Below are 458024 nucleotides of genomic sequence, written 5' to 3'. Positions count from 1 at the left end.
GTGGAAGTGCGCCACCACGAAGTACGAGTCGTGGACCTGGAAATCCAGCGGCGGGCTGGCCAGCAGCACCCCCGACAGACCACCGAGCAGGAAGGTCGCGATGAATCCCACCGAGAACAACATCGGTGTCTCGAAGGTCAACTGGCCCTTCCACATGGTGCCCAGCCAATTGAAGAACTTGATCCCGGTGGGTACCGCGATCAGGAAGGTGGTGAAGGAGAAGAAGGGCAGCAGCACGGCACCGGTGGCGTACATGTGGTGCGCCCACACCACCATCGACAGCGCGGCGATCGCCAGGGTGGCGTAGATCAGCGTGGTGTAGCCGAAGATCGGCTTGCGGCTGAACACCGGGAAGATCTCGCTGACGATGCCGAAGAACGGCAGCGCGATGATGTACACCTCGGGGTGGCCGAAGAACCAGAACAGGTGCTGCCACAGCAACACCCCGCCGTTGGCCGGGTCGTACACGTGCGCGCCGAGGTGACGGTCGGCGGCCAGCCCGAACAGTGCCGCGGTCAGGATCGGGAACACCAGCAGCACCAGGATCGACGTCACCAGGATGTTCCAGGTGAAGATCGGCATCCGGAACATCGTCATGCCGGGCGCGCGCATGCACACCACGGTGGTGATCATGTTGACCCCGCCCAGGATGGTGCCCAGACCGCCGACGGCCAGGCCCATGATCCACAGGTCACCGCCCACGCCCGGGGAATGCACCGCATCGGTCAGCGGCGAGTAGGCCGTCCAGCCGAAGTCCGCCGCCCCGCCAGGGGTGATGAACCCGGCCAGCGCGATCAGCGCGCCGAACAGGAACAGCCAGAACGACAGCGCGTTCAGCCGCGGGAACGCCACGTCGGGGGCGCCGATCTGCAGCGGCAGCACCAGGTTGGCGAACCCGAACACGATCGGGGTCGCGTAGAACAGCAGCATCACCGTGCCGTGCATGGTGAACAGCTGGTTGTACTGCTCGTTGGACAGGAACTGCAGACCCGGCACCCCGAGTTCGGCGCGGATGAACAGCGCCATCAGCCCGCCGATGAAGAAGAAGGTGAAGCAGGCAACGACGTACATGATGCCGATCAGCTTGTGATCGGTCGTCGTGATGAGCTTGTAGACCAGGTTGCCCTTGGGGCCCAGCCGCGCCGGGAACGGCCGGCGCGGCTGCAGGGTCTGCGGCGTCGGTGCTTCTATGGCCATACGTGAGCTCCTCGGGCCTCCGGCGGCGTGTCAACCAGCGTCGAGATACCCAGCAACCTACGCCTTACACGGGGCTCCGCAAGGGTCTTTTGGCCGTAGCGTCCGCCCGGCGGCCCGCGTCAGACCACGACGTTGACCAGTCGGCCCGGCACGACGATGACCTTCTTGGGGGTCCGCCCGTCGAGGAACGCGACCACCTTGTCATCGGCCAGTGCCGCGGTTTCGACGGCGTCGGCGACGGCGTCGGCGGCCACCGTGACCCGGCTGCGCACCTTGCCGTTGACCTGCACCGGGTATTCGACCGTGTCGTCGACGAGGTACCGCTCGTCGGCCACCGGGAACGGGCCGTGCGCCAGCGACGTGTCGTGGCCCAGCCGCGACCACAGTTCCTCGGCCAGGTGCGGGGCCAACGGCGCGACCATCAGCACCAGCGGCTCCAGCGCGGCTCGCGCCGTGACCGACTGTTTGGTCAGATGGTTGGTGTACTCGATCAGCTTGGCCGCGGCGGTGTTGTTGCGCAGCGCGGCATAGTCCTCGGTGGCGCCCGCGATGGTGCGGTGCATCAGACGCAGCGTCTCTTCGTCGAGCGGCTCGTCGGACACGACGGTCGCTCCGGTGTCTTCGTCGACCACCAGCCGCCACACCCGCTGCAGGAAGCGGTGGGCCCCGACGACGTCCTTGGTCGCCCATGGCCGCGACGCCTCCAGCGGGCCCATCGACATTTCGTAGACGCGCAGGGTGTCGGCGCCGTAGTTGTCGCAGATCTCGTCGGGCGACACCGAGTTCTTCAGGCTCTTACCGATCTTGCCGAACTCCTGGTTGACCTCGATCTCGCCCTCCGGCCCGGACCAGAAGAACGTCCCGTCACGTTCGACGACCTCGGCTGCGGGTACGTATGCGCCGCGGTCGTCGGTGTAGGCGAACGCCTGGATGTAGCCCTGGTTGACCAGCCGGCGGTACGGCTCCCGGGAACTGACATGTCCGAGGTCGTAGAGCACCTTGTGCCAGAACCGCGAGTACAGCAGGTGCAGCACCGCGTGTTCCACGCCCCCGACGTAGAGGTCCACCCCGCCCGGGTCGTCGGCGCCGTGCTGCGCCGGCCGCGGCCCCATCCAGTACGCCTCGTTCTCCTTGGCGCACAGGGCCTCGCTGTTGAGCGGATCGGTGTAGCGCAGTTCGTACCAGGAGCTGCCGGCCCACTGGGGCATCACGTTGGTGTCGCGGGTGTAGGGCCGCACACCGTCGCCCAGGTCGAGCTCGACGTTGACCCAGTCGGTGGCCTTGGCCAGCGGCGGCGACGGCTCGCTGGCGGCATCGTCGGGCTCGAACAGCACCGGTGAGTAATCCGGCACGTCGGGAAGTTCGACGGGCAGCATGTCCTCCGGCAGCGCATGGGCGCGGCCGTCGGCGTCATAGACGATCGGGAACGGCTCACCCCAGTAGCGCTGCCGGGCGAACAGCCAGTCGCGCAGCTTGTACTCCACGCGCCCGCGGCCGCGGCCGTCGGCCACCAGCCGCTCGATCATCGCGGCTTTCGCGTCGTCCACAGACATCCCGTTTAGGAAACCGGAATTCACCATGACCCCGTCGCCGGTGTACGCGGCCTGCGACACGTCGCCGCCGGAGACGACCTCGACGATCGGCAAGCCGAACTCGGTGGCGAAGTCCCAGTCCCGCTGGTCACCGCCGGGCACGGCCATGATCGCCCCGGTGCCGTAACCGGCCAGTACATAGTCGGCGATGAACACCGGAATCTGTTGCCCGTCAGCCGGGTTCGTCGCATAGGCACCAAGGAAGACCCCGGTCTTCTGCTTGTTCTCCTGACGCTCCAGATCGGACTTCGCGGCGATCGAGGCCCGGTAGGCCGCGACCGCGTCGCGCGGGCTCGGCGCGTCGAACGTCCACCGCGGATCCACTTCGGCGGGCCAGGTGCCGGCGGCCAACCGGTCGACCAGCGGGTGCTCGGGCGCGAGCACCATGTAGGTCGCGCCGAACAACGTGTCGGGGCGGGTGGTGAACACCTCGATGTCACCGGCGTCCGTGGCGAACCGCACCTGGGCACCCGTCGAGCGGCCGATCCAGTTGCGCTGCATCGTCTTGACCTTCTCCGGCCAGTCCAGCACGTCGAGGTCCTCGAGCAGCCGGTCGGAGTAGGCGGTGATGCGCATCATCCACTGCCGCAGGCGTTTCCGGAACACCGGGAAGTTGCCCCGCTCGCTGCGGCCGTCGGCGGTGACCTCCTCGTTGGCCAGCACCGTGCCCAGGCCCGGGCACCAGTTCACCATCGAGTCGGCCAGGTACACCAGCCGGTGCGAGTCGACCACGTCGGCGCGCTCCCCCGCCGACAGTTCGGCCCAGCGGCGACCATCGTCCACGGTGCGGGTGCCGGTGTCGAACTCGGCGATCAGCTCGGCGATCGGGCGGGCCCGGTTGGTCTGCGGATCGAACCACGCGTTGTAGATCTGCAGGAAGATCCACTGCGTCCACTTGTAGTAGTCCACGTCGGTGGTGGAGAAGCTGCGCCGCGCGTCATGGCCGAGACCGAGCCGGCCCAGCTGGCGGCGGAAGTTGACGATGTTGGCCTCGGTCCGGGTGCGCGGATGGGTGCCGGTCTGGATCGCGTACTGCTCGGCAGGCAGACCGAACGCATCGAAACCCAACGCGTGCAACACATTACGTCCGGTCATCCGGTGGTAGCGGGCATAGACGTCGGTGGCGATGTAGCCCAGCGGATGGCCGACGTGCAGACCCTCGCCGGACGGGTACGGGAACATGTCCTGAACGAACATCTTGTCCGCGGGCACCGGCCGGCCGTCGGCGGAAGCCAGCGCGCCGACCGGGTTGGCGACGTCGAACGTCCCGCGCTCGGCCCACCGGCGCTGCCACGCACGTTCGAGGTCGCCGGCCAGCTCCGCGGTGTAGCGGTGCCGGGGCGTGTCCCCGACGGCGGGGTCGGCGGCAGACTGCGTGGTGGGCGATTCGGTCACGCCAACAGGGTATAAGCCCCCCGATCGCCGATTTCCCGGCCACGTCTTGATCTCGGTTCCGTTGCGGATGCGTCAGGGGTTGATTCCAGCTCGATCCCAGCCCTGGTGGGGGCGTGACAGCCGTGGATACATTCGTCGCCTGGCCCGGGCACCGACGTCCGAGCCGGATGGTCACACCGGGTCGGCAAGGATGGGGAGGAGTTCACTTCATGAGCGAAAACGCCCGCCGCTGGCGGGTTCTGGCAGGAGGAGTCGGGGCGTGCGCCGCCGGAGTCGCCGGCGTGCTCGGCATCTCGGGCACCATCGCCTCGGCGCAACCGGTGCCCGCCGTACCGGCGCTGCCTGCCCCCGCTCCGGGCCCCGCTCAAGCCCCCGCCCAGGCCCCCGCGACGGTGACCCAGACCGTGACCGTCATGCCCAACGCCGCACCCGCCTCCGCGCCGGGTGCCGGCCAGGCGCTCGCGCCGGGCGCCGGCCAGGCGCCGGTCACCGGCGGCGCCGCGGCGGTTCCGGCCGGCGTCAGCGCCCCGGCCGTGCCGGCGGCGCCGGCGCGCCCACCCAGCACGATCGCCCCGGCCAGGTCCGGCACGCTCACCGAGTTCTTCGCCGCCAAGGGCGTGGCCATGGAGCCGCAGTCCAGCCGCGACTTCCGCGCCCTGAACATCGTGCTGCCGATGCCCCGGGGCTGGCAGCACATTCCGGACCCGAACGTCCCCGACGCCTTCGCGGTGATCGCCGACCGGGTCGGAGGCAACGGCCTGTACACGTCGAACGCCCAGGTCGTGGTCTACAAGCTGGTCGGAGAGTTCGACCCGAAGGAGGCCATCAGCCACGGCTTCGTCGACAGCCAGCAGCGCCCGGCCTGGCGGACCACCGACGCGTCGCTGGCCGACTTCGGCGGGATGCCCTCGGCGCTGATCGAGGGCACCTACCGCGAGAACAACATGACGTTGAACACCTCACGCCGCCACGTCCTCGCGACCGCCGGCCCCGACCGTTACCTGGTGTCGCTGGCGGTCACCACCAGCATCGATCAGGTGGTCGCCGCCGCCGAGGCCACCGACGCGATCGTCAACGGCTTCAAGGTCGGGCTCCCCGCCGCGCCGCCGCCGCCGGCGGCCGCACCACCCGGCGCTCCCCCAGCACCCGCAGCTCCCGCAGTCCCCGCGCCCGCCGCGCCCGCGGTGCCGGCGGTGGCGTCTCCGCCACAGATGCTGGGACTGCCGGGATAGACGGCGTCGTCCCCCGGGCGAAGCCTGGCGCCCGGGGGACGGCGGCCCAATCCGACGCCGTATCCTGAGATCCATGCTGGTCGCCGCCGTGCTGTGTCTGTCAGCGGCCGTCGTCGCCGCCGCGTCCGGGGTCTGGTCGCTGACCCGGCGCCCCACCGACGACTACGTCCACCAGGTGCTGCGCGCGGTCGCGCCCACCCAACTCGCCGCCGCGGTCATGCTCGGCGCGGGCGCGGTGGTGGCGTTGACGGCCACCCCGCCGATGTCGGTGGTGATCCTCGTCGTCTGCACCGTCGGCGCGGTCGGCACCGTCGGCGCGGGATGCTGGCAGGCCGCCGCGGCCGTGGCGCGGCGCAACGCCGCGCACGCGGGTACCGCCGGCGGATGCGGCAGCAGCGACGGCACGGGGTGCGCGACCTGCACGCTGTCCTGCGGTCCTAGTTCCGGCTGAGGTCGATCGGGTGGGTCGCCAGCAGGCTCAGCGGCATCGGCTGCCGACGCAGCACCCGCGCCCACAGGTCCACCTTGGGCTCCACCAGCACATCAGACGGTAACGCCGACAACACGATCCAGTCGTCGCGCTCGATCTCGCCTTCGAGCTGCCCGATGGTCCAGCCGGAATACCCGGCGAAGATCCGCACCCCCTCGACGGCCGGCGCGATCGAATCCGGGTCGGCGTCGAGGTCCACCATCGCGATGCGGCCCTGGATGTGCCGCAACCCGGGCACGTTGTCGGCGTCCAGGCCGACCCGCACCGTCGCCAGGCACAGCGCCGCGTCGCGCTTGACCGGGCCGCCGATGAACATCGTCTTCGGTTTCGTGGTCAGCTTCGCCCACTGCGGCAGCACGTTGTACACCGCGGTCTCGCTGGGCCGGTTGAGCACCACGCCCAGCGTGCCGCCGTCGTTGTGCTCGACGACGTAGATGACGCTGCGGCGAAACGTCGGCTCCAACAGATCGGTGTTGGCCAGCAGCAGTGTGCCCGCACGTACCCGGTGTGCCGCAGGAGCGACGTAGTCCTCCGGATCCTCTGGCTGCCCCACGTTTCCCATCATGTCACCACCGCCGCGGTGCGGTGGCGATCCGAGCGGTCGGGGTGCCGACATTTGTACTGTGGGTCGCGTCGCGGCCGGGCTCACCCGTGCCCGCAGTCGACGGTCGACCACCACCGCAGCGAGGACGTGCACCGTGCCCGGAAAGCAGACGCCGCGCGCCGTGTGGCGTTCGGTGCGGGAGCTGCCCGAGTTCGGTCGGCTGCTCGAACTGCGCGCCGTCAGCCAGTTCGGGGACGGGCTCTTCCAGGGCGGTCTGGCCGGGGCCATCCTGTTCAACCCGGAGCGCGCCGCCGAACCATGGGCCATCGCAGCGGCGTTCGCAGTGCTGTTCCTGCCGTACTCGGTGCTGGGCCCGTTCGCCGGGGCGCTACTGGACCGGTGGGACCGCCGGCTGGTGCTCATCGGTGCCAACAGTGTGCGGCTGGTACTGGTGGCGACAGTCGGCGTGCTGCTGGCGTCCGGGGTGGCCGACCTCCCGATTCTGGTCGGCGCGCTGGTGGTCAACGGGTTCACCCGGTTCGTCTCGTCGGGGGTGTCGGCGGCGCTGCCGCACGTGGTCCCGCGCGACCGGGTGATCTCGATGAACTCCCTGTCGGTGGCCACCGGGGCGGTAGCGGCGTTCCTGGGTGCCAACTTCATGCTGGTACCCCGCTGGCTGTTCGGCGCCGGCGACGCCGGCGCGTCGGTCGTCATCTTCCTGGTGACCGTCCCGGTCGGGCTGGCGCTGTGGCTGTCGATGCGGTTTCCGCCGCATCTGCTGGGCCCCGACGCCAGCACCCGTGCGGTGCGGGGCAGCGTGCTCTACGCGGTGGCCACCGGGTGGACCCACGGTGCACGCACCGTGCTCGGCGTGCCCACCGTCGCCGCCACACTGAGCGGGCTGGCCGCCCACCGGGTGGTGTTCGGGATCAACACGATGCTGGTGCTGGTGATGGTGCGCCACACCGAACAGGCCTCGGTCGTCGGTCTGGGCACCGCGGTGCTGTTCGTCGCCGCCACCGGCGCCGGGTCGTTCCTGGCGACGGTGGTCACGCCGAAACTCGTGCGCCGCTGGGGCCGCTACACCGTGCCCAACGCGGCGCTGACGTTCGCAGCGGTGGTGCAGCTGGCCGGCACCGGGCTATATCTGCCGGTGATGGTGCTGTGCGGCTTCCTGCTCGGCGGCGCCGGGCAGATGGTCAAGCTGTGCGCGGACTCGGCGATGCAGATCGACGTCGACGACGCGCTGCGCGGTCACGTGTTCACGGTGCAGGATTCGTTGTTCTGGATGGCGTTCATCGGCGCGATCGGTGCGGCCGCGGCGGTCATCCCGCCCGACGGCCGGGCACCGGGGCTGGCAGCGGTCGGCAGCGCGGTCTACCTGGCCGGGCTGGCCGCGCACGCGACCGTGGCCCGCGGCGCCCGACTGGCGGACTAGGGTTGCGCCATGGCTGAGCTCGACTCGTTGATCACCGATCTGCGGGACGAGAGCGCCGAGCTGGACGCGCTGGTGGCCGCACTGGCGCCACCGGCATGGGCGACCCCGACACCGGCGCCGGGCTGGACGATCGCCCACCAGATCGCGCATCTGCTGTGGACAGACCGGGTGGCCCACACCGCGGTCACCGACGAGGCCGCTTTCGGTGACGTGCTGGCCGCGGCGGGCCGCAATCCCTCCGGCTTCGTCGACGCCGCCGCCGAGGAGCTGGCCACCACCGCCCCGCCCGAGCTGCTGGCCGAGTGGCGCACCGCCCGGGCCGCGCTGCACGACGCGCTGGCCGGCGTCGCGCCCGGACGCAAGCTGCCCTGGTTCGGCCCCCCGATGAGTGCGGCGTCGATGGCGACCGCGCGGTTGATGGAGACGTGGGCGCACGGTCTGGACGTCGCCGATGCGTTGGGCGTGGCCCGGGTGCCCACCGCGCGCCTGCGCTCGATCGCCCACATCGGCGTACGGACCCGGGACTTCGCGTTCACGCTGCACGGCCTCACCCCGCCGGCCGCCCCGTTTCACGTGAAACTGGCCGCGCCGCAGGGAAGTTCGGAAGCACAGTGGACGTGGGGTCCCGCCGACGCGGAGCAGCGGGTCATCGGCTCGGCTGAACACTTCTGCATGCTGGTAACCCAGCGTCGTCCCCGCGCCGATCTCGACCTCGAGGCCGTCGGCGCCGACGCGGACCGCTGGCTGGACATCGCGCAGGCCTTCGCCGGCCCGCCCGGGGCCGGCCGGTCCTGACCGTCACAGGTAGTCGGCGCGGTCGGCCCTGGTGTCGCTGTCGGAGTCGGTGAGCCGGACGTCCCAGCGTCCGTCAGCGTCGGTGTCCACCCACGCCCGCCCCGTGCCGAACGCCCGGTCGGCCAGCCCGTCCCCGTCGAGATCGGCCAGTCGTTCGGCAGCCGCGCCGTCGCCGTCGAGGTCGACCGCCGCCCCGGTGGCGGGCTGCTCGGCCCCGTCCAACCCGAACCACCGCAGCGGTGCGCCTCGGTCGGCGGCCACCGTCCAGGTGCCGGTGCCGTCGTCGGTGACGTAAGCCTCGGCGACACCGTCGTCGTCGCGGTCGAGCACCGCGTGCTCGGCTGTGCCGTCGCCGTCGAGATCGGCCAGCACGTCGTCGAGCAGCCCGTCACCGTCGACGTCCAGCCCGACCCCGTCGAGGCGCCCGTCCCCGTCGAGGTCGGTGTCCGCATCGACCGACCAGATCCGCGCCGAGCCGTCGGGCTCGCCCAGGCAGTAGTCCATACCGTTCGGACGCGCTAGGACCGCTCCCGGTTCCACCACGCGAGCAGTTCGTCGACGGCTTCCTCGCGGCTCAGCGGTCCGCGGTCCAGCCGCAGCTCCTTGAGATGGTTCCACGCCCGGCCGACCTGCGGGCCCGCCGGGATGCCGAGGATCTCCATGATCTCGTTGCCGTCGAGGTCGGGCCGCACCCGCGCCAGATCCTCCCTGGCCGCCAGCTCCTCGATCCGGCGCTCCAAGTCGTCGTAGTTGGCCTGCAGTCGCGCCGCGCGCCTCTTGTTGCGGGTCGTGCAGTCGGCGCGGACCAGCTTGTGCAGCCGACCCAACAGCGGTCCGGCGTCGGTGACGTACCGGCGCACCGCGGAGTCGGTCCACCGGCCGTCCCCGTAGCCGTGGAAGCGCAGGTGCAGGTACACCAGCTGCGAGACGTCGTCGACCATCTGCTTGGAGTACTTCAGCGCCCGCATCCGCTTGCGCGCCATCTTCGCGCCGACCACTTCGTGGTGATGGAAGCTCACACCGCCGTCGGGCTCGTGCCGGCGGGTGGCCGGTTTGCCGATGTCGTGCAGCAGCGCCGCCCAGCGCAGCACCAGATCGGGCGGACTTCCGGGCTCCTCCAATTCCATGGCCTGCCGCAGCACCGTCAGCGAGTGCTGGTAGACGTCCTTGTGCTGATGGTGTTCGTCGATGGCCATCCGCATGCCGCCGACCTCGGGCAGCACCACCTCCCCCAGCCCCGTCTCCACCATCAGGTCGATACCGGCCACCGGGTCCCGGCCGAGCAGCAGCTTGTCCAGCTCGGCAGCCACCCGCTCGGCCGAGATCCGGCCCAGTTGCGGCGCCATGTCCCCCAGCGCGCGCCGCACGCGCGGCGCAACCGCGAAACCCAGCTGGGACACGAACCGTGCCGCGCGCAGCATCCGCAGCGGATCGTCGCCGAACGAGACCTCCGGTTCTGCCGGGGTGTCGAGCACCCCGGCACGCAGCGCGGACAGCCCGTTGAGTGGATCGAAGAACTCGCCGGGCCCCTGCGCGGTGATCTGGACCGCCATCGCGTTGACGGTGAAGTCGCGGCGCACCAGATCGTCGGCGAGATTGTCGCCGAAGCGCACCTCCGGATGACGTGACTGCTGGTCGTAGCTGTCGGCCCGGAACGTGGTCAACTCGAGGCGGTCGCCATCCTTGCCCACGCCCAGCGTGCCGAATTCGATGCCGGTGTCCCAGAGCGCGTCGGCCCAGTCGCGCAGAAACGCCTGCATCTGCTCGGGGCGGGCGTCGGTGGTGAAGTCGAGATCGGTGCCCAACCGGCCCAGCAGCGCGTCGCGGACGCTGCCGCCCACCAGGTAGAGCTGGTGGCCGTGGTCGGCGAACAGCCGGCCGAGCCCGGCGAGCACGCGGGCATGCCGGTTCAGGGAAACCTGAGCGGCGGCCAGCAGTTCGACGTCGGACGGGCTGGGTTGCCTAGGGTCGGGCACGTCCGGTGAGCCTACTGGTCACAGCCGTGTCACCGACCGGCGAGTGTGGCGTGGGGTGCTGTTCATGCCAGCTAATATCGCTGAGGTGTCGGAAGGCGAGCAGCCCAGATCACGCCGGCGCCGAGGGCGTCGGCGCGGTCGGCGGGCGGCAGGGCCCCCTCCGGCGGGCACCGACCAGCCCCGAACGCAGAGCCAGGCGACCGCCCCGAACGCCACGCAGGAACAGAATTCCCGCTCCCCCAAACCCCAGAAGGCCCGTCCCCGGCGGACGCCGGACCGGCTGCGAACCGTGCACGAGACGTCGGCCGGCGGTCTGGTCATCGACGGGATCGACGGCCCGAAAGACCGTCAGGTGGCGGCTCTGATCGGCCGCATCGACCGGCGTGGACGCATGCTGTGGTCGCTGCCCAAGGGGCACATCGAGCTGGGCGAGACCGCCGAGCAGACCGCCATCCGTGAGGTGGCCGAGGAGACCGGGATCCAGGGCGACGTCCTGGCCGCACTCGGCAGCATCGACTACTGGTTCGTCACCGAGGGGCGCCGCGTCCACAAGACCGTGCACCATTACCTGATGCGGTTCTCCGGTGGCGAGCTCTCCGACGAGGACGTCGAGGTCACCGAGGTGGCCTGGGTGCCGGTCAGAGAGCTGCCGTCGCGCCTGGCCTACGCCGACGAACGCCGCCTGGCAGCGGTGGCCGACGAACTGATCGACAAACTGCACGCCGACGGGCCCGGTGCGCTGCCGCCGCTGCCGCGCAGCACGCCCCGCCGACGGCCGCAGACGCACTCGCACGTGCGCAACGGCAAGCCCGACCGCTCCGCTCAATCCCAGCCCGGCCGGCGGACGAACGGCTGCGGTCAGGGACCGTGAGCGTGCCGCTCGCACGACTGCTCGCCGCGGTCGTCGCGCTGCTGCTGGCGATCGCGCCGACAGTCGGCGCCCCGCAGGCCGACGCGCAACCCGTGCCGAAGCAGTTCCTGCAGATCCAGATCGACACCGTCTCTCCCGACCTGGTCACCACCACCAGCGACCCGCTCGTCACCGTCACCGGCAGGATCCGCAACATCGGCGACCGCCCGGTGCGCGACGTCGTGGTCCGCCTCGAGCGCGCCGACGCGGTGAGCTCGTCGACCGCGCTGCGCACCAACCTGACCGGCAACGTCGACCAGTACCAGCCGGTGGCCGACTTCATCACCGTCGCACCGGAACTCGCGCGCGGGCAGGACGTGCCGTTCCGGCTGGCCTACCCGCTGCGCGCGGCCGCGCAGTCGTTGAGCATCGACCAGCCCGGCGTGTACCCGGTGATGGTCAACGTCAACGGCACGCCCGACTACGGGGCGCCCGCGCGGCTCGACGATTCCCGCTTCCTGCTGCCTGTGCTGGGCGTCCCGCCCGCCGACGCCGACGGCTCGCCCGCCGACACCGGCTCCGTCGACTCCGCGGTGCCCCCCGACACCACCCGACCGGTGGCGATGACCCTGCTGTGGCCGCTGGCCGACCGGCCCCGGCTGGCGGCGGGCGCGCCGGGCGAAACCACGCCCGTCCGCCTGATCGACGACGAACTGGCGACCTCCCTGGCGCCCGGCGGCCGACTCGACACCATGCTCTCGGCGGTCGACTTCGCGACCGGCCCGGCGGTCGACCCGCGTGGTGAGCTCGCCCGGGCCGTCTGCCTGGCCGTCGACCCCGACCTGCTGATCACTGTCAACGCGATGACCAATGGCTATGTGGTCAACGCGGGACCGGAGGCCGGTCGCGGTACCGCCACCTATCCCGGCGCCGGGCGGCAGGCCGCGATCGACTGGCTGGCCCGGCTCCGCGCGGTGGCCGCGCGGTTGTGCGTCACCGCGACCACCTACGCCCAGGCCGACCTCGACGCGCTGCATCGGGTGGGGGACTTCGGCCTGTCGGCGATCGCCACTCGCGGTGCGGCCGACATCGTCGCCCAGATCCTCGGCGTGCCTGTCACCCGGGGCGCCACCCTGGTCGGCGACGGCCCGATGACCGCGGGGACGGTGCAGCTGCTCTCGGCGCAGGGTCCCACCGTCGCGATCGGCGCCGCCGACCTGTCGGGGCCGCAGGACGGTGACGGCAGCCGACCGCAGACCGCCGAGGTGTCGCCGGTGCGCTACACCCCCAATGTGGTGGCCGCGCCGTTCGACCCGGCGGTCGGCGCGGCGCTGGCCAGCGTGGGCGCCCAGCCGGAGTCGCCGTCCTACCTGAGCGCTTCGCTGGACACCCCGCTCAAACAGGATTCCGCGGTCGCCCGGCGCCAGGATGCGCTCGGGGCGATGCTGTGGCAGAGCCTCGACCCCGATGTCACGCCACGCACGCAGCTGTTGGTGCCGCCGCTCATGTGGGGCCTGTCCGGTGACGACGCGGCCGCGGTGCTCAGTGCGGTCGGCACCGCGATCCGCTCCGGGCTGGCCGTGCCGCGGCCGCTGCGCGCCGTGATCGACGAGGCCGCCGCGGTGCACGGCAGCGCTGAGCTGCCGTCCGGGACGACCGGCAATCCGCGGGGCCGCTTCGACGACGGGGTGGTGTCGGGCATCGCCGCGACCACGGGGCGGTTGTGGGGCCTGACGGCAGCGCTGGGCACCGATGAGCGCACCGGGTTGACCGGGGCCCAGTACACCGCTCCGCTGCGCGAGGACATGCTGCGGGCGCTGAGCCTGTCCGTGCCGCCCGACGCGCGCGCCGGGCTGGCGCAGCAGCGCCTGACCACCGTCAGCGCCACGGTGACCGACCTGTTCAACGCGGTGACCATCGTCAACCCCGGCGGCTCCTACACGCTGGCCACCGAACGCAGCCCCCTGCCGCTGGCGTTGCGCAACGATCTGCCGGTGCCGATCCGCGTCCGCCTCGACATCGACGCCCCGCCCGGCATGACGGTGACCGACATGGGCGAGATCGTGCTGCCGCCGGGGTTCCTCCCGCTGAAGGTGCCCATCGAGGTGCACTTCACCCAGCGGGTGGCCGTCGACGTCGCGCTGCGCACCGCCAACGGGTTGCCGCTCGGGGAACCCGCCCGGTTGTCCGTGCACTCCAACGCCTACGGCAAGGTGCTGTTCATCATCACCCTGACGGGCGGCGCGGTCCTGGTACTGCTCGTCGGCCGGCGCCTGTGGCACCGCTTCCGCGGCCAGCCCGATCCCGCCGACCTGGACCGTCCGGATCCGATCGAGGTCGCGCTGGCCTTCCCCGACGACCCCGCAGCCGACACCGCGCAGCCTGCCCGGACCACGGCCGGGCCGCGGCGTGCCCCGACCTCGCGCGGCGGCCCAGGTGACTGAACCGGCGTCCGCCGCGGGACGGGCCGCCCCGCGGGAGGAGCTCTCCGACTCCGCTGTCGTCTCCCGCTCGTGGGGCATGGCGGTGGCCACCCTGGTCAGCCGGCTGACCGGGTTCGCCCGCATCGTGCTGCTGGCCGCGATCCTGGGCGCCGCGCTGACGAGCGCCTTCACCGTGGCCAATCAGCTGCCGAACCTGATCGCGGCGTTGGTGCTCGAGGCCACGTTCACCGCGATCTTCGTGCCCGTGCTGGCCCGGGCCGAACGCGACGACCCCGACGGCGGCGCGGCGTTCATCCGGCGGCTGCTGACGCTGGCCACCACGCTGCTGCTGGTCGTCACCGTCGTCTCCACGGTGGCCGCACCGCTGCTCGCGGATCTCATGCTCGGGTCCGACCCGCAGGTCAACCGGCCCCTGACCACCGCGTTCGCGTATCTGCTGCTGCCGCAGATCATCTTCTACGGCCTGTCGTCGGTGTTCATGGCGATCCTGAACACCCGCAACATCTTCGGGCCACCGGCCTGGGCGCCGGTGGTCAACAACGTCGTCGCCATCCTCACGCTGGCGCTGTATGTGCTGGTGCCGGGCGAACTCTCGGTCGACCCGGTCGAGATGGGCAACGCCAAACTGCTGGTGCTCGGGATCGGGACCACGCTCGGCGTCGTCGCCCAGGCCGCGGTGTTGTTCGTCGCGATCCGGCGTGAACAGATCAGCGTGCGGCCGCTGTGGGGGATCGACGCGCGGCTGAAGAAGTTCGCGATGATGGCGCTGGCGATGGTGCTCTACGTGCTGATCAGCCAGGTCGGCCTGGTCGTCGGCAATCGGATCGCCGCCGGTGCGGCCGCCTCGGGCCCGGCCATCTACAACTACACGTGGCTGGTGCTCTACCTGCCGTTCGGCATCATCGGCGTCACGGTGCTGACCGTGGTGATGCCGCGGCTGTCGCGCAACGCCGCCAACGATGACGGGCCCGCGGTGCTGGCCGATCTGTCCCTCGCGACCCGGCTGATCATGGTGACATTGATTCCGATCGTCGCGCTGATGACCGTCGGCGGCCCGGCGATCGGCACCGCGCTGTTCGCCTACGGCAACTTCGGCACGGTCGACGCCGGCTACCTCGGCATGGCCATCACGCTGTCGGCGTTCACGCTGATTCCGTACGCGCTGGTGCTGCTGCAGCTGCGGGTGTTCTACGCACGCGAGGAACCGTGGACGCCGATCGCGCTGATCGTGGTGATCACCGTGGTCAAGATCGCGGCATCGCTGGCCGCGCCGCACCTGACCGACGACCCCGAGCTGGTCGCCGGGTACCTCGGCCTGGCCAACGGTCTGGGCTTCCTGGCCGGCGCGACCGTCGGCTACGTGCTGCTCCGCAGCCGGCTCGATCCGCCCGGCGGACACCTGATCGGCCTCGACGTGGTGCGCACCGTGCTGGTCACCATCGCCGCTTCGCTGGGCTCCGGTCTGGTGGCCCATCTGCTGGACCGTCTCCTCGGCCTGGACGCGCTGACCGCGGCCTGGGGCGGCCTGGGCTCGCTGCTGCGGCTGCTGGTGCTCGGGCTGGTGATGGCGCCGCTGCTGGCCGCGGTCATGCTGGCGGCAAAGGTCCCCGAGGCGATGGCCGCGGCGGATGTGGTGGGCCGCTACGTACGCCGCCTCAGCGGGCGCCGCCGGGCCCTCACGTACCCTGAGCTACACCCCGATACGAATTCGTCCCCGCGGAAAGGATCAGCCGTGAGCGACGAACACGCCAGCGGCGCCGAGACCGAGCGCTCTCAGCCCCCGGGCCCGGCGACGGAGTCGACCACCCGCCACGAGCGGCCGCCGGCCGACGACTTCCAGCCCGACGTCTCGCCGACCGAAGTGCTGCCGACGCCGCCCGCCACCGGGCTGGACACGCCCCCGGGCGGCGAGGAACCGCACCTGATCCCGGGAGCGACGCTGGCCAACGGCCGCTACCGGCTCCTGGTTTCCCACGGCGGCCCCGCACACCTGCAGTTTTGGCAGGCCCTCGACACCGCACTGGACCGCCAGGTCGCTCTGACCTTCGTCGATCCGGACGGGGCCCTGCCCGCCCACAAGGTGCAGGCCATCCTCGATCGCACCCAGCGGCTGGGCCGCATCGACATGCCCGGGGTGGCGCGGGTGCTCGACGTGTTACCGATCCGCACCGGTGGGCTGGTGGTCTCGGAGTGGATCCGCGGCGGCTCGCTGGCCGAGGTCGCCGAGACCGCGCCGTCGCCGATCGGCGGGGCGCGGGCAATCCAGTCGCTGGCCGCGGTCGCCGAGGCCGCCCACCGCAACGGGGTGGCGCTGTCGGTGGACCACCCCAGCCGCATCCGGGTCAGCATCGACGGCGATGTCGCGCTCGCGTTCCCTGCCACGCTGCCCGACGCCAATCCCGAAGACGACATCCGCGGTATCGGCGCGACGCTGTATGCGCTGCTGGTCAACCGCTGGCCGCTGCCGGAGTCCGGTACCCCCAGCGGGCTGGCACCGGCCGACCTCGACGCCGCCGGCCAGGCCGTCGAACCGCGCACCGTCGACCGCGACATCCCGTTCCAGATCTCGGCGGCCGCCGCCCGCGCGGTGCAGGAGAACGGTGGCATCCGCAGCGCCCCGACGCTGCTCAACCTGCTGCAGCAGGCCACCGCGATCGCCGACCGGACCGATCACATCGCCCCGGTCGACGACCGCCCGGCCGGCCCGGTGGAAGCGCCCTGGGAGGACGAACCCGACCCCGAGGCCGAGGCACGCCGCCGGAAGGGCCTGATCATCGGACTGACAGCCGGTGCGGTCGTGGTGATCGTCGCGGTGGTGCTGCTGGCCACGGTGCTCAGCCGGATCTTCGGTGATGTGGGTGACGGCCTGGGCGGCGACGCGCTCGGACTCAACGACCCGACCACGTCGCAGGAGGAAACCGCGGGTCCCACCGCCACCGGGTCGGCGCTGGACCCGGTGAGCGCCACCGTCTTCTCCCCCGGCGGCGGCGCCGACGCGCCCGAGCTGGCCGACCTGGCCATCGATGGCGACACCTCGACGGTGTGGCCGACCGACACCTACAGCGATGCCGTGCCATTCCCGAACTTCAAGAGCGGGGTGGGGCTGCTGCTGGAGCTGCCCGAACCGGCCACCATCGGCTCGGTCACCATCAACCTGAACAGCACCGGCACCGCGGTGCAGGTCCGGTCGGCATCGAGCCCGTCCCCGTCGTCGCTGGAGTCCACCACCGCGCTGACCGAGCCGACCACCTTGCGGCCCGGCTCCAACACCATCCGCGTCGAGGACGCCGAACCCACCTCCAACGTGCTGGTGTGGATCACCACGCTCGGGCAAGTCGACGGGGAGAGCCGCACCGACATCTCCGAGATAACGCTCAACGCCGCGTCCTGACCGGCCGGTGCCGCCCGAAACTGGTGTCGGGCGGTCCCCGGCGGCGCGGTTAGTGTTCGGCTGTGGGGATTTCCGGGGGGCGGTCGCGCAGCGACAAAGAGCTGCTCGCCGCGCATGTCGCCGGTGACCCGTACGCCTTCGAGGAGCTGTTCCACCGCCACCACCGTCAGCTCTACCGGCTGGCCGTGGTGACCAGCCGCAGCCCGCACGACGCGGCCGATGCGCTGCAGGACGCGCTGCTGGCCGCGCACCGGGCGGCCGGCGGTTTCCGGCACGACTCGGCCGTGAGCAGCTGGCTCTACCGCATCGTGGTCAACGCCTGCCTGGACCGGCTCCGGCGCAACAAGTTCTATGTGTACGAAGAGATCGACGACAGCCACTTCGACGCCGTGGACCCGACCTCGAAGGTGGATACCGCCGTGGCGGTGCAGCGCGCGCTGATGCGGCTGCCCGTCGAGCAGCGGGCCGCGGTGGTGGCCGTCGACATGCAGGGATACTCGGTCGCCGACACGGCCCGGATGCTCGGCGTCGCCGAGGGCACGGTGAAGAGCCGGTGCGCCCGGGCCCGAACCAAGCTGGCCGCCGCGCTGCACTACTTCGCCGCCGACGCCGCCGTGGAGTGAACGCCGGCGGATATCCTCTCAGCCATGGACGGCGGCGGGGGTTGCGAATCCCCAGACCCTGGCACCGGGGATGTGACCACGGACGTGCTGGCCGACCTGCAGGCCGGTCTGCTCGACGACGCGACCGCGGCCCGGGTGCGCCGCATCGTGCGCACCGACCCACACGCTGCGCAGACGCTGGCTGGTCTGGACGCCGTCCGCCGCCACCTCGCCGAGCTGGGCGCCGACCCCGACAGCGCGCCCGCGGTGCCCCCAGCTGTGCTCGCCCGGATCCGCGCCGCGCTGCGTGACGTGCCGCGGCGGTAGCCGCGCCGGGTAGCTGGGCAGGAACACACCCGCCTACCCTGGTGTTCAACCAAGCGGACGGCTTCGCACTCGTCGCCGGCAGAAAGGTGCTCATGACCTCCCCCACTCCAGTCCACGACCTGATCGTCATCGGTTCGGGCCCGGCCGGCTACACGGCCGCGATCTACGCCGCCCGCGCCCAGCTCAACCCGCTGGTCTTCGAGGGCAGTCAGTTCGGGGGCGCGCTGATGACGACCACCGAGGTGGAGAACTACCCCGGCTTCCGCGACGGCATCACCGGACCGGAGCTGATGGATCAGATGCGCGAGCAGGCGCTGCGCTTCGGCGCCGACCTGCGGATGGAGGACGTCGACGCCGTCGACCTGGCCGGCCCGGTCAAAACGGTCACCGTCGGCGACGAGACCCACCGGGCCCGCGCGGTGATCCTGGCCATGGGCGCCGCCGCCCGCCAGCTCGGCGTGCCGGGAGAGCAGGAGATGATCGGGATGGGCGTGAGCACGTGCGCCACCTGCGACGGCTTCTTCTTCCGCGACCAGGACATCGCCGTGGTCGGCGGTGGCGACTCCGCGATGGAGGAAGCCACGTTCCTGACCCGCTTCGCGCGCAGCGTCACCCTGATCCATCGCCGCGACGAGTTCCGCGCCTCCAAGATCATGCTGGAGCGGGCCCAGGCCAACGAGAAGATCACCATCCTGACCAACACCGCGGTAACCGCGATCGAGGGCGATCCGAAGGTGACCGGCATCCGGCTGCGCAACACGGTCACCGGCGAGGAGTCCGCGCTGGCGGTGACGGGCGTCTTCGTCGCCGTGGGCCACGATCCGCGCTCCGAGCTGGTCCGCGATCAGGTGGAGGTGGACGAGTCGGGATACGTGCAGGTGCAGGGCCGGACCACCTACACCTCGGTCGAAGGTGTCTTCGCCGCAGGCGATCTCGTCGACCACACCTACCGGCAGGCCATCACCGCGGCCGGAAGTGGTTGCGCCGCATCGATCGACGCTGAACGGTGGCTGGCCGAGCAGGCCGACCCCGGCGAAAGAACCTCCACCACAACCGATGACAGCGACTTGATCGGAGCCAACCAGTGAGCGACTCCAAAACGGTCACCGTGACCGACGATTCGTTCGCCGACGACGTACTGGCCAGCGGCAACCCGGTCCTGGTCGACTTCTGGGCGACCTGGTGCGGCCCCTGCAAGATGGTCGCACCGGTGCTCGAGGAGATCGCCGCCGAAAAGGCCGACGTGCTTAGGGTCGCCAAACTCGACGTCGACGAGAACCCCGCCACCGCGCGCGACTTCCAGGTGGTGTCGATCCCGACGATGATCCTGTTCAAGGACGGTCAACCCGTCAAACGCATCGTCGGAGCGAAAGGTAAAGCCGCCCTGCTCCGCGAGATCGGCGACGTGCTGTAGCACCCGATATCGGTCGGACACCTGTCCGATACGGCACTGTGGCCATAATTCACAACGCCGTTGGGCCTGGGGTTTTCCCGATTCCGTTGGCTGTCTGCGACAATCTGGCTATGTCGAGTCTGCGTCGCGGTGACCGCGGGGGTGCGGTCACCGAGATCCGGTCCGCACTGGCCGCGCTCGGCATGATCGAGGACGCAGACGCCGATCTGACCACCGGCAAGCACGTTGCCGTCGACGTCTTCGACGAAGAGCTCGACCATGCGGTGCGGGCGTTTCAGCAGCACCGGGGACTTCTGGTCGACGGGATCGTCGGCGAGGCGACGTTCCGGGCGCTCAAGGAAGCCTCCTACCGCCTCGGCGCGCGAATCCTGAACCACCAGTTCGGCGCACCGATGTACGGCGACGACGTCGCGACGCTGCAGGCGCGCCTGCAGGATCTCGGGTTCTACACCGGTTTGGTCGACGGGCATTTCGGCCTGCAGACCCACAACGCACTCACGTCCTACCAGCGCGAGTACGGCCTGTACCCCGACGGCATCTGCGGTCCGGAGACGTTGCGCTCCTTGTACTTTCTCGGTTCGCGAGTCACCGGCGGGTCACCCCATGCCATACGTGAAGAAGAACTGGTCCGCAGCTCCGGGCCGCGGCTGTCGGGCAAACGCATCATCATCGACCCGGGCCGCGGCGGCAGCGACCACGGCCTCATCATGACCGGACCCGCGGGGCCGGTCAGCGAAGCAGACATCCTGTGGGACTTGGCCAGTCGGCTGGAAGGCCGAATGACCGCGATCGGCATGGACACCTTCCTGTCGCGTTCGGTGCACAACGCGCCCACCGACGCCGAGCGAGCCGCCACCGCGAACACCGTCGGTGCCGACTTGATGATCAGCCTGCGGTGCGACACCCAGGACAGCCCGGCCGCCAACGGCGTCGCGTCCTTCCACTTCGGCAACTCCCACGGTTCGGCGTCGACCATCGGCCGCAACCTGGCTGATTTCATCCAGCGAGAAGTCGTGGCCCGCACCGGATTACGTGACTGCCGGGTACACGGTCGGACCTGGGATCTGCTCCGGTTGACCCGGATGCCGACGGTGCAGGTCGACCTCGGCTATCTCAGCAATACCGGTGACCGGGAGACCTTGGTGTCGCCGTCGGCCCGCGACTCGATCGCCGAGGGCATTCTCGCCGCGGTCAAGCGGCTCTACCTGCTCGGCAAAAACGACCGTCCCACCGGCACATTCACGTTCGCCGAATTGCTGGCCCACGAGTTGGCGGTCGATCAAGCCCGCCGCAGCTGACCCCGCACGCCGGCACCGGCACCCACCGGTTGCTCGAGTTGCGCGCTGAGCAGCAGCCGCTCCAACGCTTCCTCCACACCGGCTTTCCAACCCAGTCCCTGTTCGAGTTCCAGCCGCAGCCGCGGGAAGTACCGGTGGTGGGTCACCACTTCGAAGCCGGCATCGAGCAACAGATCGGTGGCCAGCACGCAGTTGCCCACCGCGCAGTCCCCCAGCACCTCGAGCACCGGCCGCACGTCGGGCGGAACCTCGGCCTCTTCGCTCAGTGCATCGACCTCTGCGGACCGGCCGAACGCCTCCAGGGCGCGCACGCCGCGGCTGACCAGGTCCCCGACGACGGCGGTGATCAGAGCTCGCGACAGCCCCTCGAGTTCCTGCTGGCCTTCCACGCCCAGCGTGGTCAACAACACCGCATCGGCGCTGACCGGTCCGGTCGGGAACCGGCGGGCCCGCGGCACGGTGCGCGGCGGTGCATAGAACACGTATCCCAGGCACGGCTCGTCCTCGACGTCGCAGTCCGCTCCACTACCGTGGGCGGCGCCGCGGTCGCGCACGGCCAGCTGACCGCACGACCCCCACTCCAGCATGACCATCGACAGCCAGGCTTCCTTCTCGAACTCCGGATCTGCCAGGTGATCGTCGCCGCCGACGGTCGTCGGGTCCACCTCCCAGTAGGTACAGCGCCGCGCATGCTTGGGTAGCTGCTCGAATGCTTCGAGCCGAAGAGGCGTGATGCGTGTGGTCACTACGCTCCCGGGGGTCTCCGCCGCGCCGAGTGACGAGGCTGCCCTACCAGGATAGAAGCCCGGCGCAAGTACGGCCCCGGCTGCGGCGCACCACCGCCGCGATTGCAGCCGAGCGATGAAATCGGTTGCGTCTCAGTTGGTTTGCCACGCGGTTGATCGTCGCCGGGACCGCGGGCACCGAGCGTGTCACAGTGACGTAATTCGCCGGTGTGGTCGGTCACTGCTTGGACGTGTTCATGAGCTCAACGATGCGCTGCAGATCGTCCACCGAGCCGAACTCCACGACAATCTTGCCTTTGCGCTTGCCGAGACTCACGGTCACCCGGGTGTCGAAGGCCGTCGACAGCTGCTCGGCGACATCCTGCAGGCCCGGCATCTGGATCGGCTTGCGCCGCGGTGCGGCCGGCGGGGTGTTGCCCTCCCGATTGGCCAGCGTGACCGCTTCCTCAGTCGCCCGCACCGACAGACCCTCGGCGACGATGCGGGCCGCGAGCTCCTCCTGGGCTTCCGGCCCACCTTCAAGCGAGAGCAGCGCGCGGGCATGCCCGGCGGACAGCACCCCGGCGGCGACCCGCCGCTGGACGGCAATCGGCAGCCGCAGCAGCCGGATCATGTTGGTGATCACCGGTCGCGACCGCCCGATGCGGGAAGCCAGTTCATCGTGGGTGACGCCGAACTCGTCGAGCAGCTGTTGGTAAGCCGCCGCTTCTTCGAGCGGGTTGAGCTGCACTCGATGGATGTTCTCCAGCAGCGCGTCACGCAGCATGCTGTCGTCGGCGGTCTCGCGGACGATCGCGGGGATCGTCGCGACCCCGGCCTCCTGGGACGCACGCCAGCGTCGCTCCCCCATCACCAACTGGTAGCGCTGAGCGCCCGCGTCCTGACCGTCCTCGACGGGCAGGGCCCGCACGACGATCGGCTGCATCAGGCCGAACTCCTTGATGGAGTGCACGAGTTCGGCAAGCGCCTCTTCGTCGAACACCTGGCGGGGCTGCCGCGGGTTCGGTTCGATCGCCGACAGCGCGATCTCGCGGTACACGGCCCCTGCGGGGTTCTCGGCCGGCGGCGGCGGTGCGCCGCCACCGAGCACGACGTCCGCGGCGGCGTCCCCCATGCGCGGCCCGGTGGTGGCGCGTTCGCCGCCCTCCGCGGGACCGGTGGGAATCAGCGATGCCAATCCCCGGCCGAGGCCGCTCCGCTTACGCGCCGCGTTGTTCATCGCTCCCCTTTTCTCTTGTCACCGTGACTGCTCCCGGCGACGCTCACCCTTCGAGCTCTCCACGCGAAGCCAGCTCGCGGCTGGCGTCGAGGTAGCTCATCGCCCCGCGCGAGCCCGGGTCGTAATCCATGATCGTCATGCCGTAACCGGGTGCCTCGGAGACCTTCACGCTGCGTGGGATCACGGTGCGCAACACCTTGTCGCCGAAGTGAGCGCGCACGTCCATCGCAACCTGGTCGGCCAGCTTGGTCCGCCCGTCGTACATCGTCAGCACGACCGTGGTCACGTCCAGCTCGGGATTGAGGTGCGCCTTGACCATCTCGATGTTGCGCAACAGCTGGCCGACCCCTTCGAGCGCGTAGTACTCGCACTGGATCGGGATCAACACCTCGGGTGCCGCGACGAGAGCGTTGATGGTGAGCAGACCCAGTGAGGGCGGGCAGTCGATGAAGACGTAGTCGAAGTCGTGGTGCTTGAGTTCCGCGAGCGCGGTCCGCAGGCGCCCTTCTCGGGCCACCATGCTGACCAACTCGATCTCGGCACCCGCCAGGTCGATGGTCGCGGGCACGCAGAAGAGCCGTTCACTGTGCGGGCTGCGCTGCAGCGCCTCCTCCACCGGGATGTCACCGATCAGCACCTCGTACGACGATGGCGTACCCGGCCGGTGCTCGATCCCGAGCGCGGTACTCGCGTTGCCCTGCGGGTCGAGATCGATGACGAGCGTGCGAGCGCCTTGCAGTGCCAGCGCCGCGGCGATGTTCACAGCCGTGGTCGTCTTTCCGACGCCGCCCTTCTGGTTGGCGACGGTGAACACCCGTTGCCGTTTCGGCTTCGGCAACTCACCGCGGGTCGCCGCGTGCAGGAGGCGCACCGCCCGCTCAGCCTCCGCACCGATCGGCGTGTCCACGTCGTGCGCGCTCCACGTTTCACGTGAAACATCGGTGGCGCCCGGCTTACCGGGGTTTGACATCACCCGCGTCTCCTTCCCGGCTGCCGTGGCGCCGACTTCTTCTCCAATGAGCCTATGACGACTGTCGCCGGTGGATCGACATATTGCGAACCACACACCGCAACCCGTATGTCGGCGAACCCGGCGGCAGCCAGTGCGCGGGAGTGCTCGGCGACCTCAACGGCCGCCCGCTCCCCCTTGATCGCGATCATCCTGCCGCCCTGCCGCAGCAATGGCGCACTCCACTGCGCGATCCGGTCCAGGGCGGCAACCGCCCGCGAGACCACTACGTCCATCTCCCCGACCTCGTCGCGCACCGCGCGGTCTTCGGCCCGGCCGCGTACGACAGCACAATCCACACCGAGCATCCCGGTCACTTCGCGCAAGAAATCGCTGCGCCGCAACAGCGGCTCTATCAGCGTCACCCGCACATCCAGTCGAGCCAGCGCCAGGGGTATCCCCGGCAACCCCGCTCCGCTCCCGATGTCGGCGATCCGCTCACCCGGCTGCAGAAGCTCACCGACCACTGCGCTGTTGAGAATGTGACGCTCCCACAACCGGTCCACCTCGCGGGGACCCAACAGTCCCCGCTCTACACCGGCGCCGGCCAGGACCTCCGCATAGCGCTGAGCGATCTCGGCGCGGTCGCCGAACAGCTCGCGCACGGCCGCGGGGGGCGGCGGCACGTCCGCACGTTTCACGTGAAACATCCTCCATCGAACGCGCCGGTACGAACTACATCGATGTAACTCTCAGTCGATCAGCACGACGACGCGGCGCGACGGCTCCACGCCTTCGCTCTCGCTGTGCACCCCCTGCACGGCCGCCACGGCGTCGTGCACGATCTTGCGTTCGAACGGCGTCATCGGCGCCAGCTCTTCGCGTTCCCCGGTCTCGAGCACCCGGTGCGCGACCTTGCTTCCCAGCGCGGCCAGTTCGTCACGCCGGCGCTTCCGCCACTGCGCGATGTCGAGCATCAGTCGGCTGCGCTCCCCCGTCTTCTGGTGCACGGCCAGCCGGGTCAGCTCCTGCAGCGCATCGAGAACCTCGCCCTTGCGGCCGACGAGCTTGTTCAGATCGGTGCCCCCGTCGATGCTGACGACCGCGCGGTCGCCCTCGACGTCGAGGTCGATGTCCCCGTCGAAGTCCAGCAGATCCAACAACTCCTCGAGGTAGTCGCCGGCGATCTCGCCCTCGGCGACCAACTTCTCCTCGAGGTCCTCTCCGGTGCCGCTGTCGGCGTCGACCCGCACGTCGGCGTCAGGTTCGGTGGTCTCGGTCTCGGTCTCGGTCATGTCTACCTCTTTCTCGTCCGCGGTCGACCCGCGTCTCAACGCTTCTTCTTCTTCGGCCGGGCACCGGGTCTGGGGCTGCGATTGGTCGCCCCTTTCGGACCGCCGGAACCGTTCGGCTTCTGCGCACCGCTCTGTGCCTTGGTCGCCGACTGGCCGCCGCGGCCCTCGCCGGGTTCTGCCTTGGCCGCCGCCTGCGGCGAATTTCCGTTTTCCGCCGACGTCACCTCGGGGGCCGAGACGCCGTCACCGTCGGCCTTCTTCTTCCGGCTGGGCTTCGCGCCGGGCGCGGGCGCATTGGCGGCGCGGCGCTCGATCGCCTCCTGCTTCTTGAGCTCTTCTTCCTTCTCGATCTTGCCGAAGACGTAGTGCTGCTGGCCGAAGGTCCAGATGTTGTTGGCGAGCCAGTACATGATCACCGCCAGCGGCAGGAACGGTCCGCCGACGACGACGCCGAGCGGGAACACGTACAGGGCGAGCTTGTTCATGATCGCGGTCTGCGGGTTGGCCGCAGCCTCGGGGCTCTGCCGCGCCACCGAAGCACGGCTGTTGAAGTAGGTCGCGATGCCGGCCAGGATCATGATCGGGACGCCGACCCCGATGACAGCGGCGCGGTTGAATTCGGTGAACGCGTCCAGGCCGCTGGTCTGGATCATCGTGGCGCTCAGCGGAGCACCGAACAGGTTCGCGTCGAGGAAGTTCGCCACGTCGGTCGGGCTGAAGAAGTAGTTGCCGGTCGCGCGGTTCTGCTCCACGGTCAGTTGCACCTGCCCGAAACCGCCCTGGGTCCGGTTGAACGACCGCAGCACGTGGAACAGGCCGAGGAACACCGGGATCTGGGCCAGCATCGGCAGGCATCCCAGCACCGGGTTGAACCCGTGCTCGCGCTGGAGTTTCTGCATCTCCAACGCCATCCGTTGGCGGTCCTTGCCGTACTTCTTCTGCAGCGCCTTGATCTGGGGTTGCAGCTCCTGCATCTGGCGGGTGGTGCGGATCTGGCGGACGAACGGCTTGTAGAGGATCGCGCGCAGCGTGAACACCAGGAACATCACCGACAGCGCCCAGGCGAAGAAGTTCGACGGACCCAGCAGGAAGGCGAAGACCTTGTACCAGACCCACATGATCGCCGACACCGGGTAGTAGATGATGTCGAGGCTGAAGAAGTTGAACACTCAGTTGACTCTTCTCTTGAGATACCGGTCGGTCCCGGTTTTCGCTATGCCACAGCCACATTCGGCCATTGCGTCACTGTGACTCTGGCAGTCCGGGTGCCGATCCGGGATCGGATCCCACCCTCCGTTATGCCACGGCCCGCATTTGAGCAACCGCACCGTCGCCAGCCATCCGCCCCGCAGCAACCCGAACTCGGTCAGCGCCTCGACAGCGTATTGGCTGCACGTCGGGGTGAACCGGCAGGTGGGTAACCGCAGCGGGGAAATCGTGTGGCGGTACAGCTGGATCAGATAGATGACCGCGCGTGCGGGCCGAGCGGTCATGACGCTTCTCCCCGACGCTGGCGGATGCGTTGGAGTGCGGTGCGCAATTCCTGCTCCAGGCGCGCGGACACCGCGGCGCGACTGCCCGGCAGCGCTCGGATGACGACCCGATCATCCGGGTCCAGTTCGGTGAGCACATTGCGCGCGACATGCCGCAGACGACGGGACACGCGATGCCGTTGCACCGCATTGCCCACTGCTTTGGAGACGACCAGGCCGATCCTCGGTCCGGGTTCACCGGTTGCGTCAGAGCGCAAGGTGTAGACCACGAGGTCCGGCTGTGCCGCCCGCACCCCGCGACTGACTGTGGCGCCGAACTCGGTCGACCGGGTCATCCGGTGTTGCGCCGGAAGCACCGTGTCAGACCTTGGACCGGATCACGCAGTCAGTGAACGACGGCCCTTGCGGCGACGATCCGACACGATCGCGCGGCCGGCCCGAGTGCGCATCCGCAGCCGGAACCCGTGCACCCGCGCCCGGCGACGGTTGTTGGGCTGGAAGGTCCGCTTGCCCTTGGCCACGGCAGTCACTCCTTGTTGAGTCTGGCCCCCGCGCAACCGCCCGCCACGTCACGTGGCACGCGTCGCGCGATCGGCCGTTGGTAAGCTCGTCCGTCTCGCATTGTTAGCCGGCGCGGTGCCCCGAGACCGGGTCGCAGCCGTATCGCCACGTACGGGCGACTGTTCGAGGGTACTGACGAGTTTTGGCTGGGTCAAACCTGCGTCGGCGGAGCCTGACCTGCTGCCCACACGGCTCCGGCCGCGCGTCGGCGGCCGCGTCTGCCCACCTCAGCGGCATCACAGATGTCACTGCCGTCACGCTTGCCTGGACCTATTGAGCCAGACCACATTCCGGTCCCACGCAATGTTGCCGAACTGTTGGCACCCGGAGAGAAAACTGTTAGCTTCTGGCAGAGCCGATTCCATACCCGGAACGGCGGACGACAACGAAGCGAGGACAACCGCCCCCGCCGCGAGCCCACTGAGCCCCATGTGCGACTGCTCCGACACGCGGTTTCCCCGCCGGTAGACAACCGAACGACGGCGACGTCCCTTCTCCACAGGTTGTGGATAACTTTGTGGACAGTTCGTCATCGTTCATTTGGCCGTTCTACGATGGCCGGCGAGGGGGTGCTTGTCATTGACGGCTGACCCCGACCCACCGTTCGTGTCCATCTGGAACAACGTCGTGGCCGAGCTGAACGGCAACGGCAACCCGTCCAACGGCTCACTGACCCCCCAGCAACGGGCCTGGCTCAAACTCGTGCAGCCGTTGGTGATCACCGAAGGGTTCGCGCTGCTCTCGGTGCCCACCCCGTTCGTGCAGAACGAGATCGAGCGGCATCTGCGTGAGCCGATCGTCGCCGCGTTGAGTCGCCAGCTGGGCCAGCGCGTCGAGCTCGGGGTGCGCATCGCCGATCCCCCACCGCCGTCGGACGACGGGCACAACGGATATTCGGAGGGTTATTCGGACGGCCATCCCGCCTCCGCCGACACCGGGGACGCGGCCGACGACCTGGTCGACGACGACCTCGCCGCACAGGCCAGCGCCGAGGCCAACTGGCCGAGCTATCTGTCCCAGCGTGCCAAGAGCGACGACAGCGACGACCCGACCGCGATCAATCTGAATCGCCGGTACACCTTCGACACGTTCGTCATCGGCGCGTCGAACCGGTTCGCCCACGCCGCATCCCTGGCCATCGCCGAGGCCCCCGCCCGCGCCTACAACCCGCTGTTCATCTGGGGTGAATCGGGTCTGGGCAAGACTCACCTGCTGCATGCCGCCGGCAATTACGCGCAGCGACTGTTTCCCGGGATGCGCGTCAAGTACGTCAGCACCGAGGAATTCACCAACGACTTCATCAACTCGCTGCGTGACGACCGTCGCGCGTCGTTCAAGCGCACCTACCGCGACATCGACGTGCTCCTGGTCGACGACATCCAGTTCATCGAAGGTAAGGACGGCATCCAGGAGGAGTTCTTCCACACCTTCAACACGCTGCACAACGCCAACAAGCAGATCGTCATCTCCTCCGACCGGCCGCCCAAACAGCTCGCGACTCTGGAAGACCGGTTGCGCACCCGCTTCGAGTGGGGGCTGATCACCGACGTTCAGCCGCCCGAGCTGGAAACCCGCATCGCGATCCTGCGCAAGAAGGCGCAGATGGACAACCTCGACGTGCCCGGCGATGTACTCGAGCTGATCGCCAGCCGCATCGAGCGCAACATCCGCGAACTCGAGGGTGCGCTGATCCGGGTGACCGCATTCGCGTCGCTGAACAAGACCACCATCGACAAGTCACTGGCCGAGATCGTGCTACGCGACCTGATCTCGGATCCGTCGACGATGCAGATCAGCACCGCGGCGATCATGGCGGCCACCGCCGAGTACTTCGAGACCAGCGTCGATGAGCTGCGCGGCCCGGGCAAGACCCGCGCGCTGGCGCAATCCCGCCAGATCGCGATGTATCTGTGCCGCGAGCTCACCGACCTGTCCCTGCCCAAGATCGGGCAGGCGTTCGGCCGCGACCACACCACAGTCATGTACGCGGAGAAGAAGATTCGCGCTGAGATGGCTGAGCGCCGTGAGGTTTTCGACCACGTCAAGGAACTCACCACCCGCATTCGTCAACGCGCCAAGCGCTGACTCGCCCTCCCCCCGTTTTCCCGCCGGCCGCGCTGGCCGGCATCTCCTTTCTGCGGCGTGTCGCGCTGTCGTGTCCCGGCGAGTCCGCGATCGGGACCAAAAAACTTGCGTCTCCCCCGTCACAACGGTCACATCTGGTCCTGTGCACGGCGTGTGGACAACCTGCTGATGAACGCCCGGAAAATGTCAGCACTCATGCACAGCCGCGTCGTCATCCCCACCATCGGCGCGGCCGTTCCGGGCCTGTCCCCAATCCACTCACACCCGTCGACCGGCGCTGGCCTGCGTGAAACGCCTGTTATCCCCAGAGTGCACAGGACCTATCACTATTACTCAGATATCTCTTTCACTTTCTTCTAGAAGAAGGCGGTTGGGGAAGGACCGGTCACACCCCTGTCCCGGCCCTCTTCGGCGCGGGAATGTCACCCCGATCGTTTAGCTTTCAGATTGACGCTGAAAGCTCTACGGTGGTTCATCGACAGCCGTTCCGGTCGTCGCGCTGCGCCTGGCCGGCGCGGCCTGCGCCGCCGTGAACTCGCTGCAAGAGGCTTATCGGGGTGTGCATCGAAGGGACGCTATGGACGTGGCGACGACAACGGCAGGGCTGACCGACCTGAAATTTCGGCTGACCCGCGAGGAGTTCGCCGATGCAGTCGCCTGGGTGGCACGCAACCTGCCGTCCCGTCCGACGGTCCCGGTGCTGGCCGGGGTGCTGCTGACCGGCTCCGATGACGGTCTGACCATCTCCGGATTCGACTACGAGGTGTCCGCAGAGGTCCAGATCCCCGCTGAGATCGCCTCTCCGGGAAGCGTTTTGGTCTCCGGGCGGCTGCTCTCCGACATCGTCAGGTCGCTGCCGGCCAAGCCGGTCGACGTCAGCGTCGAGGGCACCCGGGTGGCGCTGACCTGCGGAAGTGCCCGATTTTCGCTTCCCACCATGGCCGTTGAGGACTATCCGACGCTGCCCACATTGCCCGATGAGACCGGCGTGGTGTCGGCCGACCTGTTCGCCGAAGCGATCGGCCAGGTGGCTGTCGCGGCCGGACGGGACGACACGCTGCCGATGCTGACCGGTATCCGGGTCGAGATCGCCGGGGAGAAAGTGGTTCTCGCCGCCACCGACCGATTCCGGCTGGCCGTACGCGAGCTGACCTGGTCGACGGCCACGCCCGGCGTCGAAGCGGCGGTTCTGGTACCCGCCAAAACGCTGGCGGAAGCCGCCCGCGCCGGCACCGACGGCACCGAGGTGCACTTGTCGCTGGGCTCGGGTCCGACCGTCGGCAAGGAAGGGCTGCTGGGTATCCGCAGCAAGGGCAAGCGCAGCACCACCCGCCTGCTCGACGCGGAATTCCCGAAATTCCGGCAGCTGTTGCCCACCGAACACACCGCCGTGGCAACCCTGGGCGTCGCCGAGTTGACCGAGGCAATCAAGCGCGTTGCGCTGGTCGCCGATCGCGGCGCGCAGGTGCGCATGGAATTCGCCGACGATGTGCTCCGGCTCTCGGCCGGTGCCGACGACGTCGGCAAGGCCGAGGAGGACCTGCCGGTGCAGTTCTCCGGAGACCCGCTGACCATTGCGTTCAACCCGAGTTACCTGACCGACGGTCTCGGATCGTTGCATTCCGACCGGGTCACCTTCGGGTTCACCACCCCCAGCAGGCCCGCGGTGCTGCGGCCGGCCGGCGAGGACGACACCATCGCCACCGGCGCCGGCCCGTTCCCGGCCGCGCAGACCGACTATGTCTACTTGTTGATGCCCGTCCGACTTCCGGGCTGACCGATCACGACGACGAACGGGAGCGCAGGCATGCAGGTGGGTCTGGTCGGCCTGGGCAAGATGGGGTTCAACATGCGCGCGCGGCTGCGCGACGCCGGCCATGAGGTCATCGGCTTCGACCCGCGCCCGGAGGTCTCCGACGTCGCGTCGCTCGAAGACCTGGCCAAGGCGCTGTCATCCCCGCGGGTGGTGTGGGTGATGGTGCCCTCGGGCACGGTCACCGATCAGACCATCGTCAGCCTGGCCGGGATCCTGGGTCCTGGAGACCTGGTGATCGACGGCGGCAACTCCCGCTACACCGAAGACCAGCCTCACGCGAAGTTGCTGGGAGACAACGGAATTGCGTTCGTCGACGCCGGTGTGTCCGGCGGCGTGTGGGGGTTGACCGAGGGATACGGCCTGATGGTCGGCGGCGCAGACGAGGACGTGGCCCGCGCGATGCCGATCTTCGACGCGTTGCGTCCCCCGGGTCCGGTCGAGGACGGGTTCGTCCACGTCGGCCCGGTGGGGGCGGGCCATTTCGCGAAGATGGTGCACAACGGTGTGGAGTACGCGCTGATGACCGCGTACGCGGAGGGCTACGAGATGCTCGCCGCCGAGGACCTGGTGCGCGACCCGCAGGCGGTTTATCAGGCGTGGTCCAACGGCACGGTGGTGCGGTCGTGGCTGCAGCAGTTGCTGGCCAAGGCGCTGCGCGAGGATCCCGACCTGGCGCAGATCAGCGGATACACCGAGGACTCCGGGGAAGGCCGCTGGACCGTCGAGGAAGCGATCCGGCTGCGGGTGCCGGTCCCCAGCATCGCTGCCGCCCTGTTCGCCAGATTCCTTTCCCGTCAGGAAGATTCACCGACCATGAAGGCGGTGGCAGCGCTGCGCAACCAGTTCGGCGGGCATGCGGTCAAGCGCGTCAGCGAGTCGGGATGACGGAGTGAGTCGGTGTACGTCCGCCACCTCACCCTGACCGATTTCCGGTCCTGGCCCCGCGCGGAGCTGGAACTGCAGCCCGGTCGCACCGTCTTCGTCGGCCCCAACGGGTTCGGCAAGACGAATCTGATTGAGGCCCTGTGGTATTCGGCGACACTGTCGTCACACCGGGTCGCCTCGGACGCGCCGCTGATCAGGGCCGGTACCGAACGCGCCGTGGTGTCGACGATCGTGGTCAACGAGGGCCGGGAACTCGCCGTGGACCTGGACATCACCGCCGGTCGGGCGAACAAGGCCCGCCTGAACCGCTCCCCCGTACGGTCCGCCCGCGAGATCCTCGGGGTGCTGCGCGCGGTGCTGTTCGCCCCCGAGGATCTGGCGCTGGTGCGCGGTGACCCGGGGGAACGGCGGAAGTTCCTCGACGAGCTCGCCACCACCCGCAGACCCCGGATCGCCGGGGTACGAGCCGATTACGACAAAGTGGTGCGTCAGCGCACCGCGTTGCTCAAGACCGCGACGGCGGCGCGTTTCCGCGGGGACCGCTCCGCGCTGGACACCCTCGACGTGTGGGACGGTCATCTGGCCACCCACGGGGCCCAGTTGATCGCCGCCCGCGTGCAACTGGTCAACGCGTTGGCCCCCGAGGTGGAGAAGGCCTACCAGCTGCTGGCTCCGGCGTCGCGGCCTGCGGGGATTCGCTACCGCAGCGGAGTGGACATCATCGAAGCCGAGGCGTCCGCCGGCACCGTCGACCCGGAGGTGTTCGAAGCCGCGCTGCTCGACGCGTTGAGCCGCCGCCGCGAGGCCGAACTGGAGCGCGGGGTGTGTCTAGTCGGACCGCACCGCGACGACCTGGAATTGCGACTCGGCGACCAGGTGGCGAAAGGATTCGCCAGTCATGGGGAATCATGGTCGATGGCGCTGGCCCTGCGCCTGGCGTCCTACGAACTGCTGCGCGCGGAGGGAGGAGACCCGGTGCTACTCCTCGACGACGTGTTCGCCGAACTCGACAGCGCGCGGCGGCAGGCGCTGGCCCAGGTCGCCGGCACGGCTGAACAGGTGCTGGTGACCGCCGCGGTCGGCGAGGACATTCCGGCCGACTGGGATGCCCGGCGCATCGACATCGGTATGACCGACAGCGATTCCGGTCGGGTCTCGCAGGTGTCGGAATGACCGGCCCCGACGAGAACACCGCGGGTCCACCGGCTCATCTGGCCGGGTTGAAAGGCATGGACCTGGTGCGCCGGACCCTGGAAGAGGCCCGCGGCGCTGCGCGCGTACAGGGAAAGGATGTCGGTCGCGGCCGCACCTCCCCGGCGCCGCGCCGGACGCCGGCGGCGGGTCGACGACGCTGGTCCGGCCCCGGCCCCGACCACCGGGACCCGCAACCGCTGGGTGCGGTGACCAGCGACCTGGCCCGCACCCGCGGCTGGGCCGGGAAGGTGGCCGAGGGCTCGGTTTTCGGGCGCTGGCGCGCCGTGGTCGGCGACCAGATCGCCGACCACGCCGAGCCGAAGTCGCTGCACGAGGGTGTGCTGACCGTGACCGCGGAATCGACGGCATGGGCCACCCAATTGCGGATGGTGCAGGCTCAACTCCTCGCCAAGATCGCCGCCGCGGTCGGCGACGGGGTGGTGACCGCGGTCAAGATCGTCGGGCCGGTGGGGCCGTCGTGGCGCAAAGGGCCCTACAGCGTGCCCGGGCGTGGACCGCGCGACACCTACGGGTGAGATCGCTCGGTTGCCTGAGAGTCACCAGAACGAATCCGAATACCATCCACGCCGTCAAGACCTATCTCGATCCGAGAAAATCCGCGCACGGCGCGATCAGGTATGTGGAAACGCCGCCGCAGCGTCGGTCCTGACGGTCTTTACCGGTAGAGTGGTCTCCAGATCTGCGGGTGGTATGTGACCGCTCGCTTGCGAACCCCAAGGAGACGCGTCCAACGTGGCTGCCCAGAAGAAGAATGCTCCCAGTGAGTACGGCGCCGATGCCATCAAAGTGCTCGAAGGTCTGGAAGCGGTCCGTAAGCGCCCGGGCATGTACATCGGGTCCACCGGAGAGCGCGGCCTGCACCATCTGATCTGGGAGGTCGTCGACAACGCCGTCGACGAGGCGATGGCGGGGTACGCCACCAAGGTCGACGTCCGTCTGCTGGAGAACGGCGGGGTCCAGGTCACCGACGACGGCCGCGGCATCCCGGTGGCCATGCACTCCACCGGTGTCCCGACCGTCGACGTCGTGATGACGGTGCTGCACGCCGGCGGCAAGTTCGAAGAGGGTGCCTACCAGGTGTCGGGCGGTCTGCACGGCGTCGGCGTCTCGGTGGTCAACGCGTTGTCCACCCGGTTGGAAGCCGACATCCGCCGCGACGGCTTCGAGTGGTTCCAGACCTACGACCGCTCCGTGCCCGGCACCCTGCAGAAGGGCGAGAAGACCACCAAGACCGGGACCACGATCCGGTTCTGGGCCGATTCGGGCATCTTCGAGACCACCAACTACGACTTCGAGACGATCGCACGCCGGTTGCAGGAGATGGCCTTCCTCAACAAGGGTCTGACCATCGAGCTGACCGATGAACGCGTGACCGCCGAGGAAGTCGTCGACGACGTGGTCAGCGACCACGCCGAAGCGCCCAAGACGGCCGAGGAGAAAGCCGCCGAGGCCAGCGCTCCGGTGAAGGTGAAGCACCGGGTGTTCCACTATCCCGGCGGACTGGTCGACTTCGTCAAGCACATCAACCGCACCAAGAACCCGATCCAGCCCAGCGTGATCGACTTCGAAGGCAAGGGCGACGGCCACGAGGTCGAGATCGCGATGCAGTGGAACGCCGGCTACTCCGAATCCGTGCACACCTTCGCCAACACCATCAACACCCACGAGGGCGGCACGCACGAGGAAGGTTTCCGCGCGGCGCTGACGTCGGTGGTCAACAAGTACGCCAAAGACAAGAAGCTGCTCAAGGACAAGGACCCCAACCTGACCGGCGACGACATCCGCGAGGGCCTGGCCGCGGTCATCTCGGTCAAGGTCTCGCAGCCGCAGTTCGAGGGACAGACCAAGACCAAGCTGGGTAACACCGAGGTCAAGTCCTTCGTGCAGCGGATCTGCAACGAGCAGCTCAGCCACTGGTTCGAGTCGAACCCCGCCGAGGCCAAAACGGTGATCAACAAGGCGGTTTCGTCGGCCCAGGCGCGGATCGCGGCGCGCAAGGCCCGGGAGCTGGTGCGCCGCAAGAGCGCCACCGACATCGGCGGGCTGCCGGGCAAGCTGGCCGACTGCCGGTCCACCGACCCGAGCAAGTCCGAACTCTATGTGGTGGAGGGTGATTCGGCCGGCGGCTCGGCCAAGAGCGGCCGCGACTCGATGTTCCAGGCGATCCTGCCGCTGCGCGGCAAGATCATCAACGTCGAGAAAGCCCGTATCGACCGCGTGCTGAAGAACACCGAAGTCCAAGCGATCATCACCGCGCTGGGCACCGGTATCCACGACGAGTTCGACATCTCCAAGCTGCGCTATCACAAGATCGTGTTGATGGCCGACGCCGACGTCGACGGCCAGCACATCTCCACGCTGTTGCTGACGTTGCTGTTCCGGTTCATGAAACCGTTGGTGGAGAACGGGCACATCTTCCTGGCCCAGCCGCCGCTGTACAAGCTGAAGTGGCAGCGCAGCGACCCTGAGTTCGCCTACTCCGACCGCGAGCGTGACGGGTTGCTCGAGGCGGGCCGCGCCGCGGGCAAGAAGATCAACGTCGACGACGGCATCCAGCGCTACAAGGGCCTCGGTGAGATGGACGCCAAGGAACTGTGGGAGACCACGATGGATCCGTCGGTGCGGGTGCTGCGCCAGGTCACCCTCGATGATGCCGCCGCGGCCGACGAACTCTTCTCCATCCTGATGGGCGAGGACGTCGAGGCGCGCCGCAGCTTCATCACGCGAAACGCCAAAGACGTCCGCTTCCTTGATGTTTAACGACACCCCGCCAGTCACGAGGACAACTACATGACCGACACCACGTTGCCCCCGGGCGACGACGCCAGCGACCGCATCGAGCCGGTTGACATCCAGCAGGAGATGCAGCGCAGCTACATCGACTACGCGATGAGCGTGATCGTCGGGCGCGCGTTGCCCGAGGTGCGCGACGGCCTCAAGCCGGTGCACCGCCGCGTGCTTTACGCGATGTTCGACTCCGGCTTCCGACCGGACCGCGGCCACGCGAAATCCGCGCGCTCCGTTGCCGAGACGATGGGCAACTACCACCCCCACGGCGACGCGTCGATCTACGACACCCTGGTCCGGATGGCCCAGCCCTGGTCGCTGCGCTACCCGTTGGTCGACGGCCAGGGCAACTTCGGTTCCCCGGGTAACGATCCGCCGGCCGCCATGAGGTACTGCGTCACCGGCGACGCGTTGGTGCGGTTACCACTGGGGCGGTCGGTGCGCATCGATGAGGTCGTACCCGGAGCGAAACCCAACTCCGACAACGCCATCGATCTCAAGGTCGTCGATCGCCATGGCGATCCCGTGGCAGCTGACAGGCTGTTCCACTCCGGCGATCATCAGACATACACGGTGACCACCGCGGAGGGATATACGGTCACCGGTACCAGCAACCACCCTCTCTTGTGTCTGGTGGATGTCGGTGGTGTTCCGACGCTGTTGTGGAAACTGGTCGGTGAGATCACGCCCGGCGATACCGTGGTTCTCCAGCGCACTCCGCCAATGGAGTTCGGTCCGGCTGGATGGCAGGACACGCTGGAGGGCCTGCTTGCAGGCGCATTCATGAGCGAGGGCTTCGTCTCGGAGGAGCGAGCAGGGTTCAACAACCTCGACCGTGACTTCTTCAATAACGTCGTCGCTGCGTATGACGCTGTCATCGGTGGACGTCGATACGTCTCGAGTCGCCGGATCGCGTCGGGTTCGTTGTTGCACGAGTTGGATATCCAGAATCTCGAGTCGTTGCGCGGCTCGAAATTGGGCCTTGCTGTCGGGCAGCGGTCCGCGGACAAGTTCGTACCGAACTGGGTCTGGCAATCCCCGGCCGCAGTCAAGCGGGCGTTCCTCCAAGCACTGTTCGAAGGAGACGGTTCCTGCTCGAGCCTTCCTCGCAACACGGTGCAGGTCTCGTATTCGACTCGAAGCCGGCGATTGGCCGTAGACGTGCAGCAGATGCTGCTCGAGTTCGGTGTCGTTTCCCGCCGCTATCGGCATGCTGTCGGCGAATACAAGGTGGTCCTCACCAACAGAACCCAGGCGGAGCTGTTCGCCAGTCAAATCGGGTTCGGGGGGGCAAAACAGGAGAAGTTGCTGCGAATTCTGGCGGCACTGCCGAGCGACGCCGCCGGTCTTGATCGCGACTTCGTGCCCGGCCTGGCGCGATTCATCCGTGACCACGGGGGCGGCCGTTGGACCGACAAGGAGTGGCTGCGCAAGCACAACATCGACCGCATCTCGAGGTGGAAGCGTGGCGGCGCCGAGATACTGGGACGCATCGCCGACCCAGAGGTGCGCGCGATTGCTACGGAACTGACCGACGGCCGCTTCTACTACGCAACGGTGGCCGCGGTGGTCGACGCCGGCGTGCAACCCGTGTACAGCCTTCGGGTCGACACCGCTGATCATGCGTTCCTCACCAACGGATTCGTCAGCCACAACACCGAGGCGCGGCTCACGCCGCTGGCGATGGAGATGCTGCGCGAAATCGACGAGGAGACAGTCGATTTCGTCCCGAACTACGACGGCCGGGTGCAGGAGCCGACGGTCTTGCCGAGCCGGTTCCCGAACCTGCTGGCCAATGGCTCGGGCGGCATCGCAGTCGGGATGGCGACCAACATCCCCCCGCACAATCTGCGCGAACTGGCCGAGGCGGTCTACTGGTGCCTCGACAATCACGAGGCTGACGAGGAAGCCACACTGACGGCGGTGTGTGAGCGGGTCAAGGGCCCTGACTTCCCCACCTACGGTCTGATCGTCGGCTCCCAGGGCATCTCCGACGCATACAACACCGGTCGCGGGTCGATCCGGATGCGCGGCGTCGTGGAGATCGAAGAGGACAGCCGCGGTCGCACCTCGCTGGTGATCACCGAGCTGCCCTATCAGGTCAACCACGACAACTTCATCACCTCGATCGCCGAGCAGGTGCGCGACGGCAAGCTCACCGGCATCTCGAACATCGAGGACCAGTCCAGCGACCGCGTGGGTCTGCGCATCGTGATCGAGGTCAAGCGCGACGCGGTGGCCAAGGTGGTGCTCAACAACCTTTACAAGCACACCCAGCTGCAGACCAGCTTCGGCGCCAACATGCTCTCGATCGTCGACGGCGTCCCGCGGACGCTGCGCCTGGACCAGATGATCCGCCACTACGTCGATCACCAACTCGACGTCATCGTCCGGCGGACCACCTACCGGCTGCGCAAGGCCAACGAGCGGGCCCACATACTGCGCGGCCTGGTCAAGGCGCTCGACGCGCTCGACGAGGTGATCGCGTTGATCCGCGCCTCGGAAAGCGCCGATGTCGCGCGCACCGGCCTGATGGAGCTCCTCGACGTCGACGAGATCCAGGCCCAGGCGATCCTGGACATGCAGCTGCGCCGGCTGGCCGCGTTGGAGCGGCAGCGCATCGTCGACGATCTGGCCAAGATCGAGGCCGAGATCGCCGACCTCGAGGACATCCTGGCCAAGCCGGAACGGCAGCGCGCCATCGTGCGCGACGAGCTCAAGGAGATCGCCGACAAGTACGGCGACGACCGCCGCACCCGGATCATCCCGGCCGACGGCGACGTCGCCGACGAGGATCTCATCGCCCGCGAAGAGGTGGTCGTCACGATCACCGAGACCGGCTATGCCAAGCGCACGAAATCCGACCTGTACCGGAGCCAGAAGCGCGGCGGCAAAGGCGTCCAGGGTGCGGGTCTCAAGCAGGATGACATCGTCAACCACTTCTTCGTGTGCTCCACCCACGACTGGATCCTGTTCTTCACCACCCAGGGTCGCGTCTACCGGGCCAAGGCCTACGACCTGCCCGAGGCGTCGCGCACCGCGCGCGGTCAACACGTTGCGAACCTGCTGGCGTTCCAGCCCGAGGAGCGGATCGCGCAGGTCATCCAGCTCAAGACCTACGAGGATGCGCCCTATCTGGTGCTCGCGACCCGCAACGGGCTGGTCAAGAAATCGCGCCTGGTGGACTTCGACTCCAACCGGTCCGGCGGCATCGTCGCGGTGAACCTGCGTGACGGCGACGAACTCGTCGGCGCGGTGCTGTGTTCGGCCGACGACGACCTGCTGCTGGTGTCGGCCAAGGGCCAGTCGATCCGGTTCTCGGCGACCGACGAAGCGCTGCGCCCGATGGGCCGGGCGACGTCGGGTGTGCAGGGCATGCGCTTCAACGAAGAGGACCAACTGCTGTCGCTCAACGTGGTGCGGCCCGACACCTATCTGCTGGTCGCGACCTCGGGCGGCTACGCCAAGCGGACCGCCATCGAGGAGTACAGCGCCCAGGGCCGCGGCGGTAAGGGAATCCTGACGATTCAGTACGACCGCAGGCGTGGCACGCTGGTCGGCGCGTTGATCGTCGACGACGACACTGAGCTGTACGCCATCACCTCCGGAGGCGGCGTCATCCGGACCGCCGCCCGTCAGGTTCGCAAGGCCGGACGGCAAACCAAGGGCGTTCGCTTGATGAACCTCGGCGAGGGCGACACACTGATCGCGATCGCGCGCAACGCCGAAGCCGGCGACAGCACCGACGAGGTCAACACCGATGTCGACGCGACGGATGAGTGAGGAGTCGTAGGTGAGCTCACCCAACGAGCCGGGCCATTCCCGCGCCGGTGATGGTTCCGGCGGGGGTAACGGCTCGCCGACCCCCGCGAAGCCCGCGCCCGAGTCCGGCTCGTCCGGCGGCGACGTGCCCCCGTGGCAGCGGGGACCTGCGACCCGGGCCCGCCAGCATCAGGCGCCCGAGCCGACGGGCGAGGGCCGCCCGGGGACCAATCCCGGCGGTCTGGACGCGCGGTTGAACCGGTTCATGGCCGGCGGAGCGCCGCCGGAGACCGAGCAGGCCGGCCGCACCGCCGACCGGGCTCCGACCCCCGCGGAAAGGGCTCCCGACCGTCCGGCGGACCGGGCGCCGGAGCGCGCACCGGACCGTCCGGCCGACCGGACACCGGATCGTCCCGCCGACCGGGCCCCCGACCGCAACAAGGACACCCGCACCGAGACGATCCGTCCCGAGCAGGGCAAGCGGCCGGAGCCCGGGCCGGTGGCCTACGCCAGCGAGATCCCGGACCTGTCGGGTGCGGCTCCGCGCTCGGCACCGGCTGCGCAGCGCAAGCCGGCGGATCGGCCCGGCGCCGACCAACCTCCGCGGTCTCCCCGCCCGGCGCCGCCGTCGCGGGCGATCGAGGTGGCGTCGCGCCAGCAGCACCGGGGTCCGGTGCGGGCCAGCATGCAGATCCGGCGGGTCGATCCGTGGAGCACGCTGAAGGTGTCGCTGCTGCTGTCGGTGGCGCTGTTCTTCGTGTGGATGATCGCCGTCGCGTTCCTGTACCTGGTGCTGGGTGGCATGGGCGTCTGGTCGAAGCTCAACAGCAACGTCGGTGACCTGCTGACCAGCGCCAGCGGAAGCTCCGGTGGTGAGTTGGTCTCCAGCGGCACGATCTTCGGGGGCGCCGCGCTGATCGGTCTGGTCAACATCGTGCTGCTGACCGCGGCGGCGACCATCGGTGCGTTCATCTACAACCTGACCACCGACCTCGTCGGCGGTGTGGAGGTCACCCTCGCCGACCGGGACTGAACGCGGTTTGGGAGACAGGTTGCCGGTGAGGTAATCTCGTCGCTCGGCCGTGCGGTTTGACGGGGCTATAGCTCAGGCGGTTAGAGCGCTTCGCTGATAACGAAGAGGTCGGAGGTTCGAGTCCTCCTAGCCCCACGGAAAGGTGCCCATCGATGAAGCTGGTGCTTGCACTCGCCGCCGTGGCTGCGGCCGCCGCCCTGCTGATGCGGCGGAGTCAGCGCGGCGCCGAGGTCTGGCACACAGCGGACGCGCCTTCCTGATCCCCCCGGGGGCCTTAGCTCAGTTGGTAGAGCGCTGCCTTTGCAAGGCAGATGTCAGGAGTTCGAATCTCCTAGGCTCCACAACGTTCTCACTCCATCACCGCGTCGATGAATGAGTGAATCCGCTCGATATCGGGCCGCGTCCCGTCCGTCCAGGACTGCAGCGTCGTCGTCACCGCGCCCTGAAGGATCCGCAGGTACTCGGTCACCTCGGTCGCCGACAGCGTGTCCAGCCGTTCGGCCGCCTGCGGCAGCACCGGCTTGAGCGCGGTCGCGACGCTGGTGCCGCTGTCGGTGGCCGGTGCCTGAGCCAGCAGCGTGACGACGCGTTCGAGATCGGACCGGCTCAGTTCCGGGTACGCCGCGGCCAGATCCTGCTTGACGTCGTCTGTGGTGCTCATCGTCTGCCTTCCGATAGGGTCAGTCTCGCGGGTCAGCCATACCCCGCCGGGGCCGACCCTTACACCTGGGTCGGTCACCGGCCGCAACAGGTGACCTTCGACCCCTCCGGCACGCGCGTTTGCTGCGTAGCGTCAACGCCTGAACAGCAGCAAAGCTCCGAAGCGCCAGGAGTCGAACAGTGGTGTCAGCCGACGATGTCCTGCGACCCATTCGGTCTGTCGGGGGGTTCTACGCCATGGCGCTGGACACCCTCGTCGCGATGGTCAAGCCGCCGTTCGCCTGGCGCGAATTCTTCCTCCAGACGTGGTTCGTGGCGCGCGTGGCGGTCGTGCCGACGCTGTTCATGGCGATCCCGTTCACCGTGCTGGTGGTCTTCACCCTCAATGTGCTGCTGACCGAGTTCGGCGCCACCGACTTCTCCGGCACCGGTGCCGCGGGCGCCGCGGTCACCGAGATCGGGCCGATCGTCACGGTCCTGGTCGTTGCCGGCACCGGCGCCACCGCCATGTGCGCCGACCTGGGGGCGCGCACCATCCGCGAGGAACTCGATGCGCTCCGCGTCATGGGGGTCGACCCCGTGCACCGGCTGGTGGTGCCCCGCGTCCTGGCCGCCACCCTGGTGGCGGTGTCGCTGGTGTCGCTGGTCACCTTCGTCGGACTGGTCGGCTCGTTCGCGTTCGCGGTGTTCGTCCAGCACGTCACCCCGGGTGCGTTCGTCGCCGGCCTCACCTTGTTCACCGGGCTGCCCGAGATCCTGCTCGGGCTGGTCAAGGGCGCCCTGTTCGGCACGGCCGCAGCCCTCATCGCCTGCTACAAGGGCATGTCGGTGCGGCGCGGTCCGCAGGGTGTCGGCAACGCCGTCAACGAGACCGTCGTCTATGCGTTCATCGCGTTGTTCGTGATCAACATCGTGGCCACCGCGGTCTACTACGCGAGCGTGAAATGACGGCGGCACGGCGGTCGCCGGTAGCCCCCGGTGCGGTGCAGGCGCTGGTGCACGGCTGGAACCGGGTGGGAGAGCAGATCGCGTTCAACGCCGCGTCGGTGCGCGAGATCGGCACCGCGCTGGTGCGCTACCGCACCGAGATCCTCCGGCTGATCGCGCAGATGAGCTTGGGCACAGGCGCATTGGCGCTCATCGGCGGCACCGTGGTGGTCGTCGGCTTCCTCACCTTGGCGACCGGTGCGGTCATCGCCGTGCAGGGGTACAACGAACTGGCCGGTATCGGGGTCGAGGCGATGACGGGATTCATCTCCGCCTACGTCAACGTCCGCATCATCTCCCCGGCGGTGGCCGGGATCGGTCTGGCCGCCACCATCGGTGCCGGGGCGACCGCGCAACTGGGCGCGATGCGCATCGCCGACGAGATCGACGCCCTCGAGGTGATGGCGGTGCGCTCGGTCGCCTACCTGGTGTCCACCCGCGTGGTCGCCGGGGTGGTCGTGGTGATCCCGCTCTACTGCGTCGCGATGGTGTGCGCCTTCCTGGCCGCCCGGGTCGGCACCACCGGGTTCTACGGACAATCCACGGGCATCTACGACCACTACTTCAACACGTTCCTCAACTCCACCGACCTCATCTGGTCGTTCTTCACCGTGGTCCTGATGGGCATCGCGGTCATGCTGGTGCACACCTATTACGGCTACACCGCCTCGGGTGGGCCCGCCGGCGTCGGCGAGGCGGTGGGCCGATCGGTGCGCACCTCCCTGATCGTGTTGACCCTGCTGCTGCTGGCGGTCGCGATGTCGATCTACGGGCAGTCCGGCAACTTCCACCTGTCCGGGTAGCGCGCGATGGCCGAACGACGCAGGGAGGGAATGCATCCCGGATGGTGGACGCTGATGTTCGCCGTCGCCGTCGTCGCGACCATCGTGACCACCGCGATCCTGTTCTCCGGTGCTCTGCGCGCCTCCGTACCGGTGACACTGACCGCCGATCGCGCCGGCCTGGTGATGGGCCGCGGCGCGAAGGTGACCTTCCGCGGCGTCCAGATCGGCCGGGTGGGGCACATCACCGGTGACCGCGACCAGGTGCTCCTGACGCTCGAGATCGAACCGGATCAGCTGAGGTACATCCCGGCCAACGTTGGTGCGCGGATCCGGTCCGGCACGCTGTTCAGCGCGAAGTTCGTCGAACTGGTCTACCCGAGTGATCCCAGCGCCCAACGGCTCACCGAGAACGCGGTCATCTCCTCCAGTAACGTCAGCACGGAGATCAACACGCTCTTCCGCGACATCTCCGCCATCCTCGACCGCGTCGACCCGGTGAAGCTGCAGGCTGTGCTGGCCGCCTTGGCCGAGGGGCTGGGCGGCCACGGCGCGATGATCGGGCAGACCATCTCCGATACCGACGAAGTGCTCACTGCCCTCAACGCCCGCACGGACACCCTCGCCGCCGACCGTCGAGCGCTACGTACGATCAGCGACACCTACAGCGTTGCCGCACAGGACATCCTGACCGCACTCGACGCCGCCGCGACCACCGGCGCCACCGTCACCGACCACGCCCGGGAACTGGACGCCCTGCTCACCGGTGTGGTCGGGTTGACCAGCGGCGGCATCGAGCTGTTGGATGTCAGCCAGCCCGACATCACCACAGCGGTCAACGTCTTCGCCTCCACCGCCCGACTGCTGCTGAAGTATCAGCCGACGTTCACCTGCACCCTGGTCGGCGCCAAAACCGCCTTGGACACCGGCTATCTGGACGCCACCGGTGCGGCGAACGGCACCTCACTGATCCTCGACAGCGCGCTGCTGTTCGGTCCGGACGCCTACCGCTACCCACAGAACCTGCCCGTGATCGGGGCCCGCGGCGGACCGGGTGGACGGCCGGGTTGCGGCTCGTTGCCAGACGTCGCGGCCGATTGGCCGGTGCGCCAACTCATCACGAACACCGGATGGGGCACGGGCCTGGACATCCGGCCCAACCCGGGCATCGGATTCCCCGGATATGCCAACTACTTCCCGGTCACCAGGGCGGTCCCCGAACCGCCCAGCATCCGCTATCCGGGCGGCCCCGCCCCGGGACCCATCCCCTATCCGGGCGCTCCGCCCTACGGGGCGACGCTGTACGCCCCCGACGGAACACCGTTGTGGCCCGGCCTCCCTCCGGCGCCACCGCCGGGCGCGCCGCGCGAACCCGGCCCACCCCCGCCCGGCTCGGAACCGTTCGCGGTGCCCGCACCGGCGCACCTGCAACCCACGCCCATCCCGTCGCCCCCGACCCGCTGAGGAGATCCGCATGAGGGAGAACCTGACAGGCGCGATCTGGCGCGTCGGCGTCTTCCTCACGGTGTGCGCACTGGGCTTGGCGCTGATGCTGGCGGTTTTCGCCCAGTTGCGGTTCGAGGCCGAACAGACCTATACCGCCGAGTTCCGCACGGTCTCGGGCCTGGAGGACGGCAACTTCGTCCGCATCGCCGGTGTCGAGGTCGGCAAGGTCAAGAACATCAGGATCCGCGACGACGGGGTCGCGCTCGTCGAGTTCGGGGCCGACTCGACGGTGGTGCTGACCGAGGGCAGCCGGGCGGTGATCCGGTACCGGAACCTCATCGGGGAGCGCTACCTCGCGCTGGAGGAGGGCGCCGGCGGCACCCGGGTCCTGCCACCCGATGCGACGATCCCGCTGTCGCGCACGGCCCCCGCGCTAGACCTCGACGCCCTCCTCGGCGGTTTTCGCCCGCTGTTCCGCGCCCTGGACCCCGAGCAGGTCAACGCGTTGTCCGGTCAACTGATCGAAGCGTTGCAGGGCGAGGGAACGACGATCACGACGTTTCTGGCGCAGACCGCGCAACTGACCGGCAAACTCGCCGAGCGTGATCAGCTGATCGGGCAGGTGATCACCAACCTCGCGACGGTAGTGGGCACGCTGGGCGACAACAGCGCACAGCTGGCCGCGACCGTCGACGCCCTGTCGGCGTCCCTGAGGACGATGGCCGACCGGCGGCAGGACCTCCGCAACGGGCTCGTCCATGCGCGCGACGCGGCAGCGTCGGTTACTGACCTGCTGGCGCAGGCCCGGGCACCGTTCAGAACCGTTGTCGGCGAGGCGGATCGGACGGCGACCGCGATTCTCTCCGACCGCGAGTACTTCGAACGTTTCCTCGCGACGCTGCCCGAGGCCTACCGGATGCTCAACCGGCAGGGGCTCTACGGCGACTTCTTCAGCTTCTACCTCTGCGACCTGATCCTGAAGCTCAACGGTAAAGGCGGACAGCCCGTTTACGTCAAGGTCGCGGGGCAGAGCAGCGGAAGGTGCACCCCGAGATGAAGACGTTCGCAGAACGCGACCCCATCATGGTGGGCGTGGCCGGCGTCGCCCTGACCGTCGGCCTCGTCGCCGGCGCCCTGAACTTCGAGAAACTCCCCTTCGTCAACTCGAGCCGGGAGTACTCCGCCTACTTCGCCGAAGCCGGCGGGTTGCTGACCGGAGCCGCGGTGCAGGTGTCCGGCCTCGAATCGGGCGAAGTCACCGCCATCGACCTCGACGGCGCTCGTGTGCTCGTCACGTTCGAGGTCGACAAGGCCATCCGCCTCGGTGACCGCACAGCGGCGGCGATCAAGACCAGGAGCATCCTCGGGGCCAAGGTCCTCGAGCTCACGCCGAAGGGCAGCGGAACCGTCTCGAGCCCGATCCCCATGGACCGGACAACCTCGCCCTACCAACTCCCGGACGCCCTCGGTGACCTGACCACCACCATCAGCCGACTGGACACCGAGCAGCTGTCGGAATCGTGGCAGGTGATGGCCGACGAGTTCTCCGGCACCGCGCCGGCGCTCAAGGACGCGTTGCAGGGGGTGTCGCGTTTCTCCCAAATACTCAATGACCGCGACACCGAGTTGCGCAACCTGCTCTCCGCCTCGGACAGGGTCACCACGGTGCTGGCGGAGCGCAGCGGCGCCTTGGTGCAGTTGCTCGCCGACAGCGACGCCCTGTTGAGCGACCTGATGAGCCAACGCCGAGCGCTCGACGACATCTCCGCAACCCTCACGGCCATGAGCCTCCAGGTCAAGGACGCCATCGCCGAGAACCGGCAGACCCTGGCGCCCGCGCTGGACAAGCTGAATCAGCTGCTGACCATCCTCGACGACCGCAAGCAAGCGATCGCGTCGGCCATCAAGGGCCTCAACCAGTACGCGATGTCTCTGGGCGAATCGATGTCGTCGGGACCGTTCTTCAAGTTCTACATCGCCAACCTGCTGCCCGGACAGTTCGTCCAGCCGTTCGTCGACGCAGCCTTCTCCGATCTGGGTCTGGACCCCAGCGTCCTGACGCCCGCGCAGCGCACCGACCCGCAGACCGGTCAACCGGCCACCCCGGCGCTGCCGATGCCGTTCCCCCGGACCGGGCAGGGGGGCGCCCCCCGGCTGACCGTTCCCGACGCGATCACCGGCACTCCCGGCGACCCCCGCTACCCCTACCGGGAACCGCTGCCGGCGCCGCCGCCCGGAGGTCCCCCACCCGGCCCGCCGGCCGAGGAGCCGAGCCGATGACCACGCGCGGCACCCTCCGCACAGGTCTGGTCATGGTGCTGATCCTCACGTGCGCTGTGGCCGTCGCGCTGCTGGCGCGCACCGCCGGCGAGGCACCGCGTCGCACCGTCGTCGGATATTTCGCCAACAGCAACGGCATCTTCGTCGGCGACGAGGTGCGCATCCTCGGCGTCCCGGTGGGCAGGATCGACAAGATCGAGCCGGAGCCCACCCGCGTCAAGATCACCTTCTCCTACGACGGGCGCTACCGCGTGCCCGCCGACGTCAACGCGGCGATCCTCTCCCCCGCCATCGTGACCGCACGCGTCATCCAACTCACGCCCGCCTACACCGGTGGGCCCGAGCTGGCCGACAACGCGGTGATCGGCGAAGACCGCACCGCCGTCCCGGTCGAATGGGACGATCTGCGCGTCCAGCTGGAACGGCTCAGCGAGCTGGTCGCGCCCGCCGAACCGGGCGCCACGAGCACGCTCGGATCGGTGGTGCACACCACCGCGGAAAGCCTGCGCGGCCAGGGCGCGAATCTGCGGTCAACGATCCTCGAACTCTCCCAGGCGATTTCGCTGCTCGACCAGCACCGAGACGACATGTTCGGCAGCGTGCGCAACCTCTCGACCCTGGTGTCGGCGCTGCAACACAGCGGCGAGGTGATGCGGCGCCTCAACGACAACCTGGCATCAGCGACCGGACTACTGACCGACGACGGAAACGAAGTCGGCGAGGCGGTCGCCGCACTCGACGCGGTGGTGGGCGATCTGCGCACTTTCGTCGCCGACCACCGCGAGCCGCTCGGCGCGGCGACCGACAAGCTGGCCTCCGTGTCGACGACGCTGACCGCCAACCTCGCCGACATCAAGCAGGCGCTGCACGTCGCCCCGAACGCACTGCAGAACCTGATGAACACCTACCAGCCCGCGCAGGCCACGATGGGCGGGGCTTACGCCTTCAACAACTTCGCCGACCCGATCACGTTCCTGTGCGGGGCGATTCAGGCAGCGTCGCGGCTGGGCGCCGAGCAGTCAGCCAAACTGTGCGTCCAGTACCTGGCACCGATCGTCAAGAACCGCCAGTACAACTTCCCGCCGCTGGGCGAGAACCTCATCGTCGGTGCCGCCGCCCGGCCCAACGAGGTGACCTACAGCGAAGACTGGATGAGACCCGATTACCTGCCCCCGCCGCCGGCTGATACGCCTGCCGCAGAACAGGTTCCGTTGCTGCCCGCAGAGGCGCAACCGACCGACCCGGCACACGGGCTGGCCGGCCTGATGCTGCCCGCGGAGGGCGGATGACACACACCCCGCTGAGACGGGCGACGCTGGCCGTCCTCGCCGCGCTCCTCCTCGCCGCACCGGCGGGCTGCGGATGGCGCGGGCTGAACTCGTTGCCGCTGCCGGGAACCGCCGGTCGGGGCCCGGACGCCTACACGGTGCAGGCGCAGCTGCCCGACGTGCGCACCCTCGAGCCGAATTCCCGCGTCCAGGTCGACGATGTCACGGTCGGCACGGTCACCAGGATCGAGCGCGAGGGCTGGCACGCGCTGCTGACGATGAGCATCGACGGTGACATCGAGCTCCCGGCCAACACCACGGCCACCGTCGGCCAGAGCGGCCTGCTCGGCTCGCTGCATGTCGAGCTGGCGCCACCCACCGATGCCCCGCCCCGCGGCCGGCTGCAGGACGGCGCGGTGCTGCCGCTGTCGTCGGCCGGCAGGTACCCCTCGAGCGAACAGGTGCTCTCGGGAATCGCGTTGGTGCTCAACGGCGGTGGGATCGGCCAGGTCGGGGACATCACCGAGTCGCTGAGCACCGCGCTGGCCGGCCGCGAGCAGCAGCTGCGCAGCCTGATCGAGCAACTGGACACGTTCACCCGCTATGCAGCCGAGCAGGCCGACGACATCATCGCCACCACCGAGAGCCTCAACACGGTGGCCGCGCAGTTCGCCGCCGAGCAGCCGGTGGTGGACCGCGCCCTCCAAAGCATCCCCGCCGCCCTCCAGGTGATCAGCGACGAGCGGCAGACCCTGGTGGACGCACTCGACCAGCTCGGCGAATTCAGTTCCCGCGCCGCCGATGCGACCGATCAGACCAAGGACAGCCTGCTCGAGGAACTGCGCAGCCTCGGACCGGTGCTGCAGTCACTGGCCGATGCCGGGCCGGCGCTGACCCGGGCGCTGGGCCTGTTCGCCACCTACCCGTTTCCCACCGACAACATCGGCATCTGGCAGCGCGGGGACTACGCCAACCTGACCGCCGTGATCGACCTGACACTGAGCCGCCTGGACGCGTCCTTCCTCACCGGGACGCGGTGGGAAGGCGACCTGACCGAGTTGGAGCTGCAGTGGGGACGCACGATCGGTCAGCTGCCGAGTCCCTACACCGCGGGCAATCCGCTTCTCGCGCCGTACCGTTGGGACCAGGGACGCTGACATGCCCCCGCTGACGCTGCGCATCCGAATCCAGCTGGTGATCTTCGCCGTGGTCACCCTGATCTTCGCGGCGGCCATGGTCTTCGGATACATCAGGCTGCCGGCGATGTTCGGGATCGGCCGATACCAGGTCACCGTCGAACTCCCGCGGACCGCGGGCGTCTACCCCGGCGGCAACGTCAACTACCGGGGCGCCGAGGTCGGCCGCATCAAGGACGTGCGGCTGACCGAAACCGGTGTGGCGGCGGTGCTGTCCCTGACGTCGGGCACCCCGATCCCCGCCGACCTCGACGCCGAGGTGCACAGCCAGTCGGCGGTCGGTGAGCAGTACATCGCGCTGCTGCCGCGCCGGGACTCGCCGCCGCTGAAGAACGGCGACGTCATCCCCGCGGACCGCACCTCGGTGCCTCCCGATTTCGACTCGGTGCTCGACGCGCTCAACACCGGTCTCAACGCGGTCCCCCACGATGATCTTCAGACCGTCGTCGACGAGTCCTACATCGCGTTCGGCGGTCTCGGTCCCGACCTGTCCCGGCTCGTCACCGGAGGAGGCCGGCTCGCGGCCGGAGCGCGGGAGAACCTCGATTCGGTGCTGACGCTGATCGACCGCTCACCACCGATCCTGAACGCGCAGAACGACTCCGGGGCCGCGGTGCAAAGCTGGGCGGAACACCTGGCCACCCTCGGCCGGCAGGTGCAGGACCAGGATGCCGCCGTCGCAGACCTGCTGCGGCAGGGCCCGCCGGCGGTCGAGGAAGCGCGCCTGTTGATCGAACGCGTCCGGCCGACCGTGCCGATCCTGGCCGCCGACATGGTCAGCATCACGCAGGTGCTGCTGACCTATCAGCCGGGACTGGAGCAGTTGCTGGTGCTGCTACCCCAGGGGGCCGCCGTCGCGCAGGCGATCGTGCTGGCCAACCGGGACACCCGGCAGCCGTACCGCGGCGCATACCTGAGTCTGAACCTCAGCCTCAACCAGCCCCCACCGTGCACGACCGGCTTCCTGCCGGCGCAGCAGCAGCGCGCGGCGGTGCTGGAGGATCATCCGGAGCGGCCCCCGGGGTATCTGTACTGCCGGGTGCCGCAGGACTCGCCGCTGAACGTGCGCGGTCTGCGCAACCTGCCCTGCGTCACCCGGCCCGGAAAGCGCGCCCCCACCGTGGCGATGTGCGAAAGCGACGACACCTACGTGCCGCTCAACAACGGCTACAACTGGAAGGGCGATCCCAACGCCACGCTCTCCGGCCAGGGCGTGCCGCAGCTTCCGGTCGCCGGCGTCGAATACGATCCCGCCACGGGCGCCTACACCGGGCCCGACGGGCGCCGATACACCCGCGACGATCTGGCGGAAGGTGCTGGCCCGCCGGAGAACTGGCAGTCGATGCTGCTGCCCGGGGGCTGACGCGGCGCCGCAGCCCCGCCGGTCACGGTTTCGGCGTGACCTCCACGCTGGGCGGCCGCGGCGACGGCTCCGGCTGCGCGGACTGGCGCGCGACGGTGAAGACCGCCGCCGCACCGGCCACCACCGTGACCCCGACCCCGACCCACAGCAGCCGCTTGCGCCGCCGCTGCTTGGCGCGCGCCTTGGCCAGCGCCTCCGGAAGGCCCGCGACGACCTCCTGCGCGGCGCTGAACTCCGCGGTGAGGGCCTGCTGTGCCGAGGAGAGGTCGTCTTTGAGCTGGCGCGCGAGCTTGCCGTTGCGGTATCGGTCACCGGCCCACGCCGCCGACGAGCGCACCGAGTCGACGCCCAGTCCCACCGCTCCCCTGGTCACGTCGACCGGCCCGATCGCGGTGTACTTCAGGCCGCGGCTCAGCCGCTGCGTCGGGGTCATGCGCACACGGGTGCTGGAGCCCATCTTCGAACCTCTTTTCCGCCGGACGACATCGACGTCTCAGCCTGCCATCTCCGCGTGCGCGACGGTGCCGGGTTGGCCGTCGGGGACGCGTGGCAGACTGCTCAGCGTGACCAGTCCTATTCAGACCGCGACCGCGACCCTGCACACCAACCGCGGTGACATCAAGATCGCTTTGTTCGGGAACCACGCTCCCAAGACCGTGGCCAACTTCGTCGGACTGGCCCAGGGAACCAAGGATTACAGCACCGAGAACGCCTCCGGTGGTTCCTCGGGGCCGTTCTACGACGGGGTGATCTTCCACCGCGTGATCGAAGGGTTCATGATCCAGGGCGGTGACCCCACCGGCACCGGCCGCGGCGACGCAGGCTACAAGTTCGCCGACGAGTTCCACCCCGAGCTGCAGTTCGACAAGCCCTACCTGCTGGCGATGGCCAACGCGGGCCCCGGCACCAACGGATCGCAGTTCTTCATCACCGTCACCGAGACACCGCACCTGAATCGCCGGCACACCATCTTCGGCGAGGTCGTCGACCCCGAGTCGAAGAAGGTCGTCAACGCGATCGCGACCACGGCCACCGACCGCAGCGATCGTCCGGTCGATCCGGTCGTGATCGAGTCGGTCACCATCTCTTAGCGCAGCGGCGCGCGACCGGGCCCGGGTGCGAACCCGGTCTCGGTCAGTGCGTCGAGCACCTGCACCGGGTCCGTCCCGAGATCCCAGCGGCTGAGCACCAGCAGCCGGTCATCGGTGGTGTCGATCTCCAGGAGCCGGACCCGCCGCCCGATGCGGCGGAATTCCGTGATGCGGATCAGTGCGATATCGGAGCGGCCGATCGTGCGCTCGCGCCACCACCCGCGGTAGACGAGCGCATCCCCGGAGATTGCCAGTTTCGGTCGTGCCCACCACGACATCTGTGCGAACACAAGCAAACCCACCGCGGCAAGCCCGATGAGGATGCGGCCCGGCAGGTCTGTGACCAGCGTCACAGCACCGACCGCCAGCAGGACACCGGCCGCGGCGGTGCCGATGACGCCCGCCGTCGGGGGTGCCCACATTGTTTGCTGTGTGGACAATTCACAGCCTCCTAGCGCGACATTCGCAGTTATCCACAAGTGCTATCCCCAATGGGGATGAATCACACGCGTGTGATCCGGTAACGCGCAGGTTGCGGCAGGTTCACGGGAGCGGAAACGGTTGGGAACGGATTCCGGCGGACGTTTCGCCCCCGTCGGTCAGCGCCAGCGCATGGTCAGGAGCAAACCGGTGATCATGAAGGCGAACGCGATCGCGTAGTTCCAGACGTTCAGGTCGGCCATCCACTGCAGCACGCTGGGAACGTCCGGGCCACTGCCGGCGAGCTGGAAGACGATCAGCCAGATCAGCCCGATCAGCATCAGGCCGATGAACAGCACGACGAACCACATGCTCGACGGGCCGGCCTTGACCTTCACCGGAGTCCGGCTCACCGGGTTGATGGTGAAATCGTTCTTCTTGCGGACCTTGGACTTGGGCATGGGAACCTTCAGACGGTGCGACGATGGATAGTGAGAGCCTAACGCAGCCCGTGCTGCAGTTTTCCTAGGAGACGGCCCGTGCAGGACCCCGACGCGTCCGGATCGAAGCGCTCACCGTGGCGGTGGGGCGTCCCGGTGGTGTGCGCGGCGGCCGGACTGCTCCTGGGCGTGACCCACGGCGTCTCCGGCGGCGACGAGATCCGGCGCAGCGACGCGCCGCGGCTGGTCGACCTGGTCCGGGAGGCCCAGCAGTCCGTCGACCGGCTGGCCACGCAGCGCGACATCCTGGCCGGCGAGGCGCAGAACCACCACGGCGGGTCACCGGCGGCGGCCGACGCGCTCACAGCGATCACCCGGCGCGCGGATGCGCTTGCCGGCCCGGCGGGCCTGGTCCCGCTGCGCGGGCCGGGTCTGGTGGTGACCCTCAACGACGCGCAGCGCGACGCGCAGGGACGCTTCCCGCGCGACGCGTCGCCGGATGACCTGGTGGTGCACCAGCAGGACATCACCGCCGTGATCAACGCGCTGTGGAGCGCCGGGGCCGAGGGCATCCAGGTGCAGGATCAGCGCATCATCGCGACGTCGGCACCCCGCTGTGTGGGCAACACCCTCCTGCTCAACGGCCGCACCTACAGCCCGCCGTACGTGATCTCGGCGATCGGGGACGCGACCGCGATGCAGGATGCGCTGGCGGCGTCGAAGTTGGTGTCGCTCTACAAGCAGTACGCGGCGCGGTTCGGGCTCGGCTACCTGGAAGAGGCCCGCGACGTGGAGCTGGTCGGATACACCGAACCGGTGCGGATGCAGTACGCCCAGCCGCTCGGCCCGATGGGCTACTGACACACCAGCCCGATGGGCTACTGACATGACAGCTAAGTAAAAATTGCTGAACTGCCCCCGCGGCTAGCTCTCATTTGGTAATCGTTTACGTCGTGGTCACCACACGGTCAGGCGCTCAGCCTGCCGTGTCAATGATCTCGGGCACGGCTGGGGGAATGAGAAAGTCCTCGCTTCCGCTAGCGGAGCGGTTAGCTACCCCCTAACATGAGCAAAGTTCGGACGGGGGGGTGTCCCGACGGTCCGGCTCTAAGGAAACTCGGAGGGAATCCATGAACCGTCGACCCCGTCACCGTCGAGCCCGCCGGCCGCGTCGCGCCGCAGCAGCTCTGGCGTCCGCACTGTGTGTGCCGGCCGCCCTGGGCCTGACGCAGCAACCGGCCGCGGAGGCAGCGACCGTGCTGGGCGTCGAGGGCACCCTTCAGCCGCCGCGGACCACCGTGAAGAGTTTTCAGAACGCGTTCTGCGAGGAGAACACCTGCCGGACCGTCAACTTCTCCCCGGGGTTGGGCGACTCCTGGAGCGGCGCGTGGTCGCTGCAGGCGGCGGTGACGATGACCCCGGGAGACCTGATTCTGATGGGCTACTCGTCGGGCGCCGGGTCGATACACGACCGGCTGCGGGTGTGGCACCAGATGCCGTCGCTGGGCCCAGACCCCGACCGGGTGGTGCTCATCGTCACGATGGGTAACCCGGAGAACAAGTACGGCGGACAGGCCAGGCACTACTGGGGCACGGGCTTTCCCGACGACAACCCGTACAAGACCCTGAACGTGACCATGCAGTACGACGCCGTGGCCGACCGGCCCGACCGCTTCGGCTTCTGGTCGCAGATCAATCTGTCGTTCATCAACCACTTCGCCTACCGGAACATCGACATCAACGATCCCAACAATCTCGTGTACTACGACGAGGAGGACGGCGTCACCTACATGCTGGTGAAGGCCGAAGTGCTGCCGATGCTGCAGTGGGTGGACCCGTTCGCCAGCGACGAGCAGATGGCTACGCTCGACGCCATCTTCCGGCCGTTGGTCGAGCAGGACTACGACCGTCCTGCCTACGTCGAGCAGGGTGAAGGCGCGGACTGGGGCAATGGACTGCCGCCGGCGTCGCTGCAGGGCAGCGACCGGCAGGAGGAACGGCGGGCCGCCGGCGAGGACGACAGCGACGCAACGCCCACCGCCGAGGACGCCGTCACCGACGACGGGGAGCCGACCGCGTCGCCCGACGAGGTGGGGGAGCGTGTCATCGAAACCGTCTCCACGGACCAGCTCGACGACGCGCCGGTCGACGAGGAGCCGGTAGACGAGGAGCCGGTCGAGCCGGAGGAGGTCGACCTCGACGCGCTGACCGAGGATGCGCTGGCCGAGGAGCAGGCGGCGGAGGAGGCGGCCGAGGAGACCGACTCGAGCACGGTCACCGAGGCCGCCGAGGTCACCGAAGCCACCACCGAGGCCGGCGGGGGATCCGACGACGGCGCGGACTCCGGCAGTGAGAACCGTCGCAGCGAGCGGGCGTCCACTGCGGCCTGAGGTGCCCGCACGCTAGCCTGACCTGATGCGGGTCTTGGTCGTCGACAACTACGACAGCTTCGTGTTCAACCTGGTCCAGTACCTGGGCCAGCTCGGCGTGGACGCGACGGTGTGGCGTAACGACGACGCGCACCTGCTGACCGACGCGGACATCGCCGCGGCGGCCCGCGGTTTCGACGGCGTGCTGCTCAGCCCCGGTCCCGGGACACCCGAGCGGGCCGGGGCGACCATCCCGCTGGTCAAGGCGTGCGCCGCCGCGCGGACTCCGCTGCTCGGCGTCTGCCTGGGCCACCAGGCCATCGGGGTGGCGTTCGGCGGCACCGTCGACCGGGCGCCTGAGCTGCTGCACGGCAAGACCAGCACCGTGCACCACGCCGATCAGGGTGTGCTGCACGGCTTGCCGGACCCGTTCATCGCCACCCGCTACCACTCGCTGACGATCCTGCCGGAGACACTGCCGGCCGAGCTCACCGTCACCGCGCGCACCGAGGGCGGCGTCATCATGGGAGTGCAGCACGTCGAGCTGCCGATCCACGGCGTGCAGTTCCACCCCGAGTCGATCCTGACCCAGGGTGGCCACCGCATGCTGGCCAACTGGCTCGGCTACTGCGGCCGGCCGCCGTCGGAGGCGCTGGTGCGCCGACTCGAGGACGAGGTCGCCGACGCCGTCGAGGCGGCTACGACGCGAAGTTCAGCGTGATGCGGCTGCCGAAGGTCAGTGGACTGCCGGCCGAGGGTGACTGACGGACCACGGCGTTGGTGCGCTGACCGCTGTTCTGCACGTCGGGACCCTTGTCCAGCACCCCGGTCCAGCCCAGCGCCCGCAGCCGCGGTTCGGCATCGGTCCAGAACATGCCGGTCAGGTCCGGCATCACGAACTGATTGCCGCGCGAGACCTGCATCTGGATCACGGTGTCCTGCGGCACGGTCTCACCGGCGGCGGGTTCGCTGCCGACCACCTGGCCGGCCGTGACGGTGCTGTCCACCTCGACCGGAACCGCCTTGGTGAAGCCCGACGCCGCCATCACCTGCTGGCACACCTCGGTGGTCTGGCCCGTGCAGTCCGGCACCGTCGCGGTCGCCGGCCCGCGCCCGACCACCACCGTGATCTCGTTGGTGATCGCCGAGGTCTGGTTGGCCGGCGGGACGGTCGAGATCACCTTGTCGCGTTGTTCGGGCAGCGACGTCGACGTCGTCTGGCGGAAACGCTCGAAGCCGGCGTCGGTGAGTTCGCGGACCGCGTCGGCGTAGCTCAGGCCCGAGACGTCGGGAATCTCCCGCTGCTCGGGACCGGTCGACACGTTCAGCGTCACCTCGTCGCCCGCGGCGACGGCCGTGTTCGCGCCGGGTTCGGTGCTGATGACGTGGTCGGGCGGCACCGACGAGTCCGGGCGCTGCTGGGTGCGGGTGGAGAAGCCGCGGTTCTGCAGGGCCGCGATGGCATCGGCGGACGGCTGCCCGCTCACATCGGGCACCTGGACCTGGCGGGTCTCGCCGCCGAGCATGCTGATCGCGACGGTGACGACGATGGTCAGGACCGCCAGCACCGCCACGGCGGCCAGCCAACGGCTGACCGATCCCCGGCGCGGCGAATCGTCGTAGGCCGCGCGACGGCGCCGGCCCGCAGCGATCGGCTCGGTGTGCTGATGGCCCGGCGAAGCGGCCAGCAGGGAAGTCCGCTCGGCGTCGGTGAGCACCTTCGGCGCATCCGGCGCCTGACCGCCGTGCACCTTGACCAGGTCGGCGCGCATCTCGGCGGCGGTCTGGTAGCGGTTGTCCGGATTCTTGGCCAGCGCCTTGAGCACCACCGCGTCCAGGTCGGGGGAGATGCCGCCGTGCCGTTCCGACGGCGCCACCGGGTCCTCGCGGACGTGCTGGTAGGCGACCGCGACCGGGGAGTCGCCGACGAACGGAGGCTGGCCGGTCAGGATCTCGTAGAGCACGCAGCCCAGCGAGTACACGTCGGAGCGGGCGTCGACCTTCACCCCGCGGGCCTGCTCGGGCGAGAGGTACTGCGCCGTGCCGATCACCGCGGCGGTCTGGGTGACGGGGTTGCCGGCGTCGGCGATCGCGCGGGCGATGCCGAAGTCCATCACCTTCACCGCGCCGGTCTTGCTGATCATGATGTTTGCCGGCTTGACGTCGCGGTGGATGATCCCGTGCTGGTGGCTGAAGTTCAGCGCCTGGCACGCGTCGGCGATGACCTCGATCGCCCGCTGCGGGTCCATCGGACCGTCGGTGTGCACGATGTCGCGCAGCGTTACCCCGTCGACGTACTCCATCACGATGTAGGGCAGCGGTCCGGTCGGTGTCTCGGCTTCACCGGTGTCGTAGACCGCGACGATCGCCGGGTGGTTCAGCGCGGCCGCGTTCTGCGCCTCGCGGCGGAAGCGCAGGTAGAAGCTCGGGTCGCGGGCCAGGTCGGCGCGGAGCACCTTGATCGCGACGTCGCGGTGCAGCCGCAGGTCACGGGCCAGATGCACTTCGGACATGCCGCCGAAGCCCAGGATCTCGCCGACTTCGTAGCGGTCGGACAGGTGTTGTGGGGTCGTCATCGCAAGGTCTGTTCTGGTGCGGGCGGCGTCACCGCTGCCGGCGGTGAGCGGTCAAGGACTGTTGGTACCCAGTATCGGACAGTTTCACGGCCCGGCGCCGCCGCGGGCGTCTCGGCGGGCGGCGCCACCTCCGAGGTCGGGGTCTCGGTGACGGTCGGCGGCGGCGTGCGGTCGCGGCGGTCCTGCGCGTTGAGCACGATCAGGATCGCGATGACGATCGCCAGCGCGCCGAGCACCCCGGCCGCCCACAACAGCGCGCGCTGACCCGAGGAGAAGCTGCGTCGTGCCGGCGGAGCCGAGCGGTGGCTTCCGGTGGGGCGGGCGCGGGCCGCGGTCGCCGGAGCGCGCCCGGTCATGTCCGCGGCCGGGCGGGCCGCGATGGCCGGCGGCACCGCGGTGGGCGCGGCCCGCCCGATCGCCGGAGCGGCGTTGGGCCGCGGCGGGCGGCGCCCGGCCCGGACCGCGGCGACGGCGTCGGCGAACGCACCGCCCGACTTGTACCGCGCGCCCGGGTTCTTCACCAGGGTGATCTCGATCAGCTCGCGCACGTTGGGCGGCAGATCACCCGGCAGCGGGGGAGGAGTCTCTTTGATGTGTTTCATCGCCACCGTCAGCGCGCCGTCGCCGGTGAACGGGCGCTTACCCGAAACCGATTCGTAGCCAACGACTCCCAGGGAGTACACGTCGCTGGCGGCGGTGGCGTCGTGGCCCAGGGCCTGCTCCGGCGCGATGTACTGCGCGGTGCCCATCACCATCCCGGTCTGGGTGACCGGAGCGGCGTCGACGGCCTTGGCGATGCCGAAGTCGGTGAGCTTGACCTGCCCGGTGGGGGTGATCAGGATGTTGCCCGGCTTGACGTCACGGTGTACCAGTCCGGCGGTGTGGGCCACCTGCAGGGCCCGCCCGGTCTGCTCGAGCATGTCCAGCGCGTGCCGCAGCGACAGCCGTCCGGTGCGTTTCAGCACGGAGTTCAACGGCTCGCCGTTGACCAGTTCCATCACCAGATAGGCGGTGCGGCCCTCGCCGTCGATGTCGGTCTCGCCGTAGTCGTACACCCCGGCGATGCCCGGATGATTGAGCATCGCGACGGTGCGGGCCTCGGCGCGGAACCGCTCCACGAACTCGGCGTCGGTGGAGTACTCGGCCTTGAGGACCTTGATCGCGACGCGCCGGCCCAGCCGGGAGTCGACGCCCTCCCACACCTGGCCCATGCCGCCGGTGGCGATGAGGCGCTGCAGGCGGTAGCGCCCGGACAGCGTGACTCCGACGCGGGGGCTCATCGTTTGTCTCCGACCAAGGAGCTCATGAGCCCTCCCGCAACGCCGCGGCGATGGTGGCGCGGCCGATGGGGGCCGCCAGGGCACCGCCGGTGGCCGAGAGCCGGTCTCCGCCGTTCTCCACCAGCACAGCGACCGCGACCTTGGGTGCCTGGGCGGGCGCAAAAGCGATGTACCAGGCATGCGGAGGCGTGTTACGCGGATCCGTGCCATGCTCCGCAGTGCCGGTCTTGGATGCGATCTGCACGCCGGCGATGGCTCCCTTCTGCTGAGTCACCTGCTCGGCGGCGACCATCAAGTCGGTAAGTGTATCTGCGACGTCCTCGCTGACCGCCCGCTGCTCTTCGTTGGGCACCGTCGTGGCGATGTTGGACAGGTCGGGACCGCGCAGGTTGTCGACCAGATAGGGCTGCATCGTGACCCCTCCGTTGGCGACCGTCGCGGCGACGACGGCGTTCTGCAGCGGGGTCAGCGCCACGTCACGCTGCCCGATGCTGGACATGCCCAGCGCGGCGGCGTCGGCGATCGGTCCCACCGTCGACTCGGCGACCTGCAACGGGATCTCGGCGGGCGCCTCGTCGATGCCGAATCCGCGGGCCGCGGTGCGCAGCGCCTCGGACCCGGTGTCCAGACCCAGTTCGACGAACGCGGTGTTGCACGAGTGCGCGAACGCGTACTCCAGCGTCGCGGTCGGGCCGCTGCCGCACGCTGAACCACCGAAGTTCTGCAGCGTCGCGGTGCTGTCGGGCAACGGGATGCGCGGCACGGCGGTAAGCCGGGTGTCGGGGGTGGCGCCGCCCTGCAGCGCGGCCGCGGTGGTGACGACCTTGAACGTCGACCCGGGCGGGTAGGTCTCGGAGATCGCGCGGTTGAGCAGCGGTGAGCCCGGATCGTCCCGCAGCCGCTCCCAGGCTGCGGTCTGCGCGTCGAGGTCGTGGCTGGCCAACAGGTTCGGGTCGTAGGACGGCGCCGACACCATCGCCAGGATCTTGCCCGTCGCGGGCTCCAGCGCCACCACCGCGCCGCGGCACGGACCGTTGCAGCCGTTCTCCATCGCGTCCCAAGCCGCTTGCTGCACTTGCGGTTTGATGGTGGTGTTGACGTTGCCGCCGCGCGGGTCGCGCCCGGTGAAGAAGTCCGCGAGCCGGCGGCCGAACAGCCGCTGGTCGGACCCGTTGAGGATCAGGTCCTCGGCGCGCTCGAGGCCGGCGCTGGAATAGCTCAGCGAGTAGAAGCCGGTGACCGGCGCGTAGGTGAACGGGTTGGGGTACACGCGCAGGTACCGGAACCGGCCCGCGGTGGACACCGAGTAGGCCAGCAGCTGTCCGCCGGCCGAGATCTGGCCGCGCTGCCGGGAGTACTCGTCGAGCAGCACACGCTGGTTGCGCGGATCCGAGCGCAACCCGTCGGCGGTGAACACCTGGGTCAGTGTGGCGTTGGCCAGCAGCACCACGACCAGGGCCATGATCACCACCGAGATGCGACGCAGTGAGGTGTTCATACTTTCTCGATCACCTCGGTGTTGGTCGCGGCGATGTTGCCGGCCGGGAGCGCCTTGCTCTCGAGGGGTCGCCGGGCGTTGTGCGAGATGCGCACCAGGATGGCCAGCAGCAGGTAGTTGGCCACCAGCGACGAGCCGCCGTAGGACATCCACGGCGTGGTCAGGCCGGTCAGCGGGATCAGCTTGGTCACGCCGCCGACCACGATGAACAGCTGGATTCCCAGCGTGGCGGCCAGCCCGGCGGCCAGCAGCTTGCCGAAGCTGTCCCGCACGGCCAGCGCGGTGCGCAGCCCGCGGATGATCACGATGGTGTAGAGCATCAGCACCGCGGCCAGGCCGACCAGACCGAGCTCCTCGCCGACGGCGGCGATGATGAAGTCGGTCGACGCGGCGGGCACGGTGCCGGGCTGGCCGTTGCCCAGCCCGGTGCCGAAGATGCCGCCGGTGGCGAAGCTGAACAGCGACTGCACCATCTGGTAGCCGGCCCCGTCCGGGTCGGCGAACGGGTCACGCCAGGTCTGGACGCGGACCCGGACGTGGTCGAAGACGTAGTAGGCGACGACGCTGGCGGCCGCGAACAGCGCCAGCCCCAACACCACCCAGCTGAACCGCTCGGTCGCGATGTAGACCAGCACCAGAAACGACGCGTACAGCAGCAACGACGTCCCGAGGTCTTTCTCGAAGATCATCACGCCGATGGACGCGATCCAGGCGGCCAGCAGCGGCGCCAGGTCGCGCGGACGGGGCAGGTCCATGCCGAGCACGTGCTTGCCCGCGCTGGTGAACAGATCGCGCTTGGACACCAGCACCGCGGCGAAGAAGATCAACAACAGGATCTTGGAGAACTCGGCGGGCTGGATGGAGAAGCCCGGCAGTTTGATCCAGATCTTGGCGCCGTTCTGCTCCGACATCGACCGGGGCAGCAGGGCGGGGATCACCAGCAGGACCAGGCCCGTCAGACCGCAGACGTAGCCGTACCGCGACAGCGTCCGATGATCATCGAGCAGCATCACCACCGCCGAGAACCCGAGCACCCCGACCAGGGTCCACAACATCTGCTGATCGGCCGAGCCGCCCAGACCCTGCGCGGTGGTCGTGCCTTCGGCCAGGTCGAGGCGGTGGATCAGGACCAGTCCCAGCCCGTTCAACAACGCCACGACGGGCAGCAGCAGGGGATCGGCGTACGGGGCGAAGCGCCGGACCGCCAGGTGCGCGCCGCCGAACAGCGCCAGGTAGGCGACCGTGTACTGCGCCAGGTCCCAGTCCAGCCCCTGGTCCTGGTTCGCCTCGACGAGCAGCAGGGCCACCGTGGTGATCACCGCCGCGAAGCCGAGCAGCATCAGTTCGGCGTTGCGGCGGTTGGGCAGCGGCGGGGTCACCGCGACCGGGGACTGCGGGGTCGTCATGCCACTTCCCGGCAGTTCGTTCCCGGTTGCGGTGGTGGCGGCGGAAGCGCCGTGACCGTCGGCGACGGGGACGGCGGCGCGGGCGGCGGTGCCGGCGAGGTGACGGTGCGCGGTGTCTCGGGCGCCGGTCCCGATGCGCCGGGCCCGGGAGCCGGTGCGGCCGGCGTCGCCCGGGTCGTCGAGGTCGGCGTGGGTCCCGGCGCCGTGGGCGCGGTCGGGCTCGGTGCCGGAGGCCGGGAGGTGGTGGTGCGGGGCGTGCACACCGGGAGAACGGAGCTGCGGGCGAGTTCCTCGATCTGGCGGATGGCGTCGTCGAGCGACCCCGACGGCAGGCCGGCGATGACCTGGGCGCGTTCGGACGGCCGCATGTCGGCCACGGCCAGCAGCCGGCAATCCAGGTTGTCGCGGGACTGGCCGGCACTGATCAGGGAGAGTTCGTTGCGGGAGTTCAGACAGCCCAGCAGGTAGGGCTCTTGCAGCGGGAAACCGAGGAACGATCCCTGCACGCCGCGCATGATCGAGACGGTGCCGTCGTGCTCGGTGACGTAGTAGTTGTTACGGAGGATCTCCCGGCCGACGGCCAGGCCGGCCAGCACCAGCAGGACGACGACGGCGCCCGCGATGAACATCCGCCGCCGGGACCGGGGTCGCGGCGGCGGTTCTTCGGGTTGGGGCTCAACGCGTTTCGCGGCTGCCCGTTTGGGGTTGAAGGCCGAGGCGCGGCCGGCCGCGGTGTTCGGCGGTGCGCTCTGATCGTCGGCGCCGGACACGGCGCCTGCCAGGATCGGCTGGGTCTGGCCGTAGTCGTAGGACGTGACGTCGACGACGTCGGCGACCACCACGGTCACGTTGTCCGGCCCGCCGCCGCGCAGCGCCAGTTCGATGAGGCGGTCCGCACTTTCGGCGACGTCGGGCAGGCGCAGCGCTTCGGCGATCGTCTCCTGGCTGACCGGGTCGGACAAGCCGTCGGAGCACAGCAGGTACCGGTCACCGGCGCGGGCCTCCCGCATGCTCAGCGTCGGCTCCACTTCGTGGCCGGTGAGCGCGCGCATGATCAGCGACCGCTGCGGGTGGCTGTGCGCCTCCTCGGCGGTGATGCGGCCCTCGTCGACGAGCGTCTGGACGAAGGTGTCGTCCTTGGTGATCTGGGTGAGCTCGCCGTCGCGCAGCAGATAGCCGCGGGAGTCGCCGATGTGGACCAGTCCGAGCCGGTTGCCGGCGAACAGGATCGCCGTCAGCGTCGTGCCCATGCCCTCGAGCTCGGGATCGGCTTCCACGTGCTCGGCGATCGCCGAATTGCCTTCGCGCACCGCGGCGTCGAGCTTGCTGAGGATGTCGCCGCCGGGTTCGTCGTCGTCGAGGTGGGCCAGCGCGGCGATCACCAGCTGGGAGGCCACCTCGCCGGCGGCGTGGCCGCCCATGCCGTCGGCGAGCGCCAGCAGCCGAGCCCCGGCGTACACCGAGTCTTCGTTGTTGGCGCGGACCAGGCCCCGGTCGCTGCGGGCGGCATAGCGGAGGACGAGGGTCACGGGCGCAGCTCGATCACCGTTTTGCCGATGCGCACCGGTGTGCCCATCGGAACCCGCACCGCAGTCGTCACCTTCGCCCTGTCGAGGTATGTGCCGTTCGTGGATCCTAGGTCCTCTACGTACCATTCCGGACCTCGTGGTGAGAGCCGAGCATGGCGCGTCGAGGCGTAGTCGTCAGTCAACACCAGTGTGGAGTCGTCCGCCCGTCCGATCAGTACCGGTTGGGTGCCCAGCGGAATGCGGGTGCCGGCCAGCGCGCCCTCGGTGACCACCAACTGGCGGGGGACGTGGCGACGGGTCCGACTGGGCAGCAGCGAGCTGCGCAGCGCCAGCCCGCGGCGCACCATCACCGCGCCGGTGGGCGCGTAGATGTCGGTACGCAGGATGCGCAGCACCGACCAGATGAACAACCACAGCAGCAACAGGAAGCCGACGCGGGTCAGCTGCAGTACCAGGCCCTGCATCTGACGTCCTCTCCGTCTCCTGTCCCTACGGCACCGCCACCATACTGGGGGAGTCGACCGATACGACCGCTTCCGTGCGGCCTCAGTGAACGCGGACGATGATCTCGGAGTGGCCCAGCCGGATGACGTCGCCGTCTGCCAGCTGCCACTCCTGGACCGGCGCGTTGTTCACCGTGGTGCCGTTGGTGGAGTTGAGGTCTGACAATAGCGCGACCTGCCCGTCCCAGCGGATTTCGAGATGCCGACGTGACACACCCGTGTCGGGCAGCCGGAACTGCGCGTCCTGGCCGCGGCCGATCACATTGGTGCCTTCGCGCAGCTGGTAGGTGCGTCCGCTGCCGTCGTCGAGCTGCAACGTCACCGTCGCGCCGGCGCTCGGGTACTCGCCCTGCGGCGCGCCGTAGCCGCCGCCGTACCCGCCGGCGCCGTAGCCCTGGTCGTGGTAACCCTGGTCGCCGTACCCGCCCGCCGGCTCGCCGTAGCGGCCGTAGTCGGGCTGGCCGTAGTCCTGGCGGCCGTAACCACCCTGACCGCCGCCGTAGCCACCCTGATCGGGGTAGCCGCCCTGATCGGGGTAGCCGCCCTGGTCGGGGTAGGCCGGCCGCGGCGGCTGACCGTACCCGCCGTCGTCGGGGCGCCCCGGCGGGCGACCGTAGTCGTAGTCACCGGTCGGGCCGCCGTAACCGTGCTGGCCGCCGCCGTGCTGGCCACCACCGGGCGGGGGACCGTAGCCGCCCGGGCCGGGCCGGTAGCCCGGATCCGGGTAGCCGCCCTGCGGGGGGCCGTAGCCCGCCGGCGGGCGCGGGTCGTAGGACGGCGGCGGGTAGCCACCCTGATCCTGGTAGCCGCCGTGCTCGGGGTGGCCGCCCTGATCCTGGTAATTGCCCTGGTCGGGGTATCCGCCGCGCGGGGGGTAGCCGTGCTCGCCCTGCTGCGGGTAGCCGCCCTGCTCGGCCGGAGGCGGCGGCGGGTAGCCGCGGTCGTCGGGCCGGTTGTAGCGGTCGTCGTAATAGTCGTCCGCGGGCCGCCCCTGTCCGGGGCCGCCGCGGTAGCTCGGGTTGTCGGTCATCGGTGGTACTCCTGGTTCTGCGGGGGACGAGCCTGGTCGAGGCGGTGGGTCCGGTTGATCCGTGGTGGAGTCAGGATTGACCGCGCCACGCGCGCGAAACTGTCCGGTGTGCAGGTTGGGTGACTGCTCGAATCTGACGACCACATCACCATACGTTTGCCACCCCTGCTCATGGATGTATCCCTCCAGGTGCTTGGCGAACGTGGTCGAGGTGATGTCCGGATCGGCACTCACCTTGTGATAGTCAGGCACACTGAGGGTAATGACGTAGTCGTTCGGCGCCAAAATGTGGCCGCCGGGGATCTCCCGGGCACCGGTGTCGGCCTCCCGCCGCAGCAGCGCCTCCACCTCCCGCGGAACGATCGCGCCACCGAAGACGCGGGCGAAGGCATTGCCGACCGAATCCTCGAGCCTGCGCTCGAAACGGCCGACGAGTCCCATCGTTCCGATCTCCCTCCGTCGGCGAGCAGCTGGTTTGTGGATTCACCAGCGTGTCGGCTGGTGGCTGTGCTGCCTGCATGGTAGTGGCCCGGTGCGCCGCTACTACACCAACGGAATTCTGAGAATCGGATCCGGCCAGGTCAGAGCGTTGTGGGTGGCCGTTTTGGCGAAGTCGGGGGTGCGCCGATACGGTTGGGGAGTCGAGCGGAGTGCGTGATAGGCTCCCTCGGTCGTCCGGGCGAGTGGCGGAATGGCAGACGCGCTGGCTTCAGGTGCCAGTGTCCTTCGGGACGTGGGGGTTCAAGTCCCCCTTCGCCCACAGCGAGCGGTTCTTCTGGATCGCAGGCAGCAAGGCCGCGAACCTTCGGGTTCGCGGCCTTTGTGTTTGGCTGAGATCACACGCCGCGCTTGCCGGCCCGGCCCGTCACATCGCGTAGCGGCTCACCTTCTCCGGGTGGATGAGGATGCGCACCCACTCTTGGTCCAGCATCGCGGCGAGTTCTGCGGCTCGCTCGGGTTCGTCGGCGGCCCAGTAGCGAGCGGCCAGCCGCTTCAGCAGTTCGCGCGCCCCTTCTCGTTGGATGGTGACGGGTCCCGCGATCGAGACCCAACGCTCGCGCTCGCCCACCGGGGCGGCGACTATCAGAGATGCGCGACTGTCGCGTGTCAGCTGTCGCACTTTGGGACTGTTCGGGGCAGTGAACAGTTGGATTGCGCCGCTGCTGCTGACCTCGAACCAGACCGGTCGCGGCTGAGGTGGCGCCTCTCCGCCGGCCGCGGTGAAGAACCCGTGTAGCGGCCGTTGGAGCAACTCGCGATCTTCGGCGGTCAGGACAGCGTTCACCGCGACCACACTCCGCTCGCCGCAACCCGCAGGACATAGTCCTCGAACGCGCGAGCCTGGCGTCCGAGCACTGTGGCGACGTCATTCGTCGTTCCGGCCAACTGGGCACGCTCCATGAGCACGAACATCTCGGTGACGTGGTGTGCGTCGTCTGCGGTCAGTCCGTGCTCTTGCAGCAGCACGGCGTACTCGGCGGGGGAGATCCGCTCGTAGGCGACGGGGCGGCCCGCTGCGCGGGCGATCAGTTCGGCCGCCTCGGCAAAGGTGATCGCGCGCGGGCCACTCAACTCGTAGGTCTTTCCGCTGTGCCGGCCGGGCTCGGTGAGGACGGTGGCGGCGACGTCGGCGACGTCTTCGAGATCGACGAAGGGCTCCGGAATGTCGCCGGCCGGTAGGGCCAGTTTCCCGGCTTTGACCGGGGCGTGCCAGAGCTCCTCGTCGAAGTTCTGCGCAAAGTTGTTGGGACGCAACACTGTCCACTCCAACCCGGAACCCCTGACGGCATCCTCGGCATCGCGCATGTCGCGCCCGAAATCGGAGTCACCCCACGTGTCCGCGCCGCGTCCGGACAGCAGCACCAGGCGCCGGACGCCGACGTCGCGGGCATGAGCGACGAACTTGTGGACGGGCCCTACTGCGGCGGGGGCCACCACATACACGGCGTCGACACCGGTGAGGGCCGCGTCCCAACCGGCCGGATCCGACCAGTCGAACCGGGTCTCACTGGATCGGGACGCCGAGCGCACCGCGAGGCCGCGAAGCCGCAGGCGCGCGGCGACGCGACGGCCGGTCTTTCCGCTTGCACCCAGAACGAGGAAAGTTTCAGTGGTCATACCCCGATACAACCCGCACGGTGTGGACGATCCCATGGGCGAGAGGCCGGTATGCCTGTGAATTCGTCTAGTCTTGGTGAGATGGACGCGTTCGGGGACCTCTTTCGTGGTGTCCGCGCACACGGCTCGCTGTTCGGCAGCTCATCGCTGACTCCGCCGTGGGCATTGCACTTCGTCGACGGCGCGCCGTTGACCCTGTGCACGGTGATCAACGGATCCGGCTGGATCGTGCCGGAACATGGTCCCCCAGTGGAGGTGCGCCACGGTGACTCGGTTGTGGTGCGGGGCCCGGACACCTTCACTTTCGTCGATGCCGTGGACACGCCCGCGGATCCGGTGGCGTGCGGAGAGTTCTGCGCGACGCCCGATCAGGGTGGCACCAGGCATCGTCTCGGCTGGACTGACGCTGTCGCTGAGGGCACCGCAGCGGCGACGTTGATCGTCGGCGCCTACCTGGCGCGCGGAGAGATCTGCCGGCGCCTGCTCGACGCGCTACCGCCGGTGTTGCGCGTCGAGGGAGGAGGCGCCGGCGATTCCGTACTCGAACTCGTCGCCGCCGAGGTGGCTCTCGACGTCCCGGGGCAGCAGGTGGTGCTGGACCGCCTGCTGGACTGGCTGCTGGTGTGCACGTTGCGCGAATGGTTCGACAGTCCTGACGGCGAGCCGCCCGCCTGGTGGACGGCTCAGCGTGATCCGGTGATCGGGGAGGCGTTGCGGTTACTGCATGCCGATCCTGCGGCACCCTGGACGGTGTCCGCGTTGGCCGATCGGGTGGGAGTTTCGCGGTCGACGTTGGCCAAGCGATTCACCGACCTGGTGGGTGAGCCGCCGCTCACCTATCTCACCGGTTGGCGGATGACCCTGGCCGTGGATCTCCTGGTCGAGAAGGAGACGGCGACTGTGGCTGAGGTCGCCCGGACCGTGGGCTATCACGATCCGTTCACGTTCAGTGCGGCGTTCAAACGGGTCCGCGGCATCAACCCGAGTCAGTTCCGCCGCAATGCGTTGCGGCGTCTCGACACCGTGGCCGTCGCGGAGTAGACCGGCGGCCCGTGACGGCAGGGTGTCGCTCGATGAACCCACTGCCGGGATGGAGCCGCGGTTTCGAGTCCAAGGCGGCGCAGCTGCAGAAGCTGCTCACGACCGAGAGCGCCGAATTCCGGGCCGTGTGGGACAAACACGAAATCGGCATCAAGCCTCGAGAAGTCAAGCGCTACAACCACCCCGAAGTAGGAAGACTGGAGCTCAGCTGCCAGTTGCCGGCAGTGGTCGCGAATCAGTTGTCGCCCGGCGTCGGTGGCTCGTAGGGGTGGTACCACTTCCATTGGGCGCGTTCGCCGGTGGGGCCGCGGTAGGGCGGGACGTCGGGGGGTGGCTGGGTGGGTGGGCGGGCCAGGGAGCCGGGGCGTAGCGGTCGGCCTTGGCGGTCGGTGACGGTGATGGTCGGGGCGGGTCCGGTGATGGTGATGACCCCGCGGTGGTGTTGGCGGTGATGCCACGGGCACAGCAGCACCAGGTTGTCCAGCTCGGTGGCTCCGCCGTCCTCCCAGTGCTGCAGGTGATGGGCGTGCAGGCCGCGGGTGGCCCCGCACCCGGGCACCGCGCAGGTGCGATGGCGGTGCTCCAGGGCGCGGCGCAACCGTCGGCTGATGGTGCGGGTGCTGCGCCCGGACCCGATCGGTTCGCCGTGGCGTTGGAACCACACCTCGCAGGTGGCATCACAGCTCAGATAGCGGCGCTCGGCATCGGTGAGCAGCGGGCCCAGATGCAGCGAGGCGACCTTGTCCTTGACGTCGACGTGCACCACCACGGTGGTGCGCTGCCCGTGCGGGCGGGCCGTCACATCGGCGTCCCACCCCGCCTCGACCAACGCCGTGAACGCATCCACCCGCGTCGGCATCGGCGGCCGCACACCGACCGCATCCTCGTCATCGTCCTCAGTGTCGTCGGCGGAGTCCTCACCGGCGTGGTCGCGTTTCCACTCCGCGATCAGCCCGTCGTGCTGGGAGGCCAGCCCGGCCTCGAACGTCGCCGACTCAAGGGTCGACAGCGTGATCGTCCAGCAGACCAACTCTCCCTTAGACCTCTTGCTGACCTGCGGCTGCAATTGCGGGCGCGGCGCCGGCGCCGGTTGCGGCTCGACCTTGACCGCCGTGCGCAACTGCGCCACCGTCATGTTCTCGGCCAACCCGGCATAGTGGGCATCGGAGCCCTGCCCGCTGCGCTGGGCGATCACCCCGACCTGATCCAACGACAACCGGCCCTCCCGCAACAGGGCCGCACAGCGCGGGAACTCGGCCAGCCGGTCGGCGATCGCGGTCACGGTCTCGGCGTTGTTCGGCGAACACCCGATCTTCCACGCCACCAACGCTTCGATCGACCGGCACCCGGTGTTGCCCCACAACCGGTCCCCGTCGATCTGGGCCACGATCTCCACAATCCGGCCATCGATGGCATTGCGCTGCCCCGCCAACTCCGACAACTCGTCGAACAACGCATCCAACCGAGCCGCCCGACTCGACGCAGGCTCGACCTCGTCATCGGCCAACAGCGCGGTGGAAGACATGACCCCATACAAGCAGCAGGGTCTGACAATTCCGGACCTGTTGGCGGCTCACGGATTACGTCGCGGGACGCAGGCTGCGCAGGGTGCTCGTCAAGAATTTCTGCAGCGCGACGTCGCGTTCCGCCCGGGATTCTCCGGTGGTGGTGAGCAGCGCGTACACGCCGAGCAGGAAGAACGCCGCGCTGTGGTAGGCATCGACGTCGTCGTACAGCTCGCCGCGAATCCGCGAGCGTTCGATCTCGGCGGCCAGCAGCACGAACAGGGGATGGTTGACCCACTGTTCGGGTTCGGGTCGGGTGGGGGAGAAGTACAGGCTGATCACATCGTGGAACAGTGCTGAGCCCCAGCGACTTTCCAGGTCGAGCACCAACTCGATGATCGTTCGCAGCACGGCGGGCAGGTCGTGGCGCGTGTCCAGGAAGTGGCCGAGCTCGTTGGCGAGTTGCACCTCGTCGCGGCGGATCAGCTCCAGCAGCACATGTTCTTTGGTCGGGAAGTGGAAATAGAAGGTACTGCGCGCGACGCCTGCGGACTTCACGATGGCGTTGATGTCAGCCGATTGGGTGCCGGCGCGCTGGAACTCCACGATCGCGGCGTCGAGCAGTTTGGAGCGCGTGTGTCGACGCTGCTCATCCCGCCGGGTCGCGCTTTCTGGCACGCGCCCATTGTGCCCGATCACGGTGGCTGGCTGACCGTTGTCGGCCAAATTGCCGCGTCGAGACGGCCTAAAGCAGCTCTTTGCATAGACAACCGAGCCAATTCGTTGTCATCTGTCAGTGAACGTGCTAGACCTGTCGGGACACGGCCGAGACATCAGACAGGCGATATCGACGATGACGACGACGGCGATGAACATCCGGGGCCAGCGCATCATGTTGTGGATGGTGCCGCCGGCGGCGGGGCTGTTCGTGCTGGCCTACTTCTTGTTCCCGGTGTTCTGGCCGCCGCTGTCACCGACGATGACGCCCGAGCAGGTCGCGGCATTCTTCGGGGCCAACGTCACCGGCATCCTCGGGGTGGCGATCCTGTGCAACCTGATCGCGTGCTCGCTGGTGCCGTTGTTCGCGGTCACGGCCGTGCAGATGTCGCGGATCGGGACATCGAGCAACGTCTTCACCTACGCCTACATGCTGTGCGTCGGCGTCGGGCTGACCGCGTTCATTCTCGCCGATTACTGCTGGGGCATGGCCGCTTTCCGGCCTGACCGGGATCCGCAGCTGATCAGCCTGCTCAACGACATGGCGTGGTTCTTCTTCATCGCACCGGTGGGCACCATCGTGGTGCAGAACCTCTGCCTGGCGGTCAGCATCTATCTCGACTCCCGCCCCGATCCGATCTTCCCCCGCTGGGTGGCGCACTTCAACGTGGTGACCGCAATCCTGTTGATCCCGAGCGCGTTCTCGCTGCTCTACAAGACCGGGCCACTGGCCTGGGACGGGGCGCTGTCATTCACCCTGCGCCTGGCCGTATTTGCCTGCTACATCGCGGTGATGTTCGTCGTTCTGGTGCGCGTGGTCAACCGGCAGGGCACAACGCAGGAAGCCCAAGAGGCCCTGGTATGACCAAGAGCCTCGCGCCCGCCCCCGAGCCGGCCGCGCCGCGGCCGCGGAGGTGGCGCGATTCCAAGAAGCTGGATCAATGGATCGCCTTCTGGACGGTGCCGGTCTTCTTCAGCCTCTTCGGGCTGGTGTTCGTCCCGCTGAGCTGGATGATGCCGCCCCGTTCCCCGAGCGCTCCGCAGTCGGAGATCGTCGAGTTCATGCAGTCGCCCAACCTGCTGATCGCCTGCGTCATCTTGACGTTGGCGTTCGGGATGGCGCCGATTTCGAATGCGTGCTACCTCAACCAGATTCGCCGGATGTCGGTCAGCCCGGTGCTGCGCTACAGCCTGATGGCCGGCGCCATGACCGGCACCATCGTCGGAATGCTGTTTCCGATGTTCTGCTTCGGCCTCGGCGCGTTCCGTCCGGGCTACGACCCGGCGATCCTGGCCATGCTGTACGACTTCGGGTATCTGGCGTTCATCGGATCACTGGGCTGCTTCTGCATCATGTGGATGGCCTTCGGTCTGGCCATCATCCTCGACCAGAACAACGTCCTGCCCAAATGGCTTGGCTATTACACGGTTTGGCAGTACGTGACGGAGCTGATGGCAGCGCCGGTCTGGATCGCCAAGTCCGGACCCTTCGCCTGGGACGGCCTGATGACGTTCTGGTTCGCGATGGCGCTGTATGTGCCCTGGCAGATCATCGTCTACCTCTGCATCTACCGCGCCATCAAGAATCAGCCCGAGGACGAACTCGACAACGTCGACCTCGGTCCGCGAGTGGCCGCATGACCGAGGCGACGGCGCAGATCACCACCGCGCCCGCACCACGAGACGCCGGGCAGCGCAACCACCTGCCCGGCGCATCGAGTATGTGGTTCTTCGTGATCGGCGATCTGATCATCTTCGCCGTCTACTTCGTGGTCTACATGTACTACCGCGGTCAGAACCACGACCTGTTCCTGGACAGCCAAGCCAAACTGAACACCGACATCGGTGCGGTCAACACCGTTGTGCTGCTGACCAGTTCGCTGCTGGTCGCGCTGGGCACCTCGGCGGCGCGCGCGGGAAAGACCGCGGAAGGCCACCGGCTGTTCTGGCTCGCGCTGGGGTGCGGCGCGGTGTTCCCGGTGCTCAAGGCATTCGAATACATTCCCGAGGTCATCGCCGGCATCACCCCGGGCACCAACCTCTTCTTCATGTTCTATTTCGTGATGACCGGGATGCACCTGTGCCATGTGCTGCTCGGCCTGGCGATCCTCTACTTCGTCGTGCGCGATCTCCGCGGCCCCGCGCCGCGCATGTCCTTCGTCGAAACGGGTGCCACGTACTGGCACATGGTCGACCTGTTGTGGATCGTCCTGTTCGCGCTGCTGTATCTGATGAGGTGACCCTGTGACCGCCTACCTGCGCCACCCGCTGACCATCGTGTGGGCCGTGCTCACCGCGGTGACCGTAGCGTCGTGGCTGACCGCCCGCGACACCGCAGCGGTCCACCACATCGACACCACGGTGACCGTCATCGTGCTGCTGATCGCAGCGGTCAAGACGCAGTTGGTGATCTGGCACTTCATGGAGGTCCGGCACGCACCCGCGTGGTTGAAGGTGACGACGACCGGGTGGCTGGTCGTGCTCTTCGGCCTGCTGCTGGGCCTGTACTTCGCCGCGCTGTAGGACGCGGCCTTCACACCGAGGGGCGACGCGGATCGGGGACGGCTCTGATGGCGAGGAAACCGGTGGGCTCGCGGTTGAGCCGCTCGTAGCGTTCGAGGTCGATCGCTGCGGCCTGCGGCGTGGGGCGCGGTTCGAGCAGCCGCTCGATCAGGAAACCGGCGTGGTGCAGTTCCTCACAGGTCTGTTCGAGCGGAGACAGCCAGGACCGCAGCCGCCACCCTCGGCTCCAGGTCTCGTCGACGATCCGGGTCTGAAAGTAGTTGCCGCCGTGTCGTAACCAGTCGCCGGTCGGATGCGGACGTGAGACGACGAGGGCTCCGCCCGGACGAAGGACGCGGCGCAGCTCGGCCAGCGCGGCCACCCTGTCGTCGACGTACTCCAGGGCCAGCGCGAGCAGCACGGCGTCGACCGTGTGATCGCCGAGCCAGTCGAGCGGATCGGCCAGATCGTGGACGCGGAACTCACCGGAGGGGACGCGCTGTCGGGCCAGTTCGACCATGCGGGGACTCTGGTCGAAACCGATGACTCGCGCGTGCCGGCGGGCCAGTTCCTCGGCATACAGTCCAGGCCCGCACGCCGCGTCGAGAATCGTTGCTCCGGCGACGTCGCCCAACAGGGCCAGGCAGGCGGGGCGGTCGACGTGGGCGTTGAACAGACCGTCGCGGGCGTGATCGAGGAAGCCGTCGGCGAACACCTCGTATTGGGGTTCGGATCCGACCGCATCAGGCACCCGACCATTGTCGCGGCCCCTGCCGAGCCAGGCCCGCTCGGGGCTGTGAACCGTCCGAACGGTGCGCGGTTCCGAATAGGTGGTGACCGCCCGTCGGTGGGGCGGTCGCCAACGCATGGGCCGTGCGTGTCGAGAGGATGCCGTCCTGTTGGAGCGAGCAACCGCGTGGGCCACAGCCGCGCCGCGCCGCGTGGTCGCGATCGCCGTGCTGGTGATGATCGCCGCCGCGATCTTCGGCGTGCCTGCCGCCGGCAGCCTGTCGGCCGCCGGCTTCCAGGACCCGAACGCCGAATCGACGCTGGCCAGCCGCACCCTCGCCGAGGCGCTCGGCCGTAGCGATGCCCCACTGATCGTGACCGTCACCCACGCCGACAGCACCGACGCGGCCCGGGAGGCCGGCCTCGACGTCGTCACCCGCGCCCGTCAGGACCCGAACGTCGCCGACGTCCAATCCGCCTGGACCTCTCCGACACCGGCGCTGACCGCCGAAGACGGCCGGACCGGGCTGGTGATCGTGGCCTTCCGCGGCAGCGAGGACGACGCCCCCGGATACGCCAGCGCCCTCGCCGACGACATCGAGGCCACCGTCGTCCCGCGCCACGAGGACGTGCAGATCCTGGCCGGCGGTCCGGCGATGGTGCTGTCCCAGATCACCTCGCAGACGCTGCGCGACGTGCTGATCATGGAAGCCATCGCCGTGCCGCTGAGCTTCCTGGTGCTGGTCTGGGTCTTCAAGGGCCTGTTGGTGGCGGCCATCCCGATCGCCGTGGCGGGCTTGACGATCGCCGCGTCGATGGCCGTGCTGCGCCTGATCTCGATGGTGACCGACGTGTCCATCTTCGCGCTGAACCTGACCACGGCGCTCGGGCTCGCGCTGGCGATCGACTACACGCTGCTGATCATCAGCCGGTTCCGCGACGAGGTGGCCGCCGGTGCCCCCCGCGACGCGGCGCTGCACACCACGATGCGCACCGCGGGCCGCACGGTGGTCTTCTCCGCGCTGACGGTCGCGCTGTCGATGGTGACGATGGTGCTGTTCCCGATGCACTTCCTGAAGTCGTTCGCCTACGCCGGGGTGGCCACCGTCGCGTTGTGCGCGCTCGCCGCGCTGGTGGTCACCCCGGCGGCGATCGTGCTGCTCGGACCCCGGCTGCTCAGCCGGTCACGGCACGCCGCGACAACACCGACCGAGCAGAGGTTCTGGTACCGCTGGACCAAACTCGTCACGCGGCGGGCGCTGCCCGTGGGCGTGGCCGCGGCCGCGCTGCTGGTCGCCGCGGGACTGCCCTTCGCAGGCGTGAAGTGGGGGTTGCCCGATGACCGCGTGCTGCCCACGACCACGTCCGCGCATCGCGTCGGCGACATCCTGCGCGACCAGTTCCCCGCCATGGAGTCCACGGTGACGGTCGTCGTGCCCGACGCGGCCGGGCTGCCGGCCGCAGAACTCGACCGCTACGCAACGCAGGCCTCGCAGATCGCCGACGTCTCGCTGGTCACCGGGCCGACGGGGGTCTTCGCGTCGGGCCGCAAAGTCAGCGACAACCCCGACCCCGCCGCACGGGACCCCGACATCGCGGTGATCAGCGTCGGCAGCACCGCGCCGGTGTCCTCGCCGGCCTCGGAGCGTCAACTCGACGATCTCCGCGCTGTCCCCACGCCGGCCGACCGGCCGGTGCAGGTGACCGGAAGCGCGCAGATCAACCGCGACACCGTCGATTCCATCACCGAACGACTGCCGGCCGTGCTGATCGCGATCGCGGTGATCACGTTCCTGCTGTTGTTCCTGCTCACCGGCAGCGTGGTGCTGCCGCTCAAAGCCGTGCTGCTCAACGTGCTGTCTTTGACCGCGGCATTCGGGGCCCTGGTGTGGATCTTCCAGGACGGCCACCTCGGCGCCTTCGGCACGACCCCCACCGGGACGCTCGTGATCAACATGCCGGTGCTGCTGTTCTGCATCGCGTTCGGCCTCTCGATGGACTACGAGGTCTTCCTGATCGCCCGGATCCGCGAGTACTGGCTGCGCAGCGGGCGCACCCGCGCCGACAACGACGAGAGCGTCGCACTGGGTCTGGCGCACACCGGCCGGGTGGTCACCGCGGCGGCGTTGATCATGTCGATCTCCTTCAGCGCGTTGATCGCTGCCCAGGTGTCGTTCATGCGCATGTTCGGCCTCGGGTTGACGCTGGCCGTCCTGGTCGACGCGACCCTGGTGCGAATGGTGCTGCTGCCGGTGCTCATGCAGATGATGGGCCGGTGGAACTGGTGGGCGCCCGCCCCGCTGGCCCGGCTACACCAGCGCATCGAAGCGCGGGTGACCCATTCCTGAGCCGGGACCGCGCCCATCCGAGGCCACGGCTGCTCCGAATGCTGAGTGACGTATCGGTTCGACGAGGGGGCCCAGCATGCACGACCACCACCGCGAACACCTGTCTCGCGGCCAGGCAGGGCAGTGACGATGGCCGTCGTCCTCGCCTACATGTCCCCGGCGCTGGGTCACCTGTTCCCCTTCTGCGCGCTGCTCGGCGAACTCGCCCGAAGGGGCCATGAGATCCACGTCCGCACGCTGGCCTCCGGCGTGGCGCTGTGCCGGGAGCAGGGCTTCGACGCCCGCCCGGTGGACAGTCTCATCGAGGGTCTGCAGACCCTGCACACCACCACCAACGTGCTGCAGTCCGCGCGCGAGACCGTCGATGTGCTGACTCGCCGCGCCGAACTCGAGATCGACGACTTCTGTTGCGCGCTCGCCGATGTGGACCCCGACGTGGTGATCGTCGACGCGAACTGCTGGGGCGCGATGTCGGTCGCCGAGACGCAGAACCGCCCCTGGGTGGCGCTCTCGCCGTTCATCCCGTACCTGCGCTCGCCGGGTTCGCCGCCGTTCGGCGCGGGCGCGCGGCCGTGGCCCGGTCCGTTCGGCAGGATCCGCGACCTCGGGGTCGGCGCCGTGACCAGCCTGGTGTTCGACGTCCCGCTGCGGCGCGGCATCGGGCCGGTACGCGCGGCGCTGGGACTGCCGCCCGTGCACTCCGCCGACGAGCTGCTGCGCCGCGCGCCGAAGCTGTTGGTCGCCACCGCCAAACCGTTCGAATACCCGCACACCGACTGGGGCGACACGGTCGAGATGATCGGCCCGGCCGAATTCGACCTGCAACGCCCGGCGCCGGCGTGGCTGACCGAGATCGACCAGCCCGTCGTCCTGGTCACCACGTCGTCAGTGCCGCAGGCCGACGACGCGCTGATCCACACCGCGATCGAGGCTTTCCACGACGAGCCCGTGCATGTGGTGATCACCGCCCCGACCGCGGGCGGTGCCGCGACGAAGGTCGCCGACAACGTGACGCTGTCGGGGTTCGTCCCGCACTCGGTCCTGCTCGAGCGGGCCGTCTGCGTGATCACCCACGGCGGGCTGGGCATCACCCAGAAGGCGCTGGCGCGCGGAATCCCGGTGTGCGCTGTTCCCTACGGGCGGGACCAGTTCGAAGTCGCCCGACGCGTGGAGGTGGCCGCCGCGGGCGTCCGATTGCCCGCCGGCCGGCTGAGCCCGGGCCGGCTGCGCGACGCCGTGCAGACCGCGCGGACGATGGGCGCCGGCGCCGCGGCGGTGGCCGCTGGATTCGCTGCCTGCGGCGGCGTCGCGCGCGGGGCCGATCTGGTGGAGCAGCAGGTGCGCGAGGCGGCCCGGACATGGGAGCCGGCCGGCGCGTAGCGTTACGCGGCCGCGGTCAGGATCGCTGCCGCCCCGTCGGTGACCGCGATCGTGTGTTCACTGTGCGCGGTGCGCGAACCGTCCGCCGACCGGAGGGTCCAGCCGTCCGGGTCGTGGACGATCTTGTCGGTCCCGCGCGCGAACCACGGTTCCAGCGCCAGGGTCAGACCGGGCCGCAACCGCAGTCCGCGGCCGCGCCGGCCGACGTTGGGAACAGGTGGGTCCTCGTGCATGGTGCGGCCGAGCCCGTGCCCGCCGAACTCGGTGTTGACCGGGTAGCCGTAGGCGGCGGCCACGTCACCGATGGCCGCGGAGACATCGCCGAGCCGGTCGCCCGGGCGGGCCGCGTCGATGGCGGCGGCCAAGGCGCGTTCGGTGGCCTCGATCAGCCGCTGATCCTCGGCGCGGGGTGTGCCGACGATCAGACTGCGTGCCGAGTCGGCCACCCACCCGTCGATCGACACGGCCATGTCCATGCTCAGCAGATCACCGTCGCGCAGCGCATAGTCGTGCGGCAAGCCGTGCAGCACAGCGTCATTGACCGACAGGCAGATGACGTTGCGGAACGGCCCGCGACCGAATGAGGGGGCGTAGTCCCAGTAGCAGGACTCGGCGCCGCGCTCGGCGATCATCTCCCGGGCGCGGCGTTCGAGGTCGAGGAGGTTAACACCGACCCGCGCGCGAGCCTGCAGGTCGTCGAGCACCTGCGCGACGAAGGCGCCCGTCGTGCGCATCGCCGCGATCTCCGACGCGGTCTTCAACTCCACCATGCGTGCCTCCAGAATGCTGGTATAGAAATACCAGGCTAGCGGACCGCTCGGTATTTTCATACCGACTGACGTAGGGTGGTGCCCATGGTGCGATCTCCGTTGACACCGCAGCAGCTCGCCGCTGGGAAACGGCTGGGCGCCTACCTGCGCGCGGCCCGCGGCGAGCGCACCTTGGCCGATGTCGCACAGGCCGCGGGCATCTCGCCGGAGACGCTGCGCAAGATCGAGACCGGACGGTTGGCGACGCCGGCCTTCACCACGGTCGCCGCGCTGGCGACGGTGTTGGACATCGCCCTCGACGATCTCGGCCGCATCTGCCTGGCCGACCCGAGTCTGCAGGCTACGGCTCAGGGGCTCGCGTTATCCTCGGCCCGTGAGTAGCCGGCAGGTTCTTGGTGGGGTGGTGCACGAACTGCCGGCCGACCTGGCGAGCGCGCTCACCGGCAACGCGCCGGCGCTGGCCGCCTGGAACGACATCACGCCGCTGGCGCGCAACGAGTTCATCTGCTGGGTCGAGGATGCCAAGCAGGCCGCCACGCGGGAACGCCGGATCCGGCGCACCCAGGAGGAGCTCGAGGAGGGCAAGCGCCGGCCGTGCTGCTGGCCCGGATGCAAGCACCGGGAACGGACCGGCAAGCCCTAACGGTTGCGGCGCGACTCCCGGCGATTCTCCTTCTTGATCGCCGAGACCAGCTCGTCCTTGGTCATCTTCGACCGGCCCGAAATGTCCAGCCGTCGGGCGACCTCGACGAGGTGCTTCTTGCTGGCGTTGGCGTCGACGCCCTCCTGGCTCTCGCCGCTGGGCCGGGGACCGCCGCTTTCGGCGCGGTCATCGGACGGGCCACGCTGCTCCTTCTGCTCCCAGTGGTCGCCGACCTTCTCGTAGCTGTGTTTGAGCGCGTCGTAGGCGACGCGATGGGCCCGCTCTCCCTCGCCGTACTGTTCGGCGGCGGCGTCGTGGGCCTTGGCGAACGTGCGCTGCGCCTTGGCGTCGGATTTCTGCAGGGTGCTGGGCAGCTCGTCCTTCTTGGGCTTGCCGGACTTCGTCGTCTTGGGCACGGGATCACACCTCCGAGATGTCGGACTCTGTGGTGAGTTATCCGTCGCCGTCGCGTTGACACCCCGGCCCGGAGAGTCGAAATCGCGGGAACGGGTACTGGCTGGGAATGAAGATTCCTGATGCGGTCGCGCTGACCACCGGCGTCCAGTCGCTGCGGGCCACCGCCGGGGCCGTGTTGGGCGCGCCGGGCGGCCTGTTCGCCGGGCCGGCAGAGACGTTCGACGCGGTGCTCACGATCGATGACGACGCATCGGTGTCCGGCGAGCTGTTGACGCCGGGGGCCTCCCACCGGGCCGTGGTCACCGCCGGTCCGGACCGGCCCGGGTCGCAACCGCGCATGCTGTGCCTCAAAGTCCCCGACGCCTACGGCGCCGGTCGGGATCAAGACTTCCTGCTGGCCTCCTCGGGGGACGGCGCACCCCTGCACCACGCGGTGCTGCCGGCCGCGCCGGTCGCACCGCTGTATTCGTCGCTGTGGCTCTACCTCGCCGGGTGGGAACCGGTGCTGTTCGGGGTGTGCCCTCCGGTCACCGGTCACGATGTCCGCTTCGGTGTCGGTGACGAATTGGGGTTCATGGTCAGCCCGCCCGTGGGCCGGTTCCGCCGGGTCGGAGCGGTGAAGCTGACCGGTGTGGCGGAGGGCCGGCCTCCGTTCTCGGGGGCCAACAGCGGCGGCGGCATCCGCGCGCTGCCTCCGGTCCTGTTCTACTGACGCCTTGTGGGACCGGCCCGGCGCGCTACGCGCCCCGCCCGGTCTGCTGCTGCAGCGAGTCGATGAGCTCCGAGGCCTGCGCCTTGGTCAGGTCGTCGTCCACCTCGGTACCGGCCTCCTGGGCCAGCGTCTGCAGGTAGCTGCGCTGCGGGCCGGTCATCGGTTCCTCCCCGGTCACCCACTGCGACGTGTCTTTCTCGGCGTTCTCGCTCGGTGCCTGTCCGATGTTGTCTGTCATGTCGTGATCACCTCCGCCCGGGGGATGCCCATCGCAAGTATGTTCGAAACACGGTGGCGGTCTGTCGCTTCCCCGGGGCACCTGAAAACATGCATGCCGTGGGCAGAAACGAACGCGCGAAGATCGTCATGACCGACGGCGAGATCGCCGACTTCATCGAGCAGAGCCGGACCGCCACCATGGCCACGGTGCTGCCGAACGGCCGGCCGCACCTGGTGGCCATGTGGTACGCGGTGCTCGACGGCGAGATCTGGTTCGAGACCAAGGCCAAATCGCAGAAGGCGGTCAACGTGCGCCGCGACCCGACCGTGACGGTGATGGTCGAGGACGGCCTCACGTACGACACGCTGCGTGGGGTGTCGATCGACGGGACCGCGGAAATCTACGACGACCCGGAGACCAACCTGCGCGTGGGCATCAGCGTCTGGGAGCGCTACACCGGTCCCTACACCGACGAGATGAAGCCGTTCGTCGACCAGATGATGAACAACCGCATCTGCGTGCGGGTGGTGCCGTCGCGGACGCGCAGCTGGGACCACCGCAAGCTGGGCATGGCCGCCATGCCGCTGTCGGGCAGCACGGCCCAGTACCTCTAACCGATACTGCGCGACGGCGCGAAGCCGGGGTTGGCCAGTGCCGTCGCGGTGGCGGTGCCGATCGGTCCATCAGTGTCGACGAGCACCGCGGTGCCGGTGGCCACGCCGTCGTCGCTGTGGTGGGTCAGCGCGGCCAGCCCGAGGTACTCGCTGCGCCGCAGCCGGCTCAGCGCCAGCGTGTAGTCGGCGTTGATGAACGGCAATCCGTCGGCGCCGAAATGCGTCAGCGAGCTGGCCATGTCCCCGGCCATCGCCGCGCGGGTGAACGGTGTCAGCGTGACGCCGTCGACCAGCGGGATCAGGTCGCGCACCCACATGTGCTTGGGTCCGTCGTAGGCCCAGGCGCCCAGCCCGCGGCTCGGTGTCTTGCCGTCCTTGCCGTAGGTCCAGACCAGTGTCTTGACCTCGTCGTCGAGGTCCGGCGGGTCGGGCGGCAGCGGCGGCATGGTGACCGGGGTGGTCCAGCGGTCGCCGGGCGGCTGGTCGCCGCGGCGCAGATACAGCGCGCTGGCCCGGCCGACTTCGACGCCGTGCTGAACCATCGTTGCGTCGAGCAGGTGCAGGCGGCGCCCGGACCGGCGCACCGACGTCTGCACCTGTACCGGCTCCAGCGCCACCGGGCGCAGCAGATCGACGGTCAGCCGCGCCGGCTGCAACCCGTCGTCGGTGACCGCGTTGTCGACCGCGAAACCGAGCACCCGCCCACGTAGTTGCCGCTGACGGTCTGCCCCCACGGGCCCCGCGCCCACGGCGTGGGAACGAAGTGGTCACCGTCGACGACGAAGAAGGCCCGGCTGCTCATCGCCGATGACGATAGCGGGCGCGCCGATCAGCGTTGCGCGAGCAGCCGTTTGACGTCGTCGGTCACCGGGTCGGTGATGTCCTTGAACTCGGGGTGCTTGTCGATGTAGCCGGCCACCATCGAACACACCGCCACCACCCGCAGCCCGGCGTCGCGGGTCTGCTCGAGCGCGCCCGCCACCAGCAGGCTGCCCAGCCCGCGGCCGCTGAACTGGTCGTCGATCTCGGTGTGCGGGAAGATGCGCTGGCCGTCGCGGTCGACGTACTCGGTGAACCCGGCGCGCTGCCCGTCGACGGAGATGGTGAAGCGGTCTGCTTCGGCGGTCACCTCGGTGGGTGCGCCGGTCTTGTCGGTGCTCATTACGCCTTTCTCTGCAGCAGCCCCGCGAATTCGGGGTTCTTGTCGATGAATTCGGCGACCATCCAGCATTGCGGCACCACCTGCAGGCCCGCCTCGCGGGTCGCCTCGAGCGCCTCGCGGACCAGGATCGTCGCCAGACCGCGCCCCTGATAGGCCTGGTCCACTTCGGTGTGGGGGAAGACCCGGGCACCGTCGCGGTCGAAGAAGTCGGCGAACCCGACCGTCTTGCCGTTGACCGCGATGCTGAACCGGTCGGAGCCCGCGGTCACCAGCGTCGGAGCGCCCGTTCTGTCGGTGGTCATGAGTCCTCTATACCCGTGTTGCGCGCGCGGACACCGATGGGCCGGGCCCGTTATGCGGACATGCCGAGCGGGATCATCGCCGACCGGAGGATCTCGACGTCGTGATCGCCGATGCGGAAGCCCCCGAAGCGGAATTGATAGCCCCAGCGCGTCTTGTCCTCTATGAACTCCAGCCGGTCGATCAGCGGCCGGATCGGCGTCTCCACACAGCGCAGGAAGTCCACGCGCCGCCGCCACGGCCGGAACTCCGGCGCGACCTCGGCCTGATACGGGTCGCCGTCGGCGACCCGACCGATGGCGGTGAAGGCCTGCACCGGTGCGCCGCGGGGGTGTTCGGCCCGCGGCGAATAGCAGATGACCCAGTCTCCGGGCGCCATCGCCCGCACCGGAAACGCTCGGCCGTGGCCGGCCTGGATGAAGCGTCCCTCCACGGCGCGCAGCACATGGTCGCGGCTGGCGGTGATGATCCAATTCGTCATGTCCGCACGCTATGCCCGGCCTCCGACCGAAACCCCCGGTTATCCACAGCCCTGGGGATAACGGTCCCCGGCGGGTCACGGATACAGTCGCGCTCATGGGCGACAGTGACGTGACGGCCGAGGATCTGCGCAACGCGACGTTCGACAAGCCGCCCTGGAACAAGAGGGGCTACGAAGAGAAGCCGGTCCACGACTTCCTTGCGCTGGCCGCCCGCCGCCTCGACGGCCGCGGTCATCTGTCGGCCGACGACGTTCGGCACGTTCGCTTCAACAAGCCGCGGATCGGAAAGCGCGGCTATGACACCGCCCAGGTGGACGCGCTGCTGGAGAAGATCGCCGCGGCGATCGACCGCCTCGATGCCTGAGCCCGAGCACCCGATCCGCGACGACCTTGCGGAGCTGCGGCGCCGCCGCGCCCGGACCGAGGACGCCGCCCGGCCCGACGCCGTAGAGCGCCGCCACGCCGCGGGCGGACGCACCGCCCGCGAGAACGTCGACGACCTCGTCGACCCCGGCTCGTTCGTCGAGTACGGCCGGTTCGCGATCGCGCCGCAACGGATGCGCCGCGACGTCGAGGACCTGATCGCCCGCACCCCGGCCGACGGCCTGGTGGCCGGCACTGCCCGGGTCGACGGGCAGCCCTGCGCGGTGCTGTCCTACGACTACACCGTGCTCGCCGGCACCCAGGGCGCGATCGGGCACCGCAAGAAGGACCGCCTCTTCGAGCTGATCGAGCGGATGAAGCTGCCCACGGTGTTCTTCGCCGAGGGCGGCGGCGGCCGGCCCGGCGACACCGACTACCCGGTGGTGTCGGCACTGGACACCCGCGCATTTGCGTTGTGGGCCAAGCTTTCCGGTGTGGTGCCGCGCATCGCGGTGGTGCACGGACGCTGCTTCGCCGGCAACGCGGTGATCGCCGGCGCCGCTGATCTGATCGTCGCCACCCGTAGCGCGTCGCTGGGCATGGGCGGGCCGGCGATGATCGCCGGCGGGGGACTGGGGGAGGTGCACCCCGACGCGGTCGGCCCGATGGAGGTGCAGGAACCCAACGGCAACGTCGACGTCGTCGTCGCCGACGAGACCGAAGCGGTCACGGTAACGAAGAAACTCCTCGGCTACTTCCAGGGCCCCACCGCGGACTGGACCGCCGCCGACCAGACCGCACTGCGCGACGCGGTGCCCGAACGCGCGCGCCGGGCCTACGACGTCGCGCCGGTCATCGAGACCCTCGCCGACGAAGATTCGGTGACGTTCCTGCGGCCGCGCTTCGCCCGGGAGATGGTGACCGCGCTGGCCCGCATCGAGGGCCGGCCGGTCGGCATCATCGCCAACGACACCCGGTTCACCGCCGGGGCGATCACCGCGGCGGCCTCGGACAAGGCGGCGCGTTTCCTGCAGCTCTGCGACGCGTTCGGTGTGCCGGTGGTTTCGCTGATCGACTGCCCGGGCTACATGGTCGGGCCCGCCGCCGAAGCCGAGTCACTGGTCCGGCGTGCCTCCCGAATGCTGGTGGCCGGGGCGGCATTACGGGTGCCGCTGATCGCCGTCGTGCTGCGGCGGGGCTACGGGCTGGGCGCGCAGGCGATGGCCGGGGGCAGCCTGCACGAGCCGGTGCTAACCGTCGCGTGGCCCGGGGCGCACCTCGGGCCGATGGGCCTGGAGGGTGCGGTGCGGCTGGGCCTGCGCAAGGAACTCGACGCCATCGCCGACGACGCCGAACGCGAGCAGCGGGTGCGTGAGGCCACCGCGGCGGCGCAGGAGCACGCCAAGGCGCTCAACGCGGCGATGCTCTTCGAGATCGACGACGTCATCGACCCCGCCGACACCCGCGCGGCGATCGCGTCGACGCTGACCGCCGCCGCGACCGCCCCGCCTGCGGCACGGCGGCCCTTCGTCGACACCTGGTGACAAGCTTCGGTGTTGCCCCGCAGAACAAGATCAGCGTACGTACCATGGGGCAACCCGTTTCGGTGCTCTGAGGTGGCCGCGGTCGAATCTCACGGAGGTGTGGATGAGCGTCACGCATCAGGGGCGGGGCGCGGGTCTGGGCCTGCTGTTACAGGCTGTGCAGGAACTGTCGCTGGCGCGCAGCCTCCCCGAGATCCAGCGCATCGTCCGGAGCGCGGCGCGACATATGACCGGCGCCGACGGCGCGACCTTCGTCCTGCGCGATGACGGTCAGTGCTATTACGCCGACGAGGATGCCATCGCGCCGCTGTGGGCGGGCAAGCGTTTCCCGATGGAGGCCTGCGTCAGCGGCTGGGTGATGCTGCACCGGCAGTCCGCCGTGATCCCCGACATCTACGCCGATGACCGTATCCCGCAGGCCGCCTACCGGCCGACCTTCGTCAAGAGTCTGGTGATGGTGCCGATCCGCACGCTGGATCCGGTCGGCGCGATTGGCGCGTACTGGGCCGAACGACGCCATCCCACCGACGACGAGGTGTCGATGCTGGCGGCGCTGGCGGATTCGACGTCGGTGGCCATGGAGAACGTCACGCTCTACGCCGAGCTCGACCAGCGGGTGGCCGACCGGACCGCGGCGCTCGAGCAGGCCACCGAGGAGATCCGGCGGCTGTCGCTGACCGACGATCTGACGGGCCTGAACAACCGTCGCGGCTTCTTCGACCACGCCGAGCGGGCGTTGCGCCGCTGCCGCGGCAACGGGGGCCGGTGCCTGCTGGCGTTCCTCGACATCGACGACCTCAAGTCGGTCAACGACACCGACGGCCACGACGCCGGCGATTCGCTGCTGGTCGCCGCGGCCCGGGTGTTGCGCTCGCTGCTCGGACCCACCGACATCGCCGCGCGGCTCGGCGGGGACGAGTTCTGCGTGCTGGTGCTCGATGCCGTGCAGGAACCCGAGGATCTGAAAGAGCAGATCCTGACGGCGTTCCGCAACGACGTGGACGCCTGCCGGCAGCCCCTGGCCGTCAGCGTCGGGGTGATCGAAACCGACGCCGCCGACGGCGCCTCCATCGACGAATTGCTCACCCGCGCCGACGAACTGATGTATGTCGACAAGAAGGGCAAGTCCGGCCCGGTGGTCGACGCGCTCAACGTGTAGGGACGGTGTTCCCGCCGAGCCGTCCGCCGCCGACCCCCCGGGCTCGGCGGCGGACGGACCAGGTCAGGCGGTCTCGGCGTAGTAGACGCGGCGCTGCCGCACGGGATAGCCGTGCTGTTCTGCCAGCGACTTGAGCTGGCGCAGTGCGAAGGTGCGGCCGCGCCCAGCCTCCGGAACGTAGATCCCCGCCCAAAGCCCCTCGGCCCGGGGCGACTCGTAGGCCTCGCGCGCGCACGGCCAACGACGAGGACACGACCGACAAATGGCCTTCGCTTCGTCGTCAGCGGTGGTGGTCCACCGCTCGGGGTCCGCGGTGCACGCGCCGACCGGTGTCTCGTCAAACGGCGTTGCGTTCATCGTGTCGCTCCTCTGTGCCTGGCGGCGGGGTGCCGCGATATTTCGAAAGCTAGCGGACAAACCGTAGCGATGCAACAGTTACTGCAACGGATCGCCGGTGTGCTCCGCCGGGCGGCCGGGCCGCCTCCCGCCGTGCACCAGGCGTTAAATGTCAAACGACGTGCAGTTATGTTGCTCCGGCGATGCGATCGACACCGGACCTACCGGTGACGAAACACCGCAGCATTAATGCGGATTGTGTCTGCTCGAAGGTGTAGCTTTGACACAGAAACCACGCGGATTCGGTCACCCAAGTCGTAGCGGCCAGGGCCTGGCTCGTTACGATGACGACGCCGATCGGCTGAGCACATTGATCCGAGCAAGCACGAGGTATCCGGGCCAGATGACGAACGCGGAGTCGATCGACGGGTCGACCAGCGCACCGGATCCCGGAATGCTGCGTGCCGGCGCTGCCGCCGCCGCACGGCGCCGCGAACTCGACATCAGCCAGCGGCGCCTGGCCGCCGAGGGCATCATCAACGCCGGTGCGCTCATCGCGTTCGAGAAGGGGCGCAGCTGGCCTCGCCAGCGTACGAGGGCCAAACTCGAGGAGATCCTGCGCTGGCCGCCGGGCGCCATCGAGCGGCTGCGGCGCGGTGAAGCGGTGCATCCGTCGCCACGCCCCGAGATGTCCACCGCGCCTGCGGACGGGGACGAGATCTCGTTGATCGCGCAGGCCGTGCTCACCGCGGCCGGCACCCTGCGGACCACCATCGCGACGCTGCCCGCGACCGACGACCAAACTTTCACTCCTCGTGCGACATCGCTGCTGTCGGATCTGCGCCAACTCGAAGCCGTCGCCTCGCGCGCAGCACGCATCGGCCGGATCACCCCGTCGTTGATCAAAGCCCTCAGTGCGGTACGCAGCCTTTACGACGAGCTGATGCTGCGCGCGGCCGCCGCACCGTATGCGACATTGGGGCAGCGGCTGTACGCCGTGCGCCGCGCCGCAAACCTGACGATCGCGGAAGCTGCCCAGGCCGCGGGGGTGGCCGAAGACGCGGTCCGGCAGGTCGAGACCGAAGAGCCGGCGGCACCGGCCGATGTCGAGGCGCTCGCGGCGCTGGTGGCCCAGATCGGGTAGTGAGGCAGCAAACCCCGCCGCGGCACCCGGTGTCCGGTCCTCGCGGTACCGATGCGATGGGGACGCAGGCGCGGGCGGACTCCAGCGGTGGGACGCGAAGACTCCGGGCGTGATCACCACAAGATATTTGCCGGGAAACCTATTGGTAGGCATAAACAGCAGCTGAGGAATTGCTGAGATCTGCATTTCGAGGCGAATGGTAGCGCTTTCGCGCGCCGAATTACTGATCTGAAGGGGTCCTGGTCGCTGGTACTGTGCTCCTGGGAAGGGGTGGACCATATGGATCCGATCGACCATCTCGGAGGGTTGGGCAAATCCGGGTCGGGAGTTGGCGGGGACAGCGGCTCGGCAGCTGCGCCGAGTGCAGTGCGGTCTTCGACCGACGACACGTCGCTCAGGAAGGGCACCGCATCACCCATCCTGGATGCCGGTCAGATGGTGATCGCGGGGATGCGCTTGACCGCGGGATGGGGTCGACCGGAACAGGGTGAGCTGTTCGAACGCGCCGCCTACGACTTCGATTCCGCCGCAGGCACACTGGCCACGGCCCGTCCCAACGAAGACTGGGAGGGGGCGGCCGCGCAGAGCTATGCCTACGCGCACCACCGGCAAGCGGCCCGGGTCGACGCCATCGCGCTGCTCGATCGCCACGCGAGCCGGGTGCTCTCGCGCCAGGCGCAGCAAGTCGAGGTCCGTCGGGACAACCTCGACGAGCAGTCGGACTTCCTCGCTGACGTGAGCCGGACGACATGGGCGCTGGCGTCTGTGCCGGGATTCGGCCCCGCCGCGAAGACCACCGTCGAATTGGCGGCGGTAGCCACGGCAGTCCATCACAGTGGTCAGGAACTGGCGCTGCTGTCGCGGGAGTCTTCCCACAACGCGGGCGAGTTGATCCGGCTGGCGTCGCACTACACCGCGTTGGCTGTGCCGGAGGGCCCGCCGGCTCTAGACGGAGACCCTCTCCCCGACGAAGAACCCGCGGACGAGGTGCCGAAGGAATCCGAGGACTCCCGCTCCGACAGCGCATCCGACGACGTGGTTGGTCCCGGCGTCGTTGCCCCGGTCCCGGCCGCCGGCCGCAGTACCCGGGCCGACACCGACAACAGTCTAATGAGTGCACCGGTACTCTCGCCGCCCCCTGTGCCGGCTGCTGTGCCGGTCGGCTCGACCGCTTCGGGCGGACCACCAGCGGCCCCGGCGACGGATCCGATGTCGGGAATGGCGTCGGCGTTCGGCGCGCTCGGCGGGCTGATCGGCGCGATGGTGGCACCGCTGACCGCCACCGTGGCCGGCGCTGCCGGCGCCGTGGGGCAGTCCTTGTCGACGTTGACGGCGGGCGGGACCGAAATCCCAGATGCGGACGAGGGAATCCGCGACCACGACGCGGTCGGCGATGCGGACAGGCACCCGAATGGCGAGTCCGGCTCCGGTGAAGATGCCGACACCCGGGCGCCCCGAGCATCAGATGCGTTCGGCGGTGCTTCCCCGGCTCCAGAGGAGACGGAAGCAGAGGTAGCGATCCCACCGGCCCGGCCGGCCGATACCGTGCCAAGCGTTCCCGCACCGCCCGCCGCCACCAGGCCGCCGCAGTAACGAGCCGAAGGAACCACACGTGTCTCACGAAGCGCTCCGCGTCGCCACGTCCCATGTGCGCGCACTGGCCGCCAAGCACAGCCAGGCAGCCGAGGAACTCGGTGCGGCCACCCAACGAGTGAACGGTGTGCACACTCGGGTCCGCACCACGCACGGCGCCGTCGCATGGGCGTTCGCGGACGCCGTCGAGGCCCTCGAGCAGGCGAGGTCCACCGCGGCGCGCGCAATCGCCGAACGGTCCTGCACGTTGTCCGATGCTCTGGGATCGGCCGCCGTCCGCTACCGAACGACCGATGAATCCTCGGCGAGCAACCTGAACAAGCCGGTGAACCCCGACCGGATTCCATTTGCCCGGAGGCCGCGTTGACGGCGGCGCCTTTCCTCGGCGACGGCGAGCCCACGCACTACGACGACGTTGTGGGTGTCGAGCTCACCATCGACGGAATGCTTGTGGTCGCTGACCTGCTGCACCTGGTCGAGTTTCCACTCTCGCTGGGGATTCGGCCGAACATCCCGTACGAGGATCAACGCAAGATCGTCGCCGAACAGGTGGCACGCGATCTCACTGCGCAGGGCGTCTTGACGGCGTTCGGAGATCCTCATCCGGAAGTCGCGGCGATGGTCGACGCGCTGTCCCGTCCCGACCGGACGCTCGACTGCCGGTGGTGGCGGCGTGATCTCGGTGGCAAAATGGTGCGCTTCGTGGTCTGCCGCAAGGGGGAGCGTCATGTCGTGGCCGCGCGCGACGAGGAGATGTTGGTGCTGCAGCGTGTGGCGCCGCAGATCGGGCTCGCCGCGATGGTGAACGTGGTCATCGGAGACGAACGGGCGGCCGACGTCGAGCCGCTGACCGGGTTGGCCGACGAACTGTCCGGCGTGCGCACGGCAGACCAGCTCACCGGCTACGGACAGCCGCTCGCGTCGGCGAAGATCTATGCCGAAGCCACCGGCAAGCCGACCAGTTGGGTGGAGATCACCGCAAACGAGCGGCATCCGGGCGGTACATACTCCCGGGCAGGAGTGGGCGCAGGTGTGCTGGACTCCGCGCACGGGCGGATCGTGTCGATTCCTCGGCGGGTCAACGGAGAGCTCTACGGAAGCTTCCTGCCCGGCACCCCCGAAAACTTGCAGCGCGCGCTCGACGGATTGGTGGAGTTCCTGCCGTCCGCGACATGGTTCGACAACACGCCCGCGCGGGACAGCCCCGACGCGGCCCATCCCGACTGAACAGAAAGGCGACACAACGGTGGCCCACCCTCCGGCAGGCACCCCTGACGGCGCCGACGACGGCGCCGTCGACGACGGCGAACGTGATGACCTGGCGGCGCTGGATTTCAGCACCGGCGCCGATGCCGTGGGCGAGACCGACCTCGCGGTCATCTTGGGTGACTACTCGCCCGCTGCCGACCAGGACGACGCGGGTGTGGATTTCGCGATCGGCGATGTCCGAGGGAGGGGGGAAGACCCCATGCCCACCTTCACCGTCACCAATCCACCGGGAACGGTGACGGTGACCACCTTCATGGACGGTCGCGTGCACCAGATCGACCTGTCACCGCGGGTGACGTCGATGACCGAGCACCGGCTGGCCGACGAGATCGTCGTCATCGCGGGGCTGGCCACTCAGGACGCGCGCTCCGCGCAGTACACGTTCATGTTGGAAGGCATGAGCGAACACGGTCACGACGATGCCGCGACCCGCGACTTCCTCAGTCGCGAACTGGATCTGCCCACCCCCGAACAGGCGCAGGCCGCGCGCGCCGAACTGTTCACCACCCGTTACGCAGGTGAAGAATGAGCGAGCATCTGGCCAGCTTGTTCGGTACCGCCGTGGGCATGTTGCCGACCGCGCCCGCACGATCGCTCGAATTGTTCACCGAGATCACCGATCTGGACGAAGCCGCCTGTGACGCATGGGTCGGCCGTATCCGCTGTGGGGACACCGACCGCGTCACGCTGTTCCGTGCCTGGTACTCGCGCAACAACTTCGGCCAGCTCGCAGGCGCCGCCGAGGTCCCGATGATCAGCCTCGGTGCGCGGGTGCCGATCGGCGGGTTGTACGGCGACATCACCTATCCGGTGAACTCGCCGCTGGCGATCACGATGGGTTTCGCCGTCAAGGAAGCCGCGCTGGGCAACTACACGGACGCGCTGGAAGCGCTGGAGTCGATCCCGTCGACCGGTGCAGAGCACTTGGTCTCCTGGGGCAAGGCCGTGGTCTATGGGGCCGGACAGCGGTGGACCGATGTGATCGACGAGGTCCGTGCCGCCGCCTCGTGGCCGGACAGGTTTCTGGCAGCTGCCGCGGGGGTGGCCCACGGCGTCGCGGCAGCGAATCTGGGACTGTTCACCGAAGCCGAACGTCGACTGGTGGAGTCGAATTCGTCGCCGGCGGGCGAGGCGTGTGCCCAGGCGATCGCGTGGTACCTGGCGATGACGCGCCGCGGTCAGGGCAACGAGGAGGCTGCGCGGGCGCTGCTCGAATGGCTGCAAGCCACTCACCCCACCCCACAGGTCACGGCGGCTCTGAACGACCCGAACCATCGCCTACAGACCACGACGGCCGAGCAGATCTCCGCGCGTCGGGACATCTGGGATCCCGACAGCGTGGAGGCCGACACCACCGGACGGGACAAGCTGCTCGCCGACGCCCAGTCCGAACTCGAGCGGCAGATCGGGCTGGCGCGTGTCAAGGAGCAGATCGAGCGCTACCGGGCCGCCACCCAGATGGCGAAAGTGCGTGCGGCGCGGGGCATGAAAGTCGCCCAGGCATCCAAGCACATGATCTTCACCGGCCCTCCGGGTACGGGCAAGACGACGATCGCCCGGGTGGTGGCCAACATCCTGGCCGGGTTGGGCGTGATCGCGGAGCCCAAGCTCATCGAGACGTCGCGCAAGGATTTCGTGGCCGAATACGAGGGTCAGTCGGCGGTGAAGACCGCACGCACCATCGACCGCGCGCTGGGCGGGGTGCTGTTCATCGACGAGGCCTACACCCTGGTGCAGGAACGCGACGGGCGAGCCGACCCGTTCGGCACCGAGGCGCTCGACACACTGCTGGCCCGGATGGAGAACGACCGGGATCGCCTGGTCGTGATCATCGCCGGCTACAGCAGCGACATCGACCGACTGCTGGAGAGCAACGACGGATTGCGCTCGCGGTTCGCCACCCGCATCGAGTTCGATTCGTACGCGCCGGAGGAGATCGTCGACATCGCCAAAGTCATTGCCGCGGGTAATGACTCGGCCCTCAGTGACGACGCGGCCAAACACGTGCTGGAGGCGGCGACGCTATTGACTACGAGCACGGTCAATGGCAAGCCGGCGCTGGACGTGGCCGGCAACGGCCGCTATGCGCGGCAACTGGTGGAGGCCGGTGAACAGACTCGCGACATGAGGTTGGCCCGCTCGCTCGACATCGACGCGCTGGCCGACGACCAGCTCAGCGAGATCAGCGCCGATGACATGGCCGCGGCCATCGTGTCGGTCCACGCTCGACTGAACATCGGCACGTAACCATGGCGGGATTTCGGCTCACCACCAAGGTGCAGGTCAGCGGCTGGCGCTTCCTGCTGCGCCGAGTCGAGCATGCGATCGTGCGCCGAGACACCCGGATGTTCGACGACCCGCTGCAGTTCTACAGCCGTGCCGTGAGTGCCGGCATCGTGATCGCGGTGCTGATCTGCCTGGGGGCCGCCCTGCTGGCCTACTTCAAACCGTTGGGCAAGCGCGGCGGCGACAACCTGCTGGTGGACCGGGCCACCAATCAGCTCTACGTGGTGCTGCCGGACAGCGGTCAGCTGCGGCCCGTGTACAACCTGACATCGGCCAGGCTGATCCTGGGCAGCAACGGCACCCCCGCAGCGGTGAAGTCCGAAGAACTGGACAGGATGCCCAAAGGACAGCCATTGGGGATTCCCGGCGCTCCTTATGCCACCCCGGTGTCGTCACGCCCGGAGTCGCAGTGGGGACTCTGTGACACGGTCATCAAGCCGCAAAGCGTTGCGCCCGAGGTGCAGACGTCGGTTCTGATCACACCGCTGGCACTGGATGCCTCGGTCGGACCGATGCGCCCGGACCAGGGCATGCTGGTGTCCTTCGACGGACAGGACTGGCTCGTCACGGCAGCGGGCCGCCACGCCATCGACCTGTCCGACCGTGCTGTCACCTCTGCGGTGGGCATCCCCGTGACCGCCCGATCGGCTCCGATCTCACAGGGACTGTTCAACGCGCTACCCAACGCCGGGCCGTGGCGACTGCCCGAGATCCCCGCCGCGGGGACACCGAACACGGTCGGCCTGCCGCCCGAACTGGTGGTCGGTTCGGTGTTCAAGACCATGACCGAATCCGACCAGCAGCACTTCGCGGTCCTGCCCAACGGAGTGGCGAAAGTCAACGACACCACGGCGGCTGCGCTGCGCGCCACCAACTCCCACGGGCTGATCGCGCCGCCGTCCATGGAGCCCAGTGCCGTGGCGCGGATCCCTGAGCAGGTGTACGCCTCTCCGCTTCCCGACACCGCGATCACCATGATGCTGCGCCACGACACCCCGACACTGTGCTGGTCCTGGGTGCGCGAGCCCGGCGACCAGGCACCAAAGACCACGGTCATCGCCGGCCGCCGGCTGCCGCTGCCGGCTGCGGCGCTCAACACCGGCATCGACCAGATCAGCGGCGACAACACGGTCTACGTCACCGGCGGCCAGTACGTGCGGCTCCAGGCGCCCGACCCCGCTGTGGGGGAGAGCCTGTACTACATCGATCCGCAGGGCGTGCGCTACGGACTGTTCGACGAAGACACCGCCGCTGACCTGGGACTGACCGCACCGCGCACCGCACCGTGGCAGGTGGTGAGCCTGCTGGTTGACGGACCGGTGCTGTCCAAGGAGGCGGCGCTGATCGAACACGACACTCTCCCGCCGAATCCCAACCCGCGCAAAGTCGACGCAGGCAATGCGATGCCCGCCGGGCCCCCGACCGGAGGTGGCCGATGACGACGAGGAAGTTCACCCCGATCATGAAGCGGGGTCCGCGCCTGACACCCGGCGAGATCAACGTGACACCCCCTGACGATCTCGGCATCGACATCCCACCGTCGGGCATGCAGAAGGCACTGCCCTGGGTCCTCGGCGGCTGCATGCTCGGCATGATCGCGATCATGATCTTCAGTGGGATCCGCCAACTCTCGCCGTACATGCTGATGATGCCGCTGATGATGGTGATGGCCGCGGTCGGCCTGGTGGCCAGCGGCGGCAGCGGGGGCAAGAAGGTCCCCGAAATCAACGCCGACCGTAAGGAATACCTGCGGTACCTGGCGAACCTGCGCACCCGGGTGACGTCGTCGGCGGCGGCGCAGGTGACCTTCTTCAACTACCACGCGCCGCATCCCGAGGATCTGCTCTCGATCATCGGCACCCACCGACAGTGGTCGCGCGCGGCCAACGCGGACTTCTACGCCGCCACCCGCATCGGTCTGGGCTCTGAACCGGCGGTCGACCGACTTCTCAAGCCGGCAGTCGGTGGCGAACTGGCCGGACCGACCGGTGCTCCCCAACCGCACCTCGAACCTGTCAGCCACATGTGGGTGACCAAGTTCCTGCGCACCCACGGTCTGATCCACGACTGCCCGAAACTGGTTCAGCTGCGCACCTTCCCGACCATTGCCGTGGGCGGCGACGCCGACGCCGCCGCGGCGCTGCTCCGGGCGATGGTCTGTCACCTGGCGGTGTTCCATCCGCCGGATCTCTTACAGATCCGGGTGCTCACCGACAATCCGGACGACCCGGCCTGGGCATGGCTGAAGTGGCTGCCGCACACCCAGCACCAGTCCGACACCGACGCCGCGGGTCCCACGCGGCTGGTGTTCACCCGCCCCGACGGTCTCAGCGACTTGGCCGCGCGCGGTCCGCACACCGCTGACGCCGTTCCGAGCGGACCCTACGTCGTGGTGGTGGACCTCACCGGTGGGCGAGCCGGCTTCCCGGTAGACGGACGTGCCGGCGTCACCGTCGTCACACTCGGTAATCACCGGTCCGCGTACCGAATTCGCGTCGATGGAAATGGCACGGCCGACGACAAGCTGCCCAACCAGTCCTTCCGGCTGGTCACCGACCGGGTGGACGCTTTGACACCGGGTCAGGCGGAGCGGATTGCGCGGAAACTGGCAGGGTGGTCGATCACGGGAACGATCATCGACAAGAGCACCCGGGTACAGAAGAAGGTCGCCACCGAATGGCATGAGATCGTCGGTGCCCAGTCGGTCGAAGAGGTGACGCCCGCACGCTGGCGGATGTTCGCCGACACCGACCGGGACCGGCTGCGGATTCCGTTCGGACACGAGCTCAAAACCGGCGATGTGATGCACCTGGACATCAAAGAGGGCGCCGAGTTCGGCGCCGGTCCGCATGGCATGCTCATCGGCACCACCGGCTCCGGCAAGTCGGAGTTCCTCCGAACGCTGATCCTCTCGCTCGCGGCGACGCACCATCCGGAACAGGTCAACCTGCTGCTGACCGACTTCAAGGGGGGCTCGACCTTCCTGGGAATGGAGAAGCTTCCGCACACCGCGGCGGTCGTCACCAACATGGAGGAAGAGGCCGAGCTGGTCAGCCGCATGGGAGAGGTGCTCACCGGGGAGCTCGACCGGCGCCAGTCGATCCTGCGGCAAGCCGGCATGCAGGTCGGCGCCGCCGGTGCACTGTCCGGCGTCGCGGAATACGAGAAGTACCGGGAGCGCGGAGCCGAACTCGCTCCGCTGCCCACGCTGTTCGTCGTCGTGGACGAGTTCGCCGAACTGCTGCAGAACCACCCCGACTTCATCGGCCTGTTCGACCGGATCTGCCGGGTCGGCCGGTCCCTGCGCGTACACCTGCTGCTGGCCACCCAGTCGCTGAACACCGGCGGCACCCGTATCGACAAACTCGAACCCAACCTCACCTACCGCATCGCACTGCGCACCACCAGTTCGGCTGAGTCCAAGGCGGTCATCGGCACGCCGGAAGCCCAGTACATCTCTAATAAGGAAAGCGGGGTCGGCTTTCTGCGCGTCGGGATGGAGGATCCGGTGAAGTTCCAGACCGTCTACACCGGGAATCCGTACGTGCCGACCGTCCACGACCTCGGCGGCGACGACGCCCCCGGCGCGCACGCGGACAGAAGCATCCGGATCCATCGCTTCACCGCCGCGCCGATTCCGGATGCGACGGTGGCGTCGTGACCCTCGATCCGGGCCAGCAGGTGCTGCGGGAGGTGGTACTCGAACAGTTGTCCACCGCAGACAACCACGCGTACCGAATGTGGTTGCCGCCGTTGGCCGATCCGACACCGGTCGACGAACTCGTCGCGCGGGACTATCAACGTCGGCCGTTGCGCGTCGGGCTGGGCGTGATGGACGAGCCGCGGCGCCACCGGCAGGAGGTCTGGGGGATCGACGTGTCCACCGCCGCCGGGAACATCGCCGTCGGCGGAGCGCCGCAGACCGGCAAGTCGACTTTCCTGCAGACATTCATCCTGTCGGCTGCCGCGTCACACACCCCACGGCAGATTCAGTTCTACTGCGTGGACCTGGGTGGCGGGGGACTGATGTACGTCGAGGACCTCCCGCATGTCGGCGGTGTCGCAACCCGCGCCGAACCCGATCGGGTGAATCGGGTGGTCGCCGAGGTGAAAGCCGTGCTGCGGCAGCGGGAACAAATTTTCAAGGAACTTCGGGTCGGCTCGATGGCCGACTATCGGCAACTGCGCGACGACGCCGACCATCCCGCCGCCGCGGATCCGTTCGGCGACGTCTTCCTCGTCATCGACGGCTGGCCGGCGTTCGCGGCGGAGTTCCCCGACCTGGAAGCGACGGTTCAGGACATCGCGGGACAGGGCTTGTCCTACGGCGTGCACACCATGATCTCCACGCCCCGCTGGACCGAACTCAAAGCCCGGATCCGCGACTACCTCGGTACCAAGGTGGAGTTCCGGCTCGGCGACGTCAACGAAACCCAGATCGACCGCATCACGCGCGAGATACCGCCGAACCGGCCCGGCCGGGCAGTCTCCACGGAGAAGCACCATCTGATGATCGGGGTGCCACGGATGGACGGGGTGCACAGCGCAGAGGGCCTCGTCGGAGCGCTGTCCGGCGCCGTGCAAGCGATCGCTGCGCGGCACACCGACGAGGCGCCGCGGGTCCGGGTCCTGCCCAGCCGCATACATCTCCATCAGCTCGACCCCGCGCCGCCCGGACCGGATGCGGACTACCGGACGCGGTGGACCGTCCCGGTCGGCGTGCGGGAGTCCGACCTGACCGTGGCCTACAACGCCATGCACACCAGCCCGCACCAGCTGATCTTCGGCGCTCCCCGGTCGGGCAAGACCACCATCGCCGCGGCCGTTGCGCAGGCGATCTGTGCCCGCAACAGCCCCGAGCAGGTGCGGTTCATGATCGCCGACTACCGGTCGGGCCTGTTGGAGGCCGTGCCCGACACCCACCTCCTGCGGGCGGGCGCGATCAACCGCAACCACGCCACGCTGGAGGCGTCGGTCAAGGCGTTGGCGATCAACTTGACCAAGCGGTTACCCCCGGCAGACCTGACCCCCGCGCAGTTGCGCGCGCGGTCCTGGTGGACGGGACCCGACATCGTCCTGCTCGTCGATGACTGGCACATGATCGTGGCCGCGGGCGGAATGATGTCGCCGATGGCGCCGTTGTCGCCGCTGCTGCCCGCCGCCGCAGACATCGGGCTGCACCTGATCGTCACCTGTCAGATGAGCCAAGCCCACCGCGCGACGATGGACAAATTCGTCGGCTCCGCCTACGGCGCCGGGACCCCGACGATGTTCCTGTCCGGGGAGAAGCAGGATTTCCCGTCCCGGGAGATCGTGGTCAAGAAGAGACCGCCTGGCCAGGCATTTTACGTGTCACCCGAGGGGAAGGAGGTCATTCAGGCCGCCTATGTCGATCCCCCCGCAGAAGAAGTGTTCGTAGCACCCCCGCAGGGCGGTTAGTATGGTTTCCGGGCAGTCCTAGCAAAGTGGCAGGACCCGCCTGATGTCATTGAGTCGGGGGATTCAAAAAGCAGTCACCGGCCATTGCACCCGTCGATCTCCGGATCGACACCGTTGATCCGTTCCCGGATGGCAGGAGTCAGCAAATGCAACCGTTGAGTCACAACGCCGGCGCGGCCGGCGTGGGAGGTCAGGTCGTCGCCAACGGCGCACGCGGCCTGGCGGCCGGCACCACCGCCACCGCGGCGGTCAGCGCGCTGGCGCCGGCCGGCGCCGACGAGGTGTCGGTGATGGCGTCGGCGGCGTTCATGGCCGAGGGGGTCCAGACCCTGGGCATCAACGCGATGGCCCAGGAAGAGCTCACCCGCGCGGGTGCCACCGTCATCGAGATCGCAGGCATCTACCAGGCCGTCGACGGAGAGAACGGCGCCACCCTGGCGTGAGCCAGCGGACCGTCTGAACCGAGTACGCCATGGCTGTGCCGACGCTTCCGATCCCACCCATCTGGGGAGCCTTCCCTCCCGAGGTGAACACCGCGCGCCTGATGGCCGGCGCGGGGCCCGCGCCGATGCTGCAGGCCGCCGCGGGATGGGAAGCGTTCGCGATCTCGCTGGAGACACAAGCCGACGAGTTGGCCGCGAGCCTGGCGTCGCTGGCCCAGATGTGGCAGGGCATGGGCAGTGAACGGGCGATCGCCGCGTCGATGCCGATGGTCGTGTGGTTGCGCATGCTGTCGATGCAGGCGCAGAAGCGAGCGGTGCAGGCCACGGCGCAGGCGAGCGCCTACTCGACAGCGCTGGCCACCACGCCGCCATTGCCCGAGATCGAACTCAACCACGTCACCCACGCCGTGCTGGAGGCCACCAACTTCCTCGGCGTCAACACCGTTCCGATCGCCGTCAACGAAGCCGACTATGTCCGAATGTGGGACCAGGCCGCGGCGGTGATGGGTCTCTACGAGTCCGAGACGATGGTCAACGCCACGTTCGAACCCGTGGCGATGCCCAAACCGATCGTGTTGCCCGGGGCCGCGGAAGCGACACTGGCCAGCGGTATGGCCGGAGCGGCCCCGCTGATGGGCGGCGCTGCGGTGCGCAACGCAGTATTCGCCCACGTCAGCGGGCAGGGCAAAGCCGATGAGGCCAACCTGAAAGCCGGCCGGGCCGAGCAGGCCGTTGCGCAGGCGGTGAATCAGGGCCGCTCGCAGGCGAATCCGCCGAACGGTCTGCAGCAGGATCCGTCGCAGGGCATGCAGATGGGCATGCAGATGGCTTCACAACTCGGCTCCACACTGGGTCAGGTCCCCCAGCAGATGATGCAAGGGGTGACGCAACCGTTCCAGCAGCTGACCCAACCGCTGCAGCAGGTCTCGTCGATGTTCGGCCAGATGGGCGGAATGATGGGCGGCGACCGAGGTGCCCAGGTCGGGATGCTCGGTGCGACCCCGTTCTCCAACCACCCCGCGATCGGTGGCAACGGGGCCGCCGCGGGTGCCGGACTGGTCCGGGCGGCGTCGCTCCCCGGAGCGGGCGGCACCTCGGCCCGCACGCCGCTGATGTCCAACCTGATCGGCAGGGAGCTGGGCCCGAGCATGAACCCGGTATCGGTCGGCGTAGGTGCGGCCGCCGGCGCCGCGGCGGTCGGCGCGGCTCCGGTCGGGGCCGGCGGCGGAATGGGCGGTCCGATGGGGATGCTCGGCCAACGGGGCAAAGGTGGCGGTCACCGCTCCGGGTTGACCGCGCCCGCACCGCTCGAACACGACCTCAGCGAGGACGAAGAAGACGACTGGTAGGTCGTCACCCACACACTTGCCGGCCGCCTGGGTCGGGGAGCTCGTCGAGCCGACGAGAACACAGGTAACCAAAGAGAGGGTCAGCAATGGGATTGGTGAATGCGGATACCCCGCAATTGATGGCGGAGGCGGCGAATTTCGACCGCATCTGTGGCGAGCTGGCGACCGTTCTCGCGCAGGTCGAGTCGACCGCCGCAGGCTTGCAGGCCAGCATGAACAGTGAAGGCGCCGGCGCGGCCGCGCAGGCTGCGCTGCTGCGCTTCAATGAGGCCGCCGGTCAGCAGATCCGGCTGCTCGAGGACATCTCGCAGAACATCAACATCAGCGGTGCGTCGTATCAGAACACCGACGCGCAGAACGCTGACGAACTCGCCAACCAGATGCTCTGACGGACCACCCCGAGAAACTAGGAGAACAGATATGGGACTCATCGAATACAACTTCGCCGGAATCGAAAGCGGCGCAGGCGAACTGCAGGCTGCCGTGCAGCGGACACTGGGTTTGCTCGAGGAGGGCCAGGGCTCTCTGGCCAGGCTGCAGGCCGCCTGGATGGGCGAGGGCTCGATGTCGTACCAGGCCGTGCAACAGCGCTGGGACAACAACTCGATGGAGATCAACCAGGCTCTGCAGAGCCTCGGTCACGCGGTGAGCAATTCGGGCCAGAACATGGGCACCACCGAGAACGGTGTGATCGGAACTTTTACCTAAGCGCGACCCCGCACAGCCGGTGGGCGATCCGCCGGACAATCGACGATCGCCCACCGCGCATGTGCCCGACCCTACGACCACAACCTTGAGAGGTGCATATGTCGGCCGACTATGACCGGCTTTTCCACTCCCCGGATGCGCTGCGAACGGTCGACGAGGACCAGGATCGGGAGACGCCACCCGCCGGGCGCGATTCCGTGGCACCGCCCGGTGCCATGGTGCGCCCTGACGCTGCGCCCGGCATGCCCGTCCACCCACCGGGCACACAGGGTGCGACCGCGCCCCCGCCCCGGCAGACAGAGGTGACGACGCAGATCCCGACCACGCCGGGCACCATGTCGCCGCCGCTGCCCGACAACGGTTTGATGCGGATGCCCCAGACACACAGCCCCTCCGGGGCGCGGCACGAGGCGTCCCGCTCCGCCCCGGCGCCGACACCGCGTCCGGCATCGCCACCGCTGCCGAGCCAGCACTTCGCCGACGCCGGTGTCGACCGACGGCCCGCGCCGCAACAGGCGCCGACGTCCGCGGCAGCGATGGGCAACCACCGCGCCATCGACGCGCTGTCGCACGTCGGCGTGCGTTCGGCGGTCAAACTGCCGCCGCAACGGGGTTGGCGCCATTGGCTTTACCTGTTGACCCGGATCAACCTCGGGTTGTCGCCCGATGAGATGTACGAGATGGATCTGCACGCGCGGATCCGTCGCAACGCCCGCGACTCGTACCAGATCGGGGTTTTCGGACTCAAGGGCGGCGTCGGTAAGACCGCCGTGACGGTCGCCCTGGGCTCCGCGCTGAGCAGCATCCGCGGGGACCGGATCCTGGCCATCGACGCCGACCCCGACGGTGGCAACCTTGCCGACAGGGCCGGCCGGCAGTCCGCGGCGACCATCGCGGATCTCCTGTCGGACAAAGAACTTCACCGCTACAACGACATCCGCGCCTACACCAGCATGAACAGCGCGAACCTCGAGGTGCTCTCGTCTGAGGAGTACAGCGCGGCCCGCCGCGAATTCAACGACGAGGACTGGCGGGCCGCGACAGAGATCGTGTCGCGCTACTACAACCTGGTGCTGGCCGACTGTGGGGCGGGGCTGTTTCAGCCGGGCGCGCGCGGTGTGCTCTCCACGGTGTCGGGTCTGGTCATCGTCGCCAGCGCCTCGATCGACGGCGCCCGGCAGGCCGCCATCACGATGGATTGGCTGCGACAGAACGGGTATCAGGACCTGTTGGGCCGCTCCTGTGTGGTGGTCAATCATGTCGTCCCCGGCAAGCCGAACATCGACGTCGATGATCTGGTGCAGCAGTTCGAGCGGCACGTCGCACCGGGACGTGTGATCGTGTTGCCGTACGACAAACACATCGCGGCCGGCACCGAGATTCAGCTCGACCTCCTGGGGAAGACGTTCGAACGCAGAATCGTCGAGTTGGCCGCCGCGCTGTCCGACGATTTCGACAGGCTCGAACGGCGTTGACCGCGACAGCCGCGTCACCCTCGTCGACCGCCGCCACCCCGGGCCGGCCGTCGACCACCCGGGTGACGGTCCTGACCGGCCGGCGAATGACCGATCTGGTGCTACCGTCGGCGACGCCGATCGAGTCGTACGTCGACGAAACGGTGTCGGTGTTGGCCGACATCCTTGCCGACACTCCGGCAGATGCGTTGGCGGGTTTCGACTTCAAGGCGCAGGGGGTCTGGTCGTTCGCCCGGCCCGGGGCGCCGCCGATCAAGCACTCCGCGTCGCTCGACGATGCCGGGGTGGTGGACGGCTCGCTGTTGACCTTGGTGCCGGTCAGCCGCACCGAACGGTATCGGCCGTTGGTCGAGGATGTCATCGACGCGATCGCCGTGCTCGACGAAACACCGGAGTTCGACCGTCGCGCGCTGTACCGTTTCGTCGGACTGATGCTGCCGCTCGCCGCGCTGACGGTCACGGCGGTAGCGGTGTTGTCGTGGGCCTCGACGGGGCGGCACTGGTGGTGGGCGGTGGCGCTGGCGGTGCTCGGTGCAGCTCTGATGGGTGCAAGCGTGCTGGCGCAGAAGCGGTTCCAGCATGCGGACATGGCCGAAAGCCTCCTGGTCGCCGCGCTGATCGGGTTGACCGGTGCCGCGACGCTCGGAGTTCCGCTGCCGCGCGGGGTGGACAGCCTGGGGGCTCCTCAGGTCGCAGGAGCCGGCGCCGTCGTCCTGTTGATCGTGCTGGCGACGCGCGGCGGGCCGCGTCGACGAGCCGAGATCGCGGCATTTCTGGCGGTCGTCGCGCTGGCGGTCACCCTCGCCGCCGTGGCCTTCGGATACGGTTGGGACAGCTGGGTTCCCGCGGGCGCCATTGCGTTCGGCCTGGTTGTTGTGACCAATGCGGCGAAGCTGACCGTGGCCGTCGCACGGATCGCCCTCCCGCCGATTCCGGCGCCCGGCGAGACGGTGTCCAACGACGAGTTGCTCGATCCCGTGGCCACGACGGACACCTCTGAAGAGTCCGAGACGTGGCAGGCGATCATCGCGTCGGTGCCGGATTCGGCGGCGCGGTTGACCGAACGCACTCACCTGGCAAAGAGGTTGCTGATCGGTTTCCTCACCGCCGGTGCGGCGATCCTGACCGCCGGCGCGGTCTCCGTGGTGGTGCAGGGGCACTTCTTCGTGCACAGCGTGATAGTGGCCGGCCTGGTCGCGGTCGTCTGCGGTTTCCGGTCCCGGTTGTACGCCGAGCGGTGGTGCGCCTGGGCGTTGATGGCCGCCGCGGTGGCGATCCCGACGGGCGTGGCGGTGCGACTGTGCCTCTGGTACCCGGAGCGCGCCTGGCTGGTCCTGACGCTCTACATCGCGGTGGCGTTGAGCGCGGTGGTGATCATCGGCGCCACCGACGGGGTGCGGCGGATGTCGCCGGTGACCAAGCGCCTCCTCGAGTTGTTCGACGGCGCGGCGATCGCGGCGGTGATCCCGCTGTTGCTGTGGATCGCCGGCGTGTACGACGTGCTCCGGAATCTGCGGTTCTAAGGCGGTCTGATGGGCGGCAGGCTCAGGGTCAATACCGACGAATTACGCACGGTCGGCGGCGCGTTCGCCGCCGCCGCGGATCGACTGGCAGCGAGCCAGCCTGATGCGCCATTGGGTGATGCGGCCGCGGCGGTACCGGCGTTGCAGACGGCGTCGGCCTGTCAGAACGCCCGGGACACCGTCGCGACGCAGGTGTCGGCGCTCGTCAGCGGCGCCCGCGGCTACGGGGCAAAACTCCATGACGCGGCGGCGCAGTACGAGCAGACCGACACCCGCTCCGGCGAGCAGATCCGCGGTGTCGACATTCCGCCGCCCGCCTCCCGCTGACGACCAGGATCTTCAGCGTTGATCGTCGGAGAGTTCGGCGGTGATTTCGGCGACCACCGTGTCGATTCGCTCCCGGTCGGCGTCGATGGCAGCAGACGCCTCCGCGTTGGCTCGGTGTAGCGCCTCGTTGACGCGGTACTCGACGGTCTCGGAGCCGAGTCGCAGCAACCCGTCTTGGATATGGACATCCTTGATCCACTGGTGTCCGTTGAGGGTCACCTCCACCGTTTCGTCCTCGTCGGATGCGGTGAACGAACCGGAGGCCATTTTCTCGAGCTGCTCATCCATCAGTGACTGCAGCCGACGTGCCTGCCGCAGCACCGCGGCCACCTCGGGGTGCATGTCATCGGTCACTGCGATTCCTTCCCCTTGTCGTCCGGACCACCACGGCGGCGCGGCCGGTTGCCGATGACCGGCTCGGTCCAGGGCCGCTCCTCGGTGTAGAGCTCCTCGTCCTCGGAGAGCTGAGGGTTTCGTTTCTTGTCCCCGGAATTCCCCTGGCCGCCGTGCATCATCGGTGCCATGCCGCCCATTCCGCCACCCACCGCGGCGCCTCCGGTGGCTCCGCCCGCCGCCGCTGGTGCGACCGGGGCGACCACGGGGGTCGGTGCTACGGTCTCGGCCCCGACCGCGGGCTGCAACGGCCCGGCGGGCACACCGCCACCGGCACCACCGCCGGCACCCGCACCGGCGCCGCCACCACCGGCGGCCGCCGGGCGCAGCGACGGGTCGTAGGGCAGCCTCGGCTCGGACTTGCCGCCACCGGGAAGTGCGCCGCCGCTGGGGGCGCCGCCGCCGGGAGGTCCGCCCGCAGATCCTCCGCCGGGCGATCCGCCACCCTGCGGGCTGCCGCCGGGCGAACCTTCACCTGCAGCGGGTGGCGCGGCCGAGGGTTGCGGGGAATCCGGCGACGCTGCGGCGTCCCGCGGGGCCCGCGGCGCCCCGCCACCTTCCCGGGATCCGCCGCCTGCACCCTGAGATGCGCTGTCGCGCAGAGAGGTCCGAGACGACCGGTGTTCGGCGGCACGCCGGTGGTCCTCTGCGGTCACCGGCACGCCTGACACGACCGGGTTGGGCGGATCATCGGGCGTGATCTGGTGGGGCTGGCCGTCGCGAGCGTAGTTGTTGCGCAGTCCTTCCGATTGGCGCTGCAGCTCCGCCATCCGTTCCATGGTCGTAAAAGTGTTGGGGCCTAAAGGTTTCCCCATCACGGAATCGTTGAGTCGCTGATACTCGTCGGCGATCGGGCGGTGATCCTCCTGCGCCTGTTCGTGCGCGCTGGCGATCCGGTCGGCTTCGCGGGCGAGCCGTTTCCAACTGCCGGCCAGGCCGATCAGCCAGTCCCGGTAGCTGGTGAACCTGGCATACGCCGCGTCGGCGGCCTCGCCCTCCCACAGCACGCTGCTGACCTCGAACTGCTGGGCCGACCCCTCCAGCGTCTGGGCATTGGTCCGCCACAGCTGCGCCGCCGCACGCAACGATGCCCCGTCATCGCCGGAGTCGAGCGCACGCTGAACGTCTGGCGGGAACAGCATCTCGTCGGGCGGCGGCTGCCCCCGCGGGATCGGCATCGCCGGGGGGCGCGGGGGCGCAGGAATGGTGACCGAGTCCGGGTACACCGTGGTGTCGGGGGGTGGGCCCGTCGGCCCGTCCATCGTGGTGCTGATGTCCTGCGCCGACGCCTGGTCCACCTGGGCATAGGCGTTGGCGACGTTGCGCAGCGTCTGAGCCAGGCGGTGCCCTTCGACTTTGCCGAACTCCTGGTGGGCCCACAACGCCTTCGCGTTGACCACCAGGTTCTGCACTGCCACGCCGCTGCCCGGCAGCGCATCCGGCGGCACCACCTCCGGCTGCGCCGAAGCGGTGCCCCAGCTCAGACTCTCGATCTGGGTGGCCTTGCGACGCAGGTCTTCGGGCTCGACCTGAACCTCGTTGCCGCTCACGACTCCAGCACCATCTGGTAGCGGCTTTCCTCCCGGGGATTGATCAGCCGGATCGGCAGCTGTTTGTGCCGGGGGGTGGCGATGAAGTTGTCCCGCAGCACGACTCGGCCCAAACCCGGATGGGAGCCGAGGTAGGTGGTCGCATTGGGCCACGACACTTTGGCGACCGGGCCGACACGGGCGTTGACGTATCCGGCGAACTCCCGGAACTGCGGCGCCAGTGTCACCTCGGCGCCCGCGGCGGTCGAGCGCACCACGAACTGCGTGAACAGGCGTGCGTCACCGAGGTTGATGCAACTGTCGACATTGTCGAACGGCATGTACACCGGATAGCGGTCCGCCGTCTCGCCGACCAGCACGCCGGCTGAGCCGATCGGCAGCTCGTGATGACGGTCGGTGACGGGGCTGTGGCCCAGCAGGGCGGCCCGCTGCCCGCCGTACAGACACGAGAACCCGCGCGGAGTCGACGGATTGGCCAGCGTGGTCAGCAGGACGGTGGCCGTCGGCGCCGCGCCCGGGACGATGCGTACCCGGGTGACCGTGTGGTCGGCGCGCGCTGACCACCACACGTCGGGTCCCCCGGGAGCGGTGTAGGCCGCGGTGAACGTGCTGCGGCCCTTCACCATCGACCACGTCTCCCGTTCGAAGCTGATCTCGGTGGCGCCGTCGAAGTCGTCGAAACTGCGGGCGGGCCGTGCGTCGATCCCGCGGCCGGCCAGGTGGTCGGCGATGCGTGTGGTCGACGACACCAGGTACTGGGCCAGCCCGGCGACACCGACACCGCGGCGCACCGCAGACTTCCGGGTGTGCTCCGGATCGGCGCTCAACACGATCCACGTCCGCCTGCTGGCCGGGGCGGGATACGGCCCGACGACTTGTTCGTAGAGAGCCACCAACGCCGACGGCGCGGTCTTGCCGACGCGATACCCGGCCGAGACCACGTCGGCGCGCAGGTCCGGGCAGTACGCGTGCAGAAGCTCCTCGACCAACCCGGTGTAAATCACGTCGTCGGTGAAGGCTGCGCCGTTGACGATCACCGTCGGAGTGAACGGACGGGGAACCAATTCGATGACCGACACCAGGTGGTCGCCGTGCCACCGCACGGCGACGTGATCGGCCGGGACGACGGTCGCGCCGACCGCAGCTTCCGACGGCGCCGGCGGGGGCTGGCGGTGCCGACGACGCCAGGCGAACAGGGCGGCCAGCCATCCGGTGACCCGGCGGCCACGGACGGTCACCAGCGCGGCAAGCCCGATCAGCACTGCCAGGGTGACCCCGAGCCACAGCAGGTCCACCGCGGCGAACACCAGGATGCACGCGGGAATCAGCACCGCCGCACCGACGGCATGCCCGGTGGAGAAGCGCACACCGAAGAACGACAGCAGACTTCTCATCGGCGCCTCAGCGCCCTTCGTGCCAACGCACCCAGGCCGAGAACGAGCGCGACCGCCACACTGACGACGACCACCATGGTGATCGGGGTGCGGTCGGGCGCCGGGACCTGCACCGGTGGAGGGATCGCCTTGACCTGGTAGGGCACCTGGGCGGGACCGGCGGGGACCTCCCACGTCAGCGCGGCAACCGGGTCGATCACTCCGGCGCCCACGCTGTTGTCGACACCACCGCCGGGATGGCGTGCGGTCGCGGTGATCCGGTTGATCACCTGAGCGGCAGTGAGCTCCGGAAAGCGTTGGCGCACCAGGGCAGCCAAGCCGGAGACGTAGGCCGCGGAGAACGAGGTACCGGCGATCGGGATCGGCCCATCCTCACCCTGCAGAGCGTTGACCGGGTTGCCGTCGTAACCCAGAGCCACCAGGTTCTCGCCCGGCGCCGCCGCGCCCACCCACGGTCCGTGCATCGAGAATCCACTCGGCGCTCCATTGGGAGCGATGCTGCCGACGGTCAACACCAACGGCGAGTACCACGCCGGCGACACGATCGACGAAACTTCCTGCCAACCCCGCGGATCCGCCGGGACGGCCGGGTCGGGCGGCGGGTTCTGCGTGCAGTCGCCGCCGGTGTTGCCGGCGGCCACGACGATCACCGCGCCCTTGACGTTGACGGCATGGTTGATCGCCGCCCCGACCGCGTGCTCGTCGATCGGCCGAGTGGTCTTGTAGCACGCCGCCTCGCTGATGTTGATGACCTGGGCGCCCAGATTGGCGGCATGCACGATCGCGCGCGCCAGGCTGCGCAGCGAACCCGCGGTGCGGGTGCTGTTGGGGTCGTTGGGATCGGTACGGGTGCCGACCGGCTGGAAGCTGTCGGAGGTCTGGCGCAAGGACAGGATGCGTGCGTCGGGCGCCACGCCGACGAACGCGTCGGTCGGGGCGGGCCGGCCTGCGATGACCGCAGCGGTCAGGGTGCCGTGCGCGTCGCAGTCGGACATGCCGTTGCCGCCCTGGTCGACGAAATCCCCGCCCGGCTCGGCGGGCACCCGCGCGGACCCGTTGACACCGGTGTCGATGACCGCGACGGTGATCCCGGCGCCGGTGGCGAACCGGTGGGCGTCCGGAATGCGCAGGTAGTCATTGGCCCAGGGCCGGTCTGCGAAGTTGGAGTCCGGAAAGACCGTCGGGGCCGCACAGACGCGTCGTTGCTCCATCGGCTGGTCGGGTCCGGTCTCGTCCGGTGGAATCGCCGCCGGATCGATGACGGGCGGCTCGATCGCTGCTGCCGGCGTCGCGTAGAGCACCATCAGGAGCAACGCGGCGAGCACGCCCCCTATACGCCGCATCCGATGTCACCCCCTGCCAAAATCCCACTGCGGACAGTGTGCCGAGCCGTGATCAGCAAACTCCAGGCACCCCCACGAGCAGCGCAAACAGCTACGTCAAGGGTCTGCGTCGGCAGCACATCGGCAAGCTTAAGGGTGCTGGGCGGGGGGTCTCACCGCTTTCTTTCTGAGCCGACACCAGCGCGTGATCCCGCGCTCAGGCGTCGAGGTCCTGCTGCACCAGCTCGGCGACCTTGTTCAGCGCGGCTTCGTCGTCGGAGGCGACGGTGACCTCGGCGCCGTTGCCGGCACCCAGCGTCATGATCATCAGGGCCGAGCCGGCGTCGACGGGCTCACCGCCGTCCATCGACAGCGTGACGGGCACTCCGGCCTCAACGACGGCTTCGGCGATGATCGCCGCGGGCCGGGCGTGCAGTCCGATGGCCGAGCCGACGATGACGGTCTTGGTGGGCATGGGTTCTCCTCTGTTTCTTCGGTGGGTGATTCGGACGGGACGGTCAGGCGGCGCCGGGTTCGGGTTCGGACTTGGCGCCGGGTTTGATGAACTGCTTGGCGGCCACCACGGCCAGCGCGGCGGCGATGGTGCCGGCCACCAGCGCGATGACGAAGCCGAGCTTGTTGTCGATGGCGAACAGCACGAAGATGCCGCCGTGCGGGGCCCGCGAGGTGGCGCCGAACGCCATGCACAGCGCGCCGGTGACCGCGCCGCCGAACATCATCGACGGGATGACGCGCAGCGGGTCGGCCGCGGCGAACGGGATGGCGCCCTCGGAGATGAACGATGCGCCCAGAAGCCAGGCGGCGCGGCCGTTCTCGCGTTCGGGCTCGCTGAACAGGCCGGGCCGGACGGTGGTGGCCAGCGCCATCGCCAGCGGCGGCACCATGCCCGCGGCCATCACGGTGGCCATGATCTCGAACGACGCGGTGGTGGCCGCGGCCAGCCCGGCGGTGGCGAACGCGTAGGCCGCCTTGTTGACCGGGCCGCCCAGGTCGAAGCACATCATCAGCCCGAGGATGACCCCGAGCAGCACCGCCGACGCACCGGACATGCCGTTGAGCCAGTCGGTGAGGCTGGTGTTGACCCAGGCCAGCGGGCGGCCCACCAGGAAGAACATGATCAGGCCGACGGCCAGCGACGCGAACAGCGGGGTGATCACCACCGGCATCAGGCCGCGGAACCATTGCGGCACTTTGATGTTGGAGATCCACAGCGCGGCGAAGCCGGCGATCACGCCGCCGACGATGCCGCCGATGAAGCCGCCGCCGACGAACACCGCCAGTGCGCCGGCGGTGAAGCCGGGCGCGATGCCGGGCCGGTCGGCGATCGCGAACGAGATGTAGCCGGCCAGCGCGGGCACCAGGAAGCTGAACGCCAAACTGCCCAGCGTGAACAGGATCGCCCCCAGGTACTCGAGGAAGCCGCCCGGCGGCAGGTTGGTCAGCGAGTTGTTCAGCGCGATGTCGTTGCCGGTGTCGGCGATCTCGTAGCCGGCGAACAGGAAGCCCAGCGCGATCAGCAGACCGCCCGCGGCGACGAACGGGATCATGTAGCTGACGCCGGTGAGCAGGATCTGGCGGGTGCGGGTACCCCAGCCGACGTTGCCCGACGGTGCCTCGGCCGCGTCGGCGCCGGACCCCTCGACCCGCGCCGCGTTCGGATTGTCGGCTGCGGCAACGGCTTCGGCGATCATCTTGGCCGGCTCGTTGATGGCGCGCTTGACCCCGGACGCCACCACCGGCTTCCCGGCGAAGCGGCCCCGGTCCTTGACGCCGACGTCGGTGGCGAAGATGACGGCGTCGGCCCCGGCGATGGTGTCGGCCGGCAGCGGGGTGCTGCCCGAGGAGCCCTGGGTCTCCACGGCCAGCGTCACGTCGGCGTCCTTGGCCGCGGCGGTCAGCGCATCGGCGGCCATGTAGGTGTGCGCGATGCCGGTCGGGCAGGCGGTGATCGCGACGATGGTCTTCTTCGCCTTCGGGGCGGGCTTCGGTTGCTCGGCCGCTGCGGCCGCCGGGGCGGTGGCGGGGGCCGGGTTGACCACGCCGTCGACCAGCTCGACGACCTCACCCGTGGTGGCGGCCTCGCGCAGGGATGCGACGAAGTCCTTGCGCACCAACGCCCGCGCCAGGCTGGAGAGCAGCTTCATGTGGTCCTGGCCGCCGGATTCGGGCGCGGCGATCAGGAACACCAGATCGGCCGGTCCGTCCGGGGCGCCGAAGTCGACGCCGGGCTGCAGGCGGGCGAACCCGATGGTCGGGGTGTCGACGAAGGGGGAGCGGCAGTGCGGGATCGCGATGCCGCCGGGCAGCCCGGTGGCCGACTGGCCCTCGCGGGTCATCGCCGCGCCGAGCAGGCCGTCGGCGTCGCTGGTGCGGCCGGCGCCGGCCAGGCTCTCGGTGAGCCGGGCGATGACGGCTTCCTTGTCGCCGTCGACGCCGACGTCGAGCAGCACCAGGTCCTCGGTGATGATCGGCGTGGTGGGGGTGGAGCTTGTCATCGCATTACCTTCGTTGTTCGGTGCTAGCGGGAAGCACGGATCGGGGAAATCGGCGATACCGCAACGGCATCGAGGTCGAGTTCAGCGGGGCCGGGCAGCGCGGTGCCCGGCAGCGCGGCCGCGGCGCTGCCGTAGGCCACCGCCATCCGCAGCCGTTCGGGCGGGGCCGCGCCGCCGACCTCGGCGCGCACGTACCCGGCCAGCGACGAGTCACCCGCGCCGACCGTGCTGCGCGGCACGATGGGCGGCGGCGTGGCCAGCCACGCCCCGTCCGGGTCGACCAGCACCGCACCGGCCGCGCCGAGGGTGGCCAGCACCGCGCCGATGCCGCGGTCGGTCAGGCGCCGTGCTGCGTGCACGACGGGCTCCGGATCACCTTGCGCCACGGCGTCTTCCAGTTCCTGAGCGGACTGGCCGAGCACGCCGGCGAGCTCTTCGGCGTTGGGCTTGATCAGGTCGGGCGCGCCGCGGTCGAGGCCGGCGACCAGCGCGGCCAGCGGTGCGTCGGAGGTGTCCACCGCCACGCGGCAGCGGGCGCCGGCCAGCTGCGCGACCACCTCGGCGTACCAGGAGTCCGGCATCCCCGGCGGCAGCGACCCCGACATCACCAGCCAGTCGGCGTCGCGCGCGGCCTCGAGCACGGCGTCGGTCAGCGCGGCCAGCGTCGCTGGGGTCAACTCCGCGCCCGGCTCGTTGATCTTGGTGGTGGTGCCGTCGGGTTCGGTCACGGTCAGGTTGGTGCGGGCGGGCTCGGCGGTCGGCACCGCGCGGTAGGTGACCGCGGCGGCCTGCAGCGCCGGCAGCAGCGGATCGTTGGCGCCCGCCGGCAGCACCGCCACGGCGTCGAGACCGGCCAGCGTCAGCGCGCGGGCGACGTTGACACCCTTGCCGCCGGCCTGGCTGGTTACCGACGTGACGCGATGCACCGCCCCGCGGGTGAGCGCCGAGGGCAGCGTGACCGTGCGGTCGATGCTCGGGTTCGGCGTGACGGTGACGATCACTGCTGGCCTCCTGCGCAGATGACCTCGACGCCGTGCTCGGTGAGCTCGGCGCGGTCGGCGGTACTGATCTCGGGGTCGGTGATGAGGGTGTCGACGCTGCTGATCGGGGCGAAGCTGACGAAGTCCTCGCGGCCCACCTTGGAGGAGTCCGCGGCCACCACGACGTAGTTGGCCGCAGCCACCATGGCCCGCTTGACGGCGGCCTCCTCGCTGTCGGGGGTGGACAGCCCGTGGCGCACGCTCAGCGCGTTGGTGCCGATGAACGCGATGTCCACGCGCAGGGTGTCGAGCACCCGCAGCGCCTGTTCGCCGACCGCGGCCTGGGTCACGCCGCGCACCCGGCCGCCCAGCAGCTGCAGCGACACCGTCGGCACGGTGGCCAGCCGGGCGGCGATCGGCACCGAGTTGGTGACGACCAGCAGTTCGCGGTCGGTCGGCAGGTGGGCGGCGATGCGCATGGTGGTGGTGCCGGCGTCGAGCAGCACGGTGGTCCCGGCGAGCGGGAAGAAGTCGGTGGCCGCGGCGGCGATGGCGTCCTTGTGCTCGGCGCGCGTGGTGTCGCGTTCGCCGACCCCGGGCTCGACGAGATGCAGCGCGCGCACCGGGACGGCGCCGCCGTGCACCCGGCGCACGATGCCGGCCTTATCCAGGACGGCCAGGTCGCGGCGCACCGTCTCGGTGGTGACGTCGTAGGCCTCGGCCAGTTCGGTCACCGAGGCGCGCCCCTTGGCCAGCACCAGCGAGGCGATCGCCTGCTGACGTTCCTCGGGGTACATGGCTCTCCGTGCGGTTTTGTGTGGGGTCGGTCGCAATTCAATGTTGATGTGTTTGGTTTTACTCCTGAACGTGTTGACTTGTCAACGGTTTCTTGTAACCTGGGTCACATGACCACCTCGTCTCCGCTTACCTCACCCGTGTTGCACGGTGTTCCCGTCGTGGCGGGTGTGCAATACGGGCCGGTGATCCGGCCCGGCACGCTGCCCGACGTCGACGTCCAGGCCGGCGCCGACTTGGCCGAGGCCGACCGGCCCGCCGAAGTCGAGCGCTTCACCGCGGCCGCGACGACGGTCGCCACCCGCCTGCGGGAGCGGGCGACGCACGCGTCGGGCGCCGCGGCCGAAGTGCTGACCGCGACCGCGACGCTGGCCCAGGACCGCGCGTGGCTCGGCGCGGCGGAGAAACGCATCAAGGACGGGGCGCCGGCCGTGCGCGCGGTCGCCGGCGCGGTCGACCAGTTCGTCGACATGTTCACCAAGATGGGCGGCCTGATGGCCGAACGGGTCACCGACCTGCGCGACATCCGCGACCGCGTCACCGCCGAACTGGCCGGCCTGCCCGAGCCCGGGGTGCCGATGCCCGACGTGCCGTCCATTCTCTGCGCCGAGGACCTCGCCCCGGCCGACACCGCCGGACTGGACCCGAACCTGGTCGTCGCGCTGGCCACCACCCTCGGCGGGCCGACCAGCCACACCGCGATCATCGCGCGCCAGCTGGGCATCCCGTGCGTCGTCGCCGTCACCGGTCTCGACGACGTCGAGGCCGGGGCGATGGTGCTGGTCGACGGGACGCTGGGCACGGTCACCGTGAACCCGGATCCGGCCACCGCCCAACAGGCCGTCGACGAGGCCCGCCGGGCGGCCGCCGCCGCGGCGAACTGGGCGGGACCGGGGGCCACCGCCGACGGTCATCAGGTCGCGGTGCTGGCCAACGTGCAGGACGGTGCGGCCGCGCGTGCGGCCCGCGAGACCCCGGCCGAAGGGGTCGGGCTGTTCCGGACCGAGCTGTGCTTCCTCAACCGCGACACCGAACCCACCGTCGACGAGCAGGCCGAGATCTACGGCGAGGTCCTCGCCGCGTTCGAGGGCCGCAAGGTCGTGGTCCGCACCCTCGACGCCGGGTCGGACAAGCCGCTGAAGTTCGCCGGGCATCCCGACGAGGCCAACCCCGCGCTCGGCGTGCGCGGCATCCGGATCGCGGAGGCCAACCCGGGGCTGCTGGACCGCCAACTCGACGCGATCGGGGCCGCCGCCGAGCGCACGGGCGCCGCCCCGTGGGTGATGGCGCCGATGATCGCCACCGCGCAGGAGGCCGAAGACTTCGCCGCCCGGGCCCGCTCCCGGGGCTTGACCCCGGGCGTGATGATCGAGGTTCCGGCCGCGGCGCTGCTGGCCGAGAAGATCCTCGACCACGTCGACTTTTTATCGATCGGGACCAATGACCTGGCGCAGTACACGATGGCCGCCGACCGGATGTCCGCGCAGCTGGCCACGCTCACCGATCCGTGGCAGCCGGCGGTGCTGGCGCTGGTCGCGATGACCGTGCGGGCCGGGGCGGCTGTCGACAAGCCGGTCGGGGTGTGCGGGGAGGCCGCCGCCGACCCGCTGCTGGCCTGCGTGCTGGCCGGTCTGGGCGTGACGTCGCTGTCGGCGGCCGCGGCGGCGGTGCAGTCGGTCGGCGCGAAGCTGGCCCAGGTGTCGCTACAGCAGTGCCGCGACGCGGCCGAGGCGGTGCTGGCCACCGCCAGCACCGCCGAAGCCCGCGCCGCTGCGCTGGAGATTCTGGGCTAGAACCAGACTTTTCGTCCGCCGACGGGCTTGCCGACGGCGCCGAGAATCCAGAGCACGATGCCGATCACCACGAGGATGCCGCCGATCGTGTACAGGATCGACAGGCTGGTGAAGTAGCCGATCAGCAGGAGGATGACGCCGAGCACGATCATTGAGTGATCCGATCTGTGGGTTCGAGGGAACTGCGGTCGGCGTATGCATTGCCGCCGGCGTTAGTTACCAAACGCTGACGGAATTAATCGGACCACGGTCCGGTTGTTCGGGGCATGCCTGCTGTCACTGCCGATACCCTCACCCTGCCCCGTCTGAGCGGTCCGTCCCCGTCGGACACCGAACGTCCGGTGCGCTCGATCACCACCGGTCCGTCCGGTTTCGAAGGCGAAGGCTTTCCGGTGGTGCGCGCGTTCGCCGGCGTCAGCGCCCGCGACCTCGACCCGTTCGTGCACATGGACCAGATGGGGGAGGTCGACTACCAGCCGGGCGAGCCGCGCGGCACCGACTGGCACCCGCACCGCGGTTTCGAAACCGTCACCTACATGATCGACGGGCGCTTCGCCCACCAGGACTCCCACGGGGGCGGCGGGATGATCACCGACGGCGCCACGCAGTGGATGACCGCCGGCGCCGGGATCCTGCACATCGAGACCCCGCCGGCCGAACTCGTCGAGAGCGGCGGGTTGTTCCACGGCATCCAGCTGTGGGTGAACCTGCCCAAGAAGCACAAGTTCGCCGCGCCCAGGTATCAGGCCATCGAGGGCGGTCAGGTGCGGCTGCTGGCCTCGGCCGACGTCGGCGCGCTGGTGCGTGTGATCGCCGGGGACATCGAGACCGCAGCCGCCCGGTACAGCGGCCCCGGGGCCACCTACACCCCGATCACGCTGGCGCACGCCACGATTGCGCCCGGCGCTGCGCTGAACCTGCCCTGGAACCGGGATTTCAACGCGCTGGTCTATGTGCTGTCCGGGCGCGGTGCGGTGGGGCCGGTCGGACACCCGATCCACCAGGGCCAGCTCGCGGTGCTCGGACCCGGCGACCGCGTCAGCGTGACCGCCGAGCCGACGCAGGACTCGCACCGTCCCGCGCTCGAGGTGCTGCTGCTGGGCGGCCGGCCGATCCGCGAGCCGGTGTTCCAGTACGGTCCGTTCGTGATGAACTCCAAGTCCGAGCTGATCGAGGCGGTCGAGGACTTCCAGGCCGGCCGGTTCGGCACCGTCCCACCCGGCGCGCTGATGCCGCACCGCCCCCGCTGAGCGCCGAGATGGCCGCGAAAGTGCCGCTGCGGTAGTGGTTTCGGTGGCGGTTTCAAGGGATCGATGCAACACCCGTCTTTGATTGAGGAGTGTTGTCATGGGTCGAGCTTTGTTGCAGTCACGGAAGCCGTTGTTTTGGGAGCAGATCCGTAATGGGTTGTTGCCCGAACATGCTGGTAGGGCCGTAGGAGTGTCGGCGACCTGCGCTCACCGATGGTTTCGGCAAGCTGGCGGTGTGAAACCGCGTGCGAGCAAACCCAACATCACCGGACCGCGTCCGCGGTTGACCTTGCAGGACCGCATCGAGATACAGGTCGGCGTCCACGCCGGCGAGTCGTTGCGGTCCATGGGTCGTCGACTGGGCCGCCCAGCCTCGACGATCAAACGCGAAATCGACGCCAACAACGAGCTGCGGGCGCGTAAGAGCAACGCCCGTACATCGGGGTATCGCCGCAAACACGCCTTCGGAGCCCGCCAAAGCGGCAGAGCCGCCGTGGTGCAGTACCGCGCGCTGGCCGCCCACGACCGATCCGCCGACCGCGCGTTGCGGCCCAAGCCCGGCAAGCTGTCCCACAGTGACACCCTGCGTGATGAGGTGCAGAGTCGATTGGAGTCGCGGCACAGCCCCGAGCAGATCGCCCTACGGCTGCGCATCGACTTCCCCGACGATCCGGAGATGTGGGTGTCACACGAAGCCATCTATCGAGCCCTCTACGTGCAAGGACGCGGCTCCCTGCGCCGCGAACTGCACCAGTGCCTCCGGAGCAAGCGTGCGGTGCGTCGACCCCAGCACCAGGCCGCGACCCGCCGCGGACGCATCCCCGGCATGATCAACATCAGTCAACGCCCGGCCGAAGTGGCCGACCGGGCAGTGCCCGGACACTGGGAAGGCGACCTCATCCTCGGCTCCACCGCCTCGGCATCAGCGATCGGCACGCTGGTCGAACGCACGACCCGGTTCGTCATGCTGTTGCACCTGCCCGATGACCACACTGCTGAAAGCGTGCAGAACGCGATCGTCGCCAAAATCACCGAACTGCCCGAGCATCTGCGGCGGTCGCTGACATGGGATCAAGGCAGTGAGATGGCCAATCACCTCGCGATCGCCGCGGCCACCGACCTCGACATCTACTTCTGCGACCCGCACTCCCCATGGCAACGCGGCAGCAACGAGAACACCAACGGGCTCCTGCGCCAATACTTCCCTAAAGGCACCGACCTATCGATCTATCCGGCCCACTACCTCGACTACGTCGCCGCCGAACTCAACGGCCGACCTCGCAAGACACTGAACTGGAAGACCCCAGCCGAAGCCCTCAACGAACTACTCTCAAACTCACCACCTGTTGCATCGACTCCTTGAACCCAAGGGTGCCAGAGCTACCGTGGTTGCACTCTCGGCGCGGGCTGGCTCGACGGCTCGGGTCTCGGATAGATCAGCTCCAGCTCGCCCAGCAGCGCCGCGACGGTCAGCAACGGCAGCGCCGCGGCCACCCCGAGGTCGTCGTCGCGAACCTCCGACCGCAGTGCGCGCACGAACTCGTCGCTGATCGGCGCGGCCGGCCAGTCCGGGTCCGGGGTGCCGCAGACCCGTTCGTAGAGCGCGTCGGTGTGGGACTCCAGCACCTGACGCACCGCCGGGTAGGCTCCCAGCGGCGGCGGTGTCGGAATGTCGGCGATCAAATCGGCCACCCCCCGCAGGCGCAGCGCCCGGTTGAACGAGCGCACCACCGGCGCCCGGAAGTCCGTCTCGCCGCTGCTCTCCGAAAGATACTGGCGCACAGCGTCGTCGATGACCCGCGATGCCGTCATCGCCTGGTGGCTGGCGGCCGCGACCTCGTCGGCGCGCTCCTCGAACGCCCCCCGGGTGATGCGCAGCACCGCGACCCGCAGGTAGCGCACGAAGATGCCGCGGGCCGAGTCGATCGCCCGCGTCACCGCCGCGGCCGCGCCGCGCGGCCACAGCAGCAGCGACACCGTCACCCCGACCAGCGCGCCGACGATCACGTCCTCGACCCGGATCAGCCCGACCTGCCAGCCGGTGGGCGCGATGAGGTTGAAAAAGATCAGCACCATCATCGTGAACGCGGCCTGCGCGGCGGTGAACGACGCGATCTCGGGCACGTAGGACGAACCGAACACCGCCAGCGGCATCAGCACCCACAGCACGGCCGGGTCGACGCCGACGAGCCCGATCAGCACGGCGCCCAGCAGGAAACCGATCCCGGTGCCGAACATCGCACGCCACACCCGGGTGCCGGTGGTCAGCGCGCTGCTGCGTAGCACCGACAGCGCGCCGAGCACCACCCAGAAGCCGTGTTCGAGGGGGAACACGTGGGTCACCGCGACCGCCGCCGCCAGCCCCAGACCGGTGCGCAGCGCATTGCGCAGCGCCACCGCGCGGTTGGCGACGAAACCGGTGGTGATCTGCGCGACGGCCACGGGGGCCGGCAGCAGCCGGTCGGAGGCGCCGGTGGGCGGCAAGCGCAACCCGAAGGCGCGCGCCCACACCGGCCGGGCGTCGGCCGCGGCCGCGGCGGCGATGATGCGCCCGGTGGCGCCGACCGTGGCCGCCACCGTGCGCCGCTGCAGCAGCGCCCGACCCAACTGGACGGCCTGCTCGTCGTCGTCGGCGCCGAGGATGGTCTCCAGATCCTCCCGCCACCGGCCCTGCGCCACAGTGCGCAGCGTGGTCAGCGCGTCGTCGAGGTCGGCGCGGGCAGCGTCGCGGCGGGCGCGCCGCGAGATCCGCAGCACCGCCGCACAGGACCGCAGCACCGCCACCACCGCGGCCTTGTCGCGCAGCGGGACCCCGGTGTCCCGGCCGGCCCGCTCGGCGACCCACTCCAGATCGTCGACGACGCGGACCAGCGCCCGGCTGCCCGCCGACAGCCCGACCGGTCGGAAGTCGGCACCCAGGAAGTTCCGGCGCAGCGCGTCCATCGCCGCGGTGACGTCCGCACTCGAGGCGCGGCCGTCGAGCCGGTCGGCGAGGGCCTGGCACGCCCGAGCGGCACGTCGGCGCAGCTGCCCGTGGTGCCGGGGTGCGAGCACGAACAGCGCGGCCGGCACGCAGATCGCCAGCGCGATGGCCCAGCCGAGCAGGCGCTCGTCGATCGGACCGACCGGGGTACAGGCCGGCAGCACGAACGTCAGCAGCGTGGCGCGTTGCCCGGCGGCGACGGTTTCGCTCAGCACACCGGAGAAGGTGACCACCACTCCCAGCACGAACATCACCAGCACCGCGGGCCAGGCATAGGGCGCCACCAGCGTGCCGACGGTGATCAGCACGAAGCCGTTGAGACCCAGCCCCGCATAGGCCAGCGCGCGATTCTGCCGGTTGCCCGGGAAGTCGGAGAACACCAGCAGCGCCACCGAACCGAACAGCGTGAACAGCGGGGTCTGGGCCGAGTCGCCGGCGACGGCGAAGCTCACCGCCGCGGCCAGCGGCACCACCACCGCGGCGCGGATGGCGCGCCGCAGGGCGTCACGGTCGGGATCGCGCTGCTGCAACCGGCCCGACACCCGCGTCCGCCAGCCGACCGCGCGGCCGGGCATCAGTGGGCAAGCACTTTGATCGCGATGACGAGCAGACCCAGCCCGGCCAGCGACACCACGGTCACGATTTGCTGCCAGACCGGCAGCCGGGTCCGCCGCACGGCGGCCAGCGCGATCAGCCCGAGTTCGACCACCAGGATCCACTTCGCGACCCACATCGCGTCGTCGGTGTCGAGCAGCCCGATGCCGGCGGCGCCCAGCACCAGCAGCGGGAACACACTGGCCTGCAGGATCTGACCGGAGGCCTGCAGGATGCGCAGACGCTCGATGCCATGCGGGGAGTGTCCGTGCACGCTCAGGTGGGCGACCCAGTCGGCCAGCAGGCTGGCCGCCCACAATCCGCCCATCGTCACCGCGACGTCGAGCACCCGAGCCCACGCGTCGGTGTCGTCGCCGGTGTAGCGGGTCAGCACCGCCAGCGTCGCCAGACACGAGATCGCGCCGTAGAGCCGTTCCCGCAGCATCGCGACGACGTGCTGGACCGGAACCTCCTCGGCGTCGGAGACCGCGCCGCCGGTGTCAGCCATCGTCGGGTACCGAGCTGAACCGTCCGGAGTCCAACGCGTCGAGCATCTGGTCGACCATCCAGCCGAGGCCGGGCAGGTCGGCCGGCAACAGCACCTGCTCGTACCCGACCAGCAGGTACATGCCCCACGCGGCGAACACCTGGGCCTGGCGCGGGTGCGACAGGATCTGCAGCGCGCAGGCGTACAGCGCGTCGAAGCGGTGCCGGTCGACCGCGGCCTGCACGGCGCGGACGTCCGGGTCGACCGCGCTCCACGCCCGGATCGCGCCCTCGGCGCCATGCGGCAGGGTCAGCCCGCTCTGGATCAACCGGTCGATGCGCGCACGGGGGTCGGTCTCGGAGCCCGCCGCCTCGACCACGGTGACGGTCATGCCGTTCTGCCAGTGCTCGACCAGTTCCCGCGTGTAGGCCGACCAGCTGGAGAAATAGTGGTAGAAGGAGCCGGTGGTGACCCCCAACCGCTGGCAGACCACGGCCAGCTTCAACCGGCCGTAACCGAGATCGGCGAGCACCTCCAGTCCGATCTCGAAGAACGCCTCCCGCGACTTCACCGCCCCCATGGGCGCAACCCTAATTCCACCCCCGAGGCGCTGTCGGGGCGTCCGTCGTTTTGGGGTGTCGGCACCGCGCCGGATACCGCGCGAGGCTTTGCTGAAATCGCGCGGCGCGGTGTGCCGACGCGGCGCGCGAACTCGTCGGCAGTGGCGTGTGGCACAATTTGACCGTGCCGTACACGGCGAGTCGAGGGCCAGGGCGTCCTCCCGCAGCGAAGGCCGCGGAGACGCGGGAGCGCATCGTGCGCGCTGCTCGTGAAGTTTTCAGCGAACTCGGTTATGACGCAGCCACTTTCCAGGCCATCGCGGTGCGCGCCGATCTCACGCGGCCGGCGATCAACCACTACTTCTCCAGCAAACGCATCCTGTGGGCCGAGGTGGTGCAGCAGACGAACGCCTCGGTGGTCAGCGCCGGAATTGCCCGCGCCCACGACCACACGCGTCTGGTGGACCGGTTGGCGGCGTTCCTGGTCACCGCGACGCAGGCCGACACCGACAACCGCGGCGCGGCGGCCTTCCTGGTGACCTCGGTGCTGGAGACCCGGCGCCACCCCGAGCTGGTCGACGACGAGCACGATCCGCTGAAGAACTCGCGGTCGTTCGTCAGCTGGGCGGTGCACGACGCGATCGCCCAGGGTGAGCTCAGCACCGACACCGACACCGAGCAGCTCGTCGAGATGCTGGTCGCGGTGTTGTGGGGGATGGGCTTCTACGCCGGGTTCATCGGCGACCGGGCCGAGCTCGGAGCCGTGATCCACAAGCTGGAACTGCTTCTCGCGCACAAGCTCTGGAACATCAGCGAGTAGAGGCCCCGGTGCGGGCCCACCTGCGCCGCTGCACGCCCGGAAACTATTAGATAGACTTCCGAAGTAAATTCGACTTCCCTGACCGAGGAGCTCGCTCGCATGAGTTCATTGCGCACCGACGACGACACCTGGGACATCGCCTCCAGTGTCGGGGCGACCGCGGTGATGGTGGCCGCGGCCCGGGCCGCCGAGACCGAACGCCCCGATCCGCTGATCCGTGATCCCTACGCCAAGCTGCTGGTCGCCGACGCCGGCACCGGCGCCTGGGAGCACATGCTCGACAACGAGCTGATGGAGCGCATCACCGGAGCCGACGCCGAGATCGGCGCGATGTTCGAGCACATGGGCAGCTACCAGGCCGTGCGCACCCACTTCTTCGACAGGTTCTTCACCGATGCCGCGGCCGCGGGCATCCGCCAGGTCGTCATCCTCGCCTCGGGTCTGGATTCGCGGGCGTACCGCTTGACCTGGCCCGCCGGCACCACAGTGTTCGAGATCGACCAGCCGAAGGTGCTCGAGCACAAATCCGCGACCCTGGCCGCCCACGGGGTGACGCCCACCGCCGACTGCCGCACCGTGGCCATCGACCTGCGCCAGGACTGGCCGGCCGCGCTGCGGGCCGCCGGGTTCGAACCCGCCCAGCCGACGGCGTGGCTGGCCGAGGGGCTGTTGATGTATCTGCCCGCCGATGCGCAGGACCGGCTGTTCGGGCAGATCACCGAGCTCAGCGCACCGGGCAGCCGCGTCGCGGCCGAGTCGATGGGCATTCATGCCCCGGACCGTCGCGAGCGCATGCGCACCCGCTTCGCGGCGATCAGCGCCCAGCTCGGGATCGCCGAGCCGACCGACATCGCCGAGCTGACCTACGACGACCCCGACCGCGCCGACGTCGCCGACTGGCTCGATCACCACGGCTGGCGCGCCCAGGCCACCGCCTCGCAGGACGAGATGCGTCGGCTCGGCCGGTTCGTCCCGATCGCCGACAGCGACGACCAGTCGTTCTCGACGTTCACCACCGCGGTGCGGGACTGAAGGTCCCACCAGGGCACCTGTTCGCCAACCGGTCGGTTGGTTACCATGCGGGTACTCCAAGGTCAGGAAGGAGACCCCGCCATGACCACTGAATCTGCCGCACCCGTCGATACCTCTGCTGCCACCAGCACCGACATCCCCGCCGTCGTCAATCGCCTGCGTCAGACGTTCGCCACCGGACGTACCCGCAGCGTCGAATGGCGCAAGAACCAGCTGCGCGCGCTCGAGAAGCTGATGACCGACAACGAAGCCGCGATCGCCGACGCGCTGGAGAAGGACCTGGGCCGCGCCCCGTTCGAAGCCTGGCTGGCCGACATCGCCAGCACCGCCGGCGAGGCCGCCTACGCGGCCAAGAACGTCCGCAAGTGGATGAAGCGCCGCTACCGCATGCTGGAGATGTCGCAGCTGCCCGGCCTGGGCTGGATCGAGTACGAGCCCTACGGCACCGTGCTGATCATCGGCGCGTGGAACTTCCCGTTCGCGCTGACCCTGGGGCCCGCCGTCGGCGCCATCGCGGCCGGAAACACCGTGGTGCTCAAGCCTTCCGAAGTTTCCCCGGCATCGTCGGCGCTGATGGCCGAGCTAGTGCCCCGGTACCTGGACAACGACGCGATCGCCGTGATCGAGGGCGACGGTTCGGTCAGCCAGGAGCTCATCGGGCAGGGCTTCGACCACCTGATCTTCACCGGCGGCACCGAGATCGGCCGCAAGGTCTACGAGAGCGCCGCGTCGCACCTGACGCCGGTGACCCTCGAACTCGGCGGCAAGAGCCCGGTGATCGTGGCCGCCGACGCCGACATCGAGGTGGCGGCCCAGCGCATCGCCTGGACCAAGCTGATCAACTCCGGCCAGATCTGCATCGCGCCCGACTACGTGCTGGTCGAGGCCCCGGTGAAGGACAAGCTGGTCGCCGAGATCCGCAAGGCCGTCGACAAGTTCGAGGCCGGCAACCCCGGCGGCAAGAAGATCGTCAACGAACGGCACTTCAACCGCCTGGCCGGCGCGCTGGCCGCCACCAAGGGCCAGGTGGCGATCGGTGGCGAGACCGACGCGGTCAATGTGAAGATCGCGCCGACCGTCGTGGTCGATCCCGACCCGTCCGAGCCGCTGATGACCGACGAGATCTTCGGGCCCATCCTGCCGGTCGTCACCGTGCAGAACCTCGACGAGGCGGTCGCGTTCGTCAACGCCCGGCCCAAGCCGCTGGCGGCCTACCTGTTCACCAAGTCCAAGGCGGTGCGCGAGCGCGTCATCAAGGACGTCCCGGCCGGCGGCATGGTGGTCAACCACCTGATCTTCCACTTCGCCACCCACAAGCTGCCGTTCGGCGGCGTCGGGCCGTCGGGGCTGGGCGCCTATCACGGCAAGTTCGGTTTCGAGACGTTCAGCCACAGCAAGTCGGTGCTGAGCAAGCCGACCCGACCCGACATCGGCGCCTTCATCTACCCGCCGTACACCGAGAAGGCGTGGAAGCTGGCGCGCAAGCTGTTCTGACCGGCGCGCGGGAGCGCAGCGCCTCGGGAGGATAGTTTGAGCGGGTCGAAACCCTTCAGAGAGGAAGATCAGTGCCAGGAGTGCAGGATCGTGTCATCGTCGTCACGGGTGCCGGAGGCGGTCTCGGCCGCGAGTACGCACTGACGCTCGCCCGCGAGGGCGCCAGCGTCGTCGTCAACGATCTCGGCGGCGCGCGCGACGGTACCGGCGCCGGGTCGGCGATGGCCGACGAGGTGGTCAAGGAGATCCGCGACGCCGGCGGGCGGGCCGTGGCCAACTACGACTCCGTCGCCGAGCCCGAGGCTGCGGCCAACATCATCAAGACCGCGGTCGACGAGTTCGGCAAGGTCGACGGCGTCGTGTCCAACGCGGGCATCCTGCGCGACGGCACCTTCCACAAGATGACGTTCGAGAACTGGGACGCGGTGCTCAAGGTGCACCTCTACGGCGGCTACAACGTGATCCGTGCCGCGTGGCCGCACTTCCGGGAGAACGGCTTCGGCCGCGTCGTCGTCGCGACCTCGACCAGTGGCCTGTTCGGCAACTTCGGCCAGGCCAACTACGGCGCCGCCAAGCTCGGCCTGGTCGGCCTGATCAACACGCTGTCCCAGGAGGGCGCGAAGTACAACATCAAGGCCAACGCGGTGGCGCCGATCGCCGCGACGCGCATGACGCAGGACATCCTGCCGCCCGAGGTGTTCGAGAAGCTCACCCCGGAGTACGTGGCCCCGATCGTGTCCTACCTGTGCACCGAAGAACTGCCCGATACCCAGTCGGTGTTCATCGTCGGCGGCGGCAAGGTGCAGCGAGTCGCGCTGTTCCAGAACAGCGGCGTGACGTTCACCGAGGTGCCGTCGGTCGACGACGTCGCCGCCAAGTGGGGCGAGATCACCGACCTGTCGGCGGCCGAGCGGGCCACCTTCAGCCTAGGATAGTGAAAGCGCTTGTCGCACAGGAGCTGACAGGTCCGGCCGGGCTGATCTACACGGATGTGGACAGCCCGGCGGGCGGCGACAACGTCGTCATCGACGTCGGTGCCGCCGGGGTCTGCTTCCCCGACCTGTTGATGCTGCGGGGCGAGTACCAGATGAAGGTGCCCGCGCCGTTCGTCCCCGGCCTGGAGGCGGCGGGCAAGGTGGTCTCGGCCCCGGATGGCTCGGGATTGGCTGTCGGGCAACGGGTCTCGGCGTTCACCCTGCTGGGTGCGTGGGCCGAGCAGGTCGCGGTTCCGGTGGGCAGTGTGGTGCCGACCAGCGACGCGCTCGACGACGGGTCGGCGGTGTGCCTGCTGGGCAACTACTACACGATGCACTTCGCGCTGCACCGCCGCGGCGGGCTGCGGCCCGGGGAGACGGTGCTGGTGCTCGGCTCCGGCGGCGGGGTCGGCACCGCGGCGGTGCAGATCGCCAAGGCACTGGGCGCCAAGGTGATCGCGATGGTGCACCGCCCGTCGGCGACGGAGTTCGTCGAATCGCTGGGCGCCGACGTGGTGCTGCCGCTGACCGACGGCTGGCTCGACGCCGTCAAGAACGAGACCGGTGGGCGCGGGGTGGATCTCGTGGTCGACCCGATCGGCGGCTCGGCGTTCGACGACGCGGTCCGTGCCCTGGCCACGGAGGGCCGGCTGCTGGTGATCGGGTTCGCTGCCGGCGGTATCCCGACGGTCAAGGTCAACCGGTTGCTGCTGCGCAACGTCAGCGTCGTCGGCGTCGGCTGGGGCGAGTTCGTCAACCGCACCCCCGGCGCGCAGGCCGAGGTGGGCGCGGCGCTGGCCGGCCTGGTCGACGCGGGCCTCCGACCGCCCGCGCCGGTGCGGTTCCCGTTGTCCGACGGGGTCGCCGCGCTGCAGGCGTTCGCCGACGGGGCGGTACACGGAAAACTCGTCCTGCAGCCGTGACCCTCCGCGCGCTGGCCTTCGACGTGTTCGGCACCGTGGTGGACTGGGGCTCGAGCGTCATCGCCGAACTCACCGCTTTCGGCCGACGCCACGGCATCTCGGCCGACTGGGCGCGTTTCGCCGACGACTGGCGGGCAGGCTACGTGCCGGCGATGAACCGGGTCCGCGCCGGGGAGCTGCCGTGGACCCGGCTCGACGATCTGCACCGCGGCCGACTCGTCGAGCTGCTCGACGGCGCCGCAATCACAGTGAGCGACAACGAGATCGACGAGCTCAATCATGCCTGGCACCGGCTGGACCCGTGGCCGGACTCCGTGGCGGGCCTGCAGCGGCTCAAACAGCGGTTCCTGATCACCACCTTGTCCAACGGCAACGTGTCGCTGCTGACCAACATGGCCAAACGCGCCGGGCTGCCGTGGGACTGCGTGCTGTCGGCGGAGATCTTCCGGCACTACAAGCCCGATCCGCAGGCCTACCTCGGCTGCGCGGACATCCTGGACGTGGCACCCGCCGAGCTGATGCTGGTCGCCGCCCATCCCGCCGACCTGCGGGCGGCGCGCGACGCCGGGCTGGGTACGGCGTTCGTCGCCCGCCCGCTCGAGTGGGGTCCCGGCCGGACCCCGCCGCAACCGGCGCCCGGTGAATTCGACCTGTTCGCAGACGATTTCCACCACCTCGCGGACCAACTCGGCGCCTGATGCCGCGCGCGTACGGTGGTGGGCATGAGTGACACCACCACGACGCTGCCGCCCGCGTTGCAGCGGGCCGTTCGCCTGCTGACCGACGCGCCGGAGCACCCCGATGTCAGCCGGGGCTACCTGGACCTGTTCGGCGAGCAGCCCGCGGCCGAGAAGAACACCGGCCCGGTCCAGGCGCTGTGGGCCTCCCGGCTGGGATCGCTGTTCTACGACAACGCGCAGACGCTCATGCGCAGGGTATTGACCGCCTGGCAGGAGCCGACCGAGTGGCTGAGCATCCCCGTCGGCGGCGTCGCACTCGACGTCGGCAGCGGGCCGGGAAACGTCACCGCCGCGTTGGGTCGCGCCGTCGGCCCCGGTGGGCTGGCGCTCGGTGTCGACATCTCCGAGCCGATGCTGGCCCGCGCGGTGGCTGCCGAAGCCGGGCCCAACGTCGGCTTCCTCCGCGCCGACGCGCAACGCCTGCCGCTGCGTGACGAGTCGGTCGACGCCGTGGTCTCGATCGCGATGCTGCAGCTGATCCCCGACCCGGCCACCGCGATCGCCGAGATGGTGCGGGTGCTGCGGTCCGGCCGGCGGACGGCGGTCATGGTGCCGACCGCGGGACCGGCGGCGGGGCTGTCCCGGTTCCTGCCCGACGTCGGCGCGCACCTGTTCGACGACGACCAGCTGGCCGACACCTTCGAAGACCTCGGTCTGGTCAGCGTGCGCACCAAGGGGATGGGCACGGTGCAGTGGGTGCGCGGCCGCAAGCCCTGACGGCATAGGCTCGCGGACGTGAGCGTCGCCGGCATCCTTCTGGTCGGGCTGGCGATCGCCGTCGGCTTGGCCGGCATCATCCTGCCGATCCTGCCGGGCGCGGCACTGGTGATCGGCGCGATCGCGGTGTGGGCGTTCGTCGTGGGCACCGCCACGTCCTGGGTGGTGTTCGGCGTCGCCGCGGTGCTGATCGGTGCCGCGACCGTGATCAAGTACACCTGGCCGGTCAAACGGATGCGAGCCGCCGACGTGCGTACCTCGGTGCTCGTCGCGGGCGGGGTCGCCGGGATCGTCGGGTTCTTCGTCATCCCGGTCATCGGCCTGCTGATCGGCTTCGTGCTCGGCGTGTTCGCCGCCGAGATGGGAATCCGCCGCGACGTGAGGCGGGCCTGGGCGTCGACCGTGCACGCGCTCAAAGGCGTGGCGCTGTCGGTCGGGGTGGAGCTGACCGGGGCGCTGCTGGCGACCATGGTGTGGGTCGTCGGCGTGTTCCTGACGGTTTAGCCGGCGCGTCGTGCCCGGCGGTTCCACGCCTCGGCGACCCGGGTACGCACCGTGGCTTCGCTGTCGAGCGAGGTCACGCGGATGACGATCCAGCCGAGGTCGATCATCTCGTCGTAACGGCGGATGTCCCTCTCGAACTGCTCAGCGCTGAGCCGATGCTGCTTACCCTCGTACTCCAGCGCGATCTTGGGCTGGATCCACCCGAGGTCGACTGTGCCGATCACTACGCCGTATTCGTTGCGCACGGGCAACTGGGTACTGGGCTTGGGGTATCCGGCTCGCACGACGACGAGTCGTAGCCAGGTTTCGCGCGGAGATTCGGCACCGGGGTCGACGAGCCCGAGGACCTCGCGCACCCGGGAAAGACCGTGCCGTCCCGGATGGCCAGCCGCGGCGTCTTCGATGGCGTCCACCGTCAGCCGGGTGGCTCGCGCGAGCGCGTCGACGGCGGTGATCGCGGCGTCGAGCGGATACCGACGGGCGAGGTCGACCGCGGTGCGGGCAGGTGTCGTCACGCGCATTCCGTCAACGGTGCAGATCTCGTCGTCGGCGAGGACGGCGGCCCACGTGAGAACGCCGGGCGTCCGCCGACGGTTGGTGTCGATGATCGTGGCCGGCAACGTCGGGTCGATCCACCGGGAACCGTGCACGGCGGCCGCCGAGAAGCCGGCCAGCACACCGTGGCCGCGGGAACGGAGCCAACATGCCTGCGCACGAACCAGACCCGTGGGTCGAGTGCCCTTGAGCACGTACACGTCTTTGTGGATCGCGACGTACCGGGTGCGCAACTCATGACGGGTCACCGCGCCTGCAGCGAGCGCTGCACTGCCGAGGAAGGGGCCGTCCATGCCCGCAGTGTGGCCGAGGGCCCCGACATCCGATCCGCCAAGGCCTCGGCGGACGATTTGCGTAACCGGGTGGCGATTTTCGGGCGCGAGAACGCCGTGTGGTTACGCAAGTCGGCAACGCCGCCGACAGAACCGCGCTCAGCCGTGCAGGGCCTTGCGCAACCGGCGCAGATCCTCGTCGGTCACGCCGGCGGCCTCCAGATAGCCCTGCAGCGAACCGAACTGCTCGTCGATGGTGCGCCGGGCCGCGTCGAGATACGCCTCGCGCACGCCGAGCACCGACTCCGTCAGCCGAGCTTCGGCGACCTCGACGATCTCCGGGGCTTCGGCGGCGCGCGCCCGGATGGTGGCCAGGATGCTCTCCCGTAGCTGCGGCACCGCGGCGTTGCTGCGCAGATAGTCGGCCATCACCGCATCGCGGTCCACGCCCGCGGCCTCCAGTACGACCGCGATGGTGAAGCCCGTGCGGTCCTTGCCTGCGAAGCAGTGCGCCAGCACCCGCCGCTGCGAACCCAGCAGCGTCGTCACCCGGTACACCGCGCGCTGGGCCAGCGGGGCGGCCGCGATCCGCCCGTACTCCTCGGTCATGTAGCGCGCCGCGGCGTCGGCGACCGATTCGTCGCTGGGCTTCTCGGTCATCATCCGCTGGAATGCGTGCTCGTGCGGTGCCTCGTCGTCGGCCGCGGTGGTCTCGACGAACGGCAGATGATGGATGTCCACGTGCGGCGGGACCAGCCCGGGCCCGTGGCGTTCGAGTTCACGCAGCGTGCGCAGGTCGGCGACGTCGGTGACGCCGTAATCGGTCAGCGCGGCGCGGCCGGCGTGGTCGAGCTTGGACAGCTCACTGGCCCGGTAGAAGCGTCCGGGCGCGATGCCGGTCTGCTCGGCGACGTCGCGGAAGTTCCACGCCCCCGAGAGCTCACCGCCGCCGGCCACTAGCCGGTCACCGTCCGGCACGCCGCGGCTGCCAGCGCCGACTTCTCCCGGCCCAGTTCGGCGCGGGCGATGGTGCGCATGTGCACCTCGTCGGGCCCGTCGAACAGGCGCATCGCACGGTGCCAGCTGTACAGCCGGGCCAGCGGGAAGTCGTCGGAGACGCCGGCGCCGCCGTGCACCTGGATCGCGCGGTCGATCACGTCGCACGCCATCTGCGGGGCGACCGCCTTGATCTGGGCCACCAGCAGCTGCGCGTCCTTGCTCTTGTTGCCATGCTGGTCGATGGTCCACGCGGCCTTGTGGCACAGCATCCGGGTCTGCTCGATCTCATTGCGGGACTTGGCGATCGCCTCGCGGACCACACCCTGTTCGGCCAGCGGCTTGCCGAACGCGACGCGCTTCTGCACGCGGTCGACCATCAGCGCCAGGGCGCGTTCGGCCGCACCGATCGCGCGCATGCAGTGGTGGATGCGGCCCGGGCCCAGCCGGGCCTGCGCGATCGCGAAACCCGAGCCCTCCTCGTCGAGCAGGTTGGTCGCGGGCACCCGCACGTTGTCGAACACGATCTCGCAGTGCCCGTGCTGGTCCTGCCACCCGAACACCGGCAGCGACCGCTGGATGTCCACCCCCGGGGTGTCGGCGGGTACCAGGATCATCGACTGCTGACGGTGGCTGGGGCCGTCAGGATTGGTGCGCCCCATCACGATCAGGATCTTGCAGCGCGGGTCCGCGGCGCCGGTGATCCACCACTTGCGGCCGTTGATGACGTAGTCGTCCCCGTCGCGCAGCATCGTGGTCTCGATGTTGCGGGCGTCGCTGGACGCCACGGCCGGCTCGGTCATCGCGAACGCGCTGCGGATCTCCCCGGCCAGCAGCGGCTCCAGCCACTGCTTGCGTTGTTCCTCGGTGGCGAACAGGTGCAGCGTCTCCATGTTGCCGGTGTCCGGTGCGGCGCAGTTGGTCGCCTCGGGGGCGATCTCCATGCTCCACCCGGTCAGCTCGGCCAGCGGGGCGTACTCGAGGTTGGACAGCCCGGATTCCGACGGCAGGAACAGGTTCCACAGCCCGCGCTCCTTGGCCAGCTTCTTGAGCTCCTCGACCACCGGTGGCACCGTGTGGTCCTTCGGCCCCTTCTCCTCGCGGTAGGAGTGGTACGACTCCTCGGCGGGGAACACGAACTCGGTCATGAAGTCGGTCAACCGGTCGTGGTAGTCCTGCGCCTTGGCTGACATCGAGAAGTCCATGCCGCCACGATATGACACCTGTAAAAGGCGACTGCCTGCGGTCGGTCAGGCCGGCGGCGCGCTGAGCGGCGCGACCGGCACACCCTGGTCTTGGCGCGGGCGCGCGCTGAACGCCAGGCCGAGGTCGCGCGAGGCCGGGGTCACGGGATCACAGCTTCGCGCCTTCGGCGCTGCCCGGACCGGCGTCGCGGCCTTCACGGCTGTTGCGGTACGCGGCCTTTCGCAGCGTGGTCAACCACTGCGGCAGCAGTTCGACGTCGGTGCCGCTGCGCACGGTGGGGTCGAACGGCTGGTCGCAGCCGGGTTCGTCGTCGCAGATCTCGCGGTCCAGCGTCAGCGTGGCCAGGTTGGTGAAACCTCCGTTGCCGCGGGCCTGCTCGATGGTGAATTCCAACGGCGCACTGGCCAGGTGGTCGCGTACGGCGTCGAGGGACAGGCCGCCGGCGAGCGGCGTCCGCAGCTGGGCCCGCAGCCAGTACACCCCGCCGCGGTACCCGAGCGGCATCAGCGTCGAATACTGCGCCGCCGGCCAGGACGCCACCGGGTGCAGCACGACACGCGCCGAGGATGACACCGTCAACACGTCCCACGGGTGCGCTCCGTCGGCGTCACAGGTCATCCGCCAGGCCAGGCCTGCGAAGTCGGGCAGGCCGCCCGGCGTCCCGGCGCCTTTCGACAGCCGTCCGGTGACGTCGCCGGACACCAGGGGCAGGCCGTCGCCCTCCGGCGCGAGGCGGGTGACGCTGCCGGCGCAGAGCACCCCGGTCGGATGGAAGAACCGCCGATTCCGCAGGGCCGCGCCGGCGCGCAAGGGCAACGTGGTCAGCTCTGAGAGGGTCATCCTTCTGGTCTGCCCGCTTCCGCGGCGGTCAAACGCCGCTCATGGGCCCGGTTTGATCCCCCGACCACCGGGTATTCGCCGCGCCATGCCGTCTTTGTGGACTGAGGGACGCGGCCGGGCCGCCACGTCCGCGGCCGGCGCCGGCGACGTGCGCACGGCCGACGTGGTCGTCGTGGGTGCCGGACTGACCGGATTGACCACCGCGTTGCTGCTGGCCCGGGCCGGTAAGAAGGTCGTCGTCCTGGAGGCGCGTCACGTCGGCGCCTGCGCGACCGGCAACACCACCGGCAAGGTCAGTGTGCTGCAGGGCAGCAAGCTCGCCCGCGTCGCCGGCAAGCACGGCACCGACGTGCTGCGCGCCTACGTCACCGGCAACGCCGAAGGCCGCGACTGGCTGTTGCGCTACTGCGACGAGCACGGCGTGAGCTTCCAGCGCGAAGACGACCACGCCTACGCGCAGAGCAGCAAGGGCGTGGGCACCGCGCGCGACATCTTCGACGCGTGCAGGCAGGCCGGCCTGGCCGATGCGATGTGGGTTGACGACGCCGACGTCCCGTTCCCGTTCCGAGGCGGCGTGCGGCTGCCCGACCAGGCGCAGCTCGACCCGATGGCGGTGCTGACCAGCCTGACCGCCGATCTCGACCGCCACGGCGGCACCCTGCTGCAGGGCATGCGGGTGACGTCGGTCTCGGGTACCGGCCCCGTCGACGTGCACGTGCGGATGGCGGCGGCCCCCGACGACGACCGCGAGGCCCAGCTGGTGATCAGCGCGCAGCAGTGCGTGTTGGCCACTGGCACACCGATTCTCGACCGCGGCATGTTCTTCGCCCGACTGGAGGCCCAGCGGTCCTACTGCCTGGCTTTCGACGTGCCCGGGCAGATCACCCGCTCGATGTACATCGCGGTGGATTCGCCCACCCGCTCGCTGCGCTACGCCCCGAGCGACTCGGGTGACAAACTCATCGTCGGCGGTGCGGGTCACTCGGTGGGCCGATCCAGCCGCCCCAGCAAGGACATCGGCGAACTGGCAGACTGGGCCCGGGCGCACTTCCCGGGCGCGGTGCAGACCCACTTCTGGTCGGCCCAGGACTACCACCCCGCCGCGGAACTGCCGTTCGTCGGCCCGATCCTGCCGAAGATGGAGAACATCCTCGTGGCAACGGGATTCGACAAATGGGGGATGACCAACGGGGTGGCGGCCGCGCTCGCGCTGTCCGCCCGGATCCTCGGCGGACGGATGGACTGGGCGCAGGCCTTCGCCAGCTGGAGTACCCACGAGCTGACGGGTGTGCCGACCGCGGTGGAGGCCAACGCCAAGGTGGGTTTTCACATGGCGCGCGGTTGGGCCAAACCGCTGGTGCCCAGCGGGGCCCCCGACGACGGGGACGGTGCGGTGCGCGCAGTGCCGTGGCACCTGCGCGCCGAAAGCGTGGTCGACGGAGCCCGCCGCGAGGTGTCACCGATCTGCCCCCACCTGGGCGGCATCGTCGAATGGAACGAGGCCGACCAGGCCTGGGAGTGCCCGCTGCACGGGTCGCGGTTCGCGCCCGACGGCGACCTGCTGGAGGGGCCGGCCACCCGGGGGCTCAGCGCCTGAGCGTTTCGGAGGGCTTGCAGCCGTAGGTCTTCTGGTACATCGCCGCGAACCGTCCCGGGTGGGCGAATCCCCAGCGCGCGGCGACCGTCTGCACGCTGGTGTCGGTGGTGTCGGCGCGCTGCAGGTCCCGGTGGGCGTGGTCGAGTCGGACCCCGCGCAGGTATTCCATCGGGGTGATGTCGAGGTGCCGGCGGAACATGTACTGCAGCGCACGCGGAGTCACGTGGATGGCCTCGGCGATGTCGGCCAACGCGACATCGCGGTCGGCGTTGTCGTCCAGGTACGCCATCGCGCGCCGCAGCAACGCGGGTTTGGCGTCGTTGCGGTCGACGGCGGTGGGTTCGGTGACCGCCGTGTTGGGCAGACTCGCCAGGACCACGGCGGCCAGCAGGGACGCCGTCGTCGACGCCACCAGTGGGGTCGGCGGCTGGTCGGCGTGGACGAGGGTGCGCACGTACTCGATCGTCCCGTCGAGTTGGTGCCCGGCCTCGGCCGACACCGGGCGGTGCCCGAGCAACCGAACCTCGCCGGTCGGGTGACCGGGGACGGTGGCGGCCACCCGGGACAGCAGCGCCTCGTCGAACATCGTCAGGTCGTAGTCGGCCGCGCACGCACGACCGGAATACGGCAGCTCGGGCGGCGCGAGCAGGGTGACGTCACCCGGCGCGAAGACGTCGGTCGGCTCGTCGAGAAAGTCCTCCTCGATGTGCCCGTCGTGGACCCGGCACAGGCACACGCGCCCGAGCGGATCCGCGTCGTAGGACATGTGGAACCCGACGTGCACCTCGTCGAAGCTGACCGGGCCCAGCCAGCGCCGCTCGATGCGGGCATCGGCCCGCTCGCCGGCGTCGGCGGAGATCGACATCTTGGTGTAGGCCTGCGACAGGAAGTCCTCGGTGGCCGACAGGTCGGTACTGACGAACCGGAGTTCGTCGGCCGGATTTGCGGGCGCTGGCGACTGTGACGTGTGTGTTCGCATACGAGCCATCCGCGGGGCGGTGGTTGGCGGGCGTCTTGCTACACCTCGATTGGGTTCACCATACCGTTTGCTGTGCGATGCTGACGCGATGGTGGGCCGGTGACGACGAAAGTGCGGGTGGTGGTCGGCGACGACCACCCGATGTTCCGGGACGGCGTGGTGCGGGCACTGCAGTCCAGCGGCACGATCGAGGTGGTGGCCGAGGCCGACGACGGTCCCGCGGCGCTGGCGGCCATCCGCGAACACGCCCCGCAGGTGGCGCTGCTGGACTACCGGATGCCCGGGATGGACGGCGCCGAGGTCGCCGCCGCCGTCCGCCGCGACGACCTGGCCACCCGGGTGCTGTTGATCTCCGCGCACGACGAGTCGGCGATCGTCTACCGGGCGCTGCAGGACGGCGCGGCGGGCTTCCTGCCCAAGGAGTCGACGCGCGGCGAACTGGTCAGCGCGGTCCTCGACTGTGCGAAGGGCCGCGACGTCATCGCGCCGAGCCTGGCGGCCGGGCTGGCCGGGGAGATCCGCCGCCGCGCCGAGCCCGAGGCCCCGGTGCTCAGCCCGCGCGAGCGGGAAGTGCTGGCGCTGATCGCCGCGGGCGCCAGCATCCCGGCGATGGCGCGGGAACTGTTCCTGGCGCCGTCGACGGTCAAGACCCATGTGGCGCGCCTGTACGACAAGCTCGGGGTCAGTGACCGGGCCGCCGCGGTCGCCGAGGCGATGCGCCGCAAGCTGCTGGACTGACCGTGACCGGTCTGCTGCGGTCCTGGCGGGACCATCTGACCAGCGAACCCGTCCGCGTCGCCGCGGCCCTGCGCCTGCCGCTGATCGCGCTGATCGGCGTGCTGGTGTGGATCTGGGACGTCGACCACTGGCTGCCGGGGCTGTACGCCGCCGTCCTCGGCGGCTACGCGGTGGCCGCCGTCGGGTGGCTGGTCGCGGTGCTGCGCGGGCCGGTGCCGCGGTGGGCCGCCGGGGCGTCGACCGGGGTGGACCTGCTGGTCATCGTCGCGCTGTGCCTGGTGTCCGGCGGGGCCACCGCCGCGCTGCTGCCGGTGTTCTTCCTGCTGCCGATCTCGGTGGCGTTCGCCGACCGTCCCGCGCTGACCGCGGTGATCGGCACCATCACCGCGCTCGGCTATCTGGCGGTGTGGATCTTCTACTCCAAGCGCGACGACACCGTCGGCCTGCCCGACATGGTGTACACCAACTTCGGGTTCCTGGTGTGGCTGGCCGTGGCCACCACCGCCCTGAGCTTCGTGCTGGCGTGGCGCGCCGCGCGCGTGCAGGCGCTGCAGGAGATGCGTCGAGCGCTGGTGTCGGAGGCCCTGCACGCCGACGAACGGCACAGCCGCGACGTCGCCGAACATCTGCACGACGGACCTCTGCAGACCCTGCTGGCCGCCCGGATGCAGATCGACGAAGCCCGGGAACGCCATCCCGATCCGGCGCTGGACGCGGTCTACGCAGCGCTGCAGGACACCGCGACCGGGCTGCGCTCCACGGTCACCGCGCTGCACCCGCAGGTGCTGGCCCAGCTCGGGCTGACCGCGGGCGTGCGGGAGTTGTTGCGTCAGTTCCAGTCTCGCAGCCAGGCCGACATCATAGCCGATCTCGACGAGGTCGGCAAGCCGCAGTCCCAAGCACTGCTCTACCGGGCCGCACGCGAACTGCTGACCAACGTGGCCAAGCACGCCGCCGCGTCCACGGTGTGGGTCGCGCTGGCCCGTCGCGGTGACCGGGTGGTCCTGACCGTCCGCGACGACGGACGCGGATTCGACCCCGACACCGTCGGGGACTCGCTGGCCGCCGGCCACATCGGGCTGGGCTCGCTGCTGGCGCGGTTCGACGCGATGGGCGGGTCGATGCGCGTGCGCTCCGACCCGGTCACCGGGACCGAGGTGACGGTGACCTCGCCGCCGGAACCGCGTGAGTCCGACTAGGCGTGCTCGTGGACGGTCAGCGCGGCGTTGATCGCGTCGACCCGGTCCTTGGCGTCGCCGAACAGCATCTGGGTGTTCTCGCGGAAGAACAGCGGGTTCTGCACACCGGCGTAGCCCGACGCCATGGACCGCTTGAACACGATGACGTTGTCGGCGTTCCACACCGTCAGCACCGGCATGCCGGCGATCGGGCTGCCCGGATCCTCCGATGCGGCCGGGTTGACGGTGTCGTTGGCGCCGATGACCAGCACCACCGAGGTGCCGTCGAAGTCGTCGTTGATCTCGTCCATCTCGAGCACGATGTCGTAGGGCACCTTGGCCTCGGCCAGCAGCACGTTCATGTGGCCGGGCAGCCGGCCCGCGACCGGGTGGATCCCGAAGCGCACCTCGACACCGCGCTCGCGCAGCTTGCGGGTCAGCTCGGCGACGCCGTACTGGGCCTGCGCGACCGCCATGCCGTAGCCGGGGGTGATGATCACCGAGCTGGCAGTGGCCAACAGCTCGGCCGCACCCTCGGCGGTGATCTCGCGGTGCTCGCCGTAGTCCTTGTCTTCGGCCGGGCCGGCCTCGATCCCGAAGCCGCCGGCGATCACCGAGATGAACGAGCGGTTCATCGCCTTGCACATGATGTAGGACAGGTATGCACCCGACGAGCCGACCAGCGCACCGGTGACGATCAGCAGGTCGTTGCCGAGGAGGAAGCCCGCCGCCGCCGCGGCCCACCCCGAATAGCTGTTGAGCATCGACACCACCACCGGCATGTCGCCGCCACCGATCGAGGCCACCAGATGCCAACCGAGCAGCAGGGCCAGCACGGTCACCGCGACCAGCACCCACAGTTGCGGGTCGATCACGAACCAGACGGTGAGCGCGAAGAACACCACCAGCGCGCCGACGTTGAGGAAGTTCTTGCCGGGCAGCATCATCGGCGCCGACTTCATCCGGGCCGAGAGCTTCAGGTTGGCCACGATCGACCCGGTGAACGTCACCGCGCCGATGAACACACCGATGACGACCTCACCGGAATGGATGCCCAGCATCCCCTCGCCGGCCAGTTGGGCGGCCTCGGCGCCGCCCGGGTCGGCCTCGACGTGCAGGTAGCCGTTCCAGCCGACCACCACCGCGGCCAGGCCGACGAAGCTGTGCAGCAGTGCGATCAGCTCGGGCATGCCGGTCATCTCGACGAGCTTGGCGCGCCACAGGCCGATCGCCGCACCGATGGCCATCGCGACGACCAGCAAGGCCAGACCGAGTGGTTCGATGTCGCGGGCGATCGCCAGCGCGATGGTCGCGATCAGCGCGACGGTCATCCCGACGATGCCGAAGGTGATTCCCGAGCGGGCGGTCTCGTGCTTGGACAGCCCGGCCAGCGCCAGGATGAACAGCAGTGCGGCGACGACGTAGGCCGCGGTCGCGGCGGTTTCCAGACTGAACATTGTCCCTAGCTCCTCGAGAACATCGCGAGCATGCGGCGCGTGACCGCGAAACCGCCGAAGATGTTGATGCTGGCCACCAGGATCGCGCCGAAGGCCAGCGCGGTGATCACCGTGTCGTGGTGACCGATCTGGAGCAGCGCGCCGACCACGATGATCCCGGAGATCGCGTTGGTCACCGACATCAGTGGCGTGTGCAGCGCGTGGTGCACGTTGCCGATGACGTAGTAGCCGATCACGATCGCCAGCGCGAACACCGTCAGGTGCACCTGCAGCGCCGCCGGCGACGCCGCGATCAACGCGAACACCGCCGCGGCCGCGGCGAACGTCAGCCCGAGCTTGCGGGCCCGCGTCATCGGTTCCTTGGCCGGCTTGTGCTCCACCGGGGCGGCAGCAGCGGCGGCCGCCGGGGCTGCCGACACCTGCACCGGAGGCGGCGGCCACGTGACGGTGCCGTCACGCACCACGGTGACCGAGCGCTGCACCACGTCCTCGAAATCAAGGGTGAGCAGTCCATCTTTTTCCGGGGTGAGCAGCTTGAGCAGGTTGACCAGGTTGGTGGCGTAGAGCTGCGACGCCGTGGCGGGCAGGCGGCCGGCCAGATCGGTGTAGCCGAGGATGGTGACGCCGTTGTCGGTGACGACCGCCTCGTCTTTGACGGTGCCCTCGACGTTGCCGCCGTTGGCGGCGGCCATGTCGACGATCACGCTGCCCGGCGTCATCGACGCGACCATCTCGGCGGTGATGATGCGCGGCGCCGGCTTCCCCGGGATCAGCGCCGTGGTGATGATGATGTCGACGTCCTTGCACTGCTCGGCGTACAGCGCGGCCTCGCGGGCCTTGTAGTCCTCGCCCATCTCCTTGGCGTAGCCGGTGGCCGACACCTCGGCCTGGGCCGGATCGACGGCGAGGTACTCGCCGCCCAGAGACTTGACCTGATCGGCGACCTCGGGCCGGGGATCGGTGGCGCGCACGATGGCGCCGAGGCTGCCCGCGGCGCCGATGGCCGCCAGACCGGCCACCCCGGCACCGACCACCAGCACCTTGGCCGGCGGTACCTTCCCGGCCGCGGTCACCTGGCCGGTGAAGAACCGGCCGAAGGTGTGGGCCGCTTCGACGACGGCGCGGTACCCGGCGATGTTGGCCATCGACGACAGCACGTCCAGCGACTGCGCCCGCGAGATCCGCGGCACCGCATCCATCGCCAGCACCGTGATCGGACGGGTCGCCAGCTGCTCGACCAGCTCGGGCCGCAGCGCCGGGGAGATCAGGCTGATCAGCGTCGCCCCGTCGCGCAGGCCGGCGATCTCGCCCGGGCTCGGCGCATTGACCTTCAGCACGACGTCGGCGCCGAGTACCTGATAGGTGGAGCCGATGTCGGCACCGGCTTCGGCGTAGGCGGCGTCGGAGAAGCTCGCCGCGGCGCCCGCCCCGGATTCCACCAGTACGTGATAGCCCAGCTTGACGAGCTGGCCCACCGTCTGCGGGGTCGCGGCGACGCGCGTCTCCCCGAGCTCGGACTCTCGCGGTATCCCGATGATCATTGCTGTCGATCCGATCTAGGCTGCGCTGGGACGAATAAAGCTGACAGTGTAGGAGGGGCGGCCGCACTAGACGTAATCCGTCATTGTGTGCACTGGCGTGGGCACTCCTGCACCCAGGTCTCGAAACGGCACCGATCAGGCATCTGTATCTGTTCGCCGGTGCGTGTGACGGCGGGTGCGCCGCACGATGTGGATGTGAGCATGGTCGTCGAACGCGGGCTGGCCCGCTGTCCGCGCTGCGTGTCGGTAGCGGACTACGCCTTCATCGAATACGCCCGCGGCATGCGGTACGAAGTTCGCTGCCGCAAGTGTGGCGAATGCTACGAGGAGGAGAGCCGGCCCTCGGCGGCGCTGGCTCCGGTGCCCGCCCCCGAACCGCCGATCGAGTGGCCGCCGGACCACGATCCCGTCCCGCCGCGGGACTGGCGCGCCGAACTGCGCGACCGCGTGTCAGAGGTCGCCCGGCACGGACGCACGGGCATCGACCTGCTGGGCCGAAGCGCCACCGCGTTCGGTACGCAGGCGCTCACCTGGGTCCGGGATCACCAGCGGCGCGGCAGCACCGAATCCGGGAGCACCGAAAGCGAGGCCGGGCCGACCACCGACGCGAAGGTCAGCGTCGATCAGACCGGCGGGTAGGCCGGTGGCGGGTAGACCCCGCGCAGAATCCAGGCAAACCAGTTGATGCCGTATTCCAGCTCGTCGCTGGCGTCATAGTCCGGGTTGGGATCCACGTCATCACCTCTCGCCTGGTGCGGGCTATGCCAGGAGTGTAGACCGGCCCGGCCCCAGCCGACACCGCATCCACTTAGACTGGCCAACCAGTTAGTAGATCGCCGAGAGTCAGGCCTGCTTATAGTGAATCGCCATGTCTGAGACCGCCACACCGAACGGGATGTCGCGCCGGGAGGAACTGCTGGCCGTGGCCACCAAGCTGTTCGCCGCGCGCGGCTACCACGGCACCCGGATGGACGACGTCGCCGACGCGGTGGGCCTGAACAAGGCGACGGTCTACCACTATTACGCGAGCAAGTCCCTGATCCTCTACGACATCTACAAGGGCGCCGCCGACTTCACCGTCGACGCGCTGCACGACGATCCGACGGCGTCGGCGCGCGAGACCATCTACCACTTCACCCGCCGGTTGCTGGTCGGCATCGCCAGCGACATCGAACGGGCCGCGGTCTACTTCCAGGAGGGGCCCTACATCACCGAGTGGTTCACCGAGGAGCAGGTGGAGTACATCCGGGAGAAGGAGGCCCAGGTCTACGAGCACGTCCGCGACGTCATCGACCGCGGCATCGCCAGCGGTGAGTTCTACGACTGCGACTCCCACGTCCTGGCGCTGGGCTATATCGGGATGACGCTGGGCTCCTACCGGTGGCTGCGGCCGCACGGCCGACGCAGCGCCCAGGAGATCGCCGTGGAGTTCAGCACGGCGCTGCTGCGCGGCCTGATCCGCGAGGAGGCAGTCCGGACGGGTTCGCCGCTGGGTGTCGCAGCGGAACCCGAGACCGCGCGCTGACTGCCCACCGACCCGGGTATCCCGTCGGGTGATGATCCACGTCGGCTGCTCGGGTTGGGCGTACAACCACTGGAACGGCGTGCTCTACGAGCGCGGCGTGCCCACGGCGCGTCGACTCGAGCGCTACGCCGCGGAGTTCGACACCGTCGAGCTCAACGGCAGCTTCTACCGGTGGCCCGCGGACGCGTGGTTCGCCCGGTGGCGCGAGCAGCTGCCGGCCGGTTTCGTCATGGCGGTCAAGGCCGCGCGCGGGCTGACGCATGCGCGACGGCTGCGCTCACCGGAGGTGTGGATCGAACGATTCGAGCGCGGCTTCAAGGAGCTCGGTGACCGCGCCGGACCGCTGCTGGTCCAGCTGCCTCCGGCGTTCGAGCGGGACGACGCACGTCTGGACTACTTCCTCGGCGCCATGCCGGCGGCCATCCCGGTGGCGGTGGAGTTCCGGCACCCGTCGTGGGAGGACCCGGGCGTCTACGAGCTCCTCGAGCGACACGGCGCCGCCTATGTGGTGATGAGCGGGGCCGGACTGCCGTGCAACCTGCGCGCCACCGCGAAGTTCGTCTATGTCCGCCTGCACGGTCCCGACCCGGGATCCCTGTACGGCGGCTCCTACAGTGCGCAGGACCTGCGGTGGTGGGCCGACCGCATCGAGGAGTGGCGGGCGCAGGGACGCGACGTGCTGGTCTACTTCAACAACGATCTGGAGGGCAACGCGGTGCGCAATGCGCGCGACCTGCGCGCGCTACTGGGGTGCTGACGGTCGATATGCTCAGCCAATGCCGTTGGTGAGTAAGACAGTCGAGGTCGAGGCGTCCGCCGAGACGGTGATGCGGATCGTGCAGGACTTCGAGAACTACCCGCAGTGGAACGAGGAGATCAAGGGCTGCTGGGTGCTGGCCCGCTACGGCGACAGCCGGCCCAGCCAGCTGCGTCTCGACGTGGTGGTGCAGGGACAGTCCGGCACCTTCATCACCGCGGTCTACTACCCGGCCGAGAATCAGATCTACACGGTGCTGCAGCAGGGCGACCACTTCGACAAGCAGGAGCAGCGGTTCTCCGTGGTCCCGATCGGGCCGACCACGCTGCTGACCGTCGACCTCGACGTCGAGACCAAGCTGGCGCTGCCCAAGCCGATGGTCAAGAAGGCGATCGGCGACACCCTCGACTACCTTGCCGACAACCTCAAGAAACGCGCCGAGGACCTGGCGGCCTCCTAGCTTCTCAGCAGCCGCCGCGGGTCCACAGGCCCACCTGATCCAGCCACGCCAGCAGGCGGGCCAGGCCGTCGGTGAACTGCTGATCGGTCAGATCCACCACGGTGTGCACGTCCCGTCGGCGCAGCGCCGCGATCAGGCGATCGTGGCTGGCCACCGCCGCGGCGCCCCAGGCAGGATCGGTGGCGAACAGCTGCGGCGGCAGATACCGGGCGGCGTGCAGCAGGAACCAGGCCAGCTTGATGCGCCCGCTGGCCCGGTTGAATGCGCGGTGAAAGGTGAACTCCGCCAACGTGATCGCCTGCGGGTCGTCATCCCGGACGGCCGCGGCCAGCGCGTGGTTGAGGCGGTCGAGCTCGTCGATCTGCGCGTCGGTGATCCGCCGGGTGGTGGTGGCCGCCAGTTCCTGCGCGATGGTGGACTGCAGCCAGAAGATGTCCTCGATGTCCTTACGCGTCAACGGCACCACGCGGTGACCGCGGTGCGGCTGCAGCTCGACCATGCCCTCGCCGCGGAGCGTGCGCAGCGCCTCGCGCACCGGGGTGATGCTCACCCCCAGGCGCGCGGCGGTCTCGTCGAGTCGGATGTAGGAGTCCGGCCGCAGCACGCCGGTCATGATCTCCGACCGCAGCCGAGCAGCCACCTCATCGGAGAGCTGTTCGCGCCGTACCGATCCCGAGCTGCGGGCGCTTGCGGGAGCGTTCATCGATCACGGGCCTTTCGGACGCCGGCCTTGTCCTCCGGGCCGGAGGGGCCATAGTGTGACCGGGGCAACAACATGTTTGATCAAATATCATGCCGGCGCAACCCACCCATTGGAGCGAACGACGTTGACTGATCCCGCCGGTGCCTCGGGCACGCCGACCGATCAGCCCTACCTGGCGCGCCGCCAGAACTGGACCAACCAGCTGGCCCGCCACGTGCTCATGCAACCCGGCGCGACCGCGCTGCGCTTCCTCGGCCGCACGATCACCTGGGCCGACCTGGACCGGCGGGTCAACGCGCTGGCCGCCGACCTGCACCGCCGCGGCGTCGGCTTCGGCGACCGCGTGCTGATCCTGATGCTCAACCGTCCGGAATTCATCGAGTCGTTCCTGGCGGTCAACAAACTGGGTGCGATCGCGGTGCCGGTGAACTTCCGGATGACGCCGCCGGAGATCGCGTTCCTGGTCTCGGACTGCCAGGCCCGGGTGGTGATCACCGAATCGGTGCTGACCAAGGTCGCGACCGGGGTCCGCGAGCTCGAGCCCACCCTGGCCACGGTGATCGTCGCCGGCGGCGGAACCGAGGAGGATGTGCTCGATTACGAGCAGGTGGTCGCCGACAGCGACGGCGACTGCCCGGCGGTCGACATCCCCAACGAGTCGCCGGCGCTGATCATGTACACCTCCGGCACCACCGGCCGGCCCAAGGGGGCGGTGCTCACCCACGCCAACCTCGCCGGTCAGGCGCTGACCTTCCTGTTCACCAGCGGCGCCGACCTCAACCACGACGTCGGGTTCGTCGGGGTGCCGCTGTTCCACATCGCCGGCATCGGCAACATGATTCCCGGCCTGCTGCTGGGCCGGCCCACCGTGCTCTACCCGTTGGGTGCGTTCGAACCCGGTGAACTGCTCGACGTGCTCGAAGCCGAGCAGGTCACCGGCATCTTCCTGGTTCCGGCGCAGTGGCAGGCGGTCTGCGCGGCGCAACGCGCCAAGCCCCGCGCGCTGCGGCTGCGCACCCTGTCCTGGGGCGCGGCACCGGCGTCGGACACCCTGCTGCGCGAGATGGCCGAGACCTTCCCGGGTGCGCAGATCCTCGCCGCGTTCGGGCAGACCGAGATGTCCCCGGTGACGTGCATGTTGTTGGGCGAGGACGCCATCCGCAAGCTCGGCTCGGTCGGGAAGGTGATCCCGACCGTGTCGGCCCGCATCGTCGACGACGAGATGAACGACGTCCCGATCGGCCAGGTCGGCGAAATCGTCTACCGCGCACCTACCTTGATGGCCGGCTACTGGAACAACCCGGAGGCCACCGCCGAGGCGTTCGCGGGCGGCTGGTTCCACTCGGGCGACCTGGTGCGCCAGGACGACGAGGGCTACATCTGGGTGGTCGACCGTAAGAAGGACATGATCATCTCCGGCGGGGAGAACATCTACTGCGCCGAGGTGGAGAACGTGCTGGCGGCCCATCCGGACATCGTCGAGGTCGCGGTGATCGGCCGCGCCGACCCCAAATGGGGCGAGGTTCCGCTTGCTGTGGTGGTGGTGCGGAGTTCGCTGGGAGTGGGCTCCGGTGCGCCTCTGGGACTGGCCGATCTCGACGAATTTCTTACGTCTCGGCTGGCGCGGTACAAGCATCCGAAGGCCCTCGAAGTCGTCGATGCGTTACCGCGAAACCCCGCGGGCAAGGTGCTCAAGACCGAGCTGCGAGCCCGCTTCAGCTCGGCGGAATTCGTTGACGCCGACGAAAGCAACGCTGCGCCAACAGCTTCCGCCGCGAACCGGACCGGGTAGCCGGGTGGGCCGGGGTTTGCTAACAGTTCGGAGTTCAATACCGCCGATGCGGTACGCGGGGCGGAATCCATCGGGTACAGTCCTGTGGTCTGTCTTACTACCAACCGGTAGGGAGACGGTGGTCACTGCAACTGGGTCCGGGCGGGAAGGGGGCGTGCGACAGGTGCTGTCGGTGCGCTACGCCGGTGACGGATATGTCGCGGAGGCCTCCCGGTGACGATCTCGTCGAAGTCCAGCAACATGACCGGCTACGTCCGTGACCAGGTTCGCCCCGGGCTCGAGGCTGTCGGCGGCTTCGTGCGGATGTGTGTGCTCACCGGTAAGGCGCTGCTGCGGCCGCCGTTCCAGTGGCGCGAGTTCATCCTGCAGAGCTGGTTTTTGATGCGGGTGGCGTTCCTGCCCACGCTGGCGGTGTCGATCCCGCTGACCGTGCTGCTGATCTTCACCCTGAACATCCTGCTGGCCGAGTTCGGCGCCGCCGACGTGTCCGGCGCCGGCGCGGCGATCGGCGCCGTCACCCAGCTGGGTCCGCTGGTGACCGTGCTGGTGGTCGCCGGCGCGGGGTCCACCGCGATCTGCGCCGACCTCGGTGCGCGCACCATCCGCGAGGAGATCGACGCGCTCGAGGTGCTGGGTATCGACCCGATCCACCGGCTGGTGGTGCCGCGCGTGGTCGCGTCGACGTTCGTGGCGATCCTGCTCAACGGCGCGGTCATCACCGTCGGTCTGGTCGGCGGGTTCATCTTCGGCGTGTATCTGCAGAACGTTTCGGCCGGCGCCTACGTGTCGACGCTGACGCTGATCACCGGCCTGCCCGAGGTGTTGATCTCGATCATCAAGGCCGCGACCTTCGGCCTGATCGCGGGCTTGGTGGGGTGCTATCGGGGCCTGACCGTGGGTGGCGGCGCGAAGGGCGTGGGCACCGCGGTCAACGAGACGCTGGTGCTGTGCGTCATCGCGCTGTTCGCCGTCAACGTGGTGCTGACGACCATCGGTGTCCGATTCGGAACGGGGAGCTGACGTGTCGACGACTGCCGTTCTGAAAGCCCGCTTCCCCCGGGGCGCCGCCACCGCACAACGGGTGGCCGGCGCGCCGGCCCGCGGGCTGGAGTCGTTGGGCCACCTCGCCTGGTTCGTCGTGACCGCCGTCGGCTCGATCGGCCACGCGCTGCGGTTCTACCGCCGGGAGATGCTGCGACTGATCGCCGAGATCGGCATGGGCACCGGCGCAATGGCCGTCATCGGCGGCACCGTCGCGATCGTCGGCTTCGTGACCCTGTCGGGGTCGTCCCTGGTGGCCATCCAGGGCTTCGCCTCGCTGGGCAACATCGGCGTGGAGGCGTTCACCGGCTTCTTCGCCGCACTGATCAACGTGCGCATCGCCGCCCCGGTGGTCGCCGGTCAGGCGCTGGCCGCCACCGTCGGTGCCGGCGCCACCGCCGAACTGGGCGCCATGCGCATCAGCGAGGAGATCGACGCGCTCGAGGTGATGGGCATCAAGTCGATCTCCTACCTGGTCTCGACGCGCATCATGGCCGGCTTCGTGGTCATCATCCCGCTCTACGCGATGGCGATCATCATGAGCTTCCTGTCGGCGCAGGTGACCACGACCGTCTTCTACGGTCAGTCGATCGGCACCTACGAGCACTACTTCCGCACGTTCCTGCGGCCCGACGACGTGATGTGGTCCTTCATCCAGGCCGTCATCATCTCGGTCATCGTGATGCTCAACCACTGCTACTACGGCTTCTACGCCAGCGGCGGGCCGGTCGGCGTCGGCGAGGCCGTCGGCCGGTCGATGCGCGCCTCACTGGTCGCGATCGTCTGCGTGGTCCTGTTCGCTTCGTTGGCGCTCTACGGCGTCGACCCGAACTTCAACCTGACGGTGTAGCGCGATGACAGCTCCTGCCGCGTCGCGCCGCCAGCCCCCCTACAAGATCGCCGGGCTGGTCCTGGCCATCCTCACGATCGTCATGTTGGTGTTGGTCTACCTGCAGTTCCGCGGCGAGTTCCTGCCGCGCAAAACCCTGACGCTGATGTCGCCGCGTTCGGGCCTGTCGATGGACCCCGGCGCCAAGGTCACTCTCAACGGGGTGCAGATCGGCCAGGTCGGCCAGGTCGAGCAGGTCACCGTCGGCGACGAACCGCGCGCCAAGCTCGTCGTCGAAGTCAACCCCGAGTACTTCGACCTGATCCCGCGCAACGTGCAGACCGAGATCAGCGCGACGACCGTCTTCGGCAACAAGTACGTGTCGTTCTCGAGTCCGGAGAACCCGTCGAAGGAGCGCATTGAATCCGGTGACGTGATCGACGTGACGTCGGTGACCACCGAGTTCAACACGCTGTTCGAGACCGTGGTGTCGCTGGCCGAACAGGTCGACCCGATCAAGCTCAACCAGACCCTGACCGCCACCGCGCAGGCCCTCGACGGGCTCGGCGACCGGTTCGGTGAGGCGATCGTCGACGGCAACGAGATCCTGGCCGAGATCAACCCGCAGATGCCCCAGATCCGCCGGGACAACCGGCTGCTGGCCGACCTCACGAGCATCTACGCCGACGCGGCGCCGGACCTGTTCGACGGTCTGCAGAACGCCGTCACCACCGCTCGCACCCTCAACGCGCAACGGGGCGACCTCGACCAGGCGCTCATCGCGTCGGTCGGGTTCGGCAACACCGGCGGCGACGTGCTGGAGCGGGGCGCCCCGTACTTCGTCCGCACGGCCGAGGACCTCATTCCCACCACGGCGCTGCTCGACAAGTACAGCCCCTCGTTCTTCTGCATGTTCCGCAACTACCACGACGTGGCACCGAAGATCAGCGACGCGCTCGGCGGTAACGGCTACTCGCTGAAGACCCACTCGCAGGTCCTCGGCCTCGGTGCGGGCAACGCGTACGTGTATCCGGACAACCTGCCCCGGGTCAACGCCAAGGGCGGACCGGGTGGACGGCCGGGCTGCTGGCAGCCGATCACCCGGGATCTGTGGCCGGCGCCGTTCCTGGTGCTCGACACCGGCGCGTCGATCGCCCCCTACAACCACCTGGAGCTGGGCCAGCCGCTTCTCACCGAGTACGTCTGGGGACGCCAAGTCGGGGAGCACACGATCAACCCATGAAAATCACCGGAACCGCGATCAAGCTCGGCGCCTTCTCATTGGTGCTGCTCATGTTCACCGCGCTCATCATCATCGTCTTCGGGCAGGTGCGCTTCGACCGCACCACCGGCTACTCGGCGATCTTCTCCAGCGCCAGTGGCCTGCGTCCGGGCCAGTTCGTCCGGGCCTCCGGCGTGGAGGTCGGCAAGGTCAAGGGAGTCGAGCTGATCGACGGCGGCTCCAAGGTCAGGGTCGATTTCAACGTCGATCGGTCGCTGCCGCTGTTCGACGAGACCCGCGCCTCGATCCGCTACCTCAACCTGATCGGCGACCGCTACCTGGATCTGTCGCGCGGCGACAGCAACACCAAACTCGATGCAGGGGCGACCATCCCGATCGAACTCACCGAGCCGGCGTTGGACCTCGACGCGTTGATCGGCGGCTTCCGCCCGGTGTTCCAGTCGCTGGAACCCGAGAAGGTCAACACCATCGCGCAGTCGCTGGTCACCGTCTTCCAGGGCCAGGGCGGCACCATCAACGACATCCTCGACCAGACCGCGTCGCTGACCTCGGCCCTGGCCGACCGGGACCAGGCGATCGGCGAGGTCATCACCAACCTCAACACCGTGCTGGAGACCACCGTCCGCCACCAACAGCAGTTCGACGAGACCATCCAGAACTTCGAGGTCCTGATCACCGGGTTGCGCAACCGCGCCGACCCGCTCGCCGAATCGGTCGCCGACATCAGCGACGCGGCCGGCACGGTGGCGGACCTGCTGGCCGACAACCGGCCGCTGTTGCAGGACACCGTCAGCAAGCTCGAGGTCCTGCAGGAGCCGCTCGTGGAACAGAGCCCCGAGCTCAACACGTTCCTCTCCGACCTGCCCGACGCGCTGGCGATCATCGGCCGCTCGGGCGGTATCTACGGTGACTTCTTCAACTTCTACGCCTGCGACGTCAGTTTGAAGCTCAACGGTCTGCAGCCGGGTGGGCCGGTCCGCACGGTCAAGATCTGGAGCCAGCCGTCGGGTAGGTGCACGCCGAAATGAGAGTCCTCGAAGGGTCCAACCGCGTCCGCAGCGGGCTGATGGGCGTGATCATCCTGGTCATCGTGATCGGGGTGGGGCAGAGCTTCGCCAGCGTGCCGATGTTGTTCGCCAAGCCCTCCTACTACGCGGAGTTCGCCGACACCGGCGGGCTTAACAACGGTGACAAGGTGCGTATCGCCGGCGTCGACGTCGGCACCGTGCAGTCCATGGAGATCGACGGGGACCGCGTGGTGATCGGCTATTCGCTCGGCGGCACCCAGATCGGCACGCAGAGCCGGGCGGCCATCCGCACCGACACCATCCTGGGTCGGCGCAACATCGAGATCGAACCGCGCGGCGAGGATCCGTTGCCGCCCAGCGGAACTCTCCCGCTGTCCCAGACCACGACGCCGTACCAGATCTACGACGCGTTCGACGACCTGAGCACCTCGGTGGCCGGCTGGGACACCCAGACGGTCAAGGAATCGCTCAACGTGCTCTCCGAGACCATCGACCAGACCTATCCGCATCTGAGCGCGGCGCTCGACGGGGTGGCGCGGTTCTCCGACACCATCGGCAAGCGCGACGAGCAGATCAAGCAGTTGCTGGCCAATGCCAACAAGGTCGCCGGCGTGCTCGGCAACCGCAGCGGGCAGATCAACCAGCTGCTGGTCAATGCGCAGACCCTGCTCGCGGCGGTCAACGAGCGCAACTACGAGGTCGGGCGATTGCTCGAACGGGTGGGCGCATTCTCCGCGCAGGTGCGGGGATTCATCGACGACAACCCGAACCTCAACCGGGTGCTCGAGCAGCTGCGGGTGCTCTCCGACATCCTCGCCGAACGCAAGCTGGACCTCGCCGACACGCTGTCGTCGCTGTCGAAGTTCATGGTGTCCCTCGGTGAGGCGCTGGCCTCGGGCCCGTACTTCAAGGTGATGCTGGCCAACCTGGCGCCGTACTGGCTGCTGCAGCCGTTCGTCGACGCCGCGTTCAAGGAGCGGGGCATCAACCCGGAGGAGTTCTGGCGCAACGCCGGGCTGCCCGCCTTCCGCTTCCCCGATCCGAACGGCACCGGCTTCCCGAATGGGGCGCCGCCGCCGGCACCGACGCCGCTCGAGGGCACGCCGGAAAACCCCGGCCCTGCAGTGCCTCCGGGCTCGCCGTGCTCGTACACACCCCCGGCCGACGGTCTGCCGCGCCCGGGTGACCCGCTGCCGTGCGCGGATCTGACGGTCGGGCCGTTCGGCGACAACCCCTACGGGCCCAACTATCCGGGGGGACCGAACGTCGCGACCTCGGCGCCCAACGCGCACGGCCCGCATCCGTCACCGGGCGTACCGGCCGCGGCCATCCCCGGTCAGTTGTCGCCAGAGGTGCCCGGCGCCCGGGTGCCGCTGCCCGAGGCTCCGCCCGGGGCGCGCACCGTCCCGTTGGCCCCGCAGCCGTCGGCGCCGGACTTCACGCCGGGAATCGCGCCGCTGCCGCCGGCCCTGACCGGTCCGCCGCCGCCGCCCGGGCCCGGGCCGGCGCTCCCGCCCGCCGGTGAGCCGCCGCTGCCGGGCAATCCGCCTTACCTCCCACCGGGATCGCAAGGGTAGGGGGCCGAAACATGTCGACTGTCTTCAACATTCGCAACTTCAAGGTGCCAGGGGTGTCCCGCGGCGCGGTGATCGTCGGGACTATCATCGTGGTGCTGGCGCTGATCGCCTTGCTCGTCGGCTGGAACCTCTACAAGAACATCACCCAGAAGAACCTGACCGCCTACTTCACCCAGACCCTCGCGCTCTACCCCGGTGACAAGGTTCAGATCATGGGTGTGCAGGTCGGCACGATCGACAAGATCGAACCCGACGGCGACAAGATGAAAGTCACGATGAACTACTCGAGCAATTACAAGTTGCCCGAGGACGTGACCGCATCGATCATGAACCCGAGCCTGGTGGCGTCCCGGTCCATCCAGCTGTCCCCGCCCTACACCGGCGGAGACGTGTTGCCCGACAACGCCGTTCTCGGTCTGGACCGCACTCAGGTGCCCGTCGAGTACGACGATCTGCGCGACTCCATCAATAAGCTGCTCACCGATCTCGGTCCCACACCCGAGCAGCCCAAGGGGCCCTTCGGCGACATCATCGAGTCGGCGGCCGACGGCTTCGCCGGCAAGGGCCGTCAGCTCAACCAGACGTTGACCAACCTGTCGGAGGCGCTGTTCGCCCTCAACGAGGGCCGCGGCGACTTCTTCAGCGTCATCAAGAGCCTGGCGCTGTTCGTCAACGCGCTCGACCAGAGCGACCAGCAGTTCGTGGCCTTGAACAACGATCTGGCCCAGGTCACCAACGCGTTCACCAACACCGACGACGAGGTCGCCACCGCGCTGCGCGACCTTGAGCAGTTGCTCTCCACCACAAGGGAATTCATCAACACCAACGGTGAGGTGCTGGCCACCGACGTCAACAACCTCGCCGACGTGACCAACGCGATCCTGCAGCCCGAGCCGCGCGACGGCCTCGAGACCGCGCTGCACGCGTACCCCAACGTCGCGGCCAACCTGATGAACATCTCGTCGCCGAACGCCGGCGGCATCGTGACGGTGCCGGTGATCAACAACTTCGCCAACCCGATGCAGTTCCTGTGCAGCGCGATTCAGGCGGGCAGCCGGATGGGCTACCAGGAATCCGCGGAACTGTGCGCGCAGTACCTGGGGCCGATCCTCGACGCGATCAAGTTCAACTACCTGCCATTCGGCGCCAACCAGCTGCAGCCGGCCTACACGCTGCCCAAGCAGATCGCCTACTCCGAGGAGCGGCTGCGTCCGCCTCCGGGATACAAGGACACGACGGTGCCCGGCATCTTCTCCCGCGACACGCTGTTCTCGCACGGCAACCACGAGCCGGGCTGGATCGTGGCCCCGGGTATGCAGGGCGTCGAGGTGCAGCCGTTCACCGCGAACATGCTGACCCCCGAGTCGCTGGCCGAGTTGATGGGTGGCCCGGACATCACGCCGCCACCGGCACCGCCGGCATTCGGGACCACCCGCAACGGCAACCTGCCCGGCCCGCCGAACGCGTTCGACCAGAACAACCCGCTGCCGCCGCCGTGGTACCCGCAGCCGGGAGGGCCGCCGGCCCCCGCGCCGGGCGTGATCCCGGGCGACCCGCTCGGGGCGATCACTCCGGCCGCACCGGCACCCGCCGCGCCCGCGGCGCCGTCGGGACCGCTGCTGCCGGCCGAGGCAGGAGGCTGAGCCATGGGTAGATGGAGCACATTGGCTCAGCGGGCCGTCGCCTTGGGGGCGGCGGCGCTGGTCCTGACGTCGTGCGGGTCCTGGAAGGGCATTTCGAACGTGCCGCTGCCCGGCGGGCCGGGCACCGGAGGCGACGCCACCACGATCTACGTGCAGATGCCCGACACGCTGGCGCTGAACGTCAACAGCCGCGTGCGCGTCGCCGACGTCTACGTCGGCCGGGTGCGGGCCATCGAGCTGAAGAACTGGGTGGCCACCCTGACGCTGGACCTCGATCCCAGCGTGAAGCTGCCGGTCAACGCGCTGGCCAGGATCGGCCAGACCAGCCTGTTGGGGTCCCAGCACGTCCAGTTGGACATACCGCCCGACCCCGCGCCGGAGCTGCTCGAAACCGGTGACACGATCCCGCTGAAGAATGCGTCGGCGTTCCCCACCACCGAGCGGGTGCTGGCCAGCATCGCCACCATCCTCAACGGCGGCGGGGTGTCGAACCTGGAGACCATCCAGACCGAGATCTACAACGTCCTCAACGGGCGCGCCGACCAGATCCGCGCGTTCCTCAACCGGCTCGACACCTTCACCGCCGAGCTCAACGCGCAGCGCGACGACATCACCCGCGCCATCGACAACACCGACCGGTTGCTCGCGGTGGTGGCGCAGCGCAACAACACCCTCGACGCGGTGCTCACCGAGTTCCCGCCGCTGATCCAGCATTTCGCGGAGACCCGGGACCTGTTCGCCGATGCGGTGGAATCGCTGGGGCGGATCAGCAACGCGTCCGTGGAGATGCTCGCCCCGGCCAGCGACAATCTCAATACCAACCTGGCAAACCTGCAGCGGCCGCTGCGCGAGCTCGGCAAGGCTGGTCCCTATCTGATCGGGGCGCTGAAGGTCTTCCTCACCGCGCCGTACAGCATCGAGAACGTGCCCAAGGCGATCCGGGGCGACTACATCAACGTGTCGATCCTGGTGGACCTGACGCTCTCAGCGATCGACAACGGGTTCTTCTCCGGCACCGGTATCTCGGGCATGCTGCGCGCGCTCGAGCAGTCGTGGGGCCGCGACCCGGCCACGATGATCCCGGACGTCCGGTTCACCCCGAACCCGAACTCGGCACCCAACGGGCCACTGATCGAAAGGGGGGAGTGAGCGATGCTGACGCGCTTCGTCAAGATTCAGCTGATTATCTTCACGATCCTGACGGTCCTCGCGCTCGGGGTGCTCGGGTTGTACTACCTGCGGCTGCCGAGCCTGGCCGGTGTCGGCCAGTACACGCTGCACGCGGATCTGCCCCGGTCGGGCGGTTTGTACGAAACCGCCAACGTGACCTACCGGGGCACCCAGATCGGGAAGGTGACCTCGGTCGAACCGACCGAGACCGGCGCCCGGGCGACGATGAGCATCGACATGGAGTACAAGATCCCGGTCGACGTAACCGCCAACGTGCACTCGGTGTCGGCCATCGGTGAGCAGTACCTCGACCTGGTTCCGCACAGCGACGGGGCGCCGTTCCTGGACCCCGGTCAGACGATCACCGACAGCACCGTGCCGGCCCCGGTCGGACCCGCGCTCGACGCCGCCAACAGAGGCCTGGAGGTGCTGCCGGCGGAGAAGATCGACGTGTTGCTGACTGAGACGTCCGAAGCGGTCGGCGGGCTGGGCCCGGCACTGCAACGACTGGTGGACTCGACGAGCAACATCGCCGAGGGCTTCCGCGACAACCTGCCGCAGGTCACCGACATCATCAACAATTCGGCGCCGATCCTGCAGAGTCAGGTCGACTCCGGCGATGCCATCGGGCAGTGGTCGCGCAACCTGAACACCATCGCCGCGCAGGCCGCCGCGCAGGACGCTGCACTGCGCAGCGGGCTGTCGCAGGCTGCGCCGACGCTCGACCAGGTCACCACGGTGTTCAGCGACGTGCGAGAAGCGCTGCCGCAGACCCTGGCCAACCTGGCCGTGGTGACCGACATGCTCAAGCGCTACAACAAGGGCGTCGAACAGACCCTGGTGATCTACCCGCAGGGCGCGTCGCTGCTGCAGATGGGCTCCATCTTCGAAGACGGCGGCCTGCTGCACTTCGGTCTGTCGATCAACCAGCCGCCGCCGTGCATGACGGGCTTCCTGCCGGCCTCGGAGTGGCGCTCGCCCGCCGACACCAGCACCGCGCCGATCCCGTCGGGCACCTACTGCAAGATCCCGAAGGACTTCCAGGGCAACGTCGTTCGCGGCGCGCGCAACTACCCGTGCGCCGACGTGCCCGGCAAGCGGGCCGCCACTCCGGCGGAGTGCCGCAGCGACGAGCCCTATGTTCCGCTGGGCACCAACCCGTGGTACGGCAACCCCAACCAGATCCTGTCCTGCCCCGCGCCCGGCGCGCGCTGCGACCAGGGGGTCGACCCGGGCCGGGTGGTGCCCGCGCCGTCGATCAACAACGGGATGAACCCGCTGCCCGCCGACCAGCTGCCCCCGCCGGAACGGCTGGCACCCACCAGCGATCCGGTCAGCGCTCCCGGCTCGGGTACGGTCAGCTGCAGCGGGCAACAGCCCAACCCGTGCACCTACACGCCAGCCCAGGGTCCGCCCGGCTCCACCGCCGCGTACAGCCCGAGCTCCGGTGAGGTGGTCGGACCGGACGGCGTCCGGTACAACGTGAACAGCTCGAGCAACCCAGGAGACGACGGATGGAAGGAGATGCTGGCACCAGCCAGCTGAACCGCACCATCGACGCCGACGCTGACAGCGCGCCGGAGGAGACTCCCGCCCCGACGGCCGATGACGCGTCATCGAACCCACCACCCGTTACCCGCCGCCCGGCGCGGCTGGGCAGGGGGTGGGTGACCACCGTGTGTGTGCTCTTGGTGCTTCTCACCGCCGGTGCCGGCGTCGGTGGTTTCTTGGCGCTGCGGGCCAACGACCGCGCCGAGGAGATCGCCCGCGCCGACGAGGCAGCGCTGTCCGCAGCCAAGGAGTGCATCGCGGCCACCCAGGCCCCGGACACCGCGGCGATGGCCGCCGCCCAGACCAAGATCCTCGAGTGTTCGACGGGCGAGTTCGGCGTGCAGGCCGGCCTGTACAGCAGCGTGCTCGCCGAGGCCTACGAGGCCGCGAACGCGACGGTGCAGGTCGATGACCTGCGGGCCGCGGTCGAGCGGCACAACGAGGACGGCACGGTCAACGTGCTGGTCGCGGTGCGCGTGCGGATCACCAACGCCGAGGCCGCCGACCAGCAGGTCGGGTATCGGCTGCGCGCGACGATGGCGTTCGACGAGGGCAGGTACCGGATCGCTGAGATGGAGCAGGTCACCTCGTGACGACCGTCTTGGACCGCACCGCAGCGCCCGAACACGAACCGGCCGAGTCCGCACCATTGGCCTCGTGGCCGGCGCGCGCCGGTGCCTGGGCCGTCGATGTGCTCACCCCGCTGGGCGTGGCCGCCACGATGGCGCTGCTGGCGCTCAGCGCCCCGGCCGACGGCTGGGCGCGCTGGGTGTTCACCGTCGGCTTCGCGCTGGCTGTGCTCGCGCTGCCGGCCAACCGGCTGGTGCTGCCGGTGGCCACGGGCTGGACGCTGGGCCGGGCGCTGGTCGGCATCGCGGTGCGCCGCCCTGCCGGGTCGGCGGGTCGCGAGGTCGGGCTGGCGCGCCTGACCGCGCGCGAACTCGCCCATGTACTCGACACGGTCGCGCTGTTCGTCGGCTGGCTCTGGCCGCTGTGGGACCGCCGCAAGCGCACTTTCGCCGACCTGCTGGCCCGCACCGAGGTTCACCGCGTCACCCCGCCGCGGCGGGACATGCGGCGGCTGGTCGCCGGTGTGCTGATCGGTGCGGCGGTGCTGTGTGTGGCGGCGGTCGGCCTCGGGTACGGCGCGGTGTACCGGCAGGAGCAGGCGGTCGACGCTGCGCGTGCGCAGATCGCCGAGCAGGGCCCGCGCATCGTCGAACAGATGCTCAGCTACGGCGCCGAGTCGATCGACGACGATTTCGCCCGGGCGCAGTCGCTGACCACCGACGGGTACCGCGAGCGGCTGATCGCCCAGCAAGACGCCGTTCGGCAAGCCGGTGCCACGACCAACGAGTACTGGGCGGTCAGCAGCGCTGTGCTGACCGACCCGCCGCTGACCCCGGACCGCGCGGCGATGCTGCTGGCCATGCAGGGGCAGCGCGGCGCCACGGCCGAGGACCTGAAGTTCATCACCGCGACGGTGCGCGTCGAGTTCGAGAAGTCCGGCGACGGGCAGTGGCGGGTGGCCAACCTGACGGTGCTCAAGGCACCGCAGATGGGTCAGGCGGCCCAGTGAGCCCGCGGCGCAGATTCGACGACCAGAACGGTGTCGGCGAGGCGGTCGACCCCGACTACTTCGTGGTCGCGCCCCGCCCGCCGCGACGCTGGGGGCTGGCGCTCGTCAGCGCCGTGACCGCGATTGTGGTCGCGGCCGCCATCGGGGCCAGCACGTTCATGCTGGTGCGTCAGGAAGCCGATCGCCGTGCCGAGGTCAAGGAGGCGGCGGCGCTGGGTTATGCGCGGGAGTTCATGACGATGTACACCAGCCTCGACCCGTTCAACGCCAACGCCTACGCCGACCGGGTCGCCGCGGAGGCCACCGGGGAGTTCGCGAAGAACTTCAACGACAAGCTCAACGAGATTCTGGTGCAGGTGGCCCGCTCGGAGCCGTCCACCGGTGAAGTGCTCGAGGCCGGTCTGCAGCGCTGGAACGACGACGGCAGTGCCGACGTCCTGATCGCCACCAAGGTCTCCTCGACCATGCCGGACGGCCAGACCACCATCGAGAGCGGCAGCCGCTGGATCGCCACCACGATCAGGGAAGGACAGCAGTGGAAGATCAGCAACCTGGTCCAGGTGATCTGACCACCGGCGAGCCGTCACCCGCTCCGGACCGGCCGCGCCGCGGGCTGTTCCGCCGCAGGCGGCGCAGCGAACCGCCGACCGCCGGCGACGCTGCCGCCGAGGTGCAGGAGGCTCCGCCGGCCGCCGAACAGACCAAGACACCGGTCGGGAAGGCCCGGCGCCAGCCCAAGGCCGAGCAGGCCGCCGACGACGCCGCCGAGGAAACCGCGGAAGCGCAGGACGCCGGCGAGGACGCCGCAGCCGAGACCGTGCTCGTCGAGCACCGGCCCGCCGGTCGGCGCCTGCTCGCCGCGGCCGCGATCGCCGCGGTGTTGTTCGTCGCGGCCGCGGCCTTCGCCGGCGCCGCCGTGCAGCCCTACCTGGTGCAGCGGGCGCTCGTGGCGACCAAGCTCGAGATCGCCCGCACCGCGACCGAGGCGATCACCGCGTTGTGGACCTACACCCCCGAGGACATGAACACCCTGGCCGACCGCGCGACGGTGTTCCTGGGCGGAGATTTCGCCGACGAATACCGCAGGTACATCGACGCCATCGTCGAACCGAACAAGCAGGCGCAGGTCACCAACTCCACCCAGGTGATGGGCGCGGCCGTGGAATCGGTTTCACCCGCGGGCATTCCGACCGAGGCCACCGCCATCGTGTACACCAACTCGGTCGCGACCAGCCCGGTGACCAAGAACATCCCGTCGCTGCGCTACCTCTCCTACCGCTTGACGATGCAGCGGGACGGTGGCGACTGGCTGATCACCCGGATGTCGACCATCACCACGTTCGACCTGACGCCGCAGCTGTAGCTCGGCGCCCGCACCCAGCCGTGCACTTCGTCAAGGCCCATTCGGATGCGCCCGCGGGTTTCTTCGCGTGCGAAGCCGCAGGGCTGCACTGGCTCTCCCGGGCCGAGGGTGGTGTGCCGTGCGCGCGGGTGCTGGCCGTCGACGAACGGTCCCTGACGCTGGAGCGCCTGATCAGCGCCGGCCCCGATGCGTCGGCCGCCCACGCGTTCGGTGCGCGGCTGGCGCACACCCATGCCGCGGGTGCCGACGGGTTCGGCGCCGCGCCGCCCGACTGGACGGGGACGACCGGTTTCTTCGGCCCGCTGCAACACCCGTTGCCGATGAGCTACTGCCGCGAAACGTCGTGGGGCCGGTTCTACGCCGAGCACCGGCTGTCGCCGATGGCCGAAGTTGCCGGGCCGCGGCTCGACACCGAGACCGCGCGCACCGTGGCGCAGGTCGTCGCCCGTTGTCGAGCAGGCGATTTCGACGACGACGACGTCGCGTGCCGGCTGCACGGCGACCTGTGGGCCGGCAATGTCATGTGGACTCCGGACGGGGTCGTGCTGATCGACCCCGCCGCCCACGGCGGTCACCGGGAGACCGACCTGGCGATGCTGGCCCTGTTCGGGTGTCCGCACCTCGAGGCCGTCCTGACCGGGTACCAGAGCGTGTTCCGGCTGCGCGCCGGGTGGCGCGACCGGACCGGACTGCACCAGTTGTATCCACTGCTGGCCCACGTCGCGCTGTTCGGTGCGAGCTACGTCGGGGCGACGCGGTCGGCCGCACGCAGTGCGCTGGCGACCCTGTCTAGTTGAACGCCAGCCAGGCCGGTTGCGCGCGTTCGCGCGAGTCGCACAGCACGGCCATCGTGTCGCAGGATCCGCGCGGCGAACCGGCGCCGGCCCACATGCCGCCGGTGTCGCGGCGGAGCACGATCGCCGACGAGCCCCCGCCGTCGAGCAGTACCGCGGTGTCACTGCCCAGTCCCCGGTACAGATCCTGGATCTGGTCCGGGGTGTAGTTGCCGCCCTGGAACACGTACATCTCGTCGCGATCGCGGACATAGCCCAGCGCCGTGCGGGCGGCGCTGGGGCCGGGGTCGTTGAGTTGGCCGGTGTCGCCGGGGGCCAGCAGTCCGATGCCGGCCACCGCGACGAAGCGGGTGCCCTTGTCGATCAGGCCGGTGATCACCGGCGTCGCGGCGTCGTAATCCTCAGGCGTTTTCGGGGCCACCACGAACGGCGCGCCCCTGACCGGCAGGATCATCGTCGACAGCGCCATCCAGTTCTCGTTGCCGCCCGAGAGCCCCTGCTTGCCTGCGTAGGCCAATGTGCCGGTGACCTTGGTGTTGGTACGGCCCAGGGCTCCGGTGTTGTCGACGTAGGCGCCGAGTGGGGAACTGCACCCGGTGGTCTTCCAGGAGCCGCCCTGCTGGCCCCGGACGTCGAAGAAGTTCGCGTTGATCGCGATGGTCGGCTGCCCGAGGGCCTGCCAGGCCTGGTGCGGCGAGTAGATCTCGGAGGCCTGCCAGAGACCTTCCGATGTGCGTGCCCGCGGATCCCGCTCGCAGCGCGCCTGATAACCGGTGTGGGAATCGGCCAGCAACCGCGGGGCCAACCGCTGGGAGGCGGCCTTGATGATCATCAGCCGCCCGCCGTTGTTCAGCTCATACCAGTTGCCCCCCGCGTTGCGCATCGGCGCAGGGAACCCCGAGCCGAAGTTGTACACCAGGTAGGAGCCACGGGTGTTGGCGATCGCCGCGGCCAGCAACTCCCGCGCGTCGGCCGCGGCGGCGACCGGCGCGGTCCCCAGCTGCGCGACGGTGAGGGCGATGACGGCGCCGAGTACCCGGACGACGGCGGCGACGCGTCGCGAGGTGACGGCGATTCCACCCACCGGGACTCCTCAAGTGATGGCAACAGCAAAGTCTGTCGGCACATCAACCGTAATCCCAATAATCACTCTGTCAACTTTGATCACTCCCCGGTGTCGAAATTGTTTCACGTGAATCACTGCACGTCAGCGGAAAAGCCAGGAGCGTGAGGCGTACGAGACCAAAGTGACAGCTGGGATTCTCGCGGAGCCTGATGTCAGAACGGTCCGCCGAAGCCGGGGAGGCCTTTCAGCAAACGGCCTGCGGGGTCACGCCGGAGGCGTCAACCGGTAGATCGCGTCGGCGCTGTCGTCGGTGATGTAGACGGCGCCATCCGGACCGGCGACAGCGGCCACCGGCCGGCCCCATCGCGAACCGTCATCGGCCTGGAAACCCCCGACCAGGGTCTGCTGGCCGCCGAGCGTGCCGTCGCGCCACGGGTAGAAGGACACCTCGGGCGGTCGCGGCGGTTGCCGGTTCCACGAGCCGTGCACGCCGATCAGCGCGCCGCGGGCGAAGGGTTCGGGAAGCGCGCCGTCGACGAAGGCCATGCCCAGCGGTGCCGAGTGCGCGCCCATCGACTGCTCCACCGGTGGCAGCGCGGCGCAGTCCATCGCCTCGCCGTCGGGGTTGGTCTGCACGTCCCGGATGAACGGCAGATCGGCCGGGCCGCCGTCGGAGTTGCAGTAGGGCCAGCCCAGTTCGCGTCCGGGGGTCAGGCGCGCGATCTGTTCGGGTGGGTGATCATCGACGTAGTCCTCGAGCACCTCGCCGTAGGACGGGCCGGGCTCGGGGAACGCGACGTTGTCGCGGCCGTTGACCGCCGTCCAGATCGAACCATCCGGTGCGGCCGCCAGTCCGGTGCCGTTGCGCACCCCGGTCGCGAACGGCTCTGCGGGGCCGCCGCCCGGCGGGATCCGCATGATCGTCGCGCGGGGCGGATCGGCGCTGCGGTCCGCTGCGGAGATGTTGCCGGTAGAACCGATCGAGAAGTACACCGCACCATCGGGGCCGACGGTGACGCTCTTCAGCGCGTGGGCATACGCGCCGCGCAGCTCGGGACTCTCGGCGTCGGGGAGGCCGCCGGCGATGATCCGGCGCCCGGTCGCGGCCCGTCGGCGTAGTCGTAGGCGACGATCTCGTCGCTCTCCGCGACGTAGAGCGTCGGTCCGTCGAACGCCAGCCCGTGCGGCTGGTCCAGGTCCTCGAGCAACACACCGTCGCCGGCGGCCGCGCCGTCGGCGGTGAACCGCGCAACGGTGCCGGCGCTGGGCGCCGAGACCAGCAGGGTGCCGTCGGGCGCCCACGCCGCCAGCCTTGGCCGGGGAGTGCGGGCCCACACCGACATCGACCAGCCGCGCGGGACCACCGCCTGGCGCGGCTCGTCGAACGGCGCCGCGGCCAGGTCGGCGGGAACGTCGACGGTGACCGCCTCGGTGTCGACGGTGTTCTGCACGGGCGGGCCCGCGGGGCTGCTGGGGCTGCCGGCGCGCGTCGATTCCGGTTCGGGCGCCGGGGACTGCGCGCACCCCGCGAGCACCGACGCGCTGAGCGCCAGCGCCGCAAAACCGTTACGCCGCACCGATACCGGCATGCATCTCCCAAATCAGGATCTCGGCCGGCTCGGAGGCGGTGACCCGCTGACCGCCCGAACCGGTGAACCGCACCGCGTCCCCTTCGTCGAGTGCGCCGGCGCCCTCCAAGTCGACTCGGCCGCGCGCGATGAACAGGTGCAGGTAGCGCGCCTCGGGAAGCTCGACGCTCTGGCCCGGGTGCAGCCGCGCGCCGTGCAGCGCCGCATGCCGGTTGCCGATGGTGATGGCGGCGGCGTCGCGGTGGGCCGGCATGCCCGAGGCGATCGTCACCAGCCGCCCGGCCAGCAGGTCGTCGTCGATCTCGAGCTGCTGGTAGCCCGGCGTCGAACCGGACTCGTCGGGCACCACCCACATCTGCACGAAATGCACGGGCTCACTGTGGGATTGCTCGCCGGTCAGCGTCCAGGAGTCGTTCTTCTCCGAGTGCAGGATCCCGCGCCCGGCCGACATCCGCTGGGCCAGCCCGGGGTAGATCACCCCCGAGTTGCCGGTGGAGTCCTGGTGCACGAGCGACCCGCGCAGCACCCAGGTGACGATCTCCATGTCGCGGTGCGGGTGGGTGTCGAAACCCGTGCCCGGCGCCACCATGTCGTCGTTGTTGACCAGCAACAGTCCGTGATGGGTGTTGTCGGGTTCGTAGTGGTGGCCGAACGAGAACGAGTGCTTGGAGTCGAGCCAGTCGATCCCGGTGGTGGCGCGGTCCCCGGCGCGCCGGACGTCGACGTAGCTGCGGGTGGCGGTCATGCGATCACTCCTCGGGAGTCGTTGTCAGCCTAGGTGGCGGGACTACCGCCGACAACATGCATGACGCATCATGTATTCCGGTAGGGTGGGGCCGTGCGATGGCTCAGCGACGAGCAGCAGCAGGTCTGGCGCGACTACCTGCTGGTGACCGACCGGTTGCGGGCCGCAATGGCCCGGCAGCTGCAATCCGACTGCGGGCTGTCGCTGTCCGACTACGACGTGCTGGTCGTGCTGTCGGAGCGGGGGCCGATGCGCATCACCGACCTGGCGCGGCTGATCGGCTGGGAGCAGAGCCGGCTGTCCCACCAGCTGCGCCGGATGCGGGAGCGCGGGCTGACCGAGCGGCACGGCGACGCCGACGACCGGCGGGGCGCCACGGTGACGATCACGACCGCGGGCGCGGCGGCACTGTCGGCGGCCGCGCCGGGACACGCCGAACTGGTGCGCTCGGTGATGTTCGACGGGCTGTCCGCGCGGCAACAGCGCGTCTTCGGGGCGGTGCTCGAGACGATCCTGCACCGGTTGGCCGCTACGGAGCGTTGAGTACCTCGGGCAGTCCGAACTTGGCGAAGAAGCGGTCCTCTTTGAACGCCACCACGTGGGCGATGCCGTTCGGGCGGACGTCGAGCACGTGCAGCTGGAACGCCTCGTGGCGACCGGTCTGCGGATTGCGCATGTACATCGCCGCTGCGGGCTGACCGTTGGCGGTGGTCAGCAGGAAGCGCATGTCGCCGGGGTTCTCGGCCGGGCAGTGCGTCTTCGACAGCGTGACGATGTCGGCGGGGCTCCGGTACCAGGTGTCGAACGGGGGCATCTCCCACACGGCGTCGGCGGTGAACAACTCGACCAGCCGGTCGATGTCGTAGTCCGCGAACGCCGAGGTGTAGCGCGCCAGCAGGTCGGCGACCTCGGGGCTCTCGGGCTCCAGGCGCGGGCTGTCCAGTTCGGGCCGGACCTCGTCGAGCTGGGCGCGAGCCCGTTGCAGCAGGCTGTTGACCGCCGCCGTGGACGCGCCGATCGCCTCGCCGACCTCGGCGGCCTTCCACTGCAGCACCTCCCGCAACACCAGCACGGCCCGTTGCCGCGGTGAAAGATGTTGCAGCGCAGCGATGAAGGCCAGCCGCACGGACTCGCGGGACTCGGCGATCACCGACGGGTCCGACGGGTCCTCGCGGGGCGCGTCGGGCAGCGGTTCCAGCCAGGTGATCTCGTGCCGATCGAAGATCTCTCCGGTCGGGTCGGCCGCCGGCTGACCGAGGCCGCTGGGCAGCGGCCGGCGCTGGCGCCCGTCGAGCGCGGTCAGGCAGGTGTTGGTGGCGATGCGGTACAGCCAGGTCCGCACCGAGGACCTGCCCTGGAAGTTCGCGAACGATTTCCACGCGCGCAGGTAGGTCTCCTGCACCAGGTCCTCGGCGTCGTGCAGCGAGCCGGTCATCCGGTAACAGTGCGCGAGCAACTCGCGCCGGTACTGCTGGGCCTCGGCGAGGAAGGCGTCTTCGGTACTGGTGTCGTGAACTGCCGAAACGGTCACGTTGTGCAGCTTACGCAAGCCGACCGACAAACGAGAGTGCCCGAGAACGGCCCGGGCGGCGGCGGCCCGATAGGCTTCCCGGAATGGCCGTCAACCACAGCGAACACAGATTCGACGGCGTCGGTGCAGTACCGATCGTCTACGACGTGTGGACCCCGGATCCCGAGTCCGGGAGCACACCCCGCGGGGTGGCCATCCTCGCCCACGGGTACGCCGAACACGCCCGCCGCTACGACCACGTCGCCGCACGGTTCGCAGCCGCCGGCCTGATCACCTACGCGCTCGATCACCGCGGGCACGGGCGCTCCGGCGGCAAGCGGGTCTATCTGCGCGACATCTCCGAGTACACCGCGGACTTCCACACCCTCGTCGGAATCGCGGCCCGCGCGCACCCGAACCTGCCGCGCGTGGTGGTCGGCCACAGCATGGGCGGGGCGATCGTGTTCGCCTACGGCACCGACCGGCCCGACGACTACCACGCGATGGTGCTGTCGGGCCCGGCCGTCGACGCCGCCGCGTCGGAGCCCGCGGTGAAGGTGGCGCTGGCCAAGCTCGTCGGGCGGTTGGCGCCGAGTCTGCCGGTGCAGGATCTGCCCGCCGACGCCGTGTCGCGTGATCCGCAGGTGGTCGCCGCCTACGAAGCCGATCCGCTGGTGCACCACGGCAGGCTGCCCGCCGGCGTCGCGCGCGCGTTGATCGGAGTCGGCGAGACGATGCCGCACCGCGCCGCCGCGCTCACCGCGCCGCTGCTGGTGGTGCACGGCGAGCAGGACCGTCTGATCCCGGTGCAGGGCAGCAGGCGCCTGGTCGAGTGTGTCGGCTCGACCGATGTCGCCCTGAAGGTCTACCCGGGGCTGTACCACGAGGTGTTCAACGAGCCCGAACAGGTCGTGGTGCTCGACGACGTGACCGCCTGGATCGAGTCGCAGTTGTGAAAGCGCTTGCCGCGCTGATGGTCTCGGCTGTCGTCTGGACAGCCGTGACGGGGTGTTCGTCGGACGGACCGGCCGGGGCCGGCTGGACCGACGAGGAGGTGACGTTCGACGCCGACGGGCTGACCGTGCACGGCACCTACCGGCACCGCGGCGACGATCCGGGACCGGCCGTGCTGCTGATCTCCGAGAGCGGCAACACCGACCGCAACGGCGACAACCAGGTCGCCGGCCCGATCGGCAACATGCGCCAGCTCGCCGAGCTGCTCTCCGAGCGCGAGGTGGCGAGCCTGCGCTACGACAAGGTCGGGACCGGCCGCACCGGGCTGGGCCGCTATGCGGCGGATCCGGCCGCGGTGGTCAGTGCCGTCTACACCACCGGCGCCCGCGCGGCGGCGACGTTCCTGGCTGCACAGCCTGGCACCGAACGGCTGTCGGTCTACGGGCTGGGCGAGGGTGCCATCCACGCGATGACGCTGGCCGGCGACGACGGGGCACAGGCTCCGAAGGTCCACTCCCTGGGGCTCTTCCAGCCGCTGCCGGGCCGCTACCTCGACATCATCACCGCACGCGTCGAGGCCGACGGGGCGCCGGAGACGATGGCCACCTGGCGGTCGGCCGTCGAGCAGATCCGCGCCACCGGCACGGTGCCCGAGGACCTGCCCGACGGGCTGACCGCGATCGTCAACGCCGGCAATGTCGCCGCGGTGGCCGAAGCCGACAAGATCGACCCGCTGGCCCTGGCGGCCGAGGTACCGCCGGGCACACCGGTGCTGCTGACGTGTTCGGACGCCGACAGCCAGGCCCGCTGCGACGCGATCCGCCCGCTGGCCGACGCGCTGAGCCACACCGACCTCACACTCGTCGAACTGACCGGCGTGAATCACGTGCTGCGCGACGACCCGAGCGACAGCATCGCCAACTACGCCAGCAAGGAGCCGCTCTCGCCGCAGGTCGTCGCGACACTCGACGAGTTCGTCGGCAAGTGACCTGTGGATGAATTCGGTTGTGGGGATAGGAGAGTCGGCCCGACGATGAGATGTCTCAGCCGAGCCCTACGGTCGTCGTCATGAGTACCGACGAGAAGATGCTGGCCCGGATCGCCGCGCTGTTGCGCCAGGCCGAGGGCACCGACAACCCGCACGAGGCCGAGGCGTTCATGGCGGCCGCGCAACGGCTGGCCACCGCGACGTCGATCGACCTCGCCGTGGCGCGCAGCCACGGCGCGCAACGCACCGCGGCGCAGACCCCCGTGCAGCGCACGGTCACCATCGGGGAGGCGGGTGCGCGGGGCCTGCGTACCTATGTGCAGCTGTTCGTGCTGATCGCCGCGGCCAACGACGTCAAGTGTGACATCGCGTCGAATTCGACGTTCGTGTACGCCTACGGCTTCGCCGAGGACATCGACGCGACGCAGGCGTTGTACAGCAGCCTGGTGCTGCAGATGGTGCGGGCGTCCAACGAGTACATCGCCTCCGGCGCGCACCGGCCGACACCCACGATCACCGCGCGCATCAACTTCCAGCTCGCGTTCGGGGCGCGGGTCGGCCAACGGCTCGCCGAGGCGCGCGAACAGGCCCGCCAGGAAGCCACCGCAAGCCCTGCCCGCCACCCCGGTACGGCGATCGCGTTGCGCAACAAGGACCTCGAGCTCAAGGACTACTACCGGCAGACGTCGAAGGCGCGCGGGACGTGGCGCGCGACCAGCGCGACGGCGGGTTACTCGTCGGCGGCCCGGCGGGCGGGGGACCGGGCCGGACGCCGCGCCAAGCTGGGCGGGGACGGCGAGCTGGCGGGAGCGCGCTCGGCGCTGGAACGGTGAGCCGCGACAGCCAGCGCGCAAAGGTCTATGCCGCAGAACAATTCGTGCGGACCATGTTCGACCGCGCTGCCGAACGCAACAACCCCGTCGTGGAATTCTTCGGTACGGCGCTGACGCTGCCGCCCGAGGCGAGGTTCGCGTCCGCGGCCGCCGTGCAGACCTACGTCGACGACGTGCTGGCCCACCCCGCGGTACGACGACGATGGCCGGATGCCGCCCCGCTGCGGGTGCGGCCGCGGCGAGGCGTGGGCGCAGCGCACTACGAGCGCGCCGAAGACGGCGCGGTGGTCGCCGTGCCCGACCAGCGCAGCGGCTGGGCCTTGCGAGAACTGGTGGTGCTACACGAGATTGCCCACCACCTCTGCGACGCTGACCCGCCGCACGGTCCGGCGTTCGTTGCGACGTTCAGCGAGCTGGCCGGTGCGGTCATGGGCGCCGAGGTGGCCCATGTCCTGCGCGTGGTCTACGCCCAGGAGCGGGTCACGTAGCGTCGGGAGTGTGACCACCCCTGACCGGATGCCTGACTGGGCCGCGTTCGACGATCTGCTCACCCGGCTGCTGTACACCGAGGACGACGCGTTGCGCGGGGCGCGCGAGGCGGCCGACGCCGCGGGCATGCCGCCGATCGAGGTGTCCGCTCAGCACGCCAAACTGCTGTCGCTGCTGGTGCGCATGGCCGGCGCCCGGCGGGTGCTGGAGATCGGCACGCTGGCCGGGTACAGCACCATCGCGCTGGCGCGAGCCGTCGGCCCCGACGGCGCGGTGGTCACACTGGAATTCGAGCCGGCCCACGCCGAAGTGGCCCGCGCCAACCTCGAGCGCGCCGGCGTCTCCGACCGCGTCGAGATCGCCGTCGGTGCGGCGCTGGACACCCTGCCCACCCTGCAGGGCGGCGAACCCTTCGGGTTGGTCTTCATCGACGCCGACAAGGAGAACAACGTCGCCTATGTGGAATGGGCGATCCAGCTGGGCGCACCGGGCACGGTCATCGTCGTCGACAACATCGCCCGCAACGGCCGGGTGCTCGAGCCCCGACCGGACGACCAGCAGGCCCGCGCCGTGCGCGACATGCTCGAGATGATGGGTGCGCACCCTCGGCTCGACACCGCCGCCATCCAGACCGTCGGCACCAAGGGCTGGGACGGTTTCGCGATCGCGCTCGTCTCGCAGCCGAGCTAGCAGGTTTCCGGCAGCGGCGCGTTCGGGTATGCCCCCGCGCATGTGGACGGTCAGCAGGGACATCGAGGCGCCCGCGGACACGGTGTGGCAGATCCTCGTCGACCTCGAGGCCTGGCCGCAGTGGGGTCCGACGGTCACCGGAGCCACGCTCGACGGCGCCGGTTTCGAACTGGGCGCGACCGGGCGGGTGTGGACGCCCGTCGGGGTCCCGTTGCCCTTCACCATCAGTGAACTCGATCCCGGCCGGATGTGGGGCTGGCGGGTCGCGGGCGTGCCGGCCACCCGCCACGGCGTCGAACCGGGCGGGCAGCGGTGCCGGGCCTGGATGAGCGCCCCGGTGTGGGGGCCGGCGTATCTGCCGGTGCTGGCGACGGCGTTGCGGCGCATCGAGAAGATGGCCGTGGACGCCGCGGGTGGGAGACCGCAGCCTCCGCAGGTCACCGGTCGGCCCTGACCGCTGTTTCAACCAGCGGCAATCGGGCTAATCTGCCCGCCATGGCCATCACCGAGTCCCGCGAGATCGTCATCGAGGCCACCTCGGACGAAATTCTCGCGGTGCTGTTCGACATCGAGACCCTGCCGGACTGGTCGTCGGCCCACGAGCGGGTCGAGGTCCTCGAGCGCGACGAGCAGGGCAGGCCGAAGCGGTCCCGCCAGGTCGTCAAGATCGTCGGCGTCAGCGACGAGCAGATCCTCGACTACGAGGTGCACGACGACGGGGTCAGCTGGACCCTGGTCAGTTCCAAACAGCAGCGGGCGCAGGACGGCCGCTACACCTTGGTGCCCGACCGCGACGGAACGCGGGTGCGCCTGGAACTGACGGTCGACACCACCGTGCCACTGCCCGGTTTCCTGATCCGCAAGGGTGCGCAGGGCCTGATGGACACCGCCACCAAGGGGCTGCGCAAGAGAGTGCTCCAGGTCAAGCGTTCGTGATGCCTCAGTTCAGGTGAAACGTCGTCGTCTCCGCGACGGATCGTCGCTTCATCGGTGGCAGGGGGTCCCCGGACGCCCGCCCGAGCCGCAACAGCGCCTGCGGATAGGCCTCGCCGTCGAACACCTCACAGGCCAGGGCGAGCCGGTTACGGGCATCGCGGAGCGGCTCGGTCAGCGGACACGAGGCCAGCCCGAGGGCGGAGGCCGACAGCGTCAGGTCACTGAGCGCCTCCCCGGCGCGTAACCGGTCCGCGTCAGTGTCGGTGGCGGTCGCCAGCACCAGCATGGTGGCGTCGTCGCCCGGGTGCCCCGGCCTGTCGTCGCCGTAGCGCAGCGCGAACTCGGTGTCACCGAGGCGGGCCCACCGCACCGTCGGCACCACCGCCAGGTGGACGCCGAAACGTTCCGCGCGGAGCACGAGCAGCTCGATCGTGCCCGGGGGCAGCGCACCGGCGTAGGGCCGGCGGTCGGCGCGCCGCCGGACGATGGCCTCCGCCAGCTCCAAGCTGCCCGGCGCGCGTCGCTCCAGCTCGATGGTCGCCAGCAGGCCGTCATCGCCGGGGGACGGACGTGCGTCGGGGAACCGATGGATCCGACTCGACCAGCCCGCGGCCGCCAGCGCGACTGCGCAGTGGTGCAGGACGGCGCCGCAGCTGAGCACCACATCGCGGCGGTCGGAGTCGCTGTCACCGAGGCGGCGCTCCCAGTCGGCGAACAGCTGCACGCCCCGCCGGTCGACGTGCCACCGCCACGGCTGCGCGTTGCGCGCCGACGGGGCATGGGCCGCCAGGTCCAGCGCGCGTTCCAGCACCGCGGCATCGGGGAACGCCGTGGCCAAACCCCTCACCTCCTGACGCCGAAACCATGGGGTACGGCGCCATTCTAAGAGCTGTCAGCAGGGGGATTCAGAGAGGAAATTGTGACGTCACAGGCGCAGCCGTCACCGGACGCTCGGCGAGCCGGCGCTTCCCTACGTCTAGGTGCAGACCGCGCCGACCGCCGCCGAACCCACCAGCTTGGTGTACTTGGCCAGCACGCCGGTGGTGTAGCGCGGTGGCAGCGGCTCGAAACCGGCTTTGCGCGCGTCGAACTCGTCGGCGTCGACCAGGATGTCGAGCGTGCCGTTGGCGACGTCGAGGCGAATCCGGTCACCGTCACGGACGAACGCGATCGGCCCGCCGTCGACGGCCTCCGGGGCGATGTGGCCGACGCACAGACCGGTGGTGCCGCCGGAGAACCGGCCGTCGGTCATCAACAGCACGTCCTTGCCGAGGCCGGCGCCCTTGATCGCGCCGGTGATGGCGAGCATCTCGCGCATGCCGGGACCGCCCTTGGGGCCCTCATAGCGGATGACGACCACGTCGCCGTGGGTGATGGTGCCGTCTTCGAGCGCGTCCAGCGCGGCCCGCTCCCGCTCGAAAACCCGTGCGGTGCCTTCGAACACATCGGAGTCGAATCCGGCGGACTTGACCACCGCGCCCTCGGGCGCCAGCGAGCCGTGCAGGATGGTGATGCCGCCGGTGGGGTGGATCGGGTTGGTCATCGCCCGCAGCACCTTGCCGTCGGGATCCGGCGGCTCGATGTGGGCCAGGTTCTCGGCCATCGTCTGACCGGTGACGGTCAGGCAATCCCCGTGCAGCAGACCGGCGTCCAGCAGGGCTTTCATCACCACGGGCACCCCGCCGATCTCGTCGACGTGCTTCATCACGTGCCGGCCGAACGGTTTGACGTCGGCCAGGTGCGGCACCTTCTGCCCGATGCGGGTGAAGTCCTCCAGCGCCAGTTTGACATTGGCCTCGTAGGCGATGGCCAGCAGGTGCAGCACGGCGTTGGTGGATCCGCCGAAGGCCATCACCACCGCGATCGCGTTCTCGAAGGCCTCCTTGGTCAGGATGTCGCGGGCGGTGATGCCGCGGCGCAGCATCTCGACCACGGCCGCACCGGACCGGCGTGCGTACTCGTCCCGACGTCTGTCGACCGCGACCGGAGATGCGCTGCCCGGCAGCGACATTCCGAGCGCTTCGGCCGCGGAGGCCATGGTGTTGGCGGTGTACATGCCACCGCACGCGCCCTCGCCGGGACAGATCGCGCGCTCGATGATGCCGACGTCCTCCCGGGACATCAGGCCGCGTGCGCAGGCGCCGACGGCTTCGAAGGCGTCGATGATGGTGACTTCCTTCTCACTGCCGTCGGTGAGCTTGGCGACGCCGGGCATGATCGAGCCGTTGTAGAAGAACACCGAGGCCAGGTCCAGGCGCGCCGCGGCCATCAGCATGCCGGGGATGGACTTGTCGCAGCCGGCCAGCAGCACCGTGCCGTCGAGGCGTTCGGCCTGCACCACGGTCTCGACGCTGTCGGCGATCACCTCGCGGGACACCAGTGAGAAGTGCATGCCCTCGTGGCCCATCGAGATGCCGTCGGAGACCGAGATGGTGCCGAACTCGAGCGGGAAGCCGTCGGCTTCGCGCACACCGGCCTTGACGGACTGGGCCAGCCGCTGCAGTGACATGTTGCACGGGGTGATCTCGTTCCACGACGAGCCGACACCGATCTGCGGTTTGGCCCAGTCGTCGTCGCCCATCCCCACCGCGCGCAGCATGCCGCGGGCCGCGGCCTTCTCGAGACCGTCGGTGACGTCGCGGCTGCGCGGCTTGATGTCGGGGCTGGCCTGGGTGGGGTCTGCGGGCATGGCCTCGATTATGCGCCTGGCATTTGCCGCGACAAAACCGATGACGATACCCCCGCGGGGTACTTGTACGCTGTCTGCATGAGACGGATGATCGCGCGGGTCTGCGTCGCGCTGGTGCTGTTGACGCCCGTCGGGTGCGGCGGTTCGGCGCCGGAGGGGGACAGCGCCGGCCAGAGCACCCTGGAGTCGCCGGTGATCTCCGGCGAGCCGGCCGGGTTCGACGCCGACGACGTGGCGTTCGCCACCAACATGGTGACCCACCACAAGCAGGCCATCGAGCTGTCGGAGCTGGTGTCCGAACGTTCCACCAATCCGCAGGTGCAGGCGCTGGCCGAGCAGATCGCCACAGTCCAGCAACCGGAGATCAACGTGCTCAACGTGTTGCTGGTGCAGTGGAACGAGAACCCGGAGGCCGGCGAGGCGGATGGCCACGCCGCGCACACGTCGATGCCGGGGATGGTCGACGCCGCGACGATGGAGCGGTTGCGGTCGCTGAGCGGCCCCGAGTTCGACACACTGTGGTTGGCGTCGATGATCGACCACCACCGGGGAGCCGTCGAGATGGCCAAGGCCCAGATCGCCAACGGCGCCAACGTGGACGCCATCGCGATGGCCCGCCAGATGGTGGCGACGCAGGAGGCCGAGATCGAACAGATGAGACAACTGCAGAAGGAGCTCGGGTGACTGATCCGGTAGACGCCGGGGCGTCCGAAGCCGAAGCCCCGCATGGCTATTCGGCGCAGAAGGAGAACTACGCCCGACGCCTGCGGCGCATCGAGGGGCAGGTGCGGGGCATCGCGAAGATGATCGACGAGGACAAGTACTGCATCGACGTGCTGACCCAGATCAGCGCGGTCAACAGCGCGCTGCAGTCGGTGGCGCTGGGGCTGCTCGACGAGCACCTGGGCCACTGCGTGAGCCACGCGGTCGCCGCGGGCGGCGCCGAGGCCGACGCCAAGCTCGCCGAGGCGTCGGCGGCCATCGCCCGGTTGGTCCGCTCCTAACCGAGCGCGTCTTCGATCCGCGCGACCTTGGCCTCGAGTTGGCCGGTGTAGCCCGGGCGGATGTCGGCTTTGAGTACCAGGCTGACCCGCGGAGACCGGGCCGCCACGACATCGACAGCCCGCTTGACGACGGCCATCACCTCGTCCCACTCACCCTCGATGTTGGTGAACATCGCGTTCGTCTCGTTGGGCAGGCCCGAGGCGCGCACCACGCGGACCGCCTCGGCGACGGCCTCACCGACCCCTCCGGTGTCGTCGCCTCCGGAGGGACTGATGCTGAACGCCACGATCATGGCGCCGAGCCTACGTCGCGCTCGGCGTAACGTCTGGCGGCCCGCGCGCGATGATCACTGCAGGTCACGGCTGCGGCCTGGCCCTCGCATGCCCGCGGCACGGAGTTTCGAAGCCTGATGCTGTGCCACACTGGGGGAAGTCGCTGAACTGGAGGTATTTATGCGGCAGCGCAACAAAGTCCGGACGATGGCCCTGGTGATGGCATCCGCCGTCGTGGCAGTGCTGACCCTGGGCGCGCCGTCGGCGCTGGCCCAGCCCGGCATCGCACCGGTTCCGCCGCCTGCGGACCCCGGAGTGCCGCCGCCGCCGAACCCGGTCGGCCTGCCCGCCCCGGGCGGCCCGACCGCCGCAGACCCGCTGGCGGTGGTCCCCGGCCAGCCGATGGCGATCCCGGAGGGCACCCCCGCCGGGCAGAACCCCACCCCGTTCGTCGGTCAACCGCCGTTCGTGCCGCCGTCCTTCAACCCGGTCGACGGTGCGCTGGTCGGCGTGGCCAAGCCGATCATCATCAACTTCCAGCGGCCCATCGCCAACCGTCCGATGGCCGAGGGAGCGATTCACATCTCGTCGAACCCGCCGGTGCCGGGACGCTTTTACTGGATCAACGACACGCAGGTGCGGTGGCGTCCGCAGGACTTCTGGCCGGCCCACACCACGGTCAACATCGACGCCGCCGGCACCAAGTCCAGCTTCCGCGTCGGCGAGTCGCAGGTCGCGACCATCGACAACAACACCAAAGAGATGGAAGTCATGATCAACGGTGAGCTGGTCAAGACCTTCCCGGTCTCGATGGGCAAGCCCGGCTATGACACCAAGAACGGCACCTACTACGTGCTGGAGAAGTTCGCCGACATGGTGATGGACTCCTCGACCTACGGGGTGCCCGTCGACGACCCGTCCGGCGAGGGCTACAAGATCAAGGTGCAGGACGCGGTCCGCATCGACAACAGCGGGATCTTCGTGCACAGTGCCCCCTGGTCGGTGGGTTCGCAGGGCAGCTCCAACGTCAGCCACGGCTGCGTCAACCTCAGTCCGGCCAACGCCCAGTGGTTCTTCGACACCTTCGGCAGCGGTGACCCGGTGGTCATCAAGAACACCGACGGCGGGTGGTACACCCAGCAGGACGGCGCCCACGATTGGCAGCTGTTCTGACCTGCCAGCTGTTCTGACCCGGTAGTTCCGCCCCGCGCGGTGTGACCGTGCCACCATGGGGTCAGGCCGATGGCCGCCTGTGACTGTCGGCACTGAGTTCAGGGTGGGCCGATGCCCGGTGACGGCAAGGCGGTGGCGCGCAAGGTCGCGGTGCTGGTTGCGGTGCTGCTGAGCGCGCTCGCGCTGCGCGGCTACCTGCCGGGCGACCAGCCGGACCCGCCCCCGCGCCAACCCGACGAGGGCCGCGGTGGCGGCTCGGCGGTCGCGGTCGTCGCGATGTTCGCGGTGGCGCTGGCGATCATGACCCTGGCGGTGTTCGCCCAACCGCGTCGCCGGCGCGCCGGGCACACCGAGGAACCGCCGCGCCGCAGAGGTGGTGCCGGCGGGCCGCTGCGCTGGCGCCTGTTGGCCTTCGCCGCCGTGGTGATGCTGGTGTGGCTGGCTGTGCTGCTGTTGCTCCAGCGCTGGGAGGTCGACGTCCCAGACGCCGACGGGGCCGCCGCGGGCGGGTCGCCGCCCGACGATGCCGGCGGCGCCGACCCCGGAACCACCCCGCCCGCAGAGGGCTCCGACACCCTTTTCGGGTACTTCCTCGCCGGGACCATCGCGATGTTGCTGTTGTCGATCGTGGCGGGCATCCGCGGCCGCCGCGGCCGGCCCGCGCCGGCACCGCCGGTCGACGACGACGGACACCTCGTCGCAGAGCCTCCGAGCGCCGGGGCGCCCGACCTGGCGCGGGCGGCCGAACTCGGCCTGGCCGAGATCGGTGACCGCAGCCGCGATCCGCGCGACGCCATCATCGCCTGTTATGCCGCGATGGAAAGAGAACTGGAGAAATCGCCGGACGCCAGCCCCCGTGCCTCCGACACCCCGTCGGAGGTGCTGGCGCGCGCCGTGGAACGCCGAGTGCTGCGCGCCGGCAGCGCCGCCGAGCTCGTCGAGTTGTTCGAAGAGGCCAGGTTCAGCCGCCACGTCATGACCGAGCAGCACCGCGACGACGCGCTCGTGGCGCTGCGGTCGGTACAGCGCGAACTCCAGGAGGCGCAGTGACCAAACTCGTCATCGGCGGGACCGTGCTGGTGGTCGCCGCGCAACTGGTGGCCCTGATGCTGGCGGACCGGCAGCTCGCGGTGCCGGCGGCCGGGGTGGCCGTGGCGGCCGGCGTGCTCACCGCCGGGTGGCGGCTGTCGCATCCCCCGCAGGAGGCCGAGGACGCCGCCGCCGACGGAGCCGATGCGGCGCTGCAACGGTGGTTGTCGCGCACCGAGACACTGATCTCGTGGTCGGAGTCCACCCGCGCCGACTGGGACCGCCGACTGCGACCGCTGTTGGCGCGGCAGTTCGAGCTTGCGGCGGGAACGCGGAAAGCAAAGGACGCACGAGCTTTTCAGGCCAGCGGCCGGATGCTGTTCGGCCCCGAGCTGTGGGCGTGGGTCGACCCCGAGAACATCTCCCGGACCGGGAGCCGGGAGCCCGGCCCCGGGCGGGACACCCTCGACGAGATACTCCGACGTCTGGAGCAACTGTGAACACACTGGCAACCACCACGGCGCGATGCGAAGCCGTGCTCGACGAGATCTCCGAGGTGGTCGTCGGTAAACGGGCTGCGCTCAACCTGATCCTGACCACCGTGCTCGCGCGCGGCCACATCCTGGTGGAGGACCTACCGGGGCTGGGCAAGACCCTGATCGCGAAGTCCTTCGCCGCGGCGCTCGGGCTGGACTTCACGCGCGTGCAGTTCACCCCCGACCTGCTGCCCGCCGACCTGCTCGGCGCGACCATCTACGACATGACCTCGGGCCGTTTCGAATTCCGCCGGGGTCCGGTCTTCACCAACCTGCTGCTCGGCGACGAGATCAACCGCACCCCGCCCAAGACCCAGGCGGCGCTGCTGGAAGCGATGGCCGAGCGGCAGGTCAGCATCGACGGCGTGACCCACCGGCTGCCGGCGCCGTTCCTGGTGCTGGCCACCGACAACCCCATCGAGTACGAAGGCACCTATCCGCTGCCCGAGGCACAGCTCGACCGTTTCGCGATCCGCCTGGAGTTGAAATACCTGACGGCGCAGGAGGAAACGACGATGCTGCGGCGCCGCCTGGAGCGCGGCTCGGCGGACCCCACCGTCCGGCAGGTCGTCGACGCACAGGATGTGCTGGCCATGCAGGAGGCGGTGGAACAGGTCAGCGTGCACGACGACGTGCTGCAGTACATCGTCGCGTTGGCCGCCGCGAGCCGTAACCACCCGCAGGTGTCGGTCGGGGTGAGTCCGCGCGCCGAGCTCGACCTGGTCCAGCTGGCCCGCGCACGGGCGCTGCTGCTGGGGCGGGACTACGTGGTGCCCGAGGATGTCAAAGCGCTGGCGGTGTCCACGATGGCGCACCGGATCAGCTTGCGGCCGGAGATGTGGGTGCGGCGGGTCCAGGGCGCCGACATCATCGAGGATCTGCTGCGGCGCACCCCGGTTCCCCGCACGCACGAGTCCCGATGAACCCGGACCACGCCGTCATCGCCGACCTGCAGTGGCGTGCCTCGGCGTTGACCCGCACACTCGCGGCGTGCGCCGGCGTGGCGCTGGTCGGTGCACTGGTGGCCGGGCGCTGGGATCTGGTGGTGTTCGCCGCGCCGTTGCTGGGCGTGCTGTGCTCGTTGTCGTGGCAGCGCCACCTGCCCACCGTCCGGGTGCACGCGGACCCGTCGCTGCAGCGGTGCTTCGAGGGCGATGCGGTGCGGGTGGCCCTGACGGCCGACGCCGACGACGGCAGCGCCGTGCAGGTCCGGTTCTCGACGCTGCCGGACGCCGACCTCGAGGTGTGCGACGACGGGACGCCGGCCACGGTGTCGGTCAGCGCCGCGCGGTGGGGCCGCTACCCGGTCCGGGTGGAGGTGGGCGTGTCGGCGCGCGGCGGACTGCTGCGCGGCACCGGGGTGGTCGACGCCGCACAGGTGTTCGTGTTCCCGGTGGCGTTCGCGCAGTCGACCCCGATTCCGCGCAGCGAGCTGCTCGATCGGCTAGGCACGCACCTGACCCGCCACATCGGGCCCGGCGTCGAGTACGCCGACATCCGTCCCTACGTGCCCGGAGACCAACTCAGAACAGTGAACTGGCCGGTCAGTGCGCGGCGGGGCGCGCTGCACGTCACCGAGCGGCTGACCGACCGCGCCGCCGACGTGGTCGTGCTGTTCGACGTGTATCGGCAGCCACCAGGTCCGGCGACGCTGGCGACCGAGCGCGCGGCCCGGGGCGCCGCGCAGGTGGTGCAGAGCGCACTGCGCTACGGCGACCGCGCCGGTCTGGTCGCGCTGGGTGGACGCCAGACCCGTTGGCTGGGCGCCGATATCGGGCAGCGGCAGTTCTACCGCATCCTCGACACCATGCTGGGTGCGGCCGACACCTTCGAGACGGCGTCCGGCACTCTGGCTCCGCGCCCGGCCGTCCCGGCCGGGGCGATCGTGGTGGCCTTCTCGACCATGCTGGACACCGAGTTCGCGCTGGCGTTGATCGACCTGCGCAAACGCGGGCACGCGGTCATCGCGGTCGACATCATGCAGGGATGCCCGATTCCCGACGTCGATGATCCGCTGGTGGAACGCATGTGGGGATTGCAGCGCTCCTTCATGTACCGGGACATGGCCACCGTCGGGGTCGACATCGTGGCGTGGCCGGAGTCGGCGACCCTGGATCAGGCGATGACGCTGATGCCCAACCAGCGAGGCGCCCGGTCATGACGGCGTGGTGGGCCCTGTGGTTCGGGATCGTGATGGTCGCCGCCGCGACGCCGGGTGCCGACACGGCGGCGCTGGCGGTGGCTGCTGCGGCGCTGATCGCGGTGCTGGCGTCGGTGTGGTGGCGGGCGGCTGCGACGATCGCGGTGCTGCTGGCCACGGCCACGGTGCTGCTCGGGGAGCCGGCGCCGATGTACACCGCACTGGCCGGGCTGTCCGCGGCCGGCTATTTGGTGTTGCGGCACAACGACGGTCGGGCGCCGGCGCCGGCACTGCTGGCCGCCGTGGGGTTCGCCGCGGCCGCCGCCCTGGTGGTGGTGATACCGCTGCACGTGCCGTGGCTGCCGCTGGCCGCCCCGCTGGCGGCGTTCGGGGCCGTGGTGCTGGCGCTGAGTCCCTTGCTGCGGGACGGGTCACCGCCCGGTTAGGAGAACGAGCCTGCCGTGACGGGCTTGCAGGCGGGGCCGGTGTGGGTATTGGTCGGGTCGAAATTGCCGCCCCACGGGTTCGAGCGGCTGAGTCCTTGGGCCTGCCAACCGTCGGACCCCACCCACTCGGGTCCCGCCTCCTCGGCCAGCTGATGGGGCACACCCATGTCGGAACTGCGGACATCGGAGGTGCCCATCGTGCCGACGCTGGTCATGCACGGCTTGCTGCCCGCCACGCTGGCCGACTGCTCCGAGCGCACCTGCCCGTCCCCCGAGATCTGCGCGGGCGCAGGATCATTCGGGTCGGCGTGGGCCACGGCCAGGCCGGGGGCCAGGACGGTCGCGACGAGGACGACGGTGATCGACAGAGCGGGGCGGATCGACATGCGCGGATCGCTTTCTGCAGCGCCGAACCAGCGCACAGCAAACCAGCCGTCGGCGGTGACGGTGGGTCGCCGGCGCCGCTCGACGAATTGCGGCCGGTGAATGTGGCTACCAGGAACTGCTACCCATCGAGGCTATGAGCGCCCCGGTGGCCCGTCCACGTGAGCCAGCGGTTCGGCAGCGAACTTTCAGCAGCCGGACAGGTTCACGTCCGACACGGGTCGCTCAGTTCCAGATGCGCACCCGGCGTTGCGGTTCGAGATACAGCGCGTCGTCGCTGTCGACGTCGAAGGCCTCGTAGAACGCGTCCATGTTGCGGATCACACCGTTGCAGCGGAACTCGGGCGGCGAATGCGGATCCACGGCCAGGCGGCGAAGCGCCTCGGCCTCCCGGGACTTCGTGCGCCACACCTGGGCCCAGCCGTAGAAAACTCTCTGCACACCCGTCAGGCCGTCGATCACCGGGGCCGGCTCACCCTGCAGCGAGAGCCGGTAGGCCAGCAGCGCGATGGACAGCCCGCCGAGGTCGCCGATGTTCTCGCCGACGGTGAAGGCGCCGTTGACGTGAGCGTCGTGCTGCCCCGCCAGTGCACGCGGGACGAAGTGCTCGTACTGCTCGATCAACGCCTTTGTGCGGGCGCCGAATTCGTCACGGTCGGCGTCGGTCCACCAGTCCACCAGGTTGCCGTCGCCGTCGTACTTGGCGCCCTGGTCGTCGAATCCGTGGCCGATCTCGTGGCCGATCACCGCGCCGATACCCCCGTAGTTGGCGGCGTCGTCGGCCTCGGCGTCGAAGAACGGCGGCTGCAGGATCGCGGCCGGGAAGACGATCTCGTTCATCCCGGGGTTGTAGTAGGCGTTGACGGTCTGCGGCGTCATGAACCACTCGTCGCGGTCCACCGGGCCGCCCAGCTTGGCCAGGTCGCGGTCGTATTCGAGGGCGTAGCCGCGCAGGTAGTTCCCGTACAGGTCGGCGCGGTCGATCACCAGCGTCGAGTAGTCGCGCCACTTCGGCGGATAGCCGATCTTGGGGGTGAACTTGTCGAGCTTGGCCAGTGCCTTCTGCCGGGTCTGCGGCGTCATCCAGTCGAGCTCGGTGATGCTGACCCGGTAGGCCTCGCGCAGATTGGCCACCAGCTCGTCCATCCGCGCCTTGGCGTGCGGCGGGAAGTGCCGCTCGACGTAGAGGCGACCCACTGCGTCGCCCATCAGGCTCTCGACCACCGACACGCCGCGCTTCCACCGGGCCCGGATCTCCTCGGTGCCCGACAGCCGGCGCCCGTAGAACTCGAAATCGGCGGCGACCAGCTCGTCGGTGAGCAGTGACGCGCGGGCCCGGATGACGCGCCAGCGCAGCCAGTTCTTCCAGTCCTCGAGCGGCTCGGAGGTCCACAACGCGGCGAACGCGGTCAGGAAGTCGGGCTGGCGGACCACCACCTCGGCGGCCCGCTCCGGGTGCGCGCCCAGCGCGGTGAGCCACCCGGTCCAGTCGAAGCCCGGCGCCTCACCGGTCAGGTCCGACAGGCGGCGCAGGTTGTAGGTCAGGTCGGCGTCGCGGCGTTTGACGACGTCCCAGTGCGCCGCGGCGATCTTGGTCTCCAGCGCGACGATCGCCGCCGCGGTGGCGGCATGGTCACCGGCCGGGCCGCCGAAGACCAGGGCCAGCATCGAGGCGATGTGGTCCGGGTAGGCCGCCAGGATGCCGGCGTGCTGCGGCTCGCGGTAGTAGGACTCGTCGGGCAGCCCGATGCCCGACTGCGTCAGGTGCAGCAGGTAGCGGCTGGAGTCCTTGGAGTCGGTGTCGACGTACAGACCGGTGCCGCCGCCGGCCCCGGTGCGCTGCAGGGTTCCCATCACCGCGGCCAGCGCCTCGACTGAGTCGGCGGCATCGATGCCCGCCAGTTCGTCGAGCAGTGGCGCCAGGCCGCGTTCGCGGATGGTCTGCTCGTCCATGAAGCTGGCGTACAGGTCGCCGATGCGCTGCGCGTCGGGGTCGGCCGTGGTCGATCCCGCGGCTGCCGACTCCGCGGCGCTGGTGATGATCTCGCGGATCTGTTCCTCGGCGCGGTCGTAGAGGGTGCGAAACGCCCCGTCGGTCGCCCGGTCGGCGGGGATCTCGTACTCGGCCAGCCAACGGCCGTTGACGTGACCGAACAGGTCGTCCTGCGGGCGGGCCGAGGTGTCGACGTAGCTCAGGTCGAGTCCGGATCGAAGCGTCGTCGGGTTCGTCGCGGGGGTCGCTGCTGTTTCTACCGTCACCCCACCAGCCTGCCAGAAGTCCGGCGGGGCTCCCGGTGCTGCCGCACAGGTACTCTCACGCGCATGCCCGACGACGAGCAGGAGCCCCAGCCGGAAACCGGGGTGTTCTCCGGTTTCGGTGTCGCGTCGGCGGTGCTCGGGGTGGTGGCCGTCGTCGCCGTGGCGGTGGGCGTGTGGATCTGGAGCGGCCACCGCGCCGAGACCGCCGAGATCGATCACCGCACCGCGGTGTTGCAGACCGCCGCCGAATGGACCGGGGTGCTGGTCAACATGAACAAGGACACCGTCGATGCCGACCTGGCCGCGCTGCACGAAGGCACGGTCGGACAGCTCAACGTCGACTTCGAGGCCTCGGTGGAGCCGTTCCGGCGCCTGGTGCAGACCTTGCAGTCGCGCACCTCCGGCCAGGTGAACTCGGTGTCGCTGGAGGAGATCCACCACGAGCAGCCCGACGACCGCAGCCCCGACGGCGGCCCCGACGCGGGCGACGAGCTGACCGGGTTCGCGACGCGCACCGACACCGTGCTGGTCATCGCGACCTCGGTCAGCGAGAACGCCGGCACCGAGACGCCCCAGACGGTGCGGTGGTCGCTGCGGCTGGACGTGGCCGAGGTCGACGGCGAGCTGGCGATCTCCGGGCTGGAGCGGATCCGATGAGGAACCGGCTACGCGTCCTGGCGTTCGACGTGCTGGCCCCGCTGGCCGCCGTCGTCGCGCTGACCTACATCGGTGTGGCGCTGGCGTGGCCGCGCTGGTGGGTCGCGGTCTTCTCGGTGCTGTGCCTGCTGATCGTCGAGGGCGTGGTCCTCAACTTCGTGCTGGCCCGGCGGGACGCGGTGACCATGGGCACCGACGACGACGGGCCCGGCCTGCGGTTGGCGGTGGTCGGCACCGCCACCGCGGTACTGGTGGCGGCCGCGGTGGTCGGCTACACCCAGTGGACGATCCCGGCCCGCACGCTGCAGGCGGACACGACGGAGGTCGCCGGGATCGCGAGCAGCGTCGCCGAGGCCTCGGCGACCTTCACCCCGCAGAACCCGACCGCGTCGATCGACCGGGCCGCCGGCCTGATGTCCCCCGAGAGCGCCGAGCGCTTCCGCGCCGATTTCGCCGGCGTCGCGCAGGACCTGGCCGGACGCAACGTGTCGGCGCAGGCGCGCACGGTGTCGGCGGGTGTCGAGGCGATCGGCCCGGCGGCGGCGAGCGTGGCGGTGGTGCTGCGCAGCACGCAGAACTCGCCGGGCAATCCGCCCGACAGCGCGGTGCTGGCCCTGCGGGTGACGCTGACCAAGACCGACGGCCGCTGGCTGGTGGTCGACGTCAGCCCGCTGCACACCCGGTAGGCCGGCGTCGCGTCACTGACGCTGCTGGCGCATCTTGGCGAAACGCTCCGAGAGCCGGCCCATCCGGATCATCAACGACGCCGACGGGCTGACCGTGCCCTGCAGATAGGCGGTGAACTGGTCGACGGGCACGCCGATGCGGGACGCGAACTCCTGTTCGCCGAGCCCGGACCGCTCGAGCAGCAGGTGCACGTGGCGCGCCACCTCGCCGCGCTCGTTGGCCTCGAGATGTTCGCGGGTGCGCACCAGCACCTCGGCCATGGCCCGCGAGACCCCGTAGGGCGCAGAGGTCTCCAGCACCTCTTCGACCTGGCGGGCGGTGCGGCCGAACGGGTCCCGTTTGATCGCGACGACGATGCGCTGCCACACCGCCATGTCGTCGTTCTCCAGCGCGGAGCGGATCGCCGCGGTCGGCCAGAACTCGACCGGCCGGTCGCTGGGTATCGAGGAATTGTGGGGCTCCGCGCCGCGAATGTCCCCCGTCACCTCAGGGGCCACCGTCACCTCGCTTCCTCCAGCATCGCCACCGCCACCGACAAGCAGCGCTGCCTGACCTTCGCCCACCGTGCCTCCGCGTCGGCTCCCGACGTCGCGATGTCGGGGCCGTCGGTCGGGGCCGGGTCGGCCAGGCGGCGCACCAGCTGGGTTGCCACCCAGTGGTCACGTGCCGGTTGACCACAGTAGTACCGGTCCATGCCGGCGAGCACTTCCGCCGCGGTGTGGACGTCCATCGAATCGACCAACTCGGAGAATTCCTCGAAGTCACGGCTGCGGTTGCGCTGCAGGATCAGGTAGCCCTTCAGCCGGAGCGTCTCCGCGCCGGTGGGGATCTGCAGCCGGTCCCCGGTGGGCAGCAGCACGTTGGTGGTCTCCAGCGGGGAACGGCGGGTCAGCAGCCGGTCCGCGTCGGTGGCGGCGTCGGCCACCCGCAGCGCGTCGAGCGCGACGTCGAGCCGGCCGCGCCACATCGTCACCGGGTGCTTGGGCAGTTTCACCGCGACGGTCTTGCCGTGGGCCCGGTTGCCGACGGTGCCGGTGACGCGGGCCTCCCGGCGTCTGATCTGGGCCGGGGTCAGCTTCCCGGCGGGGTGACAGCCACTGAATGCCAGCGGGTCGGCCACCGTGATCGCTTGCGGCACCAGGGTTTTCAACTTGGCCGCGGACTTGACCACGGTGCGCAGGTCGTTGCCGGACGGAGCCAGCGCGGAGATGTCGTCGGGGATGATGATCAGGTCCCCGATGTCGGCCTTGGGCAGCGGCTTCTCGAAGTCGACCGACGGCAGGATCCGGTCCAGCCACCGCGGCAGCCACCAGTTCCACTCGTCGAACATCGCCATCAGCGCGGGCACCAGCACCAGGCGCACCACCGTGGCGTCGACCGCGATCGCGACCGCCGACGCCACGCCCAGCTGCGCGACCAGCGGCATCCCGGCGAACGCGAACCCGATGAACACCGCGATCATGATCAGTGCGGCGCTGGTGATGGTCCGGGCGCTGGTGGACACGCCGTAGGCCACCGCATCGCGGGTGTTGCCGGTCTGCAGGAACCGCTCCCGGATCCGGGTGAGCAGGAAGATCTCGTAGTCCATCGACAGGCCGAAGGTCAGCGCCAGCACCAGCGGCGGAATCGTGCTGTCCAGCGACGAGATCGGTTCGAATCCGAGACTCGACAGCCAGCCCCACTGGAAGACCACGACGAGGCTGCCGTAGGCGGCGGCCACCGACAGCACCGTCATCAGCACGCCTTTGAGCGCCAGGAAGACCGAACGGATCGCGACCAGCAGCATCACGAACGCGATCAGCGCCACGAAGCCGAACACCAGCGGCTGGGTGGTGGCGACCCGATCGTCGAAGTCCTTGATCAGCGCGGTGGGTCCGCCCACGTCGATCTTGGCGCGGTCGCCGGCCACCGGCGGCAACTGTTCGCGCAACCACTCGACGGTCTCGCGGGCCCCCATGTCCTCCGGGTCGACCGACAGCACCGCCGACAGCAGCGCGATGCGGTAGTCGGTGCCGAACACCGGCGGTGACACCGAGACCGTGTTGGGCGCCTGCGACATCCGCTGCCGGATCTCGTCGAGCAGCGGCTCCTTGGCCGGCGCGGAGGCGGCGTTGCCGTCGGGGAACGTGACAAGCACGCGCACCGGCCCGAGCGCCCCAGGCCCGAGCGCGACGGCCGCGGCGTTCACCCCGCCCCGGATCTCGTGGGTGGGCTCGAACTGGCGCTGCATGCTGTTGCCCAGCGTCATCGAGAACGCCGGAGCGGCCAGGACCAGCAGCAGCGTCGCCGCGGCCAGCGCCGACGCCCACGGCCGGCGCATCACCCAGCCGGTCCACCGGGTCCAGAACCGCGACTGCGTCGCCTCCCCGCGGCGCCCCCACTGCAGATACGACGAGCGGCGCGCGGCCCGGCGGCCGAACGTGGCCAGCACCGCCGGCGTCAGCGTCGTCGACGTCAGCACCGCGACCGCCACCGCGAGGATCGCGCCGGTGGCCATCGACTGCAGCACCGGGGTGTTGATCAGGTACAGCCCGGTGACCGACGCGATCACGGTCAGACCCGACAGCACCACGGCGAGCCCGGAGGTCGCCATCGCCGCGTCGGCGGCGTCCTCGGGTTCTCGCCCGGCGCGCAGCTCCTCGCGGTAACGCATCAGGATGAACAACGAGTAGTCGATGGCCACGGCGATGCCGAACATCGACACCGTCGAGGTCACGAACACCGACATCGTGGTGTACATCGACAGGATGAAGACCATGCCCATCGTGACCGCGACGGTGCAGATTCCGAGCAGCAGCGGCATCGCGGCGGCGGCCAGCGAACCGAACACGGCCAGCAGGATGAGCAGGACGATCGGAAAGTTCCACTTCTCGGCCTGCGCGATGTCGTGCTTGGTGGCCAGCGATGCCGCGGCGCCGAGTGCGCCCTGCCCGATGACGTAGAGCCGGACCTTGCCGTTCTCCATCTCGCCGGGCTCGTCGCCGGAGATGCCGACTTTCTCGCGCAGCTGGTTGGCGACGTCGACCGCGCCGGTGTTCTCGAAGTCGAGCTGCAGCGTGACGACGTAGGGCCGGTCGGGGCGGGGCGGAGGTTGTTGCGGGTTGGGCGCCACGGTGACGCTGGGCACCTCGGCGGCCAGGCGCTCCAGGTACGCGACGGCGGAGTTCATGTCGTCGAAGGACGCGTCCGGTCGCGGCGCCGCCACCAGCGCCAGCGGGGATGCGCCCTGATCGGGGAACTGCGCTTCGAGCTGGTGCTGGACATACAGCGACTGCGAACCCGCGACTTCGAACCCGCCACCGGTGAGATGGCCGGACTGATTCATCGCGAGATAGACCGACGGCACCAGCAGCAACACCCAGACCGCGAACACCGCCCAGCGGAATCTGCGCAGTGTGCTGCTCACGCGCATCATGAACTGCTGGATGGACGTCCCCGCTTTCTGCCTGGCGTTTTCGTAGCGAGAGCGTACAGCAGCTTGCTGTAAGGTGTCGGCCCGCTCGAGAGCTGCCAGAGATGCCTCATCGAGCCCTCATCAACGCGGCCGCCACCGGCTCCGTTGGTGCGCTGTGCTGGTTCGATGGCAGGATGGCCGGCGACGGTCGGGGAGGCTTTGCTACTGATCCCAACGGGTTCGCCGCCGCGTGGTGTTGGCGAACTGTGAGGAGTTCGTCATGAAATCGGTTCCGAACACGGTCGGTCGGCTGCCCCGCGCGGCGCTGGCGGCGGCCGCGTGCGGCGCTGCGCTGGCCGGCCCGGCGGTGCCCACCGCCACGGCCGCGCCGGACCCGTGCGCCGCGAGTGCGATCGCCAAGACCGTCGGCATGGTGGCCGTCCACACCGGCAACTACCTCGACGCCAATCCCGACACCGACGAGGCGCTGACCGCGATCTCGCAGCAGCCGAGCGGGCCGCAGTCCGTCGCGGCGGCCAAGGCGTATTTCGACGCGAACCCGACCGTCGCATCCGACCTGCAGAAGTTGCAGCAACCGCTGACCTCGCTGGCGGGGCGCTGCCGGCTGCCGATCGACATGCCGCAGATCCTCGGCCTGCTGCAGGCCACGCAGCAGAACGTCACGGTGCCCGTCGGGACGACCTCGCAGCGCTGACCGGCACCGGGATTGCACGCATGCCGGGAAAGTAGGCTGCCGTTCTGCTTAGCTTCCCTAGGATGGGTTCGACCGGTGACCGTTTCAGGTGCCCGGCTGCCATTCCGTCGATAAAGGAGCGTGAATGTTGTTTCCGGCCTCTACCGCACGTCGGCTCGCCGTAGGCGCGTTGAGCGCAGGCGCGTGCGCCGGCGCCATGTTGTTCGGAGCCCTGCCCACGGCGTTCGCTCAGCCCGACCCGCCGAACTGCACGGCGGCCGACTTCTCGGGCGTCGCCGCCGGGGTGTCCGCGTCGTCGTCGGCCTACCTGTTCACCCACCCCGAGGTCAACGCGTTCTTCACCGACCTGCACGGTCTGCCCCGCAACGAGATCCACGACAAGGTGGTCGAGTACATGAACGCCAACCCGCAGGTTCGCGATGAGCTCACGGCGATCCGCAAGCCGCTGCACGACCTGAAGCTGCGCTGCGGCTTCACCCCGGAGACCCTCGACACGCCGTCGGATTACACCTCGTAGGACCGGTGCGCGACAGGGTGGACACTCCGCCCGCTCGCGGGGGCGAGCCGTCTGCCGCTGACGGCGCGAGCCCGACGGTGTTGATGGTCGACGACGACCCCGACGTCCGGAACTCGGTGGCGCGCGGTCTGCGCCACTCCGGTTTCGACGTCCGGGTCGCCGCGTCGGGCAAGGAGGCCCTGCGGCTGCTGGCGGGCGAGTCGCACGACGCCCTGGTGCTCGACGTGCAGATGCCCGAGCTCGACGGGGTGGCTGTGGTGACGGCGCTGCGCGCGCTGGGCAACGACATCCCGATCTGTGTGTTGTCGGCGCGCGACACCGTCAACGACCGGATCGCCGGCCTGGAGGCCGGGGCCGACGACTACCTGACCAAGCCGTTCGACCTCGGCGAGTTGGTGGCCCGGCTGCACGCACTGTTGCGCCGGGCCCACCATTCCGATCCCGCCTCGGACACCATCACGGTGGGGTCGCTGACCATCGACACCGCCCGGCGCCTGGTCTTCGTCGCCGGTGAACGGGTGGAGCTGACCAAACGCGAATTCGACCTGCTCGCGGTGCTGGCGGACAACGCCGGCGTCGTGCTGTCCCGGCAGCGCCTGCTGGAACTGGTGTGGGGCTACGACTTCGACGTCGACACCAACGTCGCCGACGTGTTCGTCTCCTACCTGCGGCGCAAACTCGAACGCGGCGGCCAGCCGCGGGTCATCCACACCGTGCGAGGGATCGGCTACGTGCTGCGCGAAGAGCCGTGAGGCTGCCCCGGTTCCTGCGGGCGGCGTCGCTGCGGACCCGTGTCGCGGTCGCGTCGGCCGCCGCGGCCGCCGCCGTGGTCGCCGCCTTCACCGTCCTGACGTCGGTGGTGTTGGCCAACAACGATGCGGCCCAAATCGATCGGCGGCTCGATGCGATCGTCGACGCCAGCATGTTTCCCGATCAGCTGGCCGATCCGCGCCGCGGCGTGCTGCAGACCGGCCGCTCTGAATCATCGGGTCAGGTGGTGTTCCAGCGCGGATTCCAGCTGCCGCCGCTGCCGCCCGGCACCGAGACCGTGATGGTCAACGACGTCGAGTACCGGGTGCGCACCATCGAGGTCGACCGCAACGAGAAGGTGCTCGTGTCGATCGGCATCCGCGCCGACAGCATCCTGCTCAACCCGGCGCGGGTGCCGCTCTATGTCGGTGTCGGCGTGGCGACGGTGCTGTTCGCCGCATTGCTGGGCTGGCTGCTCGCCGGGCCGGCGATCCGGCCGCTGCGCCGGCTGACCGCGCATACCTGGCGGCTGGGCCAGGGGGTCGAGCAGATTCCACCCGTGCACGGGGTACGCGAAGCCGAGGAGTTGTCCGAAGCGATGATCGCGATGCTGGAACGGCTGGCCGCCGCCCAGCGTGCGACGACGAACTCGCTGCAGGCCGCGCAGGATTTCGCCGCCAACGCCGCCCACGAGCTGCGCACCCCGCTGACCGCGATGCGCGCCGACCTGGACACCCTGCGCATCCACGATCTGCCCGAGGACGAGCGCGACGAGGTGGTGGCCGACCTGTCCCGGGCCCAGCGCCGGGTGGAGGGCATCATCACCGCGCTGGGCCAGCTCGCGTCGGGACAGCTCGCGCAGCTCGAGGACCGTGAGGTCATCGACGTGACCGACCTGCTCGACCGGGTGGCGCGGGAGAACAGGCGGGTCAACCGCGACCTGACGATCGAGGTGAACGCGGCCGAGGACCTCGGTACCGTCCTCGGCTGGCCCGACGGGCTGCGGCTGGCGGTGGACAACCTGGTCCGCAACGCGATCACCCACGGGCAGGCGACCCGCGTCGTGCTGGCGGCACGCCGCCACGACGCGACGATCACGATCGACGTCGACGACAACGGCCGGGGCCTGCCCGCCGACGAGCACCGGACCGTGCTGGGCCGGTTCGCTCGGGGCAGCAACGCCCTTGCGGGTGGATCGGGCCTGGGGCTGGCGTTGGTGGCGCAGCAGGCCGCGCTGCACGGCGGAGACGTCGAGCTCTCCGACGGTCCGCTGGGCGGTCTCAGAGCCACCCTGACCGTCGCGACAATGCCTGAGTCGCAGACAGATTCAGGACCGGAGCGGCCGGCCTGACCGGCGCGCCACCGTCTGCGCCACGGCCCGCCAGCCCAGCAGCAGCACCGCGGTGGTCACCGACGCGACCACGATGAAACTCGCCGCGGTGCCCGCGGCGGTGACCTTGCGCAACACCATGCCGACCGCGACCGTGCAGACCCAGACCACGATCCCGGTGGGGGTCAACGCCGTCGGCCGGCGCCACCCGCGGGCCGCCAGCCAGCCCACCGCGGTTCCGCACAGGAACGGCCACGCCGTCTCGGCGATACCGCTGACGCTGAGCCCCTCGGCGTGACTGCGACGGCCGATCGTGCAGAACGCCACGACGCAGACCACGTCGGCGGCGACGGCGGCAAGCGCGGTGCGGCGGACAGACGGCATGCGGCTGAGGTTATCGCCCGGCCGGGTCGTCCGGCGGGTGCGGTGCCTCCGGGTCGGGACTGAACAGCACCGAGATCGTCACCGGTGGGCCCGCGGAGGTGCCGTTGGTACCCGTCGAGTCCGGGTCGATCGTGCTCTCGGTGCGGAACATGAAGAAGAACACCACCCAGCCGATCGCGGAGATGAAGATCCAGCTGATCAGCCGGTACACCAGCATCGCCGAGATCGCCGCGGCCAAGGACATCCCGCTCGACACCAGCCCGGGCACCAACACGGCTTCGACCACCAGCAGTCCGCCGGGCATCAGCGGGATCGAGCCGACCGCGCGGGCCGCCGCGTACGCCACCGTCACACCGGCCAGCGACGGATGACCGCCGACGGCGTAGCAGGCGAACAGCAGGCACGCGACGTCGGCGACCCAGTTGAACAACGACCAGCTGAACGCCTCACTGAGGTCGCGGCGGCCCAACTGCACCGACTTGAGCTGAATCAGGATCTCGCGCCACTTCGCCAACCCGGCGTCCGCGGCCTTGCCGCGCACCGAGTTCACCCACGACAGCACCCGAACCCCGATGCCGTCGATCAGCTCCGGTCTGCTGGCCACGGCCTGCGCGAGCAGGACCAGCGCGAGGAAACCGCCGAGCGAGAAGATCAGTGACAGCGGATTCTCGCCCGCGCCGAGCAGGAACGCCCCGCCGAGGCCCAACAAGGCCAGGCCGATGACCTGCAGCACGCCGGACATCACCAGCTGCCAGGACGCGATCAGTCCGGAGGCGCCCCAGAGCCGCTGCTGGCGGTAGATGAACGTGGCCGACAGCACCGGCCCGCCGGGCAACGTCGTCGACAGGGCGTTGCCGGCGTAAAACGCTGCCTCCGAACGCCATTGGCGCACCGGCACCCCGGCTGACCGCAACAGGGTGCGCTGAATCTGGGCGAAACTGTGCATCGAGGCCATCGCAGCGGCCACGGCCGCCAGCACCCACAGCGGGTCGGCGGTGTAGAGGCTGCGCCACGCCTTGGCGAGTTGGTCGCGCACCAGGGTGATCTCCACCGCCAGCACGATCACCGCGACGGCGATCAGCGCCCAGCGCACCCACCAGTACTTGCCCCGGGCGGGGCGTCCGGCAGCCGGCGCCGCGGCGGTGTGATCCGACACGCCCTACAGCGTAAGACGCCGGTGGGCCGATTCCGCAGATCCGAATCAGGATCCGGCCAGGCCGTTACGCTACCGGAATGTCTGCAGGCGCCTCCTCCGAAGCACTCCGCCCGGAGGAATCGGTCAGCCCGCTGGTCCGGAAAGCCGCCGCCTGGTCGTGGCGCCTGCTGGTGATCTTCGGCGCCGTCGTCGCGTTGCTCTGGCTCATCTTGCGCCTGGAGGTGTTGACGGTCCCGGTGGCGCTGGCGACCATCCTGGCGGCGTTGCTGATGCCGGTGGTGGATTTCCTCGACCGGCGGGGCGCGCCGCGCGGAGGCGCGGTGGCCCTGGTGCTGCTCACCGGGTTCGCGTTGTTCGGCGGGCTGCTCACGTTCGTGGTCAACCAGTTCATCGAGGGCGTCCCCGAGCTGGTCGGGCAGGTCACCACGAGCATCGACGGCCTGGGCCGGTGGCTGACCGACGGACCGCTCGACGTCAGCCAGCAGCAGATCAACCAGGCCCGCAACGCCGCGATCGAAGCGTTGAGCAGCAACCAGGAGAGGCTGACCACCGGCGCGCTGTCGACCGCGGGAACCGTGACCGAGATCGTCACCGGCGCGCTGTTGATGCTGTTCACGCTGATCTTCCTGCTGCACGGCGGGCGCAACATCTTCTCGTTCGTCACCCGGATCTTTCCGGGGCACGTGCGCACCCGCGTCCGCGACGCCGGCCGCGCCGGGTTCCACTCGCTGATCGGCTACGTGCGGGCCACGTTCCTGGTCGCCCTCGTCGACGCGGTCGGTATCGGCGTCGGGCTGGCCATCATGCAGATACCGCTGGCCCTGCCGCTGGCGTCGCTGGTGTTCCTCGGCGCCTTCGTTCCGCTGGTCGGCGCGGTCGTCACCGGATTCCTCGCAGTCATCGTCGCACTGATCGCCAAGGGCTGGATCTATGCGCTGATCACGCTGGGACTGATCATCGCGGTGCAGCAGCTCGAGGGCCACGTCCTGCAACCGCTGGTGATGGGCCGGGCCACCTCGATCCACCCACTGGCGATCGTGTTGGTGATCGCCGGCGGCGCCGTGCTCGCCGGAATCGTCGGGGCGCTACTGGCGGTGCCCGCGCTCGCATTCATCAACAGCGTGACCCGGGTGCTGATCGCCCGAGACCCCGAGGCAGAGATGGCCGAGCAGGAGGCCGACGAGGGCCCGATCGTCGATGCCGAGCCTGACGTCATCGACGAACCCGTCGAATAATGCTGACCGGTTAAAAGGGTGGGGGTCCGTTGGGTTTGGTGAGGCCTTCGCCGTTGAGTCTGCGTAGGACGGTTAGGTAGCGGGTGTGGGCTTGGGCGCGGGTGAGTCGGCGCCGGGGCATCATCGTGCCGCGTCGCTGGTCGGGGGTGGGGGTCGGTGGTGGGCCGTTGCTCCAGAGGGTGCCGGTGGGTGTGCACAGGGTGGGGAAGAGCAGGGCGCTGCCGGGTTTGGTGAGGTAGGTGTGTCCGGTGGGGCTGGTCCATTCGACGGTGCCGTCGGGGTGTTGGCGGTCGTACCAGCCGTCGGGGCCGGTCCAGAAGGTTTTCAGAAGATGGTGAAAGCGGCACAGGCATTTGAGGTTTGAGGCGTGGGTGGGTCCGCAGGGGTAGGGCACGGTGTGGTCGATGTCGGCGCGGGTGGCGGCGATGTCGCAGTGTGGGAAGCGACAGGTCAGGTCGCGGCAGCGGATGAATTCGGCCAGCGCGCGGGAGGGCAGGTAGCGGGGTTCGGCGGGGCTGTCGCCGGGGTGGACGATCTCGCGGATGCGGGCGTTGTCGAGCAGCGGCTGCAGCGCTGCGGGCGCGAGCACGCCCTTGCCGAACAGGAACGCCGGCTTGGCCGCGGGCGCGGCGACGGCGGCAGGCACGGGTGCGGGTTGAGTCTGTTCCCCGTCGGCCTCGGCCTCAGGCGCGGGTTCAGCCTGTCCAGCCTCATCCTCCTCGGCCTCGGTTGCGGGCTCGGCCTCGGCGGCGGGCTCAGCGGTGGTGGTGTCGGTGAGGACGTAGATGGTGGTGTTGGGTGCCGGGCGGGGGTGGGTGGCGGCGGCGCAGTCGGGTAGGCCGCAGCTGCAGGTTAGGGCGTCGAGGCCGTAGCCGATCGCGGCCAGGGCGTCGTTGCGGCGCTGCTCGAGTGTGCGCGGATCGGCCTCGCAGACGGTGTGGGCGATGGTGTTGATGCGTTCGTGTAGCGCTGCGGCGTCCCCGGGGTGCATGCGCGCCCACATGCTGACCAATCCCACCGGATCAGACGGGCTGCCGAACTGCACAGCGCGGTCGGGGGTGTGGTCCTTGGCCGCGCGCAGCGCGCCCGGATCATGGGTGATGACCGTGGCGTCGATGGCCTGCTCGGTTTTGGTGCGCGACAACGCCCCCCAGAACCCGACCTGACGGGCCACCGCGTCGTCGACCGCGGCCATCGCGCCCGGGTCGGTGATCAATTCGGTGCGGTAGACGATGGTGCGCACCAGCAGGTCACTGATCAGACCTTGGGCGAACAGGGCGGCCACCTTGGGTAGCCGATCGCGCAGCGCCACCGCGCGGTGGGTCTGCACCAGCGCCAGCGACTGGCTGACCCCCATCGCGGCGGCCAGCTCGGCGGCCACCGCGGCGTCGGGATCCAGCCACCAGCTGCTGCGCTCGGCCGCGCTGGCCAGCCCGGTGCGCCGGTCGAACAACTCGGCCAGCACCGCCAGCTTGCGGGCCGCGGCCATGTTCTCCGCCCGCGCGAAGTCACCGGCGGCGTCGATCAGCCCGGCCGCATCCAGCGACCCGACCACATCCACCCCCGGCATATCGAACATGCGTTCGATTATGCCACCGCCCACCGACAAGAACGGGCGCTCAGGTACAGCTAGAGGCGGCCTTCCCGGCGCAGCAGTTCCTGCGCGGTCAGCCCATTTCCGCGGTCCTCGGCCCGTGTCTCGGCGCGCGTGTTGAGCTTCTCGGTCGCGGCGTCGGCATCGGTCTTACGCGGGGTCGGGATGGCCCGTGTCTCCTCGGAATCGTCGGACTCGGCCGGACGCGCCACCGGCATCGCCGTCGTCGGCTCGTTGGCACCCGGCTCCGGCATGGACCGGGTGGGCTCGGCCGACGGCCGCGGCGGCTGGTTCTGCGAGCCGGTGCCGCGCAGATCGCCCAGCCACGACTCGATCTCCCGCTGCTCCCGCGCGGGGGCCGGCGCCGCCGATTCCTCCGGAGGCGTCGACTTCTGCGCCCGCTGGGTCACGCTGCTCACAGCGTTGCGCACGGTGTTCAGCGCGGCGGTCGTCGCGGCGGACAGCCGGGTGGTCTGCGGCTCCTCCTCGGCGGGCCCCCGGGCGGGCTCACGCGCAATCCGGGTGGTGCCGGCCGACGACGGTTCACCGGTGCGGGGGATCCGGGTGGTCACGCCGCCCGGCGGCACCCGCTCGGGCATCGGACGACCGGGGTCGTGCGGATGCCGCGGCGGACGCATGACGGGCGGTCCGCCGGCGCCGACCAGGGCGTCCGCCGGCGCGGTCTCCCGCACCAGCGGGCGCTTGCGCTCGTCGGGAAGCTCGGTTTCACCGAGACCGAGCTTCTCCTGTATCCGCTTCATCCAGCGCGGCGCCCACCAGCAGTCGTCACCGAGCAGCTTCATGATGGCCGGCACCAGGAACATCCGGATGATCGTCGCGTCCAACAGCAACGCGATCAGCAGACCGAACGCCAGGTACTTCATCATCACCAGGTCGGAGAACACGAACGCACCCGCGACCACGGCCAGCACCAGCGCGGCGCCGGTGATCAACCGGCCCGTGGTGGCGGTGCCGATGCGGATGGCCTCGGCGGTCGACATACCGCGTTCCCGCGCCTCGACCATGCGGGAGACCAGGAACACCTCGTAGTCGGTCGACAGACCCCAGATCACCGCGATGATCAGACCGATCATCGGTGCCATCAGTGGCTGCGGGGTGTAGTTCATGATCCCGGACCCATGGCCCTCGACGAACATCCAGGTCAGAATGCCCATCGTCGAGCCCAAGGTCAGGGCGCTCATCAGCGCGGCCTTGATCGGCAGCACGATCGATCCGAACGCCAGGAACATCAGGATCGTCGTGGTGATGATCAGCACCACGACCATCAGCGGCAGCTTGTCGAACAGGCTGTGGATACTGTCCTGCTCGAGCGCAGGCGTGCCGCCGACGGAGATGTCGATCCCGCGCGGCGGCTGGATCGATCGAAGCTCGTCGATCTTCTGCGCCGCATCGTTGCGGTTCTCCAGACCGTTCTGGATCACCCGGATCGACGGGTCCTCCGACCCGCCCTCCTGGACGGACCGCTCCTGCCACATCTTGGTCGGGTCGTTGTCGGGATCGGTGAACCCATTGATCGTCATCGCCTTGGCGCGGATCTCGGCGAGCTGCTGATCGGTTACCGGCTCCCCGTCCTGGCGCTCGACCACCAGCGTCAGCGGCTCGGTGCGGAACCCGGGGAAGCTCCTGTCGAAGTCCTCCTGCGCGAGCCGGACGCTGTTGTCGGGGGGCAGGTATTTCTCGCTGATCCCGCCCAGCGACAGCGACCCCAGCGGAATGACCAGCAGGATCATCAGGACCAGGATCGGTGTCGCGAACGCTATCGGTCGCTTCATCACGACGTTGACGAGCTTGCCCCAGAAGCCCTTCTCGACCTCGGCGCGGGTCTTGGTCTTCTGGGTCTTCTCGGCCAGCCATTCCAGGTAGACCCGCATCGGCTTCCAGTTGCGGAAGAACGGCACCCGCAGCAGCGTGCGCACCCCGAGTGCGTCGACGTTGCGGCCGAGGATGCCCAGAGCTGCGGGCAGCACGGTGACCGACAGGATCGCCGCGAGCATGACCGACGCGATGATCGCGTAGGTGATCGACTTCAGGAAGCCCTGCGGGAACAGCAGCAGCGGCACCGAGGACGCGACCAGGATGACGGCCGAGAACATGATCGTCCGGCCCGATGTCATCACGGCCCGTCTGACCGCGGTTTCGGTGTCGTAGCCCTCGGCGATCTCCTCCCGGAAGCGGCTCACCATGAACAAGCCGTAGTCGACCGCGATGCCCAGGCCCATCAGCGTCACCACCGGCTGGGCGAAGAAGTGCACCGGCATGAACTCTGCGGTCAAGCGCATGATGCCCAGCGCGCCGGCGATCGTCAGGCCGCCGATGAGGCCCGGCAACGCGGCCGCGACCACACCGCCGAACACGAAGAACAGCACGACGCACACCAGCGGGATTGCCGCGACCTCCGCACGCCGCTGGTCCTCGCCGATGGTCCCGGTCAGCTCGCTGGCCAGTGGGTTGAGGCCGGCCAGGGCGATGTTGCCGTCGTTGACCCGCTCCAGTTCGGGTTCGATGGCCTGATAGTTCTTCAGGATCTCGTCGTCGCTGTCGCCTTTGAGCGGGATGCTGATGAAGGTCTTCGAGCCGTCCTCGGTCTTCATCTCCTGCACGGTCTCGGCCGTACTGTCGGGCGCGCGTAGCCAGCCCACCCAGCTGACGATCTGATCCTCGTGATCGGAGACCAGGGTGTTCAGTTCGTCGGTGACGTTCCGAATCCACTCCGGGTCTTCGACCGTCTTGCCCTCGGGCGGCGTCAGGATCGCCACGATGTGGCTGGTCCGATCGCGGCCGTAGGCCTCGTCGGAGACCAGCGAGGCGTGCACCGACTCGCTGCCCTCGTCGTAAAAACCGCTCTGCGTGACGTGCTGTCCCAGACTGATGCCGTAGACGCCGCCGCCCAGGCACAGTGCGACCATGACACCGATGACTATGTATCGGTACTGGTACACCGTTCGACCCCACCAGGCGAACACGTATTAGCTCCTAACCATCTTCGACACTTCGTGCCATCGGCCCGCGCATGTCGGGAAACCAGGCTTCACTTTTCTAGACGCGCGAGGCCAGTAGCGAGGACAGCGGCCGGAATGGCTGCAGCCAGGCGCCCTGCTCGGGTAGTGAGTCAAGGCCGATCCGCGGTAGCGGTTCCCGGAAGACACCGTCGATGTCTTCCAGGTCGACGAACTCCAAGGTATCCGACGCTAGCGCCCAACTGGCATGTTCGCGAAATCCGAGAACCTGAACCTGCACGTCGTCGCGTGCGATCTCCTCCAGAGGTGTCTTGAAGGCCTGACCGTCGGCCGACGCCACCAGCAGTCCGGCCAGACCCTCGCTGTATCTCAGCGCGATGTGCTCCAGCATGTCGGAGTCGACGTCGCTGTCCTCGTCGATCTTCGGTTTCGCGAAGACCGCGAAGCCGACGTTGCGCAGCGCCTCGACCCACGGCCGGACCACTTCGGCGCTACCCGGTGCGATGTTGGTGAAGACACACGCCTCGGGCTCCAGTGACACGTCCTGTCCGGTGCCGGCGCGCTGCGCCGACAGCTCGGCGGTGCGCGCGAGCAGCCAACGGCCCAGCGCGTCGAACCGCGGGCGGTGCGCCGCGGTGGGCCGCCCGCCCAGGATCGAGCCGAGACCCATGTCGAGGTTCGGGGCGTCCCAGACCAGCAGCACGCGCTGCGCGGACGGGGTGGGCTCGGGCGGCAGGTCGACGTCGGACACCGACTCCAGGTTCTCGGTGATGCTCATGTTCGCTCCCAGAGCAGTTCGGCCACGGTGGTGCCGGCGAGGGCTTTGCGCTCGTATTTGGTCACCGGGCGGGCCACGGAGATGGGGAGGTCGGCTCTGGCGGGATCGACCCGCCGCAACCGCGGCTCGTTGTCGCCGACCTCGGCGACGTGCTCGGCGTAGCCGAGATGGTCGGTGGCGGCGTGCAGGATCCCGCCGGGCGCGAGCCGATCGGCGATCAGCGCCACGGTGTCCGGCTGAAGCAGCCGGCGCTTGTGGTGCCGGGCCTTGGGCCACGGGTCCGGGAAGAAGACGCGCACCCCGGTCAGCGACGCCGTCGGGAACATGTGGGTCAGGACGTCGACGCCGTCGCCGCGGATCAACCGGATGTTCGGGACGGGGTCGGTCGCCGACGCACGGTCGATCGCGGCCAGCAGTTGCGCCAGGCCGCGCCGGTAGACCTCGACGGCGACCACATCGATGTCCGGTTCGGCGTGCGCCATCGCCAGCGTCGAGGTCCCCGTCCCGCAGCCGATCTCGAGTACCACGGGGGCGTGGCGGCCGAACCAGGCGTCGGTGTCGAGCAGGCCCGCGGGATGCTCGCCGTCGCGGGCCTGGGTGCCGAGACTGGGCCACAGGCGATCCCAGACCGCCTGCTGATTGTCCGAAATCGTGGAACGCCGGGCCCGGAAGCTGGTGACCCGGCGGTGGAAGTGCGGGGTGGATTCCGACGACGCCGGTGCGCCGGCGACCTCAGACCCCGTCCCATGCATCCGCTCATCGTCGCTCATCAACGCGTCGCTCCCTGCATCGTGTTACAGATTGATACCCAACAGTTGCCTGGCGGGCCCTGACCGCCGGATACCCGCACTCGAAGAAGTGTCGGTAGCTGCCCCGAGCCGGTGCCAGGATGTGTGTCAGGGACGGCGTCGGCCGGCCCCGCCGGTCGGGTCGAGGGGGCGCGCCATCTTCTTCGAGGTGTTGGCGGAGTTCGCCGCGACGACGCAGAACCCGCGCGTCGCGGCCGTCCACCGGCGCCACGCAACGCCCGCCAGCGTAGCCGTGCGCGGCCGGGCGGGGGTGGGCCGCAAGACCGTCGCCGCGGCTCTGGCGTCGGCCGGGGTGCGGGTGGTCGCAGACGGACCTGCCGACGTGACCGCCGTGGTGGTGGCCGAGACCGTCAAACCCGAGGACGCCGCGCTGCTGCGGGACGCCGCCGCGGCGCTGCTCGTGCTCAACAAGGCCGACCTGACCGGGGCCGGGCCGGGTGGCCCGCTGGCCGCAGCCGACCGGCGTGCCGCCGAACTGGCCGCCGCGTTCGGTTGCCCCGCGGTCCCGACCGCGGCCCACCTGGCGGTGGCCGAGCTCGACGAGACACTGGCCGCGGCCCTGCGTCGGCTGATCGACCATCCGGCGGACATGACGTCGGTGGACGCCTTCGTCACGTCGGACCACCCGCTGCCGGGGGAGGTGCGCGGCCGTCTGCTGGCCACCCTCGACCGATTCGGCATCGCGCATGCCGTGCTCGCGGCCGCCGACGGCGCCAGCACGGACTCGATCGTCGCCGGGCTGCGCAGGCTCAGCGGCGTCGAGCGGGTCGTCGCGGCGCTGCGGCCGGTCGCCGCGCCGGCCCGGTACCGGGCGGTGTGCGCCGCGCTGCGTGAGCTGCGGATACTCGCGGTACGAAGCCACGATGAGCAGCTAGAGCGGTTTCTGGCCGGCGACGACGCCGTCGTCGCGGTGATGGCCGCAGCAGTCGAGGTGGTGGAGGCGACCGGCGCGACGGTCGACCGCGGTGACGATCCCGGCGCGCATCTGCGCCGCGCGGTGCACTGGCGCCGCTGCGCGCGCGGACCTTTCGACCGGCTGCATGCCGCCTGTGCGGCGGACATCAGCCGCGGCTCCCTGCGGCTGCTCGCGCGGACGTCATGACCGGTTTCGACGACGAGCCACCTGGTGTACGCCGTCGCGACGTGGTGCTGGTCGCCGGCCCGCCGGGGGCCGGATGTTCCGCCGTGCTGGTCCGGCTCCGCGAGCGGCTCCCGGCGGCGGAGGTCGTCGAAGCGACCGACCTGGTCGCCGGCGAGGCGCCCTGTGCCGTGGTGTTCGTCGTCTCGGCGGTCGCGCCGGTCACCGCGTCGGACGCTGCGCTGGCGCACCGCCTGACCCGGCACACGGCCGCCGTCGTCGCCGTCGTCGCCAAGGTCGACGACCACCGGCGCTGGGCGGCGGTGCTGGAGACCGACCGCGCCGCGCTGCCCGGCCGTTTCGCGTGGGTCGCCGCGGCCGCCGCGCCCCGCCTCGGCGCGCCCCGGGTCGACGAGCTGGTCGACAGGGTGGCCGAGACGCTCGCCGATCCGGCGCTGCCCGCCCGCAACCGGCTGCAGGCATGGCGCTGCCACCTGGCCGACGAGCTGGCGCGAGAAGAGGCCCGGAACGCACACGTCGACGCGCTGCACCAGCGGCGTCGGGAACTGCTGCGCGACCAACGCGACGGGCGGGCCGGACGGGTCATCGCCCGCCGGGAAGCGGTGTCCCGGACCCGCCTGCAGCTGGCCGGCGCGGCGCGAGCCCGCTGCTCGACGCTGCGCACCGAACTGTCGGCCCGCGCGGCGGAGGTCGGCCGGGCCGGTGTCGACGACCTGGTGCGCCGCGTCCCCGACGAGTGCGCTGCCGCCCTGGCCGAGATCGACGACCTGATCACCGCCGGGGTCGCGGCGCTGCCCGGCCCGGCTCCCGCACCGGCGCCGGTGCACCCGCCCGAGCTGCCCGCGCCGCTGCTGCGGTCACGGCGCCTGGAGACCCAGCTGATGACGGTGCTGGGGGCCGGGTTCGGCCTCGGGGTGACGTTGGCGCTGGCCCGGTTGCTGTCCGGCCTCGCACCGGGGCAGACCGCCGCGGCGCTGCTGGCCGGGCTGCTCGCCGGCGCGGCCGTCACCGTATGGGTGGTACGCGCGCGGGGACTGCTGCACGACCGGATGGTGCTGCTCCGGTGGGCCGAACAGGCCGGCCACGCGCTGCGCAGCGCGGCCGACGAACGGGTGGCCGCCCGGATGCTGGCCGCCGAGGTCGCGGTGGCTTCGGCCACCGCCGCCGAGGATGCCGCGACGGCTGCCCGGCTGGCCGACGTCGACGCGGAACTGCACGCTCACCGGCGCCGCGCCGAAGCCGCCGACAGCACCCGCGAGGGTCTGCGGCGCCGGCTGTCGGAGGCGTCCCGCGAGTTATCTGAATCGTTCCTGTGAGTGATTGGACACAGTCCTGGTTTACCGCCGCTGTGTGACCCGCGTTAACCTCGTAGTCAGGGGACAGTCGCGGCTGCCGTCGATGTCGGTGTTTCGCCGAGAATCCATCCCGGTACCTGCGAACTGTCAGACGCTTCGCAGGCAAAGTGCAGGGAGACGAGACAGCATGACCGCAGCGACCATTCCAGGGTTGGAATCCGCACCGACGAAGCACAAGGGCCTGCTGGCCTGGGTTCGCGAGGTGGCCGAGCTGACGCAGCCCGAGCGTGTGGTGTTCACCGATGGTTCCGAGGAGGAGTGCGCACGGCTGACCCAGCAGCTGGTCGACGCCGGGACCTTCACCAAGCTCAACGAGGAGAAGAAGCCGAACTCGTATCTGGCGCTCTCCGATCCGTCTGACGTCGCGCGCGTGGAATCCCGCACGTTCATCTGCACCGAGCGGGAGATCGACGCCGGGCCGACCAACAACTGGATGGACCCGGCCGAGATGCGCGGGATCATGACCGACCTGTACCGCGGCTGTATGCGCGGGCGCACGATGTACGTGGTGCCGTTCTGTATGGGCCCGCTCGATGCCGAGGATCCCAAGCTGGGCGTCGAGGTCACCGACTCGGAGTATGTGGTCGTCTCGATGCGCACCATGACCAGGATGGGTCAGGCCGCGCTGGACAAGCTCGGTGACGACGGCTTCTTCGTCAAGGCCCTGCACTCGGTGGGCGCACCGCTGGAGCCCGGACAACAGGACGTGCCGTGGCCGTGCAACGACACCAAGTACATCACCCACTTCCCCGAGACCCGCGAGATCTGGAGCTTCGGTTCCGGCTACGGCGGCAACGCGTTGCTGGGCAAGAAGTGCTACTCGCTGCGCATCGCGTCGGCGATGGCCCACGACGAGGGCTGGCTGGCCGAGCACATGCTGATCCTCAAGCTCATCTCGCCGGAGAACAAGGCGTACTACATCGCCGCGGCGTTCCCGTCGGCGTGCGGCAAGACCAACCTCGCGATGCTGCAGCCGACCATCCCGGGCTGGCGCGCCGAGACCGTCGGTGACGACATCGCCTGGATGCGGTTCGGCAAGGACGGCCGGCTCTACGCCACCAACCCCGAATTCGGCTTCTTCGGTGTTGCTCCCGGCACCAACTGGGACTCCAACCCGAACGCGATGAAGACGATCGCCGCGGGCAACACCGTCTTCACCAACGTCGCGCTGACCGACGACAAGGACGTGTGGTGGGAGGGCCTCGAGGGCGAGCCCGACCACCTGATCGACTGGAAGGGCAACGACTGGATCCTGCGGGAGACCGAAACCAAGGCCGCGCACCCGAACTCGCGGTACTGCACCCCGATCTCGCAGTGCCCGACGCTGGCGCCCGAGTGGGACGACCCGCAGGGCGTGCCGATCTCGGCGATCCTGTTCGGCGGGCGCCGCAAGACCACGGTCCCGCTGATCACCGAGGCCCGCGACTGGCAGCACGGCGTCTTCATCGGCGCCACCCTCGGGTCGGAGCAGACCGCCGCCGCCGAGGGCAAAGTCGGCACCGTGCGTCGCGACCCGATGGCGATGCTGCCGTTCCTGGGCTACAACGTGGGCGACTACTTCCAGCACTGGATCGACATCGGCAAGAACGCCGACGAGTCGAAGATGCCCAAGATCTTCTTCGTCAACTGGTTCCGCCGTGGGGACGACGGGCGCTTCCTGTGGCCGGGCTTCGGCGAGAACAGCCGGGTGCTCAAGTGGGCCGTCGAGCGCATCGAGCACAAGGCCGACGGTCAGAGCACGCCGATCGGCATCGTGCCGACGGCCCAGGACCTCGACCTGTCCAATCTCGAGGTCGATCCCGCCGATGTCGACGAAGCGCTGGCCGTCAATCCCGACGAGTGGCGTGCCGAACTCCCGCTCATCGAGGAGTGGTTCGAGTTCGTCGGGGAGAAGCTGCCGACCGGAATCAAGGACGAGTTCGACGCCCTCAAGGAGCGCCTGGCCTGACGTCAGGTCGCCGATTCACGCGATGATCGCGCGCGCCACCGTGGCGCCGACCTCCGCGTCGCTGAGGGTGCTGACTTCGATCAGGCTGTGGGACAACACTGTCCGCACCATGACCTCGGCGGCCTGAGCCGCGGAGAGGCGGAGCCGGCGTTCGTCGACGGCGATGGCCGGCGCGACGAGCGTCGCCACCGTCTGGACGAGGTCCATCCGGGACTCGCCGACCGCGAGCACGGCCTGCAGCAGCCAGTGCGGCTCGTGGTCGCGCACGTAGGTGAACGCGGCGTGGCCGCGCAGGTACCGCAGCGCCGAGCCGACGATCGCCTCGACCACCACCGCCGGGTCGGCCGACACGTCGATGTCAACCTGCACCGCGGCGAGCATCAGCCCGATCTCGTGCTGGGCGACCGCGCCGATCACGCCGTCCTTGTCGCCGAACTCGCGATAGGCGGTGGCCCGCGAGACCCGCGCATGCGCGGCCACCTGGCTCAGCGTCAGGGTGTCGACGCCGCGCTCGGCGATGAGTTCGACCGCGGAGCGCAGCAGCGCGTCGAACGACCGGGTGGTGGGCATCACCGGCATTCTCACCCATGCGCGGCGAGTGAGGCGGGTATTGACCGGCCGCCCAACTGAGACTAATTTCGCCAATAGTCTCAGAGGAGGATCGTGACTGCATCACTCGATCTGACGGCGCTGCCGGCGCTGCGCCGCTATCTGGAATCCCTGCCGACCGCCGAACGGGACGCGGCCCATGCCCAGTTGTCCGCGCTGGGGCCCGCGGATCTGAGCAGCCTCGGCGTCAGCGAACCCCAACCCGTCGAATACGACTACCGCGTCGACCGGATCGACGGGACGATTCCGGCCGAGTTGCGCGGCACGCTGTACCGCAACGGCCCGGGCCGTTGGGAGGACCACACCGGGCGCCCGCTGCGGCACCTCTTCGACGGCGACGGCATGGTCTCGGCGTTCACCGTCGACTCCGGAGGTGTGCACTACCGGAACCGGTACGTGCGTACCAGGCATTTCCGCGGCAAGGGCGCGGTCAGCCACATGGGCACCGCAGCGCCGGGCGGTTGGCGGTCCAACATCGGTCGGCTGCCGCCGAACCTGGCCAACACCAACGTCGTCGAACACGCCGGTCACCTCTACGCGCTGTGGGAGGGCGGGCCGCCCTACGAGATCGACCCGGCCACCCTCGAAACCGTGGCGCTCCGCCGCTTCGGCGGTGAACTGCGTTGGCTGGGAACATATTCCGCGCATCCGAGCTTCTGCCCGGTCAGTGGGGCGATGTTCAACTTCGGCGTCGAGCTGGCGCCCCGGCCGCACCTGCGGATGTACCGCACCGACCGGAACGGCCGGCTGGGGCACTTCCGCTCAGCACGGCTGCCCTATCCCGCCATGGTCCACGACTTCGCGCTGACCGAGCGGTATCTGGTCTTCCTGGTCTCCCCGCTCATCCCGGACCCGATGTCGGTGGCGCTGGGGCTGGCTCCGATCGGCGACACGTTGCGGTATCGCCCCGACCGCGGCAGCGTCGTGCTGCTGGTGCCGCGCGACGGCGGGAAGATCCGCCGGATCGAGTGCGACGCTGTTCTGCAATTCCACCTGAGCAACGCCTTCGACGACGGCGGCGATGTGGTCGTGGACGCCATCACCTACGCCGACGGGCGGTTGCTCGAACGCATCGCGCGGTTCCACACGAGCTCGCTGGCCGACGCCCCCGGCCGGTTCACCCGGTTCCGGGTCACGGCCTCGGGCCGGGTGTCCGCCGAAGCGCTCAGCGACAGCCCCTGTGAGTTCCCGCGCCACCACCCCGGCCGGGAGGGCCGCCCGCACCGGTATGCGTTCGTCAACACGCGACGCACACTCGGCGCGTTCTACGACACGGTGACCAAGCTCGACCTGGCCGAGCGCACCGAGGTCAGCTACCCGGCCCCCGAGGCAGGCAACAGCTTCTGCGAACCCGTGTTCACCCCGCGACCCGGTGGTACCGCCGAGGACGACGGCTGGCTGCTCACCGTGGAATATCAGGCCGCGCAACATGTTTCACGGCTGGTCATCCTCGATGCCAGGGACCCGTCGGCGGGTCCGGTCGCGACCGCGCAACTGACCCACCACATCCCCCAGGGCTTCCACGGGAACTTCGCGCCCTCTTCTTGACACCTGTCAACTATGGGCAAGTAAAGTCGGGCCATGCAGATCCGCGACACCGCCGTTGCCACGCCCGACAAGCCCGCCATCATCATGTATCCGTCCGGGACGGTCGTGACCTTCGGCGAACTCGAGGCCCGGGCGAACCGGCTGGCGCATCTGTTCCGCGACGCCGGACTGGTCGAGGGCGACGCCGTCGCGATCCTGATGGAGAACAACGAGCACATCCACGCCGTGATGTGGGCCGCGCGCCGCGCCGGCCTCTACTACGTCCCGATCAACACCCACCTGACCGCCGCCGAAGCGGCGTACATCATCGACAACAGCAGCGCCAAGGCGATCGTCGGATCGGCCAAGCTCAGCGACACGCTGGCCGGCCTGGCCGACGAGCTGCCCAACGGCCTGCCGGGACTTCTGGTGATCGCCGGCGGCACTCTGGAGGGCTGGCTGAGCTATCCGCAGTGCGTCGCCGATAAGCCCGACACCCCGATCGCCGACGAGATCGAGGGCGACCTGCTGCAGTACTCGTCGGGTACCACCGGCCGTCCCAAGGGCATCAAGCGCGAGCTCCCGCACGTACCGCCGTCGGAGTCACCCGGCATGATGGCCGCGCTGGTGTCGTTCTGGATGCATCCCGATGCCGTGTACCTCAGCCCCGCACCGCTGTACCACACGGCGCCGTCGGTGTGGTCGATGCAGACCCAGGCCGGCGGCATCACCACGGTGGTCATGGAGAAGTTCGACGCCGAGGGCACGCTGGACGCCATCGCCAAACACAAGGTGACGCACGGGCAGTTCGTTCCGGTCATGTTCACCCGCATGCTCAAGCTGCCCGAGGGTGTCCGCACCTCCTACGACGTGTCCAGCCTCGAGCGGGTGATGCATGCCGCCGCCCCGTGTCCGGTCGAGATCAAGAAGCAGATGATCGACTGGTGGGGCCCGATCGTCGACGAGTACTACGCGTCCTCGGAGGCGCACGGGTCGACGTTGATCACCGCCGAGGAGTGGCTCACCCACCCGGGTTCGGTCGGCCGCCCGCTGACCGGCACGCTGCACATCTGCGACGAGGACGGCAACGAGGTGCCGCCCGGCCAGGCCGGCGAGATCTACTTCGAGGGCGGCTATGACTTCGAGTACCTCAACGACCCGGCCAAGACCGAGTCGTCGCGGCACCACCACGGCTGGAAGACCGTCGGCGACATCGGCTACGTCGACGAGGAGGGCTACCTCTACCTGACCGACCGCCGGCACCACATGATCATCTCCGGCGGAGTGAACATCTACCCGCAGGAAGCCGAGAACCTACTGGTCACCCACCCGAAGGTGATGGACGCCGCGGTGTTCGGGGTACCCGACGACGAGATGGGGCAGCGGGTCACGGCGGTCGTGCAGACCGTCGATCCGGCCGACGCCACCGCGGATTTCGCCGACGAACTCCTCGGCTGGGTGCGGGATCGGCTGGCGCACTACAAGTGCCCGCGGTCGATCTCGTTCGAGGCGCAGCTGCCGCGCACCGACACCGGCAAGCTCTACAAGCAGGAGCTGATAAAGAAGTACTCGTGAAACACCTGCGCGTCGACGACGGTGCCCTCGTGGTGGCCGAGAGCGCCGAGGATGCGACGTTCTCGCTGACCGAGGAGCCGTCCGACGACCGGCGCGTCGTCACCGTGGGTTCGGTCGATGCGGCGGTCACCGACATCGCGGCGCGGGTGGCGCACTGGCCGCAGTCCGCCGCGGTCTGCGACGACGTGCTGCGCGCCCTCGCCCCGTCGGCGCCGGCGTTCGCCGGCATCATCACCGAATCGCTGGCCTACTCGACGCTGCAGTCCGGCGCCGAGTTCGCGCGGTGGCTGGCCGACCGCGGGCCGGCCCAGGTGCCCGCCGCGGTGGAACCTGTGCTGGCCCAGCGCACCGACGACCGCCTGCGGATCACATTCAACCGTCCGCAGCGCCACAACGCGTTCTCCACCGACGCCCGGGCCGCACTGCTCGATGCCCTCGAGGTCGCCCGGGTCGATCCGTCGGTGCGTGAGGTGGTGCTCGACGGGAACGGCCCGTCGTTCTGCAGCGGCGGGGACCTCGCCGAGTTCGGTAGCTTCGCCGACCCGGCGAGCGCGCACCTGGCCCGCACCCGCCACAGCCCCGCGCTCGTGCTCGCCGAGATCACCGCACGGCTGGGCCGGGCCTGCCGCGCCGAGATCCATGGTCAGGTGCAGGGCAGCGGGCTGGAGATGGCGGCGTTCTGCGGCTGGGTGACCTGCCATCCCGACGCGGTACTGGGGCTGCCGGAGCTCGCGCTGGGACTGATCCCCGGCGCGGGCGGCACCGTCAGCATCACCCGCCGGATCGGCCGTTGGCGCACGGCGTATCTCGTGCTCTCCGGACAGTCGATCGATGCCGGCACCGCGCTGCGCTGGGGCCTCGTCGACGCGATTTCGGCGTGCTAATCGTCGCTCAGCGTCGACAATCACGCCGAAATCGCTCAGCTAGAACGGCGCAACGTGACGCGGTAGGTGTACTGCTCGGGCAGGAAATGGCTGACCGCCAGCTCGACCGCACGCCCTCGTTCGTCGGCGTAGAGCCGGTCCACCCGCAGCATCGGGTGCCCCGGCGTGGTGTCGACCGCGTCGGCGGTGGCCGGATCGGCGCGGGCCACCGTGATCGACTGCGCGGCTTCGGCGATCGGGGTGTCGAGATGTGGTTCGACCAGCGAGATCACGGTGTGCGTACTGGTGGCGCCGGTGCGTAGCCCAGCGCAGCCCAGCAGCGAGACGCCGACCGCGGGTGGAAGATGGATCACCGTGTAGCCGAACGGGATTCCGTCATGCAGCCGGCGCAGGACGACCGTGTAGACCACGTCGTCGTCGAGTCGCAGCCGACTGGCGGCGTCGACGTCCACCCGGCGGCGCAGGCCGTCGAGCACGTCCATCGTGGTGTCGTCGGACAGGCTCATCAGGTCCTCGACCGACCCGAGCTGGCGGAGGTAGCGCCGACCCCTCTCGCTGGCGTAACTGCCCCGGCCGGGGATCCGGTAGACGAAACCCTCGGCGACCAGGTCCTGGAACGCGCGCCGTACGGTCTGACGCGAAATCCCGTGGCGCGCCACGAGTTCGGACTCGGTGGGCAGCCGCGCGCCGTCGGCGTAGCGGCCGCGGGTGATCTGGTCGCGAAGCCGGTCCCGCAGCACCTGGTATGCGGGCTCGGGCTTCATCAGATGCCGCCCCTGGCGACGAGTTGGGCGGCGATGACGTTGCGCTGGATCTCGTTGGTGCCCTCGCCGACGATCATCAGCGGCGCGTCGCGGAAATAGCGCTCGACGTCGTACTCGGTGGAGTAGCCGTAGCCGCCGTGGATGCGCACGGCGTTCAGCGCGATCTCCATCGCGACCTCGGAGGCGAACAGCTTGGCCATGCCGGCCTCCATGTCGGCCCGCTGTCCGCTGTCGTAGCGATCCGCCGCGTAGAGCGTGAGCTGGCGCGCTGCGGTCAGTTTGGTGGCCATGTCGGCCAGGTAGTGCCCGACCGCCTGATGCTTCCAGATCGGTTGGCCGAAGCTTTCCCGCTCCTGCGCGTAGCGCAGCGCATCGTCGAGGGCGGCGGTGGCCACCCCGAGTGCGCGCGACGCGACCTGGATGCGGCCGGTCTCGAGGCCCTTCATCATCTGGGCGAAGCCCCGACCCGGTTCGCCGCCCAGGATCGCCGACTCGGGCACCCGGCAGTCCTCGAAGATCAGCTCGCAGCTCTCGACGCCCTTGTACCCGAGCTTGGGCAGATCCCGCGACACCGACATCCCGGTCATGCCCTGCTCTACCAGGACCACCGAGATGCCGCGGTGGCGCGGCGTGGCGGAGGGATCGGTCTTGCACAGCAGCGCGATCAGACCGGAGCGGCGGGCGTTGCTGATCCATGTCTTCGCGCCGTTGATGGCCAGCCCGCCGCCGCCGGACGGCAGCGCGGTCGTCGTCATGTTCTGCAGGTCCGACCCGCCGCCCGGCTCGGTCAGCGCCATGGTCGCGCGGATCTCACCGGTCGCGAGCCGGGGCAGGTAGTGCCGCTTCTGCTCGTCGGTGCCGAACAGATCGAGCAGTTTGGCCACCACGGTGTGCCCGCCCATCGCGCCGGCCAGGCTCATCCAGCCCCGGGCCAGCTCCTGGGTGACCAGCACATAGCAGCGTGTCGACACCGGCGTGCCGCCGAACTCCTCCGGGACCGCAAGTCCGTAGATGCCGATGCGCTTCATCTGGTCGATCCACGCCTCTGGGTAGGTGTTGGCGTGTTCGACCTCGCGGACCGTCGGCCGGACGTCGCGGTCGACGAACGTCCGCACGGTCTGGATCAGCATCGTCTCTTCGTCGGTGCACCCGTCGGTCACGGCGCCTCCTCACTGCCTCGGTGGTCTCGGTAAAGGTACGGCCATTTGGCCCGCGCCGTTGACACTCTGCAGAACGCGATGCCAGCATGGCCAGCTGTGACTTTGTACGGCCAATTCGCCGACGGACCGTTCTTCGAGGACCTGCACGTCGGGCAGGTGTTCGACTCGGCCCCCTCGATGACGCTGACGCCGGGCGTCGCGGCAGCCCACCAGGCCATCCTCGGGGATCGGCTGCGTCTCCCGCTCGACGCCGAGCTGTCGGCCGGCGTCACCGGCGCCACCGCCGCGCTGGCCCACCCCGGATTGGTCTGCGACGTCGCGATCGGGCAGTCCACGCTGGTCACCCAGCGGGTCAAGGCCAACCTGTTCTACCGCGGGCTGCGCTTCTACCGCTTCCCGATCCTCGGGGACACGCTGTTCACCCGTACCGAGGTGGTCGGACTCAAGCAGAACTCCGCGAAGCCCGGCCGGGCGCCGACCGGGCTGGCCGCGTTGCGGATGACGACCATCGACGGTGTCGGGCGGTTGGTGCTCGACTTCTACCGGTGCGCGATGCTGCCGCTGCGCTCCGACGGCGTCGACACCGGCCACGACGACGACCTCGCGGCGGTCGGTGCCGACCTCGGGCCCGCTCCCGACCCGACCGCCGACTGGGATGCCGAGGCCTACCGCGCGCGGGTGGCCGGCCCGCATTTCGATCCGGCGTTGGCCGGCGCGGTGGGGCACAGCACCGCCGACGTGGTGAGCAGTGCGCCCGAGTTGGCCCGGTTGTCGATGAACATCGCTGCCACCCACCATGATTCGCGGGTCGCCGGGCAGCGCCTGGTCTACGGCGGGCACACCATCGGTCTGGCGTTGGCGCAGGCCTGCCGGCTGCTGCCCAATCTGGTGACGGTGCTGGGTTGGCAGTCATGTGATCACACCGGCCCGGTCCACGAGCAGGACACGCTCTACAGCGAGCTGACCGTCGAACGCGCCGAGCCGTCGGCCCCGGGTCGCGGCGGGGTGTTGCACCTGCGTTCGGTCGTGTTCGCAGTGGCCGAGGGTGGCGCCGGTGACGGGGCCGCCGACCGGCAGGTGCTGGACTGGCGGTTCACCGCGCTGATGTTCTGAACACCGCGTTCGGACACAATGGACACAATGGATCCGTGACCGCACTGACCGTCCCCGGCGCCGTGGTGGAACGCGCGCGCGCCACCGCGCGGGAAGTCGCCGCGATGGGCGGATCCGACGTCGACGCCCGTGTCCTGCTGACCGGGCGGGCGGCGCTGCTGGACTTGCCGGGCCCGGGTCGCATCTCGGCCGGCGGTGCGACGCGGATGCTGCGCGGGCCCGACGGGTGGTGCGCGCTGACGCTGTCGCGTCCCGACGACGTCGACACAGTGCCGGCGCTCGTCGACGCCGACTCCGTCGAGGACCCGTGGGGCGCGGTGGCGCGGCGGGTCCGCGAGACCGGCGTGGTGGCGTTCGCGCAGCGCGCCCGGTTGCTCGGGCTGCCGGTCGGGGTGCACGGGGAAGCCGAGCCGGGCCCGCCGGTGGTGACACGGCTGGGGGAGCCCGGGGCCGGGCCGCCGGCCGACACGTTGATCGTCGATCTGTCGTCGATGTGGGCGGGCCCGCTGTGCGCGTCGCTGCTGGCCGGCGCCGGAGCCACGGTGGTCAAGGTGGAGAGCGTGTCCCGGCCCGACGGCACCCGCGCCGGCCCGCGGTCCTTCTTCGACTGGGTCAACGGCGGAAAGCTGTCCTATTGCGCAGATTTCGCGCATCCCGCCGGTCTGCGCGCACTGTTGGCCGCCGCCGACATCGTCATCGAGTCCTCCCGGCCGCAGGCGCTGGTGCGTCGCGGGTTGGGACCGCACCAGGTGCCGGCGCGCCCCGGCCGGGTGTGGCTGCGCATCACCGGGCACGGCGTCGACGGACCCCGCGCGGACTGGGTGGCCTTCGGTGACGACGCCGCCGTGGCCGGCGGATTGACCTGCGGTGCCGCCGATGCGCCACAGTTCTGCGGCGACGCGATCGCCGACCCGCTGACCGGGTTGCACGCCGCGCACGCGGTGCTGACGTCCCGCCGGCGCGGGGGTGGGGAGTTGGTCGACATCGCGATGGCGGCGGTGGCCGCCGGGTACGCGCCACTGGCCCGGGCCGGCGGCGTCGAACCCGCTGTGGCTCCCAGCGTTTCGCGAACCGCTGCGGAACTCGGAGCCGACAACGACGCCGTGGATCGGATCGTCGCGCGGCGGTTGGCCGGGGCGTGCTGATCACCCGCGCCACCCTGCTCGACGGCACGCGCACCGACATCCGCGCGGACCGGCGGATCGTGGCGATGGCCGCCGAGATACCGCCGTTGCCTGGCGAACTCGTCCACGACGCCGCGGGCGGCACGGTGATCCCGGGACTGCATGATCACCACCTGCATGTGCGGGCGGCGGCCGCGGCGGCGGCGTCGGTGCGGGTCGGTCCCGAGGATGTCGCCGACGCCGGCCACCTGGGGCGGGTGCTGGTCACCCGTGCGCCCGACCGCGACGGCTGGGTGCGTGCCGTCGGCTACCACGAGGCCGCCGCGGGACCGTTGGATCGGTCCGTCCTCGACGCCCTGTGTCCGACTGTCCCGGTGCGAATCCAGCACCGCAGCGGCGTGCAGTGGTTCGTGAACTCGGCGGGCCTGGCCCGGTTGGGCCTGGCCGGTCACCCCGACGGGGTGCTGTCCAGCGCCGACCCGCGCTGGTCGGCTGCGCTGCAGCGCGCGCAGCTGGATGTGACGGCGTTCGGGGAGTTGCTCAGCTCGTTCGGTGTCACCGGAATCACCGATGCCACACCGGATCTCGACGACGCCGGGCTGGTCGGCGAGCTGCGTCAGAGCCTGTGGGTGCTGGCGCCGGGGAAACGCATCCTGCACGACGACGCCCTCGACCTCGACGAGCTCACCGGCTGGATCGCCGAACGCCACGCCGGGGACATACCGGTGGCGCTGCACTGCGTGACGGCAGCGCAGCTGGTCGTGGCGTTGGAGGCGCTGCGCTGCGCGGGTCGCCACCGGTTCGACCGGATCGAGCATGCCGCCGTCGTCCCCGATGGCAGCATGGCTCTGCTGGCGGCCGGCGGCGCGACCGTCGTCACCCAGCCCAACTTCGTGGCCGAGCGCGGCGACGAGTACCTGACCGATGTGCCCGAAGCCGAGCACCATGAGCTGTGGCGGGTGGCGTCACTGCGGCGCGCCGGTGTCGCGGTGGCCCTGTCCACCGATGCGCCGTTCGGCCGGCCGGACCCGTGGGCGGCGATGCGGGCGGCGGTCTATCGGCGTACTCCGTCGGGCGCCGTTCTCGGTGCGGCCGAACGAATCTCGCCGGCCGACGCGCTGACCCTGTTCACCGGGGAGCCGCAGCGCCCCGCCGTCCCGCGCACCGTGACCGTCGGCGCGGCCGCGGACCTGTGCCTGCTGTCCACGCCGCCGGACGAAACGCTGGCCGAACTCGACGCCGGGATGGTCGCGGCGACGGTCATCGCCGGTGAGGTGGTCTACCGGCGGGACTGACCGCGCGAGACCGACCGGATCACGCCGCCGCGGGAGCGGCGAACACGTCGCGCAGCAGCGCGCACTGGCTGGCGAAGAACTTCCGCGACACCGACGCCTTCGGGGCGATGCCGTCGAAGCCGTGGAACGCGCCGTCGACGATCATCACCTCGCAGCGCACGCTCGCGTCGCGCAGCCGCTGCGCGTAGGCCACGTCCTCGTCGTGAAAGAGGTCCAGCGTTCCGACGCCGATCCATGCCGGCGGCAGCCCGGCCAGGTCGGTGCGGCGGGCCGGGACCGCTACATCGCGGTCGGCGTCCTTGAGGTAGGCCGACCAGCCGAATTTGTTGCTGGACTGGTTCCACAGCCGATGGCCCGGATGGTCGAGATCCGTGCGCTCCACCGTGCGGTCGTCGAGCATCGGGTAGACGAGAAGCTGTGCGGCGACGTCGATCTCGCCGCGATCTCGGGCCAGCAGCGCCAGCGCGGCCGCGAGCCCGCCGCCGGCGCTCGCGCCCCCGATCGCCACCCGCGCGGGGTCGACGGCGGGCAGCGCCCGCATCCAGCGCAGCGCGGTGTAGCAGTCCTCCAGCGGAGTCGGATACGGGTGTTCGGGTGCCAACCGGTAGTTGACTGCGACCACGGTCGCGCCGAGTTCGTCGGCGAACCGCCGGCACAGCACGTCATCCTGGGCGGCATCGCCGATGACGTAGCCACCGCCGTGGATCCACAGCAGCGCGGGACCGGTTCCGGTCGCGCGCGCCGGCCGGTGCAGGCGCACCTCGACCCCGGAGGACAGGGTCAGGGCCTCGGCGGCGTCGCGGGCGTTACGCCACATCAACCGGCTCGCCGCCCGCACGAACGGCAGCGTCGTCGGGTTGATCATCTGTTTGGGCAGCAGGCGCGCACTGCGGCGCAGCTCGGGGTGAAACTCCACTTTCGGCACCCGCCCAGTATGCGGACGGCGTCGTGGCGCCGGGGACATGTCGGTCACTTCAGCAGCGGGTCGCGCGGCAGGCCGAGGATGCGCTCGGCGATGGTGTTGCGGGTGATCTCGGAGGTGCCGCCGGCGATCGTCATCGCCCGGTTGCCCAGGTAGGCCAGCGTCAGGTGCTCGTTCGCTCCGGTGACCGCGGCAACGCCGGTCAGGTCGAGCGCCAGCTCGGTCAGCCGCTGACCCGACTCGGCGACCAGCAGCTTGGTGACGTTGCCCTCCGGCCCGGGTTCGGCCCCCGAGATGGCCCGGGTGGCGCGACGCAGGTTCAACAGCTTCAGCGTGTGCAGCTCGGCGAGCACCTCGGCGGCGCGCCGCACCTGCGTGTCGCCATCGGGCGCGCGATCGAGCAACCCCACCAGGTCGGCCGGGGCGACGGCGGTCGGTGCGCCGGACCCGCCGCCGATCGACACGCGCTCGTTGCCCAGCGTCGCGCGCGCGACCAGCCAGCCCTTGTTCACGTCGCCGACGACGTCGGAGTCCGGCACGAACACGTCGTCGAAGAACACCTCGTTGAAGTGGGAGTCACCGGTGATGCCGCGCAGCGGGTTGACGGTGACGCCGTCGGCGGACATGTCGATCGCCATCATCGTCACGCCGGCGTGCTTGGGCGCGTCGAAGTCGGTGCGCACCGTCGCCAGCCCCCACTGGCACATGTGCGCCAGGCTGGTCCACACCTTCTGCCCGGTGACTCGCCAGCCCCCGTCGACCTTCTTGGCCGCCGTGCGCACCGCAGCCGCGTCCGAACCCGCGCCGGGTTCAGAGAACAACTGGCACCACATCACCTCGCCGCGCAGCACCGGCTCCACCCACCGCTCGCGCTGCTCGTCGGTACCGGCCTGGGCGATGGTCAGGGCGACCCAGCCGGTGATGCCCATGTCGGCGCGGGGGATGTCGGAGAACTCTTCTTCGATCACCAACTGCTCGAGGACGTCGGCGCCACGGCCCCAGGGTCGCGGCCAGTGCGGGACGAAGTACCCCGACTCGACCAGCGCGTCGCGTTGCCGCTCGGCCGGCAGCCCGGCAATCCGCTGTGCCGCCTCGCGCGCCTGGCTGCGGTACTCGTCGGCCTCCGGGGGCAGCGAGAACGACGCCCCGTGTGCCTGTCCGGCGCGCTGCAGGTCGACGATGTCGAAGGCCGGGTCGGCGCCGGCGGCCAGCAGCGCCGCCAGCGTCCGACCGCGCCGCAAGTACAGGTGCGCGTCATGCTCCCAGGTGAAGCCGATACCACCGTGCAGCTGGATGTTGTTCTGCACGTTGAAGATTGCGGCGCGCGAGGCCAGCAGCGCGGCGACCGCGGCGGCGAACTCGGCCTCGTCCAGGTCGTCGGAGCGCGCCGCGTCCCAGATCGCGGCGGTGGCGGTCTCGGCAGCGACCAGCATGTTGGCAGCGTGGTGTTTGACCGCCTGGAAAGTGCCGATGGTGCGGCCGAACTGCTCGCGGACCTTGGCGTAGCCGACCGCCATGTCCAGCGTGGCCCATGCGACGCCGACGGCCTCGGCGGCGGCCAGGATCCGGAACACCACCCGGGCGCGCCGGGCCGCCCCGCGCAACACGCGGTCGGCGGGCAGCGCGACGCCGGAGAGTTCGACCCGGCCCAGCGTGCGGGTGGTGTCCAGGGAATTCAGCGGGGTCACCGACACCCCGTCGGCGTGGCGGTCCACGACCGCCACGTCGTCGCCGGCGAGCAGGACCAGGATGTCGGCGTCCGGCGCGCCCAGAACCGCCTCGTCGACGCCGGTGACCTGCAGGTCGTCGCCGGCGGTCACCGTGCCGGCCGGGCCGACGCCGGCGATGGTTTCCCCGCTGGTCAGCCCCGGAAGCAGGGCGCCGCGGAGGTCGCCGTCCGCGCATCGGTCGAGGACCACGGCGGCGACCGCGGTGGGCAGGAACGGACCGGGACACAACCGGCGGGCCTGGCATTCGGCCACCACCGCCAACTCGGACAGGCCGAAGCCGGAACCGCCGTGCTCCTCGCCGACCGCCAGCCCGAGCCAGCCCAGTTCCGTTGCTGCCGACCAGATTTCGGGTGGATGAGCTTCCCTGTCCGCGAGGGTCGCACGGGCCTTGCCCAGGGCGTCGAGGCGGTCGAGCTGGCCGGCCGCGGCGTCGGCGAGGGCCAGATGGTCGTCGGTGATCGCAAGCGCAGACTTGTTCACGCCGCTGAACCTACCGACGCCGCGCACCGCAAGACCGGAGAGCGTCAGATGTGACTGGCATCACAAATTGACTACAGCCGAAAAATGAGTAGACAACTTCGTCCAGATTGTCCGTTTGGGATCTGATTCCGGGGGTACGGTAAGCGCCATGACGGAACGACCGGATGTCCGGTACCCCGGCCCTACTTTGACAACCCGCCTGCAATGGCTGCGGAAGGCCGGCCCGTCGGACTTCATGCTGGCTGCCAGCGTCGCATCCGCCTCGTTGCCCGTGATTGGCAAACATCTCGAGCCGCTCGGCGCGCTCGCTGCGGCGGCGATCTGGGGGGCGCGGCACGCTCCCGACTTCGTCAACGCGACGACGAAGTCGCTGCTGACCCCCGGCGATCCGAAACTCAAGCAGTCCCAGCGTGACTGCACCAACTCCGTCACCCAGGCGGCTCTGCGCAGCATCGTCAACCCGAAGGATCTGGAGATCGAGTGGCCGGCTGCCGAGCGCACCCCGCCGCTGTGGCGGATGCGTGACCACCGCCGCCACGTGCACAAGACCTCGGTGCGGTACGGCCCGCGGCCCTCCCAGCTGCTCGATGTGTGGCGGCGCGACGACCTGCCCGCCCATCCCGCGCCGGTGATGATCTTCGTTCCCGGTGGGGCATGGGTGCACGGCAGCCGGATGCTGCAGGGCTACGCGTTGATGTCGCATCTGGCGCAGCAGGGCTGGGTGTGCCTGTCCATCGACTACCGCGTCTCGCCGCACCACCGCTGGCCTGCCCACATCGCCGACGTCAAGACGGCGATCGCCTGGGCGCGGGCCAATGTGGACCGCTTCGGTGGCGACCGTAACTTCGTTGCGGTGGCCGGAACCTCGGCCGGCGGGCATCTGGCCGCGCTGGCCGGGTTGACCGCCAACGATCCCGAATTCCAGGACGAGCTGCCCGAGGGTTCCGACACGTCGGTCGACGCCGTCGTCGGGATCTACGGCCGGTACGACTGGGAGGACAAGTCCACCGTCGAGCGGGTGCGCTTCGTCGATTTCCTCGAGCGCGTCGTGGTCAAGCGGTCCATCGACAAGCATCCCGACGTGTTCCGCAAGGCCTCGCCGATCGCCCAGGTGCATCCGGACGCCCCGCCGTTCCTGGTGGTGCACGGCACCGGAGACAGCGTGATCCCCGTCGCGCAGGCACGCAGCTTCGTCGAACGAATGCGCGACGTGTCCCGCTCGGTGGTCGGTTACGTCGAGCTACCCGGCGCCGGGCACGGCTTCGACATGACCGACGGTGCCCGCACCGGCGCCATGTCGACCGCAATCGGCTTGTTCCTCAACCACATTCACCGAAACTACAGCCTCGTCGGTAACAAAGAGGTTATATAGACGCCTCCCCGAGCAGGAGGTGTTGGCGTGAAGAGGCTCCGCGGCTGGGACGCTGTGCTGCTGTACAGCGAAACGCCGAACGTGCACATGCACACGTTGAAACTGGCGGTCGTCGAACTCGACGACCTCGGTGGGGCCACCTTCGGTGTCGAGGAGCTGCGCAAGGTCATCCACAGCCGGCTCTACAAGCTCGATCCGTTCCGCTGGGAACTGGTCGACATTCCGTTCAAGTTCCACCATCCGATGTGGCGGGAGAACGCCGAAGTCGACTTGGAGTACCACGTCCGCCCCTATCGCGTCGAGGCTCCGGGCGGTCGACGCCAACTCGACGAGGCGGTCGGCCGGATCGCCAGCACGCCGCTGGACCGCAGCCGGCCGCTGTGGGAGATGTACCTGATCGAGGGTCTGGCCAACGGGCGCATCGCCGTGCTCGGCAAGATCCACCACGCCCTGGCCGACGGTGTCGCCTCGGCGAACCTGCTGGCCCGCGGGATGGACCTGCAGGCCGGACCCGATGGTGACCGCGACTCCTACGTCACCGAGCCGCCGCCGTCCAAAGGCGAGCTGGTCCGGACCGCATTCGTCGACCACCTGCGCCAGATCGGCAAGATCCCGTCCACCATGGCCTACACCGCCCAGGGGGTGCGCCGGGTGCGGCAGAGCCCGCACAAGCTGTCGCCGGAGCTGACCCGACCGTTCACCCCGCCGCCGTCGTTCATGAACCACATGCTCGACTCGACGCGCAAATTCGCCACGGCCACTTTGGCTTTGGCCGATGTGAAGCAGACCGGCAAGAAGCTCGGCGTGACGATCAACGACATGGTGCTGTCGATGTCGGCCGGCGCGTTGCGCACCCTGCTGCTGCGCCACGACGGTCACGCCGACCATCCGCTGCTGGCCTCGGTTCCGGTCAGCTTCGATTTCTCACCCGACCGCATCTCCGGCAACTACTTCACCGGCGTGCTGGTCAGCCTGCCCGTCGACGTCGAGGACCCGCTCGAGCGGGTGCGCGCCGCCCACGACGCCGCCGCGGCGGGCAAGGAGAGCAACAACCTGATCGGCCCGGAACTGGTCAGCCGCTGGTCGGCGTACCTGCCGCAGGCGCCCGCCGAAGCGCTGTTCCGGTGGTTGTCCAGCCGCGACGGCCAGAACAAGGTGATGAACCTGCCGATCTCCAACGTGCCCGGACCCCGGGAACGGGCCCGCGTCGGTGGTGCGCTGGTCACCGAGATCTACTCGGTCGGCCCGCTCACCGCGGGCAGCGGACTCAACATCACGGTGTGGAGTTATGTCGACCAGCTCAACATCTCGGTGCTCTCGGACGGCAAGACCCTCGAGGACCCGCACGAGCTGACCGACGCGATGGTCGATGCCTTCCGCGAAATCCGCGCCGCCGCAGGACTTTCCACGGAGCTGACGGTCGTGGAAACCGCTATGGCCCCATAGTCGGCTGGCTCGTCCGTGCGCACCCGCCGGGCCGCCGCGGCCGTACCCTCGGTGTCACCCTGGTGGCGGTACCGCTGCAGATAGCGCGCGAAGGCGCGCCGGTCCTGGTCGCCGCGGATCGGGTCCAGGCCCAACACGATGTCGCTCTGCGGGTCGGCCACCGCGATCTGACGCCGGCGCAACCACACACAACCGACGGCCGACGCCCACGCGGCGGCCATCGCCGATCCCAGGGCCGGGGCGAACGCGGCGCCGTAGGCCAGCGACGCGACGAACAAACCGAGGAAGACGAATCCGACCAACGTCAACACATACGCGAGCACCGGCCACGGGGTGCTCTTCAGCAATCTCTGCACGACAACCTCCTGACAAAACGCTACACGTAGCGTAGCGCTACGCCTAGTGTAGCGTCAGCGGTGCCGGGGTTGTTCCCGTGGCCGTGAGGAGGGCTTCGATGGCCGCAGCACGCGACGCGATCGACGAGCGGATCCACGCCGCAGCGCTGGAACTGCTGCGCGCCCGCGGACCCCGCGCGGTGACCATGCAGGCCGTCACCGAGGCGACCGGCATCGCGAAGACCACGCTGTACCGGCGCCACCCCAACCGGCGCGCGCTGCTGACCGCGGCGCTGGCGGGGCTGGTCGTGCGCCCGTCCGTCCCGGCGGGCGCCGATGCCGAAGAACGCATGCGCTGGGCGATCGCGCAGTCGGTCGACGTGATCACCCACGGTATCGGCGCCGGCGGATTCGCGGCGCTGCTGACCGACGAGGATCCGGACTTCAGCGACGCGTTCCGGGCCATCCTCGGGGCCCACCGCGCCCAGGCCGTCGAGGCGCTGGGCTGCGATGACGCCGACGGCGACACGATGATCGACATGATCGTCGGCAGCTACATCGCCGAGCTTGCGCGCACCGGGTCCGTCGACGACAGCTGGGTCGCCCGTGTCGCCGCGATCCTCGGGCGGTCAGCGAGCCGCTGAGTTCCGCTGTGCGCTCTCGTGCCGAGCCGCCTGGCGCAACCCCTGCACCCAGGACAGGAACTCCTCGATCGCCTGCGCGGTGTAGTGCGCACGCGGGGAGCCGTAATAGAAGTCGAACGCGTGCTGCGCGTGCGGGATCTCGGCGTACACCACCGGTCCGGTCGAGACCTCCTGCAGGGCCTCGGCGAACTCGCGGCCCTCGGGCACCGGGATGATCGAGTCGTCCTGACCGTGCAGGATGAAGAACGGCGGAGCGTCGGGGCGCACCCGGTACAGCGGCGACGCGTCGGCGTAGATCTGCCGGTTGCTGGTGATCGGCTTCTTGACCACCAAGCGCTGCAGGAACGCGATGAACTCGCGGCGTCCGCTGCCGCGGGCCGATACCCAGTCGTAGCGACCGTAGACCGGCACCGCCGCCACAACCGAGGTGTCGGCGTCCTCGAACCCGGGCTGATACTGCGGATCGTCGGCGGTCAGCGCGACCAGCGAGGTCAGATGCCCGCCGGCGGATCCGCCGGAGACCGCGACGAAGTCGGGATCGCCGCCGTAGTCGGCGATGTTCTCCTTGATCCAGGCCAGCGCCCGCTTGACGTCGACGATGTGGTCGGGCCACGAATGCCGGGGGCTGACCCGGTAGTCGATCGACACGCACACCCAGCCGTGCTCGGCCAGGTGGCTCAGCAACGGGTAGGCCTGTGGCCGACGCATACCGATCGCCCATGCGCCGCCCGGAATCTGCAGCAGCACCGGTGCTTTCCCGTCCCGGGGCAGGTCGGCCCGGCGCCAGATGTCGGCGTGGTTGACCGACGGGTGCGGCCCGTAGCGCACGGTGCCGGCCTTCTCGACGTAGCGCCGGCGGATCAAGTCGTGAGGCCACACGCCGACGAGGCGTCTGCGGTCTGCCCGGGCCGCCTCGGAGATCGCCGGGTACTCGGGGCCGAGCGCCTCGCGGAGCGGATCCTCGAAATGCGGCTGCGACGACACGTTGCGGTGGTGGATCAGGTACAGCAGCGCCCAGGTGACGGCGTTGAGCAGCAACGCCAATCGTCCTCGGCCGCCGCGGAAGTCGCCGCGCAGGCCGCGACGGGCCGCGTCGAGCATCGACCCGGCCAGGTACAGCGGCGACATCTCCGACGTCGGCCACCCGAACGCGAACACCGGGATCGTCAGGTAGCCCTCGCGGGCCAACGGGCGCACGCCGTTGGCGGCATTGAGCAGTTCGACACCGGCGCGCAGCAATGGCCGGGGTTTACGCAGTCTGAACGCGATCGTGCAGATCCTTCCGTGCGATCTTTGCCGTGCCTAGCCCAGCACCGGCAGCCGACGCTCGCGCGCCAGGTCGTCGAGGGCGCGCTGCATCACCCGCCGGACGTGCGCGTCGACCTCGTCGACGTCGGGATCCTCACCGAACTCGGCGACGATGTCGATCGGCGGCAGCGCCTGCATGGTGATCTTGGTCGGCAGCGGCAGGTTGACCGGCACCACCGCCGACAGGCCGAACGGGAAGCCGAACGACACCGGCAGGATCTTGGTGCGGAAAGCCCGCGCCACCGGTCCGAGCGCCTTGGCGATCTCGGTGCCGCGGGTCAGGAACAGTTGGCTTTCCTGTCCGCCGATGCCGACCGTCGGCACGATCGGAACACCGTTGTTCAGCGCTGCACGCACGTATCCGGTGCGGCCGCCGAAGTCGATCTTGTTCGCGCTCAGCGTGGGCCGGTAGACGTCGTAGTCGCCGCCGGGGAAGACCACCACCACACCGCCGGAGCGCAACGCCTCGTCGGCGTTCTCGTGGCTGGCCGGGATGAACCCCGCCTTCTTGAAGAACTTTCCGGTCGGGCCCACCATCAGCATGTCGTGGCTGAGCGTGTAGACGGGCCGGTCGTAGCCGAACTTCTCGTAGAAGCCGCTGGCGAACACCGGCACATCCATCGCGAACAGGCCGCCGGAGTGATTGGCCACCACCAGCGCGCCACCGGCCGGGAAGTCCTCGAGACCACGCACCTCCGCGCGGTGGTACCCCTTGAGGAAGGGCCGCAGCACTCCCATCACCCGCTCGGTGAGCTCGGGGTCCCACTTGGTGATCTCGGACGGCTTGACGTCGTCGCTCACGGCGACCCCCTCGCAGGATTGGAACGTGTTCTAGTTTTCCCAGGTTACCCGCTGCTCACGGTCAGCAAAAACTGCTATGAGCAGCATCACGTGACCTTCCACGACCGGCGGGCCCGCCGTCAAGCCGGGCGTCGGGTGGAATCCTTGCCGAAACGCCCCCGCGCCCGCGGTCCGTCACCTAGGTTTTCGTATGGCTATGGCGGGACCTGGTCGGGGGATTCCGCCATAGCTGTAGGGACGCCGGGACAACAGCAGGAAATGTCATGTGCTGCGCGGCCGCGGCCGACGATACTCACCTTCCGTGAGTGACCCGTCCCGCCGTGATCGGCTCCGCGAACTCCTCGACGCGGTCACCGATGCCACCAACCACGACGTCGGCGACATGGCGCGCAGCAGCTACGCCTCGGAGTTCCACTTCTCTCGCGAGGTCCGCCGGCTGACCGGAGAGCCCCCGGCCGCACTGCGGCGGCGCATCATGCTCGAACGCGCCGCGTGGCGGCTGCAGCGCGGGGAGGCGGTCGCGGCGGTCGCCGCCGCCGAAGGCTGGTCCTCGGCCGAGGTGTTCTCTCGCGCGTTCCGCCGCATGTACGGACGGCCACCGTCGCGGGCCGGGGAGGTGCCGTTCCGCCTGCCCGCGCCCAACGGATTGCACTTCCACCCGCCGCAGTCGCTGTGGCTGGACGACGAACGCGGCATCGCGGTACCCGATGTCGCCGACCTGATGGTCACCCACGACGTCGACGACACCGCCCATCTGCTCGAGCGCGCCGCCGAACTGAGCGCGCAGCAGTGGGTGGCCGAGGTGCGGCCCGGTCAGACGGTGCTCGACTGGGACGGTGCCGAACCGAGCGTCGGCGCGGTGCTCGGTGCGATCGTGTGGACCAAACAGGTCTGGCTGGCGACGATCGCCGGGGAGGACTTCCCGGCACGAGCCGCGACGCAACCCGAACTGGTCAGCGCCGCCGAGCTGGCAGCCCACCACGACGATATCGGAAAGCGTTGGCGGGCAATGATTTCAGACCACGCGGCAGCGGGCCGGCTCGGTGACACCGTGATCGACGCGCTGTGTGACCCGCCGGAGTCGTTCCAGCTGTACGGCATCGTCGCCCACGTGTTGACCTACTCCGCGCACCGGCGTGAGCTCGCCCGCGCGATGTTGGCCGGCCACGGTGTGGACACCCGCCGTGGGGACCCGCTGGACTGGATGAGGAGCTGAGATGGCCTGTGTCTACTACACCGCCGCGAGCCTGGACGGTTACATCGTCGACGGCAACGACAGCCTGGAGTGGCTGACCTCGCGCGCCATCTCCGACGACGGGCCGTTCGCGATCGAACCGTTCGTCGCGGGGGTGGGCGCGTTGGTGATGGGCGCCACGACCTACGAGTGGATCGCCGCCAACCACCCGGGGGAGTGGATGTACAGCCAACCGTCGTGGGTGATGACGCATCGTCCGGACCTCGTCGCCGACGGGCACCCGGTGCGCCCGTTCGCCGGTTCCGCCGAGGCGCTGTACCCGGAACTGGCCGCCGCGGCGGGCACCGGCAACGTCTGGGTCGTCGGTGGCGGGCAGGTGGCGGCGCAGTTCGTCGCCGCCGGTCTGGTCGACGAGATGGTCGTCGCGTACGCGCCGTGCTCGCTGGGCGGGGGAGCACGGCTGCTGCCGATGCGCTCGGAATGGCGGCTGGCCGAGTCGGCGGTCAACGGCGACTTCGTCATCGCCCGGTGGTGCCGCGCCCCTGAGTCGTAGTCTGACCCCATGGGTCACTACAAGAGCAACATCCGCGACCTGGAGTTCAACCTGTTCGAAACCCTGGCGCTGGAGAAGGTCCTGGCCACCGGCGAGTTCGGCGACCTCGACGCGGAGTCGGTGCGCCAGATGCTCGACGAGGCGGCGCGGCTGGCCGAGGGACCGGTGGCCGAGGCGTTCGCCGAGTCCGACCGCAATCCGCCGACGTTCGACCCGACCACCCACGCGGTCACCATCCCCGAACCGTTCAAGAAGTCCTACCGCGCCTGGTACAGCGGTGAGTGGTTTCGGGTCGGGATGGCCGAGGAGATCGGCGGCGTGCCCGCGCCGGCCGTCGTCGAATGGGCGATCAACGAGTTCGTGCTCGGTGCGCAGCCCGCGGCGTTCATCTATTCGGCCGGACCGAAGATGGCCGACATCCTCTTCGGCATCGGCAATGAGCAGCAACGACATTGGGCCAAGCTGATGGTCGAGCGCAACTGGGGCGCAACCATGGTGCTCACCGAACCCGACGCCGGGTCCGATGTCGGCGCCGGCCGCACCAAAGCCGTACAGCAACCCGACGGCACCTGGCACCTCGACGGCGTGAAGCGGTTCATCACCAACGGCGACGCCGACGACCTGTACGAGAACATCATGCACGTGGTGCTGGCCCGTCCCGAGGGCGCCGGGCCCGGCACCAAGGGCCTGAGCCTGTTCATGGTGCCCAAGTTCCATTTCGACCCGCAGACCGGTGACATCGGCGAGCGCAACGGCGTCTTCGTCACCGGCCTCGAGCACAAGATGGGCCTGAAGGTCTCGTCGACCTGCGAGCTGACGTTCGGCCAGCACGGGGTGCCGGCGGTGGGCTGGCTGGTCAACGACACCCACGACGGCATCGCCCAGATGTTCCGTGTCATCGAGTATGCGCGAATGATGGTGGGTACCAAGGCGATCGCGACGCTGTCGACGGGCTACCTGAATGCGCTGGAGTACGCCAGGACCCGGGTCCAGGGTGCGGACATGACGCAGATGACCGACAAGACCGCGCCCCGGGTGACGATCATCCACCACCCCGACGTGCGACGGGCGTTGCTGACCCAGAAGGCCTACGCCGAGGGACTGCGGGCGCTGTACCTCTACACCGCCGCGCATCAGGACCACGCGGTGGCCTCGGTCGTGTCGGGTGCCGATGCGTCGATGGCCGAGCGCGTCAACGATCTGCTGTTGCCGATCGTCAAAGGCGTGGGGTCCGAGCGCGCCTACCAGTGTCTGACCGAGTCGCTGCAGACGTTCGGCGGTTCGGGCTTCCTGCAGGACTACCCGATCGAGCAGTACATCCGCGACGCCAAGATCGACTCGCTCTACGAGGGCACCACCGCCATCCAGGCCCAGGACTTCTTCTTCCGCAAGATCGCCCGCGACCGCGGCGGCGCGCTGCTGCACGTGGTCACCCAGATCAAGAAGTTCCTCGACGACGCATCGGCGCGACCGGAGCTGGCCGGCGAGCGCAAGCTGCTCGCGACCGCCGTCGACGACGTGCAGGCCATGGTCGCGACGATGACGTCGTTCCTGGTGGAGTCGCAGCAGAAGCCCAGCGAGCTCTACCGGCTGGGCCTGCAGTCGGTGCCGTTGCTGCTCGCGGTCGGCGACGCGCTGCTGGGCTGGCTGCTGCTGCACCAGGCCGAGGTCGCGCTGGCCGCCCTCGACGGCGACATCGGCGACGGTGACCGGGCGTACTACACCGGCAAGGTCGCCACCGCGCGCTTCTTCGCCAAGAACATGCTGCCGATGCTCTCGGCGCAGCGGGCGATCCTCGAGGCCGTCGACCTGACCGCCATGGACCTGGCCGAGGCGGGTTTCTAGCTCTTCGGCGCGCCGCCGAATGCACGGTTTCTGACGGTATTGAGGCGAATCCTCGTCAGAAACCGTGCAGTCGCGGTGAAAGCCTTACGACGCCGGCGGGGTGTACCCGAACGGCAGCAGGATGCTCTTGGGCTCGCAGTAGGCCTCGATGCCCTCCCAGCCGTTCTCCCGGCCGATGCCCGAGTTCTTGAACCCGCCGAACGGTGCGCAGGGGTCGAACGCGTACATGTTCACCGCGTAGGTGCCCGTGCGGATGCGCCGCGCGATCTTCAGCGCCCGGTCGTTGTCGGTGGTGTACACCGAACCGGCCAGCCCGTAGACCGAGTCGTTGGCGATGCGCACGGCGTCGTCCTCGTCGGTGTAGGGGATCACCGCCAGCACCGGGCCGAAGATCTCCTCCTGCGCGATGGTCATCGAGTTGTCGACGTCGGCGAAGACCGTCGGCTGGACGAACCAACCGCTGTCCAGGCCCTCGGGCCGGCCGCCGCCGGTGACGACGCGCGCGCCCTCCTCGATGCCCTTCTTGATGTAGCCCTCGACGCGGTCGCGCTGCTTCTCGCTGATCAGCGGGCCGATCATGGCAGCCGGGTCGTCCGGCAGGCCGGGCAGCATCCCGGCCACGGCCGCCGAGAGTTTTTCGACGACCTCGTCGTAGCGTGACCGCGGCGCCAGAATGCGGGTCTGCCCGACACACGCCTGCCCGGAGTTCATCAGCCCGGAGAAGACCAGCATCGGCAGCGTGGAGTCCAGGTCGGCGTCATCGAGGATGATCGCGGCGGACTTGCCGCCGAGCTCGAGCGTGCACGGCTTGAGGTGGTCGGCGGCGATCTTGGCGATCTCCTTGCCGACACCCGACGAGCCGGTGAACGTGTACTTGTCGAGGTTCGGGTTGGCGGTCAGCGCCTGCCCGGTTTCCGCGCCGCCCGGCACGATCGACAGCACGCCCTCGGGCAGGCCGGCCTCGGCGAACATCTCGGCCATCGCGAACACCGACAGCGGCGTCTCCGCCGCAGGCTTGAGGACGACGGTGCAGCCGGCCAGCAGCGCCGGGCCCAGCTTGTTGGCCGCCAGGAAGAACGGCACGTTCCACGCGGTGACCGCGCCGACCACGCCGACCGGCTCGCGCACCACCAGCGTCTGCCCGTACACACCGTCGCGGATGTCCTGCCAGGTGAACGTGTCCGCGGCACCGGCGTAGAACTGGAACGACGACATCGCCGCGCCGTACTGCATCATGTCGACGATGGTCGGCGGCTGGCCCGTCTCGGCGGCCAGCAGGAACTTCAGCTCGTCGGCCCGCTCCTCCATGATCTTGACCGCGCGGCCCAGCACCTCGGCGCGCTGCTGCGGGGTCATCTGCGGCCACGGCCCGTTGTCGAACGCCTCGCGGGCCGCCGCGCAGGCGGCATCGACGTCGGCGGCCGACGCCAGCGGCACCTTCCCGACGAGTTCACCGGTGGCGGGGGAGTGCACCTCGATGACGTCGGAGGTGGCCGGCTCGACCCACTTGCCGCCGATGAACAGCTTGTCCCAGTCGGTCTTGTAGGCAGTGCTTTGCGTCATGCACGTCACACTACCGAGCGAACGGCGAAACGAGAACCTGTTGCAAGACGGCCGTCAAGACGGCTGCAACACCAGCACCAGATTGCTCACCAGGAATTCCCGTATGCCCGGCACCCGGGTCAGTCCCCAGGCCCATCGCGGGTGGTAGCGGGGGAAGGCGGCGACCAGCGCGCCGGTGCCGCGCGCCCAGCGCAGGCCGTCGGCAGCCGACACCGCGAACAACGACGACCCGTAGTCGTTCTTGGGTCGGTGACCGTGTCGGCGGGCGTAGCGGTCGGCGGCCCGCCGTCCGCCCAGGTAGTGCGCGACCCCCGTCTCGTGGCCCCCGAACGGGCCCAGCCAGACGGTGTAGGACAGCACAACCAGCCCGCCGGGCCGGGTGACGCGCAGCATCTCGTCGCCGAGCCGCCACGGTTCGGCGACATGCTCGGCGACGTTGGACGACAGACACACGTCGACGCTGGCGTCGGCGAACGGCAGCGCCGTTCCCGACGCCCGGACGAATACACCGGCACGGTCGTGGGTCCGCGGGGCCGCGGCGTGCATTTCGGCCGGGTCGGGCTCCACCCCGACGTAGCGCACCCCGGCCTCGGCGAACGCCGTCGCGAAGTAGCCTGGCCCACCGCCGACGTCCACCACTGTCCGGCCCGACAGCGCGGTGCCGGCGGTGGCCCGCCACAGGTCGGAGACCAGTGCGACCGTGTCGGCGGCCAGTGCGCCGTAGAACAGGTCGGGGTCGGTCTGCTCGAAGCGGAACGCGGCCAGCAGCCGCACCGAGCGCGCCAGCGTCGCCCGCTGCGCGAACAGTTCGGTAGCGAGCATCCGGTCACCCTACGCACGCGGCTACGCTGTCTTGCGATGTCTGTCCGCCCCGCCGAGCCCGCACGCGTCGAATCCGTGCTGCTGCTCTGCTGGCGGGACACCGGCCACCCCCAGGGCGGCGGCAGCGAGACGTATCTGCAGCGCATCGGAGCCCACCTCGCCGCCGGCGGGGTGCGGGTGACGTTGCGGACCGCGCGGTACCGCGGCGCGCCGCGCCGCGAGACCATCGACGGCGTCGAGATCCAGCGCAGGGGCGGGCCCTACACCGTCTACGTCTGGGCGGGTCTGGCGATGGCCGCAGCCATGATCGGGCTGGGCCCGATGCGGCGTATCCGGCCCGACGTCGTGGTGGACACCCAGAACGGGCTGCCGTTCCTGTCCCGGCTGGTGTTCGGGCGGCGCGTGGTGGTGCTGGTGCACCACTGCCACCGCGAGCAGTGGCCGGTCGCGGGACCGGTGATGAGCCGTATCGGCTGGTTCGTGGAATCGCGCCTGTCCCCGCGGCTGCACCGACGCAACCAGTACGTCACGGTGTCGCTGCCGTCGGCGCGCGACCTGGAACTGCTCGGGGTGCAGCCCGACCGCATCGCGATCGTGCGCAACGGCGTCGACGCCGCACCGGCGCATACCGTGACCATTCAGCGCTCGCCGACACCGCGGATGGTGGTGTTGTCGCGGCTGGTCCCGCACAAGCAGATCGAGGACGCGCTGGAGGCGGTCGCCCGGCTGCGCACCCGCCTGCCCGACGTGCACCTCGACGTCCTGGGTGACGGCTGGTGGGCCGACCGGCTGATCACCCACGCCACCCGGCTCGGCATCGCCGACGCCGTGACCTTCCACGGGCATGTCGACGACGACACCAAACACGCTGTGCTGCAGCGCAGCTGGGTGCACGTGCTGCCGTCCCGGAAAGAAGGCTGGGGACTGGCGGTGGTGGAGGCGGCGCAGCACGCCGTGCCGACGATCGGCTACCGCTGTTCGGGCGGGCTGACCGACTCCGTCGTCGACGGCGTGACCGGGCTGCTCGTCGACGACCGGTGCGGGCTGGTCGACGGTCTGGAGCGGTTGCTGCGCGACCGGGTGCTGCGGGAACAGCTCGGCGCCAAAGCCCAGGTGCGCAGCGACGAGTTCTCGTGGGCGCAGAGCGCCGAGGCGATGCACCTGGTGCTGGATCGGGTGGCGGGCGGCCGTCGCGTCAGCGGCGTCGTCTGACCGCGCAATCCGCGTACAACGGCGCGAATCGTCATTAACATAGCGGCTATGCAGGACATGCTGCGCCACGTGCTCGGCTACCGCATGACCGTCGCCGAATGGATCGGCGCCGCCATCTTGCTGGGTACGCCGTACCTGGTGATCGGTGTCGGGTGGACGATTTGGCGCGCCGAGATGTTCGCGCAGTTCGACGGGCTGCACAAGCCGGTGGCGATCGTCGGTTCGGTGGTGTTCTGGCCGGTGCTCATCGTCGCGCAGCTGTGCTCGCTATGACGGACACCCGCATTCACATCCACCGGCGCACCGCACGCTGGGACCCCGACGAGACCGTCACGGTCGCCGACGCGATGGACTTCTGGTCGTTCGCCGCCGGGGCGGCCAACGTGATCATGCAACTGTCCGTGCCGGGCGTCGGCCACGGTGTGGTCGAGAGCAAGGTTGACTCCGGCAACCTGATGAAGCACCCGTGGAAGCGGGCCCGCACCACATTCCAGTACCTGGCCGTCGCGGTGCTCGGATCCGACGCGGACCGCGCGGCCTACCGGGACGCGGTCAACGAATCCCACCGCCACGTCCGATCCGACGCGTCGAGCCCGGTGCGGTACAACGCCTTCGACCCTGTCCTGCAGATGTGGGTGGCGGCGTGCCTGTTCGTCGGGCTGGAGGACACCTATCAGCTGCTGCGCGGACGGATGACCCCGGAGCAGTCCGAGCAGTTCTACCGGTCGGCGTGGCCGCTGGGCACCACGCTGCAGGTCGGCGAGGACCAGTGGCCGCCGACGCGCACGGACTTCGACCGGTATTGGGACGACGCCTGTGGACGCATCGCCGTCGACGAGGTGGTCGGCGACTTCCTGGCCGACCTGGTCGACCTCAGAATGATCAATCCCGTTCTGGCACTGCCGTTCCGGCCGCTGCTGAAGTTCCTCACCGTCGGCTTCCTGGCGCCGGTGTTCCGGGACGCGCTCGGCCTGTCCTGGGGCCGGTCGCGGCAACGGCTTTTCGAGCGGCTGTTCCTGGTCGTCGCGTTCGTGAACCGGTTCCTGCCCGGGTTCGTCCGCCAGGGCGGGACGTATCTGTTGCTCGCCGACGTCCGGATGCGGGTCCGGCGGGGACGGCGGCTGGTATGAGGACCGCGGTCCGTCGCATCCTGAGCCGGCGGCTCAGCGTCGCCGACGTCATCGAGATCGGCATGTGGTTGACGATCCCGTATCTGATCATCGGTCTGGTGTGGGCGTTCTTCGCTGTCGAGGATGTCCGTCACCTCGAGAATCTGCTGACCACCCGACTACCGGCCGGGGCCAACATGGCCGCCTACCTGCTGGTCACCGCCCTGTGGCCGGTCTACCTGATGGTCCCGTCGGTGTGCACGGCGTGATCCGAGCAGCATCGCCAGCAGGCCGGTGACGAGCTGCCCGAGCCAGACCGCGTGGGCAGCGATCATGGTGGTGCGCAGCGTCGACTCCGCGGTTCGGCCGCCGACGGCGTACACGGTGAGGTCCGGGTCCCGGTAGGCCAGAGGCAGGTCCAGCTCCGGACCGGGGCCTTCCACCACCACCCAGCCCACGCCCGCGGCGGCCAGCGCGTCGCGGTCGGCGCCCGAGAGCAGCAGTTGCTGCACCGCGCGGGCCCGGGTGCCCTCGCCGGACACGGTCTGTCCGGCGATGGTCAGATCGCCGGTGGTCAGCACCTCGGCGCGCAGCCAGCGCGGCAACGGGTCCAGCACCGGGGCGTCCCCGGCCCAGTCGAACCGGCGCATGCTGTCGACCGGCAGCACGGCGACCGGCGCGGGGTCGGCGTTGATGAGCGACGCCGCCGTCGGCCAGCCGGGCGGATAGTGCACCGGCACAACGCGACCACCGACGCCCCACGTCAGGTCGGGCAGCGTCGCGATCAGCGCCGCGCAGCACACCGCACCGACCGCGACCGCGGGCAGGCGACGGCGGAGCACGACGACGGCAGCGGCCCCGGCCAGCGCGTAAGCCGGCACCGCCAGCGCCACCCATTTCTGCCCGTCCCGGATCACGCCGAGCCCGGGCAGCGCACGAATCAGACTGTCCGCCAACGCCAGTCCCGCATCGGTGGCCAGCAGCGCCGGTGCCGCCACGGCCACCGCGCCGAGCACCAGCAACGGCACCCCGATCCGTCGGCGCAGCAGCAGCGGCACCCCGATCGCGACGATGACCAGCAGCACACCCGCCGAGACCAGTGCGAAAAGGGTGCTGCGGGAAGCGGGTACCGCCTCGGCATTCCAGATGCCGCCCAGGCTGGCCAGGCTGCCGAGCGTGCCCAGCCCGGGCTCGGCGCGCGCCGCGAAGGCCTCGACCCCGGTGTCGGTGACCGCTCCGGCCCAATCGTCCGACAGGACGGACGCGACCAACCAGGGCAGCGCCGCGGTGACCGACGCCGCGGCGCCGACCGCCGCGCACCACATCCGCGACCGGCCCTGCCCCGGCGCCAGCGCGCAGGCCAGCGCGACGGTCGCGGCCAGCATCAGCCCGGTGGGCGTCACCCCGGCCAGCGCGATCCAGAACAGCACCGCCCCCACCGGCGCCAACCCAATCGGTGGGTCGGCGCGCAGCCTGAGAACGGCCCCAGCCACCCACGGCAGGCAGCCGTAACCGACCAGCAGACTCCAATGCCCCTGCAGCAACCGCTCGGCCACATAGGGATTCCAGATCGCGATGGTCGCGGCCACGCACTGCCCGGCGATGCCGGCGTCGGGCACCAGGCGCGCCACCAAACGGGCGGCCCCCCACCCGGCCGCCCACAGCCCGGCGGCCAGCAATATCTTGACCACGATGCCGCCGTCGAGCGCCGTCGAGGCCAGCGCGACCGCGAAGTCCTGCGGCAGGGCTCGCGGTGCGGCCTGGGACAGCCCCAGCGCGGCATCGGTCAGGTAGGAACGCGGTGTCGAGACCGCGTCGCGCAGCAGCAGGTAGCCGGGGGCCGCCAGCGGCGCGGTCACCGCCAGGGTCAGCGCCAGCGCGTACGCCGGCGCCACCACCGACCTGGCGATCAGACCGGTCGGTCCGGGGGCAGGTCGGACGGGCGCTGCGCCGGGAGTTTCTCGGTCTTGGCCTCCGCGCCCGGTACCGGTTCCCCTTCGTCGCCGCGACCGCCGAAGAAGCGGTTACCGGTGTCGTCGAGGCCCGGGTCGAGCAGCATCGACTCGGCGCGCAGGCTGAACGACCCGAGCAGCGCGCCGCCGATCAGCGCCACCAGACCCAGCGCGGTGAATGTGATGGGCAGGACACGGCCCCACAGCGAGACCCGGTCGCGCTCGTCGAACGCGGCCGCGACCTGCGACTCGACCGTCTCCTCGGTGGAGGTCACGGAGTAGTCGACGAACGTCACCTCGGGCTCGAGCGCCTCGCGTGCGTAGTAGTGGAAACCGCGGTCGGTCTGCTTGACGATGGTGCCGGACACCGGATCCACCCAGAAGGTGCGCTGCGCGGCGTAATACCGCGTCATCGTGATCATTTCCTCGGGGTCGCCCTCCAAGCCCCAGAGCGCCGCGCGCGCCGACACCTGGCTGTCGGCGTCGTCGTCGTAGAGCGAGGCGTACCGCACCGGCTCGACGAGCTTGCCGTCGGAGTCCATGCCCACGTTCTGGGTGAACTTGTAGGCCGTCAGCCCGTTGACGTCCTCTTCGCCGGAGTAGTTGGCGTCGAAGGTCTCCTGCGCGATCGGGTCGAAGAACGGGTAGGTCTTCTTCTCGGTGTCGAACGGGAAGCGGTAGGTCAGCCCCTCGTGCGGCAGCGCGATGTTGGTGGGCGGCGTCTCGTCCTCCAGCGCGCGCGGCCGCTGCACCGCGCCGCCGGGATTGCTCTCGCTGGAGACCGCCTCGGCGGTGCTGCGGTCGAGCGTGACGGTGTCGACCATCGCCAGCAGCAGGCCGGTGTCCTGCTGCTGGTCGGTGCGGCGCAGCGTGCTGCCCACCTGCAGCGTCACCACTTCGGCGTTGGCCGGGGACTCGACGCTGAGCTGTTGCTGCAGGACCAGCGGCACATCCTCGTCGACGACGAAGCGTTCACCGTTCAGCGAGGCGGGGTCGAACGCGGTACCGGTGCCGTCACTGACCAGCGTGGCGTCGATGTCGAGGGGAATCTTGGAGATCTGGCCCTTGGTGTAGGTGCTCAGCAGGAGTGCCGCGATGAGCAGCGCAGCCCCGAGGCCCATGATTCCGCACGCGGCGATCCGCAGCGCAACTGCGCGGTTCAATACCGTGTCTCCCTTCGCGCCCGCCATGGGTCCGCTGATCGATCGGGTGCCTCTCGCGTGACGGCAAACCCGTTCGACCCTAACAGCACAGATTAAGGCCGGCGCTCACTACGACGCTTCGCGCGAGGTCACGGTGCTGGGCCGCTCGACGCGTCGTTTTCACAGCCGGCGCGGCCCGCGGGCACACTGTGTGCCATGACCGCAACCGGTGCCGACGCGGTCGGCGGGACCCGCAGTTTCCTGCCGGCCGTCGAGGGTTTGCGCGCGTGCGCGGCCATCGGTGTCGTCGTCACCCATGTGGCGTTCCAGACCGGATACAGCAGTGGGGTGGTGGGCCGGGTCCTGGGCCGCTTCGACCTCGCGGTCGCGGTGTTCTTCGCGCTGTCCGGCTTCCTGCTGTGGCGCGGTCACGCGGCCGCCGCCCGCGGCCTGCGGGACCGGCCCGCGACCGGGCACTACCTGCGTTCCCGGATGGTGCGGATCATGCCCGGCTACCTGGTGGCGGTGGTGGTGATCATGTCCTTGATGCCCGACACCAGCGACGATCTCACCGTCTGGCTGGCCAATCTCACCCTGACCCAGATCTACGTACCGCTGACGCTGACCTCCGGGCTGACGCAGATGTGGAGCCTGTCGGTGGAGATGAGCTTCTATCTGGCGCTGCCGCTGCTCGCGTTGCTGGCCCGCCGGCTTCCGGTGTCCGCGCGCATCCCGGCGATCATCACGGTCGCGGCGGTCAGCCTGTTCTGGGTGCGCATCCCGTTCGACGGCGGGTCGGGTCACAACCTGTGGAACTGGCCGCCGGCGTTCTTCTCGTGGTTCGCCGCGGGCATGGTGCTCGCCGAGCTGACCGTCAGCCGGGTCGGGTGGGTGCACCGGCTGGCGCGGCGGCGAGTCCTGATGGGGGTGGTGGCAGTGACCGCGTTCGGCATCGCGGCGTCGCCGCTGGCGGGCCTCGAAGGCCTGCACCCCGGCTCGATCGGTCAGGTCACGCTGAAGACCGCGATGGGCGCGGTGGTGGCCGGGGCGCTGCTGGCGCCGCTCGTGCTCGACACCCCCGATACGTCCCACCGGCTGCTCGGCAGCGCACCGATGGTCACGCTCGGCCGCTGGTCCTACGGACTGTTCGTATGGCACCTGGCCGCGCTGGCGATGGTGTTCCCGATGATCGGGGAGTTCCCGTTCAACGGGCACTTCACCATCGTGCTGGTGCTGACGCTGTTGTTCGGCACGGCGATCGCCGCGGTCAGTTACGGGCTGATCGAGTCACCGTCTCGCAATGCGCTGCGGCGCTGGGAGATGCGCCACGATCCCACGCCGTTGGACAGTTCGGTCGACGACTCCGTCGCACCCGTGGTGCCGCGCTGACGGGGCGGCATCGCTGAGGCCGCGACCGCGAGCACCGAAACCAGTGCCAGGAACTGCACGCCGGCCGAATGGCCGACGTAGCCGTCGACGGACCGCCACGGGTTCTGGCTGAGAATCGCGCCGGCCAGGACCAGACCGCCCGCCGCGGCGGTGACGGTCACCGAGTCACGCAGCCTGTCCCGTCGGCGCAGCAGGTGACCCGCGCCGAGGACGGCCAGCGCGGTTGCCGCGCCTACCGGTCCCGAGACGACGGCGCCGACGGCGGTCACCGCCACCCCGGCGGCCATCGGGCCGGGCCGCCACACCTGCCCGACGTCCCCGGGGCGTGGCCGGCGCCGTGCCGGCACGAGGGCCAGTGCCACCAGGATCGGCAGCAGCGCCAGACCGGCGACCAACCCGATGCGGTAGGTGGTGTTCGACGTGAACGTCATCGTGACGGTCCCGTCCACCCCCGCCGGCACCACCCAGCCCTGCTGCCACCCGTTGACGGTGACCGGTGTCAACCGGCTGCCGTCGCCGGCGCGGGCCACCCAACCGGGATTGATGCTCTCCGGCACCACCAGCAGGCGCCGTTCGCCGGCGCCTTCCACCCGGACCTCGCGGCGGTCGTTGCCCCACTGCTCGACGGCCACCGGGGTGATGGCCGCTGTGGGGATCTCGGCGGCGGCCGGCGTGGCCAGCCGGACCCCGTCCACCACGAACACCGATCCCGGGCTGATCAGCAACTCCTGCTCACCGGCGGGCAGGCTGATCGGTTCGCTACGGCACGGTTGCGCAGCGATGGGCCGGTTGCCGAGCAGGTCGCCCACCGTCGTGGTGACCGAGGTCTGCACGAATTGCCCTGCGACGCCGATGATCGGCCCCCGTCCGCACGGGACAGTGATGCGGCGCAACCGGTTTTGGGACGCATCCGCGGCGTCGAGCTCTGTCCCGCGCGGGTCCAGAGCGACGACCTCGGCCAACCCGGGCGGTTTGAGCTGATCGAATCCCAGCGCGGTGCGGTCGATCACATCGTCCCAGTCGAGCAGAGAGATCCGGACGGTATCGGTGACGCGCGGCTTCAGGCGCAGCGTCTCGGTGCCGGCGGTGAGCCGGCGCACCTGCGGTCCGTCACCGAGGTCGATCGCGATCATCCGGGGGTGCGCGGGCAGTGCCGACTCGCTCGGCGTGACCCGCAGCGCGGCCACGGTGCGCGGACCGGGCAGGGCCATCGTCAGGGTCGGCGGAGTGTGCGGTTGGACGACGCCCTGGGGTGCGGTCCACGCGGTCCCGGTATCGCCGTCGGTCGCGGCGTAGGCAGAACCCAGCACGTCGATCAGGTCGGAATCGCCGTAGGCGCGGGTGGTTTCGGGTGCAGCGATGAGGTCGGCGAGGTTGGGGCCCTGCCGTGCCCGGACCCACACGGTCGGGGTCACCGTGGTCGGTTCGGGCACCGACAGCATCCGGCTCAGGTTGACCGGCTCCTCGGAGGCCAGCGCCATCGCCGCCGAACACCGGGTACCGGTCGGGCTGTCCGCGCACCCGGGCCGGCCCAGCAACTCGGTGCCCAGATCCCATTGCGCGACGGTGCTTTCCGGGTTCGGTGCAGGGATGTCGACGGTGTGCCGCAGGGTGACCGGATGGGCGAACCCGTTGGCGTCGTACTGGGTGACGTTGAGGTCGGTGATGCCGAACTGCACCCCGGGGGAGCCGTCGTCGGTGCCGACGGCGGTGATGCGCACCCACGGCGATTCGCCGTAGGGCAGTGCCACGGTCAACGGTTCGCCGGCCTTCTCGAACCGCACCGTGCTCGTGCCGTTGACCGTCGACACCTCCAGCCGGCGCACCTGCGCGCCGACGGCGGTGGCGCTCGGCGTGACGGTCAACGTCGCATTGGTGACGGGACGGTCGAAGTCGACCTGCAGCCATTGCCCGACCGCGTTCTGCAGCGAGTTGGACACCCAGCTGGTCGCGGAGTCCCCGTCGATCGCCGCGGGCGCCGCCGACGCCGGCGAGACATTGGGCAGCGCGGTGGAGTCGGCAGCCGAGCTCGACACGGTGATCCGTCCACCGGACCACCGGCCCTCGGCGAGTTCGGCACCGTCGGACGGATAGTCGGGCACCCGGTTGAAGGTGTTGCGCGGGTCGCCGGGAGCGCGGACCGCCGACGAATGGTCGTCGACGCGGCCGTAGTCGGTTTCCCGGGCCATCGGGGTGTCGGTCACGGTGGTCAGCGGGGCCGGCAGTCCCGCCTGTAGCGCATCCTGGGTCAGCAGCGCCGGTCCCAGCGGTGCCGCCCCGGTCAGCCGTCGCCGCTCGTCGAGACGCAGCAGCGCTTCGGGGGCGCCGTCGATTCGGGGCAGTGCGGCGGCGTCGACGGCGTACGGCGCCATGGGCGTGCGCGCACCGTCGACCCGGTAGATCTCCACGGCCGGGTAGCGGGGGCGGAGTCCGCTGTCGGCGACGAAGCCCTCCAGCGTGCCGGGGCCGACCTCGGCGCCGAACTCGGCGACTTTCGTCAGGCCCGGCGAACCGTCGACAGCTCGGTGCACCAGGATCGGCCGCGCTGAGCGCGACGAGTCGGGGTCGAGGTCATTGCGCACCACCACATACGAGATGCCCTGCCGTATCAAGGTGTCGGCGAGGCCGTCGGAGGGCCGGCCCGCGGCGAAGAGTCGCTGCACGGAGTCGAGGGCGCGGATGGTCTCCGGCGGCGTGAGCGGGATCGAGTCCCGCACACCCCACGCGCTGTCGCCCAGGACCTGCAGCGGCTCGTCATGAGTGTTGCCCCACGTCTGGGTGGCGAACGGCGCGCCGGGGGCGACCAGCACCCGGCCTCCGGTGTCGTGGTCGTCCAGCCACGTGGCGGTGTCGTGCCAGTACTGCGGGATCGCATCGAACGCGCCGGGCGGGCTGAGACGGCCGGTCCAGGCCAGCGAGCTTGCCGCCAGCAGGGCCGAGACCACGACCACGGCCACCGCCACCCGCTTGTCGTCCTCGGGATGCGCGAGCGCACGGCGCCACACCCGCCGGGGCGCGCTGCCCGGCAGCGGTACCCGGCCCAGCAGATGCGCCAGCCCCAGCACCAGCGGCAGCCGCAGCAGCGGCTCGAGTTTGTGCAGGTTGCGCAGCGGGGTGCCGTCGGCGTCGAGGAACGCCTGGACGGTCTGCGCCACCGGGGAGCCCAGCCCGCCCGAGTAGCCGGCCGCCAACGCGACGACGCCGACCATCAGCATGGTGATCAGCCGGCCCTTGGCGGGCATGGTGCGCATCGCGAGCCCGGCCAGCCCGGCGGCGGCGACCAGCGTGGTCGCCAGCACCGCCACCGTGCCGGTGACCAGCGGCGCACCGGCGGTCGCGGTGGGCGCCACGTAGGGGGTCCAGGCGCCGGTGCCGCGCAGCATCTCGGTCAGCGACATCCACCGGGTGGTGACGCCCGAGGACTCGATGAAGTCCAGGAACGGCGGGCTGATCCGGCCGAGGTGCAGCAGCGCGACCACCCACCACGCCGTCGCCAGCACCACGCACGGCAGCCACCACGCGACGAAGCGCCGCCACACCCGGGTGGGGCGGTGACAGCACAGCCACACCACCGCGCACAGGCATGCCGACAGCGTCGCGACGGCGTTGACCGCGCCCATCAGCGCGACCGCCAGCGCGGAGCGGGCCGCCAGCAGCCGGATTCGGGGATCGCCCTGGAAGACGAGCACCACCGGCAGCAGCACCCACGGCGCCAGCATCATCGGCAGGGTCTCCGACGAGATCGCGCCCAGCGTGGTCAGTACACGCGGCGCCAACGCGTAGGCCACGGCGGCGACCACCCGTGAGGTGCGGCTCCCGATGCCCAGGGCCTCGGCCAGCCGCAGAACGCCCCAGAAGCCGACGACCAGCAGCAGCGCCCACCACAACCGCTGGGTCACCCAGCCGGGAACGCCGAGGACATCCCCGGCCAGGAAGAAGGTGCCGTGCGGGAAGAGGTAGCCGTAGGCCTGGTTCTGGGCCTGGCCGAACGGCAGTTCGCTGTTCCACAGCGTGAACGCGCGCGTCAGGAAGCGCAGCGGATTGGCCGTCAGATCCAGCTTGGTGTCGGGTGAGATCTGACCGGGTGACTGGGCGAAGGTCAGGATCAGCGCCGCCGCGGCGGCCACCCAAAGCCAGCGCCGCGCGAGCGGCTCGGTGGCGGGACTAGCTTCGGTCGCCGTATTCAACCCTGTTGAGCACCGACGACGCCGGATCGCCCGCCTGCAGAGGCGGCCGGGTGTCCTGCTGAAGCATCAGCGTCACCCCGAACACGGCGGCCGCACCCAGCAGCAGACCGACGACCAGGCTGGCGGCAGCGGGCACGAGAAAACGATCCATGGGCCTCAAACTAGCACGGCGGCCGGAGCCGACCCGGGGCTCACATCACGGCGCCGGCGGCACGATCAGCACTGGTCGATGGCCCCGGCGCAGGACGTGGTCGGCGACGCTGGACTGGATCAGGGAGCGGAACCCGGTGGTGGCGCGGGTGCCGGTGACGATCAGATCGGCGTCGGCCTCGTCGGCCACGTCGATGATGGACTGCCACACCGTGTAGGTCTGCGCGACGCACATCGGCTCGACGGGCAGGCCGGCGGCCCGGGCCAACCCGAGCCCCTCCTGGCTGATGCGCTGCGCCTCGGCCAGGGCGATGTCGATCTCGTCGGTCGGGACCGGATCCGGTGGGCCGTCGAGGTCGTAGGTCACCGGGGACTCGGAGCCGCGGTCCATCGGCGACCACACCGTCACCAGCAGGGCGCGGTCGGCGGCGAGGAACTTACCCGCGTAATCAACGGCACGGCGCGCCGTCGGCGATCCGTCGAACGCGATGACGATGACGGTCTCCTTCTTCTCGGCGTCTCTGCTCTTCCTCGCCGACCGCATCGTCTGCCCCTGTCTTCTCGGTGTCTTCTCCACAATATTGGCCGTCGCGCGTCCCCCCGCTATGGTCACAGACGATGTATGTGTCCCCGACGTTGCGCTTGGCGCCGAAAGTCCTGATAGGTGCGGTGAGCACGGTCGCTCTGCTGTCTTCCTGCGCTCCGGCCGCCGAGGTGGCCGCTCCCCCGCGGGCCAACGCGGCGCCGGCCCACGCCGCCGGCCCGGGTGCCGCGCCCGCGGCGCCGGCTCCGGTTCCCGCCGCCCCGGTGTGCGGGGATCCGGCGACCGTGGTGGCGGCGATGTCCACCCGGGACAAGCTGGCACAGCTGTTGATGGTCGGCGTCAACGGGGCGGCCGACGCCCGCGCGGTCGTCGATGCCCACCACGTCGGCGGCGTCATGATCGGCAGCTGGACCGACCTGTCGATGGTGACCGACGGCTCGCTGCGCGAGATCGCCGCGACGGCAGGGCCGCTGGCGCTGGCCGTCAGCGTCGACGAGGAAGGCGGCCGGGTGTCGCGGCTGTCGTCGGTCATCGGCGCGCAGCCGGCCCCCCGGGTGCTCGCGAAGAGCCGCTCGGCCGACGAGGTGTATCAGATCGCGCTGGACCGCGGCCGCCAGATGCGCGGGCTCGGAATCACCGTCGACTTCGCGCCCGTCGTCGACGTCACCGACGCGTCGGCGAGTTCGGTGATCGGGGACCGGTCGTTCGGGTCGGACCCCACCGTCGTCACCGAGTTCGCCGGCGCCTACGCGCGCGGCCTGCGGGACGCCGGGGTGCTGCCCGTGCTCAAGCACTTCCCCGGCCATGGCAGCGCGTCCGGTGACTCGCACACCTCCGGTGTGTCCACCCCGTCGCTCGACCAGCTCAAGGCCTCGGACCTGGTCCCCTACCGCACGCTGACGACCCAGGCGCCGGTCGGGGTGATGGTCGGTCACATGCAGGTCCCCGGCCTGACCGGCAGCGAGCCGGCCAGTCTGAGCCCGCAGGCCTACGGACTGCTGCGGTCCGGCGACTACGGCGGGCCGCCGTTCAACGGGCCGGTGTTCACCGACGACCTGTCCGGGATGCGGGCGATCACCGACCGGTTCGGTGTCGCCGACGCCGTGTTGCGCAGTCTGCAGGCCGGTGCCGATGTGGCGCTGTGGCTGTCCACCGCCGAGGTGCCCGCGGTCCTCGACCGGTTGGAGCAGGCGGTTGCCGCCGGTGAGCTGGCGATGTCGGGTGTCGACGCCGCGGTGACACGGATCGCTGCGATGAAGGGTCCGTCGCCGGGCTGCTGACCGCACCGCCCTTACCCTTGGTGGGACAGGCAGGTCGCCCGCACAGTCGGGACCGCACCAGGGAAGGCACGATCATGGCGGGTGGAACCAAGCGCTTGCCGCGTGCTGTTCGCGAGCAACAGATGCTCGACGCCGCGGTGCAGATCTTCTCGGTCAACGGGTTCCACGAGACGTCGATGGACGCGATCGCCGCCGAGGCGCAGATCAGCAAGCCGATGCTGTACCTGTACTACGGGTCCAAAGAGGAGTTGTTCGGCGCCTGCCTGGACCGCGAACTGCGGCGGTTCGTCGACGAGGTACGCAGCAAGATCGACTTCGACGAGCCGCCCAAGGAATTGCTGCGCAGTGCGGTGCTGGCGTTTTTGAAGTACATCGACGAGCACCGGGCGTCGTGGATGGTGCTCTACACCCAGGCGACCAGCTCCCAGCGCTTCGCGCACACGGTGCGTGAGGGACGCGAACGCATCATCGAGCTGGTCGGCGGGTTGCTGCGGTCGGGCACCCGGCATCCCGGCCCGGGAACCGACTTCGACATGATGGCCGTCGCGCTGGTCGGGGCCGGCGAGGCCATCGCGGCCCGGGTCAGCACCGGTGACGCCGACGCCGACGAGGCCGCCGAGCTGATGATCAACCTGTTCTGGCGGGGTCTCAAGGGCGCGCCCAGCGAGTCGGGTCCCGCATGAGCGCTACAGCGGGCCGACGGTGCCCGTCAGATGCGGATGCCCCTTGGTCAGGTGGCGCAGGGTCAGCTCCCAGTTCTGTCCGCTCCGCTGCGTGTAGAGCCCCGCACGGGCCGGCAGAACCACCGGCTTGGCGAAGCGCACCGAGTACTTCACCTGGTCCGGCAGTTGGCCCTCGATGTTGGCCAGTACCGCGGCGGCGCTGAACATCCCGTGCGCGATGACCGTCGGGAAGCCGAACAGCTTGGCCGCCAACGCGTTGGTGTGGATGGGGTTGTGGTCCCCGCTGACCGACGCGTAACGACGGATCTGGCCGGGGGTGATGCTCAGCACCGCGTTCGGGGGCCCCGGCTTCGGCTGCTTCTGCGGTGGCGGTTTGGGCTCGTCGGACAGACTGGTGCGTTGTTGGTGCAGGAACGTGGTCACCTGCTCCCAGGCGATCTCGTTACCGACCTTGACGTCGGTCAGGACATCGACCAGCAAGCCGCGGCGGTGCTCGCGGAGGTTCTCGGCACGCACCGACGCCGAGACGGTGTCGGACACCGCGATCGGCCGGTGCTGGGTGATGTGATTCTCCAGGTGCACCGATCCCATTGCCGCGAAGGGGAAGTCGAAGCTCGTGATCAACGACATCAGCGTCGGGAACGTCAACGCGAACGGATAGGTCAGCGGCACGGTGTCGCCGAATCGCAGGCCCGTCACGTGGCAGTACTCGGCGACGTTGGCCGCGTCGATGGTGAGATCGCTGACGGTCAGGCTGCGGTGAGGCAAGGTGTCGCTGCGCGGTACGAACGGCAGCGCCCCGGCCACCGCGAGCGCCAGGTTGCGTACCGCCGAGGGTTGTTGGTCTCCACTCATGCGCCCAACCAGGCCTGTCCGCACACCCGAATCGTGTTACCGGTCACCGCGTTCGACGCCGGGCTGGCGAAGTAGGCGATGGCCTCGGCGACGTCGACCGGCTGTCCGCCCTGGAACAACGAGTTCAACCGCCTGCCGACCTCGCGGGTGGCCAACGGGATCGCCTCGGTCATCTTCGTCTCGATGAAGCCGGGGGCGACGGCATTGATGGTGATGTTCTTCGCCGCCAACTCCGGTGCCAGCGCGTCGGTCAGCCCGATCATGCCGGCCTTGGTTGTCGCGTAGTTGGTCTGGCCACGGTTACCGGCGATGCCCGCCATCGAGGACAGCCCGATGATCCGGCCGTTCTCGGCCAGCGTGCCGTTGCTGACCAAGCCTTCGGACAGCCGCAGCGGGGCCATCAGGTTGACCGCCAGCACCGAGTCCCAGCGGCTCTCGTCCATGTTGGCCAGCAGCTTGTCGCGGGTGATGCCGGCGTTGTTGACCAGGATGTCGAGCGTGCCGCCGAGCTCGGCGTAGTGCTCCTTGACGTGCGCGGTGATCTTCTCGACCGCATCGGCGGCGGTGACGTCGAGGGCCAGCGCGGTGCCACCGATCTTGTCGGCCACCTCGGAGAGAGCCTCGGCCGCACTTTCGATGTCCACCGCGATCACCTTCGCACCGTCGCGCGCGAACACCTCGGCGATCGTGGCGCCGATACCGCGCGCTGCGCCGGTGACCAGCGCGACCTTGCCGTCGAGCGGCTTGTCCCAGTCCGCCGGAGCGGTGGAGTCGGCCGCGCCGACGCGGAAGACCTGGGCGTCGACATATGCCGATTTCGCCGACAGGAGGAACCGCAACGTCGACTCCAGCCCGGTCGCCCCGGCGGTGGCGTCAGGATGCAGATACACCAGCGCAGCCGTCGACCCGTTGCGCAGCTCCTTACCCAACGACCGCGTGAACCCTTCCAGCGCGCGCTGCACCGTGCGCTCGTGGACATCGCCGATCTCCTCGGGCGTGGTGCCGATGACGACCACGCGACCGGAGCGCCCCATGTTGCGCAGCACCGGCGTGAAGAACTCGTAGAGCGCTTTGAGCCCCTCGGGCTCGGTGATCCCGGTGGCGTCGAACACCAGCCCGCCGAACTTGTCGGCCCAGCGCCCCCCGATGTTGTTGGAGACGACGTCGTAGTCCTCGGCCAGCGCCGCGCGCAGTGGTTCGACGACGCGACCCTCCCCACCGATGAGCACCGACCCTTCCAACGGCTGCTGACCGGGCTGGTAGCGCCGCAGCGGCTCGGGCTGCGGGACACCGAGTTGCTTGGCCAGGAACGAGCCCGGCCCGGAGTTGACGACCTGGGAGAGGAGATCGGAAGCCACGGCGCTGCCTTTCTGATGACGCGGACGGAATCCGGGTATGTCTGCTGTCGACCGTGAAGGGGTTACCCAGCGCGGTCGTATCCCTCACGAACTTACTCCAGAGTAAGAACGGTGGGTAGTATGACCCTCGACACCGATGAGCAAGCCGGGAGGCAAGACGTGGCCGACAGCAACTCCACCCGCCGGGTGGCGATCCTCGGAGGGAACCGGATTCCGTTCGCGCGCTCCGACGGCGCCTACGCCAAGGCGTCCAACCAAGACATGTTCACCGCCGTCCTCGACGGGCTGGCCGACCGCTTCAACCTCAAAGGCGAGAAGCTCGACGCCGTCATCGGCGGCGCGGTGCTCAAGCACAGCTCGGACTTCAACCTGATGCGCGAATGCGTGCTCGGCAGCGCGCTGTCGTCCTACACTCCGGCGTTCGACCTGCAGCAGGCCTGCGGCACCGGCCTGCAGGCCGCGATCTCGGCGGGCGACGGCATCGCCGCAGGGCGCTACGAGGTGGCGGCGGCCGGCGGTGTGGACACCGCGTCGGACGCCCCGATCGCGATCGGCAACGACCTGCGCCGCGTGCTGCTCGGGCTGCGCCGCGCCAAATCCAACGTCGAGCGGGTCAAGCTGGCCGGCAAGCTGCCCGCGGCGCTGGGCCTCGAGATCCCGGTGAACAGCGAGCCCCGGACCGGGATGTCGATGGGTGAGCACGCGGCGGTGACCGCCAAGGAGATGGGCATCAAGCGCGTCGACCAGGACGAACTCGCCGCGGCAAGCCACCGCAACATGGCCGCGGCCTACGATCGCGGCTTCTTCGACGACCTGGTGTCGCCGTTTCAGGGCCTCTACCGGGACAACAACCTGCGCGCGGACTCGTCGCCGGAGAAGCTGGCCAAGCTCAAGCCGGTCTTCGGGGTGCGCAATGGCGACGCGACCATGACCGCCGGGAACTCGACGCCGCTGACCGACGGTGCCTCGGTGGCGCTGCTGTCGTCCGAGCAGTGGGCGGCTGAGCACTCCATCCCGGTGCTGGCCTATCTCGTCGACAGCCAGACCGCTGCGGTGGACTACGTCAACGGCCGCGACGGTCTGCTGATGGCGCCGACCTACGCGGTGCCGCGAATGCTGGACCGCAACGGTCTCAAGCTCCAGGATTTCGACCTCTACGAGATCCACGAGGCCTTCGCGTCGGTGGTGTTGGCCACGCTGGCCGCCTGGGAGTCCGAGGAGTACTGCACCCAGCGGCTGGGCCTGGACGGCGCGCTGGGGTCCATCGACCGGTCCAAGCTCAACATCAACGGCTCGTCGCTGGCGGCCGGCCACCCGTTCGCGGCCACCGGCGGCCGGATCCTGGCCCAGATGGCCAAGCAGCTCGCCGAGAAGAAGGCCGAGACCGGGCAACCGGTGCGGGGCTTGATCTCGGTCTGCGCCGCCGGCGGGCAGGGCGTCACGGCCATCCTGGAGGCCTGAGCGCCTACTGGCAGCAGGGCCCGGAAAAACTTTTCCGCAGCGGTGTAACGCCGCCTGGGGGCCCGTCGATACATGGGATAGCTCCGTGTTGCCGTCTGACCCCCCGACCCGACGGCAACACGGGGCTCTTACTTTCGTCGGCGTGCGATGAGTACCGTTCGGACCTATGCAGATCAGCATGTTCGGACAGCTCACCGGATTCGACGCCCCGGTCGACGACGCCGTCGCCTATCTGGCCCAACTGCGTGACGAGGGCTTCGGGCGGGTCTGGCTGAGCCAGCTGCCCTACGAGCCTGACCTGCTGACCGTGCTGGCCGTTGCGCTGCGCGAGGTCGACGGCATCGAGGCGGCCAGCGGGGTCATCCCGATCCAGAATCAGCACCCGATGCTGCTGGCCCAGCGGGCCCTGACGCTGAGCCTGATCTCCGGCGGACGGTTCGTCCTCGGGCTGGGCATGACGCACGCCGCGGTCACCGAAGGCATGTGGGGCATCCCGTGGGACAAGCCGGTCCGCCGGCTCAACGAGTTCCTCGACGGGCTGCTGCCGCTGCTGGCCGGTGCACCCGCGGACGCGACCGGGCAGACCGTCACCACCCGCGGTGCGCTGATCATCCCCGGCGCGCCGCGGCCCGACGTCTACATCGCCGCACTCGGCCCGCAGCTGCTGCGTCTGGCGGGGCGGCGCACATCCGGCACCTGCACCTGGATGACGGGCCCGTCGACGTTGCGTGACCACATCAGCCCCACCTTGCGCCAGGCCGCCGCCGATGCCGGTCGCCCGGAGGACGCGGTGCGGGTGGTGGCCGCACTGCCGGTCGCGGTCACCGACGACGTCGACGGAGCGCGCCGGCAGGCCGCCGAGCAGTTCGCGATGTACGGGACGCTGCCGTCCTACCGCGCGATGCTCGATCGGGAAGGGTTCGCCGGCCCCGAGGACGCCGCGATCATCGGCGACGAGGCCACGGTGCGCGACCGCGTCGCCGAGTTGCGCACCGCCGGGGTCGACGAGTTCGTCGGCGCGACGTTCGACACCTCCGAGGAGGGACGGGCCCGCACCCGGGCGCTGCTGATCTCCTGCTGATTCACGGTGCTCAGCGGGCCGGAAAAAGTCCGATTCGGGACTGTTGCGTGGGTCACACCAGGCGTAGCATGGTTCGCACGACGGGTTCGGGAGTGACTGATCCGAAGAGCCGACAAGGGATGAAAGTCGGTCGCGCGAGACTAAGGTGACGCGCCCAGTGTCCTCCCGAACCCGCCCTTTTTTTGCGCCAAATGCAAGACGCCCCCGGGAAGAGTCCGGGGGCGTCTCGGGTCCGAGGTGGACTAGAAGGCCGCCTCGTCCAGCTCCATCACCTCGTTGTCGAGGTTGTCGATGATCGACCGCGTGCTGGTGAGCAGCGGCAGGAAGTTCTTCGCGAAGAACGAAGCCACCGCGACCTTGCCCTCGTAGAAGGCGCGGTCGTCACCGGTCACGCCGGCGTCGAGCTTGTCGATCGCCACGGCCGCCTGCTGCTGCAGCAGCCAGCCGATGACCAGATCGCCGACGCTCATCAGGAAGCGCACCGAGCCCAGACCGACCTTGTAGATGTCGGCCGGGTTCTCCTGCGCCGAGACCAGGTAGCCGGTCAGCGTGGCCGCCATCGCCTGCACGTCCTGCAGGGCGGTGGCCAACAGGGCCCGCTCGGCCTTGAGGCGGCCGTTACCCGACTCGTTCTTGACGAACTGCTCGATCAGACCCGACACGTGCGCCAGTGCCACACCCTTGTCGCGGACGATCTTGCGGAAGAAGAAGTCCTGCGCCTGGATGGCCGTGGTGCCCTCGTAGAGCGAGTCGATCTTGGCGTCGCGGATGTACTGCTCGATCGGGTAGTCCTGCAGGAAGCCGGACCCGCCGAAGGTCTGCAGCGACTCGGTCAGCTTGGCGTAGGCCTGCTCCGAACCGACACCCTTGACGATCGGCAGCATCAGGTCGTTGACCTTGACCGCCAGTTCCGGCTCGATCCCGTGCAGGGCCTTGGCGACCTCGGCGTCCTGGTGGGTCGCGGTGAACAGGTACAGCGCGCGCAACCCCTCGGCGTAGGCCTTCTGGGTCATCAGGGAGCGCCGGACGTCCGGGTGATGCGTGATGGTCACGCGCGGCGCGGTCTTGTCGGTCATCTGGGTCAGGTCGGCGCCCTGCACGCGCTCCTTGGCGTACTCCAGAGCGTTCAGGTAGCCGGTCGACAGCGTCGCGATGGCCTTGGTACCGACCATCATGCGCGCCTGCTCGATCACGTCGAACATCTGCGCGATGCCCTCGTGCACCTCGCCGACCAGCCAGCCCACCGCCGGAGTGCCGTGCTGCCCGAACGACAGCTCGCAGGTGGCCGAGACCTTGAGGCCCATCTTGTGCTCGACGTTCGTGACGAACACGCCGTTGCGCTCACCGGGCTCACCGGTCTCGGGGTCGAAGTGGAACTTCGGGACGAAGAACAGTGACAGACCCTTGGTGCCTGGGCCGGCGCCCTCCGGGCGGGCCAGCACCAGGTGCATGATGTTCTCGAACAGGTCATCGGAGTCGGCCGAGGTGATGAAGCGCTTCACACCGTCGATGTGCCAGGTGCCGTCGGCCTGCTGCACGGCCTTGGTGCGGCCGGCGCCGACGTCGGAGCCGGCGTCCGGCTCGGTCAGCACCATGGTCGAGCCCCAGCCGCGGTCGGCGGCCAGCTTGGCCCACTTCTTCTGCTCCTCGGTGCCGAGGTGATAGAAGATGTCGGCGAACCCGGCGCCCATCGCGTACATGTACACCGCGGGGTTGGCCCCGAGGATGTGCTCCTGCAGAGCCCAGGACAGCGCGCGCGGCATCGGCGTGCCGCCGAGCTCCTCGCTGACCGACAGCTTGTCCCAGCCGCCCTCGACGACGGCCTGCACGGACTTCTTGAAGCTCTCGGGCAGGGTGACCGTGTGGGTCTTGGGGTCGAAGACCGGCGGGTTGCGGTCCCCGTCGGTGAACGACTCGGCCACCGGGCCTTCGGCCAGACGGGCCATCTCGGCCAGCATCTCGGTGGCGGTCTCGACATCGAAGTCGGCGTAGGCGCCCTCGCCGAGCACCTTGTCTACGCCGAGGACCTCGAACAGGTTGAATACCTGATCACGAACATTGCTCTTGTAGTGGCTCACGCCATTCCTCCTCATTGAGAACGCCACCTGATGGTTGGGTACTCGTGCGACAAGTTACCCACCAGTAACTGTGTCCGACTATACCGCCGGGTAACTTGAACGCAAAGCGACTGTGGGCGATTTCCGCCGGTTGCCCAACCAGGCGGTTGGCCGGGGCTCGATTTCGCCGCCGAAAACGCCTCTGAACTGCACAGACAGTCCCTTGTGATGATTGTCACGTTTAGCCCGATAGGGTGTCGGAATGGCGTCGACGACCGCGGTGGCGGTATGGGGAACGGGCAATATGGGGACCACGGCCATCCGGTCGCTGACCGCCTTTCCGGGGCTGCGGCTGGCAGCCGTGATCACCTCCGCTGCGGACAAGGCGGGCCGCGACGCTGCGACGTTTGCCGGGCTGGCCGAATCCGCGGGGGTCGCGGCGACCACCGATGTGAACGCGGCGCTGGCCGAATGTGACGCCGTGGCGTACATGGCCTCCGGTGACATCCGGCCCGACGACGCGCTCGCCGACATCGAGCGGTGCCTGCGCGCGGGCAGGCACGTGGTCACCCCATCGCTGTACTCGCTCTACGATCCGCGCTCCGCGCCCCCGGACTGGGTGGCGCGTCTGAGCGCGGCCGCCGCGCACGGGTCGGCGGCGCTGCTGGTCAGCGGCGTCGATCCCGGCTGGGCCAACGACGCCCTGGCCGTCACGGCTGCTGGGCTGTGCACCCGGATCGACACGATCACCTGTCAGGAGATCTTCGACTACTCGACCTACGACCAGCCCTACGCGGTGCGCGTCTCGTGCGGCTTCGGCGGCCCGATGGACGAGACCCCGATGATGTTGCTCCCGACCGTCCCGACGATGGTGTGGGGCGGCAACATCCGGCTGATCGGCCGCGGCCTGGGCCTGGACATCGACGACATCACCGAGGAGGTGGAGCGGCTGCCTCTGGAGGAGTCCGTCGACACGGTGATGGGCCGGTTCGAGAAAGGCACTCAGGGGGCGTTCTACCTGCGCGTCGTCGGATGGTCCGGAGGCCGGGCACGGGTCGTCGTCGAACACATCACCCGCATCCACCCGGCGTGCGCACCGCACTGGCCACAGCCCGACGAGGGGGTGGGGGATCACCGCGTCATCGTCGACGGGGACCCGCGGCTGACGATCGTGACGCGCGCCGACGTACCGGGAGGCACCCGCGCCGACGGGGGCAACACCACAGCCGCGAACCGCCTGCTCGGCGCGATCGGCTGGTTGGCGACGCAGAAGCCGGGGATCTACGACGGCCTCGACGTGCCGCTGCACCCGCCGCTGCCGCCGGAGGTGGAGGCCACCCGCTGGCGTTAGCTTCCCGCCAGCCCCTTGTTGACCAGCCGGGTCAGCCAGGCCGGCGAGAACCTGGCGCCCAGGGCCAGCGCCTTGGCCTGGATGCCGACCGGGAAGTGCACCTGGGAGACGAGCCGGCGCGCCCAGGTGGCGTCGACGGCGGCCACGATGTCCGTCGCGATGTCCTGTGCGGTCAGCCGGATGCCGAGCGACTGTGTGGTGCCGGTCTTGACGTCCTTGGTCATCGCGGTGTTGACGTACAGCGGCCACATGTCGATGACGCGGATTCCGTACTGACCCCATTCGAGGTCGAGCGCCTCGGTGATCGCCCGCACGAAGAACTTGGTCGCGCTGTAGTTGGCCAGTTCGGCCTGGCCGTAGATCGCCGACGCCGACGCCAGGTTCACCACGACGGCACCGGGGGTGGCCTTCAGGTACGGGAACGCCGCGTAGAGCCCGTTGACCACGCCCTTGACGTTGACGTCGATCTCGCGGTGGTGCACGTCCAGCGAGATCTCCTCGAACCGCCCGGCGTTGAGCAGCCCCGCGTTGTTGATCAGCACATCGAGGCGGCCCCCGGAGGTCTGGGTGAACTCGGCCAGGCGTTGCGCGACCTCGTCGGCGTCGGTGACGTTGAGGTGCCCCACCACCGGCGTACCGCCCACGGCGGTGATGTCGGCGGCCAGCACGCGCAGCCCGTCCTCGTTGAGGTCATAGCCCCCGACGAGGTAACCCCGCTGCGCGAACAGCAGGGCCGTGGCGCGCCCGATCCCGGTTGCCGCACCGGTGATGAATACCGACTTCGTCATGCCCGCCCCTCTGTCATGGTCAATTCAACTGCCACACCGCGAAATTCAGGCACAGGGCGAACCCCGACCAGGCCAGGTAGGGCAGCAGCAGCGCCCCGGCCGGGACGCTGCGCCGCCAGAACAGCACCACCGTGGCGATCAACACCACCAGCAGGATGCTCAGTTCGAAGAATGCGACGCCGCGCCATCCGAGGCCGAAGAACAGCGGGGTCCATGCGGCGTTGAGCACCAACTGCACGGCATACAGGGTCAGCGCCCGCCGGGTCTCGGGCGACGGGCCGGTGCGCCAGACCAGCCACGCCGCGACCGCCATCAACGCGTAGAGCACCGTCCACGTGGGTCCGAATACCCACGACGGCGGAGCGAAACTCGGCTGCTGGAGCCGCCCGTACTCTTCGGCCGAACTGCTGCCGGCCAGACCGCCGATGACCGACACCGCCGCGACGGCCGCCACCGAGACCGCCAGCATCAGCAACGACTTCGGACGGGCGCGCGAGGTCTGGGCCACCATGGACGGCAGGTTACCCGTCCGCGCCGGCGTCCTCTGCAGGCCGGGTGTGGTCATTCGGTGACGCCTCACCGGACGGGTCTTCCCGTGGGGCGGCGTCCGGCGCCGCGGACTCGGCGTCGGGCAGTTGGCCCACCAGATACTCGGCGAGTCCGCCGATGGTGGGGTAGTCGAAGACCGCGGTCGCGTTGATGGTGAACGCACCCCCGAACTGGCTGTGCAGCCGGTTGCGCAGCTCGATCGCCATCAGCGAGTCGGTGCCCAGATCCAGGAACCGGCTGCTGGCCGCCGGCGGCTGTGCCAGCCGCAGGAAGTTCTGCACCTCCCGTTGCAGGAACTCGGTGACGAAGCCGGCGCGCTGGGCCACCGGGATCTCCTCGAGTTGACGCAGCAGCTCGCTGTCCCCGGTGACCTCCCCCTCCGGCCGCGGCAGCACGAGGTCCAGGATCGGCGGCCGGGAGCTGCCGAGCACCTTCGCCGCCCGCTGCCAGTTGGCCTTGACGACGGTGGCCTGGCCGGTGCCGTTGGCGACGGCCTCGGCCAGCGCGCCCAGCGCGGACGACGGTTCCAGCGGAATCAGGCCCTGGGCGGTGATATTCGCGGTCGCGGCCTCCGACGAGGCCATGCCGCCTTGTGCCCACGGCCCGAAGTTGATGCCTGTCGCGGGCAGACCCAGCGCCCGCCGCCGGGCCACCAGCCCGTCGAGGAACGCGTTCGCGGTCGCATAGTTGGCCTGCCCGGGGGACCCGAACAGACTCGACACCGACGACGACACCAGGAAGAAGTCCAGATCGTCGTCAGCGGTCAGACGATCCAGGTGGCACGCCCCGAAGGCCTTGGGCGCCAGCGTGGTTCGGAACCGCTCGATGCTCTGCTGGCTCAACAACGCATCATCGAGCACACCGGCCAGATGCGCGACACCGGCCAGCGGCGGCAGCTCGGCACGGATGCGGTCCAGCAGCTGCGCGACCTCGGCCTCGTCGCCGACATCGGCGGTGAACACATGTATACGGCACTTGAACCGCTCGGTGAGGTCGTCGATCACCTGCCGGGTGGCGGCGTCGGGGGCGCGTCGGCTGGTCAGCACGAGGTCCCCGGCGCCGCGTTGGGCCAGATAGGACGCGGTGTGCAGGCCGATCGCACCGAGTCCACCGGTGATCAGGTAGCTGCGGTCGGGCCGCGGTGTGAGTGGCGCGGGCACCTGACACACGATCTTGCCGATGTGCCGGGCCTGCTGCATCCGGCGGAACGCCGCGCGGGCTTCGGTCAGCGGGTAGACCTCGGCGGGCAGCGGCGTCCACTCCCGCTTGCCCAGCCCCTCGGACACCTCGGTCAGCAGCCCGCGGATGCGTTCGGGCTCGGTCAGGGTCACCGTGTCGAGTGCGACGATCTCGTAGGCGATGTCGGGGCGGGCCGCGGCCATCTGTTCCGGTGTCCAGATGTCACGTTTGGCGATTTCGGCGAAGCGGCCGTACTGCGCGGTGGCTCGCACCGTGGCGTCGATGAACCCCTCATTGGTCAGGCTGTTGAGCACGACGTCGACGCCCTCGCCATCGGTGTCGGCCAGGATCTGGTCGGCGAAATCCGTGCTGCGGGAATCGTAGACGTATTTGACGCCCATGGCGCGCAGCGTCGCGCGCTTGAAGGTGCTGGCGGTGGCGAAGACGACCGCGCCGTGCTGCTGGGCCAGCTGGATGGCGGCCAGCCCGACGCCGCCGCTGGCCGCGTGGATCAGCACCCGGTCGCCGGGGCGCAGCGCGGCCCAGTCGAAGGCCAGCCGTGCGGTCAGCGCCGCCGCCGGGATGGTGGCGGCCTCCACCGCGCTGATGCCGTCGGGGATCGGCGCGAGCAGTTGCGCCGGCACGTTGAACCGGCTGGAGAACGCGCCCTGCATGAAGCCGTAGACCCGCGCACCGACCTCCAGGGCCACCCCGGATTCCGCGACTCCCTCGCCCAGTTGTGTGACCACACCGGCGAAGTCGCCGCCGATCGGACCGGGATCTCCCGGGTAGAGGCCCAGTACGTTGAGCACGTCGCGGAAGTTCAGGCCGGCCGCCTCGACGCGCACCTGCACATAACCCGCGGCGGGTGGCGGCACGTCGGTCTCGGCCAGGCGCAGGTTGTCGATCGCTCCACGCTCGGTCGGTGCCAGCACGAAGTCGGCCGAGCGCGGCACCGTGAGGTGGCCGCTGCGGGCCCACGGCAGCAACCGGGAGGCGAGCATCTTGCCTTGACGCACCGCGATTTCCGGCTCGTCGACAGGATTGCCGAGCAGTCCGGCCAGCAGGCGCACGGCTTCGGCGGAGCCGTCGACGTCGACCAGTCGGCAGCGCAGCGCCGGCTCCTCGTTGATCGCGGTGCGTCCGAAGCCCCACAGCGCCGACTGCACCGGGTCGACCGGCTCACCCGACTCCGTGGCCACGGCGCCTTCGGTGACGATCCACAACCCGCCAGGGAGCTTCACACCCGGCCGTTCGGGGCCGCCCTGCTGCACCGCCCCGACGGCACCGAGCAGCTGCTCGATCTCGGCCTCCAGGCGGGCGGCGACCTCGGCGTCGGTTTCGTCGGCGCCGGGACCGGCGGCCCGCCACACCACACCGGAGTACGGCACGCCCCGCTCCTGGGCGTCGATCAGCAACTGTCCCAGCGGTTCCGGGTCGAGGGCGCAGTCGAGCGGGATGCAGCCGGGCACTGCGGCGGCCAGCTCGTCGAATCCGGCGATCAGCCACGTCCCCGGCGCGCTGTCCTCCGCCGGCGGCGGGGGCGGTACCTCGTGCCAGCCCAGGGTGTAGAGCAGGCGGGTGGCATCCCCGCCGAGGCCGCGCAGCAACGCTTCGCGCGGAGCGCGTTTGACGGTGAACTCGCGAATTCCGCCCAGCTGCCGACCGTCCCGATCGAGGAAGTCCAGGTCGAACACCTGGGTTTCACTGTCGAGCGCACTCGGACGCCACGTCGCGCGGCAGTAGAAACGCCGGGGCATCTTGTCGCGCAGCGTCACCCGCCCGTACCGCAGCGGCAGGAACAGATCGGTGACACCCTGTTCGGCGGCGAGCAGGGCCGGGAACGCCGGGAACGCCACGCCGGTGCACAAATCCATCAGCACCGGGTGCATCGGCTCCGACCCGAGCTGCTCGGCGAGTTCGGCGCCGACGAGGATGTCGCCGACCGCTTCTCCCTCACCCAGCCACAGCGACTTCAGCGAGCCCGACCAGGTCGGCCCCCAGGCCAGTTCCATGTCGGCGAAGGTCTCGAAGAGTTCCTGCGGGCGCATCCGCTGGAGCCGTTCGACGGCTTCGTCGACCGGGCCGGTGTCCTCGGGAGCGGGTTCGTCGACCCCCGGTACGACGGTGCCCTCGGCGTTCAACGCCCATTCGGCGTCACGCACGCCGTACGGCCGGCTGTGCACTTCGAACTTGTGCCCGCCGTCTGCCGCCGGGTGCAGGGTCAGCTGAACTTCACGGGAAGCCTTCTCCGGCAGGATGATCGGTTCGTAGAAGAACACATCGTTGACGTGCGCCGGCGTACCGACGGCGGCCAGCGCCATCGCCGCGTAGGTCGCACCGGGCACCACCACGGTGCCGTAGATGACGTGGTCACACAGCCACGGCTGCGATCTCACCGACAGCCGGCTGGTGTAGACGCAGTCACCGGAGGCCAGATCCTTGGCAGCGCCCAGGATTCCGGACACTGCCGGGCCGGAGCCGCCGTCGGCGGAGATCCCGGCGGTTCTGGGCCAGAACCGCCGCCGCTGGAACGGGTAGGTCGGCAGTTCGAGCCGGCCGCGGTGCGGGGCGTACAGCGCAGCGAAATCCGGCCGGTGCCCACCGACATAGGCGGCGGCCAGCGCGTCGGCGATCTGCCGGCGGTCGGCCACACCCTTGCGCAGCGACGCGATCGCCCGCGGCGGCGCCAGGTGCTCGGGCCAGACCTGCACCGCGGCACCGGTCAGGACGGGCTGGGGACCGATCTCCATCAGCACCGAGGCGCCCAGCGCCGCGACGGTGCGGATGCTCTCGGCGAACTGCACCGGCTGGCGCGAGTGTCGTCGCCAGTACTGGGCGTCGAGCGGGTGCTGTGCGGTCAGCACGGCGCCGGTGCGATTGCACACCAGCGGCAGGGTCGGCGCCGCGAAGTCGATCTTCCCGGCGTAGGACTCGAACTCGTCGAGCGCCGGGTCCAGCAGCTCGGAGTGGAACGCGTGGCTGGTGTGCAGCCAGGTGCAGCGGATGCCGTCGTCCTCGAACCGCGCAACGATGTCCTCGAGCTCGTCACCGGGACCCGAGAGCACGGTGTTGGGGCCGTTGTAGGCGCCCACCGACACCCGCGGGAACTCGGCGGCCACCTGTTCGACCTGCGCCGCATCGGTGAACACCGCCACCATCCGCCCGCCGTCGGGCAGAGCGCCGAACATCCGCCCGCGTTCGGCCATCAGCCGGGCACCGTCTTCGAGGCTGAACACGCCCGCCACACACGCCGCCGCGTACTGGCCCACACTGTGGCCGAGCACCACGTCGGGTTCGATCCCCCAGGACTGCCACAGTCTGGCCAGCCCCATCTCCACGGCGAAGAGGGCGGGCTGCGCGAACGAGGTGTGCCGCAGCAGGTCTCCGGTGTTCCGGTCGGCCGCGAACAGCACCTCCAGCAGGGGCCGGGTCACGATGTCTTTCACCGCGTCCGCGCACTGCGTCACCGTCGCGGCGAAAACCGGTTCGGCGTCGAACAGTTCCCGCGCCATGCCGGGGTACTGGCTGCCCTGTCCGGTGAACAGCCAGGCCGTCATCGGCTGATGGGTGTGCTCACCGCGGACCACACCCGGCCGCAGCCGGTTCTCGACCAGGTCGGCCAGGCCGTGCCGGGCCGACTCGACCGATTCGACCACCAGCGCCGCGCGATGCTCGAAGTGGGCCCGGCCGGCGCCTGCGGTGAGGCAGAGATCGGTCAGATCGGCATCGGGGTGAGCGCCCAGCCAGTCGTGGTAACGCCGCGCCAGGGCAGTCAGGGCCTCGGGGGAGCGGGCGGAGAGGGTCAGCACACCCGGCGGCTGGGGCCGGGTCGAAGAAACGTCCGCCTCGTCGGCACCGTTCTCCGCAGCGGGAACCGGCGGGGCGGGCGCCTCCTCGACCAGAACGTGGGCGTTGGTGCCGGTGAACCCGAACGAGCTGACCCCGGCCCGGCGCGGGCGCCCGTCGGCCTGCCACGGCGCGGCCTCGTCGAGCACCTTGACCGGCAGCGTGTCCCACGGGATGTGTGGCGAGGGATTGTCGAAATGCAGGCTGCGCGGCAACATCCCGTGCTGCAGCGACAGCACCACCTTGATCAGCCCGGCGGCGCCGGAGGCCGATTCGAGATGGCCGACGTTCGTCTTCACCGAACCCATCAGCAGCGGCCGGTCCGCGTCCCGACCGGCGCCGTACGCCGCCGCAGCCGCCTGCACCTCGATCGGGTCGCCCAGCGGGGTGCCGGTGCCGTGCGCCTCCAGGTAGTCGACGTCGGCGCCGCTGAGTCCGGCGCGGGCCAGCGCGGTACCGATCAGCCGTTGCTGCGCACCGCCGTTGGGGACCGTCAACCCGCTGGATGCGCCGTCCTGGTTGACGGCGCTGGCGGGGATCACCGCACAGACCCGGTCACCGTCGCGCACCGCGTCGCTGAGACGCTTGAGCACCAGCACACCGGCGCCCTCGCTGCGCACATAGCCGTCGGCGGAGGCGTCGAAGGTCTTGCACCGTCCGACCGGCGACAGCATCCTGGCCCGGGAGGCGGCGACCACCGTCACCGGGCTGAGCAGCACATTGACCCCACCGGCCAGCGCCAGATCGCAGTCGCCGGTGTGCAGTGCCTGACAGGCCTGGTGCACGGCCACCAGCGCCGAACTGCACGCGGTGTCGACCGCGACCGCGGGCCCCTCGAAACCCAGGGTGAAGGCCACCCGGCCCGAGATCGCGTTGAGCGCATTGCCGGTGATGAAGTGGGGTTCGATCTTGTCGATCGATTCCGCCGACAACAGGTGGGCGTACTCGTTGGCGGCCACCCCGACGAAGACACCGGTCCGGCTGCCGCGCAACTCCTGTGGTGAGTATCCGGCGCGCTCGAGGCCCTCCCACACCGTTTCGAGCATCAGCCGCTGCTGCGGTTCGATCCACACCGCCTCGCGCGGCGAGATACCGAAGAACTCGGGATCGAAACCGTCGATGCCGTCCAGGAATCCGCCGAAGCGCGTGTACGTCTTGCCGGGGCTGTCGGGGTCCGGGTCGTAGAACTCGTCGATGTCGAACCGGTCCTCGGGAACCTCGCGGATCGCGTCGACGCCGCCGGCCAGCAGGTCCCAGAACGCCTCCGGGTCGGGCGCCCCGGGGAACCGGCACGACACCGCGACGATCGCGATGGGCTCGTCGGTGCGGGCGGTGACCGTCACGGCCGCCGGTTTCGGGGTGGTCTGGTCGTCGAGGCCCAGCACGTCACCGAGCAGGTAGTCGGCCACGTCGGACAGCCGCGGATGATCCATCGCCAGCGTGGCGGGAATCTCCTTACCCACTCCCTGCTCGATGCGGCGGCGCAACTCGACGGCCATCAGGGAGTCCATGCCGATGTCGAAGAAGCCGGCGTCCTCGCGGATCTCGGCGGCGTCGACCCGGGTCACCTCGGCCACCGCGTCGCGCAGGTAGTCGATCAGCAGCTTGCGGCGCTGTTGGACCGGGGCGTTGGTGAGCCGCTCGACCAGCGGCGTGGGGCCCGTCGGCGTCGCCACCGCCCCCGGCTGCGAGGGCACCTCACGCTCGAGCTCGGCGAGGAAAGCCCGCCGCCCGGCCTGCGCGAAGAGCGGCAGGAAGCGGCTCCAGTCGATCCGGGCGACGACGGCCTGCGCCGCCGAGGCCGCCACGGCGTCGGCCAGTCCGGCCAGCGCGTCCGCAGGCGACAGGGTGCGCACTCCCCGTTGGGCCAGCCGCGCCTGCGATTCCGCATCGGCCATCCCGGCCGTCCACGGACCGAAGTTGACGCTGGTCGCGGTGATGCCCTGCGCGCGTAGCCGCCACGCCAGCCCGTCGAGGAAGGCGTTGGCCGCGCCGTAAGCGGTCTGCCCGTAGCCACCCCACACCGACGCGATCGAGGAGGTACCGAGGAAGAAGTCGAGTTGCAGGTCCGCCGCGGCCTCGCTGAGATGCCAGGCACCCCAGACCTTTCCGGCGAAGACACGGTCGAGTTCGGTGTCGTCGAGCTCGGTCAGCCCGGTGGTGCCGATCTCCCCGGCCGCGTGCACGATGCCGGCCAGCGGAGGTAACTCGGCGGCTACGGCGGCCAGCAGATGCGCGACGTCGTGCGCGTCGGCGACGTCGGCGGTGTGCACGCGGATGTCGCAACCGTGCTGTGCGGCCAGCGCGTCGATGCGCTGCGCCGTGGCGTCGGCGGGCCGGCGGCTGGTCAGCACCAGGTGCTTAGCGCCCTGGGCGGCCAGGTAGCCGGCGATCTCCAGACCGATGGCGCCGAGCCCGCCGGTGATCAGATAGGTGGCGTCACTGCGCAGCGGCAGCGGCGCCGCATTCGGCGGTTCGGTGCGTCGAATCAGCCGCGGGACGTACACCGCGCCATCGCGCAGCGCGAGCTGGTCCTCCCGGACCGCCGCGTCGCGTGCCGCGCCGATCCGGTCGAGGACCGTCGGCCAGTCCTCGGTGGCGCCGTCGGCGAGATCGACCAGGCCGCCCCAGGAGTGCGGAAGCTCCAGCGCCGCAGCGCGACCGAAGCCCCACAGCGCGCTCTGGTGCGGCGCGACGGCGTCGGCGTCGGTGACATGTTGGCCGCCGCGCGTGATCAGCCAGATCGGAGCCCGACATTCGGCGCTGGCCGCCGCGCGGAACAACCGGCGCAGCCCGCCCACGACGCGATGCTGCATCCGTAGCAGCGCCCGCATCGACGGGGTGCTGTCGATGTCCAGCGCCGCCAGACACACGATCCGGACCGACGGATTGTCCTGCGCGGCAGTGCGCAACGTCTCCACGAGGGCGGCCTCGTCGGTGTCCGACAGCGGCAGACCGACCAGCCGGTGCTGGTCGCCACGGGTGGTCAAGGTTTCGATCAGCGGCGCCGTGGCGGGGGTGTCCTCGCCGACGAGGATCCAGGTCACGTCCTCGTCGACCGTCGGGACGGATGCGGCCTGCGTCCAGCGGATCTCGTAGCGGTCGTCGGCGATGGACTGCGTACCGCGCTGTCGATTGTGCTGCGCGGCAAGCTTACTCAGTACCTCGCGGGTCCGCGGGTCGGCGTCGTCGAGCAGGGCCGCGAGCTCGTCGATGCGGCCGTCTTCGAGCAGACCGACCGCCTGGGTGCGCGCGGCGAGGTTCTGCTGCCGGTCGGGGCCCTCGCGGTGGTCCTTGTACCAGTATTGGCGGTGCTCGAACGGATAGGTGGGCAGGTCGAGCTTGTGTGCCCCGGTCCGGCGCAGCGCGTCGAAATCGGGCAACTGCCCGAGCGTGTAGGCGTCGGCGAGGGCTTCGGTGATCTGCCGGTGGTCGGCGGTGGTGCGGCGCAGCGACGCGATCACCCGGGGGGCGGTGGCCGGGTCGGGCCAGGCGCTCAGGGCGGCCGCGGTCAGGACCGGCCGCGGGCCGATCTCGACCAGGAGCCGGCAATTCAGGTCGGCGAGCGTGCGCACACTCTTGGCGAACTCGACCGGCTGGCGCGCATGCCGGCGCCAGTAGGCGCCGTCGAGCCGGACACTTCGGCCGAGCGCGGCCCCGGTGCGATTGTCGATCAGGATGCGTTGCGGCGCAGTGAAAGTGACCTGCTGGGCGGCGGCTTCGAACTCGTCGAGGATGGGGTCCAGCAGCGCCGAGTGGAACGCGTGGCTGGTGTCGAGCCAGTCGCAGCGCACGCCGTCGGCGGCCAGGCGGGCCACCGCCTTCTCGAGATCGGTGCCCGGACCGGACAGGACCGTGTTGGCGCCGTTGTAGGCCGCGACGGACAGGCCGGGAAACTCGTCGGTCAGCCGTTCGACGCGCTCGGCGGCGGTGAACGCCGCGACCATGCGCCCGCCGGCCGGCAGGCTGGCGAAGAGGCGGCCGCGTTCTGCCATCAACCGGGCGCCGTCCTCCACGCCGAACATGCCCGCGACACAGGCCGCCGAGTACTGGCCGACGCTGTGTCCGAGCACCACATCGGGTTCCAGGCCCCAGGACTGCCACAGGCGGGCCAGGCCCATCTCGATGGCGAAGAGGGCCGGCTGGGCGTAGGACGTCTGCTGCAGCTGCTGCTCGTCCTCACCGAAAACCACGTCGAGGAGCGGTTTTTCGAGGATTCCGGCGACCGCGTCCGCGCAGCGCCGGACAGTGTCGGCGAAAACCGGCTCGGTGTCGAACAGCTCACGCGCCATCCCGGGGTACTGGCTGCCCTGACCGGTGAACAGCCACGCGGTCTTCGGGGGTTCATGGCACTCGCCGCGCACCAGGCCGGGGGCCGGACGGTCGTCGGCCAGCGCGCCGAGCAGTTCGAGCGCGGACTCCTTCGAGTTCACGACCAGCGCGGCGCGGTGCTCCAGATGGGCCCGGGCGGCGCCGGCGGTCAGGCACACGTCGGCCAGCGAGGCCTCAGGGTGCGCGGTCCACCAGTCGCGATAACGGTCGGCGATCTGCACCAGCGCCGCCGGGGTGCGCGCCGACAGCGGAAGGATGCTGAACAGCCGATCGTCGCGCTCGACCGCCACCGCGGCCGGTTCATCGGGCTGCGGCGCCTCTTCGAGGATCACATGCGCGTTGGTGCCCGCGAACCCGAACGAGCTGACGCCGGCGATGCGGGGACGGCCGTTGCGTTCCCACGGCCGGGTGTCTCGGACCACCTCGATCGGCAGCCGGTGCCAGGGGATGTGCGGCGACGGGTTCTCGAAGTTGAGGTGCTTGGGCAGCATCTGGTGTTCCAGCGCCAGGATGACCTTGATGACGCCGGCGATCCCGGCCGCCGCCTCCAGGTGCCCGATGTTGGTCTTGGCCGAGCCGATCAACAGCGGCGCCCCGGGCTCGCGGCCGGCGCCGAGCGCCTCGCCGGCGGCCTGGGCCTCGATCGGGTCGCCCAGCGAGGTCCCGGTGCCGTGTGCCTCCAGATACCCGACATCGGCGGGGGCCAACCCGGCGCGGGTGAGCGCTTGGGCGATGACATGTTGCTGCGCAACGCCGTTGGGCACCGTGAGGCCGCCCGACGCGCCGTCCTGGTTGATCGCGCTGCCGCGGATCACCGCGCGGATCCGGTCACCGTCACGGACGGCGTCCTCCAGGCGCTTGATGACGATGACGCCGCAGCCTTCACCGCGCACGTAGCCGTCGGCGGCTGCGTCGAACGTCTTGCACCGGCCGTCCGGCGCGAGCATGTGCGCGCTGGAGAACGTGATCATGGTGGCCGGGGTGAGCAGGACGTTGGCCCCGCCGGCCAGTGCGAGGTCGCACTCCCCGAGTTGCAGCGCCTGACAGGCCTGATGCAACGCCACCAGCGACGAACTGCACGCGGTGTCGACGGCGACGGACGGCCCCTGCAGGCCCAGCCGGTAGCTGATGCGGCCCGCCGCCGCGGCGTTCGAGGTGCCGATGGCCATGTAGGCCTCGATCTCGGGATAGGTCAGTTCGTCCGAGGCCATGCCGAGGTAATCGTGGGTGGCCAGGCCGACGAAGACCCCGGTGTTGCTGCCGGCCAACGAGGTCGGCGCGGTGCCCGCGTGCTCGACGGCCCGCCACGCGGTCTCCAGCAGCAGCCGGTGCTGCGGGTCCATCAGGCGGACCTCGCGGGTGGACATGCCGAAGAACGGGGCGTCGAAGCCCGTGGCATCCTCGACGAAACCGGCCCGGCGGGTCACCACCTTGCCCGGCGTCGCGGGGTCGGGGTCGAAGAACTCGTCGGCGTCCCAGCGGTCCTGCGGGACCTCGGAGATGGCCTCGCGGCCGTCACGCAGCAAATCCCAGAACGCGTCGGCGTCGGGGGCGCCCGGGAAGCGGGCGGCGTAGCCGATCACCGCGAAACGCGGTGCCGGCGCCTTCGGCTGGTCGGCGGATCCCATGCCGTTGTCCTCCCTGCTCATCGGCGGTGAAGCGGTGATCCTGCGCGACATTCCGTAGTCCTGACGATCAACTTCCCCCGACGGACACTATGGCATGTGCGCCCGGATGTGTGCGGGGTTAAGGTCCGGTAGGGACCGAGGCCGGGCGACTGCCGCCGAAGCCGGAGTATGTTGATGCCGGCGACGGCTGACGCCGGATTCGCCGGCGGGAAAAATGGGGCGGGACCGGGAGGACTGGGCATTGCGCATCGGCAAGATCACCATCGGCGCGCTCGACGAATGGTCGCTGCAAGCCGGTGCGGTCACGTCCTGGCATCCGACCGCGGCGTCGGCCGACCGGGCCCGGCGCGCGCCGGTCAGCGCGGTGCCCGTCAGCTACATGCAGGGCCAGCATCTGCGGAACTACTGTGACCGCACCGACGCGGGTCTGACCTTCTCCCGGCAGATCATCGCCAGCTGCGAGGTGTCCGGCGTGTGCGACATCACGGCCATGGACCACGCCGTGAACGCCTACCTGCGCCGTCACGACACCTTCCGCAGCTGGTTCCAGGGCACCGACGACGGTGACTTCGTCCGGCACACCCTCGAGGACCCGGCCGACATCGAGTTCGTTCCGACCGAGTACGGCACCATGACCGTCGACGAGATCCACGCCCACGTCGTCGGCATTCCCAGCCCGCTGGAGTGGGGGTGTTTCACTTTCGGGATCATCCAGAACACCGACCGCTTCACCTTCTTCGCGGCGATGGACCACGTGCACGGCGACGCCACCCTGATCGGCACCACGATGCTGGAAGCCAACGGCATGTACTCGGCCTACAGCGGGGGCGGCGAGGCGTTCACGTTGCCCGAAGCCGGCAGCTTCGACGATTTCTGCGTCCGCGAACGTGCGCACACCGCAGAGCTGACCGTGGATTCGCCGGAGGTGCGGGCCTGGATCGATTTCGCCGAGGACAACGACGGCGGCTTCCCCGAGTTCCCGCTCCCGCTGGGCAACCCCCGCACCGCCACCACCAGCAGCATGACCTCGGCGGTGCTGATGGACCCCGCGCAGACCGAGCGCTTCGAGACGGCGTGCGCGGCGGCCGGTGCGCGCTTCGTGGGCGGGTTGTTCGCCTGCCTGGCCCAGGTGGAGCACGAGCTGACCGGCGCGCTGACGTATTACGGTCTGACACCGCGCGATTCGCGCAGTGCAGCGGACAACTTCATGACCCAGGGCTGGTTCACCGGACTGGTTCCGATCACCGTGCCCATCGGGGCGGCCTCGTTTGCCGAGGCCGCCGGTGCGGCGCAGACGTCGTTCGATTCGAACCTCGCCATGGCGAAGGTGCCGTACTACCGGGTGCGCGAGTTGGCCCCGTGGCTGAACTGGCCGCGACCCAACTTCCCGGTGTCGAATTTCTTCCACGGCGGCGCGGCGCCGCTCAACGCGATTCTGGCCGCGGCCGACATGGGGCTCGCGGACAACATCGGCATCTTCCCGGACGGCCGATTCTCTTATCAGCTGACCATCTACATTTTCCGGTACGGCGAAGGCACGGTGATGGCGATCATGCATCCCGACAACCCGGTCGCCGAGAAATCAGTGACGCGGTACATGAAGGTGATGAGCGATGTGTCCTGCCGGGTCGCCGACAGCGGGCACTGGGGACTCGTCGCTTAGCGTGAATCAGTCGGCAAACCCAGGTCCCAGCGATATGCGTGATGTCAGGTGCTCATGCGTCGGCTAGCTGATGTCGTGGTGCGGTGGCCGTGGGCGGTCATCGGGGTGTGGATCGCGCTCGCGGTCGCGTTGCCGCTGTCCTTCCCGTCGCTGGGGGCGATGGCCGAGAAGAACCCGCTCGTCATCCTGCCCGCCGACGCGCCGTCGAGTGTCGCCGCCCGGGAGATGGCCGAGGCGTTCCAGGAGTCGGCGTCGGACAATCTGCTCGTCGTCGCGTTCATCAACGAGGGCGGCCTGCGGCCCGACGACGAGCTCGTCTACCGCGAGGTGGTCGACGCTCTGCAGGACCACGTCACCGATGTGGTGTCGGTGCAGGACTTCGTCAGCACCCCGCAACTACGGCAGTTCCTCACCAGTGCGGACAAGACGACGTGGGTGCTGCCGGTAAGCCTCGAGGGCGAGCTGGGCACCCCGCGGGCGTTCGACGCGTTCAACCGCACCTCCGATGTGATCCGGCATCACACCCCGCGCGACGGTCCTCTCGACGTGTACATCACCGGTCCCGCGGCCACGGTCGCCGACCTGACCGTCGCCGGCACCCAGGACCGGCTGCCGATCGAGATCGCGATCGCGGTGCTGGTGCTCGGGGTGCTGCTGCTGGTGTACCGCAACATGGTGACGATGCTGTTGCCGCTGGTGACCATCGGCTCGTCTCTGATGATCGCCCAGGGGGTGGTGGCCGGCTACTCGCATCTGACCGGCGCAGGGGTGTCCAATCAGTCGATCGTGTTCCTCAGCGCGATCATGGCCGGCGCCGGCACCGACTACGCCGTCTTCATGATCAGCCGTTACCACGACTACCTGCGCCGCGGCGCGGAATTCGACGCCGCGGTGACCTCGGCGATGATCTCGATCGGCAAGGTCATCACCGCGTCCGCGGCGACCGTCGGCATCACCTTCCTGGTCATGAACTTCGCCGAGATGGGCGTCTTCAAGACCATCGGCGTCTCGGCCGCGATCGGCATCGGGGTGGCCTACCTGGCCGGGATGACGCTGTTGCCCGCGATCCTGGTGCTGGCCGGCCCGCGCGGCTGGATCAAACCGCGACGGGAACTGACCGCTCAGTTCTGGCGCCGGTCCGGCATCCGCATCGTGCGCCGGCCGGTGCCGCACCTGGTCGCCAGCGTGCTGGTCCTGGTGCTGCTGGCCGGGTTCGCGCTCGCCGCGCAGTTCAACTACGACGATCGCAAGGCTGTCGCCGCGTCGGCGCCCAGCTCGGTCGGATACGCGGCGCTGGAACGGCACTTCCCGATCAGCCAGTCCATTCCGCAGTACATCCTGGTGCAGTCCGAGCGCGACCTGCGCACCCCGCAGGCACTGGCCGACCTCGAGCAGATGGCCTCCCGGATCGCGCAGCTGCCGGACGTCGGTCTGGTCAGCGGGGTCACCCGACCGCTGGGGGAGGTGCCGCCCGAGTTCCGGGCCACGTTCCAGGCCGGCATCGTCGGTGACCGGCTGGCCGCCGGTTCGGCCCAGATCGGGGAGCGCACCGGGGATCTGAACACCCTCGCCGACGGCGCCGACACGCTGGCCGACACCCTCGGCGACGTGCGCGCCCAGGTCAACGAGATCGCGCCGAGCCTGCAGACCCTGCTGACCGCGGTGACCTCCGTGCGTACCGAGTACGGGGGCGAGCGGCTGGTGCGCGACGTGGAGACCGCGGCCCAACTCGTGCAGAGCGTCAACGAACTGGGCCTGTCGATGGGAATCAACTTCGCCGCGGTGCGCGACATGTTCGGGTGGATCGGCCCGGTGCTGACCGCGCTGCACGGCAACGCGGTCTGCGACGCGAACCCGTCCTGTGTCGACACCCGCGCCCAGTTCGAACGGTTGATGCAGGCACAGGAAGACGGGCGGCTGAACCGGATCAACACGCTGGCCGGGGAGTTGGAGGGGCTCGACGACCGGCAGTCGCTCAACCAGACGGTCAAGACGCTCAACGCGGCGGTCACCGACATCGTCTCCGCCGTCGACGACCTGGGGCTGGACTCCCCGGCCGGCGCGCAGGCCGGGCTGGCCGAGGTGCGCGACGGTGCCGACCGGTTGGCCAGCGGAAGCCGGCAGGTGGCCGGCGGCGTCGACCAACTCGTCGAGCAGATCAAGGTGATGGCCGCCGGGCTGGACCAGGCGTCGGCGTTTCTGCTGACCATGCGCAAGGACGCGGCGGGCTCGACGATGGCCGGGTTCAACATCCCGGCCGAAGTGCTCAACGCCGTGGAGTTCCAGAAGGCCGCCGAGGCGTTCATCTCCCCGGACGGGCATGCGGTGCGCTACCTGGTGCAGACCAAGCTCAACCCGTTCAGCCCCGAGGCGATGGACCAGGTCAACGAGATCAGCGACATCGCCCGCGGCGCCCAGCCGAACACCACACTCGCCGACGCCGAGATCTCCATGGGCGGCTACCCGGCCGCGCTGCGCGACACCCGCGACTACTACGAGCGCGACATCCGGTTCATCATCATCGTGACCCTGATCGTGGTGCTGCTGACCCTGATGGTGCTGCTGCGTTCGGTTGTCGCGCCGTTCTATCTGGTCGGTTCGGTGGTGGTGTCGTACTTCGCGGCCATCGGCATCGGGGTGCTGGTGTTCCAGCTGCTCCTCGACCAGCAATTGCACTGGAGTGTGCCGCCGCTGGCGTTCGTGGTGCTGGTGGCCGTGGGCGCGGACTACAACATGCTGTTCGTGTCCCGGTTGCGCGACGAGTCCCCGCACAGCGTGCGGTTCGGGGTGATCCGGACGCTGGGTTCGACCGGCGGGGTGATCACCGCAGCCGGTCTGATCTTCGCCGCGTCGATGGCGGGGCTGATGTTCTCCAGCATCGGCATCGTGGTGCAGGGTGGGTTCGTGATCGGCGTCGGGATCCTGTTGGACACCTTCGTCGTCCGCACCATCACGGTGCCGGCGATCGCGACGCTGGTCGGCCGGGCCAACTGGTGGCCGTCGCGGCCGCCGCCGCGGCGACCCGCGGAGCGCGAGCCGGCCGAAGTGGCGTCAGAGACATGACAGGTTCAGGAGTGGGGATGGGGCAGTCGTCGATCCTGTCGATGCTGCACGGACGTGCCAGCCTGCGGCCCGACGACGTCGCGTACACGTTCACCGACTACGACCGCGACGCCGCCGGGGTGCCGGAGAGCCTGACCTGGGCGCAGCTGGCGCGCCGCACGCTGAATCTGGCGGCCGAGATCGCCCGGCACGGTGCGGCGGGGGACCGCGCGGTGATCCTCGCCCCCCAGGGCCTCGACTACATCCTCGGCTTCCTGGGCGCGATGCAGGCCGGTCTGGTCGCGGTGCCGCTGCCGCTGCCGCATCGGGGTTCCAGCCACGACCGGGTCAGCACGGTCCTCGCCGACACCGAGCCGGCGGTCGTGCTGACCACGTCGGCGGCGGCCGGTGACGTCGGTGATTACGTGGCGCAGGCGCCGCTGTCGGCGGCGCCGAAGATCGTCGAGATCGACGCGCTGCATCTGGACGGCGCCGCCGCCGCGCCGACCACCGAGTTCCCGGCGATCGCCTACCTGCAGTACAGCTCCGGGTCCACGCGGGCGCCCACCGGGGTGATGCTGTCGCACCGCAACCTCACGGTGAACTTCGACCAGCTGATGAGCAACTTCTTCGCCGACTCCCCGCTGCCGGCGGACGCCACGCTGGTGTCGTGGCTGCCGTTCTACCACGACATGGGGCTGGTGCTGGGGGTGTGCGCGCCGATCCTGTGCGGCCGCCGCGCCGCGCTGATGAGCCCGGTGGCGTTCCTGGAGCAGCCCTCCCGGTGGGTGCGCGCGCTGGCCGAGAACCCCCACGCATGGTCTTCGGCGCCCAACTTCGCGTTCGACCTGGCGGCCCGCAAGACCCGCGACGACGACCTGGCCGGGCTCGACCTCGGTGGCGTGGTCGGCATCATCAGCGGCGCCGAGCGGGTGGAGCCGGCCACGCTGCACCGCTTCGTCGATCGGTTCGCACACTTCAATTTCCGCGACCACATGATGCGGCCGGCCTACGGCCTGGCCGAGGCCACGGTGTTCGTGGCGACGGGAACCTGGGACGAGTCGGCACCGGCGGGGTACTTCGACACCGCCGAACTCGGCCTGGGCCGGGTGCGGCCGTGTGACGAGGGCACCGGAACCGCCCTGGTGCGATACCGGGTGCCGCCTTCGCCGTCGGTACGGATCGTCGACAGCCAGACCCACACCGAATGCGCCGCCGACGTCGTCGGTGAAATCTGGGTGCACGGCGACAACGTCTCCGCCGGGTACTGGGGGAAGTCGGCCGAGGAGCAGAGCTGTTTCGGCGCAACGCTTCTCGAACCGTCGCCGGGCACCCCGCCGGGCCCGTGGCTGCGCACCGGTGATCTGGGGTTCATCGCCGAGCGGGAACTGTTCATCGTCGGCCGCATCAAGGATCTGCTGATCATCCGGGGCCGCAACCACTACCCGGACGACATCGAGGCCACCGTCGGCGAGGTCACCGGCGGCCGGGTCGCCGCGATCGCGGTGCCGGTGCGCGGGACCGAGACGCTGGTGGTCGTCGTCGAGGTCAAGAGGTCGACCGACGGTGCTGCCGCCGCCGCGCTCATGAGTGAGGTCACCGCGGCGGTCGCCACGGCGCACGGCCTGAGCGTCGAGGACGTCGCGCTGGTCGAGGCGGGCTCGTTGCCGACCACGACGAGCGGCAAGATCCGGCGCGCCGCGTGCGTGGAGCTGTATCAGCGCGGTGGCTTGGTCCGGGTCGATGGCTGAGCCCGGGCCCGTCCGGTGCCGGCCCCGCGACTGTTCGATCTCTGACGAAATTCGGCCAGTATTCCGTCAACAACCGTACGGTCGGCGACCCCAGTTGACGAGTAGGCTGCGGGAGGCAGTCGAACGGGCGGGGGTGACCGACACATGAGGCGACTCCTCGCGTTCGGTACCGCGCTGGGCACGGCCTGCACCGCAGGGCTGCTCGGCCTCGGCCCCGCCGTGGCCCAGGACCCGCCGCCGGCCCCTCCGCCCGACAGCGACGGACCGCCGATCGGCACCCCGGGCCGGGCCTACGCGCTCGGCGGCGCCCACGTGCTCGGCATCCCGTACGACGAATACATCATGCGCACCGGCGCGGACTGGTTCCCCGGGCTGGACCGCCAGATCGTCGACTACCCCGCCGGGCAGGTACAGGGCCACACCCTGGAACGGTTGTTCCCCGGCATCGGGGCGTTCGGGGACCGCGTCGCCCCGGGACTCGGGCTCGACGGCCCGAGCGTCGGGGAGTCGGTCGACATCGGTGCCCCCGACACCATCGCCGCGATCAAGAACGGCGGCCGCGGCACCGCGATCGGCCTGTCCGAGGGCGCGATGGTGCTCAACGACGTGCAGGCCCGGCTGGCCTACGACCCGGCCGCCCCGCCGCCCGACGAGCTGAGCTTCGCGATGTACGGCGACCCGGTGGCCCGGCACGCCTTCGGCGAGAGCTTCCTGACGCAGAACTTCCCGGTCGGCAGCGTGGTGCCGTCGCTGGACTACCGCATCCCGCCGCCGGTGGAAAGCCAGTACGACACCCACCAGTTCGTCTCCGCCTACGACAGCATCGCCGACTGGCCCGACCGGCCGGACAACTGGATCTCGGTGGCCAACGCCATCGTCGGGCTGGCCACCGGCCACACCGCGGTCGCGTTCACCAGACCGGAGATGGTGCCGCCGCAGAACATCCGCACCACGGTCAACTCGCGCGGCGCCAGTACGACCACCTACCTGATTCCCGAAGAGCACCTGCCGCTGGTGCTGCCGTTCAAGTACCTCGGGGTGCCCAAGGACACGCTGATGGAGCTCGACCGGGTACTCAAGCCCTACGTCGACGCCGGCTACTCGCGTCACGACGATCCGCTGACCGCGCCGATCACCGTCGACCCGGTCAACGGTTACGACCCGGCCGAGGTCACCGCTCCGGCCACCCAGGCCGCGTTCGGCGGCGGCGCGGATCCGGTGTCGCAGCTGCTGTCCGGGTTGCAGTACGTACTGAACAACCCGCCGTAGCGCTACAGTCCGGCCAGGCCGACACCGAGCAGCATGGCGCCGACGGCGGCCAGCAGCACGGCCACCCCGCGCCGGCCCTGGGTCCGCAGCCACGCATACAGGGCCGCCAACGCGGCGCGGGTGCGCTCGGGTGCCACCAGGTAACACAACAGCGGAATCTCTACCAGCGCGAACGCCACCACATTGAACAGCATCAGGGCGCTCAACTGGATGCTGGTCGCGGCTCCCGACGCGACGATCAGCGCCAGCGCGGCCAGGTAGTCGACCGACGGCAGTGCGATGCCCAGGCCGCTGACACCGGCGATCCACAGCGACCGGCCCTCGAGCAGCGCTCGTCCGCGAGTCACCCACCGTCCCGGCGGCCCGTCGCCGCCACCCCACACCCCAGCCGCCACGAGCGCGGCGTTGACCAGGATGACGGCGCCCACGGCGATCTGCACCCGCGGCAGCGTGAAGTGCGCGGAGCCCAGCGCCGGCCGCAGGGCGAACAACACCACCACACCGACCGTCGTGCCCATCACGAAGCCGCCGGCGAGGAAGGTCAGCAGCTGTAGGGCGGGGCGGGGCCGGTTGATCATCAGCACCGTCATCCCGATCCGGAACGGCTCCAGGCTGACCGCAACGGCCATCGCCAGCAGCGGGATCCACATGATGGCGTCACGTTACCGCTGGGCGGACCCGGACGTCCGCGCCGCACCCGGACGCGTGCGATGATGCGGCCATGAGCGGCTCACACCATCGCGCACCGGCCGAGCTCGATCCTTCGTTCCTGCGCGAGGCGTTCGGGCACTTCCCGTCCGGGGTGATCGCCATCGCCGCCGAGGTGGACGGAGTCCGGGTCGGGCTGGCGGCCAGCACGTTCGTCCCGGTGTCGCTGGATCCGCCGCTGGTGTCGTTCTGTGTGCAGAATTCGTCGACGACGTGGCCGAAGCTCAAGGACCTGCCCTACCTCGGCATCAGCGTGCTGGGGGAAGCGCACGACGCGGCGGCGCGCACGCTGGCCGCCAAGACCGGTGACCGGTTCGCGGGCCTGGACACGGCATCCACCGAGCGCGGCGCGGTGTTCATCCACGGCACCAGCGTCTGGCTGGAGAGCAGCGTCGAACAGCAGGTCGCCGCCGGGGATCACACCATCGTGGTGCTGCGGGTCGTCGACATCTCGCTGCACCCGGAGGTGTCACCGATTGTGTTCCACCGCAGCACTTTCCGCCGGCTGGACGGCTGAGCGGCAGAACTCAGGGACGCGCGGCGAGTTCGTCGCGGTAGTGGCGGACGCGGCGGTCGAGCTCGGCGGCGTCATCGCTACGGCCCTGCTTGCGGGCCAGGTCGGCCCGGGTGCTCAGTTCGCGGATCGCGGTACGAATATCATTGTTGCTCTGAATCGCACGAACAGACATAACGCTGACTTTCTTCAAAGGGTGACTGCAGGACATCTGACGTCCTGCCGAGGACTGGCTTGTCCTGCCGAGCGTACCCCTGATGGCAAGCCTTTAACTGTGCATCAGCAGTGGATTTGTCGACGGATCGCGCAACGGCCACCGAGGTGACCGCTGCGCGTCGCCCGTCGAGTTCAGCGGCGCCGAAAGAGCTTGTTGCCCAACCACACGACCGGGTCGTACTTGCGGTCGGCGACCCGCTCTTTCATCGGGATCAGCGCGTTGTCGGTGATCTTGATGTGCTCGGGGCACACCTCGGTGCAGCACTTGGTGATGTTGCAGTACCCGAGGCCGTGCTCTTCCTGGGCGTCCTCGGCGCGGCGTGAGTGCACGTCGAGGGGATGCATGTCGAGCTCGGCCTGCCGCATCAGGTACCGCGGACCGGCGAACGCCTTCTTGTTCTCCTCGTGGTCGCGGTTGACGTGGCAGACGTTCTGGCACAGGAAGCACTCGATGCACTTGCGGAACTCCTGCGACCGGTTGACGTCTTCCTGCGCCATCCGGTACTCACCCGGCTGCAGATCCTTCGGCGGGGTGAACGACGGGATCTCGCGGGCCTTCTCGTAGTTGAAGTTGACGTCGGTGACGAGGTCCCGCATCACGGGGAACGTGCGCAGCGGGGTCACGGTGACGACCTCGTCCTCGCCGAACGTCGACATCCTGGTCATGCAGGCCAGCCGCGGGCGGCCGTTGATCTCGACCGAGCACGAGCCGCACTTACCCGCCTTGCAGTTCCAGCGCACCGCCAGGTCACCGGTCTGGGTCTGCTGCAGCCGGTGGATGATGTCGAGGACGACCTCGCCCTCGTTGACCTCGACGGAGTAGTCCTTGAGCTCACCGCCGGCGGCGTCACCGCGCCAGACCCGCATCTTCGCTGTGTATGCACCCATCGCTCAGCCCTTCCGTTGCGGGTGTTCGACGAGTTCCTCGTCGGTGTAGTACTTCTCGAGCTCGGACAGTTCGAAGCAGCCGAGCAGGTCGGAACGCATTGGCGGCTGCTCCTCCCGGGCGACGGTCACGTCGGGCACGACGGGATCGTCGCCCGCCGACCGGCACGCCAGCAGCGTGTTGCGCCACTTGGCGTCCATCGCCGGGTAGTCGTCGCGGGTGTGCCCGCCGCGGCTCTCGGTGCGGGTGATCGCCGACTTCGCCACCGACTCGCTGACCAGCAGCATGTTGCGCAGATCCATCGCCAGGTGCCAGCCGGGATTGAACTTGCGTTCGCCCTCGACCTTGACGCGCTTGTAGCGCTCCCGCAGCTCAGTCAGCTTGTCCAGGGCCTCCTGCATTTCGTCGGCCTTGCGGATGATGCCCACCAGGTTGTTCATGGTGTCCTGCATGTCCAGCTGCAGCGTGTACGGGTTCTCCGGTGCCGAGCCGTCACTGGGGCCGTCGAACACCGCCAGCGCCATGTCGGTGGCCGCGGTGACGGCGTCCTCGGTGACCTTCGGCCGATCCGACAGCGCGCGGACGTAGTCCGAGGCGCCCAGGCCGGCCCGGCGACCGAACACCAGCAGGTCCGACAGCGAGTTGCCGCCGAGCCGGTTGCTGCCGTGCATACCGCCGGCGCACTCGCCCGCGGCGAACAGCCCGGGCGTCGCGGCGGCCGCGGTGTCGGGGTCGACCTCGATCCCGCCCATCACGTAGTGACAGGTCGGGCCCACCTCCATCTCGTCGGTGGTGATGTCGACCTCGGCCAGCTCGATGAACTGGTGGTACATCGACGGCAGCCGGCGCTTGATCTCCTCGGGTGACATGCGCGACGCGATATCGAGGTAGACGCCGCCGTGCGGGGTGCCGCGGCCTTCCTTGACCTCGGTGTTGATCGCGCGGGCCACCTCGTCGCGGGGCAGCAGGTCAGGGGTGCGGCGCGCCGAGTCGTTGTCCTTGAGCCACTGGTCGGCTTCCTCTTCGGTCTCGGCGTACTGCCCCTTGAACACGTCGGGGATGTAGTCGAACATGAAGCGTTTGCCCTCGGAGTTCTTCAGCACTCCGCCGTCACCGCGCACACCCTCGGTGACCAGGATCCCCTTCACCGACAGCGGCCACACCATGCCCGTCGGGTGGAACTGGATGAACTCCATGTTGATCAGTGCCGAACCGGCGCGCAGCGCGAGCGCGTGCCCGTCGCCGGTGTACTCCCACGAGTTCGACGAGACCTTGTAGGACTTGCCGATACCGCCGGTGGCCAGCACCACCGCCGGCGCCTCGAACAACACGAAGTCGCCGGTCTCGCGGTAGTAGCCGAACGCGCCCGCGACGCGTCCGTTGTCGAGGATCAGCTCGGTGATCGAACATTCGTGGAAGACCTTGATGCGGGCTTCGTAGTCGCCGAGCTCGGCCTTGTCCTCCTGCTGCAGCGACACGATCTTCTGCTGCAGGGTGCGGATGATCTCCAGGCCGGTGCGGTCACCGACGTGGGCCAGCCGCGGATAGGTGTGCCCGCCGAAGTTGCGCTGGCTGATCCGGCCGTCCTTGGTGCGGTCGAACAACGCGCCGTAGGTTTCGAGCTCCCAGACCCGGTCCGGTGCCTCCTGGGCGTGCAGTTCGGCCATCCGCCAGTTGTTCAGGAACTTGCCGCCGCGCATGGTGTCACCGAAGTGCACCTGCCAGGAGTCCTTGGTGTTGACGTTGCGCATCGCCGCCGCGCACCCGCCCTCGGCCATCACGGTGTGGGCCTTGCCGAACAGTGACTTGGTCACCACCGCGACCCGCAGGCCCCGCTCCCGGGCTTCGATCACCGCACGGAGACCTGCGCCGCCGGCACCGATCACGACCACGTCGTAGGAGTGCCGCTCGACCTCGTCAGCCATAAATCCTCGCTTGTCCGCTCATTCGTCTTGGGTGAGATGTGTTCCGGTGAGGCTGATTCAGCCGATGAACCGCAGGTCGGAGATGGTGCCGCTGGCGACCAGCATGATGTAGAAGTCGGTGATCATCAGCGTGGCCAGCGTGATCCACGCGAACTGCATGTGCCGGGTGTTGATCTTGGAGACCTGGGTCCAGATCCAGTACCGCACCGGGTGCTTCGAGAAGTGCTTGAGGCGGCCGCCGGTGACGTGGCGGCACGAGTGACACGACAGCGTGTAGACCCACAGCAGCACGACGTTGGTCACCAGGATGACGTTGCCCAGCCCGAACCCGAATCCGGTGGGGGAGCGGAACGCCAGGATCGCGTCCCACGTGTTGATCAGCGAGATCAGCACCGCGATGTAGAAGAAGTAGCGGTGGAAGTTCTGCATGATCAGCGGAAAGCGGGTCTCGCCAGTGTATTTCGCGTGCGGCTCGGCCACCGCGCAGGCCGTCGGCGACTGCCACACCGACCGGTAGTAGGCCTTGCGGTAGTAGTAGCAGGTGAGCCGGAACAGCAGCAGGAACGGGAGCGAGAACGCGGCGTAGGGCAGCCACCACACGTCGGGCAGGTACTGGCCGAAGTGGCTGGCCTCCGGGATGCAGCCGGTGCTCACACACGGTGAGTAGAACGGCGTCAGGTAGTGGTAGTCGGCGACCCAGTAGGCGTCCTGCCAGAACGCGCGGACGGTGGCGTAGATGACGAACGCCGCCAGGCCGAGATTGGTCAGCAGGGGCGCCTGCCACCAGCGATCGGTGCGCAGCGTGCGCTGCGCGATCTGGGCACGGCCGGGGGAGAAGACGCCGGTCGCGTTGCGGTCGGCGGTGGGTGCGCTCACGTTTCCCTCTCGATGTACTTATAAGCCACGAACTCGCGGTGCCCGGCCGGGCACGACGTGCTCAGCGCGTTCCGCCGAGGCCTTCGTCGTCGACACCGCGCCAGAACTCGGTGTCGTACTGCGTGTCCGGGATCGGAATCCGCTCTCCGACATGATGGTGTCGACTGACGCCGCGCGCGAGCTCGAGTTCCTCGGCGTCGATGTCGAGTCGGTCGATGTCGTTGAGGATCCTCTCCGCGTCGTTGACGATGCGACGGGTGGCAGGGCTGTCCCCGTATCGCGACGCCAGCGATGTCACGCATCGCCGAAGGCTTCCTATCAGATCGTGAAGCTCGGCGAGTTCGGTGGTGCTGGACAAGTGACCTCCTTGGGCTGAAGGGTGTCATGGATCACACTACGCAACCGATGCTAGCGACATCACCCATGTCATGGGTGAGACAGATCACTTTGACGAGCGGAGGAACAATGGCCGACGACGTGCTCAAGCAGCGAGCCGAGCAGTTGCTGAGGCTGCACCAGCCGGGCAACCCGGTGGTGCTGCCGACGGTCTGGGACGCCTGGTCGGCGCACCTCGCGGTGGGCGCCGGGTTCGCCGCGCTGACCGTGGGCAGTCATCCGGTGGCCGACTCGATCGGCAAGCCCGATAACGAAGGCATGACATTCGACGACCTGACCACGCGCGTCGCGCAGATCACCGCCGCGGTCGACGTGCCGGTGTCGGTCGACATCGAGTCCGGGTACGGCGAGGCGCCGACCCGGCTGATCGAGGGCCTGCTGTCGGTCGGCGCGGTCGGGCTCAACATCGAGGACACCGTGCACAGCGAGGGGGGCCGGCTGCGGTCGGCCGGAGAGCATGCCGAACTGGTCGGCGCGCTGCGCGCCGCGGCCGACGCGGCGGGGGTCCACTTGGTCGTCAACGCCCGCACGGATCTGTTCCTGCGCGGCGACGGCGATGAGAGTGACCGGGTGGAGCGCGCGATCGCCCGGCTGCGCCATGCCGCCGAGGCCGGGGCCGATGTGCTCTACCCCGTCGGACGCCACGACCCGGACACGATGCGGCGATTGACCTCCGAACTGCCCTTGCCGGTCAACGCGATCGCGGTGCCGCAGTCCGACGACCCGGCGTCGTTCGGGCCGCTGGGGGTGGGCCGGATCAGCTTCGGGCCGTTCTGGCAGGCCGCACTTGCCGAGCGGGCCAAGGAGATCCTGGCGCGCTGGCAGTAGCTGTTCCGCGCGACGATCGGCCGACCGGGCGTCAGAAGAACTGGCCGGCGATGAAGCCGGCGAACAGTACCGCGAAACCGCCGAGCTCCCCGATGATCAACGCGGCCATCGCGATCCGCAGCGTGGTGTCGACGTGTTCGAACTGGTTGGTGGTGTCACGGCGGGCGCCGTGGCGCACGTAGGTGGCGATGGCGAGGACGAAGAAGGCCACCACCACCGCCGCCGCGGTCAGGTTCACCGCCGTCGGCCAGGCGCTGAGCTCGACGAACACCGCCAGCAGCATGGTCGCGAAGGAGTACAGCAGCGCCGCGCGATGGGCGATGTCGACGTAGGGGTGAGCCAGATGGTCTGCGCTGGTGGCCATCTGGCGGTACTTCCAGATGCCCAGAACCAGCGCCCAGGCGAAGATCAAACCTGCTGCGGTGATGGTGAGAAGGGTGTCGATCCCCAGTGGTACGCCCATGGACCAAGCACTCTACCGGTGGGAGCGGGGCTCCCACCGGTAGCTGTGCAGCTACTTGGCTTCGATCGCGATCCGCTGCGCCTGCGCGTTGCGGTGCGCCCCGGCGACCCGCACGGTGAGCACGCCGGCGTCGTAGGCGGCCGATACCGCGTCGCCGGTGACGTGGGAGGGCAGCGCGAACGAACGCCGGAACGAGCCGTACCGGACCTCGCTGATCCGGCGGACCCGGCCGTCCTCGGCGCGCTCCTCGGAACGCTCGTCGCGACGTTCGCCATGGATCACCAGGCGGCCGTTCTCGACCTCGACGGTGACATCCTTCTCGACGTCCACGCCGGGCAGGTCGACCCGGACCACGGCGTCGTCGCCGTCCTGGGTGATCTCGACGGCGGGGCTGATCGCGGCGCCGGGCGCCGGAGCCGACGGGCCGAAGAAGTCCCGCATCAATCGGTCGGCGGTCCATGCCGGCCGGTTCCACAAGGCGACGTTGTTCATGATCCTCACTCCTCATTGGTCGTGACCGGCGGACTACCGGCGCTTCTGACCCCAATAACTTGAGTCGACCACGCTCATGTTCCCGGGGGGTGTTCGCTGTGAGCGATCGCGCTCACAGGGCGCTTGGCGCCCGGGTCGCTCGCCGAGCGTGTGGTGGTGGCGGTGGCCGGGCTGGTTTGCCGCCCTGCGTGCACGTTGGGCGGGGCCGGCCGCCCTGGGTGCACGTTCGCAAGGGGCGCTCACAGCACCGCGCGCGCAGCGGTGAGCAGACCGTGATGGGCGCTTCACACGACGCGACATTGCGGCAATATCGGCTTCCTAACGTGGCCGCCATGGCGTCAACATCACGCGTCGTGGTCATCGGGCACGGCATGGTCGGACACCGCTTCGTCGAGGCACTGCGTTCGCGCGACACCGCGGGCCGGTGGCGGGTCACCGTGCTGGCAGAAGAACTCGACGCCGCCTACGACCGGGTGGGGCTGACCGGCTACACCGAGCACTGGGAGCGGCCCCGTCTCGCGCTGCCGGGTAACGACTACCTCGGCGACGACCTCGTCGAGGTGCGGTTGGGTGCGCGGGTGACCGGCATCGACCGTGCCGCCAAGACGGTCACGACGGCCGACGGCACCCGCGTCGCCTACGACGCGCTGGTACTGGCCACGGGCTCCTACGCGTTCGTCCCGCCGGTGCCCGGGCGGGATCTGCCGTCCTGCCACGTCTACCGCACCCTGGATGACCTCGACGCGATCCGGGCGGACGCGCGGCGCACGAGCGAAAGCGGCCGCGCGCCGGTCGGTGTCGTGATCGGCGGCGGACTGCTGGGTCTGGAGGCGGCCAACGCGTTGCGCGGCTTCGGGTTGGACGCCCACGTCGTGGAGCGGTCGTCGCGGCTGATGGCCGCGCAACTCGACGAGGCCGGTGGCGCGCTGCTCGGCCGGATGATCACCGAGCTCGGCATCACCGTGCACACCGACGTCGGCACCGAGTCGATCGGCCCGGCGCAACGCAACCGTCCGCTGAAACGTTCCGCGGACGACGACTCCCTGCGGGTGCTGCTCAGCGACGGCACGTTCATCGACACCGGCCTGGTGGTGTTCGCCGCCGGGATCCGTCCCCGTGACGAGCTGGCCCGCGATGCGGGGCTGGAGATCGCCGAGCGCGGGGGCGTGCTCACCGACCTGTCCTGTGTGACCAGCGATCCCGAAGTCTACGCGATCGGCGAGGTGGCCGCGATCGAGGGCCGCTGCTACGGGCTGGTGGGGCCCGGATACACCAGCGCCGAGGTGGCCGCCGACCGGCTGCTCGGCGGCGCCGCGGAGTTTCCCGAGGCCGACATGTCCACCAAGCTCAAGCTGCTGGGCGTCGACGTCGCCAGCTTCGGCGACGCGATGGGCGTCACGCCGGACTGCCTGTCGGTCGTCGTCAACGACGCGGTCAACCAGACCTACGCCAAGCTGGTGCTCTCCGACGACGCGAAGACCCTGCTGGGCGGCATCCTGGTCGGCGATGCCTCGGCCTACGGCATCCTGCGCCCGATGGTCGGCGAACCTCTGCCGGGCGACCCGCTGGGTCTCATCTCGCCGACCGGGACCGACGGCGGCACAACGGGACTCGGCGTCGGCGCGCTGCCGCCGGCGGCGCAGATCTGCTCGTGCAACAACGTCACCAAGGGTGATTTGACCGAGGCCATCGGGTCAGGCTGCTGTGATGTCGCCGACCTCAAGAAGTGCACGCTGGCGGGCACCTCGTGCGGATCGTGCGTCCCGCTGCTCAAACAGATCCTCGAGGCCGAAGGGGTGGAGCAGTCCAAGGCGCTGTGCGAACACTTCAGCCAGTCCCGGGCCGAGCTGTTCGAGATCGTCACCGCCACCGACATCCGGACGTTCTCCGGGCTGATCGAGCGTTTCGGCAGCGGAAAGGGTTGCGACATCTGCAAGCCCGTCGTCGCGTCGATTCTTGCGTCGACGAGCTCGGGGCACATCCTCGACGGGGAGCAGGCCTCGCTGCAGGACTCCAACGACCACTTCCTGGCCAACATCCAGCGCAACGGCAGCTACTCGGTGGTGCCGCGGGTACCCGGCGGCGATATCACCCCCGAGCATCTGATCCTGATCGGCGAGATCGCCCGGGACTTCGGGCTGTACACCAAGATCACCGGCGGACAGCGCATCGACATGTTCGGTGCCCGCGTCGAGCAGCTGCCCGACATCTGGCGTCGCCTCGTCGATGGGGGGATGGAATCCGGCCATGCTTACGGCAAGTCGCTGCGCACCGTGAAGAGCTGTGTCGGCAGCGACTGGTGCCGCTACGGCCAACAGGATTCGGTGCAGATGGCCATCAACCTGGAGCTGCGCTACCGCGGCCTGCGGGCCCCGCACAAGATCAAGATGGGGGTCTCGGGCTGCGCACGGGAGTGCGCCGAGGCCCGCGGCAAGGACGTCGGCGTCATCGCCACCGAGACCGGCTGGAACCTCTACGTCGGCGGCAACGGCGGCATGACACCCCGCCATGCCGAGCTGTTGGCCGGTGACCTCGACGACGAGACGCTGATCCGCTACATCGACCGGTTCCTGATGTTCTACATCCGCACCGCCGACCGGTTGCAGCGCACCGCGCCGTGGGTGGAGGAGAAAGGCCTCGAGCACCTGCGCGAGGTGGTGTGCGACGACTCGCTGGGGTTGGCGGCCGAGTTCGAGGCGGCCATCGCGCGCCACGTCGACGGCTACGCCTGCGAGTGGAAGGGCGTGCTGGAAGACCCGGACAAGCTCGCGCGGTTCGTGTCGTTCGTCAACGCCCCGGACGTGCCCGACCCGACGATCGAGTTCACCGACCAGCACGGGCGCAAGGTGCCGGCGCCCGTTTCCATCGGCATGCCCAAGGTGGTGCAGAGATGACAGTGCTCAACGAGATCGGCGTCTGGACGGCGGCGTGCGCCTATGACTTCCTGCTGCCCAACCGCGGCGTCGGCGTGCTGCTCCCCGACGGTGCGCAGGCCGCGTTGTTCCGGCTCGACGACGGCACCGTGCATGCGGTCGGCAACATCGACCCGTTCTCCGGCGCCGCGGTGATGTCCCGCGGCATCGTCGGCGACCGCGGTGGCCGCGTGACGGTGCAGTCGCCGATCAAGAAGCAGGCCTTCGCTCTCGACGACGGCACCTGTCTCGACGATCCCGCGCAGTCGCTGCCCGTCTACCCGACCCGGATCACCGCCGACGGCACCGTCGAGATCGGCTCCTGACCGCCCCGTTGACGCCATCGTGACCCAAGAAAGGACTTTCGGCCCCTGCCGGGGGCGCGCGGACTTCCTACCCTCGACGCCATGACCTACGTGATCGGCAGTGCGTGTGTGGACATCGTCGACAAGTCCTGTGTGCAGGAATGCCCGGCCGACTGCATCTACGAGGGCGACCGCGCGATGTACATCAACCCCAACGAGTGCGTGGACTGCGGCGCATGCCGCATCGCATGCCGGGTGGATGCCATCTACTACGAGACCGACCTGCCCGACGAAGAAGCCGCGTTCCTGGAGGACAACGCCGCCTTCTTCACGATGGTCCTGCCTGGCCGCACCGCCCCATTGGGGGATCCGGGCGGCGCGGCCAGGCTCGGCCGGGTCGGCGCCGACACCCCGTTGGTCGCCGGGCTCCCCGCGTCAACGACTCCGCACCCGTGACAGACCGCTGACCTTCGCGCGCACGAAGCGGTTGGCGATCAGCCGCGTCACTCCCGGGTGGGTGCCCAGCGGGTCGGTGACCAGGTCGGCGCCGCTGGCGCGCAACCGATCCTGAAAGAGCCCCTCGGACAAAAGGTAGGACGCCACCACGACGCGCCGCCCGGTGCGCCGGGCCGCGGCGACAGCATCTGCGATGCGGGGTTCGCCGGTGGCGGCGAACGCCAGCTCGACCCGCGAACCCAACGTCGCCGACAACCACGCCGCGGTGGTGTGCAGGTCCCGTAGCGCGCCGGGATCCGACGTGCCCGCGGCCGCCAGGAGCACCGCATCGTCGGGCCGCCAGCCGGTGTCGACGAGCCGGTCGACCAGGGCGCGGACCAGCTGCGGGTCGGGGCCCAGCGCCGGGGTGACGGTGACGTCGGGGTGCCCGCTGGCTTCCACATGATCGGGAATGTCGACGGCGACGTGGTAGCCGCGGGCCAGGAATGCCGGAACCAGCACCGCCGGTTCGCCCGCGCGGGCGCCGAGGACCTCTGCCGGCGTCGGCCCGAGCACATCGACGAAGGCCACGTGCACCGTGCGGTCCAGCGTCGCCGACACGGCCGCGGCGATGTCGCCGATCAGCGACACCCCGCGCTGTTTACGGGTGCCGTGGGCGACCAGCACGTAGCTCATGACGCGCACGCCTCGTCGACGGGCAGCCGGTAGCCCCGCTTCACCACGGTGGCCACCATCTTCTTGTCCCCCAACGCACTTCGCAACCGCAGCACCGCGGTCTCCACCGCGTGGGTGTCGGTGCCGCTGCCGGGCAGCGCCCGCAGCAGATCGGTCCGCGACACCACCGCGCCCGGGCGGTGCGCCAGCGCGCGCATGGTGGCCATCGCCGCCGGCGACATCGACCGCACGGCGCCGTCGACGAGCACGCAGGTGCCGCGGATCTCCAGCAGGTGACCCGCTACCCGGATGGTGCGCGACTGCAGCAGCGGAAGCTCGTCGGTGATGTGGCGGGCCAACGCGCCCAGGCGCATCCGCTCCGGCGCCGACGTCGGCACACCGAGGCGCACCAGCGGACGCGCGGTGACCGGACCCACGCACATCGCGTGCACGCTGGTGCGCAGCGCGGACAGGACCGCAGCCTCCAGACCCATCTCGGTGGCCCGCATCAGCACCGAGGCGACCGCCGGCGCGGAGGTGAAGCTGACCGCGTCGAACTTCTCCTCCGCGATCCCGGCGACCAGTTGGTCGAACTCGCCGTTGCGTGGTGCCGGATGCCAGCGGTAGACCCGGATGGGCACGACATACGCTCCCGCGGAACGCAATTCGTCGAGGAACTCCGGAAACGGGTCCCAGTCGTCGGTGGCGCCGTGCAACTGGACCGCGATCCGGGCGCCGGCGATGCCGCCCTCGAGCAGGTAGTGCAACACCTCGCGGGAGGACTCCGACTCCGGGGACCACTCCTCGGGCAGTCCGGCCGCCCGCAGCGCGCCGGTGGCTTTGGGACCGCGCGAGACGATGCGCGCCCGGCCCAGCGCAGCAGTGAGCTCCGTGGCCATCCCCCAGCCGTCGGCAGCGGCCATCCAGCCGCGCAGTCCGATGCCCGTGGTCGCGACCACGATGTCCGGCGGCTCGTCGATCAGTGCATGCGTGTGTTGGCGCAGTTCGTCGTCATCGGGCAACGGCACCATCTCGATCGCCGCCGCACCGGTCACGCTCGCGCCGCGGCGGCGCAGCAGTGCCGCCAGTTCGTCGGCACGCCGCGCCGACGTCACCGCGACTCGAAACCCGGTGAGCGGCGCCCATTCCGGCTCACTCATGCCCACTTGTCTATGCACCGCGTGTTTCGGCTTGATTAACCGGTCATTGCCCGGCCGTATCGTCGCCGCTCAGGCCGTGAATTTCCGCTCACCGACGGGTGGCCGCAGTGGTGAGGTCACCACACGTCGCCGTTGCGCCAGTCGCAGGCGATCGGCCCGGACGGGTCCAGCACCACGCCGTCGGGCAGCGAGCAGGGCAGCACGTAGAGCGCGCCGTCGTCGTCGGGGGTGCGGGTCGGGCCGTCCGGTGCCAGCACCGACGTGGGGCCTGTCCACGGGGTCCAGCGACGGCCCTCGTAGATCGGCTTGCCCAGTTCGGTCGTGCTCAGCGCGCCGAGGTGAAAGGCTCCGCGCAGCACCTGCTCCACCCCGTCCATCAGCGCGCTGGCCAGCCCCTGGCCGCGATGATCTTCCCGGACGGCCAGCCCTTCCACGTAGCCGCAGCGCAACGCGAGGTCACCGACATAGAGGCGGCGCTGTACCACGGCGGCATGCGCGATCAGCGCACCGTGCCGACAGATGATCGCGTGCATCCCGCCCAGCGCGTGCTCCCAGTCGGCGTCGGTGAACTCGCCGCCGAAGGCGTCGACGACCATCGCGCGAGCGTCGTCACGGGTCTCGGCGTCCAGATCGGAGGTGTGGATCAGACGTGCGCGCACACCTGTCGTTCTACCAGCGACGGTGTCAGCGGTCCACCGCCTACGAGTCTGCGCGGTCCACCGCGGTGAACGGCTGGCGCGGCCGCGACCAGTGCAGCCGCACGGTCTGCCCGGGCCGGGCCTGGGCCACCTTGTCGACGTCGTCGTCGGTGACCACGCCGATGACCGGATACCCGCCGGTGACCGGGTGGTCGGGGCCCAGAATCACCGGAAAACCGTTGGGCGGGATCTGGATCGCGCCGCGGGTGGCGCCTTCGCTGGGCAGCTGTCGGTCAGGATGGCGGTACTCCAACGGCATCCCGACCAGACGCATACCCACGCGGTCGCTGCGGTTGGTGACCTGCCAGTTGGTGCGCACCAGGATGTCCGGGTCGACGAACCAGTCGTCGCGGGGGCCGGGCACCACATCCAGTTCCAACACGTCGTCGGAGATGGCGGCCACCGGCGCCTGGTCCACCTCGGGGAAGTCCTCGCTGTGCCCGCCCACGGGCAGCACGTCGCCTTGCCGCAGCGGCGCCGGTCCGATCGCCGACATCACGTCGTAGCTGCGGGACCCGAGAACCGGTGCGACGTCGAAGCCGCCACGCACCGCCAGATAGGAGCGCAGACCCGAGCGCGGTATCCCGAACGAGATCACCTCGCCGTCGTGGACGTGGTGAATGCTGTTGCTGCCGAACGGGATGCCGTTGACCGACGGATCGGCATCGGCGCCGGTGACCGCGATCGCGACCCCGTCCTTGCCGCCGCCGTGCACCCGGGCGGTGAACCCACCGAGGGTCACCTCCACGGTGGCGTGATCACCGGGGTTGGCGACCAGCCGGTTGGCCAGGGAGTGCGCGCGCCGGTCGGCGGCCCCCGACCGGCTGACGCCGAGGTGGGCGAGCCCCGGCCGGCCCAGGTCCTCGACGAGCGCCAGCGGGCCGGGGCGCAGTACCTCGAGGGTGACCGTGCTCATCGCGGGCCTCCGTCCACCGCGCGGAACTGCACCCACATCCCAGGGGTGAGCAGTGCAGGGCTTGCGCGGTCGACGTCCCACAACACCGCTGACGTACGGCCGATCAACTGCCAACCGCCCGGGGATTCCCGGGGGTAGACACCGCTGAACTCGCCGGCCACGCCGACCGAGCCGACGGGCACCTTGGTCCGGGGCTCGGCCCGGCGCGGGACGGCGAGGCGTTCGTCTCCGCCCACAAGGTAGGCGAACCCCGGTGCGAAACCGCTGAAGCCGACCCGCCAGGGCCGGCCGGTGTGGGCGGCGACGACCTCCTGCGGGCTCAGCCCGGTCAGGCGGGCCACGTCGTCGAGATCGGCCCCGTCGTAACAGACGTCGAGGACGACGTCGGCGCGCTCCGGTGGGGCCGCCGCGTCGGCCGCAGGCGTCGGGGTGACGCGGGCCAGCCGCTGCCGGGTCGGGGCCAGGTACCGGCCACCGGCGAGTTTGACCAGGATGGTGCGCGCCGCCGGCACGATGTCGACCACCCCGGGCAGGTCGGCCGCCCGCAGCGCGTCGTGGAAGGCCAGCACCTCGGCGGTGCCGGCGAATTCGAGGAGCAGCGCCCGATCACCGTAATCGCGGATGGCGCCCCCGGTGCGCATGGGGTGCATCGCGTCTGCAGTCACGCTCATCTGTCAAAGCTACCCTCGGGTAGCTTCCGCCGAAATGTGCGTTGACCAGCTCTAAGAGCCTTGCCAGAGCGGCCTTACCGAAGGCTCAAACTCGGGTGGGCTCTCACGCGTAGGTCGGTTCGCGGCGTTTGATGACCGCGATCACCCGATAGGTCACCGGCAGCACGAGGACCTCGATGGCCGTCTTGTACAGCCAGCCCAGCGCCGCGTAGACGACGAAGTCGGCGAAGCTGGTGATGCCGATCGCTCCGGCGGCGATGGCGCAGAACACCAGCGTGTCCCCGAACTGGCCGACGAACGTGGAACCGATCAGCCGCGCCCACAGGTGCTTCTCCAGCGTCCGTTCCTTGATCCGCACCATCGTCCACGCGTTGAGGGTCTGCCCGACCAGGAACCCGGCCAGTCCGGCGACGATCAGCTGCGTGTAGGCGCCGACGACGTTCTCGAAGTGTTCCTGGTTGACATAGAAGTCGGCGGCGGGAAGATAAATCGTGATCCAGAAGGCCAGTGCGGCAAGGGCGTTCATCGCGAAGCCGGTGAAGATGGCGCGCCGGGCGGCGCGGAAGCCGTACACCTCACTCAACACGTCGCCGATCACGTAGGTCAGCGGGAAGACGATGAACCCGCCGTCGGTGATGATCGGTCCGAACGCGACGCCTTTGGTCGCGGTGACGTTGGAGATGATCACCAACGCGGTGAACACCGCGACCAGCACCGGATAGTAGGCCGAGCCCACCCGGGCGAACGCGGCGTGCCGGTCCGCGGTGTCGGTCAGTTCGGTCACGCGCCCATTAGATCAGCCCCACTGCGGCGCGGGTCGGCCGAGGAAGCGCTACGGGGTCGGGCCGGGCACCATGCCCGCGGGCGGCCACACCGGCGGTGGGGCCGGGGCCGGGGCCGGCGGAGCGCCGGGCGGCGGTGGCGGTGAAGCGGCCGGTGGCGGCGATCCGTACGGGGCCGGCGGCACCCAGGTCGCCGGGTCCATCGTGCCGGGGCCCATGGACTGGAAGAACTCCGCGGAGTTGCGCATGTTCCACAGTTCCCGCAGGAAGTCGAGTTGTCCGGTGTTGCCGAAGTTCGCGTTCGGCACCGGCGGGATGTAGGGCGCACCGACCGGGGGCGGCGCGGGCGGGGGCACCTCGCCCGGGGCCACTGGCGTGTACGCGAAGACCGGGGCGGCCTCGGGAGCCGCCGGTACCTCGCCGGGAGGGCCGGGCGGCACCGGGGCGGGCGCGGGTTGCGCTGCGGCCGCCGCGGCGGCGCCGACCGCCAGCGCCGCGAGCGTTCCGGTCGTGGCGGCCAGCCGGGTCAGGGCGGCGGCGCCGGCGGGTTTCACCATCAGCGCAGGATAGTGCCTGTCGACTCGACGTGCCGGGTTTCGGTTCCGGCGGCACGCAAGGGCAGGCCGGCGTCAAGGAAGTCCAGGCCGTCGAACAACAGCTCGGGCGACATCGGGGTGTCGTGCAGGGCGGCCATCATCACGCCGGTCATCGCCCCGGCGGCGATGCGCAGCTGGGGGTCGTCGACCGGGCGATCCAGTCGCTGTGCCAGTGCCCCGGTGATCACCGTGATGACGTGGATGTACTCGTTGTAGAGCGCACCCGCCGCCTCGGGCAGGGTGTAGAGCAGCTGCTGGCGCGAGATCTCGTCGGACCATTCGTGGCCGGCGATGCCGCTGAACACCCGCTGCAGTGCATACCGGTACGCCGCGAACGGCGAGAGCTCGGCGGGCGCGGCCAGGAACAGATCGACGACCGGCTCCATCAGATGATCGGGGATCAGCAACGCGGCCTTGTTCGGAAAGTAGCGGAAGAAGGTGCGCGGGGAGACGTCGGAGGCCTGGGCGATCTGCTCGACGGTGGTGTTGGCGTACCCGTTGCGCTCGAAGAGCCGAAATGCCGCTGAGCGCACGGCCTCCCGGGTGCGGCGCTTCTTGCGCTCCCGCAGTCCCAGATTGTCGGCGGATACGTCGGGCATAGCCGGGATTGTGGATCACAGCGGACCCGAGGACGGGGATATTGACGATACCGACATTAGAAAGTCACATCTCAGCGCAGAACCAGCAAAGCAGCCAGCGCCACCATGGTGACAGCGATGGCGCCGTCGAGGACGCGCCAGGTACCCGGCGCCGCGAAGTGCCTGCGCAAGCGGGTTGCGCCGAAGCCGAGGGTGGTGAACCAGACCGCACTCGCGGTGACCGCACCCAGGCCGAACAGCCACCGACTATCGCCGTGCTCGCCGGCCAGCATGCCGAGCAGGACGACGGTGTCCAGGTAGACGTGCGGATTGAGAAACGTCAGGGCCAGGCAGGTGGCCAGGACGGCGGCCAGCCGCGCGGGCGCGGCGTCGGCAGGTGTGAGCGTGCTGGGCCGCAGCGCGCGCCGCGCCGCGAGGATCCCGTACCCGGTGAGAAACGCGGCCCCACCGTACTCGGCGACGCTGACGATCCCCGGGTGCGTGGTCACCAACGCGCCGAATCCAGCAATCCCGGCGAAGATCAGAACAAGATCAGAAACGGCGCATGTGGTGACCACCGGGACGACGTGCTCGCCGCGGATCCCCTGTCGCAGCACGAAGGCGTTCTGCGCGCCGATCGCCGCGATCAACGCCAGCGAGGTGGCGAAGCCACTGGCCAGTGGGAGCGAGGCGGTGAGCACGCGTCCACGCTAGGCGTCCGCTGAGTGATCAGAAAAGCTAATTATCCTTCATACGCATTAGCGCTTCTAATGCAGGTTTCGGGGCAACGTCGGGTGAGTCAGGACAACCTGGACAAAGTGTCCGATCACGGCTGCGGCGGTCGGTAAGTTCGCGGTGGTGACCACTCCCGCGCGCGGCGATCTGTGACCACGCCGGCGGGTCGACGGTGGGGCGGTGAGGGTGCCGCCACCGATGACGAACAGGCCAGGCACAAGCTGCTCGACGCCGGCGAGAGGTGCATTGCTCAGCGCGGGGATACGCAGATCCGGATGGTCGAGGTCGCCGACGAGGCCGCGGTCGCCCGCTCGACGCTCTACCGCTATTACGCCACCCGCGACGACCTGCTGCTCGCACTGGTACTGCGGCGCATCGACCGCGCTGCGGCACGGTGGGTGGCCGGACTACGCCGGCCCCGCGACGCCGCCGCAAGCATCCGCGAGTTGGTGCTGCACCCGGTGACCGCGGTCGACGGGGACCCGGTGAACCTGGCGTTGTATTCCGGTGACCGGGGCACGCTGATCTCGGTGCTCGACGAGGGCACCGACGCGATCACGGCCGTGCTGGCCGGCCACGTGGGACCGCTGTTCACGCAATGGAAGCGCGACGGCCAGCTCCATCCCGATCTCGACCTGCGCGAAACGATGCAGTGGATATCGGCGACCACCTCGTTTCTGCTGAGCAGTCAGTGGCGGCACCGAGCACCGTCGGCCCACCGCAGGTTCGTCGACCGTTATCTGCTGCGCGCGCTGCTGGTGTGAACACCGCGCATTCGACGCGCGGGATGACTCCTCACGGCGGGTAGGGCAACCCGAATTCGTCGGCGAGCAGGCTCTGCACGATGATCATCGCCGCCTGCGCCCCGGCCGCTGCGGCCCCGGCGACGTAGGGCTGTTCGGTGCACACGTCGCCGGCCGCGAACACCGTCTCCGTGCTGGTGCGGTGCAGTGGGTCGACGCCGATGGTGTCGACCGCCAAGGGCCCCGGCGTGCACGCCGCGCCGAGTTCCTCGGCCAGCCGCGAACGCTGACGCAGCGGAGCCTCCACCAGTAACCCGTCCCGGGCCAGCCGAGCACCGTCGGTGAACACGACCTCCGAGAGTCGGCCGTCGCGGCCGACCAGCTCGGTCACCCGCCGCTCGTCCACTGACACCCCGGCCCCGGCCAGCAGCCGGTGCTGATCCCCGTCCAGGCCGGCGGGCCCGTCGGTCAGCAGCACCACGTCGTCGGACCAGCCGCGCAGCATCAGCGCGGCATGCACACCCTCCTCGCCGGCGGCCAACGCGGCCAGCCGCGAGTCGCGCACCTCCCAGCCGTGACAGAACGGGCACTGGAAGACGGTGGTGCCCCACATCTCGGCAAGCCCCGGCAGGTCCGGCGGGTTGTACTGCATCCCGGTCGCCAGCAGGATCCGGCGGCCCTGCACGGTCTGCCCGTCGTCGAGCTCAAGCGCATACCCGCCGTCGATCGGCTCACCGCGCAGCGCGACGCCGCGCCGATACTCCACCGTGGGGTAGGCCGCCAGCTCGCGGCGGCCCCGGGCATACAGCTCGGCCGGCGACAACCCGTCGTGGCCGAGCAGGCCGCCGATGCCGGTGGCGGCGAGGTTGCTCTGCTGGCCGGCATCGACGACCAGCGTGCGTCGCCGCGCCCTGCCGAGGACCAGGGCGCCGGACAGACCCGCCGCCCCCGCCCCGACGACGATGCACTCCCATTCGTTCACGGCGATTACATTTCCCGTCAGCCCCACCCCAAACCCGACCGACCGCGCCACGGGAGGCACTCGTGAGCCTGTATAAGGAAAGACGTGGACGTGCGGGCCCGCAACAACGTGGAGATCGTCGGTCAGCCGACCGGTCCGACGCTGGTGCTCGCGCACGGATTCGGATGTGACCAGACCCTGTGGCGGCGCGTCACGGGCCCGCTCGGGGCGCGTTACCGCCTGGTGCTGTTCGACCATGTGGGTTCGGGTGGTTCCGATCCCGCAGCCTGGGACGCCACCCGCTACTCCGACCTCGAGGCCTACGCCGACGACGTCCTCGATCTCATCGACGGTCTGCATCTGAGCGACGTGGTCTTCGTCGGGCACTCGGTGGCGGCGATGATGGGTGTGCTGGCCGCCAACCGGCGTCCGGGGGCGTTCACCAAGCTGGTGCTCGTGGCGCCGTCGCCGCGCTATCTCGACGACGGCGACTACCGCGGCGGGTTCACCCGAGCCGACATCGACGAGCTGCTCGAGTCTTTGGAGAGCAACTATCTGGGTTGGGCGCGTGCCATCGCGCCCACAATCATGGGCGTCCCGGAACGCCCCGAACTCGCCGACGAACTGGCCGAAAGCTTCTGCCGCACCGACCCGGCGTGCGCGAAAGTCTTTGCGCGCGCGACTTTCCTGTCCGACAACCGCGCCGACCTGCCTCGCGTACGGGTGCCGACGCTGGTGCTGGAATGCGCCCACGACACGATCGCCCCGGCCGGGGTGGGCGCATTCGTGGCCGACCGGATTCCCGGTGCCGCCCTTCGCACCGTGGACACCAGCGGGCACTGCCCGCAGGTCAGCGCCCCCGACGCGACCGCCGACGCGATCATCGCGTTCGTCGACGGGGCCCGGTGACCGATCCGGGGGCGTACCCGGCCGGGCACGCCGAGGAGTTCTTCGACCGGGCGCCGTGCGGCCTGCTGACCGCGACGTGGGACCGCCGCATCATCGCGGTCAATCGCACGCTGGTCGACTGGATGGGGTCTGCGCCCGACGACCTGGTGGGGCGTACCTTCACCGAATTGTTCAGCGTCGGCGGGCGCATCCACTACGAGACCCATTTCGCACCGCTGCTCAAGATCAACGGGCGCATCTCGGAGCTGGCCGTCGATCTGGTGGCCCCGGACGGTACCCGGCTCCCGGTCTTGGTCAGCGCGAACCTCGATGGGTCGGTGGATGATTCGCAGCCGTTGATCCGGATGGCGTTGCACGACGCGCGCGGCCGCAGGTCCTACGAGCGCGAGCTGCGGGAGGAGCGGCGCCGCGCCGAGGCGGGCTGGGCGCGCGCCGAGGAACTCGCGGCGACGCTGCAACGCTCGCTGCTGCCGCCGTCGGTGTCGGCGCCCGCGGGCGTGGACGCCGCGGCGCACTATCACGCCGCGGCCGACGACGTCACCGGTGACTTCTACGACCTGTACCCGCTCGCCGCGGACCTGTACGGCTTCTTCATGGGTGACGTCGTCGACAAGGGTGCGTCGGCGGCCATGCTGACGTCGTCGACCCGCTACACGTTGCGGGCGGCCGCCGTCGTCGACGACGACCCGGGTCTGGTGCTGCACACGTTGAACACGGTGCTGCTGCAGCAGGCGATCGACGAGGGCTTCGTGCTCACCACCGTGATCGTCGGCACGCTGCAACTCACCGACGAGGGCGTCGAGGTCCGCCTGGCCAGCGGCGGGCACCCGCCGGCGCTGCTGATGCACGCCGACGGCCGGGTCAGCGAGGTCGACACCCGGGGCGGACAGGCCGTCGGGATCACCGCGAACGCGTCCTTCGTCGAGACCCGCTTCGTGCTCGGGCCGGGGGACACCCTGCTGCTCTACACCGACGGCCTGACCGAGGCGCGTACCGGCCGGGGGCCGTCCCGGTTCGACGACGACGGCGGCCTGCTGCGGTTCGTCGGCGAGCACGCCCCGGCCTCGGCGCACGAGATCATCGCCGCATTGACGGATCTGTTGAGCCGGCTGGGCGCCTACGTCGAGGACGATGTCGCGCTGCTGGCATTCGGGGTGCCGGCGTTGCGGCGCTGATCGCCGAGGTACCCGGCCATCTCGGCGGCGACCGGTCCGGCGTGCTGCCGCAGCGCACGCAGCGGGCCGATCAGGGGTTCGTCGTACCCGAGGAACCACAGGCCCGGTGCCGCGCAGCGGACCCCGTTGTTGACGGGAACGCCGGAGTCATCGAGCACGCCGAGATGGCCGACGAGCGGTTCCAGTCCCCGGCGGTAGCCGGTGGCAGCGATCACGACGTCGGGACGCACCTGGCTGCCGTCGGCCAGCACCACACGGTCGCGGCTGAATTCGCGCACCGCCGCGACCACCTGAATACGCCCGTCTTTGATGCGTGGCACCAGCTCGTCGGCGAGCGTCGGAACGCGATGCTCCTCGAGGAGCGCGGTGTAGATCCCAAGGCGTGGCGGTGGAAGTCCGGCCGCGCGCAGGTCGCCGAACCACACGCGGCGCATCACCGCCGCGGCTGCGTCGAGCACAGCCGCCGGCAGCCGTGTGAACAGCGGGCTGAACGCGTCGACGGGAATGCCGGCCGCGGCCCGCGGCACCAGGTGCGGGGGCGTGCGCACAGACATTCGGACACGCTGCGCGACACCATTACTGAGCTGCAGTGCGATGTCGGTGGCCGAGTTGCCCGACCCCACCACCAGGACGTCGCAGCCGTGCAATGCCGCGGCGTTGCGGCACTCCGCCGAGTGCAGCAGCCGGCCGGTGAATTCGTCGCGACCCGGCCACTGCGGTGTCCACGGCGTGTGGTAGTTGCCGGTTGCAACCAGAACTGCTGATGCACAATATGATTCATGACCGGTGTGGATCAGCCACCGGCCGCGGTGGCGCTCCAACCGCTCGACGGTCACGCCGAACCGGGTACGCAGTCCTTGCCGCCTAACGTAGTCGTCGAAGTACGCGACCATGTCTTCGCGGCCGGGCCAGCGGCCGTGCTGCAGCGGGATCGGTTGTCCGGGAAGATGGGACCAGAACCCGCAGGTGTTCAATCGGAATCCGTCGTAGCGGGTGCGCCACGACCAGGCTGGGGCGCCGGCGCGGTCGAGGACCAGTGCGTCGATGTGCTGGCCGTACTTGAGCTGACGTGCCACGGCCAGACCGCTCGGACCGGCGCCGATCACGACGACCGCCTCCTCGATCGGGTCCGGCGGCGTCACGGCAGGTGACGGGTGGTCAGCTGCCCGTCGGTGAGGTCGCGACGGAGCTGTTCGAGCATGGAACGCCGGCGCAGCGGCGGGCTCTCGGCGTAGGCCTGCTGGGCGACGCCGGTCAGCACGTCGGACAGCGCGGCCATCGAGGACCACTGCGGGCGCCAGTCGAGCTCGGCACGTGCCCGCGCGCAATTGAGCAGCGGCACCGTGAAGGCCATGTCCAGCCAGCCGCGGTCGATGGGCTGCACACGGGTACGCCAGCTCAGGTCGACCAGCGTGCCCAGCAGTCCGGACGGGATGTGAATCGGCTTGGCGTGCATCACCTTTGCCACACCGTCGCGTGTCAGGGGAGGATCGGCGGCCAGGTTGAACGCGCCGGTGGCCTTACGCTCGACGGCGCTGAGCACCGCGGCTGCGACGTCGTCGGCGTGGACCAGGGGAATGCACAGCGCGCGGTCGACCGGCAACACCGGCAGCAGCGGCACCGCCAGCGTGGGCAGGAAACCCGGCAGCGCGTAGCGCATCAGCCCGCTGGCGGCCGCGCGCTGCACGATGAAGCCGGGTCGCATCCGGGCGATCGGCACACCGCCCTCGCCGCGGTCGCTTTCGTACTCGTCGAGCACCGCCTCGGCCTCGGACTTGTGGCGGCTGTAGGGCGAGGAGGGGATGCCCGAGGTGGGCCAGGACTCGTCGATGCGCTGACCGTAGCGTCCGGCCGCGTAGGTGCCGACCGACGACATGTGCAGCAGCTGACCGACGGAGGTGGCGTCGGCCGCGTCCAGCACCGCCGTGGTGCCGCCCACCCCGACGCGGTGCAGATAGTCGACGTTGCGGGTGGGCTGAAAGCCCCACGCCAGATGCACGACCGCGTCGGCCCCGTCGAAGACCGGTCGTAGCTGGGCGGCGGCGTCGTCGGCGGCCAGATCGATGCTGTGCCAACGCACGTGCTCGTAAACGCCGACCGGCCGCGGCGGCCGCCGTACCACCCCGACCACGTCATGGACGCCCAGTCGGGTCAACCGGCGCAGCAGCGCGGTGCCGACGTTGCCCGAGGCGCCCGTGACGACGATGCGCATGGGTCAGCTGACCGCTGCGGCCGGATCGGGGGCGGCCAGATCGGGGGCGGTCGACTGGGATTGGTTGTTGCGGCGGCGGGCCATCACGACACCGGCGCCGAGCACCCCTGCGGTGGCCAGGACTGCGGGCCAGAACAACATCTGGGCCAGCGCGACCCGGCGCTGCACCTTCAGTCCGGTTCGGGCCAGGGAACGGGTTCGTCCGGTGACACTCATGAGCGCTCCTTTCAAGCGGCTGCACCGGCGGTACCCGGGGTCTGTGCCGGTCAAACGACGCCGCGTGATCGTGCCCGTCAGCCGCGGCGACCGTGCGACCGGCGCAGGAGCCGGCCCCGCGCCCGGTCTCTGCGATCCTGCTCGGTGAGCTTGTCGATCGCAGCGGTGTCGCGCAGCGGCAGCTTGAGCGTGTCCTCGGCCGGGATGCCGGCCTGCAACTGCCGGCCGCGCTCGAGCTCGGCGTCGATCTCCGCGCCGAAGAGCAACGCCAGGTTGGTGATCCACACCCACAGCAGGAACACGATGACGCCGGCCAACGCGCCGAAGGTCCGGTCGTAGCTACCGAAATTCGCCACGTAGAGACCGAACAGCAGCGACGCGACGACCCAGACCACGATTGCGATCGCCGCGCCGACGCTGATCCAGCGAAATCGGGGTTGCTTCACGTTGGGGCTGACCCGATAGAGCATCGCCACGCCGAGCACGACCAGGGCCAGTACCACCGGCCAGCGTGCGATGTTCCACACCGTCAGGCCGGTGGTGCCGAGACCGATGTAGTTGCCGACCGCTTCAGCCACGGGCCCGCTGACGGCCAGCAGGAACGCGACCGCGGCTGCGATGATCAGCCCGGCGAACGTGATCAGGAGCTGCTGCACGCGCAGCTTGACCGCGGAGCGGCCCTCCTCGACTTCGTAGATGCGGTTCATCGCGCGTCCGAACGCGCCGACGAAGCCCGACGCCGACCACAGCGCGCCGAGGATGCCCGCGACCAGTGTCAGCCCGGCGGACGGTGAACTGGCGATCTGCTCGATGGGCTGGCGCAGGGTGTCGACGGCCGCTCCCGGACTGACGTCATCGACGATCTGCAGGATCGCGTCGGCGGTGCGCTGATCCTGACCGAAGACCCCGAGCAGCGACATCACCACCACCAGCGCCGGGAACAGCGACAGCACCGCCCAGTAGGTCAGTGCCGCCGCCAAGTCCATGCACTGGTCCCGGCTGAACTCGCCGATCGTCTGGCGCAGCACGAAGCGGACCGACGGGCGGGTCAGCTCGGTCGGTGATTGCGGCTTGACCGGGTCGTCGGGATGCGGGACCGGCTCCTGCGACGTCGGAGCGGTGCGGGGGACGCGTCCGTCGTCGCGGCGTACCGGGGGTTCGGCCTGCGCGCCGGTGCGGGAGCGGCGCAGGGTGGTCACCGCGCCGGTGGCCAGCCCCGCGAGGAACGCACCGATGACCGGGCCGGTCTTGCGTCGCGGTCGGACCCGGTGTTGGCTCGCGGACCCGCTGGACTGGTACTGCATGCGGCGTTGATGCCCCCGTCGGCGACGCCCGAAACGCAGCACCCGCCGCGAAAGTGCACCCGAAGTAGTGCGGCGTGCGGTTTCAGAATGCGTACCGGATACGGCAGTCCGGCAGGGTGGTCGCGATCAGATCGCGCAGCTGGTCCACCCACCGGCCCTTCCACGGGCTCTTGTAGCGGACGTTCCACTGCCCGTTCTGGCTGCGCTTGGCCTGCTGCAGATCCGGTCGCCACAGCAGCTCTTCACCGGTGGGATGCCACCCCAGATTCACGTCATGCAGATCCTGGTTGTGGGTCAGGAAGATTACTTCGGCGGCGAGCTGGCGCCGCGTGCGCACGGTGGTGCCGTCGGCGATCTGCTGCAGCAGCTCCGCCCAGTCCGCCAACCAGTTCTCGTGCACCACAACCGGGCTGAAGTTCAAGTGCACCTCGTAGCCGGCGTCGACGAAGTCGTCCAGCGCGGCGATGCGGTCGCTGATCTTGGACGTGCGGACGTCGACGACCCGCGACGTCTGTTCGGGCATCAGGCTGAACCGTATCCGGGTGCCGCCTCGGGGCTGGTAGTCCAGCAGCGCCGGGTTGACCAGCTTGGTGGCGAAACTGGCTTTGGCGTTGGGCAGCCGGCCGAACAACTCGACCAGGTCGGCGACGTTGTCGCTGACCATCGCGTCGGCCGAGCAGTCGCTGTTCTCGCCGATGTCGTAGACCCAGTCGACCGGATCGCACTGGTTCGGTTCGGGTTTGACGCCCTGGCGGGCGGCGTGGCGTTCCAGGTAGCCGGTGATGCGTTCGATGTTGGCGAACACCGTGATCGGATTCGCGTAGCCCTTGCGGCGCGGCACATAGCAGTAGGAGCACGCCATCGCGCAGCCGTTGGCTGTCGACGGCGCGATCCAGTCGCTGGAGCGCTCGTTGCGCCGGGCGGACAGGCCCTTCTTCTCGCCGAGCACCAGCACCTCACGTTTGATGCGCACCCAGTCCTCGACGTTGCCGGCATTGCCGTACAGGCCCGGGTTGGCCTGATGCGACGGGACCTCGATCCGTTCGGCGGCCGGGAAGCGGGCCAGCACCTGCTGGGCGCGCGGGAATCGTTCGATGTCCGGCTCGTGGTAGATCCGCGTGATGTCCAGCAGCCGGCCGGCCAGTGCAGGCGGAGTCCGACGGGTCATGGGAGGACAACGCGCGCTCGAGGGCATCGGTTCCGCGGTTTGTCGGCCGCCGGAACGGGCACCCGACCCCCGAGGACCGCCGATCAGGAGGCAAACGACATGGCGAATCCGACGGCCGATCACCGGGCCGAACCCAGCGTCGGAGAGCTGATGACCCAACTCTCCGCGCAGACCTCCCGCCTCGTGCGCGACGAGATGCGGCTGGCACAGAAGGAACTGCAACAGTCCGTCCGGCATGCCGGCGTCGGAGCCGGGCTGATCGGCGCGGCCGGGGTGCTGGCGGTGCTCGGGCTGGCCACGCTGATCGCCGCGGCGGTCGCCGCACTGGCACTGGTGCTGCCGGTGTGGGCGGCGGCGGTGATCGTCGCCGCGGTGTTGTTCGTCGCGGCCGGTATCGCGGCGCTGATCAGCAAGAAGCAGGTCGAACAGGTACCGCCGCCGGCCGCGGAATCTGTCGACAGCGTCAAACGCGACATCACCGAGATCAAGGAGGCCCGCCATGGCCGGACCTGAGCAGCGGCCCGAGCCGGGACCCGACGCCGGCGTCGACGAGCTGCAGGCCGATATCGAACGCACCCGCGAGGAACTCTCCGACACGGTGAGCGCGCTGTCGGACAAGTTCGACGTCAAAGGCCGCGCGCAGCAGAAGGTCACCGACACCCGCGAGGCGGTCACCCAGCGCAGTCACGACGCGGTCAGTACCGCCAGGGCCAAGCCCGCGATTCCGGTGGGCGTGGTCGTCACCGCCGTGGCCGCCGTCGCCCTGGTCATCTGGCTGCGTCGCCGCTAGCGCGGCCGCCCGGCGTCAGGTTTCGTCGGGTTCAGTGATCTCGGGAGCGATCTCCCGAGTCGCCATGCCGCCCTCCCGTCCGTGGTCCTCGGGTCCGGGACGGCCGCCCTGCGGCTGTTCGGTCTGCTCGTCCGGCGTGCGTGCCATCGCTGCTCCTTCGGTCGTCACCGCGGATACCCGCGAAGCGCACGACTCAGTCCATCCGGCCGGCGTCGACCATCCGGATCTCCGCGACACCGGCCTCGTCGGACGCGTCGAGGTCGACGTCGACCTCGAAGCCCCAGTCGTGGTCGCCCGCAGGGTCGTCGAGGATCTGCCGCACCCGCCAGGTGCGTGGGCCCCGGTCGAAGATCAGCAGCGCCGGACCGCGAGCATCGGCGCCGGTGCCCACGTCGGCGTGCTCGGTGAAGTAGGCGGTGCCGACCTCCTCCCAGCGCTGCGCCGTCCATCCGGAATCCGCGTCCAGGCGGCCGAGTTCGTCCCAGCGGGCCAGGGCGAACAACTCGACCCGACGGAACAGCGCATTGCGCACCATTGCGGTGAACGCCCGCTCGTTGCCCGTCAGCGGGCGGGGCCGGGCCGGGACCGTCACCGGGGCGACCTCCGGGTGCGGGCTGGTCAGCTGCTCCCATTCGTCGAGGAGACTGGAGTCCACCTGGCGCACCAGCTCGCCGAGCCATTCGACGATGTCGGTGACCTCCTCGGTGCGCGCGGCCGCCGGTATTCCCGACCGCAGTGCCTTGACCGCATCCGACAGGTAACGCAGCACCGCGCCCTCGGAGCGGGTCAGCCCGTAGAGGCTGACGTACTCCTGGAAAGTGCTTGCCCGCTCCCACATCTCGCGGACCACCGCTTTCGGTGCGGGGTGAGTGTCACCGGCCCACGGATTGCTGCGGCGGTACACGTCGAAGGCGTGCTCCAATAACTCCGCCAGCGGTTGGGGGTAGCTGACCTCGTCGAGCAACTCCATACGCTCGTCGTATTCGATGCCGTCCGCCTTCATCTGCGCGATGGCCTCGCCGCGGGCCTTCTTCAGCTGCGCGGCCAGGATCTGGCGCGGATCCTCCAGCGTCGCCTCGATCACCGACACCACGTCGAGCGCGTAGGTCGACGCCGCCGGGTCGAGCAGCTCGATGGCGGCCAGTGCGAACGTCGAGAGAGGTTGATACAGCGCGAAGTCCGGCGGCAGATCGACGGTGAGCCGGTAGAAGCGGCCCGCGGGGTCGTCGACACGTTCCAGCACCCCGGCCTGCAGCAGCGAGCGGGCGATGCCGACCGCCTCGCGGATCAAGGCCAGCTGGCGCTTGCGCGGTTCGTGGTTGTCGGTCAGCAGCCGGCGCATCGCAATACACGGATCACCCCGCTCGGCCCCATACCCCTTCGCTTCGCTCGCCCGGTCCTCATCCCCCGTCGCTTCGCTCGCCCGGGCCACCACATCGAGGATCATCGCCGTCGACACCCGCATCCGGCTGACCAGTGGCTCGGGCGTGGCGTCGACCAACTTGGTCATGGTGGCCTCGCTCCAGGGCACCATGCCCTCGGGGACCTTGCGACGCACCAGTTTTCGGCGCTTCTTCGGATCGTCGGCGACCTTGGCGAACTGTTTGAGGTTCTCCACCTCGTGGTCGGGTGCCTGCACGACGACGGTGCCGACGGTGTCGAAGCCCGCTCGGCCCGCCCGCCCGGCGATCTGGTGGAACTCGCGCGCGTTGAGCAGACGCGTCCGGGTGCCGTCGTACTTGGACAGTGCCGAGAACACCACGGTGCGGATCGGCACGTTGATTCCGACCCCCAACGTGTCGGTGCCGCAGATCACCTTGAGCAGACCGGCCTGGGCCAGCTGCTCGACCAGACGCCGGTACTTCGGCAGCATGCCCGCGTGGTGCACACCGATCCCGTGACGGACCAAGCGCGACAACGTGTTACCGAACGCCGAGGAGAACCTGAAGTCGCCGATCGCATCGCGGATCGCGACCTTGTCCTCCTTGCTGCTGACGTTGACGCTCATCAGAGCCTGCGCTCGTTCCAGCGCCGAGGCCTGCGTGAAGTGCACGACGTAGACGGGCGCCTGCCCGGTGTCGAGCAACTCGCCGATGGTCTCGTGCATCGGGGTGGTCGCATACGAATAGAACAGCGGCACCGGCCGTTCGGCGTGGGCCACCAGAGCGGTGGGCCGGCCCGTGCGTCGTGTCACGTCGGCGCGCAGCGCGGTGACGTCACCCAGGGTGGCCGACATCAGCAGGAACTGGGCGCGCGGCAGCTCGAGCAACGGCACCTGCCACGCCCAGCCGCGGTCCTGATCGCCGTAGAAGTGGAACTCGTCCATCACCACCATCGCCTCGGCCGTGGGCGCGTCGGCGCCGCGCAGGGCGATGTTGGCCAGCACCTCGGCGGTGCAGGTGATGATCGGCGCGTCGGCGTTGACGGCGGCATCGCCGGTCAGCATGCCGACGTGCTCGGCGCCGAACACGTCGCAGAGCGCGAAGAATTTCTCGCTGACCAACGCCTTGATCGGCGCGGTGTAGTAGCTGCGCCGGCCCGCGGCCAGCGCCGCATAGATCGCGCCGGTGGCGACCAGCGATTTCCCCGAACCCGTCGGCGTCGCCAGCACCACATGCGCGCCGCTGAGCAGTTCGATCAGCGCCTCCTCCTGCGCCGGGTAGAGCGTGGTGCCCTGCTCGGCGGCCCAGGCGGCGTAGGCGGTGAACAGCGCATCGGGGTCGTCGGCGAGGCCGGTCGGTGCGCTCAGGTCCATCGGGCCCACTTAACCACCGTGGCCGGCCCGACTTGTTCCGATGCCATTGGCCTCGTAATCTGACCGCCCGGAGGAGAAGGAGGCCACGCTGGTGCGCATCGCCGTTACGGGAGGCACGGGATATCTGGGCGCGCACAGCGTGCGCGCGCTGCTCGCGGCCGGACACCAGGTCAAGCTGTTGACCTTGCCGCACGAGGTAGGCAGCCGCGTGGTCACCGAGTTGAGCGCGCTGGGGCAGGTGGACGTCCTGGCCGGGGACGTGCGCGCCGAGGAGACGATCACCGAACTGCTGCGCGACGTCGACGCGGTGCTGCATGCCGCCGGCGTCGTGGGTACCAGCGAGCGGCAGGCGGCGCTGATGTGGGAGATCAACGCCCACGCCACCGAGACGGTGCTGACCCGCGCGGTGGAGGCCGGGCTGGACCCGGTGGTGTCGGTGAGCAGCTACAGCGCCCTGTTCCCGCCGCCGGACGGCGTCATCTCCGCCGACACCCCGACCGCGGCCGGTCGCAGCGCGTACGGCAGGACCAAGGGCTACGCCGACCGGGTGGCCCGGCGGCTGCAGGCGGCCGGTGCCCCGGTCGTGGTGACCTACCCGTCGAGCGTGGTCGGACCGCCGTTCCACACCGAGGCCGGCGTCACGGAACGCGGCTGGGCGCCGATCCTGCGGGCGGGCGTCGCGCCGAGCGTGCGCGGCGGCATGCAGATGGTCGACGTGCGCGACGTCGCCGAGGTGCACGAGCGCCTGATGCGACCCGGTCGCGGTCCGCACCGGTACGTCTGCGGCGGGCACCTGCTGACGTTCGACGAGATGATCGACGCGCTGGAGGCCGGGCTGGGCCGTCGCGTACGCCGGGTGCGGTTGTCACCGGCAACGCTGCGCACCTTCGGGCGCTTCGCCGACGCCGCGGGCCGGTTCCTGCCGCTGACCGACGGCCTGAGCTACGAGGCCGCGTGGCTGCTGACCTCGGCGACCCCCACCGACGACCGCGTCACCACCACCGACCTGGGCGTGACCTGGCGCGATCCGCGCGAGACGATCGCCGAATCGGTGCGCTACCAGTCAGCCCACCGCGGCGGTCAGCAGCTGGGCGATCCGCGCGCGTAACGCCTCGGCGTCGGCCTCGTCGGCGACCGTCGCGGTGAACAGCGCCGCCCCGGCCGCCATCGCCAGCAGCGCCCTGGCGTCGAGTTCGGCCCGCCGGCGCTGCGCCTCGGTCTGCGCGTCGACGTGGGCGACGTAGAGGTCGATCGCCGGCCCGCTGAACGTGGCCCACAGCGTGCTGCGCAGCTGTGCGTTCTCGCGCAACGCCACCAGCAGTCCCGGCACCGCGGCGCGCACATCCGGACGGGCGAACAGCTCGTGGCTGCCCCGCACCAGCCACTCGACCCATCCGTACAGGTCGGTGCCCGAAAACGGGGCCAGATCCGGTGTTTCGCCCAGGATCGCGTGTAACACCAACTCGGCCTTGGAATTCCAGCGACGACCCAGGCTCGCCCGTCCCACGCCGGCCCGGGTGGCCACCAACCGCACACTCAATTCGTCCCAGCCGACGTCGAGCAGCAACTCGCGCGTCACCGCCAGCACCCGCTCGTCGATCGATGCGTCGCGGGGCCGTCCGGCGGCCCGTTGAAGGTTCATCGCGCCCCGCCCGGGATGACGTCAGGAGTTGCGGAACCGACGCGCATACCGCACCAACTGCCGCAGCGGTACCGGCTTGGGCCAGTCATCGGGACGGAAATGCGCGTCGGTGCCGCCGTCGACGAAAATCAGACTCCCGCAGAGGAACTCCGCCGAATCGGAAAGCATGAAGCACACCCAGTCGGCGAGGTGGCCCGGATCGCCGAAGCCGCCGACAGGAATCGGGAAGCGTCGCACCGCCTTGCTCTGCTGCGGATCGGCCAGCTGCTGCTCCAGCAGCGGGGTCAGGATCGCCCCGGGCGCCAGCGCGTTGAGCCGGATGCCGGCTCCGGCCCAGTCCGCCTGCACGGCGTGGCGACGCACCCACCGCGTCAGCGCGATCTTCGATGCCGCGTAAATCATCGCCGGCCGGGCCGGGCCGTACAGGCGCACCGCCCGGGTCGCGCGCGCGACGTCGCCGGCGAGCAGCGCGCGCACCGCTCGCTGCGGCACCAGCGGGGTCGTGGTGGTGGAATTGCTGGAGATCACCACCACTTTGGCGTGCTCCGTCGCGGCCAGCGCAGGTTGCCACCGCGCCAGTAACTCGACGGCGCCCAGGTAGTTCACCTCGGCGATGCGCCCGACGTCGGGCCCGCGGTTGGGGCCGATGCCGGCCGCGAGGACCGCGCCGTCGAGGCGGCCCTCGGCGGTGGTGAGCACCCGCAGTGACGCCTCTCGCCGACCGGCTTCCGTGGACAGGTCCGCGACGACGTCCGCGTCCTTGACATCGACGGTGATCACCCGGTGCCCGGCGGCGCGCAGCCGCTGCACCGTCGCCGCGCCCATACCCGATGCTGCGCCGGTGACGGCGTAGGTACCCATGGACTCACCCTAGTTCCGCAGCCAGTGGCATCGGAAGTCAGTCGGTGTCGGCCACCAGGTCGTCGGTGTCGACGAACTCCAATCCGCCGTCGTCGAGGGCGACCGCCCACCGCCGGCTCGGGTCGACGATGCGGGTCTCGCCGACATCGACGGCATATCCGGCGTCGGCGCCGAAGTCTTCGACGATGACCCCCCGCTTCTCGTCCGGCGTGTCCGGACGGACCCGGACGCGCTGGTCAAGGGCGAATTCTGCAGCCGGTGCGCGGTCCGGGTCGGCGGCGTCGCCGCCCTCGGTGTTGTCGTCCACACCCATAGGTATACAAGACCGCCCGCAGAACTTTGCTGTTGTGCGCGTGCATCGGGTCGTTTTCCTCGGGCGGCCCGCAGACCGCCGGTGGGCGCGGGCGGCGGTGACGATTTGCCGACCGGCGCATAATCGAGGGTTCACGAACGTTGTGAACAGCGGGCCGCGAGCGAAGGCGGGAGGAAGTGTGGCCGAGACGGTCCTGGTCGACGCCGACGACGTCGGCGAAGCCGAACAGGCGTTGAGCGCTTTCTACTCCAGGATGCGCCTGATGAAGGTGCCCGAGACCGCCGCATCGCGCACCCGGGTCTTTCGCAACCGGATCGGGCCGTTGACGCTCGATGACGCGGAGTTCACCTACCGGCTGACGACCGACATGGACCCGACCGATGCGGTGCTGATCTGCCGGGTGCGGTCCGGCCTGTTGGGCGGCAACCTGCTGGGCCGCGACCTCGAACTGCACGGTGCGGGCTCGGTCGTTGCGTTCGGCGGCCGGGTCGGCCAGCGCATCTTCGGCCACATCGACCGGGCGCGCTACGACGTCGTCATGATCGACCGTTCCCTGCTGGCCGCGGTGGCCGGGCCGACCGACGACGGGGAACCGGTCGCGCTGCTGTCGATGTCGCCGGTCTCGGCCGAGGCCAATCGACACGTGGCCGACGCGTTGTCGCACCTGCGTATCGGCGTGGGATCGAACCCGCACGCCGTGGACGAGCCGCTGGTCACCGGTCCTCTGGCGCGCTACGTCGCGGGCTGTGTGCTGGCGGCGTTTCCGAACACCGCGACCACCGGCCCCGCCGGGGCGGGGCGCGACGCAGGCCGCAAGCTGCTGGATCGGGCGACCGCGTTCATCGACGATCACGCCGACACCGACATCTCCGTGGCCGACGTGGCGGCCGCCGTGCGGGTCACGCATGCCGCCGTGCACGCGATGTTCGTCGAGCAGATCGGCATAACCCCGGTCGAATACCTGCGGCGGGTCCGGGTGCACCACGCCCACCGCGAACTGGTCTGCGAGGACCCGGCGAGCACCACCGTCGGCGAGGTTGCGGCGCGGTGGGGGTTCGGCGCGGTCGCGTCGTTCGAGGTGTACTACCGCCGCCAGTTCGGTGTCGACCCGGTCCACACCCTGGCGAGCTGACCACAGCACAGCGACTACGCTGGCCCACCGTGATCGAGATCGCGCTCAGCGAGATGACCGGCTGGTTCGGGTTCGGCGTGGCCGGCAACTTCGCCGGACACCTCGAGCAGGCCGGCGAGGCTGCGGACTTCGTCAACGTGACCAGTCAGGGCGAAGCGCCCAAAGGGATCTTCCCCTGGTATGCGCCCGGTTCGGACACCTTTCTCGGTGAGTTCCCGTTGTCCAACGACGCGATCGTGCTGCCGCCGACGCAGGACTCGGGGCCGCTGAACCTGCAGATCGAGCCCGAGGTCGGGCTGGCCTGCGAGGTGGTCTGGGAGGGCGACACCGTGGTCACGCTGAAGCCGTTCGCGGTGGGAGCCTTCAACGACTGCTCGATCCGTCGGCCGGGGGCGCCCAAGATCAGCTACAAGAAGAACTGGGGCCCGTCGTCGAAGGGAGTGTCGGCGAACTTCTTCGACATCGGTGATCTCACCCCGGACGGCCCGACCGCGACGATGCGGTTGGTCTGCCACCTGCACAGCGACGGCAAAGACTACGAATACGGCGTGGACAGCCCGTTGATCGGTTACTCGTACTACGGCGAGGTGCTGCTGGACTGGATCGTCGAGCGCCTCGCCAACCAGAAGGGCTCCCCGGACACCCCCCTCGAGGACGTCGGGGCCCTGATGGTGGCCAGCGGCCATCCGAAGAACGTGCTGATCGGCATCGGCGCCACCCGTTACACCGAGGTGGGGGAGTCGACGTTCCTCAAGCCGGGGGACCGCGCGATCGTGCGGGTCTACGACACCGAGTCGGGCGCGGCGGCCGAACTCGACCAGTTGGTCCGTTAGAACTGTCGGCGTTACGGTAGCGATCTCCGTTACCATGCGTCGTCATGGCCGGTGACAATGACGTGGCGGTGTCGGGACAGCGCGCACTGGTGCTGGGCGCCAGCGGCAATGTCGGTGCGTGTGTGACCCGCCACCTGGTCGCCGGCGGCGCAGACGTCCGGGTGTTGTTGCGGAAGTCGAGCTCCACCAAGGGAATCGACGGTCTGGCCGTCGAGCGCTGTTACGGTGACCCGTTCGACACCGCCACGGTCGCAGCGGCGATGGCCGACCGGGACGTGGTGTACTACTGCATCGTCGACACCCGTGCCGAACTGCGCGACCCGGCGCCGTTGTTCGCCACCAACGTCGAGGGTCTGCGCCGGGTGCTCGACGCCGCGGCCGAGGCGAACCTGCGCCGCTTCGTGTTCCTCAGCACGATCGGCACCATCGCCGTCGGCGAGAACGGCGCGACCGTCGACGAGGACACCCCGTTCAATTGGGCCGACCGGGCCGGCAACTACATCGCGTCTCGGCGGGCTGCCGAGGAACTGGCGCTGTCCTACGCCGCCGGGCGTGGGGTGCCGGTGGTCGTCTGCAACGTGTCCAATCCGTACGGGCCGCCGGACTGGCAGCCGCGCCAGGGCATGTTCGTGCAGCTGGCCGCGCTGGGCAAGCTGCCGTTCTACGTGCGAGGGGTGGGGTCGGAGGTGGTCGGCATCGATGACGCCGCCGACGGGATGCTGCGCGCCGCCGAGCGCGGCCGGGTCGGTGAGCGATACATCATCTCCGAACGCTTCATGACCCATCGCGAGCTGCTCAACACCGCCGCCGACGCGGTGGGCGCCCGCCGGCCACGCTTCGGTATCCCGATGGCGGTGGTGCGCGGTGTCGCCGCAGTGTCCGAGCTCGTGGGATCGCTTCTGCGCAAGGACATTCCGATGAGCCGGCAAAGCGCGTTCCTGCTGGAGTTCACCTCGCCGGCCAGCCACGCCAAGGCCACGCGCGAGCTGGGGTGGCAGCCCGCGCCCACCGAGCACGCCATCGCGCGCGCTGCCGAGAACTACGTAGAGCGCGCCAAGTCGGCCTGAGCCGTTGCGCTTTCAGCGTTCGAACACCGGCCGGGGAGGCGGTGGATCGGCCAGGATGGCCGGCAGTACGAAGGTCTGAAGATAACGTCGGGCGGTGTCGGGCGTATCGCTGCCCGGGATGATGCCCAGCAGCATGGTCAGCGCGGTGGTGATCAGGAACTGTCCGACGTCGCCCGGGCGCATCCCGGCCCGCAGCTGCGCGGCGGCGGCGTCGTCGTGCAAGGCCGTAACGAGTTGTTCGACGAGTTCGGGCAGAGCCGGATCGTTGGCCACCAGGTGGGCGACGGTGCCCTCGTCGGTGTTCTCCGACAGGGTCTGTAACAGCGGATCGTGAATCAACTCGGTCGCGACGAGGACCATACTCTCGACCAGCAGGTCCGCCAGCGTGCCGTCGACCGGTAGGCGGGCGAGCATGTCGGCCTGGTGCCGACGGGTCTTGCGGTGCACCAGCGCCTCGAGCAATCGTTGCCGGCTGGGGAAGTGGCGGTACATCGCCGCTCGCGAGTAGCCGGCCTCGTGAGCGATGAGTTCCATCGTCGACGCGGCGAAACCGCGCTGCAGAATTGATCGTTCGGCCGCGTCCATCAGCACGGTTCTGGCCTGCTCTGCGGTGTTTCCGCCGCCGGGCGGGCGTCCTCGTCGCCGTGGGGACGACGTCTGGTGGGCAGGCATCGCGCTCCTCGGTCGCACGGCTCGGTCACATCCGGGATACGGCGAGCCCAAGTATGCCGCAACCACCCCTTGTGTTCCCGCGGCGTCTCCGACTATAAATACACAAATCCAAACTAATGTTTATTTACTGGGGGTCTCGGATGGCGCGTGGGGTGGCGGCCTTCGTCGGGGCGGGCATGCTGGCCGCGTCGCTGTCGGGTCTGGTGGCCGGGTGGGCGCCCGTAGCCGCCGCCGACCCCGGCAGTGCGTCTTCGAGTACCTCGGCCGACCGCGGTGAGCCCCGCACCCGGGAGAGCGACCGGACGACGCGCCGCGAGCACCGCCGCAGCGCCACCGCCGCACGCGAACCCGCGGTGGCCCGCGACGAGGAGCGCGAGGGGAATGCCGCCGAGGAGATCGTCGTCGACGAGGTGCCAGAACCCGACACGGCGCGGGCCGAGGACTCCCCCGGAGTGGGTGTGCGCGCCGACCGTGCACCGGCCCGGTTACCCGACCTGCCGGAGGCTTTGTCGGACAATCAGATTCTGCCCGCGATGCTGCCGACCGCGGACCGGCGGCAGGCCGGATCGCCGCGCCGGGAACAGCAGCGCGGTCCGTCGCCGGTTCTGGCCGAGTCGGGCTCGCGCGACACCGCCACCGAGGTGGCCACGCTGCAGACGACCGCCCGCACCGAGCCCCGACGGTCCGCGTCGCTGCTCAATGTCGTCGGCTCGGTCGTGGTCAACCTGCTGATCGGCGTGGTCCATCTGGTCGACGGTCCACCCGTACTGCCTGCCGGGAGCACGGTGACGGTCCGCACCGGGTCGCTGAAGCTGCCCGTCGGCAAGGGCCGGACCGTTGCGGCCGACTGGTACTTCCCCGAGACCGTGAACGACTCCACTCGCCTGGTCTATCTGCAGCACGGATTTCTGGCCAGCGGTCCGATGTACAGCTACACCGCGGCAAAGCTGGCCGAGCGCACCGACAGCATCGTGGTGGCGCCGTCGTTGTCGTCGAACTTCTTCGCCCCCGACGCGGCGTGGGTCGGCGGCTCCACCATGCACCGCGCAGTCGCCGAGCTGTTCGTCGGGGATCGCACTGCGCTGAACGAAAGTGCCACTGCTGCAGCGGGGTACGAGTTGACCCTGCCGACGAAGTTCGTGCTGGTTGGGCATTCGGCTGGGGGCACGCTGGTCACCAGCGCGGCGGGGTTCATGGCCGACAACGGTGCGGTCGACGACTTGATGGGCATCGTGATGCTCGACGGCGTGGAACCCAGCGGTTCCCGGTTGGTGTCCGACGCACTGGCCAAGCTCACCGGCGACGCCGACCGGCCGATCTACCTGATCTCCTCGCAGCGCTACTTCTGGAGTCGCGGCGGTGACATGGCCGACAAGCTGACGCTGGCCCGGCCCGGTCGCTTCACCGGTGTCGGCCTCGAAGGCGGTCTGCACATCGACTACATGACCGGCGGCAACACGCTGCTCCAGCTGGCTCAGTATGTGGTCGGAGGGTTCAGCCAGCCGCGCAACGTCTATGCCGCCTCCTCGATCACCGCGGGCTGGGTCAACGATCTGTTCGACGGGACCCGCGACGGTCTCTACGGCGATGCGCGCCAGTCGATTCCGATCGAGACTCCGGCGGGTACCGCGACGGCTGTGGTCCTGCCGCTGGGCAACCCGCCCCGCCCGGTCTGGCCCGTATGGCTCGACGTGCTACTGACTGCGATCTTCGACTTCGGGGGTCGCTACCTGTTCGTGTACGAGCCGCTACGCGGATACGACGCAGCCACCGCGGCCAGCACCTCGAGCACCCGGGGCAGCGAGGGGAGCGCGTTGTCCGTGGCGTGAGCGGCCAGCAGATCGACGGTCAGCGATGCCGGGGACAGCGGCACGTACCGCACGCCGAGGATGGCCAGTTCGGCGGTCGGTGCCGGCACGATCGCGATCCCGAGACCGGCCGCCACCAGTGTGACCAGTGTCGACGTCTCGATGACCTCGTGGCGCACGGCGGGGACGAACCCGGCCTGACCGCACAGCGTGGCCACCAACGTGCTCATGGTCGACCGGCCTTGACCGGCGTGCACGATGAACGTCTCGTCGCGGAGATCGGCCACGCGAACATGCCGTCGGGCGCCGAGCCGGTGGTCGGCCGGTACCGCCACCAACAACCGGTCCCGGCGGACCGTCACCGCCGTGATGCCCGCCCGGCCGGCCGGCGGGCGCAGCAGCGCCAGGTCGATCTCCCCGGCCTCCAGTGCGGAAAGCTGTGCCGGGGCCAGCATCTCGCCACGGACGCTGACCTCGATACCCGGCAGCGTCTCGCCCAGCGCTCGCGCCAGTCGGGGCAGCAGCGAGTAGGTGGCCGATCCGACGCAGCCGATGGTGAGCTGGCCCTCGACGCCGTCGGCGATACGCCGGGCCTCGCTCCCGGCAGCGTCCACGGCGTCGAGGATCCGCACCGCGCGGCGCAGATAGGCTTCGCCGGCGCGGGTCAACCCGACCGAACGGGTGGTCCGGGTCAGCAGCTGGGCGCCGACTTCAGCTTCCAGCTGGCGGATCTGTTGAGACAGCGGTGGCTGCGCCATGTGAAGACGCTCCGCGGCGCGGCCGAAGTGCAGTTCCTCGGCGACGGCACGAAAGTACCGCAGATGACGCAACTCCGGCATTGAGACTCCTGAGGTATCAATTTACGCAAAATATGTATTTCACGATATCGGAAATGCGCCCTAGCCTGGAGTCATGTCCGAGAACTCGACCGAGGTGACGGTCCACGCGGTCGACAGCGGCCGCCGCGACGGCCCGGTCGTGGTGCTGTCGAACTCGCTGGGATCTACCCACCGGATGTGGGACCCGCAGCTCGCCGCCCTCGAAGAACGCTTCCGGGTGATCCGCTACGACACCCGCGGCCACGGGTCCTCCCCGATTCCCGGCGGGCCTTACCGCATCGACGACCTCGCCGGCGATCTGCTGGCGCTGCTCGATCGGTTCGAGGTCGCCCGTGCGCACCTCGTCGGGCTGTCCCTGGGCGGAATGACCGTGATGCGTTTGGCCGCAGCCGCACCCGCACGTGTGCACCGGATTGCGTTGCTGTGCACCGCGGCGCAGCTGCCGCCGGCCGCGGCATGGCGCCAGCGCGCCGCCACCGTCCGCGCCGACGGGGCGGCCGCCGTGGCGGAGTCGGTCGTGGCCCGCTGGTTCACGCCGGGCTACCTTCGGGCCCACCCGGAGACCCGGCGCCGCTACGAAGACATGGTCGCCAGCACTCCGGCGGAAGGGTACGCCGCGTGCTGCGAGGCCATCGCCGACCTCGACCTGCGAAACATGCTGCCCGACATCGAGGCTCCCGCGCTGGCGATCGCCGGTGCCGACGATCCCGCCACCCCTGTGGACAAGCTCGCGGAGGTCGCCGACCTGATCCCCAAGGCCGAACTCCGCGTGCTCGACCGCGCCGCGCACCTGGCCAATGCCGAACAACCGGCTCAGGTCACCGACGCCCTCATCAACCATCTGGAGAAATCATGACCTGCGACAAAGTGAGTGAAACGGTGACCGATGCGGTCGCCGACATCCGGTCGGGAGCAAGCCTCGCGGTCGGCGGGTTCGGCCTCTCCGGCATCCCGTGGTTCCTCATCGAGGCGCTCCTCGAGCAGGGCGCCGACGACCTGACCATCGTGAGCAACAACTGCGGTGTCGACGGCGCCGGGCTCGGTCTGCTGCTCGAAGCGCGCCGCATCACCCGCGTGATCGCGTCCTACGTCGGGGACAACAAGGAATTCGCGCGCCAGTACCTGGCCGGCGAACTCACCGTCGAACTGACCCCGCAGGGCACCCTGGCCGAGCGGCTGCGCGCCGGTGGCAGCGGGATCGGCGCCTTCTTCACCCCGACCGGGGTCGGCACGCTGGTCGCCGAGGGCGGGCTGCCGTGGCGCTACCACGCCGACGGCACCGTCGCGGTGGCCTCGCCGGCCAAGGAGGTCCGCATCTTCGGCGGCCGCGAGATGCTGCTCGAGGAGTCCATCGTCACCGACTTCGCCCTCGTCCGCGCCGCCGTAGCCGATCGGGCGGGCAACTGTGTCTTCCACGCCGCGGCGCGCAACTTCAATCCATCGGCGGCGATGGCCGGACGGGTCACCGTCGTCGAGGCCGAGCGGGTGGTGGACGTCGGTGTGATCCATCCCGACGAGGTGCACCTACCCGGTGTCTTCGTCCAGCGGGTCGTGGAACTGACCCGGGAGCAGGCCGCCCGCAAGGGCATCGAGAGGCGGACCACCCGGCCGCGCGTACCGCACCGCGACGAAGTGCTGCAGGAGGCGTTGACATGAGCTGGAGTCGCCAGGAGATGGCCGCCCGGGCCGCGCAGGAGTTGCACGCCGGGGACTACGTCAACCTCGGGATCGGGCTGCCGACGCTGATCCCGGACTACCTGCCCGAGGGGTCCGGCGTCACCCTGCACGCCGAGAACGGCATCCTCGGCGTGGGCCCCTTCCCCTACGACGACGAGGTGGACCCGGACCTCATCAACGCCGGCAAGCAGACGGTGTCGGTGGTGCCCGGGGCGTCCTACTTCGATTCGGCGACCAGCTTCGCGATGATCCGGGGCTGCCACATCGACGTCGCGGTGCTGGGCGGAATGCAGGTCGCGGTCAACGGGGACCTGGCCAACTGGATGGTGCCCGGTGCGATGGTCAAGGGCATGGGCGGCGCGATGGATCTCGTCAACGGAGCGCGCCGGGTGATCGTGTTGATGGACCACGTCACCAAAGACGGCGCCCCGAAACTGGTTTCGCGGTGCGACCTGCCCCTGACCGGCAAGGGCGCGGTCAGCCGCGTCATCACCGATCTGGGAGTGCTCGATGTCACCGGCACGGAGTTCACCCTCGTCGAGCTTGCACCCGGCGTGAGCTACGAGCAACTGGCCGCCGCCACCGGGGCGCCGGTCGCCGACCCCCGTCAGCGCCGCAGCGCGGCCAACTCGGAGCGGGAGCGCACGCCGAGCTTGGCGTAGATGCGTGTGAGGTGATACTGCACCGTCTTCTGGGACACGTACAGCTCGGCCGCGACCTCGCGATTCGAACGCCCCTGAGCCACCAGGTTGCTCACCGCCTCCTCCTGAGGGGTGAGTTCGACGGTGCCCTCCCGTTGCGGATGCAGCCCGCCGGCCTTGAGCTCGCGGTCGCATCGCGCCACGTAGGTGTCCGCGCCCAGAGCCAGGTAGAGCTCACGGGCTGCGCTGATCACCGCGTCGGCCGCACGGCGCTTGCCCGCCCTGCGCAGCGTCTGACCGTAGGCGAAGTTGATCCGGGCGAGGTCGTACCGCAGCGGCAGTCCGTCGAGGCGGTCCAGGGCCTCGTCGAACGCCCGCCGCGCGGCGTTGATGTCCCCCTGCGCGCCGAGCAGCCGGCCGCGAGCGTAGGCCAGGCGCGCGGCCGCGCTGCGGTGGCCGCGGGACCTCGCACGCTGCTCGTGCGGACGGAGGAATTCGTCAGCCCCGTCGAGGTCGCCGTCGAGCACCATCGCGTTGGCCAACAGGTCCGGCCACGGCCAGTAGCCCGGCTCCTGCAGGGACGTGCCCCGCGCCATGCCGCGCAACGGCGTCACGATTCGGCGCACCGCCGCGTAATCGGCCTGTGCCTCGGCGATCTGGCCGCGCAGCAGTAGCGTCGGGATGCGCATCATCGCGTATTCACCGGGGGCCGAGGACGCCGCACGCACCGCCGCCTCGGCGCCCGCCCAGTCACCGCGCAGCGCCGCGATCTGGCCGGCGGTCCACTCGAGAAGCGGTGTCACCAGCACGATTCCACTCTCCGCGGCGAGCCGCCGACCGTGCGCGACGCTGGCCAACGCGTCGTCCCAGTCGCCGGCGGCGAACCGCACCCGCGCCAGCCACGCCAACGCCCACAACGTGATCCGCGTCGAACCGCCCAGTGCGGCCGCGGCGACCGCGCTCTCCAGACTGGCGCGCGCGCCGTCGACGTCGTCGCGCACCAGCTGCACCCACCCTCGACCCATCACCACCCGTTGGGCCTGCGCACCGTGCCGCACCCGGTTCGAGAGATCGTCGTAGGCCGCGGCGGCACGTCTCGGATGTCCGGCGGCCAGCAACCCAAGGCCACGGACCGCGGCCGCCTCGATCGCCGCGGGAGAGTCCTCGTCGGCCAGGCCGAGTGCCCGGTCGGCCCAATGGACCAGCTGTTCACCCTCGCACCGGACCAGGGTGTGCAGCACGTGTCGCTGGGCGATGAAGGCGGCGTCGGCCGGGTTGCGGTCGGTGTTGACGATGTCCCAGGCACGCGCCAGACGCATCTCGGCTTCGGTGGAGCGGCCGCGCAGGATCGCCAGATACGCCAGAACCGCGTTGCGCAGCGGTGTTTCACGCAGGCTCTCGATCGCCGGTACATAGGCGGCGGCACCCAGGCAGTCACCGGCAGCCACCAGTGCGTCGACCGACCGGGTGAGGCGTTCGTCGCGGGCCAGCGGGTCGGCGGTCAGCCGACTCGCGTCCCGGAACAGCGACGCCGCCTGTGCCCAGGCGCCCTCCGCGCCGCACGACCGCGCCAGCGTGTCGACCTCGTCGGCCAGTGCCTCGTCGGGCACGGGCGTGGCGGCCACCCGGTGTCGCAGCCGCCGGGCCGGATCGGCCACGAGATCGGCGGCGCGCCGGTGCGCGTCGGCGACTGCCCGCGGCCCGGCGATGTCGAGCACGGCCGCGGAGGTGAGGTTGTCGCGCAGCCGCGGTGCGCCCGGATCGCCGGGGCCCACCAGCCCTTCCCGGGTGGCGGATTCCAGTGCGGTCAGCGGGTCGTCGAGGACCGCCAGCGCGGCGGCGTCGGCCAGGGTGGCGTCATCGTCGAGCACGGCCAGTGCGACGCACAGGGCCTGACCGTGCGGCCCCGCGCGGTCGAGCGCGGCGTCGACCTGCTCGGTGATCCTGCGCGGGGCGGGCAGGGGCGCGTCGAGTCGGCTCCACGTCTCCGGCGCCAACTCGTCGAGCAGGGCCAGGACGTGGCCGGGATTGCCGTCGGTGTGGCGGGTGAGCCGGGCCGCCGTCGCCGGGTGCAGAATGTGTCCGCGGGCCGACGCCAATTCCGCGACCTCGCCAGGCCTCAGTCCGGGCAGTTCGAAGGTTCGCGCGACGAGATCACCTATTTCGCTGGGCATCTCGCCGACCACGCTCACCACGATCAGCGCGGGAATTCGACGATGGTGCCGCGTCAACGTCGAAAGTGCCTGCAACGAAAGTGGATCGGCATCCTCGGCATCGTCGACGACGAGCACCGTCGGGAATTCGGCGGCGAGGACCCGCGCCAATTCCTCGGCGGCGGCGACCGGGTCGGCGGGCGCCGGTCCCTGCAGCAGCTGGGACATCACCCCGCCGGCCAACGGGGTCTCCCAGGCGGTGGCGCTCGCCCACAGGGCGTTGTCGAACTCGGTGGCGATCCGGCGCAACAGAGTCGTCTTGCCGATCCCGGCCGGGCCGGTCACCGCGACGACATCGATGCCGTCGGTGCTTGTCGTGGCCACCCGCCGGCCGAGTTCGGTGATTTCACGTGCGCGACCGACGAACGGGGCGCGCGCCGGGCTCACGTTCCCATCGTAGGTCGCCGGCCGCGCCGTCGATCAACCCAAGTCGCCGCCCGCGACCGGCAGGACCGTGCCGGTGATGAAGGAGGCCTCGTCGGAGGCCAGGAAACAGATCACGGCGGCCTGTTCGTCGAGGGTGGCGTAGCGCTTGAACAGCGACGAGTCGAGGGTCTGCTCGACATGGGCGTCGAACCAGGCCTGTTCGGTGTCGGTGGCCGGCGTGGGCGTCCCGCGCGAGATTCTCCGCGGCGGTGCGGCCGTGCCGCCCGGAGCCGCGGCGACCACCCGGATGCCGGTGTCGGCGTACTCCATCGCCAGCGACGCCGTCAGCGCGTTGACGCCGCCCTTGGCGGCCGAGTAGGGAATCCGGTGGATCCCGCGGGTGGCCACCGACGACACGTTGACGATGACGCCGTGGCCGCGCTCGACCATCGTCGGCAGCACCGACCGGCACGAGTACAGGGTGGTCATCAGCGACCGGTCGATCTCGGCGCGGATCTGCTCGGCGCTGAATTCGGTGAACGGTTTGAAGTTGATCGCCCCGCCGACGTTGTTGATCAGCACGTCGACGGTCCGGAACGTGGCCAACGTCTGCCGGATCAGGTCGTCGGCGCCTTCGGCGTGCTCCAGGTCCACGGTGACGGCGAGGGCCTGCGGACCAGCGGTCGCGGACAGCTCGTCAGCGAGTTCCTTGACCAGTGCCGAACGGTCGGCCAGCACCACGGTGCCGCCTTCGGCGTGCACGCGGCGTGCGGTGTGTTCGCCGATCCCCTGCGCGGCGCCGGTGACGATCACGACCTTGCCGCTGAATCGACCGGGGCTGGTGAACGCCGGTCCGGGCGCGGCTGCGGCGTCGGCCATGGCGCGCCGCATCGTTTGCATGGAGCGTTGCGCATGAGCGGAGATCAATGCGCGCGCGCCTGCCCGGTCGCCGGCCTCGATCGCGTCGACGATCTCGACGTGGTCGGTGGCGCAGCGGGGATGGCACCAGGTCGCCCGCCGCAACGTCGCACTCATCCGGCCTTTGACGTCGAGCGCCTGGTACGCGTGCAACAGGTGCTCGTTGCCGGTCATGGTGAACAGGTAATCGTGGAACGCGGCGTTGGTCTCGGTGTACTGCGCGGGGTCGACGAAGCGGTCGCCGTCGACGTAGGGCAGCGTCGACTCGGCCAGGAGCCGGTAGCCGGCCAACTGCGCGCTGTCGAGGCGTCCCACGGTCAGCTCCAGCGCCCCGAGTTCCAGCGCCGCGCGAGCCTCGAACAGCGCATCGGACGTGCGCATGTCCGGGTGTTCCTCGCCGATCTCGTAGCCGTCGGTACTGATCACCGGTTCGTCGTCGTGCTGCGGCAGCGCGGGCAACACGACCTGACCGCTGATACGCCGGGCGGTGTCGTCGGCCTCCGACGTCGGCGGGTAGGCCGCCAGCGGCGCGATCGTCCGTCGCGGGAGAACGGTCTGCCCGACGACCCCTCGTGCATCGGGCGCCGTCAGGACGGACTCTTCGGATGCCTCCGCGCCGGTCGCGCGCCGCGTGGCGCTCCCGGCCGTCGCAGCGGTGGCCTCGGTGGTGTTCGCCAAGCCGAACTTCTCGTAGTAGAAGCCGGTGGGTTCCACGCCGGCGCCGTTGAGGTGCGTGCGGACGGCCTCGACCATCGGCGGCGGTCCGCACAAATAGATCGCGACGTCACCGCCGTGCAGGTGCTCCCCGTCGATCAGACTGGTGACGTAGGCCCGCTCGGGCCCGCGGTTGATCGCCGTGCTGTGGGGATCCGAGACGCAGTGGTCCCAACTGAAGTCGGGCAATTCCGCGCCGACTGCGGCGATCTCGTCGATGGCGACCAGATCGACATCGGTGCTGACCCCGTAGATCAGATGGGTACGGCGGCGGCTCTGCTGCGCTGCCATGGCGCGCAGCATCGACAGGACAGGCGCCAGGCCGGTGCCGCCGGCGAGCAGCAGCACCGGGCGGTCGGCGTCGCGCAGGAAGAAGGACCCGTTGGGCCCGGTGAACGTGATCGCGTCGCCGACGGCGGCCCGGTTCGCGAGGTAGTCCGACATCGCGCCACCGGGGGTGAGCTTGACCAAGAACGTCAGGCGCTCCTCATGCGGAGCGTTGGCGAAGGAATACGACCGGCTCTGATCGGTTCCGGGCACCGCGATGTTGACGTACTGCCCCGGCAGGAAGGTCAGTTCGCCGCGATTCGGGATGTCGATCCCGATCTTGACGGTGGTGGACGAGAGTCGCTGCAGCTGCGTCAGCGTGCCGGAGTAATCGCTGGCCTGCGTCTTGGCGGATTCCGAGGTGCCCGCGATCTGCAGCACCAGATCCGACCGCGGTCGCATACTGCACGGCAACACGTAGCCCGCCGAGGCCTCGTCGGCCGACAGCGCGTCGTCGATGTAGGTGCCGCCGTCGTAACTGCCGGACTCGCACAACGCCTTACAGGTACCGCAGGCCCCGTCCCGGCAGTCCAGGGGGATGTTGATGCGAGACCGGTAGGACGCATCCGCGACGGTCTGGTCGCTGCGGCAGGTGACGAAGCGGGTCACCCCGTCCTCGAAGGACAGGGCCACCGAGTACGTGTCGGTCGGGGTGGTGGGCCCGGGGGGCCTGGTGGGTGCTGACACGGCAGTCTCCTCTAGAAGTGGTAGACGTCCACCACGTGGTGGATGTAGTCGTTCTTCAGCACGACCGTCTTGCGTCGGATCAGCGGCTCCGGGCCGCCGAAGTCGATGGTGTAGAACGAGGTGCCGTAGTACGGATCGATCGTGTTGTACCGGAAGTACATGGTGTGCCAGTTGAATCGGACGTCGACCAGGTCGCCACGCTGTTCGATGATCTCGACGTTGGTGATGTTGTGACTGGTGCGCGGTTCGGGAATCGACGTCGCCGAGGAGCGTTCGGTCCGGATCCGGAACACGCGGTCTTCCAGGCCGCCTTTGTTGGCGTAGTAGATCAGCGAGATGTCGCGGTGGGGGTCTTCGACGAGGCGGTCGTCATCGGTCCAGGCCGGCATCCAGTACACGACGTCGTCGGCGTAACACTGCAACCACTTCTCGAATTCGCGGTCGTCGAGGTAACGCGCTTCCCGGTAGAGGAATTGTTCGATCGCGTTCTGGGTGATGGTCGCCGTTCCGGAGACCGGGCCGAGCACAGCGTCGTAGGTCATGTCACTTCTCCGATTCCGTTGCCAGGGCTTGCTTCATCGCCGTCAGCCAGTAGCCGTGCTGGACGGGGTAAAGGCCCTCGTCCTCGTTCTTGCGGCCCGAGGACAGCACGGCGTGCATGCCCAGCGACTCGGCGACTTCGTCAGGACCGGTCAGCCAGTGCTGGGCACCGCGGCTCATGTCGTTCCACGGGGCCGCCTCCGCCCGGAAGGTCAACTGGCAGGACCGGAACTCCTCCAGATCGTCGGGCGTGGCCATGCCCGAGGCGTTGAAGAAGTCCTCGTACTGCCGGATCCGTGCGGCCCGCGCCGCATCGCTCTCGCCTTTGGGGGCGATGCAGTAGATGGTGACCTCGGTCTTGTCCGGACTGATCGGGCGGAAATGTCGGATTTGGGTCGAGAATTGGTCCATCACATACACATTCGGGTACAGGCACAGGTTGCGGGATCCCTTGACCATGAACTCGCCCTTGGCCTCACCGTGGGCGGCCTTGAGCTCGGCGAGCTTGTCCCACAGCGGCCGGTCCTGCGGGTTGGCCGCCCAGGTCCACAGGCACAGATGCCCGTTCGGGAACGACCAGTAGCCGCCGCCGGATTTGCCCCAGCTGGCGGCGTCGAGGGCCTTGGTGTCGTTGGCGGATTCGCCGGTGTTCCGTCGGCTGGTGGTGGCCGCGTAGTTCCAATGGGTAGCGGTGACGTGGTAACCGTCGGCGCCGTTCTCTGCCTGCACCTTCCAGTTGCCGTCGTAGGTGTAGGTTGACGATCCGCGCAGGACCTCCAGCCCCTCTGGGGACTGGTCGACCAGCATGTCGATGACCGTGGTGGCGTCACCGAGGTGTTCGGTCAGCGGCACGACATCGGGGTTGAGGCTGCCGAACAGGAAGCCGCGGTAGCTGTCGAACCGCGCGACCCTGGTCATGTTGTGCGACCCGCCGACGTTGAAGGACTCCGGGTAGCCGGCGCCTTCGGGGTCCTTGACCTTGAGCAGGCTGCCGTCGTTGCGGAACGTCCAGCCGTGGAACGGGCAGGTCAGTGTCATGCGGTTGTCGGTCTTACGGCGGCAGATCATCGCGCCGCGGTGAGCGCAGGCGTTGATCAGGCAGTTCAGGGTGCCGTCCTTGGACCGGGTGATCACGACCGGCTGCCGGCCGATGTAGGTGGTGAAGTAGTCGCCCGGGGCGGCGACCTGGCTCTCGTGCGCGAGATAGATCCAGTTGCCCTCGAACAGGTGCTTCATCTCCAGCTCGAAGATCTCCTCATCGGTGAAGATGCGCCGGTTGGCTCGGTAGACGCCGGCCTTGGGGTCATCGATGACGGCGTCGGCGAGCACGCCGGCGACGTGGCTCACGGGGTCGGTCGCGGATGCGGTCACGGGCATCTCCTAGCAGTGCGGTGTGAGGTCTTCTTGCACAGTGGCATGCCGTGTTCGCCGTCACACTAGGCATATACCTAGTCCTGAACTAGGAAGTTATTGAAAAGAGCCATCGATCAATAGGGCCTCTATAGGTCTTTGTGATCTATCTATCGGCGGTCTACCGTCGAGCGTGTCGGCCGTCACATGGAGGCCGGGACCTGGGAGGATCACATGGAGCTGCGCCACCTGCGCTACTTTGTCGCGGTCGCTGACACCTGCCACTTCGGACAGGCCGCCGAACGACTGCACATCGCGCAGCCCGCCCTGTCCTACGCGATCCGTCAGCTGGAGAGCGAGCTGGACGCGGGGCTGCTGACTCGCACCACCCGGCAGGTGTCGCTCACGCCGGCCGGTGAGTTCCTCCGTGCGGAGGCGGTGCGGATCCTCGACGCCGTCGAGGACGCGCAGCACGGGGTGCGGCGTATTGCCGCGGGCCGCAGCGGCCTCGTCCGGCTGGGCGTGACCGGCACGGCCGCGTTCTCGCATCTGCCGCGCATCGCGCGCATTCTCAACCAGGAGCTGCCCGCCGTCGCGCTCGACATCTCGTCGGACCTGCTGACCCCACAGCAGTGCGACGCCTTGCGGGTCAACGCCCTCGACATCGGTGTGCTGCGTCCACCAGCGGTGGGCGACGACATCGCAGTGCACGCGATCGACGACGAACCGCTCGTTGTGGCCGTCTCCGCCGACCACCGGCTCTCGATCGAACCGGTCGTGTCGCTGGCCGACCTGCGCAGCGAAGCCTTCGTCGGATACGCCGACCCAGGCTCCGCGGTCAACCAGGCGGTGCTGCGCGCCTCCCGTCGCGTCGGTTTCGTACCGCATCGCGAACACACCGCGCCCAACACCGCCGTGCTGCTGGCGTTGGTGGCCGCCGGCGTGGGGGTGGCGGTGTTGCCGGCCTCGGCGCGCGCATTGCCGCTGGGCGGCGTCGTGTTTCGCGACCTGGTGGACGGCGGTTCGATCGAGCTGGCACTGGCCTGGCGGCGCGACACGGACAACCCCGTTGTCGACACCGTCGTGCAGGTGCTGGCCACCGCCTTGGCACCGCACTCCGAGTTCGTGACCACCAGCGAGGAACGGCCATGAAGATCATTGCCGTCGAAGCGATCCCGTTTTCCATCCCGTACACGAAGCCGCTGAAGTTCGCTTCGGGCGAGGTGTATGTCGCCGACCACGTGCTGGTTCGGGTGCACACCGACGAAGGCGTCGTCGGTGTCGCGGAGGCCCCGCCGCGGCCCTACACCTATGGCGAGACCCAGGACGGCATTCTCGCGGTGATCCGTACGGTCTTCGCTCCGCAGCTGATCGGGCTGACACTGACCGAACGTGAGGTCGTGACTGCGCGGCTGTCCCGGACGGTCGGCAACCCGGCGGCCAAAGCCGCTGTGGACATGGCGATCTGGGATGCGCTCGGGCGCAGCCTCGGTCTGTCGGTGACCGCGCTGTTGGGCGGCTACACCGACCGCATGCGCGTCAGCCACATGCTGGGGTTCGACACCCCCGAACGCATGGTGGTCGAAGCCGAGCGCATGATCGACGAGTTCGGCATCCGGACGTTCAAGGTCAAAGTCGGACGCCGCCCGGCCCGCCTGGACACCGCGGTGGTGCGCGCCCTGCGCGAACGGTTCGGTCACACCGTCGACCTGTATGTCGACGGCAACCGCGGGTGGTCGGCCGCCGAGTCGGCGCGGGCCATGCGCGAAATGGGCGACCTGGACCTGTTGTTCGCCGAGGAGCTGTGCCCGGCCGACGACGTGCTCGGCCGGCGGTGGCTCGTTTCGCAACTCGACGTACCCTTCATCGCCGACGAGTCGGTGACCACTCCCGCCGAGGTGACGCGAGAAGTGCTTGGTGGGTCGGCCACCGCGATCAGCATCAAGACCGCCCGCACCGGATTCACCGGGTCGCGGCGGGTGCACCACCTCGCCGAAGGCCTCGGCGTAGAAGTCGTCATGGGCAATCAGATCGACGGCCAACTCGGCACCGCCTGCTCCGTGTCCTTCGGCGCGGCGTACGAGTCGACCTGCCGGCGGGCCGGGGAGCTGTCCAACTTCCTCGACATGTCCGACGACCTGTTGACCGTCCCGCTGTCCATCCGGGACGGCGAGCTGCAGGTACCTCCCGGCCCGGGGCTCGGCGTCGAGATCGACGCCGACAAACTCGCACGCTACCGCACCGACAACTGAATCTACCCGGGCGACAACCGCTCCCGGGACCGCCACATCACCTATCCAGAAGAGAGAAAACCATGACCACCTTGGAGACCCCGATGGACGCTGCGTCGGCCGCGGCGTCCGGCGCATCGGCCACCGCCCGCTTCCACACTGACAAGTCACCCTACGACGCGGTCGCGGGCACCCCGCCCGAGCGGGTGAGCGATCTCGCGCGCGAGGTGCTCTCGGCAGTGCACGACACCGTCCGCCGGCACCGCGTGACCTACGACGAGTACAACGCGCTCAAAGCGTGGCTGATCAGCGTCGGTGAGGACGGGGAATGGCCGCTGTTCCTCGACGTCTGGGTCGAGCATGTGATCGAGGAGGTCGCCACCGACCATCGCGAGGGCAACAAGGGCACGATCGAAGGCCCCTACTACGTGCCGAACTCCCCGGAGCGCGGCGCGCGCGGAACCATCCCGATGCGTGACGGGGAGCAGGGCACACCGTTGGTATGGAACGGCACCATCACCTCCACCGACGGCACGCCCCTGGCGGGCAAGGTCGAGTTGTGGCACGCCGACGCCGACGGCTTCTACTCGCAGTTCGCCCCCAACCTGCCGGAATGGAATCTGCGCGGCACCTTCAGCGCGGGTCCCGACGGCGCCTTCCAGATCACCACGATCCGGCCGGCGCCCTACCAGATCCCCACCGACGGCGCGTGCGGCAAGTTGATCGCCGCGGCAGGTTGGCACGCGTGGCGCCCGGCACACCTGCACGTCAAGGTGTCCGCGCCGGGGCACGAACTGCTCACCGCGCAGCTGTACTTCCCGGGGGACCCGCACAACCAGGACGACATCGCCAGCGCGGTCAAGCCCGAGCTGGTGCTCGAGCCTCAGGTGCATCCCGACGGCTCCCAGTCGGTTGCCTACAGCTTCGTGCTGGACCCCGAGAAGAACTGAGCGACATGTATTTCCACGTACGCATGGACGTCGCGATCCCGCCCGAGCTCGACCCGCGGCAGCGCGACGAGCTCGTGGCGCGGGAGAAGAAGTACAGCCAGGAACTGCAGCGTGCGGGAAAGTGGCCGCACATCTGGCGGATCGTGGGCGAGTACGCCAACTTCTCGGTTTTCGACGTCGAGTCCACCGACGAGCTGCACACGCTGCTGTCCGGACTACCGCTGTTTCCGCACATGAAGATCCACGTGACACCGTTGGCGACGCACCCGTCGGACATCGCGGCGCACTAGACTCTCCGATGTGCTCGATCACCTCGACGCCGGGCAGCTCGCCGCATTGGCCGCGGTGGTCGAATTCGGCAGCTTCGACGCTGCTGCTGACCACCTGCATGTCACCCCGTCGGCCGTGAGCCAACGGATCAAGGCGTTGGAGCAGCGGGTCGGCCAGGTGCTGGTCCTGCGTGACAAGCCCTGTGTCGCAACCGCAGCCGGGGCGCCGCTGCTTCGGCTGGCGGACCAGACCGCGCTGCTGCAGGCCGAGGCGCTCGCCGAGGTGCGCGGCGGCTCGGCCGATGTCGCGCGAATCGCGCTGGCAGTCAACGCCGATTCGATGGCCACCTGGTTCACCGGCGTCTTCGAGCGAATGCCCGATGTGTTGTTCGACGTGCGCATCGAGGACCAGGACCACTCAGCTCGATTGCTGCGCGAGGGGACGGTGATGGGTGCGGTCACCACCGAACAGACCCCGGTCGCCGGCTGCCGCGTCCGTCGGCTCGGGGTGATGCGCTACCGGCCGGTGGCCAGCGCCGGATACCTCGACCGGTGGATGACCGAGGGCTTCTCTGCCGAAACCGCCTCGGCAGCGCCGTCACTGGCGTGGAATCGCGATGATGCGCTCCAGGACCAGCTGTTACGCAAGCTGTTTCGCCGTTCGATCCGTCGGCCGGTGCATTACGTCCCCACCGCGGAAGGGTTCGGCGCGGCGGTCCACGCCGGACTGGGCTGGGGGATGTACCCCGAGCAGCTGATCGACGACACGTTTCGGCCGGTGGTCGATTCCCACCTCGACGTGCCGCTGTACTGGCAGTGCTGGAAGCTCGACAGTTCGACGGTGAGCCGAGTCTCCGACGCTGTCACCGCCGCAGCGGAGGGGCTGCGGCGCGGTCGGTGACGGCGACGGGGAGAATCGCAGCCATGAGCTCGTCGGTCAGGGTGCGGATCCTCGGTGTCGGTATGGGTCCCCATCACGTCACCGGTGAGGTCGCCGAGGCGCTGCGGACCGTCGACTACGTGCTGGCCGCGGAGAAATCCGACGACGACCGTCTGCTCGCGCTGCGTCAGGAGATTCTGCGTCAGCACCCCGGTCCCGGCGGCCCGGCCGAACTGGTGGTGGTGCCGGATCCGCCGCGCGATCGCTCCGAGGGGTTGTCCGCCGGTGGATACGAAGGTGCCGTGGCCGACTGGCACGATGCACGCGCAGCCCGTTACGCGGAGGTGCTGCGGCAGCGTGGCGGTACCGCCGCCTTCCTGGTGTGGGGCGACCCTTCGCTCTACGACTCGACCATCCGTGTCGTCGAGAGGGTGCGAGACCTCGGCGTCGACCTGGACTTCGACGTGCTGCCGGGGATCAGCGCACCCCAGCTGCTGGCGGCCCGCCACCGCATCGTGCTGCACGAGGTCGGCCGCCCGGTGCACGTGACGACCGGGCGTCGGCTGCAGGAGGCGGTCACCGCCGGGCTGGACAACATCGTCGCAATGCTCAACCCGCCCCCGCACCGTCTGGACTTCACCGGTCTCGAGGACTGGACGATCTGGTGGGGCGCGAACCTCGGCGCACCCGGCGAGCGGTTGCTGACCGGGCGACTCGATGCGGTGCGGCCGGCGATCGGTGAGGCCCGCACCGCCGCCGAAGCCCGCGACGGTTGGGTGATGGACCTCTTCCTGGTCAGGCGGACCTGATGGCGGGGCTGTTGATCGCCGGCACCACCAGCGATGCGGGCAAGAGTGTCGTCACCACCGGTCTGTGCCGCGCACTGGCCCGGCGGGGGGTGAAGGTCGCGCCGTTCAAGGCGCAGAACATGTCCAACAACTCGATGGTCTGCGCCGATCCGTCTGGGCGCACCGCCGAGATCGGCCGGGCGCAGTGGGTGCAGGCGATGGCCGCCCGCGCCACCCCGGAGCCGGCGATGAATCCGGTGCTGCTCAAGCCCGGCAGCGACCGGCGCAGCCACGTCGTGTTGATGGGCCGCCCGTGGGGACACGTCGACTCGTCGGACTGGCTCGAGGGCCGGCGGGCGCTGGCCGGTGCGGCGCACGCCGCCTATGACGACCTGGCCGCCCGCTACGACGTCGTCGTCGCCGAAGGTGCGGGCAGTCCCACCGAAATCAACCTTCGTGCGGGGGATTACGTCAATCTCGGGCTGGCCCGGCACGCCGGGCTGCCGACGGTCGTCGTCGGTGACATCGATCGAGGCGGCGTGTTCGCCGCGTTCTTCGGCACGGTCGCGTTGCTGTGCCCGCAGGATCAGGCGCTGATCGCGGGCTTCGTGGTGAACAAGTTCCGTGGTGACCAGGCGCTGCTCGACCCCGGGCTGCGTGATCTGGAGCGCGCCACGGGCCGAACGGTTTTCGGTACCGTGCCGTGGCGACCGGACATCTGGCTGGATTCCGAGGACGCGCTCGAACTCGCGGGCCGCCGAGCCGACGCGTCGGGCGCGCGGCGGGTCGCGGTGGTTCGGCTGCCACGGATCAGCAATTTCACCGACGTCGACGCCCTCGGTCTGGAACCTGACCTCGACGTCGTGTTCGCCTCCCACCCGAACGCATTGTCCGACGCCGACCTGGTGGTGCTGCCGGGCACGCGGTCCACCATCGCAGACCTGGCCTGGCTACGCTCCCGCGGACTGGACCGTGCGCTGCGCGACCACGCCGCAGCGGGCAAGCCGGTCCTGGGCATCTGCGGCGGATACCAGATGCTGGGCCGGGTGATCCGCGATCCGCACGGCGTCGAGGGCCGCCCCACCGAGTTCGACGGCCTCGGTCTGCTCGACGTCGAGACGGACTTCGCGGCGGAGAAAACACTGCGCCTGCCGCACGGATGCTGGAGCGGTGCCGCGGCGACGGGCTACGAGATCCATCACGGCCGCATCGCCCGCGGCGACGGTGCGGACTTCCTCGGCGGGGTCCGGTCGGGCGCGGTTTTCGGGACCATGTGGCACGGCGCGCTCGAGGGCGACGCCCTGCGGTCCCGGTTCCTGGCCGAGACGCTCGGCCTGGCCCCGTCCGGGGTGTCGTTCCCGGCGGCCCGCGAAGCCCGCCTCGATCTGCTCGGTGACCTCGTCGAGGCCCACGTCGACGTCGACGCGCTGCTCGACATCGCGGGAAACGGTCCGCCGCAGGACCTTCCGTTCCTCCCGCCGGGAGCTCCGTGATGTGGGTGCTGTTGTTGGGCGGTACCGCCGAAGCGCGCGCGCTGGCCGAGTTGCTGCTCGCCGACGGCGTCGAGGTCACCAGTTCGCTGGCCGGCCGCGTCACCGACCCCCGACTGCCGGCCGGTGAGGTTCGCATCGGCGGGTTCGGGGGCGTCGACGGACTGCGCGCGGTGCTGCGCGACTATGACGCCGTCGTCGACGCCACCCACCCGTTCGCGAAGAACATCTCGGAACATGCGGCCGCGGCGGCCGGGAACACGCCGCTGCTGCGCCTGGAACGGCCCGGCTGGGCCGCACGCAGCCGCGACTCGTGGCACTGGGTGGACACCCACGAGCAGGCCGCGGCCACCGCAGCGGGCCTGGGCCGTCGTCCGTTCCTGACCGTCGGGCGCCAGGAGATCGCCCGCTTCGTCACCGATCTGCGCGAGCATGCGGTGCTGGCGCGGGTGGTGCAGGCCCCCGACGTCGAGCTGCCCGGCGCGTGGCGCCTGATCACCAGCCGCGGACCCTACGAATTGCCGGGTGAGCTGGGCATCATGCGCGAGCACGGCACCGACGTGCTCGTCACCAAGGATTCCGGCGGCGAGCACACCTGGCCGAAGATGGCCGCCGCCGACCACCTGGGCGTGCCCGTCGTCGTGGTGCGCCGTCCTGACCGCCCGGCCGGGGTCCCGACGGTGCACGACATCGAGGAGGCCCGCGCCTGGGTGCGCGCGCTTCCTACGATGGCGGGGTGAGGATCCTGGTCACCGGCGGCGTGCGCTCCGGTAAGTCCCGCCACGCCGAGCACCTGCTGGGCACCGCCGACCGGGTCACCTATCTGGCTCCTGGGCGCCCCGCCGACGGCAGCGACCCGGACTGGGACGCCCGCGTCGCCCACCACCGGACCCGCCGGCCCGCGCACTGGCAGACCGTCGAGACCGCCGATGTCGCGGCTGCACTGCGCGAGGTGCGCGGCGCCGCGCTGGTCGACTGCCTGGGCACTTGGCTGACCGCGCTGCTCGACGAGAACGCCTTGTGGGAAGCCGACGCCCGCGAGGTGCAGCACGTCGTCGACGGGCAGGTGTCGGCGCTGTGCGACGCGCTGACGACCGTCGGTGACGCGGTGGTGGTCACCAACGAAGTCGGGCTCGGGGTGGTGCCGTCGCACCGGTCCGGGATGCTGTTCCGGGATCTGCTCGGCTCGGTCAATCAGCGGGTCGCCGCGGTCTGCGACGAGGTGCACCTGGTGATCGCCGGCCGGGTCCTGCGACTCTGACGGAACAAGCACTGTGCCGGAGGGAGACTCGGTCTACGCGCTGGCCCGTCGGCTCGACGGCGCGCTGTCCGGTCGGGTCCTGACCCGTGGGCGGTTACGGGTACCGCAGCATGCCACCGATGACCTCACCGGGCGCACCGTCGGCGAGCACGTGACCCACGGCAAGCACCTGCTGACCCGGTTGTCGGGCGATCTGACGCTGCACACCCATCTCCGGATGTCCGGGTCGTGGACCATCTCGCTTGCCGGACGCCGGCTGCCGCGCACCGTGATGCCCGACGTTCGGGTGGTGCTGCGCACCGACGGTCCGGCGGCCTACGGGGTCCGGTTGCCGGTGGTGGAACTGCTGCGCACCGCCGACGAGTCCCGCGTCGTCGGGCATCTCGGTCCGGACCCGCTGCGCGCCGACTGGGATCTCGACGAGGCCGTGCGCCGGTTGACCGCCGACCCGGCGCGGCCGCTGGCCGCCGCGCTGCTCGATCAGCGCTGCGTCGCGGGTTTCGGCAATTTGTGGGCCAACGAACTGTGCTTCCTGCGGGGACACAGCCCGTGGACGCCGGTCGGTGAGGTGGACGCCCGCGCGCTGCTGCAGCTCGGCGCCCGGGCGTTGCGGCACTCGGCGACGGTGCCCGGCGCGATGCAGGTGACCACCGGCAACCGTCGGAAGGGCGAGACCCACTGGGTGGCCGGACGAGCGGGACGGTCGTGCCTGCGCTGCGGCACCCGGGTGCGCGTCGTCGCCGAGGTGGCCAACGATCCGGAGCGGCGGCGGACGTGGTGGTGCCCCACCTGCCAGCCCGGCCCGGCACCGTGAACGTCGCTCGTTTGACGCCGAGAGTGCCTCCAGGGCGGTACTTTTCGCGATCTTCCGCCACCAGCGCACGCTCGGCGAGGAGCTCAGCCCCCGTAGCGTTCGGTGTGCAGCACCGTCTCGAGAGACGAGCGCGCCCGCCAGCCGAACCGCTCGAGATCGGGCACGTCGGGCAGGTCGGTGACCGCGCCGACGCACAGCCACGCGACCGGGCGCACCTGCTCGGGCATCCCGACCAGTGTGCGCAGGAAGTCCTTGCGGTAAAACGACACCCAGCCCACCCCGAGCCCTTCCGCGGTCGCCGCCAGCCACAGGTTCTGGATCGCGCACACCACGGAGTACAGGCCGGCATCGGGGATCGCGTGGCGGCCGAGCACCTGCGGGCCGCCGCGGGTCGGGTCGTAGCCGACGACGATGCCCAGCCCGGACTCGCAGATGCCCTCGACCTTGATGCGGGCGAACGTCTCCGCACGCTCCCCGGTCAGCTCGGCAGCGAACCTCTCGCGCTCGGCGGCCACATGATCGCGGAACGCGCGCAACGTCTGCGGCGCGCGTACCAGCACGAAATCCCACGGTTGCGACATACCGACCGACGGGGCGGCGTGCGCGGCCAGCAGCACCCGTTCGAGCACATCGTCGGGCACCGGGGCACCGGTGAACTCGCGACGGGTGTCCCGGCGGCGGTTGACGACGTCGTAGAACCCGTCGGTCACGGTTGTCTGCGCTCGCGCGTCGGGTCGTAGAGGTAGCTCTCGCCGGCCTCCGGGTCCGGGCGTCCCGCCAGCGCGCGGCCCACCAGGATGACCGCGGCCTGCCGCAGACCCGCCGACTCGACCGCGTCGGCGATACCGGCGACGGTGCCGCGCAGGATCACCTCCCGGGGCTGCGAGGCCCGGTAGACCACGACGACCGGACAGTCCGGCCCGTACTCCGGTTCGATCTCGGACATCAACTCGCGGATCCGGGTGATGGCCAGGTGCAGCACCAGCGTCGCGCGGGTGGCGGCGAACGCGGTGAGCGACTCCGTCTCCGGCATCGCAGTGGATCGCTGCTGGGTGCGGGTCAGCACCACCGACTGAGCGACCAACGGCACGGTCAGCTCGCGGCCGACCGTGGCCGCGGCGGCCGCGTAGGCGGGCACCCCGGGCGTCACCCGCCATGGCACGCCGACGCGGTCCAGGCGCCGGGTCTGCTCGGACACCGCCGAATACAGCGACGGATCCCCGGAGACCAACCGCACCACCCGGCGGCCGGCGCGCTGCGCGGTCACCAACCGATCCACGATCTGGTCCAGGTTGAGGTGTTCGGTGTCCACCAGTTCGGCAGTCGGGGAGCAGTGCGCCAGCACCTCGGCGTCGAGGTAGGTCCCGGGGTAGAGCACCACGTCGGCCCCGGCAAGCAGGGCGGTGGCGCGCACGGTGAGCAGGTCCGCGGCGCCGGGTCCCGCGCCGACGAAGTGCACCGGGTGCTCTGTCATCGAACGGCAGTCTAGGCGGCCGCGGCGGATCCTCAGGCGGTGGTCAACGCGGGCGGCTCCGTGGCCGCCGGGTCCGGGTTGGCGATCGGCAGCCCCATGAACCGGCGCGCGTTGTCACCCATGAAGTCGTAGGTGCGGCGCACATCCATGCCCTCGGCGTAGCGCCAGTAGCCCTTCGGCTCGGCCAGGCCTTCAGGATGCGGATAGTCCGACCCGAACAGCACCTTGTCCCAGCCGACGGTGTTGACCACGTCGGAGACGCAGCCCTCCCAGAACGGACTGACCCAGATGTTGCGGCGGAAGACGTCGAGCGGGTCCTCGGGGAAGTTCTGCGGCATCTTCTTGGCCAGCTCCTCGAAGTCGTGGAACAGCGGGAAGATCCACGAGCTGCCGTTCTCCACCGACGCGATGCGCAGCTTCGGGAATCGGGTGAGCGTGCCGTGGCAGATCAAGCTGGTGATCATGTCGGCGATCTCGCGGTGCCCGAGCACCATCCAGCGAAAGGCGCTCTGCGCCATGAAGTTCTGGGTGTGCGGCGGCTCCCACTTGCTGACGTAGTCGTCCAGCGGCGGGTAGCTGGCGTGCAGCACGATCGGCAGGCCCGCGGCCTCGACGTCGCGCCAGAACGGATCGAACTCCGCCAGCGCGGGCGACCGCCAGCCGCGCAGACCGTTGACCGGGCCCGGCTTGATCAGCGCGACCCGGGCGCCGTGGGCGAGGATGTACTCGAGCTCGCGCCGCGCGGCGTCGACCTCGGAGAGGTTGAGGATCGGCGTGGAGAACACCCGGCCCTGGTAGTCGAAGCTCCAGTGCTCGAGCATCCACTGGTTGAGCGCGTGGATCACCGCCAGTGTCAGTTCGGGGTCATCGGCGGTGGCGTGTTCGATCAGGCTGGCCAGGGTCGGGTAGTTCAGCGCTTCGCGCACCCCCTGGCGGTCCAGTTCGGCGACGCGGTCGGCCGGGTTACGGGTCGCCGCGGGCGCCTCGATCGCCGGGCCCTGCATCTCGCGCAGCGTCAGGCCCTCGGTGTTCTCGCCGGCGAAGAACTTCTCGTGGGCCCCGGGCGCGGCGACGCGTTCGAAGGTCGGGTTCGGGATGAAGTCCGATACCCGGTTGTTGATGACGATCCGGGTGTGCCGGCCGAACTGGGCGTACTGCACCGCCCGCGCGTAGCGCTCGGGCAGGAACTTGACCAGTGCGTCGGCCGTCTCGTACATGTGCTGGTCGGCGTCGAAGATCGGCGCATCGCGGAATTGGTCGGTGGCCATGTCCATGGTCATACTGTAACGCCAACGGTATGGGTTGCGTCTACACGCCCAGCACGGACTCCAGCGGGGTGCGGGCGAAGTACAGCGCGAAGCCGGCGGCGACCACCCACAGCAGCGGGCTGACCTCCCGCACCTTGCCGGCCGCGGTGCGCATCACCACCCACGCGATGAAGCCGACCCCGATGCCGTTGGCGATCGAGTAGCTGAACGGCATCACCGTCACCGTCAGCACCACCGGCAGCGCGATGGAGAACTCCGTCAGTTCGATGTGGCGCAACTGCGAGGCCATCAGCGCGCCGACGACCACCAGCGCGGCGGCCGCGACCTCGGTGGGCACGATCGACGCCAGCGGCGAGACGAACATCGCGGCCAGGAACAGTGCGCCGGTGACCAGGTTGGCCAGCCCGGTGCGGGCACCCTCCTCGATGCCGGCCCCGGACTCGATGAACACCGTGTTGGACGACGACGACGTGGCGCCGCCGACGACCGCGCCGGCACCCTCGACGATCAGCGCCGACCGCAACCGGGGGAAGGTGCCCTTCGCGTCGGAGAGGCCGGCCTCGCGCGACAGCCCGGTCATGGTGCCCATCGCGTCGAAGAAGTTGGCGAACACCAGCGTGAAGATCAGCATGACCGCGGCGACGATGCCGATGCGGCCGAAGCTGTCGAGACTGAACGCGCCGACCAACGACAGATCCGGCAGTGCGAACGGTGACCCCGACAGTGCGGGCACCGACAGACTCCAGCCGCCGGGATTGTCCTGCGCCGAGCCCAGATGCCAGACCGCTTCGATGACGACGGCGGCGACGGTGCCGATCGCCAGCCCGATCAGGATGCCGCCGCGCACCTTGCGCACCACCAGGATCCCGGTGAGCAGCAGCGTGCCGACGAACACCAGCGTGGGAACCGAGTCGATCGATCCGGCGCCCTCACCGCCGAGGCCGACCGGCGGCGACGGGACCCCGGTGGAACTGATGAACCCGGCGTCGACCAGCCCGATGAACAGGATGAACAGCCCGATACCGGCGGTGATCGCGAGCTTGAGCTGCATCGGGACCGCATCGAAGACCAGCCGGCGCAGACCGGTGACGGCCAGCAACACGATGATCAGGCCGTTGATGATCACCAGGCCCATGGCCTCGGCCCAGGTCAGTGACCCGACGACGGTGGTGGCCAGAAACGAGTTGATACCCAGGCCCGCGGCGAACGCGAACGGCAGCCGGGCGATGAACCCGAACAGGATGGTCATCACCCCGGCGGCCAGCGCGGTGGTCGCCGACACCTGTGCGAAGTCCAGCCGGCCCCCGGTGACGTCCGTCGAACCGGACAGGATGATCGGGTTCAGCACGATGATGTAGGCCATCGCGATGAAGGTGACGACGCCGCCGCGGATCTCGGTGCCCACGGTGGATTGGCGGGCCGAGATCTCGAAGAATCGGTCCACGAAGTTCATCGGCGGGGCCTAGAGCCGGGGCGCGGGTGGCGGAGGCGGCGCCGCGATCGGCATGCACAGCCCGGTCTGCGTGTCGAGCGCCTTACCCGCCACACAGAACGGGGAACAGCCGTAGATCACGCCGGTCTGGCCCGGGGGGCACTGCGCCAGCGTGCTCGTCGCCGCGGTTCCGGACACCGCCGTCAGTGGCGCCGCGACCAGTGCGGCGGCGGCCAGGTAGCGCAGAGCGCGCTGTGTTGATCGGGCCACGTCTTCCCTTTCAGCTCGGCATCCCGGTGGCGACGCGGGGTGCGTCCTTCTCCGGCGCGGCGTCGAGCACGAGCTCGGCGATCCGTGCACGGTGCTGCTCGGCGCTGCCCAGCAGAGCGGCGTCGGTGTAGGCGCGCTTGTAGTACAGGTGCGCCTGGTGTTCCCAGGTGAACCCGATCCCACCGTGGACCTGGATGGTGTCGCTCGCAACTCGAACGAAGGCCGCCGAGCACGTGGCCTGCGCGATGCTGACCGCCAGCGCCGGATCGTCGGATACGTCGGTCAGCGCCCACACCGCGTGGTAGGCCGTCGATCTGGCGTGCTCGACGGCCACCAGATCGTCGGCCAACCGGTGCTTGACGGCCTGGAAGGAGCCGATGGGACGACCGAACTGCAGCCGGGTCCTCGCGTAGTCGGTGGTCAGGTCGAGCAGATGCTGGGCCGCACCGACCTGTTCGACGGCCAGCAGTGCCGCGCCGACCTGCAGCGCGTGGGTGATCACCCGCTCGGCCTCCTCGGGGCCGGCGATCAGTTCTGCTGATGCGCCGTTCAGCGAGATGGTGGCCTGCGGCCGCGTCAGATCCAGGGTGCCGAGCGGAATACGTTGCACCTCAGGCGCATCGGTGTGCACGGCGAACAGGCCGGGACCGTCGGCGGTGGTGGCGGCGACCAGCAGCACGTCGGCCGCGGTCGCGTCGACGATTCGCTCGACGGTGCCGGTCAGGCTCCAGGACTGGCCGTCACGCGCGGCGTCGACGCTGACCGCCGCGGGGTCGAACGCGGCGACGTCGTCGGGCACCGCGAACGCGGCGGTGCGGCTTCCGTCGACCAGCGCGTCGAGCAGCGGGCTGGTCCGGGACGCCGCCACCAACGCCGGAACGGCCAGATAGACGGTGCCGAACAGCGGTCCGCAGGCCAGTGCCGCACCGAGTTCCTCGACCGCGACGGCCTGGTCGATCAGCGTTCCGCCGACTCCGCCGGCCGCCTCGGGCACCGAGAGCCCCAGCACGCCCAGCTCCGCGCCGAGCCGCTGCCACACCTTTCGGTCGAACGGCGGGTCGGATTCCATGGCCGCGCGCACCGCGGCCTCGTCGACATGGTCGGTGCAGAACTTGCGCACCGCCGCGCGCAGCGCGCCCTGCTCCTCGGTGAATACGTACTCGCGCTCAGCCACGCGGCACCTCCTTCCACGCCATCCCCGCATCCGCGCGCAGATCGGCAGGCAGTCCGAGCACGCGCTCGGCGAGGATGTTGCGAATCACCTCCGAGGTACCGCCCTCGATGGTGTTGGCGCGGCTGCGCAGGAACCGCTGCTGAATGGGCCCGCGGTAGTCCTCGGGATCACCCTCGCCCATGCCGTAGCCGTCGTAGAGGATCCCCTCGGGGCCGAGCAGGTCCATACAGAACTCGTAGATGTGCTGGTTGAGTTCGGCGCCGACGAGCTTGCCGACGGAAGCCTCGGGGCCTGGTCCGCCGGTGGTGGTCGCCGCCGCCCGGGACCGCTCGGCGGTCAGGCGTTGCGCCTCGGAGCGCAGCCACAGCGACGTCAGCCGATCCCGCAACACCGGGGTGTGCAGATCGGGCCGGGAGGCCCACAACGCGACCGCGTCGGAGATGGTGCCCGCGCCGCGTCGGCTGCCGCTGCCGCCGAGCGCGCTGCGTTCGTTCATCAGCGTGGTCATCGCGACGCGCCAGCCGTCGCCGACCGCGCCCAGCCGGAACGCGTCCGGGATCCGCGCGTCGGTCATGTAGACCTCGTTGAACTCCGCATGCCCGGTCAGCTGCCGTAGCGGTCGGGTCTGGACCCCCGCGCCGTGCATGTCGATGACGAAGTAGGTCAGCCCCTTGTGCTTGGGCTTGTCGGGATCGGTGCGCGCCAGCAGCAGGCCCCATCGGGCCCGGTGCGCCAGGCTGGTCCACACCTTCTGGCCGTTGACGATCCACTCGTCTCCGTCGAGGACCGCGGAGGTGGCCAGACCGGCCAGATCGGAGCCGGCGCCGGGCTCGGAGAACAGCTGACACCAGATGTCTTCGGTGGTGGCCAGCGGCCGTAGCAGCTGACGACGCACGTCATCGGTCTGGGCGTGTTCCCGCACCGTCGGCGCCGCCATGCCGTAGCCCATCGGGTTCAGACCGAGCGGGACCGGCCCGCCGGCGCCCTGCAGGATGCGGTCGGCGATTCCCTGCAGTCCGCGGGAGACCCCCAGACCGCCGAAGCCTTCGGGAAAATGCACCCACGACAGGCCGGCGTCGTAACAGGCGCCGAGGAACTGCGTGACGGGGACGGTCTTCGGGTCGTGCTCTGCGATCACCCGCCGTGCGGCGTCGGTGACCCGGTCGGCATCAGTGCCCATAGCTGCACACTAATTCAGCGCGTGCACCGACTGTCGGCCAACTCGTCGGTCGGGAGCGGACGGCTCAGGCGGCCGGGAGCGCGAGGCGCTCGGCGTGTGACCTCTGGCGGCGATGAAGCAGGTAACGGAGCCAACGAACGTCAAGTAGCACGATGATCCTTACGCGGTCTTGGTGAGCAGGGGAAGCAGTTGGCGGCGGGCGACCATCGCATCGGCGAAGTCGTTGAGCGCCTCGGGAACCGAGCCGGCCGAGTCGAACTCGATGCCCTGGTCGCGCAGCGCCTGCTCGACGGGGCGGCTGGCCACCAGGGACCACTGCACGCCGGCGGCAGCGCACACGTCGTCGACGACGAACAACAGCGAGACAGCCTCGTCGGCAAACGAACTCACGTCACTGAGATCGAGGACGAACGGTTTCTCGGCGAGGATGAACCGCCGGGTGTAGGCGGTGGCCCGGTCGAGGTTGGACCCGTCGAGTCGACCACTGATGCGCACCACGCAGGCGAGCTGGCGGCAGTGCGCGTGGATATCGGCACCACCACAGTCGAACGTCGGATTGCCGTACATCGCGACCTCCTCGATTCCCGTACTGACGTGGCCCACCTTCGGGCGATACAAGAGTCAAGGTAGTGAGGCAATTTAAGGTTGCGGGGAGTAACGACTAATACTTCGGTAAGAACTGAGAACGGGCGCCGGGTAGCAAACTCGTCGGTAACTTCAGTCGCGGGGCGCCTGCTGGGCCCCGGTGTAGTTCTCCCAGGGGCTGTAGTCGGCCAGAAGTTCTTCCTGCGGGGGCCGGGTGTCCTCCGGGACGTGCTGCAGGTTGATCCGGATCCGGTACCAGATCGAACTGGGCCCGCGCATGCCGTCGACGAGAATGTCTGCGGGCGCCAACTTTTCGGAGGCCGCCGGATACTTGTCCTGCCACTGCCGCAGCGCCGACATCGCCTCGTCCTTGGTCTTGGTGCGGGCGATCTCGATCAACGGCATCGACGACTGCCGTCGCCCGTTGGCGGAGCGCCGCGCGCCCGCGGGCGCCTTCTCCGCCGGCCCGAGCCGCTCGGCCAGTTCGAGCAACGAGTCCAGCGACCCGGGGTGGTCGTCCATGCCCTCCCACGGGTCGCCCTGTGATTCGAGGCGCTGCGGCACCGTCGCGATGGTGAACCGTTCGGGACGGCAATCGGCGACCTCCGACCACAGCAGCGGCGTGGAGACCCGGGCGTCCGGGGTGGCGCGCACCGAGTACGCCGAGGCCACCGTGCGGTCCTTCGCGTTCTGGTTGAAGTCGACGAATACCCCGTGGCGCTCCTCCTTCCACCATCGCGCGGTCGCCGATTCGGGAGCCCGCCGCTCGACCTCGCGGGCGATGGTCTGCGCGGCGAGCCGGACGGCCTTGAACGGCCAGCGCCGGTGGATCCGCGCGTAGATGTGGAAGCCCCGCGACCCCGACGTCTTCGGCCAGGCCACCAGCCCGTGGTCCTCCAGCACCTCTCTGGCCACGAACGCCACGTCGAGGATCTGGCGCCACCCCACGCCCGGCATCGGGTCCAGGTCGACGCGCAGTTCGTCGGGATGCTCGAGGTCGTCGGCGCGCACCGGGTGCGGGTTGAGGTCGACGCAGCCCAGGTTCACCGCCCACACCAGACCGGCGGCGTTGTGCAACACGGCTTCCGCGGCCGACGTCCCCGAGGCGTACTTCAGCTCGGCGACGTCGACGAAGTCCGGTCGCTTCTGGGGCGCGCGCTTCTGGAACACCGCCTCGACGTCGATGCCCTTGACGAACCGTTTCAGGATCATCGGCCGGTCGGCCACCCCGCGCACGGCGCCGTCGGCGACCGCGGTGTAGTAGCGCATCAGATCCAGCTTGGTGACGCCGAGGTCGCCGAACACCACCTTCTCCGGGTGGGTGATCGGCACGGCGATGCCGCCGACGTCGAAATGCTGCGCCGCGGCCATGCCCTCGATCGTAGGCGGCGTCAGTCACCGGTTCCGGGAATGGCGGTCCCCGTTGTCACCTAGAGTTGTCGCATGTCAAAGCTCGCTGATCTCTCATTGCAGACTGCGGCCAAACTTCAGCAGTCGGTAGGTAAGTACGTCGAGCGCGGTTCCGCCGAGCTGCACTACGCCCGCAAGATGTTCGAGGCAGGCGCCCTCAAACTGGAGGCGCCGCAGGACATGGCCGCGCTGCTGGCCGACATCCGGCGCTGGGGCGAGATCGGGATGATCCCGGCGCTCAACGCGCGTCGTCACCCGCACCGCACCGCCGTGATCGACGAGGACGGCGAGATGACCTTCGGCGAACTCAACGACGCGGCCAACGCGGTCGCCAACGGGCTGCTGGCCAAAGGGGTCAAAGGCGGCGACGGGGTGGCGATTCTGGCACGCAACCACCGGTGGTTCCTGGTCGCGCTCTACGGGGCCGCGCGGGTCGGCGCGCGCATCATCCTTCTCAACAGCGAGTTCTCCGGGCCGCAGATCAAAGAGGTCAACGAGCGCGAGGGCGGCAAGCTGATCATCTATGACGACGAGTACACCAAGGCGGTGTCACAGGCCGAGCCCGAACTCGGGCGGCTGCGCGCCCTCGGCGTGAACCCGGATAAAGACGAGCCGTCGGGCAGCACCGACGAGACCCTCGAGGAACTGATCGCCCGCACCAACGCCGCACCGCCGCCCAAGGCCACCAAGCACTCGTCGATCATCATCCTGACCAGCGGCACCACCGGCACCCCGAAAGGCGCCAACCGCAGTGCCCCGCCGTCGCTGGCGCCGATCGGCGGCATCCTGTCGTCGGTGCCGTTCAAGGCCAAGGAAGTCACCTCGCTGCCGGCGCCGATGTTCCACGCGCTGGGCTTCCTGCACGCGACCATCGCGATGATGCTGGGCAGCACCCTGGTGCTGCGGCGCCGGTTCAAGCCGGCCAACGTGCTGGCCGACATCGAGAAGCACAAGGTCACCGCGATCGTGGTGGTGCCGGTGATGCTCTCGCGCATGCTCGACGAGCTCGACAAGACCAGCCCGAAGCCGGATCTGTCGTCGCTGCGGATCGTGTTCGTGTCGGGCTCACAGCTGGGCGCCGAGCTGGCCACCAGGGCACTGAAGGACCTCGGGCCGGTGGTCTACAACCTGTACGGGTCGACCGAGGTCGCCTATGCCGCGATCGCTGGGCCGCAACACCTTTCGATCAACCCGGCCACCGTCGGGCCGGTGGTCAAGGGCATGAAGGTCAAGATCCTCGACGACAACGGCAACGAGCTGCCGCGCGGCGAGGTGGGTCGCATCTTCGTCGGCAACTTCTTCCCGTTCGAGGGTTACACCGGCGGTGGACACAAGCAGATCATCGACGGGCTGATGTCCTCCGGTGACGTCGGGTACTTCGACGACAACGACCTGCTCTATGTCAGCGGCCGCGACGACGAGATGATCGTCTCCGGTGGCGAGAACGTGTTCCCAGCAGAGGTCGAGGACCTCATCGGCGGCCATCCCGAGGTGGTCGAGGCCACCGCGCTGGGTGTCGAGGACAAGGAGTGGGGCGCCCGGCTGCGGGCGTTCGTGGTGAAGGTCGAGGGCGCGAGCATCACCGAGGAGGACATCAAGGTCTACGTCCGCGAGAACCTGGCCCGCTACAAGGTGCCGCGCGAGGTCGTCTTCCTCGACGAGCTGCCGCGCAACCCCACGGGCAAGATCCTCAAGCGCGAGCTGCGCGACATGGACGTGGAGTAACTCGCGCCTACTCCACCGCGCCGGCCATCATCACCATGCCGGGCACGGCGAGAGTCACCAGCACGAGAAGCAGCAGGAACCATCCGGCGCCCTGCCAGGCTGCCCAGCCGCGCTCGGCCTTCCATTCCCGGTAGGTCTTGACGAACGCGCCGATGCCGCCGGCCAGGAAGACCCCCGGCACCAGCCACGCGACGAACTCCGAGTCGCGCGCGGCGACCAGGAAGAACACGAACACCACAGCGGCCACCGCGACGACGGCACCCACATAGGTGGCCGCTGCGCGGAACACCCCCGCCTTCTCGAGCCGTTTCTCGGCGAAGTCACGGTCGTTGGTCATAGACGGGGGGTTCCCGACGTCGCGGCCGGGAAACGCCTCCGGGCACGAATCACGGCCGGACGCACGCAGGTGATGCCGCCTACGACTGGGACGTCATGGTTCCGGACTGCTTGAGAGCCTGGAATTCGTAACCTTGAGCCAGCCAGTACACCGCCCGGTCCAGAGTGAGCAAGATGTCGGTGACAGCGATCTCCCCGGCACAGAAGCGGCCGAGCAAGCCGTAGATCAAGCTGGAGACGATGGAGTCGAGATGCGCGACGAATTCGTCGTCGACGCCGGCCAGCACCTTCAGACCGGCAGGGGCGACGATGTCCAACCCGAACCGGAACAGCTGCTTCCCCTTGGGTGACGAACGCACCCGGAAGTAGGCCGTGAGCATGTGCGGGTGCCGCTCCCATGGTTCAAAGATCGTGCGTAGCAGCCCCATCAGTCCCTGATGCAGCGTCGTCCCGGCCTCCCGTGTCCGGACGGTGACTCCCGCGTAGCGGTGCTGCTGCATCCAGTACTCCAGCGCGGCGATGATCAAGTCGTCGCGGGTCGCATAGCGCTTGTAGATGGTCGCGAGCGAGCTACGCGCCCGGCGGGCGACTTCACGGAGCTGGACTGCCTCATAGCCCTCGGTCTCCAATATGTCGAGGACGGCATCGAGTAGTCGGTCACCGTCGCTTCGCGCTGGAACACCTGCGGTCATAGCCCTTGCCTTTCCGTGTGTAACCCGGTTACTTTATCGTGAGTAATTCGGTTACTCGAATCACGACGGACCTCCGACCGGTGTCTGCAACGAAACGAGGAGCAATGGGTTCTCTGGACGGCAAAGTCGCCTTCATCACCGGCGTGGCTCGCGGGCAAGGACGCAGCCATGCGGTCCGGCTGGCTTCCGACGGCGCGGACATCATCGGCGTGGACATCTGCGCCGATATCGAGTCCAACGGCTACCCGATGTCCTCGCGCGATGAACTCGACGAGACGATCGCGCTGGTGGAAGCGGCGGGCGGCAGGATGGTGGGGTCGGTGGCTGACGTCCGCGACTTCGGCGCCCTCAAGTCGGTACTCGACAGCGGGGTCGAGCGCTTCGGGCGCCTGGACATCGTGTGTGCCAACGCCGGCATTGCCACGATGGCTTTTCGGGAGTTGACCATTGAGGAAGACCTGCAGATGTGGACCGATGTGGTCGATGTGAATCTGGTGGGATCCTTCCACACCGCCAAAGCCGCGATACCGCATCTGATCGCCGGAGCGCGGGGCGGGTCGATTGTGTTCACCAGCTCAACCGCCGGTTTGAAGGGCTTCGGAGGCATGCAGGGCGGCGGACTGGGTTACGCGGCCTCCAAGCACGGGATCGTCGGATTGATGCGCACGCTCGCCAACGCACTTGCGCCCCAGAGTATTCGCGTTAACACCGTGCACCCGACCGCCGTCAACACGATGATGGCGGTCAATCCGGCCATGACGGCATTCCTGGAGAACTACCCCGACGGCGGCCCGCATCTACAGAACCCGATGCCGATCGGGCTGCTCGAACCGGAGGATGTCAGCGAGGCTGTCGCGTATTTGGTCTCGGACGCGGGGAAGTATGTCACCGGGGTCACCTTCCCGGTCGACGCCGGCTTCTGCAACAAGCTATGAACGGGCGCGTTGAAGGCAAGCGGGTCCTGGTCACCGGGGCCGCCCGCGGTATGGGCCGCAGCCACGCCGTCCGCCTGGCAGAGGAGGGAGCTGACCTCATTCTCGTCGACATCTGCACGTCTCTGCCGAGCATCGAATACCCGCTCGCCACAGCCGAAGAACTCGCCGAGACGGTAGGCCTCGTCGAAGCTAAGGGCCGGCGCGTCGTCGCGCACATCGTCGACGTGCGTGACGAGGAGGCGCTGAAAGCGGCGGTCGACGACGGTGCTGCCCAATTGGGTGGCCTGGATGCGTCGGTGGCCAATGCCGGGGTGCTGACGGGGGGCACGTGGGACACCACGACGGCGGAGCAGTGGCGCACCGTCGTCGACGTCAACCTGATCGGCACCTGGAACACCTGCCGGGCGGCCATCCCGCACCTCGTCGACCGCGGCGGCAGTCTGGTCAACATCAGCTCGTCTGCCGGAATCAAGGGCTCGCCCTTGCACACGCCATACACCGCATCCAAGGCCGGTGTCGTCGGGATGAGTAAGGCGCTGGCCAACGAGCTTGCGTCGGTGAACATCCGGGTCAACACGGTGCACCCGACAGGTGTGCCCACCGGAATGCAACCCGCGTCGTTGCACGCGCTCCTGCACGACCGGCGTGCCGACCTGGCACCGATCTTCCAGAACGCACTGCCGATCGTGATGGCAGAGGCCGTCGACATCAGTAACGCCGTGCTGTTCCTGGTGTCTGACGAGGCACGCTACGTCACCGGCCTGGAATTCAAGGTCGACGCCGGCGTCACGATCCGCTGATCGTGAGACAACCAGGCAAGAGGAAGGAGCTTGACGTGACCGAAGCTGCCTCCAACAGGGTTGAACGTGGGAGACGCGCCTACGCCGACATCATGACACTGCCGGCTCCACAGGATGAATCGCCGGTGACGACGCACCTGTTGGACTTCGTGTTCGCCGAGGTGTGGCGACGTCCCGGGCTGACGCGCCGGGAGCGCCGGTTCGTCACGCTGCCCTGTGCAGCAGCCGCCGACGCCGAGCGACCGCTGCGTGACCACGTGTATGCGGCGCTCAACAGCGGCGATATCAGCATCGGCGAGATGCGGGAAACCGTTTTGCATTTCGCCGTGTACGGCGGATGGCCCAAGGCGTCACGGTTCAACATGGTCGTCGACGAGGAGTGGGAACACATCCATCGTGACCGCGGTCTGCCGCTCCCCCCGCCCGAACCGCTGTTGCCTTTGAGCACACCGAGCGATCCCGAAGCGCGTCTGGCGGTCGGCGAAGAAGCTTTCAGGGTGATCAATTGCCTGCCGTACGCCCCAGTGCGGGACAACCCTTTTCAAGGTGCCGGGATCCTCAACTTCGTGTTCGGCGAGATGTGGTTGCGGCCAGGACTGGGCATGAAGGAGAGGCGTCTGATCACCGTGGCCTGTGTCGCGTTCCAAGACGCCCCCTACCCGATCGTGAGCCACGTCTACGCCGCCTTGAAGAGCCGGGAAGTCTCGTTCGACGAAATGGACGAGGTAGTCCTGCATTTCGCGGCTCACTACGGCTGGCCCAAAGGCTCACATCTCAACCAGGTGGTCGCTGAGCAGAAGCGACGGGTCGCTCAGGAATGGGCCGACGAGGCGACCGGCGCCTCATGACGACTATTCTGCGGAGTTCGATCGCGGGACTGCTCATCGGGCCGGACCGGATCACGTCGACATCAGTTGACCCGCACTCACACATCTACCCGGGCACGGGCGAACGCAACGCGACTGTGGCGTTGGCCGGTCCCGAGGAAATCGATCTCGCTGTCACGACCGCCCGGGCCGCTCAGCGCCAGTGGGCTGCGCTGGGTGTGGACCGACGGCGCGACGCGCTGATCGACCTCGCCGACGTGGTGCATGAACACCTCGACGAGCTTGCCGAACTCAACACCCACGACTACGGGGTACCGATCTCGTATGCCGGCAACGCCGTCATGGTCGAACAGTTTCTCCGCCACTTCGCCGGTTATGTCGACAAGCCGCACGGGTCCAGTACCCCGATCGACGGCAGCACCGACCTCAATTTGATCGAACGCGAACCCTACGGGGTCGTGGGGGTAATCGCCCCATGGAACGGTGCCCTGGTGGTCGCCGCGTCCTGTGTTGCCCCGGCGCTGGCCGCAGGAAATGCCGTGGTGTTCAAACCGTCCGAGGAGGCGCCGCTGGCCGCGCTGCGCCTCGGCGAGCTCTGTCTCGAAGCAGGCCTACCACCAGGGCTGGTGAATATCGTGCCCGCCGCGGCCGTCGGCGCAGAGGCGCTGGTGCGGCACCCGGATATCGGCAAGATCCACTTCACCGGGGGTGGGTATACCGCCCGCGCCGTCCTGACGGCAGCGGCCGAGAATCTGACCCCGGTCGTCACCGAACTCGGAGGTAAGTCGGCCAACATCGTCTTCGCCGACGCCGATCTCGACATCGCGGCGGCCCGGTCGGCGCATCAGGGTCCGCTGATGCAGTCCGGTCAGAGCTGCGCGTGCGCCAGCCGGATCCTGGTCCACGATGCGATCTACGACGCCTTCATCGAACGGTTGCTCGTCGTCATCGGTGCGGCGCGCATAGGCGATCCACTCGACCCGACTACCACGTTCGGGCCGGTTATCTCCGGTGCAGCCCTCGAACGTATTCTCGCAGCGGTCGACCGGGCCGTCGACCAGGGAGCCGGGAAATTGCTTGCGGGTGGGCACCGCATTGCCGAAGGTGCACTCGCCCAGGGCTATTACCTTGAGCCCACGGTGCTCGGCGACGTCGACAACCGCTCGGTGCTGGCGCAGACCGAGACGTTCGGACCCGTCGTCTCGGTGATGCGGTTCAGTGACGACGCGGAGGCTGTGCGCATCGCCAACGACACGCGCTACGGGCTCAACGCGTTCGTACATACCCGCGACCTGAACCGAGCCCATACGGTGGCCCGGCAGCTAGAGTCCGGCTCGGTGTGGATCAACCAGGGCAGCCGGATCTCCCCACAGGGCCCTTACGGCGGCTACAAACAGAGCGGGTTCGGCCGCACCGGTGGTCTTGAAGGCCTGCGCGAGTTCCAGCAGGTCAAGAACATCCGCATCGGGTTGAGCTGAACAACATCCGGCGCCCGATTCCACAGCCGAGAAACGCCTACGGGTCGCGCGGCAGGCCGAGCAGACGCTCGGCGATGATGTTCAGCTGTACCTCCGACGTGCCGCCGTAGATGGTGGTGGCCCTACTCGCCAGGAGGTAGTCCGCCCAGCGCCCGGTCGGTTGTTCGGGGTCGCCGACCACCGCGTCCGTGCCGAACGACGACACCGCGAACTCGGCGTAGCCCTGCCCTGTCTTCATGGACAGCAGCTTGGAGATCGCGGCGGCGGGCATCGGGTCGCCGCCGGCGAGGGTCAGCAGCGTCGAGCGCATGTTGAGCACCTTGGCCGCGTGGCCCTCGGCGATCAGGACGCCGGCCTGGTGGTGGGCGACCTGGTCGAAATGGCCTGCGCCGACGAACTCGACGAACTTGTCCAGGCTGGGCAGGAACGGCGGTTCGCTGCTGCCGATCGAAACGCGTTCGTTGGTGAGCGTGTTGCGGCTGACCTCCCAGCCGCGGTCGACGTCGCCGAGCACCATGCTGTCGGGGACGAACACGTCGTCGATGAACACGGTGTTGAACATCGCGTTGCCGGTCAGTTCCCGCAGCGGCTTGACCTCCACGCCTTCGCTGGCCATGTCCAGCAGGAAGTAGGTGATGCCGTTGTGTTTCGGCGCCGACGGGTCCGTCCTGGCCAGCAGCGCGCCCCACTGGGAGAACTGCGCTCCGGTGGTCCAGATCTTCTGCCCGGTGATCCGCCAGCCGCCGTCGACCTTGGTGGCCTTGGTCGTCAGGCTGGCCAGGTCCGAGCCGGCACCCGGCTCGGAGAACAGCTGGCACCAGATCATCTCGCCGCGGAAGGTCGGCGGCAGGAAACGTTCCTTCTGCTCGTCGGTGCCGAACGCCACGATGGACGGGATGATCCAGGCCGCGATGCCCATCTGCGGCCGCCGGACCCGGCCGGTGGTGAACTCCTGGGCGATGATGATCTGCTCGACCGGGTTGGCCGCACGGCCCCACGGCGGCGGCAGGTGAGGTTGGACCCAGCCGCCCTCGGCGATCGCGGCGTTGCGCTGTTCGCGCGGAATGTCCTTCAGCGCGGCCACTTCCGCGCGGATCTCGTCGCGCAGCTTCTCGGTCTCGGGGTCGAGGTCGATGTTGAGCTCGCGCATGCCCCGGGTGGTGGCCAGTTCCACCACCCGTTGCGGGTGCTCGGACGCACGGCCGAACGACGCGACCAGCACCAGGGCCCGCCGGTAGTAGACGTTGGTGTCGTGCTCCCAGGTGAAGCCGATACCGCCGTGAACCTGGATGCAGTCCTGGGCGCAGTGCTGGGCGGCGACCGGGGCGAGCGTGGCGGCCACCGCCGCGGCGAACTCGTAGGCGGTGTCGGCGTCCCGGTCGGCCAGGTGTTCGTCGATGGCGCGCGCGGCGTCCCACACCGCGGAGGTCGCCCGCTCGGTCTCGGCGATCATGCCCGCGCACTTGTGCTTGATGGCCTGGAACTGGCCGATGGGCCGGCCGAACTGCTCGCGGATCTTCGCGTAGGCGGCCGCGGTGTCGGTGGCCCAGCGCGCGACACCGATCGCCTCCGCCGACAGCAGGGTGGTGATCAGCGCGCGGGCCAGGTCCCGGGTGAGGTTGCTGAGCACGCGTTCGTCGGTGACCTCGACGGCGTTGGCCCGGACATGGGCGACCGGGCGCAACGGGTCGACGCTGGGCACGGATTCGATCTCGAGCTGATCGGCGTCGAAGACGATCCACTCCTCGCCCGACTCGATCGCCACCGGCAGCACCAGCAGCGACGCCTGCGCGGCGGCGGGCACCGCCCGGACCTCGCCGCGGATGACCAGCTTCTCGCCGTGGCGGGTGGCGGTCAGCCCGGAATCGATCCCGTAGGCGGCGATCACCTCACCGGACGCCAGGCCGTTCAACAGTGCCGATTCGGCGTCGTGGGCGGAGATCAGCGCACTGGCGATGATCGACGGCACGAACGGACCGGGAACCGCGCCGTAGCCGAATTCTGCCGCCACGATGGCTGATTCGAGGATCCCGAAGCCCTGGCCGCCGACCGTCTCGGACAGGTGCACGCCGGCCAGTCCCTGCTCGGCGGCGGACTTCCAGTACGGCGGCGGGTTCGGGATGGGATTCTCGAGGGCGTCGTGCAGCACTTCCGACGGCGCCACCCGTGCGACGAACGCACGTACCGAGTCGGCGAGATCGTTGTGCTCTTCAAGAATTGCGATGGGCATTGCTGCTGCGCCTTTCCACCTCGTCGTGGCCGGTCCCAACCGGTTGGTTGGTTTCGAGGTTACCCCGCCGGAGCGTTCACAACGTTGACGAGGTGGTGACCATCGCGCAGCCGTGCGCAGTTGTCGACCGCCGATTCCAGGTACCGCCGCATGGTGTCGGCGGTGTACCAGGTCACGTGCGGGGTGAGGACGACGTTGTCGAGCCCCAGCAGCGGATTGTCGGCGGGAACCGGTTCGACGGCGAAGACGTCCAGACCGGCGGCCGCCAACCGGCCGCTGCGCAGCGCATCGACGAGTGCGGCTTCCTCGACGATCGGCCCGCGGGCCGTGTTGATCAGTACCGCACCCGGTTTCATCTGCGCCAACGCGGCGGCGTCGAGCAGGCCGGCGGTGTCCTCGGTCAGCGGCACGTGGATCGACACGATGTCACTGACTGCGAGCAGTTCGGGCAGGGGTCGCCAGCCGGGATGACCGTCGTCGTGGGTGCGGGTGTGGAGGACCTGGGCGCCCATCGCCACCAGGATGCGTTCGACGCGCTGCGCGACGTTGCCGTAGCCGATCAACCCGACCGTGCAGCCGCCGAGGTCGCGCACCGTCTCACCGAGCGTCGGGTCCGACGGCCACCCGGTGCCGGCGCGGGTCGCGCGATCGAGCTGAGGGAGCCGGCGCAGGGCGGCGAGCATCAGCAGTACGGTGCCCTCGGCGACCGACGCCGCGTTGGCGCCGGGCATGTTCGCCACCGCCACGCCCGCCGCGGTGGCGGCGTCGACGTCGACGGTGTTGACGCCGCTGCCGAGCTTCTGGACGAGCTTGAGCCGGGGGGCCCGCGCCAGATCGCCGGCCGTCAACGGACGCAGGACGTGCCAGATCACCTCGGCTGCAGGCAGTTCAGCGTGCAGGGTGTCGTCGTCGTCCTCGGCGCAGAACCGCACGTGTAACCAGTCCTGGTGCGCAGCAAGGTAATCAATGACTTTCGGGGTGGCCACGAAATGGGCCAGCACGTTCACCACCGCTGGGTGATCCACTCGGTGATCAGGTCGGCCTTCTGGGTGCGCGCTCCCGGCGTGGTGAAGTAGTGGTCGGTGTCGATGGCGTGCAGAGACTTGTCCGCGCTGCCCAAAGCCTCATGGATGCGCCGGGCGTCGGACGGGTAGACGCCGGTGTCCTGTTCGGCGTTGACCACCATGGCGGGGCAGTCGATGCGCGTCAGGTGCGGTTCGGCGCGGGTCTGGGCGTGGCGCAGGCTCCACATGCCCAGCCAGTTGCGCAGCGTGCAGGCCGCGGCGATGCCGTAGGTCGACCGGTTGGCCTTGGCCGGGACCCCCGCATAACACATGTTGGCCGGCCGCTTCGTCGGTTCCAGGGTCGGGTCGACCATGCGCGGGTCCGCCCAGGTGCGCATCACCGTGAACGGCCGGTCCGAGAACCCCGCCGCGCGCACCCGGGTCAGTTCGGCCTCCGCCCAGTCGGTGATCGCGTCGTTGCGGGCCACCTGGGCGGCCCGGTACCGCGCCACGAAGTCGGCGTCGAAGGGCGGCCCGTTGCGCTCGTTGAACAGGTCGAGGTCGGAATCGGTTGCCACGGCGTCGTTCTCGTCGACCACGGAGGCGTCCATCCACGCCGTGAGCACCTCGGGACGGCCGGGGTGCGCGGCGGTGGCGATGTAGCCGTCGGCGGCGTGAAGGTCGTCGAGTCCCATTGCCGGCCGCATGCCCGGCAGCGGGGTGACGTGGCCGTGTACCGCGTTGGCCTGGTAGGCCGCCATCAGCGAGCCACCTCCCGAATTGCCCAGCAGCACCACGGTTTCGACGCCGGCGACCTCGCGCAGCCAGCGCACACCGACACCGATGTCGACGAGGGCGTGATCGAGCAGGAAGCTGCTCTCGAAACCACGGTAGCGGGTGTTCCACCCGAGGAAGCCGATGCCACGCGCGGCCAGATGCTCGGCGAGGTAATGCTCGGAGAAGTCGATCTGATAATGCGTGGCGATCATCGCGACCGTCGGCCGGTGTCCGGCGGGCCGGTGGTAGAGGCCCTGACACGGGTGGCCCCCGGAGCCGGCGCGGTGCGCCGTGGTCGAATCCAGACCGATGAACTCGCGGCTGATGTCGGTCATGGATGCTCCGGCCTTCTCGTCGGGGGTCGCACGTTCAACGGTCTCATCGCAACCCCGATGTTAGGTTCATCCCGGAGTGAGGGGAGCGGGATCGTGATCAAGCCGCAGAACACCAATTCCGAGTTCGCACTCGGTGGGATCAACCACGTCGCGCTGGTGTGCTCGGACATGGCCCGGACCGTCGAGTTCTACAGCGGCGTCCTGGGCATGCCGCTGGTCAAGTCGCTGGATCTGCCCGGCGGCATGGGGCAGCACTTCTTCTTCGACGCCGGCAACGGGGACTGCGTCGCGTTCTTCTGGTTCGCCGACGCGCCCGACCGGGTGCCCGGCATCTCTTCGCCGGAGGCCATTCCGGGCATCGGTGACATCGTCAGCGCCGTCAGCACGATGAACCACCTGGCCTTCCACGTGCCGGCCGAGAAGTTCGACGAATACCGGCAGCGGCTCAAGGACAAAGGGGTGCGCGTGGGCCCGGTGCTCAATCACGACGAAAGCGACGCGCAGGTCTCGCCGACCGTGCACCCCGGCGTCTACGTGCGCTCGTTCTACTTTCTCGACCCTGACGGCATCACGCTCGAGTTCGCCTGCTGGACGAAGGAATTCGGCGACGCCGACACGACGACGGTCCCGAAGACCGCCGCGGAACGGCGCTTGCCGGCGCGCAGTTAGCCACGGCTCGCGTACAACGCCGGATCGGCCAGGCGGTCGATCAGCGCACCGAGGTGTGACGCGAGGTGCTCGGCGGTGAACGTCACGTCTCCGGCCAACCAGGCCGACAGCGTCTGGGCCACCCCGCCCACCACGAAATGTGCGGCGGCTTTGAGCTGCTCGCTCGGCGCGACCTGCAGCGCGGTACCGGCGTGCTGTCCCGACAGCAGCGCGAACAGCGCGCCGGATTCGGCGCGTTTGCGGCTCACCACCGGGTTGGTCAGATGAATGTCGAACAACAGGCGGCCCACGCGCGGGTCCTCGGAGATCGTCCGCACGATGTTGGCCATGCCCTGCCGGCTCTGCTCCCGCGCCGGGGCCGACGCCACCGCGGCCTGGGTGGTCGCGGCGATGTCGGCGACCACCCAGTCGAACACCGCGCTGACGAACGCATCCTTGTCGACGAAGCTCTCGTAGAAGTAGCGCGCCGCCAGCCCGGCCTGCGCGCAGATGGCACGCACCGTCAGTTCCGCGGGTGCCGAACGCCCTCCGAGCAGCTCCAATCCCGCCTCCAGCAGCCGGCGTCTGCGCTGGGCGATGCGCTGCGCGGCGTGCACACCGCGGTATGGGCGGACCTGGGCCATGCCCCCATATTGACAGCCACACCGACACCGAGCAATATCGGGAAACAAGCGTTCGCACATTTGGTGCGGCCGGCTGGAGAGGAGTGACCGTGACGGTCGACGAGGCAGCGCAACCGGAGATCACCACGCCGCACGTGGCGCCGCCGCAGTCGGTGGTGGAGCGGCCGATGAGTGACCTGACCGGAGCGGTGCGGCGCAGCCGGTGGCGTCCGGCGCGAGACGACGGGATGCTCGGCCTCGGCCTGCTGGCCGGCCCGGCCAACGTGATCATGCAGCTGGCCCGGCCCGGCGTCGGGTACGGCGTGGCCGAGAGCAGGGTGGAGAGCGGGCGCATCGACCGGCATCCGATCAAGCGGGCCCGCACCACGTTCACCTACCTCGCGGTGTCGACCAACGGCACCGCGCAACAGAAGCTCGCGTTCCGGCGCGCGGTCAACGGTGCCCATGCGCAGGTGTACTCCACCGAGGAGAGTCCGGTGAAGTACCACGCGTTCGACAAGAACCTGCAGCTGTGGGTGGGCGCCTGCCTGTACAAGGGCGTCGTCGACGTCCACCGGTTGTTCGCCGGCGACCTCGACGAGCGGGCTGCCGACCGACTCTTCGAGCAGGGCCGCGCGCTGGCCACGATGCTGCAGGTGGACGACGAGATGTGGCCGGCCGACCGCGAGGCCTTCGATCGGTACTGGCAGGAACAACTCGACGAGGTGCACATCGACGACACGGTGCGCGAGTTCCTGTACCCGATCGCGACGTCGCGATTGCGTGGTCTGACCCTGCCCGGCCCGCTGCAACGGCGCGCGGAGGCGCTGGCGTTGTTGATCACCACCGGGTTCCTGCCGCAGCGGTTCCGCGACGAGATGCGCCTGCCGTGGGATGCCGCCCAGCAGCGGCGCTTCGACCGCCTGATGGGCGTGCTGCGGTTCGTCAACACGGTCTCGCCGAGATTCCTCCGTGAGTTCCCGTTCAACGTCCTGCTCAAGGATCTGGACTGGCGGATGCGTACCGGCCGTCCGCTGGTCTGACCCTCCCTTTCCCAACTCACCGTGCGTCTCGACAGTTTGCTCCCGCGGTGCTAACTTTCAGCCCGAGTTAGCTTAGCCATACATAACTGACGGTGAGGGAGTTGGGCGGGACCTCGGGATTCTGGCAAATCGGCAGACATCCCGCACCGCGACTATTTCATGGACATGCGAAGTGACACGCTCGCGCCTCGGGCCGGAGCGGGACGGGTGGACCCCGACGTCGTCAGCAGGTTCTCGACCTGCTGCCGCGCGCTGGGATTGTCCGTCCACGACAGGCGACGGCCCGCTGATCTCACGGCTGCCCGGGCGGGATTCGCCGCCCTGACGCGGACCGCGCACGACGAGTGCGACGCGTGGACCGGGCTGGCCGCGGCCGGGGACGTCTCGCCGGCGGTCCTCGACGCGGTATGGCAAACATCGGCGACCGCGGGACGGCTGCAGCGCGAGATCGCACTCGCGCCCGGCGCGCTGGGGTTCTCCTACGACACCGGGTTGTATCTGCAATTCCGGGCCACCGATGCCGACGATTTCGCCCTGGCCTATGCGGTCTCCCGCTGCGAAGCGGTCAATGCGCCGAGTTCCTGGGCGGCGTCGGACAAGCTGGTCGGCGAGGTGCTCGAGCGCCGACCGGGCTGGCTGCAGGCGCGCTGGGTGCGCGCGGCCATCCATTACCGGGCCGGCCGATGGTCTGACGTCGTGCGGATGCTGACACCGATCGTGGCCGACGATTCCCTCGACGAGGCCTACGCGCACGCCGCCCGCGTGACCCTGGGCATCGCGCTGGCCCGGCTGGGCATGTACGCGCCGGCGCTGTCGCACCTGGAAAAGCCAGAAGGTCCGGTACCGGTCGCGGCCACCGACGGTGCGCTGGCCAAGGCGCTGACCCTGCGCGCCCAGGGTGAGGACGAGGACGCCCAGGAAATGCTGCAGGAGCTGTATGCGGCCAACCCCGAGAACACGCAGATCGAAGAGGCCCTGTCGGACACCAGCTTCGGCATCCCCACCACCACGGCCGCCCGGATCGAGGCCCGCTCCGATCCGTGGGACCCCCAGACCGAACCGGGCGAGGCCGACTTCGTCGACCCCGGCGCCAAGGACCGTAAGGCGCACCTGCTCATCGAGGCCGAGGCCGAACTCGCCGAGTTCATCGGCCTCGACGAGGTCAAGTATCAGGTTGCACGGCTGAAGAGTTCGGTGGCGATGGCGCTTCGGCGTCAGGAACGCGGGCTGACCGTCGCGCAGCGCACCAACCACCTGGTGTTCGCCGGCCCGCCCGGCACCGGTAAGACCACGATCGCGCGGGTGGTCGCCAAGATCTACTGCGGGCTGGGCCTTCTGAAGAAGGAGACGGTGCGCGAGGTGCACCGCGCCGACCTCATCGGCCAGCACATCGGCGAGACCGAGGCCAAGACCAACGCCATCATCGACAGCGCACTCGACGGTGTGCTGTTCCTCGACGAGGCCTACGCGCTGGTGTCCACCGGCGCCAAGAACGACTTCGGCCTGGTCGCCATCGACACACTGCTGGCCCGGATGGAGAACGACCGCGACCGCCTCGTGGTCATCGTCGCGGGCTACCGCAAGGACCTCGACACCTTCCTCGACACCAACGAGGGCCTGCGGTCGCGGTTCACCCGCAGCATCGACTTCCCGTCGTACTCAGGTAAGGAGCTCGTAGAAATCGCCACCCGGATGGCCGAGAAGCGTGATTCGCGCTTCGAAGACGCGGCCCGCAGGGACATGGAGCAGCTCTTCGAATACCTGGCGCAGTCCACCACGCCCGACGCCAACGGGGTGGCCCGGCGCAGCCTGGACATCGCCGGCAACGGCCGCTTCGTGCGTAACCTGGTCGAACGTTCCGAGGAGGAGCGCGAGTACCGCCTCGACCATTCCGATTCGGTGGATTTCACCGACGACGAGCTGATGACCATCACGGCCACCGACGTCGCCAACTCTGCTGCTCCGCTGCTGCGCGGGCTGGGCCTGTCGGTGCCGCGATGACCGCGCCCGACGACGACCGGCGGTCCTTCCAGTCCCGCACGCCGGCCAACGACCATCCCGCGCAGGTGACCTATCGACGCGGCTTCGTGACCCGCCACCAGGTCACCGGATGGCGGTTCATGCGGCGCCGCATCGCGTCCGGTGTCGCGCTGCACGACACCCGCATGCTCGTCGACCCGCTGCGCACCCAGTCGCGCGCGGTGCTCGTCGGCGCGCTCATCCTGGTCACCGGCATCATCGGTTGCTTCTTGTTCTCCCTGATCCGTCCCGGCGGGGCGGCCGGCACCGACTCGATACTCGCCGACCGCGAGACCGCCGCGCTGTACGTCAAGCTCGGCGACCAGTTGCATCCGGTGCTCAACCTGACCTCGGCGCGGTTGATCACCGGCCGGCCCGACAACCCGTCGCTGGTCAAGAGCGCGGAGCTGGACCAGTTCGCGCGCGGCAACACGCTCGGTATCCCCGGAGCGCCCGAGCGAATGGTTCCCGACCCGACCGCCGACGCCCACTGGACGGTGTGCGACGCACAGACCGGCGCGATCACCGGGGTCACGGTGATCACCGGCGAGCCGGCCGGCGGCGGCGAGAAGGCCGAGCCGCTGCCCGACGGCGAGGCGCTGTTCGTCGAGAACGCCGGCCGGACCTGGCTGTTGTGGGAGGGCAAGCGCAGCCCGATCGACATCACCGACCGCGCCGTCATCGACGGGCTGGGTCTCGGAGGCGCGCCGCTGTCGGTCCAGCCGATCGCCACCGGCGTGTTCAACGCGATCCCCGAGGCGCCGGCGCTGACGGCGCCGGCGATCCCCGGTGCCGGCGCGCCACCGGCGCTGCCGCTGCCGGTGGCTGCACCGATCGGCGCGGTGGTGGTGGCCTACGAAGCCGACAACACCCTGCGGCACTACGTGGTCCTCGCTGACGGGCTGCAGCCGATCTCGCCGGTCGTGGCGTCGATCCTGCGCAACACCGACTCGTTCGGGTTGGATCAGCCGCCGCGGCTGGGGGCCGACACCGTCGCGCAACTGCCGACCGCCCGCGGTGTCGACACCGCGGCCTACCCGGCCGGACCGGTCACTCTCGTCGACACCGCAACCGACCCGGTGATTTGTGCGTCGTGGGCCAAACCCGAAGGAGCGCAGGCGGAGTCGCTGACCCTGCTGTCCGGCGCGGCGCTGCCGATCGCTGACGGCGTGCAGACCGTGGACCTGGTGACCTCCGGGGCGCCCGGCGGTCCCGCCGACCGGGTCGCGATGCCCGCCGGGACCGGCTACTTCGTCGACAGCGGTAGCGGGCTGTTCTGGCTCAGCGACACCGGGGTGCGCTATGGCATCGACACCGCCTCGACCGATGGCACCGACACCCTCGAGGCACTGGGCCTGTCCGCCGCGCCGCTGCCCGCCCCATGGTCGGTCCTGTCCCAGTTCGCTACCGGGCCGACCCTGTCCCGCACCGACGCGCTACTGGCCCACGACACGCTGGCACCCAACCCGTCGCCGGCCCGGCTGCAGACCGCCCCTCGTTTGGAGAACCCGTGAGCAGGCTGATCTTCGAGCACCGCAAGCGGATACCGCCGCCGGTGTCCCGTAAAGGCACCATCACCATCGAACCCCCGCCCGAGCTGCCGCGGGTGGTCCCGCCGTCACTGCTGCGCAGGGCGCTGCCGTATCTGATCGTCATCCTGATCGTGGGCATGATCGTGGCGCTGGTGGCCACCGGCCTGCGGCTGATCTCGCCGACGACACTGTTCTTCCCGTTCGTGCTGCTGCTCGCGGCGACGGCGCTCTACCGCGGATCGGACAACAAGATGCGCACCGAGGAAGTCGACGCCGAGCGCGCCGACTACCTGCGCTACCTGTCGGTGGTCCGCGACAATGTGCGCGCCCACGCCGACGAGCAGCGCACCGCGCTGCTGTGGTCTCATCCCGAACCGGCTGCGCTGACCGCCGTCCCGGGTACGCGGCGCCAGTGGGAACGTGATCCGCACGACGGCGATTTCCTGGTGCTGCGCGCCGGTCTGCACGACCGGGCGCTGGATGCGACGCTGCGCGTCAAAGAGATCACCGACGAGATCGACCTCGAACCGGTATCGCACACCACCCTGCGCGGGCTCCTGGACACGCAGCGCACCCTGCACGACGCGCCGGCCGGGCTGGAGCTGTCCAAGCTGGCGCGGATCACCGTGTTCGGCGACCGCGACGACGTCAACGCCGCGCTGCGCGCCTGGCTGGCCCAAGCGGCCACCTGGCACGACCCGTCGGTGCTCGGGATCGCCTTCGCCGGAGCGGATCTGGAGTCCCCCGACTGGTCGTGGCTGAAGTGGCTCCCGCACGTGGACGTGCCCCATTCGGTCGACGGCGTCGGTCCGGCCCGCTACCTGGCCACCACGGCCGGTGAGCTCCGAGACCGGCTCGCGCCCGCCCTGGCCGACCGGGGCCCGTTCACCGGAACCGGCGTCGCCGACGTCAAACACCTGGTGATCGTGCTCGACGACGTCGACGCCGACCCGGCCGAGTTCGTCGGACGCGGGCTGTCCGGCGTGACGGTGATCCATCGCAGCGCCGGAGAACCCGACCGCGACCAATACCCCGATCCCGAGCGGCCGATCCTGCGTCTCGCCGACGGCCGAATCACCCGCTGGCAGCGCAACGGTTGGTCGCCGTTCGTCGACACCGCTGATCGCATGGATGTCGCCGATGCCGCGCACCTGGCCCGCCGATTGGCGCGATGGGACTCCAATCCCAGCCACGCCCGCTCGGCCGCCACCGGCGGCGCGACGTTCACCACGCTGCTCGGCATCCCCGACGCCTCGGCGCTCGACGTCGCGGCACTGTGGGCGCCGCGCCACCGCGACGACGAGCTGCGGGTGCCCATCGGTGTCACCGCAACCGGTGAACCGCTGATGTTCGACCTCAAGGACGAGGCCGAAGGGGGAATGGGGCCGCACGGCCTGATGATCGGCATGACGGGTTCGGGCAAGTCGCAGACTCTCATGTCGATCCTGCTGGCGCTGTTGACGACTCACCCGGCTGACCGGCTCATCGTGATCTACGCGGACTTCAAAGGTGAGGCCGGCGCCGACATTTTCCGACATTTCCCACAGGTGGTGGCGGTCATCTCGAACATGGCCGAGAAGCGTTCGCTGGCCGACCGATTCGCCGACACCCTGCGCGGCGAGGTGGCCCGGCGTGAGCAGTTGCTCAAGGAGACCGGCCGCCGGGTGCAGGGCAGCGCGTTCAACTCGGTGACCGAATACGAGGCGGCGCGGAACTCCGACGCCGAGGCGGCTGCCGATCTGCCACCGATACCGACGTTGTTCGTGGTGGCCGACGAGTTCACGCTGATGCTCGCCGACCACCCCGAGTACGCCGACCTCTTCGACTATGTCGCCCGCAAGGGCCGCTCGTTCCGGATCCACATCCTGTTCGCGTCCCAGACGTTGGATGTCGGCCGGATCAAGGACATCGACAAGAACACCTCGTACCGGATCGGCCTGAAGGTGGCCAGCCCGAGCGTGTCCCGGCAGATCATCGGTGTCGAGGACGCCTATCACATCGAATCGGGTCGCGACCACAAGGGCGTGGGCTTCTTGGTGCCGGCGCCCGGTGCCCGGCCGATCAAGTTCCGCAGCACCTACGTCGACGGTATCTACGAGCCGCCCCGGGTGGACAAGTCCATTGTCGTGCACGCGATCCCGCGCCCACAGCCCTTCACCGCCGGGTGGGTGGACCCCGAACCCGACACCGTCATCGTCGACGACGGCGCCGACGTCGAGGTGCTGCCGCCGCGCAAGTTGATCGCCACCGTCGGTGACCAGCTCGCGCAGTACGGGCCCCGCGCCCCCCAGCTGTGGTTGCCCCCGCTGGAAGAGGAGATCCCGCTGGCCGAGCTGCTCGACCGTGCCGGCGTCGGCGAGCGGCAATGGCGCTGGCCGCTCGGCGAGATCGACCGCCCGTTCGAGATGCGCCGGGACCCACTGGTCTTCGACGCCGGATCGGCGGCCGCGAACATGGTCATCCACGGTGGGCCGAAGTCCGGCAAGTCGACCGCGCTGCAGACGTTCATCATGTCGGCCGCGGCGCTGCACGCTCCGGGAGATGTGTCGTTCTACTGCCTGGACTACGGCGGCGGGCAGTTGCGCGGCCTCGACGCGCTCGCCCACGTCGGCAGCGTGGCTTCACCGCTGGAGCCCGAGAAGATCCGCCGCACGTTCGGTGAACTCGAACAGCTGCTCCGCGCCCGCCAGCAGCGCAGCTCCGCCGGCGGCAATACCGGTCAGGCCGGCTACCAGGACGGTTACGGTGAGGTGTTCCTGGTCATCGACAACCTGTACGCGTTCAGCCGGGACAACACCGACACGTTCAACACCCGCAACCCGTTGCTGGCCAAGGTGACCGAACTGGTCAACACCGGACTGTCGTACGGCATCCATGTCGTGCTCACGACACCGAACTGGCTCGAGGTGCCGCTGGCCATGCGGGAGGGCCTGGGCCTGCGCCTGGAACTGCGGCTGCACGACCCCCACGACAGCAACGTGCGGGTGGCCGGGGCGCTGCGCCGGCCGGCCGAGAGCGTGCCGGCCGACCAGCCCGGCCGCGGCCTGACCATGACCGCCGAGCATTTCCTGTTCGCCCGCCCCGCACTGGAATCCATTCCGGCCCTCAACGCGCGGTACCCGGACCGGCGGGCACCGGTGGTGCGGTTGCTGCCGACCAATCTGCCGCCGTCGGCGCTGCCGGTGCTCTACCCAGCACCCGAGCAGGTGGTCATCGGTCAGCGCGAGGAGGACCTGGCCCCGGTCGCGGTCGATTTCTCCGGCAACCCGCTGCTGACCGTCTTCGGTGACGCCAAGACCGGGAAGAGCACGCTGTTGCGGCACCTGATCCGGACCATCAGGGAGAACTCGCGTCCCGACGAGGTGGCGTTCACGGTGATCGACCGCCGGCTGCAACTGGTCGACGAGCCGCTGTTCGCCGACAACGAGTACACGCCCAACATCGACAGGGTGTTGCCGGCGATGCTCGGACTGTCGGCTCTGCTCGAGAAGCGCCGTCCGCCTGCGGGTCTGACGCCCCAGCAACTGTCCGGTTGGTCCTATCGCAACGGCGCCGACAGCCACCTGCACTACCTGATCATCGACGACGTCGACCAGATCCCGGACGGCCCGGCCGTCAGCGGACCGTTCGTCGGGCAGCGGCCGTGGACCGCCCTGCTGGGCCTGCTGGCGCAGGCCTCCGATCTCGGGTTGCGGGTCATCGTCACCGCTCGCGCCTCGGGGGCCGCCCACGCGGTGATGACCGCACCGCTGCTGCGTCGGCTCAACGAGTTGCAGGCCACCACGTTGATGCTGTCGGGCAACCCGCAGGACAGCGGAAAGATCCGCGGCCACAGATTCAGCCGGTTGCCGGTGGGCCGGGCGATGATGCTCGACGAGCGTGACACTGCGACGTTCGTCCAGCTGGTCAACCCGCTGGCCGGCGCGACCGCCGGCGCGCGGGCCGGTGGGGGAGAACACCGTTGACAGCGACACCATCTCGAGAAGGGGAGCGCAGATGACGCTACGTGTGGTACCCGAAGGACTGACCGCGGCCAGCGCCGCGGTGGAGGCGCTGGCCGCCCGGATGGCCGCGGTGCACGCCGCGGCGGCGCCGGCGGTGACCGCCGTCGTGCCGCCGGCAGCCGATGCGGTCTCGCTGCAGACCGCCGCGGGTTTCAGCGCCGCCGGTGCCGAGCATCAGACGGTGGCGGCGCAGGGGGTCACCGAACTCGGCCGCGCCGGAATCGGCGTCGGCCAGTCCGCCGCCAGCTATGCGAGCGGGGACGCGTCGGCCGCGACGTCCTACCTGATCGCGCGGGGCTGATCAGATGACCGCCGCTGGCACAACACCCGTCGCTTCGCTCGCCCCAGTCTGGATGGCGCTGCCCCCCGAGGTGCACTCAGCGCTGCTCAGCAGCGGCCCGGGAACGGGCTCGCTGCTGGCCGCGGCGGCGGCATGGCAGTCGCTGAGCACCGAATACGCCACGGCGGCCGCGGAACTGACCAATGTGCTGGCGTCGGTACAAGCCGGTGCGTGGGAGGGTCCCAGTTCGGAGCAGTACGTCGCCGCCCACACCCCCTACCTGGCGTGGCTGTCACAGCAGAGCGCTCACAGCGCCGCGTCGGCCGCGCAGCATGAGACCGCCGCCGCGGCGTACTCGACCGCGCTGGCGACCATGCCGACGCTGCCCGAGTTGGCGGCCAACCACGCGACCCACGCGGTGTTGGTGGCGACGAACTTCCTGGGCATCAACACCATTCCGATCGCACTCAACGAGGCCGACTACGTCCGGATGTGGATCCAGGCGGCCACCACGATGGGCACCTACCAGGCGGTGTCGGGTGCCGCGCTGGCGGCGACACCGACGTCGGCGCCGGCACCGCTGCTGCTGGCGCCCGGGGTGGGCGAGGCCGGAGCCGCCGCGGCCGACGTCATGAACTCCGCCGCGCAGGCGCAGGCCGCCGAAGCGGGATCGTCGTTCAACATCATCGACTTCTACGTCGATTTCCTGCGGCTGCTGTTCGAGCCGATCATCGACTTCCTGCGCGACCCGATCGGCAACTTCGCGAAGTTGATCAACGACTTCATGACCAATCCCAGTGCGGCGCTGGTGACCTGGTTCCCACTGCTGTTCGCGGTGGGATACCAGGCCATCTTCCAGCCCGTCGGCTGGACCACCTGGACGCTGGTGGCCACCGCGCCGTTCCTGATCCCGCTGATCATCACCCTCGGTGTGGTCGGTCTGAACATCCTGACGCAGAACCCGCCGGTCCCCGAAGAGGCTGCGCCACAGGACCAGCCGCAGCCGGCTTCGCCCGCGCGACCGGACCAGCAACAGCCCATGCCGGCCGCGACCGCCGCCCCCGCCGGAGCCCCTTCCGCGGCGCCGGCCGCGCCCAGCACAGTGGCCGGCGGGTCGGCCACGGGCGCGGCCGCACCGGCCACCGCGGCGCCGGCCTTTCCGTACGTGGTGGCCAGCCGCGATCCCGGCGAAGGGTTTTCGCCGACTGTCCGCGACTCGAGCAGTGCCAAGGCGCCATCGTCGGGGATCCCGGCGGCGGCGGCCGGAGTGGCGGCATCCGCGGCCGAACGCCGCAGACGCCGTCGGCGCCAGAAGGACGAGATGGAAGGCCGGCAGTACGCCGACGCCTACATGGACTATGAGGACGAGCCCGACCGCGACGGACCGCCGGAGCCGGAGCCCCGGGTCAGCGCGTCGCAGCGCGGCGCCGGGCCGATGGGTTTCACCGGCACCGTGACGAAGGGCGATGCCGACGGCGCGGGCCTGACCACGCTGGCCGGTGATTCGTTCGGGGGCGGGCCCAAGAGCCCGATGCTGCCGTCGACGTGGGAGTCCGATCCCACCGAGTCAACACCAGAAGAACACCACCACAACCGAAAGGAAAACCCATGAGCCTCTTGGATGCTCACATTCCCCAGCTCGTCGCGTCGGAGAGCGCGTTCGGGGCAAAGGCGGCGCTGATGCGCAGCACCGTCGCGCAGGCAGAACAGGCCGCGCAGTCGTCGCAGGCCTTCCACATGGGTGAGGCGTCGGCCGCATTCCAGGCCGCGCACGCCCGCTTCGTCGAGGCCTCGGCGAAGATCAACGCGCTGCTGGACCTCGCGCAGGCCAACATCGGCGACGCCGCAGCGTCCTACGTCGCCGAAGACGCCGCCGCCGCCAGCACCTACACCGCCATCTGACCCGGCTCACCCACGAAAGGGACCACTCCCATGTCTCAGATCATGTACAACTACCCGGCGATGCTCGGCCACGCCGGCGAGATGTCGAGCTACGCAGGGGCTCTGCATGCTGTCGGCGCCGACATCGCCAGCGAGCAGGCCGCGCTGCAGGGCGCCTGGCAGGGCGACACCGGCATGACCTACCAGGCCTGGCAGGCGCAGTGGAACACCGCCCTCGAGGAGCTGGTGCGGGCCTACCGTGCGATGGCCAGCACCCATGAGATGAACACCACCTCGATGGCTGCCCGCGACCAGGCCGAAGGCGCCAAGTGGGGCTGACCGGATCCCGTGCGGGCTAACGCGGTCGAAGTCAGCGCGGAGGCCGCCTGGTTCCTCGCCGAGACGCTCGGCGCCGGTTCGTATCCCTGGGTGCTGGCGATCACCCCGCCCTACACCGATCATGCGCACCGCGCAGAGTTCGAGGCCGGGCAGGTAGAGCGCCTCACCCGGCTGGGCGTGCTCGGCCCCGACGGCGCCGTAGACGCCTCGGTGGCCCGGTGGATCCGGTCGGTGTGCCGGCCGGCGCAATGGTTGGAGCTGCGGTTCGTCGGCCGGGACGGGTCGTTGCTGCGGGGACTGGTGGCCCGCAACGGCACCGCAACCGTGGTCGCCCTGCGCAGCGCCGAGATGGTGACGTTGACCGAAATGGATCTCGACCATCCGCAGGCTCTGGTGCCGGTGCTCACCGTGGGTCTGTCGGGCCGCGCGCCGGCCCGCTTCGACGAGTTCGCGATGCCGGCCGACACCGGCGCCCGCGCCGACGAACAGATCCGCAACGGTGCCTCGATTCGCGACATGCTCGACTTCCTAGGTATCCCGTCGAACGCGCGCCCTGTGGTGGTGGCCGCGTTCGACGAACCACGCACGTATGTCGAGATCGTGGCCGGCCAGCACCGTGACGGGCACCGGGTCAGCACCGACGTCGGGGTCAGCGTCGTGGACACGACCGGCGGCCGGGTCCTGGTGAGCCCGACCAAAGCCCCAGACGGCGAATGGATCTCGACGTTCGCCCCCGGAACCCCGCCGGCGATCGCCTCGGCCGTCGAGCGCCTGTGCGCAGCGCTGCCCGACGGCCCATGGTTTCCCGACCACGCAGTGACCAGAGCCTTCGACGAACACACCGCCGAGAGAAGACGGCAGAAAGAAGAACCATGTCAGAGCACGCTGTAGCCACCCACAACGCGGTGATGCCGATCGTGCGCGTCGCCGTGCTCACCGCCGCGGTGGGTGACGAGGACGCGGGCCGGTTGACCGAGATCGCGCTGCCCGCCGAACTGCCGCTGCGCGAGATCATCCCGGCGATCCAGCGCATCGTCGCACCGGCCGACACCGCGTCGGACGCTGCCACGTTGGTGAGCCTCGCGCCCATCGGTGGTGCCCCGTTCAGCCTGGACGCGACGTTGGCCACCGTCGGCGTCGTCGACGGTGATCTGCTGGCGCTGCAACCCGTCCCGGTCGGTCCACCGGCGCCGCGGATCGTCGAGGACATCGCCGATGCCGCGATGATCTTCTCTCGAGCGCGTGAGAAGCCCTGGGGTGTGACCCAGATTCGCCGCGGTGCCACCGTCGCGGTGCTCGGCCTGATCGTGGCGGCCACCGCGCTGTCGGTGGCCACCCGCGTGATCACCGGCGAAACACTGGGGCTGGTGGTGGTCTCGGCCACGGCGGTGCTCAGCGTGTTGGGCGCGCTGCTGGCGCGGCCCGCGTCGGCGCGGCTGGCCACAGCGCTGGCCGTGACCGCGCTGCTGCCCGTGGCCGGGGCGTTCGCACTGGCGGTGCCGGGAGACTTCGGCGCGGCCCACATCGTGCTGTCGGCCGCTGGTGTCGCCGCGTGGTCGATCATCAGCATCATCGTCGGTGAGCGCGCCATCGCCTTGTTCACGGCGACCGCGACGACTGCCCTCGGTGTGCTGCTGGCCGCCGGTGCGGCGGCCGTGTGGACGGTGACGCCGTTGACCCTGGGCTGCGGCCTCGTCCTCCTCGCTCTGCTCGTCACCGTTGCCGCTGCCCAACTTTCGGCGATGTGCGCGCGCCTGCCGGTGCCGGCCATCCCCGCCCCTGGCGATCCCGCGCCGTCGGCTCAGCCGCTGCGCGTGCTCGAAGAACTGCCCCGTCGCGTGCAGGCCACCGACTCCCATCAGACCGGCTTCATCGCGGCCGGTGTCCTGTTGGGGGTGACCGGATCGGTCGCCCTGTTGTGGCCCGCGTTCGGGGACGACGGCGGGCCCTCGGTCTGGTCCTGGTATCTCGTGGTGGCTGTCGCGCTGGGCGCCGCTCTGCGGGCCCGGGTGTGGGATTCCGCGACGTGCAAGGCGTGGCTGCTCGCGCACCCGGCATTGGTCACGATCGTGGTGTCGGTCTGTTTCGCCGTGACCGGGAATCACCTTGCGGCGTGGGGTGCGCTGGCCGTGCTCGGCCTACTGACCGCCGCGTGGGTCGTGGTGGCGCTGAATCCGCGCATCGGCGAGGCGGAGAGTTATTCGCTGCCGATGCGCCGGATGCTGGGCTTCCTGGCCTCGGCGCTGGACGCGTCGATCATTCCGGTGATGGCCTATGTCGTGGGCATCTTCGCGTGGGTTCTCAATGGTTTCTGACCGAGCCTGCGGGACAGCGCTTCGGCGCGGCGGTGCGGTCTCCGCGGTAGCCCTGCTGGCCTGGGCGCTGACCGCCTTGCCCGCCGGTGCCATCACTCCGCCGCAGGTCGACCCCGCGGTGGAGCCGCCGAGCGGGAGTGCCGGCCCGGTGGCGCCGATGAGCCAGCGCAGCCCGTGCGTCACCAGCGGGGTGGTCGCCGGCACCGACCCGGCAGCCGCCCCGAATCTTTCAGCCCTGAAGCTGTCTGAAGCCTGGCGGCACGGCCGGGGTGAAGGACAACTCGTCGCGGTGATCGACACCGGGGTGACGCCGAGCCCACGGCTGCCCAACGTCGAGCCGGGCGGCGACTACGTAGAAGCCGGTGACGGCCTGACCGACTGCGACGGCCACGGCACGCTGGTCGCGGGCCTGATCGCCGGGCAGCCCGGCGCCGACGCGTTCTCCGGCGTCGCACCGGCAGCCCGCATTCTCGCCATCCGCCAGACCTCACAACACTATTCACCACGCAGCGTCGGCGAGGATCCGGAACTGGCGCGCGCCGCCGTCGAGGTGACTGCGCTGGCCAGCGCGGTGGTCCGCGCGGCTGACGCCGGTGCGCGCGTCATCACGATCCCGACCGCCATCTGCGTGCCGGCCCACCGAACCGTCGACCAGGCGGCCCTGGGCGCAGCACTGCGCTACGCCGCGGTGGAGCGCGATGCCGTCGTCGTCGCCGCCGCCGGTGACGCGGGCACCGGCACGGCAACCGGTGCGACGTGTCAGTCCAACCCGCTGACCGACCCTGCGCGGCCGTCGGACCCCCGCAACTGGGACGGCGCGACGACGCTGTCGATCCCGTCGCTCTGGCAGCCCTACGTGTTGTCGGTCGGTGCGCTCTCGACCACCGGCGGCCCGACGTCATCGACGATGGCCGGTCCGTGGGTGGGCATCGCCGCGCCGGGCGAGCGCATCACCTCGGTCTCCAACGACGGGTCCGGAAACCTGGCCAACGGGCTGCCCGACAACGATGGAGGTTTCCGTGCTGTCGGCGGCACCAGCTACGCAGCGGCCTACGTCGCCGGGGTTGCGGCACTGGTGCGCAGCCGCTTTCCCGAGCTGACCGCCGCCGAGGTCACCGGACGGCTCACCGGCACCGCCACCGGCGCCGCGCGCACGCCGTCGAATCAGGTCGGCATGGGCGGAGTCGACCCGGTAGCAGCCCTGACCTGGACTGTGCCCGCCCGGGCCGAGGTGGACCGCGCCGCGGTGCGACCGGTCGCCGCCCCGCCGGCCCCGCCGGAGCAGGACCCGATGCCCCGCATTGTCGCCTTCGCCGGTGTCGGCGTGCTGGCGCTGCTGGTGCTCACCGCCGTGGTGGTGCGCACCCGACGGAAGGACCCGACGTCATGATCGTCCGAATCACGGTGGCGCTGCTGTTCGTCATCCCTGCTGCCATGGCCTATCCGTGGGAGACCCCCGCGTCGCGCTGGTTGCTCGGGGCGGCGGTCGCCGTGCTGCTGGTGCTGTTCACCTGGTGGCGGGGAATGTTCCTGACCACCATGGTCGCCCGCCGCGCCGCCATGTGGCGCCGGCGGGGACGCGTCGACGGCAGCCACCGCGGCAGCGAGTTCGCCACCGTGGCCCTGCGTGTCGAACCGCGCGAATCCTCCGAGGTGCCGCTCGGCATCCTCGCCGGCTACGTCGACCGGTACGGTGTCGTGTTCGACAAGGTGCGTATCACCAGCCGGGATGTGGCCGGCGAGCGGACGACGTGGGTGAGCCTGACCCTCGGCGCCGCCGACAACCTCGCAGCGCTGACGGCGCGGTCGCCGCGGATCCCGTTGCGCGACACCGTCACGCTGGCCGGCCGGCGACTGGCCGATCAGCTGCGGGAACAGGGCTGGGAGGTGCAGGCCGATCCCGACGCCGCGGTGGTGCTCCCCGAGCGGATCAAGGAGTCGTGGCGTGGTGTGAGCGACTCCCGCGGCTACGTCGCGGCCTACCGCGTCGCCGCCGATGCCGATCTCGCCGCCACACTGGAGGCGATACGGGGACTGGACGCGACCGAGGTGTGGAGCGCGATCGAGATCACCGGCAGCAGAACAGCTCCCGCGCTCGCCGCGGCGTGCGCGGTGCGCACCGAGCAGAAGCCCGGCGCGGGAATGCCGCTGCCCGGTCTGACCGCGGAACGCGGGGGTCACGGACCCGCACTGGCTGCCCTGGGCCCGAAGTCGGACACGCGGCTGTCCTCGATACCCGCCCGGACCACAGACGTGTCGAGCCTGACGTGGCCCACCGGCACCGCGCTCAGTCGAACATGAACGGCGCCAGGAACCGCGTCATCCGGCGCAGATAGTCCGGCTGGCTGACGTGCAGCACATGGTTGCCCGGAAACCAGTGGAACGCGCAGCGATCCCAGTGTTTCCAGAGCAACTCGGCCTGCTCGGGAGGAGCCAGCCGGTCACCGAGGCCCGCGATGATCAGGCGACGCTCCTTGGCCGGTAGCGGGGCGTAATTCAGCGGCGAGGAGTACATCGTCGCCGCGTCGGACAGCGCCGTGTCGGTTCCGGCGATCCGCTCGCGCAGTGCCACCAGCTTGTTGGCCGGGAACCACTCGTCGACGGTGCGGTCCGGCGTCACCACCGGGACGTTCGGGATGACGGCATCGATCCGGTCGTCGACGCTGGCGATCAGCGCCGAGGTGTATCCACCCAGCGACATGCCGGTCAGCGCAAGGCGATCCACCCCGGTGAACTCGAGATAGTCCAGCAGCGAACGGAAGTCGTGCACCGCCTGGGCCATCGCCTCGCAGAAGCCGGCGAAACCGTGCGCGAAGTAACCATGCCCGGAGAAGGGGGAATACTTCTCGGCGCGCCGACCGTGGAACGGCAGCGTGTAGAGGATCACGTCGTAGCCGGACCGGTAGAACCACGGCAGCGAGAAGAACAGCCCGTTGAACAGATACGCCGATCCCATGAACCCGTGGATCAGGCACAGAGTCGGCCGCGGCCCGTCGTCGTGGCGCCAGTGCTGGGCATGCACGACGTTGTTGCGCACAAAGCGTGCACACTGATCGCGCAGCGCCGGATTGACCGCGGTGAAGCTGCTCTCGAAGCGCAGGTTGTGCACGTTGCCCTGGGCCACCCACTCCGCGACCGGGTTGGCCGGCCGCGAGAACACCCGCGGCGGCACGGTGGGTGCGGGGAACGCCAGGCCAGGGTCCTTGGCCGCCGCCAGCTCGGCATAGAACTGCAAGTGCTCACGCTCGGCGCGCGCCTCGGAGCGGCGCAACGCGGTGAGCACCGACGGCACCATCGTCACCGACAGCAGCGACGCGATCGAAGTGCGCAACGCCAGGTCGGCCAGGGCCGACGAGTCGACGATGGCGCGCTGTCGCAGCGTCAGATCGACCCGGCGGGGCAGCCCCCGCGGCCCGGCCTCGGCGCCGGGCACATCGGGCACCGGGATGGGTGTCGCCGGTTCGTCGGGAATGTGCTGGGGCACCTCGTCGGGCACCAGGTCGAACTCCACCCCGCGATGCTAACGCGACGAACCGGGCCCGGCGCCGACGTGCCGATATGCTCGGCGGCATGTCACTGTCGGCCGCCGGTCACCTCGGCGGCTAGTTGTGTGGGACCCCGACACCTACCTCGCCTTCGCCGACCAGCGTGCCCGGCCATTCGGCGACCTGTTGTCGCGGGTCGGTGCGCGAGTTCCGCGGCGCGTCGTCGATCTCGGTTGCGGTCCGGGAAATCTCACCCAGATCCTGAGCAGACGGTGGCCCGGCGCGGTCATCGAGGGCTGGGACTCGTCGCCGGAGATGGTGGCCGCCGCCCGCGAACGAGGGGTGCCGGCCCGGGTTGGAGATGTCCGTCGGTGGTCGCCGCAGCCCGATACCGACGTGGTGGTCAGCAACGCGACTCTGCACTGGGTGCCCGAGCACCCCGAACTGCTGGTGCGCTGGGCGGCCGGGCTTCGCAGCGGAAGCTGGCTCGCCGTTCAGGTACCCGGTAACTTCGACGCACCGTCTCATCGCAGCGTCCGGGCGGTGGCCCGCGGGTCGTACTTCTCGAAGCTGTTGCCCGACAATGTCCTTCTGGGCTCCGACGCGGTGCTGCCGGCGGCCGGATACGCCGCGCTGCTGACCGACGCGGGATGCCTGGTCGACGCATGGGAGACCACCTACGTCCACCTGCTCACCGGAGCTGACGCGGCGCTGGACTGGATGACCGGCACCGCGTTAGGGCCGGTGCGGGACCATCTCCACGACGAGGATTGGGCACGGTTCCGTGCTGAATTGACGCCGCTGTTGGACGCGGCCTATCCGCGGCACGCCGACGGGACGACCTTTTTTCCGTTCCGGCGCGTGTTCGTGGTGGCCCGGGTGCGTTGACCGGCCGGGCTGCGCTAGGGGTCGTAGGGGACCCCGACGGCGAGGAACACGAACTCCGGGGGCACGTCGTAGGTCAGCGAGCGGCGCGGCAGCCGCGCCAGCACGTCGGCCGGAATGGGGTGCTTGTAATGCAGCGACAGCTCGCCCTCACACCGCGCATCGATCTGCGAGACATCAGCGGTCAGCGTCAGACCGTCCTCGGCCAGCTCGGCCGTCACGGCGCCGGTCTGCGGTGCGTCCCAGCGCACGTCAATGGTGCGTCCGGCCAGTTTCGGCACCGTCGACAACGTGCCCAGCACCCGCTGGTTGGTCAGTACCAGCGATCCGACGTAGCTGGCGATGCTGCCGCCGGAACGCAGGCCCGGGACTGTGCCGCGGAACCGTCGGGTGACCGCGACGTACTCGGCCATCAGCAGAATGCCTTCGGCTTCGACTTCAGTGCGCAACTGCCGCGGGAGCTTGCCGATCCGGAACAGTTTCCGAAGGAAGACGGCCATCCCAGAACGGTAGCTCAGGTACAGGTGGAGGGGTGAAGACGCATGGGCCGCACGCCGCCCTCGCCGCGACGCTCGCCGTTGCCCTGTACCTGCTGATGTGGGCCGGCTCCGCCGGCGAGTGGTCGTGGCTGGTGGCGTTGGACACCGCGGCTCTGGACGCGATGCACGACATCGGTGCTGCCCACCCGGCCTGGGTGACGGCGTGGGACGTCTTCTGCACGGTGTTCGGGCCCACGGTGTTCCGCGTGGTGACGCTCGTGGTGATCGTCGTCGCGCTGACGCGGCGAAATCTGCCGCTGGCGCTGTTTTTGGTGGTCAGCGTCGAGCTCAACGGGCTGATCACCGAGATCGCCAAGTACCTCGCCGACCGCCCGCGCCCGGACACCGCGATGGTGACGGCGCATTCGACGGCGTTTCCGTCGGGTCACGCGCTGGGCGTGCTGGTGTCGGTGTGCGCGCTGCTGGTGGTCGTGCTGCCGTTGGTGTCCGACCGGCTGGGCCGGTTGTTGGCCGCCGCCGGGATCGTGCTGGTCGTGACCGTCGGTCTGGGCCGGGTGGTGCTCAACGTGCACCACCCGTCCGACGTGATCGCCGGCTGGGCGCTGGGCTACGCGTACTTCCTGCTGTGTCTGCGGCTGGTGCCGCCGCGACGGCGCCTCATGGAAGCGGACGAAACACCGGCAGTACCCGATACTGCGCGCTGAAGCTGGCTTCCTCGATCTCGGTGCCCACCTCGCCGTCGAGCGCGAGGACGGTGGGCCCGTCCACCGCCCGGAACGAGAACTCCGGCACCCGCATCTCGTGATAGAGCGGGCTGCGTTGCAGCCGGCCCAGCGCCACCGCGGTCATGATCCGCAACCGAGCCAGCCGGCGGCCGGTTTCGAGGATGCGGACGTCGATCAGACCGTCGTCCATCCGCGCCCGCCGCGACGGCGCGAAACCCGAGGGCAGGTAGGCGCAGTTGCCCAGGAAGAACAGCGACGTCTGCAGCGTCTTGTTGTCGTAGCAGATCCGCACCGGTTCGCCGCGCCGCAAGGTGGAGAACATCGCGTAGATGCCGGCCAGCGGCTTGCCGATCTTGTGCTCGAGCGTCTCCCGGGTCTGCACGAATCGCGGATAGGCGCCCACGCTGGCGGTGTTGACCACCATCTGCGTCTCGTTGAGGCACACCATGTCCACCTTCGCCACCGAACCCTGCTGGATCGCGGCGATGGTCTTGGCGGTCGAGTCGCAGCCGATGTCCTTGGCGAAGTGGTTGAACGTGCCCGCCGGGAACACCGCCAGCGGCACCCCGGCGTCGAGGGCGATGCCGGCCGCGGCCGCGACCGTCCCGTCGCCGCCTCCGACCGCCAGCACTTCGGCGCGGCCGGCCGCCGTGCGCATCACCTCGGCGACGTCGTCGTCCTCGCCCAGCTCGACGATCTCGGCCTGCGGCAACGCGGTGCGGACCTCGTCGACGACCCGTGCGCCCGTGCCACTGCCCGACGCCGGGTTGATCACCAGCACGACCCCCCGACCCTGCGGCCGCGCCGGGGTGTCCACCCGCAGCGGGTCGGCGGTCGGCAGCTGCGGTTCGGTGATCGGCGGGACCACCCGCGCGCCGAGCACCGCCAATCCGGCGCCGATTCCCAGGCCGGCCAGCACGTCACCGGGATAGTGCGCGCCGGTGGCCACCCGCGAGATCCCGACCAGCCCGGCCAGCAGCGACAGGCCCAGGCCCACCGGGGGGTTCTCCAGGCCGACCCCCACCGCGAAGGCTGCGGCGCTGGCCGAATGCCCCGAGGGCAGCGAATTCGACGTCGGGTGTCGTCGGGTCTGGCGGGCCAGTGGGACCAGCACCCAGTTCGGCCGCTCCCGGCGCCACACCCGCTTGGCGACCTGGTTGGTCAACAGGCTCGTCACCGCCAGCGTCGCCACCCCGCGCGCGGCGCCCCGTTTCGTCGACTCGTTGCCCACCGCGGTCAACGCGGCCGCGATCGCGAACCACAGCTTGGAGTGGTCGGCGGCTTTGGTCAGCCGTGGCATCACCGCGTCGAACAACGGGCTCGGCGATTCCGCGATCGCTTCGAAGACCTCACGGTCCAGCGTGCCGAGGCCCTTGCCGATCTGGCGGATTCCTCGGCGGCGGGGTCGCACAGGCAGTAGGTCCATGCGGTCCAACCTAACGGTCGCCGTCGCGACCCGATCGTGGCCGAATCTTGACCGGGCGTAGCGCGCAGCCCGGACACCATGGACTTCATGCGCCGACTGCTGATCCTGCTGTGCGCAGTCGCGGTCGGCGCGCCCGCGGCGATGGCGGGCGCTCCCGCCGCGGCCGGGGGCTTAACGCCGTGGTTCGCCCGGTCGGTCGGATCGGCGACGCAGGTGCTGTCGGTGACCGGAACCGGCGGGTCCGACGCAAAACTCGACGTGTGGCAGCGCACCGCCGCCGGTTGGCAACCGGTGACCGGCGGCATCGGGGTGCCGGCGAAGATCGGCTCAAAGGGTATGTCGCCGAACCACTTCGACGGGTCGATGATGACCCCGAAGGGCATCTACACACTGGATTTCGCGTTCGGCACGCAGCCGAATCCGGGAGGCGGCCTGCGCTACGTCCAAGTGGGACCCGACCACTGGTGGGACGGCGACATGGCCAGCCCGACCTACAACACCATGCAGGTCTGCAAGAAAGACCAGTGCCGTTTCAACACCTCGTTGAGCGCGGGCACCGAGAACCTCGACATCCCGCAGTACGCGCATGCGGTGGTGATGGGCGTCAACAAGGAACGCATCCCCGGCAAGGGCGGGGCGTTCTTCGTGCACAGCACCGACGGCGGACCGACCGCGGGGTGCGTGGCGATCGACGACGCCACCCTGGTCACGATCATGCGCTGGCTGCGGCCCGGCGCGCTGATCGCGATCACCGAATAACGGCTAGGTGTTGATGGCGCGACCGGGTTTGACCTTGAAATTCAACGCCTCCAACGACATCGACGCGTCGTAGGTGCGGTCGTAGCCGGTCTCGCTGATCTTCCAGCCGGCCTCGGTGCGGCGGTAGCGGTCATGGTAGAAACCCGCGCCGATCAACATGAAGTTGAAGTCGGGCGCGATCACCCGGTCCTGCAGGTACCACGTGGCGGTGGCCTCGTCGCCGTCGACGGTGATCTCGGGATGGTTGACGCGGTGCTCGGTGATGATCTCGGGGCCCAACGAGTTTCGCATGAAGCCGACGAGTTCCTCGCGGGTGCTGAAATGGTGCTCCTCGCCGATCGACTCGCCGTAGCGGCCCACCACGTCGTCGGTGAGGGTGTCGGCGAACTCGTCCCAGTTCTTGGTGTCGAGTGCGCGGAGGTAGCGGTACTTGACCTGCTTGATCTCGTCGATGTCGCCCATGGCGCACGAGTGTCTCATGTGTCGTATGGGTGCTGACGGTTTATGGTGGCGCACGTCATGAGCGATGCGTTGGGAATGTCCGTCGGGACCACCAACCTCGCCGCCGCCGGGGTCGGTCGCGCTCCGGTGATCCGGCGTGCGGTGGTCACCCTGTTCGGCCACGCGCCGCCGCAGGTGGGGACGCCGTCGGCCGATCCGGCGGGGCTGACATTGTCCGGTTTCGTCGAGCGCGTCGGTGACCCGGTGCCGTTGGTCGCCGCGGACGGGTCCAGTTATCCCGCCGAGCAGCTGCTGGTCGAGGCGCTGGAGACGATGGCCGGTCTCGCCGTGCCCACCCAGGCCGCACTGTCGGCCGACATCGCCATTGCGGTGCCGTCGTACTGGCCGGCCACGACGACGGCCGCGCTGCAGAACGCGCTCGGCGCGAGCACCCTGCTGGCTCCCGACGGTGCACCGCCGCGACTGGTTTCCGATGCCGTGGCCGCGTTGACGTCGCTGAACGCCAACCCCGGACTGCACCGCAGCGGCGTCGCCGCCCTGATCGACGCCGGCGGCAGCGGCACCAGCGTCACGCTGGCCGACGCGACGTCGGCGTTCGCGCCCATCGGGGAGCCACTCCGCTTCGGTGATCTGGCCGGGGATCAGATCGACCAGGATCTGCTGGCGTTGGTGTTGGACAAGGCCGGCGCCGGCGACGCGGAGCAGACCGCCGCGGTCGCCTCGCTGGCCCGGTTACGCGACGACTGCCGCGCGGCCAAAGAGCGGCTGTCCACCGAGCCCGTCACCACGGTGGTGGTGGAGCGGGCCGGTCAGCGCTCCGAGGTGGAGGTCACCCGCGCGGAGCTGGAGGCCCTGATCGCGCCTGCCCTCGACGGTCTGTTCGGTGCGCTGGACGCCGCCACGTCGCGCGCCGGAGTCACCCCGGACCAGGTGGCGTCGATCGTGCTGACCGGAGGCGGAGCGGCCATTCCGCTGCTGACCGGTGAGCTGGCCCGGCGATCGCCGGCTGCGGTGACGACGTCGCCACGGCCGGGGCTGGACGGGGCCGTCGGCGCGGCGCTGTTCGCGGCTTACGGCCGCAGCGCCGACGCGGCGACGATGATGGGCCCCGCGGCCGGTGGCAGCACGCAGGCCCTGGCCCCCGCCGCGGGCAGCACCGAGGCGCTGGCCTGGTCGCAGGACGACTCCGCCGCCGACGACGTCGTGCCCTACCAGGGCCCCGCGTCGTACGAAGACCCGTACCTCGACGCCGACACCGACCGGGCGGCCAATCCGTACTACGCCCCGCACCTGCACGAACCGGGGCCGACGGACGCCGACGTCAAACCCTGGCAGCGGCTGCCGCTGGCGCTGATCGGCATCGTCGCGGTGATCGCGCTGGTCGCCGTCGGCGGGGTCGCCGTGGCGTTGACGTCGGTGGACAGCTCCGGTGACGAACCGCCGAGGCCGGGCACCAACCCGTTGAGCCGCGAACTGCCGCCCCAGCAACAGACCGTGACCGTGACCAATGAGCCGCCGCCCCCGGTGGCGCCGTCGTCGGAAGTGCCCGCGCCGCCCCCGCCGACGCAGACGCCGCCGCCCGTCACCACCACGACGGTGCCCACCACCACCACGACCACGACGTCGGCGACCACCACCACGACAACGACAACGACGACGACCACGACGACGACGACCACGACGACGACCACCACGACACCGACGACAACCACCACGGTGCCGACCACCACCACGGTGCGGACCACCACCGCGGCTCCCACCACCAGCAGGGTGCCGACCACCACCGCGGCTCCGACCACCACCAGGGTGCCGCCTGCGATCACGACGACCTACCTGGACGTGCCGTTCCTGCCGGACATCCCGATCCTGGTGCCCGAGAATCCGTGACCTCCCAGGTCTAGGGATTTCCCCGATTCGTCCGGGGGGTCGGTCGGCCTAGTCTTCACAGCGTCGGGTCGATCGGCTGCGGAGGGGACAGCCGATCGAACCGCGCGCACCTGCCCCACAATGGAGTGGTGCCGGTTCAGCGCAACACCAAGGTCTCGATCGTCGGAATGGGCAGTGTCGGAACTGCCATCGCCTATGCCTGTCTGATCCGCGGCACCGCCGGATCGCTGGCGCTCTACGACACCAACGCCGGCAAGGTCCGCGCCGAGGTGCTCGATCTCAACCATGGCAGCCAGTTCGTGCCGCACTGCCGGATCTCCGGGTCCGACGACGTCGCGGTGACCGCACATTCAGCCGTGATCGTGGTGACCGCGGGCGCCAAGCAGAAGCCCGGGCAGAGTCGTCTGGAACTGGCCGCGGCCAACGTCGCGATGGCGCAGACGTTGACCCCCGCACTGCTCGAACAGTCCCCGGATGCGGTCATCATGTTCGTCACCAACCCCGTCGACGTCGTCACGTTCGCCGCCACGCGCTCCGTCGACGCCGCCCCCGGGCATGTCTTCGGCTCGGGAACGGTGTTGGACTCCAGCCGTTTCCGGTACCTCATCGCCCAGCGCGCCGACCTCGCCGTGGGTAACGTGCACGGCGTCATCGTCGGCGAGCACGGCGATTCGGAGATCCCGCTGTGGTCGAGCGTGTCGATCGGGGGAGTGCCCGCGGCACAGTTCCACCGCGACGGCACACCGGTTTTCGACGAACAGTCCCGCGCCCAGATCTCGGCCGAGGTGGTCAACGCCGCCTACGAGATCATCGCGGGCAAAGGCGCCACGAACCTGGCCATCGGGTTGTCGAGTGCGCGGATCATCGAGGCGCTGCTCAACGATCAGCACCGGGTGCTGCCGGTGTCCACCGTCCAGCGCGGGGTGTACGGCATCGACGGTGTCGCCCTGTCGCTGCCCACGGTGGTCTCCGCGCACGGCGCCGGGCGGGTGCTGGAGGTGGCACTCGACGACGCCGAACTGGCGGGGCTGCACTCGTCGGCGGCGACCCTGCGCTCGGTGCAGGAATCGCTCGGGCTCTAGAACTTCAGGTAGCCCCCGTCGATGCGGATGACGTCGCCGGTGTGGTACCGGCTGGCATGGCTCGCCAGATACACGGTGATACCGGCGATGTCGTCGGGGGCGCCCCACCGGCGCGCCGGCACCCGCGGAAGCACCCGCTCCCGGAACCGCTCGTCGGCCAACCCGGCCGAGGTCATGTCGGTGTCGAACCAGCCCGGAGCGACGGTGTTGGCGCGGATGCCGTGGCGGGCGAACTCGACAGCCATGCTGTCGACCAGGGACGTGACCCCGGCCTTGGCCGCGGCGTAGGCGGGTTGGCGGGGCATGCCCTGGAACGCACCCAGACTCGACACAGCCACCAGGCTGCCGCCGCGGCCCGCCTCGATCATCTGCCGGGCGGCTTCGCGCAGCGTGAGGAACACCCCGTCCAGATCGACGCGCGTCACCTCGCGGAACTCGGCCAGGGTGGTCTCGAGCGTCGGGGTGAACACGCCGCGCACCCCGGCGTTGGCGAAACACGAATCCAGCGCGCCGAACTCGCTGCGCACCCGGGCCATCGTCGCCGTCGTGGCGTCTTCGTCGGTGACGTCGCACACCAGCGGCAGCACCGGGCGTCCGTGCGCGCGCAGCTGCTCGGCGGCGATGTCCAGGCGTGCGGCGCTGCGGCCGAGAATCGCCACCGCGGCGCCGGCCCGGGCCAATCCGTCGGCCATGCCCAGGCCTATCCCGGAGCCGCCGCCGGTGACGACGGCGACGTGGTCGGTGAGGTCGAAGGGGCTGCGGGGCGCGGCGGAGTCGGTCACGAGGGTGACCCTACGCGGACTGCCGCCTCGCGAAGCCGGGTGCGCGCTCGGGACGGACCCCGACTCCGACGAGGTAGGCGGGGATGACCGACAGCCACGGCAGTCTCTCGACGGTGCGGAGCAACCCGAGCGGCGGATTCCCGGCGATCTCGCCGCGCAGCACCGGGCCGAGCAGCCGCTTGTCGATCTGGCGTTGCAGCGCCTGGGTGAGAACGGTGGGCACGATGCGCCGGCGGCGCACCGCGGCGAGGTCGCGGTCGGTCAGCGTCGCGCGCCGCAGCGGGTCGGCGAGCAGGCGCGCGGCGGCGACACCGTCTTGCACGGCGACGTTGATGCCGACCCCGCCGGCGGGCGACATCGCGTGCGCCGCGTCGCCGATGCACAGCAACCCGTCGGTGTGCCAGCGGCGCAGGCGATTCAGGCGCACATCCAGGACCTTGACCTCGTCGAGGGTGGTCACGGCACGGACCGTGTCGGTCGCCTCGGGCAACAGTTCGCGGACGTCGTCGTGAAAAGCCTCCAGACCGCGGGCGCGGAGCCGGGTGTCGGCGCCCTTCGGAATCAGCAGCGCCACTTGAAAATAGCCCTCGCGCGGGATAACGATCATCGCCTTCCCAGGCGCGATGCGCGGGAACAGGGTGTAGGTGGTGTCGTCGGGCTGCCGGGGCAGCCGGAACCACCAGGCGTCGAAACCGACCGGCCATTCCCGCACCTGCAGACCGGCCTCGCTGCGCACCACCGACCCCCGGCCGTCGCAGCCGACGGTCAGGTCGGCGCGCAGTTCCCCTGGGCCGTCCGGTGTTTCGTAGCGCACGCCGGTGATCCGGTCACCGTCTCGCAGCAGGCCGGTGACCTCGGTGTTCATCCGCAGTGCGAACGTCGGCTCCTCCTCGCCGACTTCGGCGAGCAGGTTGAGCAGGTCCCACTGCGGCACCATGGCGATGTAGGGGTGGGGTTGCCGCAGTCGCGAGAAGTCGACCATCGTGACCGAGCGGCCGGCGACGTCGAAGGTGACCCTGTGCAGCTTGCTGTGCGGCACCGCCGAGAACCGGTTCCACAGTCCGAGGTCGTCGAGCAACTGCAGGGTGCTGGGATGCACGGTGTCGCCGCGGAAGTCGCGCAGGAAGTCACCGTGTTTCTCCAGCACCGTGACGTCCACACCCGCGCGGGCCAGCAAGAGTCCCAGCACCATCCCGGCCGGTCCGCCGCCCACGATCGCGCAGGTGGTCTTCGCGCTCACCGTGCCCACGCTAGTGGCACCGCGACCGAAGCGCGAGGGTGCGTTCAGCGTCGTCCCGACGCGCCCGGCACTACCGTGGAGGCACTTTCGCGCACCGGCCCCGGATAAATATACGGGTGAGTATAGTTTGGTGGCGCATGTCGCGGCCATGAAGGAGGCCCTCATCACCGACGCACTCATCATCGACGCCGTCCGCACCCCCCGGGGCCGAGGCCGCCCCGACGGTGCGCTGCACCAGTGCCACCCGCAGGATCTGCTGGCCCAGTGCCTGCAGGCGCTGGCAACCCGCAGTGGCGTCGATCCGGTCGACGTCGAGGACGTCATCGCCGGGAACGGGATCCTGTCCGGCGATCACGGCGACGACATCGCCCGGTTGGCGGTCCTGCTCGCCGGCTGGCCCGAGACCGTTCCGGGCATGACCCTCAACCGCTTCTGCGGCTCCGGTCAGCAGGCCGTCACCGTCGCGGCAGCCGGTATCGCCGCCGGCGCCCAGGACGTGGTGGTCGCCGGGGGCGTGGAATCGATGTCCCGCTGGAACGTCACGGTCGGGGTCCCCACCATCGACGGCGACAACCCCGCCCTGAGAGCCCGGTATCCCACTGTGCCGCAGGGAATCTCCGCAGACCTCATCGCGACCCTGGAGGGGTTCGGCCGCGAGGAGGTGGACCGGTACGCCGCCGAGAGTCAGCGCCGCGCCGCCGAGGCCATCGACGACGGCCGATTCGACCGTTCACTGATCGCGGTGACAGCGCCTGACGGTACCGTTCTGTCGACCCGTGACGAACACCCGCGGCCCGGGACCACCGTCGAGGCCCTGGCCAGGTTGCGGCCGGCGTTCGCGGACCTCGGCGCCCAGCGGGTGGACGGCGAGACCGCGACGTTCGACGAGATCTGCCGGCAGCGCTACCCGCAGATCGAGACCATCGACCACGTGCATCACGCCGGGAACTCGTCCGGCGTCGTCGACGGCGCCGCCGCGGTCCTGTTGGCCTCGCCTGAATACGCCCGCGCGCACGCGCTGACACCGCGCGCCCGCATCCGGGCCACCGCGGCGCTCGGCAGCGAACCGATCATCATGCTGACCGCTCCCGGACCGGCCGCGCAGCGCTGCCTCGACAAGGCCGGCATGGTCGCCGCCGACATCGACCTCTGGGAGATCAACGAGGCGTTCGCGGCGGTGCCGATGAAGACCACGCGCGATCTGGGCCTGGACCCGTGTCGGGTCAACGTCAACGGCGGCGCCATCGCGCTGGGGCATCCGATCGGGGCCACCGGTGCCATGCTGATCGGCACGCTGCTCGACGAACTCGAACGCCGCGGGCTGCAGACCGGGTTGGTGAGCATGTGCACCGGCGGCGGTATGGGCACCGCGACCATCATCGAGCGGGTGTGACATGGCCGAGACGCTGACCCTGGAGACCCCGCGCGACGGGGTCACCGTGATCCGGCTGAACCGCCCGGACCGGCTCAACGCGATCAACGAGGCCATGCGCGACGAACTCCGCTCGGCCTGTGCCGCAGTGGGAGCCGACGCATCCGTGCGCGCCGTGGTGCTCACCGGCACCGGCCGGGGATTCTGCTCCGGCATCGACATCCGCGACTTCGGGCCGGGCATGCTGGAGGCCGACGACCCCGCGATCGACCGGCTGCGCTTCCAGGAGGCGATGGCCGCGCTGCCGCTGGCCATCGAGGCGATGCCGCAACCGGTGATCGCCGCGATCAACGGCCCGTGTGTCGGTGCGGGACTGGCCCTGTGCCTGGCCGCCGACCTCCGCATCGCCTGCACCGCCGCGACATTCGGCAACGCCGCGATCCTGCTCGGGCTGTCCGGCGCCGAGATGGGAATGAGCTATCACCTGCCCCGCATCGTCGGCACGACGGTGGCCGCGGACTGGATGCTCACCGGACGCACCGTCGACGCCGAGGAGGCCGACCGCCGCGGACTGGTCAGCCGGACGGTGGCGCCGGCCGATCTGTTCGACACCGCCGTCGACACCGCCGCGACCGTCGCGGCACTGGCGCCGCTGGGGGTGCAGATGACCAAGCGGGCGCTGCAGACCAACGTCGACGCGGCGAGCCTGGCGGCGGCGATGGAAGTCGAGAACCGCAATCAGGTGCTCACCCATGCCACCGACGAGGCGGCCGGTCGCCGGCAGAAGTGGAAGGACTGACCGATGGGCTGGGATTTCTCCACCGATCCCGAGTGGGCGCAGCAGCTGGAGTGGGTCGAGGACTTCGTGCGCACCGAGTGTGAACCCGTCGACTACATCGTCAAGGAATCCCACGACCTGAGCGATCCGGTGCGCCAAGCGCTGATCCCGCCGCTGCAACAGATCGTCAAGAAGCGCGGGCTGTGGGCCACCCACCTCGGGCCGCACCTGGGCGGCCCCGGCTACGGCCAGGTCAAACTCGCGCTGCTCAACGAGATCCTGGGCCGGTCGGAGTGCGCTCCGATCGTCTTCGGCTCGCAGGCCCCGGATTCGGGCAACAGCGAGATCCTGGCCCACTACGGCACCCCCGAGCTGAAGAAGCGCTACCTCGAGCCGTTGCTCGACAACCGCATCATCTCGTGCTTCTCGATGACCGAACCGCACGGCGGGGCCGACCCCAAGGTGTTCACCACCACCGCGGTGCCCGACGGTGACCATTGGGTCATCAACGGGGAGAAGTGGTATTCGTCGTTCGCGTCCTCGGCGTCGTTTCTCATCGTGATGGCGATGACCGATCCGGAAGCCCCGCCCTATCAACGGTATTCGATGTTCGTGGTGCCCGGCGACACCCCGGGCATCAACGTGCTGCGCGACGTGGGTCTGGGCTACCAGCCGCTCGGTGGTGGCGGCCGGGAGGGGTACGTGCGCTACGAGAACGTCCGCGTTCCCGCCGACCACATGCTCGGGCCGCGCGGCGGAGCCTTCGTGGTCGCGCAGACACGCCTCGGCGGCGGACGCATCCACCACGCGATGCGCACCGTGGGGCTGGTACGACGCATCTTCGACATGATCACCGAGCGGGCGGTGTCGCGCTACACCCAGGGCACCGTGCTGGCCGACAAGCAGATGGTGCAGGAGATGATCGCCGACTCCTGGATGGAGATCGAGGCGTTCCGGCTGCTGACCCTGCAGACTGCCTGGAAGATCGATCAGTACAACGACTACCAGGCCGTGCGTGCCGACATCTCGGCGGTCAAGGCGATGATGCAGAAAGTGCTGCACGACGTGGCCGCGCGGGCGCTGCAGATCCACGGCTCGCTCGGCACGTCCCACGAGATGCCGTTCGTCCAGTACCTGACCGAGTCCTTCGTGCTGGGCCTGGCCGACGGGCCCACCGAGGTGCACAAGGTGACGCTGGCGCGGCTGCTGCTCAAGGACGTCGCACCCGCGCCCGATGTGTTCCCGTCCGAACATCTGCTGCGGTTGCGGGAGGCCGCAGAGCGCAAGTTCGCCGACAAGCTGGCCGGCATTCCCCGCGGATAGCCCAGGAACCACGGTGGCGGAGAACACGCGGCAGGTGCAGACCCGGCGGGGCCGGCCCACCCAGGCCGAGTCCAGCGCGCTGCGTCAGCAGCTGCGCGAGGCCGCGGTAGCGACCTTCCTGGACAAGGGATACGACGCGACGACGATGGAGGCGATCGCCGACGCGGCAGGCATCACCAAACGCACACTCTACGCCCGCTATCCGGACAAGCGGTCGGCATTCCTCGACGCGATCCCGTGGGCGTTCACCCGCGCGGTCGAGAACGACATCCTCGCCGACGTCGACGGTGCCGACCTGCGCGCCGCGCTGACGGCCATCGGGCGCGGCGCCCTCGAGCGGGTGCTGGACCGCGACATCGTGCGGCTGCACCGCATCGCCCGCAACGAGGCGCACCGGTTCCCCGAATTCGCGGCCAGTGCACAGTCTCTGGGGTGGGCCAGTCGGCAGCGGCAGGTGATGGACCTGCTGGCCCGCCATGTCGACGCCGGCACCGTCGCGCTCGACGACGTCGAGCTGGCGGCCGAGCACTTCCTGGCGATGGTGGAGGGATTCCCGGCCCGCCTCGCCGATTTCGGCATCTACCGCAGCAGTGCCGACGAGCAGCGCCACCTCACCGCGGCGGTCGATCTCTTCCTGCGCGGCGTGCTGCCTCGATGAGCTTCTGGGCTCGGGCGAGCAGCCGGGGCAGGGCGGCGCCCATCGCCTCGAGATCCGGGTCGGGTGCGTGGCGGCGGCGATTGTGTTTGATGATCAGCGACCAGGTCGCCGCGGACTTGAAACACGCGAGCGCACAGAACCATTCGAGATCCTCGACGGTGCCGCCTGACTCGGCACGGTAGACCGCGATCAGATCGGTGGTTCTCGGCACGGGGAGGTCGGGGACGGGCCGACGGTAGGTCTGCGGGTCGCTGTTGATCAGGAACCAGCCGAGGTCGATGCGGGGATCGCCGAGAGACCAGATCTCCCAGTCGATCACGGCGGTGATCTCCGGCCCGACGGCCAGCAGGTTGCCGAGCCGGAAGTCGCCGTGCACGATCGCGGGTCGTGCGGGCGCGGGCAGCGTGGCCTGTAACAACGACCGAGTCTCCGGCCAGCCCGGCACCAACGCCTGGTCGACGGTCTCCAGCGTGCGCGACCACCGCTCGACCTCGTCGCTCGGGTCGAGCACCGGCTCGTCGCCCAGACCTACCGCAGCGGGATCGACGCGGTGCAGCCGCGCCAGAACCGCTGCGGCACCGCGGAATCGCGCGGCCACCGTACCGCCCGACGGCAGGTCGGCATGCACATCGAACAGCGGCTCCACGCACTCGCCGTCCAGCAGCGTCATCGCGAACAACGGTGGGATGTCGGGCGGATCGCCGGGGTCCTCCAGCACGACGTGCGGCACGGGCACGTCACTGCCCTGCAGCGCTTTCAGTAGTCGAGCCTGTCGCAGCACGTCGCGGTGCGCGACCGGTGTGACACCGGCCGGTGCCACCTTGACCACCACCGGCCGGGTGTCGAGGACACCGTGGTAGGTCAGGCTGGAGGCGCCTCCGGTGAGCGGCTCGAGGCCACCGACACCGAGCCGTGCCAGTCGGGCGGTCAGCGCCGCGGGCACCTCGACGCTCAGCTCAGCCACCCGACCTCGCGCAGGAACGGCTGGGTGTGTGCGATCCGGCCGGTCAGCGTCTCCGGGTCGCCCGTGCACAACCGGAACGCGGTCTCGGTGATCAGCGAAATGTCTTCGGTGTCGGTCTTGGCCAGGTCCAGGGTGCCCGCCCCGGGAGTGGCGACCGGGTGGGACGGCGCGGCGGCATTGACCGCGATACCGTCGGTGAACAACTCGGCCGCAAGGCTTTTCGTCATCCGGTTCTGGGCGGCCTTGACCATCCCGTAGACCCCGAAGCCGGCCGAGACGTCGAACTCGGAGAACGGCGGCCCGTCGGGCAGATCACCGGCCACCGAGGTGACGTTGAGAATCCATCCGCTGCCGCGCTCGCGCATCGCCGGGATCGACAGCTGCGCCAGGTGAAGTGGCGCCAGCACATGCATCTCGAACATCAGCCGTACCCGTTTGTCGGGAAAAGTGTCCAAGGGCCGCAGGAACGTCACGGCGGCGTTGTTGACCAGGATGTCCGGGGCGCCGAGACGGTCGACCACCTCGGCGAAGAGTTCGGCCCGTTGCTCGGGGTCGGACAGATCGGCCGGCACCGCGATCGCCGCGCCACCGGCTTCGGTGATCTCGGAGAGCGTCTGAGACAGCGAGCCAACGTATTTCGGGTCGGGCTCCATGGTCCGGGCTGTGAGCGCCACCACCGCACCCTCGGCGGCCAGCCGCTGGGCGATCGCCTTGCCCAGCCCCCGGCTGGTCCCGGTCACCAGCGCGATCTTGCCCGCGCAACGCGTCGTCACCGCGGCGCCTCCTTCGAACCCGGCGCAAATCTAATCGCCATCACCGTATATTTAAGCGCGTTCACCGTACCAACACCGTCGGGACAGGACACCGAACATGGCCGAATGGTTTCTCTACCTGCCGCAGAGCCGGATGGGCGTCGACGACCTCGTGCAACGGGCCCGGGCGGCCGAGGCCAGCGGCTTCGACGGCGTCGCGTTCCTCGATCACGTCGAGACCCCGATGGCGCCCGACATGCCGATCTGGGAGGCGATGACGGTGGCGACCTGGGTGGCCGCCCACACCGAACGGCTGCGGATCGGCCATCTCGTGCTCTGCGATGCCTTCCGCCGGCCCGCCCTGCTGGCCAAGCAGGCCGTGACCCTCGCCGAGGCCAGCGGTGGCCGTTTCGAGCTGGGCCTGGGGGCGGGCTCCATGCCCGACGAGCTGGCTAAGTTCGAGTTCGGTACCGCGTCGGCGGTGCAGCGGGTGGAGGCGCTCGGCACGACGCTGGCCAAGATCAAGCGCTACTGGGGGCAGACCGAAGGCCCCGAGCCGGTGCAGGTGCCGACTCCCAGCCATCCCATCCCGGTGCTGCTGGCCGGGACCGGCCCACGCATGCTCAAACTGGTTGCCGAGCACGCCGATTGGTGGAACCTGCCCGCCACAAAGGTGAACGAGCTGGCGCGGTACCTGCCGGCGATCGGCGCGGCGCGGCCCTCGGTGCAGCAGATGGTCGCGTTCGTGCGGGCCGGCGACGACCGCGACGCCGTGATCGACAAGGGCCGCCGCCGCTTCGGCCACCTCGGGCCCGGCTTCGTCGGCGGCGGCGCCGACGAATTGCTCGCCTACTTCGCCGGGCTGGAGCAGGCTGGGGCGCAACGCTTCTACGTGTGGTTCGCCGACTTCGCCGCCGTCGAATCGATCGAGGAGTTCGGCGCCACCGTCGTCGCCCGCGCGTGTTGACCGGTCTGGCCGCTCAGAACACCCGGATCCAGTCGATCAACATCTCGGCCGGGTAGGTGCCGCCGGCGGGTTCACGCCCACCCGAGCCGCCGATCGCGATGTTGAACACCGGTGCCATCGTGAAACCGGGATCGTTGAACGGCCAGTCGGGCAGCGAGTTCGACAGTACGGTGAAGAACGGCTCCATCCCGGGCTGGTAGTCCTTCCAGAAGTACATGCCCGAGGGCAGCCAGGTCATCCGCCAGGTGTGCCAGGCCCCGTCGACCGGGTGCTTGTGGGTCTGGAACATCGTGCCGTCGAGCTTGGCGTGCACCGTGGTGCCCGACGGCCAGTCCCGGTTGCCGTACCACTCGAAGAGGTCGACTTCGCCGCCGCGCACGGGGTTGTCGTTGATCAACCAGAACGCCGGCCACGCCCCGTCGGTCAGGCAGTTCAGCTTGACCCGGGCTTCCCAGGTGGTGCCGACGCCGCCGCGCCAGTTCCCGACGATCTTGGCGCTGGCGTACTTCTCCTGAATGTTCGCGCCTTCACCGCGGGTGGCCCGGATGACGAGGTTGCCGTTGCCGTCGTGGAAGACGTGCTCCTGGTCGGTGACGTACCGGCCCATGTTGTAGGGCTTGTCCCATTCGACCGGGTTACGGATGGTTTCGCGCTGCGGGACGATGTACCACGAGGCCGGGTTGGGCGGGGTGCCCGCCGGCGCGTTGAACTCGTCGGAGAACAGCAGACCCGGCGCGGGCTGGGTGGCCGCTTCGGGAACACCGGGTCCCGGGGGCGGGGTGTCCCCGATCCCCGGCTGGGCTGCTACTCGCGGAAGGGGCAGCGCGGCGGCTGCCGCCCCGACCCCCAGCATCATCATGGCGCGTCGCCGATCCATACGTGGCATTCCTGAACCGTAAAGGCAGAAACCGCGATCGTGTGGCTAAACCCGCCATGTCGCGGGTGGCGTTTCGCCGTCCCGCCGGCGGCGCCGTTACGCCGAGACGGTCTGTGCCGCGGGTTGCCGGGTCGGGGTGATCCGTCCGATGACACCCTTGACCGAGGCCCGGTCCAGCAGCTCCTGGTAGAAGTCCTCGGACACCGTGCGCTCGCGGGTGAGCAGGAACCCGCTGAAACCGGTCGGGTCGGTGACGACGGCCCAGTGGTAGTCGGGATCGAGATCGACGATCCAGTAGTTGCCGGGCGGGCGGGCCGAGGCTTGCCCGAAGAACCGGACGTTGAGTTTGTTGTTGTCGGCATCGACGGGCAGGGCGACGCCGGTGATCGACGACTTGGGCCCGTTGTTGACGAAGTAGTTGCCCGAGTTCTGCACCTTGATGGATCCGTCGGGATTGAGGCTGTAGACGGCGGTGGTGTTCACCAGCCCGATCGAGAAGAACTGCTTGACGCTGCCCACTTCGTACCAGGTGCCGAGGTAGCGGGTGAGGTCGACGACCGGCGGCGGAGCCAGCACCACCGCCGCGGTGTCACCCATCACGATGTACTGATCAGGTGCGCCGTAGATGCCGGTGCCGTCGAGCGGTCCCAGCCCCTGGTACATGTCGTTGATCCAGCCGGTCGAGAGGGTGTAGACGGCCTGGGTGTTGCCCGGCGGTGAGAACCCGGTCGCCAACTGGGCGAAGAAGTCGAACAGCGCGTTGCCGCCGATCAGTGAATCCGAGTGTGAGCCCCCGGCCAGGGTCGCGCCGACGAACTGGCCCGGACGGGCGGCCACCAGCTCGTTGGTGGTCTCGCCCCGCGAATTCCACGCCGCCGGTGGGGCCGCGACCTGATAGACCGGGACGAACGGGTCGTCCAGGCTGTCCAACGCCGCCGACAACCGGCCCTGCCAGGCGACCCCGTCGAACATCACGACGCCGCGCAGGCTGCCGTCGCTGAGCAGGTCCTCGGCGTAGTAGCCGCCGACCGACGTGGCGAAGCCACCGCCCGCGGACTGGCCGGACAGGACGAAGCTCGCCGGCAGTGCCCCCTGGTAGCCGGCCGCGCTCGCGCTGGTGGTCAGCGACGCGCGGTCGCCGAGGAACAGCGTGGCGACGCCCTGCTGCATCGGCACACCGTTGAGCCAGCACCCGGAACAGAACAACCCGGGGAACGACGGCAAATTGGGTGCCACCACGATGCTGTTGGTCTGCTGCGAGAGTGTGCGGGCCAGTGCGGACACCGCCGACTTGTTCCCGAGGAAGCCGTGCTGCAGCCAGATCACCCCGGCGGCCGCCACGGAACCGTCGGCCTGGGTCGGGAGGTACCAGTCGGTGCGCGCGGTGTAGTTCCTGGTGCCGACCGGGATGGTCAGCTTGGCTCGCGACGTCTTGACGCCGGTCACCTGGCCGTCGGCGGCGGTGACCGTCGCGGCGGCCTCGACGGGCGCTGAAATCCGTTGTGCAGAAGGCACACTCGCCGGAGTGGGCGTCACCGGTGCCGCGGGGGTGACGGGCGTGGTGTCGGAGGCGGCGTGTCGGCGGACCTCCCGGGGTTCCGTCGTGACCGCCACCGGTGCGGTCGCCACCGTGACGTCCGAGTCGTCCGCGGGCTCCTGCCGGAGGGTGTAGAGCCGGCCGGTCACCGCGGGCTCGGCAGCATCGAGCTCGGCATCGCTTTCGAGGCCGAGATCGCCGGAGACCTCCGTATCGCGCTGCGTGGCCGACGTCGGAACTGACGCGGGCTCCGAGGACCGAGATTCCAGCGTCGTCGCCGAGCGGTCGGCGCCGTCGTCGTCGGCACTTCGCGCCGACGCCTCGCGCGACGGACCGGACTCGGCGGACCGGCTCGTCGTCCCCGCCGCATCGGAGGACTCCGTGTCCGCCGAGGCGACACCCTGCCCGGCGCCGAGCGCCAGGCAGGCGCCCGCACCTGCCGTTCCCAGCCAGAGCAGCCAACGTCGTGACGTCACGGACCGGAATCTAACCGGGCAAGATCAACCCTGACAGCGAATTGTCGCAAACGTAAGCGTGACGTCATTTCGGCCCGTCTGGCGCTCCACGCCGCGCCGTGCCGTGCGATGGTTCAATGGCGCTGCCCCAGAGACAGGAAAATAAATCCATGACCACGTCGCCCGCCGCTCCTGACTTCACCGGCCTGAAGGCCATGTTCATCAATTGCACGCTGAAGCGCTCACCCGAGATGAGCAACACCCAGGGGCTGGTCGATCGCAGTGTCGCGCTGATGCGCGGCAACGGTGTCGATGTCGATCAGATCCGTGCGGTCGACCACGACATCGCCGTCGGTGTCCGGCCGGACATGACCGAGTACGGCTGGGACACCGACGAGTGGCCGGCGCTGCTCGAGCGTGTCCTCGCCGCCGACATCCTGGTCCTGGCCGGCCCGGTATGGCTGGGCGACAACAGTTCGGTGATGCGCCATGTGATCGAGCGGCTCTACGGCTACTCCGGTGTGCTGAACGACCATGGGCAGTATGCGTATTACGGCCGGGTCGGCGGATGTCTGCTCACCGGCAACGAAGACGGTGTCAAACACTGCGCGATGAACATTCTCTACAGCCTGCAGCACATCGGTTACACGATCCCGCCGCAGGCCGACGCCGGGTGGATGGGTGAGGCGGGGCCCGGGCCCTCCTATCTGGACGAAGGATCCGGCGGGCCGGAGAACGATTTCGTCAACCGCAACACCACATTCCTCACCTACAACCTGATGCACCTGGCCAAGCTGCTCAAGAGCGTGGGTGGCTTCCCGGCGTACGGCAACCAACGCTCGGAGTGGGATGCCGGCTGCGATTTCGGCTACAGCAATCCCGAATACCGGTAGCTCCACGTAGACGACGGCCCCCTCGAATCCGAGGGGGCCGTCGCTGGTTCGCGTGCCGGAACTATCCGTTACCGGGACTGGCGCTTCTTCGACGAATCGGAGCCACCGCCGCTGTTGTTGCTGCTGCGCGACGTGTCGGTGGTGCTGTCGTCCTCATCCCCGGCGGAATCGTCCGTGGACTCCTCGACGGCAGTCGCGTCCTCCTCGACGACCGGCTCCTCGGTGGCCTCCTCCTCGGTGACAGGCTCCTCAGTGACCGGCTCTTCGGTGACCGGCTCTTCCTCCGTGACCGGCGCCTCTTCGGTGACCGGCTTTTCCTCGACGACAGCCTCTTCCTCGGTGACCGTCTCGGTCTCGGTGACCGGCGCAGTCTCCTCGGTCTCCGTGCTCGCCTTGCGCGCCTCGGCGGCCGGCTCGACGTCCAGCGTGACCGTGTTGCTGACCGCGAGAGCCGACGCGGCCGAGCCGACCTCGTCCTCGGCCGGCGGGGTGTAGGGCGCACCGGGCACCGGGTCCGGCTTGAGGGCCTCGGCGATCGCCTTCGGAATTCCGTGGAAGATGCTGATGAGGGCGCTGGACGCGTTGATCAGGCCGGGGAACTGATCGCAGTCGCTGCCTTCACACTCCGGGTTGACGTAGCCGTTGAGGAACGAGTTCAGCATCACGCCGGGGGCATTGACCAGCGCGGTCATGACGGCCTGGCCGTCGCCCTCACGCAGCGCGCCGGTGACCGCATCGGCGAGCAGCGCGAACTCGAAGCCCATGGCCAGGAATGGCCCGAGCACATTCTTGGTGATGTCGCTGACGATCGAGGACCGGTCGAAGATGACCCGGACGACCTGCTGGAAATTGGTCGCCATCTGCTCCGGAATGCCCATGACGCCATCAGGATTGCGCGGGCTGGGGGCCTGCGACCAGAACGCGTTGTACAACGGCGATCCGATGTTCAGCGCATAGACGAAGGAGCGGTTGAGCCGATCCCACCCGTCGGCGAACTCGCCCGCCCGGAAGTGGGCGGCGGCCTCTTCGAACAGCGGCCGGCCGTTGCTGCCGTTCCACCACGAGTTGAACGACTCGGGGACCCCGACGAAGCCGGCGACGATCTTCTCGCCGTAGGACCACTGGTTGGCCAGCACCTGGTTGAGGATCGGGAACGGTTCCGACGCGAAGGTCTGGAAGATGTTGGCGAAGTTCGCGGCCGTCTGGTTGAAGAGGTTCCCGTACACGGCGGAGGTGTCGCTGGAGTAGGTCGGGTTCGCCGATGCTGTCAGCGCCACGGCACGGTTCTGCGCCTGGATGTCGACGACCGGCGACACGGGGGTGATGGCGAGAGCGCCGGCACCGACGACGGCCACGCCGGCAGCGAGAAACTTGCTGACGCGAGGCTTCGACGGGGCGTGATCCGGGCCCATTTCGAGGGCTGGTGCAGGGTGCACTTGTTCTCCTGGTCTAAGTAACTGAAGGCTTGCCTTACTTGGCAGCGCGACCGTAACTGAACGGAACCTGAGGAACAATGCCTACGTCTCACCTGCAGCGATGGCGGGAGCCTCGCCGGCGGCGCAGGAAACCTGAGAATCGCCTCAGAAGAAGGTCACGTAGCCAGTGAACGCCATTCCGAGAAAAGCGCCGCCAATTTATCCGAGCCGTCAACGTAGGCCCCCGCCATTGCCATTTGTTTGAAATAGTCAGCAAACGCCGTGAGGGGAGGGCTCGGTGAGCCGATCAGCAGTATGAGGATTGCCTAACCTAATAAGGCTAACCTAATTAGTGGCGCGCGTCGCTCGGAATAATCGGCGGGGGACTTCGTCGATCGGTACTGCGGAATAGCGCAATCCGGCAGCATTCGCGCAGCGGTCGGCCCGGGCCGAGGCTGGCAGTCAGAGATCAGGGTGATGTTCGTCACACGGGTCAGCGGTGCCGATGGGTCGAGCGTGGTGAGGTCGCCGAGGAGTCAGCGCGGTCCCGGAGTCGGTCAGTCGACCTGCCGCCGCTTGCGGTCGTTCTCGACCGCCTGCTGGTTCATGATTTCGTTGAGGTAATACTCCTGCGTGCCAGGCTGGTGCAGGTTGGGGATGTAGCCCGGCGCGTACGACTTGATCTTGCTGTAGTCCGTCTTGTCTTTCCTGAAGAACGTCAACACAAGTAGGGCGCCGTAAACGATGCCGAATATCCAGAGAAGAGCGGTAAAGAAGGGCCAACCCCAGGCGACTGCGCCGATCGCCGACACAAATAATGCGATGCCAGCACTGGGAAGAAAGAACAGAACCACCCCGGCCGCCGCGCCGCCTATGCCCAGCCGCGAATTCTTCTCTGCCATCATCAGATCCCCCCGTCGATTTGGTTAGGCATGCATCCTAACCGGATCAATCAGTGCGGGAGCGGCTACGGACGCGCGGCAGTTGTGGCCGGCGCGCCGCTGATCAAACTGGAGCCGGTGACGGGAATCGAACCCGCGTATTCAGCTTGGGAAGCTGATGTTCTGCCATTGAACTACACCGGCATGCTCGAACCGGAAGGCTAACACTGAACCGGACGGCGCAGGTCATCCGGGGCGTGACCGTCGAGTGTCGAGTTGTGGTCCCGCCTGTGGCGGCCAGGCGGTACATACGTCAACACTCGGCCGCACCCGCTGACCGCTACCCTCGACCCGTGCTGCTTTCCGACCGCGACATCCGGGCCGAGCTCGACGCCGGAAGGCTCGGCCTCGACCCGTTCGACGACAGTCTGATCCAGCCGTCCTCGGTCGACGTCCGCCTCGACAACCTGTTTCGGGTGTTCAACAACACCCGCTACACCCATATCGACCCGGCCCAGCGCCAGGACGATCTGACCAGCCTGGTGGAGCCCAAGGAGGGGGAGCCGTTCGTGCTGCATCCGGGCGAGTTCGTGCTCGGCGCCACGCTGGAACGGTGCACGTTGCCCGATGATCTCGCCGGCCGGCTGGAGGGCAAGTCCTCGCTCGGGCGCCTCGGGCTGCTCACGCACTCGACGGCGGGGTTCATCGACCCCGGTTTCTCGGGGCACATCACGCTGGAGTTGTCCAATGTAGCCAACCTGCCCATCACCCTGTGGCCGGGGATGAAGATCGGCCAGCTGTGTCTGCTGCGGCTGACCAGTCCCGCCGAGAACCCCTACGGCAGCGCCAGCGCGGGGTCGAAATACCAGGGCCAGCGCGGCCCCACGCCGTCGCGGTCCTACCAGAATTTCATCCGGTCGAACTGAGGAAACGTCGCTCGGTAGAACCGGGGAAACGTCACTGACGAAACACCTGTCACGCGAGTACGGTAGGAAACGCCTTCAGCGCGTCAGCTAACGGTGTGGCTGTAACGCCGCCGCTGACGACGCCGATGAAGTATCGAGGTGTCGGCTCGCCAGGCGGCTTCCCGGCGCGCACAACGTAACAGTGCAGCAAATCGTTTGGAGGGGTGGAGTGGACATCGTACTGGGTGTGTCGATGACACCTACGACGGTCCGCATGGTGCTGGTGGAAGGGAAGTCCGCCGACGGCGTCACCGTCGACCACGACGCTTTCGACGTCACGTCCACCGAGGCTCCGGCAAACGTCGCCGACCAAGTCGTCGCTGCCGTTCTCGGGACCCGGGAGAGCGCCGAGTCGGGCGGTCACCATTTGCATTCCATCGGCGTCGCCTGGAGTGATCACGCCGAGGCCGCCGACCTGCGCGACAAGCTGGCCGCCCACGGTATCGACGACGTCATGCTGGTCTCCGAGGGCCACGCCGCGGCCTCGCTCGCGCAGGCGGCCGGCCGCGCCGTCGGCTACGACACCACCGCGCTGCTGTTCATCAACCGCGACACCGCGACGCTGTCGGTGGTGCAGACCGAGGACGGCTCGGTGGTCAAGGTGCTCAGCCGCACCCTGCACAGCGCTGACGCGATGGCGGTGCTGACCGAGATGGCCGAGGCTGTCACCGCGCAGAGCGCCCCGCCGCAGGGGTTGTTCGTGGTCGGTTCGGGTGTCGACGTCAGCTCGGTCAAAGCGCACCTCGAACATCTCGTCGAGATGCCGGTGAACGCTCCCGACGATGCCGAACTCGCGCTGGCTCGCGGCGCCGCGCTGGCCTCGGCGGCCGCGCCTGCGTTCGAGGCCAGCACCGTGGGGTTGGCCTATTCGCAGGATCCCGACGAGGGACCTACCGCCGGTTCGCCCTACCCCGGCCTGGCCGGCGCCGAAACGCAGTTGGCCCCCGGGGTCGCGCCGGTGGTCGACGAGTTCGCTCCGACCGAGGCCCGTCCGGCGGAGCAGGAACGCACGCCATTCCTTCTTGTCGGCAGCGCGTTGTCGTCGATCTTCGTGATCGGCGTCGTCGCGCTGGTGATCTCGCTGGCGGTCAGTATCCGGCCGACCGCCGACGAGCGGCCCAGCCCCGCCGAGAGCGCTATCGTGCCCAACAGCCAGATCGCCCAACCGGCGCCCGCACAGGAGGCCCCGCCACCGGCCCCGGCGGCGGTTCCGGCGCCGCCGCCCGAGACGATCAAGCCACCGGTGCCGGTGGTGGCCGACGCGCCCCAGCCGGCGCCCGCTCCGCAGCAGGCCCCGCGCACCGTATTCGTCGAGAACGCGCCGGCGCCCGTTCCGGCCGCGCCGCCGCCGGCCCCGGTGGCGCCGCCCCCCGCGCCCGTACCCGTGGTGGCCCCGCCCGTCGTGGTGCCCCCACCGGTGATCGTCGCCCCGCCCCGGCAGTGGCCCCGCTGGGTTCCACCCCAGGCCACCCGCACCGTCGAACCCACCACACCGCAGGAGCCCTGGCGGCCGCCGTGGGATGACGACGATGACGACTCGCCCGCCAGGCCCACGACACCGACCAGGCCCACGGTGCCGACACTGCCGAGCCTGCCGACCCAGACCGCCCAACCCACCGTGGTACCGACGGTTCCGAAGGCGCCCCAGACACCGAAATGGCCGGGCAGCGGCTCGAGTTCGGCCGGCAACAGCCGGGGAGGCGGAGATTCCGGTCGCGGATCGTCCCGGGGTGACTCCGGGAGCCGGGTGCCCGGCGACATCAACGGCGACGGATGTTTCCTGATCTTCTGCGCGCCGGGCGGCGGGCGCGGGTAACAACCGTCACCTGCCGTTGGCCTGACGCTCGGTGTCGGGTAGCAAAGCAGACACCGGTGCCGCTTAGAGAAGCGGTATGCGATGCACCGTCTTCGGCACCGGTTATCTCGGCGCCACCCACGCCGCCGGCATGGCCGAGCTGGGTCACCACGTCCTGGGCGTGGACATCGACCCCGCCAAGATCGCCAAGTTGGCCGACGGGGAAGTGCCGTTCTACGAACCGGGTCTGCCAGAGGTGTTGCGGCGCAACATCGATGCCGGACGGTTGCGCTTCACCACCGACTACGCCGAGGCCGCGGACTTCGCCGAGGTGCATTTCCTGGGCGTCGGGACGCCGCAGAAGAAGGGCGAGTACGGCGCCGATCTGCGCCACGTGCACGCCGTGGTGGACACCCTGGCGCCGCTGCTGTCGCGTCCGGCGGTGATCGTCGGCAAGTCGACCGTCCCGGTCGGCACGGCCGCCGAACTGGCGCGACGCGCCCGCGCGCTGACCGAGGTCGACGTCGAAGTCGCCTGGAACCCGGAGTTCCTGCGCGAAGGCTTCGCCGTGCACGACACGCTGCACCCGGACCGCATCGTCGTCGGCGTCGCGCCCGACTCGACGCTGGCCGAGGCCGCGATCCGCGCGCTCTACGCCCCTCTGCTCGGCGCCGGCGTCCCGTTCCTTGTCACCGACTGGCAGACCGCCGAACTGGTCAAGGTGTCGGCCAACGCGTTCCTGGCCACCAAGATCTCGTTCATCAACGCCATCGCCGAGGTCTGCGAAGCCGCCGACGCCGACGTCACCCTGTTGGCCGACGCGCTCGGCTACGACGCGCGCATCGGGCGCCGGTTCCTCAACGCCGGTCTCGGTTTCGGCGGCGGCTGCCTGCCGAAAGACATCCGCGCGTTCATGGCGCGCGCCGGCGAACTCGGCGCCAACGAGGCGCTGACGTTCCTGCGGGAGGTCGACAGCATCAACATGCGCCGGCGCAGCCGGATGGTCGAGCTGGCCACCGCGGCGTGCGGCGGATCCCTACTCGGGGCCACCGTCGCGGTGCTGGGCGCGGCCTTCAAACCCGACTCCGACGACGTGCGCGACTCGCCGGCACTCAACGTCGCCGGCCTGCTGCAACTGCACGGTGCCACCGTCACCGTCTACGACCCCAAGGCGATGGAGAATTCCCGGCGGTTGTTCCCGACCCTGAGCTATGCGACGTCGGCGCTGGAGGCCTGCGAACGCGCCGACGCCGTGCTGGTGCTCACCGAATGGCCGGAGTTCGTCGGCCTGGACCCGGCCGCGCTGAGCCCGGTGGTGCGCGCGAAAGTCGTTGTCGACGGCCGCAATTGCCTCGATCTGCGGCGCTGGCAACAGGCAGGCTGGCGGGCCTACGCGCTGGGCCGTAACGTCGGGTCGTGCCCGTCTATGCGCTGAACCTGTTCGACATCGCCGACCGCGAGGAGTACCTGGCCTACGCGAAACGCTCCCCGGCCGAGGTCGCCAAGCACGGCGGTCGGGTGGTGGCGCTCGGCCGCTTCCGCGAATCCGTCACCGGCGACGTGTCACCACGCACCGTGCTGATCCTCGTCGAATGGGATTCGCCGGAGGCGTTCACCAGCTACCGCGACGACCCTGACCTGGCCGACCTGCACGCCCACCGGGAGAACGGCTCGTCGTCCTACATCTGGCACCTGTTCGACCGGTTGGACGACTTGCGCCCCCTGCTTAAGCTCGAGTGATGGCAGGCGATCGGTTACGGCACCGGGTGCGCTGGCTGGCGCTGCACGGCGTGATCCGCGGGATGTCACGGCTCGGTGCGCGCCGCGACGGCGATCCGCAGGCGCGGTTGATCGCCGACCCCACCGTGCGCGACGACCCGGCCGCGTTCGGTGAGGAACTACGGGCCCGCGGCCCGGTCGTCCGCTGCCGCGCAGTGCTGATGACCGCCGACCACCAGGTGGCCAGTGACCTGCTGCGTTCCGACGACTTCCGCGTCTCCGCGCTGGGCTCCGGGCTGCCCGCACCGCTGCGCTGGGTCAACCGCAAAACCCATCCGGGCCTGCTGCACCCCATCGAACCGCCGTCGCTGCTGAGCATCGAACCACCTGATCACACCCGGTGTCGCAAGTTGGTGTCCTCGGTGTTCACCACCCGCGCGGTCACCGCGCTGCGCGACCGCGTCCAGGACACCGCCGACCGTCTGCTCGACGACCTGCAACGTCAGACCGGGAACGTCGACATCGTCGCCGAATACTGCTCGCAGCTGCCCGTCGCGGTGATCAGCGACATCCTCGGCGTCCCCGAGCAGGACCGCCAGCAGATCCTGCAGTTCGGTGAACTCGGCGCCCCGAGCCTGGACATCGGCCTGTCCTGGCCGCAATACCAGCAGGTGCATCAGGGCCTCGTCGGGTTCAACGAGTGGCTCACCGGCCATCTCGACCACCTGCGCCGACACCCGGGTGATGATCTGATGAGCCAGCTCATCCGGGCCAGCCAGGACTCCGAGGAGTCGGCGCGGCTGTCCGAGCGTGAACTGCAGGCCACCGCCGGGCTGGTGCTCGCCGCCGGGTTCGAAACCACGGTCAACCTGCTCGGCAACGGCATCCGGCTGTTGCTCGAGCATCCCGAGCACCTCGAGACCCTGGCCGAGCAGCCACAGCTGTGGCCGACCGCGGTCGAGGAGATTCTGCGGCTGGACTCCCCGGTGCAGATGAGCGCACGCATCGCGCGCCGCGACGTCGAGGTCGCAGGCACGGCGATCCGCCGCGGCGAGCTGGTCATCATCTACCTGGCCGGGGCCAACCGCGACCCCGCGGTGTTCACCGATCCGAACCGGCTGGACCTGGAACGCGACAACGCCGGCCGGCACCTGTCGTTCTCCGGCGGCCGGCACTTCTGCCTGGGCGCGGCACTGGCCCGCGCCGAGGGCGAAGTGGGCCTGCGGACGTTCTTCGAACGCTTCCCCGACGCACGGCTGGCGGGGTCCGGCAGCCGGCGCGACACCCGGGTGCTGCGGGGCTGGGCAACATTGCCGATCAGCCTTGGGACGGCGCGGGCCGCGCTAGGTTCGTGACGTGGACTTCCGAGCAGCCCTGCTCGAGCAGACTCGAGCTTTCGGTGACCTGATCCGATCGGGAGACCCGGCGACGCCCGTCCCGACTTGCGGCGAATGGGACCTCAAGCAGCTGTTCCGGCATGTCGGGCGCGGGAACCGTTGGGCCGCACAGATCATCGCGCAACGACTTAACGAACCGTTGGACCCGCGCGAGGTGCGAGACGGCCGGCCGCCCGATGACATCGACAGCGCCATCGCCTGGCTGCAGCAGGGCGCCGAACTGATCATCGACGCCGTCGACCGGGCCAGCAGCGAGGCGCGGGTGTGGACGTTCGTCGGTCTCCGGCGGCCGGGGTGGTGGCTGCGACGCCGGCTGCACGAGACCGTCGTGCACCGCGCCGACGCGGCCCTGGCGCTGGGCGCCGACGTCGGCATCACCGCCGACCTGGCCGCCGACGGTCTCTCGGAGTGGATCGAGCTGGCCTGCGTGGACAAACGCCACCCACCGGCGCTGGATCCGGGGCTGTCGATCCACCTGCACGCCACCGACGAATCGCTCGGGCCGACGGGGGAGTGGACCATCGTCCACGACGACGACGGCCTGTGGTGGTCGCACAACCACGGCAAGAGCACCGTCGCGCTGCGCGGTCCCGCCGAAGGCCTGTTGCTGGCCGCGCTGCGCCGCAGGTCCGCCGCCGACGCCGGCCTGGAGGTTTTCGGCGACCAGGCGGTCTGGGACAGCTGGCTCGAACGCACCCCGTTCTGAAAGTGAAGTAACTTCGACGAGATGACCACCTCCGAGATGGCCACCGTTCTCGCGTGGCACGACGCACTCAACGCCGGCGACACCGACACCTTGCTCGAATTGTCCAGCCCCGACATCGAAATCGGTGACGCCGACGGCGCCGGTCAGGGGCACGCCGCGCTGCGGGACTGGACCCGGTCGGTGGACGGCCGGATCGAGCCGGGCCGCATGTACATCCGAGACGGCGTCGTCGTCGTCGAGCAGCAGATCATCTCGGTGACCGGGGAGAGCGGGTCGGCGGCGTCGGCGTTCCGGGTGGTCCACGACCACGTCACGTCGGTGTTCCGGCACGACGACCTCGCCGCCGCGATGGCCGCGACCGGGCTGACCGAGGAGGACCTGACCGGCTGATGCGCGGAATCATCCTGGCGGGAGGCTCGGGCACCCGGCTGTACCCGATCACGATGGGCGCGAGTAAACAGCTGCTACCGGTCTACGACAAGCCGCTGATCTACTACCCGCTGTCCACGCTGATCATGGCGGGCATTCGCGACATCCTGGTGATCACCACCGCCCACGATGCCGCGGCGTTCCACCGATTGCTCGGCGACGGCTCGGCTTTCGGCATCAACCTGAGCTATGCCGTGCAACCCGAGCCGGAAGGTCTGGCCCAGGCATTCGTCATCGGTGCCGACCACATCGGGACCGACACCGTGGCATTGGTGCTGGGCGACAACGTGTTCTACGGACCCGGGCTGGGCACCAGCCTGGCACGCTTCCAAAACGTCAGCGGTGGAGCCATTTTCGCCTACTGGGTCGCCGACCCGAGCGCCTACGGCGTGGTCGAGTTCTCCGCCGACGGCACCGCGCTGTCCATGGAGGAGAAACCGGTTGCCCCGAAGTCCCACTATGCGGTGCCGGGACTGTACTTCTACGACAACGACGTCGTCGAGATCGCCCGGTCGCTGCGCAAATCCGCCCGCGGTGAGTACGAGATCACCGAGATCAACCAGACCTACCTCGACCAGGGCCGGCTCGGCGTCGAAGTGCTCGCCCGGGGCACCGCCTGGCTGGACACCGGCACGTTCGACTCCCTGCTGGACGCCAGTGATTTCGTCCGCACCATCGAACGCCGGCAGGGCCTCAAGATCAGCGTGCCCGAAGAGGCCGCGTGGCGGGTGGGCTTCATCGACGACGACCAACTGGCCGCGCGGGCCCGCAGCCTGACCAAGTCCGGATACGGCGCCTACCTGCTGGAGCTACTGCAGCGTTAGACCAGCCCCGAGCTCGCTCAGCGCCTCGGCGTCGCGAGCACTGCCGCGATGCCGGTGGTCAACGGCACCGACAGGGCCAGCGCGATCCCGCCGACCGCCGAGCGGGCGATCTCGATGGCCACGCTCTCGCTGGTGAGCACGTCGCCCAGCGACCGGTTGGCGACGCTGAACAACAAAAGCAGCGGCAGCGCGCTGCCGGCATAGGCCAGCACCAGCGTGTAGACGGTGCTGGCGATGTGGTCGCGGCCCACCCGCATCGCGCCGGTGAACACGGCGCGCCGATCGGACCGCTCCAGGCCGGCCAGTTCGAACACGGTCGAGGCCTGGGTGACGGTGACGTCGTTGAGCACACCGAGCGAGCCGATGATGAACCCGGCCAGCAGCAGCCCGGTGATCGACACGTCGCCCAGGTACGCGGCGACCTGATTGTTCTGGTCCTCCGACAGCCCCGTCAGGTGCGCGAATTCGATCGCCGCCCAGGACAGTCCGGCGGCCAGCAGCAGCGACGTCAGCGTGCCGAGCAGCGCGGCGCTGGTGCGCAGACTCACGCCGTGGGCCAGGTAGAGCACCGCGTAGAGGATGGCCGCGGACGCCACCAGCGCCACCGGGATCGCGGGCGCGCCGTCGCGCAGCGCCGGCAGCAGGAACACCACCAACACCGCGAACGCGATCACGATGCCGATCAGTGCCCGCAGCCCTCGCCACCGCGCCACCGCCACCACGATCACCGCGAACGCCAATGCCAGCACCGCCAGCGGCCAACCGCGCTGGTAGTCGTAGAACGAATAGGTGGTCGCCCCAGCGCCGTCGACCGCTCTGCTGATCCGCACGTCGTCGCCGGCGACCAGTCGCGGCTGCCCGCCGCCGCCGCTGAACTCCAACAGCGTCCTGGCCCCCTGGTTCGGGCCGGATTCGATGGCGACGAGCGTCTGCACGCAATCGGTGGTGCCCTCGCGGGCGGGCAGGGGATCGGCGGTCAACACGGCCCCGATCGACGGGCTGCCGCACGTGGCGGTGGTGGTGGACAGCACCCGCCCGGACTCGGTGGTGACCGCGCCCCCGGCCGCGTTCTGGAACGGCAGCGGGATTTCGGCCTGTGCGCCGCTGGGCCACAGCAGCGCGGCCCCGGCGATCACCGCGACACCGCACGCCACCAGCAATCCGACCACGACCCGGGCGGCCAGCGGTCCCAGCGGGGACGGTCCGCTCAGCGAGTGGGAATGACTGTGTGCCACTGCCTCACTGCCGATAGCTGACCAGGAAGTTGCCCAGCCGTTCGATCGCAGCCGAGAGGTCCCGCGCCCACGGCAGCGTCACGATGCGCAGGTGATCTGGTGTGGGCCAATTGAATCCGGTGCCCTGGACGACCAGGATCTTCTCCTGCAGCAGCAGGTCGAGCACCAGTTGCTCGTCGTCGACGATGTCGTAGACCTCGGGATCCAGCCGCGGGAACGCGTACAGCGCGCCCTGCGGTTTGACGCACGAGACGCCGGGGATCTCGTTGAGCTTCTCCCACGCGACATCGCGCTGCTCGAGCAGTCGGCCCCCGGGCAGCACCAGATCCTCGATGCTCTGGTGTCCGCCGAGGGCCACCTGAATGGCGTGCTGCGCCGGCACATTCGGGCACAGCCGCATGTTGGCCAGCAGGCTGATGCCCTCGATGAAGCTGGTCGCGTGTTCCTTGGGTCCGGTGATCACGAGCCAGCCGGAGCGGTAGCCCGCCACCCGGTAGGCCTTCGACAGCCCGTTGAACGTCAGCGTCAGCACGTCCGGGGCGACCGAGGCCATGGAGATGTGTTTGGCGTCGTCGTAGAGGATCTTGTCGTAGATCTCATCGGCGAGCAGCAGCAGTTGGTGCTCGCGCGCGAGATCGGCGATCCGTTCCAGCGTTTCCCGGCTGTACACCGCGCCCGTCGGGTTGTTCGGGTTGATCACCACGATCGCCTTGGTGCGTTCGGTGATCTTCGATTCGATGTCGGCCACATCGGGGTTCCAGCCCTGGGTCTCGTCGCACAGATAGTGCACCGGGGTGCCACCGGCCAGCGACGTGCACGCCGTCCACAACGGATAGTCGGGCGCCGGGATGAGGACCTGGTCGCCGTTGTCGAGCAGCGCCTGCAGCGTCATCTGGATCAGCTCGGAGGCACCGTTGCCCAGGTAGACGTCGTCGATGTCGAAACGCGGGAACCCGTCCACCAATTCGTAGCGGGTGAACACCGCGCGGCGCGCACTGACGATGCCCTTGGAGTCGGAGTACCCCTGCGCATACGGCAGGGCCGCGATGATGTCGCGCATGATCACATCGGGTGCCTCGAAGCCGAACGGCGCCGGGTTGCCGATGTTGAGTTTGAGGATCCGGTGGCCTTCGGCCTCCAGCCGTGAGGCGTGTTCGTGTACGGGACCACGGATCTCGTACAGCACGTCCTGCAACTTGGACGACTGCGCGAACTCGCGCGGGCGCGCGTGCTGGCCACTTGCCGTGTGCCACGGCGCCTGATGGGTACTCACGTCACCCATGATCGCACCGCCGTCCAGTCAAATATGCCGCGAGGCTGCTCAGCGCCGGCCCGGGCGGCGGGCGCCCTTGGCGATCCCCAGGCCCTTGACCGGCGGTTCGTCGCCGACGACGCGGCCGTCGTCACCCTGTGAGCCGTTCGGCGACGACTCGGGCTCGGCCGATGCGTCCGCGGGTGCCGACCCGGCCGGAGCCTCGGGTGCCGACGCTGCCGGAGCCGCCGGCTCGGGAGCGGGCTTGGGTGCCGCGGCGGGAGCCTTCTTGGCGCCCGGCCGACGGGCCCCGGGGGCGATGCCGAGGCCCTTGACCTCCGGTTCCGGCGTGGCCGCCAGGCCGCGGTCGGAGTCGGCGGTGTCAGCGGCTTCCGTGCCGGCCTCGGCCTGGTCCGGGTCCACGTTGGGCGGCTGCACCACGGTGCTTGCACCCTCGTTGGGCGGGGCGGCCGCGGCCTTCTTCTTGGCGCCGGGTCGCTTGGCGCCGCCGGCGATGCCGAGGCCCTTGACCTCAGGCTCCGGCTTGGCCTCGGCCGCAGGTGCTGCCTCGGCCTTCGGCGCCTCCGCCGCCGGGGCGGCCTGCTTCTTGGCGCCGGGGCGCTTCGCACCGCCGGCGATGCCGAGTCCCTTGACCTCGGGTTCGGCTTTGGCAGGCTCCGCGGCGGTGGTGCTCTCGGCGGCCGGGGCGGCCTTCTTGGCGCCGGGTCGCTTGGCGCCGCCGGCGATCCCGAGGCCCTTGGCGGGCGCGGCCACCGTGGGCTTGGGCTCGGTGGCCGTGTCGGCCTTGGCCTCGGCCGGTTCCGGCGCCGCCTCCTCCTCGGCTTCGGGCACCTCGGTCTTCGCCGGCGCTGCCGCGGCCAGCCGAGCTGCGCGCTCCTCGGATTCCTTTGCCGCCGTGCCTTTTTCGGGCAGGGTGACGTTGCTCTTGTCCAGCGAGCCCAGCAGCAGCTGAGCCACGTCGAGCACCTCGGCCTTCTCCACCTCGCGCGCGGCGGAGACCTCGTCGACGCCATCGGTGATCATCACCCGGCAGAATGGACAGCCGGTGGCGATGGTGTTCGCGGTATCCATCGCTTCTTCGGTGCGCTCGGTGTTGACGCGCTTGCCGATGTGCTCTTCCATCCACATCCGCGCACCGCCGGCGCCGCAGCACAGGCCTCGGTCGGCGTGGCGCGGCATCTCGGTGAGCTTGGCGCCGGAGGCGCCGATCAGCTCACGAGGGGCCGAGTACTCCTTGTTGTGCCGGCCGAGGTAGCACGGGTCGTGGTAGGTGATGTCCATCCCGCCATCGGCCGGCTTGACCGGGATCAGCTTCTTGTCCCGCACCAGCCGGTTGAGCAGCTGGGTGTGGTGCAGCACGGTGTAGTTGCCGCCGACCTGCGGGTACTCCCGGCCCAGCGTGTTGAAGCAGTGCGGGCAGGTGACGACGACCTTGCGGTCCACCCGCTCGGTGCCCTCGAACAACTCGTTGAGCGTCTCCACGTTCTGGGCGGCCAGCTGCTGGAAGAGGAACTCGTTGCCCGAGCGGCGGGCCGAGTCGCCGTTACAGGTCTCGCCTTCGCCCAGCACCAGGTACTTCACCCCGGCAGCAGCCAACAGTTCGGCCACCGCCTTGGTGGTCTTCTTGGCGCGGTCTTCGTAGGCGCCGGCGCAGCCGACCCAGAACAGGTACTCGTAGCCGTCGAACGACTCGACGTCCTTGCCGTAGACCGGCACGTCGAAATCGACCTCGTCGATCCAGTTCGTCCGGTCTTTGGCGTTCTGGCCCCACGGGTTGCCCTTGGTCTCCAGGTTCTTGAACAGCACGCCGAGCTCACCGGGGAACTCCGACTCCATCATCACCTGGTAGCGGCGCATGTCGACGATGTGGTCGATGTGCTCGATGTCCACCGGGCACTGCTCGACACACGCACCGCAGGTCGTGCAGGACCACAGCACGTCCGGATCGATGACGCCGCCCTGCTCGGCGGTGCCGACCAGCGGCCGGGTGGCCTGCAGCGGCGAGTCCGCCGGGATACGCTCGAAGCCCGACTCCGGGACGTGCTCGTGGGAGTGCTTCTCGCTCTCCTTCTCCCCGCGGACCTCTTCGCCCAGCCCACCCTCGGGGGTGTTCTCCAGCGGCGACTCCTTGCCGTCGAGGAAGTACGGCGCCTTCGCGAACATGTGATCGCGCAGGTTCATGATCACGAGCTTGGGCGACAGCGGCTTGCCGGTGTTCCACGCCGGGCACTGCGACTGGCAGCGTCCGCACTCGGTGCAGGTGGTGAAGTCGAGGTAGCCCTTCCACGTGAAGTCCTCGATCTTGCCGCGGCCCAGCACGGCATCCTCGGCCGGATCCTCGAAGTCGACGATCTCGCCGTGGGACTCCACCGGCAGCAGCGGGCCCAGGCCGTCGGGCATCCGCTTGAAGGTGACGTTGATCGGGGCCAGCCCGATGTGCAGGTGCTTGGAGTGCAGCACGATCAGCAGGAACACCAGCATGACGGCGATGTGGCCGAGCAGCGCGATGGTCTCGATCCACTCGTTGGCGGATTCGCCGAGTGGCCGCATGATCGCGCCCATCAACTGGGAGAAGAACGCGCCGTTGCCGTAGGGCAGGTTGCCCACCACGGCTGCGGCGCCGCGGACCAGCGCATAGGTCCAGATGACGTTGAAGATCATGAACAGGATCAGCCACGCGCCACCGGTGTGGCTGCCGTAGAAACGCGAGTCACGGCCGTGCTGCTTGGGTTCCTGCCGCAACCGGATGATCGCGAAGGTGATGATGCCGAGCAGCACCGCGACGGCGAAGAAGTCCTGCAGGAAGCCCAGCGCGTCCCAGGTGCCGATCAGCGGGATGTGGAAGTCGTGGTCGAAGAGCAGACCGTAGGCCTCGAGGTAGACGCTGGCCAGGATGAAGAAGCCCCACATCGTGAAGAAGTGGGCGAGACCGGGCAGCGACCACTTCAGCAGGCGGGTCTGTCCGAAGACTTCTTCGACCTGGGTGGTGATGCGTTTGCCCAGGTTGTCTTTGCGGTTGTTGGCTTCGCTCATCGGTTGGCCGGAGCGGATGAGCTTGGTCAGCCACAACACGCGTTTGGCGGCGAGTGCGGCGACGACCGCGGTCATCAGCAGTCCGACGATCAACCTGATCAGCATCTGCGTATCCACGCGGGCCTCCGGTCTTCTTGTTACCCGTCGGTAACTTAGACGTGGTTACTGGTGAGTAACTTTTGCTCTTGGCCTGCTCATAGTTGCATCCGCGACAGAAGCCGCGCTACGAAGGCTGCCCTAACCCGGACGGGTCGACCCCTCTGGGGTGAACATCGTGCGCAGCATCGACAACAGCTCCGAGCGGGATTCCGCGCCCAGCCGCCGCCGGATGCGCGCCACGTGATGCTCGACGGTCTTCGCCGAGATGAACAATTGGGCGCCGATGTCGCGGTAGGGCAGACCCTGCAGCAGCAGCTCGGCGACTTCGCGTTCACGCTCCGACAGCGCAGCCGGACCTCGGGCGGGGGTCTGCGGCGCGGCCACCGGCGTGCCGGCGGGCCCGGCGGTGGGCGGTTCGGTGCCGTTCACGGTCTGCTTGAGGTCGCGTGCCAACTGCAGCATCGCCTGCGACACCCGCGGATCGGCGGTCTGCAGCGCCGCCTGGCCGGCCAGCCGGGTGGCGTCCCACGTGTGGCCGACCTGAGCCAGCCCGCGGGCGGCGGTCGCCACCTCGGCCGCGTCGACGTGATCGGCCAGCACACGCAGCCAGGTGCGACCGGCACCGGCGAGCGTTCTGGCGAACGGAGCATGAGGGGAGGCGGCGGTGAGCGCCTGACCGTGCGGGGCCACGGCGTCGGGCGCGTTGGCCAGGATCCCCGCGTGCACACCGGCCCAGTGCAACGGGACCGCCCACAGCACGGGGTCCTCGAGTCGGTCGAGCAGGGCGAACGCCTCGTCGAGCACATGCTGGAGCCGGTCGACCTGGCGCAGGCGGGCGGCCGCGACCCACAGCTCACCGAGCGGCAGCAGCGTGAACAGGTCGATCGAGTACTCGGCCAGCACCTCCATCGCCGTATACCAGTGCTGCTGGAGCGCGCCGCTGTCACCGCTGCGCCGTGCGACCGCGGTCTGCAGCGCGGCGGCCCACAGCGCGTCGCGGCGGTGCGGCGTGGGACCCACGGTGCCCGACGCGGCCTGCAATTGTCCGTCCTGCATCAAGGCCCAGCCCAGCAGCAGGCGATGCCGCGCGGTCGCGGCATCCTCGACGTCCGCATCGGTGCCCTGCAGCGCGCGACCGAGAACGCTGCGGGCCCGCACCGGATCCCCGCCGTGCAACGCGACCAGCGCGACCAGCGCCGCCGGGGTGTCGGGGAAGGCGCCGAACAATCGGTGGTCGGCCACCAGGGACTGGCTCAGCCGGGCCACCGCCGCCGGATACGGCTGGTCGAGCGTCATGACCAGCCCGGCGGTGATGCTGCGTGCGGCGCGGGCCACCGACGTCGGTGGCCCGGAGCTCGGCGCGTCGAGCGCCGCACGGGCCCCGGCGGCGTCCCCGGCGGCCAGCGCGGTGATCGTGGCGGCGGCACCGACGACGGCGTCCGGCGTCGGCCCGAGCCAGCGGAACAGATCCTCGGCCTGCCCCGAACTGCCGTCCTGCATCGCGAGACTGGCGGCGATGCGCACGGCCGCGGCGCGCCGGTCGGGGTCGGGCGCGCCGAGCAGTTCGTCGGCGATCCGGCGCGCGGTGGCGACGTCGCCGGTCTGTGCCAGCGCGTCGGCGAGATGGCTGCTCAGCGCCTCGGCGCCGGCTTCCCCGGCGGCGCGGTAGAGGCGGGCGGCTCGCATGCGCTGTGTGTGGTGGCGGGCGGCGAACTCGGTCAGCGCGCCGGCCAGCCGGTCGTCGCGCAGACCGTGCTCGGCCAGGCGCAGTGCCAGCTCGGCGGTCAGCGTGGACAGCTCCAGCTGCGAGGACAACACCGCCACCTCGATGTCGTGGTGGCGTGCCGCGCCCACGATCTGCGCGACCGCGTCGTGCACGGTGTGCAGGAAACCCTCCGGATGCGCCGGCTCGAGCAGTCCGCTCGCCCGCGCCCGGTCCACCGCGGCCAGTGCCGCATCCGGGGGCATCGTCAGTGCGGCCGCGATGTCGTCCGGTCCCAGATCCAGGCTCAGCGACGACACCAGCAGGGTGTCGAGCAACTCGCCGTCGATTCGGCGCAACCGGTCGATCAACCCGAACCGCGCGGCCCGGCGCACACCGTTGGCGCCTTCGCCGGTGGCGGCGAGCGCAGCGTGCAGCAGAAACGGCAGCCCGGCGGTGGCCGACACCAGCAGCCGCACCAGATCGGGGCCGGCAGGCGCTCCGAGCGCCGCCGTCGCGACGCGGCCGATCTCCGCCGGCGGCAACGGCCCGAGGGCGACGGGCGGGCTCTCCCGTTGCAGCGCAACGCTCAGCGCGCGTAGCTGCGCGTGATGGACCCGCGGCTGGGTGGCCACGACGAGGGTGACACCGGGATCGGCGGCCAGGTCGGTCAGCGCGGCGAGGTCGGTGTCGCCGAGCAGGTGCGCATCGTCGATGACGATCGCGGTCTCCGGGTCTGCGCCGGGCCGGGACACCACCGGACGACCCGCGGACCGAAAGGTCGCCCGGAGCGCGGCCAGCACGGTCGTCTTGCCGGTACCGAAACCACCGGTGACCAGAAATTTGACCGGGTCGCGCGGGTCGGCGTCCACCGCGGCGACGGCCGCGCGCGCCGCCGGGGGTAGCTCCGCCCGTCGGTGTGGCCCCGCTCCGGTCATGGTGGCGGGGTCAGGCGCCGTCGGGAATCACCGTGGTGGTGACCGGGTCCGGCGGGTCGGCCGTCGGCTCCGGCGCGGCGGTCGTGGTCGGCGGCGGTTGCGTCGTGGTCGGGGGCTGCGTCGTGGTGGGCCGTGTGGTGGTCGGCCGCGTGGTCGTCGTGGTCGGCGGCGTGGTCGTGGTCGTCGTGGTGGTGGTCGTGGTCGTCGTGGTGGTGGGCGCTGTGGTGGTGGTCGTGGTCTCCGACGGTGAGGATGTGGTCGACTCCGGGGGAGGCGGCGGAGGCTGGCTGACCGTGGTGGTCGCCACCCCGTCCGGGCCGACGGTGACGGTGGTGACCGGAGGCGGAAGCTCCTGGGGCGCGGCGTCCGACGGTGGCGGGGTGGCGGTCTCGGTGACCGGCGTGGTGTCGGCGTCCGAACCGGTCAACGTGATCGCCAGGCCGCCCATGGCCAGCAGGGCCGCAGCGGCGGCCGCCCCGAACAGCACGGTCGGACGCTTGTACCAGGGCAGCGGGGCGGGTTCGTCGAGATAGTCCTCGTCGCCGGCGAAGGCCACCGGCGGGCGGGCACCCGTGGCGCCGGCCGCGGTGTACGCGCCGGCCCCGGTGTAGTCGTCTCCGGTGTAGGGCAGCACGTCGCCGGCCGACTCATCGTCCTGGGACCAGGCCAGCGCACGGAAGGTCGCCGACGCGGCGCCGTCGTCGGCGGCCGCACCGGCCGCCAGCCCCGCAGCACCGGCGGCCCAGGCTGCCGGCGCCATCGCCGTCGGGGTGTCCGCGGCCGGCGCCAGTCCGGTCGCGGCGTCGGCCTCGATGCTCCGGTTGGCGACCAGCGCCGCCCCGGCGGCGATGTTGAGATGCGACTCGGGGGTGGTGACGACCGGTGCGCGCAGTCGCTCCGACAGTCGCTGGGTGACCAACGGGATGGCCGCCCCGCCGCCGACGGTCGCGACCGCCGACACCCGCTCGGCGGCGATGTTGTTGCGCCGCAACGTGTCGTCGATGGCGTCGAGCAGCCCGCCGAGGGGTTCGGCGATCAGCTGCTCGAGCTCGGGACGGGTCACCCGGACGTCGGAACGGAAGCCCGGCAGATCGGCGGGGATGACCGCGGCGGTCTCGGCGGACAACCGCTCCTTGGCGTTGCGGCACTGTTCGCGCAGTTCCAGCAGAGGGCCGACCGCAGCCGTCCCGGCGGTGTCGGCCGAGCCGGCGTCGCTGACGTCGCGCAGCACGTGGTCGAGCAGGGCCCGGTCGATGGCCTCGCCCGAGAAATCGGGGTAACGCACGGTCTGACCGACGGCGTCGAGGTTGGCGCCCGCGTCGGCCAGCGAGATGCTCGTTCCGCCGGCGCCGAGGTCGATGAGTGCGATCACGCCGTGGTCCGGCAGGCCGGGCGCGGCCTGCAGCGCGGCCAGCGCGGCGGCGGAGTCGGGGATCAGGGCGGCCGGCGCTCCGTCGGGAGACAGGTTGGGCCGGGTGCGCAGCGCGCCGCGCAATGCTCCGACGGTCGCCGGACCCCAGTAGGACGGGACCGCGATGGCCACCGGTGAGCCGCCGTCGACGGTGCGCGCCATCGCCGAGAGGGCTTCGGCCAGCAGTTGTTCGGCGCGGTGCGCCGAACCGTCGGTCGCGACGAGCGGGACGGGGTCGCCGACCCGGTCGACGAACCCGGTCAGCACCAGGCCGGTGACGTCGCTGGCGGGCAGCTGGTCGGCGGCACCGACCTCCGGGGCCCGATCGGCGTAGAGGTGCAGGATCGATCGCCGGGTCACCGGCGGACGGCCCACGCGGGCCGCTACCAGGTTGGTCGTCCCGATGGACAACCCCAATGGTTCGGTCATGACGGCGCCTCTCCTGATCTGGGCCGTGCACCACGATAGCGGCTGGATCGCGATGGCCGGCGGATGTGCCCCTAGCGTGGCGAATCCCCTATAGGGCGATCCCCTAATGCCGGTCCCCGACGGTTGGGCTGAGCACCGATCCGGTCGGCTGGTGACGTGGATAGCATCGGTGGCAGCCGGGCGGCTCCTGCCAGCCGCCTTCCCCGACCCGGACGATCCGAGGATGTGACGACCATGGCGAACTCACTGCTGGATTTCGTGATGTCGCTGGTGCGTGACCCCGAGGCCGCGGCCCGCTACGCCGCCGACCCGGCCGGCGTCCTCGCGGATGCTCAGCTCGGCGCTGTGACCAGTGTCGATGTCGACAACCTGCTGCCCGTGGTCGCGGAGTCGCTCTCGATGAACGGCCCGGCGTACGACGTCGGGGGTTTCGGTGAAGCGTTCACGGCGGAGTCGGCCGGCAATGTGTGGGCCAGTGGTGCCGCCACCGCGGCGTTCGACGCGTTCGACGACCGATTGCCGACGGTGGCCGATACCGGCCTGGACGTCGCGATGCCGGACCGGGTCGACATCGACACCGCGGGCGCGGACCTCGTGGCGCCGGCGTCGGTGTCCGTCGACGATGTGGATACCTCGCTCTACCACGCAGAACCGCTGGTCGACGACGTCCTGCCCGTCGAGCCCGCATCGGTCGACGACTGGGTCGGACCGGTCGGCGGCGACGCACCGGCCGAGCTGGACGAGCACGGCCCGGCGTTCGACATCTTCGACTGACAGATTCACGAGTCCCGACCCCGCGGGGAGCATCGCTCCCCGCGGGTTTTTTTGTGTCCTGACCTGCGCCGAAATCCGCTTACCCGACATCCCCGACGCAGTCCCCTAATCCCCTAACGACTGACCCCCCTCTTCCCTAGGTGGGTTCGCTCGGGGATGGGAGCCGACCCCGTTTCCGGCGCATCCTCAACTCCATACCGTGGTCTGCAGATCGCCGGAAACCCCCGGCGGAACGAGAAAGGAACTGCCATGCAGACTCTCATCGACTTCATCCTCGACCTGTTCCGCAGCCCGGCGGCGGCGACGTCGTTCGTGATGGATCCGGACGGCGCTCTGCGCGACGCCGGCCTGCCGAACGTCACCGCGGCCCAGCTGGCCTCGGTGGCCGCCACGGCCGCACCGGCCGGTTACGCGCTCGGCGGCGGTGACCCGGTCGTCGGCCTGCAGCGCGCGGTCGCCGATCATCACCAGCTCGCATCCAACTTCGCCTCCCCGTTCTCGCCGCAGACCTCGTGGGCGCCGACGTTCGCCCCCGAGACCGAGACCGACCTGCTCAGCGGCAACAACGTGCCGGTGGCCAGCCCGGTGCAGGATGCCGGCGCCAACGCCCAGAACGGCGCCTTCAACCTGGGCTTCGGTGACATCACCTTCGGCGACAAGAGCACCAACACCGCCACCGATGGCGGCGTGGTGGTCGACGGGGACAACGACGGCGACATCGTCAGCGGCGACGGTGCGGTGCTCGGCGATGGCAACACCATGAACAACGGGGACATCCTGGCCGGTTCGGGATCCAACGTCGTGGTCGGCAAGGACAACGAGGTCGAGGACAACTCGAAGACCGCCGGCGGGGACCTGATCGCCGACAACGACGCCCCGGTGCTCAACGACGTGGACACCAGCGGCGGCAACGGCGGTGGCGCCGACGGCGGCGGCAGCCTGATCGGTATCGGCGGCGGCAACGCGGTCGGCGGGTCCGGCGGCAGCGGTGGCGGCATCGTGATCACCGATGACGACGTCAACACCGGGACGCAGGTCGACGGCGACTACGGCAGCGAGAACGTCGAGGACAACTCCGAGGACAACTCGGTGCGCACCGAGGTGGAGACCGACGTTTCCACCTCTACCGAGAGCGTCGTCGAGGACAACTCGTCGAGCTACGAGTCCAACCTCGGGTCCGGCAACGTGACGGAGACCGATCTCTTCTCCGGCAACAGCACCGGGATCGAGACGAACACCGGCCTCGACGCCGACCTCGCGTCGAACAACGCGGCGCTGGCGGGCCTCGACGCGTTCTGAGCCGACACCGCGCCGCTGGCGGGGATCCTCGTGGTCCCCGCCAGTCGGCGCGCTTACCGTTGAAGCACCCGACGCCGGAGGCGACATTCGATGACACAGGCGAGAGATCAGCGGACCGAGGGCGCGTTCGTGGAGCTGATCGACCACACCAGCGCGATCGCCGAAGCGCAGGACCGGGGCGATCTGGTGGCGCGGCTCGCCCGGGCACGGCAACGGGTCAACGACCCGCAGATCCGGGTGGTCATCGCCGGCCAGCTCAAACAGGGCAAGAGCCTGCTGCTCAACTCGCTGCTGAACATACCGGTGGCCCGGGTCGGCGACGACGAGTCGACGGTGTTGGCGACCGTGGTGTCCTACGGGGAGCAGCCGTCGGCGCGGCTGGTGGTCGCACCCGGCGAGGGCCGCCGGCCCGAACTGGTCGAGATCCCCGTGGAAGACCTGCGCAACGATCTGCGCCGCGCGCCGCAAGCCGGTGGGCGGGAGGTGCTGCGCGTCGAGGTGACCGCCCCGAGCCCGCTGCTCAAGGGAGGACTGGCGTTCGTCGACACCCCGGGCGTGGGTGGCCACGGGCAACCGCACCTGTCCTCCACGCTGGGGCTGCTGCCCGACGCCGATGCGATGTTGATGATCAGCGACACCAGCGCTGAGTTCACCGAACCCGAGCTGACCTTCCTGCGCCAGGCCCTCGAGGTCTGCCCGCTCGCGGTGATCGTGGCGACCAAGACCGACCTCTACCCGCACTGGCGCCGGATCGTCGACGCCAACGCGGCGCACCTCCGGCGCGCCGGGATCGACCTGCCCATCATCGCCGCGTCGTCGACACTGCGCGGTCACGCCGTGGCGCTCAACGACAAGGAGCTCAACGAGGAGTCCAATTTTCCGGCGATCGTGCGGTTCCTGTCCGAGGAGGTGCTGGCGCGGCAGAAGGAGCGGGTGCGTCGCTTCGTCCTCGACGAAATCCATGCGTCGGCAGAGCATCTGCTGCTGGCGGTCGAATCGGAGCATTCGGCCTTGACCGACACCGGCGCCCGTGAGCGGCTGACCGCCGAGTTGGAACGGCGCAAGGCCGAAGCCCAGGAGGCGTTGCAGCAGACCGCGCTGTGGCAGCAGGTGCTCAGCGACGGGATCGCCGACCTGACCGCCGATGTCGACCACGACCTCCGACAACGGTTCCGCGCCATCACCTTCCACACCGAGCGGGTGATCGACACCAGTGACCCGACGCTGAACTGGGCCGAGATCGGAGCCGAACTCGAGGAAGCGGTCGCCACCGCCGTCGGGGACAACTTCGTGTGGGCCTACCAACGCGCGGAGGCGCTCGCGGCCGACGTCGCCCGCACGTTCACCGAAGCGGGACTCGACGCGGTGCGGATGCCCACGATCGACGCCCGGGAGATGGGCGCCGACCTCGGGGAGTTCCGGTCGGTGTCGCAACTGGACGCCAAGCCGCTGAAGCTCGGGCACAAGATCGTCACCGGCATGCGCGGCTCCTACGGCGGGGTGCTGATGTTCGGCATGCTGACCTCCTTTGCCGGCCTGGGGATGTTCAACCCGCTGTCGCTGGGGGCCGGATTCATCCTGGGCCGCAAGGCCTACCAGGAGGACATGGAGAACCGGATGCTGCGGGTGCGCAACGAAGCCAAGACCAACGTGCGCCGGTTCGTCGACGACGTCGCGTTCGCCGTCAGCAAGGAGTCCCGCGACCGGCTCAAAGGCGTCCAGCGGCAACTGCGTGACCATTACCGTGAGATCGCCAATCAGCTCACGCGCTCGCTCAACGAGTCGCTGCAGGCCACGCTGGCCGCGGCCAAGCTCGAAGAGAACCAGCACAACGCCCGGGTCGCCGAGCTCGAGCGGCAACGCAAGATTCTGCGGCAGGTGCTCGAGCACGTCGAGAAACGGAGCTCACTAAGCTCGTAGGGTCCGACGTCGGCAGAAGGAAACGGTCCACCCTGAGTACCAGCGACCGAGTGCGCGCGATCCTCGGCGGCACCGTCGCCGCCTACCGGGCCGACCCTGCCTACGTCCGGCGCACCGACGTGCACCAGACGCTCGAACGCATCGGCCACCGGCTCAACGAACCCATCCGCATCGCGCTGGCCGGCACGCTGAAGGCCGGTAAGTCGACGCTGGTCAACGCGCTCGTTGGCGAGAACATCGCCCCCACCGACGCCACCGAGGCCACCCGGATCGTGACGTGGTTCCGGCACGGCCCGACCCCGCGCGTGACGGCCAACCACCGCGGGGGGCGACGCACCGACGTGCCCATCGCCCGAGGGCCCGCGGGACTTCACAATGATCGGGGCCTGACCTTCGACTTCACCCGCCTCGATCCCGCCGACGTCGTCGATCTCGACGTGCGCTGGCCCGCCGCCGAACTGGCCGACGCCACGATCATCGACACCCCCGGTACGTCTTCGCTGTCGCGGGACGTCTCCGCGCGGACCCTGCAGCTGCTGGTTCCCGACGACGGGGTGCCGCGCGTCGATGCCGTGGTGTTCCTGCTGCGCACCCTCAACGCCGCGGACATCGCGCTGCTCAAGCAGATCGGTGAGCTCGTCGGTGGGTCGGCCGGGGCGCTCGGAGTGATCGGGGTGGCCTCGCGGGCCGACGAGATCGGCGCCGGCCGGATCGATGCGATGATGTCGGCGCGCGACGTCGCCGAGCGGTTCACGACCGAGATGGACCGCACCGGAATCTGCCAGGCCGTGGTGCCGGTGTCGGGGCTGCTCGCGTTCACCGCCCGCACGCTGCGGCAGAGCGAGTTCGTCGCGCTGCAGAAGCTCGCCGCGACCGACCACACCGATCTGAGCAAGGCGATGCTGTCGGTGGACCGGTTCGTGCGCGAGGACAGTCCGTTGCCGGTCGACGCCGCCACCCGCGCCGCGCTGCTGGACCGGTTCGGAATGTTCGGCATCCGGATCTCGATCGCGCTGCTGCGGGCCGGTACCTCGGATTCGGTCGCGCTGGCCGGCGAACTGCTCGAACGCAGCGGGCTGGTGGCGCTGCGCGACGTCATCGACCAGCAGTTCGCCCAGCGCTCGGACCTCCTCAAGGCCCACACCGCGCTGTTGAGCCTGCGGCAGTTCGTGCAGGCGCACCCGATCTACGCGACACCGCGCATCCTGGCCGACATCGAACCGCTGCTGGCCGACACCCACGCGTTCGAGGAGTTACGGCTGCTCAGCGCGCTGCGGTCGCGGCCCACCACGCTCAACCCCGACGAGATGGCCTCGCTGCGCCGGCTCATCGGCGGCTCGGGCACCGACGCGGCCAGCCGGCTCGGGCTGACCCCCGACACGGCGTCCGACGGCCCCCGGGCGGCGTTCGCTGCGGCGCAGCGGTGGCGCCGGCGCGCCGACCATCCGCTCAACGACCCGTTCACCGCCAGGGCATGCCGGGCGGCCGTGCGCAGCGCTGAAGCGCTCATCGCCGACTACGCGCACAGCGAACCCGGACCGGCTTAACGTTTGCGCCCCGGCCGGCGACATAGAAGGTATGCGCGCTTCCCTGGGTCTGTCGCTGGGTGCAGCCAACCTGGCCGCCGTCGCCGATGGGCGGCCCACCGTCCGGCGCGCGGTGCTCACGGTGTCGGCGCATCATCCGCCGCAGCTCGGCGTCCCGGCAGCGCCGGGCCTGCCGATGACCGGGTTCGTCGACCGGGTCGGCGACCCGGTGCCACTGGTCGCAGCTGACGGGTCCACCTACCGGGCCGACACGTTGACCGCGATGGCGCTCGAGGCGCTGACACGGGCGGCCCGACCGCAGCGTCGACCGGACTGCGCCACGGTCGCGGTGCCGGCCCACTGGTCGCCGTCGACGATCGCCGCGTTGCGTGCTCGCGTCCCCCATCTGGGTGTGGTCTCCGACGCTGTGGCGGCGTTGACCGCGCTGCAGGTGAATCCGGGCCTGCCGGGCCACGGGGTGGTGGCGCTGTGTGACTTCGGCGCGACCGGTAGCAGCATCACGCTGACCGATGCTGCTCACGGCTTCGCGCCGATCGGACCCACGGTGCGCGACACCGAGTTCTCCGGTGAGCTGATCGACCAGGCCCTGCTGCGGCATGCGTTGAGTGGGCTCGACCTGGACCCCGCCGGGACGGCGGAGGTGGCCTCGTTGATCGATTTGCGTGACCGGTGCCGCGGCGCCAAGGAGCGCTTGTCCGCCGACACGGCCGCGGGTCTGGTCGCGGCCGGGTCGACGATCCGGGTGACCCGCGGCGAGTTGGAATCACTCATCGCCGATCCGCTGGACCGGTTCATCCGGCTGCTGCAGGACACACTGCGTCACGCCGGCATCGTTCCCGCGCAGGTGTCGGCCATCGCCACTGTCGGCGGTGGAGCTCGGATTCCCGCGGTCACCGAACGTCTTTCGCAGGCGCTGCGGATTCCGGTGGTCACCACGGTGGCGGCCCAGATCGTGGCTGCGGCCGGCGCGGAGCTGATCGCCCACCGCTCCGCCTACCAGGAGCCGCCCACCATGCTGGCGCCGCTGCCGATGCCGGCGCCCGAGTGGGAAGACACGATGGCGGCCATGCCGCTGGCCTGGTCGGCCGAGCCCCCCGAAGCGGATTCCGGTGTAGCGGAGCCCGTCGGCGAGCTCACGGCCTACGCCCGTCCCGACGTGCGTTTCGACGAGTTCGGCGACGAGCAGCAGGATTTCGATACGCCGGCGTGGTACCGGCGACCCGGAGTGCTGTTCAGCGGGGCCGCATGCCTGGCGGCGCTGGCGGCGACCGGACTGCTACTGACCACGCAGGCCGACTCGACCGAGAGCGTGGCCGCCGGGACATCGGGTATCGAGGCGCCGGTAGCCAGCCAGCCGATCGCGCCGCCGCCAGCGCCCGGGCCGGCGACAGTGACCGAGATCATCGCCGCTCCGCCACCGCAGCCGGTCCCGGCGGCGGCGCAGGTGCCGCTGCCCCAACGTCAGGCGGTGGAGAAACAGGCGGCCTCGCCGCCGGCCCCGCCTCCGGCAGCACCGGCGCCCGCACCCGTCGTGGTGCCCCCTGCCGCACCCGCGCCGACCCCGTCGCCTAGCCCGACCCCGACGCCCACGCCGACCCCGTCGCCCACACCGAGTCCTTCACCTACACCGACGCCGACCTCGACGCCCACGCCCACACCGACCCCGACGCCGACCCCCACCCCGACGCCGACACAGACCCCGATGCCCACGCCGACGCCGACGCCGACCTCGACGCCGACCCCGACGCCGACACCGACCCCGACGCCCACAGCGACGCCTGCGCCGACTTCGTCTTTGACGCCGTCCTCGACGGTGGCGCCGGAACCCGCGGCCGAGCCGTCGACCGACGAGTGCGTGCCCACGGCGGACTCGCCGTGCTGACCGGATCCTGACTCAGGGCTGTTCAGCGGGCGGAGCGGTCTCCGTGATCGTCTGCGTCTCGGTCTCGGTCTGAGTCACGACGCTGGTGCTGGTGCTCGTCTCGACCGTGGTCGTCGGCGTGGTCGTGGTGGTCGTCGTGGTCGTGGTCGGCGCCGTGGTGGTCGTGGTCGTGGTCGGCGCCGTGGTGGTGGTCGTCGACGGCGACGTCTCGGTCACCGTCACCGGCGGCACCACCGCGGGGGCCGTGGTGGTCAACGGGGTCAGCGACGTTGTCGTGGTGGTCTCCGACGTGGAGTCCCCGGTGATGGCCTTGGCCAGGCCGTAGACCACGAGCGCGATGAGCACAGCGCCGATCGCGCCGAACGAGATCAGGGCGACCGGCTTGCGGTACCAGGGCGTCGGGGCGGCCTCGGGCCCGCCCGGCTGACCGTAGTCACCGTAGCCGTACCCGCTCATCTGCGTCGGGTCGTCGTCGCGGTAGAAGTTCTGGTCGTCGTCGGGTCCGTAACCTGCCACGAGACCAGATAGTAGGCCCTGCGGGCTACGGGTCCGGGGACACTGTGCGTGTCGGGGTGAGGCGCGGCCGGGTGCGTGACGTCGGGCCCGCCTCCGGGTCCCGGGTCCGCGGTGGCCGGGTGCTCGGCGTGGTCCGGGTCGTTTCGGAAGTCTCCGAGGTCTCCGACGTCGAGGTCGGGTCTGCGGGGTCGATGTCGGTGGTGGCCGGCGGACTCGTGCTGGTGACCGTCGACGTCCGGGTGGTCGTGGACCGGCCGGACTTCGCCGGCGTGGTGGAGCGGCTGGTTTCGACGAAGTACAGCGGGGCCTGAGTGGGCTCGGACTGACGCGTCACGTACAGCACTGCCGAGATGACCACGGCGATGGCAGCCAGCGCCGCTACGCTGGCTGCGAGCAGGGTCGAGGTGCGGTTGTGCCACGCCACGGACTGCTGCCCGTCGTCATCGCGTTCCCGGCCCGCCACGGCAGCCGATAGTAGCGGTGGTCGCGGCGGGCGGCCGGGTCAGCGCAGTTGCGCGACGACCTGCTCGGCGAAGAACTCGATGTGCTCGACATCGGACATGTCGAGGACCTGCAGGTAGATCCGCTGCACGCCGGCTTCCAGGAACGGTCCCAGCTTGTCGACGATCTCGGTCGGGGTACCGACGGTCGGGGAGTTCGAGCGCAGCTCGGCGACCTCGCGTCCGATGGCCGCCGCTCGCCGCGCGATCGTGTCGTCGTCGGGGCCGGCGCACAGCACGAACGCCGCCGAATAGGTCAACGAATCCGCCGCCCGGCCCGCCGACTCGACGGCCGCCGCGACGCGGCGGTACTGGGTGGTCAGCGTGTCCAGATCGACGAACGGAATGTTGAACTCGGCGGCGAACCGGGCTGCCAGCGCCGGGGTGCGCTTGGCGCCACCACCCCCGATGATGATCGGCGGATGGGGGGACTGCATCGGCTTGGGCAGGGCCGGGGAGTCGCCGACGCTGTAGTGCCGGCCGGTGTAGTCGAACGTCTCGCCCGCGGCTGTGGTCCACAGGCCGGTGAGGATCTCCAACTGTTCGGTCAGCCGGTCGAACCGCTCGCCGAGCGGCGGAAACGGTATCGCGTAGGCGCGGTGCTCGGCTTCGAACCAGCCCGCGCCGAGCCCGAACTCCACCCGGCCGCCGCTCATCTCGTCGACCTGGGCCACCGAGATCGCCAACGGCCCCGGATGGCGGAAGGTCGCCGAGGTGACCATGGTGCCCAGCCGGATCGTCGAGGTCTCGCGCGCCAGGCCGGCCAGCGTCACCCAGGAGTCGGTCGGCCCGGGCAGGCCGTCGCCGCTCATCGCCAGATAGTGGTCCGACCGGAAGAACGCCGAGTATCCCGCTGCCTCGGCGGCGCGGGCCAGCGTGAGCTGGTCGGCGTAGGTGGCGCCCTGTTGCGGTTCGACGAAAACGCGAAAATCCACCATCGGTGTCGACTCCTGTCGTGGTCCGGGGTTCACAGTCCGGCGCGGGCCCGCTTGACCCGCTCGACCACGTCGGGTGGACCGTCGAAGGTGACCCGCGCTTCGTCGCGGCCCGCGACGAACATCAGCAGTTCGCCCGGGTCGCCGGTGACCACGATCTCGGGGCCGCGTCCGACCTTGCCCAGCGTGTCACCGGTCGGCGTCGCCAGCACGATCGTCGCCGGCGCCTTGCGTAACGTCATCCGCGCCATCGCGGCCACGGGCCGCCGCAGTGCGGCAGTGGTCTGGTCGTCGAGGGGGCGGGGTACCCAGCCCGGCCGGGCGCGCCGGATGTCCTCGTGGTGGATGTACATCTCCGCGACGTTGGCGACCGCGTCCAACGGCTTCAGCGGCGAATACAACGGCGGGCCCGACGCGGTCAGGTCCACCAGCCGGTCCCAGTCCGTCGACGCCGCCGTCTGGTTCTGCACCCGCTCGGTGTAGCCGGCCAAGAACGGCAGCAGGATGCCCGGGGCCGCGTCCAGGCGGCGTTCACGGACGACGAGGTGGGCGGCCAGATCCCGGGTCTTCCACCCCTCGCAGAGGGTCGGTGCCTCAGGACCGACCTCGCGGAGTGCGGACACCAGAGCGGCGCGTTCACGCTGTGCGACGGTCATGGGTTCGGGTGTTCCCTTCTGCGCCGCCTCAGAATCACCTGATTGCCGGCGCGCTGTGCAGCGGCGCCCAGCACCTCAGAAGGTCTCGACGCCCTCGACACTGATCATGATGCCGCGACCGGTGCGGTCGTTGGTGAAAGTGGTGCCATCCGCGCGCGCATCGATCGTCCACCCGACTGCCGAATAGGTCCGGTAGTCGAGGGTGACCGCCGGAATGTCCCCGATGTTGCCCAGCACCCAGGCCAGCTGGCCGTTGGCGGTGTAGCGCACCCCGTTGGCGGGCAGCCCCTCAATCTCGGGGGCGTCGGCGAACGTCGATTCGCAGCCGACCTCCTGCTCGTTGAGCTGGCATCGGGTCTTGCCGGACTTGGTCTCGATGAAGACGTAACCGTTCTGCGGTCGGAGCACCTCACCTCCAGGTGCTGGGGTGGGCTCCGGCCGCGGTGGCGGCGACGGGGTCGGCGTGGGTGCGGGCGCCGTGCGCGACGGCCGGGGTGTCGGGAATGTCGGTTCCTGCCCGGACGGCGGGGTGGCGACCGGCCGGCCGGTGGTGCTGTTCGTGCACCCCGCCAGCACCATGCCCGCCGCGGTCACACCCGCGCACGCGGCTACGAGGACCTTGCGCACAGCCCCACGGTACGCGGGCTGTGATGCATGTGGAGCTTGTGACTCGCGGGGGCGGTGGGCTCGCTCAGGACTCGTCGTCCTCGATGATGTGCATGGCGGCTTCTTCCGCCGATGCCGCACCGCCGCTGATCCCGACGTCGTCGGCCACCAGATCGGCTTCGGTGTCCTCGCCGAAACCCATGTCCGGGGCGATCAGGCGGCCGGCGCGGCTGCGACCGACTTCGTCGTGACGGGGGAATTCGGCGTCGCGTTCGGCGTCGTCGGCGCGCTGTCGCTCCTCGTCGTCGAGGTAGACGTTGAGCCTGGCCATCGGGTCCGGCTCCTCCTCGGAGAGAATCTGGTCCATGCTCTCCGACGGCCCGAAAGCGCCACGGGCCCAGGGCCGTTCGGGCGGGGAGTAGCCCTCGTCGAGCAGGTCGTCGGTGCCGCGATCGATGAGGGTGTCCTCGGCGGACAACTGGTTCTCGTCGTCCTCGTCGTACTGCCCCGATGCCGGCCCGGTCCCGTATGAGGTGGTCATGTCTTCATTCTGGGACCCGGCCTGGCATCAGGGCTAGGGCCGAACGGCCTCGGCGTGCCGTGTTCCCGGTAGACCTGCCGGAACTTGCCGCTGCGTGGGTGCAGCTGCGGTGGCAGGTCGTCCTTCTCGACCGACACCTCCAGCGCCCCCAGCCCGGCCAGATAGGCGCTCAACCGCGTCCGCAACACGTCCCAGACCTGCGCCGCGTCAACTCCGGGTCTCGTGCGGAACCGCACGCGCAGCGCTGCCGGGCCGTGCTGGACGAGTTGACAGGCGGCGACCCCCGGCGTCTCCTCGGCGACCGTCGCGACCGCCAGCGGCAGCACGCGGATCCGGTCGCCTGCCGGGGTCGCGAAGACAAGCGTGTCATCGGTGCGGCCGCTCACCTCGATCACCGGGAACGGGCCTGCACAAGAACACCTTTCAGGCTGGACGATGATCTGATCGCCGATCTGGTAACGGATCACCGGCTGGATCCGGTTGGCCAGGTTGGTCACCAACGCACCGTGCGACCGACGTCCGGGTGGGACGGGCTGATCGTGGTCATCGACGGGCTCCAGGATGTACCAGTCGCTGTTGACGTGGAGCTGCGCAGCCGAGCATTCGTAGGTCAGCCCGACGGCCTCGGACGTCCCGTAGTGGTTGCCGACGCGGCAGGCGAACGCCGTCCCGATCCGCTGTCGTGCCGCGTCGGTCAAGGTCTCGCCCGCCGCGTTGACCAGGGCGGGCGCTATGCGTAGGCGACCCGCGCGCTGCTCGCGGGCCAACGCCTCCAGCGCGCTGGGGTATCCGCCGAGGACCACCGGTTGGAAGGCGTTGAGTTCGCCGACGATGTCCTCGATACGGGCCAGCGCAGAGAGCAGGCGCTGCATCCGGCGTCGCCAGGGCTTGGAGCGCACGCGACGGGCCATCATCGTGTTGCCGAGGAAGTGGCCGTCGGTCACGAAGACCGCGGCGAGTCGGCCCCGACCGCGCACCAGGGGCCAGATCACGTCGGACCGCAACAACGTCGGCGGGAGGGCGCGGACGTAGCCGAGCGCGTTGTAGACCGCCACCGCGCGCAGGTCGTGCAGCAGGATGGCCGGGGTCCCGGTGGACCCCGACGTGGTGCAGACCACGTAGCGGTCGAGGTAGTCGCGGCCGACCTGGGCGGGGTCGGCGAGAAACGCCTCGACCCCGGCGCGGCGCACCGCCGGATCGGTCACCCAGTCGTCGAAGTGGGTCATCGCGTCGGGTTTCGTGATCGCGGGCAGCCGCGTGATGTCGGTCGGCCCCGACCGCGCACCAGGGGCCGGGATGTCGCGATACCGGTCGGCGTAGTACGCCGAGTGGGTACGCGCATATGTGACCAGGTCGGCGAGCCGGCGCCGCTGCAGGGCGGCGATGGCCGCCGGTCGCTGCCGACCGGCGCGGAAGACCGTCCAGGCGGTGTCCGTCCCCATGGGATCCATGGTGCGCGGCAGCGGCGGCCGGCGCGCGGGAACAAATCCGAACCGGGCTCGGTTGAGCTGATCGACAGTTGAGTGAGTCAGACTCAAGTCTGGTTTGACACCGGACCCTCCGGAGGAGCAGTCTTGAGCCTGGTTCGCTCAGTTAAAGAGTGAGTGCTTCGCACTCGTGACCCACATGAACGTCTATTCAGGAGGCAGCAACTATGGCTCGTGCGGTCGGTATCGACCTCGGGACCACCAACTCCGTCGTCGCAGTGCTCGAAGGTGGCGACCCCGTCGTCGTCGCCAACTCCGAAGGTGCTCGGACCACCCCGTCGGTCGTCGCGTTCGCGCGCAACGGCGAGGTGCTGGTCGGGCAGCCCGCCAAGAACCAGGCGGTGACCAACGTCGACCGGACGATCCGCTCGGTCAAGCGTCACATGGGCAGCGACTGGTCCATCGAGATCGACGACAAGAAGTACACGCCGCAGGAGATCAGCGCCCGCGTGCTGATGAAGCTCAAGCGCGACGCCGAGAGCTACCTGGGCGAGGACATCACCGACGCGGTCATCACGGTGCCCGCGTACTTCAACGACGCCCAGCGGCAGGCCACCAAGGAAGCCGGCCAGATCGCGGGCATGAACGTGCTGCGCATCGTCAACGAGCCGACTGCCGCCGCACTGGCCTACGGCCTGGACAAGGGCGAGAAGGAACAGACCATCCTGGTCTTCGACCTCGGTGGCGGCACCTTCGACGTGTCCCTGCTCGAGATCGGCGACGGTGTCGTCGAGGTCCGCGCCACCAGCGGTGACAACCACCTCGGTGGCGACGACTGGGACGACCGGATCGTCGAATGGCTGGTGGAGAAGTTCAAGGGCACCAGCGGCATCGACCTGACCAAGGACAAGATGGCCATGCAGCGGCTGCGTGAAGCCGCCGAGAAGGCGAAGATCGAACTCAGCTCGAGTCAGTCCACCTCGATCAACCTGCCCTACATCACCGTCGACGCCGACAAGAACCCGTTGTTCCTCGACGAGCAGCTGACCCGCGCCGAGTTCCAGCGCATCACCCAGGATCTGCTCGACCGCACGCGCAAGCCGTTCCAGCAGGTCGTCAAGGACGCCGGCATCGCCGTCGGCGACATCGACCACGTCGTGCTGGTCGGTGGTTCCACCCGGATGCCCGCGGTGTCCGATCTGGTCAAGGAGATGACCGGCGGTAAGGAGCCCAACAAGGGCGTCAACCCCGATGAGGTCGTCGCCGTGGGCGCCGCGCTGCAGGCGGGCGTGCTCAAGGGCGAGGTCAAAGATGTTCTGCTGCTTGACGTCACCCCGCTGAGCCTGGGCATCGAGACCAAGGGTGGCGTGATGACCAAGCTGATCGAGCGCAACACCACGATCCCGACCAAGCGGTCGGAGACCTTCACCACCGCCGACGACAACCAGCCGTCGGTGCAGATCCAGGTCTATCAGGGTGAGCGTGAGATCGCGGCGCACAACAAGCTGCTCGGCAGCTTCGAGCTGACCGGAATTCCGCCGGCCCCGCGCGGCGTGCCGCAGATCGAGGTGACCTTCGACATCGACGCCAACGGCATCGTGCACGTCACCGCGAAGGACAAGGGCACCGGCAAGGAGAACACGATCCGCATCCAGGAAGGCTCCGGCCTGTCCAAGGAGGAGATCGACCGGATGGTCAAGGACGCCGAGGCGCACGCCGAGGAGGACCGTCAGCGTCGCGAGGAGGCCGACGTCCGCAACCAGGCCGAGTCGCTGGTCTACCAGACGGAGAAGTTCGTCAAGGAGCAGCGCGAGGGCGAAGGTGGGTCCAAGGTTCCCGAGGACACCCTGGGCAAGGTGGATTCGGCCATCGCCGACGCCAAGAAGGCGCTGGAGGGCACCGACATCGCGGCGATCAAGTCGGCGATGGAGAAGCTCGGCGAGGAGAGCCAGGCCCTGGGCCAGGCGATCTACGAGGCCACCCAGGCCGAACAGGGCGCCGCTGCCGGCGACGCCACCGGTGCGGGACCGGGTGCCGACGATGTCGTCGACGCCGAGGTTGTGGAGGACGACAGCCCGAATGGTGGCGAGCGCAAGTGAGTGACGCAGCTGACCGAGAGGAACCGATCACCGTCACCGACAAGCGGCGCATCGATCCCGACACCGGTCAGGTGCGCGACGCTCCGCCCGCCGGACCGGCCCCCAGTGGGCCGGCTCCGGCGGAGTTCGTCGGTGAGTCACCGGAGGAGGCCGACAAGGCCGCGGAGCTGCTCGCCGACCTGCAGCGCGTCCAGGCCGATTTCGCCAACTACCGCCGGCGGGCACTGCGCGACCAGCAGGTGACCGCCGACCGCGCCAAGGCGGCGGTCCTGAGCGAACTGTTGCCGGTGCTCGACGATCTGGAACGGGCCCGCAGCCACGGCGATCTCGAGTCCGGACCGCTGAAGGTGGTGGCCGACAAGCTGACTGCTGTCCTGGAAGCGCAGGGACTCGTGGCGTTCGGCGCCGAGGGTGACCCGTTCGACCCCGAACTGCACGAAGCGGTGCAGCACGAGGGCGAAGGCACGCATCCGGTGCTCGGCACGGTGATGCGGCGCGGCTACCGCATCGGCGAGCAGGTGGTGCGCCACGCGATGGTCGGTGTCGTCGACACCGAACCCGACGCCGCCGAGGGCGGCAATACCGGATCTGGGCCCGACGAAGCCGCAGAATCGAATTGACAACCGACGTCCGACGAGAAAGGTGAGGAGGTGACCCGATATGGCCCAGCGCGAGTGGGTTGAGAAGGACTTCTACAAGGAGCTCGGCGTCGCCTCCGATGCCAGCCAGGACGAGATCAAGCGGGCAGCCCGCAAGATCCTCGCCGAGAACCACCCGGACCGGAACCCGGGGAATTCGGTGGCCGAAGAGCGCTACAAGGCGGCCTCGGAAGCCAAAGAGGTGCTGACCGACCCGGCCAAGCGCAAGGAGTACGACGAGACCCGCCGCCTGTTCGCCGGCGGCGGGTTCGGCCGCGGCCGGTTCGGCGGCGGGGGCGGGTTCGGCGGGTTCGGCGGCGCCGACGGCGCGGAGTTCAACCTCAACGACCTGTTCGACGCCGCCGGCCAGACCGGCGGCGCGAACATCGGTGATCTGTTCGGCGGACTGTTCGGGCGAGGTTCCCAGCAGGCGCGGCCCAGCCGTCCGCGGCGGGGCAACGACCTCGAGACCGAGACCGAGCTCAGCTTCCTGGAAGCCACCAAGGGCGTCGCGATGCCGCTGCGGCTGACCAGCCCGGCGCCATGCACCAACTGCCACGGCAGCGGGGCCCGGCCGGGCACCAGCCCCAAGGTGTGCCCGAACTGCAACGGTGCCGGGGTGGTCAACCGCAACCAGGGCGCGTTCGGGTTCTCCGAACCGTGTACGGAGTGCCGTGGCAGCGGATCGATCATCGAGAACCCGTGTGACGAGTGCCGGGGCACCGGCGTGACCACGCGGACCCGCACGATCAACGTGCGTATCCCGCCCGGCGTCGAGGACGGTCAGCGCATCCGGCTGGCCGGCCAGGGCGAGGCCGGTCTCCGCGGGGCTCCGTCGGGCGATCTCTACGTGACCGTGCACGTCCGTCCGGACAAGGTGTTCGGCCGCAACGGTGACGATCTGACGGTGACCGTTCCGGTCAGCTTCCACGAGCTGGCGTTGGGGACGACACTGTCGGTGCCGACGCTGGAGGGCAAGGTCGGGGTGCGGGTGCCCAAGGGCACCTCCGACGGCCGGATCCTGCGGGTGCGCGGCCGCGGTGTGCCGAAGCGGTCCGGCGGCCACGGTGACCTGCTCGTCACGGTGAAGGTCGCGGTCCCGCCGAAACTGGAGGGCGAGGCCGCCGAAGCGCTGGAGGCCTACGCCAAGGCCGAACGAGCGAGCGGGTTCGACCCGCGGGCCGGCTGGGTCGGTGCCTGATGAGCGCTTGCGCGAAGAAGCGAGTGCCCTGATGGCCGCCGATCGCAACAGCGAGGCCAGGACGTTTCTGATCTCGGTGGCCGCGGAGTTGGCCGGCATGCACGCGCAGACGCTCCGCACCTACGACCGGCTCGGTCTGGTCAGCCCGCAACGCAGTTCCGGTGGGGGACGGCGCTATTCGCAGCGTGACGTCGACCTGCTACGCGAGGTGCAGCGACTGTCCCAGGACGAGGGCGTCAACCTCGCGGGCATCAAACGCATCATCGAGCTGACCAATCAGGTCGAGGCGCTGCAGTCGCGGGTTCGCGAGCTGTCCGACGAGGTCGAGCGGCTGCGGGCCCAGCCGCGGGCCAAGAGCACCGCGCTGGTGGTGTGGCAGCCGCGCAATCAGCGCTGACGCTGCCCGCGGTTCAGGTGACCGCGATGCGGAACCGGGCCACCGCGGATTCGCCGGGCGCCACCGTGCGGTAGCCGCCGCGTCGCAACGCGTCGGTAGGGGCGGCCATCGGTTCGAAGCACACCACGTCGTCGTCACCCGGAGCGAACACCTGCGCCGCGGTGAAACCCTCGTCGAAATGCACCTCGATGCGCCGGTCGCCGCCGGAGAGAGCGAAGACCGACCCGGGTGCGACCTCGTCGAAGCCGTCGTCGATGAATCTGTCCCCCAACAACTCTGAGGCGGCGGCGCGCTGCTCGACGCGCCCGGTCGGGATGCCCCACGCGTTCACCGGCTGGTAGCGCATGGCGGGCGTGTCGATCGTCCACTGCGCGCGCGGGACACCCGGCAACTGCAGATAGGGGTGGAAGCCGAAGCACAGCGGCACCCGGGACCCGCTCGTCGCGGTCACGGTGGTCGTCACCGTCAGCGTGCGGTCGGCCAGTGTGATGTCGAGGGTCAGCAGGTGCGGGAACGGAAAGCTGGCCAGCAGCCCCGGCCGGGCCGCGAAGTCCAGCTCGGCGGTCAGCTGCGACTCCAGCATCGTGGTGACGGTCCAGTCCTTGTACGCGGCCAGGGTGCCGTGGATCGGCACGCCGTGCTGATCGGTGCGCACCCCTCCGGTGCCGGGCGTCAGCGTCACCACGGCGCCGTCGACGCCGTAGCCCATGCTGGACAGCCGGTTGGCCCACGGGTACAGGATCGGGATGCCCATCGTCTTGTGGTTGGACACGTAGGCGCGCAGGCCGCGACGCTGTCCGAGCAGCTCCATCCCGTCATCGGACAACGACGTGGCGACCATGCCGGCGCCGGGAACATAGGTCGCCGTCAGCGCAGACGACGGGTCGCGCAGCGTGACGGTCTCGAACTCGTCCATGACGTTCGATCCTGCCACGCCGCGGCCCTCAGCTGGCCAGCGGATCGTGGCGGATGCGTTCGGCGGGCGCACCTTTGGCCAGCAACGCCGTCTTGGTGGCGGCCACCATCTGCGGTCCGCCGCAGATCAGGATCTGGCGGTCGCCCCAGCTGCCGTACTGGGTGACGATCTCGGGCAACGTCCCGACCTGCCGGACATGCAATCCGCGGGGCGGAGTCGGGTCGGGGTAGTCGCGCGCCCAGGGCGGATCGAAGTTGAGCTCCGACACCGGTGTCACCGACAGCCACGGATTGGTCGACGCGATCTCCCACAGCGTGGGCAGGTCGTAGAGCTCACAGGGGTACTTCGCCCCGAAGAACAGGTGCACCCGCGGGTTCTCGCCGAACCGGGACAGATCCATGATCAGCGCTCGCAGCGGTGCCAGCCCGGTGCGGCCGGCGATCATCAGCACGTCACCGTCGTCCCGGTCGACGTGCAGCGCCCCGTGCGGATTGGCCAGCCGCCAGCGGTCGCCGGGCGCCGTCTCGCCGACGACGGTGGTGCTGACCATTCCGCCCGGCACCGACCGGACGTGGAACTCGACGTAGCCGGCCGGGTCGGCCGGTATCGCCGGGCTGAGGTACCGCCAGCGCCGCGGCCACTGGGGCACCTGCACCGGCAGGTACTGGCCGGGGTGGTAGTTCAGCGGGTGGTCCATCTTCAACCGGATCACCGACACGTCGCGGGTGGGCCGCAGCACGTCGAGCACGCTGCCGTCGCAGAACGGCGGGGTGGTCTCGGCGTCGGCGGCGCCGCTCATCACCCCGATGATCAGCGTGACGACGTCGGTGACCGCCTCGGCGAGGCGCCGGTCCCAGTAGTCGGTCAGCGCTGCGCGCAGGGCATCGAGCATCGCGTCGTGCAGGGTGACGTAGTGCTGCTGGGTGACTCCGTACTTGCGGTGGTCGCGACCGAGTTGGGCGAGGAAGCCCACCGGTTCCTCCGCGCGCTGGGCGATCAGCTCGTCGCACAACCAGGACAGCGCATGGGCGAAGGCTTTTCGCTGTGTGTGCATGTCGGGCGGGAACAGATCGCGCGCCGAGGGGTCCGCAGCGAACCACCGCGTGTACAGGTCGGCGATCAGCTGGTCGGACCCCGACGCGGGATCGAGCGCATCCCGCAGGATGCGCATCGACTCCCGGTCTTCGAGGCCCACGCGCAGATACTAGGTCACTGCGGCGCGGACTTCCCGGCCCGCACGGCTGCGGCCGTCACCAGCGCGAGTCCGGCCAGGGCCCAACAGCTCAGCACGATGACGGCGGTCGACGAGCCGGCCCCGCCGAACGCCGCGGCCGACCGCAGCAGGGTCGCGGTGGCGCCCTGCGGAAGCAGCTGACCGACATCCCCCCAGCCGGCCGGCAGCATCTCCGGGGCACTGGTCAGCCCGGACAGCGGGTTGCCGACGAGCAGCGCCAGCAGCGCGCCGGCGGCGAGCCCGGCGCGCCCGAACAATGCGCCCAGCCCGAGCAGGAACATCAGCGCCGCGCCGATACCGAGGGTCAGCGCCCCGGTCACCGCCCACACGTGGTGGTCGATCGAGCCCAACACGAAACGCAAGAGCAGCGCCAGCGTGACCGCCGAAATTACGGTGAACGACAGCGCGGCCGCGAGCTGGGTCCACGGCCGGCCGGGCAGCAACAGCACCAAGGCGATCGCCGGGAGCAGACCGGCCAGCGTGATCGGCAGCGCCGAGGCCGCCAGGCCCGCGCCGCGCGGGTCGTCGGCGGTGGGCGGAGCGAGGTCCTCGACGCCGACGGGGACACCGAGCTGCTGGCCGAGCGTGGCGCCGAGCTGGGTGAGTAGTTGCGCGACCGCCGGGCTGGCGCCGGTGGCGATCAGCATCGTCGGCGCCGCGCCGGGCCGGCCGGGCAGCACCAGGCCGCCGTAGACGTCGCGGGAGGTGATCGCCTCGCGCAGCGCGTCTTCGCTGGGGTAGTAGGTCACCTCGAATGCGCCGGGCGCGCGCTGCTCGAGGGTTTCGGCGACCTGGGCGCCGGCGGCCTGCGGCCCGGCGGCGCCGATGGGGACACCGTGCGGCCCGGAGCGTGCCGCGGGCAGCGCGAACGCGATCGCCACCAGGGCGATCACCACGGTGAGGAACCCGACCACGGCTGTGGCCCGCACGGCGGCCGGGGCTTCGTGCGCGGTGGTGGGGGACTGGCGGTGCTGCGTGGGCGGTCATGTCGCCCTCTTTTCACTGAGCGTTGAAATACCTGTCGGATCGAGCGTAAGGCCGCGACGGTATAAATTCAACAGCGAATGAAATGTTAGGGTCGACAGGTGCCTCCAGCAGCAAAAACAGACAAGCGCCGCGGCCGCCGTCAGGGTGCGCCGGTGTCGCGGGAGGCGGTTCTGGCGGCGGCGCAGAAGCGGTTCGCGCAGGACGGATACGACCGGACCACCCTGCGGGCCATCGCGCGCGACGCACATGTCGATCCGTCGATGGTGCTGTATCTCTTCGGCTCCAAGGAGCAACTGTTCCGGGACTCATTGAGCCAGGTCCTCGATCCGCAGGTGCTCGTCGCCGCGCTGGCCGGAAGCGGGGATGACGAACCGGACATCGGCACCCGGATGGTGCGCGCCTACCTGGGCATCTGGGAGGCGCCCGAGAGTGCGGCCGCCATGCGCGCGATGCTCGCGTCGGCGACGTCGAACCCCGACGCCCTCGACGCCTTCCGCGGCTTCCTGCGCACCTACGTGCTGACCGCGGTGTCCGGGGTACTCGGCGGCGACGAGCAGGCGCGGCTGCGCGCGACGCTGGCCGCCAGCAGCCTGGTGGGCACCGCGATGCTGCGCTACCTGGTCGGCGTGCCGCCGCTGTCGGAGCTGCCGAGCGAGGACGTGGTGCGGCTGGTGGCTCCGACGGTCACCCGGTATCTGACGGCCGACGCCGCCGAGCTGGGGCTGCCCGACCTATAGCGCGTGAATTCCCTTGTACAGCACCAGAAGACCGATGACCACCAGGATCACGGCGACCAGCGTGGCGTGCTGACGCTCCATCCACTCCTTGAGCCGGTTCAGCGCGTCGTCGAGGCGGCCGCGCGACAGCGCGAAGCCGAGGACCGGGATCGCGACGCTGCTGCCCGCCACCGCCACGAACCACGCCACCGCGATCCAGATCGCCGGTGAGTCGATGCCGGCCGAGCCGATGGCCAAACCCGCTGCGGCGCAGAGGAACAGAACCTTCGGGTTGACTACCGTGAGCATCGCGGAGATCAGCACTGCCTGAGCCGGCGACAGCGAGCTCATCCGGGTCATCCACCCCGGCATGTGCTCGGAGCGCTTCCTGGTCACCCAGCGATAGATACCGAAGACCACCAGTGCGCAACCGATCACGATGCGCAGCCAGGAGGCCCAACTCGGGGGACGCTCGCCGACGCCGCCGACCAGGTTCGACGCCCCGAGGAACACGCCCGTCAGTGCCGTCAGGCCGACCAGCCACCCGCCCACGAACGCCAGCCCCGTCGGGACGGGCCGTGGGCTGTGCAGCACCAGCACCGCCGGGATGATGGTCAGCGGCGACAACGCGATGACCAGACCGAGTGGGATCAGCTCGGCCAGAATCGATCCCCAACTTCCCGACACCGGGAAAAGGTAGCAAGGACTCGGCGTGGCTGTCGGCGATCACCGATGAGTCCGGCGAGCCGGCGAGGTCGGTACTGCAAGCCCGGAAAGGAGGGTGCATGCAGATCGGTCATCTTCTCGCGGTCGTTCACGTCACCGACATCGAGGTCAGCAGAGCGTGGTACGCGGCGTTGTTCGGGCGGTGCGAGGACAACAACCCGATGCCGACGTTGGTGGAATGGCAGGTGCTGCCCGGTGCGTGGGTGCAGGTGTTCCGCGACCCGGTCCGGGCCGGCACCGACGAGATCAACGTCGCCGTCGACGATCTCGAACGTCACATCGACGAGCTGAGAGAGCGCGGGCTGAGTCCCGGTGCCATCGCCGAGGCGAACAAGGGGGTCCGGTTGTCCCGGTTCCCCGATCCCGACGGCAACGTGGTCAGCCTCATCGGCGGCTTCCGCGTCGACTACTGAGAAGTCACCGGCCTTCGAACTGGTTGCGTCCCAGGGACTCGACGAAGCTCGGGCCGAGCACGTCGAGTTCGCGGCCGTAGTCCGCGGCCCAGGTCCCGTACGGGTGATGGGCGAGGAACTCGTTGCGGAACCGCTGGTCTTCGGAGACTTCGGTGGTGCAGAACGACGGGATGTGCAGATCGACCACCGGGTTGTTGCGCTCGACCTCGGCCAGAATCAGCGGGGCGTCATCGGCCAGGAACCGGTCGATGACCCAGCCGTCCTCGCCCAACCAGACCGATGAGCGGACCTTGACCACGACGTGCTCGGCTCGCGCGACGATCTGACCGGCCACCAGCGCGTCGAGTTCGCGCTCGGCCTCGTAGCGGGTGCCACCGGCGGCCGGTCCCTTGGCCGTCATGGTGCCGATCGCCTCGTCGCCCAGGGCGGCGACCAGCTCGGCGGGCGGGCGCTCGACCTCCGCGGGCGCGGGCCCCTGCAGGCGCACGCGCACCGCGTATCCGTCGGCGGCGAACAGGTAGGCCTGCGCGATCAACACCGGGCTCGGATCCGATGCGGCCACGGCGGGCATATCGCGGACGAAGAACTTGCGCTCGAACTCGAAGTCGCCGAAACCGGACTCGGACATAGCGCACGCTAACCCGTCCGGTCACCTGACCAGCGGACATGGCGCTCGTGTCCGCCGCCGGAAAATCTGATAGAACTGATCAGACTTGAGCGGAACACACTCAACCTTGACTGCGTTGAGCTAGGCGAGAAGCATTTCGAAGGGCGGCAGAGCGTCCTTCGGCGAACGAAAGGAAGCTTCGTGGACTCGTTCAACCCGACCACCAAGACTCAGGCGGCGCTGACGTCGGCGCTGCAGGCCGCATCGGCCGCGGGTAATCCGCAGATCGTGCCCGCGCACCTGCTGATGGCCCTGTTGACGCAGGCCGACGGGATCGCCGCGCCGCTGCTGGAAGCCGTCGGTGTCGAACCCGCGACCATCCGCACCGAGACCCAGCGCCTGCTCGACCGGCTGCCGAGCGCCACCGGTGCCAGCACCCAGCCCCAGCTGTCCCGCGAGGCGCTCTCGGCCATGACCTCGGCCCAGCATCTGGCCACCGAGATGGACGACGAGTACGTCTCCACCGAACACGTCATGGTGGGTCTGGCGAGCAACGACACCGACGTCGCGAAACTGTTGACCGGCCACGGCGCATCGCCGCAGGCGCTGCGCGAGGCGTTCGTGAAGGTGCGCGGCAGCGCCCGGGTCACCAGCCCCGATCCGGAAGGCAGCTACCAGGCGCTGGAGAAGTACTCCACCGACCTGACCGCACGGGCCCGCGAAGGCAAGCTCGACCCGGTGATCGGCCGGGACAACGAGATCCGGCGGGTCGTGCAGGTGCTGAGCCGGCGCACCAAGAACAACCCGGTGCTCATCGGCGAACCCGGCGTCGGCAAGACGGCGATCGTCGAAGGCCTGGCCCAGCGCGTCGTCGCCGGTGACGTGCCCGAGAGCCTCCGCGACAAGACCGTCATCAGCCTGGACCTGGGCTCGATGGTCGCCGGCGCGAAGTACCGGGGTGAGTTCGAGGAGCGGCTGAAGGCCGTTCTCGACGACATCAAGAACTCGGCCGGCCAGATCATCACGTTCATCGACGAGTTGCACACCATCGTCGGCGCCGGCGCGACCGGCGAGTCGGCGATGGACGCCGGCAACATGATCAAGCCGATGCTGGCCCGCGGCGAGCTGCGCCTGGTCGGCGCCACCACGCTCGACGAATACCGCAAGTACATCGAGAAGGACGCGGCCCTGGAGCGCCGCTTCCAGCAGGTGCTGGTGGGCGAGCCGTCGGTGGAGGACACCGTCGGCATCCTGCGCGGGCTCAAGGAGCGCTACGAGGTGCACCACGGCGTGCGCATCACCGACTCGGCGTTGGTGACCGCGGCGAGCCTGTCCGACCGCTACATCACCAGCCGCTTCCTGCCGGACAAGGCCATCGACCTGGTCGACGAGGCCGCGTCGCGGCTGCGGATGGAGATCGACTCCCGCCCCGTCGAGATCGACGAGGTGGAGCGGTTGGTCCGCCGGCTGGAGATCGAGGAGATGGCGCTGGCCAAAGAGGAGGACGAAGCCTCGAAGGACCGGCTGGAGAAGCTGCGCGCCGAGTTGGCCGATTACAAGGAAAAGCTCTCCGAGCTGACCACCAGGTGGCAGAACGAGAAGAGTGCGATCGACGTCGTCCGCGAACTGAAAGAACAGCTCGAGGACCTGCGCGGTGCGGCCGACCGGGCCGAACGCGACGGTGACCTGGCCAAGGCCGCCGAGTTGCGTTACGGCCGCATCCCCGAGGTCGAGAAGAAGCTCGACGCCGCGCTGCCGCACGCCGAGGCGCGCGAGGACGTGATGCTCAAGGAGGAGGTCGGCCCCGACGACATCGCCGACGTGGTGTCGGCGTGGACCGGGATTCCGGCCGGCCGCATGCTCGAGGGGGAGACCGCCAAGCTGCTGCGCATGGAGGACGAGCTGGGCAAGCGCGTCGTCGGGCAGCGGGCCGCGGTGTCCGCGGTCTCGGATGCGGTGCGGCGCAGCCGGGCCGGCGTGGCCGACCCGAACCGGCCCACGGGCTCGTTCATGTTCCTCGGGCCCACCGGTGTCGGTAAGACCGAGCTGGCCAAGGCCCTGGCGGAGTTCCTGTTCGACGACGAGCGGGCGATGGTGCGCATCGACATGAGTGAGTACGGCGAGAAGCACTCGGTGGCCCGCCTGGTCGGCGCCCCTCCCGGCTACGTGGGTTACGACCAGGGCGGCCAGCTGACCGAGGCGGTGCGGCGGCGGCCGTACACGGTGATCCTGTTCGACGAGATCGAGAAGGCTCACCCGGACGTCTTCGACGTGCTGCTGGCTGTGCTCGACGAGGGCCGCCTGACCGACGGCCAGGGTCGCACGGTCGACTTCCGCAACACCATCCTGATCCTGACCTCGAACCTCGGCGCCGGTGGCTCCGAGGAGCAGGTGATGGCCGCGGTGCGCGCGGCGTTCAAGCCCGAGTTCATCAACCGGCTCGACGACGTGATCATCTTCCACGGCCTCGAACCCGGCGAACTGGTGTCGATCGTCGACATCCAGCTCGAGCAGCTGGCCAAACGGCTGGCCCAGCGCAGGCTCACCCTCGAGGTGTCCCTGCCGGCTAAGCAGTGGCTCGCCCAACGCGGCTTCGACCCGCTCTACGGCGCGCGGCCGCTGCGCCGGCTCATCCAGCAGGCCATCGGCGACCAGCTGGCGAAGTTGCTGCTGGCCGGTGAGGTGCACGACGGCGACGTGGTGCCGGTCAACGTCAGCCCCGACGGCGACGCCCTCGTGCTGGGCTGAGTTTCTCGGCGAGAAGCCGCGCAGCCCCCGTTTCCTGGCGAAACGGGGGGCTTTCGCGTCTGCTCCCGGTAGAGACCGGGTTGTGACCAGCTCGAGTTCTGGAGAAACCGCTACCTGCAAGTAGGCTAGGAGGCGATGGTTCCGCTTTGGTTCACGCTGTCTGCACTCTGCTTCGTGGGTGCGGCGGTGTTGTTGTACGTCGACCACGACCGTCGGCGCGGCCTGGGCCGGCGCCGGAAGTCCTGGGCCAAGTCGCACGGCTTCGACTACGAGCAGGAATCGGTCGACATCCTTCAGCGGTGGAAGCGCGGCGTCATGTCGACCGTGGGGGACGTCCGGGCCCGCAACGTGGTGCTCGGGCAGATCCGCGGCGAGGCCGTGTTCATCTTCGACCTCGACGACGTGGCCACGGTGATCGCGCTGCACCGCAAGGTCGGCACCAACGTCGTGGTCGACATGCGTCTGAAGGGCATCAAGGAACCGCGCGAGAGCGACATCTGGCTGCTCGGTGCCATCGGCCCGCGGATGGTCTACTCGACCAACCTCGATGCGGCGCGGCGCGCGTGCGACCGCCGGATGGTGACGTTCGCCCACACCGCGCCGGACTGCGCCGAGATCATGTGGAACGAGCAGAACTGGACGCTGGTGAGCATGCCGATCAGCAGCACCAGGGCCCAGTGGGATGAGGGCCTGCGCACGGTGCGCCAGTTCAACGACCTGCTGCGGGTGTTGCCCCCGGTGCCGTCGACGGCCCCGGCGCCGGTCGCCCGGCGCAGCGGGTCGCCGAGCCGTCCGCTGACCCCTGCGCCGGCGGGTCGGCCCGATATGCCGTCGCCGCGCGGCGAGATGCCCCCACCCCGTGGCGATGCGCCCCGTCCGCGGCCCGACACGCCCCCGCCGAATTACGGCCCGCCGCGGTCCGACCCGGGCCGGCGCGCCCCCCAGCCGCCGGGCGCCCCGCCGCAGAGCGGTCGGCAGTCCCCGAACCTGCAGCGGTAAGTATCCTGGCGGGCATGTCTCGCCCCGTTGCCCTGATCACCGGACCCACCTCCGGATTGGGCGAGGGCTTCGCCCGTCGTTATGCCGCCGATGGGTACGACCTCGTGCTGGTGGCCCGCGATGCGGAACGCCTCGATCGGTTGGCCGCCGAGCTCCGCGCCGGATCCGGAGTCGACGTGGAGGTGCTGCCCGCGGACCTGGCGGTCGAAGCGGACCGGCTGGCGGTGGCCGAGCGGCTCCGCGCCGGGGTCCGAGTCCTGGTCAACAACGCCGGGTTCGGCACTTCCGGTGAGTTCTGGTCAGCCGACTACGCGGTGCTGCAGAAGCAACTCGACGTCAATGTCACCGCGGTCATGCAACTCACCCACGCGGCGCTACCGTCGATGCTGGCCGCCGGCGCCGGAACGGTGCTCAATGTGGCCAGTGTCGCCGGCCTGGTGTCGGGACGGGGCTCGACCTACTCGGCGTCGAAGGCCTGGGTGGTGTCGTTCTCCGAGGGGCTGGCCAATGGCCTGGCCGGTACCGGCGTCGGAGTCCACGCCGTGTGTCCGGGATTCGTGCACACCGAATTCCACGCACGGGCTGGCATCGACATGGCCGGAACGCCGTCGCTTCTGTGGCTCGAAGTCGACGACGTGGTGCGCGACACCATGGCCGACATCGCCAAGGGCAAAGTCGTGATCATCCCCGGTCTGCAGTACAAGGTCTTGACCACCGCCAGCCGGATGGTGCCGCGAAACCTGGTGCGCGCGTTGACGAAAGTCGTGGGCAAGGGCCGTGGGCGAACCTGAGATCCAGTGCGGGTAGCCGCAATTCTGGCGGCGATGGTGCTCGTGGTCGCCGCCTGCTCGAGTGACGACGCGCCGCAACCCGTGTACGGCGCCGCCCACGCGAAAGTCGGGGAATCGCTGGCGATCCTCGGGTGGAACATGTCCGTGGCCAACCTGCGTTTCGATGCCGACCACGTCCTCGTCGACGTCGACGCCTCCCCCGCGCAGGAGGGGGCCCGGCCGATCGCGGCCGAGGACATCCGGTTCGGTCTGTACGGCGCACTCGCCCACCCCCTAGAAGCCCCGGCGCTGGGCGGATGTGAGAACGTGGCCAACCTCGACGTGGAGCCGCTGTCGGCGCCTACACCGGACCGGATGACGGGCACCGTGTGCCTGGGGCCGCTGCGGGACCAGTCGCAACTGCGTGGCGTGTACGTCTACTCGCCGCAGGACCGGATCCCCGGCACCACGGTCGCCTACCCGGCGGCGTTCCCGGTCGGCCTGCTGCCCACCAACGACACCGATACCGGTCTGAACCTGCGCACCACCAGCCTGGACGCTTTCCACGCCGACGGGACCAGGCTGGAACCCCCGGCACTCGGTGACCCGACGGCCTTCGAGGGCCAGGGTTACATGCTGATGGGGCTGCAGGCCGACGCCGTGGCGGCGCGTTACCGTGACGACTCCGCCGCGCGTGGCGGACCGCTGATGGTGCTGGCGGGTCCGACGCTGCCCGGCCGTGGGCTCAGCCATGCCTGCAGCACCTACGGTGCATCGGTCCTGGTGCTCCCCGAAGTGTCTCGAGACACAGTGCAGCTCAACGCGTCTCTGTGTACACAGGGGGAGATCAACCGGGCGCTGCTGTACGCCACGGTGTCCGTCGTGGGCACCCACGCGGGTCTCTGGACGGTCGATGAGCGACGCTGAACTGCCCGGTCCGACCGAGTGGGGCGACGGCAACGGGGTCGGCCCCTGGGACGGGCCGCTGCCCGATGATCCCCGGCTCGATCCAGAGTTGCTGCGCGAGGGTGACTCCCGCAACGTCGTCGATGCCTACCGGTACTGGTCGCGCGAGGCCATCATCGCCGATATCGACCGGCGCCGACACGGCCTCCACGTGGCCATCGAGAACTTCGGCAACGACGCCAACATCGGCGCGGTGGTCCGCACGGCCAACGCGTTCGCGGTGCACACGGTGCACATCGTCGGACGGCGCCGCTGGAATCGTCGCGGCGCCATGGTCACCGACCGCTATCAGCGGCTGTGCCACCACGACACCACCGCCGAACTGCTGGCGTTCGCCGCCCGGGCCGGGCTGACGGTGGTCGCGGTCGACAACGTGCCGGGCGCGACGCGCCTCGAACACGCTGCGCTGCCGCGGGACTGCCTGTTGATCTTCGGCCAGGAGGGCCCCGGTATCACCGCGGATGCGAAAGACGGTGCGGCATCAACGGTGTCGATCGCCCAGTTCGGCTCCACCCGCAGCATCAACGCCGCGGTCGCCGCCGGAATCGCCATGCACACCTGGGTCGTCCAGCACGCCGACCTCAGCCTGGCCTGGTAGCCGCGCGTCGCGCAGCAGTACCCACACCGCCGCCGCGGACGCCAACATCAGCACCGCACCGGCGCCGGCGGCGATGGCCAGCCCGGCCGTGAAGGCCTCCTGGGCAGCCGTCAGCAGTGACTGCGCCTGTCCGGCGGGAAGGTCGGCGGCCACTTGCGTGGCGGCCGCCAACGAGTCCCGGGCATGTTCGGCCGCGTCGGCCGGCACACCGGCCGGGCTGACGAAGCCGCGGTACACGCTGGTCACGATCGAACCCAGGGTCGCGATCCCGAGCGCCATGCCGAGCTCATAGGCGGTTTCGGACACCGCGGCCGCCGAGCCGGCCCGTTCTTTCGGCACGCTGGTCAGGATGACGTCGCTGGCGACGGTGAACGCCAGACCGAGGCCGACGCCGACCACGAACAGCGCCACGCCCAGCTGCGGGTAGGAGGTGTCCGGGCGGATCAGCGTCAGCGTCGCCATCGCCACCCCGACCATCGCCAGCCCCGCGGTCAGCACCGCGCGCTGACTGAACCAGCGCACCGCCAGCCCGGCCAGCACACCGAACACGGTGGCCGTCACTGCAGCGGGCAGTTCGGCCAACCCCGCGTGCAGCGGACCGTAGCCCTTGACCAGCTGAAAGAACTGGGACAGGAAGAACACCAGTCCCGAGAGCCCCAGTACTGAAAGAAGATTCGCCCCGACCACACCGGAGAACGCCCGGTTGGCGAACAACCGCACGTCGATCAGCGGGCTGGACAGCCGCAGCTGGCGACGGACGAACCAGACCAACGCGGTGACGCCGAGTGCCGCGGCGGCAGCCCCGTCGGCGCGCACGCCGCCGACGGCGGTCTCCTTGATCGCGTAGACCACCGCGAGGATGCCGACCATCGACAGCCCCACCGACGGCAGGTCCCACGGTCCCGGGTCCGGGTTACGGTGCTCCGGGAACAGCGCCATCCCGCCGACCACCAGGATCAGCATCACCGGCACGTTGATCAGCAACACCGAACCCCACCAGAAGTGCTCGAGCAGCACGCCGCCCAGCACCGGACCCAGCGCAGCTCCCGCCGAGAACGTCGCCGCCCAGATACCCACTGCCAGTGACCGTTCCCGTGGATCGCTGAAGATGCCGCGGATCAGGGCCAGCGTGGCCGGGGCCAGGGTCGCGCCCGCCACGCCCTGCAGGGCTCGTCCGGCGATCAGCAACTCGGCGGTCGGCGCGTAGGCACTCAGCGCGGACACGCCGGCGAATCCGACGGCGCCGATCAGCAGCAACTTGCGGTGCCCGACGCGGTCGCCGAGGCTGCCCATGCTGATCAGCAGGCTGGCCAGCACGAACGAGTAGATGTCGCCGATCCACAGGATCTCGGTGTTGGTCGCGCCCAGATCGCGGCTGATGAACGGGGTCGCCAGCGCCAGAACGGTGCCGTCGATGCCGATCAGCAGCACGGCCAGGGTGAGGAAGCCCAGTGCGAGCCACCGTCTGGTCATGGGGTGCGTACTCCGTTCAACAGCAATTCGACGATCAAGCGGTGAAAATCGCGGCCGGCGACCCGGCCGTTCTGGATCGCCCATGCGGCCCCGGCGACGAGGTTGTACAGAGCCTCGGTGAGCCAGGCCGCCGACAGATCGGGGCGGAACTCGCCGCTGCGCTGTCCGCGCTCGAACAGCGCGCTGATCGCCGCGTCGGCCTCGGCCCACCCCTGCAGCGAGTGCTCCATGTCGAGGTCCTGGGTCTGGCTGTAGAGCAGCGACAGGTACGGCGACACCGGTTCGCAGGCCGCCACCAGCCGGCCCAGCGCCTCGATGGCCGAACCGCGCTGCAACTCGGCGCTGTCGAGGGCTTGGTGCATCTGCGCGATCGCGAAGTCGTCGAGCGCGGCCAGCAGCGCGGGCTTGCCGGCGAAATGGCGGTGCAAGGTGGCACGGCTGACGCCGACGGCGGCGGCGATCTCATCCTGGGTCGCGTTGGGGCGCCGGCCCAGGAAATCCGCCGCCGCTCGCAACAGGTCCTCGCGCTCCACAGCCATGAGACGATAATAGATGATGTGAGACAAAAATGTCTCGCTGCGCGTCTTATCCGGCCGGCCGCCCAACCGCGGCCCGGTGAGGCAGGATCAAGACATGGACCAGATGTGGGCCAACCGCGCGGCCAGCGCCGAGACTGCCATCACCCGGCGCCACCTCCGGAGGCTGTGGGGCCTGCCCGGCACCCAGCTCGGTGTGGTGGCGTGGCCGGCCACCGGCCGGCACCGGCGATTCGGTACCTGGCACTACTGGTGGCAGGCCCACCTGCTGGACAACCTGGTCGACGCGCAGCTGCGCGACCCGAAGCCGGAGCGGCTCACGGCCATCGCCCGCCAAATCCGCGGCCACCGCATCCGCAACATCGGGCGGTGGACCAACGACTACTACGACGACATGGCGTGGCTGGCGCTGGCGCTGGAGCGCAGTGGCCGGCTGGTCGGGGTCGGCCGGGACAAAGCCCTCGACACATTGGCCGACCAGTTCCTGAGCTCCTGGGTGCCCGAGGACGGCGGCGGAATCCCGTGGCGCAAACAGGACCAGTTCTTCAACGCTCCGGCCAATGGCCCGGCCGGGATCTTCCTCGCCCGGTACGGAGACCGGTTACGGCGCGCGCAGCAGATGGCCGACTGGATCGACGAGACGCTGATCGATCCGGACACCAAGCTGGTGTTCGACGGGATCAAGGGCGGCTCGCTGGTCCGCGCGCAGTACACCTACTGCCAGGGCGTGGTGCTGGGGCTGGAGACCGAACTCGCCCGACGCACCACAGACGAGCGGCACCACCAGCGGGTGCACCGCCTGGTGGCCGCGGTCGCCGAGCACATGGCGCCCGACGGGGTGATCCGCGGTGCCGGCGGCGGCGACGGCGGCTTGTTCAACGGCATCCTGGCCCGCTACCTGGCCCTGGTCGCCACCGACCTGCCGTCGGCGGGGACCGAGGACGACGATGCTCGCCGGACCGCGCGCTCGCTGGTCACGTCCTCGGCGCGGGCCGCCTGGGACAATCGTCAAACCGTCGACGGCACTCCGCTGTTCGGTGCGTTCTGGGACCGCGCGGCCGAGCTGCCGACCGCGACGGCCGGGGATGCCCAGTTCGTGGACGGCGCGGTCAACTCGTCGGAGATACCCGAGCGCGACCTGTCGGTTCAGCTGTCCGGATGGATGCTCATGGAAGCAGCGCACACCGTGGCGGGTGACGAATCAGGCCCAGTGCCCGCAGGTGAGAGAGACTGAGACGACCGCTGCGCGGGGTTTCCCGCTGCTCCCGTCCCGGCGCAACCGCGGCAGTAAAGCCACCAGGACCACCGACAACACCGCCGCCGCGCTGCTGCTGATCAGCACGGTGGTGGCGATCGTGTGGGCGAATTCGCCCTGGGCGCAGAGCTATTGGACGCTGCTCGACACCCACGTCGGCATGGGGTTCGGAGCCCACCACTTCGAGATGTCGGTCAAACATCTCGTCAACGACGCGCTGATGGCGTTCTTCTTCTTCATCGTCGGGTTGGAGGTGACCCGGGAATTCACCATCGGCGAGTTGACCGACCGGTCCCGGGCAGCCGTTCCGGTGGTCGCTGCCGCGGCCGGTCTGGTGGTGCCCGCCGTGGTGTTCCTGGCGTTCAACCCGTCCGGGGACAACGCGCACGCGTGGGGCGTGGTGATCTCGACCGACACCGCGTTCCTGGTCGGTGCGCTGGCCATCATCAAGCCGGTGTTCCCGGCCCGGGTGCGGTTGTTCCTGCTCACGCTGGCGGTGGTGGACGACGTCGGAGCGCTGATCGCGATCGCGGTGTTCTACTCCGACGAACTGCGGGTCGGCCCGCTAGTGCTGTCGTTGGCGCTGCTCGTGGTGCTGGTCCTGGTGCGCAGGTTGCCCAGATGGCACGGTCCGGCCTACGCCGTGCTCGGCGTCGCGCTGTGGATCACGTTGTATCTGGCCGGCATTCACCCGACGCTGGCCGGCGTCGCGGTCGCGCTGTCCATCCCGGTGTTCACGCCGGAGCGCCGGCCGGTCGAGCGCGCCGTCGAGCAGATTCGGGCCTTTCGGCAGTCACCGAACTCCCGCTACGCGCGACAGGCCAGTCGCTCTCTGCGCGAATCGATTTCGATCAACGAGCGCCTGCAAACCTCGGTGGGCCCGGTGGTGGCCTTCGTCATCCTGCCGCTGTTCGCGCTGGTCAACGCCGGCGTCCGGCTCGACGCGCAGACGTTGGCCACGGCATTTCGGTCGCCGCTGACGTGGGGCATCATCTCCGGTCTGGTGGTGGGCAAGTTCGTCGGCATCACCGGCGCCACCTGGCTGATGCGGCGCACCGGACTGGGGGTGTTGGCGCCCGGGCTGTCCTTGCGGCGGGTCGCCGGCGGCGCCGCGCTGTCGGGCATCGGCTTCACGATCTCGCTGTTCATCGTCGACATCGCCATCGCCGAACCGGACCGCCAGGACCAGGCCCGCATCGGTGTGCTCACCGCCTCGGCGCTGGCGTTCGGCCTCGGCTGGTTGCTCTTCCGCGTCACCGACCGGCTCAGCCCGCCGGAGTCGGTGGGATCGAAGCTGTTACGGCCCGTCGATCCCGAGCGCGACCACATCCGGGGAAACCCGAACGCGCCGCTGGTGCTCGTCGAGTACGGGGATTTCGAGTGCCCGTTCTGCAGCCGGGCCACCGGGATGATCGACGAGGTGCGGGCCCACTTCGGGGCCGACCTGCTCTACGTGTGGCGCCACTTCCCGCTCGAAAGGGCCCATCCGCGGGCCTTCGACGCGGCACGGGCCAGCGAGGCGGCCGCGCTGCAAGGCAGGTTCTGGGAGATGGCGCACGAACTGTTCGACCATCAGGACGATCTGGAGTGGTCGGACATGTACCGGTACGCGGTGGCCGTCGGCTGCGACATCGAGCGATTCGACCAGGACGTCCGGGTGCACTCGACCAAAGTGCTGCACCGGGTCACCGACGACGCCGACGACGCCGAGGAGATGGACCTCAACGCGACGCCGACACTGTTCGTCAACGGAGTGCGGCACCGCGGACCCTGGGACGCCGCGAGCCTGATCCGGGTCCTCGAGCGGGGCCGGCCTTAGGTGCTGGCTTCGGGTTCGGCGGCACCGCCGGCCTGGCGCGCCGCTTTCCGCCGCTTGTACCACTCGAAGGCGATCGGCAGCACCGACAGCGCCACGATGCCCAACACGATCGGCTCGAGCAGCGTCTGGATGATCTCGAAGCGTCCGAGCCAGTACCCGAGAACGGTCAGCCCCACCCCCCAGATGACGGCGCCGACGGCGTTGAAGAGGGTGAACACCGCGTAGTTCATCCGGGCCGCGCCGGCCGTGATCGGCGCCAGCGTGCGCACGATCGGCACGAAGCGCGCGATCACGATGGCGAATGGACCGCGTTGTTCGAAGAACAGGTGCGCCTCGTCGAGGTACCGCTGCTTGAGGAACCGGGCGTCGGGCTTGAACATCGCGGTCCCGATGTTGCGGCCGATCCAGTAGCCGACCTGGGCGCCGAGCACCGCCGCGATCGGGATGAACAGCACCAGCTGCCAGAGTTCGAAGTTGGCCGGCACCGTGCCGTCCTGCGCGGCGGCCGCGGTACCGGCGGCCAGCATGCCCGCGACGAACAACAGCGAGTCGCCGGGCAGGATCGGGAACAGTACGCCGGACTCCACGAACACGACCAGCAGCAGGCCGATCAGCGCCCACGTGCCGAAGTAGCTGAGGAGATTGATCGGGTCCAGGAAATCGGGCATCAGCGCGAGATTGTCGACGACCACGGCTTCCAAGCGTACCGGCGCCTTAAGCTCGACTATGCCCACTCATCAGGCCGTCCATGTCGCCTCTGCCAACGCGCCGTTGACCTTGGTCGAGGTCGACACCCCTGCCCCGTCGTCCGGTCACGTCCGTATCGATGTCGCGGCGTGCGGCGTCTGCGGAACCGACCACGGCTTCGTGACCGGCGGTTTCCCGGGTCTGACCTGGCCGCTGACCCCGGGCCACGAAATCGCCGGCACCGTCGCCGAGGTGGGTGACGGGGTGGAGGGCTTCGCCACCGGCGACCGGGTCGCGGTCGGTTGGTTCGGCGGAAATTGCCACCACTGCGTGCCGTGTCGGCAGGCCTTCTTCATGCAGTGCGAGAACATGCAGGTGCCCAGCTGGCACTACCCCGGCGGTTACGCCGAGTCGGTCACCGTGCCGGTGACCGCGTTGGCGCGCATCCCCGACGAGTTGTCGTTCGTCGAGGCCGCCCCGATGGGATGTGCGGGCGTGACCACCTTCAACGCATTGCGCCGGACCCGCGCCAAGGCCGGTGACCTCGTCGCAGTGCTCGGCATCGGCGGGCTCGGCCACCTCGGCGTGCAATGGTCCCGGGCGATGGGGTTCGAAACCGTGGCGATCGCCCGCGGTGCGGCCAAGGAGGCCGACGCACGCGAACTGGGTGCCCACCACTACATCGACTCGACCTCGAGCGACGTGTCCGCCGAACTGCGGCGGCTGGGCGGGGCGGTGGCGGTGCTCGCCACGGCGGCCAACGCGCAGGCGATGGCCGACACCGTCGGCGGGCTCGGCCCGCAGGGTGAGCTCGTCGTCGTCGGCGTCACCGCCGACCCGCTGCCGATCTCGCCGATGCAGCTGATCACGCCGGGCGTGTCGGTGACGGGGCACCCGTCGGGCACGTCGCGCGACGTCGAGGAAACCATGCGGTTCGCGGTGCGCAGCGGGGTGCGCGCCATGGTCGAGGAACGGCCGCTGGCCGAGGCGGCCGACGCCTATGCCGCGATGGACGAGGGACGGGCGCGGTACCGGATGGTTCTCACCGTGTAATCCGGCGGCTTTCCTGGGATACTGCGGTATGCCGATCGCGACGCCCGAGGTCTACGCCGAGATGCTGGACCGCGCCAAAGAACACGGGTTCGCATTCCCGGCCATCAACTGCGTCGGCTCGGAATCGGTGAACGCCGCAATCAAGGGCTTCGCCGATGCCGGTTCTGACGGCATCATCCAATTCTCCACCGGTGGAGCGGAATTCGCTTCCGGCCTGGGGGTAAAGGACATGGTGACGGGCGCGGTGGCACTGGCCGAGTTCGCCCATGTGGTGGCGCAGCGATACCCGATCACGGTGGCGCTGCACACCGACCACTGCCCCAAGGACAAGCTCGACACCTACGTGCGCCCGCTGCTGGCGATCTCGGCCGAACGCGTCGCCCGCGGGGACAATCCGTTGTTCCAGTCGCACATGTGGGACGGCTCGGCGGTGCCGATCGACGAGAACCTGGCCATCGCACAGGAACTGCTGGGCGAGGCCGCTGCGGCCAAGATCATCCTCGAGGTCGAGATCGGTGTGGTCGGCGGCGAGGAGGACGGGGTCGAGGCCGAGATCAACGACAAGCTGTACACCACGGCCGAGGATTTCGAGAAGACCATCGACGCGCTCGGCGCCGGCGAGCGCGGCCGGTACCTGCTGGCGGCCACGTTCGGCAACGTGCACGGCGTCTACAAGCCGGGCAACGTGGTGCTGCGGCCCGAGGTGCTGGCCGAGGGCCAGCAGGTCGCCGCCGCGAAACTGGGACTGCCGACCGGCGCCAAGCCGTTCGACTTCGTCTTCCACGGCGGATCGGGCTCGCTGAAGTCCGAGATCGAGGACGCGTTGCGCTACGGCGTGGTGAAGATGAACGTCGACACCGACACGCAGTACGCGTTCAGTCGTCCGATCGTCGGGCACATGTTCAGCCACTACGACGGCGTGCTCAAGGTGGACGGCGAGGTGGGCAACAAGAAGGTCTACGACCCCCGCAGCTATTTGAAGAAGGCCGAGGCCTCGATGAGCGAGCGGGTGGTCGAGGCGTGCGCGGATCTGCACAGCGCGGGCCGGAGCGTGACCGCGGGCTGAGCCGGCCGGAATCCAGGGTCTCGCCTGCGCGGATCATCGAGGTCTGCGTTTTGCAGAGAAAGTGCGAGTAGACCGCTACAAAACGTGGATCTCGATGGAGCCGGCGAGGCGGGGTCGGCTGAGCCGGCGTGTCAGATCGGGCCGATCAGTTGGTCTGACAGACCTTCCACTGGTCGTCGCGGAACTGCAGGTCGAAGCTACGTGTCGAGCGGGTCTGCGGCGCATAGGCCATGAACGTGGTGACGTTGGCCTCCGCGTGGTCGCCGTTGATCACCACCTGGTCGATGCTGGCCACCACCGGGTACTGCTTGGCCGCCGCCACCCGCTTGTGGATCTCGGCCCAGCGCTCGTCGCTGTAGTTGACGTAGGTGTCGCGCTTCGAGCCGCAGGTGATGCTGCGCAACGTGGCCAGGTCGCCGTTCTGCACCGCGGTGTCGAAGTTCTGGATGGTGGTGCGCACCTGCTCTTCCTGCGACACCCCGGCCACCCCGCCCCTGGTCAGCAGGATCGTGCCCACGATCGCGACGACGGCCAGCACCGCGATGATCACCACGATCGCGGCCACCCAGCCCCAGTGACGCTTCTGCTTGGCCGGCTTGGGGGCTTCGCCACGTGGCGGAATCACCTGCGGCCCGGCCGATTTCTGGGAGGCGAACACCTCGGTGGCCGGCTCGTTGGGCCGGTTGATGATCTGGGTGGATCCGGCGTCGAAACCCGACGGCGCCGTGTACCGGCGCTCCCCGGGCTCCTCCGGTTGACCCAACCCGGGCGGCGGCTGCGGCGAGATGACCTCGGTCGCGGGCTCATGCTCCGGATCCGGTTCCGGCAGCACTTCGGTCTCGGCATCCGGCGGCGTCTGATCGTCGGCCGGCGTGTCCGGACGCTCGGGCCCTGTGGGGTTCGACATCGGTGTGGCGGTCCTCCCTAACGACGCTACGGCCGAAGCTTAGCCATCCGCGGTGACGGGCGCGCACGCCCGCACGGCACAATGACGCCATGACTCGGATGGGTGACCTTCTCGGACCCGAACCAGTGTTCCTGCCCGGCGACCCTGCCGCCGAGGCGGAACTCGACGCGGCGGAGAACCCGGCCATCGTGGCCGCGGCGCATCCGACGGCGTCGATCGCGTGGGCGGTGCTCGCCGAACGGGCCCTCGACGACGGTCAGGCCGTGACCGCCTACGCCTACGCCCGCACCGGCTACCACCGGGGTCTGGACCAGCTGCGCCGCAACGGGTGGAAGGGGTTCGGTCCGGTGCCGTTCAGGCACGAGCCCAATCGCGGGTTCCTGCGGTGTGTGGCGGCGCTGGCCCGCGCGGCGGACACGATCGGCGAAGTCGACGAATACCAGCGCTGCCTGGATCTGCTCGACGACTGTGACCCGGGTGCCCGAGGCGCCCTGGGCCTGGCCTGACGCCTACCGGTCGCCGCTGCCGCACTCGCAGTCGGCGGCCGCGTCGGGCGGCTCGACCTGGACGGTCGAATGGTCCAGCCCGCGCGCGGTGAGCACCGCGCGCGCGTCGTCGAGCACCTGTGCGGAGTCCCGCTTGCTGGTCAGGTGTGCGGTGACCATGTCCTTGCCCGGCACCAGCGTCCAGACGTGCAGGTCGTGCACTTCGGTGACTCCGTCGACCGCGGACAACGCCTGCCGCAATTCCTCGACGTCGATGTGGCTGGGGGATGTCTCGGACAGAATCCGCAGCGCGGCCCGCGCCAGTGAGATCGCGCGCGGCAGCACCCACAGCGCGACGAAGACCGCGACGACGATGTCGGCGTAGGGCCACCCGGTGGTCACGGTGACGATGCCGGCGATCAGTACGCCGACACTGCCGACGGTGTCGGCCAGCACCTCCATGTAGGCACCCTTGACCGCCAGGCTCTGCTGGGAGTGCGAGCGCAGCAGCACCACCACGACGAGGTTGGCCGCCAGTCCGGCCAGCGCGACGACGATCAGCGGGACGCCGGGCACCTCGGGGGCGTCGCCGATCCTCTCGACCGCCTCGTACAGGATGAACGTCGCCACGCCGAGCAGCAGCACCGCATTGGCGACCGCGGTGAACACCTCGGCGCGGTGCCAGCCGTACGTGCGTGCCGGTGAGGTGCTGCCGCGCCGGGCCAGCAGCACGGCGGTCAGGCCCATGAACATCGCAACCAGATCGGTGAGCATGTGGCCGGCGTCGGCCAGCAGTGCGATCGAGTTGATCGCCAGCGCGGTGAACAGTTCGACCAGGAAGAACGCGGTCAGAATGAGCGCGGCCAGAATCATCCGGGAGACCCGGGCGTCGGCCTGGCCGTGGTCGTGTCCCGCACCCATGGCGGCGAATATATGCGAATAACCGCATATATGGCAAGGAGTGCGGCCGGGCTACATCCAGGCCGACCAGAAGCGAGTCAGTTGGCTGCCTATCGACGACAGCGCGGCCGGAACCCCCGACAGGTCGAAAGCCCAGTACACCGCCGCGAAGAACCACCCGTTCAGCGGCGGCGTGAGCAGCACCACCAGCAGCAGCAGGAAACCCCACTGCCGGAGGGGCGCGATCGCGCGCCGGGTCTGCGGGCTCAGGTGCGGCTCCAGCGCGCCGTAGCCGTCCAGTCCCGGGATCGGCAGCAGGTTCAGCAGCACGGCGGTCACCTGGAGGAAGGCCAGGAACGCCAGCCCGGCCCAGAACACCGCATGCCCAGGGTCGAAGAAGAGCCGGGTCGCCGCGAGCAGGATCACGGCCAGCACCACGTTCATCGCCGGTCCGGCCAGGCTGACCACGGTCAGCTGCCGGCGCGTCATCGCCGCGGTCTGCAGATAAACCGCCCCGCCGGGCAGGCCGATCCCGCCCAGCGCGATGAACAGCACCGGCAGCCCGAGCGACAGCAGCGGATGGGAGTACTTGAACGGGTTGAGTGTCAGGTAGCCGCGGGCCTCGACTCCGTGATCGCCGTAACGCCACGCGGTGTACGCGTGTCCGAACTCGTGCAGGCACAGTGACACCAGCCAGCCGCCCAGCACCAGGATGAAGACCCCGATGTAGGCCAGCGGCTGGACCCGCTCCGCGGACTGCCAGGCCAGCACGCCACCAAGGCCGGTGGTGGCCACCAGCAGCCAGAAGGCCCAACTGGGCCGGACCGACCGGCGGGCCGAGGTCGTGCTCACGGCGGGCCGAACCGGGCGGTGGGTACCCGGGCCCATCCCTCGGTGTGGCGGTAGAACGTCGAGCGCCGCACCTCCCGGGCGTGCGGCTGGCCGTCGCGGACCACCCGCGCGCCGGTCGTACCCAACTGCGCAGCGCGTCCGGCCACCCACCGTGCCGGCCGCAGCGGGCCCCGCCACACCGTGGCGCGCAACCCGGGCAGCGCGGCCGTCGGTTCGACCCGCACCGCCGGGGCGTGACCGTCGAACAGCCGCGCGTCGTCGACTATGGCCTCGCCTTCGATCGCGGTCCGGTCCTCGGGCGGCAGCCAGTAGGCCGCGCGTGTGATCACCGCCCCGGTCTCGTCGCGGATCAGCGGAGTGCGCACCGCGCTCGCGCGCCGGGCGCGGCGCGCCTGCCACCAGCGCCGCACGTGGGCCACCTCGATGTCGAGGCGCTCACTTCGCAGCAGCTGCTTGAGCACTGCGGACAGGTCGGAGTGGGAGCCGACCACGAGGATCCGACGACCTGCGACGACATCCTCGACGCGGTCCAGTACGGGCAGATCGCGCAGGGCCCGCGGCAGCCGCCGGTGCGCGCCGCGGTACACCGCGATGGGGTAGGAGTCCACGCTGCTCCTTGGCAGGGCCGGGATCAGATAAGGTAGCTCACCGGCTGCACACATTATCGAGGGCGGAATGCTCGGAAGACAGCGGGAGACGACGCATGCCGGCAATCGTCCTCATCGGCGCCCAGTGGGGTGACGAGGGCAAGGGGAAAGCCACAGATCTGCTCGGTGGACGTGTCCAGTGGGTGGTGCGCTACCAGGGCGGCAACAATGCGGGCCACACCGTGGTTCTGCCCACGGGAGAGAACTTCGCGCTGCACCTGATCCCGTCGGGCATCCTGACCCCCGGGGTGACCAACGTGATCGGCAACGGTGTGGTCGTCGACCCGGCGGTGCTGCTGACCGAGCTGCGCGGCCTCGAGGACCGCAACGTCGACACCGAGCGGTTGTTGATCTCGGCCGACGCGCACCTGCTCATGCCATACCACGTCGCGATCGACAAGGTGGTGGAGCGCTACGCCGGCAGCAAGAAGATCGGCACCACCGGCCGCGGCATCGGTCCCTGTTACCAGGACAAGATCGCCCGGCAGGGCATCCGGGTCGCCGACGTGCAGGACCCGCAGGTGCTGGCCGAGAAGATCGAGGGCGCACTGGAATTCAAGAACCAGGTGCTGGTCAAGATCTACAACCGCAAGGCGCTCGACCCGGCCGAGGTGGTCGACACGCTGCTCGAGCAGGCCGAGGGCTTCAAACACCGCATCGCCGATGCCCGGTTGCTGCTCAACACCGCGCTCGAACGCGGCGAGACGGTGCTGCTGGAGGGTTCGCAGGGCACGCTGCTCGACGTCGATCACGGCACGTATCCCTTTGTCACGTCGTCTAATCCGACCGCCGGTGGAGCGTCGGTCGGCTCGGGCATCGGGCCCACCCGCATCACGACGGTGCTCGGGATCCTGAAGGCCTACACCACCAGGGTCGGCTCCGGCCCGTTCCCGACCGAGCTGTTCGACGAGCACGGCGAGTACCTGGCCAAGACCGGCGGCGAGGTCGGTGTCACCACCGGTCGCGCCCGCCGCTGCGGCTGGTTCGACGCCGTCATCGCCCGCTACGCCACGCGGGTCAACGGCATCACCGACTACTTTTTGACCAAGCTCGACGTGCTCTCGAGCCTGCAGACCGTGCCGATCTGTGTCGGCTACACCGTCGACGGCAAACGCACCGACGAGATGCCGATGACGCAGAGCGACATCGCCCGCGCCGAACCGATCTACGAGGAGATGCCCGGTTGGTGGGAGGACATCTCCGGCGCCCGGGAATTCGAGGATCTGCCGGCCAAGGCCCGGGACTACGTGTTGCGCCTCGAAGAGCTTGCCGGGGCGCATGTTTCGTGCATCGGGGTCGGGCCGGGGCGGGATCAGACCATCGTGCGCCGCGATGTGCTGGCGGCCCGTTGATGTCGGCTGACTACGGGCTCGATCCGCGTCGCGTAGATCCGGACTACGACCGCCACGGCGGCTTCCCGGTCTTCGAGCCGGCCCAGCCCGGCCCGGGGTTCGAGCGGTTCCTGACCGCGATGCGCCGTGCCCAGGACCTGGCCGTGTCGGCGGACCCGGATCCGGCCACCTGGGAGGACGCGGCCGACCGCGTCGAAGCCCTCGTCGATCTGCTGGACCCCTACACCGCCGGGGAGGGCGTCGGCCCCGCCAACCGGGTGCCGTCGCTGCCCGGTGCGGGGAGCCTGCTGATGCCGCCGTGGACGGTGACGAAGTTCGAGGCCGACGGCATCGAGTTGGAGGTCACGTTCAGCCGCTACCACGTCGGCGGCAACCACGCCGTACACGGCGGTGTGCTGCCGCTGCTGTTCGACTCCATGTTCGGCATGGTCATCCACGCGACCGGCCGGCCGATCAGCCGCACCGCGTTCTTGCACGTGGACTACCGCAGGGTGACTCCCGTCGACACCACGCTGACCGCGCGGGGCTGGTTGCGGGAAGCCGAGGGGCGCAAGGCGTTCGTCAACGCCGAACTGCTCGACGCCGAGGGGAACGTGCTCGCCGAGTCCAACGGCCTGATGATCCGCCTCTTGCCCGGCCAACCGTGAACTCCGATGGAAAAGGGGTTCGGCGAATTCTTCCGGAGCTGGTGGCGGCAGCCGTTCGACTTCGACTGGACTGAGCGGCATTTCCGATCGCGCGGATTCCAGCGCGTGCACCAGGTGTTCATCGGCGCCTTCGCGTTGCTCTACGGCGTCACTGCGACGCTGACGGCGAACAGCGAGCTGCTCGACGGCGGCCCCCCGGGCGCGCAGGTCATCGTGATGGTCATCGCGGTGAGCTCCACGGTGCTCGGCGTCATCTGGATCGTCGGGCCGTGGCCCTCGGCCACGCAGTCGGCGGGCTTCGTGGTCTACGCCGACCTCGCCGTGGTCGCGGTGATCTTCTGCTGCGCCGACGCGTTCACCGCGATGCCCGGACTCGCACTGCTGGCGGCCAACGGTATCTACGTCGTCATCGCGCACGGGCCGCGTGCGCTGCTCGCGCACCTGGTGTTCACCACCGCGGCGTTCGCCTACTTCTACGGCATGGCGTTGTACCAGGAAACCGCCACGCCCGAGATCACCACGGTGCGGCTGTTGGTCCTGATGCCGACGGTCATCGGAGTGCCGGTGATCGTGCAGTCCTATCTGCTGGCACTACGGACCGGTGCGATGGACGCGCTGCACGACCCGCTGACGCGGCTGTACAACCGGCGCGGCTTCGACTCCGACGTGACCGAACTGGTGCCGACCGGAAGCGGCCGTATCGGCGTGCTGGCCATCGACGTCGACAAGTTCAAGGCGATCAACGACAGTCACGGCCACGACGCGGGGGACCGGGTACTCGTCGCGGTTGCCGACGCGGCGCGCGACGCGGTGGCGCAGTCGGGGGTGCGCTCGGTCAGTGCCCGCACCGGCGGCGAAGAGTTCGTGATCGTCGCCGACGCCGAACCGGCCGTGATGGCCCGGCTGGCCGAGCGGCTGCACCAGGCGCTGGCGGCCAGCGCCGCGGCGGTGGTGCCGACGGTCAGCATCGGGGTCGCCACCATGCGTCTCGACGGGCACGACGTCCGCACGGCGGTGCGCGCCCTAGTCGAGCACGCCGATCAGGCGATGTACCGGGCCAAGCACGCCGGCGGCAACCAGACCGTGGTCGCCGAACCGATCGTGCCCGACTGAGAGCGTCCCGTCACTCCTCGAAGCGCAGCGCGTTGGCGGGGCACAGGTTGATGGCGTCGCGGGCATGCTCGATCGACTCGCCCGTCACCTCCTCGGTGAGCACCACGACGATGCCGTCGTCGTCCTGGTCGAAGACCTCGCCGGCCACCATCACGCAGTTGCCCGCTTGAATGCAGAACTCGCGTTCGGCGCCCACCCGCTTGCGTTCCTCGGAACTCATCTCAATCTCCCTTGCGCGCCGTGCGCCCCAAGATCACCACGTGACCTTCAACGATGCCAGACCGTAGATGAAATGGAAGCTGCGGAACTGCACATCGGCGAAGTCCTCGGCCAGTCGCAGCGCCGGGAACCGCCGCAGCAGCGCCGGGAAAGCGGTCGCCATCTCCATCCGGGCCAGCGGAGCCCCCAGACAGTGATGCACCCCGTGTCCGAAGCCCACGTGCCCCAGCGCACCGCGGTTGATATCGAAAACGTCGGGGCGGTCGATGAATTCGGGGTCGCGGTTTGCCGACGGCAGAGAGGCGAAGACCAGCGACCCGGCCGGTATCCGGACGCCGGCGACCTCGACGTCGGTGGTGGCCAGCCGCGGGATCGCGGTATGCACGATCGACAGCCAGCGCATCAGCTCCTCGATCGCGGGCGCCACCGCGGCGGGGTCGTCGCGCACGGCCGCGAGCTGGTCGGGGTGACGCAGCAGCGTCAACGTTCCCAGCGCCAGCATGTTCGACGTCGTCTCGTGGCCGGCCAGCAACAGCAGGCTCGCAATGCCGATCAATTCGTCGTCGGTGAGATCCGCGCCGTGCTCACGGATCAACATGCCGAGGATGTCGTCCCGGGGTTCGGACCGGGCCGCGGCCACCAGCGTCCCCATGTAGTCGCGGCCCTCCCGCTGCAGTTGCAGACGTTCCGGGATCGGGATCGACAGGTTGAGCTGACGGGCGCTGCGCCGCTGGAAATCGGCGCGGTCAGCGTAGGGCACGCCGAGCAGCTCACAGATCACCAGCGACGGAACAGGGAGCGCGAAGTGTTCGACCAGGTCGGCGGGCGGACCCGCGGCAGCCATGGCGTCGAGCGCATCGTTGACGATCTCGACAATGCGCGGCTGCAGGCGCTTCATCCGCCGCAACGTGAACTCGCCGGTGAGCATGCGACGCAGCCGTTGGTGCTCGGGCGGGTCGAGCGCCAGCAGGTTGCCCGACCGGGCGCGGGTGAGCTCGTCCTCGTCGACCCCGCTCCCGGGCGCCACCGCACCCGGCGGGCGACGGTTGGAGAAACGATGATGGTCGGACAGCACGGCCTTGACGTCGTCGTACCGCGTCACCAGGTACACCGGCACGCCGAACGCGCCCGTCACCATCGCCACGCCGGTGTCCTGCCGCAACTCCCGCAGCCCGGCGACCGGCTCCAGGCCGTCGCGGCGCATGTGCAGTGGCGGCAGCGGCGGGCCGGCCGTGCGGGCCTCGGTCATGCGTCGACGTTACGGTCTCCGCGCAGGGCCGGCCACCAGACCTTCGGGCCGATCAGCGTGAACAGGGCCGGGATGATCACCGTGCGCACGACGAACGTGTCGAGCAGGATGCCCAGGCCCACGATGATGCCGATCTGGGTCAGCACGATCAGCGGCAGCACACCGAGCACGCAGAACACCGAGGCCAGCACGATGCCGGCGCTGGTGATGACGGCCCCGGTGGCCGACACCGCCCGCACGATGCCGTCGCGGGTCCCGTGCTCGGGTGTCTCCTCGCGGGCCCGGGTGACGAGGAAGATCGTGTAGTCCACGCCGAGGGCCACCAGGAACAGGAACGCGAACAGCGGTGCGGTGACGTCCAGGCCGGGGAACCCGAACACGTGCACGCTGGCCCAGCCGCCGAGGCCCAGCGCGGCCAGCGCGCTCAGCACGGTGACCGCGACCAGGATCAGCGGGGCCAGCGCGGCGCGCAGCAGCACGTACAGCACCGCCAGCACCACGATCAGGATTGCCGGTATCACCACGGCCCGGTCGTGCGCGGCCGCCGCAGCCGCGTCGCGCGCCTTGGCGTCGGAGCCGCCGACCAGGGCCTGCTCGTCGGCGCCGTGGACGTTGTCGCGCAGCGCGTCGATGGTGTCGAACGCTTCGTCGGAGGCGGGCTCGGCGGCCAGCACCACCGACCACTGCGTCAACCCGTCCGGCGACGTACCGGCGGGGTTGGCCGACACCACTCCGGGTGTCTCGGTGATGGCCCGCTGCACGTCCGCGCTGCGGTCGGTGGAGGCGATCACCCGCGTCGGGTCGGTCACCCCGCTGGGGAAATGTGCAGACAACGTCTCGAAGCCGTTCACCGATTCGGCCTCGACGCGGAACTGCTCGGTCTGCGACAGGCCCACGGGGGTGCCGAACAGACCCGTGCACAGCACCGCGAGCGCGCCGATGGCCACCGCCGCGACGGCAGCCGGGCGCCGGGCCACCCCGGCGGCGATCCGGTGCCAGATGCCGGCATCGGTCAGGGCGCGGTCCCCGAGGCGGGGAATGAAGGGCCAGAACAACTTCCGGCCGAACACGCCGAGCAGCGGCGGCAGCACCAGCAGCACGAACACGGCGGCGACCACCAACCCGGACGCGGCCTGCACGCCGAGGCTGCGGGTGCTCGGTGCGACGGCCAGCAGCAGCGTCAACAGCGCCAACACCACGGTGGCGTTGCTGGCGACAATGGCCGGGCCGGCGCGGCGCACCGCCGTGTCCAGTGCCTCCCAGTGAGACTCTCTGCGGCCCAACTCCTCGCGATACCGCGAGATCAGCAGCAGCGCATAGTTCGTGCCGGCCCCGAAGACCAGCACGCTGGTGATGCCCGACGTCGAGCCGTCGGGAGTCATGTCGAACAGTTGGGCGACCGCCGTGCCGAGCACTGCGGCGACCCGGTCGGCGAACCCGATCACGAGCAGCGGCGCCAGCCACAGCACCGGTGACCGGTAGGTGATGATCAGCAGCAGCGCCACCACGGTGGCCGTGACCGCCAGCAGGGTGAAGTTGGCACCGGAGAACGAGTTCGCGATGTCGGCGCCGAATGCGGGCCCGCCGGTGACCTCGGCGCGTAGATCCGTCGGCAGCCCCTCGCCCGCCGCGCTGCGCAGTTCCTCGACCTTGTCGGTCAGCGCGAAGCCGGACAGCTCACTGCTCAGCGGAACGGTCACGACCGCCGCCTCGCCGTCCTCGGAGACCACCCGCGGCGGACCCGACGGCGGTGCGGAGTCCGCGTCGGCGACGGCGAACATCCGCTCGCGTGCCGCGTCGACGGCCGCGAGGTCCTGCGACGTGAGGGTCGACCCGTCCGCACGTGTGACGACCAGGATCGCGGGTACCCGGTCTCCGCCGGGGAACTCCGACCGGACCGTGTCGGCGCGCGCGGATTCCGCCCCCGCCGGAACCGCAACAGGGGACTGCGAACTCGAGTCGCCACCGCCGACCAGACCCATCAGAGCGCCGGACAGGGCCACGATGACCAGGGCGAGCAGCCAAGAGAAACGACGGGACATCACTCCAATATTTCAGAAGATTAATAATTAATCAATTGAAATTCGATAGGGTTGCAGTGTGGACGACATCGACCGGGCGGGGCTGGAGGCGCTGGTGGCCGCGGACGTGCGGGCACTGAGTGCGGCATCTGACCAGATCGGCCACGACTTCGCCGATCTGCACACGCTGACGACCACGGATTTCCGCGCACTGCTGCACGTCATGGTGGCCGAGTCGGCCGGCCGACCGCTGACGGCGGGGGAGCTCAGCCGACGCCTCGGAGTGTCCGGAGCGGCGGTCACCTACCTCGTCGAGCGGATGATCGGGTCAGGCCACCTGTTGCGCGGGACTGACCCGGACGACCGGCGCAAGGTGATGCTGCGCGTCGCCGACCACGGAAGGGCCGTGGCGCGCGAATTCTTCACCCCGTTGGAGCGGCACACCCATGCCGCTCTGTCCGGGCTGCCCGACAGCGATTTGCGCGCGGCGCACCGGGTGTTCGGCGCGTTGATCGACGCGATGGCGCAGTTCCGGGCGCAGTTGGACACCGACCCCGAGCCCGGTGTGTCCCACGGGCCGCCCGGGTCTGGCAGGCTTGGTCGTCGATGAGTGACACGACGGACGGCGGCGCGCCCGCCGAACACGCGGCGGGCCGTGCCACGGCCACGGTCCTGCTGCTCGGAGCAGGCGAACGCAGCCGCGAACTGGTGCTGGCGTTCCAGCACCTGGGCGCTGAGGTCATCGCCGCGGACGAGTACCCAGACGCGCCGGCCCACACCGTGGCCGACCGCTCGGCGGTCCTCACCCTCACGGACGGCGCGGCTCTGACGGCGTTGATCGACGCGGAGAAGCCCGACATCGTCGTCGCCGACACCGGCGCTGTGGCCACCGACGCGTTGATCGCGGTGGCCGAACGCGCCGAGGTCGAGGTGTTCCCGACCCCGCGCAGCGTCCGCCTGTCGCTGGACGGCGAGGGACTGCGACGGCTGGCCGCCGACGAGCTGGGACTGCCTACCGCTCCGTTCTGGTTCGCCGGATCGGTCGAGGAATTGGGGGCGGTCGCCAAGCACGCCGGCTTCCCGCTGGTGGTCAAGCCCGTCGCGGCAGCACCCGGGGAGGGGCAGTCGGTGCTGCTGCGGCCCGACGACATCGAACCCGCCTGGCGCCGCGCTGTCGCCGGCGGTCGGCTGAGTCTGCACCGGGTGATGGCCGAGTCCGTCGTCGAGGTCGACGTCGAGGTGACGCTGTTGACCGTGCGCACGACGGGTCCCGCCGGCCCGGCCGTGTCTTTCTTCGAGCCGATCGGCCACCACGAACTCGACGGCGACACCGTGGAGGCGTGGCAGCCCCAACAACTGTCCGCGGCTGCGCTGGACGCGGCGAAATCGATCGCGGCCCGCATCGTGAACTCGCTGGGCGGCCGCGGCCTGTTCGCCGTGGAGTTGCTGGTGCGCGGAGACGAGGTGTACTTCGCCGACGTCCGACCCCGCCCGCATGACACCGGGCTGGTCACCTTGCGGTCGCAGCGGCTCTCGGAGTTCGAGTTGCACGCCCGGGCCATCCTCGGTCTGCCGGTGGACACGATCATGATCTCCCCCAGCGCGGTCGAGGTGACCTACAGGGCCGTCGAAGGTGCCTCTACCGTCGCGGTCGCCGGCGAGACCCGGCGCCGGGAACTGGCCGAGGCGCTGGCGGTGGCCGAGAGCGATGTCCGGGTCTTCCGCGGGACCGACCAGTCTGCCGGGCGACCCTGGGCCACGGTCGCCACCGCAACCGCGCCGGACGTGATCGTCGCGCGCGACCGGGTCCGCCGCATCGCCGCCGTCCTGCGGAGCCATCGATGACCGAGTCCGAGGAGTCCACCGGCTCCAGCGCCGGCCCGTTCCTGGGGGCGTTGGCCATCATCGTCGCCGTCGTGATCGCAATCTGGCTGTTCAACGTGTTCTCCGGCGACGGACTCACCGAAGAGCAGCAGATAGCGCGCGTCGCGGCAGGCCAGAACGACGCGTTGCAGCGACTCGATTATGCCGATTTCAGGTCGTACTCGTGCGTCGCCTTGCATCGCAGCGAGTCCGAAGTCCTTGACCGGCAACGCGAATCGGAGTCGCAGCGTGGCAACCGGGTGGTGGAGCGCGTGGATGCCGTCGTCATCGAGGGCGACCGGGCCACCGCGGATGTCACCTACTACTTCGACAGCAACCGCGAGGCCAAGGAAACCGTGCCGACCACCTTCGTGCGCGAGGGTGGCGGCTGGAAGGTCTGTTCGCCCGGTCCGAGCTAGCTGTGCGACACTTCCGACCGTGAGTTATGCCGGAGACATCACCCCAGAGCAGGCATGGAAGCTGCTGAGTGAGAATGCCGATGCCGTGCTCGTCGATGTTCGCACCGACGCCGAGTGGCGCTTCGTCGGGGTACCGGATCTGACCGCGCTGCAGCGCGACGCGGTGTTCATCGAATGGAACCGGACCGACGGATCGCGCAACGACGGCTTCGTCGACGATCTGCAGGCCGCCGGGATCACGCCGGGTGAACGGCCCGTGGTGTTCCTGTGCCGCTCGGGCAACCGTTCCATCGGCGCGGCCGAGGCTGCCACCGAGGTTGGTATCGGTCCGTCCTACAACATCCTGGACGGCTTCGAGGGCGACCTCGACGAGAACAAGCACCGGGGAACGACCGGCTGGAAGGCCGTAGGGCTGCCCTGGAAGCAGTCATGAGCATCCGGACGCCACAACCGCTGCCCGAGGGCGTCAGCCAGGAGACCATCGGAGTGCGCGGTGGTCTGCTGCGTTCGGGATTCGAAGAGACCGCCGAGGCGCTGTACCTGACCTCTGGTTACGTCTACGAGAGTGCGGCGGCCGCCGAACAGGCGTTCACCGGCGAGATCGACCGCTACGTCTATTCGCGGTACGGCAACCCGACCATCTCCATGTTCGAGGAGCGGCTGCGCCTCATCGAGGGGGCGCCCGCCTGCTTCGCCACCGCGACGGGCATGTCGGCGGTGTTCACCGCCCTCGGTGCGCTGCTGGCCGCCGGAGACCGGCTGGTCGCGGCGCGCAGCCTGTTCGGGTCCTGCTTCGTGGTCTGCAACGAGATCCTGCCCCGGTGGGGAGTGGAGACGGTGTTCGTCGACGGCGACGACCTGTCCCAGTGGGAGGAGGCGCTCTCGGTCCCGACGCAGGCGGTGTTCTTCGAAACGCCGTCCAACCCGATGCAGCAGCTGGTCGACATCGCCGCCGTCTCCGAGATGGCGCATGGCGCGGGCGCAAAGGTGGTGTTGGACAACGTCTTCGCCACCCCGATTCTGCAGCAGGGCTTCCCGTTGGGCGTCGATGTGGTGGTGTACTCGGGCACCAAGCACATCGACGGTCAGGGACGGGTGCTCGGCGGTGCGATCCTGGGCAGCCGGGAGTTCATCGACGAACCGGTGCAGAAGCTGATGCGCCACACCGGGCCCGGGTTGAGTCCCTTCAATGCGTGGACTCTGCTCAAAGGCCTGGAGACGCTGGCTCTGCGTGTCGGACACCAGAATTCGTCGGCGCAGCGCATCGCCGAGTATCTCGAGCAGCACGCCGCGGTGAACTGGGTGCGTTACCCGTTCCTGACCTCACATCCGCAGTACGACCTGGCCAAGCGCCAGATGACCGGCGGCGGAACGGTGATCACGTTCGAGCTCAAGGGCGGCAGCAAGGAGCGTGCGTTCGAGGTGCTCGACAAGTTGCAGATCGTCGACATCTCCAACAACCTGGGCGATGCCAAGTCGCTGATCACCCACCCGGCCACCACCACCCACCGCGCGATGGGGCCCGAGGGCCGCGCCGCGATCGGCCTGGGCGACGGCGTGGTCCGGATCTCGGTGGGGCTGGAAGGCGTCGACGACCTGATCGCCGATCTGGACCGGGCGCTCGGATAAGTGTCGCGGCGTTCGGAGCAGAAGAAGGCCCGCCGCCGGAAGCGTCAGGCTGCCCGCGAGCAGACCTGGCTCCCTGCGCAGGTCGTCGACGAACTCCAGATCGCCGCGGACCTCGAAGACTTCGATGCTCGCCTGACCGAACGCGGCTGGATGTTCAGCGAGGAGGCCGACGACGACGTGGGGGTGGTGTGGTTCTGGCCGGCGTCGCATGCCGACGTCGCCGACGCCGGCGAACTCGTCGACGCCACCGTGGTGCTGCTGACGCCCGAGGACGGCGGCGAGACGGCGCACGTGATATTCGTCGGCACCGCCGATGATTACCAGTTCGGCCTGGAGGAGCTGTTCGAGTACCTGGACGTCATCGAGGCCTACCGGCTCGGTGAGCCGGTACCCGATTTCGGCTAAGGCTGCTTCGGCCCCTCGACTACACCCAGCGCGGATTGGGCGCGCTGCTCGTACCCCTGCCGCTGGGCGGTGTCGAAGTCCAGGAAGACAGTGTCGAGCCCGAGCTTCCTGTTCAGCCAGCGGCGGCCCCGCGGGCCGAGCATCTGCGCGGCCTGAGCCGTGAAGCGCAGCGCCGGTGGCACCGACACGTGGGTCTTGGGCTTGTCGAGTGTCTTGGCGACCGCGGCGGCGATCTGCTCTGGCTCGACCGGCTTGACCGCGGAGGTCTCGCGCGTGCCGGAGATCAGCTCGGTGCGGGTGAACGGGGGCATCACCACCGACACTTCAACGCCGTGCGGAGCGACCTCGTCGGCCAGCGCCGCGGACAACCCGACCACACCGAACTTGGCGCCGACGTAGACGACCTGGCCGGGCACCGGGATCAGACCGGATAGCGAGGCGATGTTGATGATGTGGCCGCGGCGTCGGGCGATCATGTCGGGCAGCACCAGCTGGCAGCCGGTGATGACGCCGTAGAGGTTCACCTCGATGGACGACCGGATGGCCTGCTCGGACTGGTCCAGGAACGGGCCGATCGGCATGACGCCGGCGTTGTTGATCAGGACGTCGATGTGGCCGCCCCCGTCGGTGCGGGCCTTGTCGAGGAACGTCGCGAAGGACTCCCGGTCGGTGACGTCGAGCGGATACCCCGACACCGGCCCGAGATTGCCCAGCCTGGCCACCGAGGACTCTTGGAGGGCGACGTCGCGGTCGCCGATGACGACGCGCGCGCCGCGCTTGAGGAGGTGTTCTGCGGTGGCGTAGCCGATGCCCCGCGCGGCACCGGTGATCGCGATGGTCTTGCCGCGGATGTTGTCCATGCCGCCGGACTTTACACGTGTCAAGTTTGGCGGGGAAGGGGCTGGCGCGAGGGTCTATGGCGGCGCCGACGAGCCCCTGGGTCGGGAACTGACACCGAGAATTTGGTGCGTCATCGTGTCGGTGGAGGTTGGCATAATAGAACACGTGTTCGATTCGTTGTTTGCCGAGGCGTCTGATGAGGCGGTGGTGGCGTGGATCGAACAGAGCGCGCGGGAGGAGGCGCGGATTTGTGCGCGTCGGTCGGCGGCGATCGCGGAGTTGGTGCACCGCTATGTCGATGAGGACGATGAGCGCGGTGGGTGGGTCTTTGATCCGTGGGCCGCGACGGCTGCGCAGGTCGGCGCGGCGCTGAACATCGGGCAGCGCAAGGCCTCGGGCCAGATGCACATCGCGGTGGCGTTGCGCTACCGGTTGCCCAAGGTCGCGCAGTTGTTCACCGACGGGGTGGTCGGGGCGCGGGTGGTCTCGGAGATCAGTTGGCGGACCCAGTTGGTGGAGGATCCGGCGGCGCTGGCCCAGATCGATGACCGGATGGCGGCGTGCGCGGTGGGTTGGGGCCGCCTCTCGGAGCAGAAGCTCAAATCCGCCATCGATGCGGTGATCGAGCGGTTCGACCCCGACGGGGTGCGGCGTAGCAGGGAGATCCTGCGGCTCCGCGATATCCATGTCGGGGCCAGTGATGATCCCAGCGAGACCGCGGCGCTGTGGGGGCAGTTGCTGGCCAGCGACGGGAGGCTGCTCAAAGCGCGCCTCGCCGAGATGGTCGGTGCGCTGTGCGCCGAGGATCCGCGCCCGGCCGGGGAGCGGCGTTCCGATGCGATGGGGGCGATCATCCGGGGGGAGTTTCATCTGAACTGCCGGTGCGCATCCCCCAACTGTCCGGTGCCCGTCCGGCCGACACGGTCCAACGTGGTGATCAAAGTCATCGCCGATCAGGCCGCGATCGAAGCCGCCCACGCCCTCATCGCCCATGACACCGCCACCGCCGCCCAGAACACCGCCGCCGCCAAAGCTGAGAAGGCCGCCGCCGCCGAGGAGGCTGCTTCAACAGCGGATTCAGCGGCCGACGGCGGCCCCGAGAGCCCCACCGGCCCAGAGGATTGCGCTGCCCCCGAGGACCCTGCTCCCGAGGACTCTGCTGCGCCTGAGGGCCCGGCTGCTGAGGAGCCCGCCGCGGAAGCCGCCGGGGATGCCGAGCGCGAGCCCGAGCCGCAGACGGCCGAGGATGCGGTGACCGAGGTGTCCGAGCCGCAGACGTCCGAGGGTGGCGCTGCTGGCGATTCGGGTGGGGTGGTGGATCGGGGGGCCGCGCTGGGCCTGGATGGGCGGCCGGTGCCGATCGCGCTGCTGGCCGAGATGATCCGCGGCGGGGCGAAGACCTCCGAACTGACCCTGCCCGGCCCCGAGCCCGAGCCGCGGTATCGGCCCTCAGCAGCGCTGGCGGAGTTCGTGCGCATGCGCGATCTGTTCTGCCGCTTCCCCGGCTGCGACATCCCCGCCGAACGCTGCGACATCGACCACACCGTGCCCTACCCGTTCGGACCCACCCACGCCTCCAACCTCAGCTGCAAGTGCCGCGGCCACCACCTGCTCAAAACGTTCTGGTACGGCCCGGGCGGCTGGCGCGACGAACAACATCCCGACGGCAGCCTGATCTGGACCGCCCCCACCGGGCACACCTACATCACCAAACCCGGCAGCCGCCTGTATTTCCCCAGCGCGGCCATCACCACCGCCGACCTGCCCCCACCACCGACACCCCCGCCGGGCTATGCCGCCGGCACCCTGAAAATGCCGCGACGCCGACGCAACCGCGCCGCCGACACCGCCGCGCGCGACAAAGCCGAACGCGCCCACAACGCCGAACAACGCGCCCAACAACAACAACGCGCCCGCGAAAACCAGCGCGCCCGCGAACAACGCGCCCGAGAAAAGAAACTGGGACAGGTGCAACCGCCGCCCGAAACAGGCGCCGACCCACCACCCTTCTGACATTGCAGCGCAACGATTTCCGCGGTCCCGGCGGCGCCTTCTTGGTAGACGACCTCGGCGTCAGTCAGCGCAATGCGCACACCCCAGACTTTGTGGCGTGAGGCAATCGTTCGGTACGTACGCATCGTGCCAGTTCCACCAT

425 protein-coding genes, 4 tRNA genes and 4 pseudogenes (2 of these 433 only partly in view) are annotated in these 458024 nt (G+C 69.6%); 247 read left to right on the top strand and 186 right to left on the bottom strand.

Features of this window, described 5'->3' with window-relative positions; translation table 11 throughout:
* A protein-coding gene (gene ctaD / locus G6N31_RS21225; protein ID WP_163722297.1) for an aa3-type cytochrome oxidase subunit I crosses the window boundary here: on the bottom strand, positions 1-1197 show its 5' portion. 549 nt of this gene lie to the left of the window's left edge; the window shows 1197 of its 1746 coding nt (coding positions 1-1197); its start codon is at positions 1195-1197; the stop codon falls past the left edge of the window.
* A 119-nt stretch (positions 1198-1316) separates the two neighbouring features.
* Complete coding sequence (gene leuS / locus G6N31_RS21220; protein ID WP_098006765.1) at positions 1317-4184, bottom strand: leucine--tRNA ligase; 2868 nt, start codon at positions 4182-4184, stop codon at positions 1317-1319.
* Positions 4185-4393: 209 nt separating this feature from the next.
* On the opposite strand from leuS, the gene G6N31_RS21215 reads away from it, so the two are divergent.
* The gene (locus G6N31_RS21215) at positions 4394-5416 is read left to right on the top strand and encodes an LpqN/LpqT family lipoprotein (protein ID WP_163722295.1); all 1023 of its coding nucleotides are present in this window, start codon (positions 4394-4396) and stop codon (positions 5414-5416) included.
* 73 nt (positions 5417-5489) lie between these two features.
* A complete protein-coding gene (locus tag G6N31_RS21210) occupies positions 5490-5867 on the top strand; it encodes a hypothetical protein (RefSeq protein WP_098005878.1) in 378 nt (125 codons plus the stop codon).
* Here G6N31_RS21210 and G6N31_RS21205 read toward each other — a convergent pair.
* The gene (locus tag G6N31_RS21205; protein ID WP_098005888.1) at positions 5854-6459 is read right to left on the bottom strand and encodes a YqgE/AlgH family protein; all 606 of its coding nucleotides are present in this window, start codon (positions 6457-6459) and stop codon (positions 5854-5856) included. The two genes, G6N31_RS21210 and G6N31_RS21205, sit on opposite strands and share 14 nt — an antisense overlap.
* 145 nt (positions 6460-6604) lie before the next feature.
* On the opposite strand from G6N31_RS21205, the gene G6N31_RS21200 reads away from it, so the two are divergent.
* On the top strand, positions 6605-7888 hold the full coding sequence (locus G6N31_RS21200) for an MFS transporter (protein WP_234815471.1): 1284 nt from the start codon (positions 6605-6607) through the stop codon (positions 7886-7888).
* A 9-nt stretch (positions 7889-7897) separates the two neighbouring features.
* The gene (locus tag G6N31_RS21195; RefSeq protein WP_098005874.1) at positions 7898-8683 is read left to right on the top strand and encodes a TIGR03084 family metal-binding protein; all 786 of its coding nucleotides are present in this window, start codon (positions 7898-7900) and stop codon (positions 8681-8683) included.
* 3 nt (positions 8684-8686) lie between these two features.
* On the opposite strand, the gene G6N31_RS21190 is transcribed toward G6N31_RS21195, so the two are convergent.
* Positions 8687-9187: a pullulanase gene (locus tag G6N31_RS21190; RefSeq protein WP_098005872.1), complete on the bottom strand. Its 501-nt coding sequence runs from the start codon at positions 9185-9187 to the stop codon at positions 8687-8689.
* Between the two features lie 14 nt (positions 9188-9201).
* A complete protein-coding gene (locus tag G6N31_RS21185) occupies positions 9202-10659 on the bottom strand; it encodes a CCA tRNA nucleotidyltransferase (protein ID WP_098005870.1) in 1458 nt (485 codons plus the stop codon).
* Positions 10660-10744: 85 nt separating this feature from the next.
* Here G6N31_RS21185 and G6N31_RS21180 point away from each other — a divergent pair, with 85 nt between their 5' ends.
* The 8 genes and pseudogenes from G6N31_RS21180 (at position 10745) to G6N31_RS21145 (ending at position 20985) form a co-directional block, all read left to right on the top strand.
* On the top strand, positions 10745-11530 hold the full coding sequence (locus tag G6N31_RS21180) for an NUDIX hydrolase (RefSeq protein WP_179964219.1): 786 nt from the start codon (positions 10745-10747) through the stop codon (positions 11528-11530).
* Positions 11527-13953 carry a DUF6049 family protein gene (locus tag G6N31_RS21175; protein ID WP_098005868.1) on the top strand — a complete coding sequence of 809 codons (2427 nt, stop codon included), beginning with the start codon at positions 11527-11529 and terminating at the stop codon, positions 13951-13953. Before G6N31_RS21180 ends, G6N31_RS21175 begins: the two co-directional genes overlap by 4 nt.
* Positions 13954-14029: 76 nt before the next feature.
* Positions 14030-17344: a murein biosynthesis integral membrane protein MurJ gene (murJ, locus tag G6N31_RS21170; RefSeq protein ID WP_098005866.1), complete on the top strand. Its 3315-nt coding sequence runs from the start codon at positions 14030-14032 to the stop codon at positions 17342-17344.
* 62 nt (positions 17345-17406) lie between these two features.
* Positions 17407-17967 (top strand): RNA polymerase sigma factor SigM, encoded by a 561-nt coding sequence (sigM, locus tag G6N31_RS21165; protein ID WP_098005864.1) that lies wholly within the window; start codon positions 17407-17409, stop codon positions 17965-17967.
* Between the two features lie 24 nt (positions 17968-17991).
* A pseudogene (locus tag G6N31_RS21160) lies at positions 17992-18255 on the top strand (RsmA family anti-sigma factor); the annotation flags it as partial.
* Positions 18256-18365: 110 nt separating this feature from the next.
* Positions 18366-19361 (top strand): thioredoxin-disulfide reductase, encoded by a 996-nt coding sequence (gene trxB / locus G6N31_RS21155; RefSeq protein ID WP_098005885.1) that lies wholly within the window; start codon positions 18366-18368, stop codon positions 19359-19361.
* Entirely contained in the window at positions 19358-19687 is a 330-nt protein-coding gene (gene trxA, locus G6N31_RS21150) for a thioredoxin (RefSeq protein ID WP_098005862.1), read from the top strand. The genes trxB and trxA overlap by 4 nt, the downstream gene beginning before the upstream one ends.
* A 110-nt stretch (positions 19688-19797) precedes the next feature.
* A complete protein-coding gene (locus G6N31_RS21145) occupies positions 19798-20985 on the top strand; it encodes an N-acetylmuramoyl-L-alanine amidase (protein WP_098005860.1) in 1188 nt (395 codons plus the stop codon).
* Here the strand turns inward: G6N31_RS21145 and G6N31_RS21140 are convergent.
* The 9 genes from G6N31_RS21140 to rpmH form a co-directional block, all read right to left on the bottom strand.
* On the bottom strand, positions 20967-21731 hold the full coding sequence (locus tag G6N31_RS21140; RefSeq protein WP_098005859.1) for an acetyltransferase: 765 nt from the start codon (positions 21729-21731) through the stop codon (positions 20967-20969). The two genes, G6N31_RS21145 and G6N31_RS21140, sit on opposite strands and share 19 nt — an antisense overlap.
* Positions 21732-21948: 217 nt before the next feature.
* Positions 21949-22950, bottom strand: coding sequence for a ParB/RepB/Spo0J family partition protein (locus G6N31_RS21135; RefSeq protein ID WP_098005856.1), 1002 nt, complete (start codon positions 22948-22950; stop codon positions 21949-21951).
* Positions 22951-22993: 43 nt separating this feature from the next.
* The gene (locus G6N31_RS21130) at positions 22994-23920 is read right to left on the bottom strand and encodes a ParA family protein (RefSeq protein WP_098005854.1); all 927 of its coding nucleotides are present in this window, start codon (positions 23918-23920) and stop codon (positions 22994-22996) included.
* Positions 23920-24600, bottom strand: coding sequence for a 16S rRNA (guanine(527)-N(7))-methyltransferase RsmG (gene rsmG / locus G6N31_RS21125; RefSeq protein WP_098005883.1), 681 nt, complete (start codon positions 24598-24600; stop codon positions 23920-23922). The genes G6N31_RS21130 and rsmG overlap by 1 nt, the downstream gene beginning before the upstream one ends.
* Positions 24601-24651: 51 nt before the next feature.
* The gene (locus G6N31_RS21120) at positions 24652-25194 is read right to left on the bottom strand and encodes a Jag family protein (protein WP_098005852.1); all 543 of its coding nucleotides are present in this window, start codon (positions 25192-25194) and stop codon (positions 24652-24654) included.
* Positions 25195-25229: 35 nt separating this feature from the next.
* Positions 25230-26363 (bottom strand): membrane protein insertase YidC, encoded by a 1134-nt coding sequence (yidC, locus tag G6N31_RS21115; protein ID WP_098005850.1) that lies wholly within the window; start codon positions 26361-26363, stop codon positions 25230-25232.
* Entirely contained in the window at positions 26364-26687 is a 324-nt protein-coding gene (gene yidD / locus G6N31_RS21110) for a membrane protein insertion efficiency factor YidD (protein ID WP_098005848.1), read from the bottom strand.
* The gene (gene rnpA, locus G6N31_RS21105) at positions 26684-27043 is read right to left on the bottom strand and encodes a ribonuclease P protein component (RefSeq protein ID WP_098005846.1); all 360 of its coding nucleotides are present in this window, start codon (positions 27041-27043) and stop codon (positions 26684-26686) included. Before rnpA ends, yidD begins: the two co-directional genes overlap by 4 nt.
* Before the next feature lie 21 nt (positions 27044-27064).
* Positions 27065-27208, bottom strand: a complete 144-nt coding sequence (rpmH, locus tag G6N31_RS21100) for a 50S ribosomal protein L34 (protein WP_014818477.1) — start codon at positions 27206-27208, stop codon at positions 27065-27067.
* A 619-nt stretch (positions 27209-27827) separates the two neighbouring features.
* Between rpmH and dnaA the strand changes: the two genes are divergently transcribed.
* The 10 genes from dnaA to G6N31_RS21050 all read left to right on the top strand — a co-directional run bounded on the left by dnaA (position 27828) and on the right by G6N31_RS21050 (position 41172).
* Entirely contained in the window at positions 27828-29333 is a 1506-nt protein-coding gene (gene dnaA, locus G6N31_RS21095; RefSeq protein WP_098005844.1) for a chromosomal replication initiator protein DnaA, read from the top strand.
* Between the two features lie 583 nt (positions 29334-29916).
* Positions 29917-31110: a DNA polymerase III subunit beta gene (gene dnaN, locus G6N31_RS21090; protein WP_179964218.1), complete on the top strand. Its 1194-nt coding sequence runs from the start codon at positions 29917-29919 to the stop codon at positions 31108-31110.
* A gap of 30 nt (positions 31111-31140) precedes the next feature.
* Positions 31141-32034, top strand: coding sequence for a phosphogluconate dehydrogenase (NAD(+)-dependent, decarboxylating) (gene gnd, locus G6N31_RS21085; RefSeq protein WP_098005840.1), 894 nt, complete (start codon positions 31141-31143; stop codon positions 32032-32034).
* 12 nt (positions 32035-32046) lie between these two features.
* Positions 32047-33207, top strand: coding sequence for a DNA replication/repair protein RecF (gene recF / locus G6N31_RS21080; RefSeq protein ID WP_098005838.1), 1161 nt, complete (start codon positions 32047-32049; stop codon positions 33205-33207).
* Positions 33204-33764 (top strand): DUF721 family protein, encoded by a 561-nt coding sequence (locus G6N31_RS21075; protein WP_163722293.1) that lies wholly within the window; start codon positions 33204-33206, stop codon positions 33762-33764. The genes recF and G6N31_RS21075 overlap by 4 nt, the downstream gene beginning before the upstream one ends.
* A gap of 217 nt (positions 33765-33981) precedes the next feature.
* Positions 33982-36009: a DNA topoisomerase (ATP-hydrolyzing) subunit B gene (gene gyrB / locus G6N31_RS21070; RefSeq protein WP_098005834.1), complete on the top strand. Its 2028-nt coding sequence runs from the start codon at positions 33982-33984 to the stop codon at positions 36007-36009.
* A gap of 30 nt (positions 36010-36039) precedes the next feature.
* On the top strand, positions 36040-39819 hold the full coding sequence (gene gyrA / locus G6N31_RS21065) for an intein-containing DNA gyrase subunit A (protein ID WP_098005832.1): 3780 nt from the start codon (positions 36040-36042) through the stop codon (positions 39817-39819).
* Positions 39820-39829: 10 nt separating this feature from the next.
* Complete coding sequence (locus G6N31_RS21060) at positions 39830-40831, top strand: DUF3566 domain-containing protein (RefSeq protein ID WP_098005830.1); 1002 nt, start codon at positions 39830-39832, stop codon at positions 40829-40831.
* A gap of 61 nt (positions 40832-40892) precedes the next feature.
* A tRNA-Ile gene (locus tag G6N31_RS21055) sits at positions 40893-40966 on the top strand.
* Between the two features lie 133 nt (positions 40967-41099).
* A tRNA-Ala gene (locus G6N31_RS21050) sits at positions 41100-41172 on the top strand.
* Positions 41173-41180: 8 nt separating this feature from the next.
* Here G6N31_RS21050 and G6N31_RS21045 read toward each other — a convergent pair.
* Positions 41181-41492, bottom strand: coding sequence for a hypothetical protein (locus G6N31_RS21045; protein WP_098005828.1), 312 nt, complete (start codon positions 41490-41492; stop codon positions 41181-41183).
* Between the two features lie 236 nt (positions 41493-41728).
* Between G6N31_RS21045 and G6N31_RS21040 the strand changes: the two genes are divergently transcribed.
* Genes G6N31_RS21040 through G6N31_RS21005 form a run of 8 tightly spaced genes read left to right on the top strand, consistent with a single transcriptional unit; the run spans position 41729 to position 50813 of the window.
* Positions 41729-42439 (top strand): MlaE family ABC transporter permease, encoded by a 711-nt coding sequence (locus tag G6N31_RS21040; protein ID WP_098005882.1) that lies wholly within the window; start codon positions 41729-41731, stop codon positions 42437-42439.
* Positions 42436-43281, top strand: coding sequence for an ABC transporter permease (locus G6N31_RS21035; protein WP_098005826.1), 846 nt, complete (start codon positions 42436-42438; stop codon positions 43279-43281). The genes G6N31_RS21040 and G6N31_RS21035 overlap by 4 nt, the downstream gene beginning before the upstream one ends.
* Before the next feature lie 6 nt (positions 43282-43287).
* Positions 43288-44724 carry an MCE family protein gene (locus G6N31_RS21030; protein WP_163722292.1) on the top strand — a complete coding sequence of 479 codons (1437 nt, stop codon included), beginning with the start codon at positions 43288-43290 and terminating at the stop codon, positions 44722-44724.
* Positions 44725-44734: 10 nt separating this feature from the next.
* Positions 44735-45763: an MCE family protein gene (locus G6N31_RS21025; protein ID WP_098006767.1), complete on the top strand. Its 1029-nt coding sequence runs from the start codon at positions 44735-44737 to the stop codon at positions 45761-45763.
* Complete coding sequence (locus G6N31_RS21020) at positions 45760-46986, top strand: MCE family protein (RefSeq protein WP_163722290.1); 1227 nt, start codon at positions 45760-45762, stop codon at positions 46984-46986. The genes G6N31_RS21025 and G6N31_RS21020 overlap by 4 nt, the downstream gene beginning before the upstream one ends.
* Positions 46983-48275: an MCE family protein gene (locus G6N31_RS21015; RefSeq protein ID WP_098006529.1), complete on the top strand. Its 1293-nt coding sequence runs from the start codon at positions 46983-46985 to the stop codon at positions 48273-48275. Before G6N31_RS21020 ends, G6N31_RS21015 begins: the two co-directional genes overlap by 4 nt.
* Complete coding sequence (locus G6N31_RS21010; protein ID WP_098006527.1) at positions 48272-49411, top strand: MCE family protein; 1140 nt, start codon at positions 48272-48274, stop codon at positions 49409-49411. Before G6N31_RS21015 ends, G6N31_RS21010 begins: the two co-directional genes overlap by 4 nt.
* Before the next feature lies 1 nt (position 49412).
* Positions 49413-50813: an MCE family protein gene (locus G6N31_RS21005; protein WP_098006525.1), complete on the top strand. Its 1401-nt coding sequence runs from the start codon at positions 49413-49415 to the stop codon at positions 50811-50813.
* A 22-nt stretch (positions 50814-50835) separates the two neighbouring features.
* Here the strand turns inward: G6N31_RS21005 and cwsA are convergent, their stop codons facing one another.
* Positions 50836-51270: a cell wall synthesis protein CwsA gene (gene cwsA / locus G6N31_RS21000; RefSeq protein WP_098006523.1), complete on the bottom strand. Its 435-nt coding sequence runs from the start codon at positions 51268-51270 to the stop codon at positions 50836-50838.
* Between the two features lie 106 nt (positions 51271-51376).
* Between cwsA and G6N31_RS20995 the strand changes: the two genes are divergently transcribed.
* Positions 51377-51904: a peptidylprolyl isomerase gene (locus G6N31_RS20995; RefSeq protein WP_098006521.1), complete on the top strand. Its 528-nt coding sequence runs from the start codon at positions 51377-51379 to the stop codon at positions 51902-51904.
* Here G6N31_RS20995 and G6N31_RS20990 read toward each other — a convergent pair.
* Both G6N31_RS20990 and crgA read right to left on the bottom strand, forming a co-directional pair.
* Positions 51901-52326, bottom strand: a complete 426-nt coding sequence (locus G6N31_RS20990; protein WP_098006519.1) for a PH domain-containing protein — start codon at positions 52324-52326, stop codon at positions 51901-51903. The genes G6N31_RS20995 and G6N31_RS20990 overlap by 4 nt on opposite strands.
* Positions 52327-52503: 177 nt before the next feature.
* Positions 52504-52785, bottom strand: a complete 282-nt coding sequence (gene crgA / locus G6N31_RS20985) for a cell division protein CrgA (RefSeq protein ID WP_098006517.1) — start codon at positions 52783-52785, stop codon at positions 52504-52506.
* Positions 52786-52863: 78 nt separating this feature from the next.
* Here crgA and G6N31_RS20980 point away from each other — a divergent pair, with 78 nt between their 5' ends.
* From G6N31_RS20980 to G6N31_RS20970, 3 genes are all read left to right on the top strand, one after another.
* Positions 52864-53625 carry a DUF881 domain-containing protein gene (locus G6N31_RS20980; RefSeq protein ID WP_098006515.1) on the top strand — a complete coding sequence of 254 codons (762 nt, stop codon included), beginning with the start codon at positions 52864-52866 and terminating at the stop codon, positions 53623-53625.
* Between the two features lie 269 nt (positions 53626-53894).
* Entirely contained in the window at positions 53895-55154 is a 1260-nt protein-coding gene (locus G6N31_RS20975; RefSeq protein ID WP_098006513.1) for a PE-PPE domain-containing protein, read from the top strand.
* A gap of 25 nt (positions 55155-55179) precedes the next feature.
* Positions 55180-55854, top strand: coding sequence for an aminodeoxychorismate/anthranilate synthase component II (locus G6N31_RS20970; protein WP_098006511.1), 675 nt, complete (start codon positions 55180-55182; stop codon positions 55852-55854).
* Here the strand turns inward: G6N31_RS20970 and pknB are convergent.
* The 7 genes from pknB to G6N31_RS20935 form a co-directional block, all read right to left on the bottom strand.
* Positions 55832-57709, bottom strand: a complete 1878-nt coding sequence (pknB, locus tag G6N31_RS20965; RefSeq protein WP_098006509.1) for a Stk1 family PASTA domain-containing Ser/Thr kinase — start codon at positions 57707-57709, stop codon at positions 55832-55834. The two genes, G6N31_RS20970 and pknB, sit on opposite strands and share 23 nt — an antisense overlap.
* The gene (locus G6N31_RS20960; RefSeq protein ID WP_098006508.1) at positions 57706-58989 is read right to left on the bottom strand and encodes a protein kinase domain-containing protein; all 1284 of its coding nucleotides are present in this window, start codon (positions 58987-58989) and stop codon (positions 57706-57708) included. The genes pknB and G6N31_RS20960 overlap by 4 nt, the downstream gene beginning before the upstream one ends.
* A gap of 22 nt (positions 58990-59011) precedes the next feature.
* Positions 59012-60487 (bottom strand): D,D-transpeptidase PbpA, encoded by a 1476-nt coding sequence (gene pbpA / locus G6N31_RS20955; protein ID WP_098006506.1) that lies wholly within the window; start codon positions 60485-60487, stop codon positions 59012-59014.
* A complete protein-coding gene (locus G6N31_RS20950; RefSeq protein WP_098006531.1) occupies positions 60484-61893 on the bottom strand; it encodes a peptidoglycan glycosyltransferase RodA in 1410 nt (469 codons plus the stop codon). The genes pbpA and G6N31_RS20950 overlap by 4 nt, the downstream gene beginning before the upstream one ends.
* Positions 61890-63422, bottom strand: coding sequence for a PP2C family protein-serine/threonine phosphatase (locus G6N31_RS20945; RefSeq protein ID WP_098006504.1), 1533 nt, complete (start codon positions 63420-63422; stop codon positions 61890-61892). The genes G6N31_RS20950 and G6N31_RS20945 overlap by 4 nt, the downstream gene beginning before the upstream one ends.
* Positions 63419-63886: an FHA domain-containing protein FhaB/FipA gene (locus tag G6N31_RS20940; protein WP_098006501.1), complete on the bottom strand. Its 468-nt coding sequence runs from the start codon at positions 63884-63886 to the stop codon at positions 63419-63421. The genes G6N31_RS20945 and G6N31_RS20940 overlap by 4 nt, the downstream gene beginning before the upstream one ends.
* Before the next feature lie 82 nt (positions 63887-63968).
* Positions 63969-65396 carry an FHA domain-containing protein gene (locus G6N31_RS20935; RefSeq protein WP_098006500.1) on the bottom strand — a complete coding sequence of 476 codons (1428 nt, stop codon included), beginning with the start codon at positions 65394-65396 and terminating at the stop codon, positions 63969-63971.
* A 236-nt stretch (positions 65397-65632) separates the two neighbouring features.
* Here G6N31_RS20935 and G6N31_RS20930 point away from each other — a divergent pair.
* A tRNA-Leu gene (locus G6N31_RS20930) sits at positions 65633-65715 on the top strand.
* 105 nt (positions 65716-65820) lie between these two features.
* Here G6N31_RS20930 and G6N31_RS20925 read toward each other — a convergent pair.
* The gene (locus tag G6N31_RS20925; protein ID WP_234815493.1) at positions 65821-66240 is read right to left on the bottom strand and encodes a pyridoxamine 5'-phosphate oxidase family protein; all 420 of its coding nucleotides are present in this window, start codon (positions 66238-66240) and stop codon (positions 65821-65823) included.
* Positions 66237-67073: an NAD(P)H-binding protein gene (locus G6N31_RS20920; protein ID WP_098006495.1), complete on the bottom strand. Its 837-nt coding sequence runs from the start codon at positions 67071-67073 to the stop codon at positions 66237-66239. The genes G6N31_RS20925 and G6N31_RS20920 overlap by 4 nt, the downstream gene beginning before the upstream one ends.
* Before the next feature lie 81 nt (positions 67074-67154).
* Here G6N31_RS20920 and G6N31_RS20915 point away from each other — a divergent pair, with 81 nt between their 5' ends.
* On the top strand, positions 67155-68114 hold the full coding sequence (locus G6N31_RS20915; protein ID WP_098006493.1) for an AraC family transcriptional regulator: 960 nt from the start codon (positions 67155-67157) through the stop codon (positions 68112-68114).
* A gap of 32 nt (positions 68115-68146) precedes the next feature.
* Positions 68147-68380, top strand: coding sequence for an MmyB family transcriptional regulator (locus tag G6N31_RS20910; RefSeq protein WP_163722288.1), 234 nt, complete (start codon positions 68147-68149; stop codon positions 68378-68380).
* Here the strand turns inward: G6N31_RS20910 and G6N31_RS20905 are convergent.
* Together G6N31_RS20905 and G6N31_RS20900 are read right to left on the bottom strand one after the other, a co-directional pair.
* Entirely contained in the window at positions 68350-69639 is a 1290-nt protein-coding gene (locus G6N31_RS20905; protein WP_163722286.1) for an HNH endonuclease signature motif containing protein, read from the bottom strand. The genes G6N31_RS20910 and G6N31_RS20905 overlap by 31 nt on opposite strands.
* A gap of 55 nt (positions 69640-69694) precedes the next feature.
* Positions 69695-70297, bottom strand: a complete 603-nt coding sequence (locus G6N31_RS20900) for a TetR/AcrR family transcriptional regulator (RefSeq protein ID WP_420091230.1) — start codon at positions 70295-70297, stop codon at positions 69695-69697.
* Positions 70298-70472: 175 nt separating this feature from the next.
* On the opposite strand from G6N31_RS20900, the gene G6N31_RS20895 reads away from it, so the two are divergent.
* Genes G6N31_RS20895 through G6N31_RS20880 form a run of 4 tightly spaced genes read left to right on the top strand, consistent with a single transcriptional unit; the run spans position 70473 to position 72859 of the window.
* Positions 70473-71201 carry a hypothetical protein gene (locus G6N31_RS20895; protein ID WP_098005594.1) on the top strand — a complete coding sequence of 243 codons (729 nt, stop codon included), beginning with the start codon at positions 70473-70475 and terminating at the stop codon, positions 71199-71201.
* The gene (locus tag G6N31_RS20890; RefSeq protein ID WP_098005596.1) at positions 71198-71977 is read left to right on the top strand and encodes a hypothetical protein; all 780 of its coding nucleotides are present in this window, start codon (positions 71198-71200) and stop codon (positions 71975-71977) included. The genes G6N31_RS20895 and G6N31_RS20890 overlap by 4 nt, the downstream gene beginning before the upstream one ends.
* The gene (locus G6N31_RS20885) at positions 71974-72576 is read left to right on the top strand and encodes a cytochrome c oxidase subunit 3 (protein ID WP_098005598.1); all 603 of its coding nucleotides are present in this window, start codon (positions 71974-71976) and stop codon (positions 72574-72576) included. The genes G6N31_RS20890 and G6N31_RS20885 overlap by 4 nt, the downstream gene beginning before the upstream one ends.
* A gap of 4 nt (positions 72577-72580) precedes the next feature.
* Positions 72581-72859 carry a cytochrome C oxidase subunit IV family protein gene (locus tag G6N31_RS20880; protein WP_098005600.1) on the top strand — a complete coding sequence of 93 codons (279 nt, stop codon included), beginning with the start codon at positions 72581-72583 and terminating at the stop codon, positions 72857-72859.
* Between the two features lie 10 nt (positions 72860-72869).
* Here G6N31_RS20880 and G6N31_RS20875 read toward each other — a convergent pair whose 3' ends face one another.
* Positions 72870-73589: a class I SAM-dependent methyltransferase gene (locus tag G6N31_RS20875; protein ID WP_098005676.1), complete on the bottom strand. Its 720-nt coding sequence runs from the start codon at positions 73587-73589 to the stop codon at positions 72870-72872.
* 145 nt (positions 73590-73734) lie between these two features.
* On the opposite strand from G6N31_RS20875, the gene G6N31_RS20870 reads away from it, so the two are divergent.
* Together G6N31_RS20870 and G6N31_RS20865 are read left to right on the top strand one after the other, a co-directional pair.
* Positions 73735-75915 carry an MMPL family transporter gene (locus G6N31_RS20870; protein ID WP_420091246.1) on the top strand — a complete coding sequence of 727 codons (2181 nt, stop codon included), beginning with the start codon at positions 73735-73737 and terminating at the stop codon, positions 75913-75915.
* Positions 75916-76044: 129 nt separating this feature from the next.
* A complete protein-coding gene (locus G6N31_RS20865) occupies positions 76045-77295 on the top strand; it encodes a nucleotide disphospho-sugar-binding domain-containing protein (protein ID WP_098005602.1) in 1251 nt (416 codons plus the stop codon).
* Between the two features lie 2 nt (positions 77296-77297).
* On the opposite strand, the gene map is transcribed toward G6N31_RS20865, so the two are convergent.
* A complete protein-coding gene (gene map / locus G6N31_RS20860) occupies positions 77298-78065 on the bottom strand; it encodes a type I methionyl aminopeptidase (protein ID WP_098005604.1) in 768 nt (255 codons plus the stop codon).
* An 84-nt stretch (positions 78066-78149) separates the two neighbouring features.
* Here map and G6N31_RS20855 point away from each other — a divergent pair, with 84 nt between their 5' ends.
* Both G6N31_RS20855 and G6N31_RS20850 read left to right on the top strand, forming a co-directional pair.
* Positions 78150-78446 (top strand): helix-turn-helix domain-containing protein, encoded by a 297-nt coding sequence (locus G6N31_RS20855; RefSeq protein ID WP_098005606.1) that lies wholly within the window; start codon positions 78150-78152, stop codon positions 78444-78446.
* A complete protein-coding gene (locus G6N31_RS20850; RefSeq protein ID WP_098005608.1) occupies positions 78439-78708 on the top strand; it encodes a YdeI/OmpD-associated family protein in 270 nt (89 codons plus the stop codon). Before G6N31_RS20855 ends, G6N31_RS20850 begins: the two co-directional genes overlap by 8 nt.
* Here G6N31_RS20850 and G6N31_RS20845 read toward each other — a convergent pair.
* A complete protein-coding gene (locus G6N31_RS20845; RefSeq protein ID WP_098005609.1) occupies positions 78705-79124 on the bottom strand; it encodes a ChaB family protein in 420 nt (139 codons plus the stop codon). The genes G6N31_RS20850 and G6N31_RS20845 overlap by 4 nt on opposite strands.
* A 107-nt stretch (positions 79125-79231) precedes the next feature.
* Between G6N31_RS20845 and G6N31_RS20840 the strand changes: the two genes are divergently transcribed.
* Positions 79232-79837: a hypothetical protein gene (locus G6N31_RS20840; protein ID WP_098005611.1), complete on the top strand. Its 606-nt coding sequence runs from the start codon at positions 79232-79234 to the stop codon at positions 79835-79837.
* 25 nt (positions 79838-79862) lie between these two features.
* On the opposite strand, the gene G6N31_RS20835 is transcribed toward G6N31_RS20840, so the two are convergent.
* Positions 79863-80075 (bottom strand): DUF3072 domain-containing protein, encoded by a 213-nt coding sequence (locus G6N31_RS20835; RefSeq protein WP_098005613.1) that lies wholly within the window; start codon positions 80073-80075, stop codon positions 79863-79865.
* A gap of 98 nt (positions 80076-80173) precedes the next feature.
* Here G6N31_RS20835 and G6N31_RS20830 point away from each other — a divergent pair, with 98 nt between their 5' ends.
* Positions 80174-80671, top strand: a complete 498-nt coding sequence (locus tag G6N31_RS20830; protein WP_098005680.1) for a pyridoxamine 5'-phosphate oxidase family protein — start codon at positions 80174-80176, stop codon at positions 80669-80671.
* On the opposite strand, the pseudogene G6N31_RS20825 reads toward G6N31_RS20830, so the two are convergent.
* The 4 genes and pseudogenes from G6N31_RS20825 to G6N31_RS20810 all read right to left on the bottom strand — a co-directional run bounded on the left by G6N31_RS20825 (position 80668) and on the right by G6N31_RS20810 (position 82614).
* Positions 80668-81473, bottom strand: a pseudogene (locus tag G6N31_RS20825) (acyl-CoA thioesterase domain-containing protein). The gene G6N31_RS20830 and the pseudogene G6N31_RS20825 overlap by 4 nt on opposite strands.
* Positions 81474-81500: 27 nt before the next feature.
* Positions 81501-81833, bottom strand: a complete 333-nt coding sequence (locus G6N31_RS20820) for a GNAT family N-acetyltransferase (protein ID WP_098005615.1) — start codon at positions 81831-81833, stop codon at positions 81501-81503.
* The gene (locus G6N31_RS20815; RefSeq protein ID WP_098005616.1) at positions 81833-82135 is read right to left on the bottom strand and encodes a GNAT family N-acetyltransferase; all 303 of its coding nucleotides are present in this window, start codon (positions 82133-82135) and stop codon (positions 81833-81835) included. Before G6N31_RS20815 ends, G6N31_RS20820 begins: the two co-directional genes overlap by 1 nt.
* A 50-nt stretch (positions 82136-82185) precedes the next feature.
* Positions 82186-82614: an EVE domain-containing protein gene (locus tag G6N31_RS20810; protein WP_098005617.1), complete on the bottom strand. Its 429-nt coding sequence runs from the start codon at positions 82612-82614 to the stop codon at positions 82186-82188.
* Between the two features lie 95 nt (positions 82615-82709).
* On the opposite strand from G6N31_RS20810, the gene G6N31_RS20805 reads away from it, so the two are divergent.
* The 3 genes from G6N31_RS20805 (at position 82710) to G6N31_RS20795 (ending at position 85681) form a co-directional block, all read left to right on the top strand.
* On the top strand, positions 82710-82979 hold the full coding sequence (locus G6N31_RS20805; RefSeq protein ID WP_098005620.1) for a DivIVA domain-containing protein: 270 nt from the start codon (positions 82710-82712) through the stop codon (positions 82977-82979).
* Positions 82972-84522, top strand: coding sequence for an acyl-CoA carboxylase subunit beta (locus tag G6N31_RS20800; protein ID WP_179964216.1), 1551 nt, complete (start codon positions 82972-82974; stop codon positions 84520-84522). The genes G6N31_RS20805 and G6N31_RS20800 overlap by 8 nt, the downstream gene beginning before the upstream one ends.
* Before the next feature lie 103 nt (positions 84523-84625).
* Positions 84626-85681, top strand: a complete 1056-nt coding sequence (locus G6N31_RS20795; protein WP_098005621.1) for a sensor domain-containing diguanylate cyclase — start codon at positions 84626-84628, stop codon at positions 85679-85681.
* Positions 85682-85744: 63 nt separating this feature from the next.
* Here the strand turns inward: G6N31_RS20795 and G6N31_RS20790 are convergent, their stop codons facing one another.
* Positions 85745-86038, bottom strand: a complete 294-nt coding sequence (locus G6N31_RS20790) for a WhiB family transcriptional regulator (protein ID WP_098005623.1) — start codon at positions 86036-86038, stop codon at positions 85745-85747.
* Between the two features lie 382 nt (positions 86039-86420).
* On the opposite strand from G6N31_RS20790, the gene G6N31_RS20785 reads away from it, so the two are divergent.
* From G6N31_RS20785 to G6N31_RS20710, 16 genes are all read left to right on the top strand, one after another.
* Positions 86421-87161, top strand: coding sequence for a helix-turn-helix domain-containing protein (locus G6N31_RS20785; RefSeq protein WP_098005625.1), 741 nt, complete (start codon positions 86421-86423; stop codon positions 87159-87161).
* Positions 87162-87440: 279 nt separating this feature from the next.
* Positions 87441-88754 (top strand): EspA/EspE family type VII secretion system effector, encoded by a 1314-nt coding sequence (locus G6N31_RS20780; RefSeq protein ID WP_133117723.1) that lies wholly within the window; start codon positions 87441-87443, stop codon positions 88752-88754.
* A gap of 19 nt (positions 88755-88773) precedes the next feature.
* Complete coding sequence (locus G6N31_RS20775) at positions 88774-89121, top strand: ESX-1 secretion-associated protein (protein ID WP_163722284.1); 348 nt, start codon at positions 88774-88776, stop codon at positions 89119-89121.
* 77 nt (positions 89122-89198) lie between these two features.
* Entirely contained in the window at positions 89199-89981 is a 783-nt protein-coding gene (locus G6N31_RS20770; RefSeq protein WP_098005684.1) for an ESX secretion-associated protein EspG, read from the top strand.
* 19 nt (positions 89982-90000) lie between these two features.
* Positions 90001-90552 (top strand): hypothetical protein, encoded by a 552-nt coding sequence (locus tag G6N31_RS20765; RefSeq protein WP_163722283.1) that lies wholly within the window; start codon positions 90001-90003, stop codon positions 90550-90552.
* Positions 90549-92270, top strand: coding sequence for a type VII secretion AAA-ATPase EccA (gene eccA / locus G6N31_RS20760; protein ID WP_098005633.1), 1722 nt, complete (start codon positions 90549-90551; stop codon positions 92268-92270). The genes G6N31_RS20765 and eccA (G6N31_RS20760) overlap by 4 nt, the downstream gene beginning before the upstream one ends.
* A gap of 2 nt (positions 92271-92272) precedes the next feature.
* Positions 92273-93748 carry a type VII secretion protein EccB gene (eccB, locus tag G6N31_RS20755; protein ID WP_098005635.1) on the top strand — a complete coding sequence of 492 codons (1476 nt, stop codon included), beginning with the start codon at positions 92273-92275 and terminating at the stop codon, positions 93746-93748.
* Positions 93745-95970: a type VII secretion protein EccCa gene (gene eccCa / locus G6N31_RS20750; protein WP_098005637.1), complete on the top strand. Its 2226-nt coding sequence runs from the start codon at positions 93745-93747 to the stop codon at positions 95968-95970. The genes eccB (G6N31_RS20755) and eccCa (G6N31_RS20750) overlap by 4 nt, the downstream gene beginning before the upstream one ends.
* Positions 95967-97748, top strand: a complete 1782-nt coding sequence (gene eccCb, locus G6N31_RS20745) for a type VII secretion protein EccCb (RefSeq protein ID WP_098005639.1) — start codon at positions 95967-95969, stop codon at positions 97746-97748. The genes eccCa (G6N31_RS20750) and eccCb overlap by 4 nt, the downstream gene beginning before the upstream one ends.
* A gap of 146 nt (positions 97749-97894) precedes the next feature.
* Positions 97895-98191, top strand: a complete 297-nt coding sequence (locus G6N31_RS20740) for a PE family protein (RefSeq protein ID WP_098005641.1) — start codon at positions 97895-97897, stop codon at positions 98189-98191.
* Between the two features lie 29 nt (positions 98192-98220).
* Positions 98221-99540: a PPE family protein gene (locus G6N31_RS20735; RefSeq protein ID WP_098005643.1), complete on the top strand. Its 1320-nt coding sequence runs from the start codon at positions 98221-98223 to the stop codon at positions 99538-99540.
* A gap of 86 nt (positions 99541-99626) precedes the next feature.
* Complete coding sequence (locus G6N31_RS20730) at positions 99627-99929, top strand: WXG100 family type VII secretion target (RefSeq protein WP_098005645.1); 303 nt, start codon at positions 99627-99629, stop codon at positions 99927-99929.
* Positions 99930-99960: 31 nt separating this feature from the next.
* The gene (locus G6N31_RS20725) at positions 99961-100248 is read left to right on the top strand and encodes a WXG100 family type VII secretion target (RefSeq protein ID WP_098005647.1); all 288 of its coding nucleotides are present in this window, start codon (positions 99961-99963) and stop codon (positions 100246-100248) included.
* Between the two features lie 98 nt (positions 100249-100346).
* Complete coding sequence (locus G6N31_RS20720) at positions 100347-101723, top strand: MinD/ParA family ATP-binding protein (RefSeq protein WP_098005649.1); 1377 nt, start codon at positions 100347-100349, stop codon at positions 101721-101723.
* Positions 101720-103246 (top strand): type VII secretion integral membrane protein EccD, encoded by a 1527-nt coding sequence (gene eccD / locus G6N31_RS20715; RefSeq protein WP_098005651.1) that lies wholly within the window; start codon positions 101720-101722, stop codon positions 103244-103246. The genes G6N31_RS20720 and eccD (G6N31_RS20715) overlap by 4 nt, the downstream gene beginning before the upstream one ends.
* A gap of 9 nt (positions 103247-103255) precedes the next feature.
* Positions 103256-103573 carry a WXG100 family type VII secretion target gene (locus G6N31_RS20710; protein WP_098005653.1) on the top strand — a complete coding sequence of 106 codons (318 nt, stop codon included), beginning with the start codon at positions 103256-103258 and terminating at the stop codon, positions 103571-103573.
* Positions 103574-103585: 12 nt separating this feature from the next.
* Here G6N31_RS20710 and G6N31_RS20705 read toward each other — a convergent pair whose 3' ends face one another.
* The 8 genes from G6N31_RS20705 to G6N31_RS20670 all read right to left on the bottom strand — a co-directional run bounded on the left by G6N31_RS20705 (position 103586) and on the right by G6N31_RS20670 (position 112525).
* Entirely contained in the window at positions 103586-103927 is a 342-nt protein-coding gene (locus G6N31_RS20705) for a YbaB/EbfC family nucleoid-associated protein (RefSeq protein ID WP_098005655.1), read from the bottom strand.
* On the bottom strand, positions 103924-105516 hold the full coding sequence (locus tag G6N31_RS27680) for a PPE domain-containing protein (RefSeq protein ID WP_098005656.1): 1593 nt from the start codon (positions 105514-105516) through the stop codon (positions 103924-103926). The genes G6N31_RS20705 and G6N31_RS27680 overlap by 4 nt, the downstream gene beginning before the upstream one ends.
* Positions 105513-106910: a type VII secretion protein EccE gene (eccE, locus tag G6N31_RS20695; protein WP_098005658.1), complete on the bottom strand. Its 1398-nt coding sequence runs from the start codon at positions 106908-106910 to the stop codon at positions 105513-105515. Before eccE (G6N31_RS20695) ends, G6N31_RS27680 begins: the two co-directional genes overlap by 4 nt.
* Positions 106907-108253, bottom strand: a complete 1347-nt coding sequence (gene mycP / locus G6N31_RS20690; RefSeq protein ID WP_098005660.1) for a type VII secretion-associated serine protease mycosin — start codon at positions 108251-108253, stop codon at positions 106907-106909. Before mycP (G6N31_RS20690) ends, eccE (G6N31_RS20695) begins: the two co-directional genes overlap by 4 nt.
* 196 nt (positions 108254-108449) lie before the next feature.
* Positions 108450-108707 carry an HPr family phosphocarrier protein gene (locus G6N31_RS20685; RefSeq protein WP_098005662.1) on the bottom strand — a complete coding sequence of 86 codons (258 nt, stop codon included), beginning with the start codon at positions 108705-108707 and terminating at the stop codon, positions 108450-108452.
* Positions 108708-108750: 43 nt separating this feature from the next.
* Positions 108751-110748 carry a PTS fructose transporter subunit IIABC gene (locus tag G6N31_RS20680; protein ID WP_098005664.1) on the bottom strand — a complete coding sequence of 666 codons (1998 nt, stop codon included), beginning with the start codon at positions 110746-110748 and terminating at the stop codon, positions 108751-108753.
* A 23-nt stretch (positions 110749-110771) separates the two neighbouring features.
* Complete coding sequence (pfkB, locus tag G6N31_RS20675; protein WP_098005666.1) at positions 110772-111749, bottom strand: 1-phosphofructokinase; 978 nt, start codon at positions 111747-111749, stop codon at positions 110772-110774.
* Positions 111746-112525 (bottom strand): DeoR/GlpR family DNA-binding transcription regulator, encoded by a 780-nt coding sequence (locus G6N31_RS20670; protein WP_098005668.1) that lies wholly within the window; start codon positions 112523-112525, stop codon positions 111746-111748. Before G6N31_RS20670 ends, pfkB begins: the two co-directional genes overlap by 4 nt.
* Before the next feature lie 108 nt (positions 112526-112633).
* Between G6N31_RS20670 and ptsP the strand changes: the two genes are divergently transcribed.
* Positions 112634-114316 (top strand): phosphoenolpyruvate--protein phosphotransferase, encoded by a 1683-nt coding sequence (gene ptsP, locus G6N31_RS20665; protein WP_179964215.1) that lies wholly within the window; start codon positions 112634-112636, stop codon positions 114314-114316.
* On the opposite strand, the gene G6N31_RS27080 is transcribed toward ptsP, so the two are convergent.
* Entirely contained in the window at positions 114313-114468 is a 156-nt protein-coding gene (locus G6N31_RS27080; RefSeq protein WP_098005670.1) for a hypothetical protein, read from the bottom strand. The genes ptsP and G6N31_RS27080 overlap by 4 nt on opposite strands.
* 114 nt (positions 114469-114582) lie before the next feature.
* Between G6N31_RS27080 and G6N31_RS20660 the strand changes: the two genes are divergently transcribed.
* Both G6N31_RS20660 and G6N31_RS20655 read left to right on the top strand, forming a co-directional pair.
* Entirely contained in the window at positions 114583-115566 is a 984-nt protein-coding gene (locus G6N31_RS20660; protein WP_098005672.1) for a pirin family protein, read from the top strand.
* Between the two features lie 97 nt (positions 115567-115663).
* Complete coding sequence (locus G6N31_RS20655; protein ID WP_098006773.1) at positions 115664-116929, top strand: IS30 family transposase; 1266 nt, start codon at positions 115664-115666, stop codon at positions 116927-116929.
* A 17-nt stretch (positions 116930-116946) separates the two neighbouring features.
* Here G6N31_RS20655 and G6N31_RS20650 read toward each other — a convergent pair whose 3' ends face one another.
* From G6N31_RS20650 to G6N31_RS20640, 3 genes are read right to left on the bottom strand one after another with little or no spacing between them, the layout of a single operon-like run.
* The gene (locus G6N31_RS20650) at positions 116947-119124 is read right to left on the bottom strand and encodes an FUSC family protein (RefSeq protein ID WP_098000175.1); all 2178 of its coding nucleotides are present in this window, start codon (positions 119122-119124) and stop codon (positions 116947-116949) included.
* Positions 119124-119651, bottom strand: coding sequence for a hypothetical protein (locus G6N31_RS20645; RefSeq protein ID WP_098000176.1), 528 nt, complete (start codon positions 119649-119651; stop codon positions 119124-119126). The genes G6N31_RS20650 and G6N31_RS20645 overlap by 1 nt, the downstream gene beginning before the upstream one ends.
* A complete protein-coding gene (locus tag G6N31_RS20640; protein WP_098000177.1) occupies positions 119644-120210 on the bottom strand; it encodes a TetR/AcrR family transcriptional regulator in 567 nt (188 codons plus the stop codon). The genes G6N31_RS20645 and G6N31_RS20640 overlap by 8 nt, the downstream gene beginning before the upstream one ends.
* 164 nt (positions 120211-120374) lie before the next feature.
* Between G6N31_RS20640 and G6N31_RS20635 the strand changes: the two genes are divergently transcribed.
* The 8 genes from G6N31_RS20635 to G6N31_RS20600 all read left to right on the top strand — a co-directional run bounded on the left by G6N31_RS20635 (position 120375) and on the right by G6N31_RS20600 (position 127394).
* Positions 120375-121010, top strand: coding sequence for a TetR/AcrR family transcriptional regulator (locus tag G6N31_RS20635; RefSeq protein WP_179964214.1), 636 nt, complete (start codon positions 120375-120377; stop codon positions 121008-121010).
* Positions 121011-121109: 99 nt separating this feature from the next.
* Positions 121110-122042: a class I SAM-dependent methyltransferase gene (locus G6N31_RS20630; protein WP_098000181.1), complete on the top strand. Its 933-nt coding sequence runs from the start codon at positions 121110-121112 to the stop codon at positions 122040-122042.
* Between the two features lie 81 nt (positions 122043-122123).
* Positions 122124-123536, top strand: a complete 1413-nt coding sequence (locus G6N31_RS20625) for an aldehyde dehydrogenase family protein (RefSeq protein WP_098000183.1) — start codon at positions 122124-122126, stop codon at positions 123534-123536.
* A gap of 71 nt (positions 123537-123607) precedes the next feature.
* Positions 123608-124471, top strand: coding sequence for an SDR family oxidoreductase (locus G6N31_RS20620; RefSeq protein ID WP_098000185.1), 864 nt, complete (start codon positions 123608-123610; stop codon positions 124469-124471).
* Positions 124471-125433 (top strand): NADPH:quinone oxidoreductase family protein, encoded by a 963-nt coding sequence (locus G6N31_RS20615; RefSeq protein ID WP_098000187.1) that lies wholly within the window; start codon positions 124471-124473, stop codon positions 125431-125433. Before G6N31_RS20620 ends, G6N31_RS20615 begins: the two co-directional genes overlap by 1 nt.
* Positions 125430-126131, top strand: coding sequence for a haloacid dehalogenase type II (locus G6N31_RS20610; RefSeq protein WP_163722281.1), 702 nt, complete (start codon positions 125430-125432; stop codon positions 126129-126131). Before G6N31_RS20615 ends, G6N31_RS20610 begins: the two co-directional genes overlap by 4 nt.
* 24 nt (positions 126132-126155) lie before the next feature.
* Complete coding sequence (locus G6N31_RS20605) at positions 126156-126890, top strand: methyltransferase domain-containing protein (protein ID WP_179964213.1); 735 nt, start codon at positions 126156-126158, stop codon at positions 126888-126890.
* A gap of 18 nt (positions 126891-126908) precedes the next feature.
* Entirely contained in the window at positions 126909-127394 is a 486-nt protein-coding gene (locus G6N31_RS20600; protein ID WP_098000191.1) for a DUF456 domain-containing protein, read from the top strand.
* Here G6N31_RS20600 and G6N31_RS20595 read toward each other — a convergent pair.
* From G6N31_RS20595 to G6N31_RS20580, 4 genes are all read right to left on the bottom strand, one after another.
* Complete coding sequence (locus G6N31_RS20595; RefSeq protein ID WP_098000193.1) at positions 127391-128242, bottom strand: type IV toxin-antitoxin system AbiEi family antitoxin; 852 nt, start codon at positions 128240-128242, stop codon at positions 127391-127393. The genes G6N31_RS20600 and G6N31_RS20595 overlap by 4 nt on opposite strands.
* A gap of 138 nt (positions 128243-128380) precedes the next feature.
* Positions 128381-129199, bottom strand: coding sequence for a tyrosine-protein phosphatase (locus tag G6N31_RS20590; protein WP_098000195.1), 819 nt, complete (start codon positions 129197-129199; stop codon positions 128381-128383).
* A complete protein-coding gene (locus G6N31_RS20585; RefSeq protein ID WP_179964212.1) occupies positions 129178-130422 on the bottom strand; it encodes an acyl-CoA dehydrogenase family protein in 1245 nt (414 codons plus the stop codon). The genes G6N31_RS20590 and G6N31_RS20585 overlap by 22 nt, the downstream gene beginning before the upstream one ends.
* Positions 130423-130570: 148 nt before the next feature.
* Positions 130571-131263: a phosphodiesterase gene (locus G6N31_RS20580; protein ID WP_098000199.1), complete on the bottom strand. Its 693-nt coding sequence runs from the start codon at positions 131261-131263 to the stop codon at positions 130571-130573.
* 85 nt (positions 131264-131348) lie between these two features.
* On the opposite strand from G6N31_RS20580, the gene G6N31_RS20575 reads away from it, so the two are divergent.
* On the top strand, positions 131349-132860 hold the full coding sequence (locus G6N31_RS20575; protein WP_098000201.1) for an FAD-dependent oxidoreductase: 1512 nt from the start codon (positions 131349-131351) through the stop codon (positions 132858-132860).
* Here the strand turns inward: G6N31_RS20575 and G6N31_RS20570 are convergent.
* The gene (locus tag G6N31_RS20570; RefSeq protein ID WP_098000203.1) at positions 132850-133839 is read right to left on the bottom strand and encodes an AraC family transcriptional regulator; all 990 of its coding nucleotides are present in this window, start codon (positions 133837-133839) and stop codon (positions 132850-132852) included. The two genes, G6N31_RS20575 and G6N31_RS20570, sit on opposite strands and share 11 nt — an antisense overlap.
* Positions 133840-133980: 141 nt before the next feature.
* On the opposite strand from G6N31_RS20570, the gene G6N31_RS20565 reads away from it, so the two are divergent.
* Both G6N31_RS20565 and G6N31_RS20560 read left to right on the top strand, forming a co-directional pair.
* Positions 133981-134577: a response regulator gene (locus tag G6N31_RS20565; protein ID WP_234815126.1), complete on the top strand. Its 597-nt coding sequence runs from the start codon at positions 133981-133983 to the stop codon at positions 134575-134577.
* A 2-nt stretch (positions 134578-134579) separates the two neighbouring features.
* Complete coding sequence (locus tag G6N31_RS20560; protein ID WP_234815116.1) at positions 134580-135776, top strand: sensor histidine kinase; 1197 nt, start codon at positions 134580-134582, stop codon at positions 135774-135776.
* Here the strand turns inward: G6N31_RS20560 and pntB are convergent.
* Both pntB and G6N31_RS20550 read right to left on the bottom strand, forming a co-directional pair.
* Complete coding sequence (gene pntB, locus G6N31_RS20555) at positions 135773-137212, bottom strand: Re/Si-specific NAD(P)(+) transhydrogenase subunit beta (protein ID WP_098000207.1); 1440 nt, start codon at positions 137210-137212, stop codon at positions 135773-135775. The genes G6N31_RS20560 and pntB overlap by 4 nt on opposite strands.
* Positions 137213-137217: 5 nt before the next feature.
* The gene (locus G6N31_RS20550) at positions 137218-138753 is read right to left on the bottom strand and encodes a Re/Si-specific NAD(P)(+) transhydrogenase subunit alpha (protein ID WP_098000209.1); all 1536 of its coding nucleotides are present in this window, start codon (positions 138751-138753) and stop codon (positions 137218-137220) included.
* A gap of 201 nt (positions 138754-138954) precedes the next feature.
* Here G6N31_RS20550 and G6N31_RS20545 point away from each other — a divergent pair, with 201 nt between their 5' ends.
* Positions 138955-139392: a hypothetical protein gene (locus G6N31_RS20545; RefSeq protein ID WP_234815127.1), complete on the top strand. Its 438-nt coding sequence runs from the start codon at positions 138955-138957 to the stop codon at positions 139390-139392.
* Here G6N31_RS20545 and G6N31_RS27165 read toward each other — a convergent pair.
* Positions 139377-139487: pseudogene (locus G6N31_RS27165) on the bottom strand (CAP domain-containing protein); the annotation flags it as partial. The gene G6N31_RS20545 and the pseudogene G6N31_RS27165 overlap by 16 nt on opposite strands.
* Positions 139488-139621: 134 nt before the next feature.
* Here G6N31_RS27165 and G6N31_RS20540 point away from each other — a divergent pair.
* From G6N31_RS20540 to G6N31_RS20530, 3 genes are read left to right on the top strand one after another with little or no spacing between them, the layout of a single operon-like run.
* Positions 139622-140278 (top strand): TetR/AcrR family transcriptional regulator, encoded by a 657-nt coding sequence (locus G6N31_RS20540; RefSeq protein ID WP_098000213.1) that lies wholly within the window; start codon positions 139622-139624, stop codon positions 140276-140278.
* Between the two features lie 31 nt (positions 140279-140309).
* Positions 140310-141035, top strand: coding sequence for a DUF72 domain-containing protein (locus G6N31_RS20535; protein ID WP_276057789.1), 726 nt, complete (start codon positions 140310-140312; stop codon positions 141033-141035).
* Between the two features lie 19 nt (positions 141036-141054).
* A complete protein-coding gene (locus G6N31_RS20530; protein ID WP_098000218.1) occupies positions 141055-141495 on the top strand; it encodes an SRPBCC family protein in 441 nt (146 codons plus the stop codon).
* A 4-nt stretch (positions 141496-141499) separates the two neighbouring features.
* Here the strand turns inward: G6N31_RS20530 and G6N31_RS20525 are convergent, their stop codons facing one another.
* Positions 141500-142198: a GntR family transcriptional regulator gene (locus tag G6N31_RS20525; protein ID WP_098000220.1), complete on the bottom strand. Its 699-nt coding sequence runs from the start codon at positions 142196-142198 to the stop codon at positions 141500-141502.
* 124 nt (positions 142199-142322) lie between these two features.
* Between G6N31_RS20525 and fadD5 the strand changes: the two genes are divergently transcribed.
* The 14 genes from fadD5 (at position 142323) to G6N31_RS20455 (ending at position 157811) form a co-directional block, all read left to right on the top strand.
* A complete protein-coding gene (gene fadD5, locus G6N31_RS20520; protein ID WP_098000590.1) occupies positions 142323-143990 on the top strand; it encodes a fatty-acid--CoA ligase FadD5 in 1668 nt (555 codons plus the stop codon).
* Between the two features lie 240 nt (positions 143991-144230).
* Positions 144231-145010, top strand: a complete 780-nt coding sequence (locus G6N31_RS20515; RefSeq protein ID WP_098000592.1) for an MlaE family ABC transporter permease — start codon at positions 144231-144233, stop codon at positions 145008-145010.
* 1 nt (position 145011) lies between these two features.
* Positions 145012-145881, top strand: a complete 870-nt coding sequence (locus tag G6N31_RS20510) for an MlaE family ABC transporter permease (protein WP_098000222.1) — start codon at positions 145012-145014, stop codon at positions 145879-145881.
* A 4-nt stretch (positions 145882-145885) separates the two neighbouring features.
* Positions 145886-147103 (top strand): MCE family protein, encoded by a 1218-nt coding sequence (locus G6N31_RS20505; protein ID WP_098000224.1) that lies wholly within the window; start codon positions 145886-145888, stop codon positions 147101-147103.
* Entirely contained in the window at positions 147100-148131 is a 1032-nt protein-coding gene (locus G6N31_RS20500; RefSeq protein WP_098000226.1) for a virulence factor Mce family protein, read from the top strand. The genes G6N31_RS20505 and G6N31_RS20500 overlap by 4 nt, the downstream gene beginning before the upstream one ends.
* Positions 148128-149708 (top strand): virulence factor Mce family protein, encoded by a 1581-nt coding sequence (locus G6N31_RS20495; protein ID WP_098000228.1) that lies wholly within the window; start codon positions 148128-148130, stop codon positions 149706-149708. The genes G6N31_RS20500 and G6N31_RS20495 overlap by 4 nt, the downstream gene beginning before the upstream one ends.
* A gap of 11 nt (positions 149709-149719) precedes the next feature.
* The gene (locus tag G6N31_RS20490) at positions 149720-151351 is read left to right on the top strand and encodes a virulence factor Mce family protein (protein ID WP_098000230.1); all 1632 of its coding nucleotides are present in this window, start codon (positions 149720-149722) and stop codon (positions 151349-151351) included.
* 3 nt (positions 151352-151354) lie between these two features.
* A complete protein-coding gene (locus tag G6N31_RS20485; RefSeq protein WP_098000232.1) occupies positions 151355-152500 on the top strand; it encodes a virulence factor Mce family protein in 1146 nt (381 codons plus the stop codon).
* 3 nt (positions 152501-152503) lie between these two features.
* A complete protein-coding gene (locus G6N31_RS20480; protein WP_098000234.1) occupies positions 152504-154066 on the top strand; it encodes an MCE family protein in 1563 nt (520 codons plus the stop codon).
* Complete coding sequence (locus G6N31_RS20475) at positions 154036-154665, top strand: Rv1363c family protein (protein ID WP_098000236.1); 630 nt, start codon at positions 154036-154038, stop codon at positions 154663-154665. The genes G6N31_RS20480 and G6N31_RS20475 overlap by 31 nt, the downstream gene beginning before the upstream one ends.
* Positions 154662-155651, top strand: a complete 990-nt coding sequence (locus tag G6N31_RS20470; RefSeq protein ID WP_098000238.1) for an RDD family protein — start codon at positions 154662-154664, stop codon at positions 155649-155651. The genes G6N31_RS20475 and G6N31_RS20470 overlap by 4 nt, the downstream gene beginning before the upstream one ends.
* Positions 155648-156220, top strand: a complete 573-nt coding sequence (locus tag G6N31_RS20465; RefSeq protein ID WP_098000240.1) for an Rv1363c family protein — start codon at positions 155648-155650, stop codon at positions 156218-156220. Before G6N31_RS20470 ends, G6N31_RS20465 begins: the two co-directional genes overlap by 4 nt.
* Positions 156187-157014, top strand: coding sequence for a mammalian cell entry protein (locus tag G6N31_RS20460; RefSeq protein ID WP_098000242.1), 828 nt, complete (start codon positions 156187-156189; stop codon positions 157012-157014). Before G6N31_RS20465 ends, G6N31_RS20460 begins: the two co-directional genes overlap by 34 nt.
* A gap of 20 nt (positions 157015-157034) precedes the next feature.
* Positions 157035-157811, top strand: coding sequence for a fructosamine kinase family protein (locus G6N31_RS20455; RefSeq protein WP_098000244.1), 777 nt, complete (start codon positions 157035-157037; stop codon positions 157809-157811).
* On the opposite strand, the gene G6N31_RS20450 is transcribed toward G6N31_RS20455, so the two are convergent.
* From G6N31_RS20450 to G6N31_RS20440, 3 genes and pseudogenes are all read right to left on the bottom strand, one after another.
* Entirely contained in the window at positions 157804-158829 is a 1026-nt protein-coding gene (locus G6N31_RS20450) for a phosphodiester glycosidase family protein (RefSeq protein WP_098000594.1), read from the bottom strand. The two genes, G6N31_RS20455 and G6N31_RS20450, sit on opposite strands and share 8 nt — an antisense overlap.
* A 309-nt stretch (positions 158830-159138) precedes the next feature.
* A pseudogene (locus tag G6N31_RS20445) lies at positions 159139-160463 on the bottom strand (PQQ-dependent sugar dehydrogenase).
* A complete protein-coding gene (locus G6N31_RS20440) occupies positions 160441-161208 on the bottom strand; it encodes a pirin family protein (RefSeq protein WP_098000246.1) in 768 nt (255 codons plus the stop codon). Before G6N31_RS20440 ends, G6N31_RS20445 begins: the two are co-directional and overlap by 23 nt.
* Before the next feature lie 93 nt (positions 161209-161301).
* Here G6N31_RS20440 and G6N31_RS20435 point away from each other — a divergent pair, with 93 nt between their 5' ends.
* Positions 161302-161751, top strand: coding sequence for a MarR family winged helix-turn-helix transcriptional regulator (locus G6N31_RS20435; protein ID WP_098000248.1), 450 nt, complete (start codon positions 161302-161304; stop codon positions 161749-161751).
* Here G6N31_RS20435 and G6N31_RS20430 read toward each other — a convergent pair.
* Positions 161738-162769, bottom strand: a complete 1032-nt coding sequence (locus G6N31_RS20430; protein WP_098000250.1) for a sigma-70 family RNA polymerase sigma factor — start codon at positions 162767-162769, stop codon at positions 161738-161740. The genes G6N31_RS20435 and G6N31_RS20430 overlap by 14 nt on opposite strands.
* 53 nt (positions 162770-162822) lie before the next feature.
* Here G6N31_RS20430 and G6N31_RS20425 point away from each other — a divergent pair, with 53 nt between their 5' ends.
* From G6N31_RS20425 to G6N31_RS20395, 7 genes are all read left to right on the top strand, one after another.
* Entirely contained in the window at positions 162823-163674 is an 852-nt protein-coding gene (locus tag G6N31_RS20425; RefSeq protein WP_098000251.1) for an alpha/beta hydrolase, read from the top strand.
* Complete coding sequence (locus tag G6N31_RS20420) at positions 163671-164660, top strand: alpha/beta fold hydrolase (RefSeq protein WP_420089905.1); 990 nt, start codon at positions 163671-163673, stop codon at positions 164658-164660. The genes G6N31_RS20425 and G6N31_RS20420 overlap by 4 nt, the downstream gene beginning before the upstream one ends.
* An 80-nt stretch (positions 164661-164740) precedes the next feature.
* Positions 164741-165493 (top strand): DUF2786 domain-containing protein, encoded by a 753-nt coding sequence (locus G6N31_RS20415; RefSeq protein ID WP_098000253.1) that lies wholly within the window; start codon positions 164741-164743, stop codon positions 165491-165493.
* Complete coding sequence (locus G6N31_RS20410; protein WP_098000255.1) at positions 165490-165981, top strand: TIGR04338 family metallohydrolase; 492 nt, start codon at positions 165490-165492, stop codon at positions 165979-165981. The genes G6N31_RS20415 and G6N31_RS20410 overlap by 4 nt, the downstream gene beginning before the upstream one ends.
* 28 nt (positions 165982-166009) lie before the next feature.
* Positions 166010-166672, top strand: a complete 663-nt coding sequence (locus tag G6N31_RS20405) for an O-methyltransferase (RefSeq protein WP_098000257.1) — start codon at positions 166010-166012, stop codon at positions 166670-166672.
* 28 nt (positions 166673-166700) lie between these two features.
* Positions 166701-167126: an SRPBCC family protein gene (locus tag G6N31_RS20400; RefSeq protein WP_234815117.1), complete on the top strand. Its 426-nt coding sequence runs from the start codon at positions 166701-166703 to the stop codon at positions 167124-167126.
* Positions 167127-167167: 41 nt separating this feature from the next.
* Positions 167168-167608: an SRPBCC family protein gene (locus tag G6N31_RS20395; RefSeq protein ID WP_098000261.1), complete on the top strand. Its 441-nt coding sequence runs from the start codon at positions 167168-167170 to the stop codon at positions 167606-167608.
* Between the two features lie 4 nt (positions 167609-167612).
* On the opposite strand, the gene G6N31_RS20390 is transcribed toward G6N31_RS20395, so the two are convergent.
* Together G6N31_RS20390 and ilvD are read right to left on the bottom strand one after the other, a co-directional pair.
* Positions 167613-168446: a nitroreductase family protein gene (locus G6N31_RS20390; protein ID WP_098000263.1), complete on the bottom strand. Its 834-nt coding sequence runs from the start codon at positions 168444-168446 to the stop codon at positions 167613-167615.
* 138 nt (positions 168447-168584) lie between these two features.
* On the bottom strand, positions 168585-170297 hold the full coding sequence (ilvD, locus tag G6N31_RS20385; protein ID WP_098000265.1) for a dihydroxy-acid dehydratase: 1713 nt from the start codon (positions 170295-170297) through the stop codon (positions 168585-168587).
* 78 nt (positions 170298-170375) lie between these two features.
* Here ilvD and G6N31_RS20380 point away from each other — a divergent pair, with 78 nt between their 5' ends.
* Together G6N31_RS20380 and ricR are read left to right on the top strand one after the other, a co-directional pair.
* The gene (locus G6N31_RS20380; RefSeq protein ID WP_098000267.1) at positions 170376-170981 is read left to right on the top strand and encodes a DUF305 domain-containing protein; all 606 of its coding nucleotides are present in this window, start codon (positions 170376-170378) and stop codon (positions 170979-170981) included.
* Positions 170978-171301: a copper-sensing transcriptional repressor RicR gene (ricR, locus tag G6N31_RS20375; RefSeq protein WP_098000269.1), complete on the top strand. Its 324-nt coding sequence runs from the start codon at positions 170978-170980 to the stop codon at positions 171299-171301. Before G6N31_RS20380 ends, ricR begins: the two co-directional genes overlap by 4 nt.
* On the opposite strand, the gene G6N31_RS20370 is transcribed toward ricR, so the two are convergent.
* Complete coding sequence (locus G6N31_RS20370) at positions 171298-171594, bottom strand: thiamine-binding protein (protein WP_098000271.1); 297 nt, start codon at positions 171592-171594, stop codon at positions 171298-171300. The two genes, ricR and G6N31_RS20370, sit on opposite strands and share 4 nt — an antisense overlap.
* Positions 171595-171754: 160 nt before the next feature.
* On the opposite strand from G6N31_RS20370, the gene G6N31_RS20365 reads away from it, so the two are divergent.
* The 6 genes from G6N31_RS20365 (at position 171755) to G6N31_RS20340 (ending at position 176898) form a co-directional block, all read left to right on the top strand.
* Entirely contained in the window at positions 171755-172747 is a 993-nt protein-coding gene (locus G6N31_RS20365) for a L,D-transpeptidase (RefSeq protein WP_098000273.1), read from the top strand.
* A 111-nt stretch (positions 172748-172858) separates the two neighbouring features.
* Entirely contained in the window at positions 172859-173797 is a 939-nt protein-coding gene (locus tag G6N31_RS20360; protein WP_098000275.1) for a DUF4129 domain-containing protein, read from the top strand.
* Positions 173794-174276, top strand: a complete 483-nt coding sequence (locus G6N31_RS20355; RefSeq protein ID WP_179964210.1) for a hypothetical protein — start codon at positions 173794-173796, stop codon at positions 174274-174276. Before G6N31_RS20360 ends, G6N31_RS20355 begins: the two co-directional genes overlap by 4 nt.
* A complete protein-coding gene (locus tag G6N31_RS20350; RefSeq protein ID WP_098000277.1) occupies positions 174273-175235 on the top strand; it encodes an AAA family ATPase in 963 nt (320 codons plus the stop codon). Before G6N31_RS20355 ends, G6N31_RS20350 begins: the two co-directional genes overlap by 4 nt.
* The gene (locus G6N31_RS20345) at positions 175232-176473 is read left to right on the top strand and encodes a DUF58 domain-containing protein (RefSeq protein WP_098000279.1); all 1242 of its coding nucleotides are present in this window, start codon (positions 175232-175234) and stop codon (positions 176471-176473) included. Before G6N31_RS20350 ends, G6N31_RS20345 begins: the two co-directional genes overlap by 4 nt.
* The gene (locus tag G6N31_RS20340; RefSeq protein ID WP_179964209.1) at positions 176470-176898 is read left to right on the top strand and encodes a hypothetical protein; all 429 of its coding nucleotides are present in this window, start codon (positions 176470-176472) and stop codon (positions 176896-176898) included. Before G6N31_RS20345 ends, G6N31_RS20340 begins: the two co-directional genes overlap by 4 nt.
* Here the strand turns inward: G6N31_RS20340 and G6N31_RS20335 are convergent.
* On the bottom strand, positions 176895-177284 hold the full coding sequence (locus G6N31_RS20335; RefSeq protein WP_133117644.1) for a hypothetical protein: 390 nt from the start codon (positions 177282-177284) through the stop codon (positions 176895-176897). The genes G6N31_RS20340 and G6N31_RS20335 overlap by 4 nt on opposite strands.
* 223 nt (positions 177285-177507) lie before the next feature.
* Positions 177508-179541, bottom strand: a complete 2034-nt coding sequence (locus G6N31_RS20330; protein ID WP_098000283.1) for a M13 family metallopeptidase — start codon at positions 179539-179541, stop codon at positions 177508-177510.
* Between the two features lie 63 nt (positions 179542-179604).
* On the opposite strand from G6N31_RS20330, the gene G6N31_RS20325 reads away from it, so the two are divergent.
* Positions 179605-180198: a hypothetical protein gene (locus G6N31_RS20325; protein ID WP_098000285.1), complete on the top strand. Its 594-nt coding sequence runs from the start codon at positions 179605-179607 to the stop codon at positions 180196-180198.
* Entirely contained in the window at positions 180195-180884 is a 690-nt protein-coding gene (locus tag G6N31_RS20320; RefSeq protein WP_098000287.1) for a hypothetical protein, read from the top strand. Before G6N31_RS20325 ends, G6N31_RS20320 begins: the two co-directional genes overlap by 4 nt.
* Positions 180885-180896: 12 nt before the next feature.
* Here the strand turns inward: G6N31_RS20320 and G6N31_RS20315 are convergent, their stop codons facing one another.
* Positions 180897-181382, bottom strand: a complete 486-nt coding sequence (locus G6N31_RS20315) for a helix-turn-helix domain-containing protein (RefSeq protein ID WP_179964363.1) — start codon at positions 181380-181382, stop codon at positions 180897-180899.
* A 2-nt stretch (positions 181383-181384) separates the two neighbouring features.
* Complete coding sequence (locus G6N31_RS20310) at positions 181385-184300, bottom strand: MMPL family transporter (protein ID WP_098000291.1); 2916 nt, start codon at positions 184298-184300, stop codon at positions 181385-181387.
* A 259-nt stretch (positions 184301-184559) separates the two neighbouring features.
* On the opposite strand from G6N31_RS20310, the gene G6N31_RS20305 reads away from it, so the two are divergent.
* The 4 genes from G6N31_RS20305 (at position 184560) to G6N31_RS20290 (ending at position 187612) form a co-directional block, all read left to right on the top strand.
* Positions 184560-184994, top strand: a complete 435-nt coding sequence (locus G6N31_RS20305; RefSeq protein ID WP_098000602.1) for a hemophore — start codon at positions 184560-184562, stop codon at positions 184992-184994.
* A 124-nt stretch (positions 184995-185118) separates the two neighbouring features.
* The gene (locus tag G6N31_RS20300) at positions 185119-185511 is read left to right on the top strand and encodes a heme-binding protein (protein WP_098000293.1); all 393 of its coding nucleotides are present in this window, start codon (positions 185119-185121) and stop codon (positions 185509-185511) included.
* Positions 185512-185516: 5 nt separating this feature from the next.
* On the top strand, positions 185517-186263 hold the full coding sequence (locus G6N31_RS20295) for a response regulator transcription factor (protein WP_163722279.1): 747 nt from the start codon (positions 185517-185519) through the stop codon (positions 186261-186263).
* Positions 186260-187612, top strand: coding sequence for a sensor histidine kinase (locus tag G6N31_RS20290; protein ID WP_098000295.1), 1353 nt, complete (start codon positions 186260-186262; stop codon positions 187610-187612). The genes G6N31_RS20295 and G6N31_RS20290 overlap by 4 nt, the downstream gene beginning before the upstream one ends.
* Here G6N31_RS20290 and G6N31_RS20285 read toward each other — a convergent pair.
* Both G6N31_RS20285 and G6N31_RS20280 read right to left on the bottom strand, forming a co-directional pair.
* Positions 187589-187975: a DUF3054 domain-containing protein gene (locus G6N31_RS20285; protein WP_098000297.1), complete on the bottom strand. Its 387-nt coding sequence runs from the start codon at positions 187973-187975 to the stop codon at positions 187589-187591. The genes G6N31_RS20290 and G6N31_RS20285 overlap by 24 nt on opposite strands.
* Before the next feature lie 10 nt (positions 187976-187985).
* Positions 187986-189131, bottom strand: a complete 1146-nt coding sequence (locus G6N31_RS20280; protein ID WP_098000299.1) for a lysylphosphatidylglycerol synthase transmembrane domain-containing protein — start codon at positions 189129-189131, stop codon at positions 187986-187988.
* A gap of 77 nt (positions 189132-189208) precedes the next feature.
* Here G6N31_RS20280 and G6N31_RS20275 point away from each other — a divergent pair, with 77 nt between their 5' ends.
* Positions 189209-190366, top strand: coding sequence for an AI-2E family transporter (locus G6N31_RS20275; RefSeq protein ID WP_098000301.1), 1158 nt, complete (start codon positions 189209-189211; stop codon positions 190364-190366).
* Between the two features lie 10 nt (positions 190367-190376).
* Here the strand turns inward: G6N31_RS20275 and G6N31_RS20270 are convergent, their stop codons facing one another.
* From G6N31_RS20270 to trmB, 4 genes are all read right to left on the bottom strand, one after another.
* Complete coding sequence (locus G6N31_RS20270) at positions 190377-191945, bottom strand: HNH endonuclease signature motif containing protein (protein WP_163722277.1); 1569 nt, start codon at positions 191943-191945, stop codon at positions 190377-190379.
* A 50-nt stretch (positions 191946-191995) separates the two neighbouring features.
* Positions 191996-194944 (bottom strand): trehalose monomycolate exporter MmpL3, encoded by a 2949-nt coding sequence (gene mmpL3, locus G6N31_RS20265; protein ID WP_098000305.1) that lies wholly within the window; start codon positions 194942-194944, stop codon positions 191996-191998.
* A 73-nt stretch (positions 194945-195017) separates the two neighbouring features.
* Complete coding sequence (locus G6N31_RS20260; RefSeq protein ID WP_098000307.1) at positions 195018-195716, bottom strand: NYN domain-containing protein; 699 nt, start codon at positions 195714-195716, stop codon at positions 195018-195020.
* Positions 195713-196486, bottom strand: a complete 774-nt coding sequence (gene trmB, locus G6N31_RS20255; protein ID WP_098000309.1) for a tRNA (guanosine(46)-N7)-methyltransferase TrmB — start codon at positions 196484-196486, stop codon at positions 195713-195715. The genes G6N31_RS20260 and trmB overlap by 4 nt, the downstream gene beginning before the upstream one ends.
* A gap of 190 nt (positions 196487-196676) precedes the next feature.
* Here trmB and G6N31_RS20250 point away from each other — a divergent pair, with 190 nt between their 5' ends.
* From G6N31_RS20250 to G6N31_RS20240, 3 genes are all read left to right on the top strand, one after another.
* Positions 196677-197627, top strand: a complete 951-nt coding sequence (locus G6N31_RS20250) for a hypothetical protein (protein ID WP_276057803.1) — start codon at positions 196677-196679, stop codon at positions 197625-197627.
* Entirely contained in the window at positions 197624-198940 is a 1317-nt protein-coding gene (locus G6N31_RS20245; RefSeq protein WP_133117645.1) for a hypothetical protein, read from the top strand. The genes G6N31_RS20250 and G6N31_RS20245 overlap by 4 nt, the downstream gene beginning before the upstream one ends.
* Positions 198941-199106: 166 nt before the next feature.
* The gene (locus G6N31_RS20240; protein WP_098000313.1) at positions 199107-200927 is read left to right on the top strand and encodes a phosphoenolpyruvate carboxykinase (GTP); all 1821 of its coding nucleotides are present in this window, start codon (positions 199107-199109) and stop codon (positions 200925-200927) included.
* A gap of 15 nt (positions 200928-200942) precedes the next feature.
* On the opposite strand, the gene G6N31_RS20235 is transcribed toward G6N31_RS20240, so the two are convergent.
* Complete coding sequence (locus tag G6N31_RS20235) at positions 200943-201497, bottom strand: TetR/AcrR family transcriptional regulator (protein WP_098000608.1); 555 nt, start codon at positions 201495-201497, stop codon at positions 200943-200945.
* A 93-nt stretch (positions 201498-201590) separates the two neighbouring features.
* On the opposite strand from G6N31_RS20235, the gene G6N31_RS20230 reads away from it, so the two are divergent.
* The 3 genes from G6N31_RS20230 to G6N31_RS20220 are packed head-to-tail and all read left to right on the top strand — an operon-like array spanning position 201591 to position 205522.
* The gene (locus tag G6N31_RS20230; protein WP_098000315.1) at positions 201591-203084 is read left to right on the top strand and encodes a carotenoid oxygenase family protein; all 1494 of its coding nucleotides are present in this window, start codon (positions 201591-201593) and stop codon (positions 203082-203084) included.
* 33 nt (positions 203085-203117) lie between these two features.
* On the top strand, positions 203118-204638 hold the full coding sequence (gene fadD4, locus G6N31_RS20225; RefSeq protein WP_098000317.1) for a fatty-acid--CoA ligase FadD4: 1521 nt from the start codon (positions 203118-203120) through the stop codon (positions 204636-204638).
* On the top strand, positions 204635-205522 hold the full coding sequence (locus G6N31_RS20220) for an enoyl-CoA hydratase/isomerase family protein (protein ID WP_098000320.1): 888 nt from the start codon (positions 204635-204637) through the stop codon (positions 205520-205522). The genes fadD4 and G6N31_RS20220 overlap by 4 nt, the downstream gene beginning before the upstream one ends.
* A gap of 35 nt (positions 205523-205557) precedes the next feature.
* On the opposite strand, the gene G6N31_RS20215 is transcribed toward G6N31_RS20220, so the two are convergent.
* Together G6N31_RS20215 and G6N31_RS20210 are read right to left on the bottom strand one after the other, a co-directional pair.
* Positions 205558-206286, bottom strand: a complete 729-nt coding sequence (locus G6N31_RS20215) for a GntR family transcriptional regulator (protein WP_098000322.1) — start codon at positions 206284-206286, stop codon at positions 205558-205560.
* Positions 206286-207416, bottom strand: coding sequence for an acyl-CoA dehydrogenase family protein (locus G6N31_RS20210; protein WP_098000610.1), 1131 nt, complete (start codon positions 207414-207416; stop codon positions 206286-206288). The genes G6N31_RS20215 and G6N31_RS20210 overlap by 1 nt, the downstream gene beginning before the upstream one ends.
* 108 nt (positions 207417-207524) lie before the next feature.
* On the opposite strand from G6N31_RS20210, the gene G6N31_RS20205 reads away from it, so the two are divergent.
* From G6N31_RS20205 to G6N31_RS20195, 3 genes are read left to right on the top strand one after another with little or no spacing between them, the layout of a single operon-like run.
* Positions 207525-208559 carry a MaoC family dehydratase gene (locus G6N31_RS20205; protein WP_098000324.1) on the top strand — a complete coding sequence of 345 codons (1035 nt, stop codon included), beginning with the start codon at positions 207525-207527 and terminating at the stop codon, positions 208557-208559.
* A 35-nt stretch (positions 208560-208594) separates the two neighbouring features.
* Positions 208595-209704, top strand: coding sequence for a CoA transferase (locus G6N31_RS20200; RefSeq protein ID WP_163722275.1), 1110 nt, complete (start codon positions 208595-208597; stop codon positions 209702-209704).
* Positions 209698-210978, top strand: a complete 1281-nt coding sequence (locus G6N31_RS20195) for an amidohydrolase family protein (RefSeq protein ID WP_098000325.1) — start codon at positions 209698-209700, stop codon at positions 210976-210978. Before G6N31_RS20200 ends, G6N31_RS20195 begins: the two co-directional genes overlap by 7 nt.
* A gap of 19 nt (positions 210979-210997) precedes the next feature.
* On the opposite strand, the gene G6N31_RS20190 is transcribed toward G6N31_RS20195, so the two are convergent.
* Together G6N31_RS20190 and G6N31_RS20185 are read right to left on the bottom strand one after the other, a co-directional pair.
* Positions 210998-211903, bottom strand: coding sequence for an alpha/beta hydrolase (locus G6N31_RS20190; RefSeq protein WP_098000327.1), 906 nt, complete (start codon positions 211901-211903; stop codon positions 210998-211000).
* Between the two features lie 44 nt (positions 211904-211947).
* Positions 211948-214110 (bottom strand): acyl-CoA dehydrogenase family protein, encoded by a 2163-nt coding sequence (locus G6N31_RS20185; protein ID WP_098000614.1) that lies wholly within the window; start codon positions 214108-214110, stop codon positions 211948-211950.
* A gap of 148 nt (positions 214111-214258) precedes the next feature.
* Between G6N31_RS20185 and G6N31_RS20180 the strand changes: the two genes are divergently transcribed.
* From G6N31_RS20180 to G6N31_RS20170, 3 genes are all read left to right on the top strand, one after another.
* On the top strand, positions 214259-215482 hold the full coding sequence (locus G6N31_RS20180; RefSeq protein ID WP_098000329.1) for an alpha/beta hydrolase: 1224 nt from the start codon (positions 214259-214261) through the stop codon (positions 215480-215482).
* A 27-nt stretch (positions 215483-215509) separates the two neighbouring features.
* Positions 215510-216928: a WS/DGAT/MGAT family O-acyltransferase gene (locus G6N31_RS20175; RefSeq protein WP_098000332.1), complete on the top strand. Its 1419-nt coding sequence runs from the start codon at positions 215510-215512 to the stop codon at positions 216926-216928.
* 454 nt (positions 216929-217382) lie between these two features.
* Positions 217383-217907 carry a TetR/AcrR family transcriptional regulator gene (locus G6N31_RS20170; protein ID WP_098000334.1) on the top strand — a complete coding sequence of 175 codons (525 nt, stop codon included), beginning with the start codon at positions 217383-217385 and terminating at the stop codon, positions 217905-217907.
* Here the strand turns inward: G6N31_RS20170 and G6N31_RS20165 are convergent.
* On the bottom strand, positions 217893-219164 hold the full coding sequence (locus G6N31_RS20165; RefSeq protein WP_098000336.1) for an alpha/beta hydrolase: 1272 nt from the start codon (positions 219162-219164) through the stop codon (positions 217893-217895). The genes G6N31_RS20170 and G6N31_RS20165 overlap by 15 nt on opposite strands.
* Before the next feature lie 45 nt (positions 219165-219209).
* A complete protein-coding gene (locus tag G6N31_RS20160) occupies positions 219210-219953 on the bottom strand; it encodes a 1-acyl-sn-glycerol-3-phosphate acyltransferase (RefSeq protein ID WP_234815130.1) in 744 nt (247 codons plus the stop codon).
* Positions 219954-220317: 364 nt separating this feature from the next.
* On the opposite strand from G6N31_RS20160, the gene G6N31_RS20155 reads away from it, so the two are divergent.
* From G6N31_RS20155 to G6N31_RS20145, 3 genes are read left to right on the top strand one after another with little or no spacing between them, the layout of a single operon-like run.
* Positions 220318-221232, top strand: coding sequence for a helix-turn-helix domain-containing protein (locus tag G6N31_RS20155; protein ID WP_098000340.1), 915 nt, complete (start codon positions 220318-220320; stop codon positions 221230-221232).
* A 1-nt stretch (position 221233) separates the two neighbouring features.
* Positions 221234-221764: a dihydrofolate reductase family protein gene (locus tag G6N31_RS20150; RefSeq protein ID WP_098000342.1), complete on the top strand. Its 531-nt coding sequence runs from the start codon at positions 221234-221236 to the stop codon at positions 221762-221764.
* A 9-nt stretch (positions 221765-221773) separates the two neighbouring features.
* Positions 221774-223609: an acyl-CoA dehydrogenase gene (locus tag G6N31_RS20145; RefSeq protein ID WP_098000344.1), complete on the top strand. Its 1836-nt coding sequence runs from the start codon at positions 221774-221776 to the stop codon at positions 223607-223609.
* A gap of 84 nt (positions 223610-223693) precedes the next feature.
* Here G6N31_RS20145 and G6N31_RS20140 read toward each other — a convergent pair whose 3' ends face one another.
* Positions 223694-225172, bottom strand: a complete 1479-nt coding sequence (locus tag G6N31_RS20140) for an aldehyde dehydrogenase (protein WP_098000346.1) — start codon at positions 225170-225172, stop codon at positions 223694-223696.
* A 54-nt stretch (positions 225173-225226) separates the two neighbouring features.
* Positions 225227-225994, bottom strand: coding sequence for a class I SAM-dependent methyltransferase (locus G6N31_RS20135; protein ID WP_098000348.1), 768 nt, complete (start codon positions 225992-225994; stop codon positions 225227-225229).
* 36 nt (positions 225995-226030) lie between these two features.
* Here G6N31_RS20135 and G6N31_RS20130 point away from each other — a divergent pair, with 36 nt between their 5' ends.
* From G6N31_RS20130 to G6N31_RS20115, 4 genes are read left to right on the top strand one after another with little or no spacing between them, the layout of a single operon-like run.
* Positions 226031-227206 carry a glycosyltransferase family 4 protein gene (locus tag G6N31_RS20130; protein WP_098000351.1) on the top strand — a complete coding sequence of 392 codons (1176 nt, stop codon included), beginning with the start codon at positions 226031-226033 and terminating at the stop codon, positions 227204-227206.
* 48 nt (positions 227207-227254) lie between these two features.
* Positions 227255-227479, top strand: a complete 225-nt coding sequence (locus G6N31_RS20125; RefSeq protein ID WP_098000353.1) for a hypothetical protein — start codon at positions 227255-227257, stop codon at positions 227477-227479.
* Positions 227476-228336 (top strand): oxygenase MpaB family protein, encoded by an 861-nt coding sequence (locus G6N31_RS20120; protein WP_098000355.1) that lies wholly within the window; start codon positions 227476-227478, stop codon positions 228334-228336. Before G6N31_RS20125 ends, G6N31_RS20120 begins: the two co-directional genes overlap by 4 nt.
* Positions 228333-228584, top strand: coding sequence for a hypothetical protein (locus G6N31_RS20115; protein WP_098000357.1), 252 nt, complete (start codon positions 228333-228335; stop codon positions 228582-228584). Before G6N31_RS20120 ends, G6N31_RS20115 begins: the two co-directional genes overlap by 4 nt.
* Here the strand turns inward: G6N31_RS20115 and G6N31_RS20110 are convergent.
* Entirely contained in the window at positions 228495-230210 is a 1716-nt protein-coding gene (locus G6N31_RS20110; protein ID WP_098000618.1) for an MmpA family trehalose lipid delivery protein, read from the bottom strand. The genes G6N31_RS20115 and G6N31_RS20110 overlap by 90 nt on opposite strands.
* Positions 230211-230224: 14 nt before the next feature.
* Entirely contained in the window at positions 230225-231430 is a 1206-nt protein-coding gene (pgfA, locus tag G6N31_RS20105) for a cell envelope lipid trafficking protein PgfA (protein ID WP_098000616.1), read from the bottom strand.
* Between the two features lie 195 nt (positions 231431-231625).
* On the opposite strand from pgfA, the gene G6N31_RS20100 reads away from it, so the two are divergent.
* On the top strand, positions 231626-232798 hold the full coding sequence (locus G6N31_RS20100; RefSeq protein ID WP_098000359.1) for an acyltransferase family protein: 1173 nt from the start codon (positions 231626-231628) through the stop codon (positions 232796-232798).
* Here G6N31_RS20100 and G6N31_RS20095 read toward each other — a convergent pair.
* Genes G6N31_RS20095 through G6N31_RS20085 form a run of 3 tightly spaced genes read right to left on the bottom strand, consistent with a single transcriptional unit; the run spans position 232681 to position 237679 of the window.
* Positions 232681-236985 (bottom strand): DUF3367 domain-containing protein, encoded by a 4305-nt coding sequence (locus G6N31_RS20095; RefSeq protein ID WP_179964207.1) that lies wholly within the window; start codon positions 236983-236985, stop codon positions 232681-232683. The two genes, G6N31_RS20100 and G6N31_RS20095, sit on opposite strands and share 118 nt — an antisense overlap.
* Positions 236963-237136, bottom strand: a complete 174-nt coding sequence (locus G6N31_RS20090) for a DUF2613 domain-containing protein (protein WP_098000361.1) — start codon at positions 237134-237136, stop codon at positions 236963-236965. The genes G6N31_RS20095 and G6N31_RS20090 overlap by 23 nt, the downstream gene beginning before the upstream one ends.
* A 45-nt stretch (positions 237137-237181) precedes the next feature.
* Positions 237182-237679, bottom strand: a complete 498-nt coding sequence (locus G6N31_RS20085) for a universal stress protein (RefSeq protein ID WP_098000363.1) — start codon at positions 237677-237679, stop codon at positions 237182-237184.
* 74 nt (positions 237680-237753) lie between these two features.
* Here G6N31_RS20085 and G6N31_RS20080 point away from each other — a divergent pair, with 74 nt between their 5' ends.
* Together G6N31_RS20080 and G6N31_RS20075 are read left to right on the top strand one after the other, a co-directional pair.
* Positions 237754-238959, top strand: a complete 1206-nt coding sequence (locus tag G6N31_RS20080; protein ID WP_098000365.1) for a glycoside hydrolase family 3 N-terminal domain-containing protein — start codon at positions 237754-237756, stop codon at positions 238957-238959.
* A gap of 74 nt (positions 238960-239033) precedes the next feature.
* Entirely contained in the window at positions 239034-239642 is a 609-nt protein-coding gene (locus G6N31_RS20075) for a TetR/AcrR family transcriptional regulator (RefSeq protein WP_098000367.1), read from the top strand.
* A 3-nt stretch (positions 239643-239645) separates the two neighbouring features.
* On the opposite strand, the gene G6N31_RS20070 is transcribed toward G6N31_RS20075, so the two are convergent.
* Together G6N31_RS20070 and G6N31_RS20065 are read right to left on the bottom strand one after the other, a co-directional pair.
* The gene (locus tag G6N31_RS20070; RefSeq protein WP_098000369.1) at positions 239646-240497 is read right to left on the bottom strand and encodes a MaoC/PaaZ C-terminal domain-containing protein; all 852 of its coding nucleotides are present in this window, start codon (positions 240495-240497) and stop codon (positions 239646-239648) included.
* A complete protein-coding gene (locus tag G6N31_RS20065; protein WP_098000371.1) occupies positions 240494-241855 on the bottom strand; it encodes a 3-oxoacyl-ACP reductase in 1362 nt (453 codons plus the stop codon). Before G6N31_RS20065 ends, G6N31_RS20070 begins: the two co-directional genes overlap by 4 nt.
* A gap of 120 nt (positions 241856-241975) precedes the next feature.
* Between G6N31_RS20065 and G6N31_RS20060 the strand changes: the two genes are divergently transcribed.
* Together G6N31_RS20060 and G6N31_RS20055 are read left to right on the top strand one after the other, a co-directional pair.
* On the top strand, positions 241976-243316 hold the full coding sequence (locus G6N31_RS20060; RefSeq protein ID WP_179964206.1) for an acetyl-CoA C-acetyltransferase: 1341 nt from the start codon (positions 241976-241978) through the stop codon (positions 243314-243316).
* Positions 243317-243482: 166 nt separating this feature from the next.
* Positions 243483-244397 carry a TIGR03564 family F420-dependent LLM class oxidoreductase gene (locus G6N31_RS20055; RefSeq protein ID WP_098000375.1) on the top strand — a complete coding sequence of 305 codons (915 nt, stop codon included), beginning with the start codon at positions 243483-243485 and terminating at the stop codon, positions 244395-244397.
* 242 nt (positions 244398-244639) lie between these two features.
* Here the strand turns inward: G6N31_RS20055 and G6N31_RS20050 are convergent, their stop codons facing one another.
* Positions 244640-246475: an acyl-CoA dehydrogenase gene (locus G6N31_RS20050; protein ID WP_098000377.1), complete on the bottom strand. Its 1836-nt coding sequence runs from the start codon at positions 246473-246475 to the stop codon at positions 244640-244642.
* A gap of 241 nt (positions 246476-246716) precedes the next feature.
* On the opposite strand from G6N31_RS20050, the gene G6N31_RS20045 reads away from it, so the two are divergent.
* Positions 246717-247805 (top strand): NAD(P)H-dependent amine dehydrogenase family protein, encoded by a 1089-nt coding sequence (locus G6N31_RS20045; protein WP_098000379.1) that lies wholly within the window; start codon positions 246717-246719, stop codon positions 247803-247805.
* Here the strand turns inward: G6N31_RS20045 and G6N31_RS20040 are convergent.
* The 3 genes from G6N31_RS20040 to G6N31_RS20030 are packed head-to-tail and all read right to left on the bottom strand — an operon-like array spanning position 247802 to position 260130.
* Positions 247802-248593, bottom strand: a complete 792-nt coding sequence (locus tag G6N31_RS20040; RefSeq protein ID WP_098000381.1) for an SDR family oxidoreductase — start codon at positions 248591-248593, stop codon at positions 247802-247804. The two genes, G6N31_RS20045 and G6N31_RS20040, sit on opposite strands and share 4 nt — an antisense overlap.
* 19 nt (positions 248594-248612) lie before the next feature.
* Entirely contained in the window at positions 248613-249104 is a 492-nt protein-coding gene (locus G6N31_RS20035; protein ID WP_098000622.1) for a TspO/MBR family protein, read from the bottom strand.
* A 10-nt stretch (positions 249105-249114) separates the two neighbouring features.
* Positions 249115-260130 carry a type I polyketide synthase gene (locus G6N31_RS20030; protein WP_098000620.1) on the bottom strand — a complete coding sequence of 3672 codons (11016 nt, stop codon included), beginning with the start codon at positions 260128-260130 and terminating at the stop codon, positions 249115-249117.
* A gap of 241 nt (positions 260131-260371) precedes the next feature.
* Here G6N31_RS20030 and G6N31_RS20025 point away from each other — a divergent pair, with 241 nt between their 5' ends.
* The 4 genes from G6N31_RS20025 (at position 260372) to pe (ending at position 267855) form a co-directional block, all read left to right on the top strand.
* Positions 260372-261793 carry a condensation domain-containing protein gene (locus tag G6N31_RS20025; protein WP_098000624.1) on the top strand — a complete coding sequence of 474 codons (1422 nt, stop codon included), beginning with the start codon at positions 260372-260374 and terminating at the stop codon, positions 261791-261793.
* A 54-nt stretch (positions 261794-261847) separates the two neighbouring features.
* Complete coding sequence (locus G6N31_RS20020) at positions 261848-264856, top strand: MMPL/RND family transporter (protein ID WP_098000626.1); 3009 nt, start codon at positions 261848-261850, stop codon at positions 264854-264856.
* Positions 264857-264873: 17 nt separating this feature from the next.
* Positions 264874-266586, top strand: coding sequence for an AMP-binding protein (locus G6N31_RS20015; protein ID WP_098000628.1), 1713 nt, complete (start codon positions 264874-264876; stop codon positions 266584-266586).
* 144 nt (positions 266587-266730) lie between these two features.
* Positions 266731-267855, top strand: a complete 1125-nt coding sequence (gene pe / locus G6N31_RS20010; RefSeq protein ID WP_098000383.1) for an acyltransferase PE — start codon at positions 266731-266733, stop codon at positions 267853-267855.
* A gap of 2 nt (positions 267856-267857) precedes the next feature.
* Here pe and G6N31_RS20005 read toward each other — a convergent pair whose 3' ends face one another.
* Entirely contained in the window at positions 267858-268505 is a 648-nt protein-coding gene (locus tag G6N31_RS20005; protein ID WP_098000385.1) for a GAP family protein, read from the bottom strand.
* A gap of 71 nt (positions 268506-268576) precedes the next feature.
* Between G6N31_RS20005 and G6N31_RS20000 the strand changes: the two genes are divergently transcribed.
* Positions 268577-269080, top strand: coding sequence for a flavin reductase family protein (locus G6N31_RS20000; protein ID WP_098000387.1), 504 nt, complete (start codon positions 268577-268579; stop codon positions 269078-269080).
* A 10-nt stretch (positions 269081-269090) separates the two neighbouring features.
* Here G6N31_RS20000 and G6N31_RS27070 read toward each other — a convergent pair whose 3' ends face one another.
* From G6N31_RS27070 to G6N31_RS19980, 5 genes are all read right to left on the bottom strand, one after another.
* Positions 269091-269252, bottom strand: a complete 162-nt coding sequence (locus G6N31_RS27070) for a hypothetical protein (protein ID WP_098000389.1) — start codon at positions 269250-269252, stop codon at positions 269091-269093.
* A gap of 173 nt (positions 269253-269425) precedes the next feature.
* Complete coding sequence (locus G6N31_RS19995) at positions 269426-270181, bottom strand: succinate dehydrogenase/fumarate reductase iron-sulfur subunit (protein ID WP_098000391.1); 756 nt, start codon at positions 270179-270181, stop codon at positions 269426-269428.
* 3 nt (positions 270182-270184) lie between these two features.
* On the bottom strand, positions 270185-272104 hold the full coding sequence (locus tag G6N31_RS19990; protein WP_098000393.1) for a fumarate reductase/succinate dehydrogenase flavoprotein subunit: 1920 nt from the start codon (positions 272102-272104) through the stop codon (positions 270185-270187).
* A 57-nt stretch (positions 272105-272161) separates the two neighbouring features.
* Positions 272162-272980, bottom strand: coding sequence for a succinate dehydrogenase subunit SdhC (sdhC, locus tag G6N31_RS19985; protein ID WP_098000395.1), 819 nt, complete (start codon positions 272978-272980; stop codon positions 272162-272164).
* A gap of 61 nt (positions 272981-273041) precedes the next feature.
* Positions 273042-273338 (bottom strand): Rv0250c family protein, encoded by a 297-nt coding sequence (locus G6N31_RS19980; RefSeq protein ID WP_098000397.1) that lies wholly within the window; start codon positions 273336-273338, stop codon positions 273042-273044.
* A 107-nt stretch (positions 273339-273445) separates the two neighbouring features.
* On the opposite strand from G6N31_RS19980, the gene G6N31_RS19975 reads away from it, so the two are divergent.
* Positions 273446-274204, top strand: a complete 759-nt coding sequence (locus G6N31_RS19975) for an isocitrate lyase/PEP mutase family protein (RefSeq protein WP_098000399.1) — start codon at positions 273446-273448, stop codon at positions 274202-274204.
* Positions 274205-274235: 31 nt separating this feature from the next.
* Here the strand turns inward: G6N31_RS19975 and G6N31_RS19970 are convergent, their stop codons facing one another.
* Together G6N31_RS19970 and G6N31_RS19965 are read right to left on the bottom strand one after the other, a co-directional pair.
* Complete coding sequence (locus tag G6N31_RS19970; RefSeq protein ID WP_098000401.1) at positions 274236-274667, bottom strand: hypothetical protein; 432 nt, start codon at positions 274665-274667, stop codon at positions 274236-274238.
* A 51-nt stretch (positions 274668-274718) separates the two neighbouring features.
* Entirely contained in the window at positions 274719-275159 is a 441-nt protein-coding gene (locus tag G6N31_RS19965) for an Hsp20/alpha crystallin family protein (RefSeq protein WP_098000403.1), read from the bottom strand.
* 332 nt (positions 275160-275491) lie between these two features.
* Between G6N31_RS19965 and nirB the strand changes: the two genes are divergently transcribed.
* The 3 genes from nirB to fdxA all read left to right on the top strand — a co-directional run bounded on the left by nirB (position 275492) and on the right by fdxA (position 278832).
* Positions 275492-278053, top strand: coding sequence for a nitrite reductase large subunit NirB (gene nirB, locus G6N31_RS19960; protein WP_098000405.1), 2562 nt, complete (start codon positions 275492-275494; stop codon positions 278051-278053).
* Positions 278050-278397: a nitrite reductase small subunit NirD gene (gene nirD, locus G6N31_RS19955; protein WP_098000407.1), complete on the top strand. Its 348-nt coding sequence runs from the start codon at positions 278050-278052 to the stop codon at positions 278395-278397. Before nirB ends, nirD begins: the two co-directional genes overlap by 4 nt.
* Before the next feature lie 81 nt (positions 278398-278478).
* Positions 278479-278832 (top strand): ferredoxin, encoded by a 354-nt coding sequence (gene fdxA, locus G6N31_RS19950; protein ID WP_098000409.1) that lies wholly within the window; start codon positions 278479-278481, stop codon positions 278830-278832.
* Here fdxA and G6N31_RS19945 read toward each other — a convergent pair.
* From G6N31_RS19945 to G6N31_RS19905, 9 genes are all read right to left on the bottom strand, one after another.
* Positions 278812-279507, bottom strand: a complete 696-nt coding sequence (locus G6N31_RS19945) for a sirohydrochlorin chelatase (protein WP_098000411.1) — start codon at positions 279505-279507, stop codon at positions 278812-278814. The two genes, fdxA and G6N31_RS19945, sit on opposite strands and share 21 nt — an antisense overlap.
* Positions 279504-280646 carry a uroporphyrinogen-III synthase gene (locus G6N31_RS19940; protein ID WP_098000413.1) on the bottom strand — a complete coding sequence of 381 codons (1143 nt, stop codon included), beginning with the start codon at positions 280644-280646 and terminating at the stop codon, positions 279504-279506. Before G6N31_RS19940 ends, G6N31_RS19945 begins: the two co-directional genes overlap by 4 nt.
* Before the next feature lie 116 nt (positions 280647-280762).
* Positions 280763-281305: a GNAT family N-acetyltransferase gene (locus G6N31_RS19935; RefSeq protein ID WP_098000415.1), complete on the bottom strand. Its 543-nt coding sequence runs from the start codon at positions 281303-281305 to the stop codon at positions 280763-280765.
* 40 nt (positions 281306-281345) lie between these two features.
* The gene (locus G6N31_RS19930) at positions 281346-282260 is read right to left on the bottom strand and encodes a 5-oxoprolinase subunit C family protein (protein WP_098000417.1); all 915 of its coding nucleotides are present in this window, start codon (positions 282258-282260) and stop codon (positions 281346-281348) included.
* Entirely contained in the window at positions 282257-282931 is a 675-nt protein-coding gene (locus tag G6N31_RS19925; RefSeq protein WP_098000419.1) for a 5-oxoprolinase subunit B family protein, read from the bottom strand. The genes G6N31_RS19930 and G6N31_RS19925 overlap by 4 nt, the downstream gene beginning before the upstream one ends.
* A gap of 103 nt (positions 282932-283034) precedes the next feature.
* Positions 283035-283706, bottom strand: a complete 672-nt coding sequence (locus tag G6N31_RS19920) for a queuosine precursor transporter (RefSeq protein ID WP_098000630.1) — start codon at positions 283704-283706, stop codon at positions 283035-283037.
* A gap of 57 nt (positions 283707-283763) precedes the next feature.
* Entirely contained in the window at positions 283764-284270 is a 507-nt protein-coding gene (locus tag G6N31_RS19915; protein WP_098000421.1) for a hypothetical protein, read from the bottom strand.
* Positions 284270-284908: a TetR/AcrR family transcriptional regulator gene (locus G6N31_RS19910; protein WP_098000423.1), complete on the bottom strand. Its 639-nt coding sequence runs from the start codon at positions 284906-284908 to the stop codon at positions 284270-284272. The genes G6N31_RS19915 and G6N31_RS19910 overlap by 1 nt, the downstream gene beginning before the upstream one ends.
* Before the next feature lie 71 nt (positions 284909-284979).
* Positions 284980-285588 carry a LysE/ArgO family amino acid transporter gene (locus G6N31_RS19905; protein ID WP_098000425.1) on the bottom strand — a complete coding sequence of 203 codons (609 nt, stop codon included), beginning with the start codon at positions 285586-285588 and terminating at the stop codon, positions 284980-284982.
* 183 nt (positions 285589-285771) lie between these two features.
* Here G6N31_RS19905 and G6N31_RS19900 point away from each other — a divergent pair, with 183 nt between their 5' ends.
* Positions 285772-286386, top strand: coding sequence for a TetR/AcrR family transcriptional regulator (locus tag G6N31_RS19900; RefSeq protein WP_098000427.1), 615 nt, complete (start codon positions 285772-285774; stop codon positions 286384-286386).
* A 31-nt stretch (positions 286387-286417) separates the two neighbouring features.
* Here G6N31_RS19900 and G6N31_RS19895 read toward each other — a convergent pair whose 3' ends face one another.
* Complete coding sequence (locus G6N31_RS19895) at positions 286418-287347, bottom strand: NAD(P)/FAD-dependent oxidoreductase (RefSeq protein ID WP_098000429.1); 930 nt, start codon at positions 287345-287347, stop codon at positions 286418-286420.
* Positions 287348-287431: 84 nt separating this feature from the next.
* On the opposite strand from G6N31_RS19895, the gene G6N31_RS19890 reads away from it, so the two are divergent.
* Positions 287432-288235, top strand: a complete 804-nt coding sequence (locus G6N31_RS19890) for an alpha/beta fold hydrolase (RefSeq protein ID WP_098000431.1) — start codon at positions 287432-287434, stop codon at positions 288233-288235.
* Positions 288232-289410 carry a PP2C family protein-serine/threonine phosphatase gene (locus tag G6N31_RS19885; protein WP_234815119.1) on the top strand — a complete coding sequence of 393 codons (1179 nt, stop codon included), beginning with the start codon at positions 288232-288234 and terminating at the stop codon, positions 289408-289410. The genes G6N31_RS19890 and G6N31_RS19885 overlap by 4 nt, the downstream gene beginning before the upstream one ends.
* Here the strand turns inward: G6N31_RS19885 and G6N31_RS19880 are convergent.
* The 5 genes from G6N31_RS19880 to G6N31_RS19860 form a co-directional block, all read right to left on the bottom strand.
* Entirely contained in the window at positions 289353-290552 is a 1200-nt protein-coding gene (locus G6N31_RS19880; protein WP_098000433.1) for a flavin-containing monooxygenase, read from the bottom strand. The genes G6N31_RS19885 and G6N31_RS19880 overlap by 58 nt on opposite strands.
* Positions 290549-291622 carry an NAD-dependent epimerase/dehydratase family protein gene (locus tag G6N31_RS19875; protein ID WP_098000435.1) on the bottom strand — a complete coding sequence of 358 codons (1074 nt, stop codon included), beginning with the start codon at positions 291620-291622 and terminating at the stop codon, positions 290549-290551. The genes G6N31_RS19880 and G6N31_RS19875 overlap by 4 nt, the downstream gene beginning before the upstream one ends.
* Positions 291623-291625: 3 nt before the next feature.
* Complete coding sequence (locus G6N31_RS19870; RefSeq protein ID WP_098000437.1) at positions 291626-291838, bottom strand: hypothetical protein; 213 nt, start codon at positions 291836-291838, stop codon at positions 291626-291628.
* Between the two features lie 77 nt (positions 291839-291915).
* Positions 291916-293142: a YihY/virulence factor BrkB family protein gene (locus G6N31_RS19865; protein WP_098000439.1), complete on the bottom strand. Its 1227-nt coding sequence runs from the start codon at positions 293140-293142 to the stop codon at positions 291916-291918.
* A gap of 82 nt (positions 293143-293224) precedes the next feature.
* Positions 293225-294310, bottom strand: a complete 1086-nt coding sequence (locus G6N31_RS19860; RefSeq protein WP_234815120.1) for a spore photoproduct lyase family protein — start codon at positions 294308-294310, stop codon at positions 293225-293227.
* 99 nt (positions 294311-294409) lie between these two features.
* Between G6N31_RS19860 and G6N31_RS19855 the strand changes: the two genes are divergently transcribed.
* Both G6N31_RS19855 and G6N31_RS19850 read left to right on the top strand, forming a co-directional pair.
* The gene (locus G6N31_RS19855; RefSeq protein ID WP_098000443.1) at positions 294410-294823 is read left to right on the top strand and encodes a phage holin family protein; all 414 of its coding nucleotides are present in this window, start codon (positions 294410-294412) and stop codon (positions 294821-294823) included.
* Entirely contained in the window at positions 294810-295100 is a 291-nt protein-coding gene (locus G6N31_RS19850; protein WP_098000445.1) for a DUF3618 domain-containing protein, read from the top strand. Before G6N31_RS19855 ends, G6N31_RS19850 begins: the two co-directional genes overlap by 14 nt.
* A gap of 15 nt (positions 295101-295115) precedes the next feature.
* Here the strand turns inward: G6N31_RS19850 and G6N31_RS27675 are convergent, their stop codons facing one another.
* Together G6N31_RS27675 and G6N31_RS19845 are read right to left on the bottom strand one after the other, a co-directional pair.
* Positions 295116-295247 (bottom strand): hypothetical protein, encoded by a 132-nt coding sequence (locus G6N31_RS27675; RefSeq protein ID WP_264033579.1) that lies wholly within the window; start codon positions 295245-295247, stop codon positions 295116-295118.
* 46 nt (positions 295248-295293) lie between these two features.
* A complete protein-coding gene (locus tag G6N31_RS19845) occupies positions 295294-297855 on the bottom strand; it encodes a DEAD/DEAH box helicase (RefSeq protein WP_098000634.1) in 2562 nt (853 codons plus the stop codon).
* 91 nt (positions 297856-297946) lie between these two features.
* Here G6N31_RS19845 and G6N31_RS19840 point away from each other — a divergent pair, with 91 nt between their 5' ends.
* On the top strand, positions 297947-298963 hold the full coding sequence (locus G6N31_RS19840; protein ID WP_098000447.1) for an NAD-dependent epimerase/dehydratase family protein: 1017 nt from the start codon (positions 297947-297949) through the stop codon (positions 298961-298963).
* Here G6N31_RS19840 and G6N31_RS19835 read toward each other — a convergent pair.
* From G6N31_RS19835 to G6N31_RS19825, 3 genes are read right to left on the bottom strand one after another with little or no spacing between them, the layout of a single operon-like run.
* Positions 298919-299497, bottom strand: a complete 579-nt coding sequence (locus G6N31_RS19835; protein ID WP_098000449.1) for a helix-turn-helix domain-containing protein — start codon at positions 299495-299497, stop codon at positions 298919-298921. The two genes, G6N31_RS19840 and G6N31_RS19835, sit on opposite strands and share 45 nt — an antisense overlap.
* A 21-nt stretch (positions 299498-299518) precedes the next feature.
* Positions 299519-300358 carry an SDR family oxidoreductase gene (locus tag G6N31_RS19830; RefSeq protein ID WP_098000451.1) on the bottom strand — a complete coding sequence of 280 codons (840 nt, stop codon included), beginning with the start codon at positions 300356-300358 and terminating at the stop codon, positions 299519-299521.
* Positions 300359-300395: 37 nt separating this feature from the next.
* On the bottom strand, positions 300396-300671 hold the full coding sequence (locus G6N31_RS19825; protein ID WP_420089937.1) for a hypothetical protein: 276 nt from the start codon (positions 300669-300671) through the stop codon (positions 300396-300398).
* Between the two features lie 178 nt (positions 300672-300849).
* On the opposite strand from G6N31_RS19825, the gene G6N31_RS19820 reads away from it, so the two are divergent.
* The 3 genes from G6N31_RS19820 to G6N31_RS19810 are packed head-to-tail and all read left to right on the top strand — an operon-like array spanning position 300850 to position 303703.
* Complete coding sequence (locus tag G6N31_RS19820; RefSeq protein WP_163722273.1) at positions 300850-301803, top strand: helix-turn-helix domain-containing protein; 954 nt, start codon at positions 300850-300852, stop codon at positions 301801-301803.
* A gap of 29 nt (positions 301804-301832) precedes the next feature.
* Entirely contained in the window at positions 301833-302636 is an 804-nt protein-coding gene (locus tag G6N31_RS19815; RefSeq protein WP_098000455.1) for a DUF5718 family protein, read from the top strand.
* A 44-nt stretch (positions 302637-302680) separates the two neighbouring features.
* Positions 302681-303703, top strand: a complete 1023-nt coding sequence (locus tag G6N31_RS19810) for an NAD-dependent epimerase/dehydratase family protein (protein ID WP_098000457.1) — start codon at positions 302681-302683, stop codon at positions 303701-303703.
* A 12-nt stretch (positions 303704-303715) separates the two neighbouring features.
* Here G6N31_RS19810 and G6N31_RS19805 read toward each other — a convergent pair whose 3' ends face one another.
* Positions 303716-304375: a TetR/AcrR family transcriptional regulator gene (locus G6N31_RS19805; RefSeq protein WP_234815121.1), complete on the bottom strand. Its 660-nt coding sequence runs from the start codon at positions 304373-304375 to the stop codon at positions 303716-303718.
* A gap of 140 nt (positions 304376-304515) precedes the next feature.
* On the opposite strand from G6N31_RS19805, the gene G6N31_RS19800 reads away from it, so the two are divergent.
* Complete coding sequence (locus tag G6N31_RS19800) at positions 304516-306204, top strand: alpha/beta hydrolase (protein WP_234815122.1); 1689 nt, start codon at positions 304516-304518, stop codon at positions 306202-306204.
* On the opposite strand, the gene G6N31_RS19795 is transcribed toward G6N31_RS19800, so the two are convergent.
* Positions 306102-307022, bottom strand: a complete 921-nt coding sequence (locus G6N31_RS19795; RefSeq protein ID WP_098000459.1) for a LysR substrate-binding domain-containing protein — start codon at positions 307020-307022, stop codon at positions 306102-306104. The two genes, G6N31_RS19800 and G6N31_RS19795, sit on opposite strands and share 103 nt — an antisense overlap.
* A gap of 73 nt (positions 307023-307095) precedes the next feature.
* Here G6N31_RS19795 and pcaD point away from each other — a divergent pair, with 73 nt between their 5' ends.
* Genes pcaD through G6N31_RS19780 form a run of 3 tightly spaced genes read left to right on the top strand, consistent with a single transcriptional unit; the run spans position 307096 to position 309361 of the window.
* The gene (gene pcaD, locus G6N31_RS19790) at positions 307096-307878 is read left to right on the top strand and encodes a 3-oxoadipate enol-lactonase (RefSeq protein WP_098000461.1); all 783 of its coding nucleotides are present in this window, start codon (positions 307096-307098) and stop codon (positions 307876-307878) included.
* Positions 307875-308678 (top strand): CoA transferase subunit A, encoded by an 804-nt coding sequence (locus G6N31_RS19785; protein ID WP_098000463.1) that lies wholly within the window; start codon positions 307875-307877, stop codon positions 308676-308678. The genes pcaD and G6N31_RS19785 overlap by 4 nt, the downstream gene beginning before the upstream one ends.
* Positions 308675-309361: a CoA transferase subunit B gene (locus G6N31_RS19780; RefSeq protein ID WP_098000465.1), complete on the top strand. Its 687-nt coding sequence runs from the start codon at positions 308675-308677 to the stop codon at positions 309359-309361. Before G6N31_RS19785 ends, G6N31_RS19780 begins: the two co-directional genes overlap by 4 nt.
* Here the strand turns inward: G6N31_RS19780 and G6N31_RS19775 are convergent.
* The 4 genes from G6N31_RS19775 to benA are packed head-to-tail and all read right to left on the bottom strand — an operon-like array spanning position 309307 to position 316476.
* Positions 309307-311940, bottom strand: a complete 2634-nt coding sequence (locus G6N31_RS19775) for a helix-turn-helix transcriptional regulator (protein WP_098000467.1) — start codon at positions 311938-311940, stop codon at positions 309307-309309. The genes G6N31_RS19780 and G6N31_RS19775 overlap by 55 nt on opposite strands.
* 33 nt (positions 311941-311973) lie before the next feature.
* Positions 311974-314565, bottom strand: coding sequence for a benzoate 1,2-dioxygenase electron transfer component BenC (gene benC / locus G6N31_RS19770; protein ID WP_098000469.1), 2592 nt, complete (start codon positions 314563-314565; stop codon positions 311974-311976).
* Between the two features lie 11 nt (positions 314566-314576).
* Positions 314577-315107: a benzoate 1,2-dioxygenase small subunit gene (gene benB, locus G6N31_RS19765; protein ID WP_098000471.1), complete on the bottom strand. Its 531-nt coding sequence runs from the start codon at positions 315105-315107 to the stop codon at positions 314577-314579.
* A 1-nt stretch (position 315108) separates the two neighbouring features.
* Positions 315109-316476: a benzoate 1,2-dioxygenase large subunit gene (gene benA, locus G6N31_RS19760; RefSeq protein WP_420089942.1), complete on the bottom strand. Its 1368-nt coding sequence runs from the start codon at positions 316474-316476 to the stop codon at positions 315109-315111.
* A 213-nt stretch (positions 316477-316689) separates the two neighbouring features.
* On the opposite strand from benA, the gene G6N31_RS19755 reads away from it, so the two are divergent.
* The 10 genes from G6N31_RS19755 to G6N31_RS19710 all read left to right on the top strand — a co-directional run bounded on the left by G6N31_RS19755 (position 316690) and on the right by G6N31_RS19710 (position 325138).
* Complete coding sequence (locus tag G6N31_RS19755) at positions 316690-317607, top strand: LysR family transcriptional regulator (RefSeq protein WP_098000640.1); 918 nt, start codon at positions 316690-316692, stop codon at positions 317605-317607.
* On the top strand, positions 317604-318707 hold the full coding sequence (locus G6N31_RS19750; RefSeq protein WP_098000475.1) for a mandelate racemase/muconate lactonizing enzyme family protein: 1104 nt from the start codon (positions 317604-317606) through the stop codon (positions 318705-318707). The genes G6N31_RS19755 and G6N31_RS19750 overlap by 4 nt, the downstream gene beginning before the upstream one ends.
* Before the next feature lie 62 nt (positions 318708-318769).
* Positions 318770-319636 (top strand): catechol 1,2-dioxygenase, encoded by an 867-nt coding sequence (catA, locus tag G6N31_RS19745; RefSeq protein WP_098000477.1) that lies wholly within the window; start codon positions 318770-318772, stop codon positions 319634-319636.
* 5 nt (positions 319637-319641) lie between these two features.
* Positions 319642-319926: a muconolactone Delta-isomerase gene (gene catC / locus G6N31_RS19740; protein WP_098000479.1), complete on the top strand. Its 285-nt coding sequence runs from the start codon at positions 319642-319644 to the stop codon at positions 319924-319926.
* A gap of 10 nt (positions 319927-319936) precedes the next feature.
* A complete protein-coding gene (locus G6N31_RS19735; RefSeq protein WP_098000481.1) occupies positions 319937-320806 on the top strand; it encodes a LysR family transcriptional regulator ArgP in 870 nt (289 codons plus the stop codon).
* Between the two features lie 23 nt (positions 320807-320829).
* Positions 320830-321594, top strand: a complete 765-nt coding sequence (gene cobF / locus G6N31_RS19730; RefSeq protein ID WP_098000483.1) for a precorrin-6A synthase (deacetylating) — start codon at positions 320830-320832, stop codon at positions 321592-321594.
* On the top strand, positions 321594-323066 hold the full coding sequence (locus G6N31_RS19725) for a cobyric acid synthase (RefSeq protein ID WP_098000485.1): 1473 nt from the start codon (positions 321594-321596) through the stop codon (positions 323064-323066). Before cobF ends, G6N31_RS19725 begins: the two co-directional genes overlap by 1 nt.
* Positions 323066-323803: a cobalt-precorrin-6A reductase gene (locus tag G6N31_RS19720; protein WP_098000487.1), complete on the top strand. Its 738-nt coding sequence runs from the start codon at positions 323066-323068 to the stop codon at positions 323801-323803. The genes G6N31_RS19725 and G6N31_RS19720 overlap by 1 nt, the downstream gene beginning before the upstream one ends.
* Positions 323800-324324 carry a bifunctional adenosylcobinamide kinase/adenosylcobinamide-phosphate guanylyltransferase gene (locus G6N31_RS19715; protein ID WP_098000489.1) on the top strand — a complete coding sequence of 175 codons (525 nt, stop codon included), beginning with the start codon at positions 323800-323802 and terminating at the stop codon, positions 324322-324324. Before G6N31_RS19720 ends, G6N31_RS19715 begins: the two co-directional genes overlap by 4 nt.
* 13 nt (positions 324325-324337) lie before the next feature.
* Positions 324338-325138: a DNA-formamidopyrimidine glycosylase family protein gene (locus tag G6N31_RS19710; RefSeq protein WP_098000491.1), complete on the top strand. Its 801-nt coding sequence runs from the start codon at positions 324338-324340 to the stop codon at positions 325136-325138.
* Positions 325139-325221: 83 nt separating this feature from the next.
* Here G6N31_RS19710 and bluB read toward each other — a convergent pair whose 3' ends face one another.
* From bluB to G6N31_RS19665, 9 genes are all read right to left on the bottom strand, one after another.
* Entirely contained in the window at positions 325222-325848 is a 627-nt protein-coding gene (gene bluB, locus G6N31_RS19705) for a 5,6-dimethylbenzimidazole synthase (RefSeq protein WP_098000493.1), read from the bottom strand.
* The gene (cobM, locus tag G6N31_RS19700; protein ID WP_098000495.1) at positions 325845-326612 is read right to left on the bottom strand and encodes a precorrin-4 C(11)-methyltransferase; all 768 of its coding nucleotides are present in this window, start codon (positions 326610-326612) and stop codon (positions 325845-325847) included. The genes bluB and cobM overlap by 4 nt, the downstream gene beginning before the upstream one ends.
* Positions 326613-326644: 32 nt before the next feature.
* Positions 326645-327892 carry an amidohydrolase family protein gene (locus G6N31_RS19695; protein WP_420089947.1) on the bottom strand — a complete coding sequence of 416 codons (1248 nt, stop codon included), beginning with the start codon at positions 327890-327892 and terminating at the stop codon, positions 326645-326647.
* A 28-nt stretch (positions 327893-327920) separates the two neighbouring features.
* Positions 327921-329333, bottom strand: coding sequence for an NCS2 family permease (locus G6N31_RS19690; protein ID WP_098000497.1), 1413 nt, complete (start codon positions 329331-329333; stop codon positions 327921-327923).
* A gap of 9 nt (positions 329334-329342) precedes the next feature.
* Positions 329343-329582: a hypothetical protein gene (locus tag G6N31_RS19685; protein ID WP_163722272.1), complete on the bottom strand. Its 240-nt coding sequence runs from the start codon at positions 329580-329582 to the stop codon at positions 329343-329345.
* A gap of 10 nt (positions 329583-329592) precedes the next feature.
* The gene (locus G6N31_RS19680; protein WP_098000499.1) at positions 329593-330786 is read right to left on the bottom strand and encodes an acyl-CoA dehydrogenase family protein; all 1194 of its coding nucleotides are present in this window, start codon (positions 330784-330786) and stop codon (positions 329593-329595) included.
* Positions 330749-331936 (bottom strand): acyl-CoA dehydrogenase family protein, encoded by a 1188-nt coding sequence (locus G6N31_RS19675; protein WP_098000501.1) that lies wholly within the window; start codon positions 331934-331936, stop codon positions 330749-330751. Before G6N31_RS19675 ends, G6N31_RS19680 begins: the two co-directional genes overlap by 38 nt.
* A gap of 159 nt (positions 331937-332095) precedes the next feature.
* The gene (locus G6N31_RS19670) at positions 332096-332503 is read right to left on the bottom strand and encodes an STAS domain-containing protein (RefSeq protein ID WP_098000645.1); all 408 of its coding nucleotides are present in this window, start codon (positions 332501-332503) and stop codon (positions 332096-332098) included.
* 150 nt (positions 332504-332653) lie between these two features.
* Positions 332654-333892: a DNA polymerase domain-containing protein gene (locus G6N31_RS19665; RefSeq protein WP_098000503.1), complete on the bottom strand. Its 1239-nt coding sequence runs from the start codon at positions 333890-333892 to the stop codon at positions 332654-332656.
* A gap of 72 nt (positions 333893-333964) precedes the next feature.
* On the opposite strand from G6N31_RS19665, the gene fadD2 reads away from it, so the two are divergent.
* Positions 333965-335656, top strand: coding sequence for a long-chain-fatty-acid--CoA ligase FadD2 (gene fadD2, locus G6N31_RS19660; protein WP_098000505.1), 1692 nt, complete (start codon positions 333965-333967; stop codon positions 335654-335656).
* Positions 335657-335663: 7 nt separating this feature from the next.
* Here fadD2 and G6N31_RS19655 read toward each other — a convergent pair whose 3' ends face one another.
* Positions 335664-335993, bottom strand: a complete 330-nt coding sequence (locus G6N31_RS19655; RefSeq protein ID WP_098000507.1) for a hypothetical protein — start codon at positions 335991-335993, stop codon at positions 335664-335666.
* Positions 335994-336072: 79 nt separating this feature from the next.
* Entirely contained in the window at positions 336073-336684 is a 612-nt protein-coding gene (locus G6N31_RS19650) for a TetR/AcrR family transcriptional regulator (RefSeq protein WP_098000509.1), read from the bottom strand.
* Positions 336685-336788: 104 nt separating this feature from the next.
* Here G6N31_RS19650 and G6N31_RS19645 point away from each other — a divergent pair, with 104 nt between their 5' ends.
* The 4 genes from G6N31_RS19645 to G6N31_RS19630 all read left to right on the top strand — a co-directional run bounded on the left by G6N31_RS19645 (position 336789) and on the right by G6N31_RS19630 (position 340724).
* Positions 336789-337619 (top strand): mycofactocin-coupled SDR family oxidoreductase, encoded by an 831-nt coding sequence (locus tag G6N31_RS19645; RefSeq protein WP_098000511.1) that lies wholly within the window; start codon positions 336789-336791, stop codon positions 337617-337619.
* Entirely contained in the window at positions 337616-338419 is an 804-nt protein-coding gene (locus G6N31_RS19640; RefSeq protein WP_098000513.1) for a mycofactocin-coupled SDR family oxidoreductase, read from the top strand. Before G6N31_RS19645 ends, G6N31_RS19640 begins: the two co-directional genes overlap by 4 nt.
* A gap of 92 nt (positions 338420-338511) precedes the next feature.
* A complete protein-coding gene (locus G6N31_RS19635) occupies positions 338512-339267 on the top strand; it encodes a carboxymuconolactone decarboxylase family protein (RefSeq protein ID WP_179964360.1) in 756 nt (251 codons plus the stop codon).
* A complete protein-coding gene (locus G6N31_RS19630; RefSeq protein WP_098000647.1) occupies positions 339264-340724 on the top strand; it encodes an aldehyde dehydrogenase family protein in 1461 nt (486 codons plus the stop codon). The genes G6N31_RS19635 and G6N31_RS19630 overlap by 4 nt, the downstream gene beginning before the upstream one ends.
* Before the next feature lie 37 nt (positions 340725-340761).
* Here G6N31_RS19630 and G6N31_RS19625 read toward each other — a convergent pair whose 3' ends face one another.
* Genes G6N31_RS19625 through G6N31_RS19615 form a run of 3 tightly spaced genes read right to left on the bottom strand, consistent with a single transcriptional unit; the run spans position 340762 to position 345070 of the window.
* Positions 340762-342954, bottom strand: coding sequence for an acyl-CoA dehydrogenase family protein (locus G6N31_RS19625; RefSeq protein ID WP_098000517.1), 2193 nt, complete (start codon positions 342952-342954; stop codon positions 340762-340764).
* Positions 342955-343013: 59 nt separating this feature from the next.
* The gene (locus tag G6N31_RS19620) at positions 343014-343961 is read right to left on the bottom strand and encodes an NAD(P)-dependent oxidoreductase (RefSeq protein WP_098000649.1); all 948 of its coding nucleotides are present in this window, start codon (positions 343959-343961) and stop codon (positions 343014-343016) included.
* Positions 343958-345070 (bottom strand): alpha/beta hydrolase, encoded by a 1113-nt coding sequence (locus G6N31_RS19615; RefSeq protein ID WP_098000519.1) that lies wholly within the window; start codon positions 345068-345070, stop codon positions 343958-343960. Before G6N31_RS19615 ends, G6N31_RS19620 begins: the two co-directional genes overlap by 4 nt.
* Before the next feature lie 93 nt (positions 345071-345163).
* Here G6N31_RS19615 and G6N31_RS19610 point away from each other — a divergent pair, with 93 nt between their 5' ends.
* Positions 345164-345739 (top strand): VOC family protein, encoded by a 576-nt coding sequence (locus G6N31_RS19610; RefSeq protein ID WP_098000521.1) that lies wholly within the window; start codon positions 345164-345166, stop codon positions 345737-345739.
* On the opposite strand, the gene G6N31_RS19605 is transcribed toward G6N31_RS19610, so the two are convergent.
* Positions 345736-346362, bottom strand: coding sequence for a TetR/AcrR family transcriptional regulator (locus G6N31_RS19605; protein ID WP_098000523.1), 627 nt, complete (start codon positions 346360-346362; stop codon positions 345736-345738). The two genes, G6N31_RS19610 and G6N31_RS19605, sit on opposite strands and share 4 nt — an antisense overlap.
* Positions 346363-346451: 89 nt before the next feature.
* Between G6N31_RS19605 and G6N31_RS19600 the strand changes: the two genes are divergently transcribed.
* From G6N31_RS19600 to eccE (G6N31_RS19545), 12 genes are all read left to right on the top strand, one after another.
* Entirely contained in the window at positions 346452-347384 is a 933-nt protein-coding gene (locus tag G6N31_RS19600; protein WP_420089953.1) for an oxygenase MpaB family protein, read from the top strand.
* Between the two features lie 159 nt (positions 347385-347543).
* Complete coding sequence (eccA, locus tag G6N31_RS19595; RefSeq protein ID WP_098000525.1) at positions 347544-349385, top strand: type VII secretion AAA-ATPase EccA; 1842 nt, start codon at positions 347544-347546, stop codon at positions 349383-349385.
* Positions 349382-350917: a type VII secretion protein EccB gene (eccB, locus tag G6N31_RS19590; protein ID WP_098000527.1), complete on the top strand. Its 1536-nt coding sequence runs from the start codon at positions 349382-349384 to the stop codon at positions 350915-350917. The genes eccA (G6N31_RS19595) and eccB (G6N31_RS19590) overlap by 4 nt, the downstream gene beginning before the upstream one ends.
* Positions 350914-354900 carry a type VII secretion protein EccCa gene (eccCa, locus tag G6N31_RS19585; protein ID WP_098000529.1) on the top strand — a complete coding sequence of 1329 codons (3987 nt, stop codon included), beginning with the start codon at positions 350914-350916 and terminating at the stop codon, positions 354898-354900. The genes eccB (G6N31_RS19590) and eccCa (G6N31_RS19585) overlap by 4 nt, the downstream gene beginning before the upstream one ends.
* 31 nt (positions 354901-354931) lie before the next feature.
* The gene (locus G6N31_RS19580; RefSeq protein ID WP_098000531.1) at positions 354932-355240 is read left to right on the top strand and encodes a PE family protein; all 309 of its coding nucleotides are present in this window, start codon (positions 354932-354934) and stop codon (positions 355238-355240) included.
* Between the two features lie 4 nt (positions 355241-355244).
* The gene (locus tag G6N31_RS19575; protein WP_234815123.1) at positions 355245-356831 is read left to right on the top strand and encodes a PPE family protein; all 1587 of its coding nucleotides are present in this window, start codon (positions 355245-355247) and stop codon (positions 356829-356831) included.
* A complete protein-coding gene (gene esxG, locus G6N31_RS19570) occupies positions 356828-357121 on the top strand; it encodes a type VII secretion system protein EsxG (protein ID WP_098000535.1) in 294 nt (97 codons plus the stop codon). Before G6N31_RS19575 ends, esxG begins: the two co-directional genes overlap by 4 nt.
* A 30-nt stretch (positions 357122-357151) precedes the next feature.
* Entirely contained in the window at positions 357152-357439 is a 288-nt protein-coding gene (locus G6N31_RS19565) for a WXG100 family type VII secretion target (RefSeq protein ID WP_098000537.1), read from the top strand.
* Positions 357440-357448: 9 nt separating this feature from the next.
* Entirely contained in the window at positions 357449-358330 is an 882-nt protein-coding gene (locus tag G6N31_RS19560) for an ESX secretion-associated protein EspG (RefSeq protein ID WP_098000539.1), read from the top strand.
* A complete protein-coding gene (gene eccD / locus G6N31_RS19555) occupies positions 358312-359754 on the top strand; it encodes a type VII secretion integral membrane protein EccD (protein ID WP_098000542.1) in 1443 nt (480 codons plus the stop codon). The genes G6N31_RS19560 and eccD (G6N31_RS19555) overlap by 19 nt, the downstream gene beginning before the upstream one ends.
* Complete coding sequence (gene mycP, locus G6N31_RS19550) at positions 359744-361144, top strand: type VII secretion-associated serine protease mycosin (protein WP_098000544.1); 1401 nt, start codon at positions 359744-359746, stop codon at positions 361142-361144. Before eccD (G6N31_RS19555) ends, mycP (G6N31_RS19550) begins: the two co-directional genes overlap by 11 nt.
* Complete coding sequence (gene eccE / locus G6N31_RS19545; protein WP_098000546.1) at positions 361141-362055, top strand: type VII secretion protein EccE; 915 nt, start codon at positions 361141-361143, stop codon at positions 362053-362055. The genes mycP (G6N31_RS19550) and eccE (G6N31_RS19545) overlap by 4 nt, the downstream gene beginning before the upstream one ends.
* Here the strand turns inward: eccE (G6N31_RS19545) and G6N31_RS19540 are convergent.
* A complete protein-coding gene (locus G6N31_RS19540; protein ID WP_234815124.1) occupies positions 362042-363265 on the bottom strand; it encodes an alpha/beta hydrolase family protein in 1224 nt (407 codons plus the stop codon). The two genes, eccE (G6N31_RS19545) and G6N31_RS19540, sit on opposite strands and share 14 nt — an antisense overlap.
* Positions 363266-363362: 97 nt before the next feature.
* Here G6N31_RS19540 and G6N31_RS19535 point away from each other — a divergent pair, with 97 nt between their 5' ends.
* The gene (locus tag G6N31_RS19535) at positions 363363-364127 is read left to right on the top strand and encodes a trans-aconitate 2-methyltransferase (protein ID WP_098000548.1); all 765 of its coding nucleotides are present in this window, start codon (positions 363363-363365) and stop codon (positions 364125-364127) included.
* Positions 364128-364141: 14 nt separating this feature from the next.
* Here the strand turns inward: G6N31_RS19535 and G6N31_RS19530 are convergent, their stop codons facing one another.
* Positions 364142-364624 carry a hypothetical protein gene (locus G6N31_RS19530; RefSeq protein WP_098000550.1) on the bottom strand — a complete coding sequence of 161 codons (483 nt, stop codon included), beginning with the start codon at positions 364622-364624 and terminating at the stop codon, positions 364142-364144.
* 95 nt (positions 364625-364719) lie between these two features.
* Here G6N31_RS19530 and G6N31_RS19525 point away from each other — a divergent pair, with 95 nt between their 5' ends.
* Positions 364720-365328: a phosphatase PAP2 family protein gene (locus tag G6N31_RS19525; protein ID WP_098000655.1), complete on the top strand. Its 609-nt coding sequence runs from the start codon at positions 364720-364722 to the stop codon at positions 365326-365328.
* On the opposite strand, the gene G6N31_RS19520 is transcribed toward G6N31_RS19525, so the two are convergent.
* Complete coding sequence (locus G6N31_RS19520) at positions 365282-366775, bottom strand: bifunctional phosphatase PAP2/diacylglycerol kinase family protein (RefSeq protein ID WP_098000552.1); 1494 nt, start codon at positions 366773-366775, stop codon at positions 365282-365284. The two genes, G6N31_RS19525 and G6N31_RS19520, sit on opposite strands and share 47 nt — an antisense overlap.
* Positions 366776-366862: 87 nt before the next feature.
* Between G6N31_RS19520 and G6N31_RS19515 the strand changes: the two genes are divergently transcribed.
* Positions 366863-367534: a L,D-transpeptidase family protein gene (locus tag G6N31_RS19515; protein WP_098000657.1), complete on the top strand. Its 672-nt coding sequence runs from the start codon at positions 366863-366865 to the stop codon at positions 367532-367534.
* Positions 367535-367537: 3 nt separating this feature from the next.
* Here G6N31_RS19515 and G6N31_RS19510 read toward each other — a convergent pair whose 3' ends face one another.
* Positions 367538-367996 carry a nuclear transport factor 2 family protein gene (locus G6N31_RS19510; protein WP_098000554.1) on the bottom strand — a complete coding sequence of 153 codons (459 nt, stop codon included), beginning with the start codon at positions 367994-367996 and terminating at the stop codon, positions 367538-367540.
* Between the two features lie 57 nt (positions 367997-368053).
* Between G6N31_RS19510 and G6N31_RS19505 the strand changes: the two genes are divergently transcribed.
* Together G6N31_RS19505 and G6N31_RS19500 are read left to right on the top strand one after the other, a co-directional pair.
* Positions 368054-369883: an Hsp70 family protein gene (locus G6N31_RS19505; RefSeq protein WP_109790819.1), complete on the top strand. Its 1830-nt coding sequence runs from the start codon at positions 368054-368056 to the stop codon at positions 369881-369883.
* 167 nt (positions 369884-370050) lie between these two features.
* Positions 370051-370965 carry an L-lactate dehydrogenase gene (locus G6N31_RS19500; RefSeq protein ID WP_234815131.1) on the top strand — a complete coding sequence of 305 codons (915 nt, stop codon included), beginning with the start codon at positions 370051-370053 and terminating at the stop codon, positions 370963-370965.
* Here G6N31_RS19500 and G6N31_RS19495 read toward each other — a convergent pair.
* Both G6N31_RS19495 and G6N31_RS19490 read right to left on the bottom strand, forming a co-directional pair.
* Positions 370962-371747: an SDR family NAD(P)-dependent oxidoreductase gene (locus G6N31_RS19495; RefSeq protein WP_098000556.1), complete on the bottom strand. Its 786-nt coding sequence runs from the start codon at positions 371745-371747 to the stop codon at positions 370962-370964. The two genes, G6N31_RS19500 and G6N31_RS19495, sit on opposite strands and share 4 nt — an antisense overlap.
* Before the next feature lie 10 nt (positions 371748-371757).
* Positions 371758-372987 carry an FAD-dependent oxidoreductase gene (locus tag G6N31_RS19490; protein ID WP_197747143.1) on the bottom strand — a complete coding sequence of 410 codons (1230 nt, stop codon included), beginning with the start codon at positions 372985-372987 and terminating at the stop codon, positions 371758-371760.
* 148 nt (positions 372988-373135) lie between these two features.
* Between G6N31_RS19490 and G6N31_RS19485 the strand changes: the two genes are divergently transcribed.
* From G6N31_RS19485 to G6N31_RS19470, 4 genes are read left to right on the top strand one after another with little or no spacing between them, the layout of a single operon-like run.
* Positions 373136-374380, top strand: coding sequence for an acetyl-CoA C-acetyltransferase (locus G6N31_RS19485; RefSeq protein WP_098000560.1), 1245 nt, complete (start codon positions 373136-373138; stop codon positions 374378-374380).
* A gap of 1 nt (position 374381) precedes the next feature.
* Complete coding sequence (locus G6N31_RS19480; RefSeq protein ID WP_098000562.1) at positions 374382-375158, top strand: enoyl-CoA hydratase/isomerase family protein; 777 nt, start codon at positions 374382-374384, stop codon at positions 375156-375158.
* 3 nt (positions 375159-375161) lie between these two features.
* Entirely contained in the window at positions 375162-376460 is a 1299-nt protein-coding gene (locus G6N31_RS19475) for an acyl-CoA dehydrogenase family protein (RefSeq protein ID WP_098000564.1), read from the top strand.
* A gap of 13 nt (positions 376461-376473) precedes the next feature.
* The gene (locus G6N31_RS19470) at positions 376474-377118 is read left to right on the top strand and encodes a TetR/AcrR family transcriptional regulator (protein WP_234815125.1); all 645 of its coding nucleotides are present in this window, start codon (positions 376474-376476) and stop codon (positions 377116-377118) included.
* On the opposite strand, the gene G6N31_RS19465 is transcribed toward G6N31_RS19470, so the two are convergent.
* Both G6N31_RS19465 and G6N31_RS19460 read right to left on the bottom strand, forming a co-directional pair.
* Positions 377072-378082: a phosphotransferase family protein gene (locus tag G6N31_RS19465; RefSeq protein WP_098000568.1), complete on the bottom strand. Its 1011-nt coding sequence runs from the start codon at positions 378080-378082 to the stop codon at positions 377072-377074. The two genes, G6N31_RS19470 and G6N31_RS19465, sit on opposite strands and share 47 nt — an antisense overlap.
* On the bottom strand, positions 378070-378855 hold the full coding sequence (locus G6N31_RS19460; RefSeq protein ID WP_098000570.1) for an SDR family NAD(P)-dependent oxidoreductase: 786 nt from the start codon (positions 378853-378855) through the stop codon (positions 378070-378072). The genes G6N31_RS19465 and G6N31_RS19460 overlap by 13 nt, the downstream gene beginning before the upstream one ends.
* 97 nt (positions 378856-378952) lie before the next feature.
* Here G6N31_RS19460 and G6N31_RS19455 point away from each other — a divergent pair, with 97 nt between their 5' ends.
* On the top strand, positions 378953-379801 hold the full coding sequence (locus tag G6N31_RS19455; RefSeq protein WP_098000572.1) for an LLM class flavin-dependent oxidoreductase: 849 nt from the start codon (positions 378953-378955) through the stop codon (positions 379799-379801).
* Between the two features lie 13 nt (positions 379802-379814).
* Here the strand turns inward: G6N31_RS19455 and G6N31_RS19450 are convergent, their stop codons facing one another.
* Positions 379815-380678 (bottom strand): glycoside hydrolase family 16 protein, encoded by an 864-nt coding sequence (locus tag G6N31_RS19450; protein ID WP_098000574.1) that lies wholly within the window; start codon positions 380676-380678, stop codon positions 379815-379817.
* Between the two features lie 96 nt (positions 380679-380774).
* Positions 380775-382691 (bottom strand): lipocalin family protein, encoded by a 1917-nt coding sequence (locus G6N31_RS19445; protein ID WP_098000576.1) that lies wholly within the window; start codon positions 382689-382691, stop codon positions 380775-380777.
* Between the two features lie 149 nt (positions 382692-382840).
* Between G6N31_RS19445 and G6N31_RS19440 the strand changes: the two genes are divergently transcribed.
* The gene (locus tag G6N31_RS19440) at positions 382841-383563 is read left to right on the top strand and encodes a flavodoxin family protein (RefSeq protein WP_098000578.1); all 723 of its coding nucleotides are present in this window, start codon (positions 382841-382843) and stop codon (positions 383561-383563) included.
* A 68-nt stretch (positions 383564-383631) separates the two neighbouring features.
* On the opposite strand, the gene G6N31_RS19435 is transcribed toward G6N31_RS19440, so the two are convergent.
* From G6N31_RS19435 to G6N31_RS19425, 3 genes are all read right to left on the bottom strand, one after another.
* A complete protein-coding gene (locus tag G6N31_RS19435; RefSeq protein WP_133117647.1) occupies positions 383632-384999 on the bottom strand; it encodes a hypothetical protein in 1368 nt (455 codons plus the stop codon).
* A 536-nt stretch (positions 385000-385535) separates the two neighbouring features.
* Positions 385536-385883 (bottom strand): phage holin family protein, encoded by a 348-nt coding sequence (locus tag G6N31_RS19430; protein WP_098000581.1) that lies wholly within the window; start codon positions 385881-385883, stop codon positions 385536-385538.
* A gap of 106 nt (positions 385884-385989) precedes the next feature.
* Positions 385990-386063: transfer RNA gene (locus tag G6N31_RS19425), tRNA-Gly, on the bottom strand.
* 149 nt (positions 386064-386212) lie between these two features.
* Between G6N31_RS19425 and dcd the strand changes: the two genes are divergently transcribed.
* The 8 genes from dcd (at position 386213) to rfbA (ending at position 393694) form a co-directional block, all read left to right on the top strand.
* Complete coding sequence (gene dcd, locus G6N31_RS19420; RefSeq protein ID WP_098000583.1) at positions 386213-386785, top strand: dCTP deaminase; 573 nt, start codon at positions 386213-386215, stop codon at positions 386783-386785.
* Positions 386786-386993: 208 nt separating this feature from the next.
* Positions 386994-388640 carry a DUF7159 family protein gene (locus tag G6N31_RS19415; RefSeq protein WP_163722268.1) on the top strand — a complete coding sequence of 549 codons (1647 nt, stop codon included), beginning with the start codon at positions 386994-386996 and terminating at the stop codon, positions 388638-388640.
* Positions 388641-388716: 76 nt separating this feature from the next.
* Positions 388717-390054 (top strand): UDP-glucose dehydrogenase family protein, encoded by a 1338-nt coding sequence (locus G6N31_RS19410; protein ID WP_098006340.1) that lies wholly within the window; start codon positions 388717-388719, stop codon positions 390052-390054.
* On the top strand, positions 390036-390359 hold the full coding sequence (locus tag G6N31_RS19405; protein WP_098006338.1) for a DUF1330 domain-containing protein: 324 nt from the start codon (positions 390036-390038) through the stop codon (positions 390357-390359). Before G6N31_RS19410 ends, G6N31_RS19405 begins: the two co-directional genes overlap by 19 nt.
* Entirely contained in the window at positions 390359-391693 is a 1335-nt protein-coding gene (locus tag G6N31_RS19400) for a cytochrome P450 (protein WP_098006335.1), read from the top strand. The genes G6N31_RS19405 and G6N31_RS19400 overlap by 1 nt, the downstream gene beginning before the upstream one ends.
* A gap of 1 nt (position 391694) precedes the next feature.
* Positions 391695-392441 (top strand): maleylpyruvate isomerase family mycothiol-dependent enzyme, encoded by a 747-nt coding sequence (locus tag G6N31_RS19395; protein ID WP_098006333.1) that lies wholly within the window; start codon positions 391695-391697, stop codon positions 392439-392441.
* 21 nt (positions 392442-392462) lie between these two features.
* Positions 392463-392831: a nuclear transport factor 2 family protein gene (locus tag G6N31_RS19390; protein WP_098006332.1), complete on the top strand. Its 369-nt coding sequence runs from the start codon at positions 392463-392465 to the stop codon at positions 392829-392831.
* Positions 392831-393694, top strand: a complete 864-nt coding sequence (gene rfbA, locus G6N31_RS19385) for a glucose-1-phosphate thymidylyltransferase RfbA (RefSeq protein ID WP_098006330.1) — start codon at positions 392831-392833, stop codon at positions 393692-393694. Before G6N31_RS19390 ends, rfbA begins: the two co-directional genes overlap by 1 nt.
* A 17-nt stretch (positions 393695-393711) precedes the next feature.
* On the opposite strand, the gene G6N31_RS19380 is transcribed toward rfbA, so the two are convergent.
* The 5 genes from G6N31_RS19380 to G6N31_RS19360 form a co-directional block, all read right to left on the bottom strand.
* Positions 393712-394929 (bottom strand): YibE/F family protein, encoded by a 1218-nt coding sequence (locus tag G6N31_RS19380; RefSeq protein WP_234815484.1) that lies wholly within the window; start codon positions 394927-394929, stop codon positions 393712-393714.
* Positions 394930-394933: 4 nt separating this feature from the next.
* Entirely contained in the window at positions 394934-396211 is a 1278-nt protein-coding gene (locus G6N31_RS19375; RefSeq protein WP_098006325.1) for a pyridoxal phosphate-dependent aminotransferase, read from the bottom strand.
* A 39-nt stretch (positions 396212-396250) separates the two neighbouring features.
* Positions 396251-399352 carry a (Fe-S)-binding protein gene (locus tag G6N31_RS19370; RefSeq protein WP_098006324.1) on the bottom strand — a complete coding sequence of 1034 codons (3102 nt, stop codon included), beginning with the start codon at positions 399350-399352 and terminating at the stop codon, positions 396251-396253.
* Between the two features lie 120 nt (positions 399353-399472).
* Positions 399473-401974 carry an isoniazid response ATPase/transcriptional regulator IniR gene (iniR, locus tag G6N31_RS19365; protein WP_098006322.1) on the bottom strand — a complete coding sequence of 834 codons (2502 nt, stop codon included), beginning with the start codon at positions 401972-401974 and terminating at the stop codon, positions 399473-399475.
* A 10-nt stretch (positions 401975-401984) separates the two neighbouring features.
* Positions 401985-403814, bottom strand: a complete 1830-nt coding sequence (locus G6N31_RS19360) for an Hsp70 family protein (RefSeq protein ID WP_098006319.1) — start codon at positions 403812-403814, stop codon at positions 401985-401987.
* Between the two features lie 234 nt (positions 403815-404048).
* On the opposite strand from G6N31_RS19360, the gene G6N31_RS19355 reads away from it, so the two are divergent.
* From G6N31_RS19355 to G6N31_RS19335, 5 genes are all read left to right on the top strand, one after another.
* Positions 404049-404588 (top strand): Rv0340 family IniB-related protein, encoded by a 540-nt coding sequence (locus G6N31_RS19355; RefSeq protein WP_098006317.1) that lies wholly within the window; start codon positions 404049-404051, stop codon positions 404586-404588.
* 249 nt (positions 404589-404837) lie between these two features.
* Complete coding sequence (locus tag G6N31_RS19350) at positions 404838-405887, top strand: IniB N-terminal domain-containing protein (protein WP_098006316.1); 1050 nt, start codon at positions 404838-404840, stop codon at positions 405885-405887.
* 90 nt (positions 405888-405977) lie between these two features.
* Positions 405978-407807 carry an isoniazid-induced dynamin-like GTPase IniA gene (gene iniA, locus G6N31_RS19345; protein ID WP_098006314.1) on the top strand — a complete coding sequence of 610 codons (1830 nt, stop codon included), beginning with the start codon at positions 405978-405980 and terminating at the stop codon, positions 407805-407807.
* A gap of 32 nt (positions 407808-407839) precedes the next feature.
* Positions 407840-409354 carry a dynamin family protein gene (locus tag G6N31_RS19340; protein WP_098006312.1) on the top strand — a complete coding sequence of 505 codons (1515 nt, stop codon included), beginning with the start codon at positions 407840-407842 and terminating at the stop codon, positions 409352-409354.
* A 31-nt stretch (positions 409355-409385) separates the two neighbouring features.
* Positions 409386-411236, top strand: coding sequence for an Hsp70 family protein (locus G6N31_RS19335; protein WP_163722266.1), 1851 nt, complete (start codon positions 409386-409388; stop codon positions 411234-411236).
* Between the two features lie 12 nt (positions 411237-411248).
* Here G6N31_RS19335 and G6N31_RS19330 read toward each other — a convergent pair whose 3' ends face one another.
* Positions 411249-411752: a hypothetical protein gene (locus G6N31_RS19330; RefSeq protein WP_098005503.1), complete on the bottom strand. Its 504-nt coding sequence runs from the start codon at positions 411750-411752 to the stop codon at positions 411249-411251.
* Between the two features lie 71 nt (positions 411753-411823).
* Between G6N31_RS19330 and G6N31_RS19325 the strand changes: the two genes are divergently transcribed.
* Entirely contained in the window at positions 411824-412063 is a 240-nt protein-coding gene (locus tag G6N31_RS19325) for a hypothetical protein (RefSeq protein WP_163722264.1), read from the top strand.
* 191 nt (positions 412064-412254) lie between these two features.
* Here G6N31_RS19325 and G6N31_RS19320 read toward each other — a convergent pair whose 3' ends face one another.
* The 5 genes from G6N31_RS19320 to G6N31_RS19300 form a co-directional block, all read right to left on the bottom strand.
* Complete coding sequence (locus tag G6N31_RS19320) at positions 412255-413190, bottom strand: LLM class F420-dependent oxidoreductase (RefSeq protein ID WP_163722262.1); 936 nt, start codon at positions 413188-413190, stop codon at positions 412255-412257.
* A gap of 29 nt (positions 413191-413219) precedes the next feature.
* Positions 413220-413843, bottom strand: coding sequence for a TIGR03085 family metal-binding protein (locus G6N31_RS19315; protein WP_098005506.1), 624 nt, complete (start codon positions 413841-413843; stop codon positions 413220-413222).
* 75 nt (positions 413844-413918) lie between these two features.
* The gene (locus tag G6N31_RS19310) at positions 413919-414422 is read right to left on the bottom strand and encodes a hypothetical protein (RefSeq protein ID WP_098005588.1); all 504 of its coding nucleotides are present in this window, start codon (positions 414420-414422) and stop codon (positions 413919-413921) included.
* A 112-nt stretch (positions 414423-414534) separates the two neighbouring features.
* Entirely contained in the window at positions 414535-414990 is a 456-nt protein-coding gene (locus tag G6N31_RS19305) for a DUF5709 domain-containing protein (RefSeq protein ID WP_098005508.1), read from the bottom strand.
* Positions 414987-416432: a phenylacetate--CoA ligase family protein gene (locus tag G6N31_RS19300; protein ID WP_179964204.1), complete on the bottom strand. Its 1446-nt coding sequence runs from the start codon at positions 416430-416432 to the stop codon at positions 414987-414989. The genes G6N31_RS19305 and G6N31_RS19300 overlap by 4 nt, the downstream gene beginning before the upstream one ends.
* A gap of 212 nt (positions 416433-416644) precedes the next feature.
* Between G6N31_RS19300 and dnaK the strand changes: the two genes are divergently transcribed.
* The 4 genes from dnaK to G6N31_RS19280 are packed head-to-tail and all read left to right on the top strand — an operon-like array spanning position 416645 to position 420752.
* On the top strand, positions 416645-418516 hold the full coding sequence (gene dnaK, locus G6N31_RS19295; protein ID WP_098005510.1) for a molecular chaperone DnaK: 1872 nt from the start codon (positions 416645-416647) through the stop codon (positions 418514-418516).
* Positions 418513-419136, top strand: a complete 624-nt coding sequence (gene grpE, locus G6N31_RS19290; RefSeq protein ID WP_098005512.1) for a nucleotide exchange factor GrpE — start codon at positions 418513-418515, stop codon at positions 419134-419136. Before dnaK ends, grpE begins: the two co-directional genes overlap by 4 nt.
* A 40-nt stretch (positions 419137-419176) precedes the next feature.
* Positions 419177-420355 carry a molecular chaperone DnaJ gene (dnaJ, locus tag G6N31_RS19285; protein ID WP_098005514.1) on the top strand — a complete coding sequence of 393 codons (1179 nt, stop codon included), beginning with the start codon at positions 419177-419179 and terminating at the stop codon, positions 420353-420355.
* Between the two features lie 31 nt (positions 420356-420386).
* On the top strand, positions 420387-420752 hold the full coding sequence (locus tag G6N31_RS19280; RefSeq protein WP_098005590.1) for a heat shock protein transcriptional repressor HspR: 366 nt from the start codon (positions 420387-420389) through the stop codon (positions 420750-420752).
* Positions 420753-420765: 13 nt separating this feature from the next.
* Here the strand turns inward: G6N31_RS19280 and G6N31_RS19275 are convergent, their stop codons facing one another.
* The 3 genes from G6N31_RS19275 to G6N31_RS19265 are packed head-to-tail and all read right to left on the bottom strand — an operon-like array spanning position 420766 to position 423831.
* On the bottom strand, positions 420766-421668 hold the full coding sequence (locus tag G6N31_RS19275) for an aldose 1-epimerase (protein ID WP_098005516.1): 903 nt from the start codon (positions 421666-421668) through the stop codon (positions 420766-420768).
* Between the two features lie 28 nt (positions 421669-421696).
* Complete coding sequence (locus G6N31_RS19270) at positions 421697-422863, bottom strand: FAD-binding oxidoreductase (protein ID WP_098005518.1); 1167 nt, start codon at positions 422861-422863, stop codon at positions 421697-421699.
* A gap of 14 nt (positions 422864-422877) precedes the next feature.
* On the bottom strand, positions 422878-423831 hold the full coding sequence (locus tag G6N31_RS19265) for a hypothetical protein (protein WP_098005520.1): 954 nt from the start codon (positions 423829-423831) through the stop codon (positions 422878-422880).
* A gap of 156 nt (positions 423832-423987) precedes the next feature.
* Here G6N31_RS19265 and G6N31_RS19260 point away from each other — a divergent pair, with 156 nt between their 5' ends.
* Positions 423988-424626 (top strand): TetR/AcrR family transcriptional regulator, encoded by a 639-nt coding sequence (locus tag G6N31_RS19260; RefSeq protein WP_098005522.1) that lies wholly within the window; start codon positions 423988-423990, stop codon positions 424624-424626.
* Here the strand turns inward: G6N31_RS19260 and G6N31_RS19255 are convergent.
* Positions 424621-425292: a GAP family protein gene (locus G6N31_RS19255; protein ID WP_098005524.1), complete on the bottom strand. Its 672-nt coding sequence runs from the start codon at positions 425290-425292 to the stop codon at positions 424621-424623. The two genes, G6N31_RS19260 and G6N31_RS19255, sit on opposite strands and share 6 nt — an antisense overlap.
* A gap of 98 nt (positions 425293-425390) precedes the next feature.
* On the opposite strand from G6N31_RS19255, the gene G6N31_RS19250 reads away from it, so the two are divergent.
* Positions 425391-425744, top strand: coding sequence for a VOC family protein (locus G6N31_RS19250; protein ID WP_098005526.1), 354 nt, complete (start codon positions 425391-425393; stop codon positions 425742-425744).
* Positions 425745-425748: 4 nt separating this feature from the next.
* On the opposite strand, the gene G6N31_RS19245 is transcribed toward G6N31_RS19250, so the two are convergent.
* On the bottom strand, positions 425749-426372 hold the full coding sequence (locus G6N31_RS19245) for a CYTH domain-containing protein (protein ID WP_098005528.1): 624 nt from the start codon (positions 426370-426372) through the stop codon (positions 425749-425751).
* 180 nt (positions 426373-426552) lie between these two features.
* Between G6N31_RS19245 and clpB the strand changes: the two genes are divergently transcribed.
* From clpB to G6N31_RS19220, 5 genes are all read left to right on the top strand, one after another.
* Entirely contained in the window at positions 426553-429099 is a 2547-nt protein-coding gene (gene clpB / locus G6N31_RS19240) for an ATP-dependent chaperone ClpB (protein WP_098005530.1), read from the top strand.
* A gap of 135 nt (positions 429100-429234) precedes the next feature.
* Positions 429235-430098, top strand: a complete 864-nt coding sequence (ttfA, locus tag G6N31_RS19235) for a trehalose monomycolate transport factor TtfA (protein ID WP_098005532.1) — start codon at positions 429235-429237, stop codon at positions 430096-430098.
* A 14-nt stretch (positions 430099-430112) separates the two neighbouring features.
* The gene (locus tag G6N31_RS19230) at positions 430113-430889 is read left to right on the top strand and encodes an SDR family NAD(P)-dependent oxidoreductase (protein ID WP_098005534.1); all 777 of its coding nucleotides are present in this window, start codon (positions 430113-430115) and stop codon (positions 430887-430889) included.
* Positions 430890-430922: 33 nt separating this feature from the next.
* A complete protein-coding gene (locus G6N31_RS19225) occupies positions 430923-431795 on the top strand; it encodes a hypothetical protein (RefSeq protein WP_276057844.1) in 873 nt (290 codons plus the stop codon).
* Entirely contained in the window at positions 431782-432432 is a 651-nt protein-coding gene (locus G6N31_RS19220; RefSeq protein ID WP_098005538.1) for a TrmH family RNA methyltransferase, read from the top strand. The genes G6N31_RS19225 and G6N31_RS19220 overlap by 14 nt, the downstream gene beginning before the upstream one ends.
* On the opposite strand, the gene G6N31_RS19215 is transcribed toward G6N31_RS19220, so the two are convergent.
* On the bottom strand, positions 432316-433905 hold the full coding sequence (locus G6N31_RS19215; RefSeq protein ID WP_133117721.1) for an MFS transporter: 1590 nt from the start codon (positions 433903-433905) through the stop codon (positions 432316-432318). The genes G6N31_RS19220 and G6N31_RS19215 overlap by 117 nt on opposite strands.
* Complete coding sequence (locus G6N31_RS19210) at positions 433902-434444, bottom strand: TetR/AcrR family transcriptional regulator (RefSeq protein ID WP_098005539.1); 543 nt, start codon at positions 434442-434444, stop codon at positions 433902-433904. The genes G6N31_RS19215 and G6N31_RS19210 overlap by 4 nt, the downstream gene beginning before the upstream one ends.
* A gap of 94 nt (positions 434445-434538) precedes the next feature.
* On the opposite strand from G6N31_RS19210, the gene G6N31_RS19205 reads away from it, so the two are divergent.
* Positions 434539-435675, top strand: coding sequence for a glycoside hydrolase family 76 protein (locus G6N31_RS19205; protein WP_098005540.1), 1137 nt, complete (start codon positions 434539-434541; stop codon positions 435673-435675).
* Positions 435662-437515, top strand: a complete 1854-nt coding sequence (nhaA, locus tag G6N31_RS19200) for a Na+/H+ antiporter NhaA (protein WP_098005542.1) — start codon at positions 435662-435664, stop codon at positions 437513-437515. Before G6N31_RS19205 ends, nhaA begins: the two co-directional genes overlap by 14 nt.
* Here the strand turns inward: nhaA and G6N31_RS19195 are convergent.
* Positions 437512-438183, bottom strand: coding sequence for a DedA family protein (locus G6N31_RS19195; protein ID WP_098005592.1), 672 nt, complete (start codon positions 438181-438183; stop codon positions 437512-437514). The genes nhaA and G6N31_RS19195 overlap by 4 nt on opposite strands.
* 58 nt (positions 438184-438241) lie before the next feature.
* Between G6N31_RS19195 and G6N31_RS19190 the strand changes: the two genes are divergently transcribed.
* Positions 438242-439255 carry an alcohol dehydrogenase catalytic domain-containing protein gene (locus G6N31_RS19190; protein WP_098005544.1) on the top strand — a complete coding sequence of 338 codons (1014 nt, stop codon included), beginning with the start codon at positions 438242-438244 and terminating at the stop codon, positions 439253-439255.
* A 28-nt stretch (positions 439256-439283) separates the two neighbouring features.
* The gene (gene fbaA / locus G6N31_RS19185; RefSeq protein WP_098005546.1) at positions 439284-440321 is read left to right on the top strand and encodes a class II fructose-bisphosphate aldolase; all 1038 of its coding nucleotides are present in this window, start codon (positions 439284-439286) and stop codon (positions 440319-440321) included.
* A 145-nt stretch (positions 440322-440466) separates the two neighbouring features.
* Here the strand turns inward: fbaA and G6N31_RS19180 are convergent, their stop codons facing one another.
* Positions 440467-441228 carry an Rv0361 family membrane protein gene (locus tag G6N31_RS19180; RefSeq protein ID WP_098005548.1) on the bottom strand — a complete coding sequence of 254 codons (762 nt, stop codon included), beginning with the start codon at positions 441226-441228 and terminating at the stop codon, positions 440467-440469.
* A gap of 89 nt (positions 441229-441317) precedes the next feature.
* On the opposite strand from G6N31_RS19180, the gene G6N31_RS19175 reads away from it, so the two are divergent.
* The gene (locus G6N31_RS19175; RefSeq protein ID WP_098005550.1) at positions 441318-441734 is read left to right on the top strand and encodes a DUF3151 domain-containing protein; all 417 of its coding nucleotides are present in this window, start codon (positions 441318-441320) and stop codon (positions 441732-441734) included.
* A gap of 3 nt (positions 441735-441737) precedes the next feature.
* Here G6N31_RS19175 and G6N31_RS19170 read toward each other — a convergent pair whose 3' ends face one another.
* The 3 genes from G6N31_RS19170 to G6N31_RS19160 are packed head-to-tail and all read right to left on the bottom strand — an operon-like array spanning position 441738 to position 444073.
* Positions 441738-442634 carry a cation diffusion facilitator family transporter gene (locus tag G6N31_RS19170; RefSeq protein WP_098005552.1) on the bottom strand — a complete coding sequence of 299 codons (897 nt, stop codon included), beginning with the start codon at positions 442632-442634 and terminating at the stop codon, positions 441738-441740.
* Positions 442635-442685: 51 nt separating this feature from the next.
* A complete protein-coding gene (locus G6N31_RS19165) occupies positions 442686-443501 on the bottom strand; it encodes a site-2 protease family protein (protein ID WP_098005554.1) in 816 nt (271 codons plus the stop codon).
* Positions 443462-444073, bottom strand: a complete 612-nt coding sequence (locus G6N31_RS19160; RefSeq protein ID WP_098005556.1) for a peptidase M50 — start codon at positions 444071-444073, stop codon at positions 443462-443464. The genes G6N31_RS19165 and G6N31_RS19160 overlap by 40 nt, the downstream gene beginning before the upstream one ends.
* A gap of 95 nt (positions 444074-444168) precedes the next feature.
* On the opposite strand from G6N31_RS19160, the gene G6N31_RS19155 reads away from it, so the two are divergent.
* From G6N31_RS19155 to G6N31_RS19145, 3 genes are read left to right on the top strand one after another with little or no spacing between them, the layout of a single operon-like run.
* Complete coding sequence (locus G6N31_RS19155) at positions 444169-445464, top strand: adenylosuccinate synthase (RefSeq protein WP_098005558.1); 1296 nt, start codon at positions 444169-444171, stop codon at positions 445462-445464.
* Positions 445464-446111 carry a PaaI family thioesterase gene (locus tag G6N31_RS19150; protein ID WP_098005560.1) on the top strand — a complete coding sequence of 216 codons (648 nt, stop codon included), beginning with the start codon at positions 445464-445466 and terminating at the stop codon, positions 446109-446111. The genes G6N31_RS19155 and G6N31_RS19150 overlap by 1 nt, the downstream gene beginning before the upstream one ends.
* Positions 446112-446117: 6 nt before the next feature.
* Positions 446118-447224, top strand: coding sequence for a GGDEF domain-containing protein (locus G6N31_RS19145; protein WP_098005562.1), 1107 nt, complete (start codon positions 446118-446120; stop codon positions 447222-447224).
* Positions 447225-447234: 10 nt separating this feature from the next.
* Here G6N31_RS19145 and G6N31_RS19140 read toward each other — a convergent pair whose 3' ends face one another.
* Genes G6N31_RS19140 through G6N31_RS19130 form a run of 3 tightly spaced genes read right to left on the bottom strand, consistent with a single transcriptional unit; the run spans position 447235 to position 450734 of the window.
* Positions 447235-447444 carry a ferredoxin gene (locus tag G6N31_RS19140; protein ID WP_098005564.1) on the bottom strand — a complete coding sequence of 70 codons (210 nt, stop codon included), beginning with the start codon at positions 447442-447444 and terminating at the stop codon, positions 447235-447237.
* Between the two features lie 33 nt (positions 447445-447477).
* A complete protein-coding gene (locus G6N31_RS19135; RefSeq protein ID WP_098005566.1) occupies positions 447478-448692 on the bottom strand; it encodes a cytochrome P450 in 1215 nt (404 codons plus the stop codon).
* A complete protein-coding gene (locus G6N31_RS19130) occupies positions 448689-450734 on the bottom strand; it encodes an MMPL family transporter (protein ID WP_098005568.1) in 2046 nt (681 codons plus the stop codon). Before G6N31_RS19130 ends, G6N31_RS19135 begins: the two co-directional genes overlap by 4 nt.
* Positions 450735-450792: 58 nt before the next feature.
* Between G6N31_RS19130 and G6N31_RS19125 the strand changes: the two genes are divergently transcribed.
* From G6N31_RS19125 to G6N31_RS19100, 6 genes are read left to right on the top strand one after another with little or no spacing between them, the layout of a single operon-like run.
* Positions 450793-451323, top strand: a complete 531-nt coding sequence (locus G6N31_RS19125) for a MarR family winged helix-turn-helix transcriptional regulator (protein ID WP_098005570.1) — start codon at positions 450793-450795, stop codon at positions 451321-451323.
* Entirely contained in the window at positions 451320-452558 is a 1239-nt protein-coding gene (gene purT, locus G6N31_RS19120; protein ID WP_098005572.1) for a formate-dependent phosphoribosylglycinamide formyltransferase, read from the top strand. Before G6N31_RS19125 ends, purT begins: the two co-directional genes overlap by 4 nt.
* Positions 452555-452995, top strand: coding sequence for an Rv0361 family membrane protein (locus G6N31_RS19115; protein ID WP_098005574.1), 441 nt, complete (start codon positions 452555-452557; stop codon positions 452993-452995). The genes purT and G6N31_RS19115 overlap by 4 nt, the downstream gene beginning before the upstream one ends.
* Before the next feature lie 19 nt (positions 452996-453014).
* Complete coding sequence (locus G6N31_RS19110) at positions 453015-453428, top strand: rhodanese-like domain-containing protein (RefSeq protein ID WP_098005576.1); 414 nt, start codon at positions 453015-453017, stop codon at positions 453426-453428.
* Positions 453425-454624 (top strand): O-succinylhomoserine sulfhydrylase, encoded by a 1200-nt coding sequence (locus G6N31_RS19105; RefSeq protein WP_098005578.1) that lies wholly within the window; start codon positions 453425-453427, stop codon positions 454622-454624. Before G6N31_RS19110 ends, G6N31_RS19105 begins: the two co-directional genes overlap by 4 nt.
* On the top strand, positions 454625-455029 hold the full coding sequence (locus G6N31_RS19100) for a hypothetical protein (RefSeq protein WP_098005580.1): 405 nt from the start codon (positions 454625-454627) through the stop codon (positions 455027-455029). It begins immediately after the preceding gene.
* Here the strand turns inward: G6N31_RS19100 and G6N31_RS19095 are convergent.
* A complete protein-coding gene (locus G6N31_RS19095; RefSeq protein ID WP_098005582.1) occupies positions 455026-455889 on the bottom strand; it encodes an SDR family oxidoreductase in 864 nt (287 codons plus the stop codon). The genes G6N31_RS19100 and G6N31_RS19095 overlap by 4 nt on opposite strands.
* Before the next feature lie 145 nt (positions 455890-456034).
* Here G6N31_RS19095 and G6N31_RS19090 point away from each other — a divergent pair, with 145 nt between their 5' ends.
* Positions 456035-457882, top strand: a complete 1848-nt coding sequence (locus tag G6N31_RS19090) for an HNH endonuclease signature motif containing protein (RefSeq protein ID WP_244962245.1) — start codon at positions 456035-456037, stop codon at positions 457880-457882.
* 60 nt (positions 457883-457942) lie between these two features.
* On the opposite strand, the gene G6N31_RS19085 is transcribed toward G6N31_RS19090, so the two are convergent.
* On the bottom strand, positions 457943-458024 hold the end of the coding sequence (locus G6N31_RS19085) for a DUF899 domain-containing protein (protein ID WP_098001046.1). It continues 656 nt past the right edge of the window; only the last 82 of its 738 coding nucleotides appear in the window; its start codon lies off the right edge, out of view; its stop codon occupies positions 457943-457945.

The organism is Mycolicibacterium duvalii (genome assembly GCF_010726645.1).
GTDB lineage: Bacteria > Actinomycetota > Actinomycetes > Mycobacteriales > Mycobacteriaceae > Mycobacterium > Mycobacterium duvalii.
This window is presented reverse-complemented; position numbering and strand designations above follow the sequence as displayed.

Excerpts from the sequence above, each read along its gene's own strand:
- G6N31_RS19500 (WP_234815131.1), top strand. The coding sequence starts at position 370,051 with ATGGGCAGTGTCGGAACTGCCATCGCCTATGCCTGTCTGATCCGCGGC.
- G6N31_RS19785 (WP_098000463.1), top strand. The coding sequence starts at position 307,875 with ATGACCTGCGACAAAGTGAGTGAAACGGTGACCGATGCGGTCGCCGAC.
- G6N31_RS19315 (WP_098005506.1), bottom strand. The coding sequence starts at position 413,843 with ATGACCGTCGCACAGCGTGAACGCGCCGCTCTGGTGTCCGCACTCCGC.
- eccB (WP_098000527.1), top strand. The coding sequence starts at position 349,382 with ATGACCGCGCCCGACGACGACCGGCGGTCCTTCCAGTCCCGCACGCCG.
- G6N31_RS19670 (WP_098000645.1), bottom strand. The coding sequence starts at position 332,503 with ATGTACGGCAATCCGACGTTCGACTGTGGTGGTGCCGATATCCACGCG.
- G6N31_RS21210 (WP_098005878.1), top strand. The coding sequence starts at position 5,490 with ATGCTGGTCGCCGCCGTGCTGTGTCTGTCAGCGGCCGTCGTCGCCGCC.
- G6N31_RS19115 (WP_098005574.1), top strand. The coding sequence starts at position 452,555 with ATGACCGAGTCCGAGGAGTCCACCGGCTCCAGCGCCGGCCCGTTCCTG.
- G6N31_RS20490 (WP_098000230.1), top strand. The coding sequence starts at position 149,720 with ATGTCGACTGTCTTCAACATTCGCAACTTCAAGGTGCCAGGGGTGTCC.
- G6N31_RS21030 (WP_163722292.1), top strand. The coding sequence starts at position 43,288 with ATGGCCGAACGACGCAGGGAGGGAATGCATCCCGGATGGTGGACGCTG.
- G6N31_RS19855 (WP_098000443.1), top strand. The coding sequence starts at position 294,410 with ATGGCGAATCCGACGGCCGATCACCGGGCCGAACCCAGCGTCGGAGAG.
- G6N31_RS20625 (WP_098000183.1), top strand. The coding sequence starts at position 122,124 with ATGACCACTGAATCTGCCGCACCCGTCGATACCTCTGCTGCCACCAGC.
- G6N31_RS20785 (WP_098005625.1), top strand. The coding sequence starts at position 86,421 with ATGACGAACGCGGAGTCGATCGACGGGTCGACCAGCGCACCGGATCCC.
- G6N31_RS19105 (WP_098005578.1), top strand. The coding sequence starts at position 453,425 with ATGAGCATCCGGACGCCACAACCGCTGCCCGAGGGCGTCAGCCAGGAG.
- G6N31_RS21130 (WP_098005854.1), bottom strand. The coding sequence starts at position 23,920 with ATGTCAAACCCCGGTAAGCCGGGCGCCACCGATGTTTCACGTGAAACG.
- gyrA (WP_098005832.1), top strand. The coding sequence starts at position 36,040 with ATGACCGACACCACGTTGCCCCCGGGCGACGACGCCAGCGACCGCATC.
- G6N31_RS20970 (WP_098006511.1), top strand. The coding sequence starts at position 55,180 with ATGCGGGTCTTGGTCGTCGACAACTACGACAGCTTCGTGTTCAACCTG.
- G6N31_RS19175 (WP_098005550.1), top strand. The coding sequence starts at position 441,318 with ATGACTCGGATGGGTGACCTTCTCGGACCCGAACCAGTGTTCCTGCCC.
- G6N31_RS20990 (WP_098006519.1), bottom strand. The coding sequence starts at position 52,326 with ATGTGGGCACCCCCGACGGCGGGCGTCATCGGCACCGCCGCGGCCGGT.
- G6N31_RS20380 (WP_098000267.1), top strand. The coding sequence starts at position 170,376 with ATGAGACGGATGATCGCGCGGGTCTGCGTCGCGCTGGTGCTGTTGACG.
- G6N31_RS20495 (WP_098000228.1), top strand. The coding sequence starts at position 148,128 with ATGAGAGTCCTCGAAGGGTCCAACCGCGTCCGCAGCGGGCTGATGGGC.
- G6N31_RS19145 (WP_098005562.1), top strand. The coding sequence starts at position 446,118 with ATGGAAAAGGGGTTCGGCGAATTCTTCCGGAGCTGGTGGCGGCAGCCG.
- ilvD (WP_098000265.1), bottom strand. The coding sequence starts at position 170,297 with ATGCCCGCAGACCCCACCCAGGCCAGCCCCGACATCAAGCCGCGCAGC.
- G6N31_RS19360 (WP_098006319.1), bottom strand. The coding sequence starts at position 403,814 with ATGACCGAACCATTGGGGTTGTCCATCGGGACGACCAACCTGGTAGCG.
- G6N31_RS20805 (WP_098005620.1), top strand. The coding sequence starts at position 82,710 with ATGGGCGACAGTGACGTGACGGCCGAGGATCTGCGCAACGCGACGTTC.
- G6N31_RS20240 (WP_098000313.1), top strand. The coding sequence starts at position 199,107 with ATGACCGCAGCGACCATTCCAGGGTTGGAATCCGCACCGACGAAGCAC.
- G6N31_RS20270 (WP_163722277.1), bottom strand. The coding sequence starts at position 191,945 with ATGTTCGATATGCCGGGGGTGGATGTGGTCGGGTCGCTGGATGCGGCC.
- nirD (WP_098000407.1), top strand. The coding sequence starts at position 278,050 with ATGACAGTGCTCAACGAGATCGGCGTCTGGACGGCGGCGTGCGCCTAT.
- G6N31_RS27080 (WP_098005670.1), bottom strand. The coding sequence starts at position 114,468 with ATGATCGTGCTCGGCGTCATCCTCCTGCTGATCGGCTACTTCACCAGC.
- G6N31_RS20835 (WP_098005613.1), bottom strand. The coding sequence starts at position 80,075 with ATGACAGACAACATCGGACAGGCACCGAGCGAGAACGCCGAGAAAGAC.
- G6N31_RS20650 (WP_098000175.1), bottom strand. The coding sequence starts at position 119,124 with ATGCCCGGCCGCGCGGTCGGCTGGCGGACGCGGGTGTCGGGCCGGTTG.
- G6N31_RS20160 (WP_234815130.1), bottom strand. The coding sequence starts at position 219,953 with ATGGGAGTGCTGCGGCCCTTCCTCAAGGGGTACCACCGCGCGGAGGTG.
- G6N31_RS21010 (WP_098006527.1), top strand. The coding sequence starts at position 48,272 with ATGACACACACCCCGCTGAGACGGGCGACGCTGGCCGTCCTCGCCGCG.
- G6N31_RS20655 (WP_098006773.1), top strand. The coding sequence starts at position 115,664 with ATGGGTCGAGCTTTGTTGCAGTCACGGAAGCCGTTGTTTTGGGAGCAG.
- eccD (WP_098000542.1), top strand. The coding sequence starts at position 358,312 with ATGTCAGAGCACGCTGTAGCCACCCACAACGCGGTGATGCCGATCGTG.
- G6N31_RS19475 (WP_098000564.1), top strand. The coding sequence starts at position 375,162 with ATGGGCTGGGATTTCTCCACCGATCCCGAGTGGGCGCAGCAGCTGGAG.
- G6N31_RS19830 (WP_098000451.1), bottom strand. The coding sequence starts at position 300,358 with ATGGGTACCTACGCCGTCACCGGCGCAGCATCGGGTATGGGCGCGGCG.
- G6N31_RS21120 (WP_098005852.1), bottom strand. The coding sequence starts at position 25,194 with ATGACCGAGACCGAGACCGAGACCACCGAACCTGACGCCGACGTGCGG.
- G6N31_RS20400 (WP_234815117.1), top strand. The coding sequence starts at position 166,701 with ATGCCCCCGCGCATGTGGACGGTCAGCAGGGACATCGAGGCGCCCGCG.
- G6N31_RS20780 (WP_133117723.1), top strand. The coding sequence starts at position 87,441 with ATGGATCCGATCGACCATCTCGGAGGGTTGGGCAAATCCGGGTCGGGA.
- G6N31_RS19305 (WP_098005508.1), bottom strand. The coding sequence starts at position 414,990 with ATGACCACCTCATACGGGACCGGGCCGGCATCGGGGCAGTACGACGAG.
- G6N31_RS20565 (WP_234815126.1), top strand. The coding sequence starts at position 133,981 with ATGTTCCGGGACGGCGTGGTGCGGGCACTGCAGTCCAGCGGCACGATC.
- G6N31_RS19780 (WP_098000465.1), top strand. The coding sequence starts at position 308,675 with ATGAGCTGGAGTCGCCAGGAGATGGCCGCCCGGGCCGCGCAGGAGTTG.
- G6N31_RS20530 (WP_098000218.1), top strand. The coding sequence starts at position 141,055 with ATGCCGTTGGTGAGTAAGACAGTCGAGGTCGAGGCGTCCGCCGAGACG.
- G6N31_RS19515 (WP_098000657.1), top strand. The coding sequence starts at position 366,863 with ATGCGCCGACTGCTGATCCTGCTGTGCGCAGTCGCGGTCGGCGCGCCC.
- G6N31_RS19530 (WP_098000550.1), bottom strand. The coding sequence starts at position 364,624 with ATGGCCGTCTTCCTTCGGAAACTGTTCCGGATCGGCAAGCTCCCGCGG.
- G6N31_RS20730 (WP_098005645.1), top strand. The coding sequence starts at position 99,627 with ATGGGATTGGTGAATGCGGATACCCCGCAATTGATGGCGGAGGCGGCG.
- G6N31_RS21020 (WP_163722290.1), top strand. The coding sequence starts at position 45,760 with ATGAAGACGTTCGCAGAACGCGACCCCATCATGGTGGGCGTGGCCGGC.
- G6N31_RS19665 (WP_098000503.1), bottom strand. The coding sequence starts at position 333,892 with ATGGCCGCGGCGCAGCATTTCGACGTCGGCGGCATCGCCGTGCCGATC.
- G6N31_RS19225 (WP_276057844.1), top strand. The coding sequence starts at position 430,923 with ATGGTGCTCGTGGTCGCCGCCTGCTCGAGTGACGACGCGCCGCAACCC.
- G6N31_RS20000 (WP_098000387.1), top strand. The coding sequence starts at position 268,577 with ATGAGCGGCTCACACCATCGCGCACCGGCCGAGCTCGATCCTTCGTTC.
- G6N31_RS20045 (WP_098000379.1), top strand. The coding sequence starts at position 246,717 with ATGGCGTCGACGACCGCGGTGGCGGTATGGGGAACGGGCAATATGGGG.
- G6N31_RS20310 (WP_098000291.1), bottom strand. The coding sequence starts at position 184,300 with ATGATGCGCGTGAGCAGCACACTGCGCAGATTCCGCTGGGCGGTGTTC.
- G6N31_RS21135 (WP_098005856.1), bottom strand. The coding sequence starts at position 22,950 with ATGAACAACGCGGCGCGTAAGCGGAGCGGCCTCGGCCGGGGATTGGCA.
- G6N31_RS20370 (WP_098000271.1), bottom strand. The coding sequence starts at position 171,594 with ATGATCGTGGCGTTCAGCATCAGTCCCTCCGGAGGCGACGACACCGGA.
- catA (WP_098000477.1), top strand. The coding sequence starts at position 318,770 with ATGACCACCTTGGAGACCCCGATGGACGCTGCGTCGGCCGCGGCGTCC.
- G6N31_RS19635 (WP_179964360.1), top strand. The coding sequence starts at position 338,512 with ATGACACTGCCGGCTCCACAGGATGAATCGCCGGTGACGACGCACCTG.
- iniR (WP_098006322.1), bottom strand. The coding sequence starts at position 401,974 with ATGACCGGAGCGGGGCCACACCGACGGGCGGAGCTACCCCCGGCGGCG.
- eccB (WP_098005635.1), top strand. The coding sequence starts at position 92,273 with ATGGCGGGATTTCGGCTCACCACCAAGGTGCAGGTCAGCGGCTGGCGC.
- G6N31_RS20120 (WP_098000355.1), top strand. The coding sequence starts at position 227,476 with ATGACGGACACCCGCATTCACATCCACCGGCGCACCGCACGCTGGGAC.
- G6N31_RS19630 (WP_098000647.1), top strand. The coding sequence starts at position 339,264 with ATGACGACTATTCTGCGGAGTTCGATCGCGGGACTGCTCATCGGGCCG.
- G6N31_RS19865 (WP_098000439.1), bottom strand. The coding sequence starts at position 293,142 with ATGCAGTACCAGTCCAGCGGGTCCGCGAGCCAACACCGGGTCCGACCG.
- G6N31_RS20865 (WP_098005602.1), top strand. The coding sequence starts at position 76,045 with ATGGCCGTCGTCCTCGCCTACATGTCCCCGGCGCTGGGTCACCTGTTC.
- G6N31_RS19505 (WP_109790819.1), top strand. The coding sequence starts at position 368,054 with ATGAGCGATGCGTTGGGAATGTCCGTCGGGACCACCAACCTCGCCGCC.
- G6N31_RS19655 (WP_098000507.1), bottom strand. The coding sequence starts at position 335,993 with ATGACCAACGACCGTGACTTCGCCGAGAAACGGCTCGAGAAGGCGGGG.
- G6N31_RS20030 (WP_098000620.1), bottom strand. The coding sequence starts at position 260,130 with ATGGGATCCGCCGACCAGCCGAAGGCGCCGGCACCGCGTTTCGCGGTG.
- G6N31_RS19135 (WP_098005566.1), bottom strand. The coding sequence starts at position 448,692 with ATGACCGAGGCCCGCACGGCCGGCCCGCCGCTGCCGCCACTGCACATG.
- G6N31_RS19945 (WP_098000411.1), bottom strand. The coding sequence starts at position 279,507 with ATGAGCTACGTGCTGGTCGCCCACGGCACCCGTAAACAGCGCGGGGTG.
- G6N31_RS20475 (WP_098000236.1), top strand. The coding sequence starts at position 154,036 with ATGGAAGGAGATGCTGGCACCAGCCAGCTGAACCGCACCATCGACGCC.
- G6N31_RS20535 (WP_276057789.1), top strand. The coding sequence starts at position 140,310 with ATGATCCACGTCGGCTGCTCGGGTTGGGCGTACAACCACTGGAACGGC.
- G6N31_RS20325 (WP_098000285.1), top strand. The coding sequence starts at position 179,605 with ATGCCCGACGACGAGCAGGAGCCCCAGCCGGAAACCGGGGTGTTCTCC.
- G6N31_RS19130 (WP_098005568.1), bottom strand. The coding sequence starts at position 450,734 with ATGTCCCGTCGTTTCTCTTGGCTGCTCGCCCTGGTCATCGTGGCCCTG.
- G6N31_RS19925 (WP_098000419.1), bottom strand. The coding sequence starts at position 282,931 with ATGAGCGTGACTGCAGACGCGATGCACCCCATGCGCACCGGGGGCGCC.
- ttfA (WP_098005532.1), top strand. The coding sequence starts at position 429,235 with ATGGTTCCGCTTTGGTTCACGCTGTCTGCACTCTGCTTCGTGGGTGCG.
- eccA (WP_098000525.1), top strand. The coding sequence starts at position 347,544 with ATGGACATGCGAAGTGACACGCTCGCGCCTCGGGCCGGAGCGGGACGG.
- murJ (WP_098005866.1), top strand. The coding sequence starts at position 14,030 with ATGGCGGTGGCCACCCTGGTCAGCCGGCTGACCGGGTTCGCCCGCATC.
- G6N31_RS20545 (WP_234815127.1), top strand. The coding sequence starts at position 138,955 with ATGGTCGTCGAACGCGGGCTGGCCCGCTGTCCGCGCTGCGTGTCGGTA.
- G6N31_RS20245 (WP_133117645.1), top strand. The coding sequence starts at position 197,624 with ATGACCGGTTTCGACGACGAGCCACCTGGTGTACGCCGTCGCGACGTG.
- G6N31_RS19155 (WP_098005558.1), top strand. The coding sequence starts at position 444,169 with ATGCCGGCAATCGTCCTCATCGGCGCCCAGTGGGGTGACGAGGGCAAG.
- G6N31_RS20950 (WP_098006531.1), bottom strand. The coding sequence starts at position 61,893 with ATGACGACCCCGCAGTCCCCGGTCGCGGTGACCCCGCCGCTGCCCAAC.
- G6N31_RS19580 (WP_098000531.1), top strand. The coding sequence starts at position 354,932 with ATGACGCTACGTGTGGTACCCGAAGGACTGACCGCGGCCAGCGCCGCG.
- G6N31_RS20630 (WP_098000181.1), top strand. The coding sequence starts at position 121,110 with ATGAGTTCATTGCGCACCGACGACGACACCTGGGACATCGCCTCCAGT.
- G6N31_RS19930 (WP_098000417.1), bottom strand. The coding sequence starts at position 282,260 with ATGAGCACGGTCACCCTCGAGGTACTGCGCCCCGGCCCGCTGGCGCTC.
- G6N31_RS20170 (WP_098000334.1), top strand. The coding sequence starts at position 217,383 with ATGGCCGCAGCACGCGACGCGATCGACGAGCGGATCCACGCCGCAGCG.
- G6N31_RS19965 (WP_098000403.1), bottom strand. The coding sequence starts at position 275,159 with ATGAACAACGTCGCCTTGTGGAACCGGCCGGCATGGACCGCCGACCGA.
- G6N31_RS19605 (WP_098000523.1), bottom strand. The coding sequence starts at position 346,362 with ATGGCCCAGGTCCGCCCATACCGCGGTGTGCACGCCGCGCAGCGCATC.
- G6N31_RS20100 (WP_098000359.1), top strand. The coding sequence starts at position 231,626 with ATGACCGCAACCGGTGCCGACGCGGTCGGCGGGACCCGCAGTTTCCTG.
- G6N31_RS19725 (WP_098000485.1), top strand. The coding sequence starts at position 321,594 with ATGGCGGGGCTGTTGATCGCCGGCACCACCAGCGATGCGGGCAAGAGT.
- G6N31_RS20145 (WP_098000344.1), top strand. The coding sequence starts at position 221,774 with ATGGGTCACTACAAGAGCAACATCCGCGACCTGGAGTTCAACCTGTTC.
- eccE (WP_098000546.1), top strand. The coding sequence starts at position 361,141 with ATGATCGTCCGAATCACGGTGGCGCTGCTGTTCGTCATCCCTGCTGCC.
- G6N31_RS19575 (WP_234815123.1), top strand. The coding sequence starts at position 355,245 with ATGACCGCCGCTGGCACAACACCCGTCGCTTCGCTCGCCCCAGTCTGG.
- G6N31_RS20645 (WP_098000176.1), bottom strand. The coding sequence starts at position 119,651 with ATGGCTGACACCGGCGGCGCGGTCTCCGACGCCGAGGAGGTTCCGGTC.
- pcaD (WP_098000461.1), top strand. The coding sequence starts at position 307,096 with ATGTCCGAGAACTCGACCGAGGTGACGGTCCACGCGGTCGACAGCGGC.
- G6N31_RS19970 (WP_098000401.1), bottom strand. The coding sequence starts at position 274,667 with ATGGGCGTACCACTGGGGATCGACACCCTTCTCACCATCACCGCAGCA.
- G6N31_RS20740 (WP_098005641.1), top strand. The coding sequence starts at position 97,895 with ATGCAACCGTTGAGTCACAACGCCGGCGCGGCCGGCGTGGGAGGTCAG.
- G6N31_RS20125 (WP_098000353.1), top strand. The coding sequence starts at position 227,255 with ATGCAGGACATGCTGCGCCACGTGCTCGGCTACCGCATGACCGTCGCC.
- mycP (WP_098000544.1), top strand. The coding sequence starts at position 359,744 with ATGGTTTCTGACCGAGCCTGCGGGACAGCGCTTCGGCGCGGCGGTGCG.
- G6N31_RS20480 (WP_098000234.1), top strand. The coding sequence starts at position 152,504 with ATGCTGACGCGCTTCGTCAAGATTCAGCTGATTATCTTCACGATCCTG.
- G6N31_RS20540 (WP_098000213.1), top strand. The coding sequence starts at position 139,622 with ATGTCTGAGACCGCCACACCGAACGGGATGTCGCGCCGGGAGGAACTG.
- iniA (WP_098006314.1), top strand. The coding sequence starts at position 405,978 with ATGACACAGGCGAGAGATCAGCGGACCGAGGGCGCGTTCGTGGAGCTG.
- G6N31_RS19850 (WP_098000445.1), top strand. The coding sequence starts at position 294,810 with ATGGCCGGACCTGAGCAGCGGCCCGAGCCGGGACCCGACGCCGGCGTC.
- benB (WP_098000471.1), bottom strand. The coding sequence starts at position 315,107 with ATGACCTACGACGCTGTGCTCGGCCCGGTCTCCGGAACGGCGACCATC.
- G6N31_RS20075 (WP_098000367.1), top strand. The coding sequence starts at position 239,034 with ATGGCGGGTGGAACCAAGCGCTTGCCGCGTGCTGTTCGCGAGCAACAG.
- G6N31_RS20855 (WP_098005606.1), top strand. The coding sequence starts at position 78,150 with ATGGTGCGATCTCCGTTGACACCGCAGCAGCTCGCCGCTGGGAAACGG.
- G6N31_RS20285 (WP_098000297.1), bottom strand. The coding sequence starts at position 187,975 with ATGCCGTCTGTCCGCCGCACCGCGCTTGCCGCCGTCGCCGCCGACGTG.
- G6N31_RS20550 (WP_098000209.1), bottom strand. The coding sequence starts at position 138,753 with ATGATCATCGGGATACCGCGAGAGTCCGAGCTCGGGGAGACGCGCGTC.
- G6N31_RS20205 (WP_098000324.1), top strand. The coding sequence starts at position 207,525 with ATGCCAGCATGGCCAGCTGTGACTTTGTACGGCCAATTCGCCGACGGA.
- fadD4 (WP_098000317.1), top strand. The coding sequence starts at position 203,118 with ATGCAGATCCGCGACACCGCCGTTGCCACGCCCGACAAGCCCGCCATC.
- G6N31_RS19525 (WP_098000655.1), top strand. The coding sequence starts at position 364,720 with ATGTGGGCCGGCTCCGCCGGCGAGTGGTCGTGGCTGGTGGCGTTGGAC.
- G6N31_RS20940 (WP_098006501.1), bottom strand. The coding sequence starts at position 63,886 with ATGCAGGGCCTGGTACTGCAGCTGACCCGCGTCGGCTTCCTGTTGCTG.
- G6N31_RS19720 (WP_098000487.1), top strand. The coding sequence starts at position 323,066 with ATGTGGGTGCTGTTGTTGGGCGGTACCGCCGAAGCGCGCGCGCTGGCC.
- G6N31_RS19400 (WP_098006335.1), top strand. The coding sequence starts at position 390,359 with ATGGCAGGCGATCGGTTACGGCACCGGGTGCGCTGGCTGGCGCTGCAC.
- G6N31_RS20605 (WP_179964213.1), top strand. The coding sequence starts at position 126,156 with ATGAGTGACACCACCACGACGCTGCCGCCCGCGTTGCAGCGGGCCGTT.
- G6N31_RS20960 (WP_098006508.1), bottom strand. The coding sequence starts at position 58,989 with ATGAGCCCCCGCGTCGGAGTCACGCTGTCCGGGCGCTACCGCCTGCAG.
- G6N31_RS20670 (WP_098005668.1), bottom strand. The coding sequence starts at position 112,525 with ATGTACCCCGAGGAACGTCAGCAGGCGATCGCCTCGCTGGTGCTGGCC.
- G6N31_RS20735 (WP_098005643.1), top strand. The coding sequence starts at position 98,221 with ATGGCTGTGCCGACGCTTCCGATCCCACCCATCTGGGGAGCCTTCCCT.
- G6N31_RS19915 (WP_098000421.1), bottom strand. The coding sequence starts at position 284,270 with ATGGTGAAACCCGCCGGCGCCGCCGCCCTGACCCGGCTGGCCGCCACG.
- G6N31_RS20115 (WP_098000357.1), top strand. The coding sequence starts at position 228,333 with ATGAGGACCGCGGTCCGTCGCATCCTGAGCCGGCGGCTCAGCGTCGCC.
- cobM (WP_098000495.1), bottom strand. The coding sequence starts at position 326,612 with ATGACAGAGCACCCGGTGCACTTCGTCGGCGCGGGACCCGGCGCCGCG.
- G6N31_RS19695 (WP_420089947.1), bottom strand. The coding sequence starts at position 327,892 with ATGACCATGGACATGGCCACCGACCAATTCCGCGATGCGCCGATCTTC.
- G6N31_RS19210 (WP_098005539.1), bottom strand. The coding sequence starts at position 434,444 with ATGGCTGTGGAGCGCGAGGACCTGTTGCGAGCGGCGGCGGATTTCCTG.
- G6N31_RS20975 (WP_098006513.1), top strand. The coding sequence starts at position 53,895 with ATGAACCGTCGACCCCGTCACCGTCGAGCCCGCCGGCCGCGTCGCGCC.
- G6N31_RS20090 (WP_098000361.1), bottom strand. The coding sequence starts at position 237,136 with ATGGATCGTTTTCTCGTGCCCGCTGCCGCCAGCCTGGTCGTCGGTCTG.
- G6N31_RS19195 (WP_098005592.1), bottom strand. The coding sequence starts at position 438,183 with ATGCCCGATTTCCTGGACCCGATCAATCTCCTCAGCTACTTCGGCACG.
- G6N31_RS20640 (WP_098000177.1), bottom strand. The coding sequence starts at position 120,210 with ATGGGGGCGGTGAAGTCGCGGGAGGCGTTCTTCGAGATCGGACTGGAG.
- G6N31_RS19190 (WP_098005544.1), top strand. The coding sequence starts at position 438,242 with ATGCCCACTCATCAGGCCGTCCATGTCGCCTCTGCCAACGCGCCGTTG.
- G6N31_RS20150 (WP_098000342.1), top strand. The coding sequence starts at position 221,234 with ATGGCCTGTGTCTACTACACCGCCGCGAGCCTGGACGGTTACATCGTC.
- G6N31_RS20130 (WP_098000351.1), top strand. The coding sequence starts at position 226,031 with ATGTCTGTCCGCCCCGCCGAGCCCGCACGCGTCGAATCCGTGCTGCTG.
- fadD2 (WP_098000505.1), top strand. The coding sequence starts at position 333,965 with ATGTCAAAGCTCGCTGATCTCTCATTGCAGACTGCGGCCAAACTTCAG.
- G6N31_RS19245 (WP_098005528.1), bottom strand. The coding sequence starts at position 426,372 with ATGTCCGAGTCCGGTTTCGGCGACTTCGAGTTCGAGCGCAAGTTCTTC.
- G6N31_RS19750 (WP_098000475.1), top strand. The coding sequence starts at position 317,604 with ATGAAGATCATTGCCGTCGAAGCGATCCCGTTTTCCATCCCGTACACG.
- G6N31_RS20015 (WP_098000628.1), top strand. The coding sequence starts at position 264,874 with ATGGGGCAGTCGTCGATCCTGTCGATGCTGCACGGACGTGCCAGCCTG.
- G6N31_RS19455 (WP_098000572.1), top strand. The coding sequence starts at position 378,953 with ATGGCCGAATGGTTTCTCTACCTGCCGCAGAGCCGGATGGGCGTCGAC.
- G6N31_RS19845 (WP_098000634.1), bottom strand. The coding sequence starts at position 297,855 with ATGGACCTGAGCGCACCGACCGGCCTCGCCGACGACCCCGATGCGCTG.
- G6N31_RS20685 (WP_098005662.1), bottom strand. The coding sequence starts at position 108,707 with ATGCCCACCAAGACCGTCATCGTCGGCTCGGCCATCGGACTGCACGCC.
- G6N31_RS20770 (WP_098005684.1), top strand. The coding sequence starts at position 89,199 with ATGCTTGTGGTCGCTGACCTGCTGCACCTGGTCGAGTTTCCACTCTCG.
- eccA (WP_098005633.1), top strand. The coding sequence starts at position 90,549 with ATGAGCGAGCATCTGGCCAGCTTGTTCGGTACCGCCGTGGGCATGTTG.
- nirB (WP_098000405.1), top strand. The coding sequence starts at position 275,492 with ATGGCGTCAACATCACGCGTCGTGGTCATCGGGCACGGCATGGTCGGA.
- G6N31_RS20485 (WP_098000232.1), top strand. The coding sequence starts at position 151,355 with ATGGGTAGATGGAGCACATTGGCTCAGCGGGCCGTCGCCTTGGGGGCG.
- G6N31_RS19355 (WP_098006317.1), top strand. The coding sequence starts at position 404,049 with ATGGCGAACTCACTGCTGGATTTCGTGATGTCGCTGGTGCGTGACCCC.
- G6N31_RS20425 (WP_098000251.1), top strand. The coding sequence starts at position 162,823 with ATGGCCGTCAACCACAGCGAACACAGATTCGACGGCGTCGGTGCAGTA.
- G6N31_RS20580 (WP_098000199.1), bottom strand. The coding sequence starts at position 131,263 with ATGACCCTCTCAGAGCTGACCACGTTGCCCTTGCGCGCCGGCGCGGCC.
- G6N31_RS19835 (WP_098000449.1), bottom strand. The coding sequence starts at position 299,497 with ATGAACCTTCAACGGGCCGCCGGACGGCCCCGCGACGCATCGATCGAC.
- G6N31_RS19810 (WP_098000457.1), top strand. The coding sequence starts at position 302,681 with ATGGCCGGTGACAATGACGTGGCGGTGTCGGGACAGCGCGCACTGGTG.
- G6N31_RS20800 (WP_179964216.1), top strand. The coding sequence starts at position 82,972 with ATGCCTGAGCCCGAGCACCCGATCCGCGACGACCTTGCGGAGCTGCGG.
- G6N31_RS19975 (WP_098000399.1), top strand. The coding sequence starts at position 273,446 with ATGGCCGACGACGTGCTCAAGCAGCGAGCCGAGCAGTTGCTGAGGCTG.
- G6N31_RS20060 (WP_179964206.1), top strand. The coding sequence starts at position 241,976 with ATGACCCTCGACACCGATGAGCAAGCCGGGAGGCAAGACGTGGCCGAC.
- G6N31_RS19690 (WP_098000497.1), bottom strand. The coding sequence starts at position 329,333 with ATGAACTTCGTGGACCGATTCTTCGAGATCTCGGCCCGCCAATCCACC.
- G6N31_RS20840 (WP_098005611.1), top strand. The coding sequence starts at position 79,232 with ATGAAGATTCCTGATGCGGTCGCGCTGACCACCGGCGTCCAGTCGCTG.
- G6N31_RS20910 (WP_163722288.1), top strand. The coding sequence starts at position 68,147 with ATGAACCCACTGCCGGGATGGAGCCGCGGTTTCGAGTCCAAGGCGGCG.
- G6N31_RS19995 (WP_098000391.1), bottom strand. The coding sequence starts at position 270,181 with ATGGGTGCATACACAGCGAAGATGCGGGTCTGGCGCGGTGACGCCGCC.
- gnd (WP_098005840.1), top strand. The coding sequence starts at position 31,141 with ATGCAGGTGGGTCTGGTCGGCCTGGGCAAGATGGGGTTCAACATGCGC.
- pe (WP_098000383.1), top strand. The coding sequence starts at position 266,731 with ATGAGGCGACTCCTCGCGTTCGGTACCGCGCTGGGCACGGCCTGCACC.
- G6N31_RS19205 (WP_098005540.1), top strand. The coding sequence starts at position 434,539 with ATGGACCAGATGTGGGCCAACCGCGCGGCCAGCGCCGAGACTGCCATC.
- G6N31_RS19430 (WP_098000581.1), bottom strand. The coding sequence starts at position 385,883 with ATGATGGCAGAGAAGAATTCGCGGCTGGGCATAGGCGGCGCGGCGGCC.
- G6N31_RS20820 (WP_098005615.1), bottom strand. The coding sequence starts at position 81,833 with ATGAGCACCGACAAGACCGGCGCACCCACCGAGGTGACCGCCGAAGCA.
- G6N31_RS21005 (WP_098006525.1), top strand. The coding sequence starts at position 49,413 with ATGCCCCCGCTGACGCTGCGCATCCGAATCCAGCTGGTGATCTTCGCC.
- G6N31_RS20055 (WP_098000375.1), top strand. The coding sequence starts at position 243,483 with ATGCAGATCAGCATGTTCGGACAGCTCACCGGATTCGACGCCCCGGTC.
- pbpA (WP_098006506.1), bottom strand. The coding sequence starts at position 60,487 with ATGAACACCTCACTGCGTCGCATCTCGGTGGTGATCATGGCCCTGGTC.
- trxB (WP_098005885.1), top strand. The coding sequence starts at position 18,366 with ATGACCTCCCCCACTCCAGTCCACGACCTGATCGTCATCGGTTCGGGC.
- catC (WP_098000479.1), top strand. The coding sequence starts at position 319,642 with ATGTATTTCCACGTACGCATGGACGTCGCGATCCCGCCCGAGCTCGAC.
- G6N31_RS20815 (WP_098005616.1), bottom strand. The coding sequence starts at position 82,135 with ATGACCACCGACAGAACGGGCGCTCCGACGCTGGTGACCGCGGGCTCC.
- G6N31_RS19280 (WP_098005590.1), top strand. The coding sequence starts at position 420,387 with ATGGCCGCCGATCGCAACAGCGAGGCCAGGACGTTTCTGATCTCGGTG.
- G6N31_RS19140 (WP_098005564.1), bottom strand. The coding sequence starts at position 447,444 with ATGAGTTCCGAGGAACGCAAGCGGGTGGGCGCCGAACGCGAGTTCTGC.
- G6N31_RS21145 (WP_098005860.1), top strand. The coding sequence starts at position 19,798 with ATGTCGAGTCTGCGTCGCGGTGACCGCGGGGGTGCGGTCACCGAGATC.
- G6N31_RS21190 (WP_098005872.1), bottom strand. The coding sequence starts at position 9,187 with ATGGACTACTGCCTGGGCGAGCCCGACGGCTCGGCGCGGATCTGGTCG.
- G6N31_RS19390 (WP_098006332.1), top strand. The coding sequence starts at position 392,463 with ATGACCACCTCCGAGATGGCCACCGTTCTCGCGTGGCACGACGCACTC.
- G6N31_RS20040 (WP_098000381.1), bottom strand. The coding sequence starts at position 248,593 with ATGACGAAGTCGGTATTCATCACCGGTGCGGCAACCGGGATCGGGCGC.
- G6N31_RS19485 (WP_098000560.1), top strand. The coding sequence starts at position 373,136 with ATGAAGGAGGCCCTCATCACCGACGCACTCATCATCGACGCCGTCCGC.
- G6N31_RS19450 (WP_098000574.1), bottom strand. The coding sequence starts at position 380,678 with ATGGATCGGCGACGCGCCATGATGATGCTGGGGGTCGGGGCGGCAGCC.
- G6N31_RS19480 (WP_098000562.1), top strand. The coding sequence starts at position 374,382 with ATGGCCGAGACGCTGACCCTGGAGACCCCGCGCGACGGGGTCACCGTG.
- G6N31_RS20275 (WP_098000301.1), top strand. The coding sequence starts at position 189,209 with ATGTCTGCAGGCGCCTCCTCCGAAGCACTCCGCCCGGAGGAATCGGTC.
- G6N31_RS19875 (WP_098000435.1), bottom strand. The coding sequence starts at position 291,622 with ATGCGCATCGTCGTCACGGGCGCCTCGGGCAACGTCGGCACCGCGCTG.
- G6N31_RS20810 (WP_098005617.1), bottom strand. The coding sequence starts at position 82,614 with ATGACGAATTGGATCATCACCGCCAGCCGCGACCATGTGCTGCGCGCC.
- cwsA (WP_098006523.1), bottom strand. The coding sequence starts at position 51,270 with ATGGGCTCCAGCACCCGTGTGCGCATGACCCCGACGCAGCGGCTGAGC.
- G6N31_RS19755 (WP_098000640.1), top strand. The coding sequence starts at position 316,690 with ATGGAGCTGCGCCACCTGCGCTACTTTGTCGCGGTCGCTGACACCTGC.
- G6N31_RS20300 (WP_098000293.1), top strand. The coding sequence starts at position 185,119 with ATGTTGTTTCCGGCCTCTACCGCACGTCGGCTCGCCGTAGGCGCGTTG.
- G6N31_RS19410 (WP_098006340.1), top strand. The coding sequence starts at position 388,717 with ATGCGATGCACCGTCTTCGGCACCGGTTATCTCGGCGCCACCCACGCC.
- G6N31_RS19520 (WP_098000552.1), bottom strand. The coding sequence starts at position 366,775 with ATGGACCTACTGCCTGTGCGACCCCGCCGCCGAGGAATCCGCCAGATC.
- G6N31_RS20180 (WP_098000329.1), top strand. The coding sequence starts at position 214,259 with ATGACGGAACGACCGGATGTCCGGTACCCCGGCCCTACTTTGACAACC.
- G6N31_RS21035 (WP_098005826.1), top strand. The coding sequence starts at position 42,436 with ATGACGGCGGCACGGCGGTCGCCGGTAGCCCCCGGTGCGGTGCAGGCG.
- G6N31_RS20720 (WP_098005649.1), top strand. The coding sequence starts at position 100,347 with ATGTCGGCCGACTATGACCGGCTTTTCCACTCCCCGGATGCGCTGCGA.
- G6N31_RS19440 (WP_098000578.1), top strand. The coding sequence starts at position 382,841 with ATGACCACGTCGCCCGCCGCTCCTGACTTCACCGGCCTGAAGGCCATG.
- G6N31_RS20365 (WP_098000273.1), top strand. The coding sequence starts at position 171,755 with ATGCGGCAGCGCAACAAAGTCCGGACGATGGCCCTGGTGATGGCATCC.
- G6N31_RS19565 (WP_098000537.1), top strand. The coding sequence starts at position 357,152 with ATGTCTCAGATCATGTACAACTACCCGGCGATGCTCGGCCACGCCGGC.
- G6N31_RS20005 (WP_098000385.1), bottom strand. The coding sequence starts at position 268,505 with ATGTGGATCCCGCTGCTGGCGATGGCCGTTGCGGTCAGCCTGGAGCCG.
- G6N31_RS20885 (WP_098005598.1), top strand. The coding sequence starts at position 71,974 with ATGACCGAGGCGACGGCGCAGATCACCACCGCGCCCGCACCACGAGAC.
- G6N31_RS19095 (WP_098005582.1), bottom strand. The coding sequence starts at position 455,889 with ATGGACAACATCCGCGGCAAGACCATCGCGATCACCGGTGCCGCGCGG.
- G6N31_RS19230 (WP_098005534.1), top strand. The coding sequence starts at position 430,113 with ATGTCTCGCCCCGTTGCCCTGATCACCGGACCCACCTCCGGATTGGGC.
- G6N31_RS19170 (WP_098005552.1), bottom strand. The coding sequence starts at position 442,634 with ATGGGTGCGGGACACGACCACGGCCAGGCCGACGCCCGGGTCTCCCGG.
- G6N31_RS20525 (WP_098000220.1), bottom strand. The coding sequence starts at position 142,198 with ATGAACGCTCCCGCAAGCGCCCGCAGCTCGGGATCGGTACGGCGCGAA.
- pntB (WP_098000207.1), bottom strand. The coding sequence starts at position 137,212 with ATGTTCAGTCTGGAAACCGCCGCGACCGCGGCCTACGTCGTCGCCGCA.
- G6N31_RS19275 (WP_098005516.1), bottom strand. The coding sequence starts at position 421,668 with ATGGACGAGTTCGAGACCGTCACGCTGCGCGACCCGTCGTCTGCGCTG.
- G6N31_RS20345 (WP_098000279.1), top strand. The coding sequence starts at position 175,232 with ATGAACCCGGACCACGCCGTCATCGCCGACCTGCAGTGGCGTGCCTCG.
- G6N31_RS20680 (WP_098005664.1), bottom strand. The coding sequence starts at position 110,748 with ATGACAAGCTCCACCCCCACCACGCCGATCATCACCGAGGACCTGGTG.
- G6N31_RS21025 (WP_098006767.1), top strand. The coding sequence starts at position 44,735 with ATGAGGGAGAACCTGACAGGCGCGATCTGGCGCGTCGGCGTCTTCCTC.
- G6N31_RS19870 (WP_098000437.1), bottom strand. The coding sequence starts at position 291,838 with ATGAGTGTCACCGGACGAACCCGTTCCCTGGCCCGAACCGGACTGAAG.
- G6N31_RS19680 (WP_098000499.1), bottom strand. The coding sequence starts at position 330,786 with ATGCGGGGATGGCGTGGAAGGAGGTGCCGCGTGGCTGAGCGCGAGTAC.
- G6N31_RS20415 (WP_098000253.1), top strand. The coding sequence starts at position 164,741 with ATGAGTACCGACGAGAAGATGCTGGCCCGGATCGCCGCGCTGTTGCGC.
- G6N31_RS20070 (WP_098000369.1), bottom strand. The coding sequence starts at position 240,497 with ATGAGTGGAGACCAACAACCCTCGGCGGTACGCAACCTGGCGCTCGCG.
- G6N31_RS20585 (WP_179964212.1), bottom strand. The coding sequence starts at position 130,422 with ATGGACTTCTCGATGTCAGCCAAGGCGCAGGACTACCACGACCGGTTG.
- G6N31_RS27675 (WP_264033579.1), bottom strand. The coding sequence starts at position 295,247 with ATGGCACGCACGCCGGACGAGCAGACCGAACAGCCGCAGGGCGGCCGT.
- dnaJ (WP_098005514.1), top strand. The coding sequence starts at position 419,177 with ATGGCCCAGCGCGAGTGGGTTGAGAAGGACTTCTACAAGGAGCTCGGC.
- G6N31_RS20660 (WP_098005672.1), top strand. The coding sequence starts at position 114,583 with ATGCCTGCTGTCACTGCCGATACCCTCACCCTGCCCCGTCTGAGCGGT.
- pknB (WP_098006509.1), bottom strand. The coding sequence starts at position 57,709 with ATGACGACCCCACAACACCTGTCCGACCGCTACGAAGTCGGCGAGATC.
- G6N31_RS19180 (WP_098005548.1), bottom strand. The coding sequence starts at position 441,228 with ATGTCGAACCCCACAGGGCCCGAGCGTCCGGACACGCCGGCCGACGAT.
- G6N31_RS20080 (WP_098000365.1), top strand. The coding sequence starts at position 237,754 with ATGTATGTGTCCCCGACGTTGCGCTTGGCGCCGAAAGTCCTGATAGGT.
- G6N31_RS19215 (WP_133117721.1), bottom strand. The coding sequence starts at position 433,905 with ATGACCAGACGGTGGCTCGCACTGGGCTTCCTCACCCTGGCCGTGCTG.
- mycP (WP_098005660.1), bottom strand. The coding sequence starts at position 108,253 with ATGCGGCGTATAGGGGGCGTGCTCGCCGCGTTGCTCCTGATGGTGCTC.
- G6N31_RS20135 (WP_098000348.1), bottom strand. The coding sequence starts at position 225,994 with ATGCTCGCTACCGAACTGTTCGCGCAGCGGGCGACGCTGGCGCGCTCG.
- G6N31_RS19650 (WP_098000509.1), bottom strand. The coding sequence starts at position 336,684 with ATGACCGCAGGTGTTCCAGCGCGAAGCGACGGTGACCGACTACTCGAT.
- trmB (WP_098000309.1), bottom strand. The coding sequence starts at position 196,486 with ATGAGCGACGATGAGCGGATGCATGGGACGGGGTCTGAGGTCGCCGGC.
- G6N31_RS20795 (WP_098005621.1), top strand. The coding sequence starts at position 84,626 with ATGAGCGTCACGCATCAGGGGCGGGGCGCGGGTCTGGGCCTGCTGTTA.
- G6N31_RS19805 (WP_234815121.1), bottom strand. The coding sequence starts at position 304,375 with ATGCCTGCCCACCAGACGTCGTCCCCACGGCGACGAGGACGCCCGCCC.
- G6N31_RS20320 (WP_098000287.1), top strand. The coding sequence starts at position 180,195 with ATGAGGAACCGGCTACGCGTCCTGGCGTTCGACGTGCTGGCCCCGCTG.
- rfbA (WP_098006330.1), top strand. The coding sequence starts at position 392,831 with ATGCGCGGAATCATCCTGGCGGGAGGCTCGGGCACCCGGCTGTACCCG.
- G6N31_RS19320 (WP_163722262.1), bottom strand. The coding sequence starts at position 413,190 with ATGGTGGATTTTCGCGTTTTCGTCGAACCGCAACAGGGCGCCACCTAC.
- G6N31_RS20405 (WP_098000257.1), top strand. The coding sequence starts at position 166,010 with ATGCCTGACTGGGCCGCGTTCGACGATCTGCTCACCCGGCTGCTGTAC.
- purT (WP_098005572.1), top strand. The coding sequence starts at position 451,320 with ATGAGTGACACGACGGACGGCGGCGCGCCCGCCGAACACGCGGCGGGC.
- G6N31_RS20575 (WP_098000201.1), top strand. The coding sequence starts at position 131,349 with ATGCCGTCTTTGTGGACTGAGGGACGCGGCCGGGCCGCCACGTCCGCG.
- G6N31_RS19800 (WP_234815122.1), top strand. The coding sequence starts at position 304,516 with ATGGCGCGTGGGGTGGCGGCCTTCGTCGGGGCGGGCATGCTGGCCGCG.
- G6N31_RS21075 (WP_163722293.1), top strand. The coding sequence starts at position 33,204 with ATGACCGGCCCCGACGAGAACACCGCGGGTCCACCGGCTCATCTGGCC.
- eccE (WP_098005658.1), bottom strand. The coding sequence starts at position 106,910 with ATGAGAAGTCTGCTGTCGTTCTTCGGTGTGCGCTTCTCCACCGGGCAT.
- G6N31_RS19150 (WP_098005560.1), top strand. The coding sequence starts at position 445,464 with ATGTCGGCTGACTACGGGCTCGATCCGCGTCGCGTAGATCCGGACTAC.
- G6N31_RS20935 (WP_098006500.1), bottom strand. The coding sequence starts at position 65,396 with ATGGGACTCGTCGGCCGTTTCGAGCGCAGGCTCGAGGATTCGGTCGGC.
- G6N31_RS20725 (WP_098005647.1), top strand. The coding sequence starts at position 99,961 with ATGGGACTCATCGAATACAACTTCGCCGGAATCGAAAGCGGCGCAGGC.
- G6N31_RS21045 (WP_098005828.1), bottom strand. The coding sequence starts at position 41,492 with ATGAGCACCACAGACGACGTCAAGCAGGATCTGGCCGCGGCGTACCCG.
- dnaK (WP_098005510.1), top strand. The coding sequence starts at position 416,645 with ATGGCTCGTGCGGTCGGTATCGACCTCGGGACCACCAACTCCGTCGTC.
- G6N31_RS20595 (WP_098000193.1), bottom strand. The coding sequence starts at position 128,242 with ATGGACGGCCCCTTCCTCGGCAGTGCAGCGCTCGCTGCAGGCGCGGTG.
- G6N31_RS19990 (WP_098000393.1), bottom strand. The coding sequence starts at position 272,104 with ATGGCTGACGAGGTCGAGCGGCACTCCTACGACGTGGTCGTGATCGGT.
- G6N31_RS19625 (WP_098000517.1), bottom strand. The coding sequence starts at position 342,954 with ATGCCCATCGCAATTCTTGAAGAGCACAACGATCTCGCCGACTCGGTA.
- yidD (WP_098005848.1), bottom strand. The coding sequence starts at position 26,687 with ATGACCGCTCGGCCCGCACGCGCGGTCATCTATCTGATCCAGCTGTAC.
- G6N31_RS20335 (WP_133117644.1), bottom strand. The coding sequence starts at position 177,284 with ATGTCGATCCGCCCCGCTCTGTCGATCACCGTCGTCCTCGTCGCGACC.
- G6N31_RS19250 (WP_098005526.1), top strand. The coding sequence starts at position 425,391 with ATGCAGATCGGTCATCTTCTCGCGGTCGTTCACGTCACCGACATCGAG.
- G6N31_RS20305 (WP_098000602.1), top strand. The coding sequence starts at position 184,560 with ATGAAATCGGTTCCGAACACGGTCGGTCGGCTGCCCCGCGCGGCGCTG.
- G6N31_RS19795 (WP_098000459.1), bottom strand. The coding sequence starts at position 307,022 with ATGCCGGAGTTGCGTCATCTGCGGTACTTTCGTGCCGTCGCCGAGGAA.
- G6N31_RS19165 (WP_098005554.1), bottom strand. The coding sequence starts at position 443,501 with ATGGGCCCGGGTACCCACCGCCCGGTTCGGCCCGCCGTGAGCACGACC.
- map (WP_098005604.1), bottom strand. The coding sequence starts at position 78,065 with ATGGTGGAGTTGAAGACCGCGTCGGAGATCGCGGCGATGCGCACGACG.
- G6N31_RS20395 (WP_098000261.1), top strand. The coding sequence starts at position 167,168 with ATGGCCATCACCGAGTCCCGCGAGATCGTCATCGAGGCCACCTCGGAC.
- G6N31_RS20260 (WP_098000307.1), bottom strand. The coding sequence starts at position 195,716 with ATGAGCATCACCGAGAACCTGGAGTCGGTGTCCGACGTCGACCTGCCG.
- G6N31_RS19220 (WP_098005538.1), top strand. The coding sequence starts at position 431,782 with ATGAGCGACGCTGAACTGCCCGGTCCGACCGAGTGGGGCGACGGCAAC.
- G6N31_RS21015 (WP_098006529.1), top strand. The coding sequence starts at position 46,983 with ATGACCACGCGCGGCACCCTCCGCACAGGTCTGGTCATGGTGCTGATC.
- G6N31_RS20140 (WP_098000346.1), bottom strand. The coding sequence starts at position 225,172 with ATGACGCAAAGCACTGCCTACAAGACCGACTGGGACAAGCTGTTCATC.
- G6N31_RS19615 (WP_098000519.1), bottom strand. The coding sequence starts at position 345,070 with ATGACCGACATCAGCCGCGAGTTCATCGGTCTGGATTCGACCACGGCG.
- ptsP (WP_179964215.1), top strand. The coding sequence starts at position 112,634 with ATGACCACCTCGTCTCCGCTTACCTCACCCGTGTTGCACGGTGTTCCC.
- G6N31_RS19375 (WP_098006325.1), bottom strand. The coding sequence starts at position 396,211 with ATGGGTGACGTGAGTACCCATCAGGCGCCGTGGCACACGGCAAGTGGC.
- G6N31_RS19940 (WP_098000413.1), bottom strand. The coding sequence starts at position 280,646 with ATGAGTGAGCCGGAATGGGCGCCGCTCACCGGGTTTCGAGTCGCGGTG.
- G6N31_RS19335 (WP_163722266.1), top strand. The coding sequence starts at position 409,386 with ATGCGCGCTTCCCTGGGTCTGTCGCTGGGTGCAGCCAACCTGGCCGCC.
- eccCa (WP_098005637.1), top strand. The coding sequence starts at position 93,745 with ATGACGACGAGGAAGTTCACCCCGATCATGAAGCGGGGTCCGCGCCTG.
- G6N31_RS19825 (WP_420089937.1), bottom strand. The coding sequence starts at position 300,671 with ATGGGTGTGGACGACAACACCGAGGGCGGCGACGCCGCCGACCCGGAC.
- G6N31_RS20515 (WP_098000592.1), top strand. The coding sequence starts at position 144,231 with ATGACCGGCTACGTCCGTGACCAGGTTCGCCCCGGGCTCGAGGCTGTC.
- G6N31_RS20915 (WP_098006493.1), top strand. The coding sequence starts at position 67,155 with ATGGACGCGTTCGGGGACCTCTTTCGTGGTGTCCGCGCACACGGCTCG.
- crgA (WP_098006517.1), bottom strand. The coding sequence starts at position 52,785 with ATGCCCAAGTCCAAGGTCCGCAAGAAGAACGATTTCACCATCAACCCG.
- G6N31_RS20505 (WP_098000224.1), top strand. The coding sequence starts at position 145,886 with ATGACAGCTCCTGCCGCGTCGCGCCGCCAGCCCCCCTACAAGATCGCC.
- G6N31_RS20440 (WP_098000246.1), bottom strand. The coding sequence starts at position 161,208 with ATGACCGCCACCCGCAGCTACGTCGACGTCCGGCGCGCCGGGGACCGC.
- G6N31_RS20790 (WP_098005623.1), bottom strand. The coding sequence starts at position 86,038 with ATGAACGCAACGCCGTTTGACGAGACACCGGTCGGCGCGTGCACCGCG.
- G6N31_RS19860 (WP_234815120.1), bottom strand. The coding sequence starts at position 294,310 with ATGACCCGTCGGACTCCGCCTGCACTGGCCGGCCGGCTGCTGGACATC.
- G6N31_RS20570 (WP_098000203.1), bottom strand. The coding sequence starts at position 133,839 with ATGCGAACACACACGTCACAGTCGCCAGCGCCCGCAAATCCGGCCGAC.
- G6N31_RS19350 (WP_098006316.1), top strand. The coding sequence starts at position 404,838 with ATGCAGACTCTCATCGACTTCATCCTCGACCTGTTCCGCAGCCCGGCG.
- G6N31_RS19645 (WP_098000511.1), top strand. The coding sequence starts at position 336,789 with ATGGGTTCTCTGGACGGCAAAGTCGCCTTCATCACCGGCGTGGCTCGC.
- G6N31_RS20890 (WP_098005596.1), top strand. The coding sequence starts at position 71,198 with ATGACCAAGAGCCTCGCGCCCGCCCCCGAGCCGGCCGCGCCGCGGCCG.
- G6N31_RS20210 (WP_098000610.1), bottom strand. The coding sequence starts at position 207,416 with ATGCTGATCCAGACCGTGCGGACGTTCGTCGACCGCGACGTCCGGCCG.
- G6N31_RS27070 (WP_098000389.1), bottom strand. The coding sequence starts at position 269,252 with ATGTCTGTTCGTGCGATTCAGAGCAACAATGATATTCGTACCGCGATC.
- G6N31_RS20020 (WP_098000626.1), top strand. The coding sequence starts at position 261,848 with ATGCGTCGGCTAGCTGATGTCGTGGTGCGGTGGCCGTGGGCGGTCATC.
- G6N31_RS19310 (WP_098005588.1), bottom strand. The coding sequence starts at position 414,422 with ATGGTGCTGGCGGGGTGCACGAACAGCACCACCGGCCGGCCGGTCGCC.
- G6N31_RS20360 (WP_098000275.1), top strand. The coding sequence starts at position 172,859 with ATGCCCGGTGACGGCAAGGCGGTGGCGCGCAAGGTCGCGGTGCTGGTT.
- G6N31_RS20895 (WP_098005594.1), top strand. The coding sequence starts at position 70,473 with ATGACGACGACGGCGATGAACATCCGGGGCCAGCGCATCATGTTGTGG.
- G6N31_RS20085 (WP_098000363.1), bottom strand. The coding sequence starts at position 237,679 with ATGCGGTCGGCGAGGAAGAGCAGAGACGCCGAGAAGAAGGAGACCGTC.
- G6N31_RS20340 (WP_179964209.1), top strand. The coding sequence starts at position 176,470 with ATGACGGCGTGGTGGGCCCTGTGGTTCGGGATCGTGATGGTCGCCGCC.
- G6N31_RS19300 (WP_179964204.1), bottom strand. The coding sequence starts at position 416,432 with ATGGGGACGGACACCGCCTGGACGGTCTTCCGCGCCGGTCGGCAGCGA.
- G6N31_RS20500 (WP_098000226.1), top strand. The coding sequence starts at position 147,100 with ATGAAAATCACCGGAACCGCGATCAAGCTCGGCGCCTTCTCATTGGTG.
- G6N31_RS20920 (WP_098006495.1), bottom strand. The coding sequence starts at position 67,073 with ATGACCACTGAAACTTTCCTCGTTCTGGGTGCAAGCGGAAAGACCGGC.
- G6N31_RS20235 (WP_098000608.1), bottom strand. The coding sequence starts at position 201,497 with ATGCCCACCACCCGGTCGTTCGACGCGCTGCTGCGCTCCGCGGTCGAA.
- fbaA (WP_098005546.1), top strand. The coding sequence starts at position 439,284 with ATGCCGATCGCGACGCCCGAGGTCTACGCCGAGATGCTGGACCGCGCC.
- G6N31_RS20035 (WP_098000622.1), bottom strand. The coding sequence starts at position 249,104 with ATGGTGGCCCAGACCTCGCGCGCCCGTCCGAAGTCGTTGCTGATGCTG.
- G6N31_RS20710 (WP_098005653.1), top strand. The coding sequence starts at position 103,256 with ATGGGCGGCAGGCTCAGGGTCAATACCGACGAATTACGCACGGTCGGC.
- G6N31_RS19675 (WP_098000501.1), bottom strand. The coding sequence starts at position 331,936 with ATGGGCACTGATGCCGACCGGGTCACCGACGCCGCACGGCGGGTGATC.
- cobF (WP_098000483.1), top strand. The coding sequence starts at position 320,830 with ATGAGCTCGTCGGTCAGGGTGCGGATCCTCGGTGTCGGTATGGGTCCC.
- G6N31_RS19910 (WP_098000423.1), bottom strand. The coding sequence starts at position 284,908 with ATGCCCGACGTATCCGCCGACAATCTGGGACTGCGGGAGCGCAAGAAG.
- G6N31_RS19510 (WP_098000554.1), bottom strand. The coding sequence starts at position 367,996 with ATGGGCGACATCGACGAGATCAAGCAGGTCAAGTACCGCTACCTCCGC.
- G6N31_RS21040 (WP_098005882.1), top strand. The coding sequence starts at position 41,729 with ATGGCGCTGGACACCCTCGTCGCGATGGTCAAGCCGCCGTTCGCCTGG.
- G6N31_RS19640 (WP_098000513.1), top strand. The coding sequence starts at position 337,616 with ATGAACGGGCGCGTTGAAGGCAAGCGGGTCCTGGTCACCGGGGCCGCC.
- esxG (WP_098000535.1), top strand. The coding sequence starts at position 356,828 with ATGAGCCTCTTGGATGCTCACATTCCCCAGCTCGTCGCGTCGGAGAGC.
- G6N31_RS21215 (WP_163722295.1), top strand. The coding sequence starts at position 4,394 with ATGAGCGAAAACGCCCGCCGCTGGCGGGTTCTGGCAGGAGGAGTCGGG.
- G6N31_RS20215 (WP_098000322.1), bottom strand. The coding sequence starts at position 206,286 with ATGAAGCCCGAGCCCGCATACCAGGTGCTGCGGGACCGGCTTCGCGAC.
- G6N31_RS20905 (WP_163722286.1), bottom strand. The coding sequence starts at position 69,639 with ATGTCTTCCACCGCGCTGTTGGCCGATGACGAGGTCGAGCCTGCGTCG.
- G6N31_RS21195 (WP_098005874.1), top strand. The coding sequence starts at position 7,898 with ATGGCTGAGCTCGACTCGTTGATCACCGATCTGCGGGACGAGAGCGCC.
- fdxA (WP_098000409.1), top strand. The coding sequence starts at position 278,479 with ATGACCTACGTGATCGGCAGTGCGTGTGTGGACATCGTCGACAAGTCC.